This is a genomic window from Methylobacterium sp. UNC300MFChir4.1 (assembly GCF_900110155.1).
Classification (GTDB): Bacteria; Pseudomonadota; Alphaproteobacteria; order Rhizobiales; family Beijerinckiaceae; genus Methylobacterium.
Window position 1 is genome coordinate 1 of the sequence record NZ_FOCS01000002.1, and the last position, 452633, is coordinate 452633.

Consider the following 452633-nt stretch of genomic DNA (forward strand, 5'->3'; position numbering starts at 1 on the left):
ACGGTCGAGGAGGCGGTGCTGGCGCTGTAGGCGTTGGCGGCGGTGCCGGTGGTGGAGAGCTGGGTCGAGAGCGCCTGGTTGGCGATCGACTTGGCCTGGCTGACCAGCTTCTGGATCGAGGTGATGCCCTGGTTGGCGGCCTGGATCGACTGGATGCCGTTGGAGATGCCGTCGAGGAGGGAGTTCAGGCTCGAGGAGCGTCCGTCGAGGGCCTGAGAGGTGAAGAAGTTGGTCGGGTTGTCGAGGGCGGAGTTGACGGTCTTGCCGGTCGCGAGCCGGTTCTGGGTGGTCGACATCAGCTGGGCGGTGTCCTGCAGCGAGAGCAGGTTCTGGCGCGTCGCGGCCGACAGGGTGATCGAAGACATGGATCGCTATCTTTCTGACTCAACGCGCCGCTTTTTCGGCGGGCTCATGGACAACGGCGCTCGAAATTGATCAAGCTCGACTCGGAAACAATGCAGAAATTAAATTACCGAAGTGAACAGAAATATAACGACGCGCGTTGCCGGCGACTATACTTTTCATGGGACTGAGACACGTCGAGTCGCCCAAGGGTTGATTCTGAAGTGACGTGCCGCGTCAGGAGAGGGCCGAGGGTTTCCACCGCCATGCGCAGCATCGAGCCCTTCTCGCGCTTGGCCCCATTGTAGCCCGCTCGTTCGCCGCTCTCGGGCGAGGAGCGCGAGGTCCGGCCGTCGAGCATGGTTGCGGTCGGCTCCGGCGCCCGACCCGCGGCGAGGTGCAGCACCGCGCGCGGATCCTCGGCCCGTTGCTCGAAGCAGCCACCTGATAATCAGCGCTGCGCCTGCCGATACACGGCAAACCGGGGCGGCAGGTCGTGCGGCCTCAGCCGCCACGGGCAGCCGCTCCTGACGACGTGGCGCAGCGCGCTGAACACCTCCCGCAACGCATGCTCGCGCTGACCGGCATCCTCGCGCGGCAGCGTCAGTTCGGGCGCGACCGGCGCCCGCTCCTCATCGGAAACGTCGGACTGATACGGCTCGCGGGCAGGGCTCATCCCCACCCACCCGAACATCAGCCCCAATCGGGACCCTAACAGCCTGAGAGCGCGTCTGAAGAGCAGAATGCACAATAGCCCCGCGCGGCGGTGCCGGCGGGGCAGAAGATGATGGTCTGGAAGAGCCGGAGCGGGTGCCGCATACCGCGGACTAGATTGCCAAGCCTGACGTGTTGGGTCCAGCAGTTGCCGGCACCAGCGGCTGAGCTATTCTCCCTCTTATGCGCACAGTGTTCGCTGTACTCAGTCTCGTCGCTGTCGGACCGGCCGCTGCTGCGGACGTCTACCTGTTCGACCTGCTGCGCCGACCCGGCGACAAGCGCGCCTACAACGCGATGCTGAGGAGTGGTCCTTCAGTGCCGAAGTGGGTGACGGCCTAGAGCCGCACGTCGAACGGACCGTCCCAACCTTCCAGAGAAGTAAAAGCGGACGGCGAAACCTACCTGCTCGCTGACGTGTGCAAGGTCCACGACTGCCTCGACCATAAACTTCAGGTGATATTCGCGCCGGGCGGGCGGCGCGCGTGGGGCCGGCTGTACGAGAATGGCCGCACCAGCTGGATAGGCAGCCCATCGCCGGCGCTCGGGAAGGCGGCCGATCGGATCGGATTCTGAGGCGGTCGCATATTCCACGTCGCCACGCCCCGATCGGCTCACCGGGCGGAGGGCCGCTTGTTCAGCCTCAGGCGCGCTCGGCCGTCTTCTGCACCAGTTCCAGGAGCCTGCGTCGATCCTCAGGATCACGGACCAGGTTGAAAGCGGCCAGCAACTCCGCGCACTCAGCGTCGCTGGCGACCGGGGCCACCGGAATGGCCGCGGCGGAAGCTCCCGCATCGACGGCGTTCGGTGGCCTGTAGAACGCAGAGGGCGGCACCTGCACCGCTTCCGCGATACGACTCAGGAGCCGTTCCGTCCTCTGTTGCCGAAGCGTCGGGACCCCGCAGTCCTCCTCATGGTGAAGGGCGCTGGGGGGCGGCGTCTTGCTGCTCATAGGCCTCCGTCTCGGCGTCCCGCACGCGCCGTGTACACTGTTATACCGTTTCAAATTCTATTTGAATGCGTGTGAAGCGCAACGGTTGTGCTAGCGCAAAGCTTGCCCTTTGTGGTTGTGTCGTGCGACAGGTCACATGGGTGTGAGCGAACAGCGAGAGCAGGTACGGCGTGCCGAAGCCCCGATCCCTTGGCGGTCAGACGTGTCCGAAGGCATTTCAGTCGGCGCTCGATGAACTCGACGTCATCGGCCAGTGGGAGTGGGACGCGGCGACGGACTGCGCGCGCTCGGACGCCTTCGTGGCGCTGCTCTTCAATGTCGACCCGCAGCAGGCGGAGGCGGGCGTTCCACTGACCCAATACGTCGAAGCCATACACCCCGAGGATCGGGTGCGGGTTCTCGATCTGATCCGGCGCAGCGCCAGCGAAGGTAGCACCTTCCTGACCGAGTACAGGGTCATCTCAGTCGACCACCAGACCCGCTGGGTTCTGGCGCGAGGCCGCTTCACCGCTGATCATCAAGGGCGACCGGTCGGCGGTGGCGGCATCCTCGTGGACATCACCTCACTGCGGATGAGCGAGGGCACTTTCGCGGAGGGCACGCGCCGCCCCGATGAAACCGCGCTCGACCGGGCCGCCGATCACGCCATCGCCGCACAGGAGGCGATTGTGGAGTTGCGAGATCCGGCTCTGAAAGCGCTGGCCGACGCGCTCTTGATATCGCTGGGCCGGAAGCTTGCGCAGCAAGAGGTGCAGGACCGGCGCCGGAAGATGAACTGATCGAGGGCGCTCTCGCCCCCTCACGACGCGGAAGCGCGCCCGACGTCACCAGCGTGTGAGCCGCGACGCGAGGCCGCTCATCGGCAAGATGGCCGGCGGCTACCACGCCATCTCCACTGACGGGTGAGCCGACGATCGATAGACTCGCGGCCGATGTACCGAATCTCGCCTGCAAGCCTCTGCCGGCTCCGCACGCTCGCTCAGACCGACGCCGCTTCTATCAGGTGAGCGGTTACCTGCGTGGCCTGTAGGTGGTCGGCTTGGTCGTCGCCACCGGGTCGACTAATCTTGAGAACGTCGAGTACAGCGTCACCGATACCGGTCGAGCCGAGTTCGAGGGGCGGCCCGGTCTATCCTCGTCCAGCTTGTACGGCCTCATGGATTTTCGCGCGACCGGTCCCCGGATCCGAAGCGCGTCCAGAAGGGTGGGCTTGCGAGGAACGCGACGACCGTGTCGAGCTGCCGGAGCCGGTCCTGATTGTCCGCTCAGGATCGCAATCGGATGTCGCGCTTTCGTCTCGAAGCGGATGTGCTGCCTCCGGTTCGATCCTGCTGATTGGACCGATGCGCGCTGGTTCCCCGCGCGGACAGAAGGGGAAGCGCTCCGATAGGTGTTGCTTCGACCAGACACCGGCGCATCATCTCATGCGGGAGGTGCCCCTATGGAATGCCTAGACTTCAATCCAGAATGCGACCGGTTATAAAGCGGGCAGGGCATCGTGACGCGTTATTCATTGTCGCGGATGCAGTCAGCGCAATAAGATCAAGCATCGTAATAAAACCGCTCGAAAATAGGCGATATAATATCCTCATAGATCTGGAGACTTTAAAATAGCGTCATGGCTTCGGATCTTCCTTTGTCCGCGTTCCGCATCTTCGAGGCAGCGGCGCGACGTCGCTCTTTCAAGGAGGCTGCCGGCGAGCTGAATCTCTCGGCCAGCGCCGTCAGCCACGCCATGAGCAAGCTCGAGGAGTCGCTCGGCGTGCCTCTTTTCGAGCGCGTCGGGCAGGGTATCGCGCCAACGACAGCGGGAGAGGCGCTCCTCGACCACGTCAGCCGGGCTTTCGCCGAGCTGCATCGCGGGCTCGACATGATCTCGACGCGCGGCTCGCAATTGCTGCGCCTGCATTGCGCCCCGAGCTTTGCCGCACAGTGGCTGACGCCCCGGCTGTCGGGTTTTCTGCGCGACCATCCTGGGATGGAGGTGCGACTGGCCGCAGGCATGGACTACGCGCGCTTCACCAACGACGAGTTCGATGCCGATATCGTCTACGGCCCCCCGCGCGGCGAGGGCTTGCTGCGCATGCCTCTCGGCGTTGAAACGGTGACGCCGCTCTGCGACCCGTCGCGAGCAGAGCAGATCAAGAAGCCGTCCGATCTGTTCCGGCATCCCTTGATCCAGAGTGACACGAAACTGGTGCGCTGGCCGCACTGGTTCGACAAGAACGGCCTCACGGCGCCGGCATCCGCAGCCCTGCGCTTCGACCGCAGCTTCCTGGCATTGACCGGAGCGGCCGACGGCCTCGGCGTCGCCCTGGAGTCGACACGTCTCGCGGAACGGGAAATGACGATCGGACGCCTCGTGGCGCCGCTTGCAGGTCGGTCAGTGGATATCCACTACACCGGTCACCATCTCGTCTTTCCGCCATCATCGCGACGGCGCGAACCTCTGAGGATCTTCGCGCGCTGGCTCGCTAGAGAACTGTCTGTATCGCCGAGCTCGGAGCTGGAATAGCGTTTAATGAATTTCATTCATGTTTGAATGCAATCTTCGCGTTTGTTCATTGCCTCTCGGGCAGCCATAAGGGCTTCAACGATAGGACGCGAGGAAACGGCTCGGACGCTGACGCCCGTCAGAGCGCGGCCGAAGAGGGTGAGCTGGCTTCATGCCAAGCTTTCTCCGCCTCCCATCGCAGAAGAAGCCGGGTTCGGCCGGTTTGCAGGGAGGGTCTACATGCTTCTCGAGAACAAGGTCTGCGTGATCACCGGGGCGGCCTCCGCCCGCGGCATCGGCAAGGCCACCGCGCGGCTCTTCGCGAAGCAGGGCGCCCGCGTCGTCATCCTCGACCTCGACGCCGGCCAGGCCGAGGCGGCCGCCCGCGACCTCGGTGACGGCCATCTCGGCCTCGCCTGCAACGTCACCGACCGGGGCGTATGCCAAGCCGCCGCCGATGAGACGATCGCCCGCCTCGGCTCGATCGACGTGCTGATCAACAACGCCGGCATCACCCAGCCGCTCAAGCTGATGGATGTGGGACCGGAGAACTACGACGCGGTCACCGACGTCAACCTGCGCGGCACGCTCTACATGAGCCAGGCCGTGGTCCCGCAGATGCGGCAGCAGAAATCCGGCTCGATCGTCTGCATGTCGTCGGTCTCGGCCCAGCGCGGCGGCGGCATCTTCGGCGGCCCACACTATTCCGCGGCGAAGGCCGGCGTCCTCGGCCTGCAGAAGGCCATGGCCCGCGAACTGGGGGCTGACAGCATCCGGGTCAATTCCGTCACTCCCGGTCTGATCCAGACCGACATCACCGGCGACAAGCTCACCCCCGAGCTCAAGGTCGAGATCGCCAAGGGCATCCCGCTCGGCCGCCTCGGCGTCGCCGACGACATCGCCAATGCCTGCCTGTTCCTGGCCTCCGACCTGTCCGCGTACATCACCGGCGCGGTGATCGACGTGAACGGCGGCATGCTGATCCACTGAGAGGGAGGACCTCATGTCAACCGAACGGCCCCACGAGGGTTCGAACATCTCGCTGGCCGACCGGGCCTACAATATCCGCCGCCACGCCCTGCTGATGGGCGAGGTCCAGGGCCAGGGCTACATCGCCCAGGCGCTCGGCATCTCCGATGTGCTGGCGGTGAGCTACTTCCACGCGATGACCTACCGTCCGGAGGATCCGGAATGGGAGGGCCGCGACCGCTTCTGCCTCTCCATCGGCCACTACGCCATCGCCCTCTACGCGGCGCTGATCGAGGCCGGGATCATCCCGGAGGACGAGCTGACGAGCTACGGCGGCGACGACAGCCGCCTGCCGATGTCCGGCATGGCCGCCTACACGCCCGGCATGGAGATCACCGGCGGGTCGCTCGGCCACGGGCTCGGGATCGCGGTCGGCATGGCGCTGGGCCTGAAGCGGAAGAACGCGAAGAGCTTCGTCTACAACCTGTTCTCCGACGGCGAGCTCGACGAGGGCTCGACCTGGGAGGCCGCCATGTCGGCCGGGTCGTTCAAGCTCGACAACCTGATCGGCATCGTCGACGTGAACGGCATGCAGGCAGACGGCCCCTCGCACGGGGTTCTCAACTTCGAGCCGCTGGCGCCGAAGTTCGAGGCGTTCAACTGGTTCGTTCAGCGGGTCGACGGCAACGACCTCGACGCGCTCGTGAAGGCCTTCGATGCCGCCCGGCACCATCCGGGTCCCGAACCCCGGGTGATCATCTGCGACACGAAGATGGCCAAGGGCGTGCCGTTCCTCGAGGAGCGCGAGCGCAACCACTTCCTGCGGGTCGAGCCGGCCGAGTGGACGCAGGCGCTGGAGATCCTGGACGAGGGGAGGGTGCAGTGAGACGCTCGAAATATGAGAGGCCCGCGCCGCGCGTCGGCGGCGGCGCCAAGACCTCGGCGATGATCGCCTCGCTGGCCGCCCCTGGGCAGCGCACGAAGCCCGCCCCGTTCGGCCACGCCCTCGTGGAACTCGCCAAGACCCGGCCCGACATCGTCGGCCTCTCGGCGGATCTGGCCAAGTACACGGACCTGCACATCTTCGCGCAGGCCCACCCTGACCGGTTCTACCAGATGGGGATGGCCGAGCAGCTCCTGATGAGCGCGGCCGCCGGCCTCGCCCGCGAGGGGTTCGTCTCGGTTGCCACCACCTACGCGGTGTTCGCGGCGCGGCGCGCCTACGACTTCATCTGCCTCGCGATCGCGGAGGAGAACCTCAACGTCAAGATCGCCTGCGCGCTGCCCGGCCTGACCACCGGCTACGGGCCCAGCCATCAGGCGACCGAGGATGTCGCGATCTTCCGCGGCATGCCGAACATGACGATCCTCGACCCGTGCGACGCGCACGAGATCGAGCAGATGGTCCCGGCGATGGTCGCCCACCAGGGCCCGGTCTACCTGCGGCTACTGCGCGGCAACGTCCCGCTGGTGCTCGACGAGTACGGCTACCGGTTCGAGTGGGGCAAGGCCAAGACGATCCGCGACGGCCGCGACGTGCTGGTGATCTCGTCGGGCCTGATGACGATGCGCGCCCTGGAGGTGGCCGAGGCCCTGCGCGAGGATCGGGTCGACGTGGCGGTGCTGCACGTGCCGACGATCAAGCCGCTCGACGCGGCGACGATCCTGGCCGAGGCCCGTCGCGGTGGGCGCCTCGTGGTCGTTGCCGAGAACCACTCGGTGGTCGGCGGCCTCGGCGAGGCGGTGGCGGGATTGTTGATGCGCGACGGTACCCTGCCGGAGCGCGGCTTCCGTCAAGTCGGCCTGCCGGACGAGTTCCTCGACGCCGGAGCGCTGCCGACCCTTCACGACCGCTACGGCATCTCGACCGAGGCGATGGCTCGAAGCATCCGCGGTTGGCTGTAGGCGCAGCCGTCGCTCGCGCCGACAAGCGACTGCTCACACCCATAACTGAGCTGAATTGAGATGATCGCGGATCTCCGCGTCCGCGATCATGATGTGCCGTAGAATGATTTATCTATTCATTCGGTCGCATCGCGCGCACCGAGCGATGATGCGCGCCTGAAAACAATTAACGACTTCAATAATCGATCAAAACAATAAGAACGCTCAGCAAAAGGGCGACCTGCGCGCATGGGCAGAGGCCGGCGATCTCAAAGACCGTAGCAGGCGGGATCGCGCCACCGAGCATCATCAGGGAGTGACATCGTGAGCACATTCAACATAAGCCGTCGGACACTTCTTGCCGGCGCCGCGGCTGTCCCGATCTTCGGCATCATCACGCGCCGGGGCGAGGCCGCCGAATTCGGCTACAAGCTCGCCACCGGCCAGGACCCGACCCATCCGGTCAACGTCCGGGCGCAGGAAGCGTGCGACCGGATCCGCGAGGCGACGAACGGGCGCGTCGACATCAAGTTGTTCCCGGCCAATCAACTCGGCTCGGACACCGACTTGCTGTCGCAGGTGCGGAACGGCTCGGTCGAGTTCTTCAACCTCTCACACTCGATCCTGTCGACCTTCGTGCCGGCGTCCAGCCTGCCCAACAGCGGCTTCGCCTTCAAGGATTACGATGCCGTCTGGAAGGCCATGGACGGGGCGCTCGGCGACTATGTCCGCGCCGAGATCGCCAAGACGCCGATCACGACCATCTGCAAGAGCTGGGACAACGGCTTCCGTCAGATCACCTCCTCGACTCGTGAGATCAGGACGCCCGAGGATCTGAAGGGCTTCAAGATTCGCGTGCCCCAAGCACCGATGTTGACCTCGCTCTTCAAGGCCCTCGACGCCGGGGCCGCGCCCATCAATTTCAACGAGCTGTACTCGGCGCTCCAAACCAAGGTCGTGGAGGGCGAAGAGAACCCGCTGCCGATCATCGCCACGACGCGCCTCTACGAGGTGCAGAAGTCCTGCAGCCTGACCGGCCACGTCTGGGACGGCTACTGGATCCTCGGAAACAAGCGCGCTTGGCAGAAGCTGCCCGAGGACCTGCGCGCGATCGTGACCAGGGAGTTCGACCGCTCGGGTCAGGATCAGCGTGCGGACGTGGCCAGGCTCAGCGACTCTCTGCGCACGACCCTGTCAGAGAAAGGGATCAGGTTCATCGATGTCGACCGCGAGCCTTTCCGTGCCGCTCTCGCCAAGACGAGTTTCTACAAGGACTGGAAGGCGAAGTTCGGTGAAGTCGGCTGGAGCCACCTCGAAGCCGTATCCGGCAAGCTCGGTTGAGGGTGGGGTGTCATGCACGTCGATATCGCCGCCGCCGCCTCTGTCGAGGCAACGCCCAGTCACGGCCTGCACGGGCCCTCGCTGAGCGGTCACCCATGGCTCGGGACCGCCGATCGGTTCCTCGGTCATCTCGTCGAGATCCCGGCCGCCCTGCTGGTGCTGGCCGAGATCGGGGTGCTGCTCGCCGGCGTCGTGAGCCGCTACGTCTTCCATGAGCCGCTCGTTTGGTCGGACGAACTCGCCGGCATCCTGTTCCTGTGGCTTGCCATGCTGGGCGCCGTGGTCGCCTTCCGCCGCGCCGAGCACATGCGCATGACGGCGATCGTCGCCATGACCGGACCCCGCACCCGCGCCTTTCTGGAAACAGTCGCGCTGGTGGCCGGCCTGATCTTCGTGAGCCTCGTCCTGCACCCGGCCTACGAGTTCGCGGCCGAGGAGATCTACGTCCAGACGCCGGCCCTCGATCTCAACAATGCGTGGCGCGCCGCTGCCTTGCCGATCGGCCTCGGCCTGATGCTGCTGGTCGCCGTCATCCGCCTCTTCGAAACGGCCGATTGGCGGATGACGGCCGGCGCGCTGGTGCTCGGCGTTGCGGTCGCGGGTGGGCTCGTCGCCCTCCAGCCTTGGCTGGCGGGGCTGGGCAACCTCAACCTCCTGCTGTTCTTCGTCCTCGGCGTCGGCGCGCTGGTCTTCTCCGGCGTGCCGATCGCCTTCGCGTTCGGCCTGTCGACCTTCGCCTACATCACGCTGACCACCAACGCGCCCTCCATGGTGGTGGTCGGTCGCATGGACGAGGGCATGAGCCACCTCATCCTCCTCGCCGTGCCGCTGTTCGTGTTCCTCGGCCTGCTGATCGAGATGACCGGCATGGCCAAGGCCATGGTCGGCTTCCTGGCCTCGCTGCTCGGACACGTCCGCGGCGGCCTGCACTACGTGCTGGTCGGGGCCATGTACCTCGTCTCGGGCATCTCCGGCTCCAAGGCCGCCGACATGGCCGCCGTCGCGCCCGTGCTGTTCCCCGAAATGAAGGCCCGCGGCGCGAAGGAGGGCGACCTCGTGGCCCTGCTCGCCACCACCGGCGCGCAGACCGAGACGATCCCGCCCTCGATCGTGCTGATCACCATCGGCTCGGTCACCGGCGTGTCGATCACCGCCCTGTTCACCGGCGGCCTGATGCCGGGCCTCGTGCTCGCCGCGACGCTGTGCGCGCTGGTCTGGTGGCGCTACCGCCGCGAGGACCTGAGCCACGTCGCCAGGCCGTCCGGCCGGGTCATCGGCCGCGCCTTCCTGGTGGCGATCCCGGCGCTGGCGCTACCCTTCGTGATCCGCTTCGCCGTGGTCGAGGGCATCGCCACTGCCACCGAGGTCTCGACCATCGGCATCGTCTACGCGGCGCTGGCCGGCCTGCTGATCTACCGCCAGTTCGAGTGGCGGCGGCTCTACCCGATGCTGGTGACCACCGCCGCCCTGTCCGGCGCGATCCTGCTGATCATCGGCGCGGCCACCGGGATGGCCTGGGCGCTCACCCAGTCGGGCTTCTCGGAGACGCTGGCCGTCGTGATGAAGGGCCTTCCGGGCGGTGCGCTCGGGTTCCTGTTCGTCTCGGCCTTCGCCTTCATCATCCTGGGGTCGGTGCTGGAGGGCATCCCGGCGATCGTGCTGTTCGGGCCGCTGCTGTTCCCGATCGCGCGGGCGGTGGGCGTGCATGAGGTGCACTATTCGATGGTGGTCATCCTCGCGATGGGCATCGGCCTGTTCGCCCCACCCTTCGGCGTCGGCTATTACGCCGCCTGCGCCATCAGCCGGATCAACCCAGACGCCGGGATGCGCCCGATCGTCGGCTACATCCTGGCCCTGCTGGTCGGGCTGCTCGCCATCATCCTCGTCCCCTGGTTCTCGATCGGGTTCCTCTGAGGCGATGCAACGCGATCCGGGGCGCGACTGCATTCACTGGGATGCAGCCGCTTCCTCGTCGGGGGACTGTCCGATCAGCGCATCCTGTGAGGTGCCGCCGACCCGCGAGGCCGCACGGCCCGACCGAAGAGGGCAGTGAGCGCGGCCTGTCGCTCATCGGTCGCCCAGGACAAGGCCACGTGCTGGATCGGATCGCCGCTTGCCCCCGCGATCGCGTGCGACTGCGCGGGCTCCTTCCAATGCACGCGCGTTCTGGCCCGGAAGATCGGAGCTGCAATGGCTTGCGGGCCGGCATCGATCGCCTGCCTGAACAGCCTCTACGGCGACAGCAGGGGCGGACCCGAGGCTCATCGCGCGGCGACGTCCGAGCATCCGGTCGAGCATCACCCAGCGTTCCGATCCGCTGGCCGCGATGACGCGGTAGAGGCCCCCGCCGTCACCGGCCCTCCAGCCCGTCACGGCCGTTCCGCGCGGCGCCTCGATTGACCGTCAGCTAGTACGGTCGCAGCCGCGCGGCGCCGTGACTGATTTGCGCCACGTGGCCGATACGGTTAGTCAGCCTTAACCGTGTCGTCTTTCCCTGCTCGATGGCGCGACGCGACCGGCGGGCGTTCAGGCGATGGCCTGTCGCAGCCGATGCTCACTTCGTCCGCGCGACACGCAGGACATTATTTACTATTCGCGGATTGCTTGTTGGCAATCTTGATTTGACAGCGCGCCACGTCCGGCGAACCAGAATGGTGATGAGACGGCGTCGATGCTTGATCTGACGGGCTATCGCCTGACCTACGACGACGAGTTCAACGCGCGCAGCATCTCGCAGAACGGCGTCGGGACGACCTACCGCGATATTCGCGCCGAGTGGCGGTACGACGCCAACTCCGACATCGGCTTCGGCCGGTCCTCGTTCCTCGATTCCGGGTCCGGTTACGATCCCTTCAGCGTCCAGAACGGTGTCCTGACGATCACGGCGGCGCCGCCCGGGACGAGCGCGTCCGGCTATCCGGGGAGCTGGCAGTCCGGGCTCATCAGCACGCAGGGCAACTTCTCGCAGACTTACGGCTACTTCGAGATCCGCGCGGATTTCTCCAACAATCCCGATGCCTGGGACGCCTTCTGGCTGCTGCCGAATCAGCAGAGCCCGCAGTCGAGCAGCGCCAACGGGCACCAGGAGCTCGACGTCGTCGAGCATTACGGAAACAACGACCGCGGCGTCTACAGCACGATCCACACGACCGACCCGCAGCCGCCCGGAACGACCTGGCAGCAGACCCGCCAAGTCTACAGCGAGATGCCCAATCCCAACGGGTATCACACCTACGGCATGAACTGGCAGGCCGATCGCATCAGCTTCTACGTGGACGGTCAGCTCGTCGGTTCGCAGGCGACGCCGTCCGACCTGCACAGCCCCATGTATCTGCTGGCCAACCTGGCCGTGCAGAGCACGGCGACGACGGGCACCCGCTTCAGCTCGAGCATCGACTATATCCGCGTCTACTCGAACAACCCCAACGCGGTCGCGGTGCCGCAGGACCGCGTGTCGTCGCCGGATGGCCGAGACCCGGGTCTGTACGGGGCGACGGCCGGTCTCCGGTCGGGCGCCGGCGCGGCCGGAGCGCAGCCGGGCGCGGCCGGGTCGAACTCCGGTTCGACGGCGCCTGCATCGGGCGCCAACGGGTCGAATGGATCTTCTCAATCGTCCTCGGGGACGGCTCAAGGGACCGCGGCGCCGGGAAACGCCCCGTGCTACTGCACCGGCACGTCCATCAGGACCGACCGCGGCGACGTCGCTGTCGAGCGGCTCGCGGTGGGCGACAGGGTCGTCACGGCCGCGGGCCTGCATCGGCCGATCCGGTGGATCGGTCGCCGCACCTATCCCGGATCGTCGGCCCCGCCGACCGAGCGGCCCGTGCGCATCCGGGCCGGCGCGCTCGACGACGGTGTCCCCGCCCGCGACCTGCTCGTCTCGCCGGACCACGCCGTTTGGCTGGACGGGCTGTTCGTCGCCGCCGGCCACCTCGTCAACGGAACCAGCATCACCCGCGGTGAGCGCGTGATTGATCTCACCTACTGGCATATCGAGCTCGACAGCCACGACCTGCTGCTGGCGGAGGGCGCGCCGGCCGAGAGCTTCCTGCCCGCTCCAGGCCTCCGGCGGCTCTTCGACGGCCGCGATCCGGACGACAGCGCGATCGGTCCGCAGGCCTACGCGCCGCGCACCGCGCTCGGTCCCCAGCTCGCCGCCCTGCGCAGGCGGCTGATCCGTCGGGCCGGCGCGACGTCGCGTCCGGGCGCCGTGCGGGCGTGGCTGGATCGCTGCGCGCTGCGCGCGGACGGCGCGCTGCGCGTGGCCGGCTGGGCCCACGACGCCGCGCAGCCCGACGCCCCCGTATGCCTGGACATCGTGGTCGACGGGACAATCGTGGCGGTGACGGTGGCGGCGGAGTACCGCGCCGACATCGCGGCGGCGGGCGTGGGCGACGGCCGGCACGGATTCGACCTCGGCGTCGAGGCGCCCCTCGCTCCCGGTGTGCCGCACGTGGTCGAGGTGCGCCGCTCGATCGACGAGGCGGTCATCTGCGCCATGGCCGCGGACGCGGCGGGCGTGTGGCGGCCCCTGCTGGCCGCCTGACGCGCCACCGCGGCGGGCGTCAGGCGCGCCGCATCAGGCTGGACGCGCGGAGGTCCGACGCACGCAGGTCCGACGCGCGGCCGCGCGCGGCCGGACCGTGCGACCCGGCCATGCGCGGCGGCTCGGCCTGCCGGATCTGGTCGAGCAGCAGCGGGCGCGCGAAGTAGTAGCCCTGGGCGCAGCGGATCTGCGTGGCGCCGAGCAGGTAGGCGACCTCCTCGAAGGTCTCGACGCCTTCGGCCACCACCGTCATGCCCAGCGCCGCACCGAGCGACTCGATCGCCTTCAGGACGATCTGGCTGCGCGGCCGCTTGTCGATGTCGGTGATGAACGAGCGATCGATCTTGAGCTCGTCCGCGGTGATGTCCGCCAGGGCCGCGAGGGACGAGTAGCCGACGCCGAAATCGTCGATCGAGACGCGCGCGCCGATCGCCCGGATCTTCGGCAGGACCTCGCGCTGGAAGCGGCCCGTCGTGAAGAAGGCCTCCTCGGTCAGTTCGAGCACGAAGCGCTCCGCGAGGCCGGTCTCGCCGAGCGCCGCGCAGAAGGCGGTCATGAACGGCACGTCGCAGGCCTGTTTGGCGGCGATGTTGAGGCTCACGGTGACGTCGGGTCCGAAAACCTCGTCGATGTCGGGCATCGCCCGCACCGTCTCGGCCAGGAGCTGCAGGGTGATCTCGTTGATCAGCCCGAGCTCGATGGCGAGGGCGATGAAGTCGCCGGGCGCCTGGATCATGCCGACCTCGTCGCGCCAGCGCAGGAGCACCTCGACGCCCGTGACCGCGTGGGAGCGCATGTCGACCTTGGGCTGGAAGGCGCAGCAGAAGCAGCGGTCGCGGATCGCCAGCCGGAGGCGCTGCTCCACGGCCATGCGGGCCGTGGCGGCCTGGCTCATCGCGTCGTCGAAGACGCTGACGCCGCCCTTCAGCTCGCCCTTCACCCGGTACATCGCGTTGTCGGCCTGCCGGGCGAGGGTCTCGTAGCTGTCGCCGTGCTCCGGGAAGAGGCTGACGCCGATGGAGGCGGAGGCGAAGATCTCGTGCCCGTCGATGAAGAACGGCTGCTTCAGGCGCTCCGAGATGGCGCGCACGGAGGCCAGCGCCGCGTCCCCGTCGGTGACGGGAGCGAGGAGCAGCACGAACTCGTCGCCGCCGATCCGCGCCAGGAGGTCGCTCGGGCGCAGCGCGCCGCCGATCCGGTCGGACACCTTGCGCAGCAGGGCATCGCCCGCGGCGTGGCTGTAGTAGTCGTTGATGTGCTTGAAGTTGTCGAGATCGATGAAGGCCAGGGCGAACCGGTCCCCCGGCGCGGACCCCGCCAGGACATCCGCGATGCTCTGCTCGAACATCGTCCGGTTGGGCAGGCCGGTCAGGGCGTCGATGAAGGCCTCGGTGATCAGCTCCCGCTGGATCCGGTGATGGTGCGTGACGTCGATCAGGGTCGTCAGCGTGAAACCGTCCCGGTCCTCGGCAACCGGCCGCGTCCGCACCTCGAGCATCCGGTCGTCGACTGCCTCGACGGTCCCGGCGTCCCGGGCGCCGGCCGCCGCGGCGGGAAGCGCCTGGACGGCCCTGTCCCCGAGGGCGCGCGCGGCGGCGTTGGCGAGGACGCAGTGACCCTGGCCGTCATGGACCACGACCCCGACGGGTAGCGCCTGGATGGCGGCCTCGAGCAGGGTTCGACGCTCCGAAAAAGCGGGCTCGCTCATGCCCCGCCCTGCTGCCACAGGGGCTTGGCAGCCTGGGCGCCGGCCTGGGTGCCGGTCTGGGCGCCGGTCTGGGCGCCGGTCTGAGCTTGGTCGCCGCCCTCCAGGGGGCGGCGGAGGAGGCGGCGATGCACCTGCTCGAGGGCGGCGCCGTGCGGGCTGTCCGAGCCCGCCTCGCGCCCGAGGCGCGCCGCCGCGGCCGGATCGCCGTCGTACCCGGCGACCTTGTTCATGGTGGCGCCGCGCCAGCGCTCGACGACGGCGCCGACGAAGGCCGCGCCGGCGACGGTCGCGTCGTCCTCGGCGGCCCTGCCGCTCGCGTCGTTGCGCGGGTGACGGGCCGACGGCAGCGGCCGGAAGGTCATCCGCGCCGGGATCGGGACGCCCTCGCCGAAGGCGATGACCTCGCCGGTGCCCAGCGACGGCACGAAGGTGAGGAGGTTGGCTGCGTCCGACACGGCCGCGGCCAGGAAGGCCTGGTCGCGCGCGTTGGTCATGCGCATGGCGAACAGGGTGCTGCATTGCGACATGATCGTCGCGTCGAGCTCGGCCGGGCGCTGGGTGACGAGCCCGAGATGGACGCCGTGCTTGCGGCCCTCTCGGGCGATCCGCGCCAGGGCGCGGCGCGTCGGCGTGAAGCCCACCGACCGGTCGGCCGAGGCGAAGCGGTGGGCCTCCTCGCAGACGAACAGCAGCGGGACGGCGCCCTCGCTCCAGATGCCGAACTCGAAGGCGAGGCGGCACAGCACGCACACGACGGCGTCGACGACCTCCATCGGCAGACCGGCGAGCTGCATGATCGTCATCGGCCGCCCGTCGGGATCGAGCCGGAACAGGTGCGCCAGAATCTCGCCCATCATGTCGCCGCCGACATTGGCGTTGTCGAACATGAAACCGTGCCGGGGATCGTTCCGGATCGCCTCGATCCGGGAGATCAGCCGGTGATAGTGCATCCGGGAGACGCGGTTCTCGAGCCGACCCATCCGCTCGTCGATGAGCGCGAGCAGATCCTGCAGCATGTAGGGGACCGGCGTGTCGACCGTGTAGCCGGCGCCCTTGCCGAAGGGCCGCTTCACGATCTGGCGGTCGCTCGCTTCCTTGTACTGCCCGTACTTGCTCTTCGCGAGGGGGATCACCTCGGCCAGGATCTCGATTTCCTCGTCCACGGCCGGCCTGCCGCCGTAGATGACGTCGGCGATCTCCTCGAGGTTGAACAGCCAGAACGGCAGCTTGAGGGTCCGCGGGCTGATGACGCTCGCGCGGTCGCCGAAGCTGGCGGCGTACTCGTTGTGCACGTCCAGCAGGAAGACGCGCACGGACGGTCGCGCCCGCATCACCTCGTCGAGGATGACGGTGACGCCGCTTGACTTCCCGACACCGGTCGCGCCGAGCACCGCGAAGTGCTTGGAGAGCAGGTCGTCGATCTTGATGCAGGCCGGGGTCTCGGGATCCTGGTAGAGCGCGCCCACGGCCGCCGTGCCGGTCGCCGAGACCTGATGGACGATCCGGAGGTCGGTGGCGGACAGGAGTTCCACATCGTCGCCGATCGCCGGGTAGCAGCTCACGCCGCGGCTGAAGCGGTGCGCGCCGTGCGCCGCGTGGATCTCGCCGAGCAGGTCGAGGCTCGCGTAGGCGCCCGGCCGGTGCCCGCGCTCGCTGCCCGAGGACAGCGTGGTGACGATGCCGACGAGGATCGCCTCTCCGGCACGGATCCGGACCAGATTGCCGACGGTGACGCGCACCCTGGGCCGGCCGCCCTGCACGATGAGTTCGAGATGGACCTTGGATCCCTCGATCGACGTCACCGCGCCAAGGGGCGACGCGGCATCGTCGTGCCGGACCGTTCCGTCGCCGCTCAGCATCGTTCGCACCCTGGTCAGAAACAGAATCGGCGCGATACTGGTCGGGCGTGATTAAAGTTCTGACAAAGAAATATGGCCAGCGAAACAATGCTTAACCGATGCCTTACGGTTCGTGAGCATCGTCAAGGTTGTATTTGATGGCCGCCGCGACGGTCGCGCGGGAGGACGCGGACCGGTCGGCGCATGATTCAGCGGGATCGTCTGCCATCGACATGCCGGCGCGGCGCGGAAACACCCGCGCACATACCACATGGAAGGTCGGGTCCGCCCCTGCCGGTTGCGGCCGCAGCCTACGCGACCTGACCGTCGCAGAAATGCTCGCGCATCCAGCACTCTCCGGAGATCCGCGCTCCGTTCTGCGTCACGAACGCGTAGGGCGAGTGCTCCACAACCGCGCCGCCGCGGCTGCGGATGATCCAGCGAAAACACCGCGGATCGTCCAGGCACGGGACGATCTCGACGGTATGAGAGCGCGTGATTTCGGTCGTCATGACCGGTAAACGCTCGAGCTCGGGACTCCGCTCCACGGATCGTGTGTGGAAGGTTACCGAGCGGTGTGGGCGCGCACGCCAGTTGGACCTGTCCGTCAGGTTCCGTGGCCGGAACCTTCCCCACCGCGGCCCGGTTCGGGCCGAGCCCTCCGTCCGGGCGCGACCCGGCTCCGCGCGACAAGGATGCTGCATGCCGATCAAGGCCCTCAACGACCGCAAGAAGCTGTCGAACGACTTCAACGAGGCCAACGACGCCTTCATCGACGAGGTGCTGAGCGCGCTCCAGGGCGGCCGGATTCCGGTCGATCTCGCCCGCGCCTACCTCGCGCATCCGGTCGCGATGATGCACACGGACGGGGCGCAGGCCGTCGCCAATTACTTCGAGCGCATGCTGGCCCAGCGCCCGAACATCGACTGGACGCCGGGCGCCTGAGCGCGGCGAGGCACCCCGACGAGAAGGAGCGCGGATGACCGCCGACGAGATCGAGGATCTGAACCGGGCGCGCGCCGCCCTGGCCCGCCAGCGGAACGCCATCGCGCGGCGCCTGGGCGGCCTCGACCTGGCGCCGATCTCCATGGCCGAGGACCTGACCCGGACCCTGCTCGCCATCGAGGCCGTGGACCGTGCCCTGGTCGACGCGGGCCAGCCGCATATCGACATCGGCCACCGGCCGGACGCCTAGGGATTGCGAAGCGCTCGGTCGCGCCCGAGTCTTCGCGCCCGAGTCTTGCGCCGCACTCCCAGGCGTGCGTACAGGCTCGGGTGCTCTGAGGAGACCCGACGATGTCCGACCGCATGCCCGGCTTCAATACGCTGGCGATCCACGCGGGCGCCGCCCCCGACGCGGCCACCGGCGCGCGGGCGACGCCGATCTACCAGACCACCAGCTTCGTGTTCGACGACGTCGACCACGCCGCGTCGCTGTTCGGGCTCCAGGCCTTCGGCAACATCTACACGCGGATCACCAATCCGACGAACGCTGTCCTCGAGGAGCGCATCGCCGCGCTCGAAGGTGGGACCGCAGCTTTGGCGGTGGCCTCCGGCCACGCGGCCGAGTTCCTGACCATGCACGCCCTGATGCAGCCGGGCGACGAGTTCGTGGCGTCCAACAAGCTCTACGGCGGCTCGATCAACCAGTTCAACCACTCGTACAAGAACTTCGGCTGGTCGGTGGCCTGGGCCGACAGCGACGACCCCGCCTCGTTCGAGGCGGCGATCACGCCGCGCACCAAGGCGATCTTCTGCGAATCGATCGCCAATCCCGGCGGCGTCATCACCGACCTGGCGGCGCTGTCGCAGATCGCCAAGAAGCACAACATCCCGCTCGTCGTCGACAACACCATGGCGACGCCGTACCTGATCCGGCCGTTCGAGCACGGCGCCGACATCGTGGTGCACTCGGCGACCAAGTTCCTCGGCGGCCACGGCAACTCGATCGGCGGCCTGATCGTCGACGGCGGCTCGTTCCAGTGGGCCGGCGACGCGCGCTACCCGATGATGAGCCAGCCGCGGCCGGAATATTCCGGCATGGTTCTGGCCGAGACTTTCGGCAATTTCGGCTTCGCCATCGCCTGCCGGGTGCTTGGCCTGCGCGATCTCGGACCGGCGCTGTCGCCGTTCAACGCCTTCCTGATCCTGAACGGGATCGAGACGCTGCCGCTGCGCATGCAGCGCCACTCCGACAACGCGCTGACGGTGGCCAAGCACCTGTCGACGCATCCGGCGGTGTCGTGGGTCAGCTATCCCGGCTTGGAGACCGACCGGTACCATCAGCTCGCCCGGCGCTACACGCCGAACGGCGCGGGGGCCGTCTTCACCTTCGGGCTCAAGGGCGGCTACGACGCGGGCGTCAAGCTGGTGTCGAGCCTGCAGCTGTTCTCGCACCTCGCCAATATCGGCGACACGCGCTCCCTGATCATTCACCCGGCCTCGACGACCCACCGCCAGCTCACCGACGCGCAGAAGACCGCCGCGGGCGCGGGACCCGACGTGGTGCGGCTGTCGATCGGCCTGGAGGATCCGGCCGACCTGATCGAGGATCTGGACGCGGCGCTCGGTGCGTGAGCCCGGCGACATCGCGAGCGCGGTGAAGCGACCCTGGATTGCTTCGCTCCGCTCGCAAGGACGGCGGTGCTTCCAGCGATCTGACCAGAAGCCGCCGGCTGGCGCGAGGCGCACAGCCGGCGGGCTGCTCAGAACGCCTCCGCCTCCAGCGCCATGGTGCTCTCGGCCCCGGCCTTGATCCGGTTAAGGCGCAGGGCGGTCTCCGGCAGCATCCGCTCCATGAAGAACCGGCCGCTCGTGAGCTTCGACTCCCAGCGGGGGGAGGGGGCCTCGGCGTGCTTGGCCTGGGCGGCCTTTGCGATCTTCGCCCACATGTAGCCGAGGGCCACGAGGCCGAAGAGGTGCATGAAGTCGGTCGCGCCGGCGCCGGCATTGTCGGGCTTGCTGAACGCGTTCTGCATCAGCCACATCACGGCGCCCTGGAGGTCGTTCAGCCCGGCCTGGAGCGGCTTGGTGAACGGCGCCATGGCGGGATCCTCGCCGTGGTCCTTCAGGAAGGTCTGGACATCGCCCAGGAACGTCATCATCGCCCGGCCGCCGTCCTTCGGCAGCTTGCGGCCGATCAGGTCCATGGCCTGGATGCCGTTGGCGCCCTCGTAGATCATGGCGATGCGGGCATCGCGCACGAACTGCGACATGCCCCATTCCTCGATGTAGCCGTGGCCGCCGAGGAGCTGCTGGGCCTCGACCGCGTTGGCGAAGCCGCGGTCGGTGAACACGCCCTTCACCACCGGGGTCATCAGGCCGAGATGGTCGTCGGCGGCCTGCCGCTCCTTGGCATCCTCGGAGCGGTGCAGGATGTCGGCCTGGAGCGCGGTCCAGAGCATGAGGGCCCGGGCCGCCTCGTTGAAGGCGCGGATCTGCATCAGCGTGCGGCGCACGTCCGGATGGACGATGATCGGGTCGGCGGCCTTCTCGGGCGCCTTGGCGCCGGTCAGGGCGCGGCCCTGGAGCCGGTCCTTCGCGTAGGCGGCGGCGTTCTGGTAGGCGACCTCGGATTGCCCAAGGCCCTGGACGCCGACCGCGAGCCGCGCCTCGTTCATCATCACGAACATGGCGTTGAGGCCGCGATTCTCCTGGCCCACGAGCCAGCCCGTAGCCCCGTCGTAGTTCATCACGCAGGTGGCGTTGCCGTGGATGCCCATCTTGTGCTCGAGGGAGCCGCAGGACACGCCGTTGCGCGCCCCGAGGGACCCGTCGTCGTTCACCAGGAATTTCGGCACCACGAACAGCGAGATGCCCTTTGTGCCGGCGGGCGCGCCCTCGATCCGCGCGATGACGAGGTGCACGATGTTCTCGGCGAGGTCGTGCTCGCCGGCCGAGATGAAGATCTTGGTGCCGGTGATGCTGTAGGAGCCGTCGCCGTTCGGCACGGCCTTGGTCTTGAGAAGCCCGAGATCCGTGCCGCAATGCGGCTCGGTCAGGTTCATGGTCCCGGTCCAGGCGCCCTCGACCATCTTGGGCAGGTACAGCGCCTTCTGCTCCTCCGAGCCGTGGACCAGCAGCGCCGCCATCGCGCCCTGCGTCAGGCCGGGATACATGCCGAAGGCGAGGTTCGCGCCCGAGGCGAATTCCTGGATCGCCGTGTTCAGGGTGTGCGGCAGGCCCTGGCCGCCATAGGCCTCCGGCACCGACAGGCCCATCCAGCCGCCGCTGGCGTAAGTGTCGTAGGCGGCCTTGAAGCCGGTCGGCGTGCGCACCGTCCCGTCGGCCTCGCGGCGGCAGCCCTCGACGTCGCCCGTGCGGTTGAGCGGGGCGAGCACCTCCTCGGCGAGCTTCGCCCCCTCGCGCAGGACGGCCTCGACCACGTCGGGCGAGGCGTCGGCGAAGCCCGCCAGGTTGTCCCGGGCATGGAAGCCGAGGACCTCGGTGAGCAAGAACAGCGTATCCTCGACCGGAGCGCGATACTGCGGCATCTCTGGCTTCCCCCGTCTGGTGCGGGCCTCTCGGAACGGCCCGCCGCGTTGGCCGCATGTAAACGCCGCGCCGCTCCCGGAGCAACGGCTCCGCCCGCCCGGAGCGCGACAGGCGCGGCCGTTCCTCAGCAGCCGCGTGGTCGCGGCCATTACCGGGCCCATCAAACCTTAACTTCGTGTTTACCAAGAAAGTTAATGGTCACGCTCGAACGATCCGACGCGTGCGTCCGTGGATACCGAATTCCGGTCCCGCTCTGCGCCGAGGAAACGGACGCCGAACGCTGCCGACGACAGGCCACCGATGACCCGCAACGCGATGCCGCAGCTCGACAGTTTCGATCCCGAGGTGCTCGACGCGGCCCGCGACGTGGCGGCGCGGGCCGGGGTCCCGCTCGAGACCTGGATCGCGTCGGTGGTGCCGCAGCAGCAATCGGCCGGTCAGGGAAATCGCCGGCACCGGCGGCGCCACCGCGCCGAGCAGCTCGCTCTCGGCGGCAACCGGCCCGAGGCCTCGGCCGAGCGCGCCCTCCCGCCGGCCTCGCCCGACCCGCGTGCCCACGGGACAGCGCCGCGCGCCGAGGGCTACGGCGACGGCATCGCCGCTCTGATGGACCGCCTCGACGGTCTCGACCGCGCCCTCGACCACGAGCGGCGCGCCGCCCAGGATGCCGAGGCGCGCCGCCTCGCGGAGATCGAAGCCCGCATCGAGCGCGCCCTGAAGGCGGCCCCCGTCCAGCAGGTCACCGAGCGGCTCGGCGACATCGAGCGCCGCATGTCGCAGCTCGGCGAGCAGGTCGCCTCGACCCGGACGCCCGGCCGTCGCCCGCGTCCCGCCGCCGCCGACATCCGCAGCGCCGTCCAGGACATCCGCCAGCGCCAGCGCGAGCTGGCACAGGGCGCCGAGCCGGCGCTCGCCGCGTCCGCGGCCGATGGCGGCGTCGTCGCCAGCATGCGCCTGGACCTCGCCCGCCGCCTGGAGGCGCGGATCGAGGAGGGCGTCGCCCCGTCGACCGCCCTGATCGAGCTTCAGGAGGAGACCACGCGCCTACGGGAGGCGATCAACCAGCTCGCGACGAGCCGGGACATCGGCGCCCTCGAGCAGGCCGTCGTCACCCTGGCGAGCGGCATCGAGCGCGCCCAGGCGGGGACCGATCTCACCGCCATCGCGGTGCCGATCGAGCAGGTCCGGGCCCAGGTCGAGCGCCTCGCCGAGGAGGTGGCCGAGAACGTCCACAGCCGCGTCGCGGAGGACGTCCGGCGCCTCGCCGAGCGCCTCGACACCGCCGCCGCGACCGGCGCCGCCGGTCCGGACGACCGGACCCTCGCAGGCCTGTTCGCCGAACTCGAGGAGATCCGCCGTCAGATCGCCGCGCTCGCCGGCCCGGAGCGCATCCAGGGTCTCGCGCAGAGCCTGCAGGCGGTGAGCGCACAGATCGCCCAGCTGCAGCGGACGGCCGCCGGCCCGGACCTGCGGCCGATCCTGGAGGAGATCCGCAGCGACGTGAAGATCGCCGCGCCGGCGGCGCTGGCGGAGCAGATCCAGGCACTCGCCGAGAAGGTCGACGTGCTCTGCGCGCGGGACGACTGGTCCGAGCGCACCGGCGACGTGAACGTGGCCCGCTCGGGCGACATGGCCTCCATCCACGCCATGCTCCGCAGCCTCGCCGAGAAGGTCGATCAGGTCGGCACCCGGTCCGAGCACGAGGGCCTCGACGCCCTGGAGCGGCAGGTGGTCTCGCTGGCCGGCCGCCTCGACGCGCCGCACAGCGCCGATCCGGCGCTGGCCGGGCTGGAGCGCACGATGGGCGACCTGCTGCGGCAGGTCACGGCGCTCCGGGAATCGGCGCCGAGCGAGGCCGCGGTGGAGCGCGCAGCCCGCAACGCGGTCGCGCAGAGCCTGCAGACATCCGGCCTCGGTGCCGCCGAGTCGGGCGAGATCGGCCTCCTGCGCGCCAGCCTTGCGGACATGCAGGCCCGGCAGGTGGCCTCCGATCAGCGCCTCGGCGCGACCCTCGACGGGGTTCAGTCGGCCCTGGAGCGGCTCCTCGTCCGGCTCGGGCCCGTCGAGGCCGTGCCGGCGCGGGGGCCGTCCCTCGACGAGCGCCTGATGTCGTCGACGAGCCCGGATGTGGCCCTCGCGCCCGTCGAGGCGCGCGCAAGGTCGCGGCGCGACAATGCCGAGGCATCCCGCCTCGCCGACGACCTTCTGGAGCCCGGCAGCGGCCGGCCGCCGCGCGAGCCGCGCGCTGCCCGCGAGCCCTCCGCCCGCCGGGCCGTGCAGGAGCGCCTCGGCGACGTCGCCGCCGCGCGATCCGCGGCCGATTCCAAGTCCGAGACCGACATCAAGTCCAGCTTCATCGCGGCCGCGCGCCGGGCGGCCCAGGCTGCCCAGGCGGAGCTGGCCGCCGAGGCGCCTGCCGAGCGCCGGGAAGCCCGGAGTGACCGGGTCGCCGCTCTCCAGGGGGCAGCGACCGGCCGCCTCGGACGGTTGCGCGCCGAGATCGATCGCCGGCGCCGGCCGCTGCTGCTCGGCCTCGCGGCCATCGTGCTGGCTCTCGGCGCGCTCCAGGCGATCACCATGCGGGGCGCGGACGAGCCGCGGCCGGCGGCTCCGACGAGCCAGGTCGCGCCGTCCCGCGGCGATGCCGCGGAGGTCCAGAAGGACAATGCGGACGTCTCCAAGGACGCTTCGAAGGACGCAGCCAAGGAGAGCGCGGAGTCGAAGCCGGCGCCGGCTGATCCGACGACGACCCAGTCTCTGCCCAACTCCGTTCCCTCGGATGCCCGGCCCAACGCCAGGGCTGCGGTGCCGCAGGTCTCGGGGATGAACAGCCTGCAGGCCGAGTTCGGCAACCTGCCGCCGGCGCTGGCGAAGGTGAAGCTCGCCGCCCTCGACGGTGACGGCGCGTCGATCTGGGACCTCGCGACGCGGGAGGCCGATGGCCGCGGCATGCCGCGCGATCTGTCGATCGCCGCCAAGCTCTTCGAGAAGCTGGCCGCGGCCGGCTACGCGCCCGCCCAGTACAAGGTCGCGGGCCATTACGAGAAGGGCTCGGGCGTCGTCCGAGACCTCGACAAGGCGAAGCTCTGGTACGGCCGCGCCGCCGAGCAGGGCCACGCCCGCTCCATGCACAATCTGGCGGTGCTGTACGCCGAGAACCCGGCCGCCAACGGCAAGCCGGATTTCGCCTCCGCGGCCTCGTGGTTCCGGCAGGGCGCCGAGTTCGGCGTCCGCGACAGCCAGTACAATCTCGGCGTCCTCTACGCGCGCGGCCTCGGCCTGACGCAGGACCTGATCCAGTCCTACGCGTGGTTCTCCGCTGCCGCGAGCCAAGGCGACGACGATGCCGGCAAAAAGCGCGACGACGTGGCCAACAAGCTCAGCCCCGCCGACCTCGCCAGCGCCAAGAGCCTCGCGGCGAACTTCAAGCCGCGAAAGATCGACGCGGCGGTCAACGAGCCGCCCGCGCCGAAGATGCCGGCGAGCGCGCCGATGTCCCTCCTCGGCGCGCCGATGCCCGGCGCTGTCCCGTTCACGGCGCCGCCGCGCCGGAGCTGACGCCGCTCCGGGCCCGCGGCCCGGCCGCGGGTCCGACCTTGACCGCCACGCCGCGATGCGGGAACGCTGCGGCAGGGCGGCGTCGGACCGGGGTCGGATCGCGCGGGTCGCCAACCCTTGCCGATGCCCGGAGGATGGATGGCGCACCGGAACTCTGTCCCGATCGGCGCAATCGTTCTCGGCGTGGCCGGACTCATCCCGTTCCTGGGCTTCGCTGCCCTTGCGGTGTCGGGCACGGACGGCGGCCTGAGCAGCATCGGCCTGTCGCCGCGCACCATCCTGTCGGCCTACGGCGCCGTGATCGCCTCGTTCCTCGGCGGGATCCGCTGGGGCGCCGCCGCGGCGCGCAATGGCGGCAACGGCGATTATCTCGTGGCCATCGTGCCATCCCTGGTCGCCTGGGCCGCGATGGCCGCCCCCGCACCGTGGGACCTGCGCATCCTCGGCGGCCTCGTGCTCGCCTGGGGCCTCATCGATCAGGATCTGCCCCGCCGCGGGCTCACGCCCCTCTGGCTCGGCCGCCTGCGCTTGGTCCTCTCGGGCGTCGCCGGGGCCGCGCTCCTCGTGGCGGCCTGACCGCGGAGCGGCGGGCGTGCGGCACGCGCCGTCAGGTCTCGCGGCTCATCTCGCGCAGCAGGTTCAGGACGGCGGTGCGCCGCGCCGGCGACTTGATCGCCTGGAACAGCGCGGCGACCTCCGCGCAGTCGCGCGCGTCCTGGTCCGCCGCGGTCTCGTCGGGCCGCTCCGTCTGGAGGAAATAGGTCGGACAAACACCCAGCGTGGCTGCGATCCGTTCCAGTAGCCAGCGCGTCGTCGGCGGGGTCGCGTCGTCAGTCATACCGTTGAAACTCGCACTCCGCCCGCTGGACCGATTCAAACGGCAGAGCTTTCCGCGGCTACCCTAGCCTTTCAGCGGCGGCGATGCCATCCTCAGGTTGCGTTCGACTCATCATTTGTCGCAGTGCGTGCATCAATTTCGAGCTAGGGCATGCCGCATTCGAAGCACCTCGACAGGACCTTCAGCGTGTTGCGCGATCTGGAACGGGCCGCCTCGCCCGACGAGATCGCGCGGCTCCTGGTCGACGCCTTCACCCGCTACGGAGTCTCGTACATCATGGCCGGGATCGTCCCGGAACCCGGCCTGCCGAAGCGGCGGCACGCCGGGTTCGTGCTCGCGAGCACCATGCCGGAGGGCTGGGCCCGCCGGTACGTGACGCAGGGCTACGCGCTCCACGACCCCACGGTCCGGCGGCTGTGCACCACGGCGACGCCGTTCGACTGGAGCGCCGTGCTGCCGGATACCCCGACGGCCGGGCGCGTCATGAACGAGGCCGGCGATTTCGGCATACGCGCGGGCATCACGATCCCGTTCGTGACCCTCGACGGCGAGCCGGGCGGGATCAGCGTCTCGGGGGAGCGGATCGAGATCGATCCGGCCGAGCGCGTCGCCCTCAACCTCGTCGCGACCTACGCGGTCGGTCAGCTGCTGCTGATGAACAGCCGGCCGGCTGGGCGCGCGCCGGTGCGCCTCTCGCCGCGGGAGCGCGAGACCCTGCAATGGGCGGCGGAGGGCAAGACCGATGTCGAGATCGGCATCGTCATGGGCATCACTGCCGCCGGCGTCGACTACCATCTGCGCTCGGCCCGGGCGAAGCTCGACACCGTGAACCGCGCCCACACCGTGGCGCAGGCGCTCCGAGCGGGTCTGATAACCTAGAGAACGCGCCACGCGGTCCGCACATTCCGCGGCCCGGCATCGGTGAACGCGGTTCGCACCGCGGCAAGTCCTTGGCGCCACTGCCGGCTGCGCGCGCGGACCCTACGGTTTCTCGTAGTACACAGCCCCCGGTGAAACGACGAAAACTCACGCCAGACCAACGTGAGGTTTGCTCGTGATCCACATCGTCACCCCCGCCAACGCGGATCGCTACGCCGACGCGATGGAGCAGGCCTGGCGCCTGCGCCACGACATCTTCGTCGCCGAGAAGGGCTGGAGCGAGCTGGCCAGGCCGGACGGCCGCGAGATCGACCAGTTCGACACGCCGCACGCGATCCACTTCCTCGCCATGGAGGACGACACCGTCGTCGGCTACAGCCGGCTCCTGCCGACCACGCGCCCGCATCTCCTGTCGGACGTCCTGCCGCAGCTCTGCGAGGGCGAGCGGCCAGTCGGCCCCCAGATCTGGGAATGGACCCGCCAGGGCGTCGCTCGCTCGCACCGGGCCAAGGGCCGCGTCGTCAATCCGGTCTCGATCGCGCTGCTCACCGGGATCGTGGAGTGGGGCCTCGCCCACGGGGTCAACAGCCTGCTGCTGCAGATGCCGACCCTCTACATGATCCACGTCATCCAGCTGCATTTCCGCCCGCAGCCGCTCGGCCTGCCCGTCCAGATCGCCGGCGAGGAGATCATGGCGGCGACCGCCCGGTTCGACGCCCGCACCCTGGCCAAGCTCCGCGCCGTCCGCGGCGACAGTCGCTCGGTCCTCGTCTCCGAACCCGCTTACCTGGTGGCCTGAACATGATCTTCGACAGCAAGGATACCGCACTGGACGCGCTCGCCGCGCAGTGCCTGCGGGTTCGCGAACTCATCGACTCGGTCGGCGATCCGCTGATGCGGGCCGCCATCGACCTCCTGCTTCTCGAGGTTGCCCGGGCCCTCGCCCAGACGGGTCCGCAGGACCAGGCGAGCGGCGCCTGAGGCGCCGGCGGCACGCGGATGTGAAAGCGGCGGCCGTCCCGGAGGACGCCCGCCGCGTTTCGCGTCGAGGCTGGAGCCTCAGGCGCCCATCGCGGTCTTCAGGTTCTGGTCGACCTTGTCGAGGAAGCCGGTGGTCGAGAGCCACTTCTGGTCCGGTCCGACGAGGAGGGCGAGGTCCTTGGTCATGTGGCCGGCCTCGACCGTGTCGACGCAGACCTTCTCCAGGGTCGCGGAGAATTTCGCCAGATCGTCGTTGCCGTCGAGCTTGGCGCGGTGCGACAGGCCCCGGGTCCAGGCGAAGATCGACGCGATCGAGTTGGTCGAGGTCTCGCGGCCCTTCTGGTGCTCGCGGTAGTGGCGGGTGACGGTGCCGTGCGCGGCCTCGGCCTCGACGGTCCGGCCGTCCGGCGTCATCAGCACGGAGGTCATCAGGCCGAGGGATCCGAAGCCCTGCGCGGCCGTGTCGGACTGCACGTCGCCGTCGTAGTTCTTGCAGGCCCAGACGTAGCCGCCCGACCACTTCAGGCAGGAGGCCACCATGTCGTCGATCAGGCGATGCTCATAGGTGATGCCGAGCGGCTTGAACTTCGACTCGAACTCCTCCTCGTAGACCTTCTGGAACAGGTCCTTGAACCGGCCGTCATAGGCCTTGAGGATCGTGTTCTTGGTCGACAGGTAGACCGGGTACTTGCGCGCGAGGCCGTAGTTCATCGAGGCGCGGGCGAAGTCGATGATCGACTGGTCGAGGTTGTACATCGACATCGCGACGCCGGCCTCGGGGAACTTGAACACCTCCTTCTCGATGACCGTGCCGTCATCGCCCTCGAACTTGATGGTCAGGCGGCCCTTGCCGGGCACCTTGAAGTCCGTGGCGCGGTACTGGTCGCCGTAGGCGTGGCGGCCGATCACGAAGGGCTGGGTCCAGCCGGGCACCAGGCGGGGCACGTTCTTGCAGATGATCGGCTCGCGGAAGATCACGCCGCCCAGGATGTTGCGGATCGTGCCGTTGGGCGAGCGCCACATCTCCTTGAGGCCGAATTCCTGCACCCGCTGCTCGTCGGGGGTGATGGTGGCGCACTTCACGCCGACGCCGTGGCGCTTGATCGCCTCGGCGGCGTCGACCGTGACCTTGTCGTTGGTGGCGTCGCGGTGCTCGACGCCGAGGTCGTAATACTCGAGATCGACGTCGAGATAGGGATGGATGAGCTTGTTCTTGATCTCGGCCCAGATGATCCGGGTCATCTCGTCGCCGTCGAGCTCGACGACGGGGTTCGCTACCTTGATCTTCGCCATGGACCGATGCCTTCCCGCGTTGTCCCCGCGCACGGCATGCAAGGGCCGTGCGGTCGTTGTCCCGGGTGGCCTGACGGGCGCCCCGGGCCGGAATCGCCCCGCGACATAGCGCGGCCCTTCCGGCGACGGAAGGCGCGCGCTGTCATCCGGGCGGCATCGTCACTCGGCCCTCGACGGGTCGGGCCCGCCGTGCCAGACGGCCGCCATGACGAGCCGAGACGCACAGGGCGACGCCCCCGAGGTTTCCCCGAGGAAGGTCACCGAACTGCCGCCCGGGATCGCCCCCGCGGTGATCTTGGTGGAGCCGCAACTCGCCGAGAACATCGGCATGACCGCCCGTGCCATGGCGAATTTCGGCCTCTCGGAGCTGCGCCTCGTCAACCCGAAGAACGGCTGGCCCAAGAAGGGCGTGCGCGAGGCGGCCTCGGGCGCGACGCACGTCCTGGACGCGGCCACGATCTACGGCAGCGTCGCCGAGGCCATCGCCGACTGCCGATACGTGCTGGCGACCACGGCGCGGGAGCGCGGGCAGATGAAGCGGGTGTTCGCGCCGGAGGAGGCCATGGGCGAGATCGCGGCCCGCGAGGGCCAGCGCACCGCGGTGATGTTCGGCCGCGAGCGGGTCGGCCTCACCAACGACGAGGTGTCGCTCGCCGACGCGATCGTCACCTTCCCGGTCTCCCCGGACTTTCCCTCGCTCAACCTCGCCCAGGCGGTACTGCTCGTCGGCTACGCGTGGCGGCAGGCGAGCGGCCGGGCGCGCCTGCCCTTCACGGGCGAACTCCTGTCGCCGCCGGCGACCCGCGAGGCGCTGATCGCGCTGTTCGGGAGCCTGGAGTCGGCGCTCGACGGGGCCGGCTTCTACCCGCCGGAGAAGAAGGAGATCATCGCCCGCAACATGCGCGACATGCTTCACCGCATGTGCCTGACCGAGCAGGATGTGCGGACGTTTCGCGGGGCGCTGCGGGCCCTGGCGCGGAAGGGCGGCTGATCAGCCGGAGGCCGGCTTCATCGCCGGGGGCTTGCCGCCGCCGAAGCAGCGGCCGACCGCCTCCCAGAACGCCGTCTGCTCCTCGGGGGTGCACTGCGCCATGCGCGCCTCGACTTTGGCGCGTCCGGCCACCGCGTCGGGCGTCGCGGCGACCTCGGTCTCGCTCGGGTTTCTCGCCTCGGCCATGGGCAATCCTCCGTTGCAGAACGAAAGCGCAGCTGGGCCGTGCGGTTCCGTTCCGCGGCGCAATCGGGCATGGAGTCGGCGATTCGCGGAGCGGCCGCGCGGTGGCGGGACGAGGGCGGGGTATCGGGTGCGGCTCAGCGTGGACAATCTGGCCTGCCGCCGCTCCGGCCGCCGCATCTTCGCCAACCTGTCCTTCGCCCTCGGACCCGGCGACGCCCTGGCGATTACCGGGCGGAACGGCGCGGGCAAGTCGAGCCTCCTCGCCATCCTGTCGGGCCGGCTGCGGGCCGATGCCGGGCGGGTCGAGGTCGCCGACGTCGGCGAGGCGAGCCTGCCCGAGTGCCTCCACGCGGTCGGCCACCGCGACGGGCTGAAGAGTTCGCTCACGGCGGGCGAGAACCTCCTGTTCGCCCAGCGGCTCCTGGGCGCGCCGCGCCTGAACCCGCGCGCCGCGCTGGAGCGGCTCGGCCTCGGCCACGCGCACGACCTGCCGGTGGCTTATCTCTCGGCGGGCCAGCGGCGGCGCGTGGCCCTGGCGCGGCTCCTCGTCTGTGCCCGGCCGCTCTGGCTCCTGGACGAGCCGACCGCCGCCCTCGACACGGCCTCGCAGGCGGTGCTCGCCGAGCTGATGGAGGGCCATCGGGCCGGCGGCGGTCTCGTGATCGCCGCCACCCACCAGTCGCTCGGCCTCGCCCGCGCGGCGGAGCTGCGCATCGAGACCGCGGCCGCGGCGCCGGTCGCGGACGCGCTGGAGGAGTGGGCGTGATTCGCGCGGTCCTCGCCCTCGTCGCCCGCGACCTGCGCCTCGCCGGCCGGGTCGGCGGTTCCGGCGCCCTGTCGCTGGTCTTCTTCCTGATGATCGTCGCGCTGGTGCCCTTCGCCCTCGGGCCCGATCTCAACCTGCTGTCGCGGATCGGCCCGGCGATCCTGTGGCTCGCCGCCGTTCTGGCGACGCTGATCGGCCTCGACCGCCTGTTCCAGGCCGACGAGGAGGACGGCTCCCTCGACCTGATGACCGCCGCGCCGGTGCCCCTCGAGCTTGTGGTGCTCGGCAAGGTCGCGGCGCACTGGCTGACCACGGGCCTGCCGCTCGCCCTGGCCGCGCCGCTCTTCGGGCTGCTGGTGGCCCTCGACGGCACCGCCATGGGCGCGACGTCCCTGACGCTGCTCGCCGGCACCCCGGCCCTGAGCTTCATCGGCGCGGTGGGCGCGGCGCTCACCGCCTCGATTCGCCGGGGCGGCCTGATCCTGGCCGTGCTGGTCCTGCCGCTGATGATCCCGACGCTGATCTTCGGCGTCTCGGCCGCGCAGGCGGCGAGCGGCGGCACGGTGCCGTTCCTCGTGCCGCTGGCGGTGCTGGCGGCGCTGACGCTGATCGCCGCCGTGGTCGGGACGCTGGCGGCGGCGGCGGCCCTGCGCTGGCCCGAATAGCCGGAGCGCTCCTGCGAGAGCCGGCCGGCGCCCGTCATCGTCGGGGCGATGCGGCCTCCCGCGATCCGACGTCTTCGGGGAGGTCTGCCGGATGTGTCCCGGCGCCCGGACTGAGGCCGAGGCCCGCGATCCGGTTTCGCCTCCGAGCGCGTTGACGCGCGGCGCCCCCCTGACTATAGAAGCCGCTTCGCCGAGGGGCCGCGCTTTCGCGCGCGTTGCGTCTCGGCCATCGCCAGACAACCTGACGCGACGACCGATTTCCGGCACAGCCGGCCCGTCGGCATCGCCCGACGAGAAACACGAGGACGTACATGGCCAACACCGCTTCGGCCAAGAAGATGACCCGCAAGATCGCCAAGCGCACGGCGATCAACCGCTCGCGCCGCTCGCGCATGCGGACCTTCGTCCGCAAGGTCGAGGAGGCCATCGCCACCGGTAACCAGCAGGACGCGCTGGCCGCCCTCCGCGCCGCCGAGCCCGAGATGATGCGCGCTGCACAGCACGGCATCGTTCACAAGAACAACGCCTCGCGGAAGGTCTCGCGCCTCGCCGCACGCGTGAAGGCGCTCGCCGCCTAAGACGCCACGCACCACCGAGACGGTCTCGAGCCCGGCCTTCGCGCCGGGCTTTTTCGTGCGCGCTGTCCGGATTGGGCCGCGCGCTGCCGGCGGCGCCATGAGTCGAAAGCGTTAACCCTATCCAAGAATCAGCACGATTGCGGTTCCCGGAAACGGCGTGTAGCTTAACAGAAACTGACACCGGACAAGCAAAACACGACGATTTCGAGACTCCAGCGAATCGATCTGATTCGCCAAGACTCTAGCGGCCGTGTTCAGCTCCCGCGGGAACACTTGCGAATGGGAATCCGCGCCGTCCCCACAAGTCCCACTGTTAAAGGAACCGTAGGTAATTGTTGATAGGCTCTCCCAATCGGCAAAAGTTCCTCGCGGTGGGGTTGACTCCGTCCAGAGGACTCTGTCCCGCCCGTTCTTGCGGGACGCTGAGGGCGTAATTCGTGCGTACGCGCCGCCTGCGGGATTCCGTGGGCAGCGTCGGGAGAGCCAGTGATGCGTGTCGACGGAACGGTGGCGAGCGACGACGACGGGGGCCGCAACGGCGGCGGCAACACGGATTACGGGTCTGCCTGGGCCCGGGTGAAGCGCCGGCTGCGGGCCGAACTCGGCGAGGACGTGTTCGCCAGCTGGTTCGCCCGGCTGGAGCTGGAGGCCGTGGCCGGCGGAACGGCCCGCCTGACGGTCCCGACCCGCTTCCTGAAGAGCTGGATCGAGTCGCACTACCTCGATCGCGTCCTCAACACCTTCAAGGCCGAGGTCGAGGAGATCGCGCGGATCGAGGTCGGCGTGCGCGGGACCGGGGCGCCGGTCCGTCCGGTCGCCGTCGGAGCCGCGAAGGCAGGCCCGGTCAGCGGCCCGCTCGCCCGCCTCCACGCGACCAGCGCGCCGACGCCGGTCGCCGCGGTCGCACCGACGCCCGAGGCGCGCGGCGCCGAGGCCGGCGGTGACCTGAGCGGCACGCCGCTCGACGCGCGGCTGACCTTCGCGAGCTTCGTGATCGGGCGCTCGAACGCGCTGGCGCACGCCGCCGCCGAGCGGGTCGCCAATCACCAGGGGGAGGGCGCGCTCTACAACCCGCTCTACCTCCACGCGGGCGTCGGGCTGGGCAAGACCCACCTGCTGCACGGGATCGGCCACGCCGCCCGCGAGGCCGGCCGCCGGGTGATCTACCTGACTGCCGACCGCTTCATGTACGGCTTCGTCAACGCCCTGAAGACCCAGTCGGCGCTCGCCTACAAGGAGCGGCTGCGGGGCATCGACCTGCTGATCCTGGACGACGTCCAGTTCATCCAGGGCAAGTCGATTCAGGCCGAGTTCGGCCACACGATCAACGCGCTCATCGATGCCGGCCGTCAGGTCGTCGTCGCCTCCGACCGGCCCCCGACCGAGCTCGAGGCCCTGGACGAGCGGGTGCGCTCGCGGCTCGGCGGCGGCCTCGTGGTCGAGATCACGGCCCTCGACGAGGCCCTGCGCGTCTCGATCCTGTCGGCACGCCTCGCCGCCGTGCGGGCCGCGCATCCGGGCTTCGACGTCTCACCGCAGGTGGCGGCCTACGTGGCCCGCGCGATCACCGCCAACGGCCGCGACCTCGAGGGCGCGGTCAACCGCCTGCTGGCCCACGCCACGCTCACCGGCACCGCCGTGACGATGGAGACGGCCGAGAGCGCGATCCGCGACCTCGTGAAGAACCGCGAGCCGAAGCGGATCAAGATCGAGGACATCCAGAAGCTGGTCGCCTCGCGCTACAACGTCTCGCGGTCCGACATCCTGTCGGAACGGCGCACCGCCGCGGTGGTGAAGCCGCGCCAGATCGCCATGTACCTGTCGAAGGTCTTGACGCTGCGCTCGCTGCCGGAGATCGGCCGCCGCTTCGGAGGCCGCGACCACACCACGGTGCTGCACGCCGTGCGTAAGATCGAGAAGCAGATCGGCGAAGATTCGGTGCTCGGCGACGAGGTCGAGCTGCTGAAGCGGATGCTTCAGGACTAGTCGAACGCGCGAGATTTCCCGCATCGCGTCCGGGCTGAGTTTGCTCTTTCAGGAGCAGGTTCGATCCGGGCGGGTGCGGGGACGGCCGGGCATCCGGCTGATCTGGCCGAGCCCGCACGAGCACGACCAAACCACCCCCGCTGTCACGCGCCCTTTGCCGGCTCCCCGCTATCGGGGCTGGCCGAGGGCGCGCGCGCCGTGGCAGACTGGCGCGAACCGAGACGGCCCTGTAAGGCCGCGTCGCCGACCGGCGAAGATCGACGCCCCGGGGGAGTGCTGATGACGGACGCCTTCATCTACGACCACGTTCGCACGCCGCGCGGGCGCGGCAAGGCGGACGGCTCCCTCCACGAAGTCACCGCCCTGCGGCTTGCCGAGACGGCGCTCCGCGCCCTCAAGGACCGCAACGGACTCGATACCGGCCTCGTCGACGACGTGGTGCTGGGCTGCGTCGATCCGGTGGGCGAGGCGGGGGGCGACATCGCCCGCGCCGCCGCCCTCGTGGCGGATTACGGCGCGCACGTCCCGGGCGTGCAGATCAACCGCTTCTGCGCCTCCGGCCTCGACGCGGTGAACTTCGCCGCCGCGCAGGTCATGAGCGGCCAGCACGAGATGGCGGTGGGCGGCGGCGTCGAATCGATGAGTCGAATCGGCATCGGCGCCTCGGGCGGCGCCTGGCCGGTCGACCCGGCGATCGCCATCAAGTCCTACTTCATGCCGCAGGGCGTCTCGGCCGACCTGATCGCCACCAAGTACGGCTTCACACGGGACGATTGCGACGCCTACGCGGTCCGCTCCCAGGAACGCGCCGCGAAATCCTGGGGTGAGGGGCTGTTCGACCGCTCGGTGGTTCCGGTCCGCGACGTGAACGGCATCACGCTGCTCGACCGCGACGAGCACATGCGTCCAGGCACCGACATGCAGTCGCTCGCCGCGCTGAAGGCCTCGTTCGTGCAGATGGGCCAGATGGGCGGCTTCGACGCCGTCGCGACGGACGCGCATCCGGACGTGGAGAGCGTCGAGCACGTCCACCACGCCGGCAACTCCTCCGGCATCGTCGACGGCGCCGCCGCCGTGCTGATCGGTTCCCGCGCTGCCGGCGAGGCCGCGGGCCTGCGCCCGCGCGCCCGGATCCGCGCCTTCGCCAATATCGGGTCCGACCCGGCCCTGATGCTCACCGGGCCGGTGGACGTCACCCGCAAGGTGCTGGCGAAGTCGGGCCTGAGCCTCTCGGACATCGACCTGTTCGAGGTCAACGAGGCCTTCGCGGCCGTGGTCCTGCGCTTCTGCCAGGCCTTTGACCTAGACCCGGAGGCGGTCAACGTGAATGGCGGGGCCATCGCCCTCGGCCACCCGCTCGGCGCCACCGGCGCGATGATCCTCGGAACCGCGCTCGACGAGCTGGAGCGGACCGGGAAGGAGCGCGCGCTGGTCACTCTGTGCATCGGCGCCGGCATGGGCACCGCGACGATCATCGAGCGGGTGTGAACCCCCGCGCGCCCGGGAGCGGCGCCGCGCCGCTCCCCAAAGTCCGGGAACGCTGCTAGAGGCGCGGGCGACGCTCGGCCCTTTCGTGGTCCGGACGATAAAACAACGGGAGACAAGCCCTTGAACCGCCTGATTGCGACGCTCTGTCTGGGCGTCACCCTGAGCCTGCCGGTGGCCGCTCGCGCCGATGACGCGGCGGACCGCGTCGCCGCGGCCACCAACCTCGTCAACAAGACCCTGATCAAGAACCTCCAGACCGGGTTCAACGTCGCCCTCGAGAAGACCGTGGCGCCGATGCCGGAGGCCCGCGCCGAGGCCGTGCGCAAGGAGCTGCTGGACGAGTTCGAGAAGCAGCGGACCCTCATGGTCCAGGGGCTCTCGAAGGACTACGCCGAGAAGTTCAGCCTCGCCGAGCTCAAGCACCTCGACGAGATCTACTCGGACCCGACCTACCTCAAGTTCCAGACAATGAACGCCGATCCGAACTCGTCGGTGACGGCGATCTCGCAGAACTCCGTCACCAAGCTGCTCAACATGCTGGCGGTGGCCGCGGCGACCGACAACGGACCGAAGCCCGGCGCCCCGCCGGCGCCGACGGTTCCGCCGGCCGCGGCTCCGGCCCCGGCGCCGAAGTAGGCGATGAGCGCCGCGCGCGTCGGTCGGGTGTCAGGCCGCGCGCGCGGCCACCATGGGGGTGAAGCCCGCGACCGGGGGCAGCCCCTCCAGGAGGGGCTTGGCGAAGTGGTAGCCCTGGACGAGCGTGATCCCGATGCTGCGCAGGGCGTCGAGCTCCGCCGCGGTCTCCACGCCCTCGGCGAGCACCGCCACGTCGAGGGCTCGGGCGATGGCGACCACGCCCGAGACGATGGCGTAGCGCCCGGCGTCGCTGTCGAGGCCGCGCAGCACGTCCATGTCGATCTTGATCAGGTCGGGGCGGAAATTGGCGAGCAGGCTCAGGCCCGCGAAGCCGGCGCCGAAATCGTCGAGCGCCGTCAGGAACCCCTGCTTCCGGTAGGCGGCGACGATGCCCTTGACGTGATCGATGTCCCGGAAGCGCTCCTGCTCGGTGAACTCGAACATGATCCGCCGGTGGGCGAAGTCGATGCGCCGCGCCGCCTCGAGCGACGCGCGGATGCAGGCGTTCGGCTCGTAGACCGCGTTGGGCATGAAGTTGATGGACAGCCGGGTGGCGCTGTCGCGGGGAAACAGCGTGCCGGCGAGCTCGATCGCCTTGACGCGGGCGGCCTGGTCGAACTGGTAGCGGGTCTCGTCGGTCACCCGGTCGAGGATCGTGTAGGCCGGCTCACCCTTCGGGCCGCGCACCAGCGCCTCGTAGGCCCAGACGCTGCCGTCCGCGAGGTCGAGGATCGGCTGGAACGCCATCGTGAAGTCGAAGTCGAGCTTGGTGCCGGCGCGACAGGCGCGGCAGCCGGAATCCTTCGTCATGTGCGGCTTTCGGTGAGTGACCCCGGCCGGCAGACAATGGCCGGACGCGCTCAACACAACCTTAACGCAAGTGCGCCGGCGGATCGTCGGCGGAACCCAGGGAGGACGGCACCGTGACGCTGACCGATTTCCGCTTCGAGACCGATCCCGACGGCGTCGCTCTGGCGATCTGGGACATGCCCGGCCGCTCGATGAACGTGATCACCGAAGGTGTGATGGACCAGCTCGAGCAGATCATCGAGCAGGTCGCGTCCGACCCGGCGATCAAGGGCTGCGTCATCGCCACCGGGAAGGACAATTTCTCCGGCGGCGCCGATCTCACCATGCTCCAGGGCCTGGGCCGGGCCTACGAGCAGCTGAAGGCCGAGCAGGGCGAGGAAGTGGCGATGCGCCACTTCTTCGAGGCCTCCCGACGCCTGTCGCTGCTGTTCCGGCGGCTGGAGACCTGCGGCAAGCCCTTCGCGGCGGCGATCCAGGGCCTGTGCCTGGGCGGCGCCTTCGAGCTGGCGCTGTCGTGCCATCACCGCGTCGCCTCCGACGACGGGAAGACCCGGGTCGGCCTGCCGGAGATCAAGGTCGGCCTGTTCCCGGGCGGCGGCGGCACGCAGCGGGTCGCCCGCCTGATGCAGACCGGCGACGCCCTGCAGATGCTGTTCAAGGGCGAGCAGATCCGCGCGCCCATGGCCAAGGGCATGGGGCTGATCCACGCGGTGGCGCCGCAGGCCGAGATCGTGGAGCGCGCCAAGGCCTGGATCCGCGAGGGCGGCTCGGCTGTGGCGCCCTGGGATGTGCCGAAGTTCAAAGCGCCGTCCGGCAAGGTCTACTCGCCGGCCGGCATGATGATCTGGCCGCCGGCCAACGCCATCTACCGCCGCGAGACGCACGACAATTACCCGGCCGCCAAGGCGATCCTGGCCTCCGTGTACGAGGGCCTGCAGCTGCCGATGGACCTCGCCCTGCGGGTCGAGAGCCGGTACTTCGCGCATATCCTGCGCTCGACCGAGGCGGCGGCGATGATCCGCACGCTGTTCATCTCCATGGGCGAGCTGAACAAGGGTGCGCGCCGCCCGAAGGACGTGCCGGCCACGAACCTGCGCAAGGTCGGCGTGATCGGCGCCGGCTTCATGGGCGCGGGCGTGGCCTACGTCACCGCCCAGGCCGGGATCGAGGTGGTGCTGGTCGACCAGTCGGTCGAGGCGGCCGAGAAGGGCAAGGCCTACGCCCACACGCTCATCACCGGTCAGATCAACAAGGGCCGGGCCAAGACCGCCGACCGCGACGCGCTGCTCGGCCGGATCCAGGCCACGGCGGATTACGGCGCCCTCGCGGAGTGCGACCTCGTGATCGAGGCCGTCTTCGAGGATCCGCGGGTGAAGGCCGAGGTGATCCAGAAGGTCGAGGCGGTGATCCGCCCCGACGCGATCTTCGCGTCCAACACCTCGACCCTGCCGATCACCGGTCTGGCCAAGGCGTCGCAGCGGCCCGCGCAGTTCGTCGGCATCCACTTCTTCTCGCCCGTGGAGAAGATGATGCTCGTCGAGATCATCAAGGGCGAGGCGACCGGGGACGCGGCGCTCGCCACCGCCCTCGACTACGTGCGGCTGATCAAGAAGACCCCGATCGTCGTCAACGACGCCCGCGGCTTCTTCGCCAACCGCTGCGTCGGCGCCTACATCCTCGAAGGCCACAAGATGCTCTTCGAGGGCGTGCCGCCGGCGATGATCGAGAGCGCCGGCCGCCAGGCGGGCATGCCGGTCGGGCCGCTGTCGCTCAACGACGAGGTCGCCCTCGACCTCGTGCTCAAGATCGCCAAGGCCACCGAGGCGCAGGTCGGGCAGGGCGCCGTCGACCCGGCGCAGAAGGCGATCCTCGCCGAGATGGTCGAGAATCAGGGCCGGCTCGGCCGCAAGAACCGCAAGGGCTTCTACGACTATCCCGAGGGCGCGCCGAAGCGTCTCTGGCCCGGCCTGAAGGACCTGCAGCCGAACCGCCTCGATCCCGAAGTCGTCGATTTCACCGAGCTGAAGCAGCGGCTCCTGGTGGTCCAGGCGCTGGAGGCCGCCCGCACGGTCGGCGAGGGCGTGGTCACCGATCCGCGCGAGGCCGATGTCGGCTCGATCCTCGGCTTCGGCTTCGCGCCGTTCACCGGGGGGGCCCTGTCGTACATCGACTTCATGGGCGCGGCGGCCTTCGTCGACCTCGCGCGGACGCTCGAGGCCAAGCACGGGCCCCGCTTCCACGTGCCCGACAACCTGGCCGCCATGGCCGAGCGCGGGGGCACCTTCTACGCCGGCGCCGAGAAGCGCGCCGCCTGAGCGACGTCGGCCGGACGCCCGCTCGCGGCGTCCGGCAGCTGGGCGAGCTCCTCCAGCAGGACCGTGCGCGCGCAGGCACCGAAGGCCCGCATCAGCCGCCCCCGGGCGTGGTCCGGGGGGAAGAGCAGCGCGAAATGCACCGGGAGGGCGGGGGCGAAGGGCCGGATCGCGATCGGCGAGACCTTCGCCTCCTCGTGGGCGGCCAGGGGGTTCATCACGCTGACCCCAAGCCCGGCCGAGACGAGGGTGCAGATCGAGGCGCCGAGGCCGGCCTCGGCGGTGATGGTCAGGCCGATGCCGGCCGCCTCGAAGACGGCCTCGGTCCGGTCGCGCAGGGCGCTCCCGTGCGACGCGGCGACGAAGGGCACGCCCTGAAAATCCGCGGGCGCGAGCGATTCCCGCGCGGCGAGGGCGTGGTCCCGCGGCAGGACGGCGACGCAGGCGCGCGTCTCGACATGCTCGGCGCGCGCCTCCGGGGCGTCGCCGTACAGCATCGTCAGCGCGGCGTCGCAGGAGCCGGTGGCGAGCCAGTGGTTCACGGTCTCGTCGTCGCCGGAATGGATCGCCACGATCACGTCTGGATGCGCGGCCCGGAAGCGGACGACCGCGCGCGCGAGGAGCCCGCCCGCCAGTCGCGGCATCGCCGCCACCCGCAGCCGCTCCGCCCCGAAGGCGCGGATGCGCGCGGCCGCCGAGTCCAGGCTCGTGAGGCCCACGAAGGCGCGCTCGACCTCCGCGTGGAACCGCGTCCCGTCGAGGGAGGGGACGACCCGGCTCCCGCTCCGGTCGAACAGGGGCAGGCCGGTGATCGCCTCCAGCTGCGCGATCAGCCGGCTGACCTGCGGCTGCGAGGTGTGGAGCCGGCGGCTCGCCTCGGTCATGGACCCGGTGGCCACCACGGCCCGGAAGGCCTCGATGTGCCGGAAGGTCATGCGCCGCTCGGCCATATCAGATCCGTATGCTCGGCAGGTGAATCGGCATTGGACGCCCGCGCGCGGCCGCTCCTAGGATCGGTCGGTAAAGCTTCGGGCCGACTCCCCGTCGGGGCGGCCGGGCGCTGCGCCGGTTCAGACATAGCGAGGGGGTTCGGATCGTGTCGAGGACGCTGCCGCTTCTGTTGGCCACTCTGTGCTGGGCCGGCCTCGCCGCGCCGTCGGTCGCCGAGGGGCGCCTCGACAAGATCCGCGCGACCGGACAGATCAGCCTCGGCTTCCCGGACGCCTCGCCGCCCTTCGGCTTCCTCGACCAGAACGCCAAGCCGGTCGGCTATTCGCTGGAGATATGCGAACACGTCGCGCAGAAGCTCAAGGCCGCGCTCGGCCTGCCCAAGCTCGAGCTGCGCCACGTGCCGGTGATGTCGGCGACCCGGATCCCGCTGATCAACAACGGCACGATCGACCTGGAATGCGGCACCGCCAGCAACCTGCCCGAGCGGCACAAGCTGGTCTCGTTCGCGCCGACCACCTTCGTGGCGCAGGTGGTGCTGGTGGCCAAGAAGGACACGCCGGTGGATGTCGACGACATCGCCTCGTTCCGCGGCAAGGCCATCTCGGCGCAGGCCGGCGGCGAGACCCAGCGCGTCGCCACCCGGATCAACGTCCGCGACAAGCTCGACATCCAGGTGATGCCGGCCAAGGACACCGCCGAGGTGTTCCTGCTCGTGGAGACCGGCCGCGCGGCGGGCGCCATCAACGACGACGCCCTGGCCCACGCCACGGTGGCGGGCGCCAAGCGGCCGGCGGATTACAAGATCGGCACCAAGGGCCTGGAATTCGCGCCCTACGGGATCCTGGAGCCGAAGGACGACGCGGCCTTCAAGGCGGCCGTCGACAAGGCGGTGGTCGAGCTGATCCAGGACGGGACCGTGGCGCGGCTCTACGGCAAGTATTTCGAGCAGCCGATCCCGCCGAAGGGTATCAACTTGGAATTGCCGATGAGCGACGTGCTCAAGCGAGCCCTCGCCAACCCGACCGATTCCGGCGACGAGGCGGCCTACCGGTAGGGCGGCGAGACCGACATGCGAGACGATCACGGCGAAGCCACGGACGCGCCGTCCGCGGTCGACCTGCGGAGCGACACGGTCACCCGGCCGACCGAGGCGATGTACGCCCGGATGCGGTCGGCGCCGCTGGGCGACGACGGGCTCGATGCCGACCCGACCGCCCGCGCGCTGGAGGAGACCGCCGCCGCGATGCTCGGCAAGGCGGCGGCCCTGTTCGTGCCGAGCTGCACGATGGGCAACCTGCTGGCGCTCCTGGCCCAGGTTCAGCGCAGCGAGCAGGTCCTGCTCGAGGCCCAGGCCCACATGCTCCACACCGAGCGCGGGGCCGCCACCCTGACCGGGGCGTTCCTGGACGGGATCGCCGGGACCGACGGCGCCATGGACCTCGACCGGCTCGAGGACGCCCTCCGGCCGAGCGCGAGCCCGCTGTCGACGGCCATGATCGCGCTGGAGACCTCGCACAACGCCGCCGGCGGCACCGTGCTGCCGCCGGACCACATGGCCGCGGTGGCACAGATCGCCCGCGCGCGCGGCATCACGGTCCATCTCGACGGGGCCCGCCTGTTCAATGCCGCCACCCATCTCGGGGTCGCGCCGGCGGACCTCGCGGCCCATGTCGACACTGTGTCTCTGTGCCTCTCGAAGGGCCTCAGCGCCCCGGTCGGCGCCGTGCTCGCCGGCGACGGACCGGTGATCGCGGCGGCACGGCGCCTGCGGAAGATGATCGGCGGGACGCAGCGGCAGGTCGGGATCGTGGCGGCCGCCGGCCTCGAGGCGATCACCGTCATGGGCGCGCGCCTCGTCGAGGACCACGACCGGGCCCGGCAGCTGAGCGCCGGGCTGAACGCCCTGCCGCGCCTCGCGGCGAACCTGCCGCAGACCAACATCGTGCAGGTCGACCTCTCTCGGACCGGGCGGGACAGCGCACGCTGGGTCGCCGATCTCGACGCGGCCGGCATCCGCACGCGCCCGCTCGGCGCGCGGCGGCTGCGGCTCGTCACGCACCGGCACATCGCGGCGGCCGACATCGACCGCGCCGTCTCGGCCTTCCGCGCCTGCCTCGACGCGGCCTGAGCCCGGTCAGGCCGCGCCCGCGACCCGGGTCTTCGCGCCGAGCATGCGGGCGAGGAGCTCGACGTCGCCGGCATTGTCCGAGAGCAGGTCGGTGATGTCGCCGACCTCCAGCGCCTTCACGTGGCGGCAGCGCATGCCGTAGCGGCCGGCCGTGCAGGTGCAGCGCAGCTCCGGGCCCCCCGGCCGTTCCTCCAGGCTGACGTGGTAGCGGTTGCCGGTTGAGCCGCGCATGGCGAACCGCAGGGCCGCCGGCGCGTCGGGGAAGCTTGCCACGGCCCGGGCGCTGATCGCACCCGGCACGCGGCGCGGCACGGCGGGACCGCCGACCGCCCGCGCGACCGGGAGGCCGAGCGCGGCCGCGAGGGCGTGCACGTCCGCGACCGCCCGCTCGCGCATCGCGGCGAGCGCGATCTCCGCGCAGGCGAAGGCGTCCTCGCCGGCGTCGTGGTGCTCGAAGCGGATGCCGAGGCGCCGCGCGACCTTGCCGAGCCCGCAGCCCTCCGGCGCCGGGAAGACCCGGCGTGCCACCTGGACCGTGCAGAGATAGGCGAGATCGGGGACCGGCAGGCCGGCCCGCGTCAGCCCGGCGCGCAGGACGCCGATATCGAAGCTCGCGTTGTGCGCCAGGATCAGCCCCCGCCCGAGATCGCCGAGATAGGGCGCCATGACGGCGGCGAAGTCGGGCTTGTCGGCGACGTCGGCCGGCAGGATCCCGTGGACGCGGATGTTGCCCGGTGCGAACCGCATCTCGGGCGGCCGGATCAGGTGGCTCTCGCGGCGCACGACGCGGCCGTCGGCGATCCAGGCCAGACCCACCGCGCAGGCGCTGTCACGCCGCTCGTTGGCCGTCTCGAAGTCGAGGGCCAGGACCGTCATCGAGGCTCAACCATGCCGGGTGGAAGTTCTCGGGGTGTTCCCCGAGAGGTCTAGGCCGCCCGGACTCGGGCTTCAACCCTGCGCCACCATCGCCAGCCAGTCGTCCTCCGAGACGACCCGGACGCCGTGCTTCTGCGCGTCCTTCAGTTTCGAGCCCGCACCGGGGCCGGCCACGACCAGGTCGGTCTTGGCCGAGACCGAGCCCGAGACCTTCGCGCCCAGGCGCTCGGCCACCGCCTTGGCCTCGTTGCGGGTCATCTTCTCCAGGGTGCCGGTGAAGACCACGGTCTTTCCCGCGAACGCTGAGGCCGCGGCGGCCCGCTCCATCGGCTGCACCGCGACCGCGTCGAGCAGGGCCGCGACGGCGTCGGCATTGTGCGGCTCGGAGAAGAACAGGAGCAGCGCGTCGGTCGCCACCGGGCCGATCTCGCCGTCGTCGGCGAAGACCCGGTAGGCATCGCCGGGACGCTGCGCCGCAGCTCGCGCGATCGCCGCGCGCACCGCGTCGACGTCGCCGTAATGGGCGAGGAGGTTCTCGCGCTGCACGGCGCTCAGGCGCGCCCGCTCCTTGGCCGGAGCCGCGTCGTCCTCCGGGAATCCGAGATCGAGGAGCCGGTCCCGGGTCGTGCCCCCGACGCGCGGCACTGCGGTGAGCTCGACCCAGTTGGGACCGGGCTGCGCCGCCGCGGCCTCGCGGATCGCCGCGATCAGCGTCGGCATGTCGGCGAAGCGCTTCGCCAGCGCCTTGGCGGTCGCCTCGCCGATCTGCGGGATGCCGAGGGCGAAGAGCAGGCGGTTCATCGGCACGGCGCGCCGCGCCTCGACGGCGGCGAGCAGGTTCCGGATCGCCTTGTCGTCCTCGTCGCCCTTCTTCTTGGCGGCCTTCTTCGGCGGCTCGCCCGTCCCAGAGTCCGCGCGCCGCTCGGCCGACAGCGCCTCGCGCCGCGCCACGATGGCGGCCTTCAGTTCCGCGAAGTCGAGGCGAAACAGGTCGGCGGGCTGGCGCACGAGCCCGGCCTCGAACAGGACCTCGATATAGGTCTCGCCGAAGCCCTCGAGGTCGAAACCGTTGCGCGACACGAAGTGCTTCATCCGCTCGACGCCCTGCGCCGGGCAGATCAGCCCGCCGGTGCAGCGGCGCACCGCGTCGGGCCGGCCGGTGCGGGGGTTGACGGCGCGGACGGCGCGGCTGCCGCAGGCCGGGCAGGTCTCCGGGAAGGCGTAGGGCCGCGAGTCGGCCGGGCGCTTCGTCAGGTCGACATCCATGACCTTCGGGATGACGTCGCCGGCCCGGACCACCGTGACCGTGTCGCCGACGCGGATGTCGCGGCCGTCGCGGATCGGCTCGCCGTCGGCGCCGACGCCCTTCACGTAGCCCTCGTTGTGCAGGGTGGCGTTCGACACGACGACGCCGCCGACCGTCACGGGACGGAGCTTGGCGAGCGGGTTCAGCGAGCCGGTGCGGCCGACATTGATGACGATGTCCTCGACGACCGTGGTGGCTTCCTGGGCGGCGAATTTGTGGGCGAGCGCCCAGCGGGGCGAGCGCGAGACGAATCCCAGCCGCTTCTGGAGCGCGAGGTCGTCGACCTTGTAGACGACGCCGTCGATGTCGTAGCCGAGCCCGGCCCGGTCGGCCTCGATGCCGCGGTAATGGGCGAGCATCGCCTCCGTGTCGGTGAAGGTCTGGGTCCGCGGGTTCACCGGCAGGCCCCAGGCCGCGAAGTGCTCCAGCACGCCGGTCTGCGTCTCGGCGATCGGCGCCGACAGCTCGCCCCAGGCATAGGCGAAGAATCGCAGCGGCCGGGACGCGGTGATCGCGGGATCGAGCTGGCGCAGGCTGCCGGCGGCGGCGTTGCGCGGGTTGGCGAAGAGCGGCTTGCCGGCCGCCTCCTGCCGGGCGTTGATGGCGGCGAAGTCGGCGTGGGACAGGTAGACCTCCCCGCGCACTTCGCAGATCTCCGGCCAGCCGGACCCCGCGAGCATTGCCGGGATGTCCTGCACCGTGCGGGCATTGGCCGTGACGTTCTCGCCCACCTCGCCGTCGCCGCGGGTGGCGGCGGTGTCGAGCCGGCCGTTCACGTAGCGCAGGGACAGGGACAGGCCGTCGATCTTCGGCTCTGCCGTGAAGGCGAGGGGGGCGTCGTCCGGCCAGCCGAGGAAGCGGCGCACGCGCGCGACGAACTCGGCCACCTCCGCGTCGTCGAAGGCGTTGCCCAGCGAGAGCATCGGCACGGCGTGCCGCACCTTGGCGAACTTCTCCGAGGGCTTGGCGCCGACCGACGTGCTGGCGGCGCCCGTGCCGGCGAGATCGGGGAATCGGGCCTCGATGTCCTCCAGGCGGCGGCGCAGCCGGTCGTACTCGGCGTCCGATATCTCGGGCGCGTCCTCCTGGTAGTAGAGGCGGTCGGCCTCCAGGAGCGCGTCCGACAGCCGCGCGTACTCGGCGCGCGCTTCCTCGGCGCTGAGGTCGAGATCGAGCGGTTCGGATTTCGTGGCGGCCATGCCGGGGTTCTAACGCATCGGCGGCCGGCGGGGAGCCGGCCGCGGCGCGCGATCCCCGATTCCCTCACCGGCGGGCACCGAGCAGATCGCCGCGCCCCGCCATCCGGAAGGCCGCGAAGAACGTCGCGGCGACGAGGGCGGCGATTGCTTGCAGCGGCAGGACCGGGGCCAGCCAGCCCGCGACCGCCGTCCCGGCGACCGAGCCGAGGTTCATGGCCGCCATGTAGACCTCGAACTGCGTGGCCGCGCCCGGGCGGCCCCGGCTCGCCGCGAGCAGGGCCGGCATCAGAGCGACGATCAGCAGGCCGGGCAGCACGCTGGTGAGCGCCAGGATCGCCGGCGCCGCGGCCCCGACGAGGCCGGCGCCGATCAGGATCCCGGCCAGCACGAAGGTGACGGCACTGCCCAGCAGCAGGGCGCGAAGCGGCGACGCCGCGCCCGCGCGGTCCGACCAGAGTCCCACCGCGACCGCACCGGCCGTGCCGCTCACCAGGGTCAGGAAAGCCTGGAGACGCGACAGGCTCGCGGCCTCCCAGCCCTGACGCTGGAGGAGGTCGATCGAGAAGGGCAGCTCGAACAGGCCGAGGGCCGCGTCGAGGCCGAAGCACAGGGCGAGCAGCCGCAGGGCGCGCGGGCGGCGCAGGGCGATCACGGTGCGGCGCAGGAAGCGGCGGAACGGGAGGCGCCGCGGCGCCGGTCCCCGGCGCTCGAGCGACCAGAGCGGATCGGCCGGCGCCTCGCGGACCAGCAGCATCGGCAGGCTCGCGACGATCGCGGCGACGAGCAGCCAGCGGGCGCTCGCGGCGAAACCCCAGTTCGCGAGCGTCCATCCGAACACGGCGGCGCTGAGGCTCGTTCCGGCCACGAAGCCCGCGCGGGTGCAGGCGCTGACCCGGCCGAGTTCCCGGGTGGGGACGTGGTCCATGATCATCCGGTCGCAGGCGGTATCGAGGAGCGAGGCGAACAGGCTGTGGACGAGGAAGACCGGACCGAGCGCGCCGACGGCGTCGCCCCCGGCGATGAGGAGCAGCGCCAGCGTCGCGTGGCATCCGACCAGCGCGGCGACCGCGAAGGGCCGGCGCCGTCCCATCCGCGTGTCCCCGGCCCGGTCCACCCAGGGCCCCCACAGCAGCGGCTGCAGCGTCCAGGGCAGGCCGGTCAGGGCGAAGTGCAGCCCGACCTCGGTTGCCGGGACGCCCCTGGCCGCGAGGTGGTTGGCGAGCGCCGTCAGCGAGAAACCCGCGACGAGGCCCTGGTAGAGGTAGGTGGCGAAGAACACCCCGTAGCGGACGGGCCGCACGCCGAGGCTCGGCCGACTCGCGAGGCCGACGCGGAGATCCGCGCTGGACCGCGTCACCGCGCGCGGCGCTTCTTGCAGGAGACGGGCCGCGATCCGATGCTGCTCATTCCTGCCCCATCGGATCGTCGCCCGTGCCGTTTCGCTCTCCCGACGCTAGCGCCCCAGCTCCCGCCTCGCGAGGTGTCGCGTGAGCGCGGTGCAGGTCTGGATCGTCGACCTCGTCCTGTCTCCGAGCCAGGTCGACCGGTGCGAAGCCGTCCTCGACGCCGCGGAGCGCGCGCGGGCTGACCGTTTCCTGCGCCCGGCGGATCGGGCGCGGTTCCGCGCCAGCCACGCCGCGCTGCGGCTGGTCCTCGGCGACGCGCTCGGTCTCGCGCCGGCCGACGTCGAGTTCGCCGCCGGAGCCGGCGGCAGGCCGGAGCTCGCGGGCCCGGCACGGGGCGCCGCCGACTTCAACCTCTCCCATTCCGGTGAACGCGCGCTGATCGGGCTCACCCGCGGCGCGGCGATCGGCGTCGATGTCGAGGCCGTGCGGCCGATCGCGGACGCGCTCCGGATCGCGGCGGCCCATTTCGCCGCCGACGAGGTGACGGCCCTGGCCGGGGCCCCGCGAAGCTCGGTCGAACGGCGCTTCTTCGGACTGTGGACCCGCAAGGAGGCGGTGGTGAAGGCTTTGGGCAGCGGCCTGTCGCTGCCCCTCGACCGGTTCAGCGTCAGCGTTCCGCCCGAAGCGCCGCGCCTTCTCCGGGCCGTCGGCGACGCGTCCTGGAACCTGGACGGTCCGTGGAGCCTGGCCGAGGTCGATTGCGGGCGCGATCACGTCGCCACGGTGGCGACCCGATCCGCGGAGGCGGAGATCACCTGCCACCGTCTCCCGGACGACTGGCCCGATCATCTGGGCTGAAAAGGCGCAACAGCGCGCTTGCGGTGCGGGAAAGGCGCGGCTATACACCCGCTCGCCGGCCCTGGCGGACACGCGGGACGGCCTTCGGAGTGTAGCGCAGTCTGGTAGCGCACCACGTTCGGGACGTGGGGGTCGCAGGTTCAAATCCTGCCACTCCGACCAAAATTCCCGCGATCTCAAGTTCAGCGAGACGAACGGTCACCCTTCGCAAGGGACCTCGCGGACGGATGACGTGTGGCCTCGCTGGTCGGCATCAGCATATTCCCAGACTCTCGCGAATGCGGCCGCCTCGACCGGACCGAAGACGTCGCGCCATCCCGGCTCCGCATCAGGCCGGTCCCTGGCTCGCGCCCCGCTGATCACTGCGCGTGGAGGATCCTGAGGCCGCCCCGTCTGGCCCGTCCGAGCCGCGATCCTGGGACGGAGTCTCCCCGGACCCCGCCGTGCCGGGGCTCTCGCCCTGCGGGATCAGGGGCGCCATGGGCACGCTCTCCACGAGCAGCGCGATCATCTCGGACCGTGAGCTCAGGAGAATGGCCGGCGGCTCGCCGGTGATCTGCCGCCATCGCCTGACGAAATCGCCCGCCGGCAACTCGGCGAGGGCGTCCTGTTCGGTCGCGGGGTGGTCCGTTCTGAGGGCTGCGGACTGATCCATGCGCCTCAACGGCTCGGACCACGATTCGGCCTCAGCGTCCGGCCGGGATGGTGAAGCGAGCGTTAGTCCGATCGCGGAAGACGATGCCCAAAACGGCGGACCGGCGGGCGAGGCCCGGGGCGCTCGATGCGTAGAGGAGCATCGCGCCTGTCCCTGACGAAAGCGTGCGCGCCGGTCAGTTCATCGGCGGGACAGAGGAAGGCGCGTCGAGGAATGGACCCGGCGCGCGGCCGTGCGGGATGTCGTCGTTCTCATGGGCCCTCATCGCACGACGCGGGGTCCGTGCGCGGTCAGGCGGCGAGTTTGAAAGCGGTTCCGCGGGCCGTACGGGGCGCGACCGTCGACTTGTCCCGGGGCAGCAGCAGGTCGATCTGCGAGCAGTGCAGCGCCAGGACGTTCTGCTCCTCCGCCATGGCGCGCGCCGCGCCGCTGAACCGGCCATTGGTCATCACGCACGCCGTGGTCGACCCGGCGCGCTCCGCCGCCGCCGCGACGTCCGAGATCGGGAGACACGCGACGTCTCGGTCCGCCCAATGCAGGCAAACGACGACGCGCGTTCGGGCCCGGAGGAGCACGAAGTGGTCCTGATCCTGGTAATCCAGGCGCCAGCCGGCCGCCTTCAGGCACCGCAGCATCAGCGCCTCGTAATGCGCCTGCGAGGCGCTCACGCGGTCGACGAAGGTCCAGGACGCGACCTCGGCCGGCAGGATCGACGCGAATTCCGCGCTGACCAGACGCCTGAAGCCGCGGAACCGGACGACGGCGCGGAGCGGGCGCGAGAGATGGGCGCGGTGCAGCCTGACGAGTTCCCGGTCCCAGAGCGCCTCGAACGCGGCCGCTCCGCGCGCGTGTTGCTCCATCCACCGGTTCTCGATGATCAGGCGCTCGATCTGCGGTCGGATCGCGCGGCGACACCGCTCGGTGACCCGCTCCTGCAGATGCAACCAAGAGAGCAGAAGCAGGATGGCTATCACCCACAGGGCGAGGCTCGTCGCGAACATGGCGGCGGGACTTTGCGAAATAAGGCCGATGTCGCCATTTATCCGCCGCAGGGATTAAGCGGACATTGCCGGTCACATGCGTACTGAACCGATCAGCGCAAGTCTTTGGAGATGGTGAATTCTAAATTTATGTCCGCCCCGCAGCCGCTCAGGTCCGCATAGCCACGAACATGCTCCGGCCCTGCTGGTGGTAGTAGCCGCTCTCCATCGAGCCACGGATGTCGCGTCCCAGCATGTCGTACTGCTCGTAGACCATGTCGAAGCCGCACTCCTTCAGAAGCTGAATCAGGGCCGGCTTGGTGGGCCAGAAAGAGCGCTTGTTGCTCCACGAGGTCCATTTGTGCGCCTCGAGCTGGCTCGTGTCGTCGAGATCGTGCTCGTGCATCCAGCGACCCGGCAGACCTTCGTTCTCGGCGGGCGGCGAGAGCTGAAACAGGGCCTCGTTCGTGTCGGTCGCAAAATGCGTGTGCAGGATGATCACGTCGCGCACGCATTCGGCCATGAGGCGGATGAAGGCGGCCGGCCTGTCGAGATGGTAGAGCAGTCCGCAGCAGAAGGCGGCATCGAAGGGGCCGTGGGCCTCTAGGTTCCACACGTCGTCGTTGACGAAGGCGAGGTCGGGGACGCCGGCCCCATCCTTGACCCGCAGGCAGTTCTCGAAGTTGGATCGGCGCACCTCGACACCGGTGGCGCGCATCCCGGCGCGGGCGAATTCGAGCGTGTAGCCGCCCTCGAGGCAGCCCAGATCGACGATCGACCGGCCGGCCAGCCTGTGCCCGTAGAACAGCCGGAGCGAGCGCAGGGCCGCCTGGGTCCAGGGGCTGTCGGCGATCAGCCAGCCCGCCTCGGGCAAGGTCTCGGACCCGTCCGCGAGGCGGATGTTGTGTGCCGTGAACGTCATGCCGACTCCCCACGCCGCCCACTCGTGCCGGGCAACGCCTTCGTCCGTCTATACGGGCGGCGGCCGATCGGTTCACGCGCTTTGTCGTTTCGCCCGTATCGAACGGTCGACCGGCGGGATGGGTCAGGTCGGCGCGACCGCCGCCTCCACGGTGCGGCCGGGCACGCGATGCCCGCGACGTGGCCCGTCGAACGGCGTATGTAGCCGCCCGATGGATCCGTCCTCTCACCATCGAGCCGGCCGGCGACCCGCTGGATGGGTCGGCTTCGCGCGCAGCTTCCTCGTCTGCGCCACCCTCATGGGCTTGGCGCTGATCGGCTTCGTGGCCGCGGTCGATCCCTACGGACTGCGGGCCGCGCCCGGGCATCCGCCGGGACCGATCATGGATGCCAATCAGCGGCTCTCCTATCCGCAGATCGCCCGCGGGGGGCCGTTCGACGCGGCGGTCTTCGGCACCTCGACGGCGCGACTGCTCGACCCGCAGGCTCTCGACGCGGCCTTCGGTGTCCGGTTCGCCAATCTGGCGGTGAATGCCGCGACGCCCGACGAGCAGGGTCGGCTCGCCGCGCTGTTCCTAGGCCGCCGGCCGATCCGCGCGGTCCTGTTCGGCCTCGATGCCCCGTGGTGCGCCGCCGATCCGCCGGCCCGGACCGCCCATGCCTTTCCCGACTGGCTCTACGCGGACCGCGTGCCCGGCGATGTCCTCCGTCAGGTCAGCCTGCGCTCGGTCACGACGGCCGTCCGGGCCGGACTCGCCGATCTCGGGCTGACGCGGGCGCGGATTCGCGGAGACGGCTACGCGGTCTTCACGCCGCCCGAGGCGCGCTACGACCTCGCACGCGCCCAGGCCCATATCCGCGCAGGCCGCGTGGACTCGGCAGCGGCGGACGCCCCCGAGCTGCCGATGCCGGTCCTCGACCGCCTGGACGATCTCCTCGGTCGCGTGCCCGCTGAGGCCCTGAAGATCGTGGCCTTCATGCCGGTGCATGCGGGGGCGCAGGGTTCACCGGGAACGGCGGCGGGCCGTCGCGAGGAAGCCTGCAAGGCGCGCGCCGCGGCGATCGGGAAGAGCCGGGGCGCGGTCGTGGTGGATTTTCGCCGGATCTCGCCGCTGACGACCCGGGACGCGAATTATTGGGACGCGTTGCATTACCGCCTGCCCGTGGCGGCGCGCGTCGTCTCGGATCTCGCGCGCGCCGTCGCCACCGGCCGCGACGATCCGGATGGAATCTACCGGGTGCTCGCGCACCCGTGACGCCCGGTCAGGCGGCGGCGCGCTCGGCGCTCTCCCAGCCGGCGCGGGTCTCGGCGCAGTACTCCGCGTAGCGGCCGTCCCGGATCGCCGCGCGCGCGCCGGCCATCAGGTCCTGGTAGTAGGCGAGGTTGTTCCAGGTCAGCAGCATCATCCCGAGGATCTCGTTCGAGCGCACGAGGTGATGCAGGTAGGCACGGGAATAGTCCCGCGCGGCCGGACAGGTCGAGGTCTCGTCGAGCGGCGCGGTGTCCTCGGCGTGGCGGGCGTTGCGCAGGTTGACCCGTCCGTGGCGCGTGTAGGCGAGGCCGTGCCGGCCGGCGCGGGTCGGCATCACGCAGTCGAACATGTCGATGCCGCGGGCGACCGCGCCGAGGATGTCGTCCGGCGTGCCGACGCCCATCAGGTAGCGGGGCTTGCCGGCGGGCAGGTGCGGCTCGACCGTCTCGATCATGGCGAACATGACCGCCTGCGGCTCGCCGACGGCGAGGCCGCCCACCGCGTAGCCCTTGAGATCGAGATCCGTCAGCGCGCGGGCACTCTCGACGCGCAGGGCCGGCACGTCGCCGCCCTGGACGATGCCGAACAGGGCCCGTCCCGGCTGCTCGCCGAACGCGACGCGGCAGCGCTCGGCCCAGCGCAGCGACAGGTGCATGGCCTTCTCGATGGCCCCGTGGTCCGCCGGCAGGCGGACGCACTCGTCGAGCTGCATCTGGATGTCGGAGCCGAGCAGACCCTGGATCTCGATGGAGCGCTCCGGGCTCATGTGATGCGCGGTGCCGTCGATGTGCGAGCGGAAGGTCACGCCCTGCTCGTCGATCTTCCGCAGGGCGGAGAGCGACATCACCTGGAAGCCGCCGGAATCGGTCAGGATCGGCCGGTCCCAGTTCATGAAGCGGTGAAGGCCGCCGAGCCGGGCCATGCGCTCGGGGCCGGGCCGCAGCATCAGGTGGTAGGTGTTGCCCAGGACCACGTCTGCGCCGAGATCGCGGACCTGGCCGGGGTACATGGCCTTGACGGTCGCGGCCGTGCCCACCGGCATGAAGGCCGGGGTCCGGATCTCGCCGCGCGGCGTCCCGATCACGCCGGTGCGGGCGGTGCCGTCCCGGGCCAGCAGGTCGAAGCGGAAGTGTGCGCTGTCGGTCATGGGGTGTCCGCGCCCGGGCCCGGGAAGAGCAGGCTGGCGTCGCCGTAGGAGTAGAACCGGTACCCGGCGGCTATCGCGTGCGCGTAGGCCGCGCGCATCGTCGCGAGACCTGAGAACGCCGAGACCAGCATGAACAGCGTCGAGCGCGGCAGGTGGAAATTGGTCACGAGGGCGTCGACCGCGCGGAACCGGTAGCCCGGCGTGATGAAGATCTCGGTGGGTCCCGAGAAGGGCGCGAGCGTGCCGTCCGGTCGGGCCGCGCTCTCCAGCAGCCGCAGCGCCGTGGTCCCGACCGCGACGATCCGGCCGCCCGCGGCCCGCGCGGCGTTCAGGGCCTCGGCCGTGGCGGCGTCGAGGATGCCGATCTCCGCGTGCATGCGGTGGGCCTCGGTATCTTCGGCCTTGACCGGCAGGAAGGTCCCGGCGCCGACATGCAGTGTGACGTGGTGGCGCCGCAGACCGGCGGCGTCGAGATCGGCCAGCAGCGCGTCGGAGAAGTGCAGGCCGGCCGTGGGAGCCGCGACCGCCCCCGGATTGCGGGCGTAGACCGTCTGGTAATCGGTGGCGTCGCGGTCATCCGTGGCGCGCTTCCCCGCGATGTAGGGGGGCAGCGGCAGGGCACCCTCCGCGGCGATGGCCGCGTCGAGGTCTGGTCCGGCCCGGTCGAAGGCGAGGACGATCTCCCCGGCCTCGGCCTTCTCGAGAACGGTCGCCGCCAGATCGCCGAAGCGCAGCGCGTTGCCCGCCGCGAGCCGCTTGGCCGGACGCGCGAAGGCGCGCCAGCGGTCGGGGGCTTCCCGCAGGTGGAGCATCACCTCGGTGCGCTGGCCGGGGGCGCCGGGCCGTGTGCGCACGCCGTTCAGCCGGGCCGGGATCACCCGCGTGTCGTTGAAGACCAGGGCGTCGCCGGCCCGGAGGGCGTTGGGCAGGTCGCGCACGGTCCGGTCGGCCAGCGGCGCGCCGGGGCGGACCACGAGCATCCGCCCGGCGTCGCGCGGCTCGGCCGGACGCAGGGCGATGCTGGTCTCCGGCAGATCGAAATCGAAGAGGTCCACGCGCATCGCCGGCTGCCTGCACCGAACGGCACGCGGTTTCAACCGCGGAACCGCCGGGGAGCGCGTCCGTTTCAAGCGTCACCGAGACGCGAGGCTCCCGATCCATGCCCTGGTACGCCGTTCGCCCCCGTGACGCCGCCGATCCCCGCTGGCCGCTCCCCGGCACGTCCGAGATCGTGATGAAGGCCGAGGATCCCGACACCGCCCGCGCGAAGTTCGAATCGGCCTACCCGAGCCAGCCCTTCGGCAGCCCCGGAATCCCGGTGCCGAATACCGGCGCCGGCAGCTTCCGCGGCGATCCGGACGCCCTGGTCGTGGCCGAGACGGGCGAGCCGCCGGCGCCGCGGGGGAGCGACGCGTGACGCCCCGCGGTCGCCCCCGGCGGGTCACCCTCGACGGGCAGCTCCTCGGGTACTGGGAGCGCGAGGCCGCCCGGCTGGAGACCCTCGCCGCCGGAGCGCGCTTCGCCTGGCAGCGCCGTCGCTACCTGCGCAAGGCGGAGGCCGCGCGCGCCAAGGCGGAGCCGAGCCGGCGGCGCGAGGCCGCCCGCGACAACGGCGGCGCGTCGGAGACTTAGCCGCGGCTAACACGTTTTCGGCGGCGTCGAACCTTTGCCGTGGCCTTGGCCGCGGCCGGTGCCGTATGGGCGCGGCGTCACCCCAACGGCGCGAACCATGGACCGCACCCAGAAAGCCGCCCTCTTCAGCGCGGGCATCGGCCTCGCCGTCACGGCGATGAAGTTCTACGCGGCGTGGCTCACCGGCAGCCTCGCCCTGTACTCCGACGCGCTGGAGAGCATCATCAACGTGGTCGCCGCAATCGGCGCCTTCGTGGCCCTGCGGGTCGCCGCGCGCCCGGCGGACGAGGACCATCCCTACGGTCACCACAAGGCCGAGTTCTTCTCGGCCGTGATCGAGGGCGCGCTGATCGTGGTGGCGGCGCTGCTGATCCTGCGCGAATCCTATTTCGGGCTGCTCGCCCCGAAGGCCCTCGACGCGCCCGCAGTCGGCCTCGCGATCAACTTCGCGGCCGGGATCGTCAACGCGGTCTGGGCGGCGGCACTGATGCGCTGGGGAAGGCGGTGGCGGTCGCCGGCCCTGATCGCCGACGCGCGCCACGTCTTCGCCGACGTGGTCACGTCCTGCGGCGTCCTGGCCGGCGTCGGCGCCGTGGTGGTGACGGGCTATCCGGTCCTCGACCCCGTGGTGGCCGGGCTGGTCGCCATGAACATCCTGTGGTCCGGCTTCCGCATGGTCCGGGAGTCGGTGGACGGCCTCATGGACAGGGCCGCCCCGGCCGAGATGGTGAGCCAGATCCGGTCGCTCATCTCCCAGCACGGCGAGGGCGCGCTGGAGGCGCACGACGTGCGCACGCGCTCCGCCGGTCAGGCGACCTTCATCGACTTCCACCTCGTCGTCCCCGGCGCGATGACCGTCGAGGATTCGCACGCGATCTGCGACCGGCTGGAATCCGCCCTGGAGACGACGATCCCCGGGGCGGTGGTGACCATCCACGTCGAGCCGGGCGAGGAGGCCAAGGCGCGGGGATTGCCTGTGCTGTAGGCCGCCGATCAGCTCCAGGCGTGGAGCGGCGGGTTCACGCCGTTGAGGGCGTGGTTGCCGACGATCGCGTATTTCCAGCGGACGGGATCGTGCAGCGTGTGCGTACGCGCGTTCCGCCAGTGACGGTCGAGATTCTCGGCGGCCAGAGTCGAGCGGGTCCCCGACAGCTCGAACAGCTTGTTCGACGCCGCCAGGGCGACCTCGGTGGTCAGCACCTTCGCCTCGGCGACCGCGATCTGGGCCGCCGCGACCGTCTCGGCGTCCGGCCGCGCGACCGCCGCGTCGAGGGCGAGACCGGCCCGGTCGAGCAGCGCCTCGGCGGCGTGCTGCCGGATGGTCAGGTCGCCGACCGCCTGGATCGTGTAGGGATCGTCGGCCGCCCGCTCCAGCCCGCTGTCGATCCAGGGCCGGGCCTTCTCGCGGACGTAGCCGATGGTGTCGTCGAGGGCCTCGCGGCCGATCCCGGCATCGACCGCGGCCTGGATGATCTGGAACACGGCGCCGTCGGCGGTCGGCGCCGCGTAGCCCTTCCAGGCCGGCACCAGATGGGTCTTGGGCACGCGCACGTCGTCGATCAGCACGGTCCCGCTCGCCGTGCCGCGCTGGCCGAAGCTCGACCAGTCGTCGATCACCGTGAGTCCGGGCGCGTCCCGCTCGGCGATGGCGTACCAGGCGCGTCCCTCGGCATCGAGGGCGACGATCGGGACCAAGTGCGCGAGGAGGGCGCCGGTGGCGTAGAACTTCCGGCCCCGCACCACGACGTGGTCGCCGTGATCGGTGAGGCGCGTGTCGAAATCGGCCGCCCGCTTGGTGCCGCGCTCCGAGAAGGCGTTGCCGAACCGCGTTCCGCGCAGGACCTCGCCGAACAGTAGGTGCTTCTGCGCCTCGTCCGACACCGTCCGGATCGCCGCCAGGATGCCGAGATGGTTCTGGGCGATCTGCGCGATGGCGGGATCGGCGGCCGCCACGATGGCGATGACCTGCGCGAGGGTCCGGTAGGAGACCTCGGGGCCGCCATAGGCGCGCGGCACGTTGATCGACCAGAGGCCGCTCTGCGAGAAGGCGTCGAGCTCCTTGAGCGGCCGCACGGCGTGGCGGTCCCGCTCCGACGCGCCGGCCCGGAACTCGGCCGCGAGCCCGTGGGCCACGGCCAGCGCCTCGGCGTCGTCACGGATCACGTGGGCGGGTGAGGGCGGCCGCGCGGGGCCGGGAGCGCCCGGGCGGTGCTCCGGCTCGAGCGTGCGCGCATCGACGACGATGTTCATGGCTCACTCCGATCAGTCGGGATACGGTTCGGCGGGCGGCGCTCAGGCGGCCTCGGCGCGCCGGTCGCGGGCGGCCTCGAGGGCGCGGACCCGCGGGATCACGTGCGCGCCGAAATACGAGACGTCCTCCTGGAAATGCAGGAAGGCCAGCAGGGCGAGGTCCGCTCCCGCATCCTTCAGCGCCAGGATCCGCTCGGCGATCTGGTCGGGCGTGCCGATCAGGTCGGTCTTGAAGCCGTCGTTGTACTGAACGAGATCCTCGAAGCTCGATTTGGCCCAGTTGCCTTCCCCTTCCGGCGAGGCCTTGCCGGCATTCTTGACCTCGTGACCGAAGGCCTTCACGGCGTCCGGGTCGGCGTTGTCGATGATCTCCTGAAGGACGGCGCGGGCCTCCTCCTCGGTGTCGCGGGCGATGACGAAGGCGTTGACGCCGATCCGGGGATGATTGCCGGTCTCGGCCGACTTGGCGCGGATATCGTCCACCTGGGCGCGGATCGTCTCCGGCGTGCCGCCATTCGTGAAGTACCAGTCCGACACGCGGGTCGCCATGTCGCGCGCGGCGCGCGACGAGCCGCCCTGAAAGATCTCGGGCAGCGGCTGGGCCGGCTTCGGCTTCAGCGTGTAGTCGCTGTAGCGGTAGAAGTCGCCGCGGAAGGTGAAGTTGTCCTGCGTCCAGATCCCGCGCAGGCTCCGTATGAACTCCTCCGACCGGCGGTACCGCTCGTCGTGGTCGAGCCAGGGCTCGCCGATCGCCCGGAACTCGCCCGAGAACCAGCCCGAAACGATGTTCACCGCGATGCGGCCTTCGGTGAGTTGCGAGATCGTGGCGATCTGCTTGGCGGCGAGGGTCGGATGCCAGGGACCGGGCAGGAGCGCGGCGATCACCTTGAGCTTGGTGGTCGCGGCCAGCAGGGCGTGGCTGAAGGCGACCGATTCGTGCTGGTACTCGGCGCCGTAGCCCGCGGTGAACCGGATCTGCGTCAGCCCGTAATCGAACCCTGCCTCCTCGGCGATCTGCGCCAGCTTCCGATTGTACTCGGCATCCCAGCTCGTTCGCTGGGCGATCTTACTGATGACAAGCCCCCCGGAGACGTTGGGCACCCAGTAGGCGAAGCGGATCGGCTCGCGCGCCGCCGCGTCGGCGATATGGCTGGTCATCCGGCGTTACCTCTGTTGCACGGCGGTCGGGCGCCGTGTCGTCTTCGGATGATCGCCGCGAACTGAATACACTATGCAGAACGCGACCGATCGCTCAAGAACACCGAAAGTATTCCGGGGCGATGGCCGTCGGTCAAAGGAACGGGTTGCCGTTTTTAAGCCGATCTCGGCGAGACTCTTCTTCGCCGAGATCCTGCGCGCGCGGCTTTGTCCTAGGCGGCGCGGGCCGCGGGCGAATCGTGCAGGCGGCGCCACGCGAAGACCGAGAACACGCCGATCAGGCAGGCGGCGAGGCCGAACCACGTGAATGCGTATTGCAGGTGGTTGTTCGGCAGGTCCACCCGGAGCTGGCCGCCGCGCGGCCACGTCGTCTGCCCGGGAACGGCGTCGGCCTCGATCAGGTAGGGCTCGACCGTTCCGAGGCCGCGCGCCGCCGCGATGCCGGCGATGTCCCGGTTGAACCACTCCCCGCGGGCGGGATCCGGCTCCGGCACGAACATCCCCCGGGCCTCGCTCGCGCGGAGGATGCCGGTGACCGTCGTCGACCCGTCGATCAGGCCGTCCCGGCGATCGCCCTGCGCCTTCAGCTCCGTGGGAACGAAACCCCGGTTGATGATCACCATGCTCCCGTCGTCCCGGCGGAACGGCGTGAGCACGTAGTAGCCTTGCAGGGCGCGGCCCGGCGTCTCGCCGGGCGCCAGCCCGTGCACGAGGGTTTCCCGGTCGTTGAGGAACTGACCGCTGATCCGGACATGCCGGAACTCGTCGCGCGCCGCATCCCAGACATCCGCGGCCGGAGGCGCCACCGGCTCCGCGCGGCTCTGGCGCACGATCCGGGCGATGAGATCCTCCTTCCAGGCCCTGCGCTCGAGCTGCCACGTCCCGAGACCGAGCAGGATGGCCAGGGCGATCAGCGAGGCGAGTCCCGGCGCGACGAGGTCGCGCCAGCCGGCCCGGTGCGGTTCACTCGCGGTCACGGCTCGAAGCGCCCTTGCTCGGCCCGGTTGCTGAACTGCAGGGCGATGAGCAGGCCTTTGAGCGGCCGCACCAGGATCAGGCTGAGCCCGACCGAGAGCGTCAGGGCCACCAGGGCGTGGACCCAGATCGGCGGCTCGTAGGTGATCTCCAGCCAGAGGGCGAGACCGACCACGATCAGGCCGACGATCGACATGACGAAGAAGGCCGGCCCGTCCGCGGAGTCGAAATGCGCGTAGTCGAGCCCGCACGCCTCGCACGTGGGGCGCAGGCTCAGGAACCCTTTGAACAGGTGACCCTCACCGCAGCGCGGGCACCGGCCGCGCAGGCCGGTCGGGATCGGCGGAGGCGGCGAGTAGGTTCGGTTGTTCACGGGCACACTCCAGACCTGTTCCGTGCGGGACCCCATCGACCCGGGCGCGGGCCGCTCTCGTCGATACGGGGTTCGCGCGGCGTCGGAAACGCAGAAGGGCGGCCTGAGCCGCCCTTCGCAGATCCGCCATGCGGCGGCGGGATGGTTCCGCTCAGTGAGCGCCGCCGCCGTGGAAGACCCCCGAACCCCACACGTAGATGGCGGCGAACAGGAACAGCCACACGACATCGACGAAGTGCCAGTACCAAGCGGCGAACTCGAAGCCGAGGTGCTGACGCGGGGTGAACTGGCCCGCGTAGACGCGGAACAGGCACACCGCCAGGAAGATCGTGCCGATGATGACGTGGGCGCCGTGGAAGCCCGTCGCCATGAAGAAGGTCGACGAGTAGATGCTGCCCGAGAAGCCGAACTCGGCGTGGCTGTATTCGTAGGCCTGGCAGGCGGTGAACAGCACGCCGAGGATGATCGTCAGCCACAGGCCGTACTTCAGGCCCTTGCGGTCGCCCTCGATCAGTGCGTGGTGCGCCCAGGTGACGGTGGTGCCCGAGGTCAGCAGGATCAGCGTGTTCAGGAGCGGCAGGTGCCAGGGATCGAACGCCTCGATACCCTTCGGCGGCCAGACACCGCCGGTGAACTCCACGCGCGAGACCTGGATCGGGTCGGCGGTGTAGAGGGCGGCCTCGAAGTAGGCCCAGAACCACGCGACGAAGAACATCACCTCGGAGGCGATGAACATCATCATGCCGTAGCGGTGGTGAAGCTGGACGACGCGGGTATGGTCGCCGGAATTGGCCTCGTGAGCGACGTCCTTCCACCACGAGAACATGGTGTAGAGGACGCCGATCGTGCCGGCCCCGAAGATGTAGGGACCGGGAGCCAGGGTGCCGATCGTGAGGCTCTTCATCCAGAACACGGCGCCGAACGCCATGAGAAAGCCCGAGAAGGCCCCGATCAACGGCCACGGGCTCGGATTCAGGATGTGGTAGTCGTGATTCTTGGCGTGCGCCTCGGCCATCGTCCCGTCGCTCCTCACCCTCGCGCCCTGCACCGTTCCCGGCCTAACGCTGTTCGTTGCTTGCCCTAGGCCGGGCGCGGCACGCACCACACCCAAGCTTGCTCGCAGCTTTAGTCGCTGCGGCCCCGTGTTGTCACGGGTCCGCGATCAGAAATCGCCCTTCGTTCCCGAGGAAGACGATTTCGCCACCGCCGCCTTCACGGGCTGACCGTTCTTGGAGGCGAAGTACGTGTAGGACAGCGTCATCTCCGAGAGATGCGCGGTGTTCGAGTCGTCCCGAACGGCCGGATCGACGTAGAACACCACCGGCACGTCCAGCGTCTCGCCCGGCTGGAGCGTCTGCTCATTGAAGCAGAAGCACGCGATCTTGACGAAGTAACCACCCATCAACCCGGGCTGGACGTTGAAGGTCGCCACACCCGCCGAGGGCGTGCTGCCGGTGTTCTGCACGCGGAAGAAGACCGTCTTGGTCTCACCGAGCTTCGCCTCGACGCTGCTCACTTCCGGGATGAATTTCCAGGGCAGCCCCGGCGCGACGTTGGTGTCGAAATGGACGACCATGCTGTCGTCGGTCCGCGCCGCGGAGGCCGAGAGCGCCGGTCCCTGCCGGGGCGTGCCGTCGTAGCCGGTCGCCTTGCAGAAGGCGTCGTAGAGCGGCACCGACGCGAAGGCGAGGCCGATCATGCCCACGGCGAGACCCGCGCAGGCGAGGGCGGTGCGCGTGGCGGCTCGGCTCGATCCTGATGGAGGAACGGTCATCGCAGGCGCCTCAGAGCGGCCGGGTCAGGATCTGAGGGCCGAGCTTGACGATCGTCAGCACGAAGAACAGCAGGACCCAGGCTCCGAGGGCGAGCGCGATCGCGATCGAGCGCTTGCGGCGGCGCGCCTCCTGCTCGGGCGTGAGCGGCCGGTACTGGATCTCGGGATCCGCCATGGCGCTCAACCCAGGACCGGACGGAACAGGCCGAAGCTCTGCTCGGCCAGGAGCGCCGAGAACAGCGCGAACAGGTAGAGGATCGAGAAGCCGAACATGCCCATGGCGGCGCGCCGCTCGGCATCCCCCTCGCGGTTCCGCAGTACCCGGATGCTGAACGCCACCATGCCGAGGCCGCCCACGAGGCCGACCACCGCGTAGACGAGGCCGCCGAAGCCCAGGGCCACCGGCACGAGGCCGAGGGGTGCGAGGAGCAGCGAGTACCACACGATCTGGCGGCGGGTGGAGGCGGGGCCGGCGACGTTCGGCATCATCGGGATGCCGGCACGGGCGTACTCGTCGGCCTTGATCAGGGCCAGCGCCCAGAAGTGCGGCGGGGTCCAGATGAAGATGATGGCGAACAGGATCAGCGACTCGACGCCGACCGAGCCGGTCACCACCGCCTGCCCGATGACTGGCGGCAGGGCTCCGGCGGCGCCGCCGATGACGATGTTCTGCGCGGTCGCCCGCTTCAGCCACATCGAGTAGACCACCGCGTAGAACACGATGGTGAAGGCGAGGAGCGCGGCGGCCAGGAGATTGGCGGCGAGCCCGAGCACCACCACGGAGGCGACCGAGAGGAACAGTCCGAAGCCCAGTGCCTCCTGGGAGGTGATCCGGCCCGACGGGATCGGCCGGGTTGCGGTCCGACTCATGACCGCGTCGATGTCGGCGTCCCACCACATGTTGAGGCAGCCGGACGCACCGGCGCCGACCGCGATGGCAAGGAGCGAGATCGCGCCGATGGCCGGCTGCACGTGGCCCTGCGAGACCACCATTCCGACCAGCGCGGTGAAGATCACGAGGACCATCACCCGCGGCTTCAGCAGGGCGAAGTAGTCCGGAACGTCGCCGCCGGCGGTCGTGAGGGCCGGGGCCGGAACGTCCGGTCCGATCGTGTTCGTCAGGCTCGTCATCGCGTCTGCCGCTGCTGTGTCGGCGCCCGGCCGCGCGCGTCACGGCCGAGTCGTGTCTCGAAATCGACGTGTTCCAAGGATCGGCGTGAGCGGGGCCCGGGACTTCTCCCTCGGCCCGTGCGGGTCGCCCTCATCGCTCGCCCTTGCCGGGAGGTCGGCCGACCGGCCTCCGGGGAAGGGCGAGGGCCGCGGACGCGGCCCTCGCGGGATGTCTATCAGTGCGCGCCCGGCTCGTCGACGATGCGGGGCAGCGTCTCGAACTGGTGGAACGGGGGCGGGGAGGAGAGCGTCCACTCGAGGGTGGTGGCGCCTTCGCCCCACGGGTTGTCCGCGGCCCGCTCCTTCGAGCGGAAGGCGAGGATCACGCCGATCACGAACACGAACATGCCGAGCGCGAAGATGTGGCCGCCGTAGGTCGACACCTTGTGCCACTGGGCGAACGCGTCCGGGTAGTCGGCGTAGCGGCGCGGCATGCCGGCGAGGCCCAGGAAGTGCATCGGGAAGAACAGGACGTTCGCGCCGATGAAGGCCAGCCAGAAGTGCAGCTTGCCGGCCCATTCGGGGATGATGTGACCGGTCATCTTCGGGAACCAGTAGTAGACACCGGCGAAGATGATGAACACGGCCCCGAGGGACAGCACGTAGTGGAAGTGCGCGACCACGTAGTAGGTGTCGTGCAGGTACTTATCGACCGCCGAGTTGGCCAGCACGACGCCGGTGACGCCGCCGACCGTGAACAGGAAGATGAAGCCCACCGCCCAGTGCATGGCGGCGGTGAAGCGGATGGAGCCGCCCCACATGGTGGCGATCCACGAGAAGATCTTCACGCCGGTCGGAACCGCGATCACCATCGTGGCGAACACGAAGTAGGACTGCGTCTGCAGCGACAGGCCGACCGTGTACATGTGGTGCGCCCACACGACGAAGCCGACGACGCCGATCGCCACCATGGCGTAGGCCATCGCGAGGTAGCCGAAGACCGGCTTGCGCGAGAAGGTGGCGATGATGTGCGACACGATGCCGAAGGCCGGCAGGATCATGATGTACACTTCGGGGTGACCGAAGAACCAGAACAGGTGCTGGTACAGGATCGGGTCACCGCCGCCGGCCGGGTCGAAGAAGGTCGTACCGAAGTTGCGGTCGGTCAGCAGCATCGTGATCGCGCCCGCGAGCACCGGCAGCGAGAGCAGCAGCAGGAACGCGGTGACCAGCTCGGCCCAGGCGAAGAGCGGCATCTTGTGCAGCGTCATGCCCGGGGCGCGCATGTTCAGGATCGTGGTGATGAAGTTGATCGCGCCGAGGATGGAGCCCGCGCCCGACAGGTGGAGCGCGAAGATCGCGAAGTCGACGGCCGGGCCGGGATGGCCGGCGGTGGAGAGCGGCGGGTAGACGGTCCAGCCGGTGCCGGCGCCGGACGCGCCCGGCGCGCCCTCGACGAACAGCGAGCAGAGCAGGGAGCAGAAGCCCGCCACCGTCAGCCAGAACGAGATGTTGTTCATGCGCGGGAACGCCATGTCGGGCGCGCCGATCATGAGGGGCACGAACCAGTTGCCGAAGCCGCCGATCAGCGCCGGCATCACCATGAAGAACACCATGATGAGACCGTGACCGGTGACGAACACGTTGTAGGTCGCCGGGTTGGAGAAATACTGCAGGCCGGGCGCCTCCATCTCCATCCGGATGCCGAAGGAGAGGAACGCGCCGATGATTCCGGCGCAGAAGGCGAACAGCAGGTAGAGGGTGCCGATGTCCTTGTGGTTCGTCGACAGGAACCAGCGGGCGAAGAACGACGGCTTGTGGTCGTGGACCTCATGGGCCCCGGCATGGGCTGCGGCTGTAGCCATGGATTCGAATGCCTTGTGGATCTGATGGGGTCTGTTCGATCAGCCGGGGCTCAGCGGGCCTCGGCGAAGCTCGTGCCGTTGTCGATGCGGGCGTACTTGGTCTTCGCCTCCTTCAGCCAGTCGGCGTAGGCCTGCTCGCTGACCACGCGGACCACGATGGGCATGTAGGCGTGGCGCTGGCCGCACAGCTCGGAGCACTGGCCGTGGAAGGTGCCCTCCTTGTCGGCCTTGAACCACATCTGGTTCAGGCGGCCGGGGACGGCGTCGATCTTGAAGCCGAAGGCCGGCATCGCCCAGGAATGCAGCACGTCGGCGGCGGTGACCTGGATCTTCACGATCTTGTTGACCGGAACGACCATCTCGTTGTCGGTCTGGAGCAGGCGCGGCTGCTTGTCCTCGTCGATGTTGGCATCGAACGTGAAGCCGCCGCCGGCCTCGGTCTGCGGATACTCGTAGGACCAGTACCAGGCGTGGCCGACGACCTTGACGATCATGTCGGCCTTCGGATCCGAAAGCTGCGTGCGCAGCAGGCGGAAGGACGGGATCGCCACGGCGACCAGGATCAGCACCGGCACGATCGTCCAGGCGACCTCGATGGCGGTGTTGTGCGTGGTGCGCGACGGCGTCGGGTTCCGCTTCTCGCCGAAGCGGTAGACGCACCACAGGATGAGCCCGAGGACGAACACCGAGATGGCGAGGGACAGCCAGTGCAGGCCGATCTCGAAGTTCAGGATGTCGCGCGCGTTCTCGGTGACCGGGATCTGCCGGTCCATCTCCCACGGCACGGGCTGGCCGAAGCCCGCGGCCTGCGCGCCGGATATCGGGAAGAGCAGGGCGCCGAGAGCGGCGAGGCTCCAGAGTGACCGGTTGATCGTCCGCACCGTCCGCATCTGCCTCTCGTGGCTCCCCTGAAACTGTCTGGCTGCCGCCGGACCTCCCCGTCTTGAACGCGTGCGGGATTGTACCGACGTGACGGAGTACCGGTTGTGTCACCCGGCATTATCCGACCGGCGCTTCAGACCACAAGGGCCGGCCACGTGCAACCGCACAAGCGTCGCATCGCGCGCTTTCCCGCCAGTTGACGGCGCCTCGTGGCGTCGGCGCACTAGGGCCCGGCGAAATCGTTCCCCGTCGCGTCGCGCCGGGGATGAAGCGTCGCGACGCGTTCGTGCCACGCCTGCGGAGTTCGAGATGTCCACCCAAACCGGCAGCCCCACCTCCGGTCCTCTGCCCTGCGCGGTGCCGGTACCGATGCAGGTGATGACCTATACGGGCTCGGCGCCGAGGCCGGACACGCGGGCGCTGGCCGTCGAGGCGCCGGTCAACCTCGTCTACGGCAGCGTGCCGCACGCCGTGATGATGGCGACGCCCGCCGACCTCGAGGATTTCGCCTACGGCTTCAGCCTGACGGAGGGCATCGTCGACAGCGCGGAGGAGATCCGCGCGACCCGGGTGGAGACGGCGTCGGACGGTCTGCGCCTCCACGTCGAGCTCGCGCCGGGCCGGCTCCGCGAGCATCTGGCGCGCAAGCGCGCCATCAGCGGCCGCACCGGCTGCGGGGTCTGCGGCATCGAGGACCTGGCGCAGCTGCCGCGGGCCGGGGAGCGGGCGGATTCCGAGGTCCGGGTCGGGCTGCTGGCCATCGCCCGCGCCCTGTCGAATCTCGACAGCGCCCAGCGCCTCGGCGCGGAGACGCGCGCGGTCCACGCCGCGGCCTGGGCGCGCCTCGACGGCGGCCTCGCGGCGGTGCGCGAGGATGTCGGCCGGCACAACGCTCTCGACAAGCTGATCGGCACCCTGATGCGCACCGGGACGCCCGTGGACTCGGGCTTCCTGGTCATCACCAGCCGCTGCTCGTTCGAGATGGTCGAGAAGGCCGCGCGGCTCGGCGCGGCCGTGATCGTCGCCATCTCGGCGCCGACGTCCCTGGCCCTCGACCGGGCCCGGTCCTACGGCATCACGCTCTGCGCCATCGCGCGGGCCGACACCGTGACGGTGTTCACGGGAGCCGAGCGGCTGACGGACGGCGTGTGACGCGCCGGTCCCGTCCGCCGAATTTACTCGGCCTGGCCCGGGACGATGGTCGCGCCGCCGATCACCCGAACCGGCTTCTTGTCCGTGGGCGGATCCTTCCAATCCTTCGCGGCCGGCTTGGCCGTCTCGGCCACGGCGGCGTCGGCCGGCTTCGACGGCGCGGCGGGGCGCGCAGCGGGAACCGGGACCGGGGCCTTCTCGATCGCTGCCGCCTTGGTCTCGGGCGCGGGACCGGCGTTCGGATCCGCCTTGGCCGTATCGGCCGGCGGGAGCTTGGGGGCCGGCGCCTCGGGAGACGTGCGGGGGGTCGGTTTGAGCTCCGGCGTCCGGGCGAGCGCCCCGCGCGCGACCCGCTTTGGCGGAGCGATGGGCTGAGCGGTCCGGCCGACGCTGTCGGGATTCACACCTTCGGGATTGGCCTCGGGCCGCAGGGCCTCGGTGCCCGGCCGGCGCTGGGGCCGCGCCACCGGACCGTCCTCGGACGGGACCGGACGCATCGCGCGGCGGGGCACGACCTCGTCCTCGGTCCAGCCGAAGCCCGGTGCGGGTCGCTCCAGCCGAGCGACGGTCTCGGGCGCACCGATCGGCCGGCGGCCCACGATCCCGCCCGTCATGGGATCGACGAACAGCCGGACGGGCGCGCCGGCGGGACCGACGGCGTCGACCACGTAGACCCGCCCGTCGAAGCGCGGGCGGCTCAGGCCGCTGAACCCGCGATCTGCGAGGCGCCAAGCGATGACGCGAGGCGGAAGGACCTCTTCCTCGAAGGCGAATTGCGCGCGCGCCCCGCCGGATGCGCCCAAGAGAGCGAGCGCCGACAGGCACGCGGCGCGAAGCGTCCGGCTCATCGGGCGTGGGAAGCGCGCAGCGGCTCTGCTCGTCATCGTCACTCTTGTGCGTTCTGGGTTTGGAGACCCGGCAGAGTGTCCGGTTCGTGTCCGGTTCCGGCATGGTCCGGGCCGGTAGACCCGGACCTCGACCATGCCGGCGAGGTCGTTGCCCCGCATGCCGCTTGTGCTCGGCACGACCCGTAGATCCCGCGATTCGGGCGAGATTGCGGAGGCGCGGAGCGGGTCCCGGCCCGTCATCCAGAGCGGCGACACCGTCGCGGCCTGCAGTCTCTTGCTGAAAACATTTCAATCTGGCAGTTTCGCGACTTAGGACAGCACAACTGTCCCATCGGCCGTGCATCCCGGCCGTCGCCGTCTCGCGCGCGGGCGAGAAGTTTCGGCAGACGGACACGGGCGCGCCAGCGCACCGCTCTCCGAGCGGTCCGGGTCCTCGATGAACGCAGGCCGACGGACGTGTCCTCCCGGACCGGCCGGATGGCCTGCGGCAAGAGGCCGGGCGCGTGGCGCCGACGGCTTGCGGGCATGAAACATGCTCGCGGGTTCTTGGCTGCGGACGGGTTCGAGGGAAGGACGAGACGAAGCATGTCACAACGCAGACCCGCCGACGAGTTTGCTGCGTCCACGGCCCTGGCTGCCGCCCCCCGCGGCGGCGCGATGCCGCTCATCGTGCGCGACCCCGCCCTCCCGAAAGCCCAGGGTTCCTACGATCCGGCCCGCGAGCGCGACGCCTGCGGCGTCGGCTTCATCGCCGACATGCACGACCGCCGGACTCACGCGATCGTCGAGCAGGGTCTGAAGATCCTGGAAAACCTCGATCACCGCGGCGCTGTGGGTGCCGATCCCAAGATGGGCGACGGCTGCGGCATCCTCACGCAGATCCCGCACGGCTTCTTCGCCGAGGAGTGCTCGCGCCTCGGCTTCGAGCTGCCGCCGGCGGGCTCGTACGCCATCGGACAGTTCTTCATGCCGAAGGCGGAGGAGCCGCGGGCGATCATCCAGGAGATCGTCGAATCGTCCCTGGCCGCCGAGGGCCTGCCGCTCCTCGGCTGGCGCGACGTGCCGGTGGACCCGGAGGATCTCGGCGACGCCGTGAAGGCGACCGAGCCGCACCACCGTCAGGTCTTCATCGGCCGGCCCGCCTCGGTCACCGACCAGGACGCGTTCGAGCGCCGGGTCTACGTCGCCCGCAAGGTGATCTCCAACAAGGTCTACGGCCTCGACGACCCGCGGGTGAAGGAGTTCTACCCGGTCTCCGTGTCGACCCGGACCATCGTCTACAAGGGCATGGTGCTGGTCACGCAGCTCGGCGGCTACTTCCTGGACCTGAAGGACGACCGCTTCGTCTCGGCTATCGCCCTCGTCCACCAGCGCTTCGCCACCAACACCTTCCCGACCTGGCGGCTCTCGCACCCCTACCGGATGGTCGCGCATAACGGCGAGATCAACACGCTGCGCGGCAACGTCAACTGGATGGCGGCCCGCCAGGCGAGCGTCGATTCCGACCTGTTCGGCAACGACATCTCGAAGCTCTGGCCGATCTCCTACGAGGGCCAGTCCGACACCGCCTGCTTCGACAACGCCCTCGAGTTCCTCGTGCAGGGCGGCTACCCGCTCGCCCACGCGATGATGATGCTCATCCCGGAGGCCTGGGCCGGCAACCCGCTCATGAGCGATGAGCGGCGCGCCTTCTACGAGTACCACGCCGCCCTGATGGAGCCGTGGGACGGTCCCGCCGCCGTGGCCTTCACCGACGGCCGCCAGATCGGCGCCACCCTCGACCGCAACGGCCTGCGCCCGGCGCGCTACATCGTCACCGACGACGGCCTCGTGGTGCTCGCCTCCGAGATGGGCACCCTGCCGATCCCGGACGAGAAGATCGTCCAGTCCTGGCGCCTGCAGCCGGGCCGCATGCTGCTGATCGACCTGCAGAAGGGCCGCATCGTCTCCGACGAGGAGATCAAGGGCGAGCTCGCCGCCGCGCATCCCTATGCCGACTGGGTCAAGAACACCCAGATCGTGCTGGAGGACCTGCGCCCGGTGCAGCCGCGCGAGTCCCGCGGCGACGTCAGCCTGCTCGATCGCCAGCAGGCCTTCGGCTACACGCAGGAAGACCTCAAGCTGCTGATGCAGCCCATGGCCGTTACCGGCCAGGAGGCGGTCGGCTCCATGGGCACGGACACGCCGCTCTCGGCCCTCTCCGAGAAGTCGAAGCTGCTCTACACCTACTTCAAGCAGAACTTCGCGCAGGTCACGAACCCGCCGATCGACCCGATCCGCGAGGAGGCCGTGATGAGCCTCGTCTCGTTCATCGGGCCGCGGCCGAACCTGCTCGACATGGAGGGCGCGTCCCGGCGCAAGCGCCTGGAGGTCCGCCAGCCGATCCTCACCAACGCCGATCTAGAGAAGATCCGCTCGATCGGCCATTTCGAGGATCGGTTCGACACCAAGACCCTCGACATGACCTACCCGGCCGAGACCGGCGCGGCGGCCATGGACGGGGCGCTCGACCGCCTCTGCGACCGCGCCGAGGCAGCGGTGCGCGGCGGCTACAACATCATCGTGCTCACCGACCGGGCGGTCGGGCCGGATCGGATCCCGATCCCGGCGCTGCTGGCCACGGCGTCCGTGCACAATTACCTGATCCGCAAGGGGCTCCGGACCTCGGTCGGCCTCGTGGTCGAGTCGGGCGAGCCGCGCGAGGTGCACCACTTCGCCTGTCTCGCCGGCTACGGCGCCGAGGCGGTGAACCCGTACCTCGCCTTCGAGACGCTGCTCGACATGAAGGACGAGTTCCCGCCGGATCTCACCGACGACGAGATCATCTACCGCTACATCAAGGCGATCGATAAGGGCCTTCTGAAGGTGATGTCCAAGATGGGCATCTCCACCTATCAGTCCTATTGCGGCGCGCAGATCTTCGACGCGGTCGGTCTGAACTCGACCTTCGTCGGCCGCGACTTCTTCGGCACGGCGACGACCATCGAGGGCGTCGGCATGGCGGAGATCGCCGAGGAGACCGCCCGCCGACACCGCGACGCCTTCGGTGACGCGCCGGTCTACCGGAACGCCCTGGATGTCGGCGGCGAGTACGCCTACCGCCTGCGCGGCGAGACCCACACCTGGACGCCCGACACGGTGGCGACGCTGCAGCACGCGGTGCGCCTCAACGTGCCGGAGCGCTACCGCGAATACGCCGAGCTGGTGAACCGCCAGGAGCACCAGCTGAAGACGCTCCGCGGCCTGTTCCGCATCAAGTCCGCCGCCGAGCTCGGTCGCGCGCCGGTCCCGCTGGACTCGGTCGAGCCGGCCTCCGAGATCGTCAAGCGCTTCGCCACGGGCGCCATGTCGTACGGCTCCATCTCCAAGGAGGCGCACGAGACGCTCGCCATCGCGCTGAACTCGTTCGGCGGGCGATCGAACTCGGGCGAGGGCGGCGAGGAGGTCGAGCGGTTCAAGCCGCTGCCGGACGGGCGCTCGCGCCGGTCCGCGATCAAGCAGGTCGCCTCCGGCCGCTTCGGCGTCACGACGGAGTACCTCGTCAATTCCGACATGATGCAGATCAAGGTCGCGCAGGGCGCCAAGCCCGGCGAGGGCGGCCAGCTGCCCGGCCACAAGGTCGACGCCAAGATCGCCAAGGTCCGCTACGCCACCCCGGGGGTGGGCCTGATCTCGCCGCCGCCGCACCACGACATCTACTCGATCGAGGATCTGGCCCAGCTGATCTTCGACCTGAAGAACGTGAACCCGTCGGCGGACGTGTCGGTGAAGCTCGTCTCCGAGGTCGGCGTCGGCACGGTCGCGGCCGGTGTCGCCAAGGCGCGGGCCGACCACATCACGATCTCGGGCTTCGACGGCGGCACCGGCGCGGCGCCGCTGACCTCGCTCAAGCACGCGGGCGGACCCTGGGAGACCGGGCTGGCCGAGACCCAGCAGACGCTGGTGCTGAACGGTCTGCGCGGCCGCGTCGCCCTTCAGGCCGACGGCGGCATCCGGACCGGGCGCGACGTGATGATCGCGGCGCTGCTCGGCGCCGACCAGATGGGCTTCTCGACGGCCCCGCTGATCGCGGCCGGCTGCATCATGATGCGCAAGTGCCACCTGAACACTTGCCCGGTGGGCGTCGCCACCCAGGATCCGGTGCTGCGCAAGCGCTTCAAGGGCACGCCGGAGCACGTGGTGAACTACTTCTTCTTCGTGGCCGAGGAGGTGCGGGAGATCCTCGCCTCGCTCGGCTTCACGAAGCTGGAGGAGGCGGTCGGCCGGTCCGACGTGCTCGACAAGGTCGAGGCCATCGCTCACTGGAAGGCGCGCGGGCTCGACTTCACCAAGCTGTTCCACCGGCCGAAGGTGGCCGAGGGCACGGCGATCCGCCACGTGGAGGTGCAGCACCACCCGATCGACACGGTCCTCGACCGGCGCCTGATCGAGAAGGCGCAGCGCGCGATCGAGACCGGCGAGCCGGTGGTCATCACCGACACCATCCGGAACTCGGACCGGGCGGCGGGCGCGATGCTCTCCGGCATGGTCGCCAAGGCGCACGGCCACGAGGGCCTGCCCGACGACACGATCGTGGTGAAGCTCGCCGGCACGGCGGGCCAGAGCTTCGGCGCCTGGGTGGCGGCCGGCGTGACCGTCGAGCTGACCGGCCACGGCAACGACTACGTCGGCAAGGGTCTGTCGGGCGGCAAGCTGATCATCCGGCCGAGCGACGCGCTGAAGTCGCCGCAGGACCGGACGATCATGGTCGGCAACACCGTGCTGTACGGGGCGATCGCGGGCGAGTGCTACATCCGCGGCTCCGCGGGCGAGCGCTTCGCGGTCAGGAACTCCGGCGCGATCACGGTGGTCGAGGGCATGGGCGACCACGGCTGCGAGTACATGACCGGCGGCGTGGTCGTGTCGATCGGCGAGACCGGGCGCAACTTCGCGGCCGGCATGTCGGGCGGCATCGCCTACGTGCTCGATGAGGACGGCTCCTTCTCGGCGCGCTGCAACCTGTCGATGGTCGACCTGGAGCCGGTCGAGGAGGAGGACGACCTGATGCGTCGCTTCCACCAGGACGGCGACCTGGAGACCAAGGGGCGGGTCGACATCCTGGCCGACATGTCCGGGCACGACGAGGAGCGGCTGACGCAGCTCATCACCAACCATCTCAAGTACACGGGCAGCCCCCGCGCCAAGGCGATCCTCGACGACTGGAGCGGCTACCGCACCAAGTTCGTGAAGGTGATGCCGGTGGAGTACCGCCGGGCGCTTCGCGAGATGGAGATGGCGCGGATGCCGGTGGCCGCCGAGTAGGCGACTTCCTGAGACCGGGCGGGCTCCCGCCCGGTCACGCACCCACACGAGACGACGACGCGGGCAGCGCAGTCAGAGACTGGCCGGCCCAGGGGCTGACCAATGGGCAAGATCACAGGCTTCCTCGAGTTCGACCGGCAGGAGCAGAAGTACCAGCTTGCCGCCGACCGAGTCCGGCACTTCCGCGAGTTCACGCTCCCGCTCGACGAGCACGACCTGACGAAACAGGCCGCGCGCTGCATGGATTGCGGCATCCCGTTCTGCCACGGGCCGACGGGCTGCCCGGTCCACAACCAGATCCCGGACTGGAACGACCTCGTCTTCCAGTCGGATTGGGAGGAGGCGTCCCGCAACCTCCACTCGACGAACAACTTCCCGGAGTTTACCGGCCGCGTCTGCCCCGCGCCCTGCGAGGAGGCGTGCACGCTCAACCTCGAGAACCAGCCGGTCGCCATCAAGACGATCGAGCAGGCGATCGCCGACCGCGCCTGGAACATGGGCTGGGTGAAGCCCGAGCCGGCGCAGACCCGCACCGGCAAGCGCGTCGCGATCGTGGGCTCCGGACCGGCCGGTATGGCGGCGGCGCAGCAGCTCGCCCGCGTCGGGCACGACGTCCACGTGTTCGAGCGCGAGCCGAAGGCGGGTGGCCTTCTCCGCTACGGCATCCCGGACTTCAAGATGGAGAAGCGCCACATCGACCGGCGCGTGCGCCAGATGGAGGCCGAGGGCGTCGTCTTCCACTACAACCAGAACATCGGTGTGACGAAGTCGGTCGACGAGCTCAAGGCCGAGTTCGACGCCGTGATGTTCTGCGGTGGCGCCGAGGATCCGCGCAACCCGCAGCTTCCCGGCCAGGACCTCGAGGGCGTCCACTACGCGATGCCCTACCTCGTCCAGTCGAACCGGCGGGTGAGCGCCGAGCCGATGCGCGGCAACGGCGAGCAGCCGATCCTGGCCGCGGGCAAGAACGTGGTGGTCATCGGCGGCGGCGACACCGCCTCCGATTGCGTCGGCACCGCGTTCCGCCAGGGGGCCCTGTCGGTGACGCAGCTCGACATCCGCCCGCGCCCGCCGGAGCGGGAGGACAAGCTCACCGTGTGGCCCTACTGGCCGACCAAGATGCGGACCTCGTCCAGCCAGGCGGAAGGCGCGGAGCGCGAGTTCCAGGCCGCGACCCTGCGGCTCGAGGGGAACAAGAAGGGCCAGCTCACCGGCGTGGTCTGCGCCCGCGTCGATGCCAAGCGCCAGCCGATCGCCGGCACCGAGTTCGTGCTGCCGGCCGACCTCGTCTTCATGGCGATCGGCTTCGCGGGCTCGGTCCAGAAGGGGCTGCTGGAGCAGTCCGGGGTCGGCGTCGACAAGCGTGGCAATGTCGAGGCGAACGAGGACGACTACCGCACGTCGGACGCGAAGATCTGGGCCGCCGGCGATATGCGGCGCGGCCAGTCCCTGGTGGTCTGGGCGATCCGCGAGGGCCGTCAGGCGGCGCGTGCCATCGACGAGATGCTGATGGGCGCGAGCGTCCTGCCGCGCTGACGGCCTGCTGAGAGCGCGCGAAGGGTCCGCCCGGCTCAGCCGGGCGGCCAGCGGAAATCGTCGGCTCGGCCGGGCTGCGGCATCGGCGCGTTGCCGCGCAGCAGCGTCCGCTCCACGGTCCCGGAATTGTCCGGATCGCGCGGACGGCCATTCAGCAGCGCGCCGCCGGGCGACACCTCGCTCCGGCTCAACGGTACCACGGGGCCGGCCGCGGGCTTCACCGGGAGCGCCGGCACACCGGGCGGCTCCGGCAGGCTCGGCAGCATCGCGGTGATCTGACGATCGATCGCCGCGGTATCGGTGGCCGGCGCGGTACCGTCGAGGCTCGGCCCGGGTGTCGCGGGCGGTGCGGTCGGCGCCACGGTCGCGGTCGGCGACGGCTCGGCCGTGCCCGGCACCGCGCCCATCAGCCGCTTCAGCTCGACATCGGCGAAGTGGGCCAGCTTCCGATCGCCCGCCTTGGTGAAATGGACACCGTCCGCGGTGCGGAGCTTGGCGATCTGGCCTTCCGGATCCGGGCCCGACGCCGCGTACCGGTCCCGGTCGTCGACGAAGCCCGGCCAGATATCGACGTAGGTCCCGCCGGCCTTGGTAACGGTGTCCCGGACGATGTCGTTCAGGGAAGCGAGGTCCCGGCTCAGGGACTCGCTCTGGACCGGCGGCAGACCGACCCAGATCAACGGGATCTTGCGGTCGGTGAAGACTTTCGCCAGCGCCTCTACCCGGGCGCGGTAGAGGGCGCGCCAGCGGTCCGTGAGGGGATCGGCCGTCTCGTCGCCCTCGCGGATCGGCTGCCGATCGTTGGCGCCCAACATCACCAGGGCGTAGCGCACCTTCGCGTTGCTCTGGAGGTAGTCCTGCGCGACCTTCGGCCAGTCGACCACGTCCTTGCGCACCAGACCGCTGTCGCCCTTCGCGCGGTCGATCACGGCGACGTCGGCATTGTCCTCGAACACGTCGTCGAGGCCCTTGGCGAGATGGTCGGCGAGGGAATCGCCGAAGACGGCGATCTGGACGTTCGGCTCGGTCTTGGCGACCGCGGGCTTCGGCGGTGTCGGCGCCCGGGCCGGACGGACCCGCCGCTTCACCGCGGGGGGCGGACGCTGCGCCTCTCCGGTCGCGTAGGGATTGGTTCGCTGGCGCGGGGCCCGGTAGGTGCGCTCCGGCTGCGGCGCCACCGGCTGCGGCCTGTCCTCCCAGGGCCAGTAGAACTGGCGCGGCGCCTCCTGCTGCGGCGCGTAGCGGGGCTGGCGCCCGGACGTCCCGTCGTCGCGGTAATAGGCGTCCCGCGGCCGCCGGCGCGGCGGCGCCTGGTAATAGGTGCCGCCCTGCTGCTGCTGGTAGCTGTCGCCCCACTGCGCGCGGGCCGGACCGCCCCCGAAGGTCGACACCTCCGCGAGCCCCAACAGGACCGAGAGCCCGAGAATGAGGGTGCGTTCCGAAGGACGCCGACGAGCGAGGACCATGCGCATCCCGTACGCTTTACGCCAAACCGGGCCCGTTCGGACCGCGGCCACTATAGGTGGAAGCCGCGCGCGGGTCTAAACCTCTCGCCGGGCTCAGCGTCGCGGCGCTGCCTTCCCGGCCACGCGGGCGAGCAGGGCCGGCGTCGCGTACCCGTCGGCCGGCAATCCGACGCTGATCTGATAGCGCCGCACCGCCTCGCGCAGCTTCGGGCCCGCGCGCCCATCCGTCGGCCCGTCGTAGAAGCCGGAAGCCGCGAGGCCGGTCTGCAGGGCGCGGAGGCCTGGCCCGTCGAGGCGGGCTCCGGCGGGCCACGGCGCGGCCAGCGGCGGACCGCCGGCGAGGCGGTCGGCAAGGTGACCCACCGCCAGCGCGTAGGAATCCGAGGTGTTGTAGCCCCGGACCACCTCGAAATTGTCGGTGATCAGGAAGACCGGCGCGCCGAGGCCTCCGGGCAGGAACAGGCTGGCGCGCCCGGCCCCCGGCAGCGGCTGCCCGTCGGTGCGGCGAACGCCGCGCTCGGCGAAGCTCGCGAGATCGCCCGCGTAGCGGCTCAGGTCGAACTCCTTCGGCAGGCGCACCTCGTAGCCCCAGGAGAAGGTCGGATTCCAGCCGAGATCCTTGAGATAGGCGGCGATCGAGGCCAGCGAATCCGCCGCGCTGGTCCAGATGTCGCGCCGGCCGTCGCCGTCGAAGTCGACCGCGTGGGCCAGGTAGGTGGAGGGCAGGAACTGCACCTGACCCATCGCGCCAGCCCAGCTGCCGCTCATCCGGTCGGGCGCGATGTCGCCGCGCTGCAGGATCGTGAGGGCGGCGAGGAGCTCGTCGCGGAACAGGCTGCCGCGATGCCGCGCCTCGGCGAGCGTCGCCAGCGCCCGGACGGTCGGGACGCTGCCCGCACTCGCTCCGAAATCCGACTCGACGCCCCAGAACGCCATCACCACCGGACCCGGAACGCCGTAGCGGGCCTCGATCGCCGTCAGGGTCGACGCGAGGGTGGCGGCGCGGTCGCGGCCGCGCGCGATGCGGCCGGCCGAGACCGCGCCGACGAGGTACTCCCAGACAGGCCGACTGAACTCGCTCTGGCGGCGGGTTCGCGCCAGGATTCCGGGATCAGGTCCTGTGATCCCGCGGAACGCCGCGTCGAAGGTCGCGGCGGAGACGCCCCGTGCCGCCGCGTCCGGACGCAGGGCCTCGACGAACGCCCGGAAGGCGTCCTCGGCGCGGGCCGGGCCGGTCGCGAGGCTCGCCGCCCCGGCCAGGATCCATCGACGGGAATGCATCCGGTCAGATCCGATTGCGCTTCTCCAGGCGTTCTTCCCAGGCGAGGGCTTGGCCGACGATGGCGTCGAGGTCGTCGTGCCGGGGCTGCCAGCCCAGGCGATCGCGGATGCGCGCCGCCTCGGCGACGATTTGGGCCGGATCGCCGGGTCGGCGCGGGCACAGCCGCACCTCGAAGTCGCGGCCCGAGATCCGCTTCACGACCTCGACGACCTCGAGGACCGAGTAACCGCGCCCGTAGCCGCAGTTCAGCGTCAGGCTCTCGCCACCGGATCGTAGATGGTCGAGGGCGAGGCGATGCGCCTCCGCGAGGTCAGAGACCTGGATGTAGTCGCGCAGACACGACCCGTCCGGGGTCGGGTAATCGGTCCCGAAGACGTCGAGCCGGGCGCGCTGGCCGAGCGCCGCCTGCGTGGCCACCTTGATCAGGTGCGTGGCGTTGGGCGTCGACTGGCCGGACCGTCCCTCCGGATCCGCGCCGGCGACGTTGAAGTAGCGCAGGACCACGTAGGAGAAGCCGTGCGCCGCGGCGGCGTCGGCGATCATCCACTCGCTCATCAGCTTCGAGCGGCCGTAGGGATTGATCGGCTTCAGCGGCAGGTCCTCGGGAACCGGCGAGGCCTCGGGCTCACCGTAGACGGCCGCGGTCGAGGAGAAGATGACATTCTTGACGCCGGCACGCACCGACGCCTCGATCAGCGCGCGGGTCTTCACCGTGTTGGCGAGGTAGTAGCCCAGGGGGTCGGCTACGGATGCAGGCACAACGATCTTGGCGGCGAAGTGGGCCAGGGCATCGATGCGGTGCTGCAGGATGGTCTGCGTCACGAGGGCCTGGTCGGCCACGTCGCCGACGACGAGCTTCACACCCTCTGGGACCGCCCAGTCGAAGCCGGTGGAGAGATCGTCGAGGACGACGACCTCCTCATGGCCGGCGTCGAGGAGCGCCAGCACCATGTGGCTGCCGATGTAGCCGGCACCCCCCGTCACCAGAACCGCCATCTCGCCCTCACTGCCGCCATCCCGGCAACTGCTTACGCCTTTGCAGACGGGAAATTTACGCCCCGCCGCCTCATACTAACGATGTACATGCTTGCGACGGCTCGCGTTAAGCTATCTCACTGACCGCACAGCTGACCACGTCGTTCCATCCAGTTCCGGGGTTACCGCTCGATGAAACCGATCCGCAAGGCCGTCCTCCCCGTCGCGGGCCTCGGCACGCGCTTCCTGCCCGCCACGAAGGCGGTCCCGAAGGAGATGCTCACGGTCGTCGACCGGCCCGTGGTGCAGCACGTCGTCGACGAGGCGCGCGCGGCCGGGATCGAGCACTTCATCTTCGTCACCGGCCGCGGCAAGGCGGTGATCGAGGACCATTTCGACATCGCGTTCGAGCTCGACCACACCCTTCAGGAGCGCGGGAAGACGGCCGCCTACGAGGAGCTGAAGAAGGACCTGCCGAAGGCCGGCCAGACCAGCTTCACCCGCCAGCAGGCGCCGCTCGGCCTCGGCCACGCGGTGTGGTGCGCCCGCGAAATCGTCGGCGACGAGCCGTTCGCGGTGCTGCTCCCCGACATGCTGAGCCGCGGCTGCATGCAGCAGATGCTGGCCGCCTACGATCGCCACGGCGGCAACATCATCGCCGTCGAGGAGGTGGCGCCCGAGGAGACGCACCAGTACGGCATCGTCAGCGTGGGCGAGACCTACGGCCAGTCCTTCCAGATCACCGGGATGGTCGAGAAGCCCAAGCAGGGCACGGCGCCGTCGAACTTCATCATCTCCGGGCGCTACATCCTCCAGCCCGAGATCTTCGGGATCCTCGAGCACGGCAAGAAGGGCGCGGGCGGCGAGATCCAGCTCACGGACGCCATGATCGACCTGATGGAGAAGCAGGCCTTCTACGGCATGCGCTACGAGGGCCGGACCTACGATACCGGCTCGAAGCTCGGCTTCCTCACGGCGAATCTCGCCTACGCCCTGGAGCGGAACGATCTCGCAGGACCCCTGCGGGCCGAGATCGAGAAGTTGCTCAAGAGCCAGGGCTGAACGGCGCTGCGGGCGCGGATCCGATCACCGCGCCCCGCTAGGCGACACGTGCGACCGCATCGGTTCTCGCTCTCGTTCGAGCTATGCCTGCACGCGGCGACGCGCGGCGGCCAGCGAACGCGCTTCAGGTATGCGCGCAGAGCGGCCGCAGCGGGCGAATTGCGCTTGCTTCTTGTGCGGCGCACTTTAGTTTGTGCGTTGCGAGATCGCGATGGCGTCGCGGTCTCGCTGCCCTTCTTGGGCGTTTCCTCCCTAGACTTCGGGCCGCTCCTTCGGGAGTGGCCTTTTTTCTTTCCGGCATACCGCCGCTCTTCTTCGTGAACGGTCGGGGCAGCGCCCCTATTCCGCGGCCATCCGGCGGGGGACGATATCGTCGAGGTCCTTGGCGACATCGGCGACGACGCCGCGCAGCGCCTCGACCAGTGCCGGGAAGCCCGCCGTCATCGCGAGGCTGGCCTCGTTCATGTAGAGACCCCGATTCAGCTCGATCTGGAGCGCGTGGCGGTCGAGGTTCGGCTCGCCGTAATGCTCCGTGATGAAGCCGCCGGCGTAGGGCTTGTTGCGGACCACGCGGAAACCCCGGGCCCGGAACGCGGCCTCGAATCCGTCGATCAGGACGGGTGCGCACGCCGTGCCGTAGCGGTCGCCCAGCACCACGTCGGCTTTCATGTCCGGATCGCGGCCGAGGCTCGAGGACGGCATCGAGTGGCAATCGACGAGCATGCAGTGGCCGTGGGTGCGCGCCGTGCGCTGGACCAGTCCGCGCAGTGCGCGATGATACGGCTTGTACAGGCTCTCGATCCGGGCGGTCGCCTCGGCGACCGGCAGGCGCCGGGCGTAGATCTCCTGGCCGTCGGCGACGACCCGGGGCACGGTCCCGAGACCGCCCGCGACGCGCATCGACCGGGTGTTGGCGAAGGGCGGCAGGCGCCCCTCGAACATGCGCGGGTCGAGTTCGTAGGGCTCCCGGTTCACGTCGAGGAAGGCGCGGGGGAAGTTGGCCCGCAGGAGCGGCGCGCCCAGTCCGACGACCGATCCGAACAGGCGGTCGACGTGGGCATCCTCGGAGCGGCGCAGGGTCAGCGCGTCGAGCCGCGAGGCCGCGATGAAGTCGGGGGGGTAGACGGCCCCGGAATGACCGGTATTGAAGACGAAAGGCAGGGTGTGCGCCGCGGGCTCGTCGACCGCGAAGGCCGGGGCAAATCCGAAGGCGTCTGGCTGTACCGGTTCGGTTGCAGTCATCGGCTGGTGGACACCCCGGCGGTTGAACGAGGACGGCAGGCGCTCACTGTGGTGTGCGATCGATCGCCTGTCCACTCCGCACCGGCGGCCGACGCAGTCGCCCGGGAGACACGCGGCGGCGGCTGCGCGCTCCATCCTAACACCTTGTTTACCATCGCCTCCCTTTATGGGATCAACTTCTCGACTCGAAGGCTCGGATCCGGCCGATGAAAATCCTGCTGGCGGAAGACGACAACGACATGCGCCGGTTTCTGGCCAAGGCGCTGCAGAACGCGGGCTACGATGTCCTGTCCTTCGACAACGGCCTCTCCGCCTACAACCGGCTGCGCGAGGAGCCGTTCGAACTGTTGCTGACCGACATCGTGATGCCCGAGATGGACGGCATCGAGCTGGCCCGCCGCGCCACCGAGCTCGATCCCGACATCAAGGTGATGTTCATCACCGGCTTCGCGGCGGTCGCCCTCAACCCGGATTCGAAGGCCCCGAAGGACGCCAAGGTCCTGTCGAAGCCCTTCCACCTCCGCGATCTCGTCAACGAGGTCGAGAAGCTCCTGGCCGCCTGATCCTGCCGGTGCTTCGTCGACGGCGCGCGCGCGTTGCCCTGTGACCACACGGGCATAGGCAAGGCGCGCCCCGCGCTCCTATATGTCCCGAGTTCACGCGCGGGACGACGATCGCGATGCAGCCGGTCACAATCTACACCACGGCCTGGTGTCCTTACTGCTCGGCGGCCAAGAGCCTGCTGAAGGAGAAGGGCGTCGCCTTCCAGGAGATCGACGTCGAGCGCGTGCAGGGCGCCCGGTCCACCATGGTCGAGCGCGCCGGCGGCCGCACCAGCGTTCCCCAGATCTTCGTGGGCGCCACGCATGTCGGCGGCTGCGACGACCTGTACGCCCTCGATCGCGCCGGCAAGCTCGACCCGCTGCTCAAGGACACGGCCGATGCCTGAGCCCCGCTTCACGGCTGCCTGCGTGCAGATGCGGTCGGGGCGCGACCCTGCCGCCAATCGCGACGCGGCCGTGGCGGGCGTGCGCGAGGCGTCGGCGCGGGGCGCGGCCTACGTGCAGACTCCCGAGATGACGTCCCTGGTGGAGCGAAGCCGCGAGCGTCTGTTCGCCCACGTCACCACCGAGGAGCAGGACCCGACCCTGGCGGCGCTCCGCGAGGCCGCGCGTCAGACCGGAACGGTCGTCCAGATCGGCTCGATCGCGGTCAGGGCCGGCGACAAGATCGCCAACCGCGCCTACCTGATCGGCGCCGACGGGGAGATCCTGGCCTCCTACGACAAGCTGCATCTCTTCGACGTCGACCTGCCGAGCGGCGAGCGCTGGCGGGAATCCGCGACCTATTCCGGTGGCGCCTGCGCGGTGCTCGCCGAGACGCCGTGGGCCACGCTCGGCCTGACGATCTGCTACGATATCCGCTTCCCCGCGCTGTACCGCGCCCTCGCCGAGGCGGGCGCCGACGTGCTGACGGCCCCCGCCTGCTTCACCCGGCAGACCGGCGAGGCCCACTGGCACGTCCTGCAACGGGCCCGGTCCATCGAGACCGGCGCCTTCGTGATCTCGGCGGCGCAGGGCGGTCGGCACGAGGACGGGCGCGAGACTTACGGCCACTCGCTGATCGTCGATCCCTGGGGCCGGGTCCTGGCCGATGCCGGAGGGGACGAGCCGGGGATCATCATGGCGGAGATCGACCTCGCGCAGGTCGCGGAGGCCCGGGCCCGCATTCCCTCGCTGCAGCACGGCCGGCCCTTCACCGTCGAGCGCGTCGGTCCGCGGACTCGGGCCGCGCAGTAGTCATCACAGCAAGCAACAGAATGATCCGGTACAGTCTCGTCTGCGATGCCGGGCACGGCTTCGAGAGCTGGTTCCCGTCGTCCGATTCCTACGACACGCAGGTCGCGCGCGGCCTCGTGACGTGCCCGGTCTGCGACAGCGCCATGGTCAGCAAGGCCCTGATGGTGCCGAGCGTCGCCCGCACGGATCGGGAGCGCGCGCCGCCGCCGATCCCGAAGGCGGAGGCGCCGGTGACCATGATCGCCGAGCCGGAACGTCAGGTGCGGGCGATGCTGCGCGCGCTCCGGGAGCACGTCGTGGCTAATGCCGAGCATGTCGGGGCGCGCTTCCCCGAGGAGGCGCGCAAGATCCACTACGGCGAGGCGGAAGGGCGTTCGATCTACGGTGAGGCGAGCCCCGCGGAGGCGCGGGCCCTGATCGACGAGGGCATCGAGGTGGCGGCGATTCCGATCCTGCCCGACGACCGGAACTGATCGGCCTCGCCGGTCCGCGCGCGTCAGGGACGCAGCGCGGCGGTCCCCGCGAAGGAGGCCAGCACGGCCGAGATCGCGGCGCTCCAGCCGGCGAGCGACACGCCCAGCACCCGGAGCGCGGCCACCGAGCAGTCGACCACCTTCGTGGTCTGCAGGCTGTTGAGGAAGTCGCCGACCTGGCCCGGATTGGCGCCGGTGCCGCCGCCGCAATCGGCGGGTCCCTGCCAGAAGCCCCATTCCGCGCCGGCGTGGTAGACCCCGATCCCGGCCCCGTAGAGCAGGCCGAGGGCCGCGAGCCCGAGGGCGATCCGCGCCAAGCGCTCCGGCAGGAACAGGGCCAGCAGACCCAGCGGCACGGCGGCGTAGTAGGGCAGCCGCTCGGTCAGGCAGAGCTTGCACGGCGCGTAGCCGTATCCGTACTGGAGGACGAGCGCGGCCCCGACGGTGAGGGCGGAGGCGATCGCGAGCCAGAGGCCAGCGGTCTTGAGGCGCAGGGCAGCCGCCGTGTTCATCGCTACAGGATCACCTTGAAAAGCAGGAAGCCGAGGACGATGACGGCGACGGAGATCGCCGCGACCGCGTTCAGGTGCCGGTCGAGCACGCCGCGAATCTGGACACCGTAGCGGCCGAGCAGTCCGGCGAGAATGAAGAAGCGGGCGCCGCGGGTCACGATCGACAGGATCGTGAACCAGAACAGGCTGTAATGCGCGAAACCCGACGTGATCGTCACGAGCTTGTAGGGGATCGGCGTGAGCCCCTTCAGCAGGATCACCCAGTGGCCGTAGCGCGCGTAGGAGTCCTGGAAGGTGGCGGCCGAGTTCTGCAAGCCGTAGAGGCGGATGAGCCACTCACCGACGGAGTCGAACAGCAGGGCTCCGATGGCGTAGCCGACCAGACCGCCGAGGACCGAGGCGACCGTCGTGATCGTGGCGTAGAACCAGACCCGATCCGGCCGGGCGACCGCCATCGGGACGAGCATCACGTCCGGTGGAACCGGAAAGAAGGAGCTTTCGGCGAAGGCCACGGCACCGAGCGCGTAGGGCGCAGATGGCCGGTCACTGAGGGCCAGGATCCACGCGTAGAGCCGGCGGAGCATTCAAGGTCCCGGATTATGAGATCGGCCGCCCTTTGAGCATAGGCGCCCCGCCTTGGCCAGATCGCCGACCGACGCAAAACAACACTTGGCCGGAGCCGCCGACCTATGCGAAGAGCGCTGGCACGCGGGTATGGCGGAATTGGTAGACGCGGGCGACTCAAAATCGCCAGCCGCAAGGCGTGGGGGTTCGATTCCCTCTACCCGCACCACGGCGCCACCGATCACCGCGGGACTTCGCCGGACAGCCGGACCGTATCCGCGTCGCGTACACCGATCCCGTCCATGACAAGCGCGATTCCGTCGCTCTGACGCCGCGTGGCTCGGCCCCTATCTTCGCCCTCACGCGGCGGCGGGGCCGGTCGTTCAGACGGGGCAGGGGCGTGAACGAGCAAGGAATTGTCGCGGTCCTCGGAGCCGGCATGGCAGGCGCGGCCGCCGCGCGCCGGCTGGCCGAGGCGGGCTTCCGCGTCCGGGTCTTCGACAAGGGGCGCGGGGTCGGGGGACGCATGGCGACCCGGCGGGTCGGTGAGATGCAGTTCGACCACGGCGCGCAATTCATGCGTGCGCGCGGGCCCGCCTTCGCGGCCGAGCTCGGCCGGTGGACGCGGCTGGGCATCGTTGCGCCCTGGGCCGGCTCCGACCGCCATGTCGGCGTGCCGGGCATGACGGAGCCCGTCCGCGCCCTGCTCTCGGACCTTCCGGTATCGAGCGCGACGACCGTCGTGCGGCTTCGACGGCAGGGAGCGCGCTGGCACCTCGAGGACGCGGCCGGCATCGTGCACGGCCCGTTCGACGCCGTCGCGATCACCGTCCCGGCCCCTCAGGTCAGGACGCTGCTCGAGGCATCGGGCGTCGCGTTGCCCGGTGTCCGGCGCGCCACCTATGCGCCGTGCTGGTCGCTCATGGTGGCGACGGAGACGCGACCGCGGGATGTCCTCGTCCAGCCTCGGACCGATCCGATCGGCCTGATCGCGCACGATTCCGCGAAGCCCGGGAGGCCTGCGGGCTCGCGGCTCACGGTGCACGCGACGCCCGCCTGGTCCCGCGGACATCTCGAGGCCCCGCGCGAGGCGGTCATCGCCGCGCTTCTCGGAGCGGCCGAGGACGTCCTCGGCGCCACGCTCCGGCCGTCCCACGCGGAGGCGCATCGCTGGCGCTACGCCCAGGTCGAGACCGCCCTCGAGCAACCCTGCCTGTACGATCCGGACCTGCGTCTCGGGGCAGGCGGGGATTGGTCCCTCGGCGCCCGGATCGAGGCGGCCTACGACAGCGGTCAGGCACTGGCCCGGTGCCTCCTGGCCGATCTGGGACGGCCCGCGTGATCCCGCCGATTGCCTTCCATCCGGCCTACGAGGCGCCGCTCCCGTCAGGCCACCGGTTCCCGATGCGCAAGTACGGCCTGCTCGCCGAGACCTTGGTCGCCAAGGGTCTGGCGCCCCTAGGCTTCGTCACGCCGGAGCCCGCCAGTGCCGAGATCCTGCTACGCGCCCACGATTCGGCCTACGTGGACGCGGTGCTCGCCTGCGATGTCGGCCGGGACATCGAGCGGGCGATCGGCTTGCCGGTCGACGCCGCCCTTGTCCGCCGCTCCCGCGCCTCGGTGGGCGGCACCCTCTTGGCCGGGCGCCTCGCCCTCGCGGAAGGCCTCGCGGGCAGCGCCGCCGGCGGCAGCCACCACGCGCGGCGCCGGCAGGGCGCCGGTTTCTGCGTGCTGAACGATGTCGCGGTGGCGGCCCGCACCCTCCAGGCCGAAGGTCTGGTCCGGCGCGTCCTCGTGGTCGACCTCGACGTGCATCAGGGCGACGGGACCGCGGACTGCCTCGCCCTCAGTCCCGACCTGTTCACGCTCTCGATCCATTGCGAGAACAACTACCCGGCCCAGAAGATCGCCGGCGACCTCGACATCGGCCTGCCCGACCGGCTCGACGACGCCGCCTATCTCGATGTCCTGCGCGCCCGCCTGCCGCCGCTCCTCGACGCGTTCGCGCCGGATCTCGTCTTCTATAACGCGGGCGTCGATCCCCATCGGGACGACCGTCTCGGCCGTCTCTGCCTCACCGATGACGGACTGCTCGCCCGCGATCGCTACGTCGTGGCGCAGGCCCGCGCCCGTGGGATCGCGCTCGCCGCGGTGATTGGCGGCGGGTACACGCACGATGTCGAGGCCCTGGCGCGCCGTCACGCCCTGGTCTTCGAGGCGCTGGCCGCCGAGGCGGCCGCGGGATCGACGCTCGCGTGAGATGATGCGCGGGAAATCTGCGCGAGTTCTCGGGGTGAGACCGGATTGCATCACGCGACGGTCGATATGCAGTCCTCGGGTTCACGGGAAAGGTTTTGGGAAGGGCTCCGGTCGAGGATGCGGGGCAGGCGGATTGATGAGGCGGATCCGCTGCTCGCACTCGATGACGCCGTTGGGGATCGACCATGCTCGCGCGGGTCTGGGACGTGGTGAAGGCGACGCTGGCGGTGTCGGCCCTGATCGCCGCCGCCCTCGTCTCGGCGGACAAGCTCGATCGCCAGAGATCACAACCGGTCGTCGGCGCGGCTCTGGTCGAGCCTGCGACGACCGGTGCGATCGCACCGGCGATACGTCCGTGACGTCAGCGGCCTTTCGCTCCGCGGCCGCGAACCTGCGTCAGATTGAAACAAGCACGACGGGATATCTTTTCCGGCCTCGGCGTTCTCGCCGGACGCCGAGGCTTGGCCGCTCGCGGCCCCGATCCGCTCAGGAGACATCCTTGATGAAGTCCGCCACTTTCGCCCTCCTCGCGGTCTTGGTCGGCACGGCGCCCGCGCTCGCGGAGACCGGCGCGGACCGGGCCGCCTGCACGCCGGACGTGATGCGGCTGTGCGCCGCCCAGATCCCGAACGCGGGGGCGATCACACTCTGCCTCCGCGAGAAGCGGGTGTCGCTGAGCGGTGCGTGCCGGACGGTGGTCGACCGGTCCGACCGGCCGGCCCGCGAGATCGCGAACCGCCGATAGCGCGACACCTCGGCAACCTGCCACGAGCGGCCGGGCCTCGCCGGTGAAGTGCCGACCGCGACGACGCGGCGGCGATCGCGCTGTGAACCGGTCGCAAAGGCGCGGTCAGGCCGCCTGCGGAGGCGCGCATCGCGCGAAGGTCAGGGGGCGCGGCCGACACGCTCTGCCGTGTCTGCTCGGCCCGACCGGACGGCCCGCCGTTGGTGTTTTCAGGCGGAGCGCTCGAACGCCGCCACGTAGGCCGCGGCGTCGCGGGCGACGTCGGCCGCCGCCTTCCCGGGCCGGTAAAGATTGGACCCGAGGCCGAATCCATCGGCGCCCGCCTGCCGCCAGCCCGCGATGGTCTCGGGCAAGACTCCGCCGACGGCCAGAACCCGCGTGTCCGGCGGAAGGACCGCGCGATGCGCCCGGAGCGCCAGGGGCGTCGCGACATCCGCCGGGAACAGCTTCAGCGCGGTTGCTCCCGCCGCCAGGCAAGCGAAAGCCTCCGTGGGCGTCTGATAGCCCGGAAGCGAGACAAGGCCCGCCGCGACGGTGGCGCCGATGACGGCCGGATCGGCGTTTGGCGATACCACGAGGGTTCCGCCAGCAGCGGCGACCTCGCCGACCTGAGTCGGCGTCAGGACCGTGCCGGCCCCGACCAGCGCCCGCCCGGCGAGGCGCTCGGCGAGCGTCGCGATGCTCCGGAGCGGGTCCGGCGAGTTGAGGGGCACCTCGACGAGGGTGAACCCGGCTCCGACCAGAGCCTCCCCCACGGCGGGTGCCTCGTCCGGCGTGAGCCCCCGCAGGATGGCGACGAGGGGGCAGGCCGCGAAGGCCGCCTCGAACCGGTCGAGGATGGTCATGCCCGCAGACTCCAGATGGCGTGGATACCGGCCGTGGTTGAACCGTCCGGCACGATCACCGGATCCCCGCCCGCTTCGGTGATGGCGGCGGCGTAGAGCGACCCGAGGCGGCCGCCGCCGAGGAGATGGACCGGGCGCCGCCGGAGGTCCTCCCGGGTGCCGATATCGGCGCCGATCAGGATCCCGCTGGCATGGGCCGCCGCGTCCTCGGGGGCGAGCCGATCGAGCAGGAGGCCGGAGCGGACCTCGAACAGGGTGGCGGCGAGATTGCGGGACGCGAGGCCGCGCCGGACACCCGCGCGGAAGGGGGCCCCATCCCCGACCGTGCCGTCGAGCGTCCCGGCCAGGATCCCGTGTGCCCGCAGGAGGGCGAAGAATTCTCCGGTCATCACGGTGGTGAAATCCGTGATGGCCCCGTCGACGGTCTCGATCCACTTGTTGTGCGTGCCGGGCTGGCAGAACAGGGCCGTCGCCGGCGCCGTGCCCGCTCCGATCGCCCCGAGGACCTGGATCTCCTCGCCCCGCATCACGTCGGGGCGACCACCGCCCCGCAGAGCGACGCCGGGGACGATCCGGACGCCCGGGGCGGGCTCGAGGCAGGCTTCGGCCAGGGCGGCGAGGGTGGCCGGCGCGGCCACGTAGGGCGCCGCCTGCCAGCCCCGGTTGGAGCCGATCATGCCGACGGCGATGATGTGGTCAGCGCCCAGTCGCGCGCGCAGCGCCGCGATCTCCGCCGGATAGGCGTCGGGCGACAGGGCGAGGACGCCACGCTCGTCGTGCAGGCTGTCGAGAATGATGCCCTCTTCCGAGACGGCGAAGGCCCGCCGGTTCGTCGTGCCCCAGTCGACGGCGATGTAGGCCGGGCGATCGCCCATGCCGAACCCTCTCAGAAGCGCCACTCGACGAATTGTCTGAGTTAAATGCGGCGCGCGGCGCGGTCAAGTTCAGTCCGGCGGCTGTCGTGACACGGAGGGCGACTGATATCACTCCCGGGGGATTGTCGCGCCGCCACGAGCGTTTGCGATGGACTGCGCGGCTGGGGATCGGCGATATGGCGGCAAGAAATCGAACCCGGGAGGGACACGCTTGGCACGGGATGTAATCCTGGCGACCGATGGCCTGACGATGGAATTCCGCGGATTCCGGGCCGTCAACGGCGTGGCGTTGCAGGTCGAGCGCGGCACCATCCACGCCCTTATCGGGCCGAACGGGGCCGGCAAGACCACCTGCTTCAACCTCCTGACGAAGTTCCTGATCCCGACCGCGGGGACGATCCGCTACAAGGACCGCGACATCACCGGCCTGAAGGCGGCGGACGTCGCCCGCCTCGGGCTCGTGCGCTCGTTCCAGATCTCGGCCGTGTTCCCGCACCTCACGGTGATGGAGAATGTCCGCATCGCCCTGCAGCGGCGGCGGCGCGGCGATTCCTTCGACTTCTGGCGGCCCGAGCGGGTCCTGCGCGCGCTGAACGGCGAGGCGCTCGCCCTCGTCGAGGCGGTGGGCCTCTCCGACTTCGCCGACGTGCTCGCGGTCGAGCTGTCCTACGGGCGCAAGCGCGCGCTCGAGATCGCCACGACTCTCGCCCTCGATCCGGAGATGCTGCTCCTCGACGAGCCGATGGCCGGCATGGGCCACGAGGACGTCGAGCGCACGGCGCAACTTATCCGCCGGGTCTCGAAGGACCGCACCATCCTGATGGTGGAGCACAACCTCTCCGTGGTCGCCTCCCTGTCGGACCGGATCACCGTGCTGGCCCGCGGGCAGGTGCTGGCCGAGGGCGACTACGCCACGGTCTCGAAGGACCCGCGGGTGGTCGAAGCGTATATCGGGGCGGGACATGCCTGAGGCGGCTCTGAAGACACCTCCGGCGGCCGCGACCGACGCGCTGCTGACCGTCCGCGGCCTCGAGGGCTGGTACGGCGAGAGCCACGTCCTCCACGGCATCGACATCGACGTGCGCGCGGGCGAGGTGATCACGCTGCTCGGCCGCAACGGCGCGGGCAAGACCACGACCCTCCGGGCGATCATTGGGATCCTCGGCAAGCGCTCGGGCTCGATCGTCTACGACGGCGTCGAGACGGTCCGGATGGCCTCGCGCAACATCGCCCGGCTCGGGATCGGCTACGTGCCGGAGGAGCGAGGGATCTTCGCGAGCCTGACGGTCCACGAGAACCTGATGCTGCCGCCGCGGGTGAAGCCCGGCGGCATGTCGGTGGCCGATATCCACACGCTGTTCCCGAACCTCAAGGAACGCGCCGGCAGCCAGGGCACCAAGCTCTCGGGCGGCGAGCAGCAGATGCTGGCGATCGGGCGCATCCTGCGCACCGGCGCCAAGCTGATCCTGCTCGACGAGCCCACGGAAGGTCTCGCGCCGGTCATCGTCCAGCAGATCGGCCGGACGATCCAGCAATTGAAGACTCAGGGCTACACCATCGTCCTGGTGGAGCAGAATTTCCGCTTCGCCCAGACTTTGGCGGACCGGCACTTCGTGATCGAGCAGGGGCGGGTGGTCGACATGATCCCCAATGCCGAGCTTGACGCCAATATCGACAAGCTGCACGCCTATCTCGGCGTCTGAATCTCGCACGCGAAAACCGTAGAAGCGCCAGAAAACGGCGACCCGATACTCGGCCGGCGGAGATCCGCCGCGCCGCTGGAGGATGGAAACGAAAATGCTCGGACGCATCGCCCGGCCCGTGACCCTCGCCGCCCTCGCCGGCGCCCTGATGATGGGCACCGCAGCCGCGCAGACGAACGTGAAGATCGGCATCCTGGGCGACCGCTCGGGCGCCTACTCGGACATCAGTGGCGAGGGCTCGGTCGTGGCCGCGAAGCTCGCGGTCGAGGATTTCAAGCCCGAGCAGCACGGGCTGAAGGTCGAGATCGTCTCGGCCGACCACCAGAACAAGCCGGATGTCGGCGCGGCCATCGCCCGGCAATGGTACGACCGCGACGCCGTCGACATGATCACGGACGGCGTGACGTCCTCGGTGGCGCTGGCGATCAGCCAGGTCACCAAGGAGAAGAACAAGGTCTTCATCGATACCGGCGCCGGCACCGCCGACCTCACCGGCCCGCAATGCACGCCGAACACCATCCACTGGGTCTACGACACGGTGGCGCTGGCCAACGGCACCGGCGGCGCGATGGTCAAGCGCGGCGGCAACACGTGGTTCTTCCTCACGGCCGACTACGTGTTCGGCCAGACCCTGCAGCGCGACACCAGCGCGGTCATCACCAAGAACGGCGGCAAGGTCGTCGGCTCGGTGAAGACCCCGTTCCCGACCTCCGACTTCTCGTCCTTCCTGCTGCAGGCGCAGGGCTCGGGCGCCAAGGTGATCGGGCTCGCCAATGCCGGCACCGACACGATCAACGCGATCAAGCAGGCGGGCGAATTCGGCATCACCGAGGGCGGCCAGGCGCTCGCCGGCCTCCTGGTCTTCTCCTCGGACGTGCACTCGCTGGGCACCAAGGTGGCGCAGGGGCTGGTGCTCACCGAGCCGTTCTACTGGGACCTGAACGACCAGACCCGCGCCTTCTCGGACCGGTTCGCCAAGCAGATGAAGAACGGCTCGAAGCCGACCGCGAACCATGCGGGCGTCTACTCGGACGTGCTCCACTACCTGAAGGCTGTGGCCGAGACGAAGTCGACCGCCGACGGCGCCGCCACGGTCGCCAAGATGAAGGCGATGCCGACGGACGACCCGCTGTTCGGCAAGGGCGTGATCCGCGCGGACGGCCGCAAGATCCACGACATGTACCTGTTCGAGGTCAAGAAGCCCGCCGAGTCGAAGGGCGAGTGGGACCTCTACAAGAAGCTCGAGACTATCCCGGGCGACCAGGTCTTCCGGCCGCTCAACGAGGGCAACTGCCCCCTGGTGAAGGGCTGACGGTGGGTTCGGGGCGCGGAGACCGGCCATGACCACGATCTTCGGTGTGCCGACGCAGGCCCTGTTCGGTCAGCTCCTGCTCGGCCTGATCAACGGCTCGTTCTACGCGATCCTGTCGCTCGGGCTCGCGATCATCTTCGGGCTCCTGAACATCATCAACTTCGCCCACGGCGCGCTCTACATGATGGGCGCGTTCGTGGCCTGGATGCTGCTCACCTATGTCGGTCTCGGCTACTGGTGGGCGCTGGGGCTCGCACCGCTCGTGGTGGGCGCCTTCGGCATCGTTCTGGAGCGGGTGCTCATCGCCCGGCTCTACAAGCTCGACCACCTCTACGGCCTGCTGCTGACCTTCGGTCTCGCGCTGATCATCCAGGGCCTGTTCCGCAACCAGTACGGCGTGTCGGGTCTGCCCTACGCGATCCCGGCCGAGCTGTCCGGCGGCCAGCGCCTGCCCTTCATGTTCCTGCCGAACTACCGCGCCTGGGTGGTGGTCGCCTCGCTGACCGTCTGCATCGCGACGTGGCTCGTAATCGAGAAGACCAAGCTCGGCGCCTATCTGCGCGCCGCCACCGAGAACCCGACCCTGGTCCAGGCGTTCGGGGTCAACGTGCCGCTGTTCCTGACGCTGACCTACGGGTTCGGCGTCGCGCTCGCGGGTTTCGCCGGGGTGCTCGCTGCGCCGATCTACTCGGTCAATCCCAACATGGGCGCCGACATCATCATCGTGGTCTTCGCCGTGGTGGTGATCGGCGGCATGGGCTCGATCATCGGCTCGGTGATCACGGGCTTCGCCCTGGGCCTCGTGGAGGGGCTGACCAAGGTGTTCTATCCGGAGGCGTCCGCCACCGTGATCTTCGTGATCATGGTGCTGGTGCTGCTCGTCAAACCCGCCGGCCTGTTCGGGCGCACGGCCTGATCGCGATCTGAGGCACCCCCATGGCCGACACCGCCGCCCTCGACGCCGCCCCGATCGCCGCCGCCGTGCCGACGAGTCGGGACGACAAGGCGCTCCACCGCCTCATCTTCGTGGGCATCGCGGTGCTGCTCGTCGTGGCACCGCTCGTCCTGTACCCCGTCTACCTGATGAAGGTGCTGTGCTTCGCGCTGTTCGCGCTCGCCTTCAACCTCCTGCTCGGCTACGGCGGCCTGCTCTCCTTCGGCCACGCCGCCTATTTCGGCATGGCAAGCTACCTCTGCGCGTACACGGCCAAGAGCCTGGGCTTCACGCCGGAACTGGCGATCCTCGCCGGCACGGTCACGGCCGCTCTGCTGGGTCTGGTCTTCGGCGCCCTGGCGATCCGCCGGCAGGGCATCTACTTCTCGATGATCACCCTGGCGCTCGCCCAGATGGTGTTCTTCTTCTCCCTGCAGGCGAAGTTCACCGGCGGCGAGGACGGCATCCAGGCGGTGCCCCGCGGCAACCTGTTCGGCGCGATCAGCCTCGCCGACGACCGGGTCATGTACGCGGTGGTGGCCGTGGTCTTCATGGCCGGGATGCTGCTGATCTACCGGATCATCCACTCGCCCTTCGGGCAGGTGCTGAAGGCGATCCGCGACAACGAGCCGAGGGCGATCTCGCTCGGCTACCGCGCCAGCCAGTACAAGCTCGCGGTGTTCGTGCTCTCGGCGACGCTCGCCGGGCTCGCGGGCTCCACCAAGGCGATCGTGTTCCAGCTCGCCTCGCTCACCGACGTGCACTGGTCGATGTCCGGCGAAGTGGTGCTGATGACCCTCGTCGGCGGCATGGGGACGGTGTTCGGGCCGATCGTCGGCGCGCTGGTGATCGTCACGATGGAGACCTACCTGGCACAGTTCGGCGCTTGGGTGACGATCATCCAGGGCTGCGTCTTCGTGCTCTGCGTGCTGCTGTTCCGCGAGGGCATCGTTGGCCTGATCGCCCGGCTGATCCGACGGCCGCTCTAGGACGCGGGATCCGGGGCGGGTGGCGGTTGCATCGCGGCAACGCCCCCGTCGCGACCTGCAATGGCGGATCGAGGCTGCGACTTGTGGTGAGCTTTCGTTAACCAAGACTGCCCACGCTGACGGCTCCACGCTGTCAGGGCCACCATGACCCAGGACCGAACGCTCAGCATCGACGACCCGGCCCTCGACTGCCCGGTCGCACCGGACGTGGTCGGCCGCCTGATCAAGGCCGACCCGGACGGGGCCGCGCTTCTGCTCGACGGGATCCCGGAGGCGACGCGCGCCCGGCTCGCCGTCTGGCTCTACGGCCGCAGTCACACCCACGCGATCGGCGTCCGCGTCGCGGCGACCTGCGAGGGCCCGACCCTCCGGCGGACCGCGGGCCTCGTCGGGAACGTCCTCTACGACCTGTCCCGCCGTCCCGTGGCGGCGAGCCACGGACCGCGCGGGGGCGCCGGCCGCATCTCCCTGGGCGGGTCGAAGCGCCGCGCCTGACGGGTCGGCACGACCGGCCGATTGGATCGCCGCCGCGCAGGGACTATCCTGCGCGCCGATGTCCTCCCTGTCCGCGCCGTCCGTCCGCCGCCTCGACCCCATACTCGTCGACCGCATCGCCGCGGGCGAGGTGGTCGAGCGCCCGGCCTCGGCCGTGAAGGAACTGGTCGAGAACGCGATCGATGCCGGGGCCCGGGCCGTCGAGGTCACCGTCGAGGCCGGTGGGCGCCGGCTGATCCGCGTGGTCGACGACGGCCGCGGCATGACGCCGGACGATCTCGACCTCGCGGTCGAGCGGCACGCCACCTCCAAGCTCCCGGGCGGCGACCTCACTGCGATCGACACCCTCGGCTTCCGCGGCGAGGCCCTGCCGTCGATCGGCGCGGTGTCGCGCCTCGCCATCGTCACCCGCACGCCCGAGGCCGAGGCGGGGGCGAGTCTGACGGTCGAGGCGGGGCTGAAGGGTCAGGTCCGCCCGGCCCCGGCCCAGCGCGGCACCCGGATCGAGGTGACCGAGCTCTTCGCCGCCACGCCGGCGCGGCTCAAGTTCCTGAAATCGGACCGGGCGGAGAACGCCGCCATCGCTGAGACGCTGCGCCGCCTCGCGGCGACGCAGCCCGGGATCCGCTTCACCCTGCGGGCCGATTCCGGCCAGCCCCTGGTCCTGCCGGCCGAGACCGGGGCCGAGGCGGAGCTGCGCCGGCTCGCGGCGGTGCTGGGACAGGACTTCCTCGCCAACGCCCTGCCGGTTTCCCTGGCCCGGGAGGGCTTCGCTGTGACGGGCCATGTCGGCCTGCCGACCTACCATCGCGGCGCGGCGACCCACATCCACCTCGCGGTCAACGGCCGGCCGGTCCGCGACCGACTCCTGCTCGGGGCGATCCGCGGCGCCTACGCCGACACGCTGGCCTCCGACCGGCACCCGGTGCTCGGCCTCGCCGTCGCGTGCGACCCCGGCCTCGTCGACGTCAACGTCCACCCGGCCAAGACCGAGGTGCGCTTCCGCGAGCCGGGCCTCGTGCGGGCGCTGATCGTGAGCGCGATCCACGACGCCCTACGCCGCGGCGGCGCCCGCTCGGCCACCACCGGCGCCGCGCGGACCCTCGACGCCCTGCGCCCGGCCGGGGCGCCGCTCGCCACCCACAGCGGCGCCACCGCGCCGAGCCTGTTCCGGCCGACGCGGCCGGGCCCCTTCCCGAGCGGTGCACCCTCGGTGGCAGCGCCACCCGGCTACCGTTCCTCGGCGGCGTGGAGGCCGGCGCCGCAGCCGGCGCGGGTCGAGCCGACCGGCTTCGGCGAGGCCGCTCAAGCCGTCTGGGCCGGGCCCGAGCCCGAAGCCGTGGCGGCCCCGCCCCAGGCCGACACCCGCGTTGCCGCCGACGCTGTGGAGGCGCTCGATCATCCGCTGGGGGCCGCCCGCGCGCAGATCCACGAGACCTACATCCTCGCCCAGACCCGCGACGGCCTTGTGATCGTCGACCAGCACGCCGCCCACGAGCGCCTCGTCTACGAGCGGATGAAGGCCGAGCGGGAGGCAGGCGGCATCGCCCGCCAGGGACTCCTGATCCCGGACGTCGTCGAGATGAGCCCCGAGGAGGCCGACCGGCTGGTCGTGGCCGCCCCGGACCTCGACCGGCTGGGACTGTCCATCGAGGCGTTCGGGCCGGGGGCGGTGCTCGTGCGCGAGGTGCCGGCCGCGCTGATCGGCGCCTCGACGCGCAAGCTCGTCACCGACATCCTCGACGCCCTGGAGGCCAGCGGCGACGAGGAGGGCGGAGAGCCGGCGACCGAGGGCGGCCCGCTCGGGCGGCGCCTCGACGCGGTCCTGTCGCGCATGAGCTGCCACGGCTCGATCCGCGCCGGGCGTCGCCTGCGGCCGGAGGAGATGAACGCCCTGCTGCGCGAGATGGAGGCGACGCCCAATTCCGGACAGTGCAACCACGGTCGCCCGACCTCGATCGAACTGAAGCTCGCCGACATCGAGCGGCTGTTCGGCCGCCGATGAGGCGCCGCGCCGTCGATCCGGCTGGCGGCACGCGCGGGGCCGGTCCACAACGGCGTGTGACGCCGCGGCTCGAAGACCGGGGCGCCAGCCGTCCCGAACCGACAGTGCGCATGGGAGGCGCGGAGCCATGACCGATCTCGACAACTTCGGCGCGCGCCGCGCCGCCGCGCGGCCGACGTGCCCGGCACCCGCCGCCGCGTCGGTACGCTGAGATGGCGGGCCCGTTCGACCTCGCCGGCCGCCACGTCTTGGTGACCGGGGCCTCCAGCGGTCTCGGCCGCCATTTCGCCGGGACCCTGGCCCGCGCCGGCGCGCGCCTGTCGCTCGGCGCCCGCCGGGCCGACGCCCTCGCCGAGACCGTCGATCGCGTCGCGGCGGCGGGCGGTGAGGCCCACGCCGTCGTCATGGACGTCACCGACGCCGCGAGCGTTGAGCGGGCGCTCGACGCCGCCGAAGAGCGCTTCGGACCGGTGGCGGTGCTGGTGAACAATGCCGGCGTGACGGCGACGAAGCCGGCCCTCGACCTCGCGGAATCCGACTGGGACGCGGTGCTCGACACGAATCTCAAAGGCGTCTGGCAGGTCGCCCAGGCCACCGGCCGGCGCATGGTCCGGCACGGGGCGGGCGGCAGCATCGTCAACATCGCGTCGATCCTCGGGCTGCGGGTCACCGGCGGGCTCGCGCCCTACGCCACCTCGAAGGCGGCGGTCGTCCAGCTCACCAAGAGCCTCGCGCTCGAGTGGGCCCGCTACGGGATCCGGGTGAACGCCCTCGCGCCAGGCTACATCAAGACCGAGCTCAACGACGCCTTCTTCGAGTCCGATGCCGGCCGGGCGCTGATCAGGCGCATTCCGCAGCGCCGGCTGGGCGAGGCCGCCGAACTCGACGGGCCGCTCCTGCTCCTGGCCTCGGAGGCCGGCGCCTACATGACCGGCAGCGTCCTGGCGGTGGACGGCGGCCACCTCGTCTCCGGCCTGTAGTGGTCGCCCGAAACGGCTCCCGTCACGGGACCGGCGCGGGTCAGAGGGTCCGCGCCTGCTCGCGCAGGACGAATTTCTGAATCTTGCCGGTCGAGGTCTTCGGCAGCGGCCCGAACACCACCGTCTTCGGCACCTTGAACCGCGCCATGTGCTCGCGACAGAACGCGATCAACTCCTGGTCGCTCGGCACCGCTGCGCCGGGCTTCACCTCCAGGAACGCGCAGGGGCTCTCGCCCCAGGTCGGATCCGGCCGCGCCACGACGGCCGCCAGCATCACGGCGGGATGGCGCATCAGCACCTCCTCCACCTCCAGGCTGGAGATGTTCTCGCCGCCCGAGATGATGATGTCCTTCGCCCGGTCCTTGATCTCCACCGACCCGTCGGGATGCCAGACCGCGAGGTCGCCGGTCCGGTACCAGCCGCCGGCGAGGGCCTCCTCGGTCGCGCCCGGGTTGCCGAGGTAGCCCTTCATGACCGTGTTTCCGCGCAGGCGGATCTCGCCGACCGTCGTGCCGTCCCGCGGCACCGGCGCGTCGCTCGCGACGTCGGCGACGCTCACCGCCTCGAGCGTGGCCAGCGGCACGCCCTGGCGGGCCATGCGGGCGTGTCGCTCGGTGTCGGGGAGATCGGTCCAGTCCGGCTGCGCCAGACAGACCGTCGCGGGGCCGTAGCTCTCGGTGGCGCCGTAGAGATGCGTCACTTGGAAGCCGAGCTCCTCCATGGTGCGGATGATCGTCGAGGACGGCGCCGCGCCGCCGACCGCGCAGCGCACGCGCTGGGGGAACGGCACACGGTCCTGCGCCGGCGCGTGCGCGATCATCGAGAGGACGATCGGGGCGCCGCACAGATGCGTCACCCCGTGCTCGGCGATCAGCCTGAAGATCGCCGCCGGCTCGACCTTGCGCAGGCAGACCTGCGTGGCGCAGGCGGCGACACTCGCCCATGGGTAGGACCAACCGCTGCAGTGGAACATCGGCAGCGTCCAAAGATACACGCTCTCGCCGGTCAGGCCGAACGTGACGGCGTTGCCGAGCGCCTGGAGATAGCCGCCGCGATGGCTGTAGACGGCGCCTTTGGGATCGCCGGTCGTCCCCGACGTGTAGAGCAGGCAGAGCGACTGCCACTCGTCCTCCGGGCCGTGCCAGGCGTAGTCCGGATCGCCCTCGGCCAGCAGATCCTCGTAGGGCAGGGCCCCGTCGATCCCGGTCGCGCCGATCACCACGACGAGGACCGGCTCGGCGAGTTCCGCGAGCGCCCGCGCGGCCAGCGCGGCGTACTCGGCCTCGACGAGGAGCGCCCGGGCGCCCCCGTGCCGCAGCGAGAACGCGATCGTCGCCGCGTCGAGGCGCGTATTCAGCGGGTTCAGCACCGCGCCGAGCATCGGCACGGCGAAGTGCGCCTCGATCATCTCCGGGACGTTCGGCGCCAGGATCGCCACGGTGTCGAGTGGCCCGACCCCCCGGGCCGCGAGGCCCGCGGCGAGGCGCCGGCAACGCGCGTAGAGGTCCGCGTAGGTGAGGCGGCGGTGGCCGTCGATCACGGCGATCCGCCCGCCCGCCGCGGCGGCGGCCCGCGCCAGCAGGCTGGCGGGGGTCAGCGGGATGTAGTTGGCCGGCCGGCGCGCGAGCCCGGCCTCGAACGGATGAGAGCCCGTCTCGCGGACCTCGGTCTGGGTCGGACGGGTGTCCGTCATCGTGCAGCCTTCTGATCGGGCGGCGGGCGTGGCGTGCGCTCCGCGCGACGAAGATTTCGCCGCCGTCGTGCCTGTCAATCGCGGCCACCGTGACAATGTGGGCCGCGCGCGGATTCTGTTACAGGGCCCTGTTGACGGGAGATCGCCCCTGGCGGATGCCCGTATTCCAGCGACGCGCCGTCGGGACCGCGTGCGACCGGCCCATCTGCGGGAGACGATTGTGGGGAACGACAACCTGCCGGCGATCTCCGGGGAGACCGGCCGCGCCGCGGTGGAGGGCAGCGTCGCCCGGGCGCGCGAGGCGTACGAGCGCTTCGCCGAGGCGGGCGAGATGGCGCTGAACGCCTTCGAGGCCTCGATGGCGCAGAGCTTCGAGGGCTGGCGCGCGGTGATGGGCTCCAGCCGCGAGACCGCGCACCAACTCACCGACAGCAACGTGGCCGGCGCCCGCCGGGTGCGCGAGCAGTGGGACGCCGCCGGCGCCCGGCTCTACAACGCGTTCGAGGATAACGCCGTCCACGCCATGGCGGCGATGCGCGAGATCGGCCACCGGATCCTCGTGGCCTCCGACACCAATGTCCGCGCGAGCCTCGACTTCGCGGACCGCGTCGCCAAGGCGGCAGATGCCCGCGAGGTCGCGGCGCTGAACATCGCGTTCCTGCAGGAGCAGGCGCGCCGGCTGACCGACCAGATGGTCGACCTCCATCAGACGACCGGCCGTCTCGCCCGCGAGGCCGCCGCGCGCACGGAGACCCCGTGACGGCCGGCACCGCGGCGCCCGTTCCCGGACCTGAGGCAACGCCGCGGCTCGACGACCTGAGCCGCGCCGACGTGCCGTTCCGGACCGGCCATTTCCTGGCCTACGCGCCCCACGACTTCCACCGCATCGCCTACGTGGAATGGGGTGACCCGGACAGTCCGCACGTCGTCGTTTGCGTCCACGGTCTCAGCCGCCAGGGCCGCGATTTCGACGCCCTCGGCTATCGCCTCGCGAAGCTCGGGTACCGGGTGATCTGCCCGGACCTGCCCGGGCGCGGCCTCAGCGGATGGCTGAAGGACCCGGAACTCTACGGCCTGCCGCAATACGCCGCCGACATGGCCGCGCTCATCGCCCATCTCCGGGTCCCCGGGAAGATCGACTGGGTGGGCACGTCCCTCGGCGGGCTGACCGGCATGGTCCTGGCCGCGGCCGCCCGCACCCCGATCCGCCGGATGGTGATCAACGATATCGGCCCGTTCCTGCCCTGGGCGCCCATCCGCGAGATCGGGTCGCGGCTGCGGGACGCGCCCCGGCTGCACCATAACCTCGCCTCGGGCGAATCGCGTCTGCGCACGGTGCTGGGCGCGTTCGGGCCGCTCACCGACGAGCAGTGGCGCCACATCGCCAAGCACAGCTTCTTCCAGGAGCCCAACGGCGGCTGGCGGCCCCACTACGATCCCGGCATCGGAGACGCCTTCCGACCGGGCCGCGTCTACAGCGTGAGCATGTGGCGCGACTGGGACGCGATCACCTGTCCGGTCCTGCTGCTCCGCGGCGAGCACTCGGAACTCCTCCTCGCCTCGACCGCCGACGAGATGACGCGCCGGGGACCGCCGACGCGCCGCGTCGAGATTCCCGATTGCGGCCACGCGCCCGCGTTGCTCGACGACGACCAGTTGCGAATCGTCCTCGATTGGCTCGGCCCGGCGGCGTGATTCCGTCGCCGGCGCGCGCCACCGAGCTCTGAGTCGACCGTTTGCTGTCGTACGGATTTCCCTGGGATCGGCCCCGCGGGCCCAACGCGGCACAGGCAACCCGATATCGCCCGGCAGTGTTCGAGAGTGAATTTTTAGCTGATCTCGCTCACTTATATTTGATCGGGCCCGGTATTTGAGTTGTTCTCGCGGCGGGCACTGGGGGGCCCAAATTGCGGTCTTCCGGACCTAAGATTTCGAGAGCGTAACCATTCGTTGCACGCGCGGCTGACCTGTGGCACTAACAGATGTCAGGTCTGGATCTTGGCCGCGCAATGTTGCACCTGTCGGTTGTGATTGGCGCCCTGGATCCGGGCGAGCAAGCCTGCAGACAGCAAGAACATCCGGACTACCAACTATGGCGAACCCAACCCCCAAGCCGAAGCAGACCACAGCCATCGATCACGGGGTCGGCAGCCGCATCGCGTTCCTTCGGGCGGCGAATGGACTGAGCCAGTCCGCGCTGGCCAGCGCGCTGGGCGTCAGCTTCCAGCAGGTCCAGAAGTACGAGACCGGCAAGAACCGTGTCGGTGCCGGCCGCCTGCAGGCGATCGCCGAGCGGCTCGGCGTTCCGGTCTCGAGCTTCTTCGAGCCCGAGCCCGAGGCGACGACGGATAGCGGTCCCGCGCTGCTGCGCGTCGCCGGCGCCGTCGAACTGCTCCGGGCCTACAATCAGATCGCCGACGATCAGATGCGCCGCGACGTGCTCTCCCTCGTCAAATCCGCGGCGCGGATCGGTCAGACCAAGACGTCGGACGGCGCGGCACCGCAGGCGGGCGGCGCTCCGCGCAACTCCTGACATCCGGGCCTTGCCCGGCGCCGATCCGGCGCCGTGCGGTCCCTGCAGGCGGGATCATGGACTCTCTCCCGACGCGTGTGACCCACCTGCTCGCCGACCTGCCGCTCCGGGCGGACGACGAGATCGTGTCGGTCCTGGTCTCCGAGCCGGGCCTGCGGGTGGAGCGCATCGTCTCGACTGGTCAGGCGAGCCCGCCGGGATTCTACTACGACCAGCCGGATACCGAGTGGGTCGCCGTCCTGACGGGCGCGGCCGACCTTCGGTTCGCCGACGAGGCGGAGGCCCGTCGCCTCGTCGCGGGTGACGCCGTGCTGATCGCGCCGCATCGTCGGCACCGGGTGGAGTGGACCGACTCACCCACCGTCTGGCTGGCGATCCATTTCGGGTCTTAAGTCGGCGCTACGGATCCGGCTTCGCGCGATCGGGACTAAGCACGATTCAGGCGGCGAATCGGGCGATCGCCACGGCCGTATCCCCATAGACGCGCCGCTCCAGTTCCGCGAAGCCGGCCGGCCAGACGACCTGCGCGGCCTCGACCTCTTCGACGACGATGAGAGCCCCGGGCGCCAGCCAGGCTCCCTCGGCGGCGCTTTTCAGGGCGCGCGGCGCCAGATCACGGCCGTAGGGCGGGTCGCAGAAGACCAGCGAGAAGGTGCCCGCCGTGGAGGCCGGGCCGAGACGGGTCGCGTCCCGCCGAAACAGGCGCGTCACGCCTTCGGCACCCAGGGCCTCGATGTTCTCGCGGATCACCGCGCGCGCCTCGGCCCCCTCGTCGACGAGGAGGGCGTAGGCGGCGCCTCGCGAGAGCGCCTCGAAGCCGAGGGCACCCGTACCGGCGAACAGGTCGAGGACCCGGGCGCCGGCGACGGCGTCGTCGTAGGCGTGGGCGAGCACGTTGAACAACGATTCCCGCAGGCGGTCCGATGTCGGCCGAATGGCGTCGGTGCGCGGCGTGGCGAGCCTGCGGCGCCGCCACGCGCCGCCGACGATCCTCACCGCGTCCCGCGCGGCGGCCGGCCGCCGCCGGGCTTGGCGCCCCCGCGCGGCGCACCGGGACGAGCACCAGGACGACCGCCCGTCTCCGACCCGCCCGCGGGTCCGTTGCGCCGACCCTGGCCAGCCCCCTTGCCGGCGAAACCGCCGGGCTTGCCACCGGGGCGGCTTCCGCCGGGACGCGCACCCCCGGTCTTCGGGCCACCGAACGCGGGCTTGCCCCCGGCGGCAGCGGGCTTCTGGCCGCGGAAGCCGCCTGGCTTCCGCGACGCGCCCTCCGCCGGCCCGGCGTCGAACGGTCGGTCGCGCCGGCCCCCGGGCTTGCCCCCGCGCTCGTCGAATCGCCGTTCGTCCCGCGGAGCCTCGCTCCGCGCGCTCTCGCGGCGCGGGCGCTCATCGCCGCGGCGCTCATCGCGCCGACCGGCGGGGCGCTCCTGCCGCTCCGGCATCCCCCGGTCGGCGAAGCGGCGCTTCGGCTTGGCGACGGGCTGGGGCTCCGCCGGCGTTGCGGACAGGCGCTCGACGACGACCCGGCGGTCGCCGGCCCGGATCGAGCCGACGCGTTCGCGGCCGCGTTCTGCCGCAGCCGCCTGCGCGGCCCGGGGATCCGCGCCGCGCCGGGGAATGCGCGTCCCCCGCGGCTTGGCCGCGTCCTCGTCGCGCCACGCGGAGTTGCGCGGTCCGGGACCGGTGCCCCCGGTTGAGACGCGCGGCGCCGGCGCGGGACGCGCCGCATTGCGCCGGGAAGATGCCGGCTGCGCCGATTGGGCGTCCCGATCCGCCGGGCGGGTGCCACCGAACGGCGAGATCGGCTCGCGGACCGGACTGTCGAAATCCACGCCGGCCTGCTCGGCGAGGCTCTTGCCGAGCTGATCCTTGAGGACGCGGGTCCGCACCTCCTCGACCAGGCCGACCTCCAGGTCGCCGAGCTGGAAGGGCCCGAAGGAGAGCCGGATCAGCCGGTTCACCGACAGTCCGAGATGCTCGAGGATGCGCTTGACCTCGCGATTCTTGCCCTCGCGCAGGCCGAGCGTCAGCCAGACGTTGTCGCCCTGGACGCGGTCGAGGGTCGCCTCGACGGGGCCGTACTCCATCCCGTCGATGGTGACACCCTTGGACAGCCGGTCGAGCTGCGCCTGATCGGTGTCGCCGTGGGCGCGGACTCGGTAGCGGCGCAGCCAGCCCGTGTCGGGATGCGCGATCACCTTGGCGAGCCCGCCGTCATTGGTGAGCAGCAGCAGCCCCTCGGTGTTGATGTCGAGCCGTCCAACCGCCACGACCCGGGGCAGATCCTCCGGGAGCACGTCGAACACCGTCTGGCGGCCCTCCGGGTCCCGGGCGGTCGTCACCACGCCCCGCGGCTTGTGGAAGATCCACAGGCGGCTGCGCTCCCGCGACGGCATCGGCTCGCCGTCGATCAGGATCCGGTCGTTCTCGGTGACGTTGCGGGCCGGGGATGTCAGCGTCTCGCCGTTGACGCTGACGCGTCCGGCCAGGATCATCGTCTCGGCGTCGCGCCGCGAGGCGACGCCGGCCCGTGCCATCGCCTTCGCGATGCGCTCGCCGGGCGGCGTCTCGATCAGGGCTTCGGCGTCCGCGGACGCTTCGGGACCTGGTTCCGGCTGCGGCTCTGGCAGAGGCTCCGCCTGCGGGGCGGGCTGCGGCTTGGCCTTCCGCGCCGGCTTCTTCGCGGCAGAACTGGCAGGCCGCTCGGTGTCGGCATCGGCACGGCCCGCATCGGTGGGCGGTGCCCAGCTCTCGGTGCGCGCTGACTCGGGGGCCGGACGGGCGGTCCCCTCCGGCTTATCGTCGTTCGGCAAGTCGCTCATGCCTGCCGCTTATCAGAGCCGGTTCCGACAGGCGAGACGGGTTCTGCACCGGTGCGAGTCGCCTCAACGCGGAGAGGCGGCCCGTCGGGACCGCCTCGAAGACTTGGATGGCGGGTCGAAGACCCGTGTTCGTCAGAGTCTCGGCGAGCGCCCACGCATCACGCCGAACACGGCGGAGATCAGGAACAGCGCGATCGCCACGAAGAAGACGATCTTGGCCGCCTCCATCGCCGTGCCGGCGATGCCGCCGAAACCGAGGAGCGCCGCCACGAGAGCGACGACGAGAAACGTGACAGCCCAGCCGATCATGGCATCCTCGCGTTATTCGGGTCGGTTCAGTTCTGGAACCCGCCCGAGGCGGGTTCCGTTCCGGTCGCGCTCGACGATCAGAGCTTGTCGGTGGCGGACTTCACCGCGCTCTTGGCGTCGCCGACGGTGCCCTGGGCCTTGCCCTTGAGTTCCTGGGCGGCACCTTCGGCCTTGAGCTTGTCGTTACCGGTCACGTCGCCGATGCCCTGCTTGGCCTTGCCGACGGCCTCGTTGGCGACGCCCTTGATCTTGTCGGTGGTGCTGCTCATGGCGTTGTCCTCTTGTTCGATCTGCGGCGGCGCCGCACTGGTTCCTGAAACGGTCACGGTCGGCGGAATGTTCCAGGCCTTAACATTGACTTGGGTCAGGCCAGCCCGCCGCCCCGGGTCCGTCGCGTCAGTGGGATGAGAACAGCTTGGCTGCCGATCCGATCCATCCGGCGCGAGCGGAAACGTCCGGACCGCTGACCGCGCTCGATCACGCTTTCGCGGCCGCCCGCGCCGCGGCCGCTGCCGGGGAGGTCCCGGTCGGCGCCGCGGTTGTCCGGGACGGGGTCATCCTGGCGGTGGCGCATAATCGGCCGCGCGAATTGCACGACCCGACGGCGCACGCGGAGATCCTGGCGATCCGCGCGGCCTGCGCGGCCCTCGGCACCGAGCGCCTCGTCGGCTGCGATCTCTACGTCACCCTGGAGCCGTGCCCGATGTGCGCGGGCGCGATATCCTTCGCGCGCATCCGGCGGCTCTACTACGGCGCGGCCGATCCGAAGGGGGGTGGGGTCGAGCACGGGCCGCGCGTCTTCGATCAGCCGACCTGCCACCACGTGCCCGAGGTCTACGGCGGGTTCCGCGAGCGCGAGGCGGCCGATCTGCTCCGGGCGTTCTTCGCGCAGCGCCGCGACTGACGCGGGGCGGGCGTACAGGTTCCCAACGGCCCTGGGCGGGTCAGCAGAGGAGGAGAGGATGATCCCGACCTATTCCAGAGCCCTGATCGTCGGGGCGGGCTCCGGCCTCAGCGCATCGCTGGCGCGCCTGCTCGCCGCCGACGGCATGACGATCGGCCTCGCCGCCCGGAACGTCGACAAGCTCGCCGCACTGGCGGCGGAGACGAACGCGGCGGTCCATGCCTGCGACGCCAGCCAGCCCGCTGAGGTCGAGGCGCTGTTCGCCCGCCTGGAGCCGGCGCTCGGCGGTCCGCCGGACGTCGTCGTCTACAACGCGAGCGGTCGTCTCCGCGGCCCGGTCGCCGATCTCGACCCGGACGCGGTCGCCCAGGCGCTGATGGTGTCCGCGTACGGTGGTTTCCTCGTGGCGCAGGCCGCGGCGCGCCGCATGCTGCCGCATCGCCACGGCGCGATCCTGCTCACCGGCGCCTCGGCGAGCGTGAAGGGCTTCGCGGGATCGGCCCCGTTCGCGATGGGGAAGTTCGCGCTGCGGGGACTGGGTCAGAGCCTCGCCCGGGAATTGCAGCCCCAGGGGATCCACGTCGCGCACATCGTGATCGACGGCGCCATCCGCAATCCGGCCCGCGGCGGCGAGCCGCCGGAGGCCCCCGACAGCCATCTCGATCCCGACGCCATCGCCAGGGCCTATCGCGACCTCCTGCGCCAGGATCGGAGCGCCTGGACCTCCGAACTGGAACTGCGTCCCTGGACGGAGCGGTTCTGAGGCCGCCTCAGGGATTCACGCGCAGGCCGAGCAGGAAGGTGTTCTCCCGGAAGCTGGACCCGGCGACCGTGCTGTCGAACTTCTGGTAGATGTACGTGCCGCGCAGGGTCAGCCAGCGGGTGAAGTGGTAGTCGAGCCGCGCGGTCGCCGAGAACCCGTTCTCGCGGATGCTGCTGCTCTGGTAGTCGTTCCGGAGATACGATCCGCCGAGGACGATCGAGAGGTTGCGCAGCAGGTCGTGCTGCACCTCGAGCGTCGCGACCTCGGTGAGCACGCCGCTGGAGCCCGGGATCGTCGTCTCGGTGACGCCGGTCGCGGCGGTGAGACGGACGGTCGTGAGCGGACTCGCCGCCCAGACCAGGGCCGCGTTGAGCAACGGCGCGTTGATGTCGCGCAGGCTCGGATCGACGTAGGTCCGATGCTGGATGCCGGCGGAGATCTCGCCCGTCACCGAGCGCGCGAGGCCGATGCTCGTCCCGAAGGCGACCGCGATGCCGTCCGAGTCGCGCCGGACGCCCGTCGCGTCGAAGCGGCGGTCGTAGACGCGCGTGTCGCCGAGCAGGTCGATGAACGGGCTGAAATCCGGGTTGATCTCGTAGGCCGTGCGCAGCTGCAGGCTGTACTGGTTCAGGTTGCGGTCGGACTGATTGACGATCGTCCCGTCCGCCAAACGCGCATTGTCGAACTCGGAGCGGTCGACGGACCCGCGCAGGGTGACCGACAGGCGGTTGAACGTCTCCGTCGCCCCGAGCGAACCGCCGTAGACGGCCAGGAGCGGCCGTGTCGTGGCGGTGGCAGCCTGGAGGTTGGCGCTCGACGTGCGCTGCGTGTCCACCAGGAACCGCCCCTCCGCGTCGATGCGCAGGTCCCGGTTGGCGTCGACGCGCAGCCGGACCACGCCGTCTGCCGCGGGGCGGCTCGCGGCCTCGTTCTGCGGGGTCTCGAGGTACGAGCCCCGGAGCGAGCCCTGCAGCGAGCTGGAGGACCAGTTGCTCCGGAAGTCGACCGTGGCATCGGTGCGCAGCGCGACCGAGCCCTTGGCGATCTGGCGGGTGGTCTGGTCCGGGTTCGAATCGTAGCCGACGCTCTGGGCGAAGGTGGGCAGGACCGTGAAGGTGCCGACCTGATAGCCGATCGGCGCGTAGGCCGGATCGGTGGGGATCGCGCGCGCCAGGTCGGTGCCGAGGATGAAGCCCGGGGTCAGGAGGCCGAGGGCCGGCGCGATCGACTGGAACGGGAGGATCGGCCGGATCGGCGTCGCGACCTGCGGGTTCGGGACCCCGACGACCGCCTGCTGGACCACCGGCGTCAGCCGCAGCGCCGGCGGCGGGATCTGCGTGACGTCCTGAGTGACCCGCCGCGTCGCCGAGCCGATCCGCCGCGGCGGAGCGGCGCGCGTGCGCAGGAGGGTCGACGGCGCGAGATTGGCCGGTGCCGTCGAGGATCCGCCGGTGCGCCGTCCCCCTGTGGTGACGCGGGTGCTGAGCTGGGACACGCCGGGCTGACCCGGGATCTGCGTCTGCGCGGGGGGCGAGAGCGGCGACCGGAGGCTGTCACCGCCGGTCTGCTCGCCGCCCGCCGCGTCGCCGCCGAGCGCCCCGCGATTCTGGTCGCGGCTCAGGCCGTCCGGGATGGTGCGCTTGAGTGTGGGCAGGCCGTTCGGACCCGTGTCCTGGCCGATGCCGGGATTGTCGGGCTGGCCGGTAACCGGGCTGGTCGCGTCGAACCGCTGGGCTGCCGCCGGTGCCGCGAGCGTCACGCCGAGCGCCGCGGCGGCGAGCCGCATCCTCCGCCGTTCCCACCGGTCAGCCGCCGTCCGCACCTGATCCCGGTCTCCGCCAAAGTCCCCGGCACCAGAGCGCGGAGATTACAGGTCACACCGCCCCGGAACAGTGCCGGTATGGTTAACGAACCCTAGCGGCGACGTGGTTAATGCCCCGTCAACGGCGGTGGGGCGGAAGGTTTGCGGCCCATCGATCCGATCTCACCTGTCGATCACGAATACGTTTGAGCTATTTCGTGCACTATGCTACATAGGTTCAGACTTCGGTCGACTCCGAGAGGAATTGATCGGCCTGAATGATTGTAACTCCTGAGGTTTGCCGTGAGTGAGAACGCAGGCAGTGAGCACAGCCCGGCGATCGGGCTCGCGGTCGATATCGTCGCCGCTTACGTGTCGAACAACTCCGTTCCGGTCTCCGAACTTCCCGGATTGATCGGCGGTATCCACGCGGCGCTGAACAGTTTGACAACTCAAGGTCGCGCCGCGAACTCGAGCGTCGAGAAGCTCAGTCCGTCGCAGATCCGCAAATCGGTCACGAATGATCATATCGTCAGCTTCGAGGACGGGAAGCCGTACAAGACGCTCCGGCGTCACCTGACACTGCGCGGCCTGACGCCCGAGGCCTACCGGGAGAAGTGGGGCCTGCCCCGGGACTATCCGATGACCGCGGCGAGCTATTCGGCGCAGCGATCGGAGCTGGCACGCGCCCTCGGGCTCGGACAGCAGCGCCGGAAGACCCGCGGAGGGGCCGCGGCCGCCATCGAGGCGCCCACTCCGCCCCCTGCGCCGACTGCGAAGTCGCGGAGGCGGAAGAAGGTACCGGCTGAGTGAGAGGTCCGAGCCGGGGCTAAGCGGCGTCGTATCCGCGACGCGGCCCTTGCGCGCCGCGCAACTGTGCGCCGCGCCTCCGACGCTATCCATCGGCGAACGCGCTGCGATGCTGCTCTGCACCATCGAGCTCAGCCCGCGCCGAAGGACGTCCCCGTGCCGCCCCTGCCGATCCTCGCCCTCGCCGTCGCCTCGTTCGGGATCGGCACGACCGAATTCGTCATCATGGGCCTGCTCCCGGAGGTGGCGCAGAGCTTCGGCGTCACCATTCCCCAGGCCGGCTATCTCGTCTCGGGCTACGCCATGGGCGTGGTCGTGGGCGCGCCGATCGTGGCGATCGCGACCGCGGGCCTGCCGCGCAAGACCGCGCTGCTGGCGCTGATGGCGGTGTTCCTGGCCGGCAATCTCGGTTGCGCGCTGGCGCCGAGCTACGCCCTGCTCATGGCCGCGCGGATCCTGACGGCCTTCGCGCACGGCGCGTTCTTCGGCATCGGCGCCGTTGTGGCGCGGGATCTCGTGCCGCGGGAGAAGCGCACGCAGGCGGTCTCGCTGATGTTCGCGGGCCTCACCCTCGCCAACGTGCTCGGCGTGCCGCTGGGCACCGCCCTCGGGCAGGAGGCGGGCTGGCGCTCGACCTTCTGGGCGGTGGTCGTGATCGGGCTCGCGGCCGGGCTCGCGATCCAGCTCTGCGTGCCGGACGGGCTTCCCGGGACCCGCGGCCGGCTCGTCAGCGAGTTTCGCGCGCTCGGGCGCTGGCCGGTGCTGCGGCCGATGCTGATCTCGACGCTGTCCTCGGTGAGCTTCTTCACGGTGTTCACCTACATCACGCCGTTCCTGACCGGCGTGACCGGCTTCACGCCGCAGGGCGTGACCGGCGTGCTGTTCGCCGCCGGCACGGGCCTGACCGTCGGCAATCTCCTCGGTGGGCATCTGGCCGACCGGGGCCCGATGGCCACCATCGTCGGCAGCTTCCTGGGCATCGTGGCGGCCCTGCTGATGCTCGCCGCGGTCGCGCACCATCCGGCGCTCACGGTGGCGGTCGTGGTGCTCTGGTCGGGCCTGGTCTTCGCCCTGGTCTCGCCCCTCCAGATCTGGGTCGTGGAGGCGGCGAGCGACGCGCCGAACCTTGCCTCCACGCTGAACCAGGGCGCGTTCAACCTCGGCAACGCCACCGGCGCCTGGATCGGGGGCACGGCGCTGACCCTCGGGGCCGGCTACGGCCAGCTGCCGCTGATCGCCGCCGCGGTGTCGCTCGCCGGGCTCGGACTGGTGCTCACCGCGGTCGGCCGCGGACGCCGGAGCGTCATACCGGCATCCGCGCCCGGGGCCTGATCGATCAGTCGGCCCGGACGAGGTCGCCGAGCAGGCTCGCCGCCACCGTCGCCTTGGAGACCGTGAGGCCGGAGGCGCTGATCGCGTCCACGGCCTCGCGGATCCGGGCGAGCGAGGTGCCGCGCGCCCGGATCCAGGCCTCCACCGCGTCCGGCCCGGCGCCAAGATCCGCCACGACCTCGGCCGTCAACTTGCGGTGCGCGGCAGCAATGCCGGCGCCCGCGCGCTCCAATGCCACGCGGTCGAACGTGTCGGCCACCGGGACGGTCCGCGCCGCGGCGGCGAGGTCGTCCAGCCGGAAGGCGTGCTCCAGGGCGAAATACGTGGCCGCGACCTCCTCGACTGGGCGCCCACTGGCCTCGGCGACCCGGACGATGTCGGGGGCGGAGACCAGCGCGCTGAGCGAGGCCAGGCGCCGCGCCTGGGCCGGGGCCATGCCGTGCTCGGTCAGCTCCGCCGCGCGGGCGCCGATCGTCGCCAGCGCCTCGTCGCCGAGCACGTTGGGGAGGGCGGCCTCCACGGCGGCGATGCCGTCTCGGTAGCGGGCGACCACCGGGGCGAGGCCGCCGCCCAGGTCGAGGTTGCGGATGAACCAGACGATCCGGTTCGTCAGCAGATCCTGCACCTCGGCGTAGAGGTCGAGCTGGCCCTGGCCGGGAACCCGACCGGCGAGGCCGTCGATGGCGAGGTTCAGCTCCATCAGGCCGAAGGCGTCGCGGGTCACCGCGTAGGCCTTGGCGATGGTCGCGGCGTCCGCGCCGGTGCCGTCGACGAGGCGCGTCACCAGCGACGGGCCACCCCGGTTGACGATGATGTTGGCGAGCGCCGTGGCGATGATCTCGCGGCGCAGGCGGTGTCCCTTGACGGCGTCGGGGAAGCGTTCGCGCAGGGCCTTCGGGAAGTAGCGCTGCAGCTCCCGGTCGAAGTACGGGTCGTTCGGCACGGCGCTCTCGAGGATCGCGTCGTGCAGCGACAGCTTCGCGTAGGCGAGCAGCACGGCGTATTCCGGACGGGTCAGCCCCTCGTTCCGGCGCATGCGCTCGGCGAGCGTGCCGTCGTCCGGCAGGAACTCCACCGCCCGGTCGAGCCGGCCCTCCGCCTCCAGTGCCTGCATCGTCCGCATGGCGAAGCCGGTCTCCCCCAGCCCCCCGCGCTGGGCAAGGGACAGGGCGAGCGTCTGCAACTCGTTGTTGCGCAGCACGAGGCGCCCGACGTCGTCGGTCATGTCGGCGAGCAGGGTGTTGCGCGCCTCGTAGCTGAGCCTGCCGTCCCGCTCCGGCGTCATCAGCGCGATCTTGATGTTCACCTCGACGTCCGAGGTGTTCACGCCGGCCGAGTTGTCGATCGCGTCGGTGTTGAGGCGGACGCCCGCGCGCGCCGCCTCGATGCGCCCGCGCTGCGTCAGGCCGAGATTGGCGCCCTCGCCGACGACCTTCGCGCGCAGCTCCGGCCCAGTGATGCGCAGGGCGTCGTTGGCGCGGTCGCCGGCATCTTCGTCGGTCTCGGTGGTGGCCCGGACATAGGTGCCGATGCCGCCGAACCAGAGCAGGTCGGCCGGCGCCTTCAGGATCGCCTGCATCAGCTCGGTGGGCGTCGCCTCGGACCGGTCGAAGCCCAGCGCGGACCGGATCGCCTCCGAGAGCGGCACGGTCTTCAGGCTGCGCGGGAACACGCCGCCGCCCTCCGAGATCAGGCTCTTGTCGTAATCCGCCCAGGAGGACCGCCCCAGATCGAACAGGCGCCGCCGCTCGGCGAAGCTCGCCGCGGCGTCCGGGTTCGGGTCGAGGAAGATGTCGCGGTGGTCGAAGGCCGCGATCAGGCGGATGCTCTCGGAGAGGAGCATGCCGTTGCCGAAGACGTCGCCCGACATGTCGCCGACGCCGACCGTGGTGATCGGGTCGGTCTGCACGTCCACGTCGATTTCGCGGAAATGCCGGCGCACCGCCTCCCAGGCGCCGCGGGCGGTGATGCCCATGCCCTTGTGGTCGTAGCCCTGGCTGCCGCCGGACGCGAAGGCGTCGCCGAGCCAGTGGCCCTTCTCCAGCGAGAGGGCGTTGGCGATGTCCGAGAAGGTGGCGGTGCCCTTGTCGGCGGCGACCACCAGGTAGGCGTCGTCGGGATCGTGCCGCACCGTGTCGGGCGGCGGCACGATGGCGTTGTCGACGATGTTGTCGGTCAGTTCGAGCAGCGTGCGGATGAAGATCCGGTAGCTCTCGGTCCCATCTTGCATCCAGGCGGCGCGGTCGGAGGCAGGCGGCAGCCGCTTCGGGAAGAAGCCGCCCTTGGCGCCCACCGGCACGATCACGGCGTTCTTCACCTGCTGGGCCTTCACGAGGCCGAGGATCTCGGTGCGGAAATCCTCCGGCCGGTCGGACCAGCGCAGGCCGCCGCGGGCCACGTAGCCGAAGCGGAGGTGCACGCCTTCGACGCGGGGCGAGTAAACGAAGATCTCGAAGAACGGCCGCGGCAGCGGCATCGCCGTCACCTTGGCGCAGGCGAACTTGAAGCTGATCGTCTCTCGCGGCTGCCCGTCGGCGCCGGTCTGGTAGAAGTTCGTCCGAACCGCCGCCTCGACGAGGTTGACGAACCGGCGGAGGATCCGGTCGTCGTCGAGGCTCGTGACCTCGGCGAGCGCCGTCTCGATCTCGGCGCGTACCTCGGCCTCCTGCGCGGTCCGGTCACCGGTGAGCGCCGGGTCGAACCGGGCGCGGAACAGCGCCACGATCGCGCGCGCGATCCCGGCGTGGCGGCTCAGCGTGCCCGCGAGGTAGTCCTGCCCGTAGCGGATACGCAGCTGGCGCAGGTAGCGGCCCAGGGCCCGGAGCAGGGCCGCCTCCCGCCAGGGGAGGGCTGCCTCAAGGACGAGCCGGTTGTACCCGTCGGACTCGGCTATACCGTCCGCGATGGCGAGCATCGCGGCCTTCAGCGGGCGTTCCAGCGCCGCGAGGTCGATCGGGGCGCCGGTGGCGCGCTCGATCAGCATGTCGTGCAGCCAGACCCGCGCGGCCTCGTCCGTCCCGGACGGCGCGATCTGGTACGTGCGCTCGTTGATGACGCGGAAGCCGAGATTCTCGAGCGCCGGGACCCGGTCGGACAGCGCGATCGCCGTGCCGCGCGAGAACGCCTTCAGGCGGACCTGCGCCGCGGGGTCGCTGGGTCGCCGATCGAGATGGACGGCCCGCGGCTGAGTCTCGCCGAGGCTGTCGAGGATGGTCACGTCGGCGACGGCGACCTCAGGCTGGAAATTGTCCCGATAGGCTGCCGAGAACGCGTCGCCGTAGCGGGCGGCGAGTTGCCGCGCGCGGTCGCCCCCCTGGGATTCGGCCAGCGCCGCCCGCAGCGCGTCGCCCCAGGTCCGGACCAGGGCGACGATCCCGGCCTCCAGGGAGGCGGGATCGTGCTCGGGGCTGCCCTGATCGGGCAGGCCGATGATGTAGTGGATCCGGGCGAGCGAGCCTTCCGGGTAGTCGGGGTAGGACGCGCTGAGCCGCCCGCCGTAGGTCTCGGCGAGGTAGCTGCCGATCCGTCCGCGGATCGCGGAATCGTAGCGGTCCTTCGGGACGTAGACGAGCAGCGACACGAAGCGGCCGAACCGGTCGGGCCGGGACAGCACGCGGACCCGCGGGCGGTCGGCCAGGGCGGCGATGGCCAGGGTGAAACGGTAGAGCCGCTCGCCGTCGATCTGGAAGAGTTCGTCCCGCGGGTAGCTCTCCAGCACGGCGAGGAGGCTGCGGCCGGCATGGCTCGTCGGGTCGAGGCCGGCGCGCTGGACGACGGCCTCCACCTTCCGGCGCAGGACCGGAACCTCGCGGGCCGGGCTCGTGTAGGCGGAGGCGGTGAACAGGCCGACGATCCGCACCTCGCCCGACAGCTTGCCGAGGCCGGAGAACAGCTTGACGCCGACATAGTCCAGGTAGGCCGAGCGGTGGACCCGGGACTTCACGCTGGCCTTGGTGATGATCAGCGGCTGCGGCTCTTCCAGGAAGGCGAGGATCTCCGGCGTGTAGTCCACAGGCGTCCGGCCGCGGCGCAGGGGCGTGGCGCCCGGATCGCGGAGCACGCCGAGGCTCGACCCCTCGACCAGCGGGTGAGCGTCGCCGGCGATGCCGTGCTCCTGCATGCCGAGGATGAGGAACTGGCCGTCGGTCAGCCATTCGAGGAAGGCGCGCGCCTCCTCGGTCTCCGGTCCCGGCATCGGGGTCGGCCCGCGCCCGAGATCGGCGGCGAGGTCGGTGAGGCGCGCCAGCATGGCGTCGTGGTCGTCGCTCGCCAGGGCGACATCCCGGTAGACGGTCGCGAGGGCGTTCAGGAGCCGCTCGCCTGTCTCGGCCGCCACGGGGTCGAGGTGGATGTGGATGAAGCTCTCGCGCGCGAGACTGCCCTGCGCGTCCGCGGTCGTCTCCCCGACCACCCGGATGAGCCCGCCCGCGCCGTCCCGCTCCACCCCGAGGATCGGGTGCGCCACGAGCTGCGGGGCGAGGCCATGCTCGGTCAGTTCGGCCAGGGTCGAGTCCAGCAGGAACGGACGGTTGTCGTTGATCACCTCCAGGACCGTCGTCTCGCGCGCACGGCCGTCGCGCACCAGCTGGCTGTCGCTCAGGCGCAGCCGCGCCGGGTCGCCCGGTCTCCGCGGCTCGGACAGGAAGGCGCGGGCGCGGGCGGCGAGGTCCGCCAGGATTGAGGGGTCGTAGGGGGCGAGATCCTCCGGCGTCACGCGGCCGAACAGGTCGCGGACGAAGCCGCCGGGTCCGCCCTGCTCGGTGACGATGTCGGCGGCCGCCTCTATCAGCCCGGTGCGGGCCGTCTTCTGCTCCGAGGAGGACAACGCCGTCGCGGTCTCGAGTGTCATCGCGCTTCTCCCGAACCGGGTCACTCGCCCAAGCGATAGCAGCGTGACCGGCCGTGTCGATGACAGCGCCCGCCCGTTTCCGGGCCAACGGGTGTCGATCGCTGCGAACCGTCAGCTTCGCCTTGCCGAACGCCCGATGCGTGCATATACACCCATACCATGAGCGCCCCGTCACCCGAGCCGTGCACCTGCTCCGCCCTGCGTCGCGCCACGCGGGCGCTGACGGCGATCTACGACGCCGCCTTGAAGCCGACCGGGCTCCGCGTGACCCAGTTCGCGATCCTGCGGCTGCTGGACCGGCTCGGACCGGTCCCGGTCTCCCGCCTCGCCGCCGAGGCGGCGCTGGAGCGCACCACGATGGGCCGCAATCTCGACCCGCTCAAGCGCCGCGGCTTCGTCTCGGTCACGCCCGGCGCGGCGGATCCGCGCGAGCGCCGCGTGTCCCTGACCGCGTCGGGTCGCGAGGCCCTCGCGGCCGCGACGCCCTACTGGCGCGAGGCGCAGAGCCGTATCAACGCCCGGGTCGATCCCGCGACCGTCTCCGCCCTGGCGGAGTCCCTGATCTCCGCCGCCTGACCGATCCGCCCCGCTTCCGGAGCCCGTCCATGACCGCCCTGACAGAGACGCGCCCCGGGTCGCGCCTGCACTACGCCTGGATCGTCGTCGCGGTGACCTTCCTGGTCCTGCTCGTCGGGGCCGGTGTCCGCGCCACGCCGAGCGTGCTGATCGTCCCCTGGGAGCGGGAATTCGGCTGGACCGCGGCCACGATCGGCGTCGGCATCGCGCTCAACATCTTCCTGTACGGGATGATCGGCCCCTTCGCGGTGGCGATCATCGAGCGGTTCGGCCTGCGGCGCTCGGTCTGCGGCGCACTCCTGATCCTGGCGATCGGCACCGCCGCCACGAGCCTGATGACCGCACCCTGGCAGATGGTCCTGCTCTGGGGGCTGGTCGTCGGATCCGGGTCCGGCATGGTGGCCAACGTGCTCGGCGCCACCGTGGCCGGGCGCTGGTTCGCCAAGCGCCGGGGTCTCGTGCTCGGCCTGCTGACCGCGAGCAGCGCCACGGGTCAGCTGGTCTTCCTGCCGATGCTGGCCTCGATCGCGGTGGGGCAGGGCTGGCGCTCCGTCTCGCTGGTGGTCGCCGCCGCGACCCTGGCGCTGATCCCGCTGACCGCCCTGTTCCTGCGCGACCGGCCGGCGGATCTCGGCCTGCCCCGCTACGGCGAGGACGCGGTGACGCCGACGCCGGTGCTGACCGAGAACCCGGCCATGCGGGCGCTCCGCGGGTTGCGCATCGGCCTGCGCTCCCGGGATTTCTGGCTGCTCGCCGGCACGTTCTTCATCTGCGGCGCCTCGACCAACGGCCTGATCGGCACCCACCTGATCCCGGCCTGCATCGATCACGGCATCACCGAGGTCACGGCCGCCGGCCTGCTGGCGCTGATGGGGATCTGCGACTTGGTCGGCACTACGGCGTCGGGTTGGCTCACAGACCGGTTCGACTCGCGCAAGCTCCTGGCCTGGTACTACGGGCTGCGCGGACTCTCGCTGATCTTCCTGCCCTATTCCTTCGACTACAGCTTCTACGGCCTGTCGCTGTTCGCGGTCTTCTACGGGCTCGACTGGATTGCAACCGTGCCGCCCACCGTTCAGCTCGCGGGCAAATCGTTCGGGGAGGAGAACGCCGCGCTGATGTTCGGCTGGATCGCGGCCGCGCACCAGATCGGCGCGGCGTCCGCGGCGTGGCTCGCCGGCATGGTCCGGACCGAGAGCGGCACCTATCTCGGCGCCTTCGTGGCGGCCGGCCTGCTCTGCCTCGTCGCCGCCCTGATGGCCGCCTTCGTGGGCCGCAAGCCCGACGCGCCGGCCCTGCGCCCGCTGCCGGCCTGAACTGCGCGGTGCGGGCAGGGTTGTCACAACTGTGCCGTGAAGGACGAGCCCTGATCGGCCCGTTCCCGCGCACCCCGAGAGCCCGCCGTGACCATCGCGATTCGGCCCGTGCCGCCGGTCCAGGACGTCCGCGCCCCGCGGCCCTGGTCCGGGCCGGGCTTCGCCGAGTTCGTCGCCATCATCGCCCTGATGATGGCGGTGACGGCGATCTCCATCGACAACCTGCTGCCCGCCTTCCCGGCCATCGAGGCGCGGTTCGCGGTGGCCGATCCCAACCGGCTGCAGCTCCTCGTCTACGTCTACATGATCGGCTTCGGCTTCGCGCAGATCGTCTACGGGCCGGTCTCCGACGCCCTCGGGCGACGGCCGGTGCTGCTGGCGAGCCTCGCCGTCTACGTGATCGGCTGCTTCCTCGCCATGGTGGCGCCGAGCTTCGGCTGGCTGCTCGCCGCCCGGATCATCCAGGGCATCGGCGCCGCCGGCGGGCGGGTGCTGTCGGTGGCGATCGTGCGCGACCGGTTCGCGGGCCGCGAGATGGCGAGCGTCATGTCGCTCACCATGATGGTGTTCCTGATCGTCCCGATGATCGCGCCGGCGATCGGCGGCATGATGCTGGCGCTGGGCTCCTGGGTCTACGTCTTCGTCTCGATGCTGGTGCTCGCCTTCTGGCTGACGCTCTGGTTCTCGCTGCGGATGCCCGAGACGCTGCACCCGGAATACCGCCGGCCGCTCTCGCCGGCCGCGACCTGGGAGGCGATCCGCCTGACGCTGAAGACCCGCGTCGCCGTCGGTTACGCCACCGCGCTCGGGCTGATGACCGGCTGCATCATGGGCTACGTCGGCTCGGCCCAGCAGGTCTTCGATACCGGCCTGTACCACCTCGGCCCGCTCTTCCCGCTGGCCTTCGGGCTCGTGGCCGGCGCCATGGGGGCGGCGACGCTGATCAACGCCCGCGTGGTCCGGCGGCTCGGGATGCGGGCGATGTCGCACAGCGGCGTCATCGCCTTCACGCTCGTCGGCCTCGCGCAGGTCGGCGTCGGGCTGGCCTATCACGGCCACCCGCCGCTGGCCCTATTCCTGTCGATCCTCGCGGTGAACCAGTTCCTGATCAGCTTCGCGATGCCGAACTTCAACGCCCTCGCGCTGGAGCCCCTCGGCGCCATCGCCGGCACGGCCTCGTCGTTCCTGGGCTTCTACACCACGATCCTGGGCGCGTTCTGCGGCTTCCTGATCGGCCAGTCCTTCGACGGCACGGTGCTCCCCGTGGCGATCGGCTACGCGAGTCTCGGCGCCCTGTCGCTCCTCGTCGTCGCCTGGACCGAGCGCGGCCGGCTGTTCCGCGGCGGCGTCGGCGGTTGAGGCGTCGGTTGAGGCGGCGTCCTTAACGGGGTCTTCAGCGGAAAGTTGCAACACTGCTGTCCTGATCCACCCGACCGGACACGCCGATGCTCGCCCGCGCCCAGGACGCAACCCTCCTCGTCGCGCGCCTGCTGCTGGCCGCCGCGCTCCTGCCGACCGGGATCGCCCGGGCGCTCAACGTGTCGGGGTTTGCGCTGACGCTCGCGGGGGCCGGGATGCCGTTTCCCAACGGCGTCGCCACCGCCGCCGTGGTGGTGCAGGTGTTCGGACCGCTCGCCCTGATCCTCGGCGTCCTGCCGGGGCTCACCGGGCTGGCGCTCGCACTCTTCGCCGCCGTGACGGCCTTCGTGCTCCACCCGTTCTGGTACTATGTGGGACCCGCCGCGGTCGCCGAGCGCACGCTGATGCTGGCCGATCTCGGCCTCGCCGGCGGGTTCCTCATGTACGCCCTGAGCGGTCCGGGCGCGCTCAGCTGGCAGGGCTGGCGCGCCGGAACTCGCGCGGCGGCGCCCAGCGCGAAGCCCGCCTCCGCGAAGGCTTCCGGCAAGGGCAGCGCGCCGCGGAACGCCGGCAAGCGCGCTGCCGGCCGGCCGCCGGCCCGCGCCGCGGCCTGATCAGCCGTGCCGCGGCCTCATCTCGGTCGTCGGGGCGGGCGGCGCGGCAGCCATCTTCCGCCCGGAGATCTCCGCGCCGGCATCCGGCGACAGGTTGCGGAAGGCCAGTGCCGAGGCCGCCGAGATCACGGCGACGGCGAAGAAGGCCGGCCCGAAATCCGAGGCTTGGATCTCCGTTCGGCCGTGAAACCCGGCATACCCCTCGAGCGCCAGCGCGCCCAGCGTGACGCCGAGGCTGAGCGACAGCTGCTGGCAGACGCTGGCGAAGCTCGTGGCCGCGCTCATCTCCTTCGATTCGAGGTCGGCGTACGCGATGGCGTTGACGCAGGTGAACTGGATCGAGCGCGAGCAGCCGCCGACGAACAGCAGGATCACCATGATCCAGTGGGGCGTCTGCGCGGTGTAGAACCCGTTGACCGCCAGGAAGGCCGAGGCCAGCAGCGCGTTCCAGACCATCAGGGCGCGGAAGCCGGTGCGGCGCAGGATCCGCGGCCCCAGGGTCTTCACGAACATCGCCCCGGCCGCCGCCGCGAAGGTGATCAGGCCCGACTGCAGGGCGTCGAGCCCGAAGCCGACCTGCAGCATCAGGGGCAGCAGGAACGGGATCGCGCCGGTGCCGATCCGGAACAGGCTGCCGCCGAGCACCGCGACCCGGAAGGTCGGCCGCCGCATCAGGTCGAGGCGGACGATCGGGTAGGGCACCCGCCGGGCATGTGCCCAGTAGAGCGGCAGGAGCACCGCGCCCGCGGCGAGGCAGCCCCAGGAGACTTCCGCCGGCAGCAGGTGGCGGCCGAGGGAGGCGAGGCCGAGCATCAGGGCGGCGAGGCCGGTCCCGAGCAGCGCGAAGCCGAGCAGGTCGAGGGGCGGCCGCTCCGGCTCCCGCACGTCCTCGAAGTACAGGCTCGCCAGCACGATTCCGGCGCAGCCGATCGGCAGGTTGATGAAGAAGATCCAGCGCCAGTCGAACCACGTGGTGATCAGGCCGCCGACCGGCGGACCCATCACCGGGCCGACGAGGGCCGGGAAGGTCAGGTAGGCGAGCGCCGTGACGAGCTGCGATTTGGGCACGCTGCGCAGCACGACGAGCCGCCCGACCGGCACCATCATGGCGCCGCCCATGCCCTGGAGGAACCGCGCGGCCACGAACCACGCGAGGCCGTTCGCGGCCGCGCAGGCGAGCGAGCCGGCCATGAACACCACGAGGGCCGCGCGGAACACCGTCCGCGACCCGTACCGGTCGGCCATCCAGCCGCTCACCGGGATGAAGATCGCGAGGCTGACCAGGTAGGAGGTCAGCGCCAGCTTGAGGGCGATCGGGTCCTCGTGGAGGCTCGCGGCGATGCTCGGGAGCGCCGTTGCGATCACCGTGGAATCGGTGTTCTCCATGAACAGCGCGGTGGCGACCGTCAGGGGGACGATCCAGAGCGGTCTTTGGGTGGTCGCGGGCATCATACAGCAGACGCATGTGGCGCCGCCGCGGTTGCACGGCAGCGCGGCCACCTCGCACCCTCGTGTTTCGCGAATGTATCCCCCGTGCAACAGAGGTTGAGCCGCGGCGCGGAGCCACCTTTTTTGCGGGTGCGCCAATGGCTAAGTTTCCATCACGCGTCCGTGAGGCCGCTCCAGCCGGCCCGGGGCCGGCGCGCGAGGATTTCGATGCAGTCCAGCCCCAGCAAGGTCCGCTCCGTGGCGCGGATCGCCGCCGGCGTCGCCCTTCTCTCGATGGTCGCCGCCTGCGGCACTGTCCTGCTCAACGATCGCGGCTCGCTGACGCGCTACGACCGGCTCAAGTCCAGCGATCAGGTCGCCTCGGCCTCGCGGATCTACGTCGACCGGCCGGCCTTGGCGAAGGCCCGCACCGTCCGCATCATCCCGACGGCGTTCCACGCCGACGTGTCCGGCGCCGCCCCGCTGACGGCCGCCGAGCGGCGGCTCATCGCCAACGCCGCCGACCGGGCGCTGTGCTACGACCTGTCGCTGAAGTACGACATCGTCACCAGCCGTGACGCCGACCTGACCGTGCGGGCGCAGGTCACCCGCGTCGATCCGACGGACCTTCTCGGTGCCGGCGCGACCATCGCGGGCTCGGCGGGCGTGACGGTCGCCTCGCAGCTCGGCCTGAGCTTCGCAGAGGGTGTCGGGCGCGTGCCGATCCCGCGCGTGCCGATCGGGCTCGGGAGCCTGACGGTCGAGGCTGAGGCGCTGGACCGGCGCCGCGAGCAGCGGGCCGCCATGGTCTGGGGCGGAGCGGCCAACTCGTTCACCAGCCAGCCGCGCTTCTCCCGCGCCAGCGACGCCTACGACCTCGCCGGCGAGTTCGGCCAGGATTTCGGCTACATGCTGGCGACCGGCGATGACCCCTTCACCGCGCCCAACACGATCCCGACCTGGGACCGGATCCGCATCACCACCCTGGGCGAGGCGCCCCTCGACCCGGACTGCGAGGCCTTCGGCCGCGCGCCGGGCATCGACGGCATGCTCGGCGACTATATCGGCCTGCCGCCCGAATACACCGACAAGGGCCCGGCCACGCCGGCGATGCGCTGAGGCGCCCGCGCCAACTCCGCGTCTGACCGCGGACGTCCGTTCACGGCACTGCCGCGCCCGTCGAGCGGGCGTGGATAAGCCTCGAGCCATGCGCGTTTTCGCGCTGCGACGCATCAACCGCGCATTGGCGCCTTCGTGGAGCCCGTGATACTGGCACTTGCCAACCCGATCCCGCAGCGCGGCCTCCATGAGCGCTGCCGTCCGAGGAAAGTTGGCACATGGCCCGAGTAGAAACCGCATCGATCATCGAGGGACTCACCTTCGACGACGTGCTCCTGCGGCCCGCCGCCTCCTCGGTGATGCCGACCGAGGTCAGCGTCGCCTCGCGGCTGACCCGCACGATTCCGCTGAACCTGCCGATCCTCGCCTCGGCGATGGACACGGTCACCGAAGCGCCGATGGCCATCGCCATGGCGGCCAACGGCGGCATGGGCGTCATCCACCGCAACCTCGAGCCGCCGGAGCAGGCCGAGCAGGTCCGCCTCGTCAAGAAGTACGAGTCCGGCATGGTGATGAACCCCATCACCATCCACCCCGACGAGACGCTCGCCGACGCCTTCGAGGTGATGAAGCTCAACCGGATCTCCGGCATCCCGGTGGTCGAGCGCGGCCCCAACGGCTCGCGGGGCAAGCTCGTCGGCATCCTGACCAACCGCGACGTCCGCTTCGCGACGAACTCCAACCAGCCGGTCGCCGAGCTGATGACCCGCGACCGCCTGATCACGGTCCGCGAGGGCGTGACCCAGGACGAGGCCAAGCGGCTGCTTCACCAGTTCCGGATCGAGAAGCTGCTGGTCGTTGACGACCATTACCGCTGCATCGGCCTGATCACCGTCAAGGACATCGAGAAGCGCGTCGCCTACCCGAACGCCGTCAAGGACGAGCAGGGTCGGCTGCGCGTCGCCGCCGCCACGACGACGGGCGACAGCGGCTTCGAGCGGGCCGAGCGCCTGATCGACGCCGGCTGCGACGTGATCGTGGTCGACACCGCCCACGGCCACTCGATCAAGGTGCTCGATGCCGTCGCCCGCGTGAAGCAGCTCTCGAACGCCGTTCAGGTCATCGCCGGCAACGTCGCGACGCGGGACGGCGCCAAGGCGCTGATCGATGCCGGCGCCGACGCCATCAAGGTCGGCATCGGCCCGGGCTCGATCTGCACGACCCGCATCGTGGCGGGCGTGGGCGTGCCGCAGCTCACCGCGCTGATGGAGGCGGTCGAGGCGGCCGGCGAGGCCGACATCCCGGTCATCGCCGACGGCGGCATCAAGTATTCGGGCGACCTCGCCAAGGCGATCGCGGCCGGCGCCTCCGTGGCGATGCTCGGCTCGCTGCTCGCCGGCACCGACGAGGCGCCCGGCGAGGTGTTCCTTTACCAGGGCCGCTCCTACAAGTCGTACCGCGGCATGGGCTCGGTGGGCGCCATGGCCCGCGGCTCGGCCGACCGCTACTTCCAGGCCGAGGTGAACGACACCCACAAGCTCGTGCCGGAGGGCATCGAGGGGCAGGTCCCCTACAAGGGCCCGGTCGGCAACGTCCTGCACCAGCTCGCCGGCGGCCTGCGCGCCGCCATGGGCTACGTCGGCGGCGCCACGATCCCCGAGTTCCAGGAGCGGGCGCAGTTCATCCGCATCACCAATGCCGGCCTGCGCGAGAGCCACGTCCACGACGTGACGATCACCCGCGAGAGCCCGAACTACCCGTCGCGGACCTGAGGCATCGATGCGCACGCTGATCGTCGGGGCCGGCGCGACCGGCGGCTATTTCGGGGCGCGCCTCGCCGAGGCGGGCGCCGACGTGACCTTTCTGGTTCGGCCGGCGCGGGCGGCGAAGCTGGCGGCGGACGGCCTCAACGTCCGCTCGCCGCTCGGCGACCTGCACCTGCCCGCTCCGCCCACCGTCACGGCCGATAAGCTGGCCGGGGCCGGGCGGTTCGACCTGATCCTGCTGTCGTGCAAGGCCTACGACCTCGACAGCGCCGTCGCGGACCTCGCGCCGGCGGTGGGCCCCGACACCGCGATCCTGCCCGTGCTCAACGGCATGTCGCATCTCGACGTGCTCGACGCCCGGTTCGGTACGGACCGCGTTCTCGGCGGTTCGTGCGCGATCGCCGCGACGCTCGCGCCGGACGGCGCGATCCGCCACATGAGCGAGCTGTGCAGCATCACCTACGGCGAGCGGGACGGGTCGCGCTCGGCGCGGATCGAGGCGGTCGACGCGCTGATGCGCGGCCTCAAGTTCCAGCCGCGCCTGAGCGACGTGATCCTGCAGGAGATGTGGGAGAAGTGGGTGTTCCTGGCGACGCTCGCCGGGGCGACCACGCTGATGCGCGCCGCGGTCGGCGACATCGTGGCGGCGCCCGAGGGCACCGCGCTGATCTCTGCGCTGCACGCCGAATGCACGAGCGTCGCCGCGGCCAGCGGCTACGAGCCGCGCGCCGTCGTGGCCGAGCGGGCGCGGGCGCAGCTGACGGCGGCCGGGTCCACCTTCACGGCCTCGATGCTGCGCGACATCGAGAACAAGGGGCGGATCGAGGCGGACCACGTGATCGGCGACCTGATCGCTCGCGGCCAGCGGCTGGCGCCGGAGGTGCCGTTCCCGCTCCTGGCCGCGGTCTATACCGGCCTCAAGGCCTACGAGGCCCGCCGGGCGCGGGAGGCGGCCTGAGCCGCGCCCCGCGCGGACGCTTCAGTAGCGGCCGGGCGGCGGCGGGGGCGGGTTGCCGTATTCGAGCTGCGTCTTGGCATCGACCCGCGGACGCGGCACCGGCGTCAGCTCAGGCTGGGCGGCGGGCGCGCTCGCGCAGGCGGCGAGTGAGGCGGTGACCAGGGCCGCGAGGGCGACGCGAACGGTGGACGTCATGGGCTGGGGTACTCCCGGGATGCGCCCGCCATCGGACCGGTCTGGTCCGGCGGGGGCGGATGCCATACGACACGCGGCGGCCCGCACGGCGGACCGCCCGCAGCACGGTCTGCGCCGCGAAGGTGCAGGAAGCTCGGCCGTAACGTGGCGGCATCGTGGGCCAAGCGTGGCCGTTTCACGTCGTCATTGACGCATTCCGAAGGATCCGAACTCTGACCCCCGCCGCTCGCTGCTCCGCCGCCATCGAAGTCCTCACCGATATCGCCGAGCGGCGTCGGCCGGCCGCCGACGCCCTCAAGGACTGGGGTCTCGCCCACCGCTTCGCCGGCTCGGGCGACCGCGCGGGCATCGCCAGCCTCGTCTACGACGCCCTGCGGCGGCGGGCGTCGGCGGCCTGGATCATGGGCGCGGACACGCCGCGCGCCGTCCTCATCGGCACACTGCGCCTGCAGCAGGGGCTCGCGGCGGCTTCGGTCGCGGCCCTGTTCACCGGCGAGCGCTTCGCGCCGGCTTCCCTCAGCGACGACGAGCGCGCGCGCCTCGACGGCGGGACGCTGCAGGACGCGCCGCCGGAGGTGGCGGGTGACGCGCCGGCCTTCGTGCTCGCGGACCTCGCGGCTACGCTCGGCGACGACCTCGTCCCGGAGCTGAAGGCGCTGGCGCGGCGCGCGCCCCTCGATATCCGCGTGAACGCCCTGCGCGGCGACCGCGACGCGATCCTGCCGGCGCTCGCGGCCTACGACACCGCGCCGACACCGCACGCGCCGGCGGGCCTGCGCGTCCCGATCGGCGCCGACGGGCGCGGTCCGGCGCTCCACGTCGAGGCCGAGTTCCTGGAGGGCTGGTACGAGATCCAGGACGAGGGCTCGCAGCTCGCCGCGCTCCTCGCCGCGCCGCGCGCCGGCGAGACCATCGTCGACCTCTGTGCGGGCGGCGGCGGCAAGACCCTGGCCCTCGCGGCGGAGACGGGCAACGGCGCCCGCCTGATCGCCACCGACGGCGATCCGCGCCGGCTCGCGCCGATCCACGAGCGCCTGCGCCGGTCCGGTGCGCTGGCCGAGGTGCGAACCCCGCGCAGCGGCAAGGCGCGCGCCGACGTCCTGGAGGATCTCGACGGCAAGGTCGACCGGGTGGTGGTCGACGCGCCCTGCACCGGGTCCGGCACGTGGCGCCGGAATCCGGATGCCAAATGGCGGCTGCGGCCCGGAAGTCTCGCGCTGCGGACCGCCGAACAGGCCCAGGTGCTCGATCGGGCGGCGCGGCTCGTCAGGCCCGGCGGCCGGATCGTCTACGTCACCTGCTCGCTGCTCTCGGCGGAGAACGACGCCGCCGTCTCCGGCCTCCTGTCGGGCTGGCGCGGCCGCTTCGACGTCGTCCCCGCGGACGAGGTGCTGGCAACAGGGCCGGATTCGCTCCGGTCAGCCGTGCGGAAGACGGCCCACGGGATCCAGATGAGCCCGCTGCGGACTGGGACTGACGGCTTCTACGTCGCCGTCATCGCGCGAAAGAGCTGAGGCGCGCCGCCGCGACGGAACCCGCCTCGCGACCTTGGGCGTTGCCCCCGCGCTCCCGCGCTCCCGCGGGAGCCGGGCTCGCCGGGGGGCGGTCCCGCGCGCGGCCTCACCCGGGAGATGCCTTTGCGCCTCGACCGCCGTCTCCTGCTCGCCGGTCTCGGAAGCGTCCTCGGGCTGCGCAACGCCCGGGCGAAAGGGCCGGCGGAGACGGCACCGCAGCCCGCGCCGCACGAGTCGATCCGGGCTCTGCCGCGCTCGCTGCCCGGCGCGGATCTGCAGGTGATCGAGCTGTGGCCCGGCGCGCCGCCGGGCGGCGGTGACGGGCCGAACCCGGACGGCTACCGCTACGTCGAGGGGACCTTCGGCGACGTCACCCGGGTCGCGCAGCCCTGTCTGCTGGTCATGCGTCCGGCCAACCCGAACGGCGCCGCGATGATCGTCGCGGCGGGCGGCGGCTACGAATTCATCGCCCTCGGCAACGAGGGCGTCCCGGTCGGCCGCGTCCTGAACGCCGCCGGCATCACGGTCTTCCTCCTCGTCTACCGCCTGCCCGCGGAGGGCTGGGGCTCGGGGCCGGACGCGCCGCGGCAGGACGCGCAGCGCGCCCTCCGGCTGGTCCGGGCGCGCGGCGCTGAGTTCGGCATCGATCCCGCGCGGGTCGGCGTCCTCGGCTTCTCGGCGGGCGGCCACCTGATGGGCGAGACCGCCGTCGGGAGCGCCCGGGACCTGTACGCGGGCGTCGACACCGCCGACGCTCAGCCGATCCGGCCGGCGCTGGCCGGTCTGATCTACCCCGTCATCACCATGCGCAAGCCGTTCGACCGGACCGCGACCCGCCGCATCCTGGTCGGCGACGAGGTCACCCCCGACGAGATGAAGACCTACTCGGTGGATCTGCAGGTCGGGCCGGAGACGCCGCCGACCTTCCTGGTCCAGGCGATCGACGACCCCGTCGCCGTTGCCGACCATCCGCTGCTGATGTTCTCCGCACTGCGGAAGGCGCGCGTACCGGCCGAGCTGCACCTGTTCGAGCGCGGCGGCCACGGCTTCGGCCTCGGCGCGCCCGGGACACCGGTGGCGGCGTGGCCGGGCCTGTTCCTGGCCTGGATCCGCCTGCACGGTTTCCTGCGCGCCTGACCGCTCACTCCCCCCGCGTCTGCAGGCGATGCAGCTTGGCGACCTTCGGCCGGCTGGTCCGGAACTGGCCGCGCTCCACCGCGACGAAGACCACGATCGCGATGGCGACCGTCGTGAGCCACCAGACGGCAGTCAGCCCGACGCTCAGGCAGGCCACCGTGAAGGCGGCGGCGAAGCAGCCCATCGCGCCGGGAACGAGGGCCGGGCCGTCCCGGCCGGCCCGCCGGATCGAGGCGTAGAGGGCGAAGGCGGCGGCGAGGGCGCCGACGATGCCGAGCTCGTACCAGAACTCGAAGAGCGCCGTGGTCGGTGCGTTGGCCGGCAGGAGGCCGACCAGGCGTCCGCGCAGGGCCGTCTCGAAGCCGTGCCCGGTGATCAGCCGCACCGGATCGGAGGTCACGACCTTCTGCCAGCTCTTCAGCGACAGCACCGCGGGTGCGACCGGCCCGAAGAGAGCGGCGCCAACCGGCCGCGCCAGGAAGGGGAGCAACGGCGCCGCCGCCAGCAGGGCGGCCGAGAGGAGAGCGGTGAGCGTCACCCCGAGCCTCGGCCGGTAGCTCGTCACCGCGAAGGCGACGGCGCCGACCGACAGGGCGGCGATCTGCGTCCCGTCCGGCTGGACCGTGAGCGCCAGGGCGACGAGCAGCGCGAGGCCCAGCGCCTCCCGGTCGCGGCGGCGGGACCGCAGCCACGCGAGGGCCGGCCAGAGCAGCAGGATGAGCAGGACGAGGCCGCGATCGAGGGCCCCGTCATCCTCGACGCCGGGCGGCGCGATGTGGGCGCCGAACAGCCCGAGCATGATCGCGACGATCGCGCCCGCCACGACACCGAGCGGCAGGAGGTAGAGGTTGGCCGAGCGCATCCTGTCGGGGAGGGCGAGGTAGCCCAGGAGGGCGAGGCCGATGGTTGCGCCGAGATTGGCCAGCCGCTCCAGCGCCGGCCCGAGGAAGGGCGTCCAGGTCAGCGACAGCGCCGACCACAGCACGACCAGCATGCCCGCCAGGAAGGCCGGAGCCGTCAGGAGGCGATAGGTCGCCGGACGGACCGGACGCTGGCGCCGGTCGATGACGCTGGCGATGATCAGGAGGATCACGGCGATCGGCGCGAGGATCACCGAGGCGCGTCGTGCGACCTGCGCGAGGACGGGGAGAACCACGAAGAGGCCGAAGAAGCCGATACGCCGCAGCAGCGCGGCGGCGTCGAGCGCCGGATCGATGGTGGTGGAGTTCGACGCGCGCGGCATCTTGCGCCTTCTCCCGGACCGGGACGGCCGGATCCCTGCTCGATACGCAAGGCTCGCGCAAGCTGCTGTAGACGTTGCGCCACAGTCTGGCCCGCGCGAACCGCGCTCACGCGACGGTCGCGGTCTCCCGCGGGCGCCGGCGCACGGCCCGGCGGCCGACATCCGACGCGACGCGCCAGCCGCCCCACGCGACGAAGAACCCGATCAGACCCGCGGCCAAGCCGTCGGCGCTCGTGGGCACGGCCGGGCTGAAGTCGTGATAGGCGGCCTCGGCCACCGGCACGTCGGGATCGCGGAGCATCGCCACCACGCGCCCGAGTGGGCTCGTCGCCGCACTCAGGGCCTGCTGCTGGGCGCTCAGGCGGGCGAGACGGGCGATGTCGGCCCGGGCGGCCTCGCCGCGGCGGGCGACGAGTTGGTCCGGGTTGGCGCGCAGCCGGTCGACGGCGCCCTCGCGCGTCGTCCCGGACGCCTGCGCGTCGGATTCGAGGACCGCCACCTGCCGACGGAGCTCGTCCGCGGCGCCCCCGAGGCGCTGCGCGTATTGCTGCGCGAACTCCGGGGCCTGCGCGGCGACCACGCCTCCGAGCAGGCCGAGGGCGAGGCCGAAGGTGCGGAACACGCGAAACATGCCTTGCCTCCGGCGGGGGAAACGACCCCCGACAAAGAGCATGCGCGGGGCGGTGGTTCCAGCCGCGGGTGCGACGACCCCTGACCCGGGGTCTCAGCCCGGCAGCGTGAGGAGGCCGGCCTTGCCGTCGGCGCAGCCGAACAGCAGGCGGCCGCCGCGCGCGTCCCAGCCGAGCGCCGTGACGCCGCTCCCCTGGACGGCCGGTCGCACCAGCAACTCGGCCGCGTCGGTGAAGCGGACGAGCAGGATGCAGCCGTCCTCGTAGCCCATGGCCAGGACCGGCGCCTTCGGGTGGAACGCCACGCGGGAGACACGGGCCGGGCGGACGCCGCATTCCCGCGGGGCCTTGCCGGTCGGACCTTCCTTGGAATCGAAGGGCCACACGATCGCCGCCTCGGCCCCGCTGGTGGCGAGCCAGTTCCCGTCGAACGACCACGACATCGAGCGGACCTTGCCGGGATAGCCCGACATCCGCATGTGCCCGCGATCCGGCTGGAGGCGCCAGCCGTGCAGGCTGTTCTCCTGCATGGTCGACACCACGAAGCGCCCGTCCGGCGACCACGTGACGTCGATATGCGAGCCCTTCCAGGTGATCACCTCGGCCGGCGTCTCCAGATTGGGGTACCAGAGGCTCACGCCGTTGTAGTGGGCGACGCCGAGCCGGTAGCCCTTGGGCGCGAAGACGAGGCCGCGGGCGGAGGACGGCGCCTCGAAGGTCTTCTCGCGGCCCTTCGCGTCGCGGGCCACGACGGTCCGGCCGGCCGACCACGCCACCGCGCCGTCGGGATGGGCGGCGAGCGCGTCGATCCAGGCGCCGCCCTTGGCGAGGCCGAGCTGCTCCGTCGCGCCGTCGGCGCGGATCGCCACCACGCGGCCGTCGTCGCCCCCGGTGAGCAGCCGGTCGACTCCGCCGGCCGCGACGAGGATCCCGCTGTCGGGATGGGCGGCGACGCGGGCGATCCCGTCCTCCCGCACCAGCGCGACCGTGCCGTCGCTGAGCGCCAGGGCCGGCACGTCCTTCAGGAAATGCGCGGCGAGCACGTGCTCGCCGGGCTCCAGCGCGGCGACGTGACTGGTGAGGGACGGGTTGCTGACGGGGCTGCTCATGTCGGGGGGACATTTGCGGCCGGCGGCGCGGTGCGCAAGACCAGGAAGGCGGTAATCAACGCCAGGCCACCCGAGATCGCCGCCGGGGCGATCAGCGCGTAGAGACCGAATTCCTGATAGGCCCGCGCGCCCAGGTAGGCGCCGAACAGCAGCGAGATCCAGACGGAGGCGTCGCCGAGCCAGCCGAGCGGATCTCCGGTGCGGGTCAGGGCCTGCGCGATCTTCTGGCCGAGGCTGAACAGCGCGCCGGTGACGAAGGTGGTGCCGGCCCGGAAGCCCTTCACCTGCGCCAGGACCGCGTTCTGGGATCCCATCGCCAAGGCGACGAAGAAGGCCGCGACGCCGAGTTCGGGCGACTGGAGGCCGAGCCCCAGACCGGCGAGGATCAGGAGCGACTCGTAGGCGAGGACCGCCGGCGTCGCCCATCGCGGCGGCACCAGGATCGCCAGCCCGCTCCCGAGGACCGATCCCGTCAGGAACGCCAGGATCAGGATCGCCGGGAGGATCATGTGGTGCAGCTCGACCTGGGCGCCGAGAACGGCGAGCTGCGTGGTGTTGCCGCTCATGAAGGATGTGTAGAGGCCGCCGAGCCGTACGAAGCCGAGGGCGTCGACGTAGCCGGCCATACCGGTGAGGAGCAGGCCGACGCCCAACTGAGCCGGGCGGTTCACGGTTCGGACCCGCGGTCGCAGATCGGTAACGCTCTGTTAACCATTCGGACGCCTTCGTTCAGGGGTGACGGGCCGCGGTTAACGCGCCGCTCACCAAACCCGAGCAATTCGATGCAAACACGGTGAACGCCGCGTCGGAAGGGGTCGTTGCCCCAGCGATCCGGCTCGGGAACACCGTGCCCCCGCCGGGTGAGTGGGAGTTGCGTCATGGTTCCGTTCGCCGCCGCGTTCGTCTGCCCGACCCTGCCCGTCCCGGACCGGGGCGCCGCCACGATACTGGTCGTCGAGGATGAGCCGACCGTGTGCGAGCTGGCCGCCGAGGCGCTCCTCGAAGAGGGCTACCGGGTGCTCACCGCCGCGGATGCCTGGGAAGCCGAGGCGATCCTGGCCCGGGAGAGCGTCGACCTGCTCTTCACCGATATCGATCTGGCCCGCAACACGGACGGCCTGTCGCTCGCCCGGTGCGCCCGCCGGCTCTCGCCCGACCTCCCGGTCGTCTACACCTCCGGGGGCCGGGCTTCCCTGGCGGGCTGCGAGGCCGTTCCGGGCTCGGTCTTCGTGCCGAAGCCCTACCGTCCGAGCCAACTCGTGGCGCTGACGCAGGATGTCCTGCGCGCCACGCCCCTGCACACCCTCTGAACTGGATCTTCGAGGATCACCGCCATGTGGCGCTCTCTTCCCGCACTCGGCCTCGCACTCGCCGCCGCGCTCGCCGCATCGCCGGCCGGGGCCGCCTGCGACGTTAAGGGCGCGCAGATCGAGGAGGCGATCGCCAAGAAGAGCGAGCTGCGCGAGGACGCCAACGCCCAGCTGGTGCGCGATCTGCGGACCCTGCGCGACGCCGCGATCGTCCTCGAGAGCTACAAGTTCCCCGGCGAGTGCGAGGTCCTGCTGGGGATCGTGCGCTCCCTGCTGGCCAATCCGGGCAAGACCATCGAGCAGAGCGGCGACACCGACGAGGAGAAGGCCGAGGACCTGATCGAGGCGCGCGAGCCCAAGGCCGCGGCGGGCGAGCCCAAGGCCGCGCCGGGCGGGCCGAAGGCGAAATAGCGCCTCGCCGTCCGGGCCGCCGCGCCGCCTCAGCGCTCCTCGCCGGCACTGGCCCCAATCTTGGCGCGTGCCAGGGCGCGGCTGAGCTTGGCGGCGATCTGCGCGCGCAGCATCTCCGCCATCTCGATATCCACGAGGCGCCAGCTCAGGCCGCGCAGCCGCAGCCGAATCCGCGTGCGCTCGGCGCGAGACCCTTCCGGCGGGATCGGGATCACGACCGCGCGGAAGCCGCGCATCTCCAGGGCCGCGTAGTACGGCATGAGCCGCCCGAGGCCGCGGATGACCAGCCCCTCCGGTCGTGTGCCGGCCGGGCGCTCGAGGTCGAGCTTGTCGGGCCAGCCATTGGCCAACAGGTCCATCACCGTCTCCGGCGTCACCATCGTCTCGGCGAGCGCCAGGGCGAGGCCGTAGGCGGCGTCGTTGAGACGCTGGCGGTCGCGGGGCTCGAGGTCAGGATCGGTCTCGGACGCCGCGCGCATCGCGGCGGTGATCTGCCGGACGAGCGACAGGCGCAGCGTCCGGAAGTTCACGTGGCTCTCGACATAGGCGGCATCGTGCCGGCGCACCGCCTGCGCCAGGTCGTAGAGCGACCAGAGCGGGCTCATCGTGAAGGCGAGCCACGCCAGGGCGAGGGCGACCGGGACCGCGAGCCAGCGCACGGCCTCAGCGCCCCGTCCGCGCGGTCATGACCGCGCCGCCCATCGATCGAGGCCGGCGAAGGCGGCGACGACGCGCTCGTAGACCGGCCGCTTGAAGGGAACGATCAGGTCCGGAAGCTCGGAAAATCGCGCCCACCGCCAGGCGTCGAACTCCGCCTTGTGGGCGCCGCCGCCGGGCCGGAGCACGTCGATCAGATCCTCGCTGCCGACGAAGCCGTAGGCGAACCATTTCTGCGTCTGTCCGCGGTAGCGGCCCTTCCAAGCCTGCTTCATCACCGCCGGCGGCAGATCGTAGGGGAGCCAGTCCGGAATCTCGGCCAGGAGCTTCACGGCCTCGGGCGGAACGTTGGTTTCCTCGTAGAGTTCGCGGCGGGCGGCGGCCTCCGCGTCCTCGCCGGGATCGATGCCGCCCTGCGGCATCTGCCACATGTGCGGACCGTCGACGTGCTCGGGACCGGCATCCTTTCTGCGACGCCCGACGAAGACGCCGCCGGACGGCGCGATCAGGGCGATGCCCACGCAGGGGCGGTAGGGCAGGGCGATGCCCGGGTCGGAATCCGTTACCATCGCGGCGACCATAGGTCAGGGGGAGGCGAGGCGGCAACGTCGACCAAGTCTTCACCGGCCCGGAAGGCGCCGGATCTACTTGCGCTGACTTTGGACACGGACACGCTCAATCGGCAGTCGAGACCCGCTTGTCGCGGGCGCCCCGCAGCGCCACGCTCGCCGGCACGAGGCGCAGCCCGCGCGAGTCGATCTCCTTGGCCCAGCGCGCGATCCGATCGATGCTCAGCGGTGTCCCGGTCGCCGAGACCAGGGCGAAGCCGTTGGCGCGGGCCCGGGCTTCGGCCTGGGCGAGCGCGGCGTCGATCGCGTCGGCGCGCGGCGTGGCGTCGAGGACGATCTCGGCACGGGCCACCGGCGTCTTGCCCTTGTTGGCGGGCGCCGCCGCGGGTTTCGGGGCCGTGCCGTCATCGAGGAACCCGAGACCGCGGGCGCCGATCTCGCGCAGGACCGGCTCGAAAGCCGCGTCGGCCATCAGCTTGGAGCCCATGAAGTTCACCGCGCCGACGTAGCCCGGGAAGCGGCTCATCGCCCAGGCGAGGCGGTCCGCGTTCTCCGGTCCCCGCAGCGCGGTCAGCAGCGTCTGCGGACCCGGATCGCTGTCGGGATAGTCGAAGGGTTCCATCGGGAGTTGCAGGAAGATCTCGTGGCCGGCGTCCCGCGCGCGCGCCGCGGCACGCTCGGCCTCGCCCCCGTAGGGCAGGAAGGCGAGGCTCACGGCGGCGGGCAGGCGCGCGGTGGCGCCCGCGGTCGCGGCCTGACCGACGCCGAGACCGGTCACCACGATCGCGACGCGCGGCCCGCTGCCGGCCTCCTCGGTCCGGGCGTAGACGTCGAGGGCGCGGATGCGGCCCTCGCCGAGCTTCGGCATGAGACCGTGGCGGCCCGCCTCGCTGATCCGCGGGTCGGGGGCCTGGGCGAGACGGGGGGCGCTCGGCGGCGGCACGCGGATCACCACCGCCTCGCTCGGCCCGCTGCCGGCAGGGCGCACGACCGTCACGCCGGACGCGGTCTCGACCTCCTCGGCGCTGCGCTGGAGGGGCGCCGTTCCCGGCGCCGTCGTGATGACCTGGGGCTGCTGGGCGACGGGGGCCTGTGCGGCCGGACGGGCCGCGGGTTCGCGCGTCGCGATCGCCACCTGGACCCGGGGTTCACCGCCCTGGGGGTCGCCCAGCGCGAGCACGAGGCCGGCCGCCACCGCGAAGCCGGCCGCGAGCGCCGCGGCCGCGACCCGGGGCCTGCGGGCAGCCGCGATCAGCCGTCCGATCCGGCCTGCGGGCTGCGCCGGCGCCGCCTCCGGCACCCCGAGGGGGCGCGTGAGGATATCGTCGGTGGACTCGGTCAAGCGGCTCTCGATACGGGATCGCGGTTCCTGCGCCGGTCGGCGCGGTCCCAACCCTCGCATCCATTGCGGCCGGGTATGGTTAACGTTCCGCTAACGCCCGGTCCCAGAACGGGAAATCCCGCCCGGCGGGTGGCCGGACGGGATCGGATCAGAGGGGCGCGGGGTTGCCGAACGATCAGTTCGGCAGGCTCGGCTTCTGCTGCTGCGCGGGCGTGCCGTTGGCGGCGCCCTTCTGGATGCCGTGGAGGAAGTCCACGGCCGAGATCAGCTGCTTGTCCTTGGCCGGATCCGGCGGGACGTAGGCGGAGGATCCGCCGCGCTCGTCGGTGTCCTTCTGCTTCAGGTGGCCCTTCAGCCCGGCCTCACCCTTGGTCTCGTCCTTGCCCTTGAGCTCGTCCGGCACGTCCTGCGTGACCTCGACGTCCGGCTCGATGCCCTTGGCCTGGATCGAGCGGCCCGACGGCGTGTAGTAGCGCGCCGTGGTGAGCCGGAGGGCGCCGGAGCCGCCGAGGGGGATGATGGACTGGACCGAGCCCTTGCCGAAGGAGCGCGTGCCCATGATGGTCGCGCGCTTGTGATCCTGGAGGGCGCCGGCCACGATCTCGGAGGCCGAGGCGGAACCGCCGTTGACCAGCACCACGATCGGCTTGCCCTTGGTCAGGTCGCCGGCCTTGGCCGAGAACCGCTGCGTCTCGTCCGGGTTGCGGCCGCGGGTGGAGACGATCTCGCCGCGATCGAGGAAGGCGTCGGAGACCATCACGGCCTGATCGAGCAGCCCGCCCGGGTTGTTGCGCAGGTCGACGATGTAGCCCTTGATCTTGTCGGCACCGATCTCGCCCGTGAGCTTGTCGATGGCGGCGCGCATTCCGTCGAAGGTCTGCTCGTTGAACTGGGTCAGGCGGATGTAGGCGACGTCGCCGCCCTCGATCTTCGAGCGCACCGGCTTGATCTTGATCACGTCGCGGGTGAGCGTGACGTCGATCGGGTCCTTCGACTCCTTGCGGCTGATCTTGAGCTTGACGCTCGAGTTGACCGGGCCGCGCATCTTGTCGACCGCCTGGTTCAGGGTGAGGCCCTGGACCTGGTCGTCATCGATCTGCGTGATGATGTCGTTCGCGAGCAGGCCCGCCTTCGCCGCCGGGGTGTCGTCGATCGGCGTGACGACCTTGATCAGGCCGTCCTCCATCGTGACCTCGATGCCGAGGCCGCCGAACTCGCCGCGGGTGGTGGTCTGCATGTCGCGGAACGCCTTGGCGTCCATGTAGCTCGAGTGCGGGTCGAGCGACGTCAGCATGCCGTTGACGGCCGCCTCGATCATCTTCGACTCGTCCGGCTTCTCGACGTAGTCGGTGCGGACCTTCTCGAAGACGTCGCCGAACAGGCTGAGCTGGCGGTAGGTCTCGGCCGAGGCGGCCACGGCCCGCGGACCCGACAGGAAGTCGGTCTGGGTCGCCACCATGGACGTTCCGGCACCGAGGAAGGCGCCGAGCATGATCAGGGAAGTCTTGCGCATCAGCCGCGAACCTTCTCGCCAAGTACCGTATTATTCGGGCTCTTCGCCCACCACGGCTCCGGATCGATGGAGCCGCCGTCCTTCTTGAACTCGACGTAGAGCGTGGGATCACCCTCGGACCCGCCGGGACCCGCACCCCTGTCGCCCATGCTGCCGACCGGTTCGCCCGCGAGCACGAACTGACCGACCTCGACGCTGATCCGGTCCATTCCCGCGAGCAGAAGATAGTAGCCGTCGCCCGCGTTGATGATCAAGAGTTGGCCATAGGACCGAAACGGCCCGGCGAACTGCACCCACCCGTCGGCCGGGGACGAGACCGACGCCTTCGGGCGGGTCGTGAACGACACGCCGCGGGTCGTCCCGCCGTTGCCGTCGGGCTGATTGAAGCCGCGTGCGACGCGTCCGCTCACCGGCCGCGGCACTTCGCCCCGCGCCTCGGCGAAATGCACTTTGGGCGCGAGCCGCGCCGGATCGCGGAAGCCGGCCGCGGCGAACCGCTCCTGCGTGATGCGCACCTCGCGCTCCGCGGCAGCCTTGGCCTCCTCGGCGGAGCGCTTCGCCGCGGCGACCTCCGCCTCCGTGCGGTCGAGCAGGTCCTTCAGGTTCTTGGCCTGCGCGCCGAGCTCGGTGGCGCGGCGCCGCTCGGCCGTGAGGCCGCTCTCCACCTCCGCCTGCCGCGCGCGCCGGGCGGCGACCAGGGCCTGCAGGCGCTGCTGCTCGCGCGCCCAGCCGGCGAGGTCGTTCGAGAGGCCTTCCTTGTCCTGCGCGATCAAACCGCGCAGCCTGATCATTTCCGCGAGATCGGCCGCGAGCGTGTCCACCTCGCCCCGCAGTTCCGGCACCACGGCACCGAGCAGCATCGAGGTCCGGATCGCGGCCAGCACGTCCTCGGGGCTCACCAGCACCGCCGGCGGCGGGCGGCGGCCCATCCGCTGGAGCGCCGCCAGGATCTCGGCGACGATGCCGCGCCGACCCTGAAGCGAGTGCCGGATCGCGGCCTCGCTCTCGCTCATCGCCTTCAGGCGCTCCTCCAGGCGGCTGAGGCGGTCTTCCGTCGCCTGCGCCTGACGATTCGCGTCGAGGAGGGCGGTGTCGAGCTTCGCGCGGTCGGACCCGATCGCCGCGATCTCGGATTCGAACTGCGCGCGCTGCCCCGCGCTGGCGGCGAGGGCGTCCTGCACGCGCTTCAGGTTCTCGGCCCGGCGCTCCCGCTCCTCGTTGGCCCGCTGGATCGCCTCGGGATCCGTGGGCTTCGGGGTCTCGGCGCGCGCGGCGACAGTGATCGACAGCGCGGCCAGCAGGGCGAGTGCCGCGCGCGCGCGCCGCGACCCAGGCTTCGACTCGGGCTCGGACATCCTCACGGCCGCTCAGCCCGCCTCACCGCGATGGTACGGGTGACCGGCCAGGATGGTGAGGCTGCGATAGAGTTGTTCGAGGGCGAGCACGCGAACGAGTCCGTGGGGCAGGGTGGCGGCCCCGAACGACAGGATCAGCTCCGCGCGCGTCCGAATTGAGGCGTCCAGCCCGTCCGGGCCGCCGATCACCACGACCAGGGCCGGCCGTGCCGCGTCGCGCCAGGCGGCGACGCGCTCGGCCATGGCCTCGCTGGCGAGATCGGCCCGACCGCGCTCGTCATAGGCGACGAGGACACCGCCCGCGGGCAGATGGGTCGCGAGCGCCGCCGCCTCCTCGACGCACCGGTCCGGGGCCCGACGGGCGCGGGATTCCGGGATCTCGACGCTGTCGCAGGACGGGAAGCCGAGGCCGCGTCCGAGTTGCGCGGCGCGGTCGCGATATCGTGACGCGAGTTCGCGCTCCGGCCCGGCCTTCAGCCGTCCGACCGCGGCCAGGACCAGGCGCACGGATTCGGATCCGGCCTAGCCGGCCGCGATCCCGACGGGGCGGTCGGCGCCCCACATCTTCTCGAGATTGTAGAAGCCGCGGACCTCGGGGCGGAAGATGTGCACCAGCACGTCGCCGGCGTCGATCAGCACCCAGTCGCAGGCCGGCATGCCCTCGACCCGGGCGTTCCCGTAGCCACGATTCTTCATCTCCTGGATGATCTTGTCGGCGATCGAGCCGACGTGACGCTGCGAGCGACCCGACGTGATGATCATCGTGTCGGCGAGCGAGGTCTTACCGGCCAGATCGATCGCGATCGTCTCCTCGGCCTTCATGTCGTCGAGGCATTCGAGGGCGAGCGCCTTCAGGTCGTCCGAGCGCGCCTGACCGGCTTCGACCGGGGCCTGGACGGGGGTGCGGATCGTCTCCGTGTGACTGGTTTCGGGCAGAGTCCTGGTTCCTCGTTCTGCCGCACGGCGACGTCGGGCCTTGCGGGATCAGGTGAAATTGGCGGTATCGGGCCGCGATTGCAACCGCGCAGACTTCGGCGGCGCCGTCCCCCGACCCGTGCGCGCGCGGATCTGCGTGGACGACAGGGTCGAGCGCGGCCCGTGCAGGAACATCCAGGCCGGCGGCGACCGCAGCGCGAGCGTCGACGCCGCCGCCTCGGGGACCCGGGCACCGGCCAGGCGTCGGGCCGCGCGGGCACTCAGCGGCGTCATGGTGAAGCCGGGCCGGTCGATGACGGCGATCGGCACGAGGCGGGCGATCTCGGCGAAGCCCTTCCAGCGATGGAAGGTCCCGAGGGAATCGGCTCCCATGACCCAGACGAAGTGAACGCCTGGGCACCGGCGCGTGAGGAAGCGCAGCGTCTGCACCGTGAAGCGGACGCCGAGCGCAGCCTCGATCCCGGTCACGGCGATCCGCGGGTGCCGGGCGATCTGGCGCGCCTGGGCGCATCGCGCCGCGACGGAGGGGAGGGCGCTCCGGCTCTTGAGCGGGTTCCCCGGGCTCACCAGCCACCAGACCCGGTCGAGCCCGAGCCGACGCAGCGCCGAGAGCGTCACGTGCCGGTGGCCCAGATGGGCGGGGTTGAAGGATCCGCCGTAGAGGCCGATCCGCATGCCGGGAGCGCTCGGCGGCAGGGTCAGCCGCACGCCGAACCGTCAATGTGCGTCACGGACGGATCTGGCCGCTGCCGTGGACCCGGTACTTGAATGTGGTCAGCTGCTCGACGCCCACCGGCCCGCGCGCGTGCATCCGGCCGGTGGCGATGCCGATCTCGGCCCCGAAGCCGAACTCGCCGCCGTCTGCGAACTGCGTGGAGGCGTTGTGCGTCACGATTGCCGAGTCGACCTCGGCCAGGAAGCGCGTCGCCTCGGCGTCGTTCTCGGTGATGATCGCGTCGGTGTGATGCGAGCCGTAGGTCTCGATGTGCTCGATGGCGGCCTCGATCCCGTCGACCACCCGCACCGCGATGATCGCGTCGAGGTACTCGGTGTGCCAGTCCTGCTCGGAAGCGTCCGTCACCCGGGGATCGACCGCGCGGGTCGCGGCATCGCCCCGGACGGCGCAGCCGGCGTCGAGCAGGGCCTGAACCAGCGGCGCGAGATGCGTCGCCGCGCAGGCGCGGTCGACCAGCAGGGTCTCGGCTGCGCCGCAGACGCTGGTGCGGCGCATCTTGCTGTTGAGCAGCACGCTGCGGGCCATGTCGAGGTCCGCCGCCGCGGCGATGTAGACGTGGTTGATACCGTCGAGATGCGCGAAGACCGGGACGCGCGCCTCGGCCTGGACGCGCTCCACGAGGCCGCGGCCGCCGCGCGGGACGATCACGTCGACGCAGCCGTCGAGGCCCGCGAGCATCAGCCCGACCGCGGCGCGGTCGCGGGTCGGCACGAGCTGGATCGCGTCCTCCGGCAGGCCCGCATCGGCGAGCCCGCGGCTCATGGCCTTCGCGATCGCCATCGCGCTGCGATGGCTGTCCGAGCCGGCCCGGAGGATCGCGGCGTTGCCGGCCTTGAGGCAGAGCGCGCCGGCATCCGCCGTCACGTTGGGGCGCGCCTCGAAGATGACGCCGACGACGCCGAGCGGCACCGCGATGCGCTCGATCAGGAGGCCGTTCGGCCGCTCGATCGCGGCGAGCTGGCGCCCGACCGGGTCGGCGAGCGACCCGACCTTCTCGACCGCGTCCGCGATGGCCGCGAGGCGCCCGGGGTCGAGCGTCAGACGGTCGATCAGCGCGGCGGTCTGGCCCGCGCTCCGGGCGGCGGCCACGTCCCGGGCGTTCTCGCCCAGGATCTCGTCGCGGCTCGCGCGGATCTGCTCGGCGATCAGCTTGAGCGCGACGTCCTTCGTCCGCGCCGAGGCCAGCGCCATGCGCCGCGCCGCCGCCCGGGCGCGGCGGCCGATCGCCGCCATCTGCTCCGGAAGGGCGTCGGCCTCGGCGAAGTCCGATCTCAGGTTCAGGACGGGCACGCTGGCGTCCTCGGTTGTCGACGGCCGCGCGCGGCCCGGACGGGGGAGAGCGCCGTATTTGCACATCGCGCGCCGTCCCGACAAGAGTGCCGGACCGGGAACGGTGGCGATCATCGAGACAAAAATTGTAAATAGATTAGCTTGTGTCGACGATTTCTAGAATAGTGCCAAGTCATCGCGGTGCACCATCCAGGCGCGACCGGGATAGTTGAGCAGTTCCGGAATGCGCGCGCTCGGATGACCGATGATCAGCGCGGCCTCGGCGCTGTCATAGGCCACCAGACCGCGGCCGAGGATCCGGCCTTCTGGATCGCGGATCATCACGGCGTCGCCGCGGGAGAAGCTGCCCTCGATCGCGCGCACGCCCACGGGAAGCAGGCTGGCCCCGCTCCGGAGCGCCTGCTCGGCGCCCGCGTCGATCGTCAGGGTGCCGCGCGGCTCCAGCGAGCCGGCGATCCAGGTCTTCCGGGCGGCCGTGGGCGTGGACCCCGATAGGAACCACGTGCAGCGCGCGCCGTCCCGCACGGCCTTCAGCGGGTTCTTCCCGCGCCCGTCCGCGATGACCAGGTGCGTGCCGCCCGAGGCCGCGATCTTGGCGGCCTCGACCTTGGTGCGCATGCCGCCCCGCGACAGCTCGGAGGCCGGGCCGCCGGCCATCGCCTCGATCTCGGGAGTGATCCGGTCGACCACAGCGAGGTGGCGGGCCTCCGGATCGCTCTGGGGCGGCGCCGTGTAGAGGCCGTCGATGTCCGAGAACAGCACCAGCACGTCGGCGTCGATCATGGTGGCGACCCGGGCGGCGAGCCGGTCGTTGTCGCCGTAGCGGATCTCCGAGGTCGCCACCGTGTCGTTCTCGTTCACGACCGGCACCGCGCGCATCTCCAGGAGCTTCAGCACGGTGGCGCGGGCGTTGAGGTAACGGCGGCGCTCCTCGGTATCCTGCGGCGTCACGAGGATCTGGCCGGCGACGATGCCGTGATGGCCCAGCGCCTCGGCCCAGTGGCGCGCCAGCGTGATCTGCCCCACCGAGGCCGCGCCCTGGCTCTCCTCCAGGCGCAGGACGCCGGGCGGCAGGCCCAGCACCGTTCGGCCGAGGGCGATGCTGCCTGAGGACACGACCAGGACGTCGACGCCGCGCCCGTGCAGCTCCGCGATGTCCTCGGCCAGCGCGGCGAGCCAGGCGTGGCGCAGGCGGCCGGCACTGCGGTCGACCAGCAGGGCCGAGCCGACCTTGATGACCACGCGGCGGAATTCTTCGAGGGCAGGGATCATGATTCTTGCGGGACGGCGCGTTCGGGGCGGGTGTGAACCAAGACCCGCCCTTTGAACAGTCGGTCGAGGGCTACGGCTGCCAGGCGGCCGCCGGCTTCCGCTCGGCTTCGGCGCTGGCATCGATCTCGGCCTGAAGCGCGCGTAGCGCCTCGGGAACGCCCTTCCGACTCGCCGAGGACAGGACCAGCGGCGCGCGGCCGGCGGCGCGCTTCAGCTTGGCCACCTGGCTCTTGAGCGTGTCGGCGTCGAGCGCGTCGGTCTTCGAGAGCGCCACGACTTCGGGCTTCTCCGCGAGGCCGTTGCCGTAGGCCTCGATCTCGCCGCGAACCAGCTTGTAGGTCTTGCCCGCATGCTCGCTCGTGCCGTCCACGAGGTGCAGCAGCACCCGGCAGCGCTCGACATGGGCGAGGAACCTGTCGCCGAGGCCGACGCCCTCGTGGGCGCCCTCGATCAGGCCCGGGATGTCGGCGAGCACGAACTCGCGCCCGTCCGAGCGAACCACGCCGAGGCCGGGATGCAGTGTCGTGAACGGGTAGTCGGCGATCTTCGGCTTCGCCGCGGTGACGCTCGCCAGGAAGGTCGACTTGCCGGCATTCGGGAGCCCGACGAGTCCGGCATCGGCGATCAGCTTGAGCCGCAGCCAGATCCACATCTCCTGGCCTTCCAGGCCGGGATTAGCGTGTTTCGGGGCCCGGTTCGTGGAGGTCGTGAAGTAGGCGTTGCCGAAGCCGCCGTTGCCGCCCTTGGCGAGGCGGATCTTCTGGCCGACCTCGGTCAGGTCGGCGAGCAGCGTCTCGCCGTCCTCGGAGAAGATCTGCGTGCCGGCCGGGACCTTCAGGACCGTGTCGGCGCCGTTGGCGCCGTGGCAGTTCGAGCCCATGCCGTGCTCGCCCTTCTTGGCCTTGAAGTGCTGCTGGTAGCGGTAGTCGATCAGGGTGTTGAGACCCTCGACGCACTCCACCCAGACATCGCCGCCGCGGCCGCCGTCACCGCCGTTCGGTCCACCGAACTCGATGAACTTCTCGCGCCGGAACGAGACGCAGCCGGGACCGCCATCACCGGAGCGGACATAGACCTTGGCTTCGTCGAGGAACTTCACGACCTGAATCCTTTGTCGGGCGCGGATTCGCGACCCGCACCATCACCCTGTCGGCGGCCGCCGGCCAGTCCGGCGCCGCGGGGCCGCCTCAGGCGGCCCGCGTCATCGCCGGCTCGGACGGCGGAGTCTGCCAGCGCTGCCGGTCGAGGCTGAAGAGATCGACCGGAAGGTCCGCGCCGCGCGCCGGAAAGGGCCGGATCGCGCTGCCGGCCTGCGCGAAGCCGCAGGTCTCCAGCACGCGCCGGGACGCCGGGTTGACCGTGCGGGCCGAGGCGGCGAGTTCCGTCCCGCCCGTATAGGCGAAGAACGCGTGGCACAGGGCCGTCACGGCCTCGGCCATCAGGCCGCTGCCCCAGTAGGGCTGCCCGAGCCAGTAGCCGAGTTCCGGCGGTCCGTCGCTCCGCCCCTCGATGCTGACGACGCCGATGAGGCTGCCCGGCGCCGCCCGCGGCGCGAGGGCGAGCGTGAGCGCCGAACCGGCGGCGTTCCGCGAGCGCGCCTGCAGCAGGAACGCGTCCACCTCCGGGGCCGGGAGCGGGTGCGGCACCCGTGCCAGCATCGCGGCGACCGACGGGTCGCCGGCCAGCTTCAGGATCGCGTCCCTGTCCTTGGCGGTCGGCCAGCGCAGCCACAGCCGCCGCGTCTCGATCCGGAAAACGTCATCACGGGTCAGATCGGGGAACATCGTGCCCTCGCAGGGCGGCGCTCCCGGCTCCGGGGCACCGCCTCAAGACGACGAAGGGGAGGATGGCGTCCCATCCTCCCCGGTGTTCCGTCCGACCTAGCCCGTCAGGGGCTCGGCAACGACGTCTCCGGTCCGGTGTGGGACACCGGGCGGGACGCCAGCTTCGCCACTCAGGGCGCCCGCCTCTTATTCCGCGGCCTCGGCCAGCGGGGTAACACCTACGAAGGCGCGCCCGCGGCGCGTCTCGAAGCGGACATGGCCCGGTACCAGCGCGAAGATCGTGTGGTCCTTACCCATGCCGACATTGGCGCCGGGATGCCATTTGGTGCCGCGCTGACGCACGATGATGTTGCCCGGAATGACGGCCTCCGAGCCGAACTTCTTGACGCCGAGGCGCCGGCCTTCCGAATCGCGACCGTTGCGGGACGAGCCGCCAGCCTTCTTGTGTGCCATGGGATGAGCTCCGAATTCTGAGTGGCGTGGATGCGGTCGCGGATCGGTCCCTCAGGACCGTACGCGCCCAGCGTCTGGCGTGCGTCAGGCCGAAATGCCGGTGATGCGCACGACCGTGTGGTCCTGGCGATGGCCGCGCTTGCGGCGGGAGTTCTGCCGGCGGCGCTTCTTGAAGGCGATGACCTTCTTGTCGCGGCCGTGGCGCACGATCTCGCCCGTGACGCTGATGCCCGACAGGGTCGGGGCGCCGACCTGCGTCGCGCCCGCGCCGTCGGCGAACAGGAGGACCTCGCCGAAGGTCACGGCCTCGCCGGCCTCGCCCGCCAGGGAGGCGATGGTGATGGTGTCGTTGGCGGCGACGCGGTACTGCTTACCGCCCGTCTTGATGACTGCGAACATCGTTCTCTCGTGTTCTCGAACGGCCTCCGGGGCGGCTGCCCCTGGACCGGCTTCTTGTTTGAAGTCATTGAACGGGCGTTCGGCCCGGACAACGCGAAACGCGCGGACCCCAGCTGAGGCCGCGCGCCATGCGGGGTCAGTACGGGCGCGGCGGCGCCGTGTCAATCCGCGGCGGCCTGCCGGGCGGTGTCACCGGATTGGCGCGCCGGTCGCCAGGATGCCCTTCGCGACGCTGCCCGCCGGGCCGAAGGCGGCGAGGGCCTGCGCGCACCACGTCTCCCGGCCGTCGGCGGCGAGCTGCTGGCGCACCTGCGTGGCGCGGGTGCGCAGCTTCTCCTCCAGGATCGCCTCCTGCCCGGCATTGACGCGTGCCGCGAGGCGGAGCGTCGTCAGCTGGCCGGCCCGGACCTGCACGCCCGGGCAGGCCTGCTCGGCGATGATGGTCGTGGCCGCCGCCGAGGCGTAATTGTCGAGGGCCGAGGCCGGCGCGGCCGGATTGGCCGGCGCGGCGGGCGCCTGCGCGGCGGCCGTCCCCGCGAGATTCAGCGTCAGGGCTAGCGTCAGGGCAAGGGTGGGGACACCGACACGCCGCACGGCTGAGACCTCCAGGGTAAGCATCGATCGGCGCGGTGGCGCACCCGCACCTTCGCGACGATGCCGGGCGCCGACCGGGAGACGCGCGTTCCCTTGGGCGCGCCCCTCGCCGCGGCGCCGCGACGGCGGCTGACTACACGTCCGGCGACGGGGCGTCACCCGCCGCGTCGGCCCGCGGTCGGCAGACAGACCGGCCGTCAGGGCGCGGCCTTGAACTCGCCCTCGATGCGCAGGCTCACCTCGTCGCCGAGCTGCGGCAGGTAGGCGTTGATGCCGAAATCCGAGCGCTTGACGACCGCGCGCCCGTCGAAGCCCACGGTGTAGCGCTGGTCCACAGGGTGGATGCCGGCCTGGTTGAAGGTGGCGTCGATCGCGAACGGCCGGACCGTCCCACGCAGGTTGAGGTCGCCGGTGATCCGCGCGGTGGTCGGGCTGGTGGGCTCGACCTTGGTGGCGGTGAAGGTGGCGCTCGGGAACTTGGCCGTGTCGAAGAAATCCGGGGCCGCGAGGTGCTCGTTCAGCCGGGTGCTGCCGGTGATGACGCCGCCGAGCGGCACAGTCACCTCGAGGCGGCTCTTCTCGGGCGCCTTCGGGTCGAGCTGGAGCGTGCCGCTCAGGCCGGTGAACTGGCCGTAATAGGTCGAGTAGCCGAGATGCGAGACCGACCACGTGACCTTGCCGTGATCCGGATCGAGGACGTAGCTGCCGGGCCGGACCTGCGTCGGATCCGCGCTCGGCGCGACCGGTGCGGGCGGGGCTGCCGGGTTGTCCGCTGCCCGGGCCGGGCCGGCGCAGAGCAGGCCGATCAGGACAAGAAGTGGCGCGCGCATGTCATCCCCCCGTGACCGGCCAAGCTCGGCCGGCGCGGGCCCGTGATTTCATGATCTCCCTGCGCGCTCAAGCACGTCTGGCGAAGCCCGCCGCGGTTCTGTAGGCAAGCCGAGGTAGCGGCAGGCGTGGCATGATCGGCAAGCTCAAGGGCGTCGTGGACTCGTTCGGCGAGGATTTCGTGATCCTCGACGTGTCGGGGGTCGGCTACATCGTTCACTGCTCGGCGCGGACCCTGCAGCGCATGCCCAAGGTCGGCGAGCCCGCGGCGCTGTCGATCGAGACCCACGTCCGCGAGGACATGATCCGCCTCTACGGCTTCCGCTCGGACGCCGAGCGCGAGTGGTTCCGCCTGCTCCAGACCGTCCAGGGCGTCGGCGCGCGGGTGGCGCTCGGCGTTCTGTCGGTGCTGGAGCCCGAGGCGCTGGCGAGCGCCATCGCCACCGGCGACAAGGGCTCGATCAGCCGGGCCCCGGGCGTCGGGCCGCGCCTCGCCGCCCGGCTCGCCGCCGAGCTCAAGGACAAGGCCCCGGCCTTCGCGCCCGTCGATCCCGCGCTCATCGCCCTCGCGGGCGCCGTCGAGGAGGGCGCCGCCCCGCAGCCGGTGGCGGACGCCGTCTCGGCCCTGGTCAATCTCGGCTACCCGCAGGTCCAGGCCGCCGCCGCCATCGCGGCCGCGCTCAAGGGTGCGGGGGAGGGCGCCGAGGCCAAGGTGCTCATCCGGCTCGGCCTGCGCGAACTCGCCCGCTGACGGCCCGACCTGACAGTTGGGGCGCACTTAGATCGCACGCCCTTGACCCGCGCGGGCGGCGGTGCCATGTCGACCGCGATCAATAAGGTATTGAAAAGCAAGCTACTTTTCAATTCTTCTAAACTGGCGCGGGTGCCCCGGACGGTCGTCGACGACCGCGGCGGGCACGGGGATGACGGGATTTGCGGCGCGCATGATCGTCTGTTCTTGTAACGTCTTATCGGACGGCGCCGTGCGCGGCTGCCTCGCCCCCGGACCCGGCTGCCCGCGCACGCCCGCGCAGGTCTACGCCTGCCTCGGCTGCAGCCCGAAATGCGGGCGCTGCGCCCGCACGATCCGCGCGATCATGCAGACCGCGCTGGGCGAGGCCGCGGCGGCGGAGAGCAGCCATGCTTGCACGACGGCTTGCGCGAGCGCCTGTAGTTTGGTGAAATTCCAAACTGCGGATGAGGGAGTCGCGGCCTGATGCTTCTACCCCCCGCCTGAGAGCACGGTAAGGAGTACGGGGGCATGAAGGGCGACACCAAGGTCATCGAGTATCTGAATCGCGGCCTGCGCAGCGAGCTGACGGCCGTCAGCCAGTACTGGCTGCATTTCCGCATGCTCAATGACTGGGGCTACGTCGAGCTGGCGAAGTTCTGGCGCAAGGAATCGATCGAGGAGATGAACCACGCCGACCGGTTCATCGACCGGATCCTGTTCCTCGACGGGTTCCCGAATCTGCAGGAACTCGACCCGCTGCGGATCGGCCAGAACGTTCAGGAGATCCTGGAATCCGATCTCGCCGCCGAGAACGAGGCCCGCAGCCTCTACCTCGAGGCCGCGAAGTACTGCGATTCGATCAACGACCGCGTGTCCAAGCGCCTCTTCGAGGATCTGGCCGAGGACGAGGAGGGTCACATCGACTTCCTCGAGACCCAGCTGGAGCTGATCAAGCAGATCGGCCTGCCGCTCTACGCGCAGAAGCATATCGGCGGGCTCGAGCAGATCGCCCCCGAGAAGGAGTGAGAGCGCCCGGGCTCCCGCCGCCCGCGCGGCGGAGCGGGAGCCCGGACAGCGATGCGGGCAGGGGTGGGGCCGGCGCGGCCGCGTTCCTGCCCGCCTGAGACGGCAAGCTGGGGAACGGGATGCGGCTCGTGGTGGTCGGCGCCGACGGGCGCATGGGGCGGATGCTGATCCGCGCGGTGGCGCAGGCCGAGGGCTGCACGCTCTCAGCGGCGATCGAGCGCGACGGCTCGCCGGCGCTCGGCCAGGACGCCGGCGTCCTCGCCGGGCTGCCACCCCTCGACGTTCCCGTCACCGACGACGCCCTCACGGCCTTCGCGGCCGCCGACGGCGTCCTCGACTTCACCGCGCCGGCCGCCACGGTCGCCTTCGCCGAGCTCGCCGCCCAGGCGCGCATCGTCCACGTCGTCGGCACGACCGGCCTGTCGGAGGACGATTTCGCCGAGCTGAAGGCGGCCTCGTACCACGCCCGCATCGTGCAGTCGGGCAACATGTCGCTCGGCATCAACCTGATGGCCGCCCTGGTCCGGCGGGTCGCCAAGGCCCTGGGCGACGAGTTCGACATCGAGATCGCCGAGATGCACCACCGCATGAAGGTGGACGCCCCCTCCGGGACAGCGCTGATGCTCGGCGAGGCCGCCGCGGAGGGCCGCGGCGTCGACCTGAAGGCGGTTCGGGTCTCGACCCGGGACGGGCATACCGGCGCCCGCCGGCCCGGCGATATCGGCTTCGCCACCCTGCGGGGCGGCAGCGTCGTCGGCGACCACAGCGTGATCTTCGCCGGCACCGGCGAGAGCCTGACGATCAGCCACCACGCCGCCGACCGGGGCCTGTTCGCCACGGGCGCCGTCAAGGCCGCGCTCTGGGCGCATCCCAAGCCGCCGGGGCTCTACACCATGACCGACGTGCTCGGCCTGTGACCGGCGGCGCGACGGCGATGGAGCGGCTCCTCGTCCTCGTCCGGCATGGCCAGAGCGAGTGGAACCTGAAGAACCTGTTCACCGGCTGGCGCGACCCGGACCTCACCGAGCGCGGCGTCGCCGAGGCCCGGGCCGCCGGCCGCGGCCTCAAGCGGGACGGCTACGGGTTCGACCTGGCCTTCACCTCCGAGCTGGTCCGCGCGCAGCGCACCTGCGCGCTGATCCTCGAGGAGATGGGCCTCTCCGAGATCCCGGTCCTGCGCGCGCGCGCCCTCAACGAGCGCGATTACGGCGACCTCTCCGGCCTCAACAAGGACGAGGCCCGCGCCCGCTGGGGCGACGCGCAGGTCCACGCCTGGCGCCGGGGCTACGACGTGCGGCCGCCCGGCGGCGAGAGCCTGAAGGACACGGCCGCGCGGGTTCTGCCCTGCTACGTCGCGACGATCCTGCCGCGCGTGATGGCCGGCCAGCGGGTCCTTGTGGCGGCCCACGGGAACTCGCTCCGCGCCCTGGTGATGGTCCTCGACGGACTGACCGAGGCGCAGGTGCCCGATCTCCAGATCCGGACCGGCGTGCCGCTGGCCTACCGCCTGAACGCCGACACCACGGTCGCCTCCAAGACGGTGCTGGAGCAGGTCGTCGACGCGGACCGCTGAGTGGCGACGGAACTCGCACCGGGCCTGATCCACCATCCGGGCTTCCTCGACGCGGCGGCCCGCGCTCGGCTCGCCGCGGAGATCGCCGCGATCCTCGCCGAGGCGCCGCCCGTGACGCCGCGCATGCCCCGCACCGGCAAGCCGTTCTCTGTGCGGATGTCGAATGCCGGACCCCTCGGCTGGGTCTCCGACGTCGCGGGCTACCGCTACCAGCCGCACCATCCCGAGACCGGTCGAACCTGGCCGGCCCTGCCGCCGACCGCCCGCGCGGCCTGGGAGACGCTGGCGGCCTATCCGGCCCCGCCGGAAGCCTGCCTCATCAACATCTACGCGCCGGGGACCCGCATGGGCCTCCACCAGGACCGCGACGAGGCGGATCTCGCCGCGCCGGTCGTGTCGCTGTCCCTCGGCGCGGCGGCCCTGTTCCGCTACGGCGGTCCGAGCCGGTCCGACCCGACCCGCTCGGTCCGGCTGCAGGCCGGCGACGCACTGGTGATGGGTGGCGCCGCGCGGCTCGTCTTCCACGGCATCGACCGGCTCTACCCGGACGGCGACCTGCTGGAAGCGGCGGACGGGCCCGGGTTCCTGCCGCGGGGCGGCCGCTGCAATCTCACCCTGCGACGCGTCACGGTGCCGGCCACGCCATGATGCGCGACACGCCATGATGCGCGAGCGGGACCCGGAGCCGGTGCCGACCGCGATGCCGCCGGCGATCCCGGGCGGGCGCGTCAGCGCGGCAGCGCAGTGGCCGGCGCTCGCCGGCTTCGTCGCGGCCGAGGCCCGCCTCCAGGAGGCGGTCCTGGCGCGCGGGCGCGTCACGGCCGGGCTCTACGAGTTCGTCCGGTTCGGGCTCAAGCAGGGCTGGGCCTGCCTGTTCGGCGGCCTGCTCCTGGCGCTCATGCTCGGCACCCGCCTCGTCTGGCCGGCCCACGCGCCCGTCGCCCGTTACGACGCGCTGTTCCTCGCCGCCCTCGTGCTCCAGGTCGCGATGCTGCGGCTGCGGATGGAGACGTGGTCGGAGGCCCGGGTGATCCTGGTCTTCCACGTCATCGGCACGGCCATGGAGATCCACAAGACCGCGATCGGCAGCTGGGTCTACCCGGAGGCGAACCTGTTCCGGCTCGGCGGCGTCCCGCTGTTCACGGGCTTCATGTACGCGGCGGTCGGCAGCTACCTCGCCCGCGTCTGGCGCCTGTTCGATTTCCGGTTCACGCGGCACCCGAGCCTGCGCCTGCTCGCGGTCCTGTCGGTGGCGATCTACGTCAATTTCCTCATCGATCATCGCGGCATCGACCTGCGTTTCGGACTCATCGCGGTCGCGGTCGCGGCCTTCGCCCCCGCGACCGTGTACTTCAAGGTCTGGCGGGAGCACCGCACCATGCCGCTCCTGCTGGGCCTGCTGCTCGTCGCGCTGTTCATCTGGTTCGCCGAGAATCTCGGCACGCTGTCCGGCACGTGGCTCTACCCGAACCAGCGGCAGCACTGGTCCATCGTCCCGGTGGCCAAGCTCTCGTCCTGGTTCTTGCTGATGATCGTGTCCTACACGCTGGTCGCGCGGGTGAACGGCATCGCGACCTGGCCGGCCGTGCCGGCCGCGCCCGCGCGTCGGGAGCTGCCGATGGCCCGCGCGACCCATCTCGGCCTCGTGGCCGCGGTGATCGCCTTCGGCCTGCTGCTGCGCGTGCCGCACTGGGGCCTGCCGCTCGCGATCCACCATTACGGCGGCGGGATCCTGTGGGGGGCGATGCTGTTCCTTCTGGTCGCGGCCCTGCGACCCGGCAGCTGGGGCCTGCGCACCTGCCTGATCGCCGCCTTCGCGGCCGCCGCGCTCATCGAGAGCAGCCGGCTCGTCCACACGCCGGCCCTCGACGCCTTCCGGACGACCCTGCCGGGTCAGCTCCTCCTCGGCTCCATCTTCTCGCCGTGGAATCTCCTCGCCTACGGCGTCGGGATCGGCGCCGCCGCCGCGCTCGCGCTTTCCCTTCATCGTGAACGCAGGCGCGCCGCGTTGCCGGCTTGACAGAACAGGTCGCCCGGCAGACCCATCGGGTGCGGACTAACCCAAAGTTGGGTCCACCAGGAGAACCGGTTTTCGATGCGGATGCGCAACCTGACGCTGCGTCTCGGACGGGTTCTGTGCGCAGCCGCGCTGGCGGCCAGCCTCGGCTCGGCCGCCCGGGCCGGCGATCCCGTCTATCCCGCGGGCTCGCGCTTCGGCTTCGACCCGCCCGCCGACATGTCGCTGTCGCGGCGATTCTCTGGCTTCGAGCGGAAAGAGGGTGGCGCGACCGTGTCGGTCGTCGAATTGCCCGCGAACGCCTTCGCGGAGCTCGTCAGCGGCTTCACCGATGCCAACCTGCTGAGCCAAGGCTTCGCGGTCGAGAAGCGCGAGGAGGTCAAGATCGGCGACAACGAGGGCATGCTCTACACCGGTGAGCAGCCCGCCGATCCCGGCTCGTCCGCGCCGGCGATCCGGAAGTGGATCCTCGTGGTTGGCACACCGACCGTGACCGGGCTGATCATCGCCCAGGCGCTGCCCGACGCCGAGACCGAGGCCTCGATGCGCAAGATGGTGACCGGCGTCACCCTCCGGCCAGCCCTGTCGCTGACCCAGCAGGTCGACGCGCTGCCCTTCCGCATCGCCGACATGGCGGGCTTCCGGCCCGTGCGGGTGATGGCCGGCAACTCGGTCCTCCTCACCAGCGGCCCGAAGGACCAGATGCAGAATCTGGAACAGCCGATCCTCGTCCTCGCGCAGGCCGTGCAGCAGCCGCCCGGGGCCGAGCAGCGGGACGGCTTCGCCCGCGCCGCCCTGGCGTCCAATCAGACCCTCAAGGACTTCGTCATCGAGCGGGCGCAGAGCTACCGCTCGAACGGCGTCGACTGGCACGAGATCGTGGCCCGCGCCCTCGATCAGCCGACCAACCAGCCCGTCGTGGTCATGCAGACCATCCGGTTCGCACCGGACGGCTACGTCCGCGCCCTCGGCGTCGTGCGGCAGGATCAGCGCGACGGCGTCCTCGCCAAGTTCCGCCAGGTGGTGGACAGCGTTCAGGTCAAGTAGCGCGTCACCAGACGACGGCCTGCCCGTCGCGGCGCGGGTCGCTCGCGGCCACGTAGCCCTCGACGGCGGGATCGCCCATCCGCCAGATGAACTGGCCGGCACCGAAATCCTGGTAGCTGTCCTCGATCACCTCGAGTTCGTGGCCGAGGGCCTTCAGGCGTTCCAGGGTCGCGCCCGGCATCGCCGCCTCGACGTTGATGTCGAGGCCCTCGTTCACCCGCCACCGCGGCGCGTCGCAGGCCGCCTGCGGGTTCTGGCCGTGGTCGATCATCCGCACCAGGGTCTGGACGTGCCCCTGCGGCTGCATGTTGCCGCCCATCACGCCGAAGCTCATCACCGGGGCTCCGTCCTTCGTGAGGAAGCCCGGGATGATGGTGTGGAACGGGCGCTTGCCGGGCGCCACCACGTTGGGGCTCTCCGGATCGAGCACGAAGCCGTAACCGCGATTCTGCAGGGAGATGCCCCAGCCCGGGACGACCACGCCGGAGCCGAAGCCCATGAAGTTCGACTGGATGAAGCTCACCATCATGCCGGACTCGTCGGCCGCGGTGAGGTAGATCGTGCCGCCCGCGGGCGGCTTGCCCGGCCCGAAGACCTGGGCGCGATTCCGGTCGATCAGCTTGGCGCGCTCCGCGAGGTAGGCTGGGTCGAGCATGGCCTCCGGCGTCACCTCCATCCCGCGGGGGTCGGCGACGTACCGGTAGGTGTCGCTGAAGGCGAGCTTCATCGCCTCGATCTGCAGGTGCTGCGACTCCGGCCCATCGACCGGCAGGCCGCCGAGGTCGAACTGCTCGAGGAGGCCCAGCGCGATCTGCGCCGCGATACCCTGGCCGTTCGGCGGGATCTCGTGCAGCGTGTAGCCGTGATAGTCCTTCGCGGTCGGCGTGACCCATTCGGGGCGGAACGCCGCGAGGTCGGCGGCGGTCATCGCGCCGCCGTTGGCCCGCGCGTGCGCGGCGATCGCCTCGGCGATCTCGCCCCGGTAGAAGGCCTCGCCCTTGGTCTCGCCGATCAGCCGAAGGGTCTTCTCGGCACCCGGGAAGGTCACCAGCTCGCCGACATCCGGCGCCCGGCCCCGCGGCAGGAAGAACTCCGAGAAGCCCGGCTGGCGGGTGATCGCCTCGATCCGGGCCGCGGCCGCCCATTTCTGCTGGACCACCACCGGCGCGAGGTAGCCCCGCTCGGCGATGCGGATCGCGGGCTGCATCAGGTCGGCGAAGGGGAGGCGGCCGAAGCGCTCGCTCAGCGCCGCCCAGGCGGCGACCGCGCCCGGCACGGTGACCGAGTCCCAGCCGCGCATCGGCGGCCGCTCGCCGGCGCCGTACTTCTTCAGGAAGTAGTCCCGGCTCCAGGCGGCCGGCGCCCCGCCGGAAGCGTTGAGGCCGTGCAGCGCCTTCCCGTCCCACAGGATGCAGAAGGCGTCGGAGCCGAGACCGTTGCTGCACGGCTCGGTGACGGTCTTGGCGGCCGCCGTGGCGATCGCGGCATCGACCGCGTTGCCGCCGGCCTGGATCATCTGGATGCCGGCCTGCGCCGCCAGCGCGTGCGAGGTCGCCACGCAGTTGCGCCCGAACATCGGCATCCGCAGCGACGGATACCCGGTCACCCAGTCGAACGGCTTCATCGCTCAGTTCCCGGTCTCGGCAGCCCACGCGCTCCCGCGGCACTTGGCATACAGGATATCCGGCCCCGGTGAAGGCGTGGCCGGGCATGACCGCCAACGAAAAACGCGGGCCCGAGGACCCGCGCTTCGCGAACGTGATGCTGCCTTGTCGGGCCGCTCAGTAGGGGCGGCCGTAGAGCGGCGAGGTCGGGTCCAGCCGGTCGACGAAGGAGAGGTCGACGTTGCGGATCGCCGAGGAGCGGGCGCCGATGAACGGCCCGTTGGTGATCGGATCCGGCAGGATGCCGCGGCCGAAGCGGTCCGTCGGGCCGTAGGGCGGGGTCAGCTGGTTGGACGCCGCGATCAGGTAGGGGTTCAGGGCCGGGTTGCGCGAGCCGCCGGCGCCCGGAACGTTCGAGGTCAGCGGCACGTTACCGGCATCGAGCCAGCTGCGCGGGCGCACGCGGATCGGGAGCGGCCGGCTGACCCGGTAGATCGGGCCGGGGACGTAGCCATCCTGAGCCTGGGCGGGCGCGGAGGCCAGAGCGCCGAGGCCGGTGGCGGCGACGACGCCGAGAAGGGCGATCTTGAGCGAGCGCATGGCCAACCTTGTCCTTGAGTGCCATCAGTATGGCGACCGAAGCTTAACAGTTCGCCGCCTTTGACGATAAGACGCTTGGGCGAGGCTGTTGTTCCGCCCTTATGGCTGAGCTTGTGCGTTTTGCCACACTCCGGCCTCATTTTTTATTTTGCGGCCGCCGGATTAACGATCCGACCCTCCCGGGAGGCTCTGTCGCGGCCGATGCCGGGCACGCGCCCACCGGATCGGGCGCGACCGAGAAGGCCGCCGTCGTGGCGGCATCGGCGAAGTCGACGAGGCTCAGCGCGTCGAGCATGCAGCCGAGGGCCTGCGGCTCTGGCGGGCGCGCGAGGGGCGCGCAGAGCCATCCGTCGAGCTGGAAAGCCGTGTCGCGCGTGACGAAGCCGGTGCAGGTCCGCTGCGCGGGGCCCGCGAAGGTCACCTCCAGGGTCTCGACCGCACCGAACTTCGTGCGGATCTGATCGGGGGCGCCGGTCCGGGCCACCGCCAGGGCCGGCCGGTCGAGGGCCGGACCGTTCGCGGCGCGCCGGGCCATGAGCACGAAGAGCGTCCGCGGTGCGCCCGAGCGGGGCCCGCGGGTGAGCTGGACCCGCAGGGCCGGCGCCTCGATCGCCGCGACGTCGCCCCGGATGAGGGTGTCCTCGCGCAGCCCGGTCCGCGGATCGACGCGGGCGGACACGCGCACCGGATCGAGCCCGGGTTCCGCGAGCCCGAACTGGGCGACCGAGGCCGCGGGCGGTGCCGGCGAGGCCTGAACCGACGGGACGAAGGCGGTCTCCGCGGCCGGCGGCGGCGCGGGCGCGGAGGTCGAGGTCTCGCCGGGCCAGCGGGGGAGGCCCCACAGGAGGGCAATCGCCGCCGCGGCGAGGGCAATGCGCAGGCCGAGAGATCCCGGGGAGACCGGGGCGTATGGCGCGCGCGCGGCCCGGCCGCCCGGCACGCCGAGCCCGATCCGATCGACGAGGGGCGCTGTTCCGGTCAGGGGCGTGCTCCGTGGCGGCGGGAGGCCGCGGGGTGGACGCCAGCGTCGCGCCGAAGGATTGAATTCCCTCTGCCGGCCCGAGGCCGTCACCGGGTTTCCGGAGGCAGGGTGAATCGAGTGTTGCGCCGTCGGCGGCCTTGACAGCGCGCGCCCTTGCGCGCCTTGCTCGACCCGGCCGTCGCCCCCACCTCCGCGGAGGACGGGGTCTGCGGCCGCGCCCGTTTGGCGGGCGCGTCCGGCACGAACGATCCTTCGGCCGATTGTACTGGCACAGGCGCGGCACCCGGATCGGTCGGGGTTTTCCGCGCGGAGACGAGAGATGGGTTACAAGGTCGCCGTCGTCGGCGCCACGGGCAACGTGGGCCGCGAGATGCTCGATATCCTGGTCGAGCGGGCTTTCCCCGCCGACGAGGTCGTGGCGCTGGCCTCGCGCCGCAGCCAGGGTCAGGAAGTCTCCTACGGCGACAAGACGCTCAAGGTCAAAACGCTGGACACTTACGACTTCTCCGACACCGACATCTGCCTGATGTCGGCCGGCGGCGAGGCGTCGAAGGAGTGGTCGCCCCGCATCGGCCAGCAGGGCTGCGTGGTCATCGATAACTCGTCGGCGTTCCGCTACGACGCCGACGTGCCGCTGATCGTGCCCGAGGTGAACGCCGACGCGGTGGTGGGCTTCACCAAGCGCAACATCATCGCCAACCCGAACTGCTCGACCGCCCAGCTGGTCGTCGCGCTCAAGCCCCTCCACGAGGCGGCCACGATCAAGCGCGTCGTCGTGTCGACCTACCAGTCGGTCTCCGGCGCCGGCAAGGAGGCGATGGACGAGCTGTTCAACCAGACCCGCGCCGTGTTCACCGCCGGCGAGATCAAGCAGGGCGGCAAGTTCACGAAGCGCATCGCCTTCAACGTCATCCCCCACATCGACGTGTTCATGGAGGATGGCTACACGAAGGAAGAGTGGAAGATGGTCGCCGAGACCAAGAAGATGCTCGACCCGAAGATCAAGCTGACGGCGACCGCCGTCCGCGTGCCGGTCTTCATCGGTCACGCGGAATCGGTGAACGTCGAGTTCGAGCAGCCGCTCACGGCCGAGAAGGCGACCGAGATCCTGCGCGCCGCCCCCGGCGTGCTGGTGATCGATAAGCGCGAGAACGGCGGTTACATGACCCCCCACGAGGCGGCCGGCGAGGACGCGACCTACATCTCGCGCATCCGCGAGGACGCGACGGTGGAGAACGGCCTGAACTTCTGGTGTGTCTCGGACAACCTGCGCAAGGGCGCGGCCCTCAACGCGATCCAGATCGCCGAGGTGCTCGTCAATCGCAAGCTGCTGAACCGCGCCAAGCGCGCCGCCTGAGACTGTTTCCTCTCCCGCGGGGGGAGGGGGCTCTGTCCGACCGATCCTCGGGACACGGTCCCGAGGATCGGTCACGCGTCCGTCCCGGCTCGGGATCGTGACGCGGATCGGTCGCGCGGAGCTTCCGTCCGCGGCGTGTCCGCACTGCGTGCTCGGTCCGGCTCTTCATCGCCGAGAGGCTTCGCGGCAGCCCCTTGAGCGCCGCGACCATCCCGGTCATCGACGGCCCGAAGCGGGCCGAGGGGCGGTTCACCGACGCCCGATCGCTGTTACCGACCGTCGCCTCGTCGAACACCGTTGTGCGGCTCCGTCGGATGCCGCAGGCGCGGACCGGGCGGCCTTCTCGCCGCCCGGTCCGGCTACGCCATGCCGAGGGCCTGCATGTAGAGCTCGAGGATCGCCTCCTGCTCCTGGCGCTCGCTGTGGTCCTGCTTGCGGATGCGCAGGATCGTGCGGACGGCCTTGGCGTCGAAGCCCCGACCCTTCAGCTCGGCGAACACCTCCTTGATGTCGCCCATGATGCCGGCCTTCTCCTCCTCGAGGCGCTCCAGGCGCTCGATGAACTGCTTCAGCTCGTCGGCGGCCACACCCTCGGCCGACGAGACGTCGCCGCCGGGCCGCTGCGCGGCGGTGGGCATCGAATGGGCGTTCATGGGGCTCTCCCGAATGCACGGCGCAATTGCGCCCTGGACCCGTGGTTAACGGGCGCGCCTTACCGGAAGCTTAGCCGATTCGCCGCCGTCCGGCCGCCGCATCAATGGTCCTTGGCCTGCGCAGCCGAGAAGCCCGCCTGCTGCTCCGCACTCGCCTCCGTCTGGAAGCGCGCCTTCCACTCGGCGTAGGGCATCCCGTAGACCGCCTCGCGGCTCTCGTCCTTGGTCAGCGCGACGCCCGTCTCGTCGGCGGCGTCCTTCAGCCAGTTCGACAGGCAGTTCCGGCAGAAGCCCGCCAGGTTCATCAGGTCGATGTTCTGCACATCCGTCCGGTTGCGCAGATGCGCGACGAGGCGGCGGAAGACCGCGGCCTCGAGTTCCGTCTGGGTCCTGGGATCGATCTCGCTCATCGGTCGCAACTCTCTTCGGGTCGGGCGGGCCACACCCGATTTCGGGGCCGGCCCGGCGGAGATCAAGCCGCGAGCAGCGGGCGCAGCACGCGGGCGAAGCGCGCCGCCCACTCCGCTTGGCCGTCCGCGCCGGCGATCAGGTCCTGGCGGATCTCCACCAGGGCGTTCGCGAGGCCGCGCGCGGTGGCGTGGCGGTCGATCGTGTCGCCCGGCAGGCCGCCGCCGTAGGGCGCGTTGTCGCCGACGGTGAGCCCGGCCGGATCGGCCTCCAGCGCGCGGATCAGCGGGCGGGCGAAGCGGTCGTCCCGGTCGTATAGGATCCCGACCTGCCAGGGCCGCGCGATTCCGCGCCAGTAGGGCGTGAAGCTGTGCATGGTCAGGAGCACAGGCGGCCGGCCCGCAGCCTGGGCGGCGGCGATCGCGTCGTCGATGGCCGCGTCGAACGGCGCGTAGAACCGCGCGATCCGGGCCTGCTTCCCGGCCTCGTCGATCCGGGCATTGCCCGGCACGACGGCGCCGTCGGACAGGCGCATCACCAGGGTCGGATCGGCGCGCCCGCGATTCGGATCGATGATGAGGCGGGAGAAGTTCGTCAGGATCGCCGGGGCGCCGAGCTGCGCCGCGAGGCTCCGCGTCACCGCCGCCGCGCCGATGTCGTAGGCGATGTGCCGGGCGTATTCCGACGCGGGCACGCCGAGCGCGATGTCCGGCGGCACGAAGTTCGAGGCGTGGTCGCAGGCGATGACGAGGCCGCAGGCGGGGTCGCCGGGAATGATCTCGCAGGGATGCGCGGGCGGGACGGCCGATTCTGTCTCCGGACGGGTCACGGGGCTCCGAGGTCTTCAGAGAGGTCTTCAGATCTGTGCGAGGGCACCGATGGCGCTTGCCGTCGCGCGGCCGCTCGGGCAGATCACCTATCAAGGATCGTGCGCTCACGGCAAGAAACGGGCCCGCCGCCCAGGGAAGAAACGGGCGGGGATCGCGCGACACAATGGAGAGAGGAGCCCGTTCGACGCCATGACCGACACCGTTCCGCCCGTCACCGACGCGGCCACCCGGGACCAGCGCGCGCTCCTCGATTCGATCCTCACGGCCGCGATCCGCGCCGCCCATCCGGATCTCTGCCTGCCGCCGCACCTGCCGGAGCCGAGCCCGGGCCGCCTGATCATCCTGGCCGCCGGCAAGGCCGCGGGCAGCATGAGCGCCGTGGCGAGCCGCTTCTACCGGCAGAAGCACGGGCTCGGTGACGACCGGATCGTCGGCCTCGCGGTGGCGCGGCACGGCTACGGGCAGGAGGCGCCGGGGATCCACATGGTCGAGGCGGGCCACCCGGTCCCCGATGAGGCCGGCATCTCGGCGACCCGCGAAGCGCTGCGGCTCGCCACCGAGGCCGGGCCCGACGACGAGGTCCTGGTGCTGCTCTCGGGCGGCGGCTCGGCCAACTGGATCGCCCCCGCCGGCGACCTGACGCTGATCGAGAAGCAGGCGATCACCCGGGCGATGCTCCGCTCCGGCGCGCCGATCGGCGAGATCAACACGGTGCGCAAGCACATCTCGCGGATCAAGGGCGGCCGCCTGGCCCTCGCGGCCCGCAATGCCCGGCGCGTCCTGACGCTGGCGATCTCCGACGTGCCCTTCGACGATCCGGCGGTGATCGCCTCCGGGCCGACCGTGCCCGATCCGTCGACCCTGGCCGATGCCCGGGCCATCTGCGAGAAGCGCGGCATCCCGCTGCCCGAGGAGGCGGTGCGCCTTCTGAACGACCCCAACAACGAGACGCCGAAGGCCGGTGATCCCGGCTTCGCCCGCGCCGAGTACCGCATCATCGCCCGGCCGATCGACGCCCTGAACGCCGCCGCCGAGGCGGCCCGCGCGGCCGGCTACGAGCCGATCCTCCTGGGCGCCGACCTGGAGGGCGAGGCCCGCGAGGTCGCGGCCGAGCACGCGGCCGAGGCCAAGCGCCACAAGGCGGCCGGCAAGCGCGTCGCGCTGATCTCCGGCGGCGAACTCACCGTCACCATCCGCGGCGAGGGCCATGGCGGCCCGAACCAGGAATACGCCCTGGCGCTGGCGGTCGCGCTCGACGGCGAGCCCGGCATCTTCGGCATCAGCGCCGACACCGACGGGACCGACGGCGGGCGGGGCCTCGCCACCGACCCGGCGGGCGGCCTCGTCGACCCCACGACTCTCGAACGGGCCCGGGCCGCCGGCCTCGACCCGGCCGCGATGCTGGAGCAGAACGACTCCACCGCCTTCTTCGCGGCCCTCGGCGACCTCGTGAACCCCGGTCCGACCTGTACCAATGTCAACGACTGCCGCATCATCCTCGTCAATTAGCTCTCGCGTCTCGGCGGCTCAGCTCCTCCCGGCAGTCACGGTCTTCGGCCTCGCGCTCCTCGGCGCGAGCCCCGCCAGGGCGGACCTGCGCCTGTGCAACCAGACCGCCAGCAAGGTCGGGATCTCGCTGGGCTACCGCGATCCCCAGGGCTGGGTGACGGAGGGCTGGTGGGATCTGGCGCCGAAGGCCTGCGAGACGCTGCTCAAGGGCGCGCTGGCGGCGCGGTTCTACTACGTCTTCGCGGTCGACTACACGCGCGGCGGCGAGTGGAGCGGCCGTTCGCTGATGTGCACCCGCGATTCGGAGTTCACGATTCGCGGCATCGAGGACTGTCTCGCCCGCGGCTACGACCGCAACGGCTTCTTCGAAGTCGACACCGGCGAGCAGAAGAGCTGGACCATCCAGCTCACGGATCCGAACCGGCCGGACGCGCCGGCGAAACCGTAATGTGAAGGCGGCGGCCGAGACTGCGGTCTTGACGCTGTCCGGCCCGGGATGCTCACAGCCGATCTGCGCTCCCTGAGCCAGATCTTTCAACCGCCGGCGCTCGACGCCGCGCGGCAACGAGAACACGGAGGAAATACGCTTGAAACGGTCCCGCCGCACGAAGATCGTCGCCACCCTCGGTCCGGCCTCCGATTCGCCGGAGATGATCGAGCGGCTGTTCCGCGCGGGCGTCGACGTATTCCGGCTCAATATGAGCCACCTCCCGCGCGAGAAGCTGCCCGAGAAGGTGGAGGCGATCCGCACCATCGAGCGCGAGGCCAAGCGGCCGATCGGCATCCTGGTCGACCTGCAGGGACCCAAGCTGCGGCTCGGCACCTTCGCGGAGGGCGCCGCGATGATCGAGGCCGGTGCCACCTTCGTGCTCGACGGCGACCCGACCCCCGGCGACGCCGCGCGCTGCCACCTGCCGCATCCGGAGATCCTCGAGGCGCTGGAGCCGGGCCACGCCATCCTGGTCGACGACGGCAAGCTGCGGCTGACCGTGCTCGAGACGGCGCACAACCGGGCCGTGACCCGCGTCGAGGTCGGCGGCCGGATCTCGAACCGGAAGGGCGTGTCCCTGCCGCACACCGTGATCCCGGTGCCGGCGATGACCGACAAGGACCGGGCCGACCTCGATGCCGGCCTGAACGCCGGCGCCGACTGGATCGCCGTATCGTTCGTCCAGCGGCCCGAGGACGTGGCCGAGGTGAAGAAGGTCTGCGCCGGCCGCGCCCTAGTGATGGCCAAGATCGAGAAGCCGCAGGCGCTGGCGCGCCTCGACGAGATCATCGAGATCTCCGACGGGCTGATGGTCGCCCGCGGCGACCTCGGCGTGGAGATGCCCCTGGAGCAGGTGCCGGGCGTGCAGAAGCGCATCACCCGCGGCGCCCGACGCTACGGCAAGCCGGTGGTCGTCGCCACCCAGATGCTCGAATCGATGATCACCGCGCCGGTGCCGACCCGGGCCGAGGTCTCCGACGTCGCCACGGCGGTCTACGAAGGGGCGGACGCCGTGATGCTCTCCGCGGAGAGCGCCTCGGGCGCCCACCCGATCGGGGCCGTGGAGACCATGAACCGCATCGCCGAGCAGGTGGAGCGGGACGCGATCTACTGGTCGATCATCCGGGCGCAGAGCGCGACTCCCGACGAGACGGCCGCCGACGCCATCGCGGCGGCGGCGCACCAGATGGTCGACGCGCTGAGCCTCGACGCGATCATGGCCTGGACCAATTCCGGCTCGACGGCCCTGCGCCTGTCGCGCGAGCGCCCGAACGCCACCGTGATCGCGCTGACGCCGCGGCGCGAGACCGCCCGCCGCCTCGCCCTGGCCTGGGGCACGCACCCGATCGTCACCAAGGACGCGAGCGACGTGGACGACATGTCGTTCCGCGCCGCCAAGTTCGCGGTGCGCGAGAAGTTCGCCGCCGTGGGGGACCGGGTGATCGTCGTGGCCGGCCTGCCGTTCGGCACGCCGGGCGCCACCAACCTCGTGCGGCTGACCTTCATCACCCGCGAGCACGCCGAGAAGGCGTGACCGCACCCGGATAGGAGAGCGGGACCGGCCGGCGCGTCAGTGCGCGACGGCCGGCTCCGGACCGGCCGCGCCCGTCGCGCCGGCGAGTCGGGCCACCTCCTCGGTGACCCGATCGGCGGCGACGTACTGGAGCATGTGGCCGATGCCCGGCAGCAGCACCAGCCGTGCGCCGGGGATCGCGCGGGCCAGCGGCACCGCCTGCGTGTCGGCGCGGACGATCGGGTCCGCCTCGCCGGAGATCACCAGGGTGGGCACGCGGATCGCGCCGTAGCGCGGGCTCTGCGCCGCGAGGGCGCGCGGCAGGCCGAGCAGGTCCTGGACGTTGGCGAGGAGCGTTCCGGGCCGCAGGACCAGGTCCGACCGCGCCAAGTCCGGGTAATCCGCCCGCGGCGGTTGCGGCTGGAAGACCCGGCGCGCCGCCTCGGGCAGGAAGTGTCTTGCGATGGGCGGCCCGACCGTCCGGCTGAGCAGCCACGCCACCGGCGGGGTCACGGCGAGCCGCCAGTACCACGGCAGATCGGGAATCCGGTCCGGCATGGGCATCGCCACCGGCGCCGCGAGGGCGAGGGCAGAGACCCTGTCCGGGTGGCCCAGGGCGAGGGCCAGGGCGAGGGCGCCGGCCCAGGAATGGCCGAAGACGAGCGCCGGGCCGACACCCATCCGTTCCAGCGCCTCGGCGATCAGGGCGGCCTGCGCCGCGGGGGGCGCGGTGTCGCCGCCGCCGATCCGGTCGCTCCAGCCGAAGCCCGGCCGGTCGAAGGCGATGACCCGGAAACCCCGCGCCGCGAGCCGGCGGCCGATCCCCTCCATGGGATCCGACGCGTTGGCCGAGGCGCCGTGCAGGAGCACGACGGGCGGCCCGTCGGCCGGTCCGTCCTGCAGGGTCGCGAGCCGGCCGCCGGTCACCGCCACGAACGGGCCGGCCGGCGGGTTGGCTGCGCCGACCCGCAGGGTAATGAACAGCGTCGCCAGCGCGCCGGCCGCGAGGACGAGCCCGGCGAGGGCAAGGGGCAGGGCCAGGAGGGTGAGGAGGACGGCGGTCACCCGGCTCACAGGTCGCGGCCGTCGACCTCCGGAGTGAGACGGTTGATCGCCTCGCCGATCTTCTCCATCTGCGGGTAGAGCGACCGCGCCCGCCGGAAGGCGGCGAGCGCCCGCGCCTTGTCGTCGAGCGATTCGTAGATCCGGCCCATCGCGGCCCAGGCCTCGAAGTGGCGCGGCTCCAGCACCAGGGCCCGCTGCAGGTCCGCCAAGGCGTCGTCCTTGTCGGACAGGAGCCAGAACACCGTCGCGCGCCGGTTCCAGCCCTCCGACCAGTTCGGCTCGAGGGCGGTGACGCGGTCCATCAACTCGGCCGCCAGGGGGAAGTCGTGTGCGGTGACCGCCTGACGGGCGCGGTCGGTGAGGAGGTCGGCGGTCGGGCTGCCTGACCCGGCCATGCGCCGCTCGATCAGCCGGGCGATGCCCTTGGCCTCGGCCGGGTCCTCGCTGGCGCGCAGGCGGGCGAACAGGTCGTCGAGGCTCGGCGGCTTGGGCGCCGGCTTCCCCTCGGGGGCGGCGCGGCCGGAACGCCCGACCTCCGGGGCCGCCCGCGCCGCCGGGATGTCCAGGGCGAGGGCCGACAGGCAGACCAGGGCGGCGAGGAGGCGGGTCGGCGTCATGCGGCCAGACTGTGCGCCGGCCCGGGATCCGTCAACGTGCCGCGGTGCCGCGCGCATGCGGAAACGGCCGCGCCCCTTCGGGTACGGCCGTCCCAACGTCGATCGTCGTCCGACCCGGCCTGACCGGGCGGAGCGGCCTCAGCCCTGGCGGGCCTTGAAGCGCTTCTGGGTCTTGTTGATCACGTAGACCCGGCCCTTGCGGCGCACGAGCTGGTTGTCGCGGTGGCGGCCACGCAGGGACTTGAGGGAGTTGCGGATCTTCATGGGTCTCTCGAGCCCGGAGGGCCGTCCGTTGTGTAGGGTGTCGGGAACGTGGTCACGAGGCTGGACGCGGGGTCGCGTCCGGCGATCACGGCTCACGCATCGCGGGATGGCGCGGCCATATCAGGATTCGCCCCCGGAAGGCAAGGCGCGACAGGCATCGAGCGGAGGGGGGCGGCTCAGTGAACCCTGTCGAGATCCGGCACCGCCGGTGCCAGCACGAGCTGCCGGCCGATCTCGTGGAGCAGCACGTCGAGCAGCGGCTTCAGGCGCTCGAACCCCGGCTGGGGCAGGCCGTCCTCGGCGGCGTTGTAGAGGGCCAAAGCCATTTCGGCGACCCGGTCGATGCCGCCGGCCGCCACGTCGGTCGCGCAGAAGGCGGATTCGTCGAGGAAGCCGTCGCGGCCGCACTCGGTCACGTCGATGACGACCCCGTGGGCCTCGCTGACGCCGCCCTGCGCGTCGAGGATGAAGCGGCCGCGCGCGAGGATCCACCGGACCTCGCCCGGCTCCGGGACGGTCCGGTACTGCGCGATGTACAGGCCGCCCTGCCGGCGGAGGTCATCGAGGGTCGACGCGATCCGACGCTGATCCTCCGGGTGGATGCGGTCCAGGAAGCTTCCGAAGGTCGTGCCGCTGCCGCTTCTCGTCCTGGGCAGGCCCAGCATCGTCGCGGCGACGGGGTCGCACCGCAGAACATCGTCGGCGATGTGCCAGGTCCAAGTCCCGACATCCGACACAGCGAGCGCGCGCGCCACACTGCTGCCGCCCCGCCGCTTCGTGCGCACGCCGACGCCCACAGGCTCGATCTCCAGCCATTTTCAGGCGGTCTGCCCAGACCGCTTCGTTGGTCGACACAATACTGAGATCACGAATGCGGCACAACGCGCGAGTTCTGCAGGGCTGAGCTGTATCGCACCGGTATCGGCCGGATCAGGGACGATGGTAAACGCCGGTCAATATCCCCTTCGCGAGGACCTGATTGCGCATGGCCTCGATCAGCGCGCCGCGGCCCGGCGCCTCGGCGAGGGCGAGGGGCTGCCGCAGCGCGTAGATCTGGAAGAGGTACGGGTGAGGCCCGTGGCCGGTGGGCGGGTCCGGCGGCAGCCACTCCGCGCGCAGGAAGCTGTTCCGGCCCACGGCCGCCACGGTGCCCGCGTGGCCGGGCCCCGGCAGCGCGCCCTCCGGCAGGCCGGCGGGCTCCGGCGGGACCGACCAGGCGATGAGATGGACCAGCGGCCGGGGCGTCGGGCTGCCCGCATCCTCCACGAGGAGGACGAGGGCGGCGGTGCCCGCCGGCAGCCCGCTCCAGGCGAGGGGCGGCGACACGCCCGCGCCGTCGGCGAAGGCCGGGCTCGACAGCGTCACGGTCTCGGGCACGTCGGGGAAGTCCGCGCGGGACGTCGTCTTCTCCAGGCCCGCCTTCAGCCCCGACAGCGCCTCGCCGAGCACACCGGGAATATTCTCGAGCATCGCCGCGTCCTCCGCCGCGATGGCAACGGCGGAGGACGCGACCCGTTCACGCCGACCGCTCGGCCGCGACCATGTAGTTCACCGCCTTGTCGCGGCTGGTGCGCCACCCGTCCGTCAGCGGGTTGTAGACGACGCCGACCGTGTCGGTGACGTCGAGGCCGCCGGCCCGGATCGCGCGGGCGAGCTCGTCCGGCGTCACGAACTTCTCCCAGTCGTGCGTGCCGCGCGGCAGCCAGCCGAGCACGTACTCGGCCCCGACGATGGCGAGCGCGAAGGAGCGCAGCGTGCGGTTGAGGGTGGCTCCGAACAGCATTCCGCCGGGCTTCACCGCCGCGCAGGCGGTCCGCACGAAGGCCGGCATGTCGGAGACGTGCTCGACGACCTCCATGATCAGCACCGCGTCGAAGGTCTCGCCGCCGGCGACCACCGCCTCGATGGTCTGTCCGCGGTAATCCACCGGCACCCCGGCCGACTCGGCGTGGGCCCGGGCCACCGCGACGTTCTGCTCGGCCGGGTCGAGGCCGGTCACCCGGGCGCCGAGCCGGGCCAGCGGCTCCGAGAGGACGCCGCCGCCGCAGCCGACGTCGCAGATCGTCAGCCCGTCGAGGGGGAAGGGGGCCTTCGGATCGCGACCGAACCGCCGGCAGAGGGCGTCGCGGATGTAGGCGAGCCGCACCGGGTTGAACCGGTGCAGGACCCGCATCGGACCGGTCTCGTCCCACCACGTGGCGGCGAGCGCGTCGAAGCGCGCGACCTCGCCGCGGTCGACGAACCCTTCCGTGACCCGGTCCGTGGCTGACCTGTCCATGCGTGTTCCGTCCTCATGCCGGCGGGTGGGATCCGCCGCGCGGCGTCGTGGCCGCGTCGTGCCCGCGCTCTAGCACGGCGATCGCCCGGAAGTCGCCGCGGCGCGCGGGCGCCATGCTTGGCCGGTTGTTGACACTCCTACGAGCCGCTTGTACCCGCCGGGCACCGTCCGGACGGGGCTGCAGCGGCCCGTCCAATCGCCACCGGGAACCCGCGACCGAGAGACCATGCCCCGTCTGGTGATGAAATTCGGCGGCACCTCCGTCGCCAACGTCGACCGCATCCGCAACGTGGCGCGCCACGTCGCCCGCGAGGTGGCGGCCGGTTACGACGTCGCCGTGATCGTGTCCGCCATGTCGGGCAAGACCAACGAACTGGTCGACTGGGTCAAGGACGCGAACCCGATTTACGATCCGCGCGAGTACGACGCCGTCGTGGCGTCCGGCGAGCTCGTCACCGCCGGCCTCCTGGCGATCGCCCTGCAGAAGGACGGGCTCAAGGCCCGTTCCTGGCAGGGCTGGCAGATCCCGGTCGTGACGTCGGACGCGCACGGCTCGGCCCGCATCGCCGACATCGACCCGAAGAATCTCGAGGCGGGCTTCGCCAAGGGCGAGGTCGCGGTCATCGCCGGCTTCCAGGGCGTCCACGACGAGACCGGCCGGGTGACGACGCTCGGCCGCGGCGGCTCCGACACCTCCGCGGTGGCCGTGGCGGCCGCGATCGGGGCCGAGCGCTGCGACATCTACACGGACGTCGACGGCGTCTACACCACCGATCCGCGCATCGTCCCGAAGGCCCGTCGCATGGAGCGGGTCACCTTCGAGGAGATGCTGGAGATGGCCTCGCTGGGCGCCAAGGTGCTGCAGGTCCGCTCGGTGGAGCTCGCCATGGTCCACCGGGTGCCGACCACGGTCCGGTCCTCCTTCGATCCGCCGGACGCCGCGCGCCCGGGCACCCTCATCTGCGACGAGGACGACATCGTGGAACAGCAGATCATCACCGGGATCGCCTTCTCCCGGGACGAGGCGCAGATCACCCTGCGCAAGGTCAAGGACAGCCCGGGCGTCGCCGCCGCGATCTTCGGGCCGCTGGCGGATGCCAACATCAACGTGGACATGATCATCCAGACCGTGTCGGGCGACCAGTCGACCACCGACATGACCTTCACGGTGCCGTCCGCCGAGTACGAGCGTGCCCGGAAGATCCTCGACGAGGCCCGCGCGCAGATCGGCTACGCGCAGATCGAGGGCGCCACCGACGTGGTGAAGGTGTCGGCGATCGGCGTCGGCATGCGCAGCCACGCGGGCGTCGCCGCCAAGGCCTTCCGGGCGCTCGCCGAGAAGGGCATCAACATCCGCGCGATCACCACCTCGGAGATCAAGTTCTCCGTGCTGATCGACGCCGCCTATACGGAGCTTGCCGTGCGCACGCTTCACTCGCTATACGGCCTGGATCAGGCCTGAGCCTGGGACGCGGGTTCGAGCGGGGCGCGTGGTGTGAACTGAACAGTCACGGGCCGATCCGCCGATCCCAGAACGCCTCTGGGACCAGCGACCCGGTCCATCCGGCGCCGGCCGTCCCGGGTCTGGCGCCAAGGTTGCAGGGTGGTCGACGCCAAGGCCGCTCACCGACGCTGGAACGACGAACCGATGCCCGCTGCGCCCGGAGGCCCGCGCCTGCTGCTGCGCCGCCTCCGCGAAGCGATGGCGGAGCCGGTCAGCCCCCAGGCGCGCCTCGACCGCATCGTCGTCCTGATCGCCGCCAACGTGGTGGCCGAGGTCTGCTCGGTCTACGTGCTGCGCGACGACAACACCCTCGAGCTGTTCGCCACGGAAGGTCTGAACCGCGAGGCGGTGCACCAGACCCGCATGCGCACCGACGAGGGCCTCGTCGGCCTCATCGCGCGCACGGCGGAGCCGCTCTCGCTCTCGGACGCCCAGAACCACCCGGCCTTCTCGTACCGGCCTGAGACGGGCGAGGAGGCCTACCACGCCTTCCTGGGCGTGCCGCTGCTGCGCGCCGGCAACACGCTCGGCGTCCTGACGGTCCAGAACAAGACCTACCGCGTCTACTCCGAGGAGGAGATCGAGGCGCTCCAGACCACCGCCATGGTGCTCTCGGAGATGATCGCGTCGGGCGAGCTGGAGGGGCTCGCGCCGGACGCCGGCACCGCGGCCCGCCGCCCGGTCCTGGCCCGGGGCATCGCCCTCGCGGACGGGATCGGCCTCGGCTACGTGGTGCTGCACGAGCCCCGCGTCGTCGTGAAGACGCTGATCGCCGAGAACGTCGAGCGCGAGGTCGCGCGCCTCGACGCGGCGATCGAGGAGGTCCGCTCGGCGATCGACGCCCTGGTGGAGCGCGGCGACCGGATCGGCACGGCGGAGTCCCGCGAAGTGCTCGAGACCGTCCGGATGTTCGCCCACGACAAGGGCTGGCTCCGCCGGATGCGCGAGGCCGTGGGCTCGGGCCTGACCGCGGAGGCCGCGGTCGAGCGGGTCCAGTCGGACAACCGCGCCCGGATGATGCGGCAATCGGATCCGTACCTGCGCGAGCGGCTGCACGATCTCGACGACCTCGCGAACCGCGTCCTGCGCACGCTGATCGGCCCCGAGGCGGCCGGCGCCCTGGTGCTGCCCGAGAACGCCATCCTGGTGGCGCGCACCATGGGGCCGGCGGCGCTCCTGGACTACGAGGCCTCGACCCTGCGCGGAATCGTCCTGGAAGAGGGCGGTCCGACCAGCCACGTCGCCATCGTCGCCCGGGCGCTCGGCATCCCGGCTGTGGGCGAGGTCGAGAACGCCACCGCCCTGTGCGACGCCGGCGACGCGATCATCGTCGACGGCGTGGCCGGCGAGATCCATGTCCGGCCCGGTCCCGAGGTCGAGGCCGCCTACGCCGAAATGGTGCGCCTGCGCGCCCGCCGGCAGGAGCAGTACCGGGCGCTGCGCGACGTCCCGGCCCAGACCCGCGACGGCGTGCGCGTCGGCCTGCACCTCAACGCCGGCCTGCTGGTGGACTTCAGCCACCTGCAGGAGACGGGGGCCGAGGGCGTCGGCCTGTTCCGCACCGAACTGCAGTTCATGGTGGCGCAGCGCATGCCGTCGGCGGCCGAGCAGGAGGAGCTGTACCGCAAGGTCTTCGCGGCCTCGGCCGGCAAGTCCGTCACGGTCCGCACCCTCGACATCGGCGGCGACAAGATCCTGCCCTACATGGCCAAGCTCGAGGAGGAGAACCCGGCGCTGGGCTGGCGGGCGATCCGCATCGGCCTCGACCGGCCGGCGCTGCTGCGCATGCAGCTGCGCGCCCTCCTGAAGGCCGCCGACGGCGACCCGCTCAAGATCATGTTCCCGATGGTCGCCACGGTGGACGAGTTCGTGCGCGCCCGTGGCATCGTCGAGCGCGAGAAGGCCTACCTCAAGCGCCACGGCTACCGGCTCCCGACAGATTGCCGCCTCGGCGCGATGATCGAGGTGCCCTCGCTCCTGTTCCAGATCGACGAGATCGCAAAAGAGGCCGATTTCCTCTCGGTCGGCTCGAACGACCTGATGCAGTTCCTGTTCGCGGTGGACCGCGAGAACCGGCGGGTCGCCGACCGGTTCGATCCGCTGAGCGTCGCGGCGCTGCGCGCGTTCCGCCTGATCGCCGAGCGGGCCAACGCGGCCTCCTGCCCGGTGACGGTGTGCGGCGAGATCGGCGGCCGGCCCCTCGACGCCATGGCGCTGATCGGCCTCGGCTACCGACAGCTGTCGATGTCGCCCGCCGCCATCGGCCCGGTCAAGGCGATGGTGCTGAGCCTCGACGCGGCCGCGATCGCGGCGCTGATCGACGCCGAGATGGCGCGGATGCACGACGGCGATTCCCTGCGCCCGGCGCTGACAGCCTTCGCGCACGCGCACGGCATCCCTATCTAAGCGCGAACGCGACCCTTGCCGAACATTCGGCCGGGGTTGTACGGCAACGCCACGACGATTTCGGTCGACGCGCCGCGGCTTCCGCTCTCGGACGGACGAGGCGTGGATTTGGGGGACGTCCTGCCGGGTCCTACACCCTCCAAGCCACGCAGCTCCGTCCCGCAGGACGAGACGCGCGCCCGGCCCGCAACCGCACGCGCAGACCTGCAGAAACACGGGCGATGATCCCCTTTCCCACCGAGCGCCTCGACGCCATCCTGGCGCGGCACGACATCGTCACCGCGCAGCTCGCCTCCGGCGAGATCGATCCCGAGACGGTGGTCCAGCTCTCCCGCGAGCTGTCCGACCTCGACCCGGTCGTAGCGGCGATCCGCGCCTACCGCGCCGCCCTGGAGAACCTCGCGGGCGTCGAGGCCCTGATCGACGAGCCCGGCACGGATCCGGAGATGCGGGCCCTCGCCGCCGAGGAGAAGCCGGAGGCGCAGGAGGCGCTCGAGGCCGCCCACCGGGACCTCCAGCTGCTGCTCCTGCCCAAGGACGCCGCCGACGAGAAGAGCGCGATCCTGGAGGTCCGCGCCGGGACCGGCGGCGACGAGGCCGCGCTGTTCGCCGGCGACCTGTTCCGGATGTACGCGAAGTACGCCGAGTCGAAGGGCTGGCGGGTCGAGGTGATCTCCGAGAGCGAGGGCACGGTCGGCGGCTTCCGCGAGGTCGTGGCCGAGGTGAAGGGCCGGGGCGTGTTCGCCCGCCTCAAGTTCGAGAGCGGCGCCCACCGGGTCCAGCGCGTGCCCGACACCGAGACGCAGGGCCGGATCCACACCTCCGCCGCCACCGTCGCGGTGCTCCCGGAGGCCGAGGAGGTCGACATCCACGTCAACGACGCGGACCTGAAGATCGACACGATGCGGGCCCAGGGCGCGGGCGGCCAGCACGTCAACAAGACGGAATCGGCGATCCGGATCACGCACCTGCCGACCGGCATCGTGGTCTTCGTCCAGGAGGAGCGGTCGCAGCACAAGAACCGGGCCCGTGCCATGGCGCTCCTGCGGGCGCGGCTCTACGACGCCGAGCGTAGCGCCAAGGATTCGGCCCGGGCGGCCGACCGCAAGGCGCAGGTCGGCTCCGGCGACCGCAGCGAGCGGATCCGGACCTACAACTTTCCGCAGGGCCGCGTGACCGACCACCGGATCAACCTGACCCTCTACAAGCTCGAGGAGGTGATGGCCGGGACCGCCCTCGACGAGGTGGTGGACGCCCTCATCACCGAGCACCAGGCGGAATTGCTGGCCGCCGAGGGCATGGCCTGATCCGCGCCGTGACGCCGGACGTGATGCAGGACCTGACCCGCCGCGAGGCGCTGCGCGCGCTGACGGCGCGCCTGCACGCCGGTGGCGTCGCCGAGGCGGCGGGCGACGCCCGGTTCCTGCTGCTCGGCCTCCTCGGCCTGGAGACCCGCGACCTGCTGATCGAGGGAGATCGCCGCGTCGGCGCGGCGGGTGCGGCCGCCCTCGCGGCGGCGCTGGCCCGGCGGCTCGCCGGCGAGCCGGTCGCCCGCATCCTCGGCGCCTGGGAGTTCTGGGGCCTGCCGTTCCGGCTGGGCCCCGACACGCTCGTGCCGCGCCCGGACACCGAGATCCTGGTCGAGGTCGCGCTGGCGGCGCGGCCCGAGCGCGCCGCGCCGCTCCGCTGCCTGGACCTCGGGACCGGGACGGGCTGCATCCTGACGGCCCTCCTGTCCGAACGGCCGCGGGCCACCGGCGTCGGGCTCGACCGCTCCGAGGGCGCCCTGCGCGTCGCCCGGGACAACGCCGTCTTGAACGCCGTCGACGACCGGGCGCGCTTCGTCGCCGGCGACTGGTGCGACGCCCTGCGCGGCCGCTTCGACCTCGTGGTCTCGAATCCGCCCTACATCGCCCGCGCCGTGATCGCGTCCCTGGCGCGCGAGGTCCGCGGCCACGACCCGGAGGCCGCCCTCGACGGCGGCACCGACGGACTCGACGCCTACCGGCGGATCCTGGACGGCGCGGGCGCGCGTCTCGCCCCGGGCGGCCTGCTCGTGCTCGAGATCGGCTACGATCAGGCGGCGGCCGTCACGGAGCTCGCGCGCGCCGCCGGCTATCGCGAGCGCGGGCTGACCCGCGATCTTGCCGGTCATGACCGAGTCCTGTGTTTCGACCGGCCGGAGGGTCTTTTATCCGGCCACAGGGATGCCTAAGTCTGGGTCGACCATCCCGGCACCGAAAAATTGCTTGTTGCATCAACCGGGGAACGCTAGAGTCGGCTTGAAGATCGCGAACCGTCCGTTAAGACGGACGGCTGTAAGGTCGGTGGTGACCATGGGTCGCCGATTGGTTCGCTGATCCCCCTAACCCGTCGAACCAGAACGCGCCGGTGCCAGCGCGGCGGGACGACACATTCGAACCTGACAATCGACTGAGGATCGGCGGCCTTCACCGGGCGCCCGGTTCGAGGGGTGGTCAGGCAGACGCGCGGACCGAAGAGCGGTCCCACGCGCGGCGCCGCCGGATGCGCTTGGCCGGTTCGCGCCACGAGATCCGCCTGGGCGCCTCCGTAGACAGTCGTTTGCGTGAACGAGGGTCATAACAGACCGATGAGACCAAACCAGAATCGACGGATGCGCGGCCGGAACCGGCCGAAGGGTCCGAATCCGCTGACGCGCTCCTACGAATCCAACGGTCCCGACGTCAAAATCCGCGGCACCGCGCAGCACATCGCCGACAAGTACGCGCAGCTCGCGCGGGATGCCCTTGCCGCCGGCGATCCGGTCGCCGCCGAAAACTACTTTCAGCACGGCGAGCACTACTTCCGTATTGTCTCCGGTGCGCAGGACCAGAATCGACCGGCTAACACCGGTGGCTATGCCAGTCGTCCCTACGACGACGACATGGACGAGGGCGACGACGACGCCCAGGGCAATGGCGGGTCGCAGAACGGTCACGCCTATAACGGCTACGACGACAACGATCCCGGCCAGCAGCCGCAGCCCTACGAGAGCCGTCCGGACGGGAATCAGGACGGCCGCCAGGGCCGCGACCGGTTCCAGAACCGCGACCAGCGCAGGTTCGACAACAACGGCCGTCAGGACTACCGGCGCCAAGACCAGCCGCGTCAGGATTATCAGCGCCAGGACTACCAGCGTCAGGATTATCGCCAGGAGAACCGGCAGGATCGTCAGGACCGCCAGGATTACGGCCGTCCGGACTACCGCCAGGAGCGGCACGAGGGCCGGCCGGATCGCCAGGACCGTCCGGACAATCGGCAGGATGGCCGCCAGGACGCGCGTCCGGACAACCGTCAGGACAATCGCGGCGACCAGGGCCGCTACGAGAACGGGCGCGGCGATGCCCCGCGCGCCGAGGCCCGGCAGGAGGCCCGTCCCGAGGCTCGCCCGGAGCGGGCCCCCCGCGCCGAGGCCGCGCCGCGCCGCGAGCGCCGCCGCGAGGCCGCGCCCGCCGCGGAGGCCGAGGAGCCCACGGGCCTGCCGGCCTTCCTGATGGCCCCTGCGCGCCCCGCGCCCGCGGTCGAGCCGTCGAGCGCTCCCGAGCCCGAGGCGGCGGCCGATGAGGCTCCGGCCGCCAAGCCCCGCCGCCGTCGGCGCCCGCGCTTCGAGAGCGCCGCTGACGAGGGCGGCGCGACCACGCCGGCGGCGGACGTGCCGACCGAGTGATCCGACATCGCGGATAACGTCGAAGCGAGGCCGTTCCGGGGAACCGGGGCGGCCTTCTTCATTTGCGGCTCAGCGAGGCGACCGTCGCGCGGCCTTCCAGTCCGGGTAGGCGTGCATGCGGTGGATCAGGCGGCGACGCCGGCCGATCTCGCCGAACGGCGCGATCTCCCAGTCCCAGGCTTCCGGCGCGGGCGGCAGCGCGATCCCGAACAACAGGTCGGCGCTGTCGACGGTCCGGCCCGCCCGGTCCTCCTCGCGCTGCACCGTGTCGGTGATCAGGCAGACGCGCTCGACGCGCCCGGCGAGCGCGTCGAGCGCCGCCAGGTGGGTCTCGACGAGGTGCCCGCCGAGTCGCGGGGGGGCCTCGCGGCCCCGGGTCTCGTGGGCCTCGATCGGGAGGAGCGGGATCTGCGTCAGCAGATTCGCCGAGACGATCAGGTCGGCGTCCGCGCAGAGGTCGGCCCAGGCCCCCGCGAGACCGGCGCTGATCTCCGCGGTCGCCAGCGCGACGTTCGGGACGCGGCGGGCGGCGAGGCGCGCCGGCCAGGGATGGACGGCGTCCACGAGACTGACCCGGTCGAACAGGCGGGCGAGGGCGTCGAGCGGCACGTCGTCGAGCAGGCCCGAGCCCAGCACCACCGCGTGCCGGCGCTGCCGGGTCGCTTCGGCCGCCGCCGCGATCACGGACCGGGCCCGCGCGAGGTGCGGCGCCCAGGCCGCCCGGCAGCGGCGCGAGCGGGCGTGGAGCAGGCCGCTCTGGCGGACATAGCCGAGCCGGCGCAGGGGCAGCGGCGCCGGGTTGAGGACGGACAGGGCCCAGGCGAGGAGCATCGCCGGGCGGCTCAGCCCTCGTCGGTGGACGCCGCCCGGCCCGGCGCGCCCCGGTAGCCGGTCGCCAGGACGTAGAGCTCGCTCGAATCGGCCCGGCTCGCGGCCGGCTTGACGTGCCGGACCGTGGCGAAGTCGCGCTTCAGGTCGGTGAGCAGCGCGCCCTCGGTGCCGCCCTGGAGCACCTTGGCGAGGTAGGCGCCCCCAGGGCCCAGGATCTCGCGGGCGAACTCCGCCGCCGTCTCGGCGAGGCCGATGATCCGCAGGTGGTCGGTCTTCTTGTGGCCGGTGGCGTTGGCGGCCATGTCGGACATGACGAGGTCGGCGGGGCCGCCGAGCATGCCGGTCAGCCGGTCAGGCGCCTCGGGATCGAGGAAGTCCAGGGTGATGAACTCGACCCCGGCCATCGGCTCGATCTCCAGGAGATCGATGCCCACGACGCGGCCCGTCGGCCCGACCACCCGCGCGGCCACCTGCGACCAGCCCCCCGGCGCGGCGCCGAGGTCCACGATCTTCTGGCCGGGCCGCAGGAGCTTGTAGCGCTCGTCGATCTCCAGGAGCTTGTAGGCCGCCCGCGACCGGTAGCCCTCGCGCTTGGCGCGGGCCACGTAGGGATCGTTGAGCTGGCGCTCGAGCCAGCGCTTCTGGGACAGGGTCCGTCCGCGGCCGGTCTTCACCCGCTGCTTCAGTTCGCCCCGGACACCGCCGCCGGAACTCGCGCCGCCGCGCCGATCGCTCATCGCGCCGCCCTCATCGGACCGCCTTCCGGTTCCAGACCCCGTCCTCCCGCATCATGTTCATCAGCAATCCTTCGCGCAGGCCGCGGTCGGCGATGCGCAGGCGCTCCGAGGGGAACGCCCTGCGGATCGCCTCGAGGATCGCGCAGCCCGCGAGCACGAGATCGGCGCGGTCGCGACCGATGCAGGGGTTGTCGGCGCGCTGCTCCAGGCGCGTGTCGAGCAGGTCGTCGATCGCGGTCGAGACCGCGTCGTCGCTCATCCACAGCCCGTCGACCCGCCGACGCTCGTAGCGGGCGAGGCGCAGATGCATCGCCGCGATGGTCGTCACGGTGCCGGACGTGCCGAGCAGGTGGAAATGCGGCGCCGTCGCCGCGGGCGCGGCGCGGAGCGCGAAGGCCGAGAGCTTCTCGGCCACCTCCTCGACCATGCCCTCGAACATGCGCCGGGTGACCTCGGCGCCGCCGTGGCGCTCGGCGAGCGTGACCACGCCGACCGGCAGCGAATCCCAGGCCCGGATCCGCAGCGTCGGGTCGGTCGACGGGTTGGCGGCCGCGCCGTCCAGCCACGCGATCTCGGTCGAGCCGCCGCCGATGTCGAAGATGATGACCGATTCGGCCAGCGGGTCCGCGAGCGCCGCGCAGCCGGTGACCGCGAGATACGCCTCCGTCTGCCGGTCGACGATCTCGAGGTCGAGACCCACGCCGCGGCGGACGCGCTCCACGAAGGCGGCGCCGTTCACCGCGAGGCGGCAGGCCTCCGTGGCGATGATCTTGGCCCGCTGCACCCCGCGGGCCTGCATCTTGGCCCGGCAGATCCGCAGGGCCTCCACGGTCCGCTCGATCGCCGCCTCGCTCAGGCGGTCGGACGTGCCGAGGCCCTCGCCGAGGCGCACGATCCGCGAGAACGCGTCGATCACGCGGAAGCCGCTGAAGGTCGGCTCCGCGACCAGCAGGCGGCAATTGTTGGTGCCGAGGTCGAGCGCCGCGTAGGCGGCGCGGCGACGCTCGCGGCCCGGCACGGGGGCTTGCGTCTGGAGCGGCACCGCGCCGGTCTGGATTCGGGACGGCGCGGCCGCGGCGGTCTCGTCCCTCATCGGCGCGGCCGTCGATCCTTCGGGTCGGCCCTGAGCAGCGCGCTCGGACTCTGTTGAACTGCGACCCTACAGGCTCGGCGGGGAACTGCAACGCCCCATCGCGGTCGCGCTCAGGCGACGGCCTTCATCGCGCTGGCCCGGCGCGGGATCGGCCGCAGGAGGCTCTTCACCTGCGAGTAGGGGCGGGGCCGGTTGATCACCTCGTCCAGCCGCGACCACAGGGTCTTGGGCGAGAACGGCTTGGCGATGATCTCGTTGACGCCGAGCGCCACCGCCCGGTCGACCACGTTCCGGCGGGGCTGGGCCAGCATCAGGATGATCGGGATCGTGGGGCAGGGGGAGGTGGTCGGGGTCCGCGCGAGCCGGATGAACTCCTCGCCCGACAGGATCGACAGGTCCCAGTCGATGATGCTGATGTCGGGCTTGCTCTCGGCGAGCACGCCCAGCGCCTCGGCCCCGTCCGGCGCCTCCAGCACGCGCTTGATGCCCACGCGCATCAGCATGTCGCGCACGATTCGGCGGATGTAGAGACTCTCGTCGACCACAAGAGCGGAGAGATCGGGGAAAGTCGGTGTCGCGATCATGGCCGGCCGGTCCTGCGGGGCGCGGGGCCGAGTCTAGCCGGACAGCCTTTGCGTTTCGCTAACGCCTTCCCTCGAATGAGAAAGGGCCGGCCCGGGAGCGGGGGCCGACTCCGTTGTTTGCCGCAAGAAAGTAACGAAACGGGCGCCTCTGAGCCAAGAAGGTCCTTGCGGTCAAGGCCCGATTGCGTCAGGACTGGGGCGTTATTCTTGGTTACCGCGACCTGGGGTAATGATAGTGCGGGGCGTGGGCTGTCTGGGATGGCGCGCACGCGGTATTCGAGACAAGGGCGGCGGACGGTTTTTGCGAGCTTTCTATGGGACGTGGTCGTGATTTCAGAGGGCCGCAGAAGCGCGGCTTCGACGAGAGTGGCGAGCCGAGATGGCCTGATCAGGCTCCCCCCAGCGGCGGATACGGCGGCGGCGGTTTCGGCGGTGGCGGCGGTGGTTTCGGCGGGGGCGGTTTCGATCGCGGCCCGTCGCGTGGCGCGGCTCCCGTCGCGTCCGGACCGGAGCGCGATGCGACGGTCAAGTGGTTCAACAAGGAGAAGGGCTTCGGCTTCGTCGAACTCGGCGACGGTTCGGGCGATGCCTTCCTCCACATCCGCGCTGTCGAGGCGGCCGGCCACGACGATCTGATGCCGGGCACCCGGCTGACGGTCACGACGGCCCAGGGTCAGAAGGGCCCGCAGGTCACGAGCGTCACCAGCGTCGACACCTCCACGGCCGAGGCGCCCGCGCCCCGGCGTGAGTTCCGTCCGCGCACCGGCGGCTTCGGTGCCGGCGGCGGCTACGGCGACCGCGATCGCGGTGGTTACGGCGGCGGTGGCGGCGGCTACGGCGGCGGCGGTGGTGGCGGCGGTGGCCGTTTCGCCAGCGGCCCGTCGGTCGAGATGAGCGGCACCGTGAAGTGGTACGATCCCGCCAAGGGCTTCGGCTTCGTCTCGGTCAACGACGGCGGCAAGGACGTGTTCGTGCACCGCTCCGCGCTGTCCCGCGCCGGTCTCGATTCGCTCGCCGAGGGTCAGCAGGTCACGCTCGGCGTGGTCGAGGGCCAGAAGGGCCGTGAGGCCCAGAGCATCAACGTCGAGGATTGAGGATCCCGCGGCGGTCTCTTTGCCGCCGCGTTCCGCGAAGATCATGAGGCGGCGGCTCCGAGCGGGGCCGCCGCCTTTCTCGTTCGGGGACGATCGATGCGCCGCCTTGTGCTGTCCACGGCCCTGGTGCTGCTCGCGGGAACTGCGCGAGCGGAGGACTTCACGGGCTTCTACGCGGGGATCAACGCCGGCTACGGCTGGGGACACGCACGCGACGGCCGCGCGGTCGGCCCGGCGTCCGGATCGGCCGCGGCGTTCAGCAAACCCGATCCCGGGGCCGATCTGCCGCCGAGCGCGCGGAATGCGGCCGTGGCGATCCGCAGGCCGAGCCGCGACGGCGCGTCGGGAACCGCCGGCCCGTAGCGCGGGGCGGCGAGCGTCGGATCCGACCTCGGCGCGCGCCGCTTTCCGGCGTCCTAAACGCCTCTTTTCACACTGGAATCGTTCCGGAACATAGGCGTTGCGCGGCGGCCCGGACCGCTGGTACGTCGCGCCATGGTCTCACGGGAACGAGGGATGGCGCCATGAGCGCCCGCGCCATGCCGACGCTGGCAAACCGCGCGGCGGTCGCCGGCCGGGTACTGCTCGCGATCCTCGGCGGCTACGCGGTCGCCGCCCTGTCGAGCGCGCTGCTGGCCTTGGTTCTTCCCTTCCCGCGGGCCGAGGCGGTCTCGGCCGGGACGCTGGCGAGCTTCGCCATCATGGCGGGGGCGGCGATCTGGGTGTTCGCGGCCCGCACGCTCGGCCGGGCGGCCATCGTCCTGGGGCTGACGGCGCTCCTGCTGACCGGTGCCCTGTGGCTCGCCGGCGCCTTCACGCACGGGGTGGCCGCGTGAGCCCGGCGCGGAGTGCCCGCCAGGCGATGGCGTGGCTGCACACGTGGTCCGGCCTCGTGGTCGGCTGGGTGCTGTTCGCGATCTTCGTCACCGGCACCGCCAGCTATTACCGCACCGACATCTCGCACTGGATGCGGCCCGAATTGTCCGCGACCGCACCCGATCCCGCCGCAGCGGCGACGCGGGCCGGGGCGTTCCTGCGCCGGACCATGCCGGACGCGGCCGGATGGTCGGTCAAGCTGCCGAATGCCGAGACCCCGGCCGTCGAGGTCTACTGGTGGCCGCGTCCGGGTGGCCCGTTCCACCACGCGCTCCTCGATCCCGCCACGGGCGAGCCCGCGCGCATCCGCGACACGCGCGGCGGCGACTTCCTCTACCGATTCCACTTCGAGCTGAGCCTGCCGCCGATCTGGGGTCGCTGGATCGTCTCGGCCTGCGCCATGGTTCTGCTGATCGCGCTGATCTCCGGGATCGTGACGCACCGGCGCATCTTCGCCGACTTCTTCACCTTCCGGCGCGACCGCTCTGCGCAGCGCGGCTGGCTCGACGCCCACAACGTGGTCGGCGTCCTGGCGCTGCCGTTCCACCTGATGATCGTCTACACGGGCCTCGTCACCCTGTCGGCGATGCTGATGCCCTGGGGCATGAAGGCCGTCTACGGCGACGACGTGCTGCGCTACTACGCCGAGGCCGGCCTGGCGATCCCGGGTGCGGCCCCGGTCGGGCGCCCCGGCACGCCGCTACCGCTCGGCGAGATCGTCGCCCGCGCGACGGCCGCCGGGGGCGAGGTGCCCGAGGTGGTGCTGGTCACGCGGCCGGGCGACGCCGGCGCCACCGTGACGGCGTATTTCGAGGAGCCGCACGGGCTCGCGCACCTGCACCCGCAGATCGCCTACGCGGCCGATAGCGGTACGGAGATCGCCCGGGTCGGCGAGGCCGGCGCGGCGACCCGGACCGGGGCCGTGATGGTGGGGCTGCACGAGGCGCACTTCGCCGCCGCGCCCCTGCGCCTCCTGTTCTTCCTCTGCGGCGTGATGGGTGCCGCCACGGTCGCCAGCGGCCTCGTGCTCTGGACCGTCGCCCGGGCGCCGAAGGGCGCGGATCCCGAGGGTTTCGGCCTGCGTCTCGTGCGGTTCCTCAACCTCGGCACCATCGCGGGTCTGCCGGTGGGCCTCGCCGCGTATTTCCTGGCGAACCGGCTGCTGCCCGACGGGCTCGGGGCCCGGGCGGACTGGGAGGTGCGCGCCTTCTTCGCCGCCTGGCTCGTGGCCGCGCTCGCGGCGTCCCTGTACCCGCGACGGCGGGCGTGGTCGCTCGCCCTGGCGGTGCCGGCCTGCGCCTTCCTGGCGATCCCGCTGGTGGACGTGATCCTCGTCGGCCAGCAGCGCTTCCTCGCCTTCGACGCCGCCATGGCGGCCGTCGGCCTCGCGCTCGGCCTCGCGGCCCGGCTGGCCACGCGGCGGGACGTGGCCGCGGCCCGTCCGGCCAAGGTAACCCTGTCCCGGACGGTCGAAGCATGACAGTCGCCGCGCTGATCCTCAGCCTGCTCCTGAGCTTCTCGGGCTTCGCGGCCCTGGCCCTCAGCCTCGACCGGCACCACCGAGCCGCCTACCGCGTCGGCGTGCCGAAGGCGCGGGTCGGCAGCCTGCGGATGGCGGGCTGGTGCGGGCTCGGCCTCTCGTTCGCGGCGGCCGTCGCGGCGGGGGGCTGGAATTTCGGCCCGGTGCAGTGGGTCGGATCGCTGACGGGCTCCGCCCTCGCCGTGGTGGCGATCGTCGCGTACCGGCCCACGTGGCTGCGGAACGCGGCCCTGGCGGCGCTCCCGCTCGCGGCGGCGTCCGTTCCGCTGGCCCTGCTCGGCTGAGGAACGGCGCGCCGATTCGGCACATCATCGATTCGGCCGGTCGCCGGGTCCGGCCGATCGTCGCGCGGCGGCCGGCCGGACGGTGCCGGAGACGAGGCTCTTTTGCCCGCTCGCGGTGATGCCGGGAAGCGCGTAGGATCGGCGCACTCGCGCACTGGCCAAAAGTCCACCTTGATTCGGCAGGCCAAAAGCCATTGGCTGCGAACAGAGCGGAAGCGGATGCGGCCCCCAGGATCGGTCGCCCGAGCGCCAGCTTAAGCTCAAGAGCCGCGGTTCGCGAGGCCGGGGCCCACGGAGGGAACACAGCGATGAACAAGCCGGAATTCCTCGGCGACTCGAAGGTCAAGTCGCCCTTCTCGGCCCGCTACGACAACTTCATCGGCGGCCAGTGGGTCGCCCCCGCGGCCGGCCGCTACTTCGAGAACACCTCGCCGATCACCGGCAAGGTGGTGTGCGAGGTCGCCCGCTCCGACGCCCAGGACGTCGAGAAGGCCCTCGACGCCGCCCACGCCGCCCGGGAGGCCTGGGGCCAGACGGCGCCGGCCGAGCGCGCCCGCATCCTCCTCAAGATGGCCGACCGGATGGAGGAGAACCTCGATCTGCTCGCCCTGGCCGAGACCTGGGACAACGGCAAGCCGATCCGCGAGACGACCCACGCGGACATCCCGCTGGCGATCGACCATTTCCGCTACTTCGCCGGCTGCGTGCGGGCGCAGGAAGGCTCGATCTCCGAGATCGACCACGACACGGTCGCCTACCACTTCCACGAGCCGCTGGGCGTCGTCGGCCAGATCATCCCGTGGAACTTCCCGATCCTGATGGCGGTGTGGAAGCTCGCCCCGGCGCTCGCCGCCGGCAACTGCGTGGTCCTGAAGCCCGCCGAGCAGACCCCCGCCTCGGTGCTGGTGCTGGCCGAGATCGTCGGCGACCTGCTGCCCCCGGGCGTGCTGAACATCGTCAACGGCTTCGGCCTCGAGGCCGGCAAGCCGCTCGCCTCGTCGCCGCGGATCGCCAAGATCGCCTTCACGGGTGAGACGACCACCGGCCGCCTCATCATGCAGTACGCCTCGCAGAACCTGATCCCGGTGACGCTGGAGCTCGGCGGCAAGTCGCCGAACATCTTCTTCGCCGACGTGGCGAACGAGGACGACGACTTCCTCGACAAGGCCCTCGAGGGCTTCACGATGTTCGCCCTCAACCAGGGTGAGGTCTGCACCTGCCCGAGCCGCGCGCTCGTGCACGAGTCGATCTACGACCGCTTCATGGAGCGCGCGGTGAAGCGCGTCGAGGCGATCACCCAGGGCTCGCCGCTGGATCCGGCCACGATGATCGGCGCCCAGGCCTCGGGCGAGCAGATGGAGAAGATCCTCTCCTACATCGACATCGGCCGGCAGGAGGGCGCGCAGCTGCTCACGGGCGGCGAGCGGAACGTCAAGGACGGCGAGTTCGCCGAGGGCTTCTACGTGAAGCCGACCGTGTTCCGCGGCCACAACAAGATGCGCATCTTCCAGGAGGAGATCTTCGGGCCGGTCCTGTCGGTCACGACCTTCAAGGACGATGCCGAGGCGCTCTCCATCGCCAACGACACGCTCTACGGCCTCGGCGCCGGCGTCTGGACCCGCGACGGGACCCGCGCCTACCGCTTCGGCCGGGCGATCCAGGCCGGCCGCGTCTGGACGAACTGCTACCACGCCTACCCGGCCCACGCGGCCTTCGGCGGCTACAAGCAGTCCGGCATCGGCCGCGAGACCCACAAGATGATGCTCGATCACTACCAGCAGACCAAGAACATGCTGGTCAGCTACTCGGCCAAGAAGCTCGGGTTCTTCTGAGTTTCTTCCCGGGTCAACCCCCGAGACAACTTCAGCCCCGGCCGCAAGGCCGGGGCTTTTTCGATCCCGGACCCGGTGACCATGCACTCCGCGCTCCAGAGGGCGCCGCAGTGGAAACCGGCCGGCGCGCACGCATATTCAGGCATCGACCGGGAGGATCGCATGAGTTCGGAGCAGAGTGTGGACGCCAACGTCGCCGAGCAGGCCGGCGCCGACGGGACGCCGCTGCGGGTCACCGCCACGCCGGCAGCCCTCGCGCTGATCGACGAATTGCGGGGCGAGTACGGTCCGGTCATGTTCCACCAGTCGGGTGGCTGCTGCGACGGCTCGTCTCCCATGTGCTATCCCGTCGGCGATTTCCTGGTGAGCGACGGCGACGTCCATCTCGGCACCGTCGGCGGCGCCGACTTCTACATCAGCCGGTCGCAGTTCGAGGTCTGGAAGCACACGCACCTGATCCTCGACGTGGTGCCGGGCCGCGGTGGCATGTTCTCGCTGGAGAACGGTCGGGAGAAGCGCTTCCACATCCGCTCGCGCCTGTTCTCCGAGGCGGAGAACCGGGCGCTCGAGGAGGCGTGCAGGCTCTGACGGCGCGAGCTTCGAGGAAGGGACTGCGATGGCGACCGTGAAACTCTGGTCCGATTCCGAGGCCGAGGCCGACCCGCGCGTCCGCGCGGTCTTCGCCGACATCCGGGCGACCCGCGGATCCGACTTCGTCAACAACTTCTGGCGGGGCCTCGCCAACGATCCGGCACTGCTGGAGCGGACCTGGTCGACGCTCAAGACCGTCATGGGCCCGGGAACCCTCGATCCCCTGACGAAGGAATTGGTCTACATCGCGGTCTCGATCGCGAATGGCTGCCCCTATTGCATCCATTCCCACACCGCAGCGGCGCGGGCCAAGGGCTTGACGGAGGCCCAGCACGGCGAGTTCCTGGCGGTCGTCGGGATGGCCAACCAGACGAACGCGCTGGTCAACGGCATGCAGATCCCCGTCGATCCCGCCTTCAGAGTGGAGGAAGGTCCATGAGTTCCGCGTCCGGCACGGAGAAGCAGGGGTTCCGGGTGGTGCACGAGAGTGCGCCGTTCCGCGGCAAGCAGGGGCACATCTACCGACCGGCCGTCTCGGCCGAGTCCGTGGATTCGAAGGCGCTGCACATGCAACTCCTGGAGATCCCGCCCGGGGAGCGGGCCCACGCTCACAAGCACGAATCCCACGAGACGGCGATCTACGTGCTGTCGGGCGTGTCCGGCTGCTTCTGGGGCGAGCGGCTGGAGAACCACGCGATCGCGGGCGCCGGCGAGTTCGTCTACATCGCCGCCGACGTGCCGCACCTGCCCTACAACCGCAGCCAGACGGAGCCCGTCACCGCGGTGATCGCCCGGACGGACCCGAACGAGCAGGAGAGCGTCGTCCTGCTGCCGCACCTCGAGGCCGGCGTCGACTGGTCGAAGGCCGAGGTCTAGCGGCTCAGCGCTGCTCGATCCGCTCGTTGGCGAGACGCTCCGCCCGGGTGCGCTCGTCGGCCGAGAGACCGGAGAGGGTCTGATCCAGCCACGCGTCGGACAGGCCCTGTCCGGCCGCCGCGAGGTTCCAGGCGGCCGCCTCCACGGGATTCTTGGCGACGCCGCGACCCACGGCGTAGAGCCGCGCGACGCGGTTCTGCGCGATGGCGTTGCCGCGCGAGGCCGCGTGCAGGAAGTACCGCGCGGCCGCCCGCTCGTCCTTGGTGACGCCGGTGCCGTTGAACAGCAGGATTGCGTACTCGACCTCGCTGGCGAGATCGCCGTTGTCGGCGCCGCGCCGGAACAGCTCCGCGGCCTTCGACGGGTCCTTGGGCACGCCGCGGCCCTGCAGGTAGAGCACGCCGAGGTCGTGCTGGGCCGGGCCGATCTCGGCGTCGGCCGCCTTGCGGAACTGCGCCGCCGCTGCCGCCTCGTCGGCGGTGGCGCCGGTGCCGATCAGGATCAGTCCGAGATTGTAGGCCGCGGTCGGCGAACCTTGGGCCGTCGCCTGCTCGAGCCAGCGCCGCCCGCCCTTCGGGTCCTTCGGCATGCCGCGGCCGTCGAGGGCCATCAACCCGAGGGACGCCATGGCGGAGGCGTCGTTCTGCGCCGCGGCCAGGCGGTACCAGTCGGCCGCCTTCACCGGGTCCTGCTTCACGCCGAGGCCCTGATTGTACAGTTCCCCGAGCAGCGTCATGGCGGCGGCGTCCTTGGGATTCGCCTCGATGCGCTTCGTCGCCTCGCGGAAGGCGGTGACGTACTGGCCCTTCTGGTAGGCGCCGTAGGCGAAATCCGGCGGCTGGCTGCCCGGCGGCGGCACGGCGCCCCGCGCGTAGTTCGGCGTGTAGGGGCTCGGCAGCTCCGGCATCGACGCCTTGCCGGTCTGCGCCGCGGGTCCGAGCGAGCCGGGCGCCGCGGTCCGGGCCGGATCGGCCGGCCCCGAGGCCGGCCAGGCCGGCGCCGCTAGCAGCGCAGCCCCGGCGAGAGCAGCCGCCAAGCGGACGTCGCGGCCCCTCACGCCTTGATCTCCCGGACGGCGCGCTGGGCCCGCTCGACCGCGCCCGAATCCTGCAGCCAGAGGCCGCTCTCGAGGCCGACGAACTCCGCGCCCGTCGCGGCGAGCGGCGCGATCTCGTCGGCGGCGGCCGCCACCGCGATGCAGGGCGTCTCGAAGATCTCGGCCCACCACGCGGCGCGGGCCCGGACCGTCTCCGCATCAGGCGCGACGCCGTCCGGGTAGAGGCCGCCGAACATCAGGTAGTCGATGCCGGCCTCGCCGGCCTCCATCGCGCCGTGCTTGGTCTCCAAGCCGCCCGCGCCGAGGATGCGGCCGTCCCGGAGCCGGCCGCGCAGGTCCTTCAGGTCGCGCGGCTTGTCGACGTGGATGCCGTCGGCCCCGCCGCGGATCGCCACCGTGGCGAGGTCGCCGGTGAAGCCCGGGCAGGCGACGACCAGGGCCGCGCCGCGCTCCTGCACGATCGGGGCGACCGACTTGACGCGGGCCGTCAGCCCGCGCTCGTCGGTGGCGGCGAGCCGCAGGATCACGGCGGCGACGTCGCCGGCTTCGCAGGCGGCCTGCAGGGCCGTCACGAAATCCGCGATGCCCTCCGCGTCGAGACCGTGCGGTCCGAGCAGGGCGAGACGGGCGCTGTTGCTCATGGAAGCCGAGAACCCGCGCCTACTGCGGGCCGATCTTCGGGTCGAGGGCGCCGCTGGCGTAGCGCTTGGCCATCTCGGCGACGGAGATCGGGCGGAGCTTCGAGCCTTTCCCGGCGGTGTTGAACTCCTCGAAGCGCTGCTTGCAGAGCTTCGTCATCGCCTCCATGGCGGGCTTCAGGTACTTGCGCGGGTCGAACTCGGAGGGGTTCTCGGTGAGCACCTTCCGGATCTGGCCGGTCATCGCCATGCGGTTGTCGGTGTCGATGTTGATCTTGCGCACACCGTGCTTGATGCCGCGCTGGATCTCCTCGACCGGGACGCCCCAGGTCGGCTTCATCTGGCCGCCGTACTGGTTGATGATGTCCTGTAGGTCCTGCGGCACCGAGGAGGAGCCGTGCATGACGAGGTGGGTCGTCGGCAGGCGGCGGTGGATCTCCTCGATCACGTTCATCGCCAGCACCTCGCCGTCGGGCTTGCGGGTGAACTTGTAGGCGCCGTGGCTCGTGCCCATGGCGACCGCCAGCGCGTCCACCTTGGTCGCCTCGACGAACTTCACCGCCTCGTCCGGGTCGGTCAGGAGCTGGTCGTGGCTGAGGGTGCCCTCGGCGCCGTGGCCGTCCTCGGCCTCGCCCTGGCCGCTCTCGAGCGAGCCGAGCACGCCCAGCTCGCCCTCGACCGAGACGCCGGCCCAGTGGGCCATCTTGGTGACGTTGCGGGTGATCTCGACGTTGTAGTTGTAGTCGGCCGGGGTCTTGCCGTCGGCCTTCAGCGAGCCGTCCATCATCACCGAGGTGAAGCCGTACTGGATGGCGGTGGCGCAGGTGGCTTCGTTGTTGCCGTGATCGAGATGCATGCAGACCGGGATGTGCGGGTAGATCTCGACGAGGCCGTCGATCAGCTTCGCGAGCACGACGTCGTTGGCGTACGCGCGGGCGCCGCGGCTCGCCTGGAGGATCACCGGCGAGTCGGTAGCGTCGGCGGCCGCCATGATGGCGAGCCCCTGCTCCATGTTGTTCAGGTTGAAGGCGGGCACGCCGTACTCGTACTCAGCGGCGTGATCGAGGAGCTGCCGGAGGGTGATGCGTGCCATCGTGCGTGTCTTCCCGTTTCCCGTTTCGTCGTCCGCCCGATCGCCGGAGTTGCCGTCAGGCCCTCAGCTGAGCTGTATCGTGTCGCTCTGCCGAGTGCCTCGCTTTCGGTCAATCTCCGACGCGGCGCAGGGCATTCTTTCGGCGGATGATCGGCACCCGGACCGGTTCTCCAGGGCAACGACGGCCTCCGCGATCGCGCTGACACGCGCGTCGAAGCCGCGCGCCATAGCCGGCGTGGCCACGCGCGCCTGGATGCCCTTCAGGATCTCGAAGGTCGCGTTCGCCACGTCGTCACCGATCGACTCGGCCCCCCAGCCGATGGAGGCCGGTCCCGTAGATAGGGCTCGGTCGAAGGGGGAGGAGAGCAAGGCGGCCGTCTCAGCCCTTCGCCCGCAGCGCCTCGACGCCCGGGAGGGCCTTGCCTTCCAGCCACTCGAGGAAGGCACCGCCGGCGGTCGAGACGTATGTGAAGTCCTGCGCCACGCCGGCCTGGTTGAGTGCGGCCACCGTGTCGCCGCCGCCCGCCACCGAGACGAGCTGGCCGGCCTCGGTCCGGGACGCCGCGTGCTTGGCGGCGGCTACGGTCGCGGCGTCGAACGGGACGAGCTCGAAGGCGCCCAGCGGGCCGTTCCACACCAGGGTCTTTGCCCCGTCGATGGCGGCGTTGATCTCGGCGACCGAGCGCGGACCGGCGTCGAGGATCATGCTCGCGTCCGGCACGGCATCGACCGGCACAGTCTCGTGCGGGGCCTGCGCCTTGAATTCGGTCGCGGCGACGGCATCGACCGGCAGGATGATCCGGCAGCCGGCCTTCTCGGCCGCTGCCAGGATGCGCGTGGCGGTCTCTGCGAGATCCTTCTCGCAGAGGGACTTGCCCACCGCCTTGCCCTGCGCGTGCAGGAAGGTGTTGGCCATGCCGCCGCCGATCACCAGCATGTCGACCTTGGCGACGAGGTTCTCGAGGAGGTCGATCTTTGAGGAGACCTTGGCGCCGCCGACCAGCGCGATCACCGGGCGCTGGGGCGATTCCAGGCCCTTGGTCAGCGCGTCGAGTTCGGCCTGCATCTCGCGGCCCGCGTAGGCCGGCAGCCGGTGCGCCAGACCCTCGGTGGAGGCGTGCGCGCGGTGAGCCGCCGAGAAGGCCTCGTTGACGTAGACGTCGCCGTTCGCCGCCAGGGCGTCCGCGAAGGCCGCGTCGTTCTTCTCCTCGCCCGCGTGGTAGCGGGTGTTCTCGAGCAGGAGGACATCGCCGTCCTTCAGGGCCGCCACCGCCTGCGCGGCCGCGTCGCCGACGCAGTCCGCCGCGAACGCGACGCTGCGCCCGAGGGCCGCGCCGAGGGCGGGGACCACCGGCTCCAGCGAATCCTTCGGCTCGCGCTTGCCCTTCGGGCGGCCGAAATGGGCGAGCAGGATCACCTTGGCACCCTGCTCGGCGACCTCGCGGATCGTCGGCGCGACACGCTCGATGCGGGTCGCGTCGGTCACCCGCCCATTCTCCATGGGCACGTTCAGGTCGACGCGCATGAGGACCCGCTTGCCCTTGAGGGAGCCGGCATCGTCGAGGGTGCGGAAGGCGCTCATGCGGTCTGGTGCGGTCCTGTTCGGGGCGGGGCGGGGCAGTTACTGCGCGGTGGTGCCGATGGTGGCCCGCTGCGGCAGCAGGCGGTCGAGGTTGAGCCGCTGGACGGCGACCATCAGGACCACGGTCAGGATGGCGGTGATCACGGCGGTGAGGACGAGGGCGCCGGTCCCGGGCAGGCGCCGGGTGCGCTCGGCGAGGCCGCGCATCTCCGTGCGGAGCGCGGCCAGGTCGGACTGGCGGGCGGACTCGTTCATCCGGTTCGCCGCGTTCTCGACCTTGTCCTCGACGCGGGACAGCAGCGCCTCGGAGCGGGCGTACTTGTCCTCGATGCGCGAGCACTTGTCCTCGATGCGCGCGAGCTGATCGAAGAGCTGGTTGGCCGGGAGCGCGTGGGACGGGAGCGCGGAGGCGGCGGGTGCGGCGGTCGCCATGGGAGGTGGTGCGGTCTGGGTGGTAAACGGCGGCGGAGCCGGCCTGGGGGCGGGCGGCACGGCAGCCGGCCCGCTCGACGTGCCCTGCGAAGCGTCGGTCATCCCTGGAGAGTCCCTGGTTCGAAGAAAGGCCGTCCGAAGAGAGGTGCGGCCGCCGGCCTCAAGGGAGGCGGCGACCGCTGAAGTCCGGCTCAGATGAGCTTGGCCATCGCCACGGCCGTGTCGGCCATGCGGTTCGAGAAGCCCCACTCGTTGTCGTACCAGGTCAGGATGCGCACCAGCACGCCGTCCATGACCTTGGTCTGGTCGAGGTGGAAGGTCGACGAGTGCGGATCGTGGTTGAAGTCGATCGAGACGTTCGGCCGGTCGGTGACGCCGAGGACGCCCTTGAGCGGGCCGGAGGCGGCCGCCTTGATGGCGTCGTTGATCTCCTGAACCGTGGTCGCGCGCTTGGCCGTGAACACGAGGTCGACCGCCGAGACGTTCGGGGTCGGCACGCGGATCGCGGTGCCGTCGAGCTTGCCCTTCAGCTCCGGGAGCACGAGGCCGACGGCCTTGGCCGCGCCGGTCGAGGTCGGGATCATCGAGAGCGCCGCGGCGCGGGCCCGGTACAGATCCTTGTGCATCTGGTCCAGCGAGGGCTGGTCGTTGGTGTAGGAGTGGATCGTGGTCATGAAGCCGCGCTCGATGCCGACGGCCTCGTCCAGCACCTTCGCCACCGGGGCAAGGCAGTTCGTGGTGCAGGAGGCGTTCGACACCACGTGGTGCTCGCCCGTGAGCTTGTCGTGATTGACGCCGTAGACCACCGTCAGGTCGGCGCCGTCGGCCGGGGCCGAGACGAGAACGCGCTTGGCGCCGGCGTCGAGATGGGCCTTCGCCTTGTCCTTCGAGGTGAAGATGCCGGTGCATTCCAGGGCGATGTCGACGCCGAGGTCGCGGTGCGGCAGCTCGGCCGGGTTGCGCACGGCCGTGACCTTGATGCGCTTGCCGTTGACCACGAGGAACTCGCCGTCGACCGCGACCTCGCCGGGGAAGCGGCCGTGCACGGAATCGTAGCGGAGTAGGTGGGCGTTGGTCTCCACCGGGCCGAGATCGTTGATCGCCACGACCTCGATGTCGCTGCGGCCGGCTTCCGCGATCGCGCGCAGGACGTTGCGGCCGATGCGCCCGAACCCGTTGATGGCAACCTTCGTCACGGCGTGACTCCTTCCTGATGCGGCTCGCCGCGCGCCGGACCTCAGGGGGGCGGTCCGCGGAGCGGTCTCGGCGGCCCGCCATACCGTCCGGGCCGGGCCGGGCGGGATCTGGGCGGGCGGGTTTGAACCTGCGATGAACCGGACCGGGAGAGGCCGGGCTTCCACGCCCGTGACCGTCAATTCGGACGGTGCTGGCTGAGGCCTCGGAACTGTCGCGGACCGGCCCTCCGGCATGTCTCGCGCGGTCCCTCTCGGGATCGCGCGGCTGTCTAGCATGGAGCCTCGACCTGTCAAACGCGTGGCTGTGACAAAGACCTTCGATCCACCGACCAATAAACAGGGATCGCGACGATCCATTCGATCAGCGACCGGATCGGGGATCGAACGCGTTTTCGCGCTGGAATTTCGCCTGCATTCGACGGAAAGCTTCGCGTCGGGGTAGACGAAGAACCATGGCCGACGAGACCGAGACCCGTTCCATCGACGACGCCCTCAACCGGCTCGAAGCGGCGATCAACCGCCTCGACGCCGTCGTCCAGCATCGCCTCGAGACCGACGCGCAGCCCGACGACCGGGACGCGGAACTCGCCCTGATGGACGAGGACCGGGCCCGGCTCGCCGCCGCCCTGGACACGGCGAGCGCCCGCCTCGCCACGGTCTCGGCGACGACCGGGGAGGTCGGCCACCGGCTCGACCGGGCCATCGAGACCGTTCAGGATGTGCTCGGACGCGCCTGACACCAACGCTCAAGCCTGTCGGAGCGACCACCGGAGCGATCCTTGCCGCAGATCAACGTGACCATCGACGGCCGCAGCTACCGCATGGCCTGCGGCGAGGGTGAGGAGGCGCATCTCACCGGTCTCGCCGCCCTCCTCGACGGGCGCATCGGCGAGATGCGCAAGAGCTTCGGTGAGATCGGCGATATGCGCCTGCAGGTCATGGCGGCGCTGACCATCGCCGACGAACTCGCGGAACTGCGGTCGCGGATCGCGTCGCTGGAGAGCAGCGTGGCGGAGCTGCGCGCCGACGCCGAGACCGCGGAGCGCGGGCGGGTCGACGATGCCGAGCGGGCGGCGTTCGGGATCGGCCGGGCGGCCGAGCATATCGGGCGGCTCGCCGACGCCCTCGGCGGATCGGCGCCGCGGGCCTGACCCTCTTCGCGCGGGCGGACAGCGCGAGGCCGGACGTCCTCAAGAAGCCGTGGCAGGCCGCGCGCGACGCTCCTAGAAGGGCTCCGCGTCGAACCGGGTCCGCGCCGCCCGGATCGCGCCGTGACGCTCCTCCGCCCATTGCACGAGGCGCGCCAGCGGCTCGAGCAAGGCGGCCCCGAGATCCGTGAGCCGGTACTCGACGCTGGGCGGCTTCGTCGGGAACACGGTCCGCGCGACGAAACCGTCCCGCTCCAGGTCCCGGAGCGTCTGCGTCAGCATCCGCTTCGAGATGTCGGGCAGCGTCCGGAGGAGGGCGCTGAACCGGTGTGGCCCGTCGGCCAGGGCGATCAGGAGCAGCATCGACCACTTGTCGCCGACCCGATCCAGCACGTCCCGCACCGGGCACGCCGCCGGATCGAGGGTTCCGGCCTGCCAGGCCGCGTACTTGGCCGCCAGCTCGGCGCGGGCGAGCGGCACCGCGGTTTCCTCCGAGTAACCTGGTCCCAAAATCCTGCCTCCTTCACCGCGCTGGCGGTCTCATCTAGTGACCTTGCTCCGATATTGAACCATGAGGAGCGAGCATGAGCCCGACCAGTCAGCCGACCTACTTCGTGACCGGCGCCACGGGCCAACTCGGCCGCCAAGTCGTCGCGGCGCTCCTTCAGCGCGTACCGGCCAGCGCGGTGGTGGCCGGCGCGCGCGACACCGAAGGCGAGGCTGCACGGAGCCTGCGAAGGCTCGGCGTCGCGGTCCGACGGGCCGACTACGCGGACCCGACGAGCCTGGACGCGGCGCTCGAGGGCATCCAGCGACTCCTGCTAATCTCGTCCAGCGAGATCGGCCGGCGCGTGGCGCAGCATCGCAACGTCATCGACAGCGCCAATCGGGTCGGTGTCGGTCTGATCGCCTACACGAGCGTCCTGCACGCCGACACGTCGGCACTCGCCCTGGCCGAGGAGCATCGCCGGACCGAGCGGCTGCTCGAAGCCTCCGACGTGCCGTTCGTCCTGCTGCGCAACGGCTGGTACACGGAGAACTACGCCGCCGGTATCGCGCCAGCGCTCGCCCACGGCGCAGTCCTCGGCTGCGCGGGCGTCGGGCGCATCGCCTCGGCCGCGCGGGCCGACTACGCTGCGGCGGCGGCCTCGGTCCTCACCGCCGACGGGCAGGGTGGCCGCGTCTACGAGTTGGCGGGCGACGAGGCCTACACGCTGACCGAGTTCGCCGCGGCGATCGCTGCGGCCGCCGGCAAGCCGGTCGCGTACCGCGATCTGCCGCAGGCCGAGTACGAGGCGGCGCTGGTCGGCGCCGGGATGCCGGCGGACTTCGCGGCGCTGCTCGCCGACTCGGACGCGGCCGCGGCCCGCGGCGCCCTCAACGACGACACGCGTCAGCTGAGCGCGCTGATCGGCAGGCCGACGACGCCCTACCGGTCCACGGTGCGCGACGCCGTCGCGCGGCTCTGAACCCGCGCCGGCCCGTCACTCCGTCTCGGCGATGTAGCGCCCCAGCGCCGCCGCAGCCCTGAGCATGTGGGCGCGCATGCGACGGGCGGCCGTCTCGCCGTCCCCCTCTGCGATGGCCGACAGGATCTCGCCGTGCTCCTCCCGCGAGCGGCGGATCCGGTCGGCGTGGCGGAGCTGCGTGCGCCGGAACGCGGCCAGCCGCTCGCGGATCGCCAGGGCCTGCTCGGCCATAAAGCCGTTGTGCGTCGCCGTGTAGAGTGCCTCGTGGAAGGCGCGGTTGAACCGGTCGTAGGCGTCGACGTCGCCCGCCTCGACCGCCTTGGCGGATTCCTCGTGGAGCTCCATCAGCTCCCCGCGCTCGAGGGGCGTCATCCGGTAGGTGGCTAGCCGGGCGCACATCGCCTCGATCTCGGCGGTCGTCTCGAACATATCGGCGATCCGCTGCGGCGTCAGGCGCGCCACCACCACGCCCCGCCGGGGCCGGATCTCCACGAGGCCCGAGGCCGCGAGCTGGCGCAGTGCCTCACGGACGGGCGTGCGCGATGCGCCGTAGCGATCGGCGAGGTTCTGCTCGTCGAGGGCCGTACCGGCCGCGATCGTCCCCGACGCGATGGCGTCGGTGAGCGCGTCGCGGATCCGGTCCGAGAGCAGCCCGCTGTCGATCTTCTGGAAGTCGCCGTGCATCCGCCGTTCCTCGAGCGTCCCGTGAGCGGCGCCTGCCCGTCCTCGGGAAGACGATACGGGACCATACCCTAATCCGCGCGTGCGGATCCGCTGTTCGGCCGGGAAGCCGGTGAGCCGACGCGTCAGCCGACCAGGGCCCGCACCGTCAGGAACAGGATCGAGGGTCCGACGAGGCAGCCGATGCCGGTGTGGAACGTCGCCGTCAGTGCGCCGTAGGGGACGAGCTTCGGATCCGTCGCCGCGAGGCCTCCGGCGACTCCGCTGACCGTACCCATCAGGCCGCCATACGCCATGGCCGAGCGCGGGTTGTCGAGGCCGATCAGCCGGGCGACCAGGGGCGTTCCGACCATCACCATCACCGCCTTGGTCACTCCGGTGGCGATGGACAGCGCCATCACGGTGGAATCCGCGCCGATCGCCGCGCCGGTGACGGGCCCGACGATGTAGGTGATCGCCCCGGCGCCGATCGTCGTGATCGAGACCGCGTCGTGATAGCCGAAAGCCACGGCGGTCAGGGTGCCGACGATGAACGGCAAGATAGTGCCCAGCGCCAGCGCCAGGACACCCAGTAGGCCCGCGCGCCGCGCCTCGATCACGTCGACCTCGAAGGCGGTGGCGACGATGGCGAAGTCGCGCAGCATCGCCCCGCCCATGAGGCCGATCCCGGCGAGCGCCGGGATGTCGGCGAGGCCCTTCTTCCCGCCCGTGTAGAGCCCGCCGACATAGGCGAGCACCAGACCGAGCACGATCGCGATCGCGGAGCCGTGGACCCGGTCGTTGGTCAGGTGCTTGGCGGCGAAGTTCGAGACCAGGATCAGCGCGCCGACCACCGCGAAGGCGGCCACGAGGCTCTGCTCGACGAAGACGTGCTCGATGCCGTGCCAGATGTCGTGTCCCATGGCGATCACCCCTTCCTTGCGACGGGTTCGGCGTCGCCGCCGATCACGGGTCCGCCGTGCTCGACGGGGCTGCTGCCGGGATCGCGCCGGCCGATCCGGCTCAGCAGGGCGACCGCGCCGAAGCACAGGACCAGAGAGCCGGTCGCGGCGATCAGCACGATCGGGCCGCCGCTCACGGCGGCGACGACGTTCTGCTGGGCCGCCATGGCGACCACGATCGGGATGTACATCCCCGCCCAGAACTCGACGCCGAACTGAACGCCCTTCGTCAGGCGGCCCCGGCGGGACAGCCACAGGCGCGCGGCGATGAGCAGGATCATGGCGATGCCGACGCCGCCGACATTGGCTTTCACGCCGAGGGCGAAGCCGAGGAGATCGCCGAGATACACGCCGACTAGCGTGCAGGCGGCGAGCAGGGCGACACCGAGGACGATCATCGGCGTTGCCCCTTCCAGGAAGCGGCTCTTCCGGCCGCATCCGACGGCCGTATGGACGCGTGCGACATGGCGCGTTGCCTTCCCGGATCGGCCTCGGAGGCCGCTGGTGAAAGTATGCAAGATATTGACAGGCGCGCAATCCCGTATACGAAACTGTGATAGCGAAGGGTTTGAGAATACCAAAGCGCCCGCTATATGACGTTCGGTACACCGGTGGGAGCACGCGGATGGGCGAGTGGCGCGGTGAGAGGCAGGCGCGCGACGCGCGGATCGCGGCGGGGCGCGCCCATGCGGACGGCAAGGTCGTGCCGGCCGGAGCCGTGGTCGACCTTTTGGAGGCCATCCTGCGGCCCGGCGACCGCGTCTGCCTCGAGGGCGACAACCAGAAGCAGGCCGACTGCCTCGCCCGCGGCCTCAGCGCCTGCGATCCCGGGAAGATCCACGACCTGCACATGGTCCAGTCGGGGATCGTGCTGCCCGAGCACCTCGACGTGTTCGAGACCGGGATCGCGAAACGGCTCGACTACTCGTATTCGGGCCCGCAGGGCGCCCGCATCGCCAAGATGCTCTACGGCGGCCAGATCGAGCTCGGGGCGGTGCACACCTACCTGGAGCTGTTCGCCCGCTACTTCGTCGACCTGACGCCCAACGTGGCGCTGATCGCCGGCGTCTCGGCCGACCGGAACGGCAACCTGTATACGGGGCCGAACACCGAGGACACGCCGACCGTCGTGGAGGCGACCGCCTTCAAGAACGGCGTCGTGGTTGCGCAGGTCAACGAGATCGTCGACGCGGTCCCGCGAGTCGACATCCCGGGCGACCGGATCGACTTCGTGGTCGAGGCCGACAGGCCCTTCTACGTGGAGCCGCTCTTCACCCGCGACCCGGCGGCGATGACCGAGACGCAGATCCTGATCGCCATGATGGCGATCAAGGGCATCTACGCCGAGTACGGCATCAAGCGGCTCAACCACGGCATCGGGTTCGGCACGGCGGCGATCGAGCTGCTGCTGCCGACCTACGGCGAGAAGCTCGGCCTCAAGGGCAAGATCGCCACGCACTGGGCGCTGAATCCGCACCCGACCCTGATCCCGGCGATCGAGTCCGGATGGGTCAAGCAGGTCCACTGCTTCGGCTCCGAGGTCGGGATGGACCGTTACATCCGCGAGCGACCAGACGTCTTCTTCACCGGCGCCGACGGGAGCCTGCGCTCGAACCGGGCCTTCTGCCAGACCGCCGGCCTCTACGCCTGCGACATGTTCATCGGCGCGACCCTGCAGATCGACCTGATGGGCCATTCCTCGACCATCACCCAGTCGCGGGTGGCGGGCTTCGGCGGGGCGCCCAACATGGGGTCGGACCCGCACGGACGACGCCACCCCTCCGACGCCTGGATGAAGGCCGGCCGCGAGGGCCAGATCGTCGGCGATCCGGCACTGATGCGCGGGCGCAAGCTCGTCGTGCAGCTGGTCGAGACCTTCGGCGACAAGCTGGTGCCGACCTTCGTGGAGAAGCTCGACGCCCTCGAACTGGCCAAAAAGATCGGCCTCGAGCTGGCGCCGGTCATGATCTACGCGGACGACGTCACTCACATCGTCACCGAGGAAGGCATCGCCAACCTCCTGCTCTGCCGCGACGCCGACGAGCGCGAGCAGGCGATCCGGGGCGTGGCCGGCTACACCGAGGTCGGTCGCGGTCGAGACCGGGCGAAGGTCGAGGATCTGCGCGCCCGGGGCGTCATCCGACGCCCGGAGGATCTGGGCATCGAGCCGCTCGACGCCGACCGCGCACTGCTCGCCGCGAAGTCGATCAAGGATCTCGTGCACTGGTCCGGCGGGCTCTACGAGCCGCCCGCCCGCTTCCGGAACTGGTAGCGTCGCGCGATGACGTATCCGCACCCGAGGAGCCGGCGATGGAATCCCTGACCTTCCGCCACACCACCAGGAAGCCGCTGGCCGGCTCGGCGCCGAGCGCGATCACCGGCGTCGTCGCCTCCGGAAACCTGGAGATCCTGTTGGAGCGGGTGCTGCCGCCGAATGCCTGCGAGGTGGCCATCGAGACCCCGATCGCCGGCTACGGCGACGTCTGGGAGGCGGTGGTGGCCGATTTCGTTGCCCGGGCGCAGCCGGGCGGCCTCCGCATCAGCATCAACGACGGCGGCGCCCGCCCCGACACCGTGTCGCTGCGCCTGCTCCAGGGCGCGCGGCTGATGGAGGCCTGACCATGGCTGCCGACCGCGCCGCGCGCTTCGATCCGGATGCCCTGAGCTGGTACGAGGCCACCGCCCGCCAGCGCGTGCTGGCGCTCACCGATCCGGGAAGCTTCCGCGAGTTCCTGCCGCCGACCGAGCGGCGGATGAGCCCGCACCTGCCGCTCTTCGACCTGCCCCGCGCCTTCGACGACGGTATCGTGGTCGGGGGCGCGCGCCTCGACGGCGACCCGGTCCTGGTCGCCGCCCAGGAGGGCCGCTTCATGGGCGGCGCCTTCGGCGAGGTGCACGGCGGCAAGCTGGTCGGCCTGCTCCGCGCGGCCCTGGAGCGGAAGCCGAAGGCGGTCCTCATCTTGTTCGACACCGGCGGCGTCCGCCTTCAGGAGGCCAATGCCGGCGAGACGGCCATTGCCGAGACCATGCGGGCCATCGTCGACGTCCGCGCGGCCGGCATCCCGGTCGTCGGGCTGATCGGCGGGCGGGCCGGCTGCTACGGCGGCGGCGGCCTCATCGCCGGCACCTGCTCGCGGCTCGCCGTGTCGGAGAGCGGGCGCATCTCGGTCTCCGGCCCCGAGGTGATCGAGACCAACAAAGGCGCCGAGGAGTTCGATTCCCGCGACCGCGCTCTGGTCTGGCGGACCATGGGTGGCAAGCATCGTCGCCTGATCGGGGGCGCCGACGCCTTCTGCGCCGACACGGTCGCGGCCTTCTGCGCGGCCGCCCGCGACCTCGTCGGCCGAGCGCCGGCCTTCGATCTGGCGACCCTGGACGCCGAGCAGGCGCGCCTGGAGGCCCGGATCGAGCGGTTCGGCGACTGCCGCGACGCCACGGATGTCTGGGCGCGCCTCGGCGTGAACGATCCCGACGCGGTGCCGGCGATGGACACGACCGCCTTCGACGAGACCGTGGCCCGGAGCCCGGAGGCCGACCATGACGCTCGCTGAGATCCTCGCCTCCCTGTTCCCGCGAGGACACGCGGTGGCGGTGCTCGACGGCCTCGTGACCGGGACCGGCCCCTTCGCGGACGGCCGGATGCACGTCGTGGGCGTCGACGGCGACACGCCCCTGGGCGTCGACGGGGCGCTGGTCCTGTCGCGCGCCGTGCTCGACGCCGTCCGGGCCGGCGACCGCGCGCCGATCCTCGTGGCGGTGGATTCCGACAGCCAGCGCATGAGCCGCCGCGACGAGTTGCTGGGTCTCAACGAGTGCCTCGCGCATCTCGCCAAGGCGCTGCTCCTGGCCGACCGGTCGGGCCATCCCACGATCGGTCTGATCTACGGCCACTCGGCCGCCGGCGCCTTCATCGCCACGGCGCTCGCGACGCGGGTCCTCGCGGCCCTACCCGGGGCGAACCCGAGCGTGATGGACCTGCCGTCCGTCGCCCGGGTGACCAAGCTGCCGCTCGACACGCTGAAGGACATGGCGAAGTCGACGCCCGTCTTCGCGCCCGGCCTCGACAACATGGTGGCGACCGGCGCCGTCCACGTGGTTCTAAACCCGGACCTGTGCCTGGAGGGCCAGATCCGCGCGGTGATCGATACCCTGCCGGCGGAGGATATCCGCGACCGGCTGGGTGCCGAGCGGGGCGGTCGCCCGGTCGCCCGCACCGTCGCGGCGGCCGTGGCCGACCAAGCCCGTCTTGGCTGAGCCGTTCCGACGCCACGACCTCGTCCGGGTCGATCCGGCGGCCTGGGCGGCGTGGCGCGCGGACCGGCCCGACCTCGTCGCCGTCCCCCATATCGAGGGCTGGGCCGCTGCGGGCCGGCCGCTGATCGTCCGCCGCCGCGTCCCCGGAGAGATCGGCGACGCGGTGCCGCTCGGCCTGCCGCTGCCGCCCGCGGACGGCAAGCGGCGGATCGGGCTAGCGCTGCCGGCATCGGCGCTGGCGCCCGCACCGGTGGTGACCCTCGCCCAGGCCGCCACTTGCGCGCCGGCGGCCTGGGGCCCGAGCCTCGACGCCCTGACGGCGCTCGGCCGGCGGCACGGCCTCGTGCCGCGCCCCTTCGGCAGCCTGCTCTGGCAGGCGGTCACCGGCCTGACCTACCTGAGCGCCAGCTCCGATCTCGACCTGCTCTGGCCGTGCCCACCACCGGTGCCGGTCAACCTTCTCGACGGCATCGCCGCCGCGGCGGAGACGGCGCCGATGGGCATCGACGGCGAGATCCAGTTGCCGGACGGCGCCGACCTGCACTGGCGCGAGCTGCGCGACGCGCCGGAGGACGGCTCGGTGCTCGCCAAGAGCCTGGACCGGCTGGTCCTGCGGTCGGTCGCGGGCCTGCGGGGCGCGCCCCCGGCATGACCCTCGCGATCCTCCTCTCCGGCCAGGGCGGCCAGCACCCGGCGATGTTCGACATCACGGCCGAACATCCGGCGGCCCAGGACGTGTTCGCGGCCGCGAGACCGCTCCTCGACGGCGCCGACCCGCGCGACCTGGCCCGCGCGGGCGGCGACACCCTGAACGCCAATCGGACCGGGCAGATCCTGTGTTGCGTCGCCGCCCTGTCGGCGTGGCGGGCCCTGGCCGAGGCGATGCCGGACCGGTCGATCGTGGCCGGGTACAGCATCGGCGATCTGGCCGCCTGGGGCGTCGCCGGGCGCCTCGACACCGCGGACGTGCTCGCCCTGGCCGCCCGGCGTGCGGAGGCCATGGACGCCGCGTCCGGCGCGGGGTTCGGGCTGGCGGGGATCCGCGGCCTGAGCCTCGCGACGCTCGAGGATCTCGCGGCGCGACACGGCTGCCACCTCGCCATCCGCAACGCGGCCGACAGCGGCGTCGTCGGCGGTCCGCGCGCGGCGCTGGTGGCGCTGTGCCGAGAGGCGACCGGCGCCGGCGCGCAGCGTGCCGTGGTCCTGCCCGTCCACACCCCGTCGCACACGCCGCTGCTGGACGCTGCGACGGCGGCCTTCCGGGACGCGCTCGCCGCGGTACCGCCGCGCCGCCCGCCCCCTCGCATGCCCCGGCTGGTCAGTGGGCTGGACGGAAGCACGGTGTTTCGGGATGCCGAGGGTCGCGACAAGCTGGCGCTCCAGATCTCGCGCACGATCGACTGGGCCGCCTGCCTGGAGGCGTGCCGCGAGTACGGCGCGGACCGCGTGCTCGAACTCGGGCCGGGCCACGCCCTCGCCACCATGGCCCGGGCCGCGCTCCCGGCGGCGCGCGTCCACGCCGTCGAGGAATTCCGCTCGCTCGACGGCGTGGCGGACTGGCTCGCGCGACCTTAGCCGTGCCGCACTGGGGCCGCACGACCATTGCAGTAGGCTGTCGAGTTGCGACGCTAGTCTGGCGATGTGCCGCTCCGGCTCCGCTTGCTTGGCGCAATACTGATGTCGACACATCGCCTTGACGCGCGGCCCGTTGCGGTCGTAGCAGCCGGGCATCTTCGGGACGGGACGGGTTCATGACGGCCAAGCGAGCGCTGATCACGGGTGTGACGGGCCAGGACGGCGCGTATCTGGCGCAGCTGCTCCTGCAGAAGGGCTACGCCGTCACCGGCATCGTGCGGCGCTCCAGCCATGCCGGCGTCTTCGACCACCGGTTGAAGTGGCTCGGCATCACCGACGATGTCGAGCTGGTCGACGGCAACCTGCTCGACCAGTCCGCCCTGCTGCGCATCGTCCAGGCCACGAAGCCCGACGAGATCTACAACCTCGCCGCCCAGTCGTTCGTGACCTCGTCCTGGCAGCAGCCGCTGCTCACCGGGCAGGTGACCGGCCTCGGCGCCGTGCACATGCTCGAATGCCTGCGCTCGGCGGCCCCCCAGGCGCGTTACTACCAGGCCTCGACCTCGGAGATGTTCGGCCTGATCCAAGAGGCCAAGCAGAGCGAGTCGACGCCGTTCTACCCGCGTTCGCCCTACGGCGTGGCCAAGCTGTACGCGCACTGGATGACCATCAACTACCGCGAGAGCTTCGGGCTGCACGCGTCGAACGGCATCCTGTTCAACCACGAGAGCCCGCTGCGCGGCGTCGAGTTCGTCACCCGCAAGGTCACCGACGCGGTGGCGCGGATCAAGCTCGGGCAGCAGAAGGAGCTGCGGCTCGGCAACATCGACGCCAAGCGCGACTGGGGCCACGCCCGGGACTACGTGAAGGCGATGTGGCTGATGCTTCAGCAGGACCGCCCGGACGATTACGTGATCGCGACCGGCCGGACCACGACGGTGCGGGACATGTGCGAGATCGCGTTCAAGCATGTCGGCCTGAAGGTGGACGACCACCTGATCGTCGACCCGGCGCTGTTCCGGCCGGCGGAGGTCGAGGTGCTGCTGGGCAACCCCGCCAAGGCCAAGGCGACGTTCGGCTGGGAGGCCGAGACCAGCCTCGAGGCGCTGATCACCGAGATGGTCGACGCCGACATCAAGCGCCTCAGCGCCAACGCCTGAGCCGTCGGGCTCGCCGTGGGCGGGCTCCGGATCCATATGGCGCGCATCCCCGGACGGAGAGGCGCGCCGTGAAGACCTACCAGCTCTACATCGACGGGCAGTCCGTCGATCCGGTCGAGGGCGCGTGGTTCGAGTCCATCGACCCCTATCGCGGCGAGCCCTGGGCGCGGATCCCGCGCGCCGGGCGCGCCGACGTCGACCGGGCGGTGGCCGCCGCCAAGCGCGCCATGTGGGACGGCCCCTGGGCGACCATGACGGCCTCGGCCCGCGGCAAGGTCCTGCGCCGGATCGGCGATCTCGTCGAGCGCGAGGCCGAGGCGCTGGCCGAGATCGAGGTTCGCGACAACGGCAAGCTGTTCGCCGAGATGTACGGCCAGACCCGCTACCAGCCGGAATGGTGGTGGTACTACGCGGGGCTCGCCGACAAGGTCGAGGGCGCGCAGGTGCCGATCGACAAGCCCGAGACCTTCGCGTTCACCCGGCACGAGCCGGTGGGCGTGGTCGGGGCGCTGACGGCGTGGAACTCGCCGCTCCTGTTCGTCGCCTGGAAATGCGCGCCCGCGCTCGCGGCGGGCTGCGCGGTCGTGGTGAAGCCGTCCGAGTTCGCCTCCGCGAGCACGCTGGAATTCGCCCGCCTGACCAAGGAGGCCGGGCTGCCCGACGGCATGTTCAACGTCGTCACCGGCTACGGCGGCGAGGCCGGCACCGCCATCGTCGAGCATCCCGACGTCGCCAAGATCACCTTCACGGGCTCGGACGTCACCGGCGCGAAAGTCTACGAGGCCGCCGCCCGGCAGATCAAGCGCGTCTCCCTGGAGCTAGGCGGGAAATCGCCCAACATCGTCTTCGCCGATGCCGACCTGAAGGCCGCCGCCGCGGGGGCGATCTCGGGCATCTTCGCGGCCACCGGGCAGACCTGCATCGCCGGCTCGCGCCTGCTGGTGCAGAACAGCATCCGCCAGGAATTCACCGAGCGCCTGATCGAGCTGGCCCGCACCGCCAAGCTCGGCGACCCGATGCAGGCCGACACCAATATCGGGCCGATCACGACGCCGCCCCAGTACACGAAGGTGCTCGACTACATCGCGCTCGCCAAGAGCGAGGGCGCGCGCTGCGTCTTCGGCGGCAACCCCGCCTCCGGACCCGGCGTGCTCGGCGGCCAGTTCGTCGAGCCGACGATCTTCACGGGCGTCACCAACGACATGCGCATCGCCCAGGAGGAGGTGTTCGGCCCGGTGCTGTCGATCATCGGCTTCGAGGACGAGGCCGAGGCGCTGAGGGTCGGCAACGACGTGATCTACGGGCTCGCGGCGGGTGTCTGGACCCAGGATATCGGCCGCGCGATGCGCATGTCGAAGGGTCTGCGGGCCGGCACCGTCTGGGTGAACACCTACCGGGCGGTGAGCTACATGATGCCGTTCGGCGGCATGAAGCGCTCGGGCATCGGCCGCGAGAGCGGCATCGAATCGATCCGCGAGTACCTGGAGACCAAGAGCGTCTGGATCTCCACGAGCCGCGACGCCCCGGAGAACCCCTTCGTCATGCGCTGAGCACGCGGGCCGCGCCGCGATCCGTGGCGGCGCGGTCCCTAATCCGGGGCCGATTGGGCGCGGTCCGGTGGCAGCGCGAGGGATGCCAGGACGAAGCCCATGAAGAAGAGGAAGTACTGGTTGACCGATAATTCCTCGAACATGAGCGACGGGATCAGGAACACCGCGCTGTAGGTCAGGAACGGCCCGAAGGCGGCGGGCGCCAGCAGGATTCGCCCGAGGCCGGCGACGAGGAGCAGCGCCGCGGCGATGCCGCTCTGGAGTGCCAGCGACACGAAGCCGTTGTGTGGTGTCACGAGCCCGGTCAGGGCCTGCAGCTCCTCCCGGCGGGCGACCTCGCCGACGCCGAACGGGTACTCGAGGACCAGCTGGAGCGCGGTCACGCCGGACAGGAACCGCTCGTCGAAATTGCCCGTGACGTTGTGGTCCTCGGCGAAGCGCCGCTCGATCGCCTGGGACAGCGTCCCCGGCAGCGGGATCTCCCCCGTCACCGCCCAGGCCACGAGGAGGACGCCCAGGACGCCGAGCGCGGCCAGCACCGCGGGCGCCTTGAGGTTCCGCCGCATCAGCAGGCCGAGGAACAGGATCGGCATGAACAGGCCGGCGCGGTTGTTGGTGAACGGGAAGCTCGCCAGGAGGGCCGCGAAGTAGGCGAGATAGACGATCTTCAGTCGATAGCGCAGGCTGAGCAGCAGGGCCGCGGCCCCGGCCAGGGCGAAGACGTGGCCGGTCTCGTTGCCCGAGGCCCAGAGGCCGCCCTGCTTGTCCTGCACGAACATCTTCAGCTCCTCGTCGAGCCCGTCCGTGGGAACGGCGAGTCCGAACCGGTCGAGCGGCATGCCGGAGGCGGCGAGCAGCAGGACCGCGAGGGAGGCGAGCATGCCGGCGAGCAGGCCGACGCAGAATGCGTCCTGGACGCGCCGGTCGCGGAACATCACCAGCAGGATGAACGCCTGGACCACGTAGAGCAGCAGGACGAGGGTCAGGTAGACGTCGCCCGCCTGCTTGTGCGCCTTCAGCACCAACGAGGCCGCGATCAGCGCCAGGATGCCGGCGAGGGGCGCGGCCTGCCGCAGTGCCTCCGCGACGACGGCGCGGCGCAACCCAAGCCAGGGGATGAGCAGGAACGGCAGCAGGTCGGACAGGCGCTGGAACGGCAGCCCGAAGGTCGAGGTCAGGACGTTGAAGTTCAGGGCGGCGCCGAGCAGGAACACGGCGACGCGGTCCGCGAGGAGGGACGCGGCCGGCGCGCGCGTCTCGATCGGCAACGCCTGTCCCGCCATCACCCTGCACCGTCCCCGCGCATCGGCCGCCGATGAACCCTCCGCCGGCCGCGGCCTCTAGCGGGCAGTGTCGCCCACAAAGGTTGGCGGAGGGTGCAGATCAGGCGGGGCGCCGCAGGAAGAGGCCGACGGCCGTGCGCAGCGTGCCGCGCATGAAGATCCAGGCGAGGCCCAGATAGGCCGCGATCCCGATCCCGACCGCCGCGAAGAGGCCGAACCGGTCCCCGAGGACGGTGTGGACCGGACCCTGGACGACCAGCACGAGCCCGGCCATCGCGCCGGCGCAGAGCGTGATCGGCGCGAGGAGCCGCACGAGCCGCCCGTTCGTGACCGGGACGACGCGCCCCGCGCTGGCGACGATCGCGGGCGTGAACAGGTAGGCCCGCACCACGTGCCCGGCGACCAGGGCGGCGAGGCCGAAGGGCGCGGTGACGACGGCCGCCGCGGCGCCGAGGCCGAACTGCGCGCCGGCGAGCCGCAGGGCCGTGCCGTTGCGGCCCAGGGCCGTGAAGATCATCCACAGCATCGAGGTCGCGACGAATTCCGGGGCGAGGAGCGCGAGCGTCCGCAGCACCGGCGCCGCGTCGTGCCACTGGTCGCCGAACAGGAACGGGATGAGGGTCGGGGCGACGGCCGCCATGCCGAAGAAGGCCGGCACGGCCAGGAACGCGGAGGCCTCGGTGAATCCGTGGAAGGCCGCGGCCAGCTCGCCCGGACGGTCCTGGAGGCGCGCGTAGGTGGTCAGCCCGACCGTGGTCAGCGGGATGACCGCGACCTGGCTCACGAGGTCGATGCAGCGCCACGCGAGGCGCAGGTAGCCGACATCGGTGGCGGACAGGAAGTAGGCCGCGATGACTTCCTGGCTCCGGATCGAGGCGACGAGCAGCAGATAAGTGCAGAACAGCCGCGAGCCGAACGCGATCTGCTCGCGCACGGAGGCGAGGTGCAGCCGCAGCGGCGGAATCCAGCGGGCCGCCGCCCAGGTCAGGAGCGTGGTCGCGGTCGCGGCGACGAGCCGCTGCACCACCAGGCTCCAGACGCCGTAGCCGTCGAGGGCCAGCACGAGGGCCGCGGCGCCGCCGAGCACGTTGGCGCCGAGCGCCCGCAGGGCGAGCTTGCGGAAGCCGAAGCTCCGCTGGAGCCGCGCTTCGTGGATCGCGCCCGCGGCGGTGATGACGAAACAGGCGGAGAGCGCGCACAGGACCGGCCGCAGCGCCGGCAGGTCGAAGATCCAGGCGATCGGGCCGGCCAGGGCCACGAGGCCCACGGCGCATAGGACACCCGTGGCGAGCATCACCCAGAAGGCGGTGGCGGCGAAGTCCTCGTCGAGGTCGGCGCGCTGGACCACCGCGTCGGGCAGGCCGCAGCGGGCGACGATCTGCAGGATGTCGATGAAGACCGCGGCGATCGCTACCATCCCGAACTCGGCGGGCCCGATGAGGCGGGCGAGCACGAGGAACACCCCGAAGCTGAGGACCACGTTGCCGACCGAGGCCACCGCCACCCAGCGCGCGGCGTCGAACGAGCGCCGCGTCATCGCGGCGCCGGAGGCGAGCCCCGGCTCCTCCTCGGCGGCGGCCGCCTCCGACAGGACCGGCGCGGCGGCGCTCACGGGCGGCTCGCCCGACGCTCGGCAACGAGTTCGGCATAGAGATCGAGGTACTTCTCGGCGACGCGCTCCGAGGTCGATTCGCGGATGACGTGTTGGAAGGCGCGCTCGTCCGGCAGGTCACCGCGGCCGCGGGCGATCACGGTCCGCAGCCGTGCGGCGAGGTCGGCGTCGTCGCCCGGCGTGAACAGCCAGTCGGCGTTGTCCTCGCCGATCAGCTCGGGGATGCCGCCCGAGCCCGCCCCGATCACCGGAACGCCCATCGTGTAGGCCTCGTAGATCGTCCGCGGCGACGGCTCGGCCCAGAACGACGGGACGATGAGCACGTCGATCGCGCTGAGGAACTCGGCGGGTTTCGCCCAGCCGACGAAGTCGATGGGCAGGCCCTCGGCCTGCGCCTTGAACCGCTCGATCGAGTCGTCCATCGCGTGGCCGGCGACGAGGCAGCGCCAGTCGCCGGGACCGATCCGCCGGAAGGCGTCGATCATCGTGCCGACCCCCTTCTCGGTGTTGATCCGGCCGAGATAGCCGAAGGTCATCGGCTGGCCGGTCCGGTCGATCCGGCGCCTGGCCTCCGGGTCGCCCTCTGGGACGGTGCAGGAATAGAAGATCACCCGGCGCCGCTCGGGCGCGAGATGCGCGAACAACCCGTGGTCGACATGGGTCTTCAGGATCTCGGTGCCGACGCTGACGACGGCGTCCACCGACCGGTTGGTGATCTGCTTGGCGGCGTTGACCACCTTGCAGCCCAGGTGCCAGCGGTCGCACGGCTTGCCGTCCCTGAACATCGCGGCGTTGCCGCAGATCAGGTCGTACTCGCAGACCGTGTGGACGATCGGGATCCCGCGCTTGGCCGCCTCGCGCCAGACGAGGGTCGAGACGTCGAGCAGCGAGTGCGTGTTGACTATGTCGGGGCGGAAATCGTCGAGGACGCGGCCGAACTCGGCCGCGACGGCGAAATTCCACTGCTGCTTGAGCTTCGCCCAGGCGCGGCCGAAGCGGCTCGCCTGGGGCCAGTCCTCGAGCCAGAAATCGTTGTGGTGGGCCATGCGGTAGACGGTGACGCCGCCGCGCACGCTCTTGGGCTCGGGCTCCCGGGCGATGCAGGCCGCCGCCACCGTGTGGCCGGCCGCGACGAGTTCTTCGGCGAGGTGCTCCACCGAGCGCTCGGCGCCGCCCACGATGTAGGGCGGGTAGAGGGCGCTGAGATGCAGGATCCGCAGGGGGCCGGTCACCGCGCGCGCGGCCGCCTGATCCCTCGGGCGGTCCCGGTCCTGGGCGCGGGGTTCCTCCGAGAGGACCCGGGCGTAGCTCGACGACAGGGTGGGGGTCATCATGAACGGCACTCGCTGAGGTGCGGGCGCTCCGCGCGGGCGGAAGGCTCGGGAAGCGGTTCGATGGAGGCCGCGTCGCGGGTCGCGGCGTAGAGATCGAGATAGGCGGTCGCCACAGCGACCGGATCGGTGCCGGCGCGGATGCGTGCGGCGCGGGCGAGCCCCTCGGCGAGACGGGCCGGCTCCGCGATGATCCGGGCCATCGCGGCGGCGAGCGCCGGCACGTCGCCGGGCGGGACCAGCCAGGGGCCGGACCCGACCTGCTCGCCGATGCCGCCGGTCGCGGTGCCGATCACCGGGACGCCGCGCCCGTAGGCCTCTGCCACCGTCCGGCCGAAAGGCTCGGGCCAGATCGGCGGGACCACGAGGCAGTCGAGATCGTCCAGGAAGGCGTCGCGCTCGGCGTAGCCCGGGAAGGTCACGGGCAGGCCCTCGGCCAGGGCTCGGTAGCGGTCCAGTCCGTCCACGGCGCGACCCGCAACAGCGAGGCGCCAGCCCGCCTCCGGCAGGCGCCGGCAGGCCTCGAGGAGGACATCGAGTCCCTTCGCACCCTCGATCCGGCCCAGATAGCCGAACCGGACCGGCGCGCCGGGCGCCCGCTTCGCCCGCGTCACCGGCGAGCCGGGCGGGATCGGGTTCCAGATCACCCGGCGCAGCGCCGGCGGCACGTGGGTGAAGAGGCCGGCCGCGAGGTGGCGGTCGAGGATGTCCGAGCCCACGGCGGCGACGGCCGTCACGGCGCGCTGGCAGCGCCGGTGCGGCGCGGCGTAGAGGCGGCACTTGAGATGCTGCTGGGAGCAGGGACGCCCGTGGCGCACCATCGCGCCGTTGGTGCAGAGGCTGGTGAAGTCGTGCAGCGTGTGCACGACCGGCATCCGGAGCCGCCGCAGCATCGGCCAGAGCGCCGGCGGTAGCTCGGAGATGGAATGCGTGTTCACGAGGTCGGGGGCGAAGTCCCGGACCGCCCGCGCCATCCGGTCGACGGCGTGGCGGTTCCACTGCGCCGCGACCTTGTAGCGGAGGCGCTCGACCCGCCCGTGCTGCGGCCAATCGAGGATGTGGAACGGCGTCCCGTAGCCAGTCCGGTAAACCGTGACGCCGTCCTGCAGGACCGGTCCGCCCTCGGTCCGCGCCGCGCAGGCAACGGCGACGCTGTGGCCGAGATCCGCCTGGGTCCGGGAGAGCGTCCCGACCATCAGTTCGGCGCCACCGACCTGCTCGGGCGCGTAGAGCGAGCTAAGGTGCAGGATGCGCATGCGGCACCTCCCGGGCGGAACGCGCCGCCGCGCCGTCTTGCAGCGCGTCGAGCAGCAGTGTCTCGTAGCGGCGCGCGGTCTCGGCCCAGTCGTAGCGCCGGACATTGTCGCGGCCGCGGGCGATCAGCGCGGCCCTGAGTCCCGACTCGTCGAGCAGGCGGCGCAGGCATTCGGTCAGCGCCGCCGCGTCGTCGGGATCGAAGGTGAGGGCGCCGGCTCCCGCGATCTCGGGCGTCGCGGAGCGGTCCGAGCAGATCACCGGACAATCGAGGGCCTGCGCCTCCAGAACGGGCAGGCAGAATCCCTCGGCGAAGGACGGGACGCACAGGCACAGCGCGCCGCGATAGAGGGCCGCCAGCCTGTCGTCGCCGATGCCCGACAGGCGGGTCAGGGGGACCGGCGCGTCGCCGAGTGCGGCGGCGACGGCCTCGTCGGAATCCTCGCCGACGTGGACGATCCCGATCCCCGGCCTCCCGAGCGCGACCACGGCGCGCGCGAGGGTCGCGAAGTTCTTGTTGTAGAGGGCGTTGCCGACGGCCAGCACGTACGGCCCCGCCGGGACTTCGACGACGGAACAAGCCACTGATGGGTCCAGCATGGCCGCGGACGGCACGGTCCGCGTCCGGCCGCGGAGCTGCGGATAATGGTACTCCAGATCGCGCCGTGTCGCCTCCGAGACGGCGATTACCCGGGTGCTGTTGCCGAGGACCAGGCGGAAGATGGGGTCGGTGGTCAGGGCCTCGCGGGAACGGATGCGCTCGGGCAGGGTGCGGAAATAGAGGTCGTGCACCACGCTGACGCGGGCGCGTCCGCCGAAGGCCGCCCCGTACGGGTCGATGTTCAGCACCACGTCGATGCCGCGGGCGCGGCACAGCCGCGGGACGGCGAGGCACTGGCGCAGGACGTCGAGCAGCATGATCCGCGGCCGCGGCACCGTCACGACCTCGACGCGGTCGCGGATCGACGCCGGCAGCTGGTCGCGGCGCCACGGGGAGCGGAGCACCACCGCGAAGGTGCCGCGCGCGACTAGGCCGGCGATCACCCGGAAGGCGACGAGCGCGACGCCCGACGGCCGACCGGCATGCTGGCTCGGCATGTTGACGAGGACGCGCGGCATGGCGGGTCTGGCGGCTCCGAATAGGAAGGGGGATCGCCGGCCCGTCAGGCCCGGCCGGCGACCTGGAGGATGATGTCGGCGAGATCGCGCTGCATGCGCTCCGCGCCGTAGCGGGACAGCGCCCGTCCGCGCGCGAGCGCGGCGCGCGCCCTGAAGGCGCCGGGATCGGCGAACAGCGCCGACAGGGCCGCCGCGAGTCGATCCGGCCGACGCGGCGGCACCAGCGTCCCGGCCGCGCCGCCGTCGAGGATCTCGGCGGAGGCGCCGGCGTCGGTGGCGATCACCGGCACGCCGACCAGCATCGCCTCGACCAGGGTGCGACCGAACGGTTCGGGATCGACCGAGGGGTGCACGACCGCGTCGACCGCCTGCATCAGCCGGGGGACGTCGTCGCGCTGTCCGAGGAACAGCACCCGGTCCGAGAGGCCGCGCCGCGCCGCGAGGTCGCGCAGGTGCGCCGCGTAGGCATCCTCGCCGAAGAGCGGCGCCCCGACCACGACGCAGCGGAGGCCGGACAGGGTCGCCAGCGCCTCGATCAGAACGTCCTGCCCCTTCCAGGGCGCGAGGCGGCTGAAGACGCCGACGAGGGGGCCGTCCGGCAGGCCGAGTTCCGCGCGCAGAACGGCGGCGGAGCAGGGTGCCGGATCGACGTCGAGGCCGTTCGGCACGACGCGGATCAGCGACCGGCGCCCGCCGGACTGGACGAAGGCCCGCGCGGCGGCCTCGGAGGGAACGATCACCCGGGCGGCGCAGAGATTGGCGAGCCGGATCTGCAGGATGCGCTGCGCCCGGCCGAAATGCGCCCCGTCGAGGATGTCATGGAGGTGCCAGATCAGGGGGCGCCCGGCGGCGCGCGCGGCCAGAGACGAGAGCAGGAAGGCCTTCTGCGAGTTGGCGTAGACCACGTCGCAGGACCGGGCCGATCGGGCGATCTCCAGCGCCAGGGAACCGAGCTGTCCCAGGACCGGTAGCGCGCTCAGCGGTGACACGTCCCGCCGGAGGCCTGCCAGGGCGGACCGGCGGCGCGCGAGACGGATCTCCAGACCCGCGTCGCGGAGGGCCGCGGTCAGCGCGCCGTCCTCGAACAGGAAGGCGCTGGAGCCCGCCCAAGGCCGGACTGCGTCGCGGAGCACCAGCTCGGCACCGGACATCGTTCCGGTATGGCTCACGAACAGAACCCGCGGCCGCGCGGCGACGACGGACCGCGCGGCCTGCGCCCGGTCCAGGAGGCCGCGCTTCGCGAGCGCGTCGGCGGGGAGCACTTCGGTCATCGCGCGCTCGCGGCCGTGCGGGGATCGGGCAGCGGCATCACGTCGTAGGTCGACTGGATGCCCGGGCGGACCATCGTCATGGCGATCCCGAGGACGTGTCCGCCGGCGCGGCGCAGGTTCGCCACGGTCTCGACCGTATCGGAGAGCTGCGAGCGCCCGTAGCGGGCGCAGCAGAGCACGCCGTCGACGTGTCGGGCCAGCATCGCCGCATCCATCAGGAGGCTGGTCGGCGGGGTGTCCAGGAGGACGAGGTCGTAGCGGCGGCTCCACTTGAGGAAGTCGGCCATCCGGTCGCCCATCAGGAGCTCGGTCGAGTCGGCCGTCGGCGTTCCCGCGGGGATGACGTCGAAGCGTCCGGCCTGGACCACCGCGTCGGCCGGGTCGATCTCGCCGCGGAGCACGCCGCCGAGGCCGGGGCCGCGGCCGAGCCCGAGGGAGGCCTCGAAGTTCGGGCGCCGCAGGTCGCACTCGACCACCAGCACCCGGCGGCCGCTCGCGGCGCCGATGCCGGCCAGCGCGAAGGCCGTGAACGACTTGCCCTCCCGCGGCTTCGCCGAAGTCACCAGGATGACGCGGGACTTGCCGGCGCCCGCCAGCACGAGATGGGCGTGCAGGTTGCGCAGGACGTTCTGCATCACCGGGTCGACCCGCGCCCGCGCTAGGGCCTCCGCGAGGTCGAGCTCGCGCTGCCGCTCGGAGAAGCGGCCGACGAGGCCGGCGGGCTCCAGGCTCGGCAGCTGCGCGAAGACCGGGGCGCCGGTGCCGGCCATGAGCTGCGCCGAGGTGCGCACGCGCCGGTCGGTGTAGTCGCGCAGCAGCGCGGCGGCGGCCGCGAGCACGCCCGCCAGCACGATGCCGCCCGCCAGGAACGGCACGGCCTTGGGCGAGAACGGCTCCTGCGGTAGCTCGGCGAGGCTGACGAGCCGCGTGCTACCGGTGAGGATGCGCCGCTCGGTCTCCAGCTCGCCCGCCCGCTTGACCAGATCGGCGTAGCGGGTGCGCTTGATCTCGGCGTTGCGCACCATGCCCTCGATCGAGGCCTCGTCGTCCATGGCGGCGGCGGCGTCGGTCTTCGCCGTCTCGAGCTGGGCGCGCAGCGACTTGGCCAGGGCGTTCGAAGCCTCGTAGGACTTGCGCAGGCCCTTGGCGACGTTGCCGATCTCCTGCTCGATCCGAGCGCGCAGACTCGCCTGCTCGGTCTCGAGCGCCCGGATCACCGGGTGGTTCGTGCCCAGCAGGGTGCTCTGGTTGGCGAGCTGCGCGCTGACGCCGCTGAGCTGCTGCTTCAGCGAGACGATGGTCGGGCTTGCCAGGACGGCCGGGGCGCTGTCGGCGCCGCGGGCACCCTTGGCCTCGATCTCGGAGAGCCGCGCGGCCGCGTCCGCCTTGGCGGTCTCGGCCGCGGCGAGCTGTTGGCTGATGCTGGTGAGCCGCTCCGCGCTGATCGGGGCGAGCGAGCCCTTCAGCAGGCCCTTGCGGCGCCGGAAGGTCTGGATGCGGGTCTCGTCGGCCCGGATCGAGGCGTCCAGCTGGCTGATCTCGGTGTGCAGCCAGTCGGCCGCGGCCTTGCGGCTCGAGGCCTGCGCCTCGCGCTGGTCGTCCAAGAAGGCGTTGATCAGGCCGTTGGCCATCGTCTGCGCCGTCTCGGGCAGCGGCGACTTGTAGCCGATGGTGATGATGCGCGAGCGGCCGGAGCTCAGGACCGTGTAGCGCTTCTGCAGGTACTCGACGAGCGCGTTGCGGTCGGTCGTGAGCTTCGTGCAGGCGGCGTCCTTCTTCTCGCTGATCCGGTCGGGATGCCCGCCCGAGGCCGCGTAGCGGCACTCGGCCAGCACCGCGGCGAGGAGGTTGTCGTCGATCGCGAGGCGCAGGAGCCGCGGCGAGCGGATCACCAGGATCTGGCTCTCGATGTCGGCCGGGTCGCCGATCTTCTGGATCCAGGCCATCGAGGCGTTGTTGGCGCCCGGTTCCGCCTCGGCCACGATGACCGAGCCGCTCGCCACGTATTGCCGCTGGATCATCAGCAGGGCGGTCACGGCGAGGCCGAGGACGGTGGCGAACACCGCCGCGAACAGGTAGCGGCGCTGCCAGATCCGGGCGAGGGCCGCGGCCAGCGGACCGCCGCGCGCCGGCTCCTGGGCGAGGGCGCGAACCGGCGTCCGGTCGGCCAGATCGACAGTCAGGAAGGACATGCGGCGCGTCCTCAGCCGACGGCTTCGAGGCGCGGCAGGATCCGCGGGCGCGTCTCGCAGGCGGCCCGGTGCATCGCCATCTGGTCGTCGACGAAGGTCGAGAACCGGCTGCGGAACAGCTCGGCCGAGAACATCTCGGCCTGCGCCCAGCAGGCCTCGCGGGTGAAGTGGCTCTCCTGCAGCAGGAAGCGCTGGACGCACTCGGCGATGGCCACGGGCTCGGGCGTGTCGAAGAACATCCCGGTGCGCTGCGGGCCGCGGGTCTGGACCGTCTCGCGGGCGCCCCCGCGGCCCAGCGCGAGGACCGGCGTGCCCTCCGACGTGGCCTCGACCACGATGATCCCGAAATCCTCCTCGGCCGCGAAGATGAAGGCGCGGGCCGTGGCCATGAGGTGGCGCAGCTCCGCGTCGGGCACGAAGCCGGAGAACGACACGTTCGGCCCCGCGATCTCGCGCAGCCGCGCGGCATCGGGCCCGGTGCCCGCCACCACGAGTTCGAGGTCGGGGAGCAGCGCGAACGCGCGGATCACCGCCTCGACGTTCTTGTACGGCACGAGCCGGCTGGCCACGAGGAAGTGGTTGCCGCGCGCCCCGTCATACCGCTGGCTCGGCAGCGTGATCGGCGGGTGGATGACCTCGGCGGTGCGGCCGTAGACCTTGTGGATGCGGCGGGCGACGAAGGCGGAGTTGGCCACGATCGCGTTGGGACCGGCCGCCGTGCGAAAATCCCAGACGCGCATCCGGTGCAGGATCAGCCGGGCGAGCACGCTCTTCATGCCCGCGTCGCAGCCGCTCTCCCGCAGGTAGGTGTGCTGCATGTCCCAGGCGTAGCGCATGGGCGAGTGGATGTAGGAGACGTGGAGCTGGTCGGGCCCGGTGAGGACGCCCTTCGCCACCGCGTAGCTGCTCGAGATGACGAGATCGTAGGCCGACAGGTCGAACTGCTCGATCGCGAGCGGCATCAGCGGCAGGTAGTTGCGGTGCCGCGTCCGCGCGAAGGGCATGCGCTGGATGAAGCTCGTATGCGCCTGGGTGTAGCCCAGCCGCGCCCGGTCCGCTTCGGGCAGGAAGTCGAAGAGCGCGAAGACATCCGCGTCCGGATAGATCCGCAGCAGCTGCTCGAGGACACGCTCGGCGCCACCGACGATGTACAACCAGTCGTGAACGATCGCGACACGCATCACAGCTTCCTCGACGGTGCGCCGGACGCTGGACCATGCATTCCGTCCCGCCGGTCCCGCCAGTGACAGCGGGCCAAGGCACACACGAAAGGGTAATAGCAGCGTGATCTGTAAAAAAGGGGTCACCGCCGCAGTAACAGTCGAAAATAGCGCCTGTTTAGACGCGAGACGCGGCGTGTAAACTTAATTTTTGCCAATAATTAACGTTAAGCGAAGGGTGTTCTCAGACCTGCAATCTTCGGCATGACTCCCCGTGGGTGCCCGCTGCGCCGGGTCGGCACACCTGCGGCGGAGGCCCGGCTGCGCGGCCTACGAAGCGGCGGGAACGGGCAAGGGATCGGGCGAGGGCCGCCGGTCGAGCCGGCGCCGCAGGGCCGCGATCACCGGCGTCTCGACATACCGGAATAGCAACTCGCCGGCGGCGACCGCCGCCGGGAACGCGATCGCGAAGATCAGGGCGGCGCGCGCGAAGCCGGGCGCGACGACGAGCGCCGCGACTTTGGCGGCGCTGTGCAGCAGCAGGTTGTGGACCAGGTAGAAGGAATAGCTGGCATTGCCCTGCGACAGCAGCCAGCGCGACTTCAGGGCGATGCCGCCCTGCTCCAGCAGCAGCATCGCACCGACGATCAGGACGGCCGCTGACCCCCAGATCAGCGGGCGCGCGAAGCCGGACAGCTCGGGGCTGACGCCGAGCGCGTCGGTCACGATCTGGCCGCCGAGGATGAGCAGAAGAGCGGCCGCGACGGCCGCGCACGCCACGCGCCGGACCGGGAAGCCCGCGGCCGGCGCCCGGAGCCGCAGGTAGGCGTATCCCAGCCCGATGCCGGCGGCGAACTCGATCAGGATCGGCTTCGTGTAGTACGCCCAGTAGAGATTCGACGCGGGCAGCAATCCGAGCAGGATCAGCGCCAGGAAGATCGCGGCCGCACCGAGCGCCCGGAAGGCGGGTCTCGGCACCATGAGCAGCGCCGCGAAGACCACGTAGAAGAACATCTCGTAATTGAGTGTCCAGCCCACGGAGTTCAGCGGCTCGACGAAGCCGCCGCGGGAGAACGGCATGAACAGCAGGGACTGGACGACGTAATCCGGCCGGATCTCCACGATCCCGATGGGCTTCAGGCCCGTCAGCGCGATCAGCGCCAGGGCAAGCGTGACGAGCCAGTAGACCGGGACAACGCGCGACGCGCGGCGGAGCAGGAACTCGCCCGGGCTCTCGCGGCGCCCGCTCGTGCTCACGAACATGATGAACCCGGAGAGCACGAAGAACACGTCGACCCCGCTCGCGCCGAAGGCGAACAGATCCGGCCTCGGCAGCACGGGGCCGATGTAGAGGCCGAAATGCGTGAGGAAGACGAGGTACGAGGCGACGGCGCGCAGGATTTGAAGGTTGTAGATCATCGCGCGCCGGCTGATCGCTGAGCCCGCCCGGGACGGGCTACGTCGCGCCCTTATGGCCGAGATGGCCCCGCCGCGTCACGACGAGTCCGGAAACGTCCTAAATGGCCCGCGTCTCGAATTTAAGATCAGGCGGGGCATTTACACGCATGAGTTGCTAAATCCGCGAAATCTCTGGACGCACGATCACGAAAGCAAGAGCTGGAAAGTGATCGTAAAGGTGGCGCCGCCGAATGTAGGCCGCCGGCCGCATCCGGTTCCTGTTTGCACGGCGCGCAACCCTGTGTCGCCCTCTACGGACCGCTATTTACTATTAATCAATAGATAATTTGACGCCGAGCCGATCCGAACAATAGCGTCATGATAACTGGAATAAGGAGTTCCGCCTTGAACATCGCTCAAGACATCCGTGAGATTCTCGGGGCGAACGAAGCCTTCGCCGGGAAGGCCGACCAGCTCTCCGAGGATGACAGCCTGTTCGATCTCGGGCTGGACTCGTTCGGTTCCGTCCAGCTGATGCTGGGCCTCGAGGAGCGTTTCAGCATCGAGTTCCCCGACGAGCTCCTGAACCGCAAGTCGTTCTCGTCGATCCGCGCGATCCGCGAGGCCGTCTCCACCCTCATCCAGCAGGAAGCCGCATGAGCCCGCTCGCCGCGCGCGCCGAGCGGGCCGCGGCGGTGGCGGCGCACCACGCCGACGCCGTCGACCGCGAAGGCCGCTTTCCCGAGGAGGCCGTGGCCGCGATGAGGTCCGAGCGGCTGCTCGGCCTCCAGATCCCCGGCCAGCTCGGCGGCGAGGGCGCCGGGCTGACGCAGATCGCCGAGCTGTGCAGCACGTTCGGTCAGGCCTGCAGCGCGGCCGCGATGGTCTTCGCGATGCACCACATCAAGGTGTCCAGCCTCGTGACCCACGGCCTCGACAGCCCGTGGCACGGGCGCCTGATGGAGCGCATCGCGCGCGAGCAGCTGCTCGTCGCCTCCTCGACCACGGAGGCGGGCATCGGCGGCGACCTGCGCAACAGCCTCTGCGCCGTGGAGACCACCGGCGAGGTGTTCGCCCTCGGGAAGGACGCGTCGGTCATCTCCTACGGCGCCCACGCCGACCTGATCCTCGCCACGGCCCGGCGCCATCCGGACGCCGCGACGTCCGATCAGGTCCTCGTCGCGCTGATGGCCGACCAGATCTCCCTCGCGCGAACGGGCGACTGGGACACGCTCGGGATGCGCGGGACCTGCAGCGACGGCTTCCGCCTGGAAGCCCGAAATGTCCCGGTCGAGCAGATCCTGCCGAAGCCGTTCGCGGAGATCGCCGCCCAGTCGATGCTGGCCTCCTCGCACCTGCTGTGGAGCAGCGTCTGGTACGGGATCGCGACCTACGCGGTCGACCGCGCCCGCGCCTTCGTGCAGGCCGAGGCGCGGCGCCGGCCCGGGCAGGTCCCGCCGACCGCGACGCGCCTCGCCGAGGTCTCCAGCGCGCACCAGGCCATGCGCGGCACCATCGTGTCGGCCCTGCGCCGCTTCGAGGACGCCCACGGCGACGCCGACACGATCGGCTCCGTCGGCTTCTGCGTGATGCTCAACAACCTGAAGATCACCGTCTCCGACATGGCGGTCGACATCGTCCGGCGGGCGCTCGCGATCGTCGGCCTCGCCGGCTACCGCAACGACACGCCCTTCAGCCTGGGCCGGCCGCTGCGCGACGTCCTCTCCGCGCCGCTGATGATCGGCAACGACCGCATCCTCGCCAACACCGCCAAGCTCCTGCTCGTGCAGAAGGGCAGCGGCCAGCTCATGAGCGCGTGATGGAATCGATCTCCTCTCCCCCCGGCGACGTCGTGCTCGAGGACGAGCCGGCCGGCGGCCCGACCTTCCTCGACCGCCTGTTCGATCACGGCCTGCTCGTCCGGACCGGCGTCGACGGCCTCTACGGCCGCAGCGGCGGCTTCGAGAGCGTCGTCGACGCCCTCGACCGGATGATCACGCGACTCGGGGCCACCGAGGAGGCCGAGGTGCTGCGCTTCCCGCCGGCCATGAGCCGCCCGGCCTTCGAGCGCAGCGGCTACCTGAAGGGCTTCCCGAACCTCGCCGGCACCGTACACAGCTTCTGCGGCGACGCGCGCGGCCATGCCGAGATCCTCGCCTGCCTCGAAGCCGGGACCGACTGGACCGGGCAGCAGGAGGCCACCGACATCGTGCTGACGCCCGCGGCCTGCTACCCGGTCTACCCGGTCGCCGCCGCGCGGGGCGCGCTGCCGGCCGAGGGCCGCCTGTTCGACCTGCAATCCTACTGCTTCCGGCGCGAGCCCTCGCTCGAGCCGACCCGGATGCAGCTGTTCCGGATGCGCGAATACGTGCGCATGGGCAGCCCCGAGCAGGTCCTGGCCTTCCGCGAAGCCTGGCTCGAGCGCGGCACGGCCATGATCCGCGCCCTCGGTCTCCCCTTCGCGATCGACGCGGCCAACGACCCGTTCTTCGGCCGCGCCGGCCGGATGCTCGCCAACAACCAGCGGGCGCAGGGACTGAAGTTCGAGCTGAACGTCCCGGTCAACAGCGTCGACAAGCCGACGGCCTGCCTCAGCTTCAACTATCACCAAGACCATTTCGGCAGCACCTGGGAGCTGCGCCAGGCCGACGGCGAGGTCGCCCACACGGCCTGCGTCGGCTTCGGCCTGGAGCGGATCACGCTGGCGCTCCTGCGCCACCACGGGCTCGATCTCGCCGCGTGGCCGGCCGCCGTGCGCGCCGAGCTGTGGGGCTGAGGCGGTGACCGCCGCGCTGCGCCTGCCGGAGGGTCTCGGAGCCGCGGGCCCCTACGTCCCGCACCCGCTCCACGATTCCGGCCGCGACTGGCCGGAGACGAACTGCTACGTCGACCTCTGGATCGAGCTGCTGCACGGACGCGGCCTCGTTCCGGAGGCGATGCTGGGCTTCACCCTGCGGCAGGATTTCGAGGGCGATCAGTTCACCTTCTTCAAGCCGCCGTCCGGCGACATCGAGCGCCTCTACGGTCTGGAGGTGCTGGAACTCGCGGTCTACGGCGGCCTCGAGAACCACGCCGCGATCCAGGCCGCGGCCGGCCGGCCGGTGCTGGTCGAGGTCGACGCGATCTACCTGCCGGACACCCAGGGGACCACCTACCGACGCGAGCACGGCAAGACCACGATCGGGATCCTGGCCATCGATCCGGCCGCGCAGGAGCTCGATTACCTGCACAATGCGGGTCGCTTCCGCCTCGCCGGGAAGGATTACGCCGGGATCTTCGAGCCGGCGACGCTGCCGCCCTACGCCGAGTTCGTGAAGACCGTCGCACCGTCGCTCGGCCCGGCGGATCTGCCGGCGGTCGCGCGCGAACTGCTCGTCCGGCATCGCGCCCGGGCGCCCCGGCTCAACCCCGTCCTGGCGTTCCGCGACACCCTCGCGGCGACGGCCGCGGAGCTGGTCGTCCGGCCGCTCAGCGTGTTCCACGCCTACGCCTTCAACACGACGCGCCAGCTCGGCGGCAACTTCGAGATGCTCGCCAGCCATCTCACGTGGCTCGAGGCCCGGGAGGCCGGCGGATTCGGGCCAGCCGCCGCGGCCGCCGCGGACCTGAGCCGCGAGGCCAAGGCCTTCCAGTTCCAGCTCGCCCGCGCGTTCCATCGCCGCTCGGCCGAGGGCCTGGCGCCGCGCCTCGACCGCCTCGCGGCGACCTACGACCGCGTCTTCGCGGATCTCGACCGCGCGCTGGACCGCTGAGAGGCGTCGTGGCCCGCATCCGCAGCGTCGACGACCGCGCGCCGGAGGTTTGGTTCGGGCCCTGGCGGCTCGCCGCGACGCCGGCGGGCGCCTGCGCGGGTCCCTGCGATCTGGACGGGATCACCGGCTGGATCGCTGCCGAGGTTCCGGGCACCGCCGCCGACGCCCTTCGAGCCGCCGGACGCTGGAGCGAGGCGGCGCCGGAGCCGATCCACGACCGCGACGTCTGGTATCGGACACACATCTCCGGTTCCGGCCCGGCCCGGCTGCGCTTCGGGGGCCTCGCCACCCTCGCCGAGGTCTGGCTCGACGGCGTCCCGGTCCTGTGCGCCCGCGCGATGTTCGAGGAGCACGTCGTCGACGTGGACCTCGGTGGCGCTTCCGAGCTCGCGCTCTGCTTCCGCGCGCTCCGGGCGGAACTCGACCGCCCGGCCAAGCGCGGGCGCTGGCGGCCGCGGATGATCACGCCCGGGTCGCTGCGCCACGTGCGCACCAGCGTCATCGGCTTCATGCCGGGCTGGTGTCCCGAGATCGACCTCGTCGGGCCCTACCGCCCGATAACCGTCGAGCCGGTCCGCCCCCGCGCAAGCGCCGCGGATGTGCGTACGACCCTCGACGGCGACGTCGGCCGGGTGGCCGTGCGCCTGCGGGTCGACGGTCCGGTCGGCACCGTCCTCCTCCGATGCGGCGGGGGCGAAGCCCCGCTCGCGGAGGTCGAGCCGGGCCTGTTCGCGGGCGCGCTGGCGCTGCCCGGCATCGCGCCCTGGTGGCCGCATACCCACGGCGCAGCGAACCTCCACCCGGTCGAAGTCCGCGTCGACGGGGCGCAAATCGACCTGGGCCGCGTCGGCTTCCGGACCCTGTCGCTCACGCGGCCGTTCGCGGAGGGGCTCGCGCTGGCCGTGAACGGCGTGCCGCTCTTCTGCCGGGGCGCCGTCTGGACGCCGCCGGACCTCGTCGGGCTGGGCACGGACGGCACCCGCGCCTTGCTCGAGTTGGCGCGCGAGGCCGGCATGAACATGCTGCGCGTGCCCGGGACGACGCTCTATCCGGCCTCGGACTTCTACGATCTCTGCGACGAGTTCGGCATCCTGGTCTGGCAGGACTTGATGCTCGCCAACTTCGACTACCCGCACGCCGAACCAGCTTTCGCGGCCGCGCTCGACCGCGAGCTGAGCGGATTCCTTGACCGCACGCAGACCGCGCCGTCGCTCTGCGTGGTCTGCGGCGGCAGCGAGGTCTGGCAGCAGGCGGCGATGCTCGGGGCGCCGCGCGCCGTCTGGGCCGACGCCTACTGCGCGGAGACGCTGGCGGAGCGGGTGGCAGCGTGGGGGCCCGATCTCGTCGTCGTGCCGAACTCGCCCTCCGGCGGCGACCTGCCGTTCTCGCCGCGCGGGGGTTGCACGCACTATTTCGGCGTCGGCGCCTATCGACGGCCCCTGGAAGATGCCAGCCGGGCCGAGGTCGGCTTCGCCAGCGAGTGCCTCGCCTTCGCCAACCCGCCCGAACCCGGCACGCCGGGCCCGACCGGACCGGCCGACCCGCTCTGGCAGGCCGGCATCCCGCAGGACCGCGGCGCCGTTTGGGACTTCGAGACGGTGCGCGACCACTACGTCGGCGCGCTCTACGGCGTCGATCCGGCGACCCTGCGCGCCGAGGACCCGGACCGCTACCTCGAGCTCGGCCGCGCGGCGGTGGCCGAGGTCATGGAGGCGACTTTCTCCGAGTGGCGCCGGCCGCGCTCGCCGACGGCCGGCGGCCTCGTCCTGATGATGCGCGACCTCGCGCCCGGAGCCGGCTGGGGCGTGATCGACTGGACGCAGCGCCCGAAATCGGCCTGGTACGCGCTGAGGCGCGCCTTCCGCCCGGTCCAAGTCCTCCTCACCGATGAGGGCCTCGACGGCCTCCATGTCCACGTCCTCAACGAGACGGCGACGGCCCGGGCGCTGACGCTGTCCCTGATCTTCTGCGATGTGGCGGGCCGCGTCGCGGCGCGCGCCGAGCGCGATCTCGTGGCCGGCCCGCGGGCGGCGCTCACGTTCACCTCCGCGACCCTTCTCGGGCGCTTCTTCGACGCCGCCGACAGCTACCGATTCGGACCCCGGATCCACGATCTCGCGCACGCGCGGCTGACCGACGCCGACGGGCGCGTGATCGCCGAGAGCTTCCATGTCCTGAGCGCGGGGCCGCTCGACCGGTCGGCCGTCGGCCTCCGGGCCGAAGCTGTCGCGACCGAGGCGGGGCTGGGTCTGCGGATCAGCACCGAGCGCTTCGCCCGCGGCGTCCAGGTGCTGGCCCCGGGGGCACGGCCGACCGACAGCGGCTTCCACCTCGCCCCGGGGTCGAGCCGGATCATCACCTTCGCGGAGGCCGCCCGGCTCCCGCGCGGGCGCGTGCGGGCCATCAACAGCGACGAGATCGTGGAATTCGGTCATGACGGGTGAAGTCGGGTCCGAGGCCGCGGTGTCGGTGCCGGTGACCTTCGACGGGCTGTTCGGGTGGCTTCATCCGGCGGCCGGGACGCGGGGCGTCGTCCTCTGCGGGGCCTACGGCTTCGAGCAGATGGCCGCGCATCGGCCCTGGCGCTCCCTGGCCGAGGGCCTCGCCGCGGCGGGCTGCCCGACGCTGCGCTTCGACTATCCGGGTGAGGGCGACTCGGCCGATCTGGACGAGGCGCGGGTCGCTGGCTGCGTCGCTGCGGTGCGTGGGGCCATCGCGTACCTGCGCGCGACGACCGGCGTCGCGGAGATCGTCGTCGTCGGCCTGCGGCTCGGCGCGACCTTCGCGGCTCTGGCCGGCGAGGCGGAGCCCGTCGACCGCCTCGTCCTGCTGGCGCCGGTCACGACCGGGCGCGCGTATCTGCGCGAGATGCGGCTGCGGGCGCAGACGATCGGCCGCCTGCCGGACGGGTCCGCTCCGGCGCAGGACCCGGACAGCCTCACCGTGGGCGGCTTCCGGATGGAGGCGGCGTTCCTCACCGATCTCGCCGACCTGAACCTCGCGCGGCTCGCGCGGGCGCCGGCCCGCCACGCGCTGCTCCTCGCGCCCGAGACCAAGGCGCTGGCCGCGCACCTCGGCGCTCTCGGCTGCGACGTGGCGACGGGAGCGTTCCCGGGCCTCGCGGCGCTCGTCGCCGATCCGATCTTCTCGGATGTCCCGACCGCGGATTTCGCCCGCGTCATCGGCTTCGCGACCGACGGGATGGCGGCCGCCGGGCCGCGACCCGGCGGCGTCGCCATCGACGGGCGCCGGAACGGGCTGACCGGACCGGGCTGGGCGGAGGCGCCGGTCCGCTTCGGGCGCGGCCTGATCGGCATCCGCTGCCGGCCCGACCGGGTGGAAAGCGCGGCGCCGACGATCCTGTTCGTCTCGACGGGCATGAGCGTGCATTCCGGATGGGGGCGCCAGACCACGGATCTCGCCCGGCGCCTCGCCGCGGAGGGGATCGCGTCGGTCCGGTTCGACCTGCGCGGCATCGGCGACAGCGACGAGCGGCCGGACGGCCGCAAGCCCCTCTTCGCCGCGGACGGCTTCGCCGACGTCACGGCGGCGGTCGACCTGATCGCCGGCGCGGGCGGCCCGATCCTGCTGGTGGGCGGGTGCAGCGGCGCCTACGCGGCCTTCCACGCGCTCTGCCGGGACCGCCGGATCGACGGCGCGCTCCTGCTCAACCTCTACTGCTTCGACTGGGACCCGGATCAGGACCTCGACCAGGTCATCCGGCAGACCTTCGGGAGCGCGTCCACCTACGCGGCCCTGCTCAAGCGGGGCGCGACCTGGCGCCGGCTGATCCGCGGCGAGATCCGGATCGCCGCCATCGCCTCGGTCCTCGCCCGGCGCGGCATCGAGGCCGGGATCCGCCGCCTGCGCCGGGCTCTCCGCCCCGGTCCGCTCGGGGGCTCGCCCGCCCGGCGGGTCGCGGCTCTCCGTCGGCGGGGCGCGGAGATCCACCTGCTCTACAGCGCGGGCGATCCGGGCCTCGCGGCCGTCCGCCGCCATCTGGGACGCTCGCCCGGACCGGCCGACCGCCGTGTCGGAGCGCCCGTGACGGTGGTACCGGGCGTGGACCACAATTTCGGTTCCCGCGAGGCCCAGGCCCGGGTCGCGGAGGCGCTGCAGGACCTCCTGCGCGCCGTCCGCCGCGCCCACGCGACGCGCACCGTCGCGGCGAAGGCCGCCGCGCCGGGAAGCGGTCTCACCCTGGCGGGCCGGACGTGACCCGTCTCACGCGCCGGTCGGCCCTCGCACTGGCGGCGGGCGCGCTCGCGGCCGGTCGGGCCGCCGCGGCCGAGCCGCTGCACCGCTGCGAGGCGCTGATCGACTCGATCGGCGTCAACGTGCATCTCGGCCATCGCGGCACCCCCTACGTCGACCGCTTCGCCGCCTGCGCCCAGGCGCTCGACGAACTCGGGATCCGGCACCTGCGCGACGACATCGTGCTCGTCGGCGACGAGCCGGCCGGGCAGTTCGAGCGCATCGCCGATCTGGCCGACCGGGGCTACCGTTTCAGCCTGATCTTCTACGACGGGCTCACGCCGGGGCCGCGGGTGCCGCCGGAGCGCTTCGCCGAGATCGCCGGCTGGGCCGGCGACGGGCTCATCGTGGCGGAGGGTGGCAACGAGCCGCCGGTCGCGGTGCGGCCGGGCCTCGCGCGGCTCTCGGCCGATCATCAGGCGGCCCTGTTCCGCGCGGTGCGGGCGGACACGCGGGCCGAGGCCGTGCGCGTGGCCGGACCGAGCTACATCCAGGGTAACGTCGCGGCGGCGCAGAACCTCGCGGCGGTCGTCGACCTCGCCAACATCCACGCCTATCCCGGGGCCGAGCACCCGGAAACCGACGGCGGCGGCAGCCTCGCGCGCTTCGTCGCGGCCGCGCGCCCGGTCTTCGGCGACGCGCCCGTGATCGCGACCGAGAACGGCTACCACACGGCGCTCGCCACCGGCAGCGCCCACCTGCCGATCTCGCCGGGCCTGCGCGCCCGCTACCTCCCGCGGATGCTGCTCTGGAGCTACCTCCAGGGCGTGCGGCGGACCTACCTGTACGAGCTGATCTCCAGCTTCGACCGCGGCGACGCCGATCCCGAGAGCCGCTTTGGCCTTCTCGCCCACGACGGTCGCCCCACACCCGCCTTCGCGGCGGTGCGCAACCTCGTCCGGCTGTTCGGCGCCCCCGCCGGGGAGATCGCCGCCGTTCCGGCCGACCGCGACGTCACGCTCGGCAGCCCCGTTCCCGATCTCATCAGCGCGCGGTTCGCGCGGCGGGACGGGGCGACGCTCGTCCCGATCTGGCTCGGCCTCGACGGCTGGGACCGGCGTAGCCGGGCACCCCGGCCGGACTTGCCGGCGCGGACCGCCGAGCTCCGGCTGTCACGGCAGCCCCGGCGAGTGCGCCTCCATCGCTTCGACGACGACGGCGCCGTGAGCGTGGTGGAGCTTCCCGCGGACAGGCGGGTGCCGGTCCCAGTCACGGACCGCCTCGGCGTCGTCGAGCTCACCTAGGGTCGCCGCCGACGGAGGCGTTCCGTGACGCGCCCGATCTCCGACCCTCGCGGAGGCCTGATCCATGCTGAGCTACCTGGGTGACACGATCGTCGGCCTGACCCTCGCGGTCCTGAACGCGCTGGCGCCGCTCGAAGTCCACGTGGACAAGGGCGTCCCCTATGCCGACGGGAGCGCGCACCGGGCCGACATCTACCGGCCAGCCGCCGGGAAGCCGCGTCCGGTCGCCGTGTTCCTGTACGGCGGCGGGTGGCGGACCGGATCGAAGGACGAGGTTGCCTACGTGGGCGCGGCCTTCGCGCGGCGGGGCGTCATCGCGGTCATCCCCGAGTACCGCCACGTGCCGGCGGCGAGCCTCCAGGACATCCTCGCGGACAACGCCGCCGCCGTCGCCTGGACCCTCGCGCACGCGACCGAGTACGGCGGCGATCCCGCCCGCGTCACCGTCGTGGGGCATTCCTCGGGGGCCTGGGCCGCCGCGATGCTGGGCCTCGACGCGACCTGGCTCCAGCGGGCCGGCTCCAGTCCCGCCAAGCTCGCCGGGATCGTCGGGCTGGCCGGACCCTACGCGGCATCGGCGCTGACCGATCCGCTGGATCGCCAGGTGTTCGCGGGCAGCGATCCGGCCCTGCAGCCGATCAACCACGCCGCGGATCCCCATCCGGCGATGCTGCTGGCCACCGGCGCGGCCGATCTCGACGTAAACCCCGCCGGAACCCTGTCGCTCGACCGGGCGCTGCGCGGCTTCGACGGCAGGGAGACGATGAAGACCTACCCGGGTCTCGGGCACGGGCAGATCGTCCACGCGATGAGCTTCCCGTTCAGTCTCCGGTACTCGATCGCGGACGACGTCGCGCGTTTCGTTAAGGGCGCCCGTGCCGGCCCTTGAGGCCGAGCGCGCGAGGGCAGGGACCGGCGCGGCGCGCCGATCCCTGCGTCCCCATTCGACGGGCCGCGGGTCTCAGTGATAGCCCGGCGCGCCCGCCGCGACCTTGCCGCGGAACAGCCAGTAGACGTAGCCGGTGTAAGCCAGGATCATCGGGACCAGGATCACCGCGCCGGCCAGAAGGAACGCCTGGCTGCTCGGGTGGGTCGCCGCGTCCCAGATCGTGACCACCGGCGGGACGATCATCGGCCACAGACTGATGCCGAGCCCGACATACGACATGAGGAACAGGCCCAGGGCGCAGAGGAACGGCGTCACTTCGGCCCGCCGATCGAGCGCGACGAAGAAGCGCCACGCCAGCAGCGCGACCAGGGCCGGCACCGGCGCGGCCAAGGCGAGATTCGGCCAGGACAACCACCGCGCGCGGAACGCGTCGCTGAGGATCGGCATCGCCGCCGAGATGACCACGATGGCCACCAGCGTGACGAGACCGAGCCGGCGCGCGAGCCGGTAGGCCCGGAGCTGGAGCTCGCCCTCCGTCTTCCAGATCAGCCAGCAGGCGCCGAGCAGACCGTAGCCGGCGACCAGGGCGGCCCCGGTCAGCACCGAGAACGGCGTCAGCCAGTCCCACCAGCCGCCCGCGTAGGCGCGACCCTCGACCCGGATGCCCTGGACCAGGGCCCCGAGGCAGATGCCCTGGCAGAAAGTCGCCACGTAGCTGCCCCACGAGAAGGACCGGTCCCAGGTCCGCTGGCTCGCGGGCGAGGCCGCGCGGAATCGCATCTCGAAGGCGACGCCGCGGAAGACCAGCGCGAGGAGCATCAGGATCAGCGGCATGTAGAGCGCCGGCAGGATCGTGGCGTAGGCCAGCGGGAACACCGCGAACAGCCCGCCGCCGCCGAGGATGAGCCAGGTCTCGTTCCCGTCCCAGACCGGCGCCACGGTGTTGACCATGACGTCCCGGTCCGCCTTGCCGCGCACCGCCGGGAACAGGATGCCGACCCCGAGGTCGAAGCCGTCCATCACCACGTAGAGGAAGACCGCCGTGGCGATGAGGAGCGCCCAGATGAGCGTGAGATCGAGGGGCATCGGGCTACTCCGCGGGCTGCGCGAGGGGGCGGCCGGCAGTCGGAGCGCCGGCGACGAGGGCGGGGGCGGGCGTGATGCCGGCGGTGCGGATCGGCTGTCCGGGCGGCGGGCCGGGCTCGTGGGCGTGCGGCGCCTGATTGAACAGGTGCAGGAGGTACCAGATGCCCGCGCCGAACACCGCGAGGTAGACCGCCGCGAAGGCCGCCAGCGAGGCGGCGACAGCCGGGGCCGCCACCGGTGACACGCTGTCGACGGTGCGCAGCGCGCCGTAGACGGTGAAGGGCTGACGCCCCGCCTCGGTCACCGTCCAGCCGGCCGTGACCGCGATCAGGCCGGACGGCCCCATGCCGACCGCGAAGCGGTGCAGCCAGGGCGTGTCGTAGAGCAGTCCGCGGTGGCGCAGCCAGAGCGCGGCGAGACCGAGGGCGATCATCAGCAGGCCGAGGCCGACCATGATCCGGAACGACCAGAACACCAGGGGGAGGTTGGTCGGCCAGAGGTCGCGCGGCATGTCGTTGAGCCCGCGGACCTCACCGTCGAGATCGTGGGTCAGGTAGAGGCTGGCGAGGCCGGGAATCTCGATCCGGCCCCGCACCGCGCCCGCCTCCGCGTCCGGCCACCCGAACAGGATCGCGGGGGCCCGGCGCTCCGTCCGGAAATGACCCTCCATGGCGGCGACCTTGGCGGGCTGGTGCGCGTAGGAATTGCCGCCGTGCAGGTCGCCGATCACCAGCTGGGCCGGAGCCACAGCGGCGGCCATCCACATGGCCATCGAGAACATCAGCCGGGCCCGGGGATTGGCCCGGTCCCGCAGCAGGTGCCACGCGCCCACGGCGCCGACGATCATCGCGGTGGTGAGGTAGGCGCCGGTGACCGTGTGGGCGAAGCGGTAGGGGAAGGACGGGTTGAAGACGATCGCCCACCAGTCGGCCGGGTTGAAGCGGCCGTCCGGCGCGACGACGTGGCCGGTGGGTGTCTGCATCCAGGAATTGGCCGAGAGGATCCAGAACGCGGAAGTCAGGGTGCCGACGGCGACGAGGCAGGTCGCCAGGAAGTGGAGCCCCTTGCCGACCCGCTCGAGGCCGAACAGCATGACGCCGAGGAAGCCCGCCTCCAGGAAGAAGGCCGTGAGCACCTCGTAGCCGAGAAGCGGCCCGAGCACCGGCGCCGTCCGGTCGGCGAAGACCGACCAGTTCGTGCCGAACTGGTAGCTCATGACTAGGCCGGACACGACGCCCATCGCGAAGGCAACCGCGAAGATGCGGAGCCAGTAGCGGTAGGTGTCCAGATAGACGGCCTTCCCGGTGCGCAGCCAGAAGCCTTCGAGCACGGCGAGGTAGCTCGCGAGCCCGATGGTGAAGGCCGGGAACAGGAAGTGCCAGACGACGGTGAGCGCGAATTGGGCTCGCGCGAGATTGACTGCACTCGGCAGTTCGAGGGCGGACATCGCGGTCTCCAGGGGACGAACGCGGCAGCTCTGCCGTGGCCCGGATCGCGACGCGTTGATTCAGCTCAAGGCCGGTGCCGTGAATCTGAGGGCGTCGGCGCGATTGCGCTAGATCAAGGCCATCGCCCGCGCCACCTGCGACATCCTGCAGGCGAGTACCCTCTGCTGCCTCATGGCGCACTGACGGGCCGAACCGGCGCCGGGACGACTGGTGTTTGCCCGCCGGCGCGGTCTAGCGCGAGAAGTGCGTGGTCGACATGCGGTCCGTGATCAGCTCGGAGGGGACCCAGTCGCTGGGCGGAACCGGCTCGCGACGGATCAGCGCCAGGGCGTCGTCGACCGCGCGCCGGCCCTGGACGCCCGCGTCCTGGAAGATCGTCACGGCGAGGCGCAGGTCCTGCATCGCCTGCATGCCCTCGGCGGTGGCATCCACCCCGCCGATGCGGATCCGGCCCGCCGGAATCCTGGCAGCTTCGACCGCCTCGGCGGCGCCGAGCGCCATCTCGTCGCTGGTCGCGGCGATCGCGTCGATGCCGATGCCTCGGGCGAGCCACCCGGCGACGGTGGCCCGCGCCGTCGTGCGGCTCGCATCCGTCGCGGCCTCCGCGACCAGGCGGAGGCGCGGGCTCTCCGCCAGCACCTCCCTGGCACCCCTGCTGCGGAGCGCCGAGACGGGATCGGTGGCGCTGCCCGCGAGGATCGCGACGCGCCCGGCCCCACCCGACATCTGGGCGAGCTTCCGCATCTGCAGCCGCCCGGCGACGAGATCGCTCGGCACGACCTGGGTGACGCGTCCGGCGAACCAGTCAGTCCGTGCGCCGTGGCCGATGAGGACGAGCGGTACGTCGGCTTCCAGGGCCAGCCGGGTGATCTCCTCGCGCGCCGCGGAGTCGACCGGCACGACCACGAGGGCGTCGGCTCTCTCGGCGATCAGCCGCCGCGCCTGCGCGATCTGCTCGTCGCCCGCACCGTCGGGCGCGTAGGCGAAGCGAGTCGCGACGCCCCGCGCGCGCGCCTGCTCGTCGAGGCCATCGTGCAGGCGCCGGGCGACGCCTGCCGGTGTCAGGAACGCGATGGTGGTGGCCGAGGCCGGCAGCGCCCAAGCCGCGAGAGCGAGGACGAGGGATCCCCTCCAGAGCGACCCGCCGATCGAGCGGCCGCGTGCCCACTCAATCCAGTTCATGCGGCCTGTTCCGTCCCGCTCTCAGCGCGCCCCGCCTCACGCCGCACGGAGACTCTCCAGGAGGTCAGCGAGCGCCTCGCCGAGACGGGCGGCGTCCTGGGTCAGGCCGTCGGCCGCGGTCAACACGGCCGTCGTCGTGGGCTCGGCCGCCCCGGGAATCTCGGCGACGCCCGCGCCCTCCGCGTCGAACCCCTCGGTGCCGTCGGTCGCCTCCGCGATGGCCGTCACGATCTCCCGCGCGGTCGCACCCTGCCGCTCCACGGACTCGACGATGGCGTTCGCCGCGCGGCTCATGTCCTCGACCCGCGCCGTGATGCCCGCGATCGCCGACACCGCCGCGTCGGTCGAGCCTCGGATCTCGGAGACGTGCTGGCCGATGATCTCGGTGGCCTCCCTGGTCTGCGCGGCCAGGGCCTTCACTTCTGAGGCGACCACCGCGAAGCCGCGGCCCGCGTCGCCGGCCCGGGCGGCCTCGATCGTGGCGTTGAGGGCCAGCAGGTTCGTCTGTGCGGCGATCTTGGCGATGAGGCGGACCTCGTCGCCGATCCGGTCGACGGCGCTGCTCAGCGCCTGAACGCGGGCGGTCGTCCGGGCCGCGTCCGCCGCGGCGCTTCCGGCCAGGGCCGCGGTGGCCTCAGCCTGCGCCCCGACGTCTTCGACCGCCGCGCCGAACGTCTCGGCAGAGACGGTGATCTGCCGGACCTTCGATCGCGTCTGCGCGAGCGCGGCGCCCAACGTGGTCGATCGAACCGCCCCATCGCGGATCGCTTGGCCGACGTCGTCGGCGGTGACGCGCAGTGCCGCGGCGGTCGAAGACACAGCCTCGACCATGCCACCGATCGTGGTCTCGACCCGCTCGGTCGCGTGCTCGATCACGGCGCGGCGCTGCTCGCTCTGAGCGCGCGACCGATCGGCCTCCGCGTCCCGCAACACGGCCTGCCGCAGCGTTTCCTGAACAGCTCTCGTCGCGGCCGCCATGACGCCGAGTTCGGTGCAGCCCGCTGCTGCCGGGACCGCGACGGTGAGATCGTGGTCGGCCAGTCGCTGCATGGCGCAGGCGAGCGCTGTCATCGGCTGCCCGACGCCGCGCAGGATGGCCTGCACCGCGACCAGGGCAGCCAGTGCAGCAGCGGACAGGCCGGCCACGAGACTCGGGCGCAAGGTCGAGCCGGCGGCGTCGACAGCTCCGAGTTGCTCGGCGACCGAGGCGTCGCGGTCGGTCAGCAGCGCGTCGACATCCCGTGCGACGGCTGCCGCGTCGGCCTGAAGCGCCGTCGCCCGCACCCTGTCGGCGAGATTGCGTTCTCCAGCCCTGTCGAGGGCGGCCGCTTCCGCCTCCACGGCGAGGAAATGCTGCCACGCGTCCCACAGACCTCGAGCGCGCTCCCGCTCGTCCGCCGTCCTGATCGTCGACACATAGGTGGTCCAGGCCTTGAGGAATGCCTCGTGCGGCTCAATTGTCCGGTCGATGTCCTCCCGAGGGCGGGCCTCAGTCGATACGGCGCGCGCGGGAAGTTCCGACGCACCGAGCTCCTGTGTCCGCTGCTTCATGGTGCCGAGAGCCCGGATAGCCCCGATCTCCTGAGCCAGAGTGCGGCTGGCAGCGTCGATCGCGCCGACCTGCAATAGCAGGACGTAGACAATTCCAAATGTGAGCGAGATCATCGACCCTGCGAAGACGATCACGATCGTTCTGAAACGCAGGGTGCAGCGATGGGTTGTTCGAATAATGAATGGCACCACAATCCTGACCCTAGGAAGGATCACCATGGTGCGTCTATTTTACGGACCGGGAAAAATCAATTGGCTTCAATGGACCAACAAATGCGTCAGAATTTTTGAAATTTCGCTTCGACCATCGTTTAAGCTGGATCATAGGCTTGTATCGGCAGACTTATAATTTACACAATCAAACTATATAAGACAAATATCGGAATGGCGAGCGAGAGGTCGATGCATTATTGTAGGGGAAGCTGCTAGGCGTCCGACTCCGTCGCTGCCGGAGAGTCGCGCGGCCGTGCTCGTCAGTGAGCTTCAGGACCGGCTCGATACAGGCCGACGCGCGGGCCATGGCGTGCCTCCGGGCGGGCTGCTCGGAGGGCATATCGCAGCCGAGACGATCGCCGGGCGACGCGGCGACGGAGCCTCGGTCAGAGCGGCTTGGCCTGCTGTGCCCGCATCCACAGCAGGCCGGCGATGCCCATCCAGGGACAGACGAAGACGATGAAGGCGACCAGCCCCATGACGACCTCCCGACAGCGTGCAGCGGACCTCAGGAAACGCTCGTGGTTTTTGCCGGATCCCTCTGATCGGACATGGCCCGGGCTTGGCGCGCCATGGCGATCAGCTCGGAGGCCGTGAGACCGCGCGGCGGCGGCGGTTCAGGCAGGTCGGCCAGTTTCGGCGAACGCGGTGCCGGCGGAAGGGCAGCCGCGCGCCCGGGCCAGAGCCGCTTCAGCCGTCCGCTTTCCGCAAGCTTTGTCCCGCCACGCATCCGTCTCCCACACATCGAAGTGCGGCCACGGGTAGGCGACCGGGGCAGGGATGGTTAGCCGAACCGAAACAAGGGTCGGACTCCGGCCCGGCGTGGGGCGTATGCGAGGCCCCCTGGGCGGGCGCGTCCGCCGCCCTACCGCTGGCGTTTTCCGGATCGCCGGCGGATGGTGCAGGTCGAACCGGGCCCGACGACGACGCTCGGATCATGCCGAAACCGCCATCCGGCATTCGGCCGGCTCGGGATGATCGCGACCGTCGACGCGGCCGGACTGTCGCTCGGGGTGATCAAGGCCGAAGCTTTGCGTGCGGCTCGGAGGTGCTTCGTCGAAGATCGGCCTCTGGTCAGAACGTAGCCTGAAACCTGGACGAATGATTGCCGGCATTGGCTGACAGCATCTCGGAGCTCGATGATCGCTCCGCGGCGGGGCGTGTTCAGGTCAGACGGGCACGAGCCGGCACTTCCCGCCCGGTTCAGCGAAAATCTCCGGTCTGTGATGCTGGCGCAGGTCCGCGATACGTTATGTGAGCTGAACGGAACCTCCTGGCTTTCGGCGCTGAGAGAGCGAACATGGCAGAGCCTCAAGCAATGGCCGCGCGCGTCGCGCACCTCGAAGCGGACAACGCCCGTCTTCGCCGCCTCCTGGACGAGTCCGGGACACCGGACGGTCTGCGTCACGGCTTGCGCGACACGCTGGCGATGCTGCGGGCGGTCCTGCGTCTCTCGGCCGAGACCGCCGAGACCGTCGACGGCTACGCGACGCATCTCGAAGGTCGGCTGGACGCCATCGCGCGCGTGCGGGTCGCGGCAGACACGTTCGGCGAGGTGAGCCTGCACACGCTCATCTCCGACGAGCTGATGATCCACCTGATCCGCGAAGGCGAACAGGCGACGCTGGCGGGGCCGACCGTGCGCCTCCGGCCGAAGGCCGCGCAGCTGATGGCCCTCGCGGTCCACGAACTCTGCAGCAACGCGATCGAGCACGGCGCCTTCGGTCTCTCGAAGGGCGGCGTCGACGTCACCTGGGTCGTCGCCGGCGCCGGGGCGAGCCCGCCCGGCGACCTGACGCTCGTCTGGAAGGAATCGGGAGGGTCAGGCGTCGCGCAGCCGAGCCGGCGCGGCTTCGGCATGCAGGTGCTCACCGAGATGCTGAGCTACGAGCTGCGGGCAACCGTCGCGCTCGCCTTCGAGCCCGACGGCCTGCGCTGCACGGTCACCTGCCCGCTGATCCCCCGGATCGGGCGCTTGGTCGAGGACGAGCGCGCGGACGAAGGCGGCGATCCGGGCTGACCCGGCGGCGACCGCCCGGATCGCCTCAGCCGAAAGCCCGCGCGGTCTCCCGGACCTGCCGCGTCGCGCGGTCGGCACGGCCGCTCGCCCGCGCGATCGTGGTCATCCCGCCGGAGATCGCGGAGACGTCCTGTGCGGCGGTCCGCATGGTGCCCGACATCTCGCGCATCACCGCGGATTGCTCCTCCACGGCCGCCGCGATGGTCGACGAGGCCGCGTCCAGGGTCCGGATCGTGCTTTGGATCGTGTCGATGGCGTCGACGGCCTCCCGGGTCGCCGCCTGCGTCGAGGCGATCTGCTGACGGATCTGTTCCGTCGCGCGCCCCGTCTGCGCGGCCAGGGTCTTCACCTCCGACGCCACCACCGCGAAGCCGCGACCGGCCTCGCCGGCACGGGCCGCCTCGATGGTGGCGTTGAGCGCGAGCAGGTTAGTCTGCGCGGCGATGCCGGAGATGAGGCTCAGCACCGCGCCGATCTGCGCGGCCTGGTCGCTGAGGCCGGTCACGATCCGGCCGGTGCGCTGCGCCTGCTCCACGGCCTGCCCAGCCATCTCGGCGGCGTGGCTCACCTGCTGGCTGATCTCATCCACCGAAGCCGACAGCTGCTCCGCGCCGGTGGCCACCGAGCGGATGTCGCCGGACACGCGGTCCACCCGCGTGACCGCCGCGTCGGCCTGGCGCGTCACATCCGCCACGGCGTCGCCGATGGCGTCCAGCTCGGCGCCGATGGCGCTCTGCGCGGCGGCGCGCTGCTGCCGCTCGTGGACCTGGGCGGTGATGTCGGTGGCGAACTTGACGACCCGGACGGGCCGCCCATCCGCGTCCGTGATCGGATTGTAGGTCGCCTGGATCCAGACTTCCCGCCCGCCCTTGCCGGTGCGGCTGAACACGCCGGATTGATACTCCCCGCGTGCCAGGGCGGCCCAGAACAGCCGGTAAGCCTCGCTGGCGCGCTCCGCCTCGCCGACGAACAGGCTGTGATGCCGCCCCACGATCTCGTCGAGCCGATAGCCCACCGCGTCGAGGAAGTTCGCGTTGGCGGTGAGGATCGTGCCGTCGAGCGCGAAGGCGATCACCGCCTGCGAGCGGTGCAGCGCGCTGATCTGCCCTTCCAGATCGAGAGCGCGGAGCTTCTGAGCGGTGATGTCGGTGGCGAACTTGACGATCTTGACCGGTCCGCCGCGCGCGTCGAGCACCGGGTTGTAGGAGGCCTGGATCCAGACCTCCCGCCCGCCTTTGGCGAGCCGCTTGTACTCGGCGCTGGCGAAGGTGCCGCGCCGCAGCTCGTCCCAGAATTCCCGATAGGCCTCGCTCTCCCGCTCGACCGGCGGGACGAACAGGCTGTGATGCCGGCCCCGGATCTCCTCGAGCGCGTAGCCCATGGCTTCCAGGAAGTTCGGATTGGCGTCGAGGATCGTGCCGTCCAGCGCGAACTCGATGGTGGCGAGGGACCGGCTCAACGCCGCGAGTTTGGCCGCGTGATCCCTCCCAGCCAGAACGCCCTCGAACATCGATGTCTCCGCATCCTGGGATGAAGGTGCGGCCGAAGCGCGCACCGAGCCGGTCGGATCAAGAATTTCTTGATCGAGATGAATTTTTATCGAACCGGGCGACACCATAAATCTGTCGATGCCCGAATCTAGCGAGGGGTTTGATAATGTGATGCCGTTGCGCGGCGGTTAAAATGGTTCGCTTTGCTCGAGAAAACCGCGGTGATCCGCGAACTGCGCAGTCCCACGCAATGAAAAGCCATGGGACAGCATAGATCAAGGGCCAGGCTATCTTGCGTTGTGCGGCGCCCGCGTTCGCCCGCCGCTCGCCAGCCTGCGGTTGTAGGATTGCACCGCTGATCCACCGCGCACCGATCGACGCGGCGCGCGATGACGCACGACGAATCTGGAGAGCGCGTTGCGGCGCGGAGTGATCAGCCTGTCCGGCCGATGGTCGCCTCGATCCGGCCGTAGGGCTCGTCGGTCGGCAGGAAGACAACGCCCGGGTTGTCGAGGCCGAACGGTGTCAGGTCGATCGGCAGGTAGTGCTTGTTGGGCATGACGAAGCCGATCTCGGCCAGTTCCGGGACGGCGGTCAGGGCGGCCTCGCCCATCCGGTACATGCTGTCCTGGATCCCCCGGCTGTAGGTGGTGCCGAAGACGGTCAACAGCGTCGCGAGTATGCGAGCGTTGGTTCCGGCGTAATCGTGCGGCGCCGAGGCCCAGGTCCAAGTCGCGTCCATGCTGGTCGCGGCGATGCGGTCGGTCGTGTCGGGCAGGGTCCGGTACTGGTCCGCCACGAACCCCGTCCAGCCCGATTGCGTGGTCTTCATGAAGGTGTAGCCGCGCAATCCGGAGCGCAGGGTCGACCCAGTCCGGTCGGCGGTGAGCCCCACGAAGCCGGCGCCGTTCCCGTCGCGCGTGAAGGTGTGGCCGTGCGGCGCGTCGGCGATCGCGTGGCGGAGCCAGCGAACTTCCTCCGCGTCGATCGTGACGGTCTCGACCTGCGGGTAGGTCTCGAGCAGCACCCGCGCGACCGCGGCGACGAACCCCTCGGCGTCGAGCCCGAGATGCCGCGCCGCCGTCACGTTGACGATGTTCCGGATGCTGTCGGTGGCGATGGAGGCGCGGTTGTCACCCTCTGTCCAGGCCGCCTCGAAGCGCCCGGTCAACATGACCGACAGCGTCAGCTCGCGCGGCGTGTGGTGGTCGCCGTCGCGGGCGAGGCGCAGCACGCGAACCCGTTCCTTGCCGTACCGCGATGCCGTCAGGGCCATGGGGATCTCCGATCCGGACCGCCGCCGGCCATCTCACGCAAATCTGATTCATCCTAGGCCGACGCACGTGGGGGCGCCAAGGTTCGAAGTTGCCGGCGCGGCTTGACCGGGGCCCGATTAGAACCGGCATAGTGTCGGGCCGGGCCGAACCGGCCTCGGACCGGCGAGCGGGCATGGACCTCAACACGATCGAGACCGTCGTCCGGCCGCGGAGTCGGACCGAGCTTCCCGCCTGGGCGGACGGCGATGCCTGCCTGGGAGGCGGGACGTGGCTGTTCTCCGAGCCGCAGGTCGGGATGCGGCGCCTCGTCGACCTCGCGGCGCTCGGATGGCCACCGCACGCGGTCGACGCGGAGGGCCTGACCCTCGCGGCGACCTGCACCATCGCCCAGCTCGACCGGCTGGAACTGCCGCCGGGATGGAACGCGGCGCCGCTGGTCGGCCAGTGCTGCCGCGCGCTGCTCGGCTCCTTCAAGATCTGGAACGTGGCCACGGTCGGCGGCAACGTCTGCCTCGCCCTCCCGGCCGGGCCGATGATCGCCCTCGCGACGGCCCTCGACGCGACCTGCACGATCTGGTCCGCCGACGGGGCCGAGCGGGAGCTCCCGATCCTCGACTTCGTCCTCGCGCCGCAGCGGAACGCCCTGGCACCGGGCGAGATCCTGCGGAGCCTGTCGATGCCGGTCGCGGCGCTCGCGCGTCGCACGGCCTTCCGCCGCATCAGCCTCAGCCCGAACGGGCGCTCCGGCGCGCTGCTGATCGGGACGCGCGGCGCGGACGGCGCCTTCGCGCTCACGGTCACGGCCTCCGTCAAACGACCGCTCCGCCTCGCCTTCGACGGTCTGCCGGATCCGGCCGCGCTGATGCGGGCGCTGGACGAGGCGATCCCGGACGCGCTCTACCACGACGATGTCCACGGGCGGCCCGACTGGCGCCGCCACATGACCCGGCACTTCGCCGAGGAGATCCGCGGGTCGCTCGACGCGGCGCCGTCGCCGGGAGCCGCGTCATGAAGCTCACGATCAACGGTGCCGCGCACGAGGGCGCGCCGAGAGCCGGGCAGTGCCTCCGGACCTACTTGCGCGAGGCCGGCTGGTTCGGCGTGAAGAAGGGCTGCGACGCCGGCGATTGCGGCGCCTGCACGGTCCATCTCGACGGCGAGCCCGTGCACAGCTGCCTGGTACCGGCCTTCCGCGCCGAGGGACGGAGCGTGACCACGATCGAAGGGCTGGCCGGTCCCTGCCGCGCCGACGCGGCCGAGCCGGCGGCGTTCCACCCGATGCAGGAAGCCTTCCTGGCGGCCCAGGGCTTCCAGTGCGGCTTCTGCACGCCCGGCATGATCATGACCGCGGCGAGCCTCGATCAGGGCCAGAAGCAGGATCTCGGCACCGCCCTCAAGGGCAATCTCTGCCGCTGCACCGGCTACCGCGCCGTACGCGAGGCCATCGCGGGCGGCGCGCGCTCGATCGAGAGCGGCGGCTGCGGCGATCCTGTGGGCCGCAACCTCGCGGCACCGGCCGCGCCGCTGGTCGTGTCCGGCCGCGCCCGCTTCACGATGGACGCACCGCTCGGCGACACGCTCCACCTCAAGGTGCTGCGCTCGCCGCACGCCCATGCCCGGATCGTCGCGATCGACGCGACGGCCGCCCGCGCCGTCCCGGGCGTCGTGGCCGTGCTGACCCACGCCGACGCGCCGACGCGCCGCTTCTCGACCGCCCGCCACGAGGACCCGCGCGACGACGCCTCGGACACGCGGGTGCTCGACCCGATCCTGCGGTTCGTCGGGCAGCGCGTCGCCGCCGTGGTGGCGGAGACGGAAGCCGCCGCCGAGGCCGGCTGCCGCGCCCTGCGGGTGACCTACGAGGTGCGCCCGGCGCTCCTCGATCCGGAGCGCGCCCTCGACTCCGACGCAGCCCGCGTCCACGATCCCCGTGATTGCCCGGGCGAGGACGCGCCGCCCCTCGAACAGCATCCCAACCTCGCCGGCGAGGTGCACGGCGCGGTCGGCGACGTGGCGGCGGGCCTCGCCGAGGCCCATTTCGTCTACGCCGGGACGTTCCGGTCGCAGCGCGTCCAGCACGCCGCCATGGAGACGCACGGCTGCGTCGGCTGGCGCGCCGAGGACGGCCGCCTGACGCTGCGCACCAGCACCCAGGTGCCGTTCCTGACCCGGGACGCGCTGGCGGACCTGTTCGGCCTCGAGAAGGACGCGGTGCGCGTCGTCTGCGCGCGGGTCGGGGGCGGCTTCGGCGGCAAGCAGGAGATGCTGACCGAGGATCTCGTCGCCCTGGCGGTCCTGCACACGGGGCGGCCAGTGCGCTGGGAGCTGACCCGCCCGGAGCAGTTCGTCGGGACGACGACGCGCCACCCGATGCGGGTGGACGTGAAGGTCGGCGCCCGCCGCGACGGCACCCTCACGGCGCTGAGCCTCGACGTCCTGTCCGACACCGGCGCCTACGGGAACCACGCGGGCGGCGTGATCCACCACGCCTGCCACGAGGTGCTGGCCGCCTATGTCTGCCCGAACAAGCAGGTGAGCGGCCGCGCCGTCTACACCCACACGGTGCCGGCGGGGGCCTTCCGCGGCTACGGTCTGAGCCAGACGATCTTCGCGCTGGAATCCGCCCTGGACGAGGTCGCCCGCGAACTCGGCCTGGACCCGTTCACCCTGCGGCGGCGCAACGCCGTCAAGCCGGGCGACCCCATGGTGTCGAACAGCCTGGAACCGCACGACGTGATCTTCGGCAGCTACGGGCTCGACCAGTGCCTCACCCTGGTCGAGGACGCGCTGCGGGCCGATCCGGGGCCCGAGCCCGAGCCCGGCTGGCGCGCCGGGACCGGCATGGCGATGGCGATGATCGACACGATCCCGCCGCGCGGCCACCACGCCGACGCGCGGGTCAGCCTGGACGCCGACGGGCACTTCACCGTGCGCGTCGGGACGGCCGAGTTCGGCAACGGCACCAGCACGGTGCATCGGCAGATCGCGGCCTCGGCGCTCGGCGCCGCGCCGGAACGTGTCCGCGTCGCGGGCGCGGACACGGATATCGTCGGGCACGACACCGGCGCCTACGGGAGCACCGGCACGGTGGTGGCGGGCCTGGCGACGCTGCGCGCCGCCGAGGCGCTCGCGCTCCGGATCCGCGCGCGGGCCGCCGAGATCGCGGGCGCGACCCCGGAATCCTGCCGCTTCGACGGGGAGCAGGTCGAGACGCCGGCCGGACCGGTCACGCTGGCGGCGATCGGTCCCCTGGACGCGACCGGCCGGGCCGACGGCAGCCCGCGCTCGGTGGCGTTCAACGTCCACGCCTTCCGGGTGGCGGTCGACCCGGTGAGCGGCGCGGTGCGGATCCTGAGAAGCATTCACGCCGCCGATGCCGGGCGGGTGATCAACCCGATGCAGTGCCGCGGTCAGGTCGAGGGCGGCATCGCGCAGGCGCTCGGCGCGGCGCTCTACGAGGACGTCCAAGTCGCCGCGGACGGGAGCCTCGTTACCCAGACGTTCCGCGACTACCACATCCCCGCCTGCGCCGACGTGCCAGACACCGAGGTCCTGTTCGCAGATACCTACGACAGCGTCGGCCCCCTCGGCGCCAAGTCGATGAGCGAGTCGCCGTTCAACCCGGTGGCGGCGGCGCTCGGCAACGCCATCCGGGACGCGACCGGGGCTCGCCTGACCGCGACCCCCTTCGCGCCCGACAGGATCTACCGGGCCGTCGCGGCCGGCCGGGCCGGGCTCGCGTGATGGACCGCCCGCGGGACGCGGTGCCGGCGGAGAGGCCCGGCTTCCTGGAACGCACCTTCCGCCTCGCCGAGCACGGCACCAGCGTGCGCACGGAGGTTCTGGCGGGGCTGACCACCTTCCTGACGATGGCCTACATCGTCTTCATCAACCCGAGCATCCTGGGGGATGCCGGCATGCCGCGGGGCGCGGTTTTCGTGGCGACCTGCCTCGTGGCGGCGCTCGGCTCGCTGATCATGGCGCTCTGGGCCAATTACCCGATCGCCCTCGCGCCCGGCATGGGGCTCAACGCCTACTTCACCTACGTGGTGGTCCAGCAGCTCGGCTTCAGCTGGCAGGCCGCCCTCGGCGCGGTGTTCATCTCGGGCGTGTGCTTCCTGATCGTCACGCTGACAGGCCTGCGCGCGCTGATCGTCGAGGGGATCCCGCGCTCCATGCGGATCGCCATCACGGTCGGGATCGGCCTGTTCCTGGCGATCATCGCGCTCAAGAACGCCGGCCTCGTCGCGGCGAGCCCGGCGACCTTCGTCACCCTCGGCGACCTGCACAAGCCCGAGGCGATCCTGGCGGTGCTGGGCTTCCTGATGGTGGCCGTCCTCTCCGCCCGGAAGGTGCGGGCGGCGCTGCTGTCGAGCATCCTCACCGTCACGGCGCTGAGCTTCGTCTTCGCGGGCAACACCTTCCAGGGAATCGTCTCCCTGCCGCCGTCGATCGCCCCGACCCTGTTCGCCCTCGACATCCCGGGTGCCCTCTCGGCGGGCCTGCTCCACGTCATCCTGGTCCTGTTCCTGGTGGAGCTGTTCGACGCCACGGGCACGCTGATGGGCGTGGCGAGCCGGGCCGGGCTCCTGACCGACGGGAAGATGCGCCGCCTCGACCGGGCGCTGATGGCCGATTCCGTCTCGGTCTTCGCGGGCTCGCTCCTCGGCACGTCGAGCACGACGGCGTACCTGGAGAGCGCCTCCGGCGTCGAGGAGGGCGGCCGCACCGGGCTCACGGCCGCCACCGTGGCGGTGCTGTTCCTCGCCTGCCTGTTCTTCGCGCCGCTCGCGGGCGCGGTGCCCGCCTACGCCACGGCGCCGGCGCTGTTCTACGTCGCCTGCCTGATGCTGCGCGAGCTGGTCGAGCTCGACTGGGACGATATCACCGAGGTCGTGCCGGCCTGCGTCACGGCCCTGCTGATGCCCTTCACCTACTCGATCGCCACCGGCGTCTCCTGCGGGTTCATCACCTACGCGGCGCTGAAGCTGCTGGCGGGCCGCGCCCGGGAGGTGAAGCCGATCGTCTGGGTGATCGCGGCGGTCTTCCTGTTCAAGTTCGTCGAGACCGGCGGCGCGCACTGACGGCCGCGCGGCGCCCTTACCGGCCCGTCGCGGCCGCGTAGAGCGCCGCCGCGTCCCGCGCGGCGCGCATCGCCGCGGCGGCCCCGGGGTCGCGCAGGCGCCGCGCCACGCAGGCCAGCGCGTTCAGCGTCTCGCCCTCGGCGACGGCCGGGAGCAGCAGCAGGACGACGAGGTCCACCGGCCGATCGTCGACCGCGTCGAAATCGATCGGGTCGCGGAGCCTGGCCAGGATCCCGTAGGGGCGCGCGATGCCCTCGAGCCGCGCGTGCGGCAGGGCGATGCCGTCGCCGATCCCGGTCGAGCCCAGGCTCTCGCGCCGGATCAGCGCGGGGAGGATCGTCTCCGCGGCGAGGCCGAGGGCGCCGGCGGCGCGGCGCGCCAGTTCCTCGAGCAGCGCGCCCTTGCCGGCGGCGCGCAGGCCGACGAGCGCGTCGGAGGGCGCGAGGCTCCGGTCCACACTCATCGCGCGGGATCGCGGGCGCTGGGACACATCGGGTCGTCCTCGGGATCAGTGGGCGGTCGCGCCGCCGGCGCCGCGGTGCGGCGGGGCCGGCTCGTCGTCGGGCGCGCGCAGGCGGTAGCCGACACCGGTCTCGGTCAGCAAGATCCGCGGGCGCTCGGGATCCGCCTCCAGCTTCTGGCGGAGCTGGCGCACGTAGACGCGCAGGTATTGCGGATCGGACGAGGACGGCACGGAGCGCATCAGCTGCGCGTGGGTGAGCACCTTGCCGGCATGCAGGACCAGGACGCGCAGGAAATCGTACTCGCGCGGCGTCAGCTTCACCTCAGCTTCGTCGACCTTCACGATCCGGCGGACCAGATCGACCGACAGGGTGTCGACGCGGAAGATCGGCCGCTCGCCCCGCGCGGCGAGCTGGTGGCGCATGGCGGCCCGCAGGCGCGCCAGCAGCTCCGCCATGCCGAACGGCTTGGTCACGTAGTCGTTGGCGCCGAGATCGAGCGCCTCGACCTTGCCGCTCTCGTCGTCGCGGCTCGAAAGCACGACGACCGGGAGGTCGGGATGGCTCGATCGAACCGACCGCAGCAGGTCGTGGCCGCGCATGTCGGGCAGGCCGAGATCGAGGATCACGAGATCGACGCCCTCCCGGCCGAGCAGCGCCAGGGCGGTCCGGGCATCGGGCGCCTCCAGGATGGCGTAGCCCTGGGTGGCCAGGCCCATGCGGAGGAGCTTGCGGATCGGCGGCTCGTCGTCGACGACGAGGATCGTGGGGCTCATGCGGCGATGTCCCTGGGCGCGTTCCGGGCTGGAATCGGCAGGCTGACGGTGAAGCAGGCGCCCGAGCGGTCGCGACGGTTCTCGGCCGTGACATTGCCGCCCATCGCCTCAACGAAGCCCCGGGAGATGGCGAGGCCCAGCCCCGTGCCGGCCCGGACCCGGTCGCCCTTCCGGACGCGGTAGAACTTGTCGAAGACCCGCTCCATATCCGCCTCGGGCAGGCCGTCGCCCTCGTCCAGCACGGCGATCCGGACCCGGTCGTCCGCGCGGCGCGCCCGGACCGTCACGGTCGAGCCCTCGGGCGCGTACTTGGCGGCGTTGTCGAGGAGGTTGACCAGGACCTGCTCGAACAGGACCGGGTCGAGCGCCAGCGGCGGCAGGTCGGCCTCGACCTCCACGGCGACGCGGTGTTCGGCGAGGATCTTCTGGGTGCGGCGCAGGGCGGTGTCGACCGTCTCGGCCACGTCCTGCGCGGAGAGGTTCGGGGCCACCGCGCCGGCCTCCAGCCGGGTCATGTCGAGGAGGTTCGCGATGAAGCGGTTGAGCCGCTCCGACTCCTCGATGATCGTGGCCAGCAACTCCGCCTTGGCGTCGGCTGGGAGCGCCGCCTCGAGGTCGCGCAGCGTGCTGGCCGCGCCCAGGACCGAGGCGAGCGGCGTGCGCAGGTCGTGGCTGATCGAGGTGAGCAGCGCCTGGCGCAGGCGGTCGGTCTCGGCCGCGCGCTCGGCCCGGTCGAGATCCTCCACGAGCCGGACCCGCTCGATGGCCAGAGCGCCCATGTCGGCCAGGGCGTCGAGGAGGCGGCGGCCCTCCGGCGACAGGATCGGCCCGGTGCCGTCGGAATCGAGGCCGATCACCCCGATCGTCCCGCGCCCGGTCCGCATCGGCAGGAACAGGCGCTTGGCGCCCGGCAGCGTGTCGGCGCCCCGGCCCGCGGGCCGGTCGTTGTCGAAGGCCCACTGCGCGGCCGCGAGATCGGCCTCGTCCAGCATGTCCTCGGGCGGGTAGCCCGCCCGCACCGTGACGGCCTGGCCGTCCGGCAGCAGGAGGACGACGCGCACCTTCAGCATCGCGGCGACCTGGGCGCAGGTGGCCCAGAGCACGTCGTCGAGGGTGCCGCAGGCGGCGAGCTTCCGCGAGAAGCCGAAGAGCCGTTCCGTGGCCCGCGCCCGGCCCTGGCTGACCACCGCGACGCGGCGGGCGCGCGAGGCGAGGTTCGAGACGAGGACGGCCACCAGGGTGAAGAGCAGGAACGCCGCGACGTTGGTCGGATCGGCGATGGTGAGCGTGTAGACCGGCGGCAGGAAGAAGAAATTGTAGGCGAGCGAGGCCGCCACCACCGAGACGAGGGACGGCCCGAGGCCCCAGCGCACCGCCACCGCCACGACCGCGGTCAGCAGGAACAGGTCGGCGTTCTCGACGCCCGCGTAGGGTTCCGCGACGATGGCCGCGCCGAGGCCCGCGGCGATCGCCGCCAGCGCGATCGCGTAGGGCCGCGCGTCGCGCCCCGGACGCGGCGCGATCACCGCCACGGCGCGGCGCACCGGCTTCTCGTCGGGGACGGCCTCGCCGGGTACGACGTGCACGCTGATGGCGCCGCTGTGCCGCACGAGGTCGTACACAACCGAGCCGTTGACCAGCTCGAAGAGCCACGAGCGGTTCGCCTTGCCGACGACGATGTGGTTCACGTTGGCCGAGCGCGCGTAGTCGAGCACGTCGTCGGCGATCCGGCGCCCGCCCGGCAGGGTGACGGCGTCGCCGCCGAGGCGGTCGGCGAGCCGCAGGGCCTCGGCGATGCGGTCGCGCTCGGCCTCGCTCAGGGCCGCCGCCCGCGCGCCCTCGATGGAGAGCGCCGTCCAGGGTGCGTGCAGGCGGTCGGCCAGGCGCTTGGCGTGGCGCACGAGGCCGGCGGAGCGGGGATCCTCGTTCACGCAGACCAAAACGCGCTCGCCCGCCGCCCAGGGACCGGCGATCGCGTTGGCCCGCATGTGGCCGAGCAGCTCGTCGTCGACCCGGTCGGCGGTGCGCCGGAGCGCCAGCTCGCGGAGCGCCGTCAGGTTGCCGCGGGAGAAGTAGTGCTTGAGCGCGCGCTCGGCGTGCGTCGGAACGTAGACCTTGCCGTCCTTCAGGCGCTGGATCAGGTCGTCGGGGTTGAGGTCCACGACCTCGATGTCGTCCGCCCGGTCGAGGACGCCGTCCGGCACCGTCTCGCGCACCCGGATGCGGGTGATCGACGCCACCACGTCGTTGAGGCTCTCGACGTGCTGGATGTTGAGCGTCGTCAGGACGTCGATGCCGGCGTCGAGCAGCTCCTCGACATCCTGGTAGCGCTTCGGGTGGCGCGAGCCCGGGGCGTTGGTGTGGGCGAGCTCGTCGACCAAGGCGAGGGCCGGCCGGCGCGCCAGCAGGGCGTCGAGGTCCATCTCCTGCAGGACGGTGCCGTGATACGGAACGGAACGGCGGGAGATCGTCTCGAACCCGTCGAGCAGGGCCTCGGTCTCGGCGCGGCCGTGCGTCTCGACGACGCCGACCACGACGTCGAGGCCTGCCTTCAGCCGCGCCCGCCCGACGGTCAGCATCTCGTAGGTCTTGCCGACCCCGGGTGCGGCGCCGAGGAACACCTTGAGCCGGCCGCGCGTCCGCTCCTCCCGGCGCGCCGCTTCGAGCAGGGCGTCGGGGGAGGGGCGGGTCGGGTCGCGGCCGGTCTCGGGCATGATCGCCATCTTAGCAAAACGCCGCGGACAACGCGGGATCGTCGCGTCATCGCGAGCGGAGCGAAGCAACCCAGGGCAGCGGGATGCCGGTGCGCGTGGCGCGGCTGGATTGCTTCGCTTCGCTCGCAAAGACGAAGCGGGATCCGCAGCGCAGCTTCGGGGTCCCCCCTGCTGCCGGGCGCGCCTCAGCGACGGGCGAGATCGTCGACCGCGAGGTTCAGCGCCAGCACGTTGACGCGCGGCTCACCCAGGATGCCGAGGGTGCGCGCCTCGATGCGGGACGACACCAGCGCGCGCAGCTTGTCCGCCGGGATGTTGCGGGCCTTGGCGACGCGGGGAACCTGGAAGTAGGCGGCCTCAGGCGAGATGTCCGGGTCGAGGCCCGAGCCGCTGGTCGTGACGAGGTCGACCGGAACGGGCGCATCCGGGTTCTCGGCCCTGAGCGCGTCGAGATCGGCCTTCACCCGCTCGGCGAGGGCGGCGCTGGTCGGCCCGAGATTCGAGCCCGAGGAGTTCGCCGCGTTGTAGGGCGCCGGCACCGTCTTCGATGCGTCGGACGGGTCCGGCGCCGTCGTCGCCGAGGGCCGGCCGTGGAAGTAGCCGGCACCCGTGAAGTTCTGGCCGATCAGGCTGGAGCCGACGACCGTGCCGTCGCGCGCGATCAGGCTGCCGGCGGCCGTCGCGGGGAAGATGGCGCCGGCGAGGCCCGTCATCGCGAGGGGGTAGGCGAGGCCGGTGATCGCCGTCAGGGCGGAGAGCAGGACCAGGGCGGGGCGAAGCTGGTTGAGCATGGCAGGTCTCCGGGGACCGGTTCAGGCGAGGTGGAGGGCGCTGACGGCGAGGTCGATGGCCTTGATGCCCACGAAGGGCACCAGGACGCCGCCGAGGCCGTAGATCAGGAGGTTCCGGCGCAGCAGCGCGGCCGCGCCGACGGCCCGGTAGGTGACGCCGCGCAGGGCCAGCGGGATCAGCGCGACGATGATGAGCGCATTGAAGATGATCGCCGACAGGATCGCGCTCTGCGGCGAGGCGAGGCCCATGACGTTCAGCGCCTGGAGCTGCGGGTAGAGCGTGAGGAACATCGCCGGGATGATGGCGAAGTACTTGGCCACGTCGTTCGCGATCGAGAAGGTCGTCAGCGCGCCGCGGGTCATCAGCAGCTGCTTGCCGATGCCGACGATCTCGATGAGCTTCGTCGGGTCGCTGTCGAGGTCGACCATGTTGCCCGCCTCGCGGGCCGCGACGGTGCCGGTGTTCATGGCGACGCCGACATCGGCCTGGGCCAGCGCCGGGGCGTCGTTGGTGCCGTCACCGCACATGGCGACGAGCTTGCCGTCCGCCTGCTCCTTGCGGATCAGCGCGAGCTTGTCCTCCGGGGTGGCCTGGGCGAGGAAGTCGTCGACGCCGGCCTCGGCGGCGATCGCCGCCGCGGTCATCGGGTTGTCGCCGGTGATCATCACCGTGCGGATGCCCATCTGGCGCAGCTCCGCGAAGCGCTCGCGGATGCCGCCCTTCACGATGTCCTTGAGGTAGACCACGCCCAGCAGGCGGCCGTCCTTGGCCACGGCGAGCGGCGTGCCGCCGGCCTTGGCGATCTCCTCCGCGATGGCGCGGATCTCGGTCACGACGCCGGTCTCGGCCTCGGGGCGGACGGCCAGGGCGACGTTGGAGCCGCGCGAGGCGACCGGCTGGCCCGAGACCGAGGCGATGACGGCGTCGACCGCGCCCTTGCGGATCGACGTGCCCTGAAGGTCCACGCCCGACATCCGCGACTGCGCGGTGAACGGCACGAAGGTGGCGTTGAGGCCGCCCATGTCCCGCGCGCGGATGCCGTACTTCTCCTTGGCCAGCACCACGATCGAGCGGCCCTCCGGCGTCTCGTCGGCGAGCGAGGCGAGCTGCGCCGCGTCGGCGAGATCCTGCGCGGTGACGCCGCGGACGGGGCGGAACTCGGTGGCCTGCCGGTTGCCGAGGGTGATCGTGCCGGTCTTGTCGAGGAGCAGCGTGTCGACGTCGCCCGCCGCCTCCACGGCGCGGCCCGACATGGCGAGCACGTTGAAGCGGACCAGCCGGTCCATGCCGGCGATGCCGATCGCCGAGAGCAGCGCGCCGATCGTCGTCGGGATCAGCGTGACGAACAGGGCGACCAGCACGATCACGGGGATCGACCCGCCCGCGTAGCTCGCGAAGCTCGGGATCGAGGCCACCGCGAAGACGAACACGATGGTGAGGCCGGCGAGCAGGATGTTCAGGGCGATCTCGTTCGGCGTCTTCTGCCGCGAGGCGCCCTCCACGAGGGCGATCATCCGGTCGACGAAGGTCGAGCCGGCCGCGGCGGTGATGCGGACCTTGATCTCGTCCGAGAGGACCTGCGTGCCGCCGGTCACCGCCGAGCGGTCGCCGCCGGATTCTCGGATCACCGGGGCGGATTCGCCCGTGATGGCCGCCTCGTTCACGGAGGCGACCCCCTCGATCACCTCGCCGTCGGACGGGATCAGGTCTCCGGCCTCGACCAGGACGACGTCGCCGACCTTGAGCGAGGTGCCCGGCACCGTCTCGAAGGCCCGGCCCTGCCCAATGAGGCGCTTGGCGGTCATCTCGGTGCGGGTGCGCCGCAGGCTGTCGGCCTGGGCCTTGCCGCGACCCTCCGCGAGGGCCTCGGCGAAGTTGGCGAAGATCAGGGTGAACCACAGCCAGAGGATGATCTGGCCCGAGAAGAGCAGGTCGCTGCCGCCGGTGACGAGGTCGCGGACGAACAGCACGGTGGTGAGGAGCGCCACGACCTCGACCACGAACATGACCGGGTTTCGGATCATGGCCCGCGGATCGAGTTTTCGTACCGAGCCGAGGAGGGCCGGCCCGATCAGGGCGGCGCTGAACAGGGATGATGTCTGACGCGACATGGGAGATGTCCGGAGGAGAGATTGAAGTGAGGCTGCCGTCCTTGCGAGCGGAGCGAAGCAACCCAGGGCCGCGCTTCGCTGCGCGCGCGATCACGGTTGCGGAGGCTCAGCCCCCGGCGCCGAGGGTCAGCGCGTAGGCGGCCAGCAGGGCGAAGCCGCCGAGCATCACGACGCCGAGGAGCGCCAGGATGAGGTCGGAGGTCCGCAGGGGCTGAGCGCCGCCGCGGTCGTGCCGCAGTGGAGAGCGGTGCAGCGCGAGGTGGTGGCGCGGGACGCGCCGGGCGGGGAAAGCGCGCGGCATCTCAGCCCCCCGTCGCGAAGGTCTGGCCGGCCGCGCCCGCGAAGTGCTCCACGATCGGGCCGAGCGCGAGCGACGGGAAGAAGGTCAGGCCGCCCATGATCAGCACGACGCCGACCAGCAGCCCGACGAACAGACCACCGTGGGTGGGGAACGTGCCCGCGGAGGCCGGGACCGTCTTCTTGGCCGCGAGCGAGCCCGCGATGGCGAGCACCGGGATCTTCACGAAGAACCGGCCGACCAGCATGCCGACGGCGAGCGTGCTGTTGTAGAACAGCGTGTTGGCCGTCAGCCCGCCGAAGGCCGAGCCGTTGTTGGCCGCCGCCGACGTGTAGGCGTAGAGGATCTCCGAGAAGCCGTGCGGACCGGCATTGGCCGGGCCGGCGAGGCCCGCCGGCACCACCGTCGCCAGGGCGGTGAAGCCCAGCATCATCAGCGGCAGGCAGAGGATGCCGAGCATGGCCATCTTCACCTCCTTCGCCTCGATCTTCTTGCCGAGGTATTCGGGGGTGCGGCCGACCATCAGGCCCGCCACGAAGATCGCCACGATGACGAAGATCAGCATGCCGTAGAGGCCGGCGCCGACGCCGCCGATGATGACCTCGCCCAGCTGCATGTTGAGCAGCGGGATCAGGCCGCCGAGCGCCGTGAACGAGTCGTGCATCGCGTTCACCGCGCCGCAGGAGGCCGCCGTGGTGATCACCGCGAACAGCGCCGAGGCGCTGATCCCGAAGCGGACCTCCTTGCCCTCCATGTTGCCGCCGGTGAGCCCGAAGCTGCTGAGCACCGAGCTGCCGTTGGCCTCGGCCCAGTAGGTGACGGCGACGCCGGCCAGGAACAGGATTCCCATGGCGCCGAGGATCGCCCAGCCCTGACGCTCGTCACTGACCATGCGGCCGAAGACGTTGGTCAGCGCGGCGCCGATCGCGAAGATCGAGACCATCTGGACGAAGTTCGACAGGGCGGTGGGGTTCTCGAAGGGGTGCGCGGCGTTGGCGTTGAAGAAGCCGCCGCCGTTGGTGCCGAGCATCTTGATCGCCACCTGGCTCGCGACCGGGCCCAGCGCGATGGTCTGCTTGGCGCCCTCGAGTGTCGTGGCGTCCGCGTAGGCGCTGAGCGTCTGCGGCATGCCCTGCCAGACCAGGAACAGTGTGTAGGGGATGCAGATCGGCAGCAGCACGTAGAGGGTCGCGCGGGTCACATCGACCCAGAACGAGCCGATCGTGCCGCTGGAGGCGCGGGCGAACCCGCGGATCAGCGCCACCGCGACCGCGATGCCGGTCGCCGCCGACAGGAAGTTCTGGTGCGTCAGGCCCAGCATCTGGGACAGGTACGACAGCGTGGTCTCGCCGCCGTAGGACTGCCAGTTGGTGTTGGTGATGAAGCTGGTCGACGTGTTGAACGCGAGATCCGGCGCCGCCGCGCTCTGATCGGCCGGATTCAGCGGCAGTACCGCCTGCAGGCGCAGGATCGCGTAGAGCACCGCGAAGCCCAGCACGTGGAACAGGATGACCGCGCCCGTATAGGCCAGCCAGTGCTGCTCCTGGCGGTCATCGATGCCGGACACGCGGTAGAGCCCGCGCTCGATCGGTCCGAGCACGGGCGAGAGGAGGGTGCGCTCTCCGGTGAAGACGCGGGTCATGTACGACCCGAGGGGCTTCACGAGCGCCAGAACGATCGCGCCGTACAGCGCGATCTGGATCCAGCCGTTGAGGGTCATGGGGGGAGATCCGTCAGGGCCGCTCAGAACCGCTCGGGGCGGACGAGGGCGTAGGTGAGGTAGACGAGGAGGCCGGCGGTCACGCAGGCGCCGAGGGCGAGATCGAGGGTCATGGCGGCCTCTCTCAGAGCCGGTCGCAGGCGGCCGCGTAGCCGGCCGCCGCGGCGAAGAAGGCGAGGCCCCCTGCGAGGAAGACGATGTCGAGCATGGTGGTCTGGTCCGGTTCGGCGGACCGGCCGCGGAGGCTCCGCGGCCGGCCTTGGCCGACCGGCAGTGTCGCCGGGAACCGCGTTAGGGTTCGAGCGAGGACCGGGCGGGAGTTTATAAGGGCCGCGTTAGGATCCGGCGCCCCTGCCGAAGCTGGCCCGGAGACCCGCGCAGGCGGCCGGCACGGTCAGCCACGCCGCGCCCGGGCAGAGACGGCGCCACCGGGCGCGATCGAGCCGGATCACCCCCGCCTCGCGGCCGAGGATGCCGCCGTAGGCGAGGCCGCAGACGCGGCAGCGGCCCGCCAGCGGCTGGATGGATAACCCCGGGGGTGCCGTGCCGGGCGGCGACGCCGCGTCGCCGCGACAGGGCGGCGCGACTCCGGCGCTCACTGGACCCGCAGGGGTTCGAAGACGTTCAGCGCGAGCAGCGCGAGGGACACGGCGGACCACCCGCCGAGCGCGACGACCATCAGCGCGAAGACGCGGTCGGCCCTGCACTCGGCGAGGATGTAACGGACGATCGGCATGCGGAGGCTCCATCCGGGCTGATGCCCGATGGCGCGACCACGTCCGCATCGGCCGTGAGGGACCAAGACGCGTGCGGGGCGTCCGGCATAGGGATGTCATCAGGATGGGGGGCCGGCGCGCCCGTCAGCCCGAGAAAGCGCGGATCGAACGCGTGCAGGACGCGGGGCGGTGAGTCGTGGGCGCCGGATCCCGGTTCGGCGCGGCCCACCGAGGCCGGGACGGGCTCGGGCGCACGGAGGGGATCTGGTGGCACGACGCGGCCCCTCCGGGAGCGTCCGGTCCGCGGCCGGGCGATGCCCTAGACCGTCGCGGCCTCGGGCTGCTCGGTCGAGTTGAACACGACCTCGCCGGTCCGCTCGCAGACCACGGTGACAGAGGTCGCCCCGTTCTCGCGCTGCTGCAGGGGGAGCTGCGCGAGCGCGTAGGCCGTCGCCGCCTCGAGGTCGCACGGCCACAGCTTGGTGAAGCTCTCGCGTTTTCCGCGGCGAAAAGTGATCTTGTAAGCCATCGTTTCCTCCGTTTTCACGGAAGATACACCTTCTCGGCGTGCCGCCACGCCGCGCCGAGACATGGCACCGATGCGTTCCGGACGGGATTGGAAGCGAGAAGCCGGCAGACGGGCGACGAACCGGGCGACGAACGGCGAGCCCGTGACTGGGGCGGGACAGCGATTCCCGTACAGCTTGATCCGCAAAATAGACCATGCGACGGTGCCGAATAATGAATTGCGCGCCCGCGGGCATCGCGCAGATCAGGTTTGGCAGGGCAAGGCGTCACCCCTGGCGCGTCGGTGTCGGAGTGGTTCGAGGTATGTCCCACGCGCCGGCCGGATCACCCAGCGAGACAGGTCGGGCCGCCGACGCCGGCCCTAGCCGGAGCGCCGGGCCTCTCGACGAGGCCGGGGTCGCCAAGCAGAAGCTCGTCGAGGCGATCGAGAGCAGCTCGGAGGGCTTCGCGCTGTTCGACCCGGACGATCGCCTCGTCCTGTGCAACGGGCACTTCCAGGATTTCCATCCCGGCCTGTCGGCCATCATCGTGCCCGGCGTGACCTTCGAGGCCATCGCCAACGCCGTCGCGGAGACCTGCGTCGTACGGCCGGATGGGATGAGCGTCGAGGCCTGGGTCGCCGAGCGCATCGCCCATTACCGCGCGCCGCGCGGTCCGCTTCTCCAGCAGCGCGTCGACGGCCGCTGGGTCCAAGTCAACGAGCGCAAGACCAACGACGGCGGCGTCGTCGCGGTCTACACCGACGTGACCGAGATCAAGCGCGCCGAGCAGGTGCTCCAGGCGACGCAGGGGCGGCTGACCTACCTGCTCACCGCGTCCCCGTCGATGATCTGCAGCTTCGAGGTGGGGGGCCGCAACGCGCCGACCTTCATCAGCGAGAACGTGCGCGATCTCCTCGGCTACGAGCCCGGCGATTACCTGGCGGGCCCGGAATTCTGGCTGGAGCGGCTCCATCCCGACGACCGGGACCGGGTGCTCGCCGAGTTCCCGCACCTGCTCGCGGACGGGCACAACGTCATCGAGTACCGGTTCCTGCACGCGAACGGCACCTATCGCTGGGTCCGGGACGAGCAGCGCCTCCTGCGGGACGCGACGGGCCAGCCCGTCGAGGTGGTCGAGTCCTGGAGCGACATCACCGAGCGCAAGGAGGCCGAGCTGGCGCTGCAGAAGCAGACCGCCTTCGTCGAGCTGCTCCAGGCCGCCGCCGCGGCCGCCAACGAGGCCCCGACGGTCGAGGACGCCCTGCGCTTCTGCCTCGAGCGCGTCGCGCAGCACGCCGGCTGGCCCGTCGGTCACGCCCATATCCTGGCCCGGGACGGGACGCGGACGCTGCTCCCGACCGGCATCTGGCACTGCGACCCCGGCGCGGATGTCGCGCGATTCCAGGCTGCCACGGCCGCCACGTCGCTGGCCGCCGGATCGGGCCTGGCCGGCCGCGTTCTGGTCTCGGGCGCGCCGGAATGGAGCGTCGGGGACCCGACGCTGGCCGCGGACCCGCGCGCGCCGGCGGCGGTCGAGCACGGCATCCGGGCGGGGTTCGGCTTTCCGGTGACGGTCGGGCGCGACGTCGTCGCGGTGCTGGAGTTCTTCGCCCCTGACGCGTCCCCGCCGGACGCCTCGTTGCTCCGGGTCATGAGCAATATCGGCGCGCAGCTCGGCCGCGTGATCGAGCGCAAGCAGGCCGAGGAGAGCCTGCGTCAGGCGAAGGAGGCGGCCGAGGAGGCGAGCCGCGCCAAGAGCAGCTTCCTCGCCAACATGAGCCACGAATTGCGGACCCCGCTCAACGCGATCATCGGCTTCACCCGGCTGGTGATGCGGCGGGCGAAGGATGTCCTGCCGGTCAAGCAGTTCGAGAATCTCGAGAAAATCCTGGCGAGTTCCGAGCACCTGCTCTCGCTGATCAACAGCATCCTCGACCTCGCAAAGGTCGAGGCGGGGCGCATGGAGGTGAAACCCTCGGACTTCGCCCTGGAGCCGGTCCTCGACCTGTGCCTCCGCACCGTCGAGCCCCTCGTCAAGAACGAGGGCGTGCGCCTGGTCCGGGACGTCCGGGACCCGCCCCCGATGCTGCGCACGGACGAGGAGAAGCTGCGGCAGATCCTGATCAACCTGCTCAGCAACGCCATCAAGTTCACCGAGGCCGGATCGGTCACGCTCCGCGTCCGCTCGGTCGATGAGGGCATCGAGTTCGCCGTGATGGATACCGGCATCGGCATCCCGGCGGGCGCCCTGAGCGCGATCTTCGAGGAGTTCCATCAGGTCGACAACAGCGCGACCCGGTCCCACAGCGGCACCGGGCTCGGGCTCGCGATCAGCCACCGGCTCGCGCGCCTGCTCGGCGGCCGGATCGGCGTCGAGAGCCGCGAGGGCGAGGGCTCGACCTTCACGCTCACCATCCCGCCGCGGATCGCCGGCGGCGCCGAGGTGCCGCCGCCCCCGAAGCCGGCACCCGCCGCCGTCACCGCGCCGCGCTCGGGCGCCAAGGTCGTGCTCGCGATCGACGACGATCCCAACGTCGTCTACCTGCTGAAGGAGAACCTCGCCGATGCCGGCTACACGGTGGTCGGGGCGGCGAGCGGCCAGGAAGGGCTGGTCAAGGCCCGGGAGCTGCAGCCGCGGGCCATCACCCTCGACATCATGATGCCCGGCACCGACGGCTGGCAGGTGCTGCACGCGCTGAAGACCGATCCGCTGACCCGGGACATCCCGGTCGTCTTGATCTCCATCGTCGACCAGAAGGAGCTCGGCTTCCGGCTCGGCGCCACCGACTACATCGTGAAGCCGTTCGAGCGGGAGGCCCTGATCGGCGCCCTCGCGCGGATCGCCCCCGACAACGAGCGCGTCCTCGTGATCGACGACGATCCCAACGTGCCCGACCTCGTGCGCCAACTGCTCGACTCGGAGCACTGCACCGTCGACTGGGTGGCCGACGGTGCGGCCGGCCTGGAGCGCATCGCGCAGGCCCGCCCGAGCGTCATCCTCCTCGACCTGCTCATGCCGCGGATGGATGGCCTCGCCTTCCTGGACGCCCTGCAGGCGGATCCCGCCGCCCGGTCGATCCCCGTCGTGGTCCTGACCGCCGCGTCCCTCGACTCCGCCGAGCGCGGCATGCTCCGGGAACGGGTGCTCGGACTGATCGACAAGGGCGGGCTCGATCGCGCCGCCCTGGTCCGGGAGGTCCGCCGCGTGCTCCCGGTCCTGGAGACCGAGACCGCCGACGGTGACCGATGAGGTCGGCAACGACCCGCCCGTGGCGGCCCGCGACGCCCGGGACCGGCCCATGAAGCGGATTCTCATCGTCGAGGACGTCGCGCTCAACCGCGATCTGCTGACCCAGTTGCTCGAGGACGAGTACGAGATCCTGATCGCCGTCGACGGGGCCGCCGGCGTGGACATGGCGATCGCGCACCGGCCGGATCTCATCCTCATGGACCTGTCGCTGCCGCTCGTCGACGGCTGGGAGGCGACGCGCCGCATCAAGGCCGACGCGACGACCGCCGCCATTCCGGTGATGGCGATCACCGCCAACGCGATGACCGGCGACGAGGACCGCGCGCGCGCCGCCGGCTGCGACGACTTCATGACGAAGCCTGTCGACGAGGACCTGCTCTTCGCCAAGCTGCAGCACTGGCTCGGCTGAGCGCGGCCGTCTGACGCCAGGAAGGGAGGACCCGTGGAGCCAGCCCGCATCCTCATCGTCGACGATGAGCCCTTCAACCTCGACCTGCTGGAGCAGGAGCTGGAACTCCTCGGCCACGCCAGCGTGCGGGCGGCGAACGGGCGGGCGGCCCTCGATCGGCTGAGCGAGGAGCCGTTCGACCTCGTGCTCCTCGACGTGATGATGCCGGCCCTGGACGGCTACGCCGTGCTCGAGCGGATGAAAGCCCACGAGGCGTGGCGCCACACGCCCGTCGTGATGATCTCCGCCCTCATGGAGATCGGCAGCATCGTCCGGTGCATCGAGCTCGGCGCCTTCGACTACCTGCCGAAGCCCTTCGAGCCCGTGATCCTGGAGGCGCGCATCCGGTCCTGCCTGGAGCGGAAGCGGGCGCACGACCGCGAGGTCGCGCATCTGCGGACCATCGAGCGCGAGCGCAAGCGCGCCGACGAACTCCTGCACGCCATCCTGCCGGTCTCGGCGGTGGCGGAGCTGATGGAGACCGGGCAGGTCAAGCCGCGGCTGTTCGGCGACGTCGCCGTCCTGTTCATCGACCTCGTCGGCTTCACCACGTGGTGCCACGATCAGAGCCCGGACGTCGTCGTCGCTGAGATCCAGCGCCTCGCGGAGGCTTTCGAGGTGGTCGCGCAGGCGCGCGGCCTGGAGAACATCAAGACGATCGGCGACGCCTTCATGGCCACGGCCAACCTGCTGCGGCCGCACGACGACCCGGTCTCCGCCGCCATCCGCTGCGCCGCCGACATGGTGGCGATCGCGGCCGAGGGCGAGCCGGGCTGGCGGATCCGCGGCGGCATCCATATCGGGCCGGTCGTCGGCGGCATCGTCGGCCGGACGAAGTTCACCTTCGACCTATGGGGCGACACCGTGAACGTCGCCGCCCGGCTCGCGGGCCTCGGCGACGGGTGCGCGCTGCACCTGTCGCGCGAGGCCTTCGCGCGCCTGCCGGACCCGCGCCACGTCCGGCCGATCGGCCCGGTGACGCTGAAGGGCAAGGGCGCGGTCGACGTGTACTGCCACGCCCTCGCGGCCGGCGACGCGACCCCGGCCTGAGACGCCCGCGGCGGCCGCGGAGCGTTTCGGATTGCGCAGCAAGAAGCGGGATGCGGCGCGCCGGGACGGAGCTTAGGGCCCGTCCCGGAGGTGCACCATGACCCGTTATCGCTGCGTTCCGATCCCGACGGAGACCGCCGATCGCTTCCGTACCACCGGCCTCGACGACCGGGGCAACCCGGTCCGTCGGGTCGTCGCGACGGCGGATGGCGGCTTTCCCTGCCGACACTGCCTGCGGCTCGGCCGGCCCGGCGACACCATGCTGCTCGGATCCTACGATCTGCCCGAGCCGCGCGGGATCTACTGGACACCCAGTCCGATCTTCCTGCACGCGGACGAGTGCCCGCGCGCCGAGGCGGGCAACGGCCTCGCGCCGATCGTCCGCGCGAACACGCTGGTCTCGGTCCGTGCCTACGACGCGGACCATCTCTGCCTCTACGATCTCGGACAGGTCTGTCCCGGGAGCGAGGCCGAGGTTCCGCTCCGCCGCGCCCTCGACGATCCGCGCACCCGCTTCGTCTACATCCACACGGCGCGGCCCGGGTGCCTCCTGTCCCGCGTGGAGCGCGTCGCCGACTGAGCGCGAGCCACCGAGCCGCCCAACGGGCCTTTGCGGAGCTCGGTCAGGCCGCGACGTGGATATGCTCCTGCGCGTTGATGAAGGCCGCCACGCCGACGGCCGGGATCGGCCTGCTCAGCAGATAGCCCTGGACCTCCGAGAATCCGCTCGCCCGCAGCCGGGCCAGCTGCTCCGGGGTCTCGACGCCCTCGGCCGTCGTCGTGATCTTCAGGCTGCGGCCGAGTTCGGCGACGACGTGGACGATCGCCGCCGCCTCGTCCTTCTCCAGGAGGTTCCGGACGAAGGACTGGTCCAGCTTGATCTTGTCGAATCGGAAGGTGTTCAGGGAGGAGAGGGACGAGTAGCCGGTCCCGAAATCGTCCATCGAGAACCGCACGCCTAAGGAGCGCAGGCGGCTCAGCATCTCGAAGCTCGCCTGATCCTGGCTCAGAATGACCGACTCGGTGATCTCCAGCTCGAGACGGTGGCTCGGCAGCTCGGTCTTCAGCAGGACCTCCTCGACGAACCGGTCGAGATTGCCTTCGCGGAACTGGATCGGCGAGATGTTGACGGCGACCCGCAGGGAGCCGGGCCACGTCATGGCATCGGTGCAGGCCCGTTCGAGCACGTAGGCGCCGAGGGCGTCGATCAGCCCCGTCGCCTCGGCGACCGGGATGAACTCGCCGGGCGAGATCATCCCGCGTTCCGGGTGGTGCCACCGCGCGAGGGCCTCGAAGCTCGTCACCGCGTTCGTCGCCAGGTCGAACAGCGGCTGATAGTGCAGCTCGATCTGCGCGGTGCCGATCGCCAGCCGCAGCTCGCGTTCCAGCCAGCGCCGCTGGTTCTGACGCTCCTCCATCTCCTGCTCGAAGACGCGGACGCGCCGACCGCCGTCGGCCTTCGCGGCGTAGAGGGCGACGTCGGCGCGGCGCAGGAGATCGTCGCCGTCGGCATCCTCCGTGCCGGAGACGGCGATGCCGAGACTCCCGTCGACGGACACGAACTGGCCGGCCAGGAAGAACGGCCGCCTGAGCTGGATCAGGATCTGCTCCGCCAGGGCGAGGACGCCGTCCGGCAGGTCTGCCTCGAAGAGGACCATCGCGAACTCGTCGCCGCCGAGGCGCGCCACCGTTCCGCCGGACGGGCACAGTCCGGTAAGGCGGCGGCCGACCTGCCGGAGGAGTTCGTCGCCGGCCGGATGTCCGAGGGTGTCGTTGATGCCCTTGAAGTCGTCGAGGTCGAGACAGATGACGGTCACCGCCCGGCCGCCGACCGCGTGGTCCGCGAAGGCGGCGGCCAGACGGTCGGCCAGGAGCGCTCGATTCGAGAGGCCGGTCAGCGCGTCGTGGGTCGCGAGATGCGCGATCCGCGCCTGCGCGGTGACGCTCGCGGTGACGTCCTCGTGGGTCTCCACCCAGCCGCCATCGGCCATCGGCTCGACCGTGATCTCGATGCAGCGGCCGTCGGCGAGCGTCCGGGTGAGGGTCCGGCGGATCGGTCCGCCCTCCGCGGCCGACCAGTCCGTGAGACCGGCGAGCCGGTGAACCTCATCCTGTGTCGGTTCGAGATCCAGCACGCCCGGAGCGATCCCGTAGATCCGGCAGAACTGGGAATTGTAGACCTTGAGCCGGCCGTGGACGCCGAACATGCACAGGCCCTGGGACATGTTGTTCAGGGCGGCGTCGAAGCGCTCGTTCTGCTCCTGCAGCTGCCGCTCGCGCTCCGTCAGGACCGTGTTCTGCCGGAACACGTCGTCGCGCAGCTGATCGCGCTCCGAGAGGGAATGCTCGAGCACGACGACGGCCCGCGCGATATCGCCGACCTCGTCGGCACGGTCGATATCGGGCACGCTGACGTGCCAGTTGCCGCGCGCCACCTCGGAGACCGTCTGGGTGATGCGCACCAGGGGACGGGTGATCCGGCTCGACAGGAAGAGCATGACGACGGCGACGAGGCACAGCGTGAGACCGGCGACGACGCTGAGCGTCCGCAGCAGCGCGCGCGAGCTCTCCTCGCCGATGCCCACGATCTTGCCGGTGAGTTGCTGCAGCTCCCGCAGCGGCGCCGCGACGCAGAGGCGTATGTCGGGCGGCTGCGGGATGCAGCGCGCGACCTTCTCGGCGCCGAGCACGGCGTGCAGCTCAGCGCCCGACGCGGGTCCGAGCTGGGCGTTGGAGACCTCCGAGCCCGCCGAGGAGAGGAGGTTCTGGTCGGCGAGGATCAGGACGTCGCGGTTGCTGAGGGACGCGAACGCCGTCAGGGTCGGCTCGTGCGCGCGCAGGACCCGGTACCCGACGAGGCCGCCGATCACCTCGCCGAAATCGTCGAACAGCGGCTCGCCGAAGATGTCGGCGACCGTGCCGCTCTCGGTGGCGGCGAGCGCCCGCGCGAGCGCGTCGTCCCAGCGCAGGGACAGTACGAATCCCTCCGCGTGCTCCCGATCGTTGCGGGCGAGCACGGCCCGCAGGGACGCCGCGACCGGCGACGTTCGGAACGCCGCGTTGGCGGCGAGGAGGTCCGCCTCGACGCGGTCGGCGGTCAGGGCGCGGAGATTGAGGTCGAAGGCGATGGCGCCGTCGAGATCGGCGAGGGCGAGAGCCGGCCGCAGAAGCTCCGAGGCCGCCACCGTGTTGCCGGAGAAGACCGCCTTCGCGACGTCCCAGCGCTTGGACATGGTGGCGAAGCGCCGCTCGACGTCCTCGCGCTGCATCTGCAGCCGCGCCGCGGCGAGCTTGGCGTCGCTGAGCAGGCGGTCGGAGAGCTGGGCCTCGGACCAGGTCGAGACCTCCTGCGCCTGCTCGCGGAGCGTCTGGCCGGAGCGCAGAACCACCAGGAAAACCAACGCCGCCAGCGCGATCGCGGCCGTCGAGAGCGTGGCGCCGACGAGGCGCGCGCGCAGGGAACGCGAGAAGACGGTGCCCGTCACGGCCTGAGCGGGGCGCCGCCCCGCTCCGCCATGACCTGTCCCGCGCGGTCGGAGGTCGCGAAAGCGAGGAACGCCGACGCCGCGGCGTCGCGCGTGGCGGCCTTGTAGATCAGCGCGAGGGTCACGGCGCTCGGATAGGTAGGATCGCGCGGGGCCCGGCCGTCGATCGTCAGGACCGCGAGATCGCCCGCGAGCGCCGGCGAGTACGGACCGAAGCCGATCGCGCCGGGCGTCTCCCGCACCGTGGCGATCGCGTCCTGGGTCGTGGTCGCGGTCTTCGAGCGGCTAGTCAGGACGAGGTCGCGCCAGCCCGGCATGGTGGCCCGCAGGACCGTGAGCGTGCTGTCCGTGTCCTCGCGCCGGACGACGCGGATCTTCAGATCGGGGCCGCCGAGGGCGCTCCAATTGTCGACCGTGCCGGCGAAGATCGCGGCGGTCTGCGCGCTGGTCAGGTTGGTGACGCCAACGCCCTGATGGACGAAGATCGCCGAGGGGATGCGGGCGAGCGGCACCTCCACGAGTCCCTGGGCCTTCTCGGCCTCGGTCAGCGGGCGCGCGACCCGCCCGAGCCTCTGGCGCTCGCCACCCACGGCCGCGACGGCGCCGCCGGAACCGATGCTCGGCGGCACCGACACGCGCGCGTCGCCGCTCTCGGCATTGTAGGCGGCCGCCACGGCCTGGAGCATCTCGATCCCGTCGCCCGTGCCGACGACCGCGAGGTCGTCCGCGCGCGCGGCGGCCGGCAGGGCCAGGAGGATGATTCCACCCGCGATGACGCGCCGAAGAGACGTGAATAACAGTGCCATAACCCGAGAATGCGCCTCGAGTGCTTAACCCGAGGTCACCGGATACCGTACACCGAAGGTGTGGTTGACGATCTGCTAGGCGACAGGCTCCGTTTTAGCGGTCCGATGACCTGCGACGCGCTGGAGGAAGCGCTGGAGGAAGTTGGTGTCGGACGGCGGTTTCCCGTCGGCGCCGCGCGCGGCCGCGTAGAAGGGATCGGCGTAGCAGGTCGCCCCGGTCGCCGCGGCGAGGAACTGGACAGCCGCGACCATCTCGGGGGCGCCCGCCGCGAGGACGGTGTCGTCGCGCGTGAGCATCGGCATGTGGAGCGTGGGCCGCCCGGGCCGGGCATCCGGAGGCGGGTTGCCGCCACTGCAGGTCAGGACCGTCGTCGCCCCCCGCGCGCGCAGCCAGTCGAGCGCCGGGCGCATGTAGAGATTCTGCGGGTGCCGCGCGCCGGCCACGACGAGCAGGTCGCGCTCCGGCTCACGCATCCGGCTCGCGCGGGCGACCGCCCAGGCGGGCGCCCAGCCGACGCCCGATGAGACGATCACGAGACGGCCGCGCCCGAGCCGGTGGAAGGCGGTCCCGAACGGGCCCTCGACCTTCACGGCGGTTCCCGGTCCGATCCTGCCGCCGAGCAACGGCGAGACCGCGCCGTCGGGCTGGCGGCGGATCTGGAAGATCAACTCGTTCAGTTCGCCCGATCCGTCCGCGCGCAGGGTCGGGCTGTAGTCCCGCGCGGGCAGCCCGGCGAAGGAGACCCGGACATACTGGCCGGGCAGGTAGGTCAGCCGCTTGCGCAGCGCGACCGTCACCTCGACGATCTCGGCGGTGAGATCGACGACGCGGTCCACGGTGCCGGCCCGCCGGACGGTTTCCGGAACCTCGTCGAATTCGATGACCGCGTCGGTAGTCAGGCGAGCCCGGCAGGCCTGCACGGTCTCGCCGATGCGCGTCCCCGCATCGTCGACCGCGCCCGCATGGATCCGGACGCGGCAGGTGTCGCACTGCCCAGTGGCGCAGTCGTGTGGGATCGCCTGGCCGGCCGCCAGACCCGCGTCGAGCAGGGTCTGGCCGGCGCTGGCGCTGACCCGCCTTCCGTTGATGACGAGGGTGACGCGTTCGGCCACGGCGCGCTCCCGGCTCAGCGCAGAAGGACTTCGACCGGCCGCATGTGCCGCGTGTGCCGCGTCTGCGTGTGATCGAAGGCCGAGACATACAGGTAGAAGGTGTTTCCCGGCAGGAAATCGACGTCGTACTTGCTGCCGGTCGCGATCTTGCGCGCGGCGACGAGGGTCCAGTGGTCGTCGGCCCAGTCGGCGGCCGCCGAGATCCCGGCGCGATCCCCCGTATAGCCGTCGGTCATGATCACGCCCGGCATCACGGTGCCGACCGGGATCTCCGCGTCGGCGGCCGCCGAGTACGGCACCGTCTCGGTCTTCTCGACCATCCACCACGCCGAGCCCGGCGACGTGCTGGCATCGAAGTCCAAATCCACGGTACCGAGCTTGGCCACCGTCGCCTGCCAGTCCTTGGGAAGCCGCAGCGGCTCGACCGCCCCCGCGTAGCCGCCCGGACCCTCGAACTTGAAGTTGTAGCGGTACGCGCTGGTGCCGGGATCGCCCCAGTAGCCGGCCTGGTAGCGGCCCTTCACGCCCCGCTCGGCGGCGGTGGGGTCGGTGGGCGGACCGATATGCATGTCCTCGACGACGCCGAGCATGCCGCCGCGGGCCGCCTTCCACTGCCACATGTCGATGTAGCTGCCGTCGGTGGTGTAGTGGTAGCCGCGGCCGTTGAGCGGGGCGGGGGCGTCGGGCAGCGGCCGGGCGCCGAGATGGGTCGACCCGCCGCTGCCGAACGCGTCGGATCGCGAGAAGATCACCGCCAGCTTGTCCTCGTAGTAGGCGGTCACGTCCGCGCGCGCCGCGTCCGCGTCGAGGAGGTGCCAGCCGTCCGCCTTCTTGATCATCGGGACGCGCTTGAGCGAGCGCGACGGGTCCCACCAGCGGAAGGCGAAATACACGTTCGTCGCGTCGCGCACGGCGCGGATCTCGACGGTGGTCTCACCGGTCCCGCCGAAATTGGCCCCCTGCATCGTCCGGACCGAGACCGGGCGCGCGGTGCGCCAGACCGGGTCGTCGAGGAGCTTCGACAGGTCGGGCCCGGCCGACACCTTGTCGATCACCAGCGTGGAGCGGCCTCTCACATCCGCGAAGGCGAGGCCGCCGACGACGGGGAGGCCGATGATGGCGGCGGCCAGAAGTGGGCGTCGCCGCCGCGCCGCACCGTCCGCCAGGGCCGCCGGGCGGAACAACCGAAGGAGCTGCCACAGGCCGCCGTACATGAAGTGCGCGAGGGTATGGACCGCGATGTAGGCCAGGGCGACCAGCGCGCAGGTGGCGTGCAGCCAGACCACCCAGCCGCCATAGCCGAGGTAGAGCGCGACCCCGGTACCCGTCAGGACGAGCGTGACGGCGTAGATCAGCCAGTGCAGCGCGACGTTGATGCCGCCCCACCGTGCCTTCCGGGCGGCCTTGCTTCGCCCGCTGACACGGAGGGCGCGGAGCCGCGACAGGCCGTTGCGATCCGTGAGACGCCCGCGCACGAGGTAGACCAGATAGGCGGTGATCCCGAAGAACAGGGTCAGGCCGGCCACGAAGTGGACGGTCCAGACTTCACCTTGCGGAAGCAGGGGCGCCAGGAACTTCGCGGTCCGCGCCACGGGCGCGTCGGCCGAGATGCGCAGGCCCGTGAGCAGGCTCGCCACCATGGCGATGGCGACCACCCAGTGGATCACGATCGTCCCGACATCGGAGCGCGGATGCCGGTCGACCTGCGCGGCGGCTGTACTGCGCCACCCGGGGGCGGTCTCGGCTCCGCCGGGCTGATGCGGCGCGAGGGTCAGCGGTTCCGACATTCGATCCTCCGCACCGTCGCCGCAAATTGGACGCGCTACGTTAGAACTTTGTAAATCATGATGCCGGCCGCGGGATATAGCCGAGCTTTGCAATCTATAACTCTTGATCGATATGCTTAACGGCGGTCTCGGCTAGGTCGGTCAGTCGGGAAGGCAGCTCCGGCCCGCCGCGGCGCAAACCGTTACAGGTCGCGCGTCGATGGGCGGCGGACGCGGCCGACAGGGTACGGCCTCAGAGCGGCACCTCAGCCATCTGTCATGACAGAGCGCTCAGTCAGGAATGCTCGGAGACAGGGTCTCCTAGCGCCGGCACGGGATCTGTCGCCGGATCTCAGGGAGCAGGCCTGATAGGGCGGCAGATGCCTCTTCATCCCTGCTAGCGACATTCACGGCGCAGAACTCAAGGTCTCGGTCGGCGGAGTCCACGCGATGGACCGCACCATCAACCAGCCTCGCTGAGCCGACGCGGCCGCGACCCGCAGTTCGCCTCGCCCGCGCACTCCCATTTCCGTGATCAATTCAGATACATAAACTAATTTTAGGAAGTCAATTCCGGTTGAAAAACGCAATCGCAATTTATTTGTAAAATCAAATCTTGACGGATACGGTCAAGCTGCCGAGCGATAGAGCGGCCAATTCTCAAAAAGTACTGCGACGTCGCACCGTGTCGGAACCCGTACACGTGCGTGAACGCGGATCATTGGGTTGACGCTGGCAGTGGCACGACCACGGCGTCGGATGCGGGGATATGATGACCAGAATCAAGGCGCTGTTACTGGGCTCCTCGGCCCTGATGATTCCGATCGGCGGTGCGTACGCTGCCGATCTCCCGACGTTCAAGGCTGCGCCGGTCGAGTTCGTACGCGTTTGCAACGCCTACGGCGCCGGCTTCTTCTACATCCCCGGGACCGATACCTGCATTCGTCTGTCCGGACGGGCGCGGTATGACTTCCTGTATCAGACCAGCAAGGTTCGCACGGGCGGCGGCGGCGACCTCACCGGCTATCTCGGCCTGATGCGTCTGAACCTCGATTCGCGGACCCAGACCGATTACGGAACCCTGCGCGCCTTCCTGCGCATCGATGTCGCCAACCGCAGCGGCCCGTTCCTGACCTCGGGATCCCGGCAGCGCGAGAGCTTGGCCATCGCGGGCCTCGGCGCCGACGCCTTCGGCCGCACGCAGACCTACGTCAACGCCGATAAGGCCTTCATTCAGTTCGCCGGGCTCACCGCGGGCCGCGCGTCCTCCTTCTTCGACTTCTACGCGCACGACTTCGAGCTGATCGGCGGCACGGCCGGCTCGGATACGTTCAGCACGAACCTGCTCGCCTACTCGGCGATCCTCGGGAACGGCATCACGCTGACCGCCTCGATGGAAGATCCGACCTACCGGCGCTTCCCGATCTTCGGCACCGGCTCGGCCGTCGGGGCCTTCACGGCCGGTGGCGGCTTCGCGGGCTACAGCAACGCCTTCAACCCGTTCACCCCCTCGACCTGGCTGGCGCCGATCGTCGTCGGTCCCGGCAACGTCGCCTTCGTCGACGTCACCCAGAAGAGCCGCATGCCGGACTTCGTCGGCGCGGCCCGCATCGACCAGGCCTGGGGCTCGGCGCAGCTCTCGGCCGCCGTCCACGAGATCAATGCCGGCGACGCCGGCAGCACGGTTGCGGGCATCACCACTGCCACGACCGGCCTCGGCATCTCGCCGACGGGACGCGCCTCGAACGCCTACGGCTGGGCGGTCCAGGGCGGCCTGAAGGTCAACCTGCCGTTCATCGCGACGGGCGACACGCTCTACCTCCAGGGCGCCTACGGGCAGGGTGCCATCGCCTATACGGGCATCTCCAACTACACGGCGCCGTACGACGCCCTCGGCGCGGCGCCGGTCGGCGGCGGCTCGTTCGCGCAATACTACGCCGACGCGGTGCTCAATCCCGCGACCGGCCGCCTCGAACTGTCGACCTCGTTCTCCGCTGTCGCCTCCCTGCTCCATTACTGGTCGCCCGCCTGGCGCTCGGCCTTCTTCGGCAGCTACGCGCAGATCGACTACAACTCCAAGGGGCGCAACGCGCTGGGCCTCCTCGGCTTCGGCTTCGCCCCGGCCGGCGCCAGTGCGTCGAATGCCCTGGCCTTCGCCACGAGTCCCATCCTGCGGGGCAACAACCAGATGATCACCGGCGCCAGCCTGATCTGGACCCCCGTGAAGGATCTCGATATTGGCGTCGAGGGCGAGTACATCCGCACGGGGCTCAACAGCGGCGTCACACCGGACATCTCGAAGAACGCGCTGCGCTACGTCAATTCGCAGGATGCGGCCCAATTCCGGTTCCGCGTGCAGCGGGATTTCTGAACCGATCCGACGCGCCTTCGCGGGCGCAACGTCCAGTCTCGAGCCCGGCCGCAAGGCCGGGCTTCTCTATTTGGAACGCCAAGTAAGTTATCTCGTAAATTGGGACATATTCAACAAATAAAAGATCTTTTGCTTGCGATCGTCGCAAAATCATCTACAAGAGAGTCAGCTCTTCAGCGGCTTGCTTCGCCGCCGACCGAGCGGATGCTATGGTTTCAGAGCGGCTGGTCCGGGTACCAGGGCAGGGCCGGTCTGACCCAGAGCTTCAGACCCATACGACTTCGCCGACCGGGCAACCGGTCGGCTTTTTCGTGCTCGCTGCCGGCCCAAGCCGGGCAGGATTCTCCGTCAGGCCTAGGCGACACAAGCCCCGATCCCGGCGACCGGGATGTGGCCGACCTGAGGCCATCCTCCACGAGAAATTCAAAAATCGTTTCAAGATTGAAGCCCGTCCAAAGAGCGAAAGAATTATTCCGCAATAAAATATAGAGTTTAAATGGGTATTGCAGCATCTTACTACCACGTCGCCGGTGAGCGACAGCTTGTGTAACGGGAGATCATCATGAAGAACATCGTTCTGGCCTGCTCGATGGGCGCGATGCTGATCGCGGGACCTGCTCTCGCTCAGGACGGTGGCGCGACCATCGATCCCAGCCTCATCGTCCGGACCAGCGGCAGCGGCCTCGACGCGTGGTCCGCCTCCGAGGGCAACGACAAGGCGGGCGGCATGTGGGAGGGAGCGACCGGCTACAGCGCCGCGATCCAGCGGCCCAGCGCGGTCGAGACCGTCCCGGCCAATCGCCAGTGGAGCCATCTCAACAGCCGCGAGCGCCGCCGCGGCCAGCCGTCCTACTGAGCGCCCACCCGGTACGGCCCCGCGCCCGGCACGCCCCGCGATGCGGGACCGGCCGGGCGCGACGGCGTGACGACGGCGTCAGAGGGATGCGGCCGGCAGGAGGTCGATCGACGGGTGACCCGCGACGCTGTGGGTCCAGCTGAGGGTCACGCGGCAGCCGCTCCCGTCGGAGACGATGTCGAAGGTGGCGCTGTGCAGCCGCGCGATGGAATCGACGAGGCTCAGGCCGATCCCGAAGCCGCTCTTGTCGGTCTTCAGCGCGCCGCGGCGGTAGCGGGCGCGCACGGCGCTCAGCTCCTCCGCGGGGATGCCGCAGCCCGTATCGGTGACCTGGATCCCCGTCGGATTCCGGAGCAGCGCGACCGTCACCTGCCCGCCGGCCGGCGTGAACTTCAGGGCGTTGTCGATCAGGTTGCTCACCGCCTCGAAGATCAGGCTGCGGTCGCCCTCGATCGCGCACGGGCCGTCCGGCCGCTCCCAGAGAAGTCGGATGTCGCGCTCGATTGCCAGGGGCTCGTAGTACTCCACCGCATCCTCGAGCAGCCGGCCGAGATCGACCTGGGTGAAGCCCGATCGGCGCAGGCGGTCCTCCATCTCGGAGATGCGCAGCAGGGCCGAGAACCGGACGACGATGCTCTTGACCTCGGCCAGGACGTCCTCGTTGAAGGCGCGGAAGGCCGCGACGCTGTCGGCCTTGCGCAGCGACCGCTCCAGCGTGCCGACCACCCGGGTCAGCGGGGTGCGCAGGTCGTGGGCGATGTTCTCGTTGACGCCCTTGATCTCCAGCATCAGCCGCTCGAGCTGGTCGAGCATGTCGTTCACGACGCGCGTGAGGTGAGCGAGGTCGGCCGAGACGCCGCGCGTCGGCAGGCGCTCGCTCAAGTCGCCGCGCATGATGCGCTCGACCGCCTTGGTGATCGCATCGTTCTGCCGCAGCGAGCCGGCGCCGAACACGACGGCGCCGATCAGGCCGATCACGATGGTGGCGGCCATGCCCCAGACAAAGGTCTCGACCAGCGCCTTCTCGAGGGACTGGAGATCCTGGGCCGAGCGGCTGACCAGCACGTACTCGCCGCTCGGAAGCTCGGTGAGCTGGCTGAAGAGCGTGCGGCTGCGGTGATCCAGCGGCTGCGCCAGGATGAACGGCTTCCCGATCGGCGCCCTGTCGGGGAAGGCGATCGGCGCGCCGGCCCGGCGCACGTGGTCGGGCCCGAACAGGACGAGCGGGCGGCCGCCCTCGGCGAAATCCTCGGACGCGTCGATCCGCTCGCGCAGCGCGCGCGGCGACAGGTTCAGGAGGTGCTTCGATTCCCACTCGACCCACTCGAACGCGGCCTTGCGGCCGTAGCTGCGCGTGTCGACGTAGAGAAAGCCCGAGAGCGCCAGCGAGGCGGTCCCGAAGGTCGCGAAGAACAGGCACGCGACCCGGAAGCCGCTGGTGCGCCGGACCTCAAGAAGGCGCACGGAGGATGAAGCCCGTGTTGCGCACCGTGTGGATCCGCGGGTTCAGCCCGTCGGGATCGAGCTTCTTGCGGATCTTGCCGATGTGGACGTCGATGACGCTGGACTGGTGATTGAAGCTGTAGCCCCAGACGGATTCGAAGATCATCTTCCGGCTCACCAGCGTGCCGGCGTTCTGCATCAGGAACTCGATGATCGCGAATTCCTTGGGCAGGAGCTCGATCTCCCGGTTCCCGCAGTGGAGAACGCGCTCGATCAGGTCGAGGCGCAGGTCGCCGACGACGAGTTCGTTCACCGCCTCGGCCGCCATCTTGCGCCGCGCCAGCGCGTCGACGCGGGCGGTCAGCTCGATGAACTCGAATGGCTTGGCCAAGTAGTCGTCGCCGCCGGCGCGCAGCCCGTCGACGCGCTCGTTGACGGCCGACAGGGCGCTGAGGATCAGGACCGGCGTCGAGACCTTCGCGGCGCGCAGCTCGGTCAGCAGCGACAGGCCGTCGATCTCCGGGAGCATCCGGTCGAGCACGATCACGTCAAAGTTACCGTCCAGGGCCTTGCGTAGTCCGATGCTGCCACTCGGCGCTTCGTCGACCTGAAATCCGTATTCCGCGAGCGCCGAACCGATCTCTGCGGCGACCCGCCGGTCGTCCTCGACTACCAATACGCTGGCCATTCGTTTTTCCTTCTTATTTTGTATTCGCCGGCCCTGTCTGGTCTCCTGAGGCTCGGAGGGAGAGGTGGAATTATCCTCTTCGGAGCCGGAGTCAAATGCGGTTCGGTCGCGGCGGCCGACCTGCGTCATCCCGCCGGCGAAGCTTACAAGGGAGCGAGGGATCTGGACCATGCGCCTCACTCCGCGCTCGCCTGCTCGGAGAGCTTGGCTGTCGGGACCTGAGAGGCGACGGAGCCGCGGGGGACGACGCGGCTGCCGTCCTGAAGGCCGGCGGGCGGGTTGAGGACGACGGTCTCGCCGCTGTCGAGGCCGCTGCGCAGCTCGAGGCGCGTGCCGAGATCGCGCGCGATCGTGATCGGCCGGAGCCGGACGGTGTCGTCCGCCCCGACCACGGCCACGCGCGTCCCCTCCGCGTCGAAGATGAGCGCCTCGGACGGCACGATCACCCGCGGATGCGTGCGCGGCACCGCGAAAGTGACGGCGACGTAGAGGCCCGGCCGCAGGATTCCGTCGGGATTGGCGACGTCGACCTCCGTGTCCAGCGTCCGCACCGAGGATTGGAGAGCCACCGAGCTGCGCGAGACCGTGCCGTCGAAGGTCCGGTCCGCGATCTGCGCGACCTGAACCCGCGCCTTCACCCCGTCGCGGATGCCCACGGCGGCCGATTGCGGCACCTGCACCGCGACGCGCAGGACATCGGTGCTGTCGACCGTGAAGAGCGGCGTCCCGGAGCCGGCATCGCCGTGGACGAGGTCGCCGACATCGACCTTGCGGGCGGTCACGATGCCGTCGAACGGCGCGACGACGTTCTCGAAGGTGGTCAGCGTCCGGAGCCGGTCGACGGTCGCCTGCTGGGCGGTGATGTTGGCTTCCGCGACCTTCACCTTCGCCTGCGCGGCGGCGAGGGTCGCGGTGGCGGTCAGCATCCCCGCGCGGGTCTGGTCGGCGTTCTGCTTCGAGGCCCAGCCTTGTCCGGCCAGCGTCGCGGTGCGGGCGTCGGTGACGTTCGCGAGCGTCACGCTGGCCTTGGCCTGCTCCACATCCGCCTGCGCGACGGCGAGCTGCGCCTTGAACTGGCCGAGCTGGGCCTCGGCCTGCCGGGCCTGCTGGTCGAGGTCGGGCGCGGCGATCCGGACCAGCAGGTCACCCTTCTTGACCCGCGACCCGATGTCGACCCGGCGCTCGGCGATGTAGCCGGTGGCGCGGGCGAAGATGTCGGCATGGTCGAAGGCTTCGGTCTGGCCCGGCAGGGTCAGCGTCATGGGCCCGTCATCCACCTGCGCCGGCCCGGTGCGGACCGTCGGAACGAAGTTCACGGCCTCGGCCTGGGTCTCCAGGGAGGCCTGGTAGGTCTCCCAGTGGTGCCAGGCGCCGAGGCCGAGGGCGCTGCCGAGCGCGAGGAACGCCACGAGGAACGGGCGCTTGCGCGGCGGCGGCGGCACCGCGTGGACGAGGGCCTCGCCGGCCCCGTCCTGCCGCAGCGGGTCGATCTCGACCGCGTGCTGGTGCGCCCGCGCGGCTGCCTCGGCGCCGCTCCCGGGGGCGTCGTTGAAACGGGTCATCAATAATCCTCGAGGGGCTTGATCGGGTTGCGGCGGAGCAGGGTGTAGAGAAGGGGGACGAAGAGCAGGGTCGAGACGGTGCCCATCCCGATCCCGCCCATCACCGCGCGGGCGAGGGCGGCGTTCTGCTCGGCGCCTTCGCCGGACCCGATCGCCATCGGGATCAGGCCCAGGAACATCGCGGAGGCGGTCATGAGCACCGGCCGGAGGCGGGTATGGCCGGCCATCAGGGCGGCCTCGCGGGCAGAGCAGCCGGTCGCCTCGCGGTGCTCCTTGGCGAAGGTGACGAGCAGGATCGAGTTCGCGCTCGCCACGCCGACCGACATGATCGCGCCGAACAGGGCGGGGATCGAGAACGCCGTGCTGGTGATGAACAGGCTCATCACGATGCCGCAGAAGGCCAGCGGCAGGGCGGCGATGACCACGAAGGGGTCGACCCACGTCTGGTAGTTCAGGACGAGCAGCAGGTAGACCGCCACCAGCGCGATCCCGAGCCCGAGCTCGATGCGCGAGAAGGCGCTCTCCATGCTCTCGATCTGGCCGCGGACGAGGATCTTGTCCGGGGCCGGGAGCTTGACCTGCTCCTCGGCGACGATCCGATCCACGGCGTTTCGGACGCTGCCGAGATCCGCGTTCTGGACGTTGGCGAGGATGTCGAAGGTCGGCTGCTGGTTGACGTGGTTGATCACGGTCTGCTCAGGCTGCCGCTGCATCGTGGCGATGTTCGACAGCAGGATCGGGATGCCGGGCCTGTCCTGCGCGGTCGCGTGCACCGAGACCGGCGTGTTCATCAGCTGCGTGATGTCGGCGTTGCGCCACTCCGGCGTCTGAACCCAGAGCTGGTACGGCATGCCGGACTTGGGATCGGCCCAGAAGTTCGGGCTGACCTGGAAGGAGCCGGAGAGCGAGACGTTCAGGTTCTGCGCGATGGACTGCTCGCTGACGCCCATCTCGGAGGCCAGCCTGCGGTCGACGTTCACGTACATCTGCGGGGCGTCGACGATCTGGTGCAGGTGGACGTCGACGGCGCCGCGGACCGCCGCGATGCGGCGGACGAGGTCCTGCGCCACGGCGAGGTCCTCGGCATCGTGCCGCCCGGAGACCTGCACGTCGATCTGCGCGACGGTCCCGAAATTCAGGATCTGCGTGATGATGTCGGACGGCTGGAAGTAGAAGGTGTCGTCGGGGAACGCCTGGTGCAGGACCTGGCGCAGCCGCTTCTCGTAGAAGGAGATCGGCTTATGCTCACCCTTCAGATTGATGAGCATCTGCCCGTCATTGTAGGCGACGAACGACGCATCCATGAAGGCGAAGTTGTAGTTCGAGGCGGGGAGGCCGATATTGTCCAGGATGAGCCCCAGCTCGTCCTTCGGGACGACCTGCCGGACGACGTCCTCGACCTGCGCGAAGGTCTTCTCCGCCTGCTCGATCCGCTCGCCCGGACGAGTGCGGATATGCAGGGTCATCTGGCTGGATTCGATCTGCGGGAAGTAGTCCTGACCGACGAAGGGAAAGATCGCGGCCGTCACCGCGAAGACGGCGAGCGCGCCGGACAGCGCGCGGGCCGGGTGGCCGAGCACCGCGGACAGGAGGCCGACATAGCCCGCGTGGAAGCGCGCGAACCCGCGCTCGAACGCGTTGCGGAAGGCGAGGGCGCCGCGCAGCGGATATTGAAGCAGCCAGGCGAGGGGCCGTGTCGGCGCGCGGAGAATCCGGCCGAGGACGGAGCGGCGGCGGGGTGGTGACGCCCCATCGACCTCGGCGGCCGGGCCGTGATGCCGGGCGTATTCCGGGGCGACCAGGACGTCGATGAGGATCGCCACCAGCGTCCGCGACAGGAGGTAGGAGGTCAGCATCGCGAAGACCACCGCCTCGGCCTGCGGGACGAAGAGGTAGCGGGGCGCGTCCGTGAGGAAGAAGACCGCCGAGAAGGCCGAGCAGATCGCCAGCGTGGAGATCAGGGCCGGCTTGGCGATGCCGGCCACGCCCTCGACCACCGAGCGCCGGAAGGAGAAGCCTTCCTCGAACATCCGGTAGGTGTTCTCGATCGCGACCGTCGCGTCGTCCACGAGGATGCCGACGGCCAGGGCGAGGCCGCCCAGGGTCATCACGTTGATGGTCTGGCCCAGAGCAACCAGGATCGACAGGGAGGTCAGGATGCAGAGCGGGATGGAGACTAGCACCACGATGGTCGAGCGCCAGGAGCCGAGGAACAGCAGGATGGCGAGACCGGTGAGCCCCGCCGCGATCACCGCCTCGCGCACCACGTCGGAGATGGCGTCCGAGACGAAGACCGACTGATCGAACAGCGGCGTGATGGTCATGCCCTTCGGCGCGGCCGCGTGGATGTCCGGCAGGGCGGCCTTGACGGCGTTCACGACGTCCAGGGTGGAGGCCGCGCCGTTCTTGAGGACCTGCAACAGGACGGAGTGGTGGCCGTCGGCGCGGACGATGTTGATCTGCGGAGGCGAGCCGTCCCGGACATGGGCGACGTCGCGCAGCAGGACCGGCTGGTTGTTCTCGACCTTGATGGGAATGCGGTTGAGCTGATCGACCAGCTGCGGGCTCGAGTTCAGCCGCACCGTGTATTGCTGCGTCCCGATCTTCGCGAGGCCCGAGGGCACGACGAGGTTCTGCTTGAGGACCGCGTTCAGGACATCGAGCGGCGTCATGCCGATCGCGCGCAGCTTGCCGGGGTCGAGATCGACCATGACCTGACGCGGCGCGCCGCCGTAGGGGGAGGGCAGGGTCGAGCCCGGCACCTCGGCGAGCCGGCGGCGGGTCCGGTACTGGGCGTAGTCGAAGACCTTGGTGAGCGGCAGCTTCGACGACGACAGCGCCATCTGAATGACGGGCACCGACGAGGCGGAGAAGCGCATGATGACGGGGGGCTGCACGCCCGGCGGCATGCGCGAGCGGATCGCGTTCATCGCCGAGTCGACCTGGGTCATCGCCAGATCGATGCTGACCGCGGAATCGAAGTAGATCCGCTCGGTCACCGTGCCCTGGATCGACGTCGACTCGATCCGGCGGATGTTGTTCACGTTGCTCGACAGCGAGAACTCGCTGTAGTTCGTGATGCGCTGGACCATGTCGGTCGCGTCGAGACCGTTATAGGTCCACACCACCACCACCACCGGGATATCGACGGCGGGCAGCACGTCCTTCGGCGCGACGGTGATCGAGCCGAGCCCCGCGAGGAACATGAGGACGGCAAGAACATAGAAGCTCTTGCGAAACTTCAGAGCGAACCGGACGAGTTCCATGTGATCAGTCGGGTGTCCCGCCGTGACCCGGCTCCCATTCCCGCGGAGTGCCCGCGTGGACTGGGAGCCGATCAAGCCTCGTGTGCGAAGAGAAGGCAGGGCGAATGCCCGGCACGCCGAAGTTATAGTCCTGGCAAAGACACTCTTCGAATGAATTCGGCACGACAAAATAAAGCGCGTTTTAGAAACTTAAAGCGGCGTTGAATCTCTAAAGTGCGTCGCGAATCCGATGCTTGAACTGTCTCCGTCCCAGGCCGCGGCCGGACGGGCGCGCATCGAATTTTAAAGAAAATTTCTCAAATCAATCCCGTTTTCACTGCTGAAAAGCCTATTTGATTGCAGTGCGCGGTCGGCTTGCGCCATCTTCCGAATGTCGAGATGGGCTGACCCGCCAACGTCGCTGAAGGCAGCGCGTCGCGGCCACGCGGTGATCCCGTCGGGCGGCTGTTCCGAAGCGCGCACGCGTTGTGGCGGGCCTGCTCGCAGAGACCGGCCGCTGACGCCCGCGGCGGTCTCATCGAACACATCCAGGACATCCGGAGCGCGGCGTCCGCGCTGCCGATCTCGTGCGCACGAGGAGGCGCGGGCCTATGACCAGACGATGTCTGCTGATCCTGGTCTCGGTGCTCTCACTGGCGCTGCAGACCGGCGTGGCGCTGTCCGAGAGCGAGATGCCGGCAGGAGGCGCCTTCATGAGCAGTTACACTTCGGATCCTTACTTCGACCCGCGGTCACGGTACTCGCAGGCTCACGCCACCGGAGACATCCGCGGACAGCCCATGCTCGTCGAACCGGGCGACGCCCCGCCGCCCTGCAAGCTCTTCGACACGGCCTGCGCGGCCGCCTTCGAGCGCTCACGCCCCCACGCGTATCGCTAGGGCCGGCGCCGACCGGGCGAGAGCGGAGCGCTCGCCCTTCTCGGTCCGAATACGCGCCGTCTGCCGCGCGGAGACGGGACATGTCAGTCCGGCGTCGGATCGTCCGCGATCCTGCGCCGCAAGTGCACCAACCTCCAGCCCGAGACCGCGCCGACATCCCGCCACCGGCGGCTCGCGCCGGTGGGGCTGCAGTCGACGATAGCTGTGAATTCTTGAGCCAGGTTATATCGCAAGGCGTTTGCACGCTCTATCCCGTTGGAAATTGCACGTTGACGGCGTGCGGGATGAGCAATGATTGAACAGGGCCCACGGATAGCGCGCGAATTCCATGTCGGCGTCGGCGGCGACCGCTGGGCCCTGATGCGCGACCTCCAGACCGGGCAGCCCTACGTCTCTCACTCCCCGGGCGATGATGCGCCGGAGGTCCAGCTGGATCTCGGTTCTTTCCTCGTGCTGTTCACCGGAGAGGAGCGGGAGAAGCTGCTCCGCCTGATCGGGTCGCTGCTGCCGGACGAGGACGCGCGTGCGGATGCCGACGGCCGGGCCGGCACGTCGCGTCCGCTGACCTTCGTCTCCCGGTGGCTTCCCAACCGGTAGGTCGAGACTTCGGTATTAGCCACCTCGACGCGAATTTTAGGCGCAATTGAGTTCAGTTCGTAAACCGGCCCTTGATCGGTCGCCGCTTATGCTCCGGCGCTCTAGCGCGGAGTACTTATGGACAACCAGCGCAACGCCCGACGCGTCTCCGTCAACCTGAGCGGATGCATCTCGGTGTCCGGCCATCCCGCCATCCCCTGCGTGGTGCACGACATGTCGCGGTGGGGTGTTCGCCTCCGGCTCGTCGGGACCGAGCGGGTGCCCCCCGCGTTCACGCTGACGATCGACGCCACCGACACGGTGATCGGCTGCGAGACGGTCTGGAAGAACGCCGACGAGATCGGGGCCCTGACCGACCTGATGGAGTGAGCGACGGCCGGGTCTGGCCCTCACTTTGAATCGGCCGCGGATCGCCTGGCGATCGGGCACGATCCAGGAGCCGCGGCCGCGCGGTCTCGGTTTTTGAGAAGACGTCCAGCGCGCCTCAACCGCGGGCGAGGGCCGCCTCGAATTCCTCGGCCGGGAGGTGCGCGCCGCCGGTCGTCCAGATCACGTGGGTGGCCGCGGCACCGACCGCCGCGGGCAGCGTGGCGGCGAAGCGCCCGGCCGCCGCGAAGCCCGCCGCCGCGGAGGGCTCCAGGCGCAGGCCCGCCTCGGTCCACATCACCCTGAGCCAGCGGTACAGCGCGTCGTCGGGCACCGTGACCACGGCGGCCACCAGCTTCTCGAGCGTCCGGGCCACCAGCATCGACGCGGAGGCGCAGGCCAACCCGTCCGCCGCGGTGCGGTTGTCGAGGCCGACATCGTAGACGCTGACCGGGCGGTCGAGACCGGCCGCGAGCTGGACCAGCATGCACGGGGACGCGACCGGCTCGACGAAGACCGGGTGCACGGCGTCACCGAACAAGAGCTTCAGGCCGAAGGCGACGCCGCCCGGCGCGCCGCCCACGCCGCAGGGCAGGTACACGAACAGGGGATGCGCCGGCCCCACCGCGATCCCGGCCTCCGCGAGCTGGCGCTGAAGGTCGAGGGCCGCGGCCGCGTAGCCGAGAAACAGGTCGACGGAATCCTCGTCGTCGACGAAATGGGCGTCCGCGCGGCCGGCGAACGCGCCGCGGGCCGCCGCGACCGCCGCCCCGTAATCACCGCGATGCTCGACGACGCGGGCGCCGAGTTCGCGCAGGCGCTGCTTCTTCCACGCCTTGGCGTCGTGGGACATGTGGACCTCGACCGCGAAGCCGAGCGAGCGCCCCATCAGGCCGACGCTGAAGCCGAGATTGCCGGTGCTGCCGACCGCGATCACGTGGCGGGCGAACAGGGCGCGGAATTCCGGGTCGGCGAAGGCGGCGTAGGATCGCCCCTCGGTGAGCAGCCCGGCCCGCGCGGCCAGATCCTCGGCATAGGCCAGGACCTCGTAGACGCCGCCGCGCGCCTTGATGCAGCCGGTCACCGGCAGCGCGTGGTCGGCCTTCACCAGCACGCGCCCGTCGGCGCCGTCCAGGACGTCACGGGACAGGCGCTCTTCCAGCGGGACGAGCGGCGAGTCGATCCGGCCAGCGCCCTCTTCGGGGAAGAGGCGCGCCAGGAGCGGCGCGAACCGCTGCCAGCGCGCCACGGCCGCGTCCACGTCGGCACGGCCGGTCGCGAGTCCGGGCAGGACGGACGCGGTGGCGTCCAGCGCCGGGTTCATCCAGACCGTGGGGCTGGCGCGCCTGACCGCCTCCGGAATCCGGTCGCCCGAAAGTCGAGTCTCCATCCCGCCGACGGCTGCCATGGCGCTCCCGATCCTGCCCGGTTTGTCCGCGCCGACCCTGCGCGAGCGGCGCTCATGCGGCCAATTATATTCTCTGGTGCGGTCTATTAGGCCCGCTTATGATCGGGCATGCCCGTGAGGCTCGACGCGCGCCTGGCCGGCGACCTGTTCTTCTTCCGCGTCCTGGTCGAGGCGGGCGGCTTCGCCCGTGCGGGCGACCGCCTCGCCGTCACGCAGAGCGCGGTCACGCAGCGGATCCAGCGGCTGGAGCGGCGCCTCGGTTACCCGCTACTCGAGCGGGGCACCCGCGAGATCCGGCTGACTGCCGCGGGTCATCACCTGTTCGCCGCGGCGCGGAGCGGCTTCGACGGGATGGGCGATGCCCTGCTCCGGGGGGAACGGCGCGAGGGCCGGGCGACGCTGCGGATCAGTTGCGTCCCCTCCCTGGCCTCGGAATGGCTCGCGCCAAGGCTGAAAGCCTTCAGCGACACGCATCCCGACATCGACGTCGCCGTCTTCGGGGAGACCCACGACCTGGATCCGGGACGCATGGCGCAGTCCGGTATCGACGTCGCGATCCGCTACGGCCCGGCACCGCCTCCCGGTGCGACGGTCGTCTTCGACCATCCCGAGCCGGTCTACCCGGTCTGCGCCCCGGCCTACCGGGATGCGGCGGATCCCGGCGGGGCCGTCGTCCTGCTCCACGACGCGACGCCGTGGGAGGCGGCCGCGAGCGTCTCGGAGGAGTGGGATCGCTGGATACGCGTCCACGGGGCGCCCTGGGGCGGCCGCGTCCAGAATCTCTACTTCAACCTCGCGCAACTGGCGCTGCGCGCCTCGCTCGGCGGCTCGGGCATCGCCCTGGGGCGATCGCTGATCGTCGCGCCCTATCGCGCCGACGGGCGCCTCGTGCCGGCTTGCGACGAAGCTGTCATGAACGGGCTCCGGTACTTCGTTCTCGTGCGTGCCCTGCCACCCGCGGGGCCGGCGGCCGCCTTCGTGGACTGGCTCGGCCGGACGATGGCGGGTCCGCCGGGCTCGCCCGAGGCGCCGCGTCGGGACGGCGCGGCGGAATGCGGATAGGGCACCGTCCCGCGCGCGCCGCGCTCGGTGCCCCTCGGTTCGAACGCTCGATCTACCGCCGGGTGGGTCGATCCGTCGACAGCGCGGCTGCCAGATGGGCGACGAAGGCGTTCACCTTGGGACTGACCAAGCGCCGGGACGTGTGGAGCGCCCACAGCTCCGTCGGCGGCCCCTCCAGCCAGCCCCAGCAGGCGAGGCGTCCGGCCGCGACGTCGCCCCCGACCAGCGAGCGCGGGAGCAGCGCCGCGCCGGCGCCCGCCACCACGGCGTCGCGCAGCATCGGCAGCGAGGACAGGCGCAGGACCGGCACGGGCGCGTAGGACCGGCGCGTCCGGCCGTCATGGACCTGCCACGTCTCGTCCTGACGCGGCGTCCAGCGCACCGCCGCCGGCACGGTCGCCGCGTCGGTCGCGGCCGACGGTTCGGGACGCGGGACCTCGGGCGGCGCCACCAGCCAGAGCTCGTCCCGCAGGACACAGCGCCCGACGAGGCGCTCGTCCGGCTTCGGATTGACCCGGATGATCACGTCGAAACCCTCCTCGATCGGGTCGACGAACCGGTCCTCGGCGGAGATCTCCAGCTCGACCTCGGGATAGGCGCGGGTGAAGTCCGCGGCGACGCGGCCGAGCTGCGTGTCGGACAGGAGCAGCGGCGCACTCACCCGGAGCCGCCCACGGGGTCGGTCGAGGCCGCCACCGACGACGGCGCCGGCCTCCGCGATCTCGCTGAGCAGCGGCCCCGTCCGGGCGTGGAGGAGCGCCCCCGCCTCTGTCAGGCGCAGGCTGCGCTCGCCCCGCTCGATCAGCCGCGTCCCGAGGCTCGCCTCGAGCTCGGCGACGCGCCGCGACAGCGTCGCCTTCGGCCGCCCGCTCGCCCGGGCGGCGCGGCCGAAGCCGCCGTGGCCGGCGACGAGATTGAAGTCGGCGAGCGCCGCGAGGTCCATGTGCTGTTCCAGATCCGGGACACCCAGTCCCGATCTTGCCGACTATGGCTCAGAAAAGGAACGGCGCATCTTCGGGTCATCGGCGGCCCGCTCGGGGCCGCCCCGCATCCAGGAGATCCGCCATGACCATCCTCGTCACCGGTTCCACGGGCCGCATCGGCTCCGCCGTCATCGATCATCTCGTCGCCGAGGGGGCCGCCGTGCGCGCTCTGACCCGCTCGCCCGAGAAGGCGCGATTCCCCTCGGGCGTCGAGGCCGTCCGCGGTGATCCCGCCGACATCGACGCGATGCGCGCGGCGCTGGTCGGGGTCGACACCCTGTTCCTGCTCGTCGCCAACGCGCCGGACGAGCTGACCCAGGCGATCACGACACTCAGCCTCGCCCGCGACGCGGGCGTGCGCGGCATCGTCTATCTCTCGGTCTTCAAGAGCGAGGCCTTCGTCGATGCCCCGCACTTCACCGGCAAGCACGCCGTCGAGCGGATGATCGCGGCCCTCGACCTGCCCGCCACGGTGCTGCGGCCCTCCTACTTCATGCAGAACGACCTCGCCCAGAAGGAGCCGCTCCTCGGGGCCGGCCTGTTTGCCGTGCCCCTCGGGCAGGCCGGCGTCTCGATGGTCGACGTGCGCGATATCGCCGAGGCGGCGGCCAACGCGCTGCTGCGCCGCGAGCGCGCGGCCGACCGTCTTCCGGCCGAGACCTACGACGTCGTCGGGCCGGACGCCCTGACGGGCGACGCCCTGGCGGAGATCTGGTCCGAGGCCCTCGGGCGCGCGGTCCGCTACGGAGGCGACGATCTCGACGCGATGGAGCAGCGGCTCCGGAGCTTCGCCCCCGCCTGGCTCGCCTATGACCTGCGGGTGATGATGCGCCGCTACCAGGAGGACGGCGCCGTCGCGACCGAGGCCGAGGTTGCGGACTTCGCGAGGCTCCTCGGCCGCAGGCCGCGCAGCTACCGCGACTTCGCGGGCGAGGTCGCCCGCGACTGGCGGGGCGCCTGAGCGGGGAGGCCCCGCGGGTACGGTCTCGCAGGCACTGTCACGCAGGCCTGGTCTCACGGGCAGGGAGGCGACGGCGCCTCCCGCCACCGCAGCGCGTCGATCAGGCTGCGCAGGGCGGGCGTGACCTGCCGGTCGGGGTAGTAGAGGTGGCAGCCGGGAAACGACGGACACCACGCGTCCAGCGCCTGGACGAGACGGCCCGCGGCCAGGTCGTCAGCCGCCTCGTCCTCCAGCATGTAGCCGATCCCGGCACCGGCCCGGATCGCGGCGGCCGCGAGCCGGCCATCGTTCACGACGAGCTGGCCGGCCGCGCGCACCCGGATCTCGCGGCCGTCGCGAGCGAATTCCCAGGGCAGCAACCCGCCGCCGCCGACGAGCCGGTAGTTCACGCAGCGATGCGCTTCCAGGTCAGCCGGGCTCTCCGGGCGCGGATGGCGGGCGAAGTAGTCCGGGGTCGCGACGACCACCGTGCGCAGGTCGGGTCCGACCCGGACCGCCACCATGTCGCGCTCGACCGTCTCGCCGAAGCGGATCCCGGCGTCGAAGCCGGCGGCGACGATGTCGGTCAGGGGGTCGTCCACGATCACCTCCACCGAGACGGCCGGGTGGTCGATCAGGAAGTTGGGCAGTCTGGGTTCGAGGATCGCCCGCGCGGCGTACGCGAAGGTCGTCAGCCGCAGCCGCCCCGACGGCGCGCCGCGCCACTCGGCCAGCGCGTCGAGCCCGCGCGCGACGTCCTCGAGCGCGGGGCCGACCGACCGCAGCAGCCGCTCGCCGGCCGGAGTGAGCGCGACGCTGCGGGTGGTGCGGGCCAGCAGGCGCACGCCGTGACGCGCCTCCAGAGCCCGCATCATGTGGCTGAGCGCGGAGGGCGACAGCCCCATCTCCGCGGCCGCCCGCGTGAAGCTGCGATGGCGCGCCACCGCCGCGAAAGCCGCCAGATCGTCGAGGGTGCCGCGCCGCATTCCTGAACTGTGCTCACAGGCGCATGCGGAATACCACGGCTAATCCCGATCCCGACGCCGGACTACGTCCCAGTCCTCAACAGTGAGGTGCGGCGATGGATCTGAGGCACTATCGAACCCTGGGACGCTCGGGTCTGGCCGTGAGCCCCCTTGCGCTCGGGACCATGACCTTCGGCGCCGCCCGCTGGGGCAGCGACGCGACGGTCTCGGCGGCCATCTTCGACCGTTACGTCGAAGCGGGCGGCAACTTCCTCGATACGGCCGACGTCTACGCGGGCGGCGCGAGCGAGACGATGCTCGGCGACCTGATCGCGGCGCGCGGTCTGCGCGACCGCCTGGTCGTCGCGACGAAGTCCGGCTTCCCGCGCGCGCAGGGCACGCCGCTCGCCGGAGGCAACAGCGCGCGGAACATCCGCTCCGGTCTCGAGAGCTCCCTGCGCCGTCTCAGGACCGGCTGGATCGACCTGTACTGGACCCATGTCTGGGACCGGACCACGCCGCCGGAGGAAGTCCTCCGGGCGCTGACCGACGCCGTCGCGCGCGGCGACATCCTGTATTACGGATTCTCGAACGCGCCCGCTTGGTACGCCGCGCAGATCGCCGCGCTGGCCCGTGCCCACAGCCTTCCGGAACCCATCGGCCTGCAATACGCCTACTCGCTGCTCGACCGGGGCGTGGAACTCGACGTGCTGCCCGCGGGCCGCGCCCTCGGGCTCGGGCTGGTGCCCTGGAGCCCGCTGGCGGCCGGCCTGCTGACCGGCAAGTACGGGCGCGAGAAGCTCGCTCTGGCCGGTCCGGCAGGCTCGCTCCCGGACCGGGCCGGCGACGCGGCCGAGGGCGGCAGCGACGGCCGGCTCAACGGCGACAATCCCTTCGGCGGCATGCTGTTCACCGAGGCGAACTTCGCGGTGGTGGACGTGCTGCGGGCGGTCGCCGCGGACGTCGGCCGACCGATGGCGCAGGTGGCGCTGGCCTGGGTCGCGCGGCGCCCCGGCGTCGCCTCGGTCCTGGTCGGGGCGAGCCGCCCGGAGCAGCTGGCGCAGAACATCGCCGCCCTCGAGGTCGTCCTGACGCCCGAGCAGCAGGGCCGCCTGGATGAGGCCGCGGCTCCGCCGCAGCTCAATCCCTACTTCATCTTCGAGTTGCCGACGTCGCGCATCTTCGGCGGTGAACGGGTCGAGGCGTGGTAGACCCGCGTCCGGGGTCGGCTCGGGGGATCGAGACCGGGCTTGCCGGTGATCCCCGTCACTCCGAACGCGCCACCTGCGTGCGGAACAGCGTCGCGAGGGTCCGCAACGTCCTGTTGTGCGGCTCGGCGAGGGACACCGTGTAGGCGCCCGGATCGATGTTCGGGACGGAGGCGGTGATGCGCACCGTCCGCTCGTCGATCTTGAGGACGGGCGCCCGCCACGTCTGACCGTTGGTGCCGCGGAACACGGCCAGCGTCTCCTTGCCGAGCCGGGGCGCGGTCCCGGGGAACGCGACTTCCGCGGCCCAGAGCTGCCCCGGCGACACGCGGAGCGCGTCGCCGGCATCCGGCAGGCTGTGGTGCAGATCCGGGACGTGCGGCGGCCCGCTGACGAGATGGCGCGGCTCCGGAACGAAGCGCGCCGGCGGCTCGGTGTCGGGGGCGATGAAGATCGAGGCGACGTCTTCGAGGATGCGCAGGCTACCGTCGGCGATCTGGACGATCGCGAGCGCGTAGCGTCCGAAGGACATCCCCGCGACGTCGATCTGGCCGGTGAAGCCGGACGTCGCGGCGGCGGGTTCACCGTACCACTTGGCCACGTCCGGACGGAGATCGCTCTGCAGGGCGACCCACGATGTCCCGGTGCGACCCGTCAGCCGCAGGTAGATCGCCTTCGGCGCCGGCCCGGAGACGTGCAGCCAGCCGCGCAGGAACACGGAGGCCCGCGCGACGACCGACGAGAGATCCAGGCTCCGGTTCAGGCGCTCGTCCGTGCGCAGCACGTCGAGGCTCCAGCCGCACTCGCTGCGCCGGACCGGCCTCAACGTCAGGCGACGGAACGCGTCGGGCAGCTCCGGAACCGGGCGCGCGCGCGCCGCCGCCATCACGGTGGGCGACGCCTCCGGCGCGCGGGCCGCCTCATCCCACGCGATCGCCGCGCTGGTCCAGGAGGCGGCGTTCGTCCGGTATCCCAGGGTCTCGAGCCGCAGATCGAAACCGTGCCGCAGGTGGCTGGGAACGCGTCCGTGGCGCAGCGGCCGCGCCCCGATCAGGCGCTCGTAGAGGGCGCGGACCGACCCGAGGTGGCCGTCGGTGTCGGGGAAGGATTTCCGGCTGATGGAGGCCTGCATCCGGGCGAGGCGGGCGCGATCGTAGTGCAGCGCGATGAGGCGCGCGCGGACGGCACCGGCATCGTCCGGCGGGACCTTGAACCCGTCGACCCCGTCCTCGACGCGCTCGGCCAGGGCCCCGATATCGGCGACGACCGGGACCAGGCCCGCCTGCCACGCCTCCGTCAGCGCGATGACGAACGTCTCGGGCCAGGTCGAGAGGTGCAGCGAGACATCGCAGCCGGCCAGCAGGCCGCCGATCGCGTGCTGCTCGTAGGCGCCCGTGATGGTGACCTGATCCGGTCCGAAGCCCGCGACCGCCTCGCGGTACGGGTCGTCGATGCGGCCGATCACCTTAAAATGGATGGGATAGGCCTCGCAGCTCCGGATCAGGTTGATCGCCTGCTGACCGCCCTTGTGGGCCGCGAGATTGCCCAGGATCGCCACGGTCAGCCGATCGCCGTTGCGCCTGCGCCTGGACACCGGCCGCGCCCCGGCCGGCGCGGTGTTCGGCGCCACCATCGGGATCTCGACGATCCGGTCGGCGGGGATGCCAGGGAAGTAGCGCCGGAGGTACCCCGCCGTGGCGGGCGTGCTCGTGACGAAGGCGTCGATCGCGTCGGTCACCAGGGTCATCATGCCGTCGCGGCGCGCCTTGGACCCGGGCGGATACTGGTTTCCCGAGACCAGGCACGCGTCGCACTGGTCCGCCCCGCGATTGACGACGTCGCAGAACCGGCCGGTATGATCGAGCAGCAGCCAGCGCTCGCAGATCAGGAAATGGTCGTGCAGGTGGTAGACGGTGGGTATGCCGCAGGCCCGCGCGATCAGCGGCAGCGACAGCGGGACGTGCATCAGGTGATGGATGTGGACGAGGTCGACCTGATGCTCGAACAGCAGCCTCTGGAAGATCCCCTCCACGAACGGGTCCGTCGAGAGCGGCGGCGTGACGGGACCGCAGGCGAAGCTCTCCGCGATCCCCGGGCCCTCGAGCCGGAGCGACCAGCGCCCGTCGCCGAAGATGGAGAAGAGGAACAGGACGCGGTACGGCTCGCCGAGCTCGGTCAGCAGTTCCTGATAGACCTCGACCCCGCCGCCGGGACGATGCCCCATCCGGTTGTGGGTGAGCATCAGGACCGTGCGGGGCGCTGACGGTTCGAGGGGCGGCCGGCGCGTCTGCGTCCGGCGCCGGTCGATCACCGCGTCCAGGATCGTCGCCACGCGATGGTCGTAGAGGTGTTCGACGCGGGTCCGCGCCTGCGCGGCGCGCGCGCGCGCGATGCGGGCCTCCGGCTCGGTCAGGGCCGTCAGGATCGCCTCGACCGCACCGGCCTCGTCGTCGCAGAGCGCGATCTCGGCGTCCGGCGTGTAGTAGGCGGCCGTCTCCGGCTCGGGCGACACCACGACCTGGTAGCCGCCGGCCAGCGCCGTCTCGAACAGCCGCGGCGGCGGCGTCGAACCGGTCGCCTGATCGGCGCGCGCCGCCGAGAAGATCCGGGGCAGGGTGAGCACGACGCGACTGCGGTTCGCCAGGAGGGCGAAGTCGCGGTTGCCGCAGCGCCAGTCCGTGACGAGCGCCTCGTCCTCCAGCTCCGGCGGACCGATATGCGCGTTCCACGGCAGCGCCAGCTTGAACTTCACGTCCCGCGGCAGCTTGGCCGAGAGCGCGTTCAGGGTCGCGACCCTGTTCGGCCACGCCGTTCCGATGAAGAGGAGATCGTAGCGGTAGCGCGCGTCGTCCTCGAGAACCGGGAGATCGTGGAAGAGCGAGGAGGCGCCGAGGGCGAGGTGGTGCGCCCGGCCCCCGTAGGCCGGGACCGTGGCAAGGTCGTTCGTGAAGACCAGATCAAAGACCCCGGACCCGCGCACGTTCGCTTCGCGCTCGTACGGATCCTCCGTAGTCCAGAGCACGCTGGTCCGAGCGAGCCCCGCGAGGCGACCGACCAGGGGCGCGTGCGCCCGCGCGCCGCCGAAAGCGATCAGCGTGTCGAGACCCTGCTCGACGAAGGCGGCCAGGGCATCGCCGTGCCCGCCGACATGGACCCGGCCGACCGCGGGATGCCGGCGCAGCGCGTCCGCGATGGCGAGCACGAGGTAGCGGTTGTGGGTCTGCGGCTCGGTGTCGAGCAGCAGGATCGACAGGTCGGACATGCGCGGTCTCGTCCGTCTCAGCGGCGGCGTGATCAGGCCGGGACCGTCAGGCGGCTCAGATCGAGCAGGCGCGCCGCGCGATGCCGGTAGGTGTGCTCGCGGAGCGCCCGCGCCTGCGCCCGGCGCGCGATCGCCTCGATCGCGGCGGGCTCGTCGAGCGACCGCTCGATGGCGCGCGCGATATCGGCCGAGCCGTCCACCAGCAGGATCTCCGTGTCCGGCTCGAAATGCGCGCAGATTTCCAGGCCGGTGACGAAGAACAGCTGCGCCGAGCCCGACAGGGCGACCTCGAAGGTGCGCGGTCCCGGCGTCGCCTGCGGGAGCGACAGCCGGCGATTGGCCACGTCGAGGTCGCGGCCGATGTTGAGCGTCAGCCGCGCCGCCGCGGCGTAGTCGGCCATCTGCGCCGGCGTGAGGCGGCGGTTCACCGCGCATCGGAGCGTGTCCGGCCACTCGGCGCCCAGGATCTCCACGACGTGCCGGCACAGGAGATCGTCGATCCGGCGCATCAGGGCGACGCGGTTCGGGTAGGCGACGCCGCAGAAGAACAGGACTGTCTCCCGCTCCGCCACCGGGGCGATCGGCCGGAAATGCCGGTCGGGCGCCGCGGCCAGCGGCAGGTGGTGGACGTCGGGGTGCCGGTAGTGCTGCGCCGCCCAGGAATCATTGCTCACGACGATGTCGGCGTAGAGTTCCGCCTTGAAGGCGTAGTCGAACTCGTACGGGTCGTCCGTCAGCCAGAAGATCAGGACGGCACCCACGGCGTCCGCGGCGCGCCGAAGCGCGCGCAGATCCGCCAGGTCAGGCACGAGACTTCCGACCGCGATCACGACATCCGGCCGGGTCGCCCGGACCGCCGCGACCGCCAGTTCCAGAGGGGTGTGTCTGACGCGCTCGGCGCCGAGCAGTTCGGCGAAGCCCTCGGCCAGATCGCTCCGGATCCCGGGATTCCTGTTGAGCGCATCGGGGAAGGTGCTCGTGACCAGGACGTGCGGCCCGGCCAACGAGATCGCGCTGACGAAATTCATCCCTCGTGACCTCGGCGAGACGGGCCAGTTTTAATTGCAGGTTAATGCCAATTGTAAGTAGACACGCAACTGTCGCATGTCCATTTCGTCGATTAATTTCCCCCAACGACTTGGCGATTGGGTAATTTCGGGCAATTCAAAGTTGGCAATCAGGAAGTATGGCACGGGATGAAGTGGCAATAGGCGCGCCGCACCCGCCGCGCGAGCCCTGCGCCGAGGCGTTGCGCCCCTTCCTGCCGTGGTTGACCGGCACGCTCCTGCTGCTGGGCCCGAAGCCCGACGCGGGGAGCCGCGCGCGCTGGGCTTCCGACGCCACCCTCGTCACCACGGCGGATGGCGCCGACCTGCCGGCTTCCGCGCTCTTCGATGGCGTCGTGCTGACGGGGCTGCTGTCGTGTCGCGACGACGGGGGCCGGGACGCGCTCGACGCGACGATCGCCTGGGCCCAGGAACGGCTGCGGCCCGGCGGGCGGCTGATCCTCGTCATCGACAACGCCCTCTCGCTCCGAGGACTCGCTGCGGGCTCCGAGACGGTGGGGCAGCGCGGCTTCCCGAGCCTCGAGGGACGCCTCAGGTCGGACGGCCTCCGGCTGCCCACGCGGGCAGGCCTGAAACGGTCCCTGCAGGCCCGCGGCCTGGCCTATCAGGAATGGTGGTTCCCGTTCCCGGGGCGGGAGGAGCCCGTGAGCTTCATCGCCGAGCGGGGCCTCGCGCGGCCGGGCGGGTTCGATCCCGGAATGCTCGCGATCGGCGCGGCCGGGCCGGATCCGGCAGCCCGCGCGGGCGCGCTGTTCTCGCCGCGGCGCGCCTGGGCCACGGTGGCGGAGCAGGGGCTCATCGGCGATCTGGCGCCCGCCTTCGTGATCGCGGCATCGGCGGAGCCGCTGCCGCCGGACGACCGGCTGGCGATCCACGCGGGTTTGCGCCGCCGGCCGGAATTCGAGCGGCTGGTGACCTTCGCGGAGGCTGGGTCGCAGATCGCGGTGCGCCGCGCGCGCGCGTATCCCGACCTTCCCGCCGCGGTTCGAGGCGTCACGAACCTGTTGCCGTCGGAGACCTACGTGCCGGGCTCCCTCTGGTCTGAAGTCTTGGAGGCGCGGCTGGCGCGGGAAGGCTGGTGCCCGGACGCCGTCGCCGCCTGGGCCGGGACGTGGCTTCAAGCCGTCTCGCGCCGCTTCGCGGCGGGAGCGTTGCTCGAGACCCAGACGATCCTCCCGGGACCGGCCCTCGACGCCATCCCGAAGAATCTCGTCTCGGGCGCCGACGGCACGTTCATAGACCTGGAATGGGAGCTCGGGGGCCCTCTGGACGCTGGCCACCTCGCCGTGCGGGGCCTCGTCAACGCGCTGACCGATGCACGAGACTGGCGTCCCGGCGGGCCGTCCACGCTGACCCTTCTGGACGCCCTGCGCGCCCTGCTGCCGCGACTCGGGCTGGCTCTGGACGATGCGCAACTCGCCGACCGGCTGGCCCGGGAAAGCCGTTTCCAGACGATCGTCAGCGACCGGGTGACGGAGCGCGGCCTGGACTGGGCGGCGGCGACGCGCCTGCCGGTCGGCGAAGAGACCCGGATCGACGCGGATCCGCGCGCGGCGCTCGCGGAGGCCTCCGCGGAGATCGCGCGGCTGCTCGAGGAGAATGCGGCCCTGCGCGCCGCGCGCGCCGCCGACGCCGCCGCGCACGAGGCCGCCGCGCGCGAGAGCGTCCGCCGCACCGACCGAGTGATCGCCTACGCGGCCGAGATGCACCGCGCGCGCGACCACCTCCAGGGCACCCTCGACGCCCACCGCGCTTCGGCCGGCGACGGCAGCCGCCTGTCCCTTCGCCTCCTGCGTCTCATCAGAGGAACCCCGTGATGCGGCTGCTTGTCGCCTGTGACCACCTGGCGCTGACGGGCGGCCTGCTCCGGTTCGAGCGGGTCGGGCGGGTGCTCGCGCGTCGCGGTCACGCGTTCGCGTACCTGACCCTGGGCACCGGCGAGGACGGGTTCGAGACGCGGCTGCCCGTCCTGCACCGCGAGGACGCCGCGCGCGCGAGCTGGGACGCCGTCATGGTGCCCGGCGGCGGATTCCCGGATGCCACGATCGAGGGCTTCGCGGACCTCCGGGCCCCGAACTTCGGCGCCCGGATCCAGCACCTCCTCAACGCGCCGGTGCGGCGCGACGCCTACGCGCGCGTCACGCGGACCCTCGCGCCCGACCTCGTCGTGGCGAACAACGGCCACTGGGACGACGCCGCCCTCCAGGCCCTCGGCCTGCCGTGGCGGCGCCTCGTCGGTGCGGTCGATAGCGGGCTGTTCGCGCCGCCCGTCTCGCCGCCCGCGCGCGGCGCGCGGCGCCGGCTCGGCGGCATCGCCAACAAGCGCCCCGCCGCGCAGCTCGCGGCGCTCGACAGGCTCGGCGACGCGTGGGCCCTGCACTGGTTCGGACGGCCGGACTGGGGGCTGGTGGGCGCGCGCGCCGATCTGGTGGCGTCGGGCCGCCTCGTCGTGCACGGGCCGCTGCCCGAGTCCGACCTGCCCGCGTGGTATCACGGGCTCGACGCGTTCTGCAGCGCGGAGGCGCATGCCGGCTGGTGCAACCCGGCCGCGGAAGCGATGGCCTGCGGCACGCCGCTCGTCGCGACCGTGCACGGCACGCTGGCTTTCGCCGAGGACGGCGTCACGGCCCTGGTGGTGCCGGACGGTCCGGACGCGGCGCTGGGCGCGGCCATCGCGGAGGCCGTGGACAGGATCGCGACCGATCCGGCCGGCGCCGCGTCCCGGGCCGAGGCGGGACGGGCGCGGATCCGGGCGCTCGACTGGGACACCTACGCGGACGGCCTGCTCGCCGTCGTCGCGGAGGCGATCGCGCTGCGGGCGGGCCGGACCGATGCGGCGCGCCCGTCCGGCCCGCCGCGCGAGACCGCGCTGCGCCTCGCCGACCTCGCGAGCCGGGACGGGCCCCTGCCGGAGGATTTCGACGCCCTCGGCTATATCCGGCTGCACGCCGACCTCGCGGCGCTGTTCGAGCACGCGTGGCAGGGGCAGCTGCACTACCTCGAGCACGGCCGTCGCGAGGGCCGCATCTACCCCTCGAACCTGACGCGGGCCCAGCAGAAGGCCGCCCAGGCCTCGCGGATCGCGCTCGCGGTCGACGGGCTCGACGGCTCCGGCAAGTCGAGTATCGCGCGGCACGTCGCCGAGGCGCTCGGCGCGACGGTGCTCAACCCGTTCAGCGGTCCGGTCGGCGCCATCCTGGTCCACCTCGCCCGGACGGGGCAGCACGCTCTGGCCGACGACTTGGCGCACGCGGCCGTGGCGGCGGCGATCGCCAACGCCCCGCCGGGACCGGTCGTGTTCGACCGGCACTGGTTCACCGCCTCGCAGCTCCTCTCGCCGGCCTTCCGTCCGGGCTGGGAGCCGCGCCCGTTCACCGTCATGTGCTGGGCCGACCGTCCCACCACCATCGCCCGCATGGTCGCGCGCGGCGTCCCGAACCCGTCGGAGCACATGACCGAGGCCCGGATCGCCGGCTATCGGGCGCTCGCGGAGGAGTTGCGGGTGCCGCTCCTCGACACGTCCCGCATCGCGCCGGAGGAGGGGGCCGCGCAGGTGCTGGCGATGCTGGGCGAGAGCGGCGACACGGCGCGGCGCGCGTGATCGCCGCCTCGCGGCGCGGCCTGTATGGTCGCGTCTCGGAATCGGGTGGCCACACCGGCCATCGGCGTCGCGGGAGGGCGGGGCGATCGTGTTGAAACTCGCGCGCGGCGACCGTGGCCGGAACGTCCTGCTGCTCGGCATCAGCCTCCTCTTCGTCGCCGCCGGCCTCGGGATGATCGCCACCGGCGCGGATGGCGGCGTCACGACGACGGTGTTCTTCGGCGTGTGCGCGGCCGTCGCCGTGTGGCAGCTGCGGCCGGACCTGCTCGAATCCGAGAGCCGGTCGGCGGGGTCGCTGGCGGCGCAGTTCCCCGGCCCCGTGATCCTGCGCGCCTCGGTGCGGAAACTCCTGTTCCTGGCTCTGATGGCCGCCGGCTTCGGCGGCGTCACGCTCTGGATGGTGCTGCACGAGGCGCCCTCCACGACGATGCAACTGCTGCTCTGGCCGGGCGTCGCGCTTTTCCTGGGAGGCGTCCCGTTCCTCATCCTGACGGCGATCCGCGGCTCGGCGCTGCTCCTCGACGAGACGGGCTTCACCGTCGTGCAGCTGGGCCGTGCGCGGCGCGTCCGGTGGCGTGACGTGAGCGTGTTCGAGCCGGTCTCCATGCCGGGTTCGGGACAACGCCTCGTGACCTTCGACGACGCGAGCGCCGGCGCGACGCGCCTCGGGGCGATGAACCGGCACCTGATCGGGCGCAACGCGGGCCTGCCGGACAGCTACGGGCTGGATCCCGACGCGCTCGCCAGCCTGCTCACGGCCTGGCGCAAGCGGGCCCTGCAGCGGGAGGACGATGGCTTCTGAGGCGCTTCGTTGGCTGCGCCCTGGCGACGAGGTCGCGGTCGGACGGCTCGCCTCAGCGCGTGACGATGCCGGGCTCCTGCCGACCGGGACGGGGCTGCACCACGAGGAGGCCCGCCGAGTAGATCAGCGAGACGAGGAGCGCGACCGTCAGCGCGAGCGCGGCACCGTAGGGCTGGATCATCAGGTGGAGTGTCAGCAGGGTCAGGCCGAAGCCGAACACCCCGCGGATCGCGACGCTCGCCAGCCGCGCCATCGCCGCCCCGCCGATGCGGCGATGGAGGATGACGAAGGCGCTCGTCATCGTGACCGGGAAGGCGGCGATGACCCCGGTCCTGGCCGGGCCCAGCGCCGTACTCAGCGCCAGGAGGGCCGCGACGAACAGTGCGACGGCGCTCGCGCGGATCAGCAGATCCAGCGGGCGGGGCCGCGCGACGACGGTGCTCCGCACGAGGGTCGCGCGCACGACGTGCCGGGTCGAGAGCGCGCCGGCCCCGTAGACCAGGGCGTTGAGCAGGAACGCCGTCGTCGGCGTCCAGGTGAGAGCCGAGACCGGCAGGGCCGCCGCGAGCCACGCGAGGATCGCCGGCCCGAGGGTGGCGGTCATGTCCCGGCCGGCCGCCCGGTGGGCGTAGACGATCAGGAACAGGCCCGTCGCGGCGTTCGCCGCGAAGCCGTTCAGGGCCGCCCCGGCCACGAAGGCGGCGTCGTGCTCCATCGCCATGAACACGTAGGCCGGCCCCGCGGAGACCGGCAGGCTGACGACGAGCGCGCCCCAGACCGGTCCCAGCCACTCGGCCAGGACGGAGGCGAGCACCACCACGGTCCCTGAGGTCAGCGCCCGGATCAGGGCCGTCAGCCAAATCGCCGCCAAGGTCGTTTCCCGCGCGTCGCGCCGCCGACCCGGGCCGGCATCGGAGCCGCGCCTTCGCTATCATGGGCGGCCTGTCCGGGCCAAAGCGGCCGGCTGGCGATTCCGCCCGTCTGAAACCGGTCGCGGCGACCCGCGAGCGCCGGTGCGCGCCCGGAACCGGGGCGGGCGACTTCAGCCGACGGCGCGCGCGGCTTCCCGGACCTGGCGGGTGGCCGCGTCGACCTGCTCGTTGGCCTGAGCGATCGCCGCCATGCCGCCCGCGATGGTCCCGACCCCGCGGGAGGCCGTGTGCATGCTGCCGGAGATCTCCTGGGTCACCGCCGACTGCTCCTCCACGGCCGCCGCGATCGCCGCCGAGATCTCGTCGAGCGCCCGGATCGTGCCCTGGATCGAGCCGATCGCCGACACCGCCTCGCGTGTGGTCGCCTGCGTCGTGGTGATCTGGTCGCGGATCTGATCCGTGGCCCTGGCGGTCTGCTCGGCGAGCGCCTTCACCTCCGAGGCCACGACCGCGAAGCCCTTGCCGGCGGTCCCGGCCCGGGCCGCCTCGATCGTGGCGTTGAGCGCGAGCAGGTTGGTCTGGGCCGCGATGCCCTGGATCATGGTCACGACGTCGCCGATCTGCGCCGCCTGCCCGCTCAGGCCCTCGACGATGGTGCTGGTGTGCCGGGCCTGCTCGACGGCCTCGCCGGCCATCCGCGCCGCGTGGCTGACCTGCTGGCTGATCTCGCCCACCGAGGCCGACAGTTCCTCGGCGCCCGAGGCCACGCTCTGGATGTCGCCGGACACCCGCCCGGCGAGGTCGACGGCCTCCGCGGTCCGGCGGCTGGCGCCCTCGACGGCGGTGCCGATCGCGTCGAGGTCGACGCCGATCGCCCGCTGCGCCGCGACGCGCCGGTGGCGCTCCTGGACCTGCGCGGTGATGTCGGCGGCGAACTTGACGACCTTGAGGACGCAGCCGCTGGCATCGAGGATCGGGTTGTAGGTCGCCTGGATCCAGACGTCGCGGCCGCCCTTGGCGATGCGGCGGAATTCGCCGCCGACGAACTCGCCCCGGCCCAGACGCTCCCAGAGTTCGCGGTAGCCGGCACTCGACCGCTCGGCCGAGTCGACGAACACGCCGTGGTGCTGGCCCCGGATCTCCTCCAGGCGATAGCCCATCGTCTCGAGGAAGTTGCCGTTGGCCTCCAGGATCGTGCCGGTCGGATCGAAGGCGATCACGGCCTGCGACCGGTGCAGCGCCGCGATCTGACCGGCATAGTCGAGCATCAGCAGCTTCTGCGCCGTGACGTCCGACGCGAACTTGACCACCTTCACGACGCGGCCCGAGCGGTCGAGCACCGGGTTGTAGCTCGCCTGCACCCAGACGTGGCGGCCGCCCTGGGCGATCCGCTTGAACTCGGCCACCTGACAGGTGCCCCGCCGCAGGGCGTCCCAGAAGGCGTGATACGCCGGGCTGTCCCGGTGCGCCGCCTCCACGAACAGTGCGTGGCGCTGGCCCCGGATGTCGGGCAGGGCGTAGCCCATCATCGTCAGGAAATTGGCGTTGGCCGTGATGATGGTGCCGTCCGGCTCGAACTCGATGACGGCCTGTGAGCGGTCGAGGGCATCGAATTTCGCCGCCAGACCTTCACGACCGCGCAGGGCGCCGAGCATGATCCCATCCCTTCTTGTCATTGCCGGGATCCCGAGTGCGAACACGCGGTTCTTCTTGGGATCTGCCGCTGATTTACTGTCACGGCATGACGGCCTCGCATAATGATTGCGCACAATCGTGAACGATGACTTAAATCTGAACGACACAATAGTTCGAGATTGAGGGGGTGTGAGATAGTGCAAAACTACCAGAGGAGTAAATTTTTACGCAATCTTCGATATCAGTGACCGTAGAATATACAATCGAGGGTACGGATTTCGACGCCGAGATCCGGCGCCGTCATGCTCTCAGGTTGCACGGAAGTTCATATGCTAACGCAGAATAAGATTTCTGGTCTTCGCTACCGGATCGGCGCACCGCGACGCGATGCAGCTGGATGCCACGCGCCGACACGATTCGACCGACCCGACGCCCGCGGTCGAAGGGACGCGGCCGGCTCCGTCAGATGTAGGTCGAGGCCAGCGCCGGCGAGCCGTCCAGGGCGTGGGCCAGCCTCTCCAGCCCGTGGGCGATCTGCTGCCGGGTCGAAGGGCCGCCGAGGCAGAGGCGGACGGCCTCGGGCGGCGTCCCCGCGACGCAGAAGGGGTCGCTGCCGACCACCCCGAGACCCGCCGCGCGGCCCTGGCTGGCGAAGGCCGAGCGCGTCCATCCCGCCGGCAGGGTGATCCAGACATGGAAGGCGTGCGGGTCCGCGACGTAGGCCTCGGAGGGCAGCAGCGCGGCCGCGAGGCTCTGGCGCGCGGCCGACTCGGCGCGGACGAAATCCACGATGGCGTCCGCCGTCCCGTCCGTGATCCAGCGCGTCGTCAGCGCGGTCGAGATCGGCGACGCCATCACGGTGGCGGCGCGCAGGGCGTCGCCGAGGGGCAGGGCGGCCCGCGCGTTCGGGGCGATTAGGAAAGCGAGGCGAAGGCCGGCGCCCAGGCACTTCGCGACGCCCGCCACGTAATAGGTGATCTCGGGCGCCAGTTCGGCGAAGCTCGGCGGCGGTGCCGGGCAGATGCGCGCGTAGGCGTCGTCCTCGATGATGGTGACCGCGTAGCGGCGGGCCGTCGCGATGACGGCCTCGCGCCGGGCGCGGGACAGGGTCGCGGTGGTCGGGTTCTGCAGCAGGGGATTGAGGTAGAGCGCCTTCGGCGCCCCCCGCGTGCAGGCGGCCGCGAAGGCGTCGGGGTCGAGCCCGTGGCGGTCCATCGGCAGGCCGACGAGGCGCAGGCCCCGGTGCGCCGCGAGGGTCCGGATGCCCGGATAGGTGATGCGCTCGGCGCAGATCGTGTCGCCCGCCTGCGCGACCTGTCCCAGGATGCTGGACAGGGCGCTGTGCGCGCCGGGGCAGATCAGCAGGCGCTCGCGCGCCGCCGCGATCCCGCGACCCGCGAGCCAGCGCAGCGCGGCCTCCTTGTCCGCCTCGGTCCCGCCGAAGCCCTGGTAGCGCAGGAGGTCGGCGAGATCCCCCGAGAGCTCCGCGAAGGACGACCGCATGCGGGCCCGCAGGCCGGGCAGGTCGGGTTCCGGGGGCAGGTTCATGGTGAAGTCGACCGGTCCCGGCCGCCGGGGAAGGGCCGGCCCAGCGGTGCGGGCGGCGTCCGCCGGGTCGACCACGAAGGTGCCCCGGCCGACCCGGCCCTCGATCAGGCCGCGCCTGTGGGCCTCGACGTAGCCGCGGGACACGGTCGTGAAGTTGAGGTCGAGCGTGGCGGCGAGCGCGCGCTGGGTCGGCAGGCGCGTGCCCGGAAGCAGGTGGCCGGTCCGGATGTCGTCCGCCAGCGCGTCCGCGATGGCCAAGTAATGGGGCTTGCCCCAGCGCCTGAGGTCCGGCGTCCAGATACCGGCCGCGTCGCCCCGGTCGACCGACCGTCCTCCCCGCCCGCCAGCCTTCATCCGTCCAGCACCCGCGACCTGAGAACCGATCAATGATCGATTGTATGGCTTGCAAGCGCCGTACCGGGCGCGTGACGGCCTATCACGGCGCGACCTATGCGTGCAATGCGTACAATATTCGTCGCCGAAGCGCGCGCCATCTGGTGACGACGTGCGCAAATCCTGATGATGAATTGTGCGTCGTCCAGTAGACCTGGGCGGATCGACTTCGCTCTATTGATCGCATCATTGTATGCATCGCAGGGCGCGTTATTGAATGCATTCCTGACGGCTCCGATCTGGCACATGGCTTGCCATCCGACTGTCTGAACGTGCGCAGCACCCCCTGCCGCGGGTCAGACCATCGAGGAGCGTGAGCAATGCCTGCCGTGAACCGCGAGCCGCACAAGAAGGGCGACGTCCTGGTCGACTACGAGGAGAAGGTCTTCGAGGACGTGAAGGCCGAACCCGGCCAGAAGGCCCTCGTCACCTTCCACACCGTCGCGTTCGAGGGCTCGATCGGCCTCGTCAACCTGCTCCAGGCCACCCGCCTGCAGCGCAAGGGCTTCGAGACCTCGATCCTGCTCTACGGCCCGGGCATCACCCTCGGGGTCCAGCGCGGGTTCCCCCGGCTCGGCGATGAGGCGTTCCCGGGCCATCTCAACTTCAACAACCAGCTCGAGAAGTTCATGGCCGAGGGCGGCAAGGTCTACGCCTGCCGCTTCTCGACACAGGCCCTGTACGGGCACAGCGAGGCGGCCTTCATCGAGGGTATTCGCATGATCAACCCCCTCGACGTGCTCGACTGCATTCTCCTGCACAAGCGCGACAACGCGGTGATCATCGACACCTGGACCGTCTGACGACCGCGCCAACGCCCCCGGCGGCCGCGCGCGACGCGCGCAGCCGCTGGCTCAGCCGGAGGACTACCCATGTTAGAGACCCGGATCGTGCGGGCTGCCGCGATCCAGATCGCGCCGGACCTCGACCGCCCGGACGGCACCCTGGAGCGCGTGCTCAACGCCGTCGACGAGGCCGCCGCCAAGGGCGCGCGCTTCATGGTCTTCCCCGAGACCTTCGTGCCCTACTATCCCTACTTCTCGTTCGTTCTCCCGCCCGCGCTCCAGGGGCCCGAGCACCTGCGCCTCTACGAGCGCGCGGTCGCCGTGCCGGGTCCGGTGACGCAGGCGGTCTCCGCGGCCGCACGGCGCCACGGGGCCGTGATCGTGGTCGGGGTCAACGAGCGCGATCACGGATCGCTCTACAACGCGCAGCTGATCTTCGACGCGGACGGCGCCCTGAAGCTCAAGCGCCGGAAGATCACACCGACCTACCACGAGCGCATGATCTGGGGGCAGGGCGACGGCGCCGGCCTCGCCGTGGTGGAGACGGCGGTCGGCCGCGTTGGGGCGCTCGCCTGCTGGGAGCACTACAACCCGCTCGCCCGCTACGCCCTCATGGCGCGGCACGAGGAGATCCACGCCGCGCAGTTCCCGGGCTCCCTCGTCGGCCAGATCTTCGCCGACCAGATGGAGGTGACGATCCGCCACCACGCCCTGGAAGCGGCCTGCTTCGTGGTCAACGCCACCGGCTGGCTCACCGACGCGCAGGTCGCGCAGGTCTGCCCGGACGAGCGCCTGCGCGGCGCCTGCCGCGGCGGGAACTGCACCGCCATCGTGTCGCCCGAGGGCAAGCACCTCGCCGATCCCCTGGGACCGGGCGAGGGCATCCTGATCGCCGACATGGATCTCGCGCTGGTGACCAAGCGCAAGCGGATGATGGACTCGGTCGGCCACTACGCGCGGCCGGAGCTCCTCAGCCTGCTCCACGACGACCGCCCGGCCGCCTTCGTGCAGCGGCCGGCCCGTTCGCAGACCGCCCCCCGGAGCCCCGACCATGAGCAGCAGCCCGCTTCCGACGCGCCGTCCCATATCCTCACCGGCCCCGACGGGCCTGATCGGGATGCCGACGGAGCGCCTGATCAACGCGTTGCAATCCTGCGGCGTTAGGCTCGCCGACAGCCGCGCCGGCGCGCCGAGCCGCCGCGGCGGCGCCGGCCCCTCGGACCACAAGGCGATGACCATCGCGGGCCGCACCGTGATGGTGCCGGTCCACACCGAGGCCGCATTCGACTCGCCCTTCCTCGTGCGCCCGCCGGACGCGGACGGGATCGCGGTGATCGAGCACGCGGGCGTCGTGGTCGGCCACGTCACCTTCCCGGGCCGCCCGCGCTTCTACGCCCTCTCCACCTTCGACGGCGTGCCCTACGCGAAGATCGCCGTCCTGCACGGGCGCGACGTGCTGGCCACCACGGTGCTGCAGACCTGCATCCGCTACCAGAGCCGCGCGAAGACCTGCCAGTTCTGCTCGATCGGCCAGTCTCTGGCGGCCGGCCGCACGGTGGCCCGCAAGACGCCCGAGCAGCTGGCCGAGGTCGCCCGCGCCGCCGTGCTGCTCGACGGCGTGAAGCACATGGTCATGACCACCGGCACGCCGAACGCCACCGACCGCGGCGCCGCGATCCTGTGCGAGAGCGCCTTCGCGGTGAAGGTGGCCGTCGACCTGCCGATCCAGGCCCAGTGCGAGCCGCCCGACGACGACCGCTGGTTCGAGCGGATGAAGGCCTCGGGCATCGACGCGCTGGGCATGCATCTCGAGGCCGTCACGCCCGAGGTGCGGGCGCGGATCATGCCCGGCAAGGCGGGCGTACCGCTGGAGCGGTACTACGACGCCTTCGCGGCCGCTGTCCCGGTCTTCGGGCGCGGCCAGGTCTCCACCTACATCCTCGCCGGCCTCGGCGACGCGCCGGAGGCGATCCTCGCGATGGCCGACCGGCTAATCGGGGTGGGCGTCTACCCGTTCGTGGTGCCCTTCGTGCCGATCTCCGGCACGCCGCTGGAGAGCCATCCGGCCCCCGGGCCCGACTTCATGCACGCCGTCCTGAAGCCGCTCGCGGAGATGCTGGGGCGGGCGAACCTGCGCTCCACCGACATCAAGGCCGGCTGCGGCCGGTGCGGTGCCTGCTCGGCGCTCTCCACCTACGAGCGCGCCGGGGAGGCGGCCTGATGTTCGACCCCGTTCCGCCGTACCGGCCCAGCCACTTCCGGGTGAAATTCGCGGTCGCGCCCTGGGAGCGGCGCGCCTGCGCGGCCCTGCGGCGGCAGGTCTTCTGCGCGGAGCAGGGGATCTTCAGGGCGGACGATCGCGACGCGATCGACGCGCACGCCATCCCGGTCTGCGCCCTCTCGACGCTCGGCGGCGACGCGGACGCCGTCGTCGGCACCGTGCGGATCCACGAAGACGGCGCGCGCCCGGGAACGTGGTGGGGCTCGCGCCTCGCCGTCGCCAAACCGTTCCGCAGCGCCGCCGCCCTCGGCACCGGCCTCATCCGGGTCGCGGTGTCCTCGGCCCACGCGCGGGGCTGCACCCGCTTCCTCGCGCATGTCCAAGAGGGCAACGTCGCGCTGTTCGAGGCCCTGCACTGGGAGAGCCTCGACGCGCTGGACCTGCACGGGCGGCCCCACCGCCTGATGGAGGCGAACCTCGCGGCCTACCCGCCGATGCACGATCCCGAGCACGGCCTCCTCACCTTCCGCAGGGCCGCGTGACCGCCGGGATCGACGTCCGGGCGCTGGCCCGCCAGATCCGCGAGGCCCGCGGGGTCGGCCACAAGCGCGACATCGACGCGGTGGTGCGGCGGCTCGGGCTCGGGAGCCGGCACGCGGCCGTGCCGGTCGGCGACGATTGCGCGGCGATCCCCGACGGCGACGGGCACCTGCTGCTGGCCATCGAGGGCTTCCTCGACAGCTTCGTGGCCGACGATCCGTACTTCGCGGGCTATTGCGGGATCATGGTCAACCTGAGCGACGTCGCCGCCATGGGCGGGCGCCCGCTCGCCGTCGTCGACGCCCTCTGGGCCCGGGACGCCGGGGCCGCAGACCCGATCCTGGCCGGCCTGTCCGACGCCGCCGTGCTCTACGGCGTCCCGGTGGTCGGCGGCCACACCAACACCCGCGCGGCCGCCGGCAACCTCGCGGTCGCGGTGCTCGGCCGGGCGGGACCGCGCCTGCTGACGAGCTTCGACGCCGCGCCCGGCGACGACCTCGTCGCCGCCATCGACCTGCGCGGGCGTTTCCGCGATCCGCACCCCTACTGGGACGCCTCCACCGGCGCGCCGGGCGCACGGCTGCGCGGCGACCTCGCCCTGCTGCCGGGCCTCGCCGAGGACGGCCTGGCCGGCGCCGCCAAGGACATCAGCATGGCGGGCATCGTCGGTACGGCCCTGATGCTGCTCGAATGCTCCGGCGTCGGCGGCGTCATCGACCTCGACGCGATCCCGCGGCCCGACCACGTCCCGCTCACGCGCTGGCTGACGGCGTTCCCGAGCTTCGGCTACCTCGTGAGCGTCCGCCCTGACCGCACGGCGGCCGTCACCGCGCGCTTCGCCGAGCGCGGCATCGCGGCGGCCCGGATCGGGGGCCTCGACGCCGGCCGGGCCGTCCGGGTGCGGGACGCCTCGGGCGCCGAGGCCGTCGTCTGGGACTTCGCCGCCGGCCCGCTGATCGGCTGCGGCAGGGACGGCCCGGGGGCGACGCCGTGAAGCCGCTGCGCGTCGCCCTCCTGACCCACTCCACCAACCCGCGCGGCGGCGTCGCCCACTGCCTCGCCCTCGCCGAGGCCCTGTGCGAACTCGGTCACGCGGCGGTGGTCCACGCGCCCGACCCGTCCGGCCGCGGGTTCTTCCGGGACGCGTCCTGCCCCACCGTGGCGGTCGCCGCCGAGCCGGTCGCGGGCGGGACGGTCGACCTCGTGCGGGCCCGCATCCACGACTACCTGCGCCACTTCGCGAGCCCGGCGGCCCGCGACTTCGACGTGTTCCACGCCCATGACGGCATCGGCGGCAACGCCCTCGCGACCCTGAAGCACCGGCGCCTGATCCCGGGCTTCGTCCGGACCGTCCACCACGTCGACAGCTTCGCCGACCCCGTCCTCGCGGGCTGGCAGGACCGCGCGATCCGCGAGGCGGGCCGGCTGCTCTGCGTCAGCCGCCTGTGGGCCGACTGGATTCGGGACGCGATCGGCGCCGAGGCCGGGATCGTCGGCAACGGGGTCGACCTGTCGGTCTATCGCCCCGCGGCCGCGGAGGGCGACGCTGCTCTGCGGGCGCGCTGGGGGCTCGGCGCGGGGCCGATCGTCCTCAGCGTCGGCGGCCTCGAGGAGCGCAAGAACAGCCTCGGCATCATCGCGGGGTTCGCGCGCCTGCGGACGCGCCACCCGCATGCCCAGCTCGTCGTCGCGGGCGGAGCCTCGCTCCTCGACCACGCCGGCTACCGCGAACGCTGCCGCGCGGCCCTCGTCGCCGCGGGTCTGGAGGTGGGCCGCGGCGCGGCCGTCATCGAGACGGGGCCCGTCGCGCAGGCCGACATGCCGGCGCTCTACCGGGCCGCGGACCTGCTGGCCTTCCCGTCCTGGACCGAGGGGTTCGGCCTCTGCGTTCTGGAGGCCATGGCCTGCGGAACGCCGGCGATCGTCTCCGACCGGCCGCCCTTCACCGAGTACCTGACGCCGGCCGACGCGCTGTTCGTCGACCCCGCCGACCCCGACAGCATCGCCGCCGCCATGGCGGCGGCGCTGGAACCGCGGACCCGCGCCCGCCTGCGGGCGGCGGGGCTGGAGCGCGCGGCCGCCCATTCCTGGCGCGCCTGCGCGACGCGTCACCGCGACGCCTACGCCGCCTGCGCCCGCGGCGCGGCAGCCTTCACGGAGTTGCAGCCATGACGACAACGACCCGTCACGTTCCCGTCGCCGTCGTCGGCGGCGGCCAGGCTGGCCTCTCGGTCAGCTACCACCTGAAGCAGCGCGGCATCGCGCACCTCGTCTTCGAGAAGCACACGGCCGCGCACACCTGGGCGACGCAGCGCTGGGACACGTTCTGCCTCGTCACCCCGAACTGGCAGTGCGACCTGCCGGGCCACCCCTACGACGGGCCGGACCCGGACGGGTTTATGAGGAAGGACGAGATCGTCGCCTACCTGAAGGCCTTCGTCGCTAAGGTGAGGCCGCCGCTCCGCGAGGGCGTGGCGGTCACGCGCGTGGCGCGGCGCGACGACGGCGTGTTCGCGGTCCGGACCTCGGAGGGCGACTACACCGCGGACGAGATCGTGGTGGCCTCCGGCGGCTACCACACGCCGATCGTCCCGCGCATGGCCGAGAAGCTGCCGCCCGCGATCACCCAGATCCACTCGAATCAGTACCGGAACCCGGCGCAGCTGCCCGACGGCGCGGTCCTGGTCGTCGGCTCGGGGCAGTCCGGCGCGCAGATCGCCGAGGACCTGCATCTCGCCGGACGGCAGGTACATCTCGCCGTGGGCGACGCGCCCCGCTGCGCCCGCTTCTACCGCGGCCGCGACGTCGTCGCGTGGCTCGCCGACATGGGCTACTACGAGAAGACCGTCGACGATCACCCGCTGCGCGACGGCGTCCGGGACAACACCAACCACTACGTGACCGGTCGCGACGGCGGCCGGGACATCGACCTGCGCCGCTTCGCCCTGGAGGGCATGGCGCTCTACGGCGTCCTCGAGGACTACGCGGCGGGCGCGCTCCGCTTCCGGGACAACCTCCGGCCCGCGCTCGACCAAGCCGACCGGACCTACAACGGCATCAACGCGGCCATCGACGCCCATATCGACGCGGCCGGCATCGCGGCGCCGGTCCAGGCGCCCTACGCGCCGGTCTGGGAGCCAGGCGAGCCGGTCACGGCGCTCCCCCTCGAAGGGTCCGGCATCGCCAGCGTGGTCTGGTGCATCGGCTTCGCGCCGGATTTCCGGTGGCTCGACGCGTCCGTGTTCAACGGCGCCGGCCAGCCGAAGCACAGGCGCGGCGTCACGGCCGAGGCGGGCATCTCCTTCATCGGCCTGCCCTGGCTGAACACCTGGGGCTCGGGCCGCTTCGGCGCGGTCGGCCGCGACGCCGAGTACATCGTGCAGGTGATCGAGGCGCGTCTCGGCGCCGGTGCGGTCGGCCTGAAGCGGGCGGTGTGAGCCGGATCGCCGCCGGGTCGAACCCGGGCGAAACCTCCCCTCAATCATCCCGGCATTCGGACCGCTCACGCCGCGTATCCGCGGCCGAAGTGCCGATCCCTTCTAGTGTTCCGGAGCGAACGCTGGTCCAGGATCGACTTGTTCGCCTGTATCGCATCGGTTAGCCACACCCCGTTGCGGCGTCTGAGTCGCGTCAGAGCCAGGGATCATCCATGCGAGCACGTACCGCCGGTATCGGGATTGCGGCGATTCTGTCCGTGATGACCAGTGTGGCCTCCGCCGAGACGTTGCCGGCACGCAAGGCCGGCCTGTGGGAGAGCAAGACCACGTCGCCCGACGGCAACACGACCGCGCGTCAATGCATCGACGAGAAGACCGATCAGATCGCGCAGGCCGCGTTCGGTGGCGGCCAGAACTGCGCGAAGCGCACCATCGTCAAGACGAGCACCGGCTACAAGGGCGAGACCGAGTGCAAGCTCGGCCTGATCTCGGCCGCGGGCACGACCGAGATCAGCGGCGACTTCAACAGCAAGATCCACATGGAGGTGGATACGACGCTGACCGGCATGCCGAACGCCAAGGAGCCCGTGCGACGCCAGATGGTGATCGACGCCACCTACATCGGTCCCTGCGCGGCCGGACAGAGCCCGGGCGACATCATCCTGCCCGACGGCAAAATCGTGAAGATGCCCCAACCGGCGGCCCGATAGGCACACCGGCAGGCGCCTCGGGCGCGGGCGAGCCCGTGGGGTGCCGCCCCGCGTCCCCCCGGGCGCCGCCGCGGAGATCCATGCCGCGAAACCGGCATCCCTCCGTGAGACGGCGAGCGACAGCCCGCGAGGCAGGGGAAGGTCTGATTAGCGGATATTAAATACATTTCGCTAATTATGCGCCGTGCAGCTGCGGAATTGTTCTATTCGGCTGCGTCGAGGCCGCCGTGTCGCTACAGAGTGTCTCCATTCGTACAAAGCTGGTCGTGGCCTTCTCGGTCCTGACCGTTTTCGTGATCGGGCTCGGCGTGCTCGGGCTCGTGAGTACGCGCAAATTGCGTGAGCAGGCGGTCGAGATCGATACGAACTGGCTGCCGAGCATTCGGGCGCTGGGCGAGATCGACACGCTGACCGCCCGCAGCAGCGGCCTTCTCCTGCGGCACACGCAGGCGACCGATCCGGCGCTGCTCGCCAGCATCGAGAAGGATATGGATAGCTTCGACCGGAAGCTGGCCGACCGGGTCGCCGTCTACAAGGGCCTGCTCAGCTCGCCCGAAGAGCGGTCGCTCTTCGACGCGTTCAACCAGGAATCTCAGACCTTCAAGGCGGTGCGCAACGACGTCGTCGACCTGTCGCGGGCCGGGAAGAAGACCGAGGCCTATCAGCTCTACGAGACGAAGGGCCTCATCCCGCGCCGCGCCGCCTCCAAGGCCCTTGAGAAGCTGATCGCCATCAACAACGCCGGCGCCGATGCCGCGCAGGCCCAGGGCACCGCCGTCTTCAACGAGACCTGGACGGTGAGCCTCGTCGCGATCGCTCTCGCCGTGGCGATCTCCGCTCTGTCGGGCGTGATCATCGTCCTCGGCGTCACCCGCGGCATCGCCGCGGTGGTGCGGCCGATGCAGGCGCTGATCGCCGGCGACCTGTCGGCCGAGATCCCGCATCAGGGCGAGAAGACCGAGATCGGCACCATCGCGTCGGCCGTCGCGGTGTTCAAGCAGGGCCTTATCCAGATGAAGGCGCTGGAGGCCGAGACCGCGCAGGCGCGCCTCGCCGCCGAGGAGCAGCGCCGGATCGGCATGCGCCAGATGGCCGACAGCTTCGAGGCGGCGGTCGGCGGCATCGTCGGGCAGGTCTCGGCCTCCGCGACCGAGCTGCAGGCCACCGCCAGCTCCATGTCGGCCATGGCAGGCCAGACCTCGGCGCAGTCGGGGGCGGTCGCGGCCGCCGCCGAGGAGGCCGCCTCGAACGTCAGCACCGTCGCGGCCGCCGCCGAGGAACTCGGCGCCTCCGTCCAGGAGATCGGGCGCCAGGTCCAGGGTTCGGCCGAGCTGGCCCGCTCCGCCGCCGGCGAGGCGGACGAGACCGGCGCCCTCGTCCAGGAACTCAGCGGCGCCGTCGCCAAGATCGGCGACGTGGTGGGCCTGATCTCCTCGATCGCCGGTCAGACCAACCTCCTGGCGCTGAACGCCACGATCGAGGCCGCCCGCGCGGGCGCGGCGGGCCGCGGCTTCGCGGTCGTCGCCTCCGAAGTGAAGGCGCTGGCGGAGCAGACCGCCCGCGCGACCGGGGAGATCTCCAGTCAGATCGGCCGGATCCAGGGCGTGACCGGTCAGGCGGTCTCCGCCATCGGGACGATCACCGGGCGCATCCGCGAGATCAACAGCGTCGCCACCTCGATCGCGGCCGCCGTCGAGGAGCAGGGCGCGGCGACGCAGGAGATCGTCCGCAACGTCACCCAGGCCGCGCAGGGCACCGGCGAGGTGACCAGCAACATCGCCGGCGTGGCCGGCGCCGCGGAGGAGACCGGCGCGGCGGCGAGCCAGGTTCTCGGCGCGGCCTCGGAGCTGTCGCGCCAGTCCGAGCACCTGTCCGCCGAGGTCGGTCGGTTCCTCGCGACCGTGCGCGCCGCCTGACGCGCCGACTGAGGAGCCCGGCGATATAGGCCGCTCCGGCCAGTTCATCGCCGGGGTGTGCCGCAGCACCTCGGCGGGGAAAGCTTGAGCTTACATCAGGGTCACACCGCGAACACAGTCGCGGACCTGATGGAGACTTCCATGACCCTCGTTGCCCGCTTCGCCCTCGCCACGGCCGTCGCCGCCGCCACCGTCGCGGTTCTCGCCGGGACCTACGTCGAGATCCTGGACCGTGCCCTCCCGATGCACTTCGTCTGAGACGGCGGGTGCGAACCGGTTGAAGACCGCATCCCGGGTCGCCGCCGTCCGGCGGCGGCGACCCGGGATGCGGGAGGGAGGTGCCGATGACTCGAATCCTGACATCCGTCCTCGACAGCGCCGTGTGGGTCGCGGACGCGCTCGACGATATCCTCGTCGAGGCGGCTCTCGGCTTCGGCGCCGCCGTACCGCTGATCGCCGACCCGTCCGGCGATCCGCCGACCGGCGCAACCACCGGCCAATCCGAGACAAGTCCCTCGCCGATCCGGACTTGACCGCCCGGGATGCCCGGCCGTCGCCGGTGCCGACCCCGGAGGTGTCGCGACGGTCCGGATGACCGGGTTCCCCGGTCGGGCCGCGGAGACGTGTGGCCTCCGCCACAGAGGCAACGGACCCGCGTAACGAACAGCGGCGGCTCGGCGAGCCTCCCCGTCCGCACCTGCCCCGTTCGGGAACGGCTCTAGCGCTTCTGCGTGTTCGGCGCCGATTGGTCGGTCTGCGGCTCCATCTTGGTGGAGTCGGGTTTCGTCGGCGTGTTGTTCTGCGCCTGCTTGTCGTCGCAGGCGGCGAGGCCGAGCAGCAGAAGGGCGGCGAGTGCGATGCGGGTGCCTAGCGGCATGGATCCTCCCTTTGGCGTGTGAGGGCGCGGAGATCCTGTTTGGCGATATCGCCAAACAGGATCTCCGCGCCGCTCGCTGCGCGACGCGGTCCGGTCAGCGGCCGCCGGCCGGCGGCTTGGAGCCGGATCCGGCATCGTTCGGACCGGTGCTGTTCGTCGTGCCGGAGCGGCTCATCGAGCCGGTCGACGGGCCGCTCCCGGCGGCGCCGGGTGTCGAGCCGGACCCCGCGTCGCTCGGGCCGGTGCTGTTGGCCGTGCCCGACCGGCTGGTCGCGCTGCCGGCATTCTCTGCTGCCGTGGCGGAAATCGCGGCCGCGAGGAGGGCGGCGATGGCGAGACTCGTGACCTTCATGGCGGATCTCCCTCTCGGTCCGGCAATCGCGCTCGCGGAGCCGTTACCGATCGTGCGGGCAACCCCGCGCCACCGCCGCTGTTCCGACCGCGTCGCCGACCGCCCGGCACGGGTCCCGGATCACGATGCTTCCGGTGGCGCATCCTCCCGGACCGCAGCCGGGGTGGCGGCGCGCGCCTGCTCGTCGGGCATCCGGTAGCCGCGATCCCAGGTGGCCCAGGATTCCGAATCCGCCGGATAGGGGTTGGCGGTGATCGGATCGCCGCGGTCGCGGGCGTGGCGCCCCTCGTCGCTGATCGCGGCGGGTGAACGGGTCGACGGTGTCATCGGCGCTTCTCCGGCACTCACATCCCCGGGTCCGGAACCTCGGCGGTCAGCCCGGGCGTTGCAGGACTACCGGACGCTCGCGCGAATGTTCCCCGCCTGGGTTGGTGCTCAGCGGCCGGTGTACCCGCGCGCCGCCGCCGCCGCCTTCAGGCGCTCGAACGCCGTCGCGTAGCGCTCGCGCAGGAACGCGGCGTTGGGCGGGATCCGGGTCGGGCAGAGATTGTCCTCGGTATCGGACATCTTGATCAGCAGCGCGGCGAGGTTGCCGGCCGCGATCAGGGTGGTGATCCGCTCGGAATACGCGATCCGACTCTGCGGCTTCGTGAGAAGCGTCACCGTCTCGACGATGTCGGCCTCGAAGCCGGCGGCGCGGAGGTCCGCCGCCGTACGCGGCGTGTCCTCCAGCACATCGTGCAGGAGCGCCGCCTGCATGACTCGCATCGGGTCGATGTCGAGCCCGTCGATGAGTCGGGCGTGACCGGCCCGGGTCTGGGCGGCGTTCGCGACGCGTTCCAGGTGCCGCATGCACGGCTCGCCGCCCTTGTCGAGCTGACCCGCATGCGCCGTGAGGGCGAAGGTATGGGCATCGAAAATCGTCGGCACGCGACCGGCTCTCCAGATCGACCGGCCCGGATCGGCGCCGCACCGGCTTTCCGTTCCGGGAAGTCGGGTCCCCGCCACGGCGTTCCCGCCGGGTCGCCCGCCGCGGGGCGCCCCGTCGCCGGATGCCGTCCCGGGGCGGGACTACCTCATTTCGTGGATGCGCAGTCTTCGCGCTCGATTCAAGAGTTCACGTTGGCAACACTATTGCTCAGCTCCCGTGGAATCGCCATCTGTTGTTCCATAATCGGACAAGCGGCGAGTCGCGCTTCAGGATCGAGACCATGACGTCCGGAACACTCGAGAAGCCGCTGGATGTCGGCGGGCCGCTTAGCCGCAGGGCGGCGGCGCTGGCCAACGTCCGCTGGTTCCGCGCTCTGGCGTGGCGCGCCCTGCGCGACGGCGGCCCGCGGGCCGAGCTGCGCGCGTCCAACGCGCGGGCCGCGGCGCGGATCGTGCTGCACCAGGCCAAGCGGGAGGCCCTCGTCGCCCGCCTGGCGCGACAGGCCCTCGACGCCTCCGTCTGAGTGCGGGGCGCCGGGTCGGCCGGGCGCTGGGCCCGGCCGCGGCGGTGCGCCTCAGCGCTTGAACTTGCCCTCGTACTTGAACTCCGGCGCCGCCTTCAGCTGGTCCTTGCTGGCGCCGATGATGGCCTTCCACTTCTTCGCGTCGGCGTCGTAGCCGAGCGCGATCGAGCTCGGCGAGACCGCCACGTAGCGCTCGCCCAGGCAGAAGAAGCCGCCCACCGAGACGATGTAACCGGCCAGCTTCCCGTGATCGATCACGAGGTCCTTGATCTCGCCGACCGTGTTGTTCTGCGCGTCGGTCACGTTGAGACCGATGAGGTTGTAGCTGAGCACCGCGTCCTGCGGCACGGTCTCGAATTTGGGCGCGACCGTCTGCGGCGCCTCGTTGGCGGCGAGCGCGGGCCCGGCGAGGGCGGCGGCGGCGAAGGTGGCGATGACGAGGCGGCGCATGGTGTACTCCAGTGGCCCGGTATGGGTGGTCTGAAATGGCCGCCTCGGGCGCATCGTTCCGCGACTGCACGGAAATGTTAATGCGCGGAACATGGAACCTTCGGCCGGCGCGCGACCCGCGCGGCGACACCCCTCACGAGGCTCCGGCGCGGTGAACAGGGTGGCCAACTGTATCGAAGATCGACCGGGACAGATTGGCCGGCGGCGCCCCGACCGTTCCTGGCCGACCGCGCCCCGGCACGGCATGCCGGGACCCGCACGTATCGGGAGGGGACATCCGTGGCGGGGGGAGTGATCGAGACGACGCGCGGACCGGCGACCGGCGCCTGGGTGGACGGCCTCATCGGCGTCGCGATCTTCAGCGCGTCGCTGGTCGCGACGCGCCTCGCGCTGACCGGCATGGACGCCCTGTTCCTCAGCGCGGCCCGGGCGGCGCTCGCCGGCCTCGCCGGCGCGGCCGCCCTGCTGGCGCTCCGGCAGGCGCGTCCGCGCCGGACCGATCTCCCGGCGCTCGCGATCGTGGCCGCGGGCGTCGTGGTCGGCTTCCCGCTCCTCACCGCGCTGGCCCTGCGCACGGTCGGCGCCGCGCACGGCACCGTCTTCGTCGGCCTGCTGCCCCTCGCCACCGCCCTGTTCGGCGCGCTGCGCTCCGGCGAGCGGCCGTCACCGGTCTTCTGGCTGCTCTCGATTACCGGCGCGCTGGTCACGGTCGGCTTCGCCGCGCGGGGGCTCGACGGTCCGCCGGGTCCCGGCGACGCCTTCATGCTGGCCGCGATCCTGCTCTGCGGGCTCGGCTACGCCGAGGGCGGCGTCCTGGCCCGCCGGTTGGGCGGCTGGCAGGTGATCGCCTGGGCCACCGTCCTGTCGCTGCCCGTGAGCCTGCCCCTCGCGCTTCTGCTCCGGCCGGCCGAGCTGGCGGCGATCCCGCTGCCGGCCTGGGCGGGCCTCGGCTACGTCGCGCTGTTCAGCATGCTCATCGGCTTCGTGTTCTGGTACCGCGCCCTGGCGCGTGGCGGCATCGCGTCGGTCGGCCAGCTGCAGCTGCTGCAGCCGTTCCTGGGCCTCGGCGTGGCCGCGATGGTCCTCGGCGAGCGGATCGAGCCGGCGATGATCGCCGCAGCGCTGGCCGTCGCCGCCTGCGTGGCGCTGGCGCGGCGCTTCGCCTGAGAACGGCGCGGAGTTGTCGGCCCGGGAGCGTCAGCCGGACTTCGCCACGACCTCGATGTCGCGGTCGAGCCCGCTCTCGACCTTGAACTCGCGGGTGTAAACCTGCCCGTCGTGGCGGGCGATCAGCACGTAGTCGCCCTCCGCCAGGGTGACCTGCGGGAAGGCGCCGATCGCCTCGCGGATCGTGTCGCCGCCGGGGGTCAGGACCGAGAAGGCGGTGCCCGCGAAGGCCTCGGCACCGGGAGCGGCGACGAGCTTCAGGGTCACCGTCGCGGCGCGGTGGTTGAGTGTCGCCTCCGTGACCTTGCCGTTCTCGACGCGCAGGTCCGCGCGCTGGATCGCGTTCGATTCTCCGTAGGTCGAGACGACGTGGTACGTGCCCTCCGGCAGGCGCAGCAGCTCGCCGGTCTTGATTCCGGCGCGCACGAGCCGGCCCTCGGAATTGGTCCCGACCGGGACGAAGACCGAGAACATCACCTGACCGGGCGGGATCTTCTGGTCGCCCACGGCGCCCGCGAGCTTCAGGGCGCCGGCGGCCACCCGCAGCGTGTCGGTCGTCGGCTGCCCGCCCATCACGATCCGCTGCGAGGCGCTGGCGAAGCCGTAGGTCACGGTCGCCACGTAGGCGCCCGGCGCGAGGGTGAAATGCGGCTCGGCCTCGGTCGAGCGGGCGACGATCGACGGCCGCGTGCCGTCGCCGCGATCCTCGTAGATCCGCCACGCGAGCCCCTGGCGCAGGGCCGTGCCCGGTCCCGACAGGAGCGCCGACAGGGACAGCTGCGCGTCCGGCTCGGCCGGGGGCAGGGACGGCGGCAGGTTCGGGGTCGTGATCGACGGCGAGGGCAGGGCGCCGCCGAGCCGGTTCTGGAACGGGTCCTGCTGCGCGAGCGCGGCCGGCGGGCCGGCGGCGAGCATCGCCAGCGCGGTCGCTGCAAGCCTCATGCGCATCGGTCGGCCCTTCTCTGCTCGTCTCGCCGGTCGCGACACCGGATCGTCCGGGCCTGCCTCTGACGCCCGACCGTGGCGGCGGCAAGGCCGCTCTTCCACCGGCGGCCCACGCATGCCACATCCCGGTCGGGACGCGATACCGGGACGGAGCGCATGACCGCCACCCTCGATCTCCTGAAGACCCGACGCTCGGTGCCGCCGGCGCTGCTGGACGAGCCCGGGCCCGACAGGGCGCAGCTGGACACCATCCTGACGGCCGCCTCGCGGGTGCCCGACCACGGCAAGCTCGCGCCCTGGCGCTTCATCGTCATCGCCGGCGAGGCCCGGGCGAAGGTGGGCGAGGTCATCGCGGCGACCTTCGCGGCCGACAATCCCGACGCGGCGCCCGAGCGGCTCGCGCAGGAACGCGCCCGCCTGACCCACGCGCCGGTCGTCGTCGCTGTGGTCTCGCGGGCGGGCCCGCACGTGAAGATCCCGGACTGGGAGCAGGTGCTCTCCGCCGGTGCCGCCACCATGAACCTCGTGATCGCCGCGAACGCCGCCGGCTTCGCCACGTCGTGGCTGACCGAGTGGTTCGCCTACGACCGCCGCGTGCTCGACGCCCTCGGCCTCGCGCCCACCGAGAAGCTCGCCGGCTTCGTCCATATCGGCCGGGCGCGCGAGGTGCCCTCCGACCGGCCGCGGCCGGCCCTCGACGAGATCGTCACCTACCTGTGAAGGGACCGGCCGTGCACTACGACCTCGACCTGCCGCGCGAGTCGCGCGCCCTCCCGCACAACCCGCTGAAGGCCATCGTCGCGCCGCGACCGATCGGCTGGATCAGCGCCATGAACCGCGCGGGCGCGCTCAACCTCGCGCCCTACTCGTTCTTCAACGCCGTGGCCGACAACATGGTCGCGTTCTCCTCCTCGGGCCGGAAGGACGCGATGACCTTCGCCGAGGAGGGCCAGGAATTCGTCTGCAGTCTCGCCACCTGGGACCTGCGCGACGGGATGAACGATTCCTCGGCGCCGCTGCCGCGCGGAACGAGCGAGTTCGCCTTCGCCAACCTGGAGACCGCGCCCTCGCAGAAGGTGCGGCCCCCGCGCGTGGCCGCCTCGCCGGCGGCCCTGGAGTGCCGGTGGCTCCAGACCGTGCCGCTGGTGCCCCTCTCGGGCGGGGAGGCGGAGAACTTCCTGGTGATCGGGCAGGTGGTGTCGATCTACGTCGACGAGCGGTACGTCGCGGACGGAATGGTTGATACGGCGGCGATGCACCCGATCATGCGCGGCGGGTACTTCGACTACTTCCACGCTACCGCCGACACGCGCTTCCAGATGCGCCGGCCGAAGGGCGCGGGGGAGTTCACCGGGTCCTGAAACAGGAACCGGTCGCGCGCGGCCGATTGAGGACTTGTTTACCATAGCGGGCGCAGGTTCGGGCGGTCTCCAGCACCGTGCCCGCCCGGATGTTCCTGTTCACCACGCCGTCGAGCCCACCGGAGAGCCCGCCGCCCCAGGCGCGGGCGCTGCCGGGCACGCCCGCCTCCGGGCCGGTGGTCCAGGCCATCCGCGACGGGGCGACGGCGAGCGGCGTCGGCTTCGACTATCTCCTCGCCACGGCGCGGCGGGAATCCGCCCTCGATCCCGCCGCCAAAGCCGGCACCTCCTCGGCCACCGGCCTGTTCCAGTTCATCGAGCAGACCTGGCTCGGCGTGATGAAGAATGCCGGGCCGCGGCTCGGCCTGCAGGCGCAGGCCGACGCGATCACCCGGCAGTCGGACGGCACCTACACGGTTCCCGACGCGGGCCAGCGGCAGGCGATCCTCGACCTGCGCCGCGATCCCAAGATCTCCGCGACGCTGGCCGGCGCTCTGACCCAGCAGAACGCCGACGCCCTCACGGGCGCCCTCGGCCGCGAGCCGACCGCGGGCGATCTCTATGCGGCCCACGTGCTGGGCGCGAAGGGCGCGGCCGCCCTGATCTCGACCGCCCGCGCCTTCCCCGAGCGCGCCGCCGCCCTCGACCTGCCGGAGGCGGCCGGTGCCAACCGGGCGCTGTTCTACGACCGCGCCGGCCGGCCGCGCAGCGCCGCCGAACTCTACGCCAGCCTCTCGGCGGCGGCCCAGGGCGCCGCCGCCACCGACCTGACCGGCCTGCGCCAGGACGGCGCCGCGGCGCCGCAGGCCGTCTCGGCCTACGCCAGCGCGGCGACCGCGTTCGGCGGGACCTCGGACCTGCGCAGCCTGTTCCAGACAGACCAGCGCGGCGCGGCCTCCGACGCCGCGGCCCGTCTCTGGCAGGCGCGCAACAGCGCCGCGCCGGTGCAGCACGCGGCGCCGACCTATTTCCCGCGCTCCGACGCCGAGCCGCCACCGCGCGTCGCCGTCGCGGAGCCCGCCGTCACGGGTGCCGTCGCGGGCGCAACGGCGGGACCGGCGGCGACGCCGCCGGGCGCCGCCCTCCTCAATCCGCCGCTGCCGCCCCGCCGACCCGCGGAACTCGCGGCCGCGGCGTCCATGTCCGGCAGCAGGACCAGCCTGTTCGCCCCCCGGAGCGGTCGATGATCATCCGCGACTTTCTGGCCTGGACGCAGGACGCCTCGGCCGAGCGCCGGGCCGAGGCGACCGCGACGCTGGCCCGGACCTACCTCTACGGCGACCTGGGCGCCGACGCGGCCTGGGAGGCCAAGACCGCGCTGCTCGCGCTCCTCGACGACCCGTCGCCGCTCGTGCGCCGGGCGCTCGCCGAGACCTGCGCGGCCTCGGCGCGGGCGCCGCGCCCGCTGGTCGTCGCTCTGTCCTCCGACGTTCCCGAGGTGGCGCGGCCGGTGCTCGCCCGCTCGCCGGTCCTCACCGACGCCGACCTCGTGGACGCGGCCGCCCTCGGTGACGAGGCCACCCGCGCGGTGATCGCCGCCCGGCACCACCTCTCGCACGCGGTCGCGGGCGCCCTGGCGGAGATCGGCGAGACCGACACGCTGGTCGTACTCGCGGCCAATCCGACGGCGAAGATCACCGCGGGCCGGATGCTGCGCATGATCGAGCGCCGCGGCGACGAGGCCGCCCTGCGCGAGGCGCTCCTCGCCCGCGCCGACCTACCGCCGGAGGTGCGCCATGCCCTCGGGATCGCGGTGGCGCGGGCGCTCACCGACTTCGTCACCGACCGCGCTTGGCTCGGCGCCGAGCGCTTGGACCGGATGAGCCGCGAGGCCGGCGAGCGCGTCGCGCTCGAGGCTTGCGAGGGCTTCGGCGCGGCCGCCGTGACGCGGCTGGTGACCCATCTGCGCGCAAGCCGGCAGCTGACCGCGGGCCTGATCCTGCGCGCCGTGCTCTCGGGCCGGACGGACTTCGCGCTCGCCGCCCTGGCCGACCTGTCGGGGCAGGATCATGCCGGGGTCGCCCGGGCCATGCGCGACCCGCGCCTGTTCGCGGACCTGCACGACCGCGCCGGGCTGCCCGAAGCGCTCCTGCCGGCGATGCAGGCGGCGCTCTCCGCCTGGCATGAACTCGCCCGCGCGGCGGCCCCGGTCCGGGGCACCGGCCTGTCGCGGCGCCTCATCGAATCCGCCATCGGAGCCTGCGGCGACCTGTCGGATCCGGACATGCACCCGGTCATCACGCTGCTCAACCGCTACGAGGCCGAGGCGGCCCGCGACGAGGCGCGCGAGGTGGCCCGCGCCATCGCCGCCCAGGCACTAGCGCGCGAGACCGCCCGCCGGGAGGCCGAGGCCGCCGACGCCGCGTGGCGCGCCGCCCTGGAGAGCCAGCGCCGGACCGCCTTCGCGGAGGAGACCGATACGGCGACCCCGGTCGTCGTGGCGATCGCCGACGCCGCGGACGGCCCTGCCGAGGCCGAGCCGGTCAACCCGGTGGGCGCGATCCTCGACGCGCTGCCCGAGCAGATCCTGGCCTGGTACCGGCCCGAGGAGGTCGACCCGGAGGTCCAGGCCGCGACCGACCTCGTGCTCGACGGTCTAGGCGACAGCATCCTCGATCATTTCCGCGCCAGCCGGGACCCCGCTAGGCCGGAGCCGGCCGCGAGCGAGGATAAGCCGGAGCGGATCGCCGCCTGATCGCCGCCTGGATCCGCCAAGGCTCGCCGCTCGGGGGAGCGATGGCACCGGACATCTCCCGATATCGCCGGCTGCCGGGGGAGGAGCCTCGCTACGTCCTGGCGGAGGCGCGGACGCTGATCGCGGAGCGCGCCTACCTGTTCAGCCTCTACGCGGTCGACGTGGTCGCCTCCGACGGGCTGACCGGCCGACACGTTCTCGCCGTGCCGGTCGCGATCAGCGCGGTCTCGATCACGGTGGGCCTCGTCCTGACCGAAGCGGATTCCCGCAGGGCCGAGGCGGGCGATCTCGCGGGCGTCGCGTCCCTCGCCCAGGCCGTGCAGGGCGGATACCGGCGCTTCCGAACCTTCCCGGCGAACGAGCTCGGGCGTTTCGTGCTCTGACGGCTCAGATCCGAGGCGGGCGCCCGGACCTGAACTCAGTTCGGCGGCCGATAGGCCTCCGGCGGCAGGTCGCGGAAGAAGGTCTCGCCGGGGGCCTGCCCCGGCGCCGGCTTCGGTGCGATCCCGCTGCCGCTCCCCTCGGTGATGTAGCGCTGGCCGCCCGGCTCCGGCAGCACCGGTGCGGGGGTCTGGGGGGTCGGCGGCACGATGTAGCGCTTCTGATCCGGCGCCCCGGCGCTCGGGGACGGTGCCGGCGGCGCGACGGGCGGCGCCGCGGGTGGCGCCACGGGCACCTGCGGCGGTGACGCGGCCGGCGTCCGCACCGGCGGAACCTTGTCTCGGCGTGCCTCGGCCGCGGCCGGCCGGCTCGGGCGGCGGACGGCGGCCCGCGGCGCGACCCGACGCGGCGGGATGCGCGCGACAACCGGCGGGGGGCGGATGCCGGGCAGGGCGATCCTGAGGCCCTCCACCGCCCGCACGAGGTCGCCGAGGCTGGCCTCGGCGGTGCGGCACAGCCGGATCCGCAGGGAGATCGCGCGGCGCGCGAGCGGCTCCGCCTGGAACAGAGCGGGCGGCTGCCCGCCGGCGGACGCGGCGCCGCGTCCGCCCTCGATCCACTGCCACGCGTAGAGGCAGTCGGCGCCGAGCGCGATGCCCACCGGGCCGTAGGCGTTCCGCAGCGGCGGCCGCACCGTCATCGCCTGCCCGGGAAACCGGACGGCGATCTCCCCCGCGATCCCGAACTCGCTGGGCTTGGCCAGCCGCGGCGGGAAGGCGAGGAGCAGGTCGGCGGTCTCCCGGCGCAGGGCGATCTCGGCGTGGTTGCGACCGTCGCCGCCGGCATAGCGCAGCCGCTGGTCGAACCCGTCGCGCTCGCGCGTCTCGATCACCGCGGTCAGCGTCCCGGCGCCGGGCAGGGTCAGGACCGGGACCGTCTGCGCCCGCGCGACGGCGGGCAGCAGGAGACACGCCAGGGCGCAGAGCCGGGCCGTACGGATCGCCGCGCGCCTCACGGGGTGGTCCGCTCGGTCGTGGCGGAGGTGTCGTAGGCCGAGCGCGCGGGCAGCTGGAACCGCTTCGCCTCGGAATTCTCGGGTCGCCCGCGCTCGGCCTGCTGGTCCTGCCACAGGGTCCCGGCGGCGGGCGGCGACAGGAACTCGGGCTTGTCGACGCCGCGATAGTCCGGGAGCAGGGCGTAGCCGAACCGCTCATAAGGCATCGGGCCCGCGCCGGGCACGCGCCGGGCCACCAGGGGCGGCGCCGGGGTCGCGGGCTCGCGGGCGTAGTTCCCCGCGGGAACGGGTTCGGCCAGGACCCGCACGAGCCCCGGCGGCGGGTAGCGGAGCGCGTTCTCCATGGAGACCGCCAGGGGAAACTCGTTGCGCTGTACGGCGAGGGGCTTGGCGTCCGCGCCAGCCGGCGGCAGGTCCGGCCGCGGCACCCGGTTGATCGGCGGCGTCTCGACCCGCGCCGCGGGCGCGGCGTGCCGCCCGGGTGCGGGCCCGGCGGCGGCGGGCACGGGGTCGCAGGGCAGCGGCGACCCGCCGGCATTCTCGCGGAACAGCAGGTCGACCACCTTCGCGAAAAGGCCGTCGTAGCGGTTCACGACCTCGAGGTACGGACGCTGCCGCTTCAGGCGCTGCAGCGTGAGGGCGTAGCCGAAGACGGTCCCCTCGCTCGGCATCCAGGCGACGGCCCGCTGGAACCACTCCAGCGCCGTGTCGAACTGGCAGGAATTGTAGGCGTACCACGCCAGCCCCTGGGCGCCTTCGCCCGAGGTGGAGGCCGTCACGACCTGGGCGTAGCGGGCGATGCGCGCGGGCTCGATCGCGGGCGGGCGGGGCAGCGTCAGCTTCTGCTCCAAGATGTCGATGTAGAGCAGCTCGTTGCCCACGAACTTGTCGCGCCACGCGTAGGCGACCTCCTCGGCCTCGCGCGCCATGTCGAGCTGGCGCAGGGTCAGAGCGAGTCCGTGGGCGACCATCGCGTCGCCGCCCCGGGTGATCGCCTGCTTGAACCATTCGAGCGCCTCCCGGAACTGGCGGCGCTTGTAGGCGTACCAGCCGAGGAGGCTCGTCTGGGTGGGATCGCCGCTCTTGCGGGCGACGGCCTGGAAGGCCGCGAGATCGGCGGGGGTCGGGGTCTCGGCGCTCTCCTCGTGCAGGAAGGCCGCGATCCGGGCACGGGTGATGTCGAGGCGGATCGCGTCGAATTCCGACGCCCCGTTCGCGCCCCGGTGCCCCATCTCGATCAGGCGCTCCGCCTGCGCCATGCGCAGATGCGCCATCGCCTTCTGGATGGTGGCGAGGCGCACGCCGGAATCGGCGTTGCCGTCGAGGATCGACTTGTAGAGCTCGAAGGCCTCGTCGCCCGAGCCGGTATCGCCCAGGGCGTCGGCGACCATCCAGATGCTCTGGACGTCGAGCGGATCGAGGGCGCCGGAATCGGCGCGGTAGAGGTCGATGATCGCCTCGGCGTCCTTGCCGGTGAGCGCCGTGATCCGGGACCGGAACTCGGCCCGGCGGAGCTTGCGCGCGAGCTCCTCGGAGGGCTGCCACGCGGGGTCGATCGACCTGCGCGCCACGATCGCCGCGCGCAGGTCGTCGAACCGCCCCGCGGTGAAGAGGTCCCACAGGGGCGCCTCTTCGGGCGGGCTCGGCTGCAGCGCGTTGAGGTCCGGCGGCTCGTTCCAGCCGGGATAGAGCCGCTTCAGGCGGGCGATCTCGGCCTTCATCCGAGTCGTCTGCTTCTGGGCCGCGTAGTAGCGCAGCGCGCTCTCGTCGACCATGTCGGTCGTGCGGGACGTGGCCGGGTCGGCCAGGATCGCCGGGGCGCGCGGGCCGTCGCCGTAGACGATGCGGGGCTCGGACCGTGTCGGCGCGGCGGGAGCCTGCGGCGCGGGACCGGGTCGCGCGTCGACCTGCGCGGCGGCCGGCGCGGCGGTGAGCACCAGCATCAGGAGGCAGGGCGCGGCCGGTCGGAGGCGTGCCGGCGGACGACCGATCAGGACTTCAGGCATGACGGGTAACGCATGCGGGCCGCGGTCAGGGCGAGGAGGCTCAGAGTGGCCGGGTAGTAGTTCTGGTTGCCGATGTCGCCGCGCGCATCCTCGGGGAAGGGCGTCCCGTCGAGGGCGCAGGCCACCAGGGCCGGGAGCCCCATGTAGCCGGCCTCGGTGAGCCACTCGACCTTCCGCCCGTCGCCGGTGTCGACGATCGGCAGCCGTTCCCGATCGGCGCCCGACCACAGGGCCTGGAACGGCGCGAGGTCGTCGGGCCGCACCAGCCCCGCCCAGACGAGGTAGAGCGGGATCCGGATGGCGTTGTAGGAGAACAGCGGCGGGAAGCCGTTCGCGGGACGCGGCGCCTCCTTGGCGGAGATCCACTCGGTGGGCAGGTTGCTCGGACCGAAGCGCGACTGCCGCAGCAGGGCGAGGCCGCTGCGCGTCAGGGCCGCCCAGTCGTATTCCGGCGCGACGAGGGCGAGGCGCGGGAAGGCGGGGAAGATCCAGTAAGAGAGGTTGATCAGCGGACCGTCCGGGCGCTCCCGGGCCGAGAAGCCCGAGACCGCGGGGAGCAGCAGCGCCCCGTGCGAGTCCCGGAACAGGATGGTCTTGCGCCCGAACTCGATGGCGATCCGGCGCGCGGCGGTCCGGTAGCTCGGCTCGTTCCAGGCCTCGGCCGCCTCGGTGAGCGCCCAGGCGATCAGGATGTCGCCGTCGGTGGCGTTGTTCATGTCGCTGACCGCCGGACGCTTGTCGGGTGACCAGCGCCACGCCAGCAGCTCGTCGCCGCGGACCATCAGGTTGGCCCGGGTCCAGCCCCAGATCCGCTCGAAGCTGACCCGATCACCGGCCGCCACGGCGAGCAGCATGCCGTAGCCCTGGCCCTCGCTGTGGCTGATCTGACCGTTCGCGGTGTCGACCACGCGCCCCTGGTCGGTGATGAACCGCGCGCGGTAGGCCCGCCACGCGGCGTCGTTGCCGAGCTTGCCGGCGAGCCCCTGGGTCGCGGTCCGGGGCGCCTGCGCGGGCTGCGTGCCCGGCTGCGCGGTACTCGGAGGCACGGCGGGCTCGTCCTGGGGCGAGGCCGCCGCCGCGGGCAGGATCGCCGCGGCGAGGAAAGCTGCGGCGAGGGGGGTGCGGGCGCGGCGGCTCATGGATTCTTCCTGCCGACGTTGCGCACGAGGCTCGTGGTGGCCAGGCCGAGGCAGAGAGCCATCGCGAGGGTCATGCCCACGTAGTATTCCGTGTTGATCGACAGCCAGGCCGCGGACACGAGGCGCAGGTTCGGCAGAGATCGCGGCTGCGTCTCGACGATCTCGATCCGCTCGGGCCGGGACGTCACCAGCGTGCCGTTCGACGCGTCGAGGAAGGCGGCGCTGCCGCCGAGCCTCGCCCAGACCACCGGGTCGACGAGGCAGGAGACGGACGCCTTCAGCAGCGACGCGTTCGGCGCGGTCACGATCACGGTGTTGCTCGCCTGGACCGGGGGTCCCTCGGCGATGAGCAGCGAGGCCGTCGCCGGAACCTCGACCGTCTCGTCCGGCTTCACCTGCGCCGTGATCGTCTGGCGCAGGGACCGCACCGTGCCGGTGATCTCGTTCCAGACGCTGTCCAGGGCCGCCCAGATCTGGCGCGAGCCGCGTGTCGACGCCTCCCAGCGGTCGATGAGTTCACGGTCCGACGCGGAGCCCGGAGGGGTGGCCGGCGGCGGCGTCGGGGCGGCCCCGGCGCTCGTCGGGCCCTGGGATTGCGGCGCCTGCTGGGCCGGGGCGGGCTGCGCCGGGCGCACCTGCGGGATCAGCGTCGGCAGGGCGCAGCGCATCGGCAGGTTGCGGCGCAGGCGATCGAGGGTGAGCACGCCCTCGGGACCGAACTGACCCGGGGTGGCGACCATGTCGGCGCGGCCTTCCCAGACCCGCTGGACCTGCTGCGGATCGAAACCGACCGATTCCAGGAGCGCCGGGTCGAGGGCGCGGGCGGGCGCGACCACGAGCTGGCTCGTGTCGGACACGACCTGCTGTTGGGTCACGACCTCGAAATCGATGACGCGCTCGGCCGCCATCGCCAGTCGGGCGGCGAGCGTCGCGGCCGCGTCGGCGCTGTCGCGGTCGGGCGTCGGCAGCACGAGGCGCGCGCGCTGCCCCGGGACGACGAACGGTACGGCGCCCCCCTTGATCGCCGCGAGGTCGGGGCTGCGCGCCGCCCGGGCGAAATGCGGGATCTCGATCCGCGAGCGGTCGAGGAACAGGAAGCGCGCCTGCTTGGCCGCCGGGCTGAGGGTGTCACAGACCTGATCGGCGGCGTTCGGCAGCTGCGCCGAGATCTCGACGTGGTTCACCCCCGGGCGCCAGAGGCTGAAGGGGAGGGGGATCGCGCTGTCGTCGAACACCTCGCCGCGCCCGTCGGGTAGCGGGACGCTGGCCGCGTTGCGCCCGTTGATGTCGATGACGATGCGGGCCTCCGAGGAGAGCCCGGCCACGTAGGCCCCGGCCAGGTGGAGCATCACCTTGCCGTAATCGGCCGGGACGAAATCCCCGGGAAAGCGGAGGGCGAAGCCGACATGGAGCAGGCGCCCAGAGAACTCGCGGGACGTCACGCCGAGGCGGTCGAGCGTCAGGTTCTCGCCGCCGTGCACCATGTAGCCGCGGAAGAGCTGGACAGCCTTGAGCCCGCCCGGCGTCCCGGTGTCGGCCGGCACGGCGAGGTTGGTGATGGCCTGACGGACGTCCTCGTCGCGGGCCCCGGTGACCACCAGGGTCGGCGGTGTGTTCGGCCGCGACGGCAGGATGGCGAGGCGCGGACCGGTGATCGGGCCCAGCTCGGGAACGCCCTCGACGCCGGCGATCTCGGAGGCGGTACCGACGACGAGGTTGATGCCGTTCCGGCCCTGCAGGGGAGGGCCGAAGGTCACGGTCGGACGGGCGACCCGCCCCACGAGGGCGAGGGCCTGCACCGCCTCGATCATCCGCTCCAGGCGGGCCAGGTTCGGACGCTCGTTCAGAATGACCTGGATCGGCAGGGCGCCGCTCTCGTCCGGCTCCGCCGCGGCGAGGGACCGGACGTCCATGTCGGTCGCCGTCGGGACCACGAGGCCGGATCGCGACGGATCGATCTGCGTCCACAATTCGTAGGTCGCGCCGACCGAGCAGTCGACGCGGTGGCGCTGGCTGGCGGTGAAGGTGACAACGTTGTAGCCGGGCTTCAGCACGCCGTCGCCGATGGCGAACTCCACCACCTTCACGGCACCGGGCGCCTGGATGCGGGTCCAGCCGACCTTCGTCCCGTTGACGAAGGCAGCGAGTTCGGAACTCTCCGGCGCCACCGAGATCGCCGACAGGTAGGAGAGGCGCAGCCGTGCCGGTCCCCGCGTCTGCGCCTCGGTGAGGTAGACGGGGTAGCGCAGGGAATCCTCTTCCCCGGTCAGGCGGAAGCCGCGCGGGCCGGACGGAAGCCGGCGCGCCGGCGCGATGGTCGCCTGGATCGCCGCGCGCGGCACCGTCTGAGGCGCGGCGGTCCGGGGCGGCTCGGACGGGCGCGCGGTCGGCCGCGTCTCCGTCGCCGACGCGTCCGGCCGGCGTGCGGGGCCCGACCCGTCCTCGGACGGCGCGCGCAGGGCGTTGCCGCTCGGCGGGACCGTCAGCCGTTCCGCCGGCCCCGAGCCCAGGAAGCTCTGGGCCAGGGCAGGAACGCTCGCGAGACCGAGCAGCAGTCCCAGCACGGGGAGGCGGAGCCGAGCACCCATTGCCGTCACGCCGCGCTCGTGCGCCGGCCGCGAAGCTCGGCCAGGGTGCGCTCGTTCTCGTAATCCATCATCAAGCGGACCCAGTCGTCCCCGCTCTCGATGTCGGTGGGTTTAGCGGTCGCGGGCAGCGACGGCGCCGCAACGGGGGCCGCCGGTGCCGGGACGGACGGCACCGGAGCCGGCACCGGCGCCGCGGCGTCGTGCGGTGCGTCGTAGATCGGCGCCTCCTCGATCTCGACGGGCCTGGGGCGCCGGCTCGCGAGAAGATAGCGGAGCGCGCGGAACGGCTCGACCAAGCCCCACCACGCGAATTGCAGCGTGCCGGTGGGAATATCCTTGTGCCGCCGCCGCCGCAGCTGGAAGCGCCGCATCGCCTCGGCGTCCCCGTACATGAGTCCCGCGAGCGCGGGGTAGTCGCGGATGGCCAGCGTGCCGAAGTTCACCCGCATGACGAGTTCCTGTCCGTCGCGCGTCGCTTGGTCCAGGTGCACCGGCAGCGGCGCGGTCCGGCGCGCGCCGGCCGTCGGCTCGACGTTGAGCGTCCCCCGCAGCGGCGGGCGCGTGAGCCCCGGATCGAGGGCGCCGCCGAGGAGGCGCAGGGTGCAGGCTTCGGCGGAGACGCGCTCGATCGAGACGTCGACGCTGTGCCCGGCGACCGTGAGGACGCCCCGGCGATCGATCGCCAGGGAGGGCGTGCGCTCGAGCTGGCGCCGCTCGGCACAGACCCCGAGGGACGCGCCCGCGGTGAGCAGGTTGAAGAAGTTCCACAGCCCGACCACCAGCATGAGGTTGGTCACGCCGGGCTCGTACAGGTAGCGCCATGCCGCGACGGCGCAGCCGAGCATCAGGAGCAGGTAGATCAGGAAGAACGGAAGGGCGAGCGACGAGATGTGGTCGTGGTCGAGGGTCGCACCCTTGTTGGTGACGTTGAAGGTCGGCTTGCGGGGCGACGCGATGACCGAGACGATCGCCTTGGCCAGGTAGACGCCCTGGATGTACTCGTAGAGCTCCGACACGAACGGCCAGCGGAATTTGCCGTAGATGTAGTTCTGGATCATCAAGTTGATGATGATGTAGGTCAGCGTATAGGCGATCGACTCGTCCACGCTGGCCACGAAGATCTTCAGGTCGAAGAAGATGTGCAGCAGCGGCGCGAACATGAAGATCAGCCGCGGGATCGGGAAGAACCAGAAGGTCATGCTGGAGAGGTAGGCGATCTTCTGGATGGGCTTGAGGCCCTTCTGGAAGGCCGGGTTCTTCAGCAGCAGGATCTGGAACATCCCCTGGCACCAGCGGGAGCGCTGGCCGATGAAGTCCGCCAGTGTGTCGGGCTGCAGGCCGGCGATCAGCGGCTTGTCGACGTAGGCGCTGTTCCAGTTGCGCGAGTGCAGCTCGAAGGCGGTCTCGCAATCCTCCGTGATGGTGATGCCCGAGAAGCCGCCGGCCTCGTCGAGGGCGGTGCGACGCAGAAGGGCCGCCGAGCCGCAGAAGAACGAGCCGTTCCACTTGTCGAGGCCGCGCTGCGTGACCGCGTAGAACATCTCGTTCTCCGAGGGCATGCGCTCGAAGGTCCGCAGATTGCGCTCGACCGGGTCGGGGTTGAGGAACGCGTGCGGCGTCTGCACGAGGAACAGGCGCGGATCCTGCGCGAAATAGCCGACGGTCTCGGTCAGGAACGAGCGGAACGGGACGTGGTCGGCGTCCAGCACCGCCACGAGGTCCCCCCGGGCATGGGCGAGACCGTTGTTGAGGTTGCCCGCCTTCGCGTGCTCGTTCCGGGCGCGGGTGAGGTAGCGGGCGCCGAGCTCGTCGCAGAGCGCTTGCAGCTCGCCCCGACGGGCGCGCGCCGCCGCGGCCTTGGCCGGGTCGGCATCGCTGCACTTCTGGTCGGTACCGCCGTCGTCGAGCAACCACACCGTGAGCTTCTCGGGCGGGTAGTTCAGCTGTCGCGCCGCCGCCAGGGTCATGGCGAGGATCGCGGCATCCTCGTTGTAGCTCGGGACGAACACGTCGACCGTGGGCAGGTCGGCGGCCGGGGCAGCCGGCGGCGGGTCGCGCCGCAGCGGGTCCGCGTTGATGATCAGGCTGACGAACAGGATGAAGACGCAGTAGAGCTCGGCCACCAGCAGGATCAGGCCGGAGCCGAAGCTGACCGGGTCGCCCGGCGAGGGCAGCGTGTTGGTGAGCCGCCACAGGATGTAGCGCAGCACCACGAGGCTGCCGAGCGCCATGAAGACGAACCGCGTGCGCGGCCCGTCGAGCACGGCCCACAGCACGATCATCACCGCCATGGCGGCGAGGCTCATGGCGAGCTGGGCCTGCGTCCCGACCGGCTGGCTGAGCAGGGCGAGGCTGGCGACTGTCGCCCCAACCCAGGCCAGCCAACGCAACGCCTGCCTCACGCTACAGCCTCCCGGGCCAAAAATCCCTCGGATCGAGGTGCAACGGCTCTACCGCCGGGTTTGTACAGCGACGATGGTCAATGAACAAACCCATTCGCAATATCCAGCCCACTCCACTTGGCCGGAAATTACGGTTAACTTAGGAATGTGGGCAACCCAGATGATGCCCGGCGTGGCGAAGTCGATCGGGCTGCGAGAACGAGACCGGGACGCGCCGTTGCGCCGAATACATTAATATTTCGTTCTAAAGCTTCGCTATAACCGGCTTCGGTGCGGCGCAGGCGACGCGGAGCGCCACGGATAGTCGGAACGACCCGCCCGGGGAATCGCGCCCGCGTCGGGGCGTACGGCCGGGTTGCGCCGCGGGCCTTAATCGACCCTTAACGAAAATCGCGCCTCGCTCGGGACCGACCCCCGGGCGTACGGATGACCGCGAAGCCGCTGCAGATCTCCCTCGGATTGCTCAACGCTCTGCAGGTGGCGATCGCCGCGGCGGCGGGGTTCGCGGCCGCCGTCCTGATCGTCGTCCCGGCCGCGCGGCCCGGACCCGCGGCGTCCCCGCAGGAGATGGTCGGTTCGGCCTCGCGCGCCTACGTCGCCGCCCTCACGGCGCGGCTGCGGCAGACCGTGGTCGATGCGCGCAGCGCCGCCCTGATGCTCCGCGACGACGAGGGCCTGCTCTCCGCCGACCAGCGCGCCGCGCGCCTGCGCGGGTGGCTCGACCTCAACCCGGTCTACCGAGACGCCATCCTCGTCGCGCCCGACGGTACCGTGCTGGCGGCCCGGGACGAGCGCCGCGTCGGCAGCAGCGTCGCGCGGCAGACGTGGTTCCTGCGCGGCCGCGCGGCCGGGGTCATCGTGGTCAGCGACGGGGCGGAGGCCGACTCGCCGTTCGGGACCGCCGTGGCGCTGGGCGAGCGCGGTCAGGACGGCCTGCTGCGCCTCGACGCCGACCCGAGCTATCTCACCAAGGTCGAGGAGGAGGTGCGGCGCGCCGCGGCGCTGCCCGACACCCTCGGCTTCCTCGTCGCCACCCCGGACAGCCGGGTCCTGTCGGGGGCCCCGAGCCCGTTCCGGACGACGGCCGTCTCGGCCACGACGCCGATGCGTCTCGCGGCCGAGATCGGCTCGCCGGGATGGCTGGTGACGGCGCAGGCCGTGCCCTCCGGCGCGGCGCTCGCCGCGTCACCGGACTGGCGGATGCTGGGCGTCGGGCTCGCCCTGGTCCTCTGCGCGGCGGCGCTCGGATTCGTCGCGGGAGAGCGGCTGACGCGACCGCTGCGCCGCCTCCTGAGGGGCGAAGGCGAGACCGCCGACGAGACCGAAGCGCCCCGCACGTGGATCGGCGAGTTCGCGGCGCTCTCGGACGTCTTCGCGGGGCATCGCCGCAGTACCGGGCTGCAGATGGCCGGCGCCGGGTCCGAGGTCGCGCGCCTCAAGGCGCGGCTGACCACCTTCGAGGCGGTCTCCGGCTGGGCCTGCTGCGAGATCGATCCGGACACCGGCCGGACCCTCTTGGATTCGCGGAGCGCGGCCGGCGAAGACGGGGCCCCCGTCGCCGCCCCGTTCGCCGCCTGCTTCGTCGCCGAGGACCGGCCCGTGCTCGACCGGGCGCGCGACGCCGCCCTCGCGGCCGACGGCCCGCACGACGTGACTCTGCACCTCCGCGACTGGCCGGAGCAGCAGGTCCAGGTGAGGCTGCTGTGCCTCGCCGACGCCAGGGGCGACCGGCGGCTCTTCGCCCTGATGCGGAAGCTGCCGGGCGGCGAGGGGGCGACCCTGCCGCAGCCCGTCGAGCCGCGTCGCAATCTCGTCCTGCGGCGGGTGACCGACGGCATCGTCCACGAGTTCAACGACGTCCTGACCGTCGTCCTGACGAATCTCACGCTGCTGGCGCGGCGCCACACCCTCGGGGACGACCAGGAACGGCTGGTCGGGCGGGCGACGGCCGGCGCGCGCCGGGGCGCGGCGCTCACCCGCCGGATGCTGCACCTCGTGCGCGGCGACGAGACCGGCATCACCCTAGCCGAGACCGACCTCGCCACCACCTTCGAGGGCTACCTGCCGTTCCTGGCCGCGAACGCCCTTGGCGAGATGCCGGTCCTCAACCGCATCCCCGCCGGGTTGCCGCCCGTCCTGTGCAGCGAGCGCGTGCTGGAGCTGCTGCTCCTCAACCTGGCCTTCCATATTCGCGACGCCGGCCTCGCCGGCTTCGCCATCGCGGCCGTCGAGGGCACCCCCGAGGACATGGGCGCCGCGGCGGAAGTTGCGGCCTACGTGCGCGTGCTCGTCAGCAGCGGTCGCCGACCCGAGGCAGCGCCGCTGCCGACGGCAGCAGGCCCGACCCTCGCGGCCGCCGCGGCGCTCGTGACCGAGACCGGCGGCCACTGGCGCCTGATCCGCGACGGGACCGGCGCCGAGCCGTTCCTGGCCGAGTTCTGGCTGCCCGCCGCGCCCCCGGCTGTCGCCACGCTCCCTCCGATCCGCGCGGCGGGGCTGAAGATCCTGCTCGTGGAGAGCGACGGCCTCGTGCGGGCCAGCGTCGCAGAGGTGCTCGCCGATCTCGGCCACGCGGTGGTCCAGGCCGCCTCCGGGGCGCACGCCCTCGAGATCCTCGCCCGCGACGCCGCCTTCGACGCGATGATCGTCGATCAATCGATGCCGGTGATGGCGGGTCTCCAGCTCGCCGCCACCGTGGTCGAGCGCTACCCGCAGATCCGGGTCATCCTCGCCAGCCCGCACGGCCAGCTGCCGCGCTCCGCCGACGCCTTCCTGCGGATCGACAAGCCTTTCCGCAACGAGGACCTCCAGGTCGTCCTCGACGCCGCGGTCCGCGCGCGCGCGGCCTGATCGCCGCGCATCCCGCCCGATTCAGCGCCCGCCCGGTTCTCGCGCTCGCTCTCGGCGCCGACGCCCTGATCGGAACTCAGTCATTCCAAAAGTGGATGTTAACTATTGTCGACGAGTGTTGGTTAAAGCGTAAATCGTACCTTAACGGAGCTTTCGAATATGGGCGGGACTGCGGAACCAGCTGCCCGACGTCTTCGCACTCCGTTCACGACCGTTCTGGCCCTCTCGTGCGCCTGCGCGGCGGCCTCCGCCACGCAGGCCGCCGCCGCCGACCTCCCGGCGCGCAGCGCCGGCGCCGACTGGTACACGGGCGCCTCGCAGCAGGCGGTCGACGACAGCTGGGCCGTCGCGGTCGACGGATCCACCAGCGTCACGTCGAACAGCTCGGCCTTCGGCTCCGTGACGGTGACCGCCGCGCCGAACGGCTCACCCACCCGGGACGGCCTGCGGGTCCGCGTGGACGCCATCGGTGGCACCTACTCGTATCCCGGCCGGTCCGTCGCGACGCGGGTCACCGGCTACCAGCAGGAAGGCGCCCTGCAGGCGGGTTACGAGTGGGTCTGGAAGGACGCGGCCCTCGCAGGGTTCATCGGCTTCAACGTCCGCAGCAACCAGCTGTCGATTCCCGATCCGGGCAACCCGGTCGTCGGTACGGGCGTCGGGCTGAAGGTCGCGGGCAATTTCTACGCGACGCCGACCGACCGGACCATGGTCTCGGCCTACGGCTCGTACTCGACGAAATTCAACGCCTACTACTCGCGCCTGCGCGTCGGCTACATGCTTGCCGACGGCGTCTATATCGGACCCGAGGCGCTGTTCCTCGGCGACGACTTCTTCCGCCAGTACCGGATCGGCGCCCACCTGACCGGCGTCCGCTTCGGACCCGTCCAGATGTCGGTGGCCGCCGGCTACGTCCGGGATCGGGTGCAGGGCTCCGGGTACTATTCCAGCATCGAGGCGCGCTCGACCTTCTAGATTTTGGCGCGGGCTGTCTGACGGGACCCGCGGCCCGCGGCGGAGGCCGCGCGGACCGGAGACGCTACCGGGACGTCGTCAGCAGCCGGCCGGGCCGCAGCGGGTCCCAGACGCCTTCGAAGACGGGCTGCATCGCATCGTTGAGCGACTGCGCCTGGGACACCGGCGACGGGGCCACCTTGGGTTGGATGCCGACGAGCGTGGCCGACGCGCCGAGGAGACCGATCAGGCAGAGGCCGGCGATCGCCCAGCGCGGCGCACCCCAGGTGTGGAGCACGCCGGCCAGCGTGACGAAGATGGCAAATAGGCCGATGAACTGATGCATTAGACACCTCTCAGCGGTGTCTAGAGCGAGAATAGCGCCAAGGACTCTGTTCCATAATGGAACACAAGTTATCAACGGCGTGGATACTGAAGGCTCATTCCCGGACTCGGGCGTGGACCCTCGCAGGTCGCCGACACTCTCTGTCCCGCAAGGATCGACCAGGCAGCGCCGATGGGCTTCCGACGGGCGTGGCGGCTACGTGCGGCATGTGCCTGAACCCGCTCGGGTCGCTTCCGACCGATATGCGATGGTTCGATTAGGACGGCGCTGCTCGGTCGAGAACCGGCGCATCCCCCCTCCCGCGCGGGAGAGAGGGCCCGCGCCTCTCGCGGCACGGGCTCGGCCCTGGCCTCCGTGCCAACTCAATCGCGCACGGCGCTCGCGGCCCCGCGATCCCGTCGACGTGAGGCCGACGGCGGCACGCGGCGATCCGTGTCAGAGACGGCTGACGAGGAAACCGAGACCGAAGCCGACGAGACCGGCCACGATCAGGGAGGCGTGCGGCCACTCGACGGATTTCTGATGACCTTCCCAGGCGACGTGGCGGCTCCGGTCGTAGGCCTCGGCGGCGTGGTCCGAGACCTCGTCGGCCGCGTGCCGCACGGCGTCCTTGGCTTGGCCGTAGAGATTCTCGGCGGTCCCCTGCGCCTCTCGGAGACGCCCCTCGAGCGCGTGACGGTCCGAGCCGACGGCGTCGCCGACCGCGCCCTGCACCTTCCCGCCGAACGCGCGCGCGGCGCCCGTGACCCTGTCCGTGTCGACCATGACCATGTTCTCCGAATGTATCGCGGCAAGGTGCCGAAGTCGCGGCGGTCGGACCCCGATCCCTCTGTGGCGACTGGGGCAACAGCGATCTGCGCCGGGCGTTCCCCGGCTCCGTGGCGGAGTCCGGTCGAAACGATCGTGGGCGGTCGACGAATGCCCCGTCCTGCCCGCCGGTACCGCGTTCGACACGTGCGCTCCTTGAGCGGACGAGCGTCGCGCCAGGCGCAAGTCGCAGCCTCATTCAGGCCGCACTCACCGCCGAAGCGGCGAGCTTGAGCGTGAGGGGACCGGATGAACGAGGGCGGACGAGCACCGCGCGGCGGGCTGCCCATTCTGCACAGGTCCCTGTCGCGCAGCGCGGTCGCGGCCCCGGCCCACGGAGTGACGACGCCGCTCGACCGGCGACGGCTGAACCTGCGCTGGCTCTGCGCCAGCTGCCTGATCGCCACCTGCGGCGCGGCCCTCATGGGGGCGGCGCTCCGCATGTCCGTCGACACCGATCTCGCACCGGCCAAGCCGACATTCCGCCAGGGGCCCGCCCAGGTCGCGGAGGGGCAAGGGGTGGTCGGACAGCGCGGCGACCGCCTCGTGCGGCGCCAACTCGTCGCCTCGGACCGGGAGGAGTTCTCCGCGCCGGTGACCCACCAGGTCGGCGCGCGCGAGATCATCCGGACCCAGCCCTTCGTGCGACTGGTCACGAGCCTGTCCTCCGGCGACGCGGTCGACGGGCAGATCCCACCCTTCGATCCGACGCGCCAGCTCGCCGCGGACGGAGAGGTCGCCCCTGTCGCAGACGAGCCGGTGGACGATCCGTCCGGGACCACGGTCACGATCACGCGCTCCGCGCTCGCGGGCACGCCGGTTCCCGACGACGCGCCCGGCCTGAGCGACGAGGACGTCACGGCCCTCGTGGAGAGGCAGTCGGATGAGGCGCGCGAGACGGGGCCGCGGATCGCCGTGCCGCTCGCGCCGCAGCGGCTGCTCTCGCAGATCCTGGTCGCCGCGCCGGCCGACGCCGCCGCGACGGCCGCCGGCGCCGATACGGGCCGCGACCCGTTCCACGCGATCGAGGTGCGGGTCGTCCCGGAGAACATCACCGACCTCGCCGAGACCCAGCCCGCCTCCGGCCTAAGCCTAACTGAGACGCGCGACGTCGTGCTGAAGCGCGGCGAGACTCTGGCCGACGCGCTGGCGGCGAACGGCGCCGAGCCGGTGCGCGTGACCGCCATCCTGGCCGCCTTCAGCGAGCATGCCCGCACCGGGCTGGCCGAGGGGCAGCACGTTGACCTGCTCCTCGTCCGGTCGCGCGCCGGCGAGACCGCGCGCCGGATCGCCCGGGTGACGCTCTACGGCGCGGGGGGCGTCGAGGAGATCGTCGCGGAACGGGATTCCGGCGGCTTCGTCACGGTGGCGCCGCCGTCGGCCCAGGTCGCGGCGTCGCGTTCCGGCGACGACGGCGACGGAGAGGGCTCGGGCACCAGCCTCTACAGGAGCATCTACGAGGCGGTCCTGCGCAACGGCCTGCCCGGCATCCTGGCCGAGCGCATCGTCGGCATCTTCGCGTTCGGCCTGGACATGCAGCGCCGGATCGCCCCGTCCGACCGGCTGGAGGTGCTGTTCAGCCCGAGCGAGAAGGCGGGCGGCCCGCCGGAGGTGCGCTACGTCGCCCTGACGCTCGGCGGGGTGAAGCACCGCGCCTACCGCTTCGAGGCGCCCGAGGCCGGGACGGCGAGCTACTTCAGCGAGACAGGCAGCTCGCTCCGCAAGTTCCTGATGCGCATGCCGATCGCCGACGGGCGGATCACCTCGCCCTTCGGCACGCGCGTCCATCCGATCCTCCACTACGCCCGCTTCCACAACGGCGTCGATTGGGCCAACAAGGCCGGCACGCCGATCATGGCGACGGGCGACGGGACGGTGGCGTATGCGGGCCCGCGCGGCGGGTACGGCAATCGCGTCGAGATCCACCACGCGAACGGCTACGTGACGGCCTACAATCACCTGCAGCGGCTCGCGCACGGCGTTCAGGTCGGAGCGACCGTCCATCAGGGGCAGGTCATCGCCTACATGGGCTCGACCGGCCTCTCGACGGGCCCCCACGTCCACTACGAGGTGAGCGTCAACGGGCGCTTCCTCGACCCGATGACGATCCGCCTGCCCGACAGCCAGGGCGTTTCGCCCAGGCTGATGACGGCTTTCGAGCGGCAGGTGGCGGCCACGAACGCGCTCCGCCACCACGGCGCCCTGGCGATGTCGGCCCTGCCGCTCTGACGCGGTCGCCCGGACCTCAGCCGGCCGCGGAGGGCCGCGTGCCGTCATCCGAGGGGGTGCCCGCCCCGGTCATCCGGCGGTCGACAGCGGCGAGCGTGTCGAGCAGGCGCTTCCGGAGACGCGCCGCGCCCTCCATCTCCAGGGCGTCGACGTCGACGTAGAAGTCGATCCCCCGGGCGTGTTCGGAGAAGATCGTCTCCGGGGCCTCGGCGGTGAGGTCGCCCTCGATGGCGTAGGGGACGATCTCGCGGCTGATGCCCTTCATGCGGATCGGCTCCTGCGGGCTCGCCTGGACGATGTCGCTCACCAGCGCGTAGGTCTCGTAGCTCAGGGTGATGCCGCCCGGGACAGCGGCCGCCTGGAGGCGGGCGGCGAGGTTCGCCTCCGCGCCGATGATCGTGTAGTCCATCCGCTCGTCGCTGCCGAAATTGCCGACGTTGCAGTAGCCCGTGTTGATGCCGATCCGGGCCTGGAACGGGCGCTCGATGCCGGATCGCCGCCAGCGGGCGTTGAGCTGGCCCAGGCGCTTCTGCATCTCGATCGCCATTCGGACGCAGGCCTGCGCGTCTTCGCGGACGCCCCGGCTCTCCGGGTCGCCGAAGAAGACCAGCATCGCGTCGCCGATATACTTGTCCACCGTGCCGCCGTGCTTGACCGCGATGGCGGTCATCTCGGTCAGGTACTCGTTCAGCAGCGCGGTCAGCTCCTCGGGCTGCAGGCGCTCGGTGGTCGCGGTGAAGTCCTTGATGTCGGAGAAGAAGATCGTCAGCTTCTTGCGCTCGGTCGCCACCGACACGTCCCGCTCGCCGCTGAAGATGCTCTTGTAGACCTGGGGCGAGATGTACTTGGCGATCTGCACCGAGACCGACGCCAGGAACCCGTTCGACTCGGTCAGCTCCCTGTTCATCCGGTCGATGAGGCGGGACTGGCGCGCCTGCAGCAGCAGGAAGGTGGTGCCGGCGAGCGCCGCCAGGATGAAGTAGCCGAGCAGGTACTTGAAGGCGAAGACGTTGGCGGCGATCGGCTGGTGCAGGACGATCTCCTGGATGCCGCGGACGTCGCCGACCTTCCAGTCGGTCTTCGGGCTCAGGGGATGGGCGTTGTGGCAGCGCACGCAGGCGGATTCCATGCGGATCGGCGCCGCGATGCGCACCTGCCGGTCAAAGATGGACCCCGTCGTCTCGCTGACAAAGCCGGTTTTGGGGTGCGCCCGGAGGTCCGCCAGGGCCTGGGTCTCGAAGCTGTCGAGATCGTGCGGCTTGCGGTCCTTGAACGGGAGATCGGAGACAAAGCGGTACTTCACCGCGCCGTCGCCGCCGCTGATCCGCTCGCCGAGTTCCAGGGAGAGAGTCGCGGGAATCGGGATCGCGTTCGGCACCCCCTTGTAATCGTGGCGCGTCTCGACCCGGCCGGTCGCGGCGTTGACCGCCTGGACAACGTCGCTGGCGTAGAAGCTGCGCATCTGGTCGATGATCCGGCCGGTCTCGATCGCCTGCGTGGCGAGCATGCGCTCGGACAGGCCGCGCAGGTCGAGCCAGACCGCGACCGGCAGCCCGGCCAGGCCCAACAGGATCGCCGCCACCAGGAGTGGTCCCATGAACCGCTGCTGGCGCGCGACCGACTCGTCGAAAGTCGACATCTCTCGCGACCTCGGGGCGCCAGGACACGGCCCCCATACTGGTCAGCTCCATATACAATGATGTCTTTCCCGAGAAGCATTGACTTTTCGGGCGCACCCCGAACCGCGGCATCAATGCAATGTCTGCGCGAAACACAGTCGACGAAATCAATCGACTTGGGGAGGTCGTGGCGCGCCCTCCGCCGTCGGTTCTCCGGGACGCGCGCTGAGCCGCTGTCGCAGAATCGGCGCATCGGCGTCGGTCTGGAGCGGCGCATCCCGAGCCGTGCCTGCGGCGGATCCTTCGAACGGCACCTATAGTCTGCGCGTCGACGGCGTGATTCCGGCCAGGCCATCTCAGATTGGTGCGGGCGCTGGGACGATTCGGGATCGGTCCGGGGAGGGTGCGATGGCGGATGTACTGATCGTGGGGGCCGGTCCGGTCGGTCTGACGCTCGCCTGCGAACTCGCCCGGCACGGGGCGCGCTGCCGGATCGTCGACTCTGCGGCGCGGCCGTCGCCCTATTGCCGCGCGATCGGGGTTACCCCGCGCACGCTGGAAGTCTGGGAGGACATGGGCCTCGCCCGCGAGATGATCGACGCAGGTCTCTGGCTCACGGGCCTGCGCACGATCCTGCACGGCCAGCCGCCAATCGACGCGGTCAGTCCGCCGCTCGATCTGCCCTACGCGTCGCTCGGTCTGCCCCAATTCGAGACCGAGCGCGTCCTGAACCGTCAGTTGGAGCGCTTCGGAGCCCGGGTCGAGCGCGGCCTGCGCCTGACGGCCCTGGAGCAGGACGGCGCCGGAATCCGCGCGCGCCTGCAGGAGGCGGACGGTGCGGTCGCGGAGGCGCACTTCCGCTACGTCGTCGGCTGCGACGGTGCCCACAGCACGGTCCGGCGCCAGCTCGGCATCCCGTTCGAGGGCGAGGCCTATCCCTGGCCGTTCATGCTCGGTGACGTGCACATCGCCTGGGATGTACCCTACGGACTCGCGGTCCGGGCGCTGCGACTGAACGAGGACGCCCCGCCCGACATGTTCATCGCCATCCCGCTCCCCGAGCCGGGCCGCTACCGCGTCTCGATGCTCGCGCCGCAGCATCTGGTGCCGGCGGGCGGGTCGGACCACGGGATCCAGGCCGAGCTTCGAGGCCCGTCGCTGGCCGACCTGCAGGCCGTGGCCGACGATCTCCTGCCGGACGGATCGCGCCTGTCGAACCTGCGCTGGTCGTCGGTGTACCGCATCAGCATGCGCCTCGCCGCCGCCTATCGGCGCGGCCGCTCCTTCCTGGCGGGCGATGCCGCCCACATCCACCCGCCGACCGGCGGGCAGGGGATGAACACCGGGATCCAGGACGCCTACAATCTGGCCTGGAAGCTCGCCCTGGTTCTTCGGGGCGCCAGCCCCGAGGCTCTCCTCGACAGCTACGAGGGGGAGCGGCGCCCGGTGGGCGCGGACGTGATCGCGCGGACCCGGACGGCGAGCGAGGGATACGGTCGGGAGCGCGGCGGCGCGCCGGACCGCCTCGCCGACACGCAGGTCCTCGTCAGCTACCGGAACACGGCCTGGATCGCCGGCGACGCGACGGAGCCGACGGAGGCCGGCCCGAGGGCCGGCGACCGGGCGCCCGACGTCAACGGGCTGGTCCGCGACGGACTCGGCTTCCCGACGCGGCTCTTCGACGCCCTCCGCGGCACCGAGCACGTCCTCCTCATCCACGCTGCCGGGGTATCGGACGCCGTGGCCGGCCCCGATCTGCCGATCTGGGCCCGCCAGCACCGTCCCTGCGTCCGGGTCGTCGTCATCGGCAGCGAGGTGCCCATCCCGGGCGTGCCGACGCTCGCGGATCCGACGGGGGCCTTCGGTAAGGCTTACGGCGCGGGGACCATGGCCTGCCTGATCCGGCCGGACGGGCACCTCGCCTGGCGCGGCCGGACGTGGCGCGAGCCCGGCTTGCACGCGCATCTCCTGCGCCTGTTCCCGTCGGCCTTCCCGCAATGAGCGCAAGCCGTGGCCGGCATCCGACCGACAGCCCGGCCCCTCGTCCGAGGCCCAACCGCATCGACGCGCCCGCGTTCAGGCGCCCGGCCCGCCATCCCGTCCGGTGACGCGCTTCGACCAGTCCTCGACCGCGCCGGTCCGCAAGCGTCTGCGCAGGAGCAGGCGCCAGCTCTCCGCCAGTTCCGGGATCGCGCTCGCGGCCTGCAGCTCGGACCGGTTGCGCGTATCGACGTAGAGGAGGTGGATCAGGCGCGCGAGCGACCAGTCCGGCCGCGGACGCGCGCGGAGCTCGATCCTGTCGCCCGGCTCGGCGACGCCGTCCTCGAGGACCCGCCAGTACCAGCCCGTCCGCCCCGTTCTCTGCACGGCGAGCGCCATCCCGGATCGTCCGAAGCGTCGGTCGAGCTTGAAGCAGGGCTGGCGCCCCTGGCTGACCTGTAGCAGCGCGGAGCCGAAGCGGGCGACGTCGCCGACGCAGACGTCGCGCTCCGTCCAGCCCGTCGTGGCGAGATTCTCACCGAGGGCGCCCGGTGCGGAGAGCAGCGGATGATCGCCGATCTCGGTGGCCCAGGCGGCGTAATGGTCCTGCGGATACTGGTGGAGCGCCTTCTCGGGACCGCCGTGGTACCGGAGATCGGCCTGGGCATCGCCTACGAGACCGGTCGCCGTGATCCGCCACGGCGCGGGAACGGGGTTCTTGACGATGCCGCTCGGCGGACCGTCCGGTCCCAGCGGCGCGACCGGGCCGGCGAGGACGAGCGGGAGGACGGGTGGGAGAAGAGGCGCCGTCATGGCCGCGTTGCCTCCGTGAGCCGGCAGCCGGCTTCGTCGCACCCGTCCGGTACCAACTCCCCGCGCACCGATCCCGTGACCGGTGCCGCGATCAGCGAGCCCACCAGGATCCCGAGCGCGAGGTCGTCGACCTGCCCGAAGGCGTGTTCCCGGACGCGTCCGTCGCGGTCGATGACGATCGTGGTCGGCGTTCCGCGCATACCGTAGCGCCGCATCGTCTGCGGGATCGGACCGTCGTCCTCGAGGAGGTCGACGGCGATCAGCAGGGTCAGACGGTACTCGTGGATGAAGGCTTCGAGTGCGACTTCGGTCATGGCGGCATGATGCTCGAACACCGCGTGCAGGCCGAGCACCGCGACCGCGCCGTTCCCGGCAAACATCCGGTGCAGCTTCTCGGCCTGCGGCGTGCCGTGCGCCACGCAGCCGGGGCACAGCATCTGGAACGCGTGCAGCACGACGACCGTGCCGCGCAGCGCTGCGAGGGAGAGCGGCGCGGGCGTGTTGAACCAGCGACCGGTCACGAGTTCGGGGGCCAGGATGGTCATGCCGCTTCTCCGGAGCTCCAGTCGTCGTTGACGGGCGGCCGTCTGGTCGCATCGGCCGCTGGCCGCGCGGCGCCCTGTCGAGGCGCGGCCCGCGGGTGTGGCGGCCGGGCGGTGGCAGCCGCCGGGCCGAGGAGGCTCACTGGGAGCGGAGGCCGAACGAGATCCCGTAGGCGGTGCGGCGCGCCGCGAAGATCTCGTCCTTCGGCGCGTCGATGCCGTCCGCCAGCTGTCCCGGGTCGAAGATACCCTGGTCGCAGGTCTCGTTCGGCTCGATGCCGGTCACGGCGATCGTGCCGAGGGTGACCGCCTTCCGGTCGTCCTCGTTGGGCCACCGCTGGGTGATGTCGCTGCCGAGATCGTCGTTGGGCCCGGCGAGCAGGGCCACGACGTCGAACCCCGCCGGGCCCTTCGACAGCTCTTCCCGCAGCGCGTCGGCCAGGAAGTGTGCAGGCTTGCCCTTCGCCTCCTCGTCGCTGAGGGTGATCTCGCCGGCTCGGGGCACGATCTTGAACTTGAAGGGCACGGCACGGCCGTCCGCGTTGAGCCCCGTGAACGTGTGCACGCCCCAATAGACGAGGCCGGCATAGCTGCCCGGGACAGGCTTGCCGGCGACGAAGGCCGCCTGGCGCGTCGTCTCCGGATTGGCCTTCGCGAAGGCCGCGATGGCCTCCGGATTCGGCTTGCCGTCGGGGCCGGGAACGCGGACCTGCAGGAACGCGAGCATCTGGTCGACGGTCCGCGCGAAGTGGACCGGCGCGTTCTCGAACAGCAGATGGGTCTCGCCACCGTCCGACAGGAGCTTGATCGAGAAGCCGCGCAGAACGGTCCTGGTCGCGTCCGGCACCGACGGGTTGCCGCCGCCGACCGAGAACCGCCCGACGAGAGGCCACGGCCGCGTGAAACTGATCGACCGCGTCACCTGTCCCACTTCGGCCGCAGGGGTGTAGGTGCCGCGGACGCACTGCCCTTTGGCGAAGGTCGGGCGCACGCCGGGCCGACTGCCGGCGACTGTGCGCAGAGCCTCCACCAGGTCCTGGGCATCGGCGGCGATCGCCCCTGTCGGCGGCGCGAGGAGCGCGAGAAGGATCCCGCCGAGGCGTGCCAGCGCCGCGATCCTCGGCGCGGTCGGCGCCCTCACGGGTCGGCGATCGATCACGTCTGCGCGCGGCGAGAGCCCGGCCGCGGCCGGGGGTGGATCGTCGAGGCGGGCATATGCCATGGTGACTCGTCCTTCTCTGATGCTCGGAGGGGGATCTTTCGGCGGTTCGGCGATGGCAGTCGCCGAACCGCTTCTCTCGCGCCCTACTTCTGAGGGGTCACCTTGCCCGGCAGCGACAGGTTGCCCGAGGCGACCTTGAAGACGTCGCTGACGCAGAGCAGCGGCGCGTGCAGGTTGCCGTTGACCTTGAGGCCGGACGTCACCCCGTCGAACGAGGCACCCTTGATGCCGGTGATGAGCGAGACCGGGATCTCGACCTGAACCGTGTCGCCCCGGAAGGTGGTCGGGTAGTCCGGGCTGTCGATCAGGAGCGGGACCTTCGGCCAGGTCGGCGGAACCTTCGGCTTCGCGCCGTCCGGGATATCGACGACCTTCAGGCCGCCGCCGCAGGCCGCGTCCTTGGCGAGCACCACCCAGTGCGGGTGCCAGACATGGCGGTTCCTGGCACCGTAGGCCGCGTCGTCGAAATCGGGGTGGAAGGTGACGGCGAGCGCCACGATACCCTGAGCCTTGTCGAAGCCGATCGCGTCGCTGTCGAGGGTCGTCGGCCAGACGTAGGCGTAGACGCTCGAGCCCTCGAACTTGCCGGTGGCATCCGGCTTGTCCATGCCCGCCTCGCCCCGGACCCGGGTGGTGAAGATGGCGGTGTCGCCCCTGGTCGCGATCGTCGTCTCGACGATGTCGAACGACGCCAGGACAGCGGGATTCGGCTGCGCCCGGATGGGCTCCGCCGAGGCGCCGGTGGAGAGCGCGCACAGAGCCGCCGCCACGAGGCCGACGCCCCGTGCCTTGATCCTCGTCATGACGATGTGTCCTTTCAGGTCTCTCGTGGTGCTCGGAGGTGCGGCGATCCATTCGCGAAGGACGTCCAGGTGGCAGCCTGGACGTCGGGATCGGCCGCTTCATGCTCGCCGCAATCGAGCCGGAGATCCCGGGTCCCGATCGCGGCGTTCACGAAGGCGCAATGGTGGGGCTGGGCCTCGGCCGGATGGGCGTTCGGCCTGAAATGGCGGCAGCTGACGCACATCCGCTGCACGGGGATGGCACCTGCCTGCTGCAGGGTCCGGATGAGCTTGATCTGGGTCAGGAGGAGATCCGCCTGCTCAGGCGGCGTCAGCCGCGCCAGAGCCGACATCACCTGTGACGTGGCCGCGGCGAGGGCGCGCCCGAGCGCGCGGCCTTCGTCGGTCAGGCGCACGATCACCGCGCGGGCATCCGCGGGATCGGGCGCACGCGTCAGCAGGGCCTTGCGGGCGAGCGCGGCGAGCGTGTCGGCCATGCTCGGTGCCGAGACGGCCAGCTGCGCGGCGATCTCCTTCGCTCTCAGGCCGGCCGGGCGTCCCGCGAGCAGCGCCAGCACCTGCGCCTGTGTCGGATTCAGGCCCGCATCGCCCGCGGCTGCCCACAGATCGGCCCGCAGCACGAGGGCGACGCGCTCGAAGCCCTCGCGCAGGCGGATCAGGACGGGATCTGGGCCGGCCGCGTGGTCCATGGATCGATAATTAGGAGTCCTAAGTATTGGAGTCAAGCTGAGTGGCAACCGCCGCTCCGCACGCGCACCGCAGCTCCGGAACGGGCCATTGCTTGCGGAGGACGACCTCCGACGGCGACGGCTCCGTCCGGCACGATCGTCGGTCGCGGAGCCACAGGATCGGCGCCGACATCAGGACGAAGCGACGCGCGCGAAACAGTCGGACCTCCGCGGCGACGAACAAGGGGGCGCCGACCCCTTTTCCGACGTCCGGAACGGTCGTGACGCAGGTGCATTCTCTTCCGGATCGAAGAGGAGCATCAGTATGCGCATCGTGGGACAAGCATCCGCCATCGCTCTCGTGACACTCATGAGCGTCGGTGCGGCTGAGGCGAAGGGCTGTATCAAGGGCGCGATCATCGGCGGTCTGGCGGGCCATTACCTCGCCGAGCGCGGCGTCGTCGGCGCCGTCGCCGGCTGCCTGGGCGGCCGCTACCTCGCCAACCGGCAGGCGCGGCGCAAGGAGATCGAGTACGGGTCGCGGGTCCAGCCGCGCGACACCGGTTACGGCGCGCCCCAGGCCTACCCACGCCGGTCCTACAGCTACTGAACACCGGCGGGGGCGGCTCGGGCCGCCCCCGCGTCTACGGTCTTCGATCCGCTGTATTGCCTGTGCGATCAGACCCGCGCGGGACCGATGGCGAGGCTGATCGCGTCCGATCTTGGGAGACGACAGCCGGGTTGGATCAGCCCTTCTTGCCCTGCTTGTAGCTCTGGATGGCGCCCTGGCAGCCCGGCGACAGCTTGGCCATATTCTTCTCGAAACAGGCTTGAGTCTCGGGCCCATCGTCGGGCGGCATGCCACCGCAGAAGGTCGTGAAATCGCCCATGCATTGCTGCTGGAGCGCCGCCTTGTCGTCGGCCGACATGGGCGCGGCGAGCGCGGCCGTGGCCCCTGCGGACAGAAGCAGAGCAGTCGTGATCAGACGTACCGGCATAGCGATGCTGTTCCTCGTGTCGATGAACCGCTCAGAAAGCCGGACGGGCGCCAAACCGTTGCATGCGGTGCGCCGATGATCGGAAATAAAAAAAGAGGCGCCCGGCCGGGCGCCTCTCTGCTCCGCATGAATCCGGGTCGGATCAATCGTCCCAATCGTCGTCGTGGTGACGATGACCGTACCCGCGACGCTCGATCACGCGAACATCCGGACGATCCCAGTCTCGGTGGCCGAAGCGAACGCCGCGATAGCCGTCGCCGTAGCCTTCGCGCACGATCACGCGAGAATGGCCGTGACCCGGACCGTAGCCGTAGCCATAGCCGCCACCCCACTTATGGGCCTGAGCGGCAGAGACTGCACCCAGCAGCGCGGTGCCGGCGACCAGGGTCGTGATAAGCTTCTTCATACTCCAACCTCGTTCATTGAACTGAAACGAGAAATGCAGTCGCCAATCATCGCGTTCCACGGCTCACGAAATTAATCAATCCTGCCGTTCATCGACAATTCATCTTCGACGATCCGCGCCTCATGAGCCGGAACCGAGCCCGGATCCTTATTGATCAGCATTGCTCGACTTGCAGCCGGTTCGTCCCGTCGAGCAAAATAGCCGGACGGGACGATGGTCGTGTCAGCGACGGGTGCCGGTCGAGCTGGTGCCGGTGGTGCCCGTCGTGCTTCCGCCGCTTCGCGACGTCGAACCGGTCGAGTCCGTCCCGCCGGACTTCATCTCGTGGCCCGGCGCGTAACCGGACGCGCCCGGGCTCCCGGCCCGGCTCCCGCGATCCTGCATCTCGTGGCCCGGAGTCTTGGACGAGGCCCCCTGCTCGGCGGCGACGGCGCTGCCCCCGAGTGCGAGGGTGGCGAGGACGATAATCGGCAAGCGTGTCATGGATCGTCTCCTGTTTTGGAGCCCCTAAACGGCAGGATCTCCGGGACCGTTCCGACAATTCGTGCCGCTATCGACGTCGTGACTGCGCACGATCACGCTGTGAACGCCTGTTCCACCGGAACCTGTGCCGTTCCATCGCCACCTGTGCTTATTCTCGGACCAGCGCAATCCTGAAGACCGCGCGGTTATTCGGAGAGGCTCCGAGCTGACCGGCCTCGTGCCTTCGCGACGGCGGGGAACGGTTTGCCGCGGAGCACCGTAACTGGGGCGACGCGGGACGCCCCCGCTGTGAGGAAGGCATCCATGATCCGCACGCCAACGCTGATCCTGCTCGGCACACTGACACTGGCCGGAGGCATCCTCGGATCGACCTCGGCCGCCTTCGCCGATCCGCCCTGGGCCCGCGGAGAGCGGGGCTTCCGTCACGGGGGCCCCCCACCCTGGGCGCCCGCGCACGGCTATCGCCGCCACCGTGAGTTCGGTGGCTACGGACGCAGGGACGCGCGCTTCTACGAAGGGCGACGTTACGGTGGCTATCGCTACGATCGCTACTGACGGTCGCGATATCGCTCCGAACTCGCGCGGTCGACGGCTACCGCCGCGCGAGACGACGCGCCCGCGATTCTCGCAGGCATATGCGCCGATTGGATATGCGCCGATTGATGGCCCGGCGACGCGCTCACGCCCCTCCGACCGGCGCCCGCGCCGGCAAGCGGGTGGCCAGGACCTTGTCGATGCGACGGCCGTCCATGTCGACCACCTCGAGACGCCACCCCTCCGCCACGAACGCGTCCCCCGCCGCCGGAATGCGGCCGAGCTGGAAGATCACGTAGCCGGCCAAAGTCGTGTAGTCGTCCGTGCCCGGCGGATCGTTGAAGGCGAGACGCTCGAACGCGTCCTCGGCCGGCATCATGCCGTCGATGAGCAACGAGCCGTCCTCGCGCTCGACGACCGCCGGGTCCTCACCGACCTCGGGTATGTCGCCCGCGATCGCCTCGAGGAGATCCGTCTGCGTGACGATGCCCTCCAGGCTGCCGTACTCGTCGACGATCACCGCCAGCTGCACGGGGTTGCGCTGGAAGCTCTCCAGCGCCGTGAGAACCGTCATGCCCTCGTGGACGACGTTCGGCGGCCGCATGGCGGTGGCGATATCGAGGGTCCGCCCGTCGAGGATCTGATCGAGCAGGTCCTGCTTGCGCAGCACGCCGACGACCTCGTCGATGCCGCCGCGGCTCACGACGACATGGGCGTGGCTGCAGGCGCGGACCGCCCGCGTGATCTCCTCGGGCGATCCGTCGAGGTCGACCCACTCGACCTCGTGGCGCGGCGTCATGATCTCGCGGACCCGGCGGTCCCCCAGCCGGAAGATGCGCTCGACCGCTTCCTGCTGGGCCTCGCGGATGAGGCCTGCCTCGCGGCTCGCCTCGACCAGGAGGTTGAGCTCGGCCGTCGAGTGGTGGCCGCCCTCGCCGTGGCCGGGCTGCAATCCGCACAGGCGCAGGACGCCGTTGCCGAGCCCGTTGAGGAACAGGATGGCCGGGCGGAACACGAACAGGAACACGCTGAGCGGACGGATCACCGCCAGGGCCGTGCGCTCGCTGCGCTGGAGCGCGAGGCTCTTCGGCGCCAACTCGCCCAGCACGATGTGCAGCGCCGTCATGATGACGAACGAGATCACCACGGCGACCGTGTGGGCGGCTGCCGTCGAGAGCATGTCCGGCAGCCACGTCAGTGTGGGCAAGATCAGGTGGGCCAGCGCCGGCTCGCCGACCCAGCCGAGCGCCAGGGACGAGATGGTGATGCCGAGCTGCGTCGCCGCGAGGTGGGCGTCGAGGTGGTCCGTGGCCCAGAGCAGCGCCTTCGCGTTCACGCGCCGCTCGGCGACGAGTTCGGCGACGCGACTCCTGCGCACCGCGACCAGGGCGAACTCCGCTGCGACGAAGAAGCCGTTCGCCAGAACCAGGGCGAGGACGGCAAACAACCCTAAGGCAGTCGCCCAACCGTCGTCCAAAATCGACACCTCCCGTGTGGCCGTCGCGCCGGCCGCGTCCCGACGGTCTCTACAGGAGAGCGGCGGCGCGGCCTACGGGCATCAGTGCCCGACCGGCCTCAGCGTTGTCCCCGGCGAACCCACAGCAAACACCGGGCCGCCCGCACCCCGGCGTCGGACAATCCTGTAGGGCGTTCGCGAGCGCGGGCGCTTGTCCGCGAGGGTGATGCGCCGACCGTCAGGCACTCGCGAGCCGCGCCGACGACGGTGCGCCGGGCGTGACCCGCCGGCCCCGGCGGGACAGGTTCATGCCGGGCGCCGGGACTGGGGGACATCCCAGGCCACGCGCGGCGCCGATCCGCGGTCGGATGTCAGTGACTGCCGCCGAGATACGCCGCCCGCACGGCCGGATCGTTGCGCATCTGCTGCGCCGGGCCCTGGAAGCGGATCCGGCCGTTCTCCAGCACGTAGGCGTGGTCGGCGACGCCGAGCGCCGCCATGGCGAACTGCTCGACGAGCAGCATCGTCACCTGCTCGGCCTTGAGCAGCCGGATGATCCGGAAGACCTCCTCCACCAGCTTGGGAGCGAGGCCCATCGAGGGCTCGTCGAGCAGGAGGATCTCGGGCCGCAGCATCAGCGCCCGGCCCATGGCGAGCATCTGCTGCTCGCCGCCCGAGAGCGTGCCGGCGAGCTGGGCGCGCCGCTCCTTGAGCCGCGGGAACATCTCGAAGGCCCGCTCGCGGTCGGCCGCGACGTCGCCCTTCGGACGCGAACCGGTCAGGCGCGGGAAGGCACCGAGGGTCAGGTTGTCCTCGACCGAGAGCGTCGGGAAGACGCGCCGGCCCTCCGGCGAGTGCGCGAGGCCGAACCGGGCGACGTCGTGGCTGTCGAGGCCACCGATCTCCTGTCCGTTGAGGCGGATCGAGCCGGCCCGCGGCCGGATCATGCCCGACAGGGCGCGCATCGTGGTGGTCTTGCCGGCCCCGTTGGAGCCGATCAGCGCCACGACCTGGCCCTTCGGAACCTGGAAGTCGAGGCCGTGCAGAACCTCCACCTGGCCGTAGCCGGCCGACAGACCCGTGACCTCAAGCATGGGTCATCTCCTCGTCGGCGACGGGGCTGCCGAGATAGGCCTCGACCACCTTCGGGTCGGCCTGGACCTCGCGGGCGCTGCCCTCGGCGATCTTGTGGCCGAAATCGAGGACGCTGACGCGGTCGCACAGGCCCATGACCACGTCCATGTGGTGCTCGATCAGGATCACCGTGATGCCGGCGTCGCGGATCTTGCGGATGATCGCCGTCAGCTCGGCGATGTCGGGGGCGGTCAGGCCCGCGGCCGGCTCGTCGAGGAGCAGCAGGACCGGGTCGAGGGCGAGCGCGCGACCGATCTCGAGGAGCCGCTGCTTGCCGTAGGGCAGGTTGCGGGCCTCCACCTGCGCCAGGGCGCCGAGGCCCACGAAGTCGAGGATCGCCATGGCGCGGGCGCGCTGCTCGCGCTCTTCCCGACGCCGCCGGGGCGTGCCGAGGATCGCGTCGAACAGGGTGCCGCGGAAGCTGTGGTGCAGGCCGACCAGCACGTTCTCGAGCGCGGTCATCTCGCGGAAGAGCTGCACGTTCTGGAAGGTGCGGGCCACGCCGGCAGCGGCGATCTCCGACGGGGTGCGCCCGTCGAGGCGCTTCGTCCCCTGGCCGCGTGCGAGGGTCACGCTGCCGCCGGTCGGTTTGTAGATGCCGGTGAGCACGTTCATCATCGTGCTCTTGCCGGATCCGTTGGGACCGATCAGCCCGTGGATCGTGCCCGGCCGCACCGTGAGTTCGACGCCGGCCAGCGCCTTGAGGCCGCCGAACTGCATCAGTGCCTGATCGACGGTGAGGAGCGGGTCGGCGCCCCGGTCGCCGCTCTGCACGCTGAGGGCCGCGCCCTCGGCGTGGAGGCTCTTGCCCTCGGCCGTGTGGGCTGGGCGCAGGGCGGGGATCTTCTCGCGGAGGAAGCCCACGATCCCGTCCGGCAGGTAATACACCACGAACAGGATCATCAGGCCGAAGACCGTCAGCCGGAAGTCGGTGACCGATTCGAGCGCGAGCGTGGCCGGGAAGAAGGCGAGGCAGAGCGCGACCGGCACCAGCAGGGCGAACCGGTTCTCTGCGCGACGCAGGAAGGCGAGAGCGCCCACGACCAGTGCCGCGGCGGCGATGATCCCCGCCATGATCCGCACCAGGCCGATATCGGCGAGCACGTTCGGCATCATCACGATGATCGCCGAGCCGATAATCGGCCCCGCCCGCGACTTGCGGCCGCCCATCGTGACGGCGAGGAGGAACAGCACGGTGAGCTCGAACCCGTAGGAGTTCGGCGCCACGTAGCGCTCCGACCAAGCGAACAGCGCGCCGGCGAGGCCGGCCAAAGCCGCCGAGATCACGAAGGCGTAGACCTTGTAGCGGTAGACGCTGACGCCCATGCAATCACAGGCGATCGGCGAGTCGCGCAGCGCCTCGAAGGCGCGGCCGTAGGGCGAGCGCACCACCCGGTTGACGACCAGGATCGTGGCCAGGAGCGCCAGACAGACCAGGTAGTAGAACTCGAGCTTGCGGCCGGCCGCGCCCCAGGGGGCCTGGAGGCCCAGCAGCGAGAAGTCGAGGACCCGGGCCGGCGGCAGGGTGATGCCGAGGGGACCGTTGGTCAGCGGCGTCAGCTCGTTGATGAAGATCTGGACGATGGTGCCGAAGGCCAGCGTCACCATGGCGAGGTAGGGGCCGGTCACCCGCAGGGCCGGCACGGCGAGCAGCACGCCGAAGGCGGAGGTCACCCCGATCCCGGCCAGGATGCCGCACCAGATCCCGAGCTTGAAGTGCAGGAACAGCACCGCCGCCGAGTAGGCGCCGACGCCGAACAGGCCGGCATGGCCGAGGCTCACCTGCCCGGTATAGCCGACCACGATGTCGAGCCCGAGGATCAGGATCGCGTAGATCGCGATCACGATCATCAGGTGGATGTAGTACGAGCTCGTGACCACGTGCGGGAAGACCGCGAGGCCGACGACCAGCAGCACGGCGCCGAGGATGCCGACGTGGCGCGACAGGCTGGGGGCGGCCGCCGGGGCGGGCGCTTCGGTGGGGGCGAGGGTCTGCGCCATGGCTCAGGCTGCCGTGAGAATTGCGCGGGAGGTCACGCTCAGACCTTCTTGATGACGGCCTTGCCGAACAGGCCGACCGGGCGGATGGAGAGGACGACGAGGAGCAGGATCAGGCCCGGCACATCCTTGTAGCCGGTCGAGATGTAGAAGCCGGTCAGCGTCTCCGCGACGCCGAGGATCAGGCCGCCGACGATGACGCCGAGGCCGGATTCGAGGCCGCCGATGATCGCCACCGCGAAGGCCTTGAGCGCCAGCACGGACCCCATCGTCGCACCGGTCAGGGTGACGGGCGCCACCAGCACGCCCGCGAAGGCCGCCGTCATGGCGCTGATCGAGTAGGAGAGGGTGATGACCTTCTGGGTGTTGATGCCCATCAGCCCGGCGGCGTCGATGTCGTTGGAGGTGGCGACAACCGCCTTCCCCCAGATCGACTTGCGATTGAAGATCTCCACCGCCAGCATCATCAGCAGCGCGCCCGCGACGATCAGCAGTTCCATCGGCAGGACGCGCACGCCGCCGACCTGGAGCGCCGTCTCGGGCAGCGGGGAGGGGAATTTGAGGTCGTCACGTCCCCAGACGTTCTCGGCGACGTTCTTGAAGATGATGCCGAGCGCGATGGTGGCCATGATCCACCCGTACTCGGACTTGATCTTCACGGCCGGGCGCACGCCGAGGCGCTCGACCACGGCTCCGAGGGCGAAGCCGAAGACCAGGACCAGCGGGATCATCAGCCAGTAGCCGACGAACGGCACCAGGGTCAGGCCGAACAGGGCCCCGAGGGCCAGCGCCTCGCCCTGGCCGAAATTGAGGGTCTTCGAGGTCGCGAAGGTCAGCTGATAGCCGAACGCGATGGCGGCGTAGATCATGCCGACCGCGACGCCGGACGCGATGAGCTGGAGCAGGATTTCCATGGGATCGCTGTCGCCGGAGGGACGTCCGGTCGCGCGGCGGGCGCCGCGGGACCGCTGTGCTGAGCGCCAGCGGGCTGTGACGCCGCCGGTCCTTAGGGAGACGCCGCGCCCGTCGCGGGCGCAGCGTCCGGATCCTCAATTCGAGGACTTCTCCTTCAGACGAACCACGCCGGCGTTCTTGGCGTCCTCGTCCTTGGCGTAGACGATCTTGCCGTCCTGCACCTTCCCGAACACCACCATGTTGCGCGAGATGGCGTTGTGGTCCTTCGCCGTGAAGGGCTTATCGTAGGTCGTGACCACGCCCTCGACCTTCTCGTTCAGGTTCTCCAGGGCGGCGCGGATCTTGGCGCCGTCGGTGCCGCCGGCCTGCTTGATCGCCGCGGCGAGGAGGTAGATCGAGTCGTAGCCCTGGGCGCCGGCCACGGGGGTCGGGATCTTCGTGACACCGTAGGTCTTGTAGTAGTTCTCAAGGAACGCCTTGCGCTTCGGCAGGGTCTGATCCTCGATGAAGGTCTGGGGCATGATCACGCCGTTGCCGTTCGTGCCGGCGATGTCGATGAAGCTCTGCATCGAGGACGGCCAGCTCGTGATCATCGGAACCTTCCAGCCGAGCTTGGCCATGCCGTTGGCGATCTGGGCCAGTTCCGGCCCGATGCCGTAGGCCAGGATTACCTCGGCGCCGGCCTGCTGCGCCTTCAGCAGCTGGGCCGTCATGTCGACGTCCTTGATGTTGAACTTCTCGACCGCGACGGGCTTCACGTTCTTGGTCGCGAGATACTTCTCGATGTCCTCGCGCCCGAGCTGCCCGTAATTGGTCGAGTCCGCCAGGACCGCGATCTTCTTGTGACCCTGGGCGAGGGCCTCGTCGACCATCAGGCCGGCCTGAAGCACGTCGTAGGCGGAGTTCCGGAAGACGTAGTTGGCGTCGTAGTCCGGCTCCTTGAACTGGTTGGTGATGATCGTCCCGGTCGCGACGTTGTTGAAGACCGGGATCTCGGCCTCCTGGTAGAAGCGCTGGGCGGCCAGAGCCACGCCGGTATTGATGAAGCCGACGCTCGCGACGACTTTCTCCTTGTTGATCAGTTCCTGCGCGACCTGCGCGCCGACCTCGTTCTTGGCCTCGTCGTCGCGCTCGATCAGCTGGATCGGCCGGCCAAGAACGCCGCCGGCCTTGTTGATCTCGGCGGCGGCGAGCTTGGCGCCGTCCCGCATCGAGACACCCATCGAAGACGAGCCGCCCGTATAGGGCCCGCTCAGCCCGATCTTGATCGGGTCCGCGGCCCGCGCCGGGGCCGACACCATCGTCAATAACAGCACCGCGGCTGCAGCGCGACCTGCGAAGACCATCGTTTCCTCTCCAAGATTCCGCGTGCGCGGTGTGCCCTTCACCGTGGCACTCTGGGAGGGAGATCTCCCGAGACGGGTCGAGCCGTCAAGCTGAGATTTTGGGCGATCCCAGACGATTAATACAGATTGTCCGTTCCACATGTCGTAAAAGCTGCAGGCACCACAATTTCACGTCGTTGGTGCCGGCAGTCGGATTAAGCGCCGGGCGCGTTCGTGACAGGCCGGCGGCGCCGGTCGGCCGAGACATGATCCGGCGCCCCCACCTGCGGAACGCTGCGAGCTACGCGCGGCGGCGCCCGCGCTCCGCCTGGGTCAGGCCGTCGTAACCCCAGCTGTCCTTCGGCACCTCGTGGATGACGATGTAGGACACCTCCGCCAGTTCGGCCCCGAGGACGGTCTTCAGGAGCTGATTTACTTCAGCGATGAAGCGCGATTTCTCATCGGGCGTGTTCGTGTTTGCGCTGATGATGGCATCCACTTGCGCGGCCCGGGCGATCGGCTCGGCACCGACGCTCCATCCCGCGGCAGGCACCGCCTCGACCAGTACGCCGACCAGAGGCGCGACCTTGTGCAGGACGGTGGCCATCAGCCGGGTGATGCCCGCCTGGATCGCCGTGATCTGCTCGGGTGCGAGGGGCGTGCCCGCGACTTTGACATTGATGAAGGGCATGGTCGTCGGTCCGTGGCTTCGCGACCGCCGCAGCGGCCAACGGACGAAGGGTTACGTGACCTTGTTAGTTCGGATAATTTGAAAGATCGCTACCCTATGTTCGGCAAAAACGAATGATGCGGCCTCATCTCCGCTGGCGCGAGCCACGTCACCCTCGGCTCCGCCGCCCCGTGATCGAGCCTCGCGACGCGGACACGTCAAGGTCCGAACAGCGGTCGGGTGCCTCTCGCGGTCTCTCCTCGAGAAGTCCTGGCCAGGGCGATCGGTCACTGTTCGCGCGCGGGCGGAGGCCGAGAGGACTGATGTTTGATGGCCGGGGTGTCTGCGGCGCGCCGAGAGCCCGTCACTGGCCATCGCGCCCTTACGCGACGTGCTCCCTTATGGTCTCGAGAAGAATATCGGTGAGCCGCGCAACGGCCGGCGCCAATTCGGCTTCGGCCTGGTGGAGTGTCAGTGACGCGCTCGGAAGAGGCGGCAGGCCGGTCGCGGCCGGATCGAGAACGCTCAGCGTTTTCGGCAGGCCGACGGCGGTGCGCGCGGTGACACCTAAGCCACCTTCGGCGGCGGCCCAGAGTCCCGAGAGGCTGGGGCTGGTGAAGACGAGCCGCCAGGGCAAGCCGCGACCGTCCAAGGCAGACACGGCCGCGGACCGGAACGTGCACGGCGGCGTGAAGGCCGCGAACGGGACGGGTTCCCGGACCGGGTCCGCGAGACCCGGCCAATCCGGGGGTCCGATCCAGTGGATCGGCACTTCGGCGACCCGGTGCGCGTGAGGGGCACCGCTGCCGTCCCCCCAGACCAGCGCGACATCGAGCTCACCCTTCAGGGTCTTCTCGACGAGTTGCGCGCCGAGCCCGACCTGAACCTCGATACGCACACGCGGATAGGCCCGCGAGAACCGCTTGAGCACCGCCGGCAGCCAGCCCTCGGCGAAATCCTGCGCGAGGCCCAGCCGCGCCCAGCCCTCGAGCTCGGGTCCGCGCAGCCGGTCGACCGCCTCGTCGTTGAGTTCCAAGAGCCGCTTCGCGTAGCCGAGCATGCTCTCACCGGCAGCGGTCAGCGCGAGACCGCGTCCCGCCTTCTGCACGAGCGGCTGACCAACCTGTTCCTCCAGCTTCCGGAGCTGCGTGCTGACAGCCGATTGCGACCGCCCCAGCCGCTCGGCCGCGCGGGCGAAACTGCCGAGCTCGAACCCGGTCACGAAGGTGCGGAGCACGTCCATGTCGAGGTTGGTGCGCGTCGCCATGCTTCGATTTCCGGAAAGTCTTTATTCAGGTGTTTCAAATTTTCCGGACGATCCTGGGGGCGTAAACGGGGAGCGTCAAGGCGGCTAGCCGCTCGACGTCGCAGGAGACCGCAAGCCATGCCCCTCGTTCGGATCTCGCTCCTTAAGGGCAAGTCACCGGCCCATATCAGAGCCATCTCGGACGGCATCCATCGCGGCCTGCGCGACGCCTACGACGTGCCCGCAGACGACCGCTTTCACCTGATCCATCAGCACGCGCCGGACGAGCTGATCTACGATTCCGACTATCTCGGGCTTCACCGCACCGACGACGTGGTGATCATCAACATCGTCGCGGGCAATTGGCGGGACACGGCGAAGAAGAAGGCTCTCTACAGAGCGATCACCGACAACCTTGTCGTCGATCCCGGTCTTCGTCCGGAAGACGTGCTCATAGTCCTGTCGCCGAACGCGCGCGACGAGTGGTCCTTCGGCAACGGCCTGGCGTCCTACGTCCAGGACGACGCGGATTGATCCGTCCGGGGCAACGCGATCTGCCTGGCGGGACCGCCGCCTCGCGCTGACCGGTTCCGAGCCCTAGGCCGGGATGCGCGCGCCGTCCCAGGCGAAGACGCTTCCGGTGTCCGCCACGTCGAGCTCGCCGAGCACGCGCAGAAGATGAGCTGCGCTCTCGTCGGGTCGAAAGACGCCGGGTGCACCCGGATCTGGGCGGAAGGGCCGCGACAGGTTGGAAGCGACTGTGCCTGGATGGAGGCCGACGACGATCGCGTCCGGGCGGCTGCGGGCCACCTCGATCGATAGGGTCCGCAGGATCTGGTTCAGAGCCGCCTTCGAGGCGCGGTAGGCGTACCATCCGCCTGCGCGATTATCCTCGATCGAGCCGACCCGTGCCGACAAGACTGCGAACACGCAATGTCCCTCTCGCGCCAGCAGCGGGACGAAATGCTTGGCGACGAGGGCGGGACCGATCGCGTTGATGGAGAACACGGCGGCCATCGCGCCGGGATCGAGCGCCTTCAGCGCCTTCTCGGGCGCGACGCCGTCCTGATGGAGGATGCCGGTCGCGACGATGACCAGACCGACCGGTCCGGCCTCCGCGACCGCGGCCGCGGCCGCAGCGATCGACGTCTCGTCGACGAGGTCAATCGCGTAGCTGCGGATGCCGTGCGGGAACGATGGCTGCGAGCGCGAGAGGGCGAAGATCGGAGCATAGGCTCCACTCGCGGCCAGTCCGGAGACAAGGGCTCGGCCGATGCCGCCGGAGGCGCCGATCACGACCGCGCTGGTCGAAGTCGATGAGGTCATGGCGACGTCGTCTCAGCAAGCGCGCGGATCGGCTACCTTCAGTCGAGACCAGCCCGGTTCGATGGCTGGCGTTGCCTCGCCCGATACATAGGCGCCCTCTGGCCGCTTGGCAGCCGCGATGACCGCGTCGTCGTGCACCCTTCCCGCTCTCGGTTAGGGCGAAGGCCTGATCCGCACCATCACAGGTGCGACCGGCTCATCGCGAACAGGTCTCGATCTCGTCGCACGCGCAGCGCAGAGACCATCGGTCCGTCTAAGCGCAGCTTCCCCCGAACATGCTCGACATGTTCGGGGGATTACTGACCGGTACAGCGAGCGTGGATATCGTCCGCTGATCGGCGCCCCTCTCGGACGCACCCGGTCGAATGCCACTTTGAGATATATCTCGCTGAAACCTCAGCAGGTTCAACTCAGAGCGGCAAGCAACTTAGGCCTTCTTTATCGTACGAGCCGTCGGCGTATCAGGAGCACCCGGTCGTCGAACCGCAGGTATCGCACTTCAGGCAGGTGCCGTTGCGGACCAGCGTGAAGTTCGCGCATTCCGGGCAGGCCTCGCCGACGTAGCCCTTCATCTTCGCCTCGGCCCGCCGGTCGGCGACGCTCCTCTCCGCCTTGGCGAAGGGGAGGGTGTCGGCGATCGTCTCGGCCTGACCGGCCACCGCCGGCTCCGCCTTCAGCGCCGCGCTGCCGCGGATGGCGTGGACCGTGCCGCCGGCAGGCGCCGTCTGGCCGGTGCTGGCCGCACCGACCCCGAGGCTGGCACCGGCCGGGCCACCCTGGATCAGGGTGAGCCGGTCGGCCGAGCCGCGCAGCAGGCCGCGGGACACGACCGAGGAGGCCGGCGCGGGCTTCGGGCCCTCGCGGGTCGTGTCGCCGCTCTCGCCGCCGCCGATCACCGTGCCGCCGATCTCGGCGGGGCTGACATGGGCGAGGTCGGCGCGGCCGAGATACGAGACCGCCAGCTCGCGGAACACGTAGTCGAGGAGCGAGGTCGCGTTCTTGATCGCGTCGTTGCCCTGCACGAAGCCGGCCGGCTCGAACCGCGTGAAGGTGAAGGCCTCCACGTATTCCTCGAGCGGCACGCCGTACTGGAGGCCGAGCGAGATCGCGATGGCGAAGTTATTCATCAGGCTCCGGAAGGTCGCGCCCTCCTTGTGCATGTCGATGAAGATCTCGCCGAGGCGGCCGTCGTCGTACTCGCCGGTGCGCAGGTAGACCTTGTGGCCACCCACCACCGCCTTCTGGGTGTAGCCCTTCCGGCGGGCCGGCAGCTTCTCGCGGGAGCGGATCCGCTCGACGCGCTCGATCACGCGCTCGACGATCTTCTCCGCGGCCGCGGCGGCCTTGGCGGCGGCCGGGGCCTGGATCAGGGCCTCGATCCCCTCATCGGCCTCGTCTTCATCATCCGAGATGAGCGCCGAGTTGAGCGGCTGCGACAGCTTCGAGCCGTCGCGGTAGAGGGCGTTCGCCTTGAGGGCGAGGCGCCAGGACAGCAGATAGGCCGCCTTGCAATCCTCGACCGTGGCGTCGTTCGGCATGTTGATGGTCTTGGAGATCGCCCCCGAGATGAAGGGCTGCGCCGCCGCCATCATGCGGATGTGGCTCTCGACCGAGAGGTAGCGCTTGCCGATCCGGCCGCACGGGTTGGCGCAGTCGAAGACCGGGTAGTGCTCGAGCTTCAGGCCCGGCGCGCCCTCCAGGGTCATCGCCCCGCAGATGTGGGTGTTGGCGGCCTCGATCTCCTTCTTGGTGAAGCCGAGGAACGGCAGCAGCTCGAAGGTCGGGTCCGACAGCTTCTCGGCGGGGACCCGGAGGGTCTGCGTGAGGAAATCGTCGCCGAGCGTCCAGCGGTTGAACACGAACTTTATGTCGAAGGCCGACTTCAGGCCCTTCTCCACCGCGGCGATCTTCTCGTCCGTGAAGCCCTTGGCGCGGAGCGTCGTCGGGTTGATGCCCGGCGCCTGACCCATCGAGCCGTGGCCGACCGCGTAGGCCTCGATCTCGGCGATCTCGGATTCGCGGTAGCCGAGAGCCCGCAGGGCGTCCGGAGCGGCCTGGTTGATGATCTTGAAGTAGCCGCCGCCGGCGAGCTTCTTGAACTTCACCAGGGCGAAGTCGGGCTCGATGCCGGTCGTGTCGCAATCCATCACGAGGCCGATCGTGCCGGTCGGCGCGATCACGGTGGCCTGGGCGTTGCGGTAGCCGTGCTCCTCGCCGAGCTTCAGCGCCCGGTCCCAGGCGGCGCGGGCATGGTCGCCCAAATCCGCCTGCGGGATGTTCGCGTGGTCGAGGGCGACCGGCGCGACGTTCAGGAACTCGTAGCCACCGGCCTCGCCGTGGGCGGCCCGGCGATGGTTGCGGATGACCCGCAGCATCGCGTCGGCATTCTCGTCGTAGGCCGGGAAGGTGCCGAGTTCCGCGGCCATCTCGGCCGAGGTGGCGTAGGCGACGCCGGTCATGATGGCGGTGAGGGCACCGGCGAGCGCCCGGCCCGCGTCGGAATCGTAAGGAAGGCCCATGGTCATCAGCAGGCCGCCGATATTGGCGTAGCCGAGACCCAGCGTCCGGTAGCGGTAGGAGAGTTCCGCGATCTCCTTGGACGGGAACTGCGCCATCATCACCGAGATCTCGAGCACCACCGTCCAGAGGCGGTTGAGGTGCTCGAAGGCCTCCACGTCGAAGCGCTTGGTATCCCGGTCATACATCGTCAGCAGGTTCGCCGAGGCGAGATTGCAGGCGGTGTCGTCGAGGAACATGTACTCGGAGCACGGGTTCGAGGCCCGGATCCGCCCGCCCGCCGGGCAGGTGTGCCAGTCGTTCATCGTGGTGTTGAAGTGCAGGCCCGGATCCGCAGAGGCCCAGGCGGCCTCGCCGATCCGCTCCCACAGGTCGCGGGCCTTCAGGGTCTTGGTGACCTTGCCGGTGGTGCGGGCGGTCAGCTGCCAGTCGGCATCCGCCTCGACGGCGCGCAGGAAGTCGTCGGTCAGCGAGACCGAGTTGTTGGAATTCTGGCCGGCGACCGTGAGGTAGGCCTCCGAATCCCAGTCAGTGTCGTAGACGGGGAACTCGATCTTGGTGAAGCCCTGGCGGGCGAACTGTACGACACGCTTGATGTAGGAATCCGGCACGGAGGCGCGGCGGGCGGCCTTGATCTCGCGCTTGAGAGCTGGGTTGCGCTCCGGATCGAAGCAGGCATCGCCCTCGGCCTCGCACTGCGTGCAGGCCTTCATCACCAGGGTCAGGTGCTTGGAGACGACCTTGGATCCCGTCACCAGGGCGGCGACCTTCTGCTCCTCCTTCACCTTCCAGTCGATGAAGGCCTCGATATCCGGATGGTCGATGTCGACGATCACCATCTTGGCGGCGCGCCGCGTGGTGCCGCCCGACTTGATCGCGCCGGCCGCCCGGTCGCCGATCTTCAGGAAGCTCATCAGGCCCGAGGACTTGCCGCCGCCGCCGAGCTTCTCGTTCTCCGAGCGCAGCATCGAGAAGTTCGAGCCGGTGCCGGAGCCGTACTTGAACAGGCGCGCCTCGCGCACCCACAGGTCCATGATGCCGCCGTCGTTGACGAGGTCGTCCTGGACCGACTGGATGAAGCAGGCGTGCGGCTGCGGGTGCTCGTAGGCCGAGGCCGACTTGGTCAGCACGCCGGTCTGCGGGTCGCAATAGTAGTGGCCCTGGCTCGGGCCATCGATGCCGTAGGCCCAGTGCAGGCCGGTGTTGAACCATTGCGGCGAGTTCGGCGCCACCATCTGGCGAGCCAGCATGAAGCGCAGTTCGTCCATGAAGGCCGAGGCATCCTCCTCCGACGAGAAGTAGCCGCCCTTCCAGCCCCAGTAGGTCCAGCAGCCGGCGAGCCGGTCGAAGACCTGCGTGGCGGAGGCTTCGGAGACGAAGCGCTCGTCCTCGGGGATCTCGGCCAGGGCCGCGTCGTCCGGCACCGAGCGCCAGAGGAACGAGGGGACCGCGTTCTCCTCGACCTTGCGCAGCCGCGCCGGAACGCCCGCCTTGCGGAAGTATTTCTGCGCGAGAACGTCGCTCGCGACCTGGCTCCAGCTCTCCGGCACGTCGATGCCGTCGAGGCGGAACACGACCGAGCCGTCCGGGTTGCGGATCTCGCTCAGGGCCTTGCGGAAGGGGATCCCGGCGTAGGGCGATTGTCCGGCCGTGGTGTAGCGACGCTCGAACCGCATGAAACACACCTCTCCCGTCGGGACACGAGGGTCCCGGCCCCGCGCGACGCGGGGTCTAGCCCGATAGTGGGATTCGCGGCCGACCACGCCCGGCTGAGAGACGTGCCTCGGTCCCGCGAACGAAAATTAGGAACGGCCGCCCCTGCCCAACGCACCACTTCCGCGGAGCGCGACCGATGCAGGGAGATTACCGCCGCCTTCACTCTCACGTCAACAAGTGGTGTTCGACGGCCTTGTTCCCCGCTAGATGTTGTGCCGGCTCGCAAAAGCCTGTGGATATCGTCCCGGGCCGGGATAAGTGTCCTTCCGGCTTTCGGGAATCGGATCGGGAAAATTTTAGATTCACAACCCTAGGGAGCGGAACCGGCGGATGGCCGGAACCGGAGGCCGAAAGCGCGGGCCGAGCGTTGCCCCGGGGCGACACTTCCGTCATGCGGCTGGACTCACACGCGCGCGGTCACCATAACGGCGCCGACGAGCGCCCTCGCGGCGCGCCACGATTCCGGGACCGGCGATGGCGCTGAAGGACACTTTGCTGCGCATCTTCACGTGGTGGAACGGCCAGACCGTCTCCGTCGCGCTCCAGACCGCGCGCACCGGCATCTTCGTCGGCGAGGACGAGTTCGGGAACAAGTACTACAAGGCGGAGGGCGCGCTGATCGACCGATCGGTGGGCTCGGAGCGCCGCTGGGTCGTCTACAACGGCTACGCCGACGCCTCGAAGGTGCCCCCCGGCTGGCGCGGCTGGCTCTGCCACAACGTCGACGTCGCGCCGAGCGAGGAGACCTACCAGCCGAAGGCGTGGCAGAAGCCCCATATCGAGAACCAGACCGGCACCGCGAACGCGTACCGGCCGGCGGGCTCGCAGCTCTCCTGGGGCCAGCGGCCGGCCGCGACGGGCGACTATGTGTCCTGGACGCCGGGCGAGTAGAGCCGCGACCCGTCGCGGAGCCGGCGCCCTTTTGCCGCCACCGTTCCGGTGTTCATGACGGGTCAATCCCGATCGCCCGCCGCGCACCCGTTGGCGCGGCCGGTCACCCTCGTCCAGGGGTCCGAGCCTTGAGCCGCATCACCGCCCTCGCACGCCGCGCGCTCGCCCCGGGCCTCGCGCTCCTCGTCTGCGCCGGCCCCGCCGCCGCCGACAAGATCAAGAACCCGACCGCGGTGTTCTCCGGCCTCGACAAGATCACCGGCCGGATCGTCAATTTCGAGGTGGCGGTCGACGAGACCGTGCAGTTCGGCGCCCTGCAACTCACCCCGCGGGTCTGCTACACGCGCCCGCCGACCGAGAGCGCCAAGACCACGGCGTTCCTCGAGGTCGACGAGGTCACCCTCGACAACAAGTACCGCCGGATCTTCACCGGGTGGATGTTCGCGTCGAGCCCCGGCCTGCACGCGATCGAGCACCCGATCTACGACGTGTGGCTGGTCGACTGTAAGGGCGGCAGCGACGTGATCGCCGAGGCCAAGGAGCAGGAGGACGTCCCGGCCGTGGCGGCCAAGCCCGAGAAGGCGAAGCGCCCCGGCAAGGATGCGACCAAGACCGCCCAGCAGCTCAATGCCAACGGGCAGGTGGACGTGGAGGCGCCGCGCGGCGTGCCGGTGCAGCCCCGCCAGAAGCCCTCGCGGAAGTTCTTCCCGTCGAACGAGGGGCCGGCGCCGGCCCCGCCGCCGCAGCAGCAGCCGCAGAACCTGTTCGACGCGCTGTTCCGCTGACGCCGCGCGCGGGCGCGGCGTCGCCTCAGGCGATGTTGAGCCGTCGCCCGCGATTCCACGCCAGGAACGGGACGCCGGAGAGCAGTCCGGCGAGCGCCGCGCGCGTCTGATGGCAACCGTTCACCGACACCCGGGGCAGGGCCTGGAGGTGCGCGGCGTGCTCGGCGAAGAGATGGCCGGGCCGCGTGGTCACGGCCGTCGCGAAGCCCATCTCCCGCGCCAGGGCGAATTCCCGCGGGCCGGCGGAGGTCGGATCCCCGACCGGGTAGGACAGGTGCCGCACCGGCCGCCCGAGTTCCGTCTCGATCCGCGCGCGCCCCTCGGCGATCTCGCGCGCCGCGATCGCGGGAGCGTGCTTGGCGAGCATCGGATGGCTGACCGTGTGGGCGCCGACGGTGACGGCCGGGTCGGCGGCGAGGTCGCGCAGCTCAGCCCAGGACAGGCACAGGTCGGCGGCGAGGCGCCCGGGCGGGAAGCCGGCCTGCCGGCAGAGGGCCGCGATCCGGTCGAGGAGGTCCGCCTCGTCCCCGCGCCGCAGGTCGCGGTACAGGGCTTCGAAGGCCAGCGCCTTCTCCTGCGGGCTGCGCGCCGGAAGGTCGAGACTCCGCGCGCCGACGTCGATGCGCACCCGGTCCACGCGCGCGATCGCCTGCTCCAGCTCGATCCACCAGAGCCGCCCGGCCTGGTCGGCGAAGCCGCTGGTGACGAACAGGGTCCACGGCGCGCCGTGGCGGGCCAGCACGGGACGGGCGTGCTCGACATTATCGCGGTAGCCGTCATCGAAGGTCAGGACCGCGAAGGGCGGCCCGTAATCGGGTTCGGCCAGCCGCTCCGGCACCGAATCGAGACCGATGATCTCGAAGCCGCGGGCATCGAGCTCGCGCAGGGTCAGATCGAGGAACTCGGGGGTGATGCCGAGCAGGCGGTTCGGCGCGAAGGCCGGGACCGGGTCGGGGCTGACGTGATGGAAAGTGAGGATCACGCCGAGGCCGCGCGCCGCGGGGCTGAGCCAGCGGTCCGCCCCGAGCGCCTGGATCGCGCGGAACCCGGACGCGAAGACCCGATGCTTGGCACGCGACGACAGCATGGCCCTGAACCGTTCGGGCCCGCGGCCCAGCTCGGCACAGCCTTGGCTCGCCCGGGTAAACAAAGCCGAAAGCATGCGTGACTGCGGCGAAGGCAAGCTATCATTAGCCACGACTGTTCTTTGGCGGACCGTCCGGCGCCGGTATCGCGCCATCATCGATCGGAGTGACGGGCTGTTCAGCCGCTTGCCGTCAGGGTGCGCGCGGCACGGGATCGCGCGCGGTCCCCGGGAGATCGGGTCATGGCGGTCGGTGTCCACGTAGCGGGAACGGACATGGTCGATTCGCGCAGCGTCGGGGGGCTCGTCGCGGAGATCATCCCCGATCTGGCCGCCGCGGAGGCGCTGTGGCGGCGCCTGGACGCCGATCCGGCGAGCCTCGGCACGCCGTATCAGCGGTTCGACTGGATCAGCGCCTACCTGCGGGCGACGGGACAGGCCGAGCGCGCGCGCGTCGCGGTCCTGCGGGATGACGACGGACGGCCGCGCATCCTCGTCCCGTTCACCCTGAGCCGGGAGCACGGGCTGCGCCTCGCGCGCACGGTCGGCGGCACGCACGCCAACTATCACATGCCGCTCTTCGCCACCCGCGACGCGGCGGCCATCGGGCCAGGCAGCATCGTCGCGGCGCTGATCCGCGCCGGCCGCGCTGAGGGTATCGACGCCTTCGCGCTCAAGCACCAGCCCCGGATGTGGGACGGGGCAGCGAACCCGCTCGCCGCGACCGGCGAGGCGGAGGCCAGCGACGGCTACGGCCTCATGCTCGGGCCGGATCCGGAAGCGACCGTGCGCCGGGTTTTCAGCGCGGACGCCCGCAAGAAGCTGCGCTCCAAGGAGAAGCGCCTCGTGGAGGCGCACGGCGCGATCGTCTACCGCCGCGCCGAGACCGCCGACGAGGCGGCGCGCCTGCTGGCGGCGTTCTTCGCGCAGAAATCGGCCCGCTTCGCCGGCATGGGAGTGGCCGACCCTTACGCCGATCCCGCGATCCGGTCCTTCCTGACGGCCGCGTCGACCGGCGCAGAGCCCGCCATGGAGCTGTACGCCCTGTGTCTCGCCGAGAGCGGCCGCGTTCTCGCTACCTTCGGCGGTGCCGTCAGCGACCGACGCTTCAGCGGCATGATGACGGCGTTCGACGGCGACCCCGAGGTCGCCCGTTACAGTCCCGGCGACCTTCTCCTGCAGCATCTCGTGCGCGACCAGACCGCCCGCGGCCGGCAGGGCTTCGATCTCGGCGTCGGCGAGGCGCGCTATAAGGCCAGCATCTGCGACGAGACGATCAGCCTCGTCGAGACGATCATCCCGGTCACCCTGCGGGGCCGGGCCTACGGCTCCCTGCGCCGGGGCCTGACGCGGACGAAACGGCGGATCAAGCGCGACCCGCGCCTCTACGCCGCCCTCAAGCGGCTCCGCACCTTGCGCCGGTCCTGATCGGCGCGCGGCCTAGGCGGCGTTGAGGCGCAGCTCCGCCCGCGCCTCCTCGACATCGGACGCGGCCGGGCGATCCTGCGCGACCAGGATCTGCCCCGCGCCGGCCTCCTCGGCGAGGGCGTAGAGGTCGGCCAACGCCGGATCTTCGGCATCGGCGTTCGACGCGATGACGACGCTGTCCATGAAGCCGGCCACGAGCTCGAGGAGGTCGACGGCCCCCGGCGCGGCGTGGAGCCGGAAGACCACCCAGTCGTAGGCCTCGGCCATGGCCTCGAAGGTCAGGGCCAGGGCATCGGGCTCGTCGAACAGGACGGTCGACTCCAGCAGCCCCGCCTCGATCCGATGCTGGCCGCCGTCCCGGCGTGCCTGGATCACGTCGAGGAACGCGGCCTCGCCGGCGATGAGGTCGGCGAAGCCGAGCCGCGCCGTGCCGTCGTTCGGCAGGTTCAGGTCGACGGCGACGAGGCTTCCCTCGCGACCGAGCGCGCGGGTCAGGGCCTCGGACAGCGCCGGGACGCCGCGACGGGCTTCGGTCTCGACGATCAGGACGCGGCGACCCGCCTGCGCCTCCGGTGCGCGGGGCGCCGCCGCGATGCGCGCGACGAGCGGCGCGAGATCGAACATGTCGGGGGAGCGGAGCGCCGCGGCCGCGGCGGGCGCCGCCGACGCGGCGGCAGCCGCGCCCGACGCCTCGGACCAGCGGGCGGCCGGTGTCGCCTCCGGGAAGGTGAAGGACGGCCGATCCAGCACCGGCTCGCGGCGCCGCCGATCGTCTGCCGGATCGCCGTCGCGGTCGCCGGCGGCGCGGCCGGACTCGGCGAGCAGCGCGCTGGCGATGACCCCGCCGACCGAGAGCATCAGCGTCAGCAGCGTCGCGAAAGCGACGATCGGCAGCTTCTTCGGGAAGGACGGAACCTCGGGCGTCACCGCGCGGGACACGATACGGGCGTCAGCTGGGGTCGCGGCCTCGCCGTCGCGCGCCGCCGCCTCGCGGTAGCGGCCGAGATAGGATTCGAGCTGCTCGCGCTGCGCCTTGGCCTCGCGCTCCAGCGCGCGGAGCTGGATCTCGCTGGCGTTGCCGCGGACGACGACGTCCTGCTGGCCGTCGACGGCGGCCTGGAGGCTCTCGACCCGGGCGCCCGCGATCTTGGCGTCGTTCTCCATCGTGCGCACGACGCGCTCGGCCGAGGCCTTGATCTGGGCGTCGAGGTCCTCGAGCTGGGCGTGCAGCTCCTTGATCCGCGGGTGAGCCGGCAGGAGGGTCCGCGACTCGAGGGCGAGCTGGGCGCGCACGGAGATCCGGTTCTCGACGATCCGGCGGATGACCTCGTTGTTGGCGACGTCGGGAATCTCGAAGGCGCGCCCGTCCTTGATCAGGTCCTTGATGGCCTTCACCTTGCCGTCGAGGTCGGCCTTCAGGCTCCGCGCCGCGGAGAGCTGGCTCGACAGCTCGCCGAGCTGCTGGGCGTTGAGCGGCCGTCCGGCCAGGCCGGTGCTGCCTACGAGGCCGTTTTTGGCGCGGAACGCCTCGACCTTGGCCTCCGCCTCGGCGACGCGCTTGCGCAGCCCGTCGATGTTGCCGCCGAGCCAGGTGGAGGCGTAGCGGGCGGTGTCGACCTTATCGGCCTCCAGCGAGCCGATGTAGAGCTTGGCGATGGTGTTGGCGGCCTCGGCCGCGAGCTTCGGGTCCTTCGCGCGGAACTCGATCGTCAGGATGCGCGACTTGCCGGCAGGGAAGACCAGGAGGTGGTCGAAGTAGGCGTCGAGGACCCGGTCCTCGGCGGGGCGGTCCAGGGGATTGGGACCGATGCCGAGCATCATCAGCACGCGCTGCACGGCGCCGATGCTGCCCGCGCCGGGATCGAACTCGGCGTTGCCGACGAGCTTGAGCCGGCGGATCGCCTCGCGGGCGAGATCGCGGGACATCACGACCTGCACCTGGCTCGCCACCGCCTGCTCGTCGATCGGCGCGAGCTGGTCGCCGCGCTCCTGCGCGGTGCGGGCGAAGGCCGGGTCGCGGCTCTCGAGGAGCACCTTCGCCTCGCCGGTGTAGCGCGGGCTGACCACGTTGACGAAGACGCTCGCGCCCAGGGCGACCACCAGGGTCGGCCCGACGATCCAGCCGATCGAGCGCCGCAGGATCCGCGGCAGCTGCGCGAGGCCGAGGCCTTCCTCGGCGCGCGGCTGGGATCCGGGCACGGCGTAGGTCGAGCGTTGACGGATCGTGGACATGCGGACGCTCTGAACGCGGAGACAGGCCGGGCGGGCATTACTGCCGTCCCGCGGCCATTAGTGGATGTTAAGGTTGCTCAAGAGTTAAGGGCCGCGCGGACCGGTGACGGCGCCGCCTCCGTCGCGCGGTGATCAAGTTTCATTAACCTTAACGGCCTACATCACCCCGCAACTGCATCCATGACGGCGATGGTGATGAACCGGCGCGCTCTGCTCCTCGCACTCGGCTCGACTCTGGCGCTCGGCGGCTGCCTGCGGCCGAGCTTCCGCACCGACCAGCTCGATGCCACCGGCACCGGCTCGATCGCCGCGCGGTACACGCTGGCGGCGGGCGACAAGCTGCGGGTGATCGTGTTCGGCCAGGACAACCTGTCCAACATATACGCGGTCGACGGCGCGGGGCGCATCGCCATGCCGCTGATCGGGACCGTGCAGGTGGGCGGCCAGACGACCGCGCAGGCGGCCAAGGCGATCGAGGCCAAGCTGGCCTCCGGATACGTGCGCGAGCCGCACGTCACCGTGGAGGTGGACGCCTACCGACCGTTCTACATCCTCGGCGAAGTCACCACCTCCGGTCAGTACCCGTTCGTCAACGGCATGACCGTTGAGACCGCGGTAGCGATCGCGGCCGGTTTCGGCCCGAGGGCAGCGCGCGATTACGCCGTCCTGACCCGCGACGCCGGTGGCTCGCTGATCTCCGGGATCGTGCCGATGACCTACGCGGTCCGGCCGGGAGACACGATCGTCATCAAGGAACGCTTCTTCTGAGCAGCGCGGCGCCGGTCACTGCCCGCTCTGCCACGGGTTGATCACCCGCATGGCGGTCTTCTGCGCTGGGATCGGCGTCGCCACCTCAGGCATCGGCTGCCGGGCGCGGGCCATCATCCGCCGCGCCTCCTGCGCGGGCACGGCGCCGACCGGCGTGAACAGCCCGGCCAGGACCTTCCGCGTGCCCCGGCTCACAAAGCGCGAGTTCTGGACCGGCTCGAAATCCCGGATCGCGTGGCGCTTGTCGGGATTTCCGGTGAACACCCGGGCGCCGGAATTCAGCACCACGATGTCGCCGGGCCGCAGCGTCTCGTCCTTGAGCAGCGCCGCCGTCGCGCCGCCCTTCATGTCGATGGGGGTCTGGCGCTCGCTGATCTCCCGCTCCTTGACGCGGATCTTGAGCGGGAGCGCCGCGTAGCGGGTCTGGAAGCGGCGGCGCGCCGCCCCGAGCCGCGGGGTCGCGTGGCGGCCGAAGGCGCGGCCGTCGAAGGCGGGGGCCGGGGCAGGGGCCGGCTGGGCCTGCTGAGGGGCCGGCCGGGCGCCGAACAGCATCTCGAGGAAACCGACCTCGGCGGCCTGGGCGCGCAGCGCCGACCCGGCGAGGAGACCGCCGGCCGCCATGACGGCCAGCAAGCTGCTCGTGCGAAGCCTCATAGCACCCTCCGGAAGCGACGCCCGACGCGAGCATCCGACCCTCAACCGCAAGGCGTACTGGAGGGTTCCGGATGATTTAGAGTCTGCTTAGGAACGCCCCGCGGCGACCCGCCGGCGCGGGATTCGACGTGCCCGCGGTCAGGATCCCGGCGCGCCCGAGCGCGCAGGGACGCGGTCTAGCCCGGCGCCGACTGCTCGCCCTCGCCGATGCAGTCGAGGGCGCGCTCCACGGCGCTCACGGCATCCAGGAGGTGCTGAACGGTGCGCTCGACCTCGATCGCCGGACGCCCCATCGCGGCGGCGCGGGCGCTCACATCCTCGAGCTGCTCCAGCAGGGCGAGGAGATCACCGGCCACGGTCACAACTTCGCAGCGAGCGAGGCGGGTGACGGTCGGGCGCGGACGGAAGGGCAAGACGTTGCTCATCGCGGAGGGTTGTCGCCCGAAACGACCGGGATTCGCCAGGGGGAGGGGGCCGAACTCAACACGATTGGCCGGCCCTATCCGCCGCAATCCCGGTCTGTGGTGGATTTTCCGTGGCCGGCGCGCATCGGAGGCGGCAGAACGGATTTACATCTTGCGCGCGACCTTGACGGAGGCGCCTCCGCGCTGACCATGCCGCGAGACGTCCCGTGAGGGCCGCTCCGGCCGTGGCCGGTCGCGGGCCGGCCACGGCCCGCTTTCAGGATACGCGATGCGCTTGACCCTTCTCGCCCTCTCCGCGCTGACGCTCGGCGGCCTCTGCGCCTGCAGCACCAGCGACGGCCCGGATTCCCGCAGCGGCCTCGCCGAGACCTTCAACCTCGACAACTACCGGGCCTCGGGTAACACCAACGGCACCCAGACCCGCCGCGACGTGAACCGCGCCTACACCCAGCCGACGCTGCCGACGATCGGCAACCGCGGGATGTGAAGCGCGCGCGGCGCGTCACCGCTTGGTGAGCGCGTCCGCGAAGGTGGCGATCCGGTTGCGGGCGTAGACCGGCAGGCCGGCGCTGATCGAGTTGCCGGTGTTGAAGCTGGAATTGCCCATCAGCACCTGCGCGGGGAGCAGGTTCTTCAGCACCGGAACGCGGGCGTACTCGGCCTTGCGGTCGAGGACGTCGCCCTTGATCGCCAGCGCCATGTAGGTGGTGACCACCGTCTTGGTCGGGTCGTTCGGCATCGGCTGGAACACGGCCAGGAACTTGCCGAAGCGCAGGATCTGATTGACCCAGAAGATCGTCTGCTCCAGGCCGCCGGTCACCGCGGTGTCGATCTTGGTCAGCGCCTTGAGCCGGTCGCCCTGGTCCGGCCCGAGCACCCGCAACTCGCTCTGGAACGAGACGAACTCGGCGATCTTCTTGGTCGAGCCTTCCTCGAGCTTGTTGGCGAGCTTCACGCCGAGCGGCAACTTGCCCTCGAGGTCGTAGCGCGACTCGATGCAGGCGCCCGCGCCCTCGCACCACGGACGGTCGGGCCGCTTGGCGAAGGCGGCGGCCGGGTCCTTGTTGGGCGTCACGTCGGCGACCGCCAGGGTGCGGTGCTTGATCGCCGGATCCATCTTCTGGACGAAAGCGAGGTTGGCGAAGGCCTGGAGGTCGATCGCCTCGGGCGGCCGCGGGACGACGAAGCGCCCCTCGGCGACGTAGACCTTCAGGGTCTCGTGCCGCGGCTTGGTCACGCCGTTCACCGTGACCGTGTAGTCCGGCTCCTTGTAGCCCGGATACGGGGCGAGCGCCGCCGCCTCGGCCGGCCGCGCCTTCAGCCAGTCGAGGTACGGGATCAGGCCGTTCTCCGGCGCCGACGGGTTGTCGCGGTGGTCGGTGAACAGGATCTGGCCGGGCTTGATCGCGGCCGGATCGACGGCCGTGACCGAGGGCACCTCCTTGATCCGCTCGGGCCCCGGCGCCGGGGCGGTGTTGGCGGCGGGCGTCTGGGCGCGTGCCGGGAGGGCCGGGAGCGCGGCCGTGAGGGCGGCCGCCAGGGCCGCGGGAAGCTGCTGGCGCAACGGGATTCTCGTCTGTCGGGGAGGGCTGTCAGTAACCGGGGTCTTCGCCGAACAGGTAGTCGGGATCGCGGCGGCGCGGGCGGCGCGCGTCGTCGTCCCCGCCGAAGGGCGAGCGATTCGTCTGGCCCGGCCAGGGCTTGTAGGGATCCTGACCGTAGAGATCCACGTCGCCCTGCGCGCGGCGGCTGCGCGGCGCGGGACGCTCGCCGAACGGGTCGAGGAAGTCGGATCGCGGCCGCTCGCCGGTCATGTTGCCGTAGTAGTCGCCCGCGACGCTCGCGCCGTCGTCGCCGGCGAGATCGCCGTCCTGCGCGTCGGGCCGCATGGCGTAGAGCGTCTCGCGGGGGACGAGGCGGTACTGCGTGTCCGCCATCCGGCCGTCGCCGCTGGTGCGGAAATGTTCGAGGAATCCGCCGCCGGCGACCCGCACGCCGCTGCGCGGGTCGACCGGCAGGTCGGCGATGAACGGGCGGGCCTCGGGGGAGGGGCCCCGCAGCGGCGTCTTGGCGACGCCGTTCGCCCAGGCCGCCTGCAGGATCGCCGAGGCGATCGGCACCGAGACGTGGCCGCCGGTCTGGCCGCGGCCGAGCGTCTTGCGGGTGCCGTCGGCGTTGTCGTAGCCGACCCAGACAACCACGCTGATCTCGTTGGTCAGTCCGGCGAACCACGCGTCGTTCTCGTTCTCCGAGGTGCCGGTCTTGCCCGCGACGTAGGCCGAGACCTTCGCGAGCGCCGCGGCCGTGCCGTGCTGGGTCACGCCCTGCAGCATGGTCTTCAGCTGGTAGAAGGCCACGCGGTCCGCCGAGGCGATCCGCACCGGCTCCTTGGCGGCGTGCGCGTAGAGGGGCTTGCCGTCCCGCTCGACCGATTCGAGAGCGTAGGGCGCCGGGCGGGCGCCCTCGTTGGCCACCGCCGCGTAGAAGCCCGCGAGGTCGAGCATCCGCACCGGCTGCGCGCCGAGGACGAAGGGGTAGTAGGGCTCGCACTCGGCGTAGATCTGCGCCTCGAGGGCGATGTCGCAGACCCGCTTCAGGCTCGCCGGCGCCTTCGGGGCGATCCCGCCCTGGAGGAGCCGGGCGGTGACGAGGTTCTTGGAGAATTCCAGGCCGCGCCGCAGGGTCGTCGGTCCCGAGCCGCCGCCCTCGTAGTTCTTCGGCGACCAGGAATCGCCGGCCCCGCCGATGGGCGGCAGGGTCACGGCGGAATCCATGACCAGGGTGTTCGGCTGCAGGCCGGCGTTGAGCGCGGCGAGGTAGGTCAACGGCTTCAGCGTCGAGCCGGGCTGGCGCACCGTCTGGGTGACCCGGTTGAGCTGGCTCAGCGGGTAGGAGAAGCCGCCGGCCATCGCGAGGATCCGGCCGGTCTGGTTCTCCAATACCAGGGCCGCGCCCTGGACGGTCGGCCGGACGCGGAGCTGCGCGCGCGGGCCGCCCTTGCCGGCGCTGAGCTTCACGCGGATCACGTCGTAGAGCTGCAGCTTGCCGCGGGCGATGCCGGGGTCGAGGGAGGCGGTGCGGCCGTCGGCGAGGCCCACCTTCACGCCGCCGCGGCCGGTTTCCAGCACCACCGCCATCGGCCAGTGAACGTCGTAGAGGACCGGGCGGGCGCTCTCGAGTGCCAGGAGCCACGCCGGCTTCTTCTGCGGCACGGCCGCGACCCTCTCGCCGCGGCGCGGCTTCGCGGCCGGCCCCGCCTCCGGCCTGGCATCGGATTTCGCGGCTTCCGGCCGCGCGCCGGTGACGGCGGGCGCGGCCGAGGCGGAGCCCTCCGGTGCCGGCGTCGCCGCTTGGATCCGCCGGACGCTGTCGGCGAGGTTGAGTTCCGGCCCCGTGAAGGCCTGACGGCCGGTGGCGCGCTCGTAATTGGCGAGCCCGTCCTGAAGGGCGTCCTCGACGGCGCGCTGCAGCCCCGCGTTGATCGTCGAACGGACGGTCAGCGAGCCGGAGGTCAGCGAATCCACGCCCGCGAAGGTGCGGGCCTCGCGATTGAGGAAATCCACGACGTAGAAGCCGGAGTCGCGCCGCGCGGTCTCGATCGGCTTCAGACCGAGATCGGACTTGATCGCCGCGCTCATCTCGGCCTCGGTGATCGTCCCCTCTTCCTTGAGGCGGGCGAGCACGTAGGCGCGCCGCTCCCGCGCGCGGTCGGGGTACTTGTCCGGGCTGTAGAAGTTCGGCCCCTTGGGCATGCCGGCGAGGAGCGCCGCTTCCGGAAGGGTCAGCTGCCCCACCGGCTTCCCGAAATAGCTCTGCGCGGCCATCTCGATGCCGTAGGCGCCGCGGCCGAGATAGATGCCGTTGAGGTAGAGCCCCAGGATCTGCGGCTTCGTCAGGATGCGCTCCAGCCGCGACGCGACGATCATCTCGCGGATCTTGCGCTCGTAGGTGACGTCGTCGCCGACCGAGAGGTTCTTGACCACCTGCTGGGTGATGGTCGAGCCGCCCGCCGGCCGCCCCGGCGAGGCGAGGTTGGCGATGAAGGCGCGGATCACCCCGCGCTCGTCGATCCCGTGATGGGTCTCGAAGCGCTTGTCCTCGGCGGCGATGAAGGCCTTCTGGACGAGGTTCGGAACGGCCGTGATCGGCACCACGATGCGGCGGCCGTTCGGCTCCGATGCCTCGGCGAAGGGCTTGCCGGCGCCGTCGAGGATCCGGGTCATCCCCGGCAGGGCCTTGTCGCGCAGGGCCTCGGCGCTGGGCAGATCCTTGGTGGCGTTGTCGTAGAACTCGATCACCGCCTTCGCGTCGAAGGGCGAGTTCGCCGGGTTCTCGCCCTTGCAGAACTGCTTGTAGCTCGTGTTCAGCTCGGTCAGGTCGAGACCGTGCAGGATCTTCGGCGCGGCCGGACCGGCGACCGTGGACGGATCCTCCATCGCGGTGGTGATCAACTCGTCGAGATTGATGTCCTCGATGTCGAAGGCCTTGCGCATGTGGGCGCAGCCGTCGCGCAGCAGGCGCACCACCTCCGGGCCGTCCGTCGCGGGATCGAACTGCGTCCGGACCGCGTCCGGCCGTGTCGTGACCTGGCTGAGCGTCAGGGCGGTCGCGAACAGCTTGATCAGGATGGCGTTCATACGAGCCGGGTTCGGGGGACGCGACGGGGCGAGCGCGGACCTTTCGGGAGCGCGCCTGAACAGGGCGTGCACAACGCGGCTGATTTAAGGAGACGCCGCACGGCAACGCTTTGGCCGACTCCCACGTTCGTGAGGCGCGACGACGCCGGGGGGCCCATGATCAACGACCTGTGGTACAAGAACGCGATCATCTACTGCTTGTCCGTCGGCACGTTCATGGACGCCAACGGCGACGGCATCGGCGACTTCGCCGGGCTGGAGCGCCGACTGGACTACATCCAGGGCCTGGGCGCCACCGCGGTCTGGCTGATGCCGTTCCAGCCCTCGCCCAAGAAGGACGGCGGCTACGACATCGCCGACTATTACGGCGTCGATCCGGATTACGGCTCCCTCGGGGACTTCGTCGCCTTCACGCACGCCGCCAAGCAGCGGGGCCTGCGCGTCCTCATCGACCTCGTCGTCAACCACACCTCGGACCAGCATCCGTGGTTCCAGTCGGCCCGGTCCGACCCCAAATCGCCCTACCGCGACTGGTACGTCTGGTCGAAGGAGCGCCCCGCGAGCGCCGACGAGGGCATGGTCTTCCCGGGCGTTCAGGAAACCACCTGGACCTACGACACCAAGGCCAAGGCCTGGTACTTCCACCGCTTCTTCAACTTCCAGCCGGATCTCAACACCGCCAATCCGGAGGTGCTGGCCGAGATCCTGAAGATCATGGGCTTCTGGATCCAGCTCGGCGTCTCCGGCTTCCGCATGGACGCGGTGCCGTTCGTCATCGCCGAGAAGGGGGCCGATGTCGGCGGCAAGCCCCGCGAGCAGTTCGAGATGCTGCGCGACTTGCGCGAGTTCCTGCAGTGGCGCCAGGGCGACGCGATCATCCTGGCCGAGGCCAACATCCTGCCGAAGCAGGACCTCGACTATTTCGGCGACGACGCTGACCGCATGCACATGATGTTCAACTTCCAGGTCAATCAGGCGACCTTCTACGCCCTGGCGGCCCACGATGCGCGGCCCCTCGTCAAGGCGATCGAGCGGACGAAGCCGCGCCCGCTCTCCTGCCAGTGGGGCATCTTCCTGCGGAACCACGACGAGCTCGACCTGGGACGCCTCACCGACAAGCAGCGCCAGAGCGTGTTCGACGCCTTCGGACCCGAGAAGGGGATGCAGCTCTACGACCGCGGCATCCGCCGCCGCTTCGCGCCGATGCTGGCCGGCGATCCCCGCCGGATCCGCCTCGCCTACTCGCTGATGTTCACCCTCCCGGGAACGCCGGTGCTGCGCTACGGCGACGAGATCGGCATGGGCGACGAGCTGGCTCTGCCGGAGCGCGACTGCGCCCGCACGCCGATGCAGTGGACGAGCGAGCACCAGGGCGGGTTCTCGACGGCCGAGCGCACCGTGCTGCCGCTGATCGACCACGGCCCCTACGGCTACGCGCACGTGAACGTCGCCGACCAGCGCCACGAGGAGGGCTCGCTGCTCAACTGGATGCAGAGCATGATCCGGCAGCGCAAGGAGGCGCCGGAGATCGGCTGGGGCGACGTCGTCGCGATGGAGACCGGGCGCCCGTCGGTCCTGGCGCTGCGCTACGCGTGGCGCGGCAATGCCATCCTGTGCGTCCACAATCTCGCGCCGGAGCCCGTCGAGTTCGCGATGGCGTCGGGATCCGAGGATCGCGAGCACGACATCCTCGTCGACCTGCTCACCGGCGCCCGCAGCGAGGTCAAGGACGACGGCCGCCACTGCCTGTTCCTGGAGGGATACGGCTACCACTGGTTCCGCGTTGGCGGGCTCGACGCGCTGCTGAAGCGGCGGCCGACGTGAGGAACACCGGAGCCCGGCTCGCCCTCGGCCGGCCGAGACGGTAGGACACGCCCGAGCAAGGTGTACCATGGCCCGGACGAAGCATTATCCCTCGGACGCGACGATTGCCGACATTCTGCCGGACCTGGCCGACGGGGAAGACTACCTGCGCCAGGTGCTGGTCACGATGCGGATGTGCCAGAAGCATTACGGCGACGCCTGGGTGCGGATCGGCGTGACCGGCCGATCGCCGACGCCGTCCTACCGGATCGACCGGCCGGACGAGACGGCGCGGGGCGACGGTGCCGTCGAGCCGGGCAGGTCCCTGTTCGGCGCCTATGGCGGACGGTCTCACGACCGGTTCACGCAGGTCAACGCGGCGGAGACCCACTGGAGCTCGCGGGCGCTCGGCATGGCCGACATGCTAGCGCTTCACGACGGCCTGCGCCGCCCGAAGGGCGACGCGGCCTGAGCCTGCCGCAGAGGGTGCCGCCCACCCGCGTTCTGCGCTAGACTCGGGCCGAGGGCGTCCGGAGCGGCGCTGCCAACTCGCGGAACGACATGCCAGGTACACCACGGGCCGGGATCATCCCGGTCACGCCCTTCCAGCAGAACTGCACCCTGATCTGGGACGACGCGACCAAGGTCGGCGCCGTTGTCGATCCCGGCGGTGATCTGGATCGGATCGAGGCGGCGATCCGCGAGCAGGGCGTCACCGTGGAGAAGATCCTGCTGACCCACGGGCACGTCGACCACGCCGCCGGCGCCGACGAGCTGCGCGAGCGCCTCGGCGTGCCGATCGAGGGCCCGCACCAAGCCGACAAGTTTCTGCTCGATTCCCTCCCCGAGACGGCGGCCAATTACGGCCTCGGCGCCGCCCGGCCGGTCACGCCCGACCGGTGGCTCGACGAGGGCGACGCCGTGACGGTCGGCGGGCTCGGCTTCGACATCCTCCACTGCCCCGGCCACTCGCCCGGCAGCGTCGTGTTCGTGAGCCGGGACGCGCGCTTCGCCCTCGTCGGCGACGTGGTGTTCAAGGGCTCGGTCGGCCGCACCGACCTGCCCGGCGGCAACCACGAGCAGCTCATTCGCGCCATCAAGGACAAGGTCCTGCCGCTGGGCGACGACGTCGCCTTCATCCCCGGCCACGGACCGACCAGCACTCTCGGCGCGGAGCGCGTGTCCAACCCCTTCCTCCAGGATTGACGCGCATGGACAGGCGCCGCATCGGCCGCTCCGACCTGACGGTCGCGCCGTTATGCCTCGGCGGCAACGTCTTCGGCTGGACGGCCGACGAGGCCGCGTCCTTCGCGATCCTCGACCGGTTCGTGGAGAGCGGCTTCGACTTCATCGACACCGCCGACGTCTACTCGCGCTGGGCCCCCGGCCACGTCGGCGGGGAATCCGAGACGGTGATCGGCAAGTGGCTCGCGGCCCGTCCGGGCGCGCGCGACCGGATCGTCCTGGCGACCAAGGTCGGCATGGACCTCGGCGAGGCCGGCCAGGGCCTCTCGGCGGCCCATATCGAGCGGGCCTGCGAGGCCTCGCTGCGGCGCCTCGGGGTCGACCGGATCGACCTGTACCAGTCGCATCTCGACGACGCGGCGGTGCCCCTCGAAGAGACCCTGAGAGCGCACGAGCGCCTGATTGCGGCCGGCAAGGTCCGGGCGATCGGCGCCTCGAACTACACCGCGGCCCGGCTCGCGGAGGCGCTGGCGGTCTCGGCCTCCGCGGGCCTGCCGCGCTACGAGTGCTTGCAGCCCGATTACAGCCTCGCCCAGCGCGGCTACGAGGCCGAGCTTGAGCCGCTCTGCCGGGCGGAGCAGATCGGCGTGATCGGCTACTTCTCCCTGGCGGCCGGCTTCCTGACCGGCAAGTACCGCAGTGCCGACGACGCGGCGGGACGCCCGCGGGAGAACCGGGTCGCCAAGTACCTGAACCCCCGCGGCCTCGCGCTGCTCGACGTCCTCGATTCGGTCGCGCAGGCCCACGGCGCGAGTCCGGCCCAGGTCGCGCTCGCCTGGATCATCGCCCGCCCCGGCATCACCGCGCCCATCGCGAGCGCGACCTCCGTGGCGCAGCTCGACGAGCTGCTCGGCGCCGTCCGGCTGACGCTCGCACCCGGGGCGATCGACCGCCTGGATGCGGCGAGCGCGGGCGGCATCGAGGGCTAACGCAGCGTTAAGCGACGGGCGTCACAAAAGCGACGGGACGGGCCCGCCGCGGACCCGTAAAATCGTGCAATCTCAACGCGGAACCCCTATATCAGGCGGACCAAGCGAGAGTTCAGGCGCGGGCGCCCGAGGGCGCATCTGCCACCGACGCGATCAGGCCCGCCTGCCGAGGAAGTTCATGGCCGACACCCCCCAGACCGAGCCCGCCGATTACGGCGCGGAATCCATCCGCGTGCTGAAGGGCCTCGACGCCGTCCGCAAGCGGCCCGGCATGTATATCGGCGACACCGACGACGGATCCGGCCTCCACCACATGGTGTACGAGGTCGTGGACAACGCCATCGACGAGGCCCTGGCCGGCCACGCCGACCTCGTCACCGTGACGCTCAACGCCGACGGTTCCTGCACGGTCTCCGACAACGGGCGCGGCATCCCGGTGGACATTCACAAGGAGGAGGGCGTCTCGGCGGCCGAGGTCATCATGACCCAGCTGCATGCCGGCGGTAAGTTCGACCAGAACTCGTACAAGGTCTCCGGCGGCCTGCACGGCGTCGGCGTCTCGGTGGTGAACGCCCTGTCGTCGTGGCTGCGCCTGCGCATCTGGCGCAACGACAAGGAGCACGCGATGGAGTTCCGCCACGGCGACGCCGTGGCGCCCCTGGAGATCATCGGGCCCGGGAACGGGAGGCGCGGCACGGAAGTCACCTTCCTGCCGTCGACCGACACCTTCACGATGATCGAGTTCGACTACGGCACGCTGGAGAAGCGCCTGCGCGAGCTTGCCTTCCTCAATTCTGGCGTCCGCATCGTCCTGACCGACGCCCGCCACGCCGAGAAGAAGCGCGAGGAGCTGTACTACGAGGGCGGCATCGAGGCCTTCGTCCGGTACCTCGACCGCTCCCGCAAGCCGATCGACGGGATGACGAGTCCCGTCGTCGTCAGCTCCGAGCGCGATGGAATTCGCGTCGAGGTCGCGTTCTGGTGGAACGACTCGTTCAACGAGACGGTCCTGCCCTTCACCAACAACATCCCGCAACGCGACGGCGGCACCCACATGGCCGGTTTCCGCGCCGCCCTGACGCGCCAGATCACCGGCTACGCCGAGTCCAGCGGCGTCGCCAAGCGGGAGAAAGTCTCGCTCACCGGCGAGGATTGCCGCGAGGGCCTCACCGCGGTCATCTCGGTGCAGGTGCCGGACCCGAAATTCTCGTCGCAGACCAAGGACAAGCTCGTCTCGTCCGAGGTGCGCCCGGCCGTGGAGAACGTCCTCAACGAGGGCCTGTCCACGTGGCTCGAGGAAAATCCGAGTCAGGCCCGGTCGGTGATGGGCAAGGTGGTGCTGGCGGCCTCAGCCCGCGAGGCCGCCCGCAAGGCGCGGGAGACCGTGACCCGCAAGGGCGCGCTCGACATCGCCTCGCTGCCCGGCAAGCTCGCCGACTGCCAGGAGCGCGACCCGACCAAGTGCGAGATCCTGCTGGTGGAGGGCGATTCCGCCGGCGGCTCGGCCAAGCAGGGCCGCGACCGGACCTTCCAGGCCGTGCTGCCCCTGCGCGGCAAGATCCTCAACGTCGAGCGCGTGCGCGCGGACCGGATGCTGTCCTCCGCGGAGATCGGCACCCTGATCACGGCGCTGGGCGCCGGGATCGGGCGCTCCTCCACGGACCGGGAGGGCTTCAACCCGGAGAAGCTGCGCTACCACCGCATCATCATCATGACCGACGCGGACGTGGACGGCTCGCACATCCGCACGCTCCTGCTCACCTTCTTCTTCCGGCAGATGCCGGAGCTGATCGAGCGCGGCCACCTCTACATCGCGCAGCCGCCGCTCTACAAAGCCGAGCGCGGCCGCCGGGCGATCTACCTGAAGGACGAGCGCGCCCTCGAGGATTACCTGATCGACCAGGGCACCGACGGCGCGATCCTGCGACTCTCCACCGGCGCGGAATTCGCCGGGGCGCAGCTCAAGAGCCTCGTCGAGGAGGCCCGGACGTTCCGGAGCATCCTGCAGGGCCTGCACACGCGCTACGACCGCTCCGTGGTCGAGCAGGCGGTGCTGGCCGGCGCCTTCGATGCCGAGGCGGCGTCGCGGGCGGGTGAGGCCGAGGTCCTGGCCGACATGACCGCCCGCCGGCTCGACGCGATCGCCGACGAGATCGAGCGGGGCTGGCAGGGCGAGTCGTTCGAGGACGGCTATCGCCTCAGCCGGACGCTCCGGGGCGTTCGGCAGGTCTCGACCCTCGACGCCGGGCTGATCACCTCGCAGGAGGCCCGGCGCCTCTCCGAGCGGGCCGACGCCTTCCGGGAGATCTACGGCGAGCCGGCCACGCTGATGCGGAAGTCCGACGAGACGGTGCTCCACGGGCCCGTGGCGCTCTTCGAGGCGGTGATGGCCTTCGGCCGCAAGGGCCTTCAGCTCCAGCGGTACAAGGGCCTCGGCGAGATGACCGCCCAGCAGCTCTGGGAGACCACGCTCGACCGCGACGTCCGCTCGCTGCTGCAGGTCAAGGTCAAGGACGTCACCGATGCCGACGACCTGTTCGTGAAGCTGATGGGCGACGTGGTCGAGCCCCGGCGCGAGTTCATCCAGGAGAACGCGCTGAGCGTCGCGAACCTGGACGTGTGACGCGCACCGCTGCGGGCCGCGCGCCCGCGCGTTCTAGTCCGCTCCGACGACCGCGAAGGGATCGATCAGCCCGCACCGGATGCAGCAGTAGACGAGTTCCACGTCCGAGCTGACGCCGAGCTTCGATTTGATGGCGTAGTGATAGTTCGCGACGGTCTTGGGCGAGAGGCTGAGATCGGCCGCGATCGCGTCCGTGTGCCGTGCGTCGAGGATCATCCGCAGGATCTCGAATTCCCGAGGCGACAGCTGGTCGATCGGCGACGTCTCCTCCGCCAGCCGGCTCGCGGCCAGCAGGTGCGAGATCTCCGCGCACAGGGTCAGCTTGTTGTTGAACACGCTTCGCGCCGCCTCGATGAGGAGATCCGAAGCGCTGCTCTTGGTGATGTAGCCGCGGGCGCCGGCGCGTATGGCCTGGAGCGCGTAGCTCACCGCGGCATGCACGCTGAAGACGAGGATGCGAGCGCTCGGATCCACCTGCCGGATCTGACGGATGGCGTCGATCCCACCGCGGCCGGGCATGCTGATGTCCATGATGACGACGTCCGGCTCCACCATGCGGTAGGCGCGATAGGCCTCCGCGCCGTCCCCGGCCTCGGCGGCGACCTCCATGTCGGGCTGCCGCTCCAGGAGCCGCCGATAGCCCTCCCGCACGACGGCGTGATCGTCGACGAGCATCACGCGTATGCGCCGTTTGGTCATGACACCTCGTCGCCCGCGAGCGCGGCGTGAAAGCGGACCCGCAGGCGGAACCCGCCGCCCGGGGACGTTTCCGTCACGATCTGCCCGCCGAGCGCGTGGACGCGATCGCGCATGCCGAGCAGGCCGAGACCGGAATGCGGGCGCTCCAGCGCCTCCACGGGGGCGCCGCTCCCGTCGTCCGTGAGGATCAGCTGGACCTCGGCGCCGCCGTCGGTCTCCGCGACGTTCAGCGCGATCGCGACGGTGCGCGCGGCCGCGTGGCGGACGGCGTTTGTGAGGCCTTCCTGGACGATCCGGTAGATATGGGCCGCCGCGTCGCTGGGAAGGCGATCGGCCTGCGCGTCGGCCGCGAGCGTGACGTGGATCCGGCCCCCGGCGCGCTGCGCCTGGGCGGCGATCAGACTCCGGAGCGCGACCCGCAGCCCGAGATCGTCGATCTCCGGCGGCCTGAGCGCGGCGAGAGTGCTCCGGAGCGCGCGCACGGCGTCCGACGCCATGGTGGCGAGTTCGGCACTCTCGGCCACGACCGAAGGCGACGAGGAGCGCGCGCCCTCCTGGATCGACCGGGCGAGAAGGCTCAACGCCGTCAGACGCTGCGCGACGTCGTCGTGCAGTTCGAGCGACAGCCACCGCCGCTCCTGCTCCTGGGCATCGATCAGCCGGCGCGCGAGCTCGGCACGTTCCCGCGTGGCGATTTGGAGATGGCTGGCAAGCTGATTGAAGACCGTCGCGATGCGGCGGAGCTCGCGCAGGCGGAGGCTCGGCAGACGCCATCCGAGGTCGCCCTTCGCGACGCGATCGATACCGAACAGGATCTCGTTGGCGGGACGCAGCGCGTGCGCCACCGCGCCGTAGACCAGCACGCACAGGACGACGGTCATGGCCGCGAGAGCGCCGGACACCTGCTTCAGCACGATCCACGCCGACCCGACGACCGCGTCGGGATCGATGTCCGCCTCGACGATCCCGATCCGCGACCCCTGATGCTCGAGCGGCAGGCTGACGGTGGATCCGGCGAAGAAGAGGAACCGGTAGAGCGTCGCGAACCAGTCGGGTGCGGCGCGCGCGTGCGCCTCGACGCCCAAGCAGCTCGACCGTGTCGGACCGGCCTCCGCCGGGATCAGCTGCACGCACTGGCCCGGTTGCAGAGCGTACCGGGTGACGATCTCCCAATCCGGGAAGCGTTGGGGAATGTCGGCCGCCCGCTCGATTCGCAGGAGCTGGAGGCGGAGCTGCTTGTGCACCTCATCGGCCGTCTCGGCGTTCCGCTGTCGGGTCTTCGCCGCGACGTCGTGCATCGCGTAGGCGGCCGCTCCGGCAGCGCAGAGGATCGCGATCAGCGCGATGCGGCCGACGAGGGCCCATTTGAGATCCAGCTCGCGCGCGTCCCAGACGGTCAGGACCTGCTTGAGCCTGAAGGGTGTCACCCGTGTTCTCCCGAAAGGCCGAGAGTACGCGAGCCCGCGACCGTCTTGGAAGCGTCCGCGGCAAGGTCGTGCGATTTGCCCGGGTCGGTACGGGCGTTCTGCCGTAGCGGGTCCGAAGGCGCACGGTCTAACAGGACGGACCCTGTCGCGAGCGCAGCCGACGGTAAAGCGGGCTCGATGTCAGCGGAAAGGTTCAATCCGGGCTCGCCCCAGCGCCGATCTGGAGATTGTCGATGCGTTTGCGCCAGAGCTGCTGTCTCGTCCTCTTCCTCGCATGCCTCGCGCCGGACGCGCGCGCGGGCGAGATGGTCATGGCCACCGGTGACGACGCCGTCCAGTGGCGCGCCGCGCCGCCCTCCCTCCCGACGGGCAGCGAGATCAGCATCATCGCCGGCGATCCGGACAAGCCCGGACCGTTCACGCTCAGGCTCCGGTTCCCGCCGAACTACGTCATCGCTCCGCACACGCACGCGACCGACGAGAGCGTGACCTTGCTGTCCGGCACACTTGTCCACGACATGGGGAAGACGATCGACGCGAGCCGGGGTCAGTCTCTCCGGCCGGGTGCCTTCCTGTAACTGCCGGCCAAGATGCCCCACGCGCTCTGGACGACGCGCGACCCGGCCGTGATCCAGGTCTCGGGAACAGGGCCCTTCGGGCTCGACTACATCAACCCCTCCGACGATCCGAGGAAGACGCGCTCGGACAAGTGATCGTCCACGGGGATACGATCCGCGCGCGACAGTCGCTCCGACCCGCCGCAGACGCTCTCCAGAAGCCTGATCGCGCGCGGCGCGCCGACATGGCGACGCCGCTGGTCATCGAGGCGAACGACCTGTCCCACCCGGTCGACGTGACGGCGACCGCGGCCCGCGCCGACCTCTGCCGCGACCGCGGCAGCGCGCGGGCGTTCCGCCCGTCCGGCGCGGCAAGGGCGGACTGAATCCGTGCTGCCGCGGTCACCGACCGGCTCCAGGGCTGCACCGCCCGAGCGGGCCGCGACGTTCGGACGGTCCTGGACGCCTCGATCCTGCCCCGCGCGGCCGCCGGCGACAGCCAGGCGCCGTGCGGGGTGATCGGCGAACGGGCCACCGGCATGCTGGAGCGGGCGCGCGGCCTGTAACAATCGTCGCCGCCGTGAGCACGCCCGCGGGCGGAGACCATGATCATCCTCCGCTCTCGCAGTGTAAGCCTTGCTAATCGGCCCTCGACACGCGCATAAGCCCCAGCTCGACGGCCGGAGAGATGCAGTCGTGAGCACGCCGCACACGCTCGTTCGGTTTCTGAAGGCCAACGCGTTCTTCGCTGAGCTTGGTCCGGAGGCGATCGAGACCATTGCCGGGCTCTGCACGACGCGCAGCCTCGCGCGACACGAGATCCTCTTCCAGAAGGGCGATCCGGGCGATGCCCTCTACGCCGTGCGGCGCGGGCAGATCCGGATCGGGGCCGGCTCCGACGACGGGCGCGCGGTCACCCTCAACCTGCTCGGGCCGGGCGACGTCTTCGGCGAGATCGCCTTCCTCGACGGCCATCCACGGACCGCCGAGGCCGTGGCACTCGAGCCGGCCGACCTGTTCGTCGTCGAGGGGCGGGCCTTCCTCAAACTGCTCCACGGCGATCCCGCCCTGGCGGTCCGGATCATCGGCCTGCTGTGCCAGCGCCTGCGCTGGATGAGCGCGCGCATGGAGGAGGCGACGCTGCTGCCGCTCGACATGCGCCTCGCCCGGCGCCTGATCATGCTGTCGGAGGATTACGGCGCCGAGATCCAGGTGACGCAGCAGGAACTCGCGGCCTTCGTCGGCGCGGCGCGGGAGAGCGTGAACCGCGTCCTGCAGGACTGGCAGAGATCGGGCCTCATCGATCTCGGCCGCGCGCGCGTCACCGTGCGGGCCTCACACCGGCTCGTCGCGCTCGGCGCGCGGGCGCAGACATGATCGGGGCGACAGGGCTTCACCGCATGAGAACGACAGCGCGCCTGGCGGCCACGGCCGCCCTCACCCTCGCGGCGTCGAGCGCCGCAGCGCAGACGCGATGTACGGAGACGACGCGCTTCGATCCGCCCTTGCGGATCCTGCACTGCGCCGACGGCCTGACGCTCGAAACCGAGCGCGCGGGCAGCCTGCGCCCCGTGGGTCCCGACGGTGACGGACATCTCAAGGGCGCCGAGATTGGCGGCAACGCGGTCTTCGTCACCATCCCGGCGAGCCGCCGCGTCCGCCGCGACGGCTTCCAGATCCTCACCCCCCACGCGGTGGCCTCGGTGCGGGGCACGGTCTACGCCGTCGACGTGACGCGAGCGCGCACGTCCGTCTTCGTGGCGCAGGGACGGGTCGACGTCGCCCGGCGCACCGACCCGCAGGTCGCCGTCACGCTCGGGCCGGGCGAGGGGGTCGACGTCGATGACGGCCGCGACCCTCTGGAGGTCCGGCGCTGGCCCCAGGAGCGCGTCAGGAGCCTGCTCGAGCGGTTCGGGCGTTGAGCGAGGCCGGTCGGCCGGCGGCTCCGACGCCCGACCGGACCTTCCGGCTGGCGCGGCGCGTCTTCCTGCTCGCCGCGTCGCTCGGCGCGCTCGCCTGGGGTGCCTGGCTCGGCCATCTCCATATCGCCGGGCGCGCGACGCCCCTCGATCGCCTGGAATCCGCCCTCACGGACCTGCGCCTGCGGCTCGCCGGCCCGCGCACGCCGCCCGCCAACCTCACCGTGGTGGCGATCGACGACGCGACGGTGCGGCGCGAAGGCGGCTTCCCGGTCTCGCGGACCACGATGGCGCGGATCGTCGAGCGGGTGGCGGAGGCCCGCCCGCGCGTGATCGCCGTCGACTTGCTCTTCCTCGAGGCGGGGCGGCAGCCGGAGGCGGACAGCGCGCTCGCCGTCGCCCTCGGGAAGACCACAGCGATCCTGGCTTCGGCTGCGGTCTTCGACGGGAGCGCCAGCGAGGATGGCATCCCGTTCGCCACCGCGCTCCACCGGCCGTCGCCGAAGCTCGGCGAAGACGTCGCGTCCGGTGTCGTCAACGTCGCCGAGGACGCGTCGGGCGTACCCCGCCATCTCCCCCTGGTCGTGCGCACGGCCGACGGCGTCGCCGCGTCCTTCGTGCTGCGCGCGGCCGCCCTGGCGGCGCGCAACGACCCCGTGCTCAGCAAGGGGCGCGTCCAGATCGGCGACCGCGCCCTGTCGCTGGACCTCGGCTACCACCTCCCGCTGCGCCCCTACGGTCCGCGACGCACGATCGCGACGGTGAGCGCGGCCGCCCTCCTCGACGGGATGGCGCCGGCCGCGGCGCTCTCGGACGGCATCGTCGTGATCGGCGTAACCGCGCTCGGCGGCGGCGACACCTTCGCCACCGCGTTCGATCCCGTCTTGCCCGGCGTCGAACTCCTCGCCACCGGCATCGCCCACCTCACCACGGGGGACGCCCTCGTCCGGGACGCCGGCGTGCGGCAGCGAGACGCCGCGGCCTCGGTCCTCCTGGCGGTCGGGTCCGCGCTCGCCATCGCGCTGCTGCCGCCGGGCCCGGGCCTGATCCTGGTCCTGCTCGCGACGGCAGGCTGGCTCGCCGCGGGCGCCGTCGCGTTCGCCCACGGCATCTGGCTGAGCGCCGCCCTACCGCTCGCGGCGGTGGGGCTGCCGGCGCTGGTCTGCGCGGTCGGCCGCCAGACGCTCGAGCGCCGCCAGAGCGCGCGCGTGGCGCGGTCCGAGCAGGTGCTGCGGCGGATGCAGCCTGCCGCCCTGGCCGAGCGGCTCGCGCGCGATCCGGGTTACCTCGCCGAGCCGGTCGCGCGCGACATTCCCGTGCTGTTCGTCGACCTCACCGGCTTCACGCGCCGGAGCGAGCAGCTCGGCCCGGCGCGGACGCGGGCGATGCTCAAGACGTTCCACGATCTCGTGGACGAAGCGGTGACCCTGCGCGGGGGCGTCGTGGTGAACTTCATGGGCGACGGCGCCATGATCCTGTTCGGCGCCCTCGATCCGGACCCGGACCAGGCGACGCACGCCGTCCAGGCCGCGGAGGAACTCATCGTCCGCACGCGCGCCTGGATCGCGGACAGCCCGGTCCTGCACGGGGCCGGGCCGGCCCTCGATCTGCGCATCGGCGCGCATTACGGGCCGGTGATCCTCTCGCGCCTCGGCAGCGACACCAACCAGCACATCACCGCGACGGGCGACACGGTCAACGTGGCGAGCCGCCTGCTGGCGGTCGCGGCGGACGCCCACGCCCGCCTGGCACTCAGCGCCGAGCTGGCGCAGGCGGCCGGGCTCGAGCGGTCGGAGGGCGCGTTCGAGAGCCGGACCGCGGCGATCCGCGGCCGCAGCCAGCCCCTCGAGGTCTGGCTGCGCCACCCGCGCGCGACGACGTCCTAGCCGCTCCTCCGAGCGCGTCGCTGGCCGGCCGGAGGATCACACTGAAACTGTGACTCGGGTCACAGTCCACCCCGGGCTCTCCGGTGCATCGTCCCCGTATCGCAACGGGAGACAACTCATGACGATCACCTCGACGAAGACCGCGATCCTGTCCTGCCTCGCCCTCGCCGCCCTGGCGACCGTGCCCGGACGAGCCGAAGCGCGCGGGTTCGGGCACGGAAGCTTCGGGCACCATGGCGGCTTCCATCACGGCTTCCACCACGGCGGCTTCCATCACGGCTTCCATCACCGCTTCGGCGGCCATGGCTGGTGGAGCCCGGCGAGCGGATACGCCGCGGGCAGCTACTTCGGCGACTGTCACCTGGTCTTCAGCCCGGTGTGGGGCCGCTACGAGCGGGTCTGCCGCTGAACCGTCAGGCCGTGGGAGCAGCGGCCAGGCCGATCGACAGGCGACGGGATGACGACGCGCATCCGGCCGCGCCGGGACGGCCGGACACCCTCGGACCGCTGCTCCGAAGATCGCGCCAGTCGGGACTCCGGAGGAGCATCGCTTATGCATCATCACGGCCTGCGCATTCTGCTCGTCGACGATGACGCGGAGATTCAGCGTGTCGTCTCCGGATACCTCGACGGGCACGGGGTCGACGTCGTCCCGGCGTCGACGCGGGCCGAGGCGCGCGGAGAGCTCGCGGATCCGTCGCAGTTCAACCTCGTGGTGCTCAATCTTCGCCCGGGCGCGGAGAACGGCCTCGACCTGCTGCGGGACCTGCGCGCGGTGAGCGATGTTCCCGTCATCCTGACGACGGCCCATCGCTGCGAGGAGTTCGACCGCGTGCTCGGCCTCGAACTCGGCGCCGACGACTACATCGTCAAACCCTACGGCCTGCGCGAATTCCTGGCGCGCGTGCGCGTCGTCCTCCGCCGCGTCGCGGCGCAGGCCTCGTCCCGACCGGCGGAGGCGCCGTGCCGGCGCTTCGACGGCTGGGTCCTGAACCGTCGACGCCGGCGTCTGATCAATCCCGACGGGGAAGAGGTCGTCCTGGGCAAGCGCGACTACGCGCTCCTGGCGGCGTTCCTCGACGCACCTCAGCGTCCGCTCAGCCGCGAGTACCTGCTCCAGGTCACCCGCGTCCACGACGACGTCTTCGATCGCTGCATCGACGTGCAGATCCTGCGGCTGCGCCGGAAGATCGAGCGCAGGCCCAGCGACCCGAAGCTCATCGTGACCGAGCGCGGGGTCGGCTACGTCTTCGCCGCCGCGGTCGAGAGCACGTCCCACTAGGGCCGTCGCGAGCGGCGACCCCGGTGGAGACAGGGGTGCACGGCCCGCGCCCCCTATGAGTGACGAGCCGCGAAGGCGCGCGTCAGCCCTTCACCAGCTTGCACGTGCTCTCGGAAAGCGGCTGGAATGCCTGGTCGCCCGGGATCGTCTTCAGGATCTTGTAGAAGTCCCAGGGCCCCGTCGATTCCGCCGGGGACTTCACCTGGGCGAGGTACATGTCGTGGACCATGCGGCCGTCCGGGCGTAGCGTGGCGTTGCGGGCGAAGAAATCCTGGATCGGCAGCTCGCGCATCTTGGCCATCACCTTCAGGCCGTCATCCGTGCCGGCGGCTTCGGCCGCCTTCAGGAAGTGGAGCACCGCCGAGTAGTCGCCGGCCTGAACCATGGTCGGCATCCGGCCGCCCATCCGCTCGCCGAAGCGCCGCGCGAAGGCGCGCGTCTGGTCGTCCATGTCCCAGTAGAAGCCCGTCGTCAGGATCATGCCCTGCGCCGCCGGCAATCCGACGGAGTAGATGTCGGTCAGGAAGATGTTGAGCCCGCCCAGCCTCTGGCCACCCTGCAGGATGCCGAACTCGCTCGCCTGCTTGATGGTGTTGATCGTGTCGGCGCCGGCGTTGGCCATGCCGATGATCTTCGCGCCCGACGCCTGTGCCTGCAGCAGGTAGGACGAGAAATCCGGATTGGGGAACGGGTGCTTGACCGACCCGAGCACCGTGCCGCCCTTGGCCTTCACGACCCGGGTGACCTGCGCCTCAAGATCGTGCCCGAAGGTGTAGTCGGCCGTGATGAAGAACCACGTGTTCTTCGGATCGTCCGCCAGCGCCGCGGCGGTTCCGGCCGCGAGCGAGTGGGTATCCCACGACCAGTGGGCGCCGGTCGGCGAGCACGCGGCGTTGGTCAGTGCCATGGAGCCGGCGCCGGAGTTGATGTCGATCTTGCCCTTGCTGCGCGCGACCTCGCGCACCGCCAGCCCCGCGACCGAGGAATTGGTGTCGAAGATGGCGTCGACGCCCTCGGTATCGAACCACCGGCGCGCGATCGACGAGGCGATGTCCGCCTTGTTCTGGTGATCGGCGAAGACGAGCTCGACCTTCCGACCGTTGATCGGACGTCCGAAATCCTCGACCGCGAGCTGCGCGGCCGTCACCGAGCCGCGGCCGGCCAGATCCGAGTATCCGCCGGACATGTCGGTCAGGATGCCGATCTTGATGCCGCCATCCGCGTACTGCGCGGAGGCGGGCAGGGCGGTGAGGGCAGCGGCGCCGAACGCGGCGGCCGCCACCCAAGGACGACGGATCATTGTTTCCTCCCCAATCTCTTGTTCGTCAGCGGCTGCCCCGTACCGGAAGGCCGCCTGTCCTTCGAAACCGCGTTCCCTCGGTCTCAGAGATAGCTGCGGCCGTCCAGGTAGGCCTTGCGCCAGCGCCGGATCTCGACGCGCTCGAAGAGCCCGACCTTGTAGAACGGGTCCGCGTGGATGAGCGCCTCGGCCTCCGCGCGGGTCTCGACGTCGACCACGTAGAGGCCGCCGCCGGCGTCGCTCCCGTCGTCGTTCAGCTTCGCGCCGCAGGCCAGCAGCCGGTCCTTGATCCGGTCGAGGTAGACGAGATGCTCCGCGCGGTTCGCCCTGCGGACGTCCAGGCTCCCGGCCTTGTCGAAGGTCTCGATCATGTAAGGCATGGCGGTGGTCCCGTCAGTTGGCCGCGATCGCGGAGGGATGCTGCGCCAGCGGCGTCACGCTGATCGCCATATACGGGTAGAGCGGCAGCGAACTCAGGACTTCGTGAAGTTCATCGTTTCCAGCCACGTCGAAGACACTGTAATTGGCGTACTGCCCGGCGATGCGCCAGAGATGCCGCCATCGGCCATCTTGCTGGAGCTTCTGGGCGTAGGCCTTCTCCTCGGCCTTCAGGCGAGCCGCCTCCTCCTTCGGGAGGGACGCCGGAATGTTGACCTGCATGTGGACCATGTAGAGCATGACGTCGAACCTCTGCCGCCGGTCGTGCCGGGGCGTTTGACCTGCGGTCTGCTGCGTCGCGAAGCGCCGGACGACGCCGAGACGCGGCCGAGACCGGCGCGGGGCTGCCGTACGCGCCGCGGCGCCCGATGGCCAGACCGGATCAGGCATCGGCCCGGATCAGGTCGGCGGCCTTCTCGGCGATCATGAACACCGCGGCCTGCGTGTTGCCGGAGACGATGCGCGGCATGATCGAGGCATCGGCCACCCGAAGGCCGGCCACGCCGCGCACGCGCAGGCTGGGATCCGTGACCGAATCCGGATCGTCGCCCATGCGGCACGTGCCGCAGATGTGGTAGATCGTCTGGCCGTCGCGGCGGGCGAAATCGAGCCAGTCCGCGTCGGTCCGGCAGTCCGGACCGGGGTTGAGCTCGGCCCCGCGGAAGCGCTCCATCGGCGCCTGCGCGACGATGGCGCGGGCGATCTTCATGCCCTCGACCATCGCCCGGCGATCCTCCGCGGTGGCGAGGAAGTTCGGGCGGATGGCGGGCGGCGCGAGCGGGTCGGGCGACGCGGCGTGGATCGTCCCGCGCGATTCCGGTCGCAACTGCGTGACGCCGATCGTCATGCCGGGCAGGCGGTCGAGCTTGCGCTCGGCGGCGTTGGCGTAGCTCGCGTGCATGAAGAAGTACTGCACGTCGGGCCCGTCGAGCCCCGGCCGGGTGCGCACGAAGCCGTGGGCGAGACCGGTCCCCAGCGCCAGGATGCCCTGCCGCGTCGCGAGGTAGCGCGCCGCCGCGAGGCCGAGGCGCAGGCCGCGGGTCTGCTCGTTCAGCGTCACCGGCAGGCGCACGCGCCAGTTCATGCGCGTGCAGTAATGGTCCATGTAGTTGGCGCCGACGCCGGGGAGGGCGCGCCGCACGGCGACGCCGAGCCCTCCGAGGATCGCCGGATCGCCGAGGCCGGACAGTTCCAGGATCTGCGGGGTCTGGGCCGCACCCGCGGCGAGGATCACTTCCCCGCGGCAGCGGAAGAGACGCTCGCGGCCGCCGACCAGAGCGGCGACGCCGCTCGCCCGGTCCGCGTCGAAGATCAGCCGCAGGATGTGCGCGTCGGTCACGACGGCGAGGTTCGGGCGGCCCAGGGCCGGCCGCAGATAGGCATCGGCGGCGCTGACGCGCCGGCCGCGCCGCTGGTTCACTTGGTAGTAGCCGAAGCCGTCCTGGCTCTCCGCGTTGTAGTCGGGATTGCGCGGGTAGCCTGCCGCCTGCGCGGCGGCGATGAAGGCCTCCGCGATCGCAGGACGCTCGGCCACTTCCGTCAGCGGCAGCGGACCGCCGCGAGCGCGCAACGGTTCACGGCCGCCCTCGTAATCCTCGAGCCTGCGGAAATAGGGGAGCACGTCCGAGAATCCCCAGCCGCGGCACCCGGCCTGCGCCCAGGCATCGTAATCCTGCGGCTGTCCGCGCACGTAGATCATGCCGTTGATGAGGGTCGACCCGCCGAGGCCCTTGCCCCGCGGGACCGCGATCACCCGGCCGCCGGTCGCCGCCTCGGGCTCGGTCCGGAACCGCCAGTTGTAGGATGGGTGCTGGAGCAGGCGGCTGAAGCCCGCCGGGATCGCGACCCAGGGGCTGCGCGCCCGTCCCCCCGCCTCGAGGAGCAGAACCCGGTGCGTCCCGGACTCGGTCAGGCGGTTGGCCAGGACGCAGCCCGCGGTGCCGCCGCCCACGATCACGTAGTCGAACGCGCCGGCCGCGACGGCGTCGATGTCGGTCGGTCCCACGGTGCGCCCCAAGCTCAGTCCCCGGTTCCCGCCTCAGAGGGCGCCCATGTGGCGGGCCATCAGGGCGATCTGACACTCCAGCATCGGCAGGCCCTTCTGGACGCCGCAGCCCGCCCTCAGCGCGGCGGCGAGCAGCGGCGTGGTCTCCGGATCCATGATCGCCTCGGCGACGAACTGGCCGGCGTGGAGGGCGCCCAGGTCGAAGGGGGCGGCGTCCTGCGGGCGCATCCCGAGCGACGTGCCGTTGACGAGGAGATCGTGCTCCGCCTGGACGCCTTCGGCCGCGACCGCCAGCCCGGGATAGGCGGCGCGCAGGCGCTCCGCCAGCGCTTGGGCGCGGTCGGCGGTGCGGTTCAGGATCGTCAGGCGGGCGACACCGGCCTCGGCGAGCGCGAAGGCGATGGCGCTCGCCGCGCCGCCGGCCCCCGCCAGCGCCGCGCTCCGGCCGCGCGGCTCCAGGCCCGAGGCGCGCAGCGCCTCGACGAAGCCGATCCCGTCGAGCATCGTGCCGACCATGCGCCCGTCCGCCTCCCGCCGGACGCAGTTGACCGCCCCGATCTGCTCGGCCTCCCGGGTGAGGGCGTCGCACAGGCCGGTCATCGCGGTCTTGTGCGGGACCGTGGCGATGAAGCCGCCGAAATTGCGCAGGTGCCGCAGCCCGTCCATCACGGCGGCGAGGCCGTCCGCCGTCACGTGCAGCGGGACAAGGACGCCGTCCACGCCGTGGCGGGCGAAGAGCGCCCCCATCACCTCGGGCGCCTTCACGTGGTAGATCGGGTCCGCCAGGATCCCGTAGACCCGGGTCCGCCCGGTGATCCCGGTCGCGGTGACCGCGCTGCTCATGGCCGTCCTCCCGTCCATCGCCTGTCCCGACCGGTCCCGGCTCACGTCATGTAGAGGCCGCCGGCGACGTCGACGGTCTGGCCGGTGACGAAGCTGGCCTCGGCGGAGGTCAGGTAGAGGGCGAGATCGGCGACTTCCTCGGGCGCGCCGAGCCGGCCCATCGGGGTCAGGCGCACCTGCTCGTCGTTGACGGCGCGGCCCACCGCCCGGACCATCGGGGTCTCGATCCGCCCCGGCGCGATCGCGTTGACGCGGATGCCGAACGGGCCGAGCTCGGCCGCGAGGTGCTTGGTGAGCCCGATCAGCCCGGCCTTCGAGGCCGCGTAGTGGCAGGCGACGATCGGCGAGTGGGTCTTGCCCGCCACCGACGACATGTTGACGATCCAGCCGCGCCCGGCCGCGCACATCGCGGGCGCCAGCGCGCGGACGGTGTTGAACGCCCCCGTCAGGTTGACCGCGACGACGCGGTTCCACTCCGCCGGATCCATCTCCCAGACCCGGTGGGCCGCCCCGTCGTGCTTGGGCGAGATGCCGGCGTTGTTGACCACCGTGTCGAACGCGCCGCCCATCGCGGCGGCGGCCTCCGACAGGGCCGCCTCGACGGCCGCGTAGTCGGCGACGTCGAGGCGCAGCGGCAGGGCGCGACCGCCTCCGCCCTCGATCGCCGCGACGGTCGCCGCGACGTCGTCCGGGTTCACGTCGGCCACGCCCACCAGGGCGCCCCGCGCGCCGAACCCTTCCGCGATCGCCCGGCCGATCCCGCGGCCGGCCCCCGTGACGAGGACGCGCCGGCCGGCGTGGCTCGGGCGCCGCGCGATCGCCTCGGCGTTCGTCTGCCGCTCGGTCATCTCAGATCCCCAGATAGGCGCGTCGGACGTGGTCGTTGTCGAGCAGGGCCGCGGACGCGTCGGCGAGGACGATCTCGCCGTTCTCCAGAACGTAGCCCCGGTCGGCCACCTGCAGCGTGTGGAACACGTTCTGCTCGACGATCAGGACGGTGGCGCCGGTCTTCACGATCCGGTCGACCACCGCGAAGACCTGCGCCACCACGATCGGCGCGAGGCCCAGCGAGGGCTCGTCGAACATCAGGAGCTTGGGACGGGCCATCATCCCGCGGGCGATGGCCACCATCTGCTGCTCGCCGCCCGAGAGGGAGCCGGCATTCTGGTCGAGGCGCTCGCGCACCCGCGGGAACAGGTCGAGCACGTCCGCGAGCGTCTCCGACTGGCGCTCGCGCGCCGCGCGGCGGTAGGCGCCCATCAGCAGGTTCTCCCGCACCGTCATCTCGGGGAAGAGCTGGCGCCCCTCCGGGATCAGGGTGACGCCGCGCGCCACCATCTCGTGGCCCGAGAGCCGGGTGACGTCCTCGTCCTCGAACAGGATCCGGCCGCGGGTGGGCTTCACCAGGCCCGCGATGGTCCGCAGCGTCGTCGTCTTGCCGGCCCCGTTGGCGCCGACGATCGTCACCACGTCGCCGGCGCGCACCTCGAGCGAGACGGCGTGCAGGATGCTGGTCGCGCCGTAACCAGCATCCACGCGCTCAAGCGTGAGCATGGGCGAACTCCTTGCCGAGATACGCCTCGATCACGGCGGGTTCGCGCACCACGTCCTGCGGGCTGCCCTGGGCGATGATCTGCCCGGAACTCAGGACGATCACCCGGTCGGAGAGCGCCATCACCGCCTGCATGACATGCTCGATCGCGATGATGCTGACGCCGGTGTCGCGGATCGACAGCATCAGGTCGATGGCGCGGCGCACGTCGGTCTGGTTGATGCCGGCCATGACCTCGTCGAGCAGCAGCACGCGCGGGCGCATCGCCATCACGCGGGCGACCTCGAGCCGCTTGAGGCCCCCGATGGTGAGGCCGCGCGCCTCGCTCCCGAGCCAGGGCGCGAGCCCCATCCGCTCGGCGGTCTCGCGCGCGACCGCCCGGGCCTCGCGGACGTCGCTGTGGCGGTGGAACGCGCCGACCATGATGTTCTCCTCGACCGTCATGGCCGCGAAGGGCTGCACGATCTGGAAGGTGCGGCCGACGCCGAGCGTCGCGAAATCCGACGGCCGGCCCGGCCGGTGCCACGTCCCGTCCGGCGCGCGGACGCTCACCGTGCCGGCATCGGGCTTGAGGAAGCCCGAGATCATGTTGAAGACGGTGGTCTTGCCCGCCCCGTTGGGGCCGATCAGGCCGAGGATCTCGCCCTCCCGGAGCGTGAAGCCGACATCGTTGGTGACGTGCAGGCCGCCGAAGCGCTTCTGCAGGCCCTCGACCCGGATCAGGTCCGCGCCGACCGGCGGCCGCTCCGGGGCCCGCGGAACGGCCGGAACCGACGCCGCCTGCGCGCCGCGGCCGCCCGCGCGGGCCCGCGCGAAGCGGGACACGAGGCCCATCAGCCCGTTGGGCAGGAACAGGACGACGAGCACCAGAACGAGGCCGTAGACGAGGCCGTGGAGCCCCAGAGCCTTAGCCCCGAGCCAGCCGCGGGCCAGCTCGGTGATCGGCACGAGGAGCAGCGCGCCGAGGAGCGGCCCGAACACCGTGCCGAGTCCGCCGATCAGCGCGAACATCGCGATCTGGATCGACAGGGTCAGCGAGAACATCGCCGCCGGCTCGATGAAGGTCAGGTACATGGCGTGGAAGGTGCCGACCATCGCGGTGAGCGCCCCCGACACCGCCACGGCGACGAGCCGCACCCGCACCGTGCGCACGCCCGCGGCGCGCGCGGCCGATTCCCGCTCGCGGGTGGCGACGAGGTAGAAGCCGATCCGGTGGCTGCGCATCCACCACGCGACCGCCAGGGTCAGCAGGAGGAGCCCGAAGGCGATGGCCAGCGGCGGCCAGCGGTCCCGGAACACCATCCACGTCCAGCCGAACTTCAGCGGGATCATCAGACCGGTGGCGCCGCCGGTCAGGTCCCGGAAATGCAGCGCCAGGACGCGGAAGACTTCGAGGAAGGCGATGGTCGCCAGCGAGAAGAACGGCCCGTGCAGCCGGAAGCACGGGTAGCTGATCGCCAGCGCCACCAGCACGGCGAGGGCGGCGCCGGCCACCATGCCGATCCACGGGCTGATCCCGGCGCCGACGAGCAGCATCCCGCAATAGGCGCCGAGACCGTAGAAGATGCCGTGGCCGAGGGAGAGCTGGCCGGCGTAGCCGCCGACGATGTTCCAGGCGGTCGAGAGCGCGGCGAAGACGCAGATCGTGATGAAGACGTGGTAGATGAACGGGTTGCCGATCGCGACCGGCACCGCCACCAGGGCCGCGAGGACGAGCGCCAGCGCCGCCGCGCCCCGGCGCGGGAAGGCGGACGATGCGGCGGAAGATGCGGCGGACGGTGCGGCTGTCGGGGCCGCGGACGGTGCTGCGGCGAGCGGGATATCGGTCATCGCGGGCTCCCTCACGGCGAGACGTGGGACAGCCGCAGCTGCCGCCCGAAGAGGCCCGAGGGCTTCAGGATCAGGATCGCCAGGAACACGCCGAAGACCGCGACCTCGCGCATGTCGGCGCCGACGTAGAAGCCCGTGACGCTGTCGATCAGGCCGATCAGGATCGCCCCGACGAAGGCGCCGCGGATGGAGCCGAGGCCGCCGAGCACGACGACCACGAAGGCGATCAGCACGAAGTAGGTGCCGCTGTTGGGCGAGGTCGGGTAGAGCGGCGCGATCAGCACCGCCGCCACCCCGACGCAGGCCGCGCCGATGCCGAACGTCAGGGCGTAGATCCGGTCGACGTCGATGCCCATCAGCTCGGCCGCCGCGCGGTTCTGGGCGACCGCGCGGATCGCCCGGCCCGTGCGGGTGCGCGCCAGGAACACCTGGAGCCCCGCCACCAGCACGATTGCGGAGCCGAGGATCACCACCTGCCCGAGCAGCACCCGGACCGGGCCGATCTCCAGCGGCTGGCGCAGGCCCGATGGCGGCGTGTTGGCGATATCGGCCCCGAAGACGAGGAGGGCGAGGTTGATCAGCACCGTCGACAGGCCCACCGTGGCGAAGATCTGGATGTGATGGTCGCCCGCGGCGAGCAGGGGCTGGATCAGGAACCGCTGGGTGAGGGCGCCCAGCAGGAACAGGACCGGCACGACGAGGATCACCGCCGCGAAGGGGTGCAGCCCGAGCCCGGTCACCGCGAGATAGGTCAGGTACATCCCGACCATCAGGAACTCGCCGTGGGCGAAGTTCACGACCTTCACGATGCCGAAGATCAGGGTCAGCCCGACGCTGACGATCGCGAACAGGCCGCCGAGCATCACCCCGTTGGCGAGCACTTGGAGGAAGACGTCCATCCCCGATCTCCGTGGACCTGCGTGACGGCGGCGCTGTTACCTTCGGAGACCTGCGGTTACTTGCGCATCTCCATGGGCGCGACGGCGGCGCTGTCGGGATAGACCGTGACGAGCTTGCCGCCCTGCCACTGCATGCCCATCATCGCGGCGCGCTCGTTCTGGTTGTTCTTGCCGAACTTGAACCCGTAGCCGACCGCGGTAACGCCGTCCTTCACGTCGATGGCCTGGACGGCCTTGACGATGGTGTCGGGCTCGAAGCCCTTCGCCTTGCCGATGGCCTCGAGGATGAGCTTGGCGCCGACGTAGTTGTTCAGGGAGTGCCCGGAGCGCGGGGCGCTCCCGTACTTCTTCTGATAGGCCGTGACGAAGTTCTCGATACCGGGCGTGTACTTCGTGTTGACGAGGTACTGGGTGAAATCCGTGTCGAGCACGCCCTCGATGACCTTGTGGCCGACCGCGTCGGCGGTGGGCTGCATCGAGTAGCCGCCGCCGCCGCCGATGATGGCGCCCGGCTTGAAGCCCGCCTCGTTGGCCTGCTGCAGGAACAGCACGGAATCGTTCTGGTAGGACGTCTGGAGCAGGACGTCGATGCCGCGCCCCTTCAGGTCGAGGACGAGGGAGGACATGTCGACCGTCGAAGCGGGGTAGCCCTGCGCGGTCACGACGTTGAGCTTGGCCTGGGCGGCGAACTTCTTCTGGAAGCCCGCCACCGAGGTGCCGTAGCTCGAATCCTCGTAGATGATGCCGATCTTCAGGTCCTCGGGCTTCTTGCCGAGCCCGGCGGCGACCTTGTTGACGATCATCTCCACCGCGAGCTTGGCCATGTCCTCGGCCGTCGGGTTGGTGCGGTAGAGATACTGCAGCCCGCGCCCGGTGACCTCCTCGGCCACCGCGCCGAGCTCGAAATACGGGATGCCGGACAGCTCGGCCACCTGGCTCGCGGCGATGGAGCGGGCGGACGAGTAGGAGCCGAAGATCGCCGCCACCTTCTCCAGGGAGATGAGGCGGCGTGCCTCGCCGATCGCCTGGTTGTTGTCGACGGCGTCGCCGCGGGCGAGCACCACCTTCTGCCCCTGGACGCCGCCGGCGGCGTTGATCTCGTCGACGGCGATCTCGACGCCCCGGGCGCTCTCCTCGCCGAGCAGGGCGAGCTGCCCGCTGAACGGGAAGAGCGCGCCGAACTTCACGTCGGCGGCTCGGGCCGTCGTCGGTCCCGCCGCCTGGGCCGCGGCGCCCAGCACGAGGGCGGCGGCGAGTGCACGCGCCAGAACTCTCATTGTTTCCTCCCGTGTCAGTCGTCGACCCGGCGCTTCGCGCGCCTTTCGGTCGGGTCAATCGTCGGCGTCAGTAGGCGAGGGCGTCCTTGCCCTCGAAGCTGGTGATCGGCGGGTAGGCGCGCTGGTCGGTGATCACGTCGATCACCGTCACGGCGCCGCCGGCGAGCGCGTCGCGCAGCGCCGGTGCGAGATCCTCGGGGCGCTCGACCCGCGTCCCGGCACAGCCGCAGGCCCGCGCGATGGCGGCGTGGTCGACCGCCTCGAAGTCGCAGACGTCGGTGAAGTCGCCGAACAGGCTCAGCTCCGCGTGCTTCTGGTAGCCGAGGATCTGGTTGTTCAGGACGACGACGATGACCGGCAGCCGCATGCGCCGCGCCGTCTCCAGCTCCGCCCAGACGTGGCCGAAGCCGCCGTCGCCGGTCACGCAGATCACAGGCGCGTCCGGGCGGGCGGCCTTGGCGCCGAGGGCGAAGGGCAGGCCCCAGCCGAGGCCCGCGATGCCGCGCGGCGTCAGGAAGCGCTGGCCGGCCTTCCGCGCCGTCAGGAAATTGGCGATCCAGATCGAGGCGTAGCTCGCATCGGCGACGACGACGGTCTCGGCGGTCGTGACCGCGTCGATCTCCGCCATGATCCGCTCCGGCCGGATCGGCGCGGCCTCCATGTCGACGAGGCGGGCCATGTCGCCGGCCTGGGCCTCGCGGGCGCGGGCGATCGTGTCGGCGAGCGGCGCGTGGCGGCCCTCCAATCCCGCGAGGTCGCGCTGCCGGAGCGCCTCGGCGAGGGCGGCGAGGGTCAGCTTGGCGTCGCCGACGAGGCGCAGGGCCTCGTAGTTGCGGCCGACCTCGCCCCCGTCGACGTCGAGATGGATGAAGCGGGCGTCCGCCGGGTAGAGCGACCAGCTGTCGGTGCCGTTCTGGTTGGTGCGGTTTCCGACGAGGAGGACGACGTCGGCCTCCGTGACGAGGCTGCGCAGGTGGGACGAGCGCGCCCGCGGCGCCATGAAGTACCCGACGACGCCGACGGAGAGCGGGTCGGTCTCGGCGACGGCCCCCTTGCCCATCACCGTGGTGGCGACCGGCAGTCCGAGACCCTGCAGGGCGGCGAGTTCCGGGTAGGCCCCGGAGGAATGGACGCCGCCGCCCGCGATCACGAGGGGACGCCGCGCGCCGGCGATCAGGTCCGCGGCCTCGGCGATCCGGGCCGGGTCGGCGACCGTGCGGTCGAGGGGGTAGGTGCCCAGGCTCGCCGACCGGCGCGGCGCGGCGGCCTCGAAGTCCGGCCGCTCGTCGAGGAGGTCCAGGGGCACCAGCAGCACCGCCGGCCCGGGCCGCCCGGAGGCCGCGGCCGCGAAGGCCATGTCGACGTAGTCGTCGATGCGCTCGGCGACCGCGACCCGGCGGACCCACTTGGCGACGCCCGCGAACAGGGCGAGGTGGTCCAGTTCCTGGAAGGCGTTCCGGTCGGTGAAGCGGCGGTGGACGTCCTGGACGATCGCCACGACCGGGATCGAGGCCTTCAGGGCTTCCGCGAGGCCCGGCACCAGCAGGGTCGCGGCGGGCCCGTTCTGGGCCGCGACCACCGCGACCCGGCCGGAGATCCGCGCGTAGGCGTCGGCCATGGCGGCGCCCGCGTTCTCGGTGCGGTAGCCGATCTGGCGGATGCCGTGGTGCGGCGCGGCCAGGAACAGCGCCGAGGGGATGCTCTGGCCGAACACGTCGCGGACGCCGTGCCGGTGGAGCGCGGCCGCGAGGGCGTGGGCACCGGTCATGTTGGCGCGCTCGGACATCTCGGACATCAGCGGCTCCCCTGCGCGGCGTCGCACATCGACAGGACGATCTTCCCGATATGCTGGCCCGCATCCATGCGGGCATGGGCCTCCGCGACCCGCTCGAACGGGAACACGGAATCGATCGGCGGCCGCGCTTGGCCCGCCGCGAGCAGCGGCAGGACGTGCTCGGCGAGGGCCTCGGCGAGGCGCGCCTTCAGGGCCACCGGCCGGGCGCGCAGCGTCGAGCCCGTGAGCGTCACCCGCTTCATCAGCAGCGGCTGGAAGTCGATCTCCGCCACCCGCGAGCCCTGCTGGAAGGCGATCTGCGCGATGCGCCCGTCGACCGCCACGGCATCGAGGTTGCGGGCGATGTAAGGGCCGCCGACCATGTCGAGGATCACGTCGGGCCCGCTCCCGCCGGTGGCGGCCCTGGCCGCGGCGACGAAATCCTCCCGCCGATAATCGATGGCCGCGTCCGCGCCGAGCGTCAGGCAGGCCGCGCATTTCTCGGGCGAGCCCGCGGTGACGATCACCCGGGCGCCCCGGGCCTTCGCCAGCAGGATCGCCGTGGTGCCGATACCCGAGGAGCCGCCGTGGATCAGGAGGCTCTCGACCGCCTGCAGCCGGGCGCGCTCGAACACGTTGCTCCAGACGGTGAAGTAGGTCTCGGGGATCGCCCCCGCCTCGACCGCCGGGAGGCCCGCCGGCACGGGCAGCGCGACCGCCTCGTCGACGACGGCCCACTCGGCGTAGGCGCCGCTATGGACCAGCGCCATCACCCGGTCCCCGATCCGGAAGCGGCCCGCGCCGGGCCCGAGCGCCTCGACGATCCCGGCGAGTTCGAGCCCGAGCACGTCCGAGGCGCCGGGGGGCGGCGGGTAGCGGCCCTCGCGCTGCATCACGTCCGGACGGTTGATGCCCGCGGCCTCGACGCGCACGAGCACCTGGCCCTGTCCCGGCTCCGGGCGCGGACGCTCGACGATCCGGAGGACCTCGGGACCGCCCTGTCCGTCGGCGATCACGGCTCGCATGCCCATGTTCATCGCTCCGTTTCCCGGCTCGCCGCCGCTTCCGGGAGAAGCAGCACCTTCATGGCCTGCCGGCTGCGCGCCAGCTCGAACGCCGCCCCGGCTTCCGCGAGGGGGCGGCGGTGGGTGATCAGCGCCGCCAGCGTCCCGGCATGCGCCGCGAGGAGCGCGAGCGCGGCGTCGAAGGCGCGCGCCGTCGTGTCGTGGGCCGCGCGCAGCTGCTTCTTGCTGCGCACGAAACCCGTCAGGTCGAGGTCGAGGGAGCCGGAATGGATGCCGGCCACCACCATCACGCCGCCCGAGCGCAGGACGGCCAACCCGTCACTGACCGACCGGGCGGAACCGGTCGCCTCGACCACCCGGTCGGCCTCCCCGTCGAAGGCGCGCCGGACGGCGTCGTCCAGGCCGATGTCGGCGAGATCGACCGTGTGACGGATGCCGATCCGCCGGGCGAGGTCGAGGCGCGCGGCGTCGTCGAGCCCGGCGAGCAGCACGTCCGCGCCCCGCTGCTGTGCCACGAAGGCGATGCAGAGGCCGATCGGGCCCGGCCCGAGCACCGCCACGCGGTCGCCGGGACCGACCTCCGCGACGTCCACCGCGTTGACCGCGACCGCCAGCGGCTCGGCCAGGGCCGCGACGGTCAGCGGCAACCCGTCCGGCAGGCGGCGGCAATTATCGGCCGGGACGACGACCTGATCGGCGAAGGCCCCGTCAGCGTGCAGGCCGACGATGCGGCGGCCCTGGCAATCCTGCGGCCGCGCGGCGGCGCAGGCCGCGCAGGCGCCGCACGGCACCGTCGGCCAGCAGGTGACCCGGTCGCCGACCGCGAGCGCGGTCACGCCGTCCCCCACCGCCCGGACCGTCCCGGAGAACTCGTGACCGAGAGTGACCGGCATGAACGCGGTCATGAACCCGTAGCCCGGGGTCCACTCGAAGGCGTGGATGTCGCTGCCGCAGATGCCGGCCGCGGCGACCGCGACGGTGACGCGTCCCGTGCCCGGGGCAGCGGGCGCATCGACGTGGACGAGGTCCGCCCCGAAGGCGGCGGTCGCCTTGCGCAACGCAAGCATTTCCGTCCCCTGTCTCCCGCCGAGCCTGCCGGCCCGGCGGCCTGCCTCGCGGCACGTGCCGTCGACGCTAGACGTAATTTGTTATAACAAACATCGGACGAAGGGGAGGAATATGTCAAGCGCTTCGGCGTCCGAACCGGAAACAGGCGATATCGTGCCGGACTGGGTCCGTCCGATCGTCAAGGAGAGCCTGAGCGAGCGGGCCTACCGCGAGCTGCGCGTCGCGCTGATGCGCGGGCAGTTGCGACCCGACACGCGCCTGCGGCTCCGGCCGATGTCGGCCCGGTTCGGCATCAGCGCGACCCCCATGCGCGAGGCCCTTCTGAGGCTCGTCGCCGAGAAGGCCCTCGCCCTCGACGCGCGCGGCAGCGTCGTCGTGCCCCGCCTGACCTTGGATCAGCTCCTGGAGATCCGGGCGATCCGCACCGATCTCGAGGGGCGTGCCGCCGCCGCTGGGGCAGCCAGCCGCGCGGCCGAGGTCGACGACCTCGAGGCGATCCACGCGCAGATCTCGCACTGTCACGCGAGCCGCGACTTCGCGCGGGCGGTGAACCTCAACACCGAGTTTCATCTGACGCTGTGCAGGCTCGGGCAGATGCCGATCCTGTACGAGATCGTGGAGTTGCTGTGGGTGCGCTGCGGCCCGATCCTGTCGCATCTCTACGATGACGGCGTCCCCGACTGGGAACCGCACCCCCATCGCCGCATCATCGACGCCCTGCGCCGCGGTGACCCGGAGGCGGCCCGGGATGCCGTGCGCGAGGACATCGAGCGCGGCGGGAGCGGCCTGTTCGCGCATGTCCGCGCGGCCGCCACAGGGTGATGACCGGCTCGCGGAGAGTCCACGAGCGATCGATCGATGGCCGAAGCAACGAGCCGACCTCGGCGGCCACGGCCCCGAAGGCGCCGGCGTAGATTGGCCCGCGGTTGCGGAACGCCGGAGCTCGATTATCGTGCGCCCATGCGCGCCGATCTCGCCGTCCTCGCTCTGGTCTTCGCCGCCACGGGCGCGCGCGCCCAGCAGCAGCTTCCGACCGTCCCGGAATTGCTGACGGCCGAGGCGAACGCCGCACGCGCCTGCGAGAGCACCGGCGATCCCGCCATCACGCGTGAGCAGTGTCGGCTGCGCGATCGGCTGAGCGGACGCCTGGCGCAGGCGGGCTATTGCTGGGGCCGCAAGGGGCAGGCGGACGAGAAGAAGGAATGGCACGCCTGCCAGCCGGACTCGATCTACGAGGATGATATCGAGGCCGTGCAGCGCTGAGCGGCAAACTTCGTCGTCGAACGCGGCCCGCCACCCGAAGGTCTGTACGCCGGGCTACAGCAGGACACCGTTCCGCAGAATCGACGGCGCTGTGCGCGAGTCGTAGCTGTGGTGCTGCGCCGCGTTCACGGAGCCGCCGGCATCGAACTGGACGCATCACCTGAACGCCCGCGCTTCAACGTCCATTCGAGGAACAGAATTGGCATTGCTCGCACGATCGGACCAATGAATAAGTCATTATCTCAATGAAACTGTCCTTTTTCCGATAAAACAGATCTTACGTGGTGAAATCTCCACGGCATCGCCGTCTCGAAGTACACGAAAATTCTTGAAACGCTCATGCAGAGTGTTAGACCGCCATCGTTGCTCGAGACTCCGACTACGATACGGTCGCCATCGATGATTCACACGATCAAAGGTAGGCTTTTCGCGCTTCTCGGGGTGCTGGGTACACTCCTCGTAGGATCAGCAGCGCTCAGCAATTACGCGCTCTACAAAGATTTCCGGGGCCTCGAATCGATCTACGCCGACAGGGTCATGCCGCTCAGCCAGTTCGGCGCGATGCGCGATGCCTTCGATGCCATGCTGACCGCGACGCGGGATTTCGAGTTCCACGCGATTCAGGCGGCCGAAGCTGTGACGATCCTCGATCGCCAGCTGGCACGGGCGAAGGAAGCCTGGTCCGCCTACCTGACCACGTACCTCACGCCCGAGGAGGCACAGCTCGTCGCGAGCCTGACGACGCGATTCGATCGAGACGTGGCGATCGTCACCGACCTCGTCCGCGCCTTGACGAAGGGGGACCTCAACGCTGTGACCGCGACCCGGATCGATCTGCTCCGCGCGATGGGTCCGACGACGGCGGCCATCGGCGAGTTGTCCGACCTGCAGGTCCGCGAGGCCCGCGCCGAGTTCGAACGCGCGGACGCGATGGCGCGGCGCCTGCGAGTCCTGCTCTTCGCGACACTCGCCGTGGCCGCGCTCGCGGTCGGGTACGGCATCCGCGTGATCCTCGTCCAAGTCACCCGCCCGATCGCGCGGACCACGGCGACGATGACCCGTCTCGCCGCGGGCGACCTCGACGTGCGGATCGACGGTGCGCACCGCGGCGACGAGATCGGCGCGATGCTCAAGGCTGTCCAGGTCTTCAAGGACGCGCTCGTCGCGAAGCGCGCGACGGATGCTGCCGCCGCCAACGAGGCGGCCGCGAAGGCGCGCCGCGCCGAGACGTTGGACAGCGCCACCGCGGCGTTCCGTGCCCGGATGGATCGCCTGACCGAGGCGCTGTCCGCCAGCGCCTCGTCTATGGAAGCCGCCGCCGCGACGATGGACCGGAGCGCCGGCGAGACCGCGACGCAGCTGCTCCAGGTGTCCTCGGCGGCCGAGCAGACAGCGGTCAACGTTCAGACCGTCGCGGCGGCCGGCGAGGAACTGGCCACGCCGATCGGGTCCATCAACGGCCAGATCACGCGCTCCTCGGACATGGCCCGGCGCGCGGCCACTGAGGCGTCGGAGACGAACACCCTCGTGATGAGCCTCGCCGACGGCGCCGAGCGGATCGGGACCGTGGTCAGCCTGATCGCCGGGATCGCCGCGCAGACGAACCTGCTCGCGCTCAATGCCACCATCGAGGCGGCCCGCGCCGGGGAGGCGGGACGCGGCTTCGCCGTCGTCGCCACAGAGGTCAAGGCGCTGGCGGCGCAGACCGTCCGGGCGACCGAGACGATCTCCGAACAGGTCGCGACCATTCAGAAGGAGACCCACCGCGCGGTCGACGTCATCCAGGCGATCACCGCCGCTGTCCTGGACCTTCGGACCATCGCCACGGGCGTCGCGGCCGCGATGGAGGAGCAGGAGGCGGTGACGCAGGAGATCGTGCGGAACGTCAGCCAGGCCGCCGACGGCACCCAGGCGGTCACGGTCACGATCGGGCGCATCACGCAGGCCGCGGGCGAGACCGGCCGGACCGCGGCCGCGGCCCTGGACGCGGCCACCGCCCTGTCGCGACAGTCGGAGACCCTGAACGCGGCGGTCGCGGAGTACCTGGCGGCGGTGCGGGCCGCCTGAGGCGACACGCTCAGGGGCCGGGCGATCCGGGAAGCGGTGGCAGCCGCATCAGGGGCTCGCCGACCCGCAGGATCGATCCGACGGCGAGCCCGGGGCAGAGCGTGAAGCCGGGCGGCGTCAGCACCACGATGGTGGAGCCGTGCTCGAACCAGCCCATCTCGGCGCCCTTCGCGAGGCGCGCCGCGGTGGGCAGGGTCCGTCCGCCCGTCTCGCGCAGGGCGAGACCCTCGGGCAGGAAGCCGAGCCGCAGCCCGGCAACGAGGATGGCCGCCACCGGCACCAGCGTCACCGCGTGGCCGCCCTCCGCGAGGCGCAAGCGCAGGACGGCGCGCTCGTTCCGGCAGAACAGCGCCTCGACGCGTTTCAGGGCGATCGGGTTCACGTTCCAGGTGTCGCCCCAGATATGCCGCACCGCCTCGACCCGCAGGTCGTGCGGCGCGTGGAATCGGTGGTACATCCCGGCCGTCAGGCGCAGGGTGGCGTAGCTGCCGCCCTCGTGGGCGCGCGCCAGCGCGACGTCCCCGCCGAGCAGGTCGGCGAGCGGGTAGGACAGGCCCTTGATCTGGAGCAGGCGGCCGGCCTCGATGCGCCCATGGGCCCCGAGGATCGCGTCGCTGGGGCTCGTGAGCACGGCCGGATCGGCCGCGATCGGCCGGGCACCGGGACGCAGGGCGCGCACGAAGGCGGCGTGGAGGCTGGGGAAGCGTGTCTCCCGCGCGTCGCGGAGGTCGACGTCGCAGAACAGCCGCCAGGTCGATATCGAGAGGTCGCGGATCAGCGGCTGCTCGATCCGGCTGAACCAGCCCATGAAGCGGGTGGCGAGACGGCGCGGCAGGCGGTTCGTCAGCAGGAAGTTGAGATCCTCCTGCGCCCCGACACGCGCCAGGACCGTCCGCAGCCGGGATCCGGAAACCGTCATCATGCCGTGAACCGCCTCCGGTAGGGCGCGGGGCGATGTCCGCGCTCCTCGTCACCCTGTCCGCCACCACCGTCGCCGCGGTGCTCGCCCTGCCGCGGGCGGCCGAGCGCCTGCAGCTCTCCCGGGCGAAGCATCGCTCGCTCACCGGCCACGCCCGCATGGCCCGGCGCGTCGCCGGGCTGATCCCGAACTACGCCTACTCGGAGCGCGCCTTCTTCCGGTCGGACGATCCGGACGAGGCGGTGGCGCGCCGGCGCGAGGCCGGCTTCGCGCGGCTGTCCGACCTGTTCCGGGCGCGCTTCGCCCGGACACGCGCCGAGACCGAGGCGGTCCGCGACGGGCTCTCGGATCTCCAGTTCACCGGGCTCTACCGGGTGCCGTTCCAGTACGCCCGGCACGTGCGCGCCCATCTCGGCACCGGCGCCTTCGCGGCCGCCGCCGCCGGCGTCACCGTCACGGACCTCGACGGCAACGTCTTCTACGACCTCGCCGGCTCCTACGGCGTGAACCTGTTCGGCGTCGATTTCTATCGGGCCTGCCTGGAAGAGGGGGCGGCGCGGGTCTCGGCCCTCGGTCCCGTGCTCGGGCCGCTCCACCCGGTCGTCACCGGCAACGTCGCGCGGCTGAAGGCGATCTCGGGCCTCGACGAGGTCTCGTTCCACATGTCCGGGACCGAGGCGGTGATGCAGGCCGTGCGGCTCGCCCGCTACCACACCGGCCGCCGCCGGATCGTCCGCCTGTGCGGCGCCTATCACGGCTGGTGGGGCGAGGTGCAGCCGGGCATCGGCAACCCGGTCCCGACCCGCGACACGCTCACCCTGGCCGACATGTCCGAACGGACGCTGCGGGTGCTCGCCGGCCGCCGCGACGTCGCCTGCGTCCTGGTCAACCCGCTCCAGGCGATGCACCCGAATGCCGGCGCGCCGGCCGATTCCGCGCTGGTCGACAGCGGCCGCAGGGCGTCCTTCGACCGCGCCGCCTACACCAAATGGCTCCACGACCTCCGGGCGGTGTGCAGTGCCCGCGGCATCGTGCTGATCCTCGACGAGGTCTTCCTCGGCTTCCGGCTCGCCCGCGGCGGCGCGCAGGCGTATTTCGGCCTGCGCGCCGACATGGTCACCTACGGCAAGACCCTGGGGGGCGGCCTGCCGGTCGGCGTCCTCTGCGGGCGCGCCGACCTGATGCGCCGGTACAGGGAGGACCGGCCCGTCGACATCTGCTTCGCGCGGGGCACCTTCAACGCCCATCCCTACGTGATGGGAGCGATGGGCGCGTTCCTCGACCGGCTGGACAGCCCGGCGGTGGCCGCACTCTACGCCGACCTCGACGCGACCTGGGACGCGCGCGCGCGTCACCTGAACGCCCGGCTGGCGGAGGCCGGCCTGCCGGTGCGGGTCGCCAACATGTCGACGGTGTGGACGATCCTGTACACCGAGCCGTCGCGCTACAACTGGATGCTGCAATTCTACCTGCGCGCCGAGGGGCTGGCCCTGTCGTGGGTCGGGACCGGCCGGATGATCTTCAGCCTCGCGTACGACGACGCGGCCTTCGAGGCCGTGGCGTCGCGCTTCGAGGCGGCGGCGCGGGCCATGCGGGCGGACGGCTGGTGGGACGGCGGCGCGCCGAGCAACAGGGCGATCCGCCGGTCGATCCTGCGGGAGGTCGCGGCCATCCGTCTGGGCGGCCTCGGGGCCCGCCTGGGCCTGCGGGCACCGGATAAGGGCTAATCCGGCGCGCCGGGCGACGGGCCCGGCGCGCGACCTATGCTCAGGCGCCGCGCTCGTGCGGCTCCCGCTCCTCGACCAGCTCGCCGTGCAGCAGGGCCAGCGGCGCCTTGTGGTAGAGCTTGATGTCGTGGAACGGGTCGGTGAGGATCTTGGTCACCCAGACGAGGCCGGTCTGGATGTCGCGCTGGACGAAGAGCTGCACCATCCGGAACAGCAGGCCGGCGAGCGCCAGCCACAGCCAGATCCAGCCGACGTTGCGGATCAGGTCCGCGGTGCTCTGGTGCGGCGCGATCAGGCCGAACAGGCTCGGGTCGAAGTAGAGCGGCAGGGGCGACAGGGCCCAGATCGCCAGGAGCACGACCTTCCGCTGCAGGTTGTAGCCGACCTTGATCTCCTCCTTGTGCTCGTGGGTCGCGTCGTTGACGTGGTCGTAGCCCTTGGGCTCGAAGAACAGGTGGCCGGCCTGCCGCGAGGTCATCGCCACCAGCCAGCCGATCAGGGCCGCCGTGGCCGGATCCCTGAACGCCAGGGCGTAGGCGACCAGGAAGCTGATCGCGCTCACCACGTGCAAGCTCTGATTGACGCGGTTGTGGTGATAATAGCGGTGGTCGTCCCAGCGCTGGACGCGCAGTGCCTCCCGAAAACTCGCCATGATGTGGGTCCCCGATCGATGGTGGTGGGTTGGTCGAAGCTGATGCGCGTTCAGGCGGCGCGCTTGCGCAGGCGCAGCAGGGAGAAGTGGCCGAGCGGCGGGAGCGCCCGGCGCTCGACGATCTCCACCGGCGCGCCGGCGGCCCAGGCCGCGTAGCGCTCCCAGGCGAACTCGGTCCGCCATCCGAGGCGGCTCGTCACCGGAGCGAGGGTGCGCTCCACCGCGCGCCGCAGGCCGGCCTCGGCGCCGATCCGCGTGGTGATCACGATCTCGCCGCCGGGGCGCAGCACCCGGGCGAACTCGTCCAGCGCCGCCTCTGGATTGGGGACAGCCGTGACGACGTACTGCGCCACCACCACGTCGAAGGCGGCGTCCGGGAAGTCGAGCTGCTCGGCGTCCATGACGGCGAGGCGCTCCACGTTGCGCAGACGCAGCCGCGCCACGCGCTGACGCGCCTTCTCGAGCATGGGGGCCGAAATATCGATGCCGACGATGCTGCGGGCGCGCCTGTAGGCCGGCAGCGACAGGCCGGTGCCGACGCCGACTTCCAGGATGCGGCCGCCGATCCGTTCGGCGGCGGCCGCCGCCAGGGTACGGCCCTGCGCGAAGACGGGCCCGAAGACCAGATCGTAGACCGGGGCCCAGCGGCCGTAGGCCTTGGCGACGCCGTCGCGGTCGAGATCGGGCCCGAGCGTGCCCGCGCGCGAGGAACCGGTGTCGTGCATTCCGAGGGCCATGGGCGTCCTGTCTCGTTGTCGGCTAGGTCGGCCCGACGGCTCGCCTCGACCGTCGGCTGCAGGTCTGAGGCAGGCGTTCACCAGCTCAGTTCGCGTCACTGCGCGTCCGCTTGGTCAGACCAAGATCCGGCCAAGGGCTCGCGCTTGTCCGCCTCGAGAGCGCCGAGCGGCGTCGCGACAAGGCAGGGGGCGATCACAATGGGCGAGGGAGGCGGGATCTCGATCGTGCCACGCCGCCCGGATCATCAACGACCCCACGCCGCCTCTCCGCAGAAGTCTTTCCGCCGGCAAAGCTATGTCGTTCGTTTGACAAGCTTGTGACATATCCGTCAAACACGCCAACGGCCATTCCATTTGCTGGCAAAATACTGATGTGCCGCGCGCCACATCTATGCACGAGGGGTGATTTGCGACCCTTCGAGCTACCTGATCTTGCCCGTTGACGAACGCCTCGGCCGCGCATCGGCCGTGCTTCGTCTTCTCGCACACGCGGTGTTCACGATGCTCCGAACACCCTGCCGTTGCGGCCTCGTCGCAGATCCCGAGATGCGCGATGATTTGAGGGCGGGAAGCCTGCAGGTCGCGCCTTCGACATTTTCTCGCCCTGATATCGACGAGATGTGACCCGGTATCCCCAGCAGGACAGGGCGCGACGACGCGCCGAAGGAGTGTTTCGCGTGATCGAGAATTTGCGGCGTCAGACCATCGCGGTCGCGGCCATCGCCGGGATCGCTCTCAGCGCCGGGCAGGCGCAGGCCGCGCAGTGCGGCAACACCGCGGCCGGCTTCGATGCGTGGAAGCGGCAATTCGCCGAGGAGGCGCGCGGGCGGGCCAGCGCGGCCAGCCTCGCGGCGCTGCAGAACACCACCTACTCGACCGCCACCATCTCGGCGGACCGGGGGCAGCACAGCTTCAAGCTGTCGCTGGAGCAGTTCCTCGCCAAGCGCGGCGGCCCGACCATCGTCAAGCGGGGCCGCGCCCTGAAGCAGCAGAACGCGGCCCTCTTCGACTCGATCGAGCAGCGCTACGGCGTTCCGCCGGGCCCGCTCCTGGCGATCTGGGGCATGGAGACCGGCTTCGGCGCGGTGCGCGGCAACGTCAACACGCTCTCCGCGGTCGCGACGCTCGCCTACGATTGCCGCCGTTCCGAATACTTCACGGACCAGCTCTACGCTGCGCTGACCCTGGTCGATCGCGGGCTCCTGACACCGAATACCCGCGGCGCGGCGCACGGCGAGGTCGGGCACACCCAGTTCCTGCCGAAGAACGTGCTGGCCTACGGCACCGGCGACCTCAACAACGTCGGCGCCGCCCTGTCGTCCACGGCCAATTTCCTCAAGGCCCATGGCTGGCGAGCCGGCGCCGGCTACCAGCCCGGCGAGCCGAACTTCGCGGCGATCCAGGGCTGGAACGCGGCGCCGGTCTACGAGAAGGCGATCGCCATCCTCGGGCGCCAGATCGACAACAATTAGCAGTATCTCGGCCTCGAATAGACCGAGACGTATTGCGAGAACTGCGGCGGCGCGCCCGAAAATGGTCCCGATCGAGCCAAGATCGACCATCGCATCGCCCCAGAAAAGCCGGCCCGACCCCGCTGTCTCACGCTGAGCGGGGCCGGTCCGCCCGTCGCGGATCCGCAGCCTGTGCGGAGGGCGGCAGCCGGCAAGCCCCGCCTCGCGACGAGGAGCATGGGCAACCGCGATGGCTGTCGAATCCGTGCCGCTGGACGGCCTCAAGACCCGGAACGCGCGCAGCACGTGGCTCGCGCCCCTGACGGTGCTCACCGGCGCGGTGACGCTCGCCGCCCTCGGGGGCAGCGTCCTGCATCGCGCCCCGGTCCCGGTAACCGGCATCGAGAACGCCCGGACGGAAGCGCCGGTGCCCGCACCGTCCGCGGAGGACAGGGCCGAGACCGCCGCCGCCGAGCCGGAGGCCGCCGAATCGCCCGAGCCCGGTCGCGACGCCCTCGGCAATTCGCAGTCACGATGGGCCTGGAATCAGATCGCCCCACCCTCGCTGACGCCCGAACCCGTCCCCGAAGGCGCCGATGCCGGCGCCGACGCGCAGCCCGGAACGCAGGTCACCGAGACACCGCTCAGCGCGATGGTGGTCCCGCTGCCGATCCCCCGTCCGCCCGAGTTCCGCGGGCCCGCGGGCACCGCACTCGCCCGGCGGTCCGACCGGCGCATGGCGCGCCGCGAGATGCCGCCGGCGGCTCAGCCTATCCCCCAACCCGAAGAGCGCTCGTTCATCGAGAAGCTGTTCGGCATCGAGCGCGGACCGGCGCTGGCCTACACGGCGCTCGAGAGCAAGCCGGCCGACGTCGCGCCGCCGCAGCAGCGCGTCTCGCCGCCGCTGGCCCCGGCCCGGGATCCGGGCCCCTCGGCCGGCATCGCGGTCTACAACATCGCCGCCCGGACCGTGACCCTTCCGAACGGCGAGCGCCTGGAGGCGCATTCCGGCCTGGGCGAGGGGATGGACGAGCCGCGCTTCGTCAACGTCCGGATGCGCGGCCCGACTCCGCCCGGCACCTACGATCTCACCGAGCGCGAACGGCCCTTCCATGGCGTGCGGGCGATCCGCCTCACGCCGGTCGGCGGCAACGAGGCGGTCTACGGCCGTGTCGGCCTGCTGGCACACACCTATATGCTGGGCCCGCGCGGCGACTCGAACGGCTGCGTGTCGTTCCGCGACTACGACCGGTTCCTCCAGGCCTTCCTGCGCGGCGAGGTTCAGCGGCTGGTGGTCGTCAGCGGCACGCAGGACCCGCTGCCGAGCCTCGCCGCCGGCACGGTCACGACCCGCATGGCCCGCAACGGCGGCTGACGACGGCTCGCCCGCGGCAACGGCCGCAAGCGCGCAGACGGTCTACCAGCACTGCTCGCGCGGCGCTTGGAACGCGCCGTGCCGGCCCGCAGAACGCGGTGGCGGCGCGTTCCGGCGCCGCGACACGCGAGTCCCCGGTCCAGACCATGCCCGCACAACGATCGGCCGCCGCGGCCGTCCGTACCCTCCTGGCGCTTTCCGGTCTCCTGGCGGCCGACTTGGCCTGGAGCGCCTCCGCGCCGGACCGCGTCGGCGCGGCGGTGGTCGGGGCGCGCTTGGCGGACCGGATCGTCGGCACCTGGGAACTCGTCTCCTACAAGGTCGAGGACAAGGAGACCGGCACGTTCGTCGACGCCATGGGCGGCACGCCGCGCGGTCGCGTCATCTTCACCAAGGACGGCTGGGTCGCCTTCAACCTCGAGGGCAGCGCCCGCACGCCGGCGACCACCGACGCCGAGCGGGCCGCGCTGATGAAGACCCTCGTCGCCTATATCGGCCGCTACCGGATCGAGGGTGACCAGTGGGTCACCAGCGTGCAGACCGCGTGGGCGCCCGAATGGGTCGGCACCGAGCAGCGCCGCACCATCCATATCGAGGGCGACTACGCCGACGTCACGACTCCCTGGCGCGTGATGCCCAACTGGGATGACGGCCGCCTGTCGCGCAGCATCATCCGGTTCAAGCACATCCCGTAGCGGCGCGCCTTCGCCCGGTCCGTCGCGTCGAGCGACGGACCGGGCGACCGATCGGGCGACCGATCGCGGCCAGTCTATCGGCGGGTCGCCGCCATGCGCGCCGGTCGTCGCGACGGACTGACAGGATGGCGGCGATTGCAACCCTGGCAGTAATTGTCCTTTCAGGCCCCGTCCTCTATGAGGCCACCATCAATCTGCTGAGCCAAGCCAGCCAGCATCTTCCCGCCCACCCGGCAATCGCGCCACCGCGCGAGCGAGGTCTTGAACCGGTGATCCGTTCTCCGGCGAGATCGCGCGCCTAGGCGGAGGGAAGGCCTCTGCGTCGCGCGAGCGCGCCCCGTCGTCCCACGATCCGTGCGGCTCGGGGACGACGGACGCGATGCGGGCCAGGGCAGGACCGTCGTGCCGGGTCGCGCGAGACCGCGAGCGTGCCGCGACGGGAACGGGGAAACGATCCGGAAGGCCGGACGGGCGGGATTCGCGCCCGTCGCATCGAGTGTCTTCCGTACGCGCGGCGGCCGATCGGGCCGTGCGGTACGCAAAAGCGGGATCTGCCCATGCGTGGCGACGACGAGACCCAACACCGGCGCGACCGCCGGGCCGCGGACGTGCTGCCCCTGAGCCGGCGGCGGCTCCTCGGCACGGCCGCCACCGGCTTGGCGCTGGCGGCCCTGCCGGGCGCGCTGGCCCTGGCCGAGGGCGCGGACAGCAAGGTCGACGTGCTGCTGATCGGCGGCGGGATCATGAGCGCGACGCTGGGCGTCTGGCTGAACGCGCTGGAGCCGAACTGGTCGATCCAGATGGTCGAACGGCTGGATCAGGTCGCCCTCGAGAGCTCGAACGGCTGGAACAACGCCGGCACAGGACACTCGGCCCTGGCGGAGCTGAACTACACGCCCGAGAAGAAGAACGGGCAGATCGAGATCGCCAAGGCGGTGGAGATCAACGAGGCGTTCCAGGTGACCCGGCAGTTCCTGGCGCATCAGGTCAAGACCGGCGTGGTGACGGACCCGCGCGCCTTCATCAACTACACGCCCCACATGAGCTTCGTCTGGGGCGACGACAACATCGCCTACCTGAAGAAGCGCTGGGAGGCCCTGAAGGCGAGCCCGCTCTTCGCCGGCATGGAGTACTCGGAGGATCCCGAGCAGCTCCGCAAGTGGGTGCCCCTGATGATGGAGGGCCGCGACCCGAAGCAGAAGGTCGCCGCCACCTGGTCGCCGCTCGGGACCGACTGCGAGTGGGGCGAGGTGACCCGCCAGTACGTCGCCCACCTGCAGAAGCAGCCGAGCTTTAACCTCCGGCTCTCGACCGAGGTCGAGAGCATCACCAAGAACGGCGACGGCTCGTGGCGGGTGACCGCCAAGAACCTGAAGGACGGGACGCGCCGGACGACCGACGCCAAGTTCGTGTTCATCGGCGCGGGCGGCGGTGCCCTGCACCTCCTGCAGAAATCCGGCATCCCCGAGGGCGACGAGTATGCCGGTTTCCCGGTGGGCGGCTCGTTCCTGATCAACGACAATCCCGAAGTCGCCACGCTCCATCTCGCCAAGGCGTACGGCAAGGCGTCCGTGGGTTCCCCGCCGATGTCGGTGCCGCATCTCGACACGCGCGTGATCAACGGCAAGCGCGTGATCCTGTTCGGGCCGTTCGCGACCTTCTCGACCAAGTTCCTGAAGGAGGGCTCGTACTTCGACCTCCTCAGCTCCACGACCACCAGCAACATCTGGCCGATGATGAAGGTCGGCGTCGACGAATTCCCGCTGGTCGAGTACCTGGCGGGGCAGCTGATGCTGTCGGACGACGACCGGATCGCGGCGCTGCGCGAGTACTTCCCGAAGGCCAGGAAGGAGGAGTGGCGCCTCTGGCAGGCGGGGCAGCGTGTCCAGATCATCAAGCGCGACCCGAACAAGGGCGGCGTGCTGAAGCTCGGCACCGAGATCGTCAACGCCAAGGACGGCAGCATCGCGGCGCTCCTCGGGGCCTCGCCCGGCGCCTCCACGGCGGCGCCGATCATGCTGCAGGTGCTGGAGAAGGTCTTCGCCCAGAAGGTCGCCACGCCGGAATGGCAGGCGAAGATCCGGGAGATCGTGCCGAGCTACGGCACGAAGCTCAACGACGATCCCGACCGTGTCGCGCGCGAATGGACCGACACGAGCGCGCAGCTCCAGCTCCCGACCCCGCCGCAGATCGACCGGGCCGTGCTGAAGCCGGTCTCGACCGGCAGCACCGTGCTGAACAGCAGCGCCACGCCGGTGAAGGAGCCGGTCCACGACCTCGCGCCGTGAGCGGCGCATCCCGGGGCGCCGACGGTCGCGCGCCCTGGGACCGCGTCGGCGCTCAGAGCCCGACCCGACCCAGGGCCGGCAGCTTGAGACCGGGCCGCCGCAGGTCGATCCCGGCGACGCCGCCGAGCAGATTCAGCTCCAGGCCCTCGACCCAGCCGAGGGTCACCCCGGCATAGCCGCCGAGGCTGATGCGGATCCCGGTCCGCGACGGCGTCAGGCCGATCCAGCGCCCGTCATAGGGGAAATCCTTGCCGATCGCGGTGGTGGGCAGGCTCTCGCGGATCTCCGGCACCGCCGCCATGACGGCGGCCACGAAGGTGTTCGAGTTCGGGCCGGGCCACACGACGTAGTCGCCGGGCCGGCTGAACCGGTACTCGGCCACGGCCTGCCGGATCCGCGGCAGCATCGCCTCCGCCTCGGCGCCGTCGGCGGCGAACACCACCGTCGGCGGGTTCCCGAACCAGCGTCCGTCCGGCACGAACCGGTCGACCCAGATCGGCTGGCCCCAGGCCGTGTAGTCGAACCGGCTGTAGGCGCGGGCGCCGCGCTCCTTGACGACGATCCAGCTATGCGTGGCCACGATGCCGCGCCAGCTCACGGTCCGCGCCGAGAAGATGCGCAGCACGGCGCCGGGATGCGCGTCCGCGCGCGGCAGCAGGCCGGCGCTGGACCGATCCGCCAGACGCCAGTCACCGCTCGCCCGCGTCGCGTAGAGCAGGGCGGAGATCGCCACCGGCACGAGGAAGAGCGCGGCGAGCGCGAGGAGGGCGATCCTGAACAGGGTCACGGGCGGTCCGGCGGGGAGGGCGGGATAGAATCCGCATGTAGGTAGCGCCCGCATCCGCGAAACTGCGACCGACGCGCCCCGGGGCTGCGCGCGCGTCAGGGTGGGCAGGCGAGGGCGTCCAGCAGCAGCGTCGCGGCGAGGAGATCGGCGCAGCCGCCGGGGCTCAGGCGCGCGGCCACGAAGGCGCGGTGGATCGCCGCCGCGCGCGCGCGCCAGTCGGGGGCCGCGATGCCTCCGGCGTCGAGAAAGGTCGCGGCGGCCGCGCGCGCGCCGACGAGGCCGTCGGCACCGCCGCGGTGCAGGAGGTTCGTGTCGTCGACGACCGCCAGGAGGGCGAAGAAGCAGTGCACGCGGGCCGCCTCGGCATCGCCGGGGGCGCACGATCGGCCGAAGCGGAGAGCGGGCAGGGCGACGGCGCGGATGGTCGGAAAGCCCGCCGCGGCCTCGGCGCTGGCGCCACCGACGCCGAAGCGCCGCGCGGCGCGGCCGCCGTGGCTGACGGCCGAGACCGGCGCCCGGGTGATCGCTGTCCCCCAGAGATGACCGACCGCCTCCGCCAGCCCTTCGGCGCTCGCGCGCTCCGCACCGGGCCCCACGCCCCGCGCTCCCGCCGCCGCACAGATCAGCCCCAGCGAGAAGATGGCGCCCCGATGCGCGTTGACGCCGCCGGTCGCCCGCATCATCGCGGTCTCGGCGGCCAGACCGATTGCCCGGAGTTCCGCCATTACGGCATCGCGGGCGCCCGCCGCGACCAGTTCCGCGAAGAACGGCCGGAGCGCCGCCGCGCTGCGGCGGAGCGTCTCCGCATCCATGTCGTTGTGGCTGCCGGAATCGACCGGGCTCACGAGGCCGGGCTTCGGCCAGGTCTCCAGTTCGCCGATGAGCGCCGCGTGCGCGAGATCCGCGACGCGTTCGGCCCAGGGCGCGGCGGCGTTGCTCCGGTCCGCGCCCGGCGCGATGAGGCTCTGATCGTCGCGCAGGGTCGAAGCTCCCCAAGGGTTCGCCGGCATGGCCGAAGCGGCGTCGGGCGGCCCGGGATATACCGGATGGCCGTGCCGGCACAGACGCGGCGTTCTCCGAGCCGGTTCGACTGTCCTGCCCTAGAAGGATCCGACGAAGCGCTCGGGCAGCGTCCAGAGGTCGGGCGCCTGGATCGCGCTCTTGCGCTCGATCGCGTCGGCGAACAACCGCTTCGTGGTCTCGAAATGGGCCTCACCCGGACGCATCTGAACGGGGCGGCGCGGGACGCGACCGATATCGGCCTTCACGAAGGCCAGGAACTCCGTCGGGTCGATGGCGTGGTGGGAGTTCGGGATGCCGATCGGCGCGGCCGCATTCCGCTTCTGCTGACGCCTGAAGAGGATGTCGTGGTCCAGATACGCCAGGTGGAACAGGAACAGGTCGCGGAAATCGGGGCGGTGATCCTGGATCAGGCAGTGGAAGCCGACGTGCCAGTCGACCCGCTCCGATACGATGGTCGCCTTGCACAGGGTCGATATCGGCCGGATGTAGCCCCGCTGGCCGGAGATCGGCGCCGCGACGTCGATAGGGGCCTCGTCCCCGACGTGCATAACGTCGGCCCCGAACAGATCGAGGATGGGGGGCAGCGGCCGCGCGGCGATGTAATCGGAGAGAGTAGACGATACGTCCGGATCGGGGAGGATCAGCTCGTCGCTATCCGCATAGAGAACATATTTGAAGCCGATGAACAGCGATGCGCAGAAATCCCTGACCGTGTGGGCGCGCTCCCACTCGTTCAGGGGCAACCGCGGCAACCGGACGACGTTCGCGCGCAGTCCGGTCGTCGAGCCGTCGTCGGAACCGTGGTCGAGGATATAACAGTTTTCAGCCCCGACTTGTCGCTCGTAGTGCTTCAGCCAGAGCGGAAGCATGGTCTTTTCGTTGTAGGCCATCGTGACGGCGGCGAGCGGCCTCTTGTGCAACGGTATTCCTTCCCGCCAACGCGGCCTTCACCGCGCTTCTACAGCGCATTCGCGAAGCGTTTGATCGGAGCTTAGTGGCAATGGATCGTGCGCAGCAACTCCTGAGGTCGTTGACCAAGGACGCCCGCATCGTGGAGATTGGCCCGAGCTTCAGCCCGCTCGCGCCGAAGCGCGACGGCTGGAACACGTTCGTCATCGATCACGCGCCGCGCTCGGAGCTCATCGAGAAGTATCACGACCAGACGGTCGACCGCATCGAGGAGGTGGATTTCGTCTGGACAGGCGGCTCGATCGCGGACGCGGTCCCGGTCGACCAGCACGGCACCTTCGACGCGTTCATCGCCAGCCACGTCATCGAGCACACGACCGACATCGTGACCTTCCTGCGCGCCGCCGAGACGCTGCTTCGGCCGGACGGCGTGGTGATCCTGGCCGTGCCCGACAAGCGCAAATGCTTCGATTTCTACCGTTCCCTCACCGGGACGGCGGACGCGGTCGCGGCGTTCCTGGAGAAGCGGAACCGGCACACGGTCCGGACCCACATCGACTACGCCCTGAACATGGCGCTGAAGGACAACGGCACGGTCGGCGCCTGGTCGGGCCAGGACACGCGGCCGGCCATTCCCGCGAATCCGCTCACCGACGAGCCGCAGTGGCTCGGCGCCGCGCAACTGCCCTACTACGCCGACGCCCATGCCTGGGTGTTCGTGCCGGCGAGCTTCAATCTGATGATCCTGGAGCTTGCGCAGCTCGGCTACATCGATCTGCGCGTCGAGGATTTCCTCGACCGGGACGCGACGGAATTCTTCGTGTGGCTCCGCAAGGGACGCCAGCGGCTCGCGCCGGGCGAGATCCGCGAGCAGCGCACCGCGCTGATGCAGCGCGCCATCGTCGAGCTGGCGGAACAGGTGCAGCAACTGCCCGAGACGTCCTTCGTCGAGATGGCCTCGGCGGGGGCGCTGCGGGATCAGCTCCTCAAGGCGACCTACCGGACCGAGGCGCTCCGCACCGTGCTGGCGGCGCTGCGGGCCAGCATCGGCCGTTTCGGGCTGGATCGGGCCAAGTTCAAGCGCCTGATCGGCGCGGCGAGCCAGAAGGTTCCGGGGAACCTCTCGGCGGCGGTCCAGCACAAGATCCTGCTGACCGAGGCGACCAAGATCCTCGACGGCATCACGGATTCTGCGGTCGAGACCGACGACCGGGATCCCGCCGTCATCGACGGCGCCGTCTTGGTGGCGCCGCTCGGCGCGGCCCAGTTCGGGGATCCGCTGCTCGCCGCCGAACTGGAGCGCGAGCGCCAGCGCGCCCGGGCGGTCCGCATGGTGCTGGACGCCGTGCTCGGAAGCCTGCGCGGCCGCGCCCTCGACAAGAAGCGGTTCCGGGACCTCGTCACGCAGGCGGCCGCGCGGACGCCGAATGACGGCCCCGAATCGGCGCGCCACGCGGTGCTGTCCGAGGAATCGCGGCGGGTCCTCGGCCTGCCGGTCGCCTGAGGCAGGCCGCGGCACCGACCGCGCCGTGGCGCGAGCGGGGCCCGGCGCGGGCCCGCGGCCGGCCGGACGTCACGCCGCCGACGCGACCGCCGGGGAGATGCGCTTGCGGGCCTTCTTGTCCTCGGTGCTGCTGACGAAGGCCTGCGCCTCCTCCTTGCGCTCGAAGACGTGCGGCGCGACCCCGCGCTTGTTCAGGGCCTCCTCCATCTTGAGGCGCAGGAAGGCGCTGGTCGCGTAGCGGGTCGTGGTCGCGTAGTAGTTCGCCTGCAGGTACTGGACCATGCCGGCGTAGTCGTCGACCAAGTTCTCGTTGAGCCGGAAGCCGTCGTGATTGATCACGGCGTTGACCCGCTGGCCCGCCTTCCGGCAGGCCTCGACGATGGTCATGCGCAGCTCGTCCATGTCGCCCTTCACCCGGCAGTACCAGCCTTCCAGGTTGACGAAGAGGATGTTGCGCTCGCCGTCGTAGCTGACGCGGGACTTCAGATCGAGGTTGAGCAGATCCGAGATCAGCTCCATCGGCTCCTCGCGGAAGATGCGCGGATCCATCGGCACCGGATTGCGCACGACGGGGGCGAAATCCATGTGGGCGAGGATGTCGCGCTCGATGTCGATCCCCGGCGCGACCTCGATCAGCTCCAAGCCCTCCGGAGTCAGCTGGAAGACGCACCGCTCGGTCACGTAGAGGACCGGCTGCGACCGCTCGACCGCGTAGGGGCCCGAGAAGGTGTTCTGCTGGACCTGGGTGACGAACTTGCGGGCCTTGCCCTCGTTCACGATGCGCACCTGACCGTCGGACACCGCGATCTCGAGACCGCCGGCCGTGAACGTCCCGGCGAACACGACGGTGCGGGCGTTCTGCGAGATGTTGATGAAGCCGCCGCAGCCGTTCAGCTTGCCGCCGAACCGCGAGGTGTTGACGTTGCCGGCCGCGTCGCACTCGGCCATGCCCAGGCAGGTCATGTCGAGGCCGCCGCCGTCGTAGAAGTCGAACATCTGGTTCTGGTCGATGATGCAGTCGGCGTTCGTGGCCGCGCCGAAGCTCGAACCGGACGCCAGCACCCCGCCGACCGCGCCCGCCTCGGTGGTGAGGGTGATGTAGGGGGTGATCTTCTCCTCGTTGGCGACCGACGAGATGCCCTCGGGCGCGCCGACGCCGAGATTGACCACGCCGTTCGGCGGCAGCTCGAAGGCGGCGCGGCGCGCGATGATCTTGCGCTCGTTGAGCGCCATCCGCTTGATGCCGGTGACCGGGACCCGGATCTCGCCGGCGAGCGCCGCGTCGTGCATCACGCCGTAGTTCATCCGGTGCATCTCGGGCTCGGCGACCACCACGCAGTCGACGAGGATGCCGGGCACGCGCACGTCCTTCGGCAGGAGGTAACCGTCGTCGACGATGCGCTCGACCTGGGCGATGACGATGCCGCCGTTGTTGCGGGCCGCCATGGCCTGGGCGAGGCAGTCCAGGGTCAGCGCCTCCTTCTCGTAGGAGAGGTTGCCCGACGGATCGGCCGAGGTGGCCCGGATGAAGGCCACGTCGATCTTGGTCGCCGTGTAGAACAGCCACTCCTCGCCATCGACCTCGACGAGCTTGACGATATCCTCGGTGGTCAGTTCGTTGACCTTGGCGCCTCCGTGGCGCGGGTCGACGTAGGTCTTCAGGCCGACCTTCGAGAACAGGCCCGGCTGACCCGCCGCGCAGGCCCGGTAGAGCTGGGAGATCACGCCCTGGGGCAGGTTGTAGCCGCGGATCAGGTTGTCCTGCGCGGCCTTGGCGACCTTGGGCATGCGGCCGAAATTGGCCGCGATGACCCGCGTGAGGAGGCCGTCATGGTGCAGGCGGCCGGTGCCGAGCCCTTTGCTGTCGCCGGCGCCGGCCGTCATGATCAGGGTGAGGCCGCGGGGTGATCCGGTCTCGACGAACCGCTTCTCGAGGGCGGCGTGCAGGGCCTCCGGGATGCAGCTCTGGACGAACCCCGTGGTGGTCACGACGTCGTTCTCGCGGATCAGCGCGATCGCCTCCTCCGCCGAGATGACCTTGTTCTTCCTCATGGAGCCCGTGATCCTCCCCGGCACGTGGAGGAGCGGCCGGCCGTGATGCCCGTCGCCTCCGACTGTGCCATGCGCCGCCCCCGTGGTGCCGGGACGTCTCGGCCCCGGAGATCGGCTGAGTTTTGAATACGATCGTTATTGCACCGCATCAATATTTGCGGCATCGCACGAGGGCACATGCCGGCGCCGTGACAGTACTCCGAAAATGAGTGTCGGCGCTCCTGAAAAACTCTTCGGTCCACGATCAGAAAAATTGCGCGCGTCGCGGGGCCGTCGGCCGCCTGTGCTCCGCCGCACGCGATTTCCATGGTCCGCGTGCGCCGCCTCACCGCGGCGTCCCAGGATCCGGTGTCTCTCGGTCTGGACACGACAGGAGGCGATCATGAACCGAGATCCGAGAGCCCGGAGCAGGCAGGCCGACGGCAAGGCCCGGACGGCGGAGTCCGACCGCGAGACCGATGCCCGCGCACGCGCGGCGGTGGTGGATGCCTGGCGCCGGGCACTGCTCCGGATGCGCGAGCGGCGCGCGACCGAGGACCGCACCGATCCGGGCCATTGAGGCCCGGGGAGAGCCGAGCGGATCGGTCCGGCGCTCGGCGGCGACGCGGGGCCGGCGGTCCGGATCGGCCCCCGACGTCGCCCGAATGGGGACGGGGACCGACCCTTTTTCTCTACTTGGCGCGACGCGGCGGGAGCGGCACAGCGTGAGCAACGAACGGGGAGTATGTGAGCCGATGGACGACGACGTCGCAGACGGCATGGACGGCGGCGACGCGAGTTCCGCGGCGGCTCAGGAGGCGAACGGGATCGCCTTCCTGCTGGCGAGCGCCGCCTACCTGACGCTCGCAGACGCGCATCTGCGGCGGGAAGGTCCGGAGGGGCTCGCCCTGATGGACGAGATCGAGGACCGGATCACGGAGGCCCTGCGGAGCTTCGTCGAGGAGACGTCCTACGAGGATGCGCGGCCGGACATCCTCCAGCACGCGACCCGCAAGGTCCGCGCCCTCCTCGAAGCGGGACGCTCGCTGGCGCCGGAGATGCGGCGATTCCAGTGAGCACCGGCCCGGGCCGGACCGCGTGGCGGCGCGCTCGGGCCGGCGGGGCTCAGGCGCCCGGCGGTGAGGGCTTCGCGAAGCCGATATCGGCCGCGACACCGGCGAGCCGGTCGGGATCGCGCTCCTTGCGCTCGCTGTAGCGGTCCACGAGGTAATCGGCGCATCCGCGGGTCAGCAGCGTGAACTTCATGAGTTCCTCGCACACGTCGACGACCCGGTCGTAGAGCGGCCCGGGTCGCATACGGCCCGCCTCGTCGAACTCCCGGTAGGCCATCGGCACCGAGGACTGGTTGGGGATCGTGATCATCCGCATCCAGCGGCCGAGGACGCGCAGGGCGTTCACGGCGTTGAAGCTCTGGGACCCGCCCGAGACCTGCATCACCGCGAGGGTCCGGCCCTGCGTCGGGCGCAGACTCCCCTCGGACAGGGGCAGCCAGTCGATCTGGCTCTTCATCACGCCGGTGAGCGCGCCGTGCCGCTCGGGCGAGACCCAGACCTGCCCCTCGGACCAAGCCGAGAGGGCGCGGATCTCCCGCACCTTCGGATGGTCGGCGGTCGCGTCGTCGGGCAGCGGCAGGCCGTCGGCGTGGTAGATGCGGACCTCGCCGCCCATCGCCTCCAGGAGCCGCGCGGCCTCATAGGCCAGGAACCGGCTGAAGGAGCGTTCGCGGAGCGACCCGTACAGGATCAGGAAGCGCGGCGCGTGCGCGAGCGGGATCCCCCGACCGGCCCCGTCGGTCGGCGTTGCGAAATGCGCCGCGCTGAGATTCGGCAGGCCGTCACGGACCGAAGGGGCAGGGGCCGGGCTCTTGCTCACCGGGACGCTTTCTCATACGTTCAAACAACCGTTTGAAGATTGTCGGGAAAATGGACGACGCGCAAGCCCTGGCGGCCTTCGCGGCCCTGGCGCAGGAGCACAGGCTGCGGCTGGTGCGGGCGCTGGTGAGAGCCGGTCCGGAGGGCCTCGCCTCCGGGACGCTGGCCGAGGCGGTCGGCGTGTCGGCCGCCACGGTGTCGCATCACCTGAAGGAATTGAGCCGCGCCGGGCTGGTCAGCTCGCGGCGCGACGGTCGCTCCATCCTCTACAGTGCCGCCTACCCGGTGCTGGCCGAACTGATCGCGTTCCTGATGCGCGATTGCTGCCAGGGCCGCGCGGAGATCTGCACGCCGGCGGCGGAGACCCTGGCCGCCTGCCTCAGCCCCTCGGGAGACGCAGCACATGTCTGAGCCGTTCGACGTCGTGATCTACCACAATCCGGCCTGCGGCACGTCGCGCAACACCCTCGCGATGATCCGTAACGCCGGGATCGAGCCCCACGTGATCGAGTATCTCAAGACGCCGCCGACCCGCGCGCTGCTGCTGCAGCTCCTCGACCGCGCCGGGCTGTCGGTGCGCGACGTGCTCCGGGAGAAGGGCACGCCCTACGCCGAGCTCGACCTCGGCAACCCGGACCTGACCGACGGGCAGTTGCTCGAAGCCGTCGCGGCGCATCCGATCCTGCTCAACCGGCCGCTCGTGGTCACGCCGAAGGGCGTACGCCTGTGCCGTCCCTCGGAGGCGGTGCTGGATCTCCTGCCGCCGCAGCGGGGCGGCTTCGTGAAGGAGGACGGCGAGCCGGTGGTCGACGAGCAGGGCCGCCGTGTCGCCACGGCCTGAGCGCCAGCGGGCCGTGGCGGCGGCGGTCCGGACATGAGCGAAGCCAGCCGCTGGCCGGTGATCGCCGCACTCGGCGTCGTGGAGATCCTCGCCTGGGGCTCGTCGTTCTACCTGCCGGCCGTGATGGCGGCCCCCATCGCCGAGAGCACCGGCTGGCCCCTCGCCTGGGTGGTCGGCGGACTGGCCTTCGGCCTCCTCGTCGCGGCCCTCGCCTCGCCGCATGTCGGGGCGGCGATCCACCGGCTCGGCGGGCGGCCGGTCCTGGCCCTCGCGGCGCTGCTCCTCGCCGCCGGGCTGACCGTGGTGGCCGTGGCGCCGAACCTTCCGATCTATCTCGCCGGCTGGCTGATCCTCGGCGCCGGCATGGGCTGCGGCCTGTACGACCCCGCCTTCGCGACCCTCGGGCGGCTCTACGGCGCGGCCGCGCGGCCGGCCATCACCACGCTGACCCTCTGGGGCGGGTTCGCCAGCACCGTGTGCTGGCCGCTCTCGGCCTTCCTGGTGGCTCATATCGGCTGGCGAGGCGCCTGTCTCACCTATGCCGGCCTGCACCTCGCGGTGACGCTGCCGCTCATCCTCGCGATGATCCCGCACGCGCCGGCACTCCCGGTCTCCGACGGGCCACAGGGAACGGGGCCCGCGCCGCTATCGACCCGGGAGCGCCGCGCGTTCCTGCTGTTCGCGGGGGTGCTGGTCCTCGGCGGCGCGATCATGTCCCAGGTGTCGGTCCACCTGCTCACCCTGCTGCAGGCGCGCGGCGTGTCGCTCGCTGCCGCCGTCTCGTACGGGGCGCTGATCGGGCCCGCGCAGGTGAGCGCCCGCGTCGCCGAGATCTCCCTCAAGGGCCGCCACCACCCGCTCTGGACACTGACGGCCGCCTTCGGCCTGATCGCCCTCGGGCTGTGGCTCCTTGCGGCCGGGCTGCCGGGCGTGGCGCTCTGGCTGGTGCTCTACGCGGGCGGCAACGGGATCTACTCGATCGCTCGCGGCACGGTCCCGCTCGCCCTGTTCGGCCCCGTGCGCTACCCGCTGGTGGTCGGCCGCCTCGCCCGGCCGGCCCTGGCCGCCCAGGCCCTGGCGCCGCCGGCTGGGGCCGTCGTGCTCACCCATGTCGGGCCGGGGGCCCTGTGGTGGATGCTCCTCGCGCTGGCGCTCGCCGCCCTGGGCCTGATCGGGGCGCTGTGGCGCGCGCGGTGACGGCGGGCCGGTAGGATCAGCGGATGCCGCCGTCGCGCAGGCGGTACCAGGCGATGATCGCCGAGACGTACAGCCGGTTCAGCCCGTGGAGCGGCAGCGGCTCGATCGGCGTCAGCGGCAGGGGCAGGTTGCCGGCATCTCCGGTCGCGATGTAGGCGGCCATCGCCCGGCCCATCGCCGACTGGAGGCCGACGCCCCGGCCCTGGCAGCCGATATCGATGAGGAGCCCGGGCGCCGGCTCGTGGAGATGGGGCAGGTAGTCCCGGGTGATCGCGACGCGGCCGCACCAGCGATGGTCGAAGGCGATCCCGTCGAGCTGGGGGAAGAGCTTGCCGACGATCCGCTCGAGATGGGCCCAGTCGGCGGGGTCGCGCGGCTCCCGGAACGGACCGCGGCCGCCCATCAGCAGGCGTCCGGTATGGTCGAGGCGGAAGTAGAGCAGGAGCTTGCGCGTGTCCGAGGAGACATGGCCTTCGGGCAGGATCGAGCGCCGCAGGTTGTCGGTCAGCGGCACCGTGGCGACCTGGAACGAGTTCGCCGCGATCACCGTCCGCGCGAGGTTCGGCCACAGGCCGCCCGTGTAGCCGTTGGTGCACAGCACGACCCGGCCGGTCGTCACCCGCTCGCCCTGGGCCGTGGTGACGGTCCAGCCCGATCCGGTCCGTTCGAGGCCGGTGACCGGCGATCCGCCGTGGATCGTGGCGCCGGCCTTCTGGGCGGCCCGGGCGAGGCCGCGGGCGTAGCTCAGGGGCTGGATCGCCCCGCCGCGGCTGTCGAGCCAGCCGCCGAGATAGCGGTCGGTCCCCAGCAGCTGCTCGGTCTCGGCCCTGTCGAGGACGCGGGTGGGCGCACCGAGATCCGCCCACTGGGCCGCCCGCTTGGCGACCTCGGCGAGCCCGGCCTCGGTGTGGGCGCCCTGGATCCAGCCGGCGCGGGAATGCGGCACGTCCATCCCGTGCCGGGCGATGAGGTCGAACACGACGTCGGCGGTCCCGCCGGCGAAGCGCGCGAGCCGCTCGCCGCGCTCCCGACCGAACCGCGCGACGAGGTCGGCGGGATCGTATTTGAGGCCGGGGATGACCTGGCCGCCGTTGCGACCGGACCCGCCGTAGCCGACCTCCTGCGCCTCGAGCACGACGGGTCGGATGCCGCGCTCGGCGAGATGCAGGGCGGTGGACAGGCCGCAGAACCCGCCGCCGACGATCACCACCTCGGCCAGTCCGGATCGGGCCAGCGGCGGCGTGTCCGGCGCGGGCGCCGCCGTCGTGGCCCAGAGCGAGGGTGCGAGCGGGAACGGTTCGGCCACGGCGTGTCCTAGAGCGGGTGCAGCACGCGCTGCAGGAAGTCCCGGGTACGCGGATTCTGCGGCCGGTTGAGGACCTCGGCGGCCGGCCCCTGCTCGACGAGTCGGCCGCCGTCGAGGAAGAGGACCCGGTCGGCGACCTCGCGGGCGAAGCCGATCTCGTGGGTGACCACGAGCATCGTCATACCCTCGTCGGCGAGGGCGCGCATGACCTTCAGCACGTCGCCGACGAGCTCGGGATCGAGGGCCGAGGTCGGCTCGTCGAACAGGATCGCCTCCGGCCGCATGGCGAGCGCCCGGGCGATCGCGACGCGCTGCTGCTGCCCGCCGGAGAGCTCGTTCGGCCGGGCGTGCTCCTTGCCCGAGAGCCCGACCCGGGCGAGCAGGGCGCGCGCCCGTTCCTCGGCCTCGCCCCGGGGCTCGCCCTTCACGTGGATCGGCCCCTCGACGACGTTCTCGAGCGCGGTCCGGTTGGCGAACAGGTTGAAGCGCTGGAAGACCATGGAGACCCGCGTGCGGATCGCCTTGATGCCGCGCTTGTCCCGGTCGACCCGCTGCCCGTCGACGCGGATCTCGCCGCCGTCGTAGGCCTCGAGCCCGTTGATGCAGCGCAGGAGGGTCGACTTGCCGGATCCCGAGGGCCCGATGATGCAGACGACCTCGCCCTTGGTGACCTCGGCCGAGACGCCCTTGATCACCTCCAGCGCGCCGTAATGCTTGCGGACGTCCTCCAGCACGATCATCGATGCCGTCCCTTCGCCTCGAAGTGGCGGACCAGCAGGATCAGCGGCAGGCTCAGCGCGAGGTACATCAGCGCCACCAGCGTGTAGACGCTGGTGTTCTTGAAGGTCGACGAGGCGATGAGCTTTCCCTGGAGCGCCAGCTCGGCGACCGTGATGGTCGAGGCCTGCGACGAGTCCTTGAGCATCATGATCATGATGTTGCCGTAGGGCGGCAGCGCGATCCGGATCGCCTGCGGCAGGATCACCCGCCGCATGGTCATGCCCCAGCCCATGCCGATCGACAGCGCCGCCTCGACCTGCCCGCGATCCACCGCCTCGATGCCGGCGCGGAAGTTCTCGGCCTGATAGGCCGAGTAGGCGATGCCGAGCCCGATGATCGCCGCCTGGACGGCGGTGAGCGACAGGCCGAAATCGGGCATCACGAAGTAGATGTAGAACAGCTGCACGATGATCGGGATGCCGCGCAGGATGTTGATCATCACCGCGCTGAAGCCCGACAGGATCGCGATGCCGGAGACCCGCATCACCGCCCAGACCAGCCCGAGCAGCGTCGAGACCACCAGGGACGCGATCGTGATCAGGATCGTGAGCTGCACGCCCTGCAGCAGGATCGGCAGGTAGTCCTGGGCGTCGGCGAGGAACTCGCGCATGAAGGTCAGGACCGGTCGGCCGACGGCGGCAGACCCCACTTGGTCAGGATCGCCTGGAGCGTCCCGTCGGCCTTCAGCTTGGCGAGCGCCTTGTCGATCTTGGCGAGGAGCTCGGTGTCGGTCTTGCGGACGCTGAGGCCGACCGAGGCGACGACGGTCGGCTTGAAGGTCTCGACGAGGCGGACGCCGGGAAACAGGCCCTGCTTGACGTAGTAGGCGAGGATCGGCGCGTCGGCGAAGCCGGCCTTCAGCCGCCCGGAATTGACGTCCCGGATGATGTCGGGGATCGCGTCGTAGATCTTCACCTCGTTGAAGAGGCCCGACTTCTTCAGCGGCTCGACGAAGGCGGTGCCGACCTGGGCACCCACCGTCTCGCCCTTCAGGTCGGCGAAGGACGTGTAGTCCTTCGTGTCGGTCTTCGGGACGATCAGCCCCTCGCCGTAGCTGTAGACGGGCGCCGAGAACGACACGACCTCCTTGCGCTGCGGCGTGATGAACATCGCCGCCGCGATGATATCGATCTTCGAGGCGGTGAGCGCCGGGATCAGCGTCGAGAATTGCAGCGGCTCGACCGCGACCGTGAAACCCGCCTCCTTGCTGACCGCGTTGACGAGGTCGACCATCACGCCTTGAATGCTGTTCGTCTTGGTATCGAGGAAGGTGAAGGGCAGGCCGGTGGGCGTCGATCCCACCTTCAGGGCCTGCGCGCCGACGGGAGCGCCGAGGACGCCGAGGAGCAGCGCCGACGACAGACACAGCTTGGCCAACCGTCTTCTCATGGTGCCGCTCCCGTGCAGTGCCCGGGTCACGCGGCGGAAGCCGGGCCCGATTTCATTCTCGTGAAGAATACCGCACGTTTTCGGTATCGACGCAAGCGACTTTCACGTGCATGAAGAAGCACAGGAGAGGCAGGCTGGCGTGACGGTGAGCATCCCCCGAGGCGAGGCAACGGGTCCGGAACCGGTCGACCGGGCTGTGGGTCAGCGCCTGCGCGGCCTGCGTCGCGCGCGCGGACTCTCGCTGGAGGCGGTGGCGTCCAGCACGGGCCTGTCGATCGGCTTCATCAGCCAGGTCGAGCGGGGCCTGTCGTCGCCGTCCCTGCGGGTCCTGGCGCTGCTCGCCGACACGCTGCAGATCGGGATCGGCGGCCTGTTCGAAGCGGGGCCGGACGCGCCCGACCCGGATCCCATCGTCGTGTTCCGGAAGGACCGGCCGGAACTTCAGCTCTGGCGGGCCGGCATCACCAAGCAGCTCCTGACCCCGCCAGGGGGCACGCAGGGGATGAGCCTGTTCCACATGGTGCTGAAGCCCGGCGCGAGCACCGGCGACGAGCCCTTCAGCCACGACGGCGAGGAAGCCGGCCTCGTCCTCGCGGGGCGCCTCACCCTGATCGTCGAGGCGCGGACGCTCCAGCTCGCGGAGGGCGACAGCTTCCGCTTCGAGAGCCGGCGGCCGCACCGCTTCAGCAATCCCGACCCGCGCAGCCAGACCACCGTCCTGTGGGTCAACGTCCTCGGATCATCGGCGACGACGTGAGCGGGGCGCGGCGCGTCAGTTGCTCAGGCGCACGCTCGCGAGCGTGGTGCTGAAAAGCTTCAGCATGGCGGCGGTGATGTCGCCGTTCGTGGTCACCGGAAAATACATGCCGTCGGACGCGCAGGCCTGCAGGGCCGGCCCGATCTTCGACTCGTACGGCCTGACGTAGCTGTTGTAGAAATCGTTATCGTAGATCGGCAGGTACTGAGTGTAGATGATCCCGATTTTGACGTTCTTGTTCTTGAGATTCGTGCAGGTCGAGGGACTCAGCGGCCCGATGAAGCGGTTGCTCTGGATCTGGAAACCCGCGCTCTGGTTGGTGACGCTGCCGCCGGTGTCCTCGACGCCGTCGGTGACCATGAACAGGAACCGGATCGGCTTGTCCGGCGTCAGCCCGTCGCCGCTGGCCGGGATCGTCGCGTTCATCTTCGCGATGGCCCGCTCGAAATCGGTCTGATTGTCGGACTGATTGTAGTAGGCGTAGGCGATATCGATATTCGGGGTCGCGATCTTGATATTGTTTAAGGTCGGCGTCATCGCCTGCAGCCGCGTCTGTGTCACCGAATCGTTGAAGGTCCACATCTCCATCTGGAACTGTTGCGGCAGCAACATGCTGACATTCGCCTGATCGACGAGCGCCGAGACCGCGTCCCTCAGAACCTGGATGCGGAGCTTGATGTTGTTCCGCGACGCCACATGGTAGAAGTCGTTCTGATCGTCGCCGATGATGTTGCCCTTGTTGTCGAAGGTGTGCTGGTGGCAGGCGAACGCGCACCCGTTGGTCGCGCGCTTCATGTTGCTCACGTCGGCATCGGTCGCCGCGAGCCCCATCGACGGCGAGTTGTCGAGCAGCAGGTAGTAGTTGATGTACTGCGAGGTGTTGCGGGTCGCCGAGGACGTGCCGCTGATGGGCATGGCCGGGATCTGCATCATCGATGCCAGGCTGGTCTTGACCGTCGCCGTGTAGGTGGCGGTGAGGCTCAGCGTCTTCGCGCTGTTCACCGGCGCGCCGGGGACGAACGAGGTCACCGTGACGCCCGGAACCTTGGCGGCCTCGGCGCGGAACTGCGTCTCCATGTTCTGCAAGGTCGTCGCCGGGATCGTGTTGGTCTTCTGCGACATCACCGCGAGCACGGCGCCGTCGAGGGCGGTGTCGAGCTGGGTCTTCGCGGCGTTGCGGCGCCCGTAATCGATCGCCGCCGCCGTGGCGAACATGACCGGCAGCGTGACCAGCGCGAACGTCAGCGCGACCTGACCGGAGCGCGCCCGCGGAAACGCCGTGACGGCCAGCCTGAGAGCGCGGTTCAACCGGATGCGGAACACCGACACGGGCCTTCCCTCGACCATTAGTTGTAGACCGGGCAGGCGGTGCCGCCCGGCATGACGATCTCGCTGGGGGTGCGCTCGGACCACGGGATCTGCCGCGTGAAGGTCAATCCGCGGCCGCCGAAGATCCAGCGGTACAGGGCACTCCCGATGATCGGGGTGTAGGGCATCGTGACTTCCGCCAGGATGTAGCGGGCCCCGTCGAACTGATAGGCGGCCGGCGTCGCGGGGAGTCCGTTGCTCCCGTTGGCCTGGTTGGCCGGGCGCTTCGTGGCGTTCTGCGGCCAGCTGGAGCAGACGAAGCCCTTGAGCGACCCGTTGACCGTTTCCACGCCCATCGCGTTGACCACGATCTGCAGGCCGGACGCGTCCAGCGGGCGCAGGATCGCGGTCGCCGCGCTGGTGATCTTCGTCATCCCGTCCTGCGTCGCCAGAGCCATCCCGTTCTGGGTCGCCAGAGCATTGTCCACCCGTCCGGACAGATCGCCCAGCGTGCGCGCGAACAGGGTCAGTTTCCGGGTCGCGTCCACGACGCGCGTCAGCTCGGCGGTCCCGAAATACAGGACGATCAGCAGGGGCAGGACGAGTGCGAACTCGACGGCGGCGATCCCGCGCTCATCGCGGCGGAAGCGGCTCAGGCCGATCGGCAGGCCGCCCATCACGAGCACCCCGACGGTGCGGAGTAGGGCTCCACCTTGAACACCGTCGCGGCCTGCAGCACCCGCCGCTTGTTCGGCAGGTTGGGCACGGCGGCACCGAGCAGCGGGAAGAAGACCGGGATGTCGACCGCGGCCTGCACGATCACGATGGCCGAGTTCCCGGCGCAGGCGTAGCTGGCGAAGTTCGGGTTCCAGTCGCTCGCACCGCTGGCGTTGGTCGCGACCGGCGAGACCGGGGTGGCGGACCCGTAATCGGCCACCTTCATCACGCTGACCCGGACGTTGGCGCAGGTGAAGATCGTGACCCGGGGCGTGCCGTTCGGCTGCGTGCAGATCGCCGTCCGGAAGCGGCTCATCAGCGTCGCGGGGTCGGTTGTGCCGGCGTTCGTCGTCTGGAACGTGCCCGTGTAGATCTGCCGGCTGGCGTCGGACACCGCCTGCTGGAGGATCTCCTGCTCCCAGAACACGATCCCGTTCTCGAGGCAGGCCCCGACCAGCGCGAAGAACGGCAGGGCCACCAGGGCGAACTCCACGGCCGTCGCGCCCCCGCGTGCCCGCGCGAAGCGCGCGGCCCGTTCCCGGAGGTCGAGCAAGCGCGACGCCGCTCGGATTGCCCTGCTCACATCCCAACTCGAAATCGGAACCACCGAGCTCGAGAGAGCATCAAAAGCTTACTTTTCTCCGCGCATCACTGCTCAAAGTCGAGCCGTTCACGCACATGTGCTACCGAGCGGGCGCCGAAATAGTTCGTTAGCATCAACCAACAGTTGAGAGCGCCGCTGTTCCAGCCCTCATCGGTAACGCGGCGAGATCGCACTCGTCGGTTAGGCGGAGATCGTCGTGTCGACGTCGCGCGAAGCGGTCGGCAAGACGAGGCGCGGGTTCGGCGCACGTTCGGCGTGCTTTGACGTGTGGATGACGTGGAAATAGGACATTGCACAGTCACGATCGGCCGGAGCGGCACAGAATCGCGTCGAGATAAGTGCCATTAAGCGCGGCTTAAGAGGTCGCCGATAGTTTCACCGGCCAATATAAACCGCATGGCGATCCCCGATCATGGCCCGCGCTCTGCCGGACGTTGCCTCCATCGAAGAGGGTGTTGGGCTCCTCCGGACCCAGCTCCTGTCGATCTCCGACGCGATCGCGCGCACGCGCCAGGAGATCGCCGACCTCCGGCAGGAACAGGAGACGAGCCGCGCGCGGGACGAGCTCCTCGCCGTGGTGCAGGGCACCGAGGACGCCACCAACGCGATCCTGACGGCTTCGGAGAAGGTGGATACGCTCGCGCGCGGCATCGTGAGACGGTCGGGCGAGGACGCCAACCGGGCCGACGCCCGAGCCATCCAGATCGAGATGCAGACGATCTTCGAATCCTGCAATTTCCAGGACCTCACCGGCCAGCGGATCTCGAAGGTCGTGCGCACGATCGTCCTCGTCGAGGAGCGGATCGGCGAGATGCTGCGCGTCTGGTCCGGTCCCGGCGACCCGCCGTCGCGGCCGAATCCGACGGCCGACACGCGCAGCGAGGAGGCGGCCCTGCTCAACGGCCCCGTCCTGCCCGGCGACGCCTCGGTATCGCAGGACACGGTCGACGCGATGTTCCCGTAAGGCGCGGTCCGGAAGGCGTGCCGATGGGCCGGATACTCCTCATCACGGACGATCCCGCACGCAGCCAGGGCCTGGCCCAGGACCTGTCCGATGGCCTGTCCTGTGAGCTCCACGATCTGCGCGCCGCGAAATTGCCCCTCGGCGGCGCGACCGCGATCGTCACCGACGTGCACGATCTGGGCGCGAGCTCCGTCGAGCGTCTCCGCCGCCGTCTCGCGGAGGTCCGGCACGGCGCTCCGCTGACCGTCCTGCTCCACACCGACAGCCCCCGAACCCGGCTGCTCGGCGTCGCCCTCGGCGCGACCCACACGCTGTGCGCGCCGTTCGACACGGATCGCCTGCGGGAGACGCTGGGGGCGCCGCGCGCGGCCGCGCGCCTCGCGACCTTCGCGGACGAGCCCCTGCCGGCCTGCGCCGTGCGGACGGCCGCGGCGGTGCGCGGATTCTATGCCTCGGTGTTCGTGCCCGACCAGCCGATCACGCCCGGCGTCATCGACAACGGAACCCAGGCCATCGACCTCGCGATCCGGGACACCGGGATCCGCGACTGGGTCCGGGCGGTCCGCCAGTTCGACGACGCCACGCACCAGCACTGCCTGCTGGTCGCCGGTCTGGCGGCGGCCTTCGCGGCGAGCCTCGGCCTCGGCGAGCAGGAGCGCCACCGCCTGACCAAGGCGGCCCTGCTGCACGACGTCGGCAAGATCCACATCCCGGCCGCGATCCTCAACAAGCCGGGCCGGCTCGACGACGCCGAGCTGGCCGTCATGCGGCTGCATCCGGAGAAGGGCTACAGCATGCTCGTCGATCAGGGCTTCGAGCAGCAGATGCTGCACGTCGTCCGGTCGCACCACGAGATGCTCGACGGGTCGGGCTATCCGAACCGGCTCAAGGGGGAGGAGATCCCCGACCTCGTCCGCCTCGTCACCGTCTGCGACATCCACGCGGCCCTGATCGAGCAGCGGCCCTACAAGCAGCCCATGGCGAGCGAGGCGGCCTACGCGATCCTGGAGGGCATGGCGGGGCGGCTCGACCCGGCGATCGTCGGCGCGTTCCGGCCGGTCGTCGCCGCCTTCGCGCCCCACACCCTCGACGCGGCCTGACAGCGTTCGGCGGCGTCGGGCCGCGGCTCCGTCGCGTTCCTTCGGCCGCGTTCCTTCGGCCGCGTTCCTTCGGCATGCGAGAGCCGCGCCGCGGAGGGATCCGCGGCGCGGCGTGCGTTTTCCACCGTCACGGCGTCGCGCGCTGCGCCGTGCGCGGCCCGCGACGCCGCGGGCTCACTCGGCCGGCTGGAGAGCCGGCGCGGGCGGAAGCGGCGCCATGGTCTGGCCGGACAGGGCCGCGGCGAGCTTGGCCTCGTCCACCTCGTTCTCCCAGCGCGCCACCACGATGCAGGCCACCGCGTTGCCGATGAAGTTGGTCAGCGCGCGGCACTCCGACATGAAGCGGTCGACGCCGAGGATCAGCGCCATGCCGACCACCGGCACGGAGGGCACCACGGCGAGCGTCGCCGCCAGGGTGATGAAGCCCGAGCCGGTGACGCCGGCGGCACCCTTGGACGACAGCATGGCGACGAGCAGCAGCAGCGCCTGCTCACCGTAGCTCAGCGGCGTGTCGGTCGCCTGCGCGATGAACAGCGCCGCCATGGTCATGTAGATGTTGGTGCCATCGAGGTTGAACGAGTAGCCCGTGGGCACCACGAGGCCGACGACCGGCTTCGAGCAGCCGGCCCGCTCCATCTTCTCCAGCAGCGAGGGCAGTGCCGACTCGGAGGACGACGTGCCGAGCACGAGGAGCAGCTCTTCCTTGATGTAACGGATGAGCTTGATGATCGAGAAGCCGTTGTAGCGGGCGACCGCCCCGAGCACGACCAGCACGAAGATCGCCGACGTCAGGTAGAAGGCGCCGACGAGGTAGGCGAGGTTGGCCAGCGAGCTGATCCCGTACTTGCCGATCGTGAACGCCATCGCGCCGAAGGCGCCGATCGGGGCGACCTTCATGATGATGTTGACGACGCCGAAGATCGCCTCGGACAGGACCTTGATGATGTCGAGCACCGGCTTGCCGCGGTCGCCCAGGAAGGCGAGACCGAAGCCGAACAGCACCGAGAAGAACAGCACCTGCAGGATCTCACCGCCCGCGAACGCGCCGACCGCCGTCGTGGGAATGATGTTCATCAGGAAGTCGACGATGCTCTGCTCCTTCGCCTTGCCGGCGTAGGTGGCGACCGCCTTCGGATCGAGCGACTTCGGATCGATGTGCAGGCCGTTGCCCGGCTGGAGCACGTTGGCGACGATGAGGCCGACGATCAGCGCCAGCGTCGAGAACGTCAGGAAGTAGATCAGCGCCTTGCCGCCGACCCGACCGACCTTCTCGAGGTTGGTCATCCCGGCGATGCCGGAGACGACGGTCAGGAAGATCACCGGCGCGATGATCATCTTGACGAGCTTGATGAAGGCGTCGCCCAGCGGCTTCAACTCGGCGCCGAGCTGCGGGTAGAAATGGCCGAGCAGGATGCCGATCGCGACGGCGACCAAGACCTGGAAGTACAGTGTCCGGTACAGCGGCTTCGATTTGGCGGGCGGATGCGGGGCGGTGAGTGGTGAGGGTACGGCAGCCATCGGGCGTTCTCCCTGTCTCGGGTTTCGGGCGGGGCGGCTCGCGTCGGGGTGTCCCGGCGGTGTCCGCGCTTGCTGTTGGCCTTCCGGCGCGCAGCCGTTCTCTGACGACATGGCTGCGTTTCGTGACGAGAATGGCAACCGGCATGCCAATTGACCGACGGCCGCTACATTTCTTTAACCACTTGCTGGAGATAGCTTTTTTCAAGCAGACTCCCGTCAGGGCCGCGGGTGGTCTTGCGGATTCCCGCACGTCGCCGGTCGGAACGGTCTGGATCTCCGCACTGGCCCGCCGTCGGTGAGCGGGCACCCGCCCTCCAATCACCGCCCGCCTTCGCGCCGGGGTGTCGCCGTCGTGGTCGGGCTCTGCGCGATCCTCGTGACAGCTTGGCTCGCCGGGCGCGCCGCGGAGCGCTGGGCCCTCTCGGACCTGCGGCGCGGCGCCCATTCGGCGATCGGCCTTCAGGTCGGCGTCCTGCTCGCGGAGATGCAGAAGCAGGCGTCCCTGCCGCTGGCGCTCGCGGCCGACCCCGAGGTTGCCGCCGCGGTCGGTCCCGATCCCGGGCGCGACCTCCTGGACCGTGTCGACCGGCGGCTCGCCCAGGTCGCCGCCGCCACGGGTTCGGCGGTCATCTACATCATCCGCGCCGACGGACTCACGGTCGCGGCGAGCAACGCGGGCGAGGATCGCAGCTTCGTCGGCCGGGACTACGGGTTCCGCCCGTATTTCAAGCAGGCCCTGGCCGGCGGGGCCGGCTCCCAGTTCGCCCTCGGCACGGTCAGCGGACGGCCGGGCCTGTACCTCGCGCGCCGGATCGGGGCCGGGAGCGGGGTCGTCGTGGTGAAGGTCGAGTTCGACGCCGTCGAGTCGGCGTGGCGGGCCGCCCGCGAGGTCACCTTCGTCACCGACGCCCGTGGCATCGTCCTCGTCACCAGCGAGCCGGGCTGGCGCTTCGACACGCTCAGCGCCGTCGACGCGGCCGAACGCGCCCGGATCGAGGCGGGACAGGAATTCGGCAACGCCCGCCTGGAGCGCCTGCCGCTCCATCCGGTCGCGGGCGAGCCGGACGTGGTGCGGGTCGGGCGCGGGTCGCTGCCGGCCTGGAGCGCGATCCTGTCGCAGGCGCCCGTACCGGGCACGGACTGGCAGCTGCGGACGCTGACGCCGCTCGGCACCGCCGTCGAGCGGGAACGCCTGCAGGCCTGGATCATCGCGGCCCTCGTCACGGCATTCGCCGGGTACGGGATCTTCGCGCTCACCGATCGCGGCCGCCGGACCCGGGCGCGGCTCGCCGAGGCCGCGGCGCGCCGGGCGGAGCTGGAATCGAGCGTCGAGGCGCGGACGCGGGCGCTGCGGGAGACCAATGCCCAGCTGCGCGCCGAGATCGCGGAGCGGCAGCGCGCCGAGGCCGAGCGCGAGCGCCTCGGCCGCGAACTGGCGCAGGCCGGCCGGCTCGCGGCGCTGGGCCAGTTCGCGGCCAGCATGGCCCACGAGATCAACCAGCCGCTGGCGGCGATCCGCTCCTACGCGGACAATGCCGCGATCCTGATCCGCCGCGGGCGGGGCGAGGACGCGGCCGAGAATGCCGCCGCCATCGGGCGGCTCACCGACCGCATCGCCGGCCTCACCCGGCAACTCAAGGGCTTCGCCCGCCGCGCCTCGCCGCGGCGGGAACCGGTTTCCCTGCGTGAGGTGGTGGCGAACGCGCTGGAGCTCGTGGCGGCGCGCGCCGCCGCGCTGCACGTCCCGCTGGAGGCGGACCGGCCCGCCCCGGATCTGCGCGTCCTCGGGGACGGCCCGCGGCTGGAGCAGGTCCTGGTGAACCTGCTGCAGAACGCCGTCGACGCCGTGGCGGGTCGGGCCGAGGCCCGCGTCAGCCTGCACCTCGTCGAGGCGGACGAGCGCGTCGCGATCGAGGTGGCCGATACCGGGCCCGGGATTCCCGCGGAGGTGCGCGGCCAGATCTTCGACGCCTTCTTCACGACCAAGGCGGACGGCCTCGGCCTGGGCCTCGCCATATCCCGCGGGATCGTGGAGGATTGCGGCGGGAACCTGATCCTGGCCGGCGGCGACGGCGCCGGGACGGTCTTCCGGATGGAGATGATCCGGGCGGCGGACGCGGTCCCGAACGTGGGCAAGCCCGTGGGAGCGACACCGTGAGCGGACCGGCGGACGCGCAGGCGGGGACCGAGCGCGTCGTCTTCATCGACGACGAGGCCGAGGTGCGCCGGGCCAACGGCCAGAGCCTGGAGCTCGAGGGTTTCGCCGTCGAGGCCTTCGCGGCCGCCGAGCCGGCGCTCGCGGCGATCCTGGCCGCGCCGCCCGGCGTGGTGGTCACCGACGTGCGGCTGCCGGGGCTCGACGGCGTCGCCCTCCTGACGCGGCTGCGCCGGGTCGACCCCGACCTGCCGGTCATCCTGATCACCGGCCACGGGGACATCCGCATGGCGGTGGCCGCCATGCAGGACGGGGCCTACGACTTCCTGGCCAAGCCCTATCCCGCCGAGGCGCTCGTCGTCTCCGTGCGCCGGGCGCTGGAGCGGCGGCGGCTCGTGATCGAGAACCGGGCGCTGCGGGCCCGGCTCGACGCGGCGATCGAGGAGGATCCGGCTTTCCTCGGGACCTCCCCGGCGATCGTGGGCCTGCGCGCCCTGGTGCGCGAGGTGGCGCAGGCCGACGTCGACGTGCTGGTTTTCGGCGAGACCGGGTCCGGCAAGGAGGTCGTGGCCGGCGCCCTGCACCGGTGGAGCCGCCGCGCGGAGCGAAACCTCGTGGCCATGAATTGCGGGGCGCTGCCCGACAGCGTCGTGGAGAGCGAGCTGTTCGGGCACGAGGCCGGTGCCTTCACCGGGGCCCTCAAGCGCCGGGTCGGCCGCATCGAGCACGCGCAGGGCGGCACGCTCTTCCTCGACGAGATCGAGAGCATGCCGCTGCCGCTGCAGGTCAAGCTCCTCCGCGTGCTCCAGGAGCGCACCGTGGAACCGCTCGGCACCAACGAGGTGCGCCCGGTCGACATGCGCGTGGTCGCCGCCACGAAGGTCGATCTCGGGCAGGCGGCCGCGCAGGGCACCTTCCGCGACGACCTCTATCACCGGCTCAACGTCATCACGATCGCGATCCCGCCCCTGCGCGACCGCGGGGAGGACGTGCTGCTGCTGTTCCAGCACTTCCTGCGCCGGGCCGCGGAGAAGTTCGGGCGCCCGGTGCCGCCCGTCACGCCGGCGATCCGGGAGCACCTGCGCCGCCACTCCTGGCCCGGCAACGTCCGCGAGCTCGGCCATTTCGCCGAGCGCTGCGCGCTGGGCCTCGCGGCGGCGGCGCAGCCCGCGGCCGAGAGGGCCGCCGCAAGCCTCACCGACCAGGTCGATCGCTTCGAGCGGCAGCTGATCCGCGACGAGCTGATCATGGCCGGCGGCGATGTCCGCGCCGCCGCGGAAGCCCTCGGCCTGCCGCGCAAGACCCTCTACGACAAGATGGCCCGGCACGGTCTGACCCCGGGCGACTACCGCTAGGGCCGTCGCCCGGCCCGTCCCGAGCCACCGACGGTGCCGGCGCCATCACGGGAGCGCCGCGACGGCGACCTGCCGAAAAGGGGTACGCGGGCCGGTGCGGAAACTGCTTAGCGTAGCGGACGGATCCCCCCGCCGAGCCGCCCATGCCCCGCTTCTTCATCGACCTGCACGACGGAACCGAGCTCGTCCGCGACAAGGACGGCTACGACCTGCCCGGTCTCGAAGCCGCCCGGTCGCAGGCCGTGAAGATCATGACGCGGATCGCGCAGGGGCTCTCCGACCGGCCCGGGCGCCAGGATTACATCGCGGCGGTCCGCGACGACACGGGCGTGGTGCGGATGCGCTTCCGCGTGTCGCTCGATGCCGGCCCCGTCGGCTGACGTGCCGAGACGCCGAGCGGCCCCGGCGCGCGGCCGGGACAGGTCCACCTGGTGTTCGCGTCGATTTGGCGTAGGCTGGCGTTCCCTAGCCGAGGAGGGACGACATGGGTCTGATCGCCTTCATCCTGATTGGTGGCCCCTGGGTGGCGGCAACGGCGTGGCTCTGGCACCAAGCCGGCGGCGCGGAGGCATGGCGCAACGCCGTCCACGGTACCGTGCCTGGCAGGCAGTGACGCGGCCCGCGCCCAGCGTACGCCTCCGACGCTCCTGACGGGCGCGGCTCTCCGGATCCGGTCCGCGGTATCACCGCCGGCACGGCCGGGGGCGGCCACGCTGTCGACCGCGCTGCGAGCCGGGGCGAGATCGCGTCCCGCGCTGCGCGGCGGCTCAGAGCCGGCTCGGCGCTCGGACGCCCGCGCCCGACACCCCGCTCACGCCCGCGCTGCTCGAACGGACCGCCGTGCCACCGTCCAGTCCCCGAACGAGCAAGCTCAGCGCCAGGAGGGCGAGGAGAAGGCCCGCGGCCTTGTTCATCCGATTCAGGACCTGGCTGGTCACGCAGCGCCGGAACAGGGACACCGCGGTGTTGAGCACCACCCACCAGCCGAACGAGCCGACGAAGACACCGGCCGCCAGGACCGGGAACGGTGCGGTCCCGCGCTCGAGGAAGGCCGGCGTCGCGGCCAGGAACAGCACGGGGGTGACCGGATTCGTCAGGGCCAGCGCGACCGCGCTGCCGTAGCTCACCGCCAGCGTGTCGCGGCACGCGCGGCCCTCCTGCAGCACCGAGACGCTGCGAAGCACCCGGACCGCGAGGGCGAGCAGCACCGTCCCCGAGATCAGGGAGAGAACGGCGCCGTTCGACCACACCGCGGCGAGCTCCGCGCCCCAGCGCATGACGAGACCCCCGTATGTCAGGTGCACGGTGGCGACACCGAGCCCGGTGGCGAGGCCGGTCGACAGGCCGCCTGACAGCGTTCGCTGAACGCACAGCAAGCTCGTCGGCCCGATCGGCGCGGCGATGGACAGACCGAGACTTGCGCCGGTGAGCAGTGCCGTGGCGACGACGCTCATGGCACCGGGAATCCGGTCAGTCGTCTTCCGCGCGGTCGAGGGGCGAGGCGGCCGCCCGGGACCCCGCGGCCGCCCTGTCGGTGCCCGGGCACCCGATGTGATCGCGCTCCACGGCGGACGACGCTTGGGCACACGCGATGTCCGGCATGTCGTTCGGCTCGTTGGCGCGGGCGCCGACGCAGAACAAGACGACCACGGCGGTGGCGACGACTGTTTTCATGGCTGTTCCTCCCTCGCGTCGACACACTAGGGAGGGCCGGAACCCTGGCATCCTCTGTTCGGCGGATGGCACCGCCAGCGCCGCGTCGCGCTCGCCGCCGGCGTTCCGGTCGGGCGACAAAGCACCGTGGCGCCAGGCACTTACACCGCCGCGCCGGCGGTCAGGGCGGCCGTGTCGACGCCGCATGTCCGGGGCCGGGGGGCGGCAAGTCCGTCAAAACGGCCCTCGGCGCACCGTCCCTGCCGGACGGCATCCTCTGTTTGAAGGATGCAAATGTCGGTTTTGGACTGATATTGGTATTACCGCGGTCAGAAGAATCGTCGCGGGACGTGCCAATGCGGGAAGCGCTTATCGACCGGATCTACGAGGCTGCGGGCACGCCGGAACTCTGGCCCGACGTCCTCCAGTCCATCGGCGATATGGCGAACTCGGACGGCGCTGTGCTCACGGTGCTCCCGCCCGTCGGGACCTCCCGCTGGATCGCCTCACCGGCCCTGGAGCAGCGCCTCGGTCACCAGACCGGCGCGGGGCGCAGCAGCGGTCGGATGGCGCCGTGGCGCACCGACGCCCAGGCGGGCTTCACGCGCGACGTCGACCTCGTGCCGGCCTCCTACGAAGGCTGGCCCCGCGAAGGCGACAGGCCGTTCTGGCAGGTGGGCACAACGATTCCCCTTTCGACAGGCGACATCGCGATCGTGACCGCCGAACGGCGGGCTCAAACCGGCCCCCATGAGGCCTCCGTCCTGCCCGGACTGGACGCCTTGCGACCACACCTCGTGCGCGCCTGCGAGCTCAGCGCCCAGTTCAGCTGCGAGCGCGGCCGCGTCACGACCGCGACGCTCAGCCAGATCGGACTCCCCGCCGCCGTTCTGTCGGCCTCGGGTCGGGTGCTGACCATGAATGCCCGGCTGCAGGAGCGGGAGGAGGTCCTGCCCCCCGGCCAGCACGGCGGCCAGCTCTTCAAGAGCCTGATCAACAGCAAGCTGCTGCAGGACGCGATCGGCAACGTCGTTGGCGGCCGGCGCGCGGCGCAGACGATGCCGGTGCGCAGCTACTCTGATCACCGTCCTCAGATCGCTCATGTCATGCGCCTGAAGCAGCGCCCCGGCGACGTTTTCGGTGCCTCGGCGGTGCTCCTCGTTCTCGTGCATGTCGGCGCGCGGGCGGTTCCGGACGACGGCCTGCTGAACATGCTGTTCGACCTGACCCCGGCGGAGGCGCGGTTGCTCCAGGCGCTCGCCGGAGGGTTGCGTCTGCAGAGCTACGCCGAGAGCGTCGGCGTCCAGACAAGCACAGTCCGCACCCAGCTCAACTCGATCTTCAACAAGACCGGAACGAAGCGGCAGGCCGATTTGCTGAGCATCGTCACGTCGCTCGCGCTCTTCAGCGGGCAGACGACGAAGCGCCTGGGCGCGGCGTGACTCACATATCGGCGTCGCGGAGGAAGGCGGCCAGCACCTGCGCGGTCGGAAAGGCCTCGAAAGCCCCGAACCGGCAGGTCGTGAGCGCACCGCAGGCCGCGGCCTGCCGCAGGGTCGCGTCGAGGGGCTCTCCCGCGAGCAGGCCCGCGATCAGCCCGGCCGTGAACCCGTCCCCCGCGCCGACCGTGTCGACCGCCGCGACCGCGAAGGCCGGCTGGCTGAGGGGGGGCAGTCCGGGGCGGAACGCCACCGCGCCGCGCTCTCCCAGGGTCACGATCAGCAGTCCGAGGCCTCCGGAGAGCGGGGCGGCGATCCCCGGCGTCGCTTCCGTGGCGTCCGCGATGGCGTCGGGAGTCCCGAGGCCGAGGTCGGCGGCCTCGACCGCGTTGACGACGAGGATCGCGGTATCGGCCAGGATCGCCGGGTCGATGGGGCGCATCGGGGAGGGATTCAGCAGCGTGGGGATGCCCGCCTGCCCAGCGAGCGCGAACGCCGCTCGGATCGAGGCGTCCGGCGATTCGAACGTCGCCGCCACGAGGTCCGCTCGCTCGAGGCGGGCGGCGACGGCTCGGACGTCCTCCGCACCGAGGGCGAGGTTGGCCCCGAGGCAGACCGCGAGACAGTTCTCGCCGGCCGCGTCGACGAACGCGACGCCGGCGCCCGTCGAGCCGGCATGCGGCACCAGCATGTCCTCGGCGAATCCGACCCGCGCGAAGGTGGCGCGGACCATAGGGGAGAACACGTCCGTGCCGACGGCGAAGAGTCCGTCCACCTCGACGCCGAGCTGGTGCGCGGCGAGCGCGAGGTTGAAGCCCTTGCCGCCAGGCTCGGCGAGGAAGGCCAAGCCATCGAGGGACTCGCCCGCCTGCGGCAGCCGCGCGACCTTGACCGAGCAGGCGATCACGAAGCTTCCGACGACGAAGAGGCGCATGGAGCGCTCCGAACCTGTACACTGCGAATAGCTGTACCGGAGGCCGATCGGACGTGCGCCCCAAAAATCGGACGATCAAGGGTGATGTCGAGGCGGACCTCGCGGAGGGCGAGCGTCCCTCCGTGCTCTCTCTCCTCCGCCTGCGCGCCGACACGGCGATGCCGCTGTACCGGCAGATCGAGGGTCAGCTTCGCGAACTGATCCTGTCGGGCTCGCTGCCGCCGGGCGTCACCTTGCCGGCCGAGCGCCAGCTCGCCGACAGCCTCGGGGTCAGCCGCGTGACGGTCCAACGCGCCTATGCCGAACTCAGCGACAACGAGCTGCTCGTCCCGCGCGGGCGCTGCGGCTTCCTCGTGCGCCGTCCCCCCGAGCCCGTGCGCCCGGGTATGGACCGGCTCAAGGGCTTCACGGAGGAGATGCGGGAGCTGGGGAAGATCCCATCCTCGCGCATCCTCGATCGGGCGGTCACCGAGGACCGCTCGATCGCATCGATCTTCGGCCTGCCCTCGACGGCCCCGTTCCTGCGTCTGACGCGCGTTCGCTCCGGCGACGGCGTGCCGATGTCGCGCGAGGTCGCCTGGTACAACATCCGCGCCGTGCCCGCCCTCGAGACCGGCGACCTCTCCGGTTCCGTCTACGCCTTCCTGAGCGGGCACCCGGGCGGCCGCCTCGTGCGCTGCGAGCAGACGGTGGAGGCGACCATGCCGACGGCTGACGAGTGCGAGATCTTCGCCTTCGAACAGCCCCTCCCGTGCCTGCTGATCAAGCGCCACAGCTACAATCAGGACTCGGTGATGATCGAGTACGTGGAAGGCCTGTTCCGAGGCGATGCCTATCGCTATCGGCTGAATCTGCGCGCGTAGTATGCCCGGCTGACCGAACCGGACTCGCTTCCGTACGGTGCGCGCGACGGGCTGGGCGATGCCCCGCTCGAACCGCTTCCGGCCCGCGACGGGGACCCGCCTCCTTCAGGAAAGAGCTCTCCACGCTCGCCGGGCAAGGCGATTCCGCCGAGGCCGCCATCCGTCGCCCACCGCCGTCACGGCACGGGAACGACGGCCGAGCTTCGCCCTTTTAACGGACGGGAACGCCCCTGTGCCTCGCGTGGAACAGCGAGAAGCGCCGTGGTACACCTGATGCCTCGCGAGCGATCAGCCGGCGCAGCCAGCCATCCCGCTTCGGTCCGGAGCACACGATGAGCGAGTCCTCGACGGCGCCGACCCTGGCGACCCTGGCGACAGCCCGGGCCGGCCGGACGCAGCGTCGGCTCGCGGTCGCCGTCAGCCTCCTGTTCGGGGCCGTCACCCTCGCGCTGCTGCCGTTCGCCAACCGCCCGATGCCGCCGATGCCGGGCTTCGTGCCCGTCTACCAATCGGCGCTGATCGTGGTCTACGGCCTGACCACGTACCTGTTCCTCACGCAGTACCGCCGCATCGGCTCGGCGCCGCTGCTCGTGCTCGGGGCCGGCAGCCTCTACGTGACGCTCGTCGTCTTCCTGCAGATGCTGTCGTTCCCGAACGTCCTCGCGCAGGGTCGGCTCCTCGGTGACGGGCCGGACACCACGACGTGGCTCTGGACCTTCTGGCATCTCGGGCCGCCGCTCTTCGCGCTGCCCTACGCGCTCCTGGAGGGCGACGAGCGTCCGCCGCAGGCCCCGCGCGGAAAGGCCGGACGGATCGGCTGGGCCACCGTCGCCGGGACCGTCGCGGCCGCCGCGCTCACCGGCGTGGTGGCCGTCCGCTACGTCCACCTCCTGCCGAAATGCGTCGAGGGCGACGATTACTGGCTGCTCACCACCTCGGGCATCGGGCCGGGCGTAGTCGCCCTGACCGTCATCGCGCTGGCCGTGCTGTGGTGGAAGACCCGCCTGCGGACCGTGCTCCAGCTCTGGCTGGCCGTGTCGCTTCTGCTGCTCGTCTTCGACAACATGGTCACGCTTCCGGGCGCCGCCCGCGGCACGGTCGGCTGGTTCGCGGGCCGGATGGAAGCCCTGGTGGCCGGCTTCATCCTGCTCGGCGTCTACCTGCGCGAGGTCGACTTCCTGTACGCGCAGGCTGCGGCCGCCGCCGAGGACCGGGAGGCCCGGCGGGCGGAGCTGCAGCGTGCCCGCGACAACCTCGCCCTGGCGCTGGAAGCGGCCGAGATGGGCGACTGGGAGCTCGACCTCCGTGGCAACACGGCGCGCCGGTCGCCGAGGCACGACGCGATCTTCGGCCACAGCGCTCCGGTCGCGGCATGGGACGTCGGGACCTTCGTCGAGCACGTCGTCCCCGAGGACCGAGACGCCGTGCGGGCGGCGTTCGATGCCGCCATCGGGACGGGCCGCCTCGACATCGACTGCCACATCCGGCGGGCCGAGGACGGGGCCGCCCGCTCGGTCACGATGCGGGGCAAGGTCTACCGCGACGGGAACGGCAAGCCCCGGTCCATGGCGGGCGTCGTGATGGACACGACGCGCCAGCGCGAGGCCGAGGAACGCCTGAACCAGGCTCAGAAGATGGAGGCCATCGGCCAGTTGACCGGGGGCGTGGCGCACGACTTCAACAACCTGCTGACCATCATCGTCGGCAACCTCGACATGATCGTGCGCAAGCCCGACAACCCGCAGCGCGTCGAGAGGCTGGCCACGTCGGCGATGACGGCGGCGCGGCGCGGGGCCGAGGTCACCGAGAAGCTGCTGTCGTTCTCCCGGCGCCAGGTGCTCCGGCCAGAGACCGTCAACCCCAACCGGCTGCTTAAGGATTTCCAGGCCCTGCTGAAGCGGGCCGTCGGCGAGACCGTCGAGATCCGGTTCGACCTCGACGCGGTCCTCGATCCGGTCCGGCTCGATCCGGGACAGTTCGAGAGTGCGGTGCTGAACCTCGCGGTCAACGCCCGGGACGCGATGCCGGACGGCGGCGTCCTGACGGTCAAGACCTGCAACGGGCACCTCGATGCCGCGGAGATTCCCGACCGGCCCGACCTGCGGCCGGGCGCCTACGTGCTCGTCTCGGTCACCGACACGGGCCAGGGCATGGACGCCGCCACGCGCAGCCGCGCCTTCGAGCCGTTCTTCACGACCAAGGATGTCGGCAAGGGAACGGGCCTCGGCCTCAGCCAAGTCTACGGGTTCGTGCGGCAGGCCGGAGGGCACGCGCAGATCAAGAGCGAGCCCGGCGCCGGCACCTCCATCGAGCTCTACCTGCCGCGCTCGGCCGAGAGGGCCGTCGAGGCCCGGCCGGACAACACCCTCCCGCTGCGGCGGGCGGCCTCCGGCGAGGTGGTGCTCGTGGTCGAGGACGAGCCGGCGGTGCTGGTGATGGCGGTCGAGAGCCTGGGCGAGCTCGGTTACCGGACCCTGACCGCGACCCGGGCGTCGGAGGCCCTGGAGCGGCTGGGCGGCCCCGAGCGCATCGACATCCTGTTCTCGGACGTCGTCATGCCCGGTGGCATGAACGGCGTGCAGCTCTCGGTCGAGGCCCGGCGCCTGCGTCCCGGCCTGCGGGTGCTCCTGACGTCCGGTTACACGGGCACGGCGCTCGACGAGCACGCGGTGCCGGCCGACCTGCCTCTCCTGAGCAAGCCCTATCAACGGGACGAACTCGCCAACAAGCTCAGGGTCGTCCTGGGCTGAACCCCCGGACCCAGGGCATTCCGCCCCGCGGTCGCGCGGCGTCGCGGACGGGTTGTCCGTCAACAGGCCTGAAGGCTTAACCCGGCCTTAACCGACCGGTTCAGCCCGCAGCAGCAACATGTCGGCATGCTCCGTCCGTCCTCAACGGCGCCGGTACGCGCAAGGAGCTGTCCCATGCCCATCATGCCCTGGATCCACGATGCCCTCTCTGTCGGCAGCTTCGCCGCCCTCGTCCTCGTCGCGCGGCAGGCGCTCGTGCGGCGCGATCTCGGGCTGTCCGGCCTGCCGGGCCTCGAACGCCTGCGCCGGTCCCTCGGGCCCGGCACCGGGTTCCGTGAGCGGCGCCGGTTCACGTCGCCCCGGACCAGCGGCAACACCGCCTTCGACGCCTGGCGCGACGGCGAGATCGGCCGCATCGAGGGGGAACGCCGCGCGCTCGAAACGCGTCTCCGGGACTTCGAGGGTTTCGTCGACGCGCTGAAGCGCGCCAAGGATCGCGCGACCTTCGAGCGCTTCGTGGCGGAACATCCCGCGGGATCGGGGGCAGCGGTCGACATCGCCGGCACCGCCGATCAGGCCGAACATCGAAAAGGCTAGGTCGCCTGAGGGTTGCACCGGAGCGTCGGGGCCACGCCGTCGAGGATCAGGATCCTCGTCTCCTCTACGCCGCCCCGCGCGACGCTTCGAAGACCGCGGCGAAACCTCCGAAGATCATCCGCGCCCCGTCGAACGGCATGGTCAGATCGCGGAAGCGCGGATCGGTCCGCATCGCGGCCTCGCACCGGTCTGCCGTTTCCCGGTCGGGCCAGAGGATCCACCCGAGGACGACGCTCTCGCCGTCGCGAAGGGCGACGGACCGCCGGAAATCGGTCCGCTCGCCCTCCGGAACGTTGTCGCCCCAGGCCTCCATCTGGTGGAGCGCGCCGTACTCACGGAACAGCGCCCAGGCCGCCCTGGCCGACGCGACATAGGCCTCCCGGTTCGCGTCGGGAACCGGCGTGACGAACCCGCTCACGTAAGTCATGGGTTGCCTCCTCGAGTCGGGGTGCGCGCGGAAAGGCTTCAGGCCGGAGAGTGCCCTCGCGTCACGGCCTCGGGGTCCATCCACATCAGCTCGACGACGTGGCCATCCGGATCCTCGATGTTCCGGCCGTACATGAACGTGCCCATCTCCTGCGGCGGGCGGGGACCGGGACGTCGTGCAGCGGTTCGCCGGACTGTTTTCCCTGCCGAGGAAGGCGTTCTGATCGCTTTGGAGGGTGCAGACCGGATCACGACCGACCGTCACTCGACGAAGCCGAACTCGCTCTCGAAGCCGAGTCTTCCCCTCTCGGTCACGCGGATGGCGCGCCCGTCGCGCTGACGCTCGATCCACCCGAGATCCTCGCAGCGGCGGCACAAGGCGGCTCCGAGGCGGCCGGCGAGGTGCGGTCTCCGCTCGCTCCAGTCTAAGCAGGGGCGGCAGAGCAGGCGGCGGGTTCGTCCGGCCGGTTCGATTTCGACACCGAACGCGGCCAGCCACGCACTGCCGGATGCGGTCACTTCACCCGCCTCCTCGCCCAGGACGATCAGTCCCCGTGCGACCAGCGCATCGGCGATCCCGACGCCGAGCCGTCCGGCGAGGTGATCGTAGCAGGTGCGGGCCTCGCGCAAGGCTGGATCGATCCGCGGCGTCGCTCGGCGCGACGCTTCCTCCGGCTCGCCCCGGTTCGCGATCACCATCATGGCCTCGAGCATGCTGGCGACCTCGACGGAGGCGAGGCGGAAGTATCGGTGCCGACCTTGGCGCGACACCGTGAGCAGGCCGCCGGCCACGAGCTTCGTCAGGTGCTCGCTCGCGGTGGCTGGAGCGACGCCGGCCGTCCAGGCCAGTTCGGTCGCGGTCAGCGCTCGCCCGTCGATCAAGGTCGACAGGATATTGGCGCGGCTGGGATCTCCGACGAGCGCGCCGATCTCGGAGAGTGCAGGACCCTGCGTCATGAGCTGAACCTACACGCGCTCAACGCCCGCCGCATCCGACGACGCTTCGGTTTGGACCGAAGCGTTTACGGCTGACTCGGCTGGGATCCCTGGATCAGAGTGGGAGCGTGAAGCTGGAGAACCGCGCCACGTCTGTGCCGACGGTTCGCCCGCCACGGCAATAGGTGACGCCTATGACGCCCGATGAGATTGACGACAGGGAGGAGCATCATCGGATCGAAGATCCGCGATCCGGGCCCACACTGTTCCTTCGCCGGCTGTCTCCCCAGTTCCGGGGTGAGCGGGACGGTCTCACGACCGACGCCGCGTGGCTGCTCGATGCCTTCTCCGGCACCCCGGACCGGCGTGACATCAAGCTCGGGCGCGGCACGCATCTGATGCATCTCGAGGCCGGGCGTAGGGCCCTCTGACGAGCCTCCGCCACATGTCTGAGTGAGCCGGTCCCGGCTTGAACCGTATCGACACCCAGGGAGGAGCCCATGTTCTCCGTCATCTTCGAAGTCCGACCCGGCGACGGTCGCAAGGACGCCTATCTGGAACACGCGCGCGTGCTGAAGCCTGAGCTCGAGGGCATCGACGGCTTCATCGACAACGAGCGCTTCACGAGCCGGACGCGGCCGGGCTGGGTCCTTTCGCACTCGACGTGGCGGGACGAGAAGTCGGTGATCCGCTGGCGCACCCATGCCGGTCATCACCTGATCCAGGGGAAAGGCCGGTCCGAGGTGTTCGCGGACTACCATCTCCGCGTCGGCGAGGTGACGGCTGACACCCACCCGCCGGCGGGACATCGGGTCCGCGAGCAACGCCTCGATGAGACGGAAGTCGGCCAAGCCAAGGCCTGTACACTGTCGGAGGCGATGTCGGCGGACCGGCCCACGCCCTTCGATGTCGACCTCATGGCCATGCTCGGTCTCGACCAGCGGACCGAGGGGCTGGTGAGTTGGGACGCGTTCGATTCCTTCACCAATCCAGGAAAGGTGCTGGTGCTGCTGTCGTGGAGAGATGCCGGCGCGGCGAACGCCGTCTCATCGGTCGCCGGCACGCGCCTCCGAGCTGTTCGGATCATTCGCGACTACGGGATGTTCGACAGGCGTGAGAGCCCGCAATATCACCCGGCCGTGCAAGCCCCGGGATAGGGCCCGACGACGAGAACCGGGCATCAACACCTTCGGCGTCGCTCCGTCATCGGTCTCGCGAATGCGGACCCGGTGGCACGACGCGGTCGTCCCGCGGCCTGCCCTGCGATCATGTGCGCGACCGGCCCGGGGAACCGGATCACGGACGAGGCGACCGATCCACGAGGCGGTCACCTCGCTGGCGGCACCCCAGGGCTCGCCCGCTCCCGTTGCACGAGCAGTCGGCTGCCCTCTGGGGGCGCGGCCCTTTCGGACGAGGGGGTTCAAGTCTCGGCGATGAGGTCCTTGATGCGGGAGGCGAGGGTCTCCAGCACGAACGGCTTGGTCAAGACCTGCATCCCGGGCCGAAGGTAGCCGTTCCCGAGCACGGCGTTCTCCGCGTACCCGGTGATGAACAGCACCTTCAGGTCCGGTCGCCGCTCGCGGCCGGCGTCCGCCATCTGTCGCCCGTTCATGCCCCCCGGCAGGCCAACATCCGTCACCAGCAGATCGATGCGCACGTCCGACTGCAGCACCTTCAGGCCGGCGACGCTGTCGGCGGCCTCGATGGCGGTGTAGCCCAGGTCCTCCAGCACCTCGGTGACCAGCATGCACACCGAGGGCTCGTCGTCGACGACCAGCACCGTCTCGCCCTGGCCCGCTTGCTCGACCTCGGAAAGCCTGCGCGCGACCGCGTCCTCGTCGGCCTCGCCGTAGTGCCGCGGCAGGTAGAGGCAGACCGTCGTCCCCGCGCCGACCTCGGAGTAGATCCGCACCTGCCCGCCGGACTGCTTGGCGAAGCCGTAGACCATGGACAGGCCGAGGCCCGTGCCCTCGCCGGTGGGCTTTGTGGTGAAGAACGGCTCGAACACCTTTCCGATCAGGTCCGGCGCCATGCCGGTGCCGGTGTCGGTCACGCAGACGCCGAGATACTGGCCGGGCGCGAGGTCGTGCTGGCGGCCGCCGACCTCGTCGATCCACCTGTTGGCGGTCTCGATGGTGATGCGACCACCGTCCGGCATCGCGTCGCGGGCGTTGATGCACAGGTTGAGCAGCGCGTTCTCCAGCTGGCCCGGGTCGATCAGCGCCGGCCACAGCCCCGCGAGACCGACGACCTCCAAGTGGACGGCCGGACCGACGGTGCGCCGGACCAGCTCCTCCATGTCGTGGACGAGGCGGTTCACGTTGGTGGGTTTGGGGTCGAGGGTCTGGCGGCGGGAGAAGGCCAGCAGGCGATGCGTCAGGGCGGCGGCCCGCTTGGCCGCGCCCTGGGCGACGCTCATGTAGCGGTCGAGGTCACCCATCCGCCCCTGGCTCATCCGCGTCTGCATCAGTTCCAGGGAACCGGAGATGCCCGCGAGCAGGTTGTTGAAATCGTGTGCGAGGCCGCCGGTCAGCTGGCCGACCGCCTCCATCTTCTGCGACTGCCGCAGAGCCTCCTCCGTCTTGGCCAGCGCCTCGGCCTGCTGCTTGATCTCGGTCACGTCGCGCACGGACGAGTAGATCAGCCCGTCGCGGGGCACCGCGTTCCAGGACAGCCAGACATAGCTGCCGTCCTTGCGGCGGTAGCGGTTCTCGAACGTGAGCTGGGCCTCCCCGCGCGACAGTCCCCCCGCCGCCGCCACGGTCGACGCGACGTCGTCGGGGTGGACGAAATCGAGGAACGGCCGCGCCTTCATGTCGGCGTCGGTCCACCCGAGGGTTCGCGACCAGGCCGGGTTGAGGCCGACGAAGTAGCCGTCGAGGTTGGCCACGCAGAGCAGGTCGGACGAGGCCTGCCAGATCTGGTCGCGCTCGGCGGTCCGGACGGCGACATGGCGGGCGAGGTCGGCCTCCGTCTGCACCCGGACGGTCACGTCCTGCACGAAGACGTGGAAACCGTCGACGCGGCCGCCGGCGGTCCGTCGCGGCAGGTAGCGGATCTCGGCGACGCGGTGGCGCCCGTCGCGGTGCGGCCAGTCCGTCTCGAAGGTGACGGGCTCACCCCCGAGCGCCCGATCGATGAAGGGTCGCCGCACGGCGTAGGCGGCCGGGCCGAGCAGCGCGTGGACATCGCGTCCGACGACATCGCCGGGCGGGGCGGAAAACCAGTCCTTGTAGGCCTCGTTGGCGAAGCGGTAGACGTGGCCGGCGTCGATGAACGCGATCAGCACCGGCAGCGCGTCGGTGATGAGCCGGAGCTCGCGCGCGCTGGCCTCCGCCAGCAACTCGGCGCTCCTGCGCGCGGTGATGTCGCTGAAGAAGACCGCGACGCGGTGGTCGCGCGGGTCCCCGACCCGATGCGCACGCACGTCGAACCAGCGCCCGAACACGGCGGCGTAGTTCTCGAAATGGGCGGGTTCCCCGGTCAGGGCGACGCGGCCGTAGCTGTCGAACCAGTGCCGTTCGAGGTCGGGCGCGAACGTGCTGACCCAGCGGCCGGCGACGTCGGCCCCCGTCTGCCGGGCGAAGGCCGGATTGGCCTCCTCGATCAGGTAATCGACCGCCCGTCCGTCCGCGTCGAACCGCATCATGAGGATGCAGAACCCGACCTCGACCGTCTCGAACAGCGTCCGGTAACGGGCCTCGCTCTCCTGCAGCGCCGCCTCGGCCAGGCGGCGGTCGTGGATGTCCTCAACCACCCCGTACCAGGCCACGATGGCGCCGGCTCCGTCGCGGCGGGGACGCGCGCGCGCCCGCATCCAGCGGTACGTGCCGGTCGCCGCGATGTTGATGCGATAGTCCACGTCGACCGGCTCGCCCGAGGCGAGACAGGCCGAGAACACCGCGACCGTGTGGGGGACGTCCTCCGGATGCAGGGCCTTCATCCAGCCCGCGCCGTCGGGTTCGCCGGGTGCCTGGCCCGTCAGTTCCAGCCAGCGGTTCGAGTATGAGGTGATGTTGCCCGCCGGGTCGCAGGTCCACGGCACCTGGGGATTCAGTTCGACGGTATGCCGGAGGTGGGCCTCGCGCTCCCTCAGCGCCCTCGCGGCCAGATGCTCGGCCGTGCGGTCGCGGACAATCTTGGTGAACCCGCGATGCGCACCGGCCTCGTCGAGCAGCGGCATCATCTCGCCCGACGTCCAGACGCGACTGCCGTCCTTGCGGAGGTGCCAGCGCTCGACGGAGGCGCGCGCCTCGCTCGTCGCGAGCCGCATCTCGGCCTCAGGGCGCCCCTCCGCACGGTCCTCGGGCGTGAAGATCCGGTCGGCGGGCTGCCCGCGCATCTCCTCCGACGTCCAACCGAAGATCCGCTCGGCGCCGGGGTTCCAGTCGATGACCGAGCCGTCGCGGTCGGTGACGACGATGGCGAAGTCCCTGACGTTGTCGAAGACGACCCGGTGGCGCCATTCGCTCGCTGGCGCGTCCTGCCCGGCGGTCCGATGCACCGGGCGCACCTCCCGGCCGACGGTCTCGCCCCCTGCTTCCGGCAGCCTCGAGCGCAGGCGCAGCACCTCCGCCTCAAGTTGCGCGCGCGACATCGCGCCGACGTCCGGGCCGATCGATTTCACCGTCTCCCGAATGGCCGGCGTCTCTTCGAAGTCGTGCATCAGGAGGCCAAGCCATCCAGTCCCGGCCGGTTCCGTTTGGATAGATCACGGTCGCCCGCCGGTCCGGACCGGCAGCCGCGGTCCGCCCGGCAATCGTGGCCGCCGCGTCATGCGATGGACGGACACCGTCCTGAACTTTCAAGACGGGACGGTGTTCGCCGGCATCAACCTTCGCCTGCCTTAAAGGGTCGCGACCCGATCAGCTGTCGGGCCGGCCGAGATCGAAAGGTCGGTAGCGCTCGACGCGCCGATCTCCGTCCTCGAAAGCAAGCCGTACAAGATCCTGAAGCAAGTCCAGACGTCCATTGCTTCGCGGCAAGCGAGACGGGATTGAAAAGTGAGTGGCTTCGCGTGCGACCGAAGCGCTCGAGCGAAGAACTGATTGTGCTAGAGACCGGCCGCTCGCGGAAGGATTTGCGATCCTCAGGATCAGCGTTCCGGCTGCGGCCCAGATCCGACACACCGGTCGGCACGCTCAGAGGAGACTTGAATTTATAGACGAAGATTACTGAAACTGTTGGTAGCGAGGGAGGGATTTGAACCCCCGACACAAGGATTATGATGCCCCGCTTTTTCGCTTTGAACCAAGCATTTAGCTATCAAATCGGCGGCAAACCGCTCCGCTAGCATCAATGGCTTAGGTGTCGGATTGTCAAACCACCCGGCGGCACCCCGACCTCCAAACGAACCCTGGCCGCCGCTCGAGGCGAACGGTCTCGCCGTCAGCAAGACGCGTCAGACCTGGGCACGGTGGCGAGCGTCGCAATGAGATGCGCTGGCCTCGGGCAGCAAACGACCCACGTCAGACGGTGGGCGAACGCGACACGATACCCGGAGCAGCAAACGACCCAATCTAGCCGCTCGCATCGTCGTCGGCGCTTCTCCAAAGCGGTCGCTCGTCAGTGGTCCGCCAACTTCGGCTCGGGGTGAGGGCGGTTTCTCGCTGTGGGGCTGAAATCGGACGTTCGAGCGGTTAGCGGCAGTCGGCGCGAGTTTGGCGCGATGGGCTGTGCAAGGCCGAGGCTTTGACGACAGCCTCGAGATTCTTTTCAACCGATGTCACATCCCGCGTTCGTGCGTCGTCACCCTCGTGGACCGATCACGAGGAGAGAGTGCGATGAGCCATTTCATTCCGGTTTTGGCTGGCCTGCTCGGCGTAGGATTAACCGGCAACGGCATCTTCATGCTGGCCTCGCCTGAAAATTGGTACTTCGCGGTGCCAGGCGTGACCTCGACAGGGCCATTCAATCAGCATTTCTTACGCGATATCGGCCTGATCTTCGTGCTGATCGGTACGGGATTTCTCTACGGGGCGGCGAGGCCCGATTCGCGTGCTCTGCTTTGGAGCATGGCTGCAATCTGGCTCTCAGGGCACGCGCTATTCCATTTCTGGGAGGTTGCAGTGGGCATTTGCGGACCGGAGGTGCTGCCCCGTGACTTCCCTGCGGTGACACTTCCTGCGCTTCTTGCGGTCGCCCTCAGCGTTTGGTCGCTTCGCCATGCCGACCACTGATGATCCGACCCTCATCTTCGAACAGGAGCGGACGCGGCTTGTCCGGCTCGCATACCGCATGCTCGGTTCATTCGGTGAGGCCGAGGATGTCGTGCAGGACGCCTGGCTCCGCTGGCGGTACGTCGACCATGCTGGTGTATCGTCGGCCGGAGCATTCCTGTCACGCACGGTGACGCGGCTCTGCCTGGACGTCATGAAGTCCGCCCGCGCACGGCGAGAGACATACTTCGGAACTTGGTTGCCCGAGCCCGTCGCCATGGCTCCGGACGACGCCTCTGGCGATGACATAACACTCACACTGATGCTCGCCTTGGAGCGGCTCTCTCCTCTGGAGCGGGCCGCGTTCCTCCTGCACGACGTTTTCGCGGTTCCGCTTGGGGAAATCGCGGCGACACTTCAGCGTGAGCCGCCAGCGGTCCGTCAGCTCGCAGCCAGAGCGAGGAGGCACGTGCAGTCGGCACGTCCGCGCTTCCCCGTCGACAGGGAGGAGGGAACACGCATCGCTAAAGCCTTCTTCGAGGCGTCAGCGACAGGCGACGTCGCGGCGCTTCGCAGCATGCTCGCGGAAGCGGTCATCGTGCACTCCGATGGTGGCGGGAAGGTACACGCATTCCCGCGGCCTATCATCGGCATCGACAAGGTCATGCGTATGTTTGAGGGAGCTGCGCGGAAGTCGTGGATCCAGCATGCCCAGAAGCTGCAGGACCTCTGGATCGATGGCCTGCCGGGCTATTTCAGCCTGGAGCCGGGCGGAACCCTCCAGACCGTGGCCCTCGATATCCAGGGCGGCCTGATCATCGGCATCTACTTCACCCGCAACCCGGACAAGCTCGAACGTATGGCAAGGCTGTTCGGAGGGGCAGCGGGAGAGCTGATGCCTCAATGAGTCTCACCGCCGGGCGCTTGCGAGCTCCCTGCGGCATACCTTGGAAAAGGTACAGAGTGGATCGAGGTCGCCGGCGTGGTGGATGTCGGCAAAGGACGAGAGACTCTTATGCGGGGCGAAGTAAGTCTCGCCGATGCGTTGCATGACACGCTCCGCCTCTTCGAGCGTTTCCGAACCGCCGAAGAGCCGGATCTTGTTTACGATGGCATACAGGTTCACAAGTTTGGCCGGATCTTTGAGGTCATGCTGGAAGGCGTCGCCGAACAAGGTCGACGCCTCCCGAATGAACTCGCCGTAGAGGGCTTCCCGTCGCGCGCGGTCCTGCACCAGCAGAGTTGCTCGCTCCTGGCTGTGTTGCGTCAGCCATGTCGTCGCGAAGGAGGCCATCGCGCCAATGCTGGAACCCGCAAGCGCGGAAAGCGCCGAGACGTAGGCCGCATCCATCGGCAGCATACCTCAGGCCACGCGCTTCGGCTGCGCGGCCAGCCAGTCGCTGTAGCGCCGCTTTGACAGCCAAGCGTCACCAGTGGGTGTCAACCAGCGATCTTCGAGGAGCACTCCAAAATAGGGAGCGGTGTCGTCCGTGATGACGTCACGCGTTTCGCCGATGCCGTCGAAGTGGCGCTTCACCAGCTCGGCCATCGGCAGCCGCTCAGGACCGGCAATCTCGATCATGCCGTTACGAGGTGGTGCGAGCGCGGCCTCAGCGACCTTCGCGGCTACATCGGCCGATGCAATCGGCTGGATCGAGGCGGAGGTCACCCGGGCGACGCCGTCGATGATAGCCGCTCCCGCAATCGTGCCGACGAACTCGAAGAACTGCGTGGCGCGGACCAGCGTCCAGGGCACGCCCGCCGAGGCGATCAGTTCCTCCTGGGCCAGCTTCGCGCGGAAGTAACCGCTGTCGAGCAGGAGCTCGGTCCCGACCACCGAGAGCGCCACGTGGTGCCTGACGCCCGCAGCCTTCTCTGCCGTCGCGAGGTTCCGTCCGGCGCGGACAAAAAAGTCCATCGCCGCATCGTCAGCAAAGGACGGCGCGTTGGCGACGTCGACGACGACGCTGGCTCCCTGCAACGCATCCGCGAGTCCTTCGCCCGTGACAGCGTTCACCCCCGTATTGGGCGAGGCCGCGAGCACCTCGTGGCCGGCGCTCCTCAGGTTGACGACGACCTGCGAGCCGATCAGCCCAGTGCCGCCGATGACGACGATCTTCATGTGACGCTCCATCTCAGCTCCAATCCCTTTGGGACGGGCGCGGTCATGACGAGGAGCGCCCCTTGCAGTGTGACATCGGCGTGGAAGATCAATGCGCCCGACTTGGGCCTAGCGAGGGCTTGACCTTGTGGGATGCTCGGGACCGGGGCAGCCGTGGGAAGGAGCCATTTCAGTTCAAACCTGCCGGGACGGTGCACGAGCCGACGGAGGCGCATCCTCAGGACCGATCCCGATCCCGAGGATGAACGATTGTCGATGAGGCACCCGTGCGCGAACTCCCGTGTTCAACGGACGACCGGGCCAGCACGGGCTCCATGCACTCAGAAGTCCCAGAACACGGGAACCCACCGAAAAGCGTCGCCATCAGCCGCAACCCGGCCGACGGACGGGAACGGCAGGTGCGTGGCGATCAACTGCTCGCCGGTCGCCGCCAATTCCCGCAGAAGCCGAACGCGAACGCGAGCCGCCTCCTTGGGATCGTGTTCGAAGCCGTTGTGCCAGTCGGGATGCTCGAATCCGACCGCGAACACGGCGTCGCCGGCGAATGTAAGCCGATCGCCGCCGGATGAAAGGCGGACCACGCTGTGCCCGGGAGTGTGACCGCCGGTGCGCTGGACCATCACCCCCGGCGCGACGTCGTACTCTTCGTCGAACAGTCGCAGCTGATTGCGGTACTCTTGCGCGAACCGCTTAGCGGCCGCTCTGAGCGCATCAGGAAACCCCTCTGGCATGTCGACCTGCGTGAAGTCAGGCGCCTCCCAGAATTTGACCTCGGCAGCCGCCACGTGGATCCGCAGATCCGAGCGCAGCCGCTCCTTCACTCCGTCAACGAGGAGCCCGCCGACATGGTCCATGTGCATGTGAGTGAGCACCACGTCGGTCACAGCCGCGAGATCAATGCCAGCGGCCTCCAGTCGCCTGACCAGTTGCCCGGCCCGCGGCATGTTCAGGTTCGGGTCCAGCCCCAAGCCGGCGTCGATGAGGATGGTCTGGCCGCCGCTGCGGACGACAACCACGTTCAGCGACCAGTCGAACGCGTCCGACGGCAGAAACATGTCGTTGAGCCACGCCGCCCTTTCGGCCGTATCGACGTTGTGTCCCAACATCTTGGTCGGGAGCGGCAGCACTCCATCGCTGACAACAAGCACATCGATCTTACCGACCCGCACCATGTAGCGCGATGGCACCAACTCCTCTCCTCGCACACGCGAAGAGCCAACGTATCCCGGACCGGTTCGTCTGGCATCGGCAGGTACTACAGCAGTCATCGTCATCCCTTCCATGGGACGCGCGCGCACCTGGCACGTCAGGATCATGAAACGCGCGTCATCGACAGAGACGAGACGGTGTCGGCAGATGTGACATGAGCGAAGGGAAGTCGAACCCCTCGCCCATGAATGTTCGTTTCGCCACGACAATTTCCTGGAGCAAACGGCCTCTTTTCGACCCAGGTCGGTCGGCGATGCCTCGGAGAGACTGCTCCGAAGCGGACGTCCGAGCGTGAACGAGCCACTTGAACGAGCCACGTGTCTGCCTGTCGAGTAGGAATGTGGCGTGGCATGTCACATCTCTGCGGGCCAGCTCGTCGTAGCTTCGAACGTCGATCGCCGGCGTTCCGAGCACTGGGATCCGTCATGAGTCAGAACAAGCGGCTGGTCTGGACTGAGGTGGCGCCGCAGGGCGCGAGGGCGCTTTTCGGCATTCACCACTACATCACCACGGGCACCGGCCTACCCCACGAATTGATCCACCTCGTCTTCTTGCGCGTGTCGCAGATCAACGGCTGCGCGCATTGCATCGACCTACATACCCGTGACCTCTTGAAGACGATGCCGTTTGGGAAGGTCGCCCTGGTCCCGGTTTGGGCCGAGGTGCCCCAGCTGTTCTCCGACCAATACCGCGCCGCGCTTGCCTGGGCGGAGGAAGTCACGCTGGTAAGCGAGACGCACGCTTCTGACGAAGCCTATGCGGCCGCAAGCGCGGCTTTCACGCCAAAGGATCTCGTGGATCTCACGATTGCCATCGCGGCGATGAACGCATTCAATCGGCTCGGAGCGCCCTTCCGGCTTCCAGTCGTCGCGAAAGCCTGAGCCCCTTCCGAGCACGACCATGGCTGGGACGACGGCAGCTTACCGGGCTGCCAATCGATGAGCAGACCAGAAGCTTTCCACCCATAGCGGTCGCCCAAGTTCTGTGACGGTTCATGCGTAGGCGACCGACAGCTCGCCGACCTGCGTGGTGTAGCGCGGCGTGCGCATCTCGAACTTCGTGTTCCAGTCGCGCCGGCTCACCAGCCCCGCGCGCGCTGGCACCACCGCGCCGCGGCCCCAGCGCGCGTTGCACGCGTCCATCGCCGCCATTAGCGGGCCCGTGCGCTCGCGGTCCAGCGCACCGAACAGCGCTCGGGGGCTGTGCAACAGCGGCAAGAGGTCGTTCGTGACGATCCCGGCCTTCGAGTACCGCCACGGCCGATCGCCCGGATCGCGCCAGGTCCGCGCAACCCCATGCCGCGCCGCCTTGATCAGCACCAGCGTGTCCGAGCTGTGCTCCGGCAGTTGCACGGTGGTCGAGACCG

General features: G+C 70.9%; 419 protein-coding genes, 2 tRNA genes and 3 pseudogenes (1 of these 424 running past the window's edge). 209 read left to right on the forward strand and 215 right to left on the reverse strand.

The features are described 5' to 3' along the window. From BMY19_RS03415 to BMY19_RS03430, 3 genes and pseudogenes are all read right to left on the reverse strand, one after another. Positions 1 to 365 (reverse strand): annotated as a pseudogene (locus tag BMY19_RS03415) (flagellar protein); the annotation flags it as partial. Between the two features lie 200 nt (positions 366 to 565). Then, positions 566 to 1018, reverse strand: a pseudogene (locus tag BMY19_RS03420) (transposase); the annotation flags it as partial. A 681-nt stretch (positions 1019 to 1699) separates the two neighbouring features. After that, the gene (locus BMY19_RS03430; RefSeq protein ID WP_091924196.1) at positions 1700 to 2008 is read right to left on the reverse strand and encodes a hypothetical protein; all 309 of its coding nucleotides are present in this window, start codon (positions 2006 to 2008) and stop codon (positions 1700 to 1702) included. A 170-nt stretch (positions 2009 to 2178) separates the two neighbouring features. Between BMY19_RS03430 and BMY19_RS03435 the strand changes: the two genes are divergently transcribed. From BMY19_RS03435 to BMY19_RS03470, 8 genes are all read left to right on the forward strand, one after another. Continuing rightward, positions 2179 to 2787, forward strand: coding sequence for a PAS domain-containing protein (locus BMY19_RS03435; RefSeq protein ID WP_100250859.1), 609 nt, complete (start codon positions 2179 to 2181; stop codon positions 2785 to 2787). A gap of 839 nt (positions 2788 to 3626) precedes the next feature. After that, a complete protein-coding gene (locus tag BMY19_RS03440; protein ID WP_091924202.1) occupies positions 3627 to 4523 on the forward strand; it encodes a LysR substrate-binding domain-containing protein in 897 nt (298 codons plus the stop codon). 219 nt (positions 4524 to 4742) lie between these two features. Continuing rightward, positions 4743 to 5492: an SDR family NAD(P)-dependent oxidoreductase gene (locus BMY19_RS03445; protein ID WP_100250860.1), complete on the forward strand. Its 750-nt coding sequence runs from the start codon at positions 4743 to 4745 to the stop codon at positions 5490 to 5492. Positions 5493 to 5505: 13 nt separating this feature from the next. Further along, complete coding sequence (locus BMY19_RS03450) at positions 5506 to 6357, forward strand: transketolase (protein WP_056522141.1); 852 nt, start codon at positions 5506 to 5508, stop codon at positions 6355 to 6357. Continuing rightward, positions 6354 to 7376, forward strand: coding sequence for a transketolase family protein (locus BMY19_RS03455; RefSeq protein WP_091678179.1), 1023 nt, complete (start codon positions 6354 to 6356; stop codon positions 7374 to 7376). The genes BMY19_RS03450 and BMY19_RS03455 overlap by 4 nt, the downstream gene beginning before the upstream one ends. A gap of 303 nt (positions 7377 to 7679) precedes the next feature. After that, positions 7680 to 8696, forward strand: a complete 1017-nt coding sequence (locus BMY19_RS03460) for a TRAP transporter substrate-binding protein (protein WP_100250861.1) — start codon at positions 7680 to 7682, stop codon at positions 8694 to 8696. A 12-nt stretch (positions 8697 to 8708) separates the two neighbouring features. After that, on the forward strand, positions 8709 to 10610 hold the full coding sequence (locus BMY19_RS03465; protein ID WP_100250862.1) for a TRAP transporter large permease: 1902 nt from the start codon (positions 8709 to 8711) through the stop codon (positions 10608 to 10610). A gap of 757 nt (positions 10611 to 11367) precedes the next feature. Continuing rightward, entirely contained in the window at positions 11368 to 13242 is a 1875-nt protein-coding gene (locus tag BMY19_RS03470; protein WP_020091363.1) for a Hint domain-containing protein, read from the forward strand. Positions 13243 to 13261: 19 nt separating this feature from the next. Here the strand turns inward: BMY19_RS03470 and BMY19_RS03475 are convergent, their stop codons facing one another. From BMY19_RS03475 to BMY19_RS03485, 3 genes are all read right to left on the reverse strand, one after another. Beyond that, on the reverse strand, positions 13262 to 14950 hold the full coding sequence (locus tag BMY19_RS03475) for a putative bifunctional diguanylate cyclase/phosphodiesterase (RefSeq protein WP_100250863.1): 1689 nt from the start codon (positions 14948 to 14950) through the stop codon (positions 13262 to 13264). Then, positions 14947 to 16809, reverse strand: coding sequence for an ATP-binding protein (locus BMY19_RS03480; protein ID WP_100250864.1), 1863 nt, complete (start codon positions 16807 to 16809; stop codon positions 14947 to 14949). Before BMY19_RS03480 ends, BMY19_RS03475 begins: the two co-directional genes overlap by 4 nt. Before the next feature lie 290 nt (positions 16810 to 17099). After that, entirely contained in the window at positions 17100 to 17300 is a 201-nt protein-coding gene (locus tag BMY19_RS03485) for a hypothetical protein (protein WP_100251110.1), read from the reverse strand. A gap of 190 nt (positions 17301 to 17490) precedes the next feature. Between BMY19_RS03485 and BMY19_RS03490 the strand changes: the two genes are divergently transcribed. From BMY19_RS03490 to BMY19_RS03500, 3 genes are all read left to right on the forward strand, one after another. Continuing rightward, positions 17491 to 17733 carry a hypothetical protein gene (locus BMY19_RS03490; protein ID WP_020091367.1) on the forward strand — a complete coding sequence of 81 codons (243 nt, stop codon included), beginning with the start codon at positions 17491 to 17493 and terminating at the stop codon, positions 17731 to 17733. 34 nt (positions 17734 to 17767) lie between these two features. Then, entirely contained in the window at positions 17768 to 17983 is a 216-nt protein-coding gene (locus tag BMY19_RS03495; protein WP_056522126.1) for a hypothetical protein, read from the forward strand. Between the two features lie 101 nt (positions 17984 to 18084). Next, entirely contained in the window at positions 18085 to 19365 is a 1281-nt protein-coding gene (locus BMY19_RS03500; protein WP_100250865.1) for an O-acetylhomoserine aminocarboxypropyltransferase, read from the forward strand. A gap of 128 nt (positions 19366 to 19493) precedes the next feature. On the opposite strand, the gene BMY19_RS03505 is transcribed toward BMY19_RS03500, so the two are convergent. After that, positions 19494 to 21281, reverse strand: a complete 1788-nt coding sequence (locus tag BMY19_RS03505) for an acyl-CoA dehydrogenase C-terminal domain-containing protein (RefSeq protein ID WP_100250866.1) — start codon at positions 21279 to 21281, stop codon at positions 19494 to 19496. Positions 21282 to 21582: 301 nt separating this feature from the next. On the opposite strand from BMY19_RS03505, the gene BMY19_RS03510 reads away from it, so the two are divergent. Both BMY19_RS03510 and BMY19_RS03515 read left to right on the forward strand, forming a co-directional pair. Beyond that, positions 21583 to 24840, forward strand: a complete 3258-nt coding sequence (locus BMY19_RS03510) for an SEL1-like repeat protein (RefSeq protein WP_100250867.1) — start codon at positions 21583 to 21585, stop codon at positions 24838 to 24840. Between the two features lie 138 nt (positions 24841 to 24978). After that, entirely contained in the window at positions 24979 to 25416 is a 438-nt protein-coding gene (locus tag BMY19_RS03515) for a DUF3429 domain-containing protein (protein WP_020091372.1), read from the forward strand. Between the two features lie 31 nt (positions 25417 to 25447). Here the strand turns inward: BMY19_RS03515 and BMY19_RS03520 are convergent, their stop codons facing one another. Next, positions 25448 to 25678 carry a hypothetical protein gene (locus tag BMY19_RS03520; protein ID WP_100250868.1) on the reverse strand — a complete coding sequence of 77 codons (231 nt, stop codon included), beginning with the start codon at positions 25676 to 25678 and terminating at the stop codon, positions 25448 to 25450. A gap of 150 nt (positions 25679 to 25828) precedes the next feature. Between BMY19_RS03520 and BMY19_RS03525 the strand changes: the two genes are divergently transcribed. The 3 genes from BMY19_RS03525 (at position 25829) to BMY19_RS03535 (ending at position 27538) form a co-directional block, all read left to right on the forward strand. Next, a complete protein-coding gene (locus BMY19_RS03525) occupies positions 25829 to 26557 on the forward strand; it encodes an autoinducer binding domain-containing protein (protein WP_020091374.1) in 729 nt (242 codons plus the stop codon). A 175-nt stretch (positions 26558 to 26732) separates the two neighbouring features. Beyond that, a complete protein-coding gene (locus BMY19_RS03530) occupies positions 26733 to 27356 on the forward strand; it encodes an acyl-homoserine-lactone synthase (protein WP_026604656.1) in 624 nt (207 codons plus the stop codon). A gap of 2 nt (positions 27357 to 27358) precedes the next feature. Next, positions 27359 to 27538 carry a hypothetical protein gene (locus BMY19_RS03535; protein WP_020091376.1) on the forward strand — a complete coding sequence of 60 codons (180 nt, stop codon included), beginning with the start codon at positions 27359 to 27361 and terminating at the stop codon, positions 27536 to 27538. A gap of 78 nt (positions 27539 to 27616) precedes the next feature. Here the strand turns inward: BMY19_RS03535 and BMY19_RS03540 are convergent, their stop codons facing one another. Further along, on the reverse strand, positions 27617 to 28831 hold the full coding sequence (locus tag BMY19_RS03540) for an NADP-dependent isocitrate dehydrogenase (RefSeq protein WP_020091377.1): 1215 nt from the start codon (positions 28829 to 28831) through the stop codon (positions 27617 to 27619). A gap of 205 nt (positions 28832 to 29036) precedes the next feature. On the opposite strand from BMY19_RS03540, the gene BMY19_RS03545 reads away from it, so the two are divergent. Continuing rightward, positions 29037 to 29822: an RNA methyltransferase gene (locus BMY19_RS03545; RefSeq protein WP_100250869.1), complete on the forward strand. Its 786-nt coding sequence runs from the start codon at positions 29037 to 29039 to the stop codon at positions 29820 to 29822. Here the strand turns inward: BMY19_RS03545 and BMY19_RS03550 are convergent, their stop codons facing one another. After that, positions 29823 to 30008, reverse strand: coding sequence for a hypothetical protein (locus BMY19_RS03550; RefSeq protein WP_091781780.1), 186 nt, complete (start codon positions 30006 to 30008; stop codon positions 29823 to 29825). Positions 30009 to 30135: 127 nt separating this feature from the next. Between BMY19_RS03550 and ccmA the strand changes: the two genes are divergently transcribed. The 6 genes from ccmA to BMY19_RS03580 all read left to right on the forward strand — a co-directional run bounded on the left by ccmA (position 30136) and on the right by BMY19_RS03580 (position 36127). Continuing rightward, the gene (gene ccmA, locus BMY19_RS03555) at positions 30136 to 30774 is read left to right on the forward strand and encodes a heme ABC exporter ATP-binding protein CcmA (RefSeq protein WP_100250870.1); all 639 of its coding nucleotides are present in this window, start codon (positions 30136 to 30138) and stop codon (positions 30772 to 30774) included. After that, positions 30771 to 31439 carry a heme exporter protein CcmB gene (gene ccmB, locus BMY19_RS03560; protein WP_056522298.1) on the forward strand — a complete coding sequence of 223 codons (669 nt, stop codon included), beginning with the start codon at positions 30771 to 30773 and terminating at the stop codon, positions 31437 to 31439. The genes ccmA and ccmB overlap by 4 nt, the downstream gene beginning before the upstream one ends. A gap of 311 nt (positions 31440 to 31750) precedes the next feature. Beyond that, positions 31751 to 32017 (forward strand): 30S ribosomal protein S20, encoded by a 267-nt coding sequence (rpsT, locus tag BMY19_RS03565; protein ID WP_007561677.1) that lies wholly within the window; start codon positions 31751 to 31753, stop codon positions 32015 to 32017. A 489-nt stretch (positions 32018 to 32506) separates the two neighbouring features. Beyond that, positions 32507 to 34003: a chromosomal replication initiator protein DnaA gene (gene dnaA / locus BMY19_RS03570; RefSeq protein WP_100250871.1), complete on the forward strand. Its 1497-nt coding sequence runs from the start codon at positions 32507 to 32509 to the stop codon at positions 34001 to 34003. Positions 34004 to 34282: 279 nt separating this feature from the next. Then, the gene (locus BMY19_RS03575; protein ID WP_100251111.1) at positions 34283 to 35491 is read left to right on the forward strand and encodes an acetyl-CoA C-acetyltransferase; all 1209 of its coding nucleotides are present in this window, start codon (positions 34283 to 34285) and stop codon (positions 35489 to 35491) included. 120 nt (positions 35492 to 35611) lie between these two features. Then, entirely contained in the window at positions 35612 to 36127 is a 516-nt protein-coding gene (locus BMY19_RS03580) for a hypothetical protein (RefSeq protein WP_056522105.1), read from the forward strand. Positions 36128 to 36157: 30 nt separating this feature from the next. On the opposite strand, the gene BMY19_RS03585 is transcribed toward BMY19_RS03580, so the two are convergent. Continuing rightward, a complete protein-coding gene (locus BMY19_RS03585; protein ID WP_020091385.1) occupies positions 36158 to 36937 on the reverse strand; it encodes an EAL domain-containing protein in 780 nt (259 codons plus the stop codon). A 113-nt stretch (positions 36938 to 37050) separates the two neighbouring features. Between BMY19_RS03585 and BMY19_RS03590 the strand changes: the two genes are divergently transcribed. Next, positions 37051 to 39252: a 3-hydroxyacyl-CoA dehydrogenase NAD-binding domain-containing protein gene (locus BMY19_RS03590; protein ID WP_100250872.1), complete on the forward strand. Its 2202-nt coding sequence runs from the start codon at positions 37051 to 37053 to the stop codon at positions 39250 to 39252. Here BMY19_RS03590 and BMY19_RS03595 read toward each other — a convergent pair. Next, complete coding sequence (locus BMY19_RS03595) at positions 39222 to 40184, reverse strand: LysR substrate-binding domain-containing protein (RefSeq protein ID WP_244534823.1); 963 nt, start codon at positions 40182 to 40184, stop codon at positions 39222 to 39224. The two genes, BMY19_RS03590 and BMY19_RS03595, sit on opposite strands and share 31 nt — an antisense overlap. A gap of 185 nt (positions 40185 to 40369) precedes the next feature. Between BMY19_RS03595 and BMY19_RS03600 the strand changes: the two genes are divergently transcribed. Together BMY19_RS03600 and BMY19_RS03605 are read left to right on the forward strand one after the other, a co-directional pair. Next, on the forward strand, positions 40370 to 41254 hold the full coding sequence (locus BMY19_RS03600; protein ID WP_244534824.1) for an amino acid ABC transporter substrate-binding protein: 885 nt from the start codon (positions 40370 to 40372) through the stop codon (positions 41252 to 41254). Between the two features lie 15 nt (positions 41255 to 41269). Beyond that, a complete protein-coding gene (locus tag BMY19_RS03605) occupies positions 41270 to 42328 on the forward strand; it encodes a GntG family PLP-dependent aldolase (RefSeq protein ID WP_100250875.1) in 1059 nt (352 codons plus the stop codon). A gap of 6 nt (positions 42329 to 42334) precedes the next feature. On the opposite strand, the gene BMY19_RS03610 is transcribed toward BMY19_RS03605, so the two are convergent. The 3 genes from BMY19_RS03610 to BMY19_RS03620 all read right to left on the reverse strand — a co-directional run bounded on the left by BMY19_RS03610 (position 42335) and on the right by BMY19_RS03620 (position 47066). Further along, entirely contained in the window at positions 42335 to 43204 is an 870-nt protein-coding gene (locus tag BMY19_RS03610) for a 3'-5' exonuclease (RefSeq protein WP_100250876.1), read from the reverse strand. A 72-nt stretch (positions 43205 to 43276) separates the two neighbouring features. Continuing rightward, complete coding sequence (ligA, locus tag BMY19_RS03615) at positions 43277 to 45709, reverse strand: NAD-dependent DNA ligase LigA (RefSeq protein WP_100250877.1); 2433 nt, start codon at positions 45707 to 45709, stop codon at positions 43277 to 43279. Positions 45710 to 45773: 64 nt separating this feature from the next. Further along, a complete protein-coding gene (locus BMY19_RS03620; protein WP_100250878.1) occupies positions 45774 to 47066 on the reverse strand; it encodes an MFS transporter in 1293 nt (430 codons plus the stop codon). 130 nt (positions 47067 to 47196) lie between these two features. Between BMY19_RS03620 and BMY19_RS03625 the strand changes: the two genes are divergently transcribed. Both BMY19_RS03625 and BMY19_RS03630 read left to right on the forward strand, forming a co-directional pair. Beyond that, entirely contained in the window at positions 47197 to 47913 is a 717-nt protein-coding gene (locus tag BMY19_RS03625) for a 4'-phosphopantetheinyl transferase family protein (RefSeq protein WP_100250879.1), read from the forward strand. A gap of 85 nt (positions 47914 to 47998) precedes the next feature. After that, positions 47999 to 48075: transfer RNA gene (locus tag BMY19_RS03630), tRNA-Pro, on the forward strand. A gap of 166 nt (positions 48076 to 48241) precedes the next feature. Here the strand turns inward: BMY19_RS03630 and BMY19_RS03635 are convergent. The 3 genes from BMY19_RS03635 to BMY19_RS03645 all read right to left on the reverse strand — a co-directional run bounded on the left by BMY19_RS03635 (position 48242) and on the right by BMY19_RS03645 (position 50470). Continuing rightward, positions 48242 to 48568 (reverse strand): hypothetical protein, encoded by a 327-nt coding sequence (locus BMY19_RS03635; RefSeq protein ID WP_100250880.1) that lies wholly within the window; start codon positions 48566 to 48568, stop codon positions 48242 to 48244. Between the two features lie 290 nt (positions 48569 to 48858). Next, the gene (locus BMY19_RS03640) at positions 48859 to 49569 is read right to left on the reverse strand and encodes a restriction endonuclease (RefSeq protein WP_100250881.1); all 711 of its coding nucleotides are present in this window, start codon (positions 49567 to 49569) and stop codon (positions 48859 to 48861) included. A gap of 148 nt (positions 49570 to 49717) precedes the next feature. Further along, entirely contained in the window at positions 49718 to 50470 is a 753-nt protein-coding gene (locus BMY19_RS03645; RefSeq protein ID WP_100250882.1) for a class I SAM-dependent methyltransferase, read from the reverse strand. Between the two features lie 211 nt (positions 50471 to 50681). Here BMY19_RS03645 and BMY19_RS03650 point away from each other — a divergent pair, with 211 nt between their 5' ends. Further along, positions 50682 to 51725: a hypothetical protein gene (locus BMY19_RS03650; protein WP_100250883.1), complete on the forward strand. Its 1044-nt coding sequence runs from the start codon at positions 50682 to 50684 to the stop codon at positions 51723 to 51725. Between the two features lie 7 nt (positions 51726 to 51732). Here the strand turns inward: BMY19_RS03650 and tgt are convergent, their stop codons facing one another. After that, positions 51733 to 52869, reverse strand: a complete 1137-nt coding sequence (tgt, locus tag BMY19_RS03655; protein WP_100250884.1) for a tRNA guanosine(34) transglycosylase Tgt — start codon at positions 52867 to 52869, stop codon at positions 51733 to 51735. Then, positions 52866 to 53930, reverse strand: a complete 1065-nt coding sequence (gene queA / locus BMY19_RS03660; protein ID WP_100250885.1) for a tRNA preQ1(34) S-adenosylmethionine ribosyltransferase-isomerase QueA — start codon at positions 53928 to 53930, stop codon at positions 52866 to 52868. Before queA ends, tgt begins: the two co-directional genes overlap by 4 nt. 98 nt (positions 53931 to 54028) lie before the next feature. On the opposite strand from queA, the gene BMY19_RS03665 reads away from it, so the two are divergent. The 3 genes from BMY19_RS03665 to BMY19_RS03675 all read left to right on the forward strand — a co-directional run bounded on the left by BMY19_RS03665 (position 54029) and on the right by BMY19_RS03675 (position 55486). Next, positions 54029 to 54286, forward strand: coding sequence for a hypothetical protein (locus tag BMY19_RS03665; RefSeq protein ID WP_100250886.1), 258 nt, complete (start codon positions 54029 to 54031; stop codon positions 54284 to 54286). Continuing rightward, a complete protein-coding gene (locus tag BMY19_RS03670; protein ID WP_091924294.1) occupies positions 54283 to 54501 on the forward strand; it encodes a hypothetical protein in 219 nt (72 codons plus the stop codon). The genes BMY19_RS03665 and BMY19_RS03670 overlap by 4 nt, the downstream gene beginning before the upstream one ends. Before the next feature lie 97 nt (positions 54502 to 54598). Then, a complete protein-coding gene (locus BMY19_RS03675) occupies positions 54599 to 55486 on the forward strand; it encodes a cation diffusion facilitator family transporter (RefSeq protein WP_020091402.1) in 888 nt (295 codons plus the stop codon). Between the two features lie 8 nt (positions 55487 to 55494). Here the strand turns inward: BMY19_RS03675 and BMY19_RS03680 are convergent, their stop codons facing one another. The 10 genes from BMY19_RS03680 to coxB form a co-directional block, all read right to left on the reverse strand. After that, positions 55495 to 56751 (reverse strand): SfnB family sulfur acquisition oxidoreductase, encoded by a 1257-nt coding sequence (locus BMY19_RS03680; RefSeq protein ID WP_100250887.1) that lies wholly within the window; start codon positions 56749 to 56751, stop codon positions 55495 to 55497. Between the two features lie 42 nt (positions 56752 to 56793). After that, the gene (gene sfnG / locus BMY19_RS03685) at positions 56794 to 57909 is read right to left on the reverse strand and encodes a dimethylsulfone monooxygenase SfnG (protein ID WP_100250888.1); all 1116 of its coding nucleotides are present in this window, start codon (positions 57907 to 57909) and stop codon (positions 56794 to 56796) included. Between the two features lie 212 nt (positions 57910 to 58121). Next, positions 58122 to 58886 carry an SURF1 family protein gene (locus BMY19_RS03690; protein WP_100250889.1) on the reverse strand — a complete coding sequence of 255 codons (765 nt, stop codon included), beginning with the start codon at positions 58884 to 58886 and terminating at the stop codon, positions 58122 to 58124. Then, positions 58883 to 59293, reverse strand: coding sequence for a DUF983 domain-containing protein (locus tag BMY19_RS03695; protein WP_170862899.1), 411 nt, complete (start codon positions 59291 to 59293; stop codon positions 58883 to 58885). The genes BMY19_RS03690 and BMY19_RS03695 overlap by 4 nt, the downstream gene beginning before the upstream one ends. A 115-nt stretch (positions 59294 to 59408) precedes the next feature. Continuing rightward, a complete protein-coding gene (locus BMY19_RS03700) occupies positions 59409 to 60272 on the reverse strand; it encodes a cytochrome c oxidase subunit 3 (RefSeq protein ID WP_020091407.1) in 864 nt (287 codons plus the stop codon). Between the two features lie 147 nt (positions 60273 to 60419). Then, positions 60420 to 61031, reverse strand: coding sequence for a cytochrome c oxidase assembly protein (locus BMY19_RS03705; protein WP_100250890.1), 612 nt, complete (start codon positions 61029 to 61031; stop codon positions 60420 to 60422). A 10-nt stretch (positions 61032 to 61041) separates the two neighbouring features. After that, positions 61042 to 61206, reverse strand: coding sequence for a hypothetical protein (locus BMY19_RS30760; RefSeq protein ID WP_020091409.1), 165 nt, complete (start codon positions 61204 to 61206; stop codon positions 61042 to 61044). Between the two features lie 5 nt (positions 61207 to 61211). Continuing rightward, positions 61212 to 62162 (reverse strand): heme o synthase, encoded by a 951-nt coding sequence (locus tag BMY19_RS03710; RefSeq protein WP_020091410.1) that lies wholly within the window; start codon positions 62160 to 62162, stop codon positions 61212 to 61214. Positions 62163 to 62377: 215 nt separating this feature from the next. Next, a complete protein-coding gene (ctaD, locus tag BMY19_RS03715) occupies positions 62378 to 64006 on the reverse strand; it encodes a cytochrome c oxidase subunit I (protein WP_020091411.1) in 1629 nt (542 codons plus the stop codon). 50 nt (positions 64007 to 64056) lie between these two features. Next, complete coding sequence (gene coxB, locus BMY19_RS03720; protein WP_056522032.1) at positions 64057 to 64896, reverse strand: cytochrome c oxidase subunit II; 840 nt, start codon at positions 64894 to 64896, stop codon at positions 64057 to 64059. A gap of 370 nt (positions 64897 to 65266) precedes the next feature. Between coxB and fdhD the strand changes: the two genes are divergently transcribed. After that, positions 65267 to 66040 carry a formate dehydrogenase accessory sulfurtransferase FdhD gene (gene fdhD, locus BMY19_RS03725; protein WP_244534842.1) on the forward strand — a complete coding sequence of 258 codons (774 nt, stop codon included), beginning with the start codon at positions 65267 to 65269 and terminating at the stop codon, positions 66038 to 66040. 23 nt (positions 66041 to 66063) lie between these two features. Here the strand turns inward: fdhD and BMY19_RS03730 are convergent, their stop codons facing one another. Next, positions 66064 to 66924 (reverse strand): hypothetical protein, encoded by an 861-nt coding sequence (locus BMY19_RS03730; protein WP_244534825.1) that lies wholly within the window; start codon positions 66922 to 66924, stop codon positions 66064 to 66066. 621 nt (positions 66925 to 67545) lie between these two features. On the opposite strand from BMY19_RS03730, the gene gltB reads away from it, so the two are divergent. Both gltB and BMY19_RS03740 read left to right on the forward strand, forming a co-directional pair. Then, positions 67546 to 72189: a glutamate synthase large subunit gene (gltB, locus tag BMY19_RS03735; protein WP_244534843.1), complete on the forward strand. Its 4644-nt coding sequence runs from the start codon at positions 67546 to 67548 to the stop codon at positions 72187 to 72189. Positions 72190 to 72291: 102 nt separating this feature from the next. Further along, on the forward strand, positions 72292 to 73725 hold the full coding sequence (locus BMY19_RS03740; protein WP_020091416.1) for a glutamate synthase subunit beta: 1434 nt from the start codon (positions 72292 to 72294) through the stop codon (positions 73723 to 73725). Between the two features lie 35 nt (positions 73726 to 73760). Here the strand turns inward: BMY19_RS03740 and BMY19_RS03745 are convergent, their stop codons facing one another. The 3 genes from BMY19_RS03745 to galE all read right to left on the reverse strand — a co-directional run bounded on the left by BMY19_RS03745 (position 73761) and on the right by galE (position 77469). Further along, positions 73761 to 75191, reverse strand: coding sequence for an SGNH/GDSL hydrolase family protein (locus tag BMY19_RS03745; RefSeq protein ID WP_100251113.1), 1431 nt, complete (start codon positions 75189 to 75191; stop codon positions 73761 to 73763). A 93-nt stretch (positions 75192 to 75284) separates the two neighbouring features. Next, positions 75285 to 76472, reverse strand: a complete 1188-nt coding sequence (locus BMY19_RS03750; RefSeq protein ID WP_100250894.1) for a lytic murein transglycosylase — start codon at positions 76470 to 76472, stop codon at positions 75285 to 75287. A gap of 4 nt (positions 76473 to 76476) precedes the next feature. Beyond that, on the reverse strand, positions 76477 to 77469 hold the full coding sequence (gene galE / locus BMY19_RS03755; protein ID WP_100250895.1) for a UDP-glucose 4-epimerase GalE: 993 nt from the start codon (positions 77467 to 77469) through the stop codon (positions 76477 to 76479). A 171-nt stretch (positions 77470 to 77640) separates the two neighbouring features. On the opposite strand from galE, the gene galU reads away from it, so the two are divergent. Beyond that, on the forward strand, positions 77641 to 78510 hold the full coding sequence (galU, locus tag BMY19_RS03760) for a UTP--glucose-1-phosphate uridylyltransferase GalU (RefSeq protein ID WP_020091420.1): 870 nt from the start codon (positions 77641 to 77643) through the stop codon (positions 78508 to 78510). Between the two features lie 339 nt (positions 78511 to 78849). Here the strand turns inward: galU and BMY19_RS03765 are convergent, their stop codons facing one another. Further along, positions 78850 to 79752 carry an N-formylglutamate amidohydrolase gene (locus tag BMY19_RS03765; RefSeq protein WP_100250896.1) on the reverse strand — a complete coding sequence of 301 codons (903 nt, stop codon included), beginning with the start codon at positions 79750 to 79752 and terminating at the stop codon, positions 78850 to 78852. A 206-nt stretch (positions 79753 to 79958) separates the two neighbouring features. On the opposite strand from BMY19_RS03765, the gene BMY19_RS03770 reads away from it, so the two are divergent. The 4 genes from BMY19_RS03770 (at position 79959) to BMY19_RS03785 (ending at position 82024) form a co-directional block, all read left to right on the forward strand. Further along, a complete protein-coding gene (locus BMY19_RS03770; protein ID WP_003603128.1) occupies positions 79959 to 80315 on the forward strand; it encodes a cell cycle two-component system response regulator CpdR in 357 nt (118 codons plus the stop codon). A 116-nt stretch (positions 80316 to 80431) separates the two neighbouring features. Beyond that, a complete protein-coding gene (gene grxC / locus BMY19_RS03775) occupies positions 80432 to 80701 on the forward strand; it encodes a glutaredoxin 3 (protein ID WP_020091422.1) in 270 nt (89 codons plus the stop codon). Further along, positions 80694 to 81551, forward strand: a complete 858-nt coding sequence (locus BMY19_RS03780; RefSeq protein WP_100250897.1) for a carbon-nitrogen hydrolase family protein — start codon at positions 80694 to 80696, stop codon at positions 81549 to 81551. The genes grxC and BMY19_RS03780 overlap by 8 nt, the downstream gene beginning before the upstream one ends. A 20-nt stretch (positions 81552 to 81571) precedes the next feature. Further along, entirely contained in the window at positions 81572 to 82024 is a 453-nt protein-coding gene (locus BMY19_RS03785) for a DUF1178 family protein (protein WP_100250898.1), read from the forward strand. A gap of 23 nt (positions 82025 to 82047) precedes the next feature. Here BMY19_RS03785 and BMY19_RS03790 read toward each other — a convergent pair whose 3' ends face one another. Both BMY19_RS03790 and BMY19_RS03795 read right to left on the reverse strand, forming a co-directional pair. After that, positions 82048 to 82536 carry a disulfide bond formation protein B gene (locus tag BMY19_RS03790; protein WP_100250899.1) on the reverse strand — a complete coding sequence of 163 codons (489 nt, stop codon included), beginning with the start codon at positions 82534 to 82536 and terminating at the stop codon, positions 82048 to 82050. Between the two features lie 2 nt (positions 82537 to 82538). After that, positions 82539 to 83120, reverse strand: coding sequence for a YqaA family protein (locus BMY19_RS03795; protein ID WP_056522002.1), 582 nt, complete (start codon positions 83118 to 83120; stop codon positions 82539 to 82541). A 124-nt stretch (positions 83121 to 83244) separates the two neighbouring features. Here BMY19_RS03795 and BMY19_RS03800 point away from each other — a divergent pair. From BMY19_RS03800 to BMY19_RS03815, 5 genes are all read left to right on the forward strand, one after another. Continuing rightward, positions 83245 to 83329, forward strand: a tRNA-Leu gene (locus BMY19_RS03800). Positions 83330 to 83500: 171 nt separating this feature from the next. Next, on the forward strand, positions 83501 to 84442 hold the full coding sequence (locus BMY19_RS03805; protein ID WP_280141600.1) for an NAD(P)/FAD-dependent oxidoreductase: 942 nt from the start codon (positions 83501 to 83503) through the stop codon (positions 84440 to 84442). Beyond that, entirely contained in the window at positions 84439 to 85359 is a 921-nt protein-coding gene (locus BMY19_RS03810) for a histone deacetylase family protein (RefSeq protein ID WP_170862900.1), read from the forward strand. The genes BMY19_RS03805 and BMY19_RS03810 overlap by 4 nt, the downstream gene beginning before the upstream one ends. A gap of 185 nt (positions 85360 to 85544) precedes the next feature. Continuing rightward, positions 85545 to 85718, forward strand: coding sequence for a hypothetical protein (locus BMY19_RS30765; protein WP_020091429.1), 174 nt, complete (start codon positions 85545 to 85547; stop codon positions 85716 to 85718). 143 nt (positions 85719 to 85861) lie between these two features. Beyond that, positions 85862 to 86104, forward strand: coding sequence for a hypothetical protein (locus BMY19_RS03815; protein ID WP_020091430.1), 243 nt, complete (start codon positions 85862 to 85864; stop codon positions 86102 to 86104). A 209-nt stretch (positions 86105 to 86313) separates the two neighbouring features. Here BMY19_RS03815 and BMY19_RS03820 read toward each other — a convergent pair whose 3' ends face one another. Continuing rightward, positions 86314 to 86949, reverse strand: a complete 636-nt coding sequence (locus tag BMY19_RS03820; protein ID WP_091678067.1) for a 2-dehydro-3-deoxy-6-phosphogalactonate aldolase — start codon at positions 86947 to 86949, stop codon at positions 86314 to 86316. Beyond that, complete coding sequence (locus BMY19_RS03825; RefSeq protein WP_100250901.1) at positions 86946 to 87824, reverse strand: 2-dehydro-3-deoxygalactonokinase; 879 nt, start codon at positions 87822 to 87824, stop codon at positions 86946 to 86948. The genes BMY19_RS03820 and BMY19_RS03825 overlap by 4 nt, the downstream gene beginning before the upstream one ends. Before the next feature lie 211 nt (positions 87825 to 88035). Here BMY19_RS03825 and BMY19_RS03830 point away from each other — a divergent pair, with 211 nt between their 5' ends. The 8 genes from BMY19_RS03830 (at position 88036) to BMY19_RS03865 (ending at position 96242) form a co-directional block, all read left to right on the forward strand. Then, the gene (locus BMY19_RS03830; RefSeq protein WP_026604669.1) at positions 88036 to 88794 is read left to right on the forward strand and encodes an ABC transporter ATP-binding protein; all 759 of its coding nucleotides are present in this window, start codon (positions 88036 to 88038) and stop codon (positions 88792 to 88794) included. Beyond that, positions 88787 to 89527, forward strand: coding sequence for an ABC transporter ATP-binding protein (locus BMY19_RS03835; RefSeq protein ID WP_042674624.1), 741 nt, complete (start codon positions 88787 to 88789; stop codon positions 89525 to 89527). Before BMY19_RS03830 ends, BMY19_RS03835 begins: the two co-directional genes overlap by 8 nt. 94 nt (positions 89528 to 89621) lie before the next feature. Beyond that, positions 89622 to 90839 (forward strand): ABC transporter substrate-binding protein, encoded by a 1218-nt coding sequence (locus BMY19_RS03840; protein WP_100250902.1) that lies wholly within the window; start codon positions 89622 to 89624, stop codon positions 90837 to 90839. 28 nt (positions 90840 to 90867) lie between these two features. Then, positions 90868 to 91755, forward strand: a complete 888-nt coding sequence (locus BMY19_RS03845; RefSeq protein ID WP_043380394.1) for a branched-chain amino acid ABC transporter permease — start codon at positions 90868 to 90870, stop codon at positions 91753 to 91755. 20 nt (positions 91756 to 91775) lie between these two features. Beyond that, on the forward strand, positions 91776 to 92762 hold the full coding sequence (locus BMY19_RS03850) for a branched-chain amino acid ABC transporter permease (protein ID WP_020091437.1): 987 nt from the start codon (positions 91776 to 91778) through the stop codon (positions 92760 to 92762). A gap of 144 nt (positions 92763 to 92906) precedes the next feature. Further along, a complete protein-coding gene (locus BMY19_RS03855; RefSeq protein ID WP_100250903.1) occupies positions 92907 to 93257 on the forward strand; it encodes a hypothetical protein in 351 nt (116 codons plus the stop codon). A 58-nt stretch (positions 93258 to 93315) separates the two neighbouring features. Further along, a complete protein-coding gene (gene mutL, locus BMY19_RS03860) occupies positions 93316 to 95262 on the forward strand; it encodes a DNA mismatch repair endonuclease MutL (protein ID WP_100250904.1) in 1947 nt (648 codons plus the stop codon). Positions 95263 to 95474: 212 nt separating this feature from the next. Next, positions 95475 to 96242: an SDR family NAD(P)-dependent oxidoreductase gene (locus tag BMY19_RS03865; RefSeq protein ID WP_100250905.1), complete on the forward strand. Its 768-nt coding sequence runs from the start codon at positions 95475 to 95477 to the stop codon at positions 96240 to 96242. Between the two features lie 40 nt (positions 96243 to 96282). Here the strand turns inward: BMY19_RS03865 and BMY19_RS03870 are convergent, their stop codons facing one another. Beyond that, a complete protein-coding gene (locus BMY19_RS03870; RefSeq protein ID WP_100250906.1) occupies positions 96283 to 97935 on the reverse strand; it encodes an AMP-binding protein in 1653 nt (550 codons plus the stop codon). Between the two features lie 220 nt (positions 97936 to 98155). Between BMY19_RS03870 and BMY19_RS03875 the strand changes: the two genes are divergently transcribed. The 4 genes from BMY19_RS03875 (at position 98156) to BMY19_RS03890 (ending at position 100860) form a co-directional block, all read left to right on the forward strand. After that, positions 98156 to 98695 carry a phasin family protein gene (locus BMY19_RS03875; RefSeq protein WP_020091442.1) on the forward strand — a complete coding sequence of 180 codons (540 nt, stop codon included), beginning with the start codon at positions 98156 to 98158 and terminating at the stop codon, positions 98693 to 98695. Continuing rightward, positions 98692 to 99630, forward strand: a complete 939-nt coding sequence (locus BMY19_RS03880; protein ID WP_100250907.1) for an alpha/beta fold hydrolase — start codon at positions 98692 to 98694, stop codon at positions 99628 to 99630. The genes BMY19_RS03875 and BMY19_RS03880 overlap by 4 nt, the downstream gene beginning before the upstream one ends. Positions 99631 to 100027: 397 nt before the next feature. After that, on the forward strand, positions 100028 to 100468 hold the full coding sequence (locus BMY19_RS03885) for a helix-turn-helix domain-containing protein (protein WP_056521969.1): 441 nt from the start codon (positions 100028 to 100030) through the stop codon (positions 100466 to 100468). 56 nt (positions 100469 to 100524) lie between these two features. Continuing rightward, positions 100525 to 100860 carry a cupin domain-containing protein gene (locus BMY19_RS03890; protein WP_100250908.1) on the forward strand — a complete coding sequence of 112 codons (336 nt, stop codon included), beginning with the start codon at positions 100525 to 100527 and terminating at the stop codon, positions 100858 to 100860. Between the two features lie 46 nt (positions 100861 to 100906). On the opposite strand, the gene rsmD is transcribed toward BMY19_RS03890, so the two are convergent. The 4 genes from rsmD to BMY19_RS03910 all read right to left on the reverse strand — a co-directional run bounded on the left by rsmD (position 100907) and on the right by BMY19_RS03910 (position 103868). Then, on the reverse strand, positions 100907 to 101464 hold the full coding sequence (rsmD, locus tag BMY19_RS03895) for a 16S rRNA (guanine(966)-N(2))-methyltransferase RsmD (protein WP_100250909.1): 558 nt from the start codon (positions 101462 to 101464) through the stop codon (positions 100907 to 100909). Continuing rightward, entirely contained in the window at positions 101461 to 103290 is a 1830-nt protein-coding gene (locus BMY19_RS03900; RefSeq protein WP_100250910.1) for a pseudouridine synthase, read from the reverse strand. The genes rsmD and BMY19_RS03900 overlap by 4 nt, the downstream gene beginning before the upstream one ends. A 132-nt stretch (positions 103291 to 103422) precedes the next feature. Then, positions 103423 to 103599, reverse strand: coding sequence for a DUF1328 domain-containing protein (locus tag BMY19_RS03905; protein ID WP_012317097.1), 177 nt, complete (start codon positions 103597 to 103599; stop codon positions 103423 to 103425). Between the two features lie 77 nt (positions 103600 to 103676). Further along, complete coding sequence (locus BMY19_RS03910; protein ID WP_020091448.1) at positions 103677 to 103868, reverse strand: CsbD family protein; 192 nt, start codon at positions 103866 to 103868, stop codon at positions 103677 to 103679. A 146-nt stretch (positions 103869 to 104014) separates the two neighbouring features. On the opposite strand from BMY19_RS03910, the gene BMY19_RS03915 reads away from it, so the two are divergent. Next, positions 104015 to 104503, forward strand: a complete 489-nt coding sequence (locus tag BMY19_RS03915) for a nucleoside deaminase (RefSeq protein WP_020091449.1) — start codon at positions 104015 to 104017, stop codon at positions 104501 to 104503. 58 nt (positions 104504 to 104561) lie between these two features. Next, a complete protein-coding gene (locus BMY19_RS03920) occupies positions 104562 to 105266 on the forward strand; it encodes an SDR family NAD(P)-dependent oxidoreductase (protein ID WP_100250911.1) in 705 nt (234 codons plus the stop codon). A gap of 7 nt (positions 105267 to 105273) precedes the next feature. On the opposite strand, the gene BMY19_RS03925 is transcribed toward BMY19_RS03920, so the two are convergent. Further along, positions 105274 to 107052 carry an outer membrane beta-barrel protein gene (locus tag BMY19_RS03925; RefSeq protein ID WP_100250912.1) on the reverse strand — a complete coding sequence of 593 codons (1779 nt, stop codon included), beginning with the start codon at positions 107050 to 107052 and terminating at the stop codon, positions 105274 to 105276. 318 nt (positions 107053 to 107370) lie between these two features. Between BMY19_RS03925 and BMY19_RS03930 the strand changes: the two genes are divergently transcribed. Beyond that, complete coding sequence (locus BMY19_RS03930; RefSeq protein WP_100250913.1) at positions 107371 to 107880, forward strand: Ros/MucR family transcriptional regulator; 510 nt, start codon at positions 107371 to 107373, stop codon at positions 107878 to 107880. Between the two features lie 153 nt (positions 107881 to 108033). After that, positions 108034 to 109209: an MFS transporter gene (locus tag BMY19_RS03935; protein WP_100250914.1), complete on the forward strand. Its 1176-nt coding sequence runs from the start codon at positions 108034 to 108036 to the stop codon at positions 109207 to 109209. Positions 109210 to 109213: 4 nt separating this feature from the next. Here the strand turns inward: BMY19_RS03935 and BMY19_RS03940 are convergent, their stop codons facing one another. Then, on the reverse strand, positions 109214 to 114058 hold the full coding sequence (locus BMY19_RS03940; RefSeq protein WP_100250915.1) for an NAD-glutamate dehydrogenase: 4845 nt from the start codon (positions 114056 to 114058) through the stop codon (positions 109214 to 109216). A 159-nt stretch (positions 114059 to 114217) separates the two neighbouring features. Between BMY19_RS03940 and BMY19_RS03945 the strand changes: the two genes are divergently transcribed. From BMY19_RS03945 to BMY19_RS03960, 4 genes are all read left to right on the forward strand, one after another. Next, positions 114218 to 114634 (forward strand): MarR family winged helix-turn-helix transcriptional regulator, encoded by a 417-nt coding sequence (locus tag BMY19_RS03945; RefSeq protein WP_100250916.1) that lies wholly within the window; start codon positions 114218 to 114220, stop codon positions 114632 to 114634. Positions 114635 to 114663: 29 nt separating this feature from the next. Beyond that, positions 114664 to 115950: an MFS transporter gene (locus tag BMY19_RS03950; protein WP_100250917.1), complete on the forward strand. Its 1287-nt coding sequence runs from the start codon at positions 114664 to 114666 to the stop codon at positions 115948 to 115950. Positions 115951 to 116142: 192 nt separating this feature from the next. Next, positions 116143 to 117309: a multidrug effflux MFS transporter gene (locus tag BMY19_RS03955; RefSeq protein ID WP_100251115.1), complete on the forward strand. Its 1167-nt coding sequence runs from the start codon at positions 116143 to 116145 to the stop codon at positions 117307 to 117309. A gap of 86 nt (positions 117310 to 117395) precedes the next feature. Next, positions 117396 to 117923 (forward strand): DoxX family protein, encoded by a 528-nt coding sequence (locus BMY19_RS03960; protein ID WP_091678025.1) that lies wholly within the window; start codon positions 117396 to 117398, stop codon positions 117921 to 117923. On the opposite strand, the gene BMY19_RS03965 is transcribed toward BMY19_RS03960, so the two are convergent. Beyond that, positions 117924 to 119372 (reverse strand): MFS transporter, encoded by a 1449-nt coding sequence (locus BMY19_RS03965; protein WP_100251116.1) that lies wholly within the window; start codon positions 119370 to 119372, stop codon positions 117924 to 117926. It abuts the gene before it with no gap. Between the two features lie 207 nt (positions 119373 to 119579). Between BMY19_RS03965 and BMY19_RS03970 the strand changes: the two genes are divergently transcribed. The 3 genes from BMY19_RS03970 to panE all read left to right on the forward strand — a co-directional run bounded on the left by BMY19_RS03970 (position 119580) and on the right by panE (position 123134). After that, entirely contained in the window at positions 119580 to 120470 is an 891-nt protein-coding gene (locus tag BMY19_RS03970; protein WP_091924392.1) for a DUF3313 domain-containing protein, read from the forward strand. 218 nt (positions 120471 to 120688) lie between these two features. Continuing rightward, a complete protein-coding gene (guaB, locus tag BMY19_RS03975) occupies positions 120689 to 122182 on the forward strand; it encodes an IMP dehydrogenase (protein ID WP_100250918.1) in 1494 nt (497 codons plus the stop codon). A 7-nt stretch (positions 122183 to 122189) separates the two neighbouring features. After that, positions 122190 to 123134, forward strand: a complete 945-nt coding sequence (gene panE, locus BMY19_RS03980; RefSeq protein ID WP_100250919.1) for a 2-dehydropantoate 2-reductase — start codon at positions 122190 to 122192, stop codon at positions 123132 to 123134. A gap of 21 nt (positions 123135 to 123155) precedes the next feature. Here panE and BMY19_RS30770 read toward each other — a convergent pair whose 3' ends face one another. After that, positions 123156 to 123329, reverse strand: coding sequence for a hypothetical protein (locus BMY19_RS30770; protein ID WP_165923052.1), 174 nt, complete (start codon positions 123327 to 123329; stop codon positions 123156 to 123158). 155 nt (positions 123330 to 123484) lie between these two features. Here BMY19_RS30770 and BMY19_RS03985 point away from each other — a divergent pair, with 155 nt between their 5' ends. Both BMY19_RS03985 and BMY19_RS03990 read left to right on the forward strand, forming a co-directional pair. Continuing rightward, positions 123485 to 124843 carry an RsmB/NOP family class I SAM-dependent RNA methyltransferase gene (locus BMY19_RS03985; protein ID WP_244534826.1) on the forward strand — a complete coding sequence of 453 codons (1359 nt, stop codon included), beginning with the start codon at positions 123485 to 123487 and terminating at the stop codon, positions 124841 to 124843. 123 nt (positions 124844 to 124966) lie between these two features. Then, positions 124967 to 125980 (forward strand): alpha/beta hydrolase, encoded by a 1014-nt coding sequence (locus tag BMY19_RS03990; RefSeq protein WP_100250920.1) that lies wholly within the window; start codon positions 124967 to 124969, stop codon positions 125978 to 125980. A 4-nt stretch (positions 125981 to 125984) separates the two neighbouring features. Here the strand turns inward: BMY19_RS03990 and BMY19_RS03995 are convergent, their stop codons facing one another. From BMY19_RS03995 to BMY19_RS04010, 4 genes are all read right to left on the reverse strand, one after another. After that, positions 125985 to 127223, reverse strand: coding sequence for a peptide ABC transporter permease (locus BMY19_RS03995; RefSeq protein WP_091978382.1), 1239 nt, complete (start codon positions 127221 to 127223; stop codon positions 125985 to 125987). Between the two features lie 106 nt (positions 127224 to 127329). After that, entirely contained in the window at positions 127330 to 127854 is a 525-nt protein-coding gene (locus BMY19_RS04000) for a DUF2937 family protein (protein ID WP_091678012.1), read from the reverse strand. A 93-nt stretch (positions 127855 to 127947) separates the two neighbouring features. Continuing rightward, a complete protein-coding gene (locus tag BMY19_RS04005) occupies positions 127948 to 128961 on the reverse strand; it encodes a WD40 repeat domain-containing protein (protein WP_100250921.1) in 1014 nt (337 codons plus the stop codon). Then, the gene (locus BMY19_RS04010) at positions 128958 to 129632 is read right to left on the reverse strand and encodes a YoaK family protein (RefSeq protein WP_100250922.1); all 675 of its coding nucleotides are present in this window, start codon (positions 129630 to 129632) and stop codon (positions 128958 to 128960) included. The genes BMY19_RS04005 and BMY19_RS04010 overlap by 4 nt, the downstream gene beginning before the upstream one ends. A 207-nt stretch (positions 129633 to 129839) precedes the next feature. Between BMY19_RS04010 and BMY19_RS04015 the strand changes: the two genes are divergently transcribed. Then, positions 129840 to 130271, forward strand: a complete 432-nt coding sequence (locus BMY19_RS04015) for a response regulator (protein WP_170862902.1) — start codon at positions 129840 to 129842, stop codon at positions 130269 to 130271. A 24-nt stretch (positions 130272 to 130295) separates the two neighbouring features. After that, positions 130296 to 130682, forward strand: coding sequence for a photosystem reaction center subunit H (locus BMY19_RS04020; RefSeq protein WP_100250923.1), 387 nt, complete (start codon positions 130296 to 130298; stop codon positions 130680 to 130682). A gap of 29 nt (positions 130683 to 130711) precedes the next feature. Here BMY19_RS04020 and BMY19_RS04025 read toward each other — a convergent pair whose 3' ends face one another. The 16 genes from BMY19_RS04025 to BMY19_RS04100 form a co-directional block, all read right to left on the reverse strand. Beyond that, a complete protein-coding gene (locus BMY19_RS04025; protein ID WP_020091472.1) occupies positions 130712 to 131341 on the reverse strand; it encodes a DUF2939 domain-containing protein in 630 nt (209 codons plus the stop codon). A gap of 24 nt (positions 131342 to 131365) precedes the next feature. Then, positions 131366 to 131920 (reverse strand): RNA pyrophosphohydrolase, encoded by a 555-nt coding sequence (locus BMY19_RS04030; protein WP_020091473.1) that lies wholly within the window; start codon positions 131918 to 131920, stop codon positions 131366 to 131368. 94 nt (positions 131921 to 132014) lie between these two features. Next, positions 132015 to 133250, reverse strand: a complete 1236-nt coding sequence (locus tag BMY19_RS04035) for a divergent polysaccharide deacetylase family protein (RefSeq protein ID WP_100250924.1) — start codon at positions 133248 to 133250, stop codon at positions 132015 to 132017. 175 nt (positions 133251 to 133425) lie between these two features. After that, positions 133426 to 134763 (reverse strand): S41 family peptidase, encoded by a 1338-nt coding sequence (locus BMY19_RS04040; RefSeq protein WP_020091475.1) that lies wholly within the window; start codon positions 134761 to 134763, stop codon positions 133426 to 133428. Next, complete coding sequence (locus tag BMY19_RS04045; RefSeq protein ID WP_100250925.1) at positions 134763 to 136118, reverse strand: murein hydrolase activator EnvC family protein; 1356 nt, start codon at positions 136116 to 136118, stop codon at positions 134763 to 134765. Before BMY19_RS04045 ends, BMY19_RS04040 begins: the two co-directional genes overlap by 1 nt. A 12-nt stretch (positions 136119 to 136130) precedes the next feature. Then, a complete protein-coding gene (rlmH, locus tag BMY19_RS04050; RefSeq protein WP_020091477.1) occupies positions 136131 to 136625 on the reverse strand; it encodes a 23S rRNA (pseudouridine(1915)-N(3))-methyltransferase RlmH in 495 nt (164 codons plus the stop codon). A 15-nt stretch (positions 136626 to 136640) separates the two neighbouring features. Beyond that, positions 136641 to 137027, reverse strand: a complete 387-nt coding sequence (gene rsfS / locus BMY19_RS04055; RefSeq protein WP_081636441.1) for a ribosome silencing factor — start codon at positions 137025 to 137027, stop codon at positions 136641 to 136643. A gap of 75 nt (positions 137028 to 137102) precedes the next feature. Continuing rightward, positions 137103 to 137762, reverse strand: a complete 660-nt coding sequence (locus tag BMY19_RS04060) for a nicotinate-nucleotide adenylyltransferase (protein ID WP_100250926.1) — start codon at positions 137760 to 137762, stop codon at positions 137103 to 137105. Between the two features lie 19 nt (positions 137763 to 137781). After that, positions 137782 to 139080 carry a glutamate-5-semialdehyde dehydrogenase gene (locus BMY19_RS04065; RefSeq protein ID WP_100250927.1) on the reverse strand — a complete coding sequence of 433 codons (1299 nt, stop codon included), beginning with the start codon at positions 139078 to 139080 and terminating at the stop codon, positions 137782 to 137784. 156 nt (positions 139081 to 139236) lie between these two features. Continuing rightward, the gene (gene proB / locus BMY19_RS04070) at positions 139237 to 140352 is read right to left on the reverse strand and encodes a glutamate 5-kinase (protein ID WP_100250928.1); all 1116 of its coding nucleotides are present in this window, start codon (positions 140350 to 140352) and stop codon (positions 139237 to 139239) included. Between the two features lie 70 nt (positions 140353 to 140422). Next, a complete protein-coding gene (obgE, locus tag BMY19_RS04075) occupies positions 140423 to 141451 on the reverse strand; it encodes a GTPase ObgE (protein ID WP_020091482.1) in 1029 nt (342 codons plus the stop codon). 88 nt (positions 141452 to 141539) lie between these two features. After that, the gene (locus tag BMY19_RS04080; protein ID WP_020091483.1) at positions 141540 to 142136 is read right to left on the reverse strand and encodes a GNAT family N-acetyltransferase; all 597 of its coding nucleotides are present in this window, start codon (positions 142134 to 142136) and stop codon (positions 141540 to 141542) included. A gap of 186 nt (positions 142137 to 142322) precedes the next feature. Continuing rightward, on the reverse strand, positions 142323 to 142589 hold the full coding sequence (rpmA, locus tag BMY19_RS04085; RefSeq protein WP_012317134.1) for a 50S ribosomal protein L27: 267 nt from the start codon (positions 142587 to 142589) through the stop codon (positions 142323 to 142325). Positions 142590 to 142673: 84 nt separating this feature from the next. Then, positions 142674 to 142988 (reverse strand): 50S ribosomal protein L21, encoded by a 315-nt coding sequence (rplU, locus tag BMY19_RS04090; protein ID WP_010683509.1) that lies wholly within the window; start codon positions 142986 to 142988, stop codon positions 142674 to 142676. Between the two features lie 189 nt (positions 142989 to 143177). Then, positions 143178 to 143582 carry a hypothetical protein gene (locus BMY19_RS04095; protein WP_234081062.1) on the reverse strand — a complete coding sequence of 135 codons (405 nt, stop codon included), beginning with the start codon at positions 143580 to 143582 and terminating at the stop codon, positions 143178 to 143180. A 197-nt stretch (positions 143583 to 143779) separates the two neighbouring features. After that, on the reverse strand, positions 143780 to 144412 hold the full coding sequence (locus BMY19_RS04100; protein WP_100250929.1) for a YceI family protein: 633 nt from the start codon (positions 144410 to 144412) through the stop codon (positions 143780 to 143782). Positions 144413 to 144543: 131 nt separating this feature from the next. Here BMY19_RS04100 and ruvA point away from each other — a divergent pair, with 131 nt between their 5' ends. The 8 genes from ruvA (at position 144544) to BMY19_RS04140 (ending at position 150806) form a co-directional block, all read left to right on the forward strand. Continuing rightward, positions 144544 to 145161, forward strand: a complete 618-nt coding sequence (ruvA, locus tag BMY19_RS04105) for a Holliday junction branch migration protein RuvA (protein WP_100250930.1) — start codon at positions 144544 to 144546, stop codon at positions 145159 to 145161. Between the two features lie 193 nt (positions 145162 to 145354). Next, entirely contained in the window at positions 145355 to 145627 is a 273-nt protein-coding gene (locus BMY19_RS31200) for a (2Fe-2S)-binding protein (protein ID WP_083916283.1), read from the forward strand. Between the two features lie 44 nt (positions 145628 to 145671). Continuing rightward, positions 145672 to 146169, forward strand: coding sequence for a bacterioferritin (gene bfr / locus BMY19_RS04115; RefSeq protein ID WP_012317139.1), 498 nt, complete (start codon positions 145672 to 145674; stop codon positions 146167 to 146169). A 119-nt stretch (positions 146170 to 146288) separates the two neighbouring features. Beyond that, positions 146289 to 147086, forward strand: a complete 798-nt coding sequence (gene dapB, locus BMY19_RS04120; protein ID WP_100250931.1) for a 4-hydroxy-tetrahydrodipicolinate reductase — start codon at positions 146289 to 146291, stop codon at positions 147084 to 147086. Positions 147087 to 147103: 17 nt separating this feature from the next. Continuing rightward, the gene (locus tag BMY19_RS04125) at positions 147104 to 147742 is read left to right on the forward strand and encodes a 2,3-bisphosphoglycerate-dependent phosphoglycerate mutase (protein ID WP_100251119.1); all 639 of its coding nucleotides are present in this window, start codon (positions 147104 to 147106) and stop codon (positions 147740 to 147742) included. Beyond that, positions 147743 to 148390, forward strand: coding sequence for an alpha-ketoglutarate-dependent dioxygenase AlkB (locus tag BMY19_RS04130; RefSeq protein ID WP_100250932.1), 648 nt, complete (start codon positions 147743 to 147745; stop codon positions 148388 to 148390). It begins immediately after the preceding gene. A gap of 13 nt (positions 148391 to 148403) precedes the next feature. After that, positions 148404 to 149762: a DUF817 family protein gene (locus BMY19_RS31750; protein ID WP_100250933.1), complete on the forward strand. Its 1359-nt coding sequence runs from the start codon at positions 148404 to 148406 to the stop codon at positions 149760 to 149762. 75 nt (positions 149763 to 149837) lie between these two features. Further along, positions 149838 to 150806: a hypothetical protein gene (locus BMY19_RS04140; protein WP_020091491.1), complete on the forward strand. Its 969-nt coding sequence runs from the start codon at positions 149838 to 149840 to the stop codon at positions 150804 to 150806. Positions 150807 to 150810: 4 nt separating this feature from the next. Here BMY19_RS04140 and BMY19_RS04145 read toward each other — a convergent pair whose 3' ends face one another. The 3 genes from BMY19_RS04145 to BMY19_RS04155 all read right to left on the reverse strand — a co-directional run bounded on the left by BMY19_RS04145 (position 150811) and on the right by BMY19_RS04155 (position 153950). Beyond that, positions 150811 to 152430, reverse strand: a complete 1620-nt coding sequence (locus BMY19_RS04145; RefSeq protein WP_100250934.1) for a gamma-glutamyltransferase family protein — start codon at positions 152428 to 152430, stop codon at positions 150811 to 150813. 157 nt (positions 152431 to 152587) lie between these two features. Then, positions 152588 to 153010, reverse strand: a complete 423-nt coding sequence (locus tag BMY19_RS04150) for a hypothetical protein (RefSeq protein ID WP_020091493.1) — start codon at positions 153008 to 153010, stop codon at positions 152588 to 152590. 136 nt (positions 153011 to 153146) lie between these two features. Next, positions 153147 to 153950 carry a hypothetical protein gene (locus BMY19_RS04155; RefSeq protein ID WP_100250935.1) on the reverse strand — a complete coding sequence of 268 codons (804 nt, stop codon included), beginning with the start codon at positions 153948 to 153950 and terminating at the stop codon, positions 153147 to 153149. Between the two features lie 361 nt (positions 153951 to 154311). Here BMY19_RS04155 and BMY19_RS04160 point away from each other — a divergent pair, with 361 nt between their 5' ends. Beyond that, on the forward strand, positions 154312 to 155349 hold the full coding sequence (locus BMY19_RS04160) for an aspartate-semialdehyde dehydrogenase (RefSeq protein ID WP_100250936.1): 1038 nt from the start codon (positions 154312 to 154314) through the stop codon (positions 155347 to 155349). A 359-nt stretch (positions 155350 to 155708) separates the two neighbouring features. Here BMY19_RS04160 and BMY19_RS04165 read toward each other — a convergent pair whose 3' ends face one another. From BMY19_RS04165 to BMY19_RS04175, 3 genes are all read right to left on the reverse strand, one after another. Next, positions 155709 to 155987 (reverse strand): DUF2312 domain-containing protein, encoded by a 279-nt coding sequence (locus BMY19_RS04165; protein WP_026604676.1) that lies wholly within the window; start codon positions 155985 to 155987, stop codon positions 155709 to 155711. 116 nt (positions 155988 to 156103) lie between these two features. Further along, positions 156104 to 156412, reverse strand: a complete 309-nt coding sequence (locus tag BMY19_RS04170) for a DUF1244 domain-containing protein (protein WP_020091496.1) — start codon at positions 156410 to 156412, stop codon at positions 156104 to 156106. Between the two features lie 62 nt (positions 156413 to 156474). Then, positions 156475 to 157239, reverse strand: a complete 765-nt coding sequence (locus tag BMY19_RS04175) for an N-formylglutamate amidohydrolase (protein WP_020091497.1) — start codon at positions 157237 to 157239, stop codon at positions 156475 to 156477. 190 nt (positions 157240 to 157429) lie between these two features. Here BMY19_RS04175 and BMY19_RS04180 point away from each other — a divergent pair, with 190 nt between their 5' ends. The 3 genes from BMY19_RS04180 to pyk all read left to right on the forward strand — a co-directional run bounded on the left by BMY19_RS04180 (position 157430) and on the right by pyk (position 160773). Next, positions 157430 to 158749, forward strand: coding sequence for a glycerate kinase type-2 family protein (locus tag BMY19_RS04180; RefSeq protein WP_100250937.1), 1320 nt, complete (start codon positions 157430 to 157432; stop codon positions 158747 to 158749). After that, the gene (locus BMY19_RS04185) at positions 158715 to 159197 is read left to right on the forward strand and encodes a DUF1036 domain-containing protein (protein WP_100250938.1); all 483 of its coding nucleotides are present in this window, start codon (positions 158715 to 158717) and stop codon (positions 159195 to 159197) included. The genes BMY19_RS04180 and BMY19_RS04185 overlap by 35 nt, the downstream gene beginning before the upstream one ends. 139 nt (positions 159198 to 159336) lie before the next feature. Further along, positions 159337 to 160773, forward strand: coding sequence for a pyruvate kinase (gene pyk, locus BMY19_RS04190; protein WP_056521857.1), 1437 nt, complete (start codon positions 159337 to 159339; stop codon positions 160771 to 160773). A 36-nt stretch (positions 160774 to 160809) separates the two neighbouring features. Here pyk and BMY19_RS04195 read toward each other — a convergent pair whose 3' ends face one another. The 6 genes from BMY19_RS04195 to ubiG all read right to left on the reverse strand — a co-directional run bounded on the left by BMY19_RS04195 (position 160810) and on the right by ubiG (position 164976). Then, complete coding sequence (locus BMY19_RS04195; protein ID WP_100250939.1) at positions 160810 to 161826, reverse strand: alpha/beta fold hydrolase; 1017 nt, start codon at positions 161824 to 161826, stop codon at positions 160810 to 160812. Then, positions 161823 to 162434: a tetratricopeptide repeat protein gene (locus BMY19_RS04200; protein WP_100250940.1), complete on the reverse strand. Its 612-nt coding sequence runs from the start codon at positions 162432 to 162434 to the stop codon at positions 161823 to 161825. Before BMY19_RS04200 ends, BMY19_RS04195 begins: the two co-directional genes overlap by 4 nt. A 138-nt stretch (positions 162435 to 162572) precedes the next feature. Further along, a complete protein-coding gene (ykgO, locus tag BMY19_RS04205; protein WP_003601867.1) occupies positions 162573 to 162698 on the reverse strand; it encodes a type B 50S ribosomal protein L36 in 126 nt (41 codons plus the stop codon). Between the two features lie 176 nt (positions 162699 to 162874). After that, positions 162875 to 163453, reverse strand: a complete 579-nt coding sequence (locus BMY19_RS04210) for a PAS domain-containing protein (protein WP_244534827.1) — start codon at positions 163451 to 163453, stop codon at positions 162875 to 162877. A gap of 175 nt (positions 163454 to 163628) precedes the next feature. Next, positions 163629 to 164168 (reverse strand): YbhB/YbcL family Raf kinase inhibitor-like protein, encoded by a 540-nt coding sequence (locus tag BMY19_RS04215; RefSeq protein WP_100250942.1) that lies wholly within the window; start codon positions 164166 to 164168, stop codon positions 163629 to 163631. A gap of 46 nt (positions 164169 to 164214) precedes the next feature. Then, on the reverse strand, positions 164215 to 164976 hold the full coding sequence (gene ubiG / locus BMY19_RS04220; RefSeq protein ID WP_100250943.1) for a bifunctional 2-polyprenyl-6-hydroxyphenol methylase/3-demethylubiquinol 3-O-methyltransferase UbiG: 762 nt from the start codon (positions 164974 to 164976) through the stop codon (positions 164215 to 164217). Positions 164977 to 165202: 226 nt separating this feature from the next. Between ubiG and BMY19_RS04225 the strand changes: the two genes are divergently transcribed. The 5 genes from BMY19_RS04225 to BMY19_RS04245 all read left to right on the forward strand — a co-directional run bounded on the left by BMY19_RS04225 (position 165203) and on the right by BMY19_RS04245 (position 172574). After that, on the forward strand, positions 165203 to 166438 hold the full coding sequence (locus tag BMY19_RS04225; protein ID WP_056521840.1) for an aspartate kinase: 1236 nt from the start codon (positions 165203 to 165205) through the stop codon (positions 166436 to 166438). 186 nt (positions 166439 to 166624) lie between these two features. Next, positions 166625 to 168886: a phosphoenolpyruvate--protein phosphotransferase gene (ptsP, locus tag BMY19_RS04230; protein WP_020091506.1), complete on the forward strand. Its 2262-nt coding sequence runs from the start codon at positions 166625 to 166627 to the stop codon at positions 168884 to 168886. Between the two features lie 221 nt (positions 168887 to 169107). Next, complete coding sequence (prfA, locus tag BMY19_RS04235) at positions 169108 to 170193, forward strand: peptide chain release factor 1 (RefSeq protein WP_056521837.1); 1086 nt, start codon at positions 169108 to 169110, stop codon at positions 170191 to 170193. A gap of 8 nt (positions 170194 to 170201) precedes the next feature. Further along, positions 170202 to 171101: a peptide chain release factor N(5)-glutamine methyltransferase gene (gene prmC, locus BMY19_RS04240; RefSeq protein WP_100250944.1), complete on the forward strand. Its 900-nt coding sequence runs from the start codon at positions 170202 to 170204 to the stop codon at positions 171099 to 171101. Between the two features lie 420 nt (positions 171102 to 171521). Beyond that, entirely contained in the window at positions 171522 to 172574 is a 1053-nt protein-coding gene (locus BMY19_RS04245; protein WP_100250945.1) for a DUF4167 domain-containing protein, read from the forward strand. Between the two features lie 69 nt (positions 172575 to 172643). Here the strand turns inward: BMY19_RS04245 and BMY19_RS04250 are convergent, their stop codons facing one another. The 4 genes from BMY19_RS04250 to BMY19_RS04265 all read right to left on the reverse strand — a co-directional run bounded on the left by BMY19_RS04250 (position 172644) and on the right by BMY19_RS04265 (position 175819). After that, the gene (locus BMY19_RS04250; protein ID WP_091978407.1) at positions 172644 to 173405 is read right to left on the reverse strand and encodes a hypothetical protein; all 762 of its coding nucleotides are present in this window, start codon (positions 173403 to 173405) and stop codon (positions 172644 to 172646) included. 11 nt (positions 173406 to 173416) lie between these two features. Then, positions 173417 to 174142: an RlmE family RNA methyltransferase gene (locus BMY19_RS04255; protein ID WP_100250946.1), complete on the reverse strand. Its 726-nt coding sequence runs from the start codon at positions 174140 to 174142 to the stop codon at positions 173417 to 173419. 10 nt (positions 174143 to 174152) lie between these two features. After that, positions 174153 to 175235, reverse strand: coding sequence for a Ppx/GppA phosphatase family protein (locus BMY19_RS04260; protein WP_020091512.1), 1083 nt, complete (start codon positions 175233 to 175235; stop codon positions 174153 to 174155). A gap of 110 nt (positions 175236 to 175345) precedes the next feature. Further along, positions 175346 to 175819 (reverse strand): response regulator, encoded by a 474-nt coding sequence (locus BMY19_RS04265; protein ID WP_012317168.1) that lies wholly within the window; start codon positions 175817 to 175819, stop codon positions 175346 to 175348. Positions 175820 to 176133: 314 nt separating this feature from the next. On the opposite strand from BMY19_RS04265, the gene BMY19_RS31575 reads away from it, so the two are divergent. The 9 genes from BMY19_RS31575 to BMY19_RS04310 all read left to right on the forward strand — a co-directional run bounded on the left by BMY19_RS31575 (position 176134) and on the right by BMY19_RS04310 (position 182912). Then, the gene (locus BMY19_RS31575) at positions 176134 to 176913 is read left to right on the forward strand and encodes a cold-shock protein (protein WP_100250947.1); all 780 of its coding nucleotides are present in this window, start codon (positions 176134 to 176136) and stop codon (positions 176911 to 176913) included. A gap of 96 nt (positions 176914 to 177009) precedes the next feature. Continuing rightward, positions 177010 to 177276: a hypothetical protein gene (locus BMY19_RS04275; protein WP_056521820.1), complete on the forward strand. Its 267-nt coding sequence runs from the start codon at positions 177010 to 177012 to the stop codon at positions 177274 to 177276. Between the two features lie 161 nt (positions 177277 to 177437). Further along, positions 177438 to 177749, forward strand: a complete 312-nt coding sequence (locus BMY19_RS04280; RefSeq protein ID WP_100250948.1) for an iron transporter — start codon at positions 177438 to 177440, stop codon at positions 177747 to 177749. 26 nt (positions 177750 to 177775) lie between these two features. Continuing rightward, the gene (locus BMY19_RS04285; RefSeq protein WP_100250949.1) at positions 177776 to 179269 is read left to right on the forward strand and encodes a PepSY-associated TM helix domain-containing protein; all 1494 of its coding nucleotides are present in this window, start codon (positions 177776 to 177778) and stop codon (positions 179267 to 179269) included. Next, entirely contained in the window at positions 179266 to 179613 is a 348-nt protein-coding gene (locus tag BMY19_RS04290) for a DUF3325 domain-containing protein (protein ID WP_100250950.1), read from the forward strand. Before BMY19_RS04285 ends, BMY19_RS04290 begins: the two co-directional genes overlap by 4 nt. 308 nt (positions 179614 to 179921) lie before the next feature. Then, positions 179922 to 181445, forward strand: coding sequence for an aldehyde dehydrogenase (gene adh / locus BMY19_RS04295; RefSeq protein ID WP_020091519.1), 1524 nt, complete (start codon positions 179922 to 179924; stop codon positions 181443 to 181445). A gap of 162 nt (positions 181446 to 181607) precedes the next feature. After that, a complete protein-coding gene (locus BMY19_RS04300; RefSeq protein ID WP_026604679.1) occupies positions 181608 to 182033 on the forward strand; it encodes a DUF779 domain-containing protein in 426 nt (141 codons plus the stop codon). A 28-nt stretch (positions 182034 to 182061) separates the two neighbouring features. Continuing rightward, positions 182062 to 182475, forward strand: a complete 414-nt coding sequence (locus BMY19_RS04305; protein WP_056521806.1) for a carboxymuconolactone decarboxylase family protein — start codon at positions 182062 to 182064, stop codon at positions 182473 to 182475. After that, a complete protein-coding gene (locus BMY19_RS04310) occupies positions 182472 to 182912 on the forward strand; it encodes a cupin domain-containing protein (RefSeq protein WP_020091523.1) in 441 nt (146 codons plus the stop codon). The genes BMY19_RS04305 and BMY19_RS04310 overlap by 4 nt, the downstream gene beginning before the upstream one ends. 4 nt (positions 182913 to 182916) lie before the next feature. Here BMY19_RS04310 and BMY19_RS04315 read toward each other — a convergent pair whose 3' ends face one another. From BMY19_RS04315 to gap, 7 genes are all read right to left on the reverse strand, one after another. Beyond that, the gene (locus BMY19_RS04315) at positions 182917 to 183969 is read right to left on the reverse strand and encodes a tetratricopeptide repeat protein (RefSeq protein ID WP_170862903.1); all 1053 of its coding nucleotides are present in this window, start codon (positions 183967 to 183969) and stop codon (positions 182917 to 182919) included. Continuing rightward, positions 183966 to 184610 carry a thiamine phosphate synthase gene (locus BMY19_RS04320; RefSeq protein ID WP_100250952.1) on the reverse strand — a complete coding sequence of 215 codons (645 nt, stop codon included), beginning with the start codon at positions 184608 to 184610 and terminating at the stop codon, positions 183966 to 183968. Before BMY19_RS04320 ends, BMY19_RS04315 begins: the two co-directional genes overlap by 4 nt. 19 nt (positions 184611 to 184629) lie before the next feature. Continuing rightward, positions 184630 to 185700 (reverse strand): class II fructose-bisphosphate aldolase, encoded by a 1071-nt coding sequence (gene fba / locus BMY19_RS04325; protein ID WP_020091526.1) that lies wholly within the window; start codon positions 185698 to 185700, stop codon positions 184630 to 184632. Positions 185701 to 185763: 63 nt separating this feature from the next. Further along, the gene (locus BMY19_RS04330) at positions 185764 to 185988 is read right to left on the reverse strand and encodes a hypothetical protein (RefSeq protein ID WP_139215617.1); all 225 of its coding nucleotides are present in this window, start codon (positions 185986 to 185988) and stop codon (positions 185764 to 185766) included. A 91-nt stretch (positions 185989 to 186079) separates the two neighbouring features. Next, entirely contained in the window at positions 186080 to 187282 is a 1203-nt protein-coding gene (locus BMY19_RS04335) for a phosphoglycerate kinase (RefSeq protein ID WP_100250954.1), read from the reverse strand. 39 nt (positions 187283 to 187321) lie between these two features. Beyond that, positions 187322 to 187816 (reverse strand): hypothetical protein, encoded by a 495-nt coding sequence (locus BMY19_RS04340; protein ID WP_100250955.1) that lies wholly within the window; start codon positions 187814 to 187816, stop codon positions 187322 to 187324. An 89-nt stretch (positions 187817 to 187905) separates the two neighbouring features. Next, the gene (gap, locus tag BMY19_RS04345) at positions 187906 to 188910 is read right to left on the reverse strand and encodes a type I glyceraldehyde-3-phosphate dehydrogenase (RefSeq protein WP_012317185.1); all 1005 of its coding nucleotides are present in this window, start codon (positions 188908 to 188910) and stop codon (positions 187906 to 187908) included. Between the two features lie 452 nt (positions 188911 to 189362). Here gap and BMY19_RS04350 point away from each other — a divergent pair, with 452 nt between their 5' ends. Beyond that, positions 189363 to 189647, forward strand: coding sequence for a DUF4164 domain-containing protein (locus BMY19_RS04350; protein ID WP_091677909.1), 285 nt, complete (start codon positions 189363 to 189365; stop codon positions 189645 to 189647). 42 nt (positions 189648 to 189689) lie between these two features. Further along, positions 189690 to 190061 (forward strand): cell division protein ZapA, encoded by a 372-nt coding sequence (locus BMY19_RS04355; RefSeq protein WP_100250956.1) that lies wholly within the window; start codon positions 189690 to 189692, stop codon positions 190059 to 190061. A 72-nt stretch (positions 190062 to 190133) separates the two neighbouring features. Here BMY19_RS04355 and BMY19_RS04360 read toward each other — a convergent pair whose 3' ends face one another. Continuing rightward, positions 190134 to 190568 (reverse strand): winged helix-turn-helix transcriptional regulator, encoded by a 435-nt coding sequence (locus BMY19_RS04360; RefSeq protein WP_091677906.1) that lies wholly within the window; start codon positions 190566 to 190568, stop codon positions 190134 to 190136. A 74-nt stretch (positions 190569 to 190642) separates the two neighbouring features. On the opposite strand from BMY19_RS04360, the gene BMY19_RS04365 reads away from it, so the two are divergent. After that, the gene (locus tag BMY19_RS04365) at positions 190643 to 191527 is read left to right on the forward strand and encodes an NmrA family NAD(P)-binding protein (RefSeq protein WP_100250957.1); all 885 of its coding nucleotides are present in this window, start codon (positions 190643 to 190645) and stop codon (positions 191525 to 191527) included. A 15-nt stretch (positions 191528 to 191542) separates the two neighbouring features. On the opposite strand, the gene BMY19_RS04370 is transcribed toward BMY19_RS04365, so the two are convergent. The 3 genes from BMY19_RS04370 to madL all read right to left on the reverse strand — a co-directional run bounded on the left by BMY19_RS04370 (position 191543) and on the right by madL (position 193547). Continuing rightward, complete coding sequence (locus tag BMY19_RS04370) at positions 191543 to 192211, reverse strand: GntR family transcriptional regulator (protein ID WP_020091534.1); 669 nt, start codon at positions 192209 to 192211, stop codon at positions 191543 to 191545. Between the two features lie 122 nt (positions 192212 to 192333). After that, positions 192334 to 193098: a malonate transporter subunit MadM gene (madM, locus tag BMY19_RS04375; RefSeq protein ID WP_100251120.1), complete on the reverse strand. Its 765-nt coding sequence runs from the start codon at positions 193096 to 193098 to the stop codon at positions 192334 to 192336. Between the two features lie 17 nt (positions 193099 to 193115). Continuing rightward, positions 193116 to 193547, reverse strand: a complete 432-nt coding sequence (gene madL, locus BMY19_RS04380; protein WP_100250958.1) for a malonate transporter subunit MadL — start codon at positions 193545 to 193547, stop codon at positions 193116 to 193118. Positions 193548 to 193774: 227 nt separating this feature from the next. On the opposite strand from madL, the gene mdcA reads away from it, so the two are divergent. The 8 genes from mdcA to BMY19_RS04420 all read left to right on the forward strand — a co-directional run bounded on the left by mdcA (position 193775) and on the right by BMY19_RS04420 (position 201688). Further along, positions 193775 to 195421 (forward strand): malonate decarboxylase subunit alpha, encoded by a 1647-nt coding sequence (gene mdcA / locus BMY19_RS04385; protein ID WP_100250959.1) that lies wholly within the window; start codon positions 193775 to 193777, stop codon positions 195419 to 195421. Positions 195422 to 195459: 38 nt separating this feature from the next. Further along, positions 195460 to 195768 carry a malonate decarboxylase acyl carrier protein gene (gene mdcC, locus BMY19_RS04390; RefSeq protein WP_100250960.1) on the forward strand — a complete coding sequence of 103 codons (309 nt, stop codon included), beginning with the start codon at positions 195460 to 195462 and terminating at the stop codon, positions 195766 to 195768. 2 nt (positions 195769 to 195770) lie between these two features. Further along, positions 195771 to 196700: a biotin-independent malonate decarboxylase subunit beta gene (locus BMY19_RS04395; protein WP_100250961.1), complete on the forward strand. Its 930-nt coding sequence runs from the start codon at positions 195771 to 195773 to the stop codon at positions 196698 to 196700. After that, a complete protein-coding gene (gene mdcE / locus BMY19_RS04400) occupies positions 196687 to 197403 on the forward strand; it encodes a biotin-independent malonate decarboxylase subunit gamma (protein ID WP_100250962.1) in 717 nt (238 codons plus the stop codon). The genes BMY19_RS04395 and mdcE overlap by 14 nt, the downstream gene beginning before the upstream one ends. Continuing rightward, complete coding sequence (gene mdcG, locus BMY19_RS04405; protein ID WP_100251121.1) at positions 197396 to 198055, forward strand: malonate decarboxylase holo-[acyl-carrier-protein] synthase; 660 nt, start codon at positions 197396 to 197398, stop codon at positions 198053 to 198055. Before mdcE ends, mdcG begins: the two co-directional genes overlap by 8 nt. Then, entirely contained in the window at positions 198052 to 198978 is a 927-nt protein-coding gene (locus BMY19_RS04410; protein ID WP_100250963.1) for an acyltransferase domain-containing protein, read from the forward strand. The genes mdcG and BMY19_RS04410 overlap by 4 nt, the downstream gene beginning before the upstream one ends. A gap of 176 nt (positions 198979 to 199154) precedes the next feature. Beyond that, positions 199155 to 200138, forward strand: a complete 984-nt coding sequence (gmd, locus tag BMY19_RS04415) for a GDP-mannose 4,6-dehydratase (RefSeq protein ID WP_100250964.1) — start codon at positions 199155 to 199157, stop codon at positions 200136 to 200138. A gap of 68 nt (positions 200139 to 200206) precedes the next feature. Beyond that, entirely contained in the window at positions 200207 to 201688 is a 1482-nt protein-coding gene (locus BMY19_RS04420) for an aldehyde dehydrogenase (RefSeq protein WP_100250965.1), read from the forward strand. Between the two features lie 38 nt (positions 201689 to 201726). Here the strand turns inward: BMY19_RS04420 and BMY19_RS04425 are convergent, their stop codons facing one another. From BMY19_RS04425 to BMY19_RS04465, 9 genes are all read right to left on the reverse strand, one after another. Next, positions 201727 to 202956, reverse strand: coding sequence for an O-antigen ligase family protein (locus tag BMY19_RS04425; RefSeq protein ID WP_244534828.1), 1230 nt, complete (start codon positions 202954 to 202956; stop codon positions 201727 to 201729). Positions 202957 to 203071: 115 nt separating this feature from the next. After that, entirely contained in the window at positions 203072 to 204583 is a 1512-nt protein-coding gene (locus BMY19_RS04430; RefSeq protein ID WP_100250967.1) for a lipopolysaccharide biosynthesis protein, read from the reverse strand. Beyond that, entirely contained in the window at positions 204580 to 205803 is a 1224-nt protein-coding gene (locus BMY19_RS04435; protein WP_056522266.1) for a glycosyltransferase family 4 protein, read from the reverse strand. Before BMY19_RS04435 ends, BMY19_RS04430 begins: the two co-directional genes overlap by 4 nt. Before the next feature lie 110 nt (positions 205804 to 205913). Further along, on the reverse strand, positions 205914 to 207170 hold the full coding sequence (locus BMY19_RS04440) for a glycosyltransferase family 4 protein (RefSeq protein ID WP_100250968.1): 1257 nt from the start codon (positions 207168 to 207170) through the stop codon (positions 205914 to 205916). Further along, positions 207151 to 208287, reverse strand: a complete 1137-nt coding sequence (locus tag BMY19_RS04445) for a glycosyltransferase family 4 protein (RefSeq protein WP_100250969.1) — start codon at positions 208285 to 208287, stop codon at positions 207151 to 207153. Before BMY19_RS04445 ends, BMY19_RS04440 begins: the two co-directional genes overlap by 20 nt. A 44-nt stretch (positions 208288 to 208331) precedes the next feature. Next, on the reverse strand, positions 208332 to 209558 hold the full coding sequence (locus tag BMY19_RS04450) for a glycosyltransferase (RefSeq protein WP_170862904.1): 1227 nt from the start codon (positions 209556 to 209558) through the stop codon (positions 208332 to 208334). After that, positions 209555 to 211750: a GumC family protein gene (locus BMY19_RS04455; RefSeq protein ID WP_100250970.1), complete on the reverse strand. Its 2196-nt coding sequence runs from the start codon at positions 211748 to 211750 to the stop codon at positions 209555 to 209557. Before BMY19_RS04455 ends, BMY19_RS04450 begins: the two co-directional genes overlap by 4 nt. An 11-nt stretch (positions 211751 to 211761) precedes the next feature. Continuing rightward, the gene (locus tag BMY19_RS04460) at positions 211762 to 212931 is read right to left on the reverse strand and encodes a glycosyltransferase (RefSeq protein WP_100250971.1); all 1170 of its coding nucleotides are present in this window, start codon (positions 212929 to 212931) and stop codon (positions 211762 to 211764) included. A gap of 309 nt (positions 212932 to 213240) precedes the next feature. After that, entirely contained in the window at positions 213241 to 214329 is a 1089-nt protein-coding gene (locus BMY19_RS04465) for an acyltransferase family protein (RefSeq protein ID WP_100250972.1), read from the reverse strand. A 384-nt stretch (positions 214330 to 214713) separates the two neighbouring features. Here BMY19_RS04465 and BMY19_RS04470 point away from each other — a divergent pair, with 384 nt between their 5' ends. From BMY19_RS04470 to BMY19_RS04505, 8 genes are all read left to right on the forward strand, one after another. After that, complete coding sequence (locus tag BMY19_RS04470) at positions 214714 to 214968, forward strand: acyl carrier protein (protein ID WP_020091554.1); 255 nt, start codon at positions 214714 to 214716, stop codon at positions 214966 to 214968. Further along, positions 214965 to 216128 (forward strand): acyl-CoA dehydrogenase family protein, encoded by a 1164-nt coding sequence (locus tag BMY19_RS04475; protein ID WP_100250973.1) that lies wholly within the window; start codon positions 214965 to 214967, stop codon positions 216126 to 216128. The genes BMY19_RS04470 and BMY19_RS04475 overlap by 4 nt, the downstream gene beginning before the upstream one ends. Continuing rightward, positions 216128 to 217084, forward strand: a complete 957-nt coding sequence (locus BMY19_RS04480; RefSeq protein ID WP_100250974.1) for an amino acid--[acyl-carrier-protein] ligase — start codon at positions 216128 to 216130, stop codon at positions 217082 to 217084. Before BMY19_RS04475 ends, BMY19_RS04480 begins: the two co-directional genes overlap by 1 nt. 4 nt (positions 217085 to 217088) lie before the next feature. Continuing rightward, on the forward strand, positions 217089 to 218060 hold the full coding sequence (locus BMY19_RS04485; protein ID WP_100250975.1) for a DUF1839 family protein: 972 nt from the start codon (positions 217089 to 217091) through the stop codon (positions 218058 to 218060). An 8-nt stretch (positions 218061 to 218068) separates the two neighbouring features. Then, entirely contained in the window at positions 218069 to 220504 is a 2436-nt protein-coding gene (locus tag BMY19_RS04490; protein ID WP_100250976.1) for a glycosyl hydrolase 2 galactose-binding domain-containing protein, read from the forward strand. Then, positions 220494 to 222278 (forward strand): alpha/beta fold hydrolase, encoded by a 1785-nt coding sequence (locus tag BMY19_RS04495; RefSeq protein ID WP_100250977.1) that lies wholly within the window; start codon positions 220494 to 220496, stop codon positions 222276 to 222278. The genes BMY19_RS04490 and BMY19_RS04495 overlap by 11 nt, the downstream gene beginning before the upstream one ends. Further along, positions 222275 to 223558, forward strand: a complete 1284-nt coding sequence (locus BMY19_RS04500; protein ID WP_100250978.1) for a hypothetical protein — start codon at positions 222275 to 222277, stop codon at positions 223556 to 223558. The genes BMY19_RS04495 and BMY19_RS04500 overlap by 4 nt, the downstream gene beginning before the upstream one ends. Before the next feature lie 64 nt (positions 223559 to 223622). Next, a complete protein-coding gene (locus tag BMY19_RS04505; protein WP_100250979.1) occupies positions 223623 to 224447 on the forward strand; it encodes an alpha/beta hydrolase in 825 nt (274 codons plus the stop codon). Positions 224448 to 224519: 72 nt separating this feature from the next. Here the strand turns inward: BMY19_RS04505 and cydB are convergent, their stop codons facing one another. From cydB to BMY19_RS04525, 4 genes are all read right to left on the reverse strand, one after another. After that, on the reverse strand, positions 224520 to 225533 hold the full coding sequence (gene cydB / locus BMY19_RS04510; RefSeq protein WP_091677838.1) for a cytochrome d ubiquinol oxidase subunit II: 1014 nt from the start codon (positions 225531 to 225533) through the stop codon (positions 224520 to 224522). A 4-nt stretch (positions 225534 to 225537) separates the two neighbouring features. Further along, on the reverse strand, positions 225538 to 226980 hold the full coding sequence (locus BMY19_RS04515; RefSeq protein WP_100250980.1) for a cytochrome ubiquinol oxidase subunit I: 1443 nt from the start codon (positions 226978 to 226980) through the stop codon (positions 225538 to 225540). 232 nt (positions 226981 to 227212) lie between these two features. Further along, positions 227213 to 228163: a substrate-binding domain-containing protein gene (locus tag BMY19_RS04520; protein WP_100250981.1), complete on the reverse strand. Its 951-nt coding sequence runs from the start codon at positions 228161 to 228163 to the stop codon at positions 227213 to 227215. A 36-nt stretch (positions 228164 to 228199) separates the two neighbouring features. After that, positions 228200 to 229933 carry a methyl-accepting chemotaxis protein gene (locus BMY19_RS04525; RefSeq protein WP_244534829.1) on the reverse strand — a complete coding sequence of 578 codons (1734 nt, stop codon included), beginning with the start codon at positions 229931 to 229933 and terminating at the stop codon, positions 228200 to 228202. Between the two features lie 890 nt (positions 229934 to 230823). Between BMY19_RS04525 and BMY19_RS30425 the strand changes: the two genes are divergently transcribed. After that, on the forward strand, positions 230824 to 231012 hold the full coding sequence (locus tag BMY19_RS30425) for a hypothetical protein (protein WP_139215618.1): 189 nt from the start codon (positions 230824 to 230826) through the stop codon (positions 231010 to 231012). Between the two features lie 233 nt (positions 231013 to 231245). Continuing rightward, on the forward strand, positions 231246 to 231947 hold the full coding sequence (locus BMY19_RS04530; RefSeq protein WP_244534830.1) for an HWE histidine kinase domain-containing protein: 702 nt from the start codon (positions 231246 to 231248) through the stop codon (positions 231945 to 231947). A gap of 25 nt (positions 231948 to 231972) precedes the next feature. Here the strand turns inward: BMY19_RS04530 and BMY19_RS04535 are convergent, their stop codons facing one another. Both BMY19_RS04535 and pucL read right to left on the reverse strand, forming a co-directional pair. Further along, positions 231973 to 233457 carry a methyl-accepting chemotaxis protein gene (locus BMY19_RS04535; RefSeq protein ID WP_100250983.1) on the reverse strand — a complete coding sequence of 495 codons (1485 nt, stop codon included), beginning with the start codon at positions 233455 to 233457 and terminating at the stop codon, positions 231973 to 231975. A gap of 413 nt (positions 233458 to 233870) precedes the next feature. Then, positions 233871 to 234713 carry a factor-independent urate hydroxylase gene (gene pucL / locus BMY19_RS04540; RefSeq protein ID WP_100250984.1) on the reverse strand — a complete coding sequence of 281 codons (843 nt, stop codon included), beginning with the start codon at positions 234711 to 234713 and terminating at the stop codon, positions 233871 to 233873. Between the two features lie 173 nt (positions 234714 to 234886). Here pucL and BMY19_RS04545 point away from each other — a divergent pair, with 173 nt between their 5' ends. From BMY19_RS04545 to BMY19_RS04555, 3 genes are read left to right on the forward strand one after another with little or no spacing between them, the layout of a single operon-like run. Continuing rightward, the gene (locus tag BMY19_RS04545) at positions 234887 to 235726 is read left to right on the forward strand and encodes an FAD binding domain-containing protein (protein WP_100250985.1); all 840 of its coding nucleotides are present in this window, start codon (positions 234887 to 234889) and stop codon (positions 235724 to 235726) included. Beyond that, the gene (locus tag BMY19_RS04550) at positions 235723 to 238458 is read left to right on the forward strand and encodes a molybdopterin-dependent oxidoreductase (RefSeq protein ID WP_100250986.1); all 2736 of its coding nucleotides are present in this window, start codon (positions 235723 to 235725) and stop codon (positions 238456 to 238458) included. Before BMY19_RS04545 ends, BMY19_RS04550 begins: the two co-directional genes overlap by 4 nt. Further along, the gene (locus BMY19_RS04555; protein ID WP_100250987.1) at positions 238458 to 239798 is read left to right on the forward strand and encodes an NCS2 family permease; all 1341 of its coding nucleotides are present in this window, start codon (positions 238458 to 238460) and stop codon (positions 239796 to 239798) included. The genes BMY19_RS04550 and BMY19_RS04555 overlap by 1 nt, the downstream gene beginning before the upstream one ends. Before the next feature lie 16 nt (positions 239799 to 239814). Here BMY19_RS04555 and BMY19_RS04560 read toward each other — a convergent pair whose 3' ends face one another. The 10 genes from BMY19_RS04560 to BMY19_RS04600 all read right to left on the reverse strand — a co-directional run bounded on the left by BMY19_RS04560 (position 239815) and on the right by BMY19_RS04600 (position 249915). Continuing rightward, positions 239815 to 240261, reverse strand: coding sequence for a PTS sugar transporter subunit IIA (locus BMY19_RS04560; protein ID WP_100250988.1), 447 nt, complete (start codon positions 240259 to 240261; stop codon positions 239815 to 239817). 45 nt (positions 240262 to 240306) lie between these two features. Beyond that, a complete protein-coding gene (locus BMY19_RS04565) occupies positions 240307 to 241035 on the reverse strand; it encodes a response regulator (RefSeq protein ID WP_091924434.1) in 729 nt (242 codons plus the stop codon). Next, the gene (locus tag BMY19_RS04570) at positions 241032 to 243749 is read right to left on the reverse strand and encodes a sensor histidine kinase (RefSeq protein ID WP_100251124.1); all 2718 of its coding nucleotides are present in this window, start codon (positions 243747 to 243749) and stop codon (positions 241032 to 241034) included. Before BMY19_RS04570 ends, BMY19_RS04565 begins: the two co-directional genes overlap by 4 nt. A 185-nt stretch (positions 243750 to 243934) precedes the next feature. Then, positions 243935 to 244540 carry a K(+)-transporting ATPase subunit C gene (locus BMY19_RS04575; protein ID WP_100250989.1) on the reverse strand — a complete coding sequence of 202 codons (606 nt, stop codon included), beginning with the start codon at positions 244538 to 244540 and terminating at the stop codon, positions 243935 to 243937. Positions 244541 to 244561: 21 nt separating this feature from the next. Further along, positions 244562 to 246652, reverse strand: coding sequence for a potassium-transporting ATPase subunit KdpB (gene kdpB / locus BMY19_RS04580; protein WP_100250990.1), 2091 nt, complete (start codon positions 246650 to 246652; stop codon positions 244562 to 244564). Positions 246653 to 246758: 106 nt separating this feature from the next. Next, on the reverse strand, positions 246759 to 246953 hold the full coding sequence (locus tag BMY19_RS04585; RefSeq protein WP_091677801.1) for a hypothetical protein: 195 nt from the start codon (positions 246951 to 246953) through the stop codon (positions 246759 to 246761). 1 nt (position 246954) lies between these two features. Then, on the reverse strand, positions 246955 to 248670 hold the full coding sequence (kdpA, locus tag BMY19_RS04590; RefSeq protein WP_100250991.1) for a potassium-transporting ATPase subunit KdpA: 1716 nt from the start codon (positions 248668 to 248670) through the stop codon (positions 246955 to 246957). 23 nt (positions 248671 to 248693) lie between these two features. Continuing rightward, a complete protein-coding gene (locus BMY19_RS04595; RefSeq protein ID WP_020091582.1) occupies positions 248694 to 248783 on the reverse strand; it encodes a K(+)-transporting ATPase subunit F in 90 nt (29 codons plus the stop codon). A gap of 482 nt (positions 248784 to 249265) precedes the next feature. Further along, a complete protein-coding gene (locus BMY19_RS30775) occupies positions 249266 to 249406 on the reverse strand; it encodes a hypothetical protein (protein WP_020091584.1) in 141 nt (46 codons plus the stop codon). 299 nt (positions 249407 to 249705) lie between these two features. Further along, positions 249706 to 249915 (reverse strand): hypothetical protein, encoded by a 210-nt coding sequence (locus BMY19_RS04600; protein ID WP_020091585.1) that lies wholly within the window; start codon positions 249913 to 249915, stop codon positions 249706 to 249708. 302 nt (positions 249916 to 250217) lie between these two features. Here BMY19_RS04600 and BMY19_RS04605 point away from each other — a divergent pair, with 302 nt between their 5' ends. From BMY19_RS04605 to BMY19_RS04620, 4 genes are all read left to right on the forward strand, one after another. After that, entirely contained in the window at positions 250218 to 253145 is a 2928-nt protein-coding gene (locus BMY19_RS04605) for a response regulator (protein ID WP_100250992.1), read from the forward strand. A 49-nt stretch (positions 253146 to 253194) separates the two neighbouring features. Further along, positions 253195 to 253554 (forward strand): response regulator, encoded by a 360-nt coding sequence (locus BMY19_RS04610; protein ID WP_026604690.1) that lies wholly within the window; start codon positions 253195 to 253197, stop codon positions 253552 to 253554. Positions 253555 to 253587: 33 nt separating this feature from the next. Further along, entirely contained in the window at positions 253588 to 254643 is a 1056-nt protein-coding gene (locus BMY19_RS04615; RefSeq protein WP_091978457.1) for an adenylate/guanylate cyclase domain-containing protein, read from the forward strand. Between the two features lie 97 nt (positions 254644 to 254740). Further along, a complete protein-coding gene (locus tag BMY19_RS04620; protein ID WP_100250993.1) occupies positions 254741 to 255223 on the forward strand; it encodes a DUF1203 domain-containing protein in 483 nt (160 codons plus the stop codon). A 43-nt stretch (positions 255224 to 255266) separates the two neighbouring features. Here the strand turns inward: BMY19_RS04620 and BMY19_RS04625 are convergent, their stop codons facing one another. From BMY19_RS04625 to BMY19_RS04640, 4 genes are all read right to left on the reverse strand, one after another. Next, on the reverse strand, positions 255267 to 258128 hold the full coding sequence (locus BMY19_RS04625; RefSeq protein WP_100250994.1) for a putative bifunctional diguanylate cyclase/phosphodiesterase: 2862 nt from the start codon (positions 258126 to 258128) through the stop codon (positions 255267 to 255269). Continuing rightward, a complete protein-coding gene (locus BMY19_RS04630; protein ID WP_100250995.1) occupies positions 258125 to 258934 on the reverse strand; it encodes a PstS family phosphate ABC transporter substrate-binding protein in 810 nt (269 codons plus the stop codon). Before BMY19_RS04630 ends, BMY19_RS04625 begins: the two co-directional genes overlap by 4 nt. 75 nt (positions 258935 to 259009) lie before the next feature. Next, on the reverse strand, positions 259010 to 260047 hold the full coding sequence (locus tag BMY19_RS04635; protein WP_100250996.1) for a 2Fe-2S iron-sulfur cluster-binding protein: 1038 nt from the start codon (positions 260045 to 260047) through the stop codon (positions 259010 to 259012). Positions 260048 to 260061: 14 nt separating this feature from the next. Then, on the reverse strand, positions 260062 to 261834 hold the full coding sequence (locus tag BMY19_RS04640) for an ethylbenzene dehydrogenase-related protein (RefSeq protein ID WP_100250997.1): 1773 nt from the start codon (positions 261832 to 261834) through the stop codon (positions 260062 to 260064). Positions 261835 to 262582: 748 nt separating this feature from the next. Here BMY19_RS04640 and BMY19_RS04645 point away from each other — a divergent pair. Both BMY19_RS04645 and BMY19_RS04650 read left to right on the forward strand, forming a co-directional pair. Next, a complete protein-coding gene (locus BMY19_RS04645; RefSeq protein WP_100250998.1) occupies positions 262583 to 264184 on the forward strand; it encodes a porin in 1602 nt (533 codons plus the stop codon). 562 nt (positions 264185 to 264746) lie between these two features. Next, positions 264747 to 265040, forward strand: a complete 294-nt coding sequence (locus BMY19_RS04650; RefSeq protein WP_100250999.1) for a hypothetical protein — start codon at positions 264747 to 264749, stop codon at positions 265038 to 265040. 78 nt (positions 265041 to 265118) lie between these two features. Here BMY19_RS04650 and BMY19_RS04655 read toward each other — a convergent pair whose 3' ends face one another. Genes BMY19_RS04655 through BMY19_RS04670 form a run of 4 tightly spaced genes read right to left on the reverse strand, consistent with a single transcriptional unit; the run spans position 265119 to position 271999 of the window. Next, positions 265119 to 266504 (reverse strand): sensor histidine kinase, encoded by a 1386-nt coding sequence (locus BMY19_RS04655; protein ID WP_100251000.1) that lies wholly within the window; start codon positions 266502 to 266504, stop codon positions 265119 to 265121. After that, positions 266491 to 267342, reverse strand: a complete 852-nt coding sequence (locus tag BMY19_RS04660; protein WP_307188506.1) for a response regulator transcription factor — start codon at positions 267340 to 267342, stop codon at positions 266491 to 266493. Before BMY19_RS04660 ends, BMY19_RS04655 begins: the two co-directional genes overlap by 14 nt. A gap of 5 nt (positions 267343 to 267347) precedes the next feature. After that, positions 267348 to 268733: an efflux RND transporter periplasmic adaptor subunit gene (locus BMY19_RS04665; protein ID WP_100251001.1), complete on the reverse strand. Its 1386-nt coding sequence runs from the start codon at positions 268731 to 268733 to the stop codon at positions 267348 to 267350. Then, complete coding sequence (locus tag BMY19_RS04670) at positions 268733 to 271999, reverse strand: efflux RND transporter permease subunit (protein WP_100251002.1); 3267 nt, start codon at positions 271997 to 271999, stop codon at positions 268733 to 268735. The genes BMY19_RS04665 and BMY19_RS04670 overlap by 1 nt, the downstream gene beginning before the upstream one ends. 590 nt (positions 272000 to 272589) lie before the next feature. Here BMY19_RS04670 and BMY19_RS04675 point away from each other — a divergent pair. From BMY19_RS04675 to BMY19_RS04685, 3 genes are all read left to right on the forward strand, one after another. Continuing rightward, entirely contained in the window at positions 272590 to 272877 is a 288-nt protein-coding gene (locus BMY19_RS04675) for a hypothetical protein (protein ID WP_100251003.1), read from the forward strand. Between the two features lie 291 nt (positions 272878 to 273168). Next, positions 273169 to 273474, forward strand: coding sequence for a hypothetical protein (locus BMY19_RS04680; protein WP_020091600.1), 306 nt, complete (start codon positions 273169 to 273171; stop codon positions 273472 to 273474). Positions 273475 to 273591: 117 nt separating this feature from the next. Then, a complete protein-coding gene (locus BMY19_RS04685; protein ID WP_100251004.1) occupies positions 273592 to 273843 on the forward strand; it encodes a PilZ domain-containing protein in 252 nt (83 codons plus the stop codon). A gap of 115 nt (positions 273844 to 273958) precedes the next feature. Here the strand turns inward: BMY19_RS04685 and BMY19_RS04690 are convergent, their stop codons facing one another. Further along, on the reverse strand, positions 273959 to 275248 hold the full coding sequence (locus BMY19_RS04690; RefSeq protein WP_100251005.1) for a D-serine ammonia-lyase: 1290 nt from the start codon (positions 275246 to 275248) through the stop codon (positions 273959 to 273961). A 108-nt stretch (positions 275249 to 275356) separates the two neighbouring features. Between BMY19_RS04690 and BMY19_RS04695 the strand changes: the two genes are divergently transcribed. After that, on the forward strand, positions 275357 to 276310 hold the full coding sequence (locus BMY19_RS04695) for a LysR substrate-binding domain-containing protein (protein WP_100251006.1): 954 nt from the start codon (positions 275357 to 275359) through the stop codon (positions 276308 to 276310). 52 nt (positions 276311 to 276362) lie between these two features. On the opposite strand, the gene BMY19_RS04700 is transcribed toward BMY19_RS04695, so the two are convergent. Continuing rightward, entirely contained in the window at positions 276363 to 277253 is an 891-nt protein-coding gene (locus BMY19_RS04700; RefSeq protein ID WP_100251007.1) for a LysR family transcriptional regulator, read from the reverse strand. A gap of 122 nt (positions 277254 to 277375) precedes the next feature. Between BMY19_RS04700 and BMY19_RS04705 the strand changes: the two genes are divergently transcribed. Then, complete coding sequence (locus BMY19_RS04705; RefSeq protein ID WP_091677746.1) at positions 277376 to 278254, forward strand: SDR family oxidoreductase; 879 nt, start codon at positions 277376 to 277378, stop codon at positions 278252 to 278254. Positions 278255 to 278307: 53 nt separating this feature from the next. On the opposite strand, the gene BMY19_RS04710 is transcribed toward BMY19_RS04705, so the two are convergent. After that, complete coding sequence (locus tag BMY19_RS04710) at positions 278308 to 279219, reverse strand: LysR family transcriptional regulator (RefSeq protein WP_100251008.1); 912 nt, start codon at positions 279217 to 279219, stop codon at positions 278308 to 278310. Positions 279220 to 279314: 95 nt separating this feature from the next. Between BMY19_RS04710 and BMY19_RS04715 the strand changes: the two genes are divergently transcribed. After that, positions 279315 to 280409, forward strand: coding sequence for an aldo/keto reductase (locus BMY19_RS04715; protein WP_100251009.1), 1095 nt, complete (start codon positions 279315 to 279317; stop codon positions 280407 to 280409). A gap of 55 nt (positions 280410 to 280464) precedes the next feature. Here BMY19_RS04715 and BMY19_RS04720 read toward each other — a convergent pair whose 3' ends face one another. Together BMY19_RS04720 and BMY19_RS04725 are read right to left on the reverse strand one after the other, a co-directional pair. Then, positions 280465 to 283668, reverse strand: a complete 3204-nt coding sequence (locus BMY19_RS04720) for a glycosyltransferase family protein (protein WP_100251010.1) — start codon at positions 283666 to 283668, stop codon at positions 280465 to 280467. Positions 283669 to 283700: 32 nt separating this feature from the next. Beyond that, on the reverse strand, positions 283701 to 284696 hold the full coding sequence (locus tag BMY19_RS04725; protein ID WP_100251011.1) for a glycosyltransferase family protein: 996 nt from the start codon (positions 284694 to 284696) through the stop codon (positions 283701 to 283703). 158 nt (positions 284697 to 284854) lie between these two features. Between BMY19_RS04725 and BMY19_RS04730 the strand changes: the two genes are divergently transcribed. The 3 genes from BMY19_RS04730 to BMY19_RS04740 all read left to right on the forward strand — a co-directional run bounded on the left by BMY19_RS04730 (position 284855) and on the right by BMY19_RS04740 (position 289138). Then, a complete protein-coding gene (locus tag BMY19_RS04730) occupies positions 284855 to 286552 on the forward strand; it encodes a hypothetical protein (RefSeq protein ID WP_170862905.1) in 1698 nt (565 codons plus the stop codon). Then, positions 286552 to 288336 (forward strand): glycosyltransferase, encoded by a 1785-nt coding sequence (locus tag BMY19_RS04735; protein WP_100251013.1) that lies wholly within the window; start codon positions 286552 to 286554, stop codon positions 288334 to 288336. The genes BMY19_RS04730 and BMY19_RS04735 overlap by 1 nt, the downstream gene beginning before the upstream one ends. 88 nt (positions 288337 to 288424) lie before the next feature. Beyond that, positions 288425 to 289138, forward strand: a complete 714-nt coding sequence (locus BMY19_RS04740; RefSeq protein WP_244534831.1) for a hypothetical protein — start codon at positions 288425 to 288427, stop codon at positions 289136 to 289138. A 52-nt stretch (positions 289139 to 289190) separates the two neighbouring features. Here the strand turns inward: BMY19_RS04740 and BMY19_RS04745 are convergent, their stop codons facing one another. The 3 genes from BMY19_RS04745 to BMY19_RS04755 form a co-directional block, all read right to left on the reverse strand. Then, positions 289191 to 290009: a hypothetical protein gene (locus BMY19_RS04745; protein WP_020091612.1), complete on the reverse strand. Its 819-nt coding sequence runs from the start codon at positions 290007 to 290009 to the stop codon at positions 289191 to 289193. 171 nt (positions 290010 to 290180) lie between these two features. Continuing rightward, complete coding sequence (locus BMY19_RS04750; RefSeq protein ID WP_100251015.1) at positions 290181 to 291665, reverse strand: methyl-accepting chemotaxis protein; 1485 nt, start codon at positions 291663 to 291665, stop codon at positions 290181 to 290183. A gap of 442 nt (positions 291666 to 292107) precedes the next feature. After that, a complete protein-coding gene (locus BMY19_RS04755; protein WP_100251016.1) occupies positions 292108 to 293547 on the reverse strand; it encodes an aminotransferase-like domain-containing protein in 1440 nt (479 codons plus the stop codon). Between the two features lie 359 nt (positions 293548 to 293906). Here BMY19_RS04755 and BMY19_RS04760 point away from each other — a divergent pair, with 359 nt between their 5' ends. From BMY19_RS04760 to BMY19_RS04810, 10 genes are all read left to right on the forward strand, one after another. Beyond that, entirely contained in the window at positions 293907 to 294389 is a 483-nt protein-coding gene (locus BMY19_RS04760) for an MSMEG_0572/Sll0783 family nitrogen starvation response protein (RefSeq protein ID WP_020091615.1), read from the forward strand. A 69-nt stretch (positions 294390 to 294458) separates the two neighbouring features. Continuing rightward, positions 294459 to 295535, forward strand: a complete 1077-nt coding sequence (locus BMY19_RS04765; protein WP_100251017.1) for a Nit6803 family nitrilase — start codon at positions 294459 to 294461, stop codon at positions 295533 to 295535. Then, positions 295489 to 296592: an MSMEG_0568 family radical SAM protein gene (locus tag BMY19_RS04770; protein WP_100251018.1), complete on the forward strand. Its 1104-nt coding sequence runs from the start codon at positions 295489 to 295491 to the stop codon at positions 296590 to 296592. Before BMY19_RS04765 ends, BMY19_RS04770 begins: the two co-directional genes overlap by 47 nt. Then, positions 296589 to 297134, forward strand: coding sequence for an MSMEG_0567/Sll0786 family nitrogen starvation N-acetyltransferase (locus BMY19_RS04775; RefSeq protein WP_100251125.1), 546 nt, complete (start codon positions 296589 to 296591; stop codon positions 297132 to 297134). The genes BMY19_RS04770 and BMY19_RS04775 overlap by 4 nt, the downstream gene beginning before the upstream one ends. After that, positions 297131 to 298126, forward strand: coding sequence for a sll0787 family AIR synthase-like protein (locus BMY19_RS04780; protein WP_100251019.1), 996 nt, complete (start codon positions 297131 to 297133; stop codon positions 298124 to 298126). Before BMY19_RS04775 ends, BMY19_RS04780 begins: the two co-directional genes overlap by 4 nt. After that, on the forward strand, positions 298123 to 299304 hold the full coding sequence (locus BMY19_RS04785) for an MSMEG_0565 family glycosyltransferase (RefSeq protein WP_100251020.1): 1182 nt from the start codon (positions 298123 to 298125) through the stop codon (positions 299302 to 299304). Before BMY19_RS04780 ends, BMY19_RS04785 begins: the two co-directional genes overlap by 4 nt. Continuing rightward, positions 299301 to 300569 (forward strand): MSMEG_0569 family flavin-dependent oxidoreductase, encoded by a 1269-nt coding sequence (locus BMY19_RS04790; RefSeq protein ID WP_100251021.1) that lies wholly within the window; start codon positions 299301 to 299303, stop codon positions 300567 to 300569. The genes BMY19_RS04785 and BMY19_RS04790 overlap by 4 nt, the downstream gene beginning before the upstream one ends. Before the next feature lie 212 nt (positions 300570 to 300781). Beyond that, positions 300782 to 301279: a DUF3617 domain-containing protein gene (locus BMY19_RS04795; RefSeq protein WP_170862906.1), complete on the forward strand. Its 498-nt coding sequence runs from the start codon at positions 300782 to 300784 to the stop codon at positions 301277 to 301279. Between the two features lie 227 nt (positions 301280 to 301506). After that, complete coding sequence (locus BMY19_RS04800) at positions 301507 to 303195, forward strand: methyl-accepting chemotaxis protein (RefSeq protein WP_100251023.1); 1689 nt, start codon at positions 301507 to 301509, stop codon at positions 303193 to 303195. A gap of 344 nt (positions 303196 to 303539) precedes the next feature. Next, positions 303540 to 303728: a hypothetical protein gene (locus tag BMY19_RS04810; RefSeq protein ID WP_100251024.1), complete on the forward strand. Its 189-nt coding sequence runs from the start codon at positions 303540 to 303542 to the stop codon at positions 303726 to 303728. 185 nt (positions 303729 to 303913) lie between these two features. Here BMY19_RS04810 and BMY19_RS30780 read toward each other — a convergent pair whose 3' ends face one another. From BMY19_RS30780 to BMY19_RS04825, 4 genes are all read right to left on the reverse strand, one after another. Next, positions 303914 to 304072: a hypothetical protein gene (locus tag BMY19_RS30780; protein ID WP_165923055.1), complete on the reverse strand. Its 159-nt coding sequence runs from the start codon at positions 304070 to 304072 to the stop codon at positions 303914 to 303916. A gap of 94 nt (positions 304073 to 304166) precedes the next feature. Beyond that, positions 304167 to 304424, reverse strand: a complete 258-nt coding sequence (locus BMY19_RS04815) for a hypothetical protein (RefSeq protein ID WP_100251025.1) — start codon at positions 304422 to 304424, stop codon at positions 304167 to 304169. A 120-nt stretch (positions 304425 to 304544) separates the two neighbouring features. Then, positions 304545 to 304751, reverse strand: a complete 207-nt coding sequence (locus BMY19_RS04820; protein ID WP_020091628.1) for a hypothetical protein — start codon at positions 304749 to 304751, stop codon at positions 304545 to 304547. Between the two features lie 108 nt (positions 304752 to 304859). Next, positions 304860 to 305354, reverse strand: coding sequence for an HD domain-containing protein (locus tag BMY19_RS04825; RefSeq protein WP_020091629.1), 495 nt, complete (start codon positions 305352 to 305354; stop codon positions 304860 to 304862). A 281-nt stretch (positions 305355 to 305635) separates the two neighbouring features. Here BMY19_RS04825 and BMY19_RS04830 point away from each other — a divergent pair, with 281 nt between their 5' ends. Next, positions 305636 to 305878, forward strand: coding sequence for a hypothetical protein (locus BMY19_RS04830; RefSeq protein WP_100251026.1), 243 nt, complete (start codon positions 305636 to 305638; stop codon positions 305876 to 305878). A 51-nt stretch (positions 305879 to 305929) separates the two neighbouring features. Here BMY19_RS04830 and BMY19_RS04835 read toward each other — a convergent pair whose 3' ends face one another. Further along, a complete protein-coding gene (locus BMY19_RS04835) occupies positions 305930 to 306328 on the reverse strand; it encodes a PRC-barrel domain-containing protein (protein ID WP_100251027.1) in 399 nt (132 codons plus the stop codon). Between the two features lie 279 nt (positions 306329 to 306607). On the opposite strand from BMY19_RS04835, the gene BMY19_RS04840 reads away from it, so the two are divergent. Beyond that, entirely contained in the window at positions 306608 to 307495 is an 888-nt protein-coding gene (locus BMY19_RS04840; RefSeq protein ID WP_210186915.1) for a DMT family transporter, read from the forward strand. 30 nt (positions 307496 to 307525) lie between these two features. Here BMY19_RS04840 and BMY19_RS04845 read toward each other — a convergent pair whose 3' ends face one another. After that, the gene (locus BMY19_RS04845; protein WP_100251029.1) at positions 307526 to 308443 is read right to left on the reverse strand and encodes a hypothetical protein; all 918 of its coding nucleotides are present in this window, start codon (positions 308441 to 308443) and stop codon (positions 307526 to 307528) included. Positions 308444 to 308596: 153 nt separating this feature from the next. Between BMY19_RS04845 and BMY19_RS04850 the strand changes: the two genes are divergently transcribed. The 5 genes from BMY19_RS04850 to BMY19_RS04870 all read left to right on the forward strand — a co-directional run bounded on the left by BMY19_RS04850 (position 308597) and on the right by BMY19_RS04870 (position 312879). Continuing rightward, complete coding sequence (locus tag BMY19_RS04850; protein ID WP_100251030.1) at positions 308597 to 309160, forward strand: nitroreductase family protein; 564 nt, start codon at positions 308597 to 308599, stop codon at positions 309158 to 309160. Between the two features lie 11 nt (positions 309161 to 309171). Beyond that, positions 309172 to 309801 (forward strand): flavin reductase family protein, encoded by a 630-nt coding sequence (locus BMY19_RS04855; RefSeq protein WP_100251126.1) that lies wholly within the window; start codon positions 309172 to 309174, stop codon positions 309799 to 309801. Between the two features lie 89 nt (positions 309802 to 309890). After that, positions 309891 to 310988 (forward strand): lytic transglycosylase, encoded by a 1098-nt coding sequence (locus BMY19_RS04860; RefSeq protein ID WP_100251031.1) that lies wholly within the window; start codon positions 309891 to 309893, stop codon positions 310986 to 310988. Beyond that, positions 310985 to 312496 carry a DUF2336 domain-containing protein gene (locus tag BMY19_RS04865; RefSeq protein ID WP_100251032.1) on the forward strand — a complete coding sequence of 504 codons (1512 nt, stop codon included), beginning with the start codon at positions 310985 to 310987 and terminating at the stop codon, positions 312494 to 312496. The genes BMY19_RS04860 and BMY19_RS04865 overlap by 4 nt, the downstream gene beginning before the upstream one ends. Before the next feature lie 41 nt (positions 312497 to 312537). Further along, positions 312538 to 312879, forward strand: coding sequence for a hypothetical protein (locus BMY19_RS04870; RefSeq protein WP_082557710.1), 342 nt, complete (start codon positions 312538 to 312540; stop codon positions 312877 to 312879). 35 nt (positions 312880 to 312914) lie between these two features. Here the strand turns inward: BMY19_RS04870 and bcsN are convergent, their stop codons facing one another. From bcsN to bcsA, 5 genes are read right to left on the reverse strand one after another with little or no spacing between them, the layout of a single operon-like run. Further along, positions 312915 to 313892, reverse strand: a complete 978-nt coding sequence (gene bcsN / locus BMY19_RS04875; protein ID WP_100251033.1) for a cellulose biosynthesis protein BcsN — start codon at positions 313890 to 313892, stop codon at positions 312915 to 312917. Then, positions 313889 to 315898 carry a hypothetical protein gene (locus tag BMY19_RS04880; protein ID WP_100251034.1) on the reverse strand — a complete coding sequence of 670 codons (2010 nt, stop codon included), beginning with the start codon at positions 315896 to 315898 and terminating at the stop codon, positions 313889 to 313891. The genes bcsN and BMY19_RS04880 overlap by 4 nt, the downstream gene beginning before the upstream one ends. After that, complete coding sequence (locus BMY19_RS04885) at positions 315883 to 317037, reverse strand: family 8 glycosyl hydrolase (RefSeq protein WP_100251035.1); 1155 nt, start codon at positions 317035 to 317037, stop codon at positions 315883 to 315885. Before BMY19_RS04885 ends, BMY19_RS04880 begins: the two co-directional genes overlap by 16 nt. Further along, positions 317034 to 319625, reverse strand: coding sequence for a cellulose biosynthesis cyclic di-GMP-binding regulatory protein BcsB (locus BMY19_RS04890; RefSeq protein WP_100251036.1), 2592 nt, complete (start codon positions 319623 to 319625; stop codon positions 317034 to 317036). The genes BMY19_RS04885 and BMY19_RS04890 overlap by 4 nt, the downstream gene beginning before the upstream one ends. A 5-nt stretch (positions 319626 to 319630) precedes the next feature. After that, complete coding sequence (gene bcsA / locus BMY19_RS04895) at positions 319631 to 322027, reverse strand: UDP-forming cellulose synthase catalytic subunit (RefSeq protein WP_170862907.1); 2397 nt, start codon at positions 322025 to 322027, stop codon at positions 319631 to 319633. Between the two features lie 426 nt (positions 322028 to 322453). Between bcsA and BMY19_RS04900 the strand changes: the two genes are divergently transcribed. Both BMY19_RS04900 and bcsS read left to right on the forward strand, forming a co-directional pair. Next, a complete protein-coding gene (locus BMY19_RS04900; RefSeq protein WP_100251038.1) occupies positions 322454 to 324877 on the forward strand; it encodes a response regulator in 2424 nt (807 codons plus the stop codon). A gap of 159 nt (positions 324878 to 325036) precedes the next feature. Next, on the forward strand, positions 325037 to 325852 hold the full coding sequence (gene bcsS, locus BMY19_RS04905) for a cellulose biosynthesis protein BcsS (RefSeq protein WP_100251039.1): 816 nt from the start codon (positions 325037 to 325039) through the stop codon (positions 325850 to 325852). A 64-nt stretch (positions 325853 to 325916) separates the two neighbouring features. Here the strand turns inward: bcsS and BMY19_RS04910 are convergent, their stop codons facing one another. Together BMY19_RS04910 and BMY19_RS04915 are read right to left on the reverse strand one after the other, a co-directional pair. After that, a complete protein-coding gene (locus tag BMY19_RS04910; protein WP_091924487.1) occupies positions 325917 to 326177 on the reverse strand; it encodes a hypothetical protein in 261 nt (86 codons plus the stop codon). Between the two features lie 435 nt (positions 326178 to 326612). Further along, entirely contained in the window at positions 326613 to 326942 is a 330-nt protein-coding gene (locus BMY19_RS04915) for a CsbD family protein (protein WP_100251128.1), read from the reverse strand. Between the two features lie 291 nt (positions 326943 to 327233). Here BMY19_RS04915 and BMY19_RS04920 point away from each other — a divergent pair, with 291 nt between their 5' ends. Then, the gene (locus BMY19_RS04920; protein ID WP_244534832.1) at positions 327234 to 329213 is read left to right on the forward strand and encodes a M23 family metallopeptidase; all 1980 of its coding nucleotides are present in this window, start codon (positions 327234 to 327236) and stop codon (positions 329211 to 329213) included. Between the two features lie 16 nt (positions 329214 to 329229). Here BMY19_RS04920 and BMY19_RS04925 read toward each other — a convergent pair whose 3' ends face one another. Further along, on the reverse strand, positions 329230 to 330852 hold the full coding sequence (locus tag BMY19_RS04925; protein WP_100251040.1) for an adenylate/guanylate cyclase domain-containing protein: 1623 nt from the start codon (positions 330850 to 330852) through the stop codon (positions 329230 to 329232). A 388-nt stretch (positions 330853 to 331240) separates the two neighbouring features. On the opposite strand from BMY19_RS04925, the gene BMY19_RS04930 reads away from it, so the two are divergent. Next, positions 331241 to 332833: an FAD-dependent monooxygenase gene (locus BMY19_RS04930; RefSeq protein WP_100251041.1), complete on the forward strand. Its 1593-nt coding sequence runs from the start codon at positions 331241 to 331243 to the stop codon at positions 332831 to 332833. 75 nt (positions 332834 to 332908) lie between these two features. Here the strand turns inward: BMY19_RS04930 and BMY19_RS04935 are convergent, their stop codons facing one another. The 5 genes from BMY19_RS04935 to BMY19_RS04955 form a co-directional block, all read right to left on the reverse strand. After that, entirely contained in the window at positions 332909 to 333625 is a 717-nt protein-coding gene (locus BMY19_RS04935; protein ID WP_100251042.1) for an MOSC domain-containing protein, read from the reverse strand. Then, positions 333622 to 334170 carry a peroxiredoxin family protein gene (locus tag BMY19_RS04940; RefSeq protein WP_100251043.1) on the reverse strand — a complete coding sequence of 183 codons (549 nt, stop codon included), beginning with the start codon at positions 334168 to 334170 and terminating at the stop codon, positions 333622 to 333624. Before BMY19_RS04940 ends, BMY19_RS04935 begins: the two co-directional genes overlap by 4 nt. A 136-nt stretch (positions 334171 to 334306) precedes the next feature. Then, a complete protein-coding gene (locus tag BMY19_RS04945) occupies positions 334307 to 335308 on the reverse strand; it encodes a catalase (RefSeq protein WP_244534833.1) in 1002 nt (333 codons plus the stop codon). 164 nt (positions 335309 to 335472) lie between these two features. Beyond that, positions 335473 to 336192, reverse strand: coding sequence for a hypothetical protein (locus BMY19_RS04950; RefSeq protein ID WP_100251045.1), 720 nt, complete (start codon positions 336190 to 336192; stop codon positions 335473 to 335475). A 14-nt stretch (positions 336193 to 336206) separates the two neighbouring features. Further along, positions 336207 to 336881, reverse strand: coding sequence for a MarR family winged helix-turn-helix transcriptional regulator (locus BMY19_RS04955; RefSeq protein ID WP_100251046.1), 675 nt, complete (start codon positions 336879 to 336881; stop codon positions 336207 to 336209). A 304-nt stretch (positions 336882 to 337185) separates the two neighbouring features. On the opposite strand from BMY19_RS04955, the gene BMY19_RS04960 reads away from it, so the two are divergent. Further along, positions 337186 to 337470: a hypothetical protein gene (locus BMY19_RS04960; protein WP_020091654.1), complete on the forward strand. Its 285-nt coding sequence runs from the start codon at positions 337186 to 337188 to the stop codon at positions 337468 to 337470. A gap of 136 nt (positions 337471 to 337606) precedes the next feature. Here BMY19_RS04960 and BMY19_RS04965 read toward each other — a convergent pair whose 3' ends face one another. From BMY19_RS04965 to BMY19_RS04975, 3 genes are all read right to left on the reverse strand, one after another. Beyond that, positions 337607 to 337858: a hypothetical protein gene (locus tag BMY19_RS04965; RefSeq protein ID WP_020091655.1), complete on the reverse strand. Its 252-nt coding sequence runs from the start codon at positions 337856 to 337858 to the stop codon at positions 337607 to 337609. 142 nt (positions 337859 to 338000) lie between these two features. After that, positions 338001 to 338264: a hypothetical protein gene (locus BMY19_RS04970; protein WP_100251047.1), complete on the reverse strand. Its 264-nt coding sequence runs from the start codon at positions 338262 to 338264 to the stop codon at positions 338001 to 338003. A 222-nt stretch (positions 338265 to 338486) separates the two neighbouring features. Continuing rightward, complete coding sequence (locus BMY19_RS04975) at positions 338487 to 338747, reverse strand: hypothetical protein (RefSeq protein WP_056521516.1); 261 nt, start codon at positions 338745 to 338747, stop codon at positions 338487 to 338489. Positions 338748 to 339050: 303 nt separating this feature from the next. Between BMY19_RS04975 and BMY19_RS04980 the strand changes: the two genes are divergently transcribed. Continuing rightward, complete coding sequence (locus tag BMY19_RS04980; protein WP_056521514.1) at positions 339051 to 339302, forward strand: hypothetical protein; 252 nt, start codon at positions 339051 to 339053, stop codon at positions 339300 to 339302. A gap of 124 nt (positions 339303 to 339426) precedes the next feature. On the opposite strand, the gene BMY19_RS04985 is transcribed toward BMY19_RS04980, so the two are convergent. The 7 genes from BMY19_RS04985 to BMY19_RS05015 all read right to left on the reverse strand — a co-directional run bounded on the left by BMY19_RS04985 (position 339427) and on the right by BMY19_RS05015 (position 348046). Beyond that, positions 339427 to 340728, reverse strand: a complete 1302-nt coding sequence (locus BMY19_RS04985; RefSeq protein WP_244491754.1) for a hemolysin family protein — start codon at positions 340726 to 340728, stop codon at positions 339427 to 339429. Between the two features lie 380 nt (positions 340729 to 341108). Beyond that, complete coding sequence (locus BMY19_RS04990) at positions 341109 to 341831, reverse strand: ABC transporter ATP-binding protein (RefSeq protein WP_010682999.1); 723 nt, start codon at positions 341829 to 341831, stop codon at positions 341109 to 341111. Beyond that, positions 341824 to 343872: a branched-chain amino acid ABC transporter ATP-binding protein/permease gene (locus tag BMY19_RS04995; protein ID WP_100251048.1), complete on the reverse strand. Its 2049-nt coding sequence runs from the start codon at positions 343870 to 343872 to the stop codon at positions 341824 to 341826. The genes BMY19_RS04990 and BMY19_RS04995 overlap by 8 nt, the downstream gene beginning before the upstream one ends. Positions 343873 to 343910: 38 nt before the next feature. Continuing rightward, positions 343911 to 344783: a branched-chain amino acid ABC transporter permease gene (locus BMY19_RS05000; protein ID WP_020091659.1), complete on the reverse strand. Its 873-nt coding sequence runs from the start codon at positions 344781 to 344783 to the stop codon at positions 343911 to 343913. A gap of 135 nt (positions 344784 to 344918) precedes the next feature. Next, entirely contained in the window at positions 344919 to 346130 is a 1212-nt protein-coding gene (locus tag BMY19_RS05005; protein WP_026604708.1) for an ABC transporter substrate-binding protein, read from the reverse strand. A 280-nt stretch (positions 346131 to 346410) separates the two neighbouring features. Next, positions 346411 to 346800: a tautomerase family protein gene (locus tag BMY19_RS05010; RefSeq protein WP_100251049.1), complete on the reverse strand. Its 390-nt coding sequence runs from the start codon at positions 346798 to 346800 to the stop codon at positions 346411 to 346413. A 361-nt stretch (positions 346801 to 347161) separates the two neighbouring features. After that, positions 347162 to 348046 (reverse strand): LysR substrate-binding domain-containing protein, encoded by an 885-nt coding sequence (locus tag BMY19_RS05015; protein ID WP_091924529.1) that lies wholly within the window; start codon positions 348044 to 348046, stop codon positions 347162 to 347164. Between the two features lie 117 nt (positions 348047 to 348163). Between BMY19_RS05015 and BMY19_RS05020 the strand changes: the two genes are divergently transcribed. Then, positions 348164 to 348559 carry a tautomerase family protein gene (locus BMY19_RS05020; protein ID WP_100251050.1) on the forward strand — a complete coding sequence of 132 codons (396 nt, stop codon included), beginning with the start codon at positions 348164 to 348166 and terminating at the stop codon, positions 348557 to 348559. Positions 348560 to 348622: 63 nt separating this feature from the next. Here BMY19_RS05020 and BMY19_RS05025 read toward each other — a convergent pair whose 3' ends face one another. After that, a complete protein-coding gene (locus BMY19_RS05025) occupies positions 348623 to 349351 on the reverse strand; it encodes an SDR family NAD(P)-dependent oxidoreductase (RefSeq protein WP_100251051.1) in 729 nt (242 codons plus the stop codon). Positions 349352 to 349812: 461 nt separating this feature from the next. Beyond that, positions 349813 to 353544: a vitamin B12-dependent ribonucleotide reductase gene (locus BMY19_RS05030; protein ID WP_100251052.1), complete on the reverse strand. Its 3732-nt coding sequence runs from the start codon at positions 353542 to 353544 to the stop codon at positions 349813 to 349815. A 514-nt stretch (positions 353545 to 354058) separates the two neighbouring features. Here BMY19_RS05030 and BMY19_RS05035 point away from each other — a divergent pair. Both BMY19_RS05035 and BMY19_RS05040 read left to right on the forward strand, forming a co-directional pair. Then, on the forward strand, positions 354059 to 354475 hold the full coding sequence (locus BMY19_RS05035; protein ID WP_020091666.1) for an NADH:ubiquinone oxidoreductase subunit NDUFA12: 417 nt from the start codon (positions 354059 to 354061) through the stop codon (positions 354473 to 354475). A 128-nt stretch (positions 354476 to 354603) separates the two neighbouring features. Beyond that, positions 354604 to 355260 (forward strand): DUF2155 domain-containing protein, encoded by a 657-nt coding sequence (locus tag BMY19_RS05040; protein WP_056521486.1) that lies wholly within the window; start codon positions 354604 to 354606, stop codon positions 355258 to 355260. Between the two features lie 25 nt (positions 355261 to 355285). On the opposite strand, the gene BMY19_RS05045 is transcribed toward BMY19_RS05040, so the two are convergent. Next, positions 355286 to 356347 (reverse strand): polysaccharide deacetylase family protein, encoded by a 1062-nt coding sequence (locus BMY19_RS05045; protein WP_100251053.1) that lies wholly within the window; start codon positions 356345 to 356347, stop codon positions 355286 to 355288. Between the two features lie 273 nt (positions 356348 to 356620). Here BMY19_RS05045 and BMY19_RS05050 point away from each other — a divergent pair, with 273 nt between their 5' ends. Continuing rightward, positions 356621 to 357772 (forward strand): GNAT family N-acetyltransferase, encoded by a 1152-nt coding sequence (locus BMY19_RS05050; RefSeq protein ID WP_244534834.1) that lies wholly within the window; start codon positions 356621 to 356623, stop codon positions 357770 to 357772. A 12-nt stretch (positions 357773 to 357784) separates the two neighbouring features. Here the strand turns inward: BMY19_RS05050 and BMY19_RS05055 are convergent, their stop codons facing one another. Further along, positions 357785 to 360004 carry a GumC family protein gene (locus tag BMY19_RS05055; RefSeq protein WP_100251055.1) on the reverse strand — a complete coding sequence of 740 codons (2220 nt, stop codon included), beginning with the start codon at positions 360002 to 360004 and terminating at the stop codon, positions 357785 to 357787. Positions 360005 to 360193: 189 nt separating this feature from the next. Here BMY19_RS05055 and BMY19_RS05060 point away from each other — a divergent pair, with 189 nt between their 5' ends. Then, a complete protein-coding gene (locus tag BMY19_RS05060) occupies positions 360194 to 360772 on the forward strand; it encodes a polysaccharide biosynthesis/export family protein (protein ID WP_020091671.1) in 579 nt (192 codons plus the stop codon). A gap of 15 nt (positions 360773 to 360787) precedes the next feature. Here the strand turns inward: BMY19_RS05060 and BMY19_RS05065 are convergent, their stop codons facing one another. Beyond that, on the reverse strand, positions 360788 to 361426 hold the full coding sequence (locus BMY19_RS05065; RefSeq protein WP_100251056.1) for a hypothetical protein: 639 nt from the start codon (positions 361424 to 361426) through the stop codon (positions 360788 to 360790). A 176-nt stretch (positions 361427 to 361602) separates the two neighbouring features. Further along, positions 361603 to 361851, reverse strand: coding sequence for a hypothetical protein (locus BMY19_RS05070; protein WP_012317333.1), 249 nt, complete (start codon positions 361849 to 361851; stop codon positions 361603 to 361605). A 268-nt stretch (positions 361852 to 362119) separates the two neighbouring features. Here BMY19_RS05070 and BMY19_RS05075 point away from each other — a divergent pair, with 268 nt between their 5' ends. Continuing rightward, complete coding sequence (locus BMY19_RS05075; RefSeq protein ID WP_020091673.1) at positions 362120 to 362338, forward strand: hypothetical protein; 219 nt, start codon at positions 362120 to 362122, stop codon at positions 362336 to 362338. Between the two features lie 15 nt (positions 362339 to 362353). Here the strand turns inward: BMY19_RS05075 and BMY19_RS05080 are convergent, their stop codons facing one another. Both BMY19_RS05080 and BMY19_RS05085 read right to left on the reverse strand, forming a co-directional pair. Beyond that, positions 362354 to 363415, reverse strand: coding sequence for a hypothetical protein (locus BMY19_RS05080; protein WP_091678749.1), 1062 nt, complete (start codon positions 363413 to 363415; stop codon positions 362354 to 362356). Positions 363416 to 363443: 28 nt separating this feature from the next. After that, the gene (locus BMY19_RS05085; protein ID WP_100251057.1) at positions 363444 to 366488 is read right to left on the reverse strand and encodes a penicillin-binding protein 1A; all 3045 of its coding nucleotides are present in this window, start codon (positions 366486 to 366488) and stop codon (positions 363444 to 363446) included. A gap of 156 nt (positions 366489 to 366644) precedes the next feature. Here BMY19_RS05085 and BMY19_RS05090 point away from each other — a divergent pair, with 156 nt between their 5' ends. From BMY19_RS05090 to gyrB, 5 genes are all read left to right on the forward strand, one after another. Next, entirely contained in the window at positions 366645 to 368312 is a 1668-nt protein-coding gene (locus BMY19_RS05090; protein ID WP_100251058.1) for an alpha-amylase family protein, read from the forward strand. A gap of 67 nt (positions 368313 to 368379) precedes the next feature. Further along, a complete protein-coding gene (locus tag BMY19_RS05095; RefSeq protein ID WP_100251059.1) occupies positions 368380 to 368763 on the forward strand; it encodes a hypothetical protein in 384 nt (127 codons plus the stop codon). A gap of 89 nt (positions 368764 to 368852) precedes the next feature. Next, a complete protein-coding gene (locus BMY19_RS05100; protein WP_020091678.1) occupies positions 368853 to 369497 on the forward strand; it encodes an MBL fold metallo-hydrolase in 645 nt (214 codons plus the stop codon). Positions 369498 to 369502: 5 nt separating this feature from the next. Then, positions 369503 to 370465 (forward strand): aldo/keto reductase, encoded by a 963-nt coding sequence (locus BMY19_RS05105; protein WP_100251060.1) that lies wholly within the window; start codon positions 369503 to 369505, stop codon positions 370463 to 370465. A gap of 178 nt (positions 370466 to 370643) precedes the next feature. After that, the gene (gene gyrB, locus BMY19_RS05110; protein ID WP_091978012.1) at positions 370644 to 373088 is read left to right on the forward strand and encodes a DNA topoisomerase (ATP-hydrolyzing) subunit B; all 2445 of its coding nucleotides are present in this window, start codon (positions 370644 to 370646) and stop codon (positions 373086 to 373088) included. A 33-nt stretch (positions 373089 to 373121) separates the two neighbouring features. Here gyrB and BMY19_RS05115 read toward each other — a convergent pair whose 3' ends face one another. Both BMY19_RS05115 and BMY19_RS05120 read right to left on the reverse strand, forming a co-directional pair. After that, positions 373122 to 373787, reverse strand: a complete 666-nt coding sequence (locus BMY19_RS05115) for a response regulator (protein WP_100251061.1) — start codon at positions 373785 to 373787, stop codon at positions 373122 to 373124. Further along, complete coding sequence (locus BMY19_RS05120) at positions 373784 to 375214, reverse strand: sensor histidine kinase (protein ID WP_100251062.1); 1431 nt, start codon at positions 375212 to 375214, stop codon at positions 373784 to 373786. Before BMY19_RS05120 ends, BMY19_RS05115 begins: the two co-directional genes overlap by 4 nt. 233 nt (positions 375215 to 375447) lie before the next feature. Between BMY19_RS05120 and BMY19_RS05125 the strand changes: the two genes are divergently transcribed. From BMY19_RS05125 to BMY19_RS05150, 8 genes are all read left to right on the forward strand, one after another. Beyond that, on the forward strand, positions 375448 to 375792 hold the full coding sequence (locus BMY19_RS05125; protein ID WP_244534835.1) for a cupin domain-containing protein: 345 nt from the start codon (positions 375448 to 375450) through the stop codon (positions 375790 to 375792). Between the two features lie 12 nt (positions 375793 to 375804). Continuing rightward, the gene (locus BMY19_RS31580) at positions 375805 to 375927 is read left to right on the forward strand and encodes a cupin domain-containing protein (protein WP_280141604.1); all 123 of its coding nucleotides are present in this window, start codon (positions 375805 to 375807) and stop codon (positions 375925 to 375927) included. Positions 375928 to 376016: 89 nt separating this feature from the next. After that, on the forward strand, positions 376017 to 376157 hold the full coding sequence (locus BMY19_RS30785; protein ID WP_170862908.1) for a hypothetical protein: 141 nt from the start codon (positions 376017 to 376019) through the stop codon (positions 376155 to 376157). Between the two features lie 310 nt (positions 376158 to 376467). Next, complete coding sequence (locus tag BMY19_RS05130; RefSeq protein ID WP_020091685.1) at positions 376468 to 377148, forward strand: Crp/Fnr family transcriptional regulator; 681 nt, start codon at positions 376468 to 376470, stop codon at positions 377146 to 377148. A gap of 23 nt (positions 377149 to 377171) precedes the next feature. Continuing rightward, complete coding sequence (locus tag BMY19_RS05135; protein WP_091678736.1) at positions 377172 to 377693, forward strand: FecR domain-containing protein; 522 nt, start codon at positions 377172 to 377174, stop codon at positions 377691 to 377693. Next, positions 377690 to 379576 (forward strand): CHASE2 domain-containing protein, encoded by a 1887-nt coding sequence (locus tag BMY19_RS05140; protein ID WP_100251063.1) that lies wholly within the window; start codon positions 377690 to 377692, stop codon positions 379574 to 379576. Before BMY19_RS05135 ends, BMY19_RS05140 begins: the two co-directional genes overlap by 4 nt. Before the next feature lie 118 nt (positions 379577 to 379694). Continuing rightward, a complete protein-coding gene (locus tag BMY19_RS05145; RefSeq protein ID WP_091924574.1) occupies positions 379695 to 379985 on the forward strand; it encodes a hypothetical protein in 291 nt (96 codons plus the stop codon). Between the two features lie 144 nt (positions 379986 to 380129). After that, complete coding sequence (locus BMY19_RS05150; protein ID WP_056521436.1) at positions 380130 to 380858, forward strand: winged helix-turn-helix domain-containing protein; 729 nt, start codon at positions 380130 to 380132, stop codon at positions 380856 to 380858. An 82-nt stretch (positions 380859 to 380940) separates the two neighbouring features. On the opposite strand, the gene BMY19_RS05155 is transcribed toward BMY19_RS05150, so the two are convergent. The 13 genes from BMY19_RS05155 to BMY19_RS05215 all read right to left on the reverse strand — a co-directional run bounded on the left by BMY19_RS05155 (position 380941) and on the right by BMY19_RS05215 (position 394868). Then, positions 380941 to 382158, reverse strand: a complete 1218-nt coding sequence (locus BMY19_RS05155; protein WP_042675772.1) for an ABC transporter substrate-binding protein — start codon at positions 382156 to 382158, stop codon at positions 380941 to 380943. A gap of 83 nt (positions 382159 to 382241) precedes the next feature. After that, positions 382242 to 382538: a YciI family protein gene (locus tag BMY19_RS05160; RefSeq protein WP_020091691.1), complete on the reverse strand. Its 297-nt coding sequence runs from the start codon at positions 382536 to 382538 to the stop codon at positions 382242 to 382244. Positions 382539 to 382551: 13 nt separating this feature from the next. Further along, positions 382552 to 382836 carry a muconolactone Delta-isomerase gene (gene catC, locus BMY19_RS05165; RefSeq protein ID WP_020091692.1) on the reverse strand — a complete coding sequence of 95 codons (285 nt, stop codon included), beginning with the start codon at positions 382834 to 382836 and terminating at the stop codon, positions 382552 to 382554. A 142-nt stretch (positions 382837 to 382978) separates the two neighbouring features. Next, a complete protein-coding gene (locus BMY19_RS05170; RefSeq protein WP_100251130.1) occupies positions 382979 to 384601 on the reverse strand; it encodes a GMC family oxidoreductase in 1623 nt (540 codons plus the stop codon). A 33-nt stretch (positions 384602 to 384634) separates the two neighbouring features. Next, positions 384635 to 385444 carry a shikimate dehydrogenase family protein gene (locus BMY19_RS05175; RefSeq protein WP_100251064.1) on the reverse strand — a complete coding sequence of 270 codons (810 nt, stop codon included), beginning with the start codon at positions 385442 to 385444 and terminating at the stop codon, positions 384635 to 384637. 41 nt (positions 385445 to 385485) lie between these two features. Beyond that, positions 385486 to 386292 carry a 3-oxoacyl-ACP reductase FabG gene (fabG, locus tag BMY19_RS05180; protein ID WP_100251065.1) on the reverse strand — a complete coding sequence of 269 codons (807 nt, stop codon included), beginning with the start codon at positions 386290 to 386292 and terminating at the stop codon, positions 385486 to 385488. Between the two features lies 1 nt (position 386293). Beyond that, positions 386294 to 386998, reverse strand: coding sequence for an ABC transporter ATP-binding protein (locus tag BMY19_RS05185; RefSeq protein WP_100251066.1), 705 nt, complete (start codon positions 386996 to 386998; stop codon positions 386294 to 386296). Continuing rightward, positions 386985 to 388826, reverse strand: a complete 1842-nt coding sequence (locus BMY19_RS05190) for a branched-chain amino acid ABC transporter ATP-binding protein/permease (protein WP_244534836.1) — start codon at positions 388824 to 388826, stop codon at positions 386985 to 386987. The genes BMY19_RS05185 and BMY19_RS05190 overlap by 14 nt, the downstream gene beginning before the upstream one ends. Before the next feature lie 11 nt (positions 388827 to 388837). Continuing rightward, complete coding sequence (locus BMY19_RS05195) at positions 388838 to 389725, reverse strand: branched-chain amino acid ABC transporter permease (RefSeq protein WP_100251067.1); 888 nt, start codon at positions 389723 to 389725, stop codon at positions 388838 to 388840. Between the two features lie 56 nt (positions 389726 to 389781). Continuing rightward, the gene (locus BMY19_RS05200; protein WP_100251068.1) at positions 389782 to 391002 is read right to left on the reverse strand and encodes an ABC transporter substrate-binding protein; all 1221 of its coding nucleotides are present in this window, start codon (positions 391000 to 391002) and stop codon (positions 389782 to 389784) included. Between the two features lie 67 nt (positions 391003 to 391069). Continuing rightward, complete coding sequence (locus tag BMY19_RS05205; RefSeq protein ID WP_100251069.1) at positions 391070 to 392797, reverse strand: acetolactate synthase catalytic subunit; 1728 nt, start codon at positions 392795 to 392797, stop codon at positions 391070 to 391072. Next, complete coding sequence (locus BMY19_RS05210; RefSeq protein ID WP_100251070.1) at positions 392797 to 393813, reverse strand: NAD(P)H-quinone oxidoreductase; 1017 nt, start codon at positions 393811 to 393813, stop codon at positions 392797 to 392799. Before BMY19_RS05210 ends, BMY19_RS05205 begins: the two co-directional genes overlap by 1 nt. Continuing rightward, entirely contained in the window at positions 393810 to 394868 is a 1059-nt protein-coding gene (locus BMY19_RS05215; protein WP_100251071.1) for a zinc-dependent alcohol dehydrogenase, read from the reverse strand. The genes BMY19_RS05210 and BMY19_RS05215 overlap by 4 nt, the downstream gene beginning before the upstream one ends. Before the next feature lie 112 nt (positions 394869 to 394980). Here BMY19_RS05215 and BMY19_RS05220 point away from each other — a divergent pair, with 112 nt between their 5' ends. The 3 genes from BMY19_RS05220 (at position 394981) to BMY19_RS05230 (ending at position 398199) form a co-directional block, all read left to right on the forward strand. Further along, positions 394981 to 395691, forward strand: coding sequence for a GntR family transcriptional regulator (locus BMY19_RS05220; protein WP_026604719.1), 711 nt, complete (start codon positions 394981 to 394983; stop codon positions 395689 to 395691). Positions 395692 to 395829: 138 nt separating this feature from the next. Next, positions 395830 to 396132: a hypothetical protein gene (locus tag BMY19_RS05225; RefSeq protein ID WP_020091704.1), complete on the forward strand. Its 303-nt coding sequence runs from the start codon at positions 395830 to 395832 to the stop codon at positions 396130 to 396132. Between the two features lie 399 nt (positions 396133 to 396531). After that, positions 396532 to 398199, forward strand: coding sequence for a methyl-accepting chemotaxis protein (locus BMY19_RS05230; RefSeq protein ID WP_100251072.1), 1668 nt, complete (start codon positions 396532 to 396534; stop codon positions 398197 to 398199). Positions 398200 to 398209: 10 nt separating this feature from the next. Here BMY19_RS05230 and asd read toward each other — a convergent pair whose 3' ends face one another. Next, the gene (gene asd / locus BMY19_RS05235; RefSeq protein ID WP_100251073.1) at positions 398210 to 399121 is read right to left on the reverse strand and encodes an archaetidylserine decarboxylase; all 912 of its coding nucleotides are present in this window, start codon (positions 399119 to 399121) and stop codon (positions 398210 to 398212) included. A 32-nt stretch (positions 399122 to 399153) separates the two neighbouring features. On the opposite strand from asd, the gene BMY19_RS05240 reads away from it, so the two are divergent. Continuing rightward, positions 399154 to 400845 (forward strand): aminotransferase class III-fold pyridoxal phosphate-dependent enzyme, encoded by a 1692-nt coding sequence (locus tag BMY19_RS05240; RefSeq protein WP_100251074.1) that lies wholly within the window; start codon positions 399154 to 399156, stop codon positions 400843 to 400845. Positions 400846 to 400885: 40 nt separating this feature from the next. On the opposite strand, the gene BMY19_RS05245 is transcribed toward BMY19_RS05240, so the two are convergent. Both BMY19_RS05245 and BMY19_RS05250 read right to left on the reverse strand, forming a co-directional pair. After that, a complete protein-coding gene (locus BMY19_RS05245) occupies positions 400886 to 401497 on the reverse strand; it encodes a hypothetical protein (RefSeq protein ID WP_100251075.1) in 612 nt (203 codons plus the stop codon). A 50-nt stretch (positions 401498 to 401547) separates the two neighbouring features. Beyond that, positions 401548 to 402234, reverse strand: a complete 687-nt coding sequence (locus BMY19_RS05250) for a class I SAM-dependent methyltransferase (protein ID WP_020091710.1) — start codon at positions 402232 to 402234, stop codon at positions 401548 to 401550. 677 nt (positions 402235 to 402911) lie between these two features. On the opposite strand from BMY19_RS05250, the gene BMY19_RS05255 reads away from it, so the two are divergent. The 4 genes from BMY19_RS05255 (at position 402912) to mqo (ending at position 408043) form a co-directional block, all read left to right on the forward strand. Next, positions 402912 to 403706 carry a lytic murein transglycosylase gene (locus tag BMY19_RS05255; RefSeq protein WP_056521389.1) on the forward strand — a complete coding sequence of 265 codons (795 nt, stop codon included), beginning with the start codon at positions 402912 to 402914 and terminating at the stop codon, positions 403704 to 403706. A gap of 229 nt (positions 403707 to 403935) precedes the next feature. Further along, positions 403936 to 405060, forward strand: a complete 1125-nt coding sequence (locus tag BMY19_RS05260; protein WP_100251076.1) for a DUF2778 domain-containing protein — start codon at positions 403936 to 403938, stop codon at positions 405058 to 405060. Between the two features lie 146 nt (positions 405061 to 405206). After that, complete coding sequence (locus tag BMY19_RS05265; protein WP_244534837.1) at positions 405207 to 405755, forward strand: lipocalin-like domain-containing protein; 549 nt, start codon at positions 405207 to 405209, stop codon at positions 405753 to 405755. 557 nt (positions 405756 to 406312) lie between these two features. After that, positions 406313 to 408043 (forward strand): malate dehydrogenase (quinone), encoded by a 1731-nt coding sequence (gene mqo / locus BMY19_RS05270; RefSeq protein WP_100251078.1) that lies wholly within the window; start codon positions 406313 to 406315, stop codon positions 408041 to 408043. A gap of 52 nt (positions 408044 to 408095) precedes the next feature. Here mqo and BMY19_RS05275 read toward each other — a convergent pair whose 3' ends face one another. The 3 genes from BMY19_RS05275 to BMY19_RS05285 form a co-directional block, all read right to left on the reverse strand. Further along, positions 408096 to 408830 (reverse strand): DUF3750 domain-containing protein, encoded by a 735-nt coding sequence (locus BMY19_RS05275; protein WP_100251079.1) that lies wholly within the window; start codon positions 408828 to 408830, stop codon positions 408096 to 408098. Between the two features lie 95 nt (positions 408831 to 408925). Beyond that, on the reverse strand, positions 408926 to 409840 hold the full coding sequence (gene mdcB / locus BMY19_RS05280) for a triphosphoribosyl-dephospho-CoA synthase MdcB (protein WP_100251080.1): 915 nt from the start codon (positions 409838 to 409840) through the stop codon (positions 408926 to 408928). Positions 409841 to 409930: 90 nt separating this feature from the next. Further along, positions 409931 to 410773, reverse strand: coding sequence for a glycosyltransferase family 2 protein (locus tag BMY19_RS05285; RefSeq protein ID WP_020091717.1), 843 nt, complete (start codon positions 410771 to 410773; stop codon positions 409931 to 409933). Between the two features lie 80 nt (positions 410774 to 410853). Between BMY19_RS05285 and BMY19_RS05290 the strand changes: the two genes are divergently transcribed. Further along, positions 410854 to 412266 carry a class I SAM-dependent methyltransferase gene (locus BMY19_RS05290; RefSeq protein ID WP_091924623.1) on the forward strand — a complete coding sequence of 471 codons (1413 nt, stop codon included), beginning with the start codon at positions 410854 to 410856 and terminating at the stop codon, positions 412264 to 412266. A 69-nt stretch (positions 412267 to 412335) separates the two neighbouring features. Here the strand turns inward: BMY19_RS05290 and BMY19_RS05295 are convergent, their stop codons facing one another. After that, entirely contained in the window at positions 412336 to 414318 is a 1983-nt protein-coding gene (locus BMY19_RS05295; RefSeq protein WP_020091719.1) for an acyl CoA:acetate/3-ketoacid CoA transferase, read from the reverse strand. A 382-nt stretch (positions 414319 to 414700) separates the two neighbouring features. Here BMY19_RS05295 and BMY19_RS30790 point away from each other — a divergent pair, with 382 nt between their 5' ends. Both BMY19_RS30790 and BMY19_RS05300 read left to right on the forward strand, forming a co-directional pair. Then, the gene (locus tag BMY19_RS30790; RefSeq protein ID WP_170862909.1) at positions 414701 to 414877 is read left to right on the forward strand and encodes a hypothetical protein; all 177 of its coding nucleotides are present in this window, start codon (positions 414701 to 414703) and stop codon (positions 414875 to 414877) included. Between the two features lie 175 nt (positions 414878 to 415052). Further along, positions 415053 to 415373, forward strand: a complete 321-nt coding sequence (locus BMY19_RS05300) for a hypothetical protein (protein ID WP_020091721.1) — start codon at positions 415053 to 415055, stop codon at positions 415371 to 415373. A 49-nt stretch (positions 415374 to 415422) separates the two neighbouring features. Here the strand turns inward: BMY19_RS05300 and arsH are convergent, their stop codons facing one another. Further along, on the reverse strand, positions 415423 to 416148 hold the full coding sequence (gene arsH, locus BMY19_RS05305) for an arsenical resistance protein ArsH (RefSeq protein ID WP_026604722.1): 726 nt from the start codon (positions 416146 to 416148) through the stop codon (positions 415423 to 415425). Positions 416149 to 416240: 92 nt separating this feature from the next. Between arsH and BMY19_RS05310 the strand changes: the two genes are divergently transcribed. Genes BMY19_RS05310 through BMY19_RS05320 form a run of 3 tightly spaced genes read left to right on the forward strand, consistent with a single transcriptional unit; the run spans position 416241 to position 418227 of the window. Next, a complete protein-coding gene (locus BMY19_RS05310; protein ID WP_100251081.1) occupies positions 416241 to 416600 on the forward strand; it encodes an ArsR/SmtB family transcription factor in 360 nt (119 codons plus the stop codon). Further along, entirely contained in the window at positions 416593 to 417030 is a 438-nt protein-coding gene (gene arsC / locus BMY19_RS05315) for an arsenate reductase (glutaredoxin) (RefSeq protein ID WP_091978039.1), read from the forward strand. Before BMY19_RS05310 ends, arsC begins: the two co-directional genes overlap by 8 nt. A 33-nt stretch (positions 417031 to 417063) precedes the next feature. After that, the gene (locus tag BMY19_RS05320; protein ID WP_100251082.1) at positions 417064 to 418227 is read left to right on the forward strand and encodes an MFS transporter; all 1164 of its coding nucleotides are present in this window, start codon (positions 417064 to 417066) and stop codon (positions 418225 to 418227) included. Between the two features lie 16 nt (positions 418228 to 418243). Here BMY19_RS05320 and BMY19_RS05325 read toward each other — a convergent pair whose 3' ends face one another. Genes BMY19_RS05325 through BMY19_RS05340 form a run of 4 tightly spaced genes read right to left on the reverse strand, consistent with a single transcriptional unit; the run spans position 418244 to position 421702 of the window. Further along, a complete protein-coding gene (locus tag BMY19_RS05325; protein ID WP_020091726.1) occupies positions 418244 to 419533 on the reverse strand; it encodes an NAD(P)/FAD-dependent oxidoreductase in 1290 nt (429 codons plus the stop codon). A gap of 8 nt (positions 419534 to 419541) precedes the next feature. Continuing rightward, a complete protein-coding gene (locus tag BMY19_RS05330) occupies positions 419542 to 420273 on the reverse strand; it encodes an amino acid ABC transporter ATP-binding protein (protein WP_020091727.1) in 732 nt (243 codons plus the stop codon). Beyond that, positions 420270 to 420923: an amino acid ABC transporter permease gene (locus tag BMY19_RS05335; protein WP_012317380.1), complete on the reverse strand. Its 654-nt coding sequence runs from the start codon at positions 420921 to 420923 to the stop codon at positions 420270 to 420272. Before BMY19_RS05335 ends, BMY19_RS05330 begins: the two co-directional genes overlap by 4 nt. A 5-nt stretch (positions 420924 to 420928) precedes the next feature. Beyond that, entirely contained in the window at positions 420929 to 421702 is a 774-nt protein-coding gene (locus tag BMY19_RS05340) for an ABC transporter substrate-binding protein (RefSeq protein ID WP_091978041.1), read from the reverse strand. Positions 421703 to 421841: 139 nt separating this feature from the next. Between BMY19_RS05340 and BMY19_RS05345 the strand changes: the two genes are divergently transcribed. Beyond that, on the forward strand, positions 421842 to 422459 hold the full coding sequence (locus BMY19_RS05345; RefSeq protein WP_100251083.1) for a helix-turn-helix domain-containing protein: 618 nt from the start codon (positions 421842 to 421844) through the stop codon (positions 422457 to 422459). 15 nt (positions 422460 to 422474) lie between these two features. On the opposite strand, the gene BMY19_RS05350 is transcribed toward BMY19_RS05345, so the two are convergent. From BMY19_RS05350 to BMY19_RS05360, 3 genes are read right to left on the reverse strand one after another with little or no spacing between them, the layout of a single operon-like run. Then, entirely contained in the window at positions 422475 to 423788 is a 1314-nt protein-coding gene (locus BMY19_RS05350; RefSeq protein ID WP_091678656.1) for a TadE/TadG family type IV pilus assembly protein, read from the reverse strand. Positions 423789 to 423805: 17 nt separating this feature from the next. Next, positions 423806 to 424444 carry a TadE/TadG family type IV pilus assembly protein gene (locus tag BMY19_RS05355; protein ID WP_056522208.1) on the reverse strand — a complete coding sequence of 213 codons (639 nt, stop codon included), beginning with the start codon at positions 424442 to 424444 and terminating at the stop codon, positions 423806 to 423808. Continuing rightward, positions 424444 to 425037 carry a TadE/TadG family type IV pilus assembly protein gene (locus BMY19_RS05360; RefSeq protein WP_100251084.1) on the reverse strand — a complete coding sequence of 198 codons (594 nt, stop codon included), beginning with the start codon at positions 425035 to 425037 and terminating at the stop codon, positions 424444 to 424446. Before BMY19_RS05360 ends, BMY19_RS05355 begins: the two co-directional genes overlap by 1 nt. Positions 425038 to 425500: 463 nt before the next feature. Here BMY19_RS05360 and BMY19_RS05365 point away from each other — a divergent pair, with 463 nt between their 5' ends. Both BMY19_RS05365 and BMY19_RS05370 read left to right on the forward strand, forming a co-directional pair. Beyond that, positions 425501 to 426052 (forward strand): protein phosphatase CheZ, encoded by a 552-nt coding sequence (locus tag BMY19_RS05365; RefSeq protein ID WP_020091735.1) that lies wholly within the window; start codon positions 425501 to 425503, stop codon positions 426050 to 426052. A 23-nt stretch (positions 426053 to 426075) separates the two neighbouring features. After that, on the forward strand, positions 426076 to 427152 hold the full coding sequence (locus tag BMY19_RS05370) for an HD-GYP domain-containing protein (protein WP_100251085.1): 1077 nt from the start codon (positions 426076 to 426078) through the stop codon (positions 427150 to 427152). Between the two features lie 174 nt (positions 427153 to 427326). Here BMY19_RS05370 and BMY19_RS05375 read toward each other — a convergent pair whose 3' ends face one another. After that, on the reverse strand, positions 427327 to 428670 hold the full coding sequence (locus tag BMY19_RS05375) for a dicarboxylate/amino acid:cation symporter (RefSeq protein WP_091678645.1): 1344 nt from the start codon (positions 428668 to 428670) through the stop codon (positions 427327 to 427329). Between the two features lie 352 nt (positions 428671 to 429022). On the opposite strand from BMY19_RS05375, the gene BMY19_RS05380 reads away from it, so the two are divergent. The 4 genes from BMY19_RS05380 to BMY19_RS31585 all read left to right on the forward strand — a co-directional run bounded on the left by BMY19_RS05380 (position 429023) and on the right by BMY19_RS31585 (position 432793). After that, positions 429023 to 430828, forward strand: a complete 1806-nt coding sequence (locus tag BMY19_RS05380) for a sensor histidine kinase (RefSeq protein WP_244534839.1) — start codon at positions 429023 to 429025, stop codon at positions 430826 to 430828. Then, positions 430825 to 432180 (forward strand): sigma-54-dependent transcriptional regulator, encoded by a 1356-nt coding sequence (locus BMY19_RS05385; RefSeq protein WP_100251087.1) that lies wholly within the window; start codon positions 430825 to 430827, stop codon positions 432178 to 432180. Before BMY19_RS05380 ends, BMY19_RS05385 begins: the two co-directional genes overlap by 4 nt. Positions 432181 to 432323: 143 nt before the next feature. Then, positions 432324 to 432560, forward strand: coding sequence for a DUF6894 family protein (locus tag BMY19_RS05390; protein WP_020091740.1), 237 nt, complete (start codon positions 432324 to 432326; stop codon positions 432558 to 432560). 104 nt (positions 432561 to 432664) lie between these two features. Further along, complete coding sequence (locus tag BMY19_RS31585) at positions 432665 to 432793, forward strand: hypothetical protein (protein WP_020091741.1); 129 nt, start codon at positions 432665 to 432667, stop codon at positions 432791 to 432793. Positions 432794 to 432947: 154 nt separating this feature from the next. Here BMY19_RS31585 and BMY19_RS05395 read toward each other — a convergent pair whose 3' ends face one another. Next, complete coding sequence (locus tag BMY19_RS05395; RefSeq protein WP_100251088.1) at positions 432948 to 433634, reverse strand: LysE family translocator; 687 nt, start codon at positions 433632 to 433634, stop codon at positions 432948 to 432950. 16 nt (positions 433635 to 433650) lie between these two features. Beyond that, positions 433651 to 433854, reverse strand: a complete 204-nt coding sequence (locus tag BMY19_RS05400; RefSeq protein ID WP_100251089.1) for a hypothetical protein — start codon at positions 433852 to 433854, stop codon at positions 433651 to 433653. 335 nt (positions 433855 to 434189) lie between these two features. Here BMY19_RS05400 and BMY19_RS05405 point away from each other — a divergent pair, with 335 nt between their 5' ends. Further along, positions 434190 to 435275: a helix-turn-helix transcriptional regulator gene (locus BMY19_RS05405; RefSeq protein WP_100251090.1), complete on the forward strand. Its 1086-nt coding sequence runs from the start codon at positions 434190 to 434192 to the stop codon at positions 435273 to 435275. 1 nt (position 435276) lies between these two features. On the opposite strand, the gene BMY19_RS05410 is transcribed toward BMY19_RS05405, so the two are convergent. Then, positions 435277 to 436206 (reverse strand): ribokinase, encoded by a 930-nt coding sequence (locus tag BMY19_RS05410; RefSeq protein ID WP_100251091.1) that lies wholly within the window; start codon positions 436204 to 436206, stop codon positions 435277 to 435279. A gap of 53 nt (positions 436207 to 436259) precedes the next feature. On the opposite strand from BMY19_RS05410, the gene BMY19_RS05415 reads away from it, so the two are divergent. From BMY19_RS05415 to BMY19_RS05425, 3 genes are all read left to right on the forward strand, one after another. Continuing rightward, positions 436260 to 437069: a GntR family transcriptional regulator gene (locus BMY19_RS05415; protein ID WP_020091746.1), complete on the forward strand. Its 810-nt coding sequence runs from the start codon at positions 436260 to 436262 to the stop codon at positions 437067 to 437069. 332 nt (positions 437070 to 437401) lie between these two features. Beyond that, the gene (locus tag BMY19_RS05420; RefSeq protein ID WP_100251092.1) at positions 437402 to 439819 is read left to right on the forward strand and encodes an MASE4 domain-containing protein; all 2418 of its coding nucleotides are present in this window, start codon (positions 437402 to 437404) and stop codon (positions 439817 to 439819) included. A gap of 174 nt (positions 439820 to 439993) precedes the next feature. Beyond that, positions 439994 to 440416: a DUF2852 domain-containing protein gene (locus tag BMY19_RS05425; RefSeq protein WP_091678618.1), complete on the forward strand. Its 423-nt coding sequence runs from the start codon at positions 439994 to 439996 to the stop codon at positions 440414 to 440416. Between the two features lie 64 nt (positions 440417 to 440480). Here BMY19_RS05425 and BMY19_RS05430 read toward each other — a convergent pair whose 3' ends face one another. The 3 genes and pseudogenes from BMY19_RS05430 to BMY19_RS05440 all read right to left on the reverse strand — a co-directional run bounded on the left by BMY19_RS05430 (position 440481) and on the right by BMY19_RS05440 (position 441799). Further along, the gene (locus BMY19_RS05430; protein ID WP_020091748.1) at positions 440481 to 440843 is read right to left on the reverse strand and encodes a DUF1428 domain-containing protein; all 363 of its coding nucleotides are present in this window, start codon (positions 440841 to 440843) and stop codon (positions 440481 to 440483) included. A 38-nt stretch (positions 440844 to 440881) separates the two neighbouring features. After that, a pseudogene (locus BMY19_RS31225) lies at positions 440882 to 441007 on the reverse strand (lactoylglutathione lyase); the annotation flags it as partial. A 96-nt stretch (positions 441008 to 441103) separates the two neighbouring features. Continuing rightward, positions 441104 to 441799, reverse strand: coding sequence for an ArsR/SmtB family transcription factor (locus BMY19_RS05440; protein ID WP_100251093.1), 696 nt, complete (start codon positions 441797 to 441799; stop codon positions 441104 to 441106). Positions 441800 to 441972: 173 nt separating this feature from the next. On the opposite strand from BMY19_RS05440, the gene BMY19_RS05445 reads away from it, so the two are divergent. Further along, positions 441973 to 442209 (forward strand): hypothetical protein, encoded by a 237-nt coding sequence (locus BMY19_RS05445; protein WP_100251094.1) that lies wholly within the window; start codon positions 441973 to 441975, stop codon positions 442207 to 442209. 69 nt (positions 442210 to 442278) lie between these two features. After that, on the forward strand, positions 442279 to 442935 hold the full coding sequence (locus BMY19_RS05450; RefSeq protein WP_020091752.1) for an antibiotic biosynthesis monooxygenase family protein: 657 nt from the start codon (positions 442279 to 442281) through the stop codon (positions 442933 to 442935). Positions 442936 to 443198: 263 nt separating this feature from the next. Here the strand turns inward: BMY19_RS05450 and BMY19_RS05455 are convergent, their stop codons facing one another. Beyond that, on the reverse strand, positions 443199 to 446444 hold the full coding sequence (locus BMY19_RS05455) for a PAS domain S-box protein (RefSeq protein ID WP_100251095.1): 3246 nt from the start codon (positions 446442 to 446444) through the stop codon (positions 443199 to 443201). 1117 nt (positions 446445 to 447561) lie between these two features. Here BMY19_RS05455 and BMY19_RS05460 point away from each other — a divergent pair. Both BMY19_RS05460 and BMY19_RS05465 read left to right on the forward strand, forming a co-directional pair. After that, positions 447562 to 447957 (forward strand): hypothetical protein, encoded by a 396-nt coding sequence (locus BMY19_RS05460; protein ID WP_091678599.1) that lies wholly within the window; start codon positions 447562 to 447564, stop codon positions 447955 to 447957. Continuing rightward, complete coding sequence (locus BMY19_RS05465) at positions 447944 to 448843, forward strand: sigma-70 family RNA polymerase sigma factor (protein WP_091678597.1); 900 nt, start codon at positions 447944 to 447946, stop codon at positions 448841 to 448843. The genes BMY19_RS05460 and BMY19_RS05465 overlap by 14 nt, the downstream gene beginning before the upstream one ends. Positions 448844 to 448846: 3 nt before the next feature. Here the strand turns inward: BMY19_RS05465 and BMY19_RS05470 are convergent, their stop codons facing one another. The 3 genes from BMY19_RS05470 to BMY19_RS05480 form a co-directional block, all read right to left on the reverse strand. After that, positions 448847 to 449287 (reverse strand): hypothetical protein, encoded by a 441-nt coding sequence (locus BMY19_RS05470; protein WP_091678895.1) that lies wholly within the window; start codon positions 449285 to 449287, stop codon positions 448847 to 448849. 12 nt (positions 449288 to 449299) lie between these two features. Beyond that, on the reverse strand, positions 449300 to 450058 hold the full coding sequence (locus BMY19_RS05475) for an SDR family oxidoreductase (protein ID WP_170862911.1): 759 nt from the start codon (positions 450056 to 450058) through the stop codon (positions 449300 to 449302). Between the two features lie 320 nt (positions 450059 to 450378). Next, the gene (locus BMY19_RS05480) at positions 450379 to 451230 is read right to left on the reverse strand and encodes an MBL fold metallo-hydrolase (RefSeq protein WP_244534846.1); all 852 of its coding nucleotides are present in this window, start codon (positions 451228 to 451230) and stop codon (positions 450379 to 450381) included. A gap of 462 nt (positions 451231 to 451692) precedes the next feature. Between BMY19_RS05480 and BMY19_RS05485 the strand changes: the two genes are divergently transcribed. Next, positions 451693 to 452148 carry a carboxymuconolactone decarboxylase family protein gene (locus BMY19_RS05485; RefSeq protein WP_091678589.1) on the forward strand — a complete coding sequence of 152 codons (456 nt, stop codon included), beginning with the start codon at positions 451693 to 451695 and terminating at the stop codon, positions 452146 to 452148. Positions 452149 to 452259: 111 nt separating this feature from the next. On the opposite strand, the gene BMY19_RS05490 is transcribed toward BMY19_RS05485, so the two are convergent. Next, on the reverse strand, positions 452260 to 452633 hold the end of the coding sequence (locus BMY19_RS05490; protein WP_100251097.1) for a Y-family DNA polymerase. Its footprint extends 955 nt past the window's final position; 374 of the gene's 1329 nt are visible here — the last part of the coding sequence; its start codon lies off the right edge, out of view — the gene reads right to left on this strand; it ends in the stop codon at positions 452260 to 452262.

Coding starts and splice junctions, on each gene's coding strand:
- BMY19_RS04935 (WP_100251042.1), bottom strand. CDS start 333,625: ATGACGGCGCCTCTTCTCCCACCCGTCCTCCCGCTCGTCCTCGCCGGC.
- BMY19_RS03520 (WP_100250868.1), bottom strand. CDS start 25,678: ATGACTGACGACGCGACCCCGCCGACGACGCGCTGGCTACTGGAACGG.
- BMY19_RS04815 (WP_100251025.1), bottom strand. CDS start 304,424: ATGAAGGTCACGAGTCTCGCCATCGCCGCCCTCCTCGCGGCCGCGATT.
- BMY19_RS04505 (WP_100250979.1), top strand. CDS start 223,623: ATGCTGAGCTACCTGGGTGACACGATCGTCGGCCTGACCCTCGCGGTC.
- BMY19_RS05355 (WP_056522208.1), bottom strand. CDS start 424,444: ATGGGCGGCCTGCCGATCGGCCTGAGCCGCTTCCGCCGCGATGAGCGC.
- BMY19_RS03505 (WP_100250866.1), bottom strand. CDS start 21,281: ATGCCGCAGTATCGCGCTCCGGTCGAGGATACGCTGTTCTTGCTCACC.
- BMY19_RS04455 (WP_100250970.1), bottom strand. CDS start 211,750: ATGTCCTTCCTGACTGTCGATCTGGCCGACCGGACGCCGGTTCGCGCC.
- BMY19_RS04350 (WP_091677909.1), top strand. CDS start 189,363: ATGGCCGACGAGACCGAGACCCGTTCCATCGACGACGCCCTCAACCGG.
- galU (WP_020091420.1), top strand. CDS start 77,641: ATGAAACCGATCCGCAAGGCCGTCCTCCCCGTCGCGGGCCTCGGCACG.
- BMY19_RS05430 (WP_020091748.1), bottom strand. CDS start 440,843: ATGACTTACGTGAGCGGGTTCGTCACGCCGGTTCCCGACGCGAACCGG.
- BMY19_RS04150 (WP_020091493.1), bottom strand. CDS start 153,010: ATGCGCTCGCTCAAGATCGCCCTTCTCGGCGTCGTCGCCGCCACCGGC.
- BMY19_RS04040 (WP_020091475.1), bottom strand. CDS start 134,763: ATGCGCAAGACTTCCCTGATCATGCTCGGCGCCTTCCTCGGTGCCGGA.
- BMY19_RS03900 (WP_100250910.1), bottom strand. CDS start 103,290: ATGAGCGACTTGCCGAACGACGATAAGCCGGAGGGGACCGCCCGTCCG.
- BMY19_RS05375 (WP_091678645.1), bottom strand. CDS start 428,670: ATGGCTGCCGTACCCTCACCACTCACCGCCCCGCATCCGCCCGCCAAA.
- BMY19_RS05480 (WP_244534846.1), bottom strand. CDS start 451,230: ATGGTGCGGGTCGGTAAGATCGATGTGCTTGTTGTCAGCGATGGAGTG.
- BMY19_RS03545 (WP_100250869.1), top strand. CDS start 29,037: ATGACGAGCCGAGACGCACAGGGCGACGCCCCCGAGGTTTCCCCGAGG.
- BMY19_RS05390 (WP_020091740.1), top strand. CDS start 432,324: ATGCCCCGCTTCTTCATCGACCTGCACGACGGAACCGAGCTCGTCCGC.
- BMY19_RS05010 (WP_100251049.1), bottom strand. CDS start 346,800: ATGCCCTTCATCAATGTCAAAGTCGCGGGCACGCCCCTCGCACCCGAG.
- BMY19_RS04285 (WP_100250949.1), top strand. CDS start 177,776: ATGGCGTGGCTGCACACGTGGTCCGGCCTCGTGGTCGGCTGGGTGCTG.
- BMY19_RS04660 (WP_307188506.1), bottom strand. CDS start 267,342: ATGGTCCAGATCCCTCGCTCCCTTGTAAGCTTCGCCGGCGGGATGACG.
- BMY19_RS05115 (WP_100251061.1), bottom strand. CDS start 373,787: ATGACCAAACGGCGCATACGCGTGATGCTCGTCGACGATCACGCCGTC.
- BMY19_RS04525 (WP_244534829.1), bottom strand. CDS start 229,933: ATGGTGATCCTTCCTAGGGTCAGGATTGTGGTGCCATTCATTATTCGA.
- dnaA (WP_100250871.1), top strand. CDS start 32,507: ATGCGTGTCGACGGAACGGTGGCGAGCGACGACGACGGGGGCCGCAAC.
- BMY19_RS04720 (WP_100251010.1), bottom strand. CDS start 283,668: ATGTCCGACCTGTCGATCCTGCTGCTCGACACCGAGCCGCAGACCCAC.
- BMY19_RS05025 (WP_100251051.1), bottom strand. CDS start 349,351: ATGACCTCATCGACTTCGACCAGCGCGGTCGTGATCGGCGCCTCCGGC.
- BMY19_RS04575 (WP_100250989.1), bottom strand. CDS start 244,540: ATGCTCAACCAGCTTCGCCCCGCCCTGGTCCTGCTCTCCGCCCTGACG.
- BMY19_RS04565 (WP_091924434.1), bottom strand. CDS start 241,035: ATGAGCCCCACGATCCTCGTCGTCGACGACGAGCCGCCGATCCGCAAG.
- BMY19_RS05475 (WP_170862911.1), bottom strand. CDS start 450,058: ATGAAGATCGTCGTCATCGGCGGCACTGGGCTGATCGGCTCGCAGGTC.
- BMY19_RS30425 (WP_139215618.1), top strand. CDS start 230,824: ATGGTGCAGGTCGAACCGGGCCCGACGACGACGCTCGGATCATGCCGA.
- BMY19_RS04850 (WP_100251030.1), top strand. CDS start 308,597: ATGACCGCCACCCTCGATCTCCTGAAGACCCGACGCTCGGTGCCGCCG.
- fabG (WP_100251065.1), bottom strand. CDS start 386,292: ATGACCGAGCGGCAGACGAACGCCGAGGCGATCGCGCGGCGCCCGAGC.
- BMY19_RS04790 (WP_100251021.1), top strand. CDS start 299,301: ATGACGACAACGACCCGTCACGTTCCCGTCGCCGTCGTCGGCGGCGGC.
- BMY19_RS05005 (WP_026604708.1), bottom strand. CDS start 346,130: ATGGTCTTCGCAGGTCGCGCTGCAGCCGCGGTGCTGTTATTGACGATG.
- BMY19_RS05155 (WP_042675772.1), bottom strand. CDS start 382,158: ATGATCCGTCGTCCTTGGGTGGCGGCCGCCGCGTTCGGCGCCGCTGCC.
- BMY19_RS05445 (WP_100251094.1), top strand. CDS start 441,973: ATGACGCCCGATGAGATTGACGACAGGGAGGAGCATCATCGGATCGAA.
- BMY19_RS04450 (WP_170862904.1), bottom strand. CDS start 209,558: ATGACCGAAGTGCTCCCCGCCGACGCGCTCGCGAAGCGCGGCCTCCTG.
- BMY19_RS04290 (WP_100250950.1), top strand. CDS start 179,266: ATGACAGTCGCCGCGCTGATCCTCAGCCTGCTCCTGAGCTTCTCGGGC.
- BMY19_RS03780 (WP_100250897.1), top strand. CDS start 80,694: ATGCCTGAGCCCCGCTTCACGGCTGCCTGCGTGCAGATGCGGTCGGGG.
- BMY19_RS04160 (WP_100250936.1), top strand. CDS start 154,312: ATGGGTTACAAGGTCGCCGTCGTCGGCGCCACGGGCAACGTGGGCCGC.
- BMY19_RS04995 (WP_100251048.1), bottom strand. CDS start 343,872: ATGGCGCAGACCCTCGCCCCCACCGAAGCGCCCGCCCCGGCGGCCGCC.
- BMY19_RS05065 (WP_100251056.1), bottom strand. CDS start 361,426: ATGAGGCTTCGCACGAGCAGCTTGCTGGCCGTCATGGCGGCCGGCGGT.
- BMY19_RS04860 (WP_100251031.1), top strand. CDS start 309,891: ATGTTCCTGTTCACCACGCCGTCGAGCCCACCGGAGAGCCCGCCGCCC.
- BMY19_RS03485 (WP_100251110.1), bottom strand. CDS start 17,300: ATGACGACCGAAATCACGCGCTCTCATACCGTCGAGATCGTCCCGTGC.
- BMY19_RS04910 (WP_091924487.1), bottom strand. CDS start 326,177: ATGCATCAGTTCATCGGCCTATTTGCCATCTTCGTCACGCTGGCCGGC.
- BMY19_RS04215 (WP_100250942.1), bottom strand. CDS start 164,168: ATGCTCGAGAATATTCCCGGTGTGCTCGGCGAGGCGCTGTCGGGGCTG.
- BMY19_RS03465 (WP_100250862.1), top strand. CDS start 8,709: ATGCACGTCGATATCGCCGCCGCCGCCTCTGTCGAGGCAACGCCCAGT.
- BMY19_RS04165 (WP_026604676.1), bottom strand. CDS start 155,987: ATGCCCACCGCCGCGCAGCGGCCCGGCGGCGACGTCTCGTCGGCCGAG.
- panE (WP_100250919.1), top strand. CDS start 122,190: ATGCGCACGCTGATCGTCGGGGCCGGCGCGACCGGCGGCTATTTCGGG.
- BMY19_RS04320 (WP_100250952.1), bottom strand. CDS start 184,610: ATGAGCAACAGCGCCCGTCTCGCCCTGCTCGGACCGCACGGTCTCGAC.
- BMY19_RS05220 (WP_026604719.1), top strand. CDS start 394,981: ATGTCAAGCGCTTCGGCGTCCGAACCGGAAACAGGCGATATCGTGCCG.
- BMY19_RS05055 (WP_100251055.1), bottom strand. CDS start 360,004: ATGTCCACGATCCGTCAACGCTCGACCTACGCCGTGCCCGGATCCCAG.
- BMY19_RS04265 (WP_012317168.1), bottom strand. CDS start 175,819: ATGATCGCGACACCGACTTTCCCCGATCTCTCCGCTCTTGTGGTCGAC.
- BMY19_RS04170 (WP_020091496.1), bottom strand. CDS start 156,412: ATGAGCGAGATCGATCCCAGGACCCAGACGGAACTCGAGGCCGCGGTC.
- BMY19_RS04020 (WP_100250923.1), top strand. CDS start 130,296: ATGTGGCGCTCTCTTCCCGCACTCGGCCTCGCACTCGCCGCCGCGCTC.
- mutL (WP_100250904.1), top strand. CDS start 93,316: ATGTCCTCCCTGTCCGCGCCGTCCGTCCGCCGCCTCGACCCCATACTC.
- BMY19_RS04015 (WP_170862902.1), top strand. CDS start 129,840: ATGGTTCCGTTCGCCGCCGCGTTCGTCTGCCCGACCCTGCCCGTCCCG.
- BMY19_RS03440 (WP_091924202.1), top strand. CDS start 3,627: ATGGCTTCGGATCTTCCTTTGTCCGCGTTCCGCATCTTCGAGGCAGCG.
- BMY19_RS05000 (WP_020091659.1), bottom strand. CDS start 344,783: ATGGAAATCCTGCTCCAGCTCATCGCGTCCGGCGTCGCGGTCGGCATG.
- BMY19_RS05210 (WP_100251070.1), bottom strand. CDS start 393,813: ATGAACATGGGCATGCGAGCCGTGATCGCCGACGGACAGGGCGGTCCC.
- BMY19_RS05145 (WP_091924574.1), top strand. CDS start 379,695: ATGACGATCACCTCGACGAAGACCGCGATCCTGTCCTGCCTCGCCCTC.
- BMY19_RS03525 (WP_020091374.1), top strand. CDS start 25,829: ATGCCGCATTCGAAGCACCTCGACAGGACCTTCAGCGTGTTGCGCGAT.
- BMY19_RS04670 (WP_100251002.1), bottom strand. CDS start 271,999: ATGGAACTCGTCCGGTTCGCTCTGAAGTTTCGCAAGAGCTTCTATGTT.
- BMY19_RS04495 (WP_100250977.1), top strand. CDS start 220,494: ATGACGGGTGAAGTCGGGTCCGAGGCCGCGGTGTCGGTGCCGGTGACC.
- BMY19_RS04630 (WP_100250995.1), bottom strand. CDS start 258,934: ATGGCACTGTTATTCACGTCTCTTCGGCGCGTCATCGCGGGTGGAATC.
- gmd (WP_100250964.1), top strand. CDS start 199,155: ATGACGGCCAAGCGAGCGCTGATCACGGGTGTGACGGGCCAGGACGGC.
- rpmA (WP_012317134.1), bottom strand. CDS start 142,589: ATGGCACACAAGAAGGCTGGCGGCTCGTCCCGCAACGGTCGCGATTCG.
- BMY19_RS03965 (WP_100251116.1), bottom strand. CDS start 119,372: ATGCCCGCGACCACCCAAAGACCGCTCTGGATCGTCCCCCTGACGGTC.
- BMY19_RS04440 (WP_100250968.1), bottom strand. CDS start 207,170: ATGCGCATCCTGCACCTTAGCTCGCTCTACGCGCCCGAGCAGGTCGGT.
- BMY19_RS05340 (WP_091978041.1), bottom strand. CDS start 421,702: ATGAGAAGACGGTTGGCCAAGCTGTGTCTGTCGTCGGCGCTGCTCCTC.
- BMY19_RS03825 (WP_100250901.1), bottom strand. CDS start 87,824: ATGGGCGATCGCCCGGCCTACATCGCCGTCGACTGGGGCACGACGAAC.
- BMY19_RS05410 (WP_100251091.1), bottom strand. CDS start 436,206: ATGCGCCTCTTCGTCGTCGGAAGCTTCGTGATCGCCTGCTCGGTCAAG.
- ptsP (WP_020091506.1), top strand. CDS start 166,625: ATGCCCGCTGCGCCCGGAGGCCCGCGCCTGCTGCTGCGCCGCCTCCGC.
- BMY19_RS31580 (WP_280141604.1), top strand. CDS start 375,805: ATGCCCCACGCGCTCTGGACGACGCGCGACCCGGCCGTGATCCAGGTC.
- BMY19_RS04930 (WP_100251041.1), top strand. CDS start 331,241: ATGGCGGATGTACTGATCGTGGGGGCCGGTCCGGTCGGTCTGACGCTC.
- ligA (WP_100250877.1), bottom strand. CDS start 45,709: ATGGCCGCCACGAAATCCGAACCGCTCGATCTCGACCTCAGCGCCGAG.
- BMY19_RS03535 (WP_020091376.1), top strand. CDS start 27,359: ATGATCTTCGACAGCAAGGATACCGCACTGGACGCGCTCGCCGCGCAG.
- BMY19_RS04610 (WP_026604690.1), top strand. CDS start 253,195: ATGAAGCGGATTCTCATCGTCGAGGACGTCGCGCTCAACCGCGATCTG.
- BMY19_RS03480 (WP_100250864.1), bottom strand. CDS start 16,809: ATGCTGAGCGGCGACGGAACGGTCCGGCACGACGATGCCGCGTCGCCC.
- BMY19_RS03940 (WP_100250915.1), bottom strand. CDS start 114,058: ATGACACTCGAGACCGCGACGGCGTTGTCCTCCTCGGAGCAGAAGACG.
- BMY19_RS04715 (WP_100251009.1), top strand. CDS start 279,315: ATGGATCTGAGGCACTATCGAACCCTGGGACGCTCGGGTCTGGCCGTG.
- BMY19_RS03850 (WP_020091437.1), top strand. CDS start 91,776: ATGGCCGACACCGCCGCCCTCGACGCCGCCCCGATCGCCGCCGCCGTG.
- BMY19_RS04545 (WP_100250985.1), top strand. CDS start 234,887: ATGGACCTCAACACGATCGAGACCGTCGTCCGGCCGCGGAGTCGGACC.
- BMY19_RS04710 (WP_100251008.1), bottom strand. CDS start 279,219: ATGCGGCGCGGCACCCTCGACGATCTGGCGGCTTTCGCGGCGGTGGCG.
- BMY19_RS04880 (WP_100251034.1), bottom strand. CDS start 315,898: ATGCCTGAAGTCCTGATCGGTCGTCCGCCGGCACGCCTCCGACCGGCC.
- BMY19_RS04030 (WP_020091473.1), bottom strand. CDS start 131,920: ATGGTCGCCGCGATGGTAACGGATTCCGACCCGGGCATCGCCCTGCCC.
- ubiG (WP_100250943.1), bottom strand. CDS start 164,976: ATGGACAGGTCAGCCACGGACCGGGTCACGGAAGGGTTCGTCGACCGC.
- BMY19_RS03795 (WP_056522002.1), bottom strand. CDS start 83,120: ATGCTCCGCCGGCTCTACGCGTGGATCCTGGCCCTCAGTGACCGGCCA.
- rpsT (WP_007561677.1), top strand. CDS start 31,751: ATGGCCAACACCGCTTCGGCCAAGAAGATGACCCGCAAGATCGCCAAG.
- mqo (WP_100251078.1), top strand. CDS start 406,313: ATGCGTGGCGACGACGAGACCCAACACCGGCGCGACCGCCGGGCCGCG.
- BMY19_RS05265 (WP_244534837.1), top strand. CDS start 405,207: ATGCCCGCACAACGATCGGCCGCCGCGGCCGTCCGTACCCTCCTGGCG.
- BMY19_RS05370 (WP_100251085.1), top strand. CDS start 426,076: ATGGGCCGGATACTCCTCATCACGGACGATCCCGCACGCAGCCAGGGC.
- BMY19_RS04100 (WP_100250929.1), bottom strand. CDS start 144,412: ATGCGCGCGCCACTTCTTGTCCTGATCGGCCTGCTCTGCGCCGGCCCG.
- bfr (WP_012317139.1), top strand. CDS start 145,672: ATGAAGGGCGACACCAAGGTCATCGAGTATCTGAATCGCGGCCTGCGC.
- BMY19_RS05465 (WP_091678597.1), top strand. CDS start 447,944: ATGCCGACCACTGATGATCCGACCCTCATCTTCGAACAGGAGCGGACG.
- BMY19_RS03430 (WP_091924196.1), bottom strand. CDS start 2,008: ATGAGCAGCAAGACGCCGCCCCCCAGCGCCCTTCACCATGAGGAGGAC.
- BMY19_RS05160 (WP_020091691.1), bottom strand. CDS start 382,538: ATGCCTTACATGATCGAGACCTTCGACAAGGCCGGGAGCCTGGACGTC.
- BMY19_RS05175 (WP_100251064.1), bottom strand. CDS start 385,444: ATGAGCAGCGCGGTCACCGCGACCGGGATCACCGGGCGGACCCGGGTC.
- BMY19_RS04640 (WP_100250997.1), bottom strand. CDS start 261,834: ATGTCGGAACCGCTGACCCTCGCGCCGCATCAGCCCGGCGGAGCCGAG.
- BMY19_RS04750 (WP_100251015.1), bottom strand. CDS start 291,665: ATGCTCGGCGCCCTGCGCGGTCGTGAAGGTCTGGCGGCGAAATTCGAT.
- BMY19_RS03610 (WP_100250876.1), bottom strand. CDS start 43,204: ATGACGGTCCTGGCCCTCGACTTCGAGACGGCCAACGAGCGGCGTGAC.
- BMY19_RS05425 (WP_091678618.1), top strand. CDS start 439,994: ATGCCCATCATGCCCTGGATCCACGATGCCCTCTCTGTCGGCAGCTTC.
- BMY19_RS04695 (WP_100251006.1), top strand. CDS start 275,357: ATGCCCGTGAGGCTCGACGCGCGCCTGGCCGGCGACCTGTTCTTCTTC.
- BMY19_RS03970 (WP_091924392.1), top strand. CDS start 119,580: ATGCAGTCCAGCCCCAGCAAGGTCCGCTCCGTGGCGCGGATCGCCGCC.
- BMY19_RS05395 (WP_100251088.1), bottom strand. CDS start 433,634: ATGAGCGTCGTCGCCACGGCACTGCTCACCGGCGCAAGTCTCGGTCTG.
- BMY19_RS05085 (WP_100251057.1), bottom strand. CDS start 366,488: ATGAACGCCATCCTGATCAAGCTGTTCGCGACCGCCCTGACGCTCAGC.
- mdcC (WP_100250960.1), top strand. CDS start 195,460: ATGGAATCCCTGACCTTCCGCCACACCACCAGGAAGCCGCTGGCCGGC.
- BMY19_RS05365 (WP_020091735.1), top strand. CDS start 425,501: ATGGCCCGCGCTCTGCCGGACGTTGCCTCCATCGAAGAGGGTGTTGGG.
- BMY19_RS04690 (WP_100251005.1), bottom strand. CDS start 275,248: ATGGCAGCCGTCGGCGGGATGGAGACTCGACTTTCGGGCGACCGGATT.
- gltB (WP_244534843.1), top strand. CDS start 67,546: ATGCCGCTCATCGTGCGCGACCCCGCCCTCCCGAAAGCCCAGGGTTCC.
- BMY19_RS04900 (WP_100251038.1), top strand. CDS start 322,454: ATGACCGCGAAGCCGCTGCAGATCTCCCTCGGATTGCTCAACGCTCTG.
- BMY19_RS05135 (WP_091678736.1), top strand. CDS start 377,172: ATGAGAACGACAGCGCGCCTGGCGGCCACGGCCGCCCTCACCCTCGCG.
- BMY19_RS03835 (WP_042674624.1), top strand. CDS start 88,787: ATGCCTGAGGCGGCTCTGAAGACACCTCCGGCGGCCGCGACCGACGCG.
- arsC (WP_091978039.1), top strand. CDS start 416,593: ATGTCTGAGCCGTTCGACGTCGTGATCTACCACAATCCGGCCTGCGGC.
- BMY19_RS04185 (WP_100250938.1), top strand. CDS start 158,715: ATGTCAACGACTGCCGCATCATCCTCGTCAATTAGCTCTCGCGTCTCG.
- BMY19_RS05320 (WP_100251082.1), top strand. CDS start 417,064: ATGAGCGAAGCCAGCCGCTGGCCGGTGATCGCCGCACTCGGCGTCGTG.
- madL (WP_100250958.1), bottom strand. CDS start 193,547: ATGATCGTCCTCGGTGTCGCCCTGCTCGCCGCCTGCACGCTAGTCGGC.
- BMY19_RS04645 (WP_100250998.1), top strand. CDS start 262,583: ATGATGACCAGAATCAAGGCGCTGTTACTGGGCTCCTCGGCCCTGATG.
- BMY19_RS05330 (WP_020091727.1), bottom strand. CDS start 420,273: ATGATCGTGCTGGAGGACGTCCGCAAGCATTACGGCGCGCTGGAGGTG.
- BMY19_RS03955 (WP_100251115.1), top strand. CDS start 116,143: ATGGCGGTGACGGCGATCTCCATCGACAACCTGCTGCCCGCCTTCCCG.
- ctaD (WP_020091411.1), bottom strand. CDS start 64,006: ATGGCTACAGCCGCAGCCCATGCCGGGGCCCATGAGGTCCACGACCAC.
- BMY19_RS04550 (WP_100250986.1), top strand. CDS start 235,723: ATGAAGCTCACGATCAACGGTGCCGCGCACGAGGGCGCGCCGAGAGCC.
- BMY19_RS03695 (WP_170862899.1), bottom strand. CDS start 59,293: ATGGGGTCCCGCACGGAACAGGTCTGGAGTGTGCCCGTGAACAACCGA.
- BMY19_RS04835 (WP_100251027.1), bottom strand. CDS start 306,328: ATGCGCCGCCTCGTCATCGCCACCTTCGCCGCCGCCGCCCTCGCCGGG.
- BMY19_RS05400 (WP_100251089.1), bottom strand. CDS start 433,854: ATGAAAACAGTCGTCGCCACCGCCGTGGTCGTCTTGTTCTGCGTCGGC.
- BMY19_RS03945 (WP_100250916.1), top strand. CDS start 114,218: ATGAGCGCCCCGTCACCCGAGCCGTGCACCTGCTCCGCCCTGCGTCGC.
- BMY19_RS04300 (WP_026604679.1), top strand. CDS start 181,608: ATGAGTTCGGAGCAGAGTGTGGACGCCAACGTCGCCGAGCAGGCCGGC.
- BMY19_RS04700 (WP_100251007.1), bottom strand. CDS start 277,253: ATGGACCTCGCGGCGCTCGCCGACTTCAATCTCGTCGCCGGCCACGGC.
- BMY19_RS04795 (WP_170862906.1), top strand. CDS start 300,782: ATGCGAGCACGTACCGCCGGTATCGGGATTGCGGCGATTCTGTCCGTG.
- BMY19_RS04595 (WP_020091582.1), bottom strand. CDS start 248,783: ATGACCCTCGATCTCGCCCTCGGCGCCTGCGTGACCGCCGGCCTCCTC.
- BMY19_RS05195 (WP_100251067.1), bottom strand. CDS start 389,725: ATGGACGTCTTCCTCCAAGTGCTCGCCAACGGGGTGATGCTCGGCGGC.
- BMY19_RS04755 (WP_100251016.1), bottom strand. CDS start 293,547: ATGAAGGCTGGCGGGCGGGGAGGACGGTCGGTCGACCGGGGCGACGCG.
- BMY19_RS04145 (WP_100250934.1), bottom strand. CDS start 152,430: ATGAAGCCGTTCGACTGGGTGACCGGGTATCCGTCGCTGCGGATGCCG.
- BMY19_RS03865 (WP_100250905.1), top strand. CDS start 95,475: ATGGCGGGCCCGTTCGACCTCGCCGGCCGCCACGTCTTGGTGACCGGG.
- galE (WP_100250895.1), bottom strand. CDS start 77,469: ATGGCGGTTCTGGTGACGGGGGGTGCCGGCTACATCGGCAGCCACATG.
- BMY19_RS03785 (WP_100250898.1), top strand. CDS start 81,572: ATGATCCGGTACAGTCTCGTCTGCGATGCCGGGCACGGCTTCGAGAGC.
- ykgO (WP_003601867.1), bottom strand. CDS start 162,698: ATGAAGATCCGCAACTCCCTCAAGTCCCTGCGTGGCCGCCACCGCGAC.
- BMY19_RS05310 (WP_100251081.1), top strand. CDS start 416,241: ATGGACGACGCGCAAGCCCTGGCGGCCTTCGCGGCCCTGGCGCAGGAG.
- kdpB (WP_100250990.1), bottom strand. CDS start 246,652: ATGTCGCGTCAGACATCATCCCTGTTCAGCGCCGCCCTGATCGGGCCG.
- BMY19_RS05260 (WP_100251076.1), top strand. CDS start 403,936: ATGGCTGTCGAATCCGTGCCGCTGGACGGCCTCAAGACCCGGAACGCG.
- BMY19_RS04685 (WP_100251004.1), top strand. CDS start 273,592: ATGGACAACCAGCGCAACGCCCGACGCGTCTCCGTCAACCTGAGCGGA.
- mdcE (WP_100250962.1), top strand. CDS start 196,687: ATGACGCTCGCTGAGATCCTCGCCTCCCTGTTCCCGCGAGGACACGCG.
- BMY19_RS03475 (WP_100250863.1), bottom strand. CDS start 14,950: ATGAGCGAGCCCGCTTTTTCGGAGCGTCGAACCCTGCTCGAGGCCGCC.
- mdcA (WP_100250959.1), top strand. CDS start 193,775: ATGGGCGAGTGGCGCGGTGAGAGGCAGGCGCGCGACGCGCGGATCGCG.
- BMY19_RS04560 (WP_100250988.1), bottom strand. CDS start 240,261: ATGAGTGTGGACCGGAGCCTCGCGCCCTCCGACGCGCTCGTCGGCCTG.
- BMY19_RS30780 (WP_165923055.1), bottom strand. CDS start 304,072: ATGCCGCTAGGCACCCGCATCGCACTCGCCGCCCTTCTGCTGCTCGGC.
- BMY19_RS04555 (WP_100250987.1), top strand. CDS start 238,458: ATGGACCGCCCGCGGGACGCGGTGCCGGCGGAGAGGCCCGGCTTCCTG.
- BMY19_RS04225 (WP_056521840.1), top strand. CDS start 165,203: ATGCCCCGTCTGGTGATGAAATTCGGCGGCACCTCCGTCGCCAACGTC.
- BMY19_RS04920 (WP_244534832.1), top strand. CDS start 327,234: ATGAACGAGGGCGGACGAGCACCGCGCGGCGGGCTGCCCATTCTGCAC.
- catC (WP_020091692.1), bottom strand. CDS start 382,836: ATGCTCTACATGGTCCACATGCAGGTCAACATTCCGGCGTCCCTCCCG.
- BMY19_RS04760 (WP_020091615.1), top strand. CDS start 293,907: ATGCCTGCCGTGAACCGCGAGCCGCACAAGAAGGGCGACGTCCTGGTC.
- BMY19_RS05035 (WP_020091666.1), top strand. CDS start 354,059: ATGGCGCTGAAGGACACTTTGCTGCGCATCTTCACGTGGTGGAACGGC.
- BMY19_RS03640 (WP_100250881.1), bottom strand. CDS start 49,569: ATGTTCGCGACGAGCCTCGCCCTGTGGGTGATAGCCATCCTGCTTCTG.
- BMY19_RS05200 (WP_100251068.1), bottom strand. CDS start 391,002: ATGAGAGTTCTGGCGCGTGCACTCGCCGCCGCCCTCGTGCTGGGCGCC.
- BMY19_RS04650 (WP_100250999.1), top strand. CDS start 264,747: ATGAAGAACATCGTTCTGGCCTGCTCGATGGGCGCGATGCTGATCGCG.
- BMY19_RS03675 (WP_020091402.1), top strand. CDS start 54,599: ATGGACCGCACCCAGAAAGCCGCCCTCTTCAGCGCGGGCATCGGCCTC.
- BMY19_RS04725 (WP_100251011.1), bottom strand. CDS start 284,696: ATGAATTTCGTCAGCGCGATCTCGTTGGCCGGGCCGCACGTCCTGGTC.
- BMY19_RS05450 (WP_020091752.1), top strand. CDS start 442,279: ATGTTCTCCGTCATCTTCGAAGTCCGACCCGGCGACGGTCGCAAGGAC.
- BMY19_RS05190 (WP_244534836.1), bottom strand. CDS start 388,826: ATGACCGATATCCCGCTCGCCGCAGCACCGTCCGCGGCCCCGACAGCC.
- BMY19_RS04990 (WP_010682999.1), bottom strand. CDS start 341,831: ATGCTTGAGGTCACGGGTCTGTCGGCCGGCTACGGCCAGGTGGAGGTT.
- BMY19_RS30765 (WP_020091429.1), top strand. CDS start 85,545: ATGCTCGCGCGGGTCTGGGACGTGGTGAAGGCGACGCTGGCGGTGTCG.
- BMY19_RS04680 (WP_020091600.1), top strand. CDS start 273,169: ATGATTGAACAGGGCCCACGGATAGCGCGCGAATTCCATGTCGGCGTC.
- mdcB (WP_100251080.1), bottom strand. CDS start 409,840: ATGCCGGCGAACCCTTGGGGAGCTTCGACCCTGCGCGACGATCAGAGC.
- BMY19_RS05405 (WP_100251090.1), top strand. CDS start 434,190: ATGCGGGAAGCGCTTATCGACCGGATCTACGAGGCTGCGGGCACGCCG.
- BMY19_RS03905 (WP_012317097.1), bottom strand. CDS start 103,599: ATGATCGGCTGGGCTGTCACGTTTCTCGTCGTCGCTCTCGTGGCGGCG.
- BMY19_RS05440 (WP_100251093.1), bottom strand. CDS start 441,799: ATGACGCAGGGTCCTGCACTCTCCGAGATCGGCGCGCTCGTCGGAGAT.
- BMY19_RS04310 (WP_020091523.1), top strand. CDS start 182,472: ATGAGTTCCGCGTCCGGCACGGAGAAGCAGGGGTTCCGGGTGGTGCAC.
- BMY19_RS04410 (WP_100250963.1), top strand. CDS start 198,052: ATGACCCTCGCGATCCTCCTCTCCGGCCAGGGCGGCCAGCACCCGGCG.
- BMY19_RS03495 (WP_056522126.1), top strand. CDS start 17,768: ATGACCGCCGACGAGATCGAGGATCTGAACCGGGCGCGCGCCGCCCTG.
- BMY19_RS04125 (WP_100251119.1), top strand. CDS start 147,104: ATGGAGCGGCTCCTCGTCCTCGTCCGGCATGGCCAGAGCGAGTGGAAC.
- BMY19_RS04925 (WP_100251040.1), bottom strand. CDS start 330,852: ATGTCGACTTTCGACGAGTCGGTCGCGCGCCAGCAGCGGTTCATGGGA.
- BMY19_RS05045 (WP_100251053.1), bottom strand. CDS start 356,347: ATGCTGTCGTCGCGTGCCAAGCATCGGGTCTTCGCGTCCGGGTTCCGC.
- BMY19_RS03550 (WP_091781780.1), bottom strand. CDS start 30,008: ATGGCCGAGGCGAGAAACCCGAGCGAGACCGAGGTCGCCGCGACGCCC.
- BMY19_RS05100 (WP_020091678.1), top strand. CDS start 368,853: ATGCCAGGTACACCACGGGCCGGGATCATCCCGGTCACGCCCTTCCAG.
- BMY19_RS04820 (WP_020091628.1), bottom strand. CDS start 304,751: ATGACACCGTCGACCCGTTCACCCGCCGCGATCAGCGACGAGGGGCGC.
- cydB (WP_091677838.1), bottom strand. CDS start 225,533: ATGCCCCTCGATCTCACGCTCATCTGGGCGCTCCTCATCGCCACGGCG.
- dapB (WP_100250931.1), top strand. CDS start 146,289: ATGCGGCTCGTGGTGGTCGGCGCCGACGGGCGCATGGGGCGGATGCTG.
- gyrB (WP_091978012.1), top strand. CDS start 370,644: ATGGCCGACACCCCCCAGACCGAGCCCGCCGATTACGGCGCGGAATCC.
- BMY19_RS03820 (WP_091678067.1), bottom strand. CDS start 86,949: ATGACCATCCTCGACCGGTTCGAGGCGGCCTTCGCGGCCTGCCCCCTC.
- BMY19_RS04675 (WP_100251003.1), top strand. CDS start 272,590: ATGACCAGACGATGTCTGCTGATCCTGGTCTCGGTGCTCTCACTGGCG.
- BMY19_RS31200 (WP_083916283.1), top strand. CDS start 145,355: ATGATCGTCTGTTCTTGTAACGTCTTATCGGACGGCGCCGTGCGCGGC.
- BMY19_RS03540 (WP_020091377.1), bottom strand. CDS start 28,831: ATGGCGAAGATCAAGGTAGCGAACCCCGTCGTCGAGCTCGACGGCGAC.
- BMY19_RS04245 (WP_100250945.1), top strand. CDS start 171,522: ATGCGCGGCCGGAACCGGCCGAAGGGTCCGAATCCGCTGACGCGCTCC.
- BMY19_RS05470 (WP_091678895.1), bottom strand. CDS start 449,287: ATGGATGCGGCCTACGTCTCGGCGCTTTCCGCGCTTGCGGGTTCCAGC.
- BMY19_RS03745 (WP_100251113.1), bottom strand. CDS start 75,191: ATGGTCCTCGCTCGTCGGCGTCCTTCGGAACGCACCCTCATTCTCGGG.
- BMY19_RS05290 (WP_091924623.1), top strand. CDS start 410,854: ATGGATCGTGCGCAGCAACTCCTGAGGTCGTTGACCAAGGACGCCCGC.
- BMY19_RS05015 (WP_091924529.1), bottom strand. CDS start 348,046: ATGGCGACGCGCACCAACCTCGACATGGACGTGCTCCGCACCTTCGTG.
- BMY19_RS05335 (WP_012317380.1), bottom strand. CDS start 420,923: ATGCGCGAGTTCCTCGCCGACGCCCAGGACTACCTGCCGATCCTGCTG.
- BMY19_RS04870 (WP_082557710.1), top strand. CDS start 312,538: ATGGCACCGGACATCTCCCGATATCGCCGGCTGCCGGGGGAGGAGCCT.
- BMY19_RS03595 (WP_244534823.1), bottom strand. CDS start 40,184: ATGACCTTCCGGCACATCGAGGCCTTCCGGGCCGTGGTGGCCACCGGG.
- BMY19_RS04665 (WP_100251001.1), bottom strand. CDS start 268,733: ATGACCCGTTTCAACGACGCCCCCGGGAGCGGCGCCGAGGCAGCCGCG.
- BMY19_RS03815 (WP_020091430.1), top strand. CDS start 85,862: ATGAAGTCCGCCACTTTCGCCCTCCTCGCGGTCTTGGTCGGCACGGCG.
- BMY19_RS03635 (WP_100250880.1), bottom strand. CDS start 48,568: ATGGATCAGTCCGCAGCCCTCAGAACGGACCACCCCGCGACCGAACAG.
- guaB (WP_100250918.1), top strand. CDS start 120,689: ATGGCCCGAGTAGAAACCGCATCGATCATCGAGGGACTCACCTTCGAC.
- BMY19_RS03950 (WP_100250917.1), top strand. CDS start 114,664: ATGACCGCCCTGACAGAGACGCGCCCCGGGTCGCGCCTGCACTACGCC.
- BMY19_RS05295 (WP_020091719.1), bottom strand. CDS start 414,318: ATGAGGAAGAACAAGGTCATCTCGGCGGAGGAGGCGATCGCGCTGATC.
- BMY19_RS04915 (WP_100251128.1), bottom strand. CDS start 326,942: ATGGTCGACACGGACAGGGTCACGGGCGCCGCGCGCGCGTTCGGCGGG.
- BMY19_RS03470 (WP_020091363.1), top strand. CDS start 11,368: ATGCTTGATCTGACGGGCTATCGCCTGACCTACGACGACGAGTTCAAC.
- BMY19_RS04570 (WP_100251124.1), bottom strand. CDS start 243,749: ATGCCCGAGACCGGCCGCGACCCGACCCGCCCCTCCCCCGACGCCCTG.
- BMY19_RS05020 (WP_100251050.1), top strand. CDS start 348,164: ATGCCCCTCGTTCGGATCTCGCTCCTTAAGGGCAAGTCACCGGCCCAT.
- BMY19_RS03840 (WP_100250902.1), top strand. CDS start 89,622: ATGCTCGGACGCATCGCCCGGCCCGTGACCCTCGCCGCCCTCGCCGGC.
- BMY19_RS04765 (WP_100251017.1), top strand. CDS start 294,459: ATGTTAGAGACCCGGATCGTGCGGGCTGCCGCGATCCAGATCGCGCCG.
- BMY19_RS04045 (WP_100250925.1), bottom strand. CDS start 136,118: ATGTCCGAGCCCGAGTCGAAGCCTGGGTCGCGGCGCGCGCGCGCGGCA.
- sfnG (WP_100250888.1), bottom strand. CDS start 57,909: ATGACCAGCCATATCGCCGACGCGGCGGCGCGCGAGCCGATCCGCTTC.
- BMY19_RS03790 (WP_100250899.1), bottom strand. CDS start 82,536: ATGAACACGGCGGCTGCCCTGCGCCTCAAGACCGCTGGCCTCTGGCTC.
- BMY19_RS04885 (WP_100251035.1), bottom strand. CDS start 317,037: ATGAGCCGCCGCGCCCGCACCCCCCTCGCCGCAGCTTTCCTCGCCGCG.
- BMY19_RS05230 (WP_100251072.1), top strand. CDS start 396,532: ATGATTCACACGATCAAAGGTAGGCTTTTCGCGCTTCTCGGGGTGCTG.
- BMY19_RS05060 (WP_020091671.1), top strand. CDS start 360,194: ATGGTGATGAACCGGCGCGCTCTGCTCCTCGCACTCGGCTCGACTCTG.
- fdhD (WP_244534842.1), top strand. CDS start 65,267: ATGACCTATACGGGCTCGGCGCCGAGGCCGGACACGCGGGCGCTGGCC.
- BMY19_RS30775 (WP_020091584.1), bottom strand. CDS start 249,406: ATGCCGATCGTCCGTTACATCCTCGCCGAGTGCAGGGCCGACCGCGTC.
- BMY19_RS05185 (WP_100251066.1), bottom strand. CDS start 386,998: ATGCTCACGCTTGAGCGCGTGGATGCTGGTTACGGCGCGACCAGCATC.
- BMY19_RS04335 (WP_100250954.1), bottom strand. CDS start 187,282: ATGAGCGCCTTCCGCACCCTCGACGATGCCGGCTCCCTCAAGGGCAAG.
- BMY19_RS30760 (WP_020091409.1), bottom strand. CDS start 61,206: ATGGCGGATCCCGAGATCCAGTACCGGCCGCTCACGCCCGAGCAGGAG.
- BMY19_RS03770 (WP_003603128.1), top strand. CDS start 79,959: ATGAAAATCCTGCTGGCGGAAGACGACAACGACATGCGCCGGTTTCTG.
- BMY19_RS03645 (WP_100250882.1), bottom strand. CDS start 50,470: ATGACGTTCACGGCACACAACATCCGCCTCGCGGACGGGTCCGAGACC.
- BMY19_RS04705 (WP_091677746.1), top strand. CDS start 277,376: ATGACCATCCTCGTCACCGGTTCCACGGGCCGCATCGGCTCCGCCGTC.
- BMY19_RS03960 (WP_091678025.1), top strand. CDS start 117,396: ATGCTCGCCCGCGCCCAGGACGCAACCCTCCTCGTCGCGCGCCTGCTG.
- BMY19_RS03855 (WP_100250903.1), top strand. CDS start 92,907: ATGACCCAGGACCGAACGCTCAGCATCGACGACCCGGCCCTCGACTGC.
- BMY19_RS04530 (WP_244534830.1), top strand. CDS start 231,246: ATGGCCGCGCGCGTCGCGCACCTCGAAGCGGACAACGCCCGTCTTCGC.
- BMY19_RS05455 (WP_100251095.1), bottom strand. CDS start 446,444: ATGCACGACTTCGAAGAGACGCCGGCCATTCGGGAGACGGTGAAATCG.
- BMY19_RS05150 (WP_056521436.1), top strand. CDS start 380,130: ATGCATCATCACGGCCTGCGCATTCTGCTCGTCGACGATGACGCGGAG.
- BMY19_RS04770 (WP_100251018.1), top strand. CDS start 295,489: ATGCCGACGGAGCGCCTGATCAACGCGTTGCAATCCTGCGGCGTTAGG.
- asd (WP_100251073.1), bottom strand. CDS start 399,121: ATGATGACGGTTTCCGGATCCCGGCTGCGGACGGTCCTGGCGCGTGTC.
- BMY19_RS05090 (WP_100251058.1), top strand. CDS start 366,645: ATGATCAACGACCTGTGGTACAAGAACGCGATCATCTACTGCTTGTCC.
- BMY19_RS04480 (WP_100250974.1), top strand. CDS start 216,128: ATGGAATCGATCTCCTCTCCCCCCGGCGACGTCGTGCTCGAGGACGAG.
- prfA (WP_056521837.1), top strand. CDS start 169,108: ATGATCCCCTTTCCCACCGAGCGCCTCGACGCCATCCTGGCGCGGCAC.
- BMY19_RS31575 (WP_100250947.1), top strand. CDS start 176,134: ATGGGACGTGGTCGTGATTTCAGAGGGCCGCAGAAGCGCGGCTTCGAC.
- BMY19_RS05095 (WP_100251059.1), top strand. CDS start 368,380: ATGGCCCGGACGAAGCATTATCCCTCGGACGCGACGATTGCCGACATT.
- BMY19_RS04365 (WP_100250957.1), top strand. CDS start 190,643: ATGAGCCCGACCAGTCAGCCGACCTACTTCGTGACCGGCGCCACGGGC.
- BMY19_RS03575 (WP_100251111.1), top strand. CDS start 34,283: ATGACGGACGCCTTCATCTACGACCACGTTCGCACGCCGCGCGGGCGC.
- BMY19_RS04280 (WP_100250948.1), top strand. CDS start 177,438: ATGAGCGCCCGCGCCATGCCGACGCTGGCAAACCGCGCGGCGGTCGCC.
- BMY19_RS04370 (WP_020091534.1), bottom strand. CDS start 192,211: ATGCACGGCGACTTCCAGAAGATCGACAGCGGGCTGCTCTCGGACCGG.
- BMY19_RS05250 (WP_020091710.1), bottom strand. CDS start 402,234: ATGGCCCTCGGAATGCACGACACCGGTTCCTCGCGCGCGGGCACGCTC.
- fba (WP_020091526.1), bottom strand. CDS start 185,700: ATGGCACGCATCACCCTCCGGCAGCTCCTCGATCACGCCGCTGAGTAC.
- BMY19_RS03885 (WP_056521969.1), top strand. CDS start 100,028: ATGGCGAACCCAACCCCCAAGCCGAAGCAGACCACAGCCATCGATCAC.
- BMY19_RS04340 (WP_100250955.1), bottom strand. CDS start 187,816: ATGACCGACGCTTCGCAGGGCACGTCGAGCGGGCCGGCTGCCGTGCCG.
- BMY19_RS31585 (WP_020091741.1), top strand. CDS start 432,665: ATGGGTCTGATCGCCTTCATCCTGATTGGTGGCCCCTGGGTGGCGGCA.
- BMY19_RS04620 (WP_100250993.1), top strand. CDS start 254,741: ATGACCCGTTATCGCTGCGTTCCGATCCCGACGGAGACCGCCGATCGC.
- BMY19_RS04535 (WP_100250983.1), bottom strand. CDS start 233,457: ATGTTCGAGGGCGTTCTGGCTGGGAGGGATCACGCGGCCAAACTCGCG.
- kdpA (WP_100250991.1), bottom strand. CDS start 248,670: ATGACCCTCAACGGCTGGATCCAGATCGCGCTGTACGGCGCGATCGTT.
- BMY19_RS04005 (WP_100250921.1), bottom strand. CDS start 128,961: ATGAGCAGCCCCGTCAGCAACCCGTCCCTCACCAGTCACGTCGCCGCG.
- BMY19_RS04465 (WP_100250972.1), bottom strand. CDS start 214,329: ATGATCTACAACCTTCAAATCCTGCGCGCCGTCGCCTCGTACCTCGTC.
- BMY19_RS05075 (WP_020091673.1), top strand. CDS start 362,120: ATGCGCTTGACCCTTCTCGCCCTCTCCGCGCTGACGCTCGGCGGCCTC.
- BMY19_RS04605 (WP_100250992.1), top strand. CDS start 250,218: ATGTCCCACGCGCCGGCCGGATCACCCAGCGAGACAGGTCGGGCCGCC.
- BMY19_RS03665 (WP_100250886.1), top strand. CDS start 54,029: ATGCCCTGGTACGCCGTTCGCCCCCGTGACGCCGCCGATCCCCGCTGG.
- BMY19_RS04255 (WP_100250946.1), bottom strand. CDS start 174,142: ATGAGCGATCGGCGCGGCGGCGCGAGTTCCGGCGGCGGTGTCCGGGGC.
- BMY19_RS04520 (WP_100250981.1), bottom strand. CDS start 228,163: ATGAACTGGATTGAGTGGGCACGCGGCCGCTCGATCGGCGGGTCGCTC.
- BMY19_RS03910 (WP_020091448.1), bottom strand. CDS start 103,868: ATGAGCAGCACCACCGACAAGATCAAGGGCGTCGCCAACGAGGCCGTC.
- BMY19_RS03450 (WP_056522141.1), top strand. CDS start 5,506: ATGTCAACCGAACGGCCCCACGAGGGTTCGAACATCTCGCTGGCCGAC.
- BMY19_RS04845 (WP_100251029.1), bottom strand. CDS start 308,443: ATGCGCATGAGGCTTGCAGCGACCGCGCTGGCGATGCTCGCCGCCGGC.
- BMY19_RS05125 (WP_244534835.1), top strand. CDS start 375,448: ATGCGTTTGCGCCAGAGCTGCTGTCTCGTCCTCTTCCTCGCATGCCTC.
- queA (WP_100250885.1), bottom strand. CDS start 53,930: ATGCGCGTGGACCTCTTCGATTTCGATCTGCCGGAGACCAGCATCGCC.
- BMY19_RS04980 (WP_056521514.1), top strand. CDS start 339,051: ATGATCCGCACGCCAACGCTGATCCTGCTCGGCACACTGACACTGGCC.
- BMY19_RS04955 (WP_100251046.1), bottom strand. CDS start 336,881: ATGGACCACGCGGCCGGCCCAGATCCCGTCCTGATCCGCCTGCGCGAG.
- BMY19_RS03500 (WP_100250865.1), top strand. CDS start 18,085: ATGTCCGACCGCATGCCCGGCTTCAATACGCTGGCGATCCACGCGGGC.
- BMY19_RS05050 (WP_244534834.1), top strand. CDS start 356,621: ATGGTCGATTCGCGCAGCGTCGGGGGGCTCGTCGCGGAGATCATCCCC.
- BMY19_RS04865 (WP_100251032.1), top strand. CDS start 310,985: ATGATCATCCGCGACTTTCTGGCCTGGACGCAGGACGCCTCGGCCGAG.
- BMY19_RS03710 (WP_020091410.1), bottom strand. CDS start 62,162: ATGACGAGCCTGACGAACACGATCGGACCGGACGTTCCGGCCCCGGCC.
- BMY19_RS04735 (WP_100251013.1), top strand. CDS start 286,552: ATGCGGCTGCTTGTCGCCTGTGACCACCTGGCGCTGACGGGCGGCCTG.
- BMY19_RS03750 (WP_100250894.1), bottom strand. CDS start 76,472: ATGCATTCCCGTCGATGGATCCTGGCCGGGGCGGCGAGCCTCGCGACC.
- BMY19_RS05240 (WP_100251074.1), top strand. CDS start 399,154: ATGTCCGCGCTCCTCGTCACCCTGTCCGCCACCACCGTCGCCGCGGTG.
- BMY19_RS04810 (WP_100251024.1), top strand. CDS start 303,540: ATGACTCGAATCCTGACATCCGTCCTCGACAGCGCCGTGTGGGTCGCG.
- BMY19_RS04275 (WP_056521820.1), top strand. CDS start 177,010: ATGCGCCGCCTTGTGCTGTCCACGGCCCTGGTGCTGCTCGCGGGAACT.
- BMY19_RS30790 (WP_170862909.1), top strand. CDS start 414,701: ATGAACCGAGATCCGAGAGCCCGGAGCAGGCAGGCCGACGGCAAGGCC.
- BMY19_RS04830 (WP_100251026.1), top strand. CDS start 305,636: ATGACGTCCGGAACACTCGAGAAGCCGCTGGATGTCGGCGGGCCGCTT.
- BMY19_RS05105 (WP_100251060.1), top strand. CDS start 369,503: ATGGACAGGCGCCGCATCGGCCGCTCCGACCTGACGGTCGCGCCGTTA.
- BMY19_RS03605 (WP_100250875.1), top strand. CDS start 41,270: ATGCGAGACGATCACGGCGAAGCCACGGACGCGCCGTCCGCGGTCGAC.
- BMY19_RS04140 (WP_020091491.1), top strand. CDS start 149,838: ATGCGGATGCGCAACCTGACGCTGCGTCTCGGACGGGTTCTGTGCGCA.
- BMY19_RS03995 (WP_091978382.1), bottom strand. CDS start 127,223: ATGCCGCGCGCGTCGAACTCCACCACCATCGATCCGGCGCTCGACGCC.
- pucL (WP_100250984.1), bottom strand. CDS start 234,713: ATGGCCCTGACGGCATCGCGGTACGGCAAGGAACGGGTTCGCGTGCTG.
- BMY19_RS04600 (WP_020091585.1), bottom strand. CDS start 249,915: ATGGCTTACAAGATCACTTTTCGCCGCGGAAAACGCGAGAGCTTCACC.
- BMY19_RS05205 (WP_100251069.1), bottom strand. CDS start 392,797: ATGTCCGAGATGTCCGAGCGCGCCAACATGACCGGTGCCCACGCCCTC.
- adh (WP_020091519.1), top strand. CDS start 179,922: ATGAACAAGCCGGAATTCCTCGGCGACTCGAAGGTCAAGTCGCCCTTC.
- BMY19_RS03740 (WP_020091416.1), top strand. CDS start 72,292: ATGGGCAAGATCACAGGCTTCCTCGAGTTCGACCGGCAGGAGCAGAAG.
- BMY19_RS05225 (WP_020091704.1), top strand. CDS start 395,830: ATGCGCGCCGATCTCGCCGTCCTCGCTCTGGTCTTCGCCGCCACGGGC.
- BMY19_RS03845 (WP_043380394.1), top strand. CDS start 90,868: ATGACCACGATCTTCGGTGTGCCGACGCAGGCCCTGTTCGGTCAGCTC.
- BMY19_RS04180 (WP_100250937.1), top strand. CDS start 157,430: ATGACCGACACCGTTCCGCCCGTCACCGACGCGGCCACCCGGGACCAG.
- BMY19_RS04395 (WP_100250961.1), top strand. CDS start 195,771: ATGGCTGCCGACCGCGCCGCGCGCTTCGATCCGGATGCCCTGAGCTGG.
- BMY19_RS05215 (WP_100251071.1), bottom strand. CDS start 394,868: ATGCTTGCGTTGCGCAAGGCGACCGCCGCCTTCGGGGCGGACCTCGTC.
- BMY19_RS03925 (WP_100250912.1), bottom strand. CDS start 107,052: ATGCGGCTCGCCGCCGCGGCGCTCGGCGTGACGCTCGCGGCACCGGCG.
- BMY19_RS30785 (WP_170862908.1), top strand. CDS start 376,017: ATGGCGACGCCGCTGGTCATCGAGGCGAACGACCTGTCCCACCCGGTC.
- BMY19_RS03705 (WP_100250890.1), bottom strand. CDS start 61,031: ATGACCGTTCCTCCATCAGGATCGAGCCGAGCCGCCACGCGCACCGCC.
- BMY19_RS03515 (WP_020091372.1), top strand. CDS start 24,979: ATGGCGCACCGGAACTCTGTCCCGATCGGCGCAATCGTTCTCGGCGTG.
- BMY19_RS04950 (WP_100251045.1), bottom strand. CDS start 336,192: ATGACGAGGATCAAGGCACGGGGCGTCGGCCTCGTGGCGGCGGCTCTG.
- BMY19_RS03765 (WP_100250896.1), bottom strand. CDS start 79,752: ATGACTGCAACCGAACCGGTACAGCCAGACGCCTTCGGATTTGCCCCG.
- BMY19_RS04250 (WP_091978407.1), bottom strand. CDS start 173,405: ATGCTCCTCGCCTGGGCCCTGTCCGTCCTCAACCCGGCGCCGCTGCCC.
- BMY19_RS04305 (WP_056521806.1), top strand. CDS start 182,062: ATGGCGACCGTGAAACTCTGGTCCGATTCCGAGGCCGAGGCCGACCCG.
- BMY19_RS04475 (WP_100250973.1), top strand. CDS start 214,965: ATGAGCCCGCTCGCCGCGCGCGCCGAGCGGGCCGCGGCGGTGGCGGCG.
- BMY19_RS05070 (WP_012317333.1), bottom strand. CDS start 361,851: ATGAGCAACGTCTTGCCCTTCCGTCCGCGCCCGACCGTCACCCGCCTC.
- BMY19_RS05245 (WP_100251075.1), bottom strand. CDS start 401,497: ATGGCGAGTTTTCGGGAGGCACTGCGCGTCCAGCGCTGGGACGACCAC.
- BMY19_RS05030 (WP_100251052.1), bottom strand. CDS start 353,544: ATGCGGTTCGAGCGTCGCTACACCACGGCCGGACAATCGCCCTACGCC.
- BMY19_RS04970 (WP_100251047.1), bottom strand. CDS start 338,264: ATGAAGAAGCTTATCACGACCCTGGTCGCCGGCACCGCGCTGCTGGGT.
- BMY19_RS03730 (WP_244534825.1), bottom strand. CDS start 66,924: ATGACGAGCAGAGCCGCTGCGCGCTTCCCACGCCCGATGAGCCGGACG.
- BMY19_RS03510 (WP_100250867.1), top strand. CDS start 21,583: ATGACCCGCAACGCGATGCCGCAGCTCGACAGTTTCGATCCCGAGGTG.
- BMY19_RS31750 (WP_100250933.1), top strand. CDS start 148,404: ATGATGCGCGAGCGGGACCCGGAGCCGGTGCCGACCGCGATGCCGCCG.
- BMY19_RS03445 (WP_100250860.1), top strand. CDS start 4,743: ATGCTTCTCGAGAACAAGGTCTGCGTGATCACCGGGGCGGCCTCCGCC.
- BMY19_RS03585 (WP_020091385.1), bottom strand. CDS start 36,937: ATGACGAAGGATTCCGGCTGCCGCGCCTGTCGCGCCGGCACCAAGCTC.
- BMY19_RS05460 (WP_091678599.1), top strand. CDS start 447,562: ATGAGCCATTTCATTCCGGTTTTGGCTGGCCTGCTCGGCGTAGGATTA.
- ruvA (WP_100250930.1), top strand. CDS start 144,544: ATGATCGGCAAGCTCAAGGGCGTCGTGGACTCGTTCGGCGAGGATTTC.
- rplU (WP_010683509.1), bottom strand. CDS start 142,988: ATGTTCGCAGTCATCAAGACGGGCGGTAAGCAGTACCGCGTCGCCGCC.
- BMY19_RS03920 (WP_100250911.1), top strand. CDS start 104,562: ATGATCCCGACCTATTCCAGAGCCCTGATCGTCGGGGCGGGCTCCGGC.
- BMY19_RS04965 (WP_020091655.1), bottom strand. CDS start 337,858: ATGCCGGTACGTCTGATCACGACTGCTCTGCTTCTGTCCGCAGGGGCC.
- BMY19_RS04960 (WP_020091654.1), top strand. CDS start 337,186: ATGCGCATCGTGGGACAAGCATCCGCCATCGCTCTCGTGACACTCATG.
- BMY19_RS04940 (WP_100251043.1), bottom strand. CDS start 334,170: ATGACCATCCTGGCCCCCGAACTCGTGACCGGTCGCTGGTTCAACACG.
- proB (WP_100250928.1), bottom strand. CDS start 140,352: ATGATCCCTGCCCTCGAAGAATTCCGCCGCGTGGTCATCAAGGTCGGC.
- BMY19_RS04975 (WP_056521516.1), bottom strand. CDS start 338,747: ATGACACGCTTGCCGATTATCGTCCTCGCCACCCTCGCACTCGGGGGC.
- BMY19_RS05485 (WP_091678589.1), top strand. CDS start 451,693: ATGAGTCAGAACAAGCGGCTGGTCTGGACTGAGGTGGCGCCGCAGGGC.
- BMY19_RS04260 (WP_020091512.1), bottom strand. CDS start 175,235: ATGAGGGACGAGACCGCCGCGGCCGCGCCGTCCCGAATCCAGACCGGC.
- grxC (WP_020091422.1), top strand. CDS start 80,432: ATGCAGCCGGTCACAATCTACACCACGGCCTGGTGTCCTTACTGCTCG.
- BMY19_RS04000 (WP_091678012.1), bottom strand. CDS start 127,854: ATGTTTCGCGTGTTCCGCACCTTCGGCCTCGCCCTCGGCCTGCTCGGA.
- BMY19_RS04445 (WP_100250969.1), bottom strand. CDS start 208,287: ATGCCGCGCGTCCTCGTCAACATGCCGAGCCAGCATGCCGGTCGGCCG.
- BMY19_RS03700 (WP_020091407.1), bottom strand. CDS start 60,272: ATGGCCGAGGCGCACGCCAAGAATCACGACTACCACATCCTGAATCCG.
- coxB (WP_056522032.1), bottom strand. CDS start 64,896: ATGCGGACGGTGCGGACGATCAACCGGTCACTCTGGAGCCTCGCCGCT.
- tgt (WP_100250884.1), bottom strand. CDS start 52,869: ATGACCGACAGCGCACACTTCCGCTTCGACCTGCTGGCCCGGGACGGC.
- BMY19_RS03650 (WP_100250883.1), top strand. CDS start 50,682: ATGGATCCGTCCTCTCACCATCGAGCCGGCCGGCGACCCGCTGGATGG.
- BMY19_RS04890 (WP_100251036.1), bottom strand. CDS start 319,625: ATGGGTGCTCGGCTCCGCCTCCCCGTGCTGGGACTGCTGCTCGGTCTC.
- BMY19_RS03680 (WP_100250887.1), bottom strand. CDS start 56,751: ATGAACATCGTCGTCGATGCGCGCACGCTCGAGCCGGAGCACCGCCCG.
- BMY19_RS04460 (WP_100250971.1), bottom strand. CDS start 212,931: ATGCGTGTCGCGATCGTTCACGACTGGTTGTACATCGTCGGTGGCGCC.
- BMY19_RS05420 (WP_100251092.1), top strand. CDS start 437,402: ATGAGCGAGTCCTCGACGGCGCCGACCCTGGCGACCCTGGCGACAGCC.
- BMY19_RS30770 (WP_165923052.1), bottom strand. CDS start 123,329: ATGACGTCCACCGTTCGCGTCGCCCTCGCGGCCCTGGTCACCGCCTCA.
- BMY19_RS03870 (WP_100250906.1), bottom strand. CDS start 97,935: ATGACGGACACCCGTCCGACCCAGACCGAGGTCCGCGAGACGGGCTCT.
- BMY19_RS04585 (WP_091677801.1), bottom strand. CDS start 246,953: ATGCCGCGCGCTTTCCCCGCCCGGCGCGTCCCGCGCCACCACCTCGCG.
- BMY19_RS04200 (WP_100250940.1), bottom strand. CDS start 162,434: ATGACGCCGACCCGCCTCCTCGCCGCCCTGGTCTGCCTGTCGGCCCTC.
- BMY19_RS04080 (WP_020091483.1), bottom strand. CDS start 142,136: ATGTTCCCCGATCTGACCCGTGATGACGTTTTCCGGATCGAGACGCGG.
- BMY19_RS04515 (WP_100250980.1), bottom strand. CDS start 226,980: ATGTCCGCCCTCGAACTGCCGAGTGCAGTCAATCTCGCGCGAGCCCAA.
- BMY19_RS04730 (WP_170862905.1), top strand. CDS start 284,855: ATGGCACGGGATGAAGTGGCAATAGGCGCGCCGCACCCGCCGCGCGAG.
- BMY19_RS05300 (WP_020091721.1), top strand. CDS start 415,053: ATGGACGACGACGTCGCAGACGGCATGGACGGCGGCGACGCGAGTTCC.
- BMY19_RS03490 (WP_020091367.1), top strand. CDS start 17,491: ATGCCGATCAAGGCCCTCAACGACCGCAAGAAGCTGTCGAACGACTTC.
- BMY19_RS03890 (WP_100250908.1), top strand. CDS start 100,525: ATGGACTCTCTCCCGACGCGTGTGACCCACCTGCTCGCCGACCTGCCG.
- bcsS (WP_100251039.1), top strand. CDS start 325,037: ATGGGCGGGACTGCGGAACCAGCTGCCCGACGTCTTCGCACTCCGTTC.